Source organism: Streptomyces daliensis (assembly GCF_054782395.1).
Genome location: NZ_BAAGSO010000094.1, coordinates 439,784 through 773,024, shown reverse-complemented (window position 1 = coordinate 773,024; position 333,241 = coordinate 439,784). Strand labels below are relative to the sequence as shown.

300 protein-coding genes, 1 tRNA gene, 3 pseudogenes and 2 riboswitches are annotated in these 333,241 nt (G+C 72.5%); of the genes and pseudogenes, 155 read left to right on the top strand and 149 right to left on the bottom strand.

Features of this window, described 5'->3' with window-relative positions; all coding sequences use genetic code 11:
• Positions 1 to 7 precede the first annotated feature (7 nt).
• Entirely contained in the window at positions 8 to 8,716 is an 8,709-nt protein-coding gene (locus ACYVOO_RS25925; protein WP_461018094.1) for a non-ribosomal peptide synthetase, read from the top strand.
• Positions 8,717 to 8,798: 82 nt separating this feature from the next.
• Here the strand turns inward: ACYVOO_RS25925 and ACYVOO_RS25920 are convergent, their stop codons facing one another.
• Complete coding sequence (locus ACYVOO_RS25920; RefSeq protein ID WP_461018093.1) at positions 8,799 to 10,025, bottom strand: sensor histidine kinase; 1,227 nt, start codon at positions 10,023 to 10,025, stop codon at positions 8,799 to 8,801.
• A 170-nt stretch (positions 10,026 to 10,195) separates the two neighbouring features.
• Here ACYVOO_RS25920 and ACYVOO_RS25915 point away from each other — a divergent pair, with 170 nt between their 5' ends.
• The 7 genes from ACYVOO_RS25915 (at position 10,196) to ACYVOO_RS25885 (ending at position 16,892) form a co-directional block, all read left to right on the top strand.
• The gene (locus ACYVOO_RS25915) at positions 10,196 to 11,032 is read left to right on the top strand and encodes a HipA family kinase (RefSeq protein ID WP_461018092.1); all 837 of its coding nucleotides are present in this window, start codon (positions 10,196 to 10,198) and stop codon (positions 11,030 to 11,032) included.
• A gap of 29 nt (positions 11,033 to 11,061) precedes the next feature.
• Positions 11,062 to 11,493 carry a DUF3037 domain-containing protein gene (locus tag ACYVOO_RS25910; protein ID WP_461018091.1) on the top strand — a complete coding sequence of 144 codons (432 nt, stop codon included), beginning with the start codon at positions 11,062 to 11,064 and terminating at the stop codon, positions 11,491 to 11,493.
• A 177-nt stretch (positions 11,494 to 11,670) separates the two neighbouring features.
• Entirely contained in the window at positions 11,671 to 12,432 is a 762-nt protein-coding gene (gene fabG / locus ACYVOO_RS25905) for a 3-oxoacyl-ACP reductase FabG (protein ID WP_453347491.1), read from the top strand.
• A gap of 55 nt (positions 12,433 to 12,487) precedes the next feature.
• Complete coding sequence (locus ACYVOO_RS25900; protein ID WP_461018090.1) at positions 12,488 to 13,252, top strand: SDR family oxidoreductase; 765 nt, start codon at positions 12,488 to 12,490, stop codon at positions 13,250 to 13,252.
• A gap of 485 nt (positions 13,253 to 13,737) precedes the next feature.
• Positions 13,738 to 15,327 carry an ABC transporter substrate-binding protein gene (locus ACYVOO_RS25895; protein WP_461018089.1) on the top strand — a complete coding sequence of 530 codons (1,590 nt, stop codon included), beginning with the start codon at positions 13,738 to 13,740 and terminating at the stop codon, positions 15,325 to 15,327.
• Between the two features lie 196 nt (positions 15,328 to 15,523).
• Positions 15,524 to 16,192, top strand: a complete 669-nt coding sequence (locus ACYVOO_RS25890; protein WP_453347494.1) for a uracil-DNA glycosylase — start codon at positions 15,524 to 15,526, stop codon at positions 16,190 to 16,192.
• Positions 16,193 to 16,400: 208 nt separating this feature from the next.
• Complete coding sequence (locus ACYVOO_RS25885; protein WP_461018088.1) at positions 16,401 to 16,892, top strand: hypothetical protein; 492 nt, start codon at positions 16,401 to 16,403, stop codon at positions 16,890 to 16,892.
• A gap of 82 nt (positions 16,893 to 16,974) precedes the next feature.
• Here ACYVOO_RS25885 and ACYVOO_RS25880 read toward each other — a convergent pair whose 3' ends face one another.
• On the bottom strand, positions 16,975 to 17,490 hold the full coding sequence (locus ACYVOO_RS25880; RefSeq protein ID WP_461018087.1) for a hypothetical protein: 516 nt from the start codon (positions 17,488 to 17,490) through the stop codon (positions 16,975 to 16,977).
• A gap of 143 nt (positions 17,491 to 17,633) precedes the next feature.
• Positions 17,634 to 18,158 carry a DinB family protein gene (locus ACYVOO_RS25875; protein WP_461018086.1) on the bottom strand — a complete coding sequence of 175 codons (525 nt, stop codon included), beginning with the start codon at positions 18,156 to 18,158 and terminating at the stop codon, positions 17,634 to 17,636.
• Between the two features lie 123 nt (positions 18,159 to 18,281).
• Here ACYVOO_RS25875 and ACYVOO_RS25870 point away from each other — a divergent pair, with 123 nt between their 5' ends.
• On the top strand, positions 18,282 to 19,586 hold the full coding sequence (locus ACYVOO_RS25870; RefSeq protein WP_461018085.1) for an FAD-dependent monooxygenase: 1,305 nt from the start codon (positions 18,282 to 18,284) through the stop codon (positions 19,584 to 19,586).
• A 12-nt stretch (positions 19,587 to 19,598) separates the two neighbouring features.
• Complete coding sequence (locus ACYVOO_RS25865) at positions 19,599 to 20,504, top strand: Gfo/Idh/MocA family protein (protein WP_461018084.1); 906 nt, start codon at positions 19,599 to 19,601, stop codon at positions 20,502 to 20,504.
• Here ACYVOO_RS25865 and lnt read toward each other — a convergent pair.
• The gene (lnt, locus tag ACYVOO_RS25860; protein WP_461018083.1) at positions 20,476 to 22,029 is read right to left on the bottom strand and encodes an apolipoprotein N-acyltransferase; all 1,554 of its coding nucleotides are present in this window, start codon (positions 22,027 to 22,029) and stop codon (positions 20,476 to 20,478) included. The two genes, ACYVOO_RS25865 and lnt, sit on opposite strands and share 29 nt — an antisense overlap.
• Before the next feature lie 217 nt (positions 22,030 to 22,246).
• Here lnt and ACYVOO_RS25855 point away from each other — a divergent pair, with 217 nt between their 5' ends.
• From ACYVOO_RS25855 to ACYVOO_RS25845, 3 genes are all read left to right on the top strand, one after another.
• Positions 22,247 to 22,651: a DUF2089 domain-containing protein gene (locus ACYVOO_RS25855; RefSeq protein ID WP_453347483.1), complete on the top strand. Its 405-nt coding sequence runs from the start codon at positions 22,247 to 22,249 to the stop codon at positions 22,649 to 22,651.
• Entirely contained in the window at positions 22,648 to 22,908 is a 261-nt protein-coding gene (locus ACYVOO_RS25850; RefSeq protein WP_461018082.1) for a hypothetical protein, read from the top strand. Before ACYVOO_RS25855 ends, ACYVOO_RS25850 begins: the two co-directional genes overlap by 4 nt.
• A 61-nt stretch (positions 22,909 to 22,969) precedes the next feature.
• Complete coding sequence (locus tag ACYVOO_RS25845; protein WP_461018081.1) at positions 22,970 to 23,401, top strand: SHOCT-like domain-containing protein; 432 nt, start codon at positions 22,970 to 22,972, stop codon at positions 23,399 to 23,401.
• Positions 23,402 to 23,462: 61 nt separating this feature from the next.
• On the opposite strand, the gene ACYVOO_RS25840 is transcribed toward ACYVOO_RS25845, so the two are convergent.
• Together ACYVOO_RS25840 and ACYVOO_RS25835 are read right to left on the bottom strand one after the other, a co-directional pair.
• Positions 23,463 to 23,924, bottom strand: coding sequence for a nuclear transport factor 2 family protein (locus ACYVOO_RS25840; RefSeq protein WP_461018080.1), 462 nt, complete (start codon positions 23,922 to 23,924; stop codon positions 23,463 to 23,465).
• Positions 23,925 to 23,998: 74 nt separating this feature from the next.
• A complete protein-coding gene (locus ACYVOO_RS25835) occupies positions 23,999 to 25,753 on the bottom strand; it encodes a hypothetical protein (RefSeq protein ID WP_461018079.1) in 1,755 nt (584 codons plus the stop codon).
• A gap of 217 nt (positions 25,754 to 25,970) precedes the next feature.
• A riboswitch (cobalamin riboswitch) is annotated at positions 25,971 to 26,193 on the top strand.
• A 144-nt stretch (positions 26,194 to 26,337) separates the two neighbouring features.
• Between ACYVOO_RS25835 and metE the strand changes: the two genes are divergently transcribed.
• The 3 genes from metE to ACYVOO_RS25820 all read left to right on the top strand — a co-directional run bounded on the left by metE (position 26,338) and on the right by ACYVOO_RS25820 (position 30,334).
• On the top strand, positions 26,338 to 28,674 hold the full coding sequence (gene metE / locus ACYVOO_RS25830; RefSeq protein WP_461018078.1) for a 5-methyltetrahydropteroyltriglutamate--homocysteine S-methyltransferase: 2,337 nt from the start codon (positions 26,338 to 26,340) through the stop codon (positions 28,672 to 28,674).
• 286 nt (positions 28,675 to 28,960) lie between these two features.
• Positions 28,961 to 29,476, top strand: coding sequence for an EF-hand domain-containing protein (locus ACYVOO_RS25825; protein WP_461018077.1), 516 nt, complete (start codon positions 28,961 to 28,963; stop codon positions 29,474 to 29,476).
• A 162-nt stretch (positions 29,477 to 29,638) separates the two neighbouring features.
• Positions 29,639 to 30,334 (top strand): GntR family transcriptional regulator, encoded by a 696-nt coding sequence (locus tag ACYVOO_RS25820; protein ID WP_461018076.1) that lies wholly within the window; start codon positions 29,639 to 29,641, stop codon positions 30,332 to 30,334.
• A gap of 4 nt (positions 30,335 to 30,338) precedes the next feature.
• On the opposite strand, the gene ACYVOO_RS25815 is transcribed toward ACYVOO_RS25820, so the two are convergent.
• Complete coding sequence (locus ACYVOO_RS25815) at positions 30,339 to 31,517, bottom strand: FAD-dependent oxidoreductase (RefSeq protein ID WP_461018075.1); 1,179 nt, start codon at positions 31,515 to 31,517, stop codon at positions 30,339 to 30,341.
• A 156-nt stretch (positions 31,518 to 31,673) separates the two neighbouring features.
• On the opposite strand from ACYVOO_RS25815, the gene ACYVOO_RS25810 reads away from it, so the two are divergent.
• The 6 genes from ACYVOO_RS25810 (at position 31,674) to ACYVOO_RS25785 (ending at position 37,677) form a co-directional block, all read left to right on the top strand.
• The gene (locus tag ACYVOO_RS25810; protein WP_461018074.1) at positions 31,674 to 32,294 is read left to right on the top strand and encodes a TetR/AcrR family transcriptional regulator; all 621 of its coding nucleotides are present in this window, start codon (positions 31,674 to 31,676) and stop codon (positions 32,292 to 32,294) included.
• Between the two features lie 175 nt (positions 32,295 to 32,469).
• Positions 32,470 to 33,843: an MFS transporter gene (locus tag ACYVOO_RS25805; protein ID WP_461018073.1), complete on the top strand. Its 1,374-nt coding sequence runs from the start codon at positions 32,470 to 32,472 to the stop codon at positions 33,841 to 33,843.
• 67 nt (positions 33,844 to 33,910) lie between these two features.
• A complete protein-coding gene (locus tag ACYVOO_RS25800; RefSeq protein WP_461018072.1) occupies positions 33,911 to 34,789 on the top strand; it encodes a transketolase in 879 nt (292 codons plus the stop codon).
• A 45-nt stretch (positions 34,790 to 34,834) separates the two neighbouring features.
• A complete protein-coding gene (locus tag ACYVOO_RS25795) occupies positions 34,835 to 35,860 on the top strand; it encodes a transketolase family protein (RefSeq protein ID WP_461018071.1) in 1,026 nt (341 codons plus the stop codon).
• On the top strand, positions 35,857 to 36,807 hold the full coding sequence (locus ACYVOO_RS25790; RefSeq protein WP_461018070.1) for a sugar phosphate isomerase/epimerase family protein: 951 nt from the start codon (positions 35,857 to 35,859) through the stop codon (positions 36,805 to 36,807). The genes ACYVOO_RS25795 and ACYVOO_RS25790 overlap by 4 nt, the downstream gene beginning before the upstream one ends.
• 87 nt (positions 36,808 to 36,894) lie before the next feature.
• On the top strand, positions 36,895 to 37,677 hold the full coding sequence (locus tag ACYVOO_RS25785) for an SDR family NAD(P)-dependent oxidoreductase (protein WP_461018069.1): 783 nt from the start codon (positions 36,895 to 36,897) through the stop codon (positions 37,675 to 37,677).
• Positions 37,678 to 37,762: 85 nt separating this feature from the next.
• Here ACYVOO_RS25785 and ACYVOO_RS25780 read toward each other — a convergent pair whose 3' ends face one another.
• The 3 genes from ACYVOO_RS25780 to ACYVOO_RS25770 all read right to left on the bottom strand — a co-directional run bounded on the left by ACYVOO_RS25780 (position 37,763) and on the right by ACYVOO_RS25770 (position 38,864).
• Positions 37,763 to 37,966, bottom strand: coding sequence for a hypothetical protein (locus tag ACYVOO_RS25780; protein WP_461018068.1), 204 nt, complete (start codon positions 37,964 to 37,966; stop codon positions 37,763 to 37,765).
• A 152-nt stretch (positions 37,967 to 38,118) separates the two neighbouring features.
• A complete protein-coding gene (locus tag ACYVOO_RS25775) occupies positions 38,119 to 38,712 on the bottom strand; it encodes a hypothetical protein (protein ID WP_461018067.1) in 594 nt (197 codons plus the stop codon).
• Positions 38,709 to 38,864: a hypothetical protein gene (locus ACYVOO_RS25770; RefSeq protein WP_461018066.1), complete on the bottom strand. Its 156-nt coding sequence runs from the start codon at positions 38,862 to 38,864 to the stop codon at positions 38,709 to 38,711. The genes ACYVOO_RS25775 and ACYVOO_RS25770 overlap by 4 nt, the downstream gene beginning before the upstream one ends.
• Here ACYVOO_RS25770 and ACYVOO_RS25765 point away from each other — a divergent pair.
• On the top strand, positions 38,851 to 39,018 hold the full coding sequence (locus ACYVOO_RS25765; protein ID WP_461018065.1) for a hypothetical protein: 168 nt from the start codon (positions 38,851 to 38,853) through the stop codon (positions 39,016 to 39,018). The genes ACYVOO_RS25770 and ACYVOO_RS25765 overlap by 14 nt on opposite strands.
• Before the next feature lie 395 nt (positions 39,019 to 39,413).
• Here ACYVOO_RS25765 and ACYVOO_RS25760 read toward each other — a convergent pair whose 3' ends face one another.
• From ACYVOO_RS25760 to ACYVOO_RS25730, 7 genes are all read right to left on the bottom strand, one after another.
• Positions 39,414 to 40,412 (bottom strand): NAD(P)H-dependent flavin oxidoreductase, encoded by a 999-nt coding sequence (locus ACYVOO_RS25760; RefSeq protein WP_461018064.1) that lies wholly within the window; start codon positions 40,410 to 40,412, stop codon positions 39,414 to 39,416.
• Positions 40,409 to 42,052 (bottom strand): AMP-binding protein, encoded by a 1,644-nt coding sequence (locus ACYVOO_RS25755; protein ID WP_461018063.1) that lies wholly within the window; start codon positions 42,050 to 42,052, stop codon positions 40,409 to 40,411. Before ACYVOO_RS25755 ends, ACYVOO_RS25760 begins: the two co-directional genes overlap by 4 nt.
• Positions 42,052 to 42,867: an enoyl-CoA hydratase/isomerase family protein gene (locus tag ACYVOO_RS25750; protein ID WP_461018062.1), complete on the bottom strand. Its 816-nt coding sequence runs from the start codon at positions 42,865 to 42,867 to the stop codon at positions 42,052 to 42,054. The genes ACYVOO_RS25755 and ACYVOO_RS25750 overlap by 1 nt, the downstream gene beginning before the upstream one ends.
• A gap of 1 nt (position 42,868) precedes the next feature.
• Positions 42,869 to 44,110, bottom strand: coding sequence for a CaiB/BaiF CoA transferase family protein (locus tag ACYVOO_RS25745; protein ID WP_461018061.1), 1,242 nt, complete (start codon positions 44,108 to 44,110; stop codon positions 42,869 to 42,871).
• Positions 44,107 to 44,913 (bottom strand): enoyl-CoA hydratase/isomerase family protein, encoded by an 807-nt coding sequence (locus tag ACYVOO_RS25740; RefSeq protein WP_461018060.1) that lies wholly within the window; start codon positions 44,911 to 44,913, stop codon positions 44,107 to 44,109. Before ACYVOO_RS25740 ends, ACYVOO_RS25745 begins: the two co-directional genes overlap by 4 nt.
• Before the next feature lie 55 nt (positions 44,914 to 44,968).
• On the bottom strand, positions 44,969 to 45,895 hold the full coding sequence (locus ACYVOO_RS25735) for a hydroxymethylglutaryl-CoA lyase (RefSeq protein ID WP_461018059.1): 927 nt from the start codon (positions 45,893 to 45,895) through the stop codon (positions 44,969 to 44,971).
• 112 nt (positions 45,896 to 46,007) lie between these two features.
• Positions 46,008 to 46,493 (bottom strand): MarR family winged helix-turn-helix transcriptional regulator, encoded by a 486-nt coding sequence (locus ACYVOO_RS25730; RefSeq protein WP_461018058.1) that lies wholly within the window; start codon positions 46,491 to 46,493, stop codon positions 46,008 to 46,010.
• A gap of 124 nt (positions 46,494 to 46,617) precedes the next feature.
• On the opposite strand from ACYVOO_RS25730, the gene ACYVOO_RS25725 reads away from it, so the two are divergent.
• Complete coding sequence (locus ACYVOO_RS25725; protein ID WP_461018057.1) at positions 46,618 to 48,000, top strand: MFS transporter; 1,383 nt, start codon at positions 46,618 to 46,620, stop codon at positions 47,998 to 48,000.
• Here the strand turns inward: ACYVOO_RS25725 and ACYVOO_RS25720 are convergent.
• From ACYVOO_RS25720 to ACYVOO_RS25705, 4 genes are all read right to left on the bottom strand, one after another.
• Positions 47,975 to 48,304, bottom strand: a complete 330-nt coding sequence (locus ACYVOO_RS25720) for a hypothetical protein (protein WP_461018056.1) — start codon at positions 48,302 to 48,304, stop codon at positions 47,975 to 47,977. The genes ACYVOO_RS25725 and ACYVOO_RS25720 overlap by 26 nt on opposite strands.
• Before the next feature lie 177 nt (positions 48,305 to 48,481).
• Positions 48,482 to 48,991, bottom strand: a complete 510-nt coding sequence (locus tag ACYVOO_RS25715; protein ID WP_461018055.1) for a hypothetical protein — start codon at positions 48,989 to 48,991, stop codon at positions 48,482 to 48,484.
• Positions 48,992 to 49,236: 245 nt separating this feature from the next.
• Positions 49,237 to 49,395 carry a hypothetical protein gene (locus ACYVOO_RS25710; protein WP_461018054.1) on the bottom strand — a complete coding sequence of 53 codons (159 nt, stop codon included), beginning with the start codon at positions 49,393 to 49,395 and terminating at the stop codon, positions 49,237 to 49,239.
• A gap of 77 nt (positions 49,396 to 49,472) precedes the next feature.
• On the bottom strand, positions 49,473 to 50,555 hold the full coding sequence (locus tag ACYVOO_RS25705) for a polyprenyl synthetase family protein (protein ID WP_461018053.1): 1,083 nt from the start codon (positions 50,553 to 50,555) through the stop codon (positions 49,473 to 49,475).
• 396 nt (positions 50,556 to 50,951) lie between these two features.
• On the opposite strand from ACYVOO_RS25705, the gene ACYVOO_RS25700 reads away from it, so the two are divergent.
• The gene (locus ACYVOO_RS25700; RefSeq protein WP_461018052.1) at positions 50,952 to 51,581 is read left to right on the top strand and encodes a flavin reductase family protein; all 630 of its coding nucleotides are present in this window, start codon (positions 50,952 to 50,954) and stop codon (positions 51,579 to 51,581) included.
• A gap of 48 nt (positions 51,582 to 51,629) precedes the next feature.
• Here the strand turns inward: ACYVOO_RS25700 and ACYVOO_RS25695 are convergent, their stop codons facing one another.
• Entirely contained in the window at positions 51,630 to 52,844 is a 1,215-nt protein-coding gene (locus ACYVOO_RS25695; RefSeq protein ID WP_461018051.1) for a DMT family transporter, read from the bottom strand.
• 481 nt (positions 52,845 to 53,325) lie between these two features.
• Here ACYVOO_RS25695 and ACYVOO_RS25690 point away from each other — a divergent pair, with 481 nt between their 5' ends.
• Entirely contained in the window at positions 53,326 to 53,724 is a 399-nt protein-coding gene (locus ACYVOO_RS25690) for a hypothetical protein (protein ID WP_461018050.1), read from the top strand.
• Between the two features lie 17 nt (positions 53,725 to 53,741).
• On the opposite strand, the gene ACYVOO_RS25685 is transcribed toward ACYVOO_RS25690, so the two are convergent.
• From ACYVOO_RS25685 to ACYVOO_RS25675, 3 genes are all read right to left on the bottom strand, one after another.
• Positions 53,742 to 54,614 carry an undecaprenyl-diphosphate phosphatase gene (locus ACYVOO_RS25685; protein ID WP_461018049.1) on the bottom strand — a complete coding sequence of 291 codons (873 nt, stop codon included), beginning with the start codon at positions 54,612 to 54,614 and terminating at the stop codon, positions 53,742 to 53,744.
• Positions 54,615 to 55,113: 499 nt separating this feature from the next.
• Positions 55,114 to 56,124 carry a non-homologous end-joining DNA ligase gene (gene ligD / locus ACYVOO_RS25680; RefSeq protein ID WP_461018048.1) on the bottom strand — a complete coding sequence of 337 codons (1,011 nt, stop codon included), beginning with the start codon at positions 56,122 to 56,124 and terminating at the stop codon, positions 55,114 to 55,116.
• Entirely contained in the window at positions 56,121 to 56,861 is a 741-nt protein-coding gene (locus ACYVOO_RS25675) for a DNA polymerase ligase N-terminal domain-containing protein (protein ID WP_461018047.1), read from the bottom strand. Before ACYVOO_RS25675 ends, ligD begins: the two co-directional genes overlap by 4 nt.
• 134 nt (positions 56,862 to 56,995) lie before the next feature.
• Between ACYVOO_RS25675 and ACYVOO_RS25670 the strand changes: the two genes are divergently transcribed.
• Entirely contained in the window at positions 56,996 to 57,205 is a 210-nt protein-coding gene (locus ACYVOO_RS25670; protein WP_453345991.1) for a DUF6011 domain-containing protein, read from the top strand.
• A 19-nt stretch (positions 57,206 to 57,224) separates the two neighbouring features.
• On the opposite strand, the gene ACYVOO_RS25665 is transcribed toward ACYVOO_RS25670, so the two are convergent.
• A complete protein-coding gene (locus tag ACYVOO_RS25665) occupies positions 57,225 to 57,968 on the bottom strand; it encodes a TVP38/TMEM64 family protein (RefSeq protein ID WP_461018046.1) in 744 nt (247 codons plus the stop codon).
• 532 nt (positions 57,969 to 58,500) lie between these two features.
• On the opposite strand from ACYVOO_RS25665, the gene tuf reads away from it, so the two are divergent.
• Together tuf and ACYVOO_RS25655 are read left to right on the top strand one after the other, a co-directional pair.
• Positions 58,501 to 59,721, top strand: coding sequence for an elongation factor Tu (gene tuf / locus ACYVOO_RS25660; RefSeq protein ID WP_461018045.1), 1,221 nt, complete (start codon positions 58,501 to 58,503; stop codon positions 59,719 to 59,721).
• A gap of 78 nt (positions 59,722 to 59,799) precedes the next feature.
• On the top strand, positions 59,800 to 60,645 hold the full coding sequence (locus tag ACYVOO_RS25655; protein ID WP_461018044.1) for a spermidine synthase: 846 nt from the start codon (positions 59,800 to 59,802) through the stop codon (positions 60,643 to 60,645).
• Here ACYVOO_RS25655 and ACYVOO_RS25650 read toward each other — a convergent pair.
• Positions 60,585 to 61,856, bottom strand: coding sequence for an MFS transporter (locus tag ACYVOO_RS25650; protein WP_461018043.1), 1,272 nt, complete (start codon positions 61,854 to 61,856; stop codon positions 60,585 to 60,587). The genes ACYVOO_RS25655 and ACYVOO_RS25650 overlap by 61 nt on opposite strands.
• 156 nt (positions 61,857 to 62,012) lie before the next feature.
• A complete protein-coding gene (locus ACYVOO_RS25645) occupies positions 62,013 to 63,083 on the bottom strand; it encodes a hypothetical protein (protein WP_461018042.1) in 1,071 nt (356 codons plus the stop codon).
• A gap of 201 nt (positions 63,084 to 63,284) precedes the next feature.
• On the opposite strand from ACYVOO_RS25645, the gene ACYVOO_RS25640 reads away from it, so the two are divergent.
• Positions 63,285 to 64,082, top strand: coding sequence for a DedA family protein (locus ACYVOO_RS25640; protein WP_461018041.1), 798 nt, complete (start codon positions 63,285 to 63,287; stop codon positions 64,080 to 64,082).
• 101 nt (positions 64,083 to 64,183) lie between these two features.
• Here ACYVOO_RS25640 and ACYVOO_RS25635 read toward each other — a convergent pair whose 3' ends face one another.
• Positions 64,184 to 64,759 carry a gamma carbonic anhydrase family protein gene (locus ACYVOO_RS25635; protein ID WP_461018040.1) on the bottom strand — a complete coding sequence of 192 codons (576 nt, stop codon included), beginning with the start codon at positions 64,757 to 64,759 and terminating at the stop codon, positions 64,184 to 64,186.
• Positions 64,760 to 64,893: 134 nt separating this feature from the next.
• On the opposite strand from ACYVOO_RS25635, the gene ACYVOO_RS25630 reads away from it, so the two are divergent.
• Complete coding sequence (locus tag ACYVOO_RS25630) at positions 64,894 to 65,697, top strand: acyltransferase (RefSeq protein ID WP_461018039.1); 804 nt, start codon at positions 64,894 to 64,896, stop codon at positions 65,695 to 65,697.
• 243 nt (positions 65,698 to 65,940) lie between these two features.
• Here ACYVOO_RS25630 and ACYVOO_RS25625 read toward each other — a convergent pair whose 3' ends face one another.
• The gene (locus ACYVOO_RS25625) at positions 65,941 to 66,816 is read right to left on the bottom strand and encodes an EamA family transporter (protein ID WP_461018038.1); all 876 of its coding nucleotides are present in this window, start codon (positions 66,814 to 66,816) and stop codon (positions 65,941 to 65,943) included.
• 102 nt (positions 66,817 to 66,918) lie between these two features.
• Between ACYVOO_RS25625 and ACYVOO_RS25620 the strand changes: the two genes are divergently transcribed.
• The gene (locus ACYVOO_RS25620; protein WP_453346035.1) at positions 66,919 to 67,491 is read left to right on the top strand and encodes a helix-turn-helix domain-containing protein; all 573 of its coding nucleotides are present in this window, start codon (positions 66,919 to 66,921) and stop codon (positions 67,489 to 67,491) included.
• A 21-nt stretch (positions 67,492 to 67,512) separates the two neighbouring features.
• On the opposite strand, the gene ACYVOO_RS25615 is transcribed toward ACYVOO_RS25620, so the two are convergent.
• Positions 67,513 to 68,109 carry a GNAT family N-acetyltransferase gene (locus ACYVOO_RS25615; protein WP_461018037.1) on the bottom strand — a complete coding sequence of 199 codons (597 nt, stop codon included), beginning with the start codon at positions 68,107 to 68,109 and terminating at the stop codon, positions 67,513 to 67,515.
• 138 nt (positions 68,110 to 68,247) lie between these two features.
• Here ACYVOO_RS25615 and ACYVOO_RS25610 point away from each other — a divergent pair, with 138 nt between their 5' ends.
• Positions 68,248 to 68,799, top strand: coding sequence for a YbaK/EbsC family protein (locus ACYVOO_RS25610; RefSeq protein ID WP_461018036.1), 552 nt, complete (start codon positions 68,248 to 68,250; stop codon positions 68,797 to 68,799).
• 50 nt (positions 68,800 to 68,849) lie between these two features.
• On the opposite strand, the gene ACYVOO_RS25605 is transcribed toward ACYVOO_RS25610, so the two are convergent.
• Positions 68,850 to 69,362: a GNAT family N-acetyltransferase gene (locus ACYVOO_RS25605; protein WP_461018035.1), complete on the bottom strand. Its 513-nt coding sequence runs from the start codon at positions 69,360 to 69,362 to the stop codon at positions 68,850 to 68,852.
• Between the two features lie 257 nt (positions 69,363 to 69,619).
• Positions 69,620 to 70,060, bottom strand: coding sequence for a CoA-binding protein (locus ACYVOO_RS25600; protein WP_461018034.1), 441 nt, complete (start codon positions 70,058 to 70,060; stop codon positions 69,620 to 69,622).
• A gap of 98 nt (positions 70,061 to 70,158) precedes the next feature.
• Between ACYVOO_RS25600 and ACYVOO_RS25595 the strand changes: the two genes are divergently transcribed.
• Positions 70,159 to 70,788, top strand: a complete 630-nt coding sequence (locus ACYVOO_RS25595; protein WP_461018033.1) for a YigZ family protein — start codon at positions 70,159 to 70,161, stop codon at positions 70,786 to 70,788.
• Positions 70,789 to 70,849: 61 nt separating this feature from the next.
• Here ACYVOO_RS25595 and ACYVOO_RS25590 read toward each other — a convergent pair whose 3' ends face one another.
• Positions 70,850 to 71,080 (bottom strand): hypothetical protein, encoded by a 231-nt coding sequence (locus ACYVOO_RS25590; protein ID WP_461018032.1) that lies wholly within the window; start codon positions 71,078 to 71,080, stop codon positions 70,850 to 70,852.
• A 446-nt stretch (positions 71,081 to 71,526) separates the two neighbouring features.
• Between ACYVOO_RS25590 and ACYVOO_RS25585 the strand changes: the two genes are divergently transcribed.
• Together ACYVOO_RS25585 and ACYVOO_RS25580 are read left to right on the top strand one after the other, a co-directional pair.
• Positions 71,527 to 72,762, top strand: a complete 1,236-nt coding sequence (locus ACYVOO_RS25585; RefSeq protein ID WP_461018031.1) for an exonuclease SbcCD subunit D — start codon at positions 71,527 to 71,529, stop codon at positions 72,760 to 72,762.
• On the top strand, positions 72,759 to 75,929 hold the full coding sequence (locus ACYVOO_RS25580) for an AAA family ATPase (protein WP_461018030.1): 3,171 nt from the start codon (positions 72,759 to 72,761) through the stop codon (positions 75,927 to 75,929). Before ACYVOO_RS25585 ends, ACYVOO_RS25580 begins: the two co-directional genes overlap by 4 nt.
• Positions 75,930 to 75,999: 70 nt before the next feature.
• Here the strand turns inward: ACYVOO_RS25580 and ACYVOO_RS25575 are convergent, their stop codons facing one another.
• Positions 76,000 to 76,923, bottom strand: a complete 924-nt coding sequence (locus ACYVOO_RS25575; protein WP_461018029.1) for an alpha/beta hydrolase family protein — start codon at positions 76,921 to 76,923, stop codon at positions 76,000 to 76,002.
• 297 nt (positions 76,924 to 77,220) lie between these two features.
• Between ACYVOO_RS25575 and ACYVOO_RS25570 the strand changes: the two genes are divergently transcribed.
• On the top strand, positions 77,221 to 77,715 hold the full coding sequence (locus ACYVOO_RS25570; RefSeq protein WP_461018028.1) for an STAS domain-containing protein: 495 nt from the start codon (positions 77,221 to 77,223) through the stop codon (positions 77,713 to 77,715).
• A 93-nt stretch (positions 77,716 to 77,808) separates the two neighbouring features.
• Here the strand turns inward: ACYVOO_RS25570 and ACYVOO_RS25565 are convergent, their stop codons facing one another.
• The 7 genes from ACYVOO_RS25565 to ACYVOO_RS25535 form a co-directional block, all read right to left on the bottom strand.
• Positions 77,809 to 78,660, bottom strand: coding sequence for an endonuclease I family protein (locus ACYVOO_RS25565; RefSeq protein WP_461018027.1), 852 nt, complete (start codon positions 78,658 to 78,660; stop codon positions 77,809 to 77,811).
• Between the two features lie 249 nt (positions 78,661 to 78,909).
• Complete coding sequence (locus tag ACYVOO_RS25560; RefSeq protein WP_461018026.1) at positions 78,910 to 80,430, bottom strand: SulP family inorganic anion transporter; 1,521 nt, start codon at positions 80,428 to 80,430, stop codon at positions 78,910 to 78,912.
• Between the two features lie 336 nt (positions 80,431 to 80,766).
• Entirely contained in the window at positions 80,767 to 82,470 is a 1,704-nt protein-coding gene (locus tag ACYVOO_RS25555) for a DUF885 domain-containing protein (protein WP_461018025.1), read from the bottom strand.
• 172 nt (positions 82,471 to 82,642) lie between these two features.
• Positions 82,643 to 84,067: a GNAT family N-acetyltransferase gene (locus ACYVOO_RS25550; RefSeq protein WP_461018024.1), complete on the bottom strand. Its 1,425-nt coding sequence runs from the start codon at positions 84,065 to 84,067 to the stop codon at positions 82,643 to 82,645.
• A 112-nt stretch (positions 84,068 to 84,179) separates the two neighbouring features.
• Positions 84,180 to 84,815, bottom strand: coding sequence for a DUF1990 family protein (locus tag ACYVOO_RS25545; protein WP_461018023.1), 636 nt, complete (start codon positions 84,813 to 84,815; stop codon positions 84,180 to 84,182).
• A 34-nt stretch (positions 84,816 to 84,849) separates the two neighbouring features.
• Entirely contained in the window at positions 84,850 to 86,454 is a 1,605-nt protein-coding gene (locus tag ACYVOO_RS25540) for an alkaline phosphatase D family protein (protein WP_461018022.1), read from the bottom strand.
• Positions 86,455 to 86,620: 166 nt separating this feature from the next.
• Positions 86,621 to 87,778 carry an RNA-guided endonuclease InsQ/TnpB family protein gene (locus tag ACYVOO_RS25535; RefSeq protein ID WP_461018021.1) on the bottom strand — a complete coding sequence of 386 codons (1,158 nt, stop codon included), beginning with the start codon at positions 87,776 to 87,778 and terminating at the stop codon, positions 86,621 to 86,623.
• A gap of 254 nt (positions 87,779 to 88,032) precedes the next feature.
• Here ACYVOO_RS25535 and ACYVOO_RS25530 point away from each other — a divergent pair, with 254 nt between their 5' ends.
• The 3 genes from ACYVOO_RS25530 to ACYVOO_RS25520 all read left to right on the top strand — a co-directional run bounded on the left by ACYVOO_RS25530 (position 88,033) and on the right by ACYVOO_RS25520 (position 93,739).
• Complete coding sequence (locus tag ACYVOO_RS25530) at positions 88,033 to 89,940, top strand: HSP90 family protein (RefSeq protein ID WP_461018020.1); 1,908 nt, start codon at positions 88,033 to 88,035, stop codon at positions 89,938 to 89,940.
• Positions 89,937 to 93,071, top strand: a complete 3,135-nt coding sequence (locus ACYVOO_RS25525) for a tetratricopeptide repeat protein (RefSeq protein WP_461018019.1) — start codon at positions 89,937 to 89,939, stop codon at positions 93,069 to 93,071. Before ACYVOO_RS25530 ends, ACYVOO_RS25525 begins: the two co-directional genes overlap by 4 nt.
• Before the next feature lie 239 nt (positions 93,072 to 93,310).
• Entirely contained in the window at positions 93,311 to 93,739 is a 429-nt protein-coding gene (locus ACYVOO_RS25520; RefSeq protein ID WP_461018018.1) for a VOC family protein, read from the top strand.
• 22 nt (positions 93,740 to 93,761) lie between these two features.
• Here ACYVOO_RS25520 and ACYVOO_RS25515 read toward each other — a convergent pair whose 3' ends face one another.
• Both ACYVOO_RS25515 and ACYVOO_RS25510 read right to left on the bottom strand, forming a co-directional pair.
• Positions 93,762 to 94,595, bottom strand: coding sequence for a class I SAM-dependent methyltransferase (locus tag ACYVOO_RS25515; protein ID WP_461018017.1), 834 nt, complete (start codon positions 94,593 to 94,595; stop codon positions 93,762 to 93,764).
• Between the two features lie 185 nt (positions 94,596 to 94,780).
• Positions 94,781 to 95,653, bottom strand: a complete 873-nt coding sequence (locus ACYVOO_RS25510) for an alpha/beta fold hydrolase (RefSeq protein ID WP_461018016.1) — start codon at positions 95,651 to 95,653, stop codon at positions 94,781 to 94,783.
• A 186-nt stretch (positions 95,654 to 95,839) separates the two neighbouring features.
• Between ACYVOO_RS25510 and sigJ the strand changes: the two genes are divergently transcribed.
• A complete protein-coding gene (sigJ, locus tag ACYVOO_RS25505; protein ID WP_461018015.1) occupies positions 95,840 to 96,742 on the top strand; it encodes an RNA polymerase sigma factor SigJ in 903 nt (300 codons plus the stop codon).
• Between the two features lie 80 nt (positions 96,743 to 96,822).
• Here sigJ and ACYVOO_RS25500 read toward each other — a convergent pair whose 3' ends face one another.
• The gene (locus tag ACYVOO_RS25500; RefSeq protein ID WP_453345955.1) at positions 96,823 to 97,578 is read right to left on the bottom strand and encodes an SDR family oxidoreductase; all 756 of its coding nucleotides are present in this window, start codon (positions 97,576 to 97,578) and stop codon (positions 96,823 to 96,825) included.
• A 202-nt stretch (positions 97,579 to 97,780) separates the two neighbouring features.
• On the opposite strand from ACYVOO_RS25500, the gene ACYVOO_RS25495 reads away from it, so the two are divergent.
• Positions 97,781 to 98,551 carry a GntR family transcriptional regulator gene (locus tag ACYVOO_RS25495; protein ID WP_461018014.1) on the top strand — a complete coding sequence of 257 codons (771 nt, stop codon included), beginning with the start codon at positions 97,781 to 97,783 and terminating at the stop codon, positions 98,549 to 98,551.
• A 173-nt stretch (positions 98,552 to 98,724) separates the two neighbouring features.
• On the top strand, positions 98,725 to 99,108 hold the full coding sequence (locus tag ACYVOO_RS25490) for a hypothetical protein (protein WP_461018013.1): 384 nt from the start codon (positions 98,725 to 98,727) through the stop codon (positions 99,106 to 99,108).
• Positions 99,109 to 99,157: 49 nt separating this feature from the next.
• On the opposite strand, the gene ACYVOO_RS25485 is transcribed toward ACYVOO_RS25490, so the two are convergent.
• Positions 99,158 to 99,859, bottom strand: coding sequence for a MerR family transcriptional regulator (locus tag ACYVOO_RS25485; RefSeq protein WP_461018012.1), 702 nt, complete (start codon positions 99,857 to 99,859; stop codon positions 99,158 to 99,160).
• Positions 99,860 to 99,945: 86 nt separating this feature from the next.
• Between ACYVOO_RS25485 and ACYVOO_RS25480 the strand changes: the two genes are divergently transcribed.
• On the top strand, positions 99,946 to 100,419 hold the full coding sequence (locus tag ACYVOO_RS25480) for a DUF6194 family protein (RefSeq protein WP_461018011.1): 474 nt from the start codon (positions 99,946 to 99,948) through the stop codon (positions 100,417 to 100,419).
• A gap of 59 nt (positions 100,420 to 100,478) precedes the next feature.
• On the opposite strand, the pseudogene ACYVOO_RS25475 reads toward ACYVOO_RS25480, so the two are convergent.
• The 12 genes and pseudogenes from ACYVOO_RS25475 to ACYVOO_RS25420 all read right to left on the bottom strand — a co-directional run.
• A pseudogene (locus ACYVOO_RS25475) lies at positions 100,479 to 101,651 on the bottom strand (ROK family protein); the annotation flags it as partial.
• 195 nt (positions 101,652 to 101,846) lie between these two features.
• Positions 101,847 to 102,410: a G/U mismatch-specific DNA glycosylase gene (gene mug, locus ACYVOO_RS25470; RefSeq protein WP_461018121.1), complete on the bottom strand. Its 564-nt coding sequence runs from the start codon at positions 102,408 to 102,410 to the stop codon at positions 101,847 to 101,849.
• Positions 102,407 to 103,837: an adenylosuccinate lyase gene (gene purB, locus ACYVOO_RS25465; protein ID WP_461018010.1), complete on the bottom strand. Its 1,431-nt coding sequence runs from the start codon at positions 103,835 to 103,837 to the stop codon at positions 102,407 to 102,409. Before purB ends, mug begins: the two co-directional genes overlap by 4 nt.
• Before the next feature lie 11 nt (positions 103,838 to 103,848).
• Positions 103,849 to 104,637, bottom strand: coding sequence for an SGNH/GDSL hydrolase family protein (locus ACYVOO_RS25460; protein WP_461018009.1), 789 nt, complete (start codon positions 104,635 to 104,637; stop codon positions 103,849 to 103,851).
• A 222-nt stretch (positions 104,638 to 104,859) separates the two neighbouring features.
• Positions 104,860 to 105,879: a hemolysin family protein gene (locus ACYVOO_RS25455; protein ID WP_461018008.1), complete on the bottom strand. Its 1,020-nt coding sequence runs from the start codon at positions 105,877 to 105,879 to the stop codon at positions 104,860 to 104,862.
• Positions 105,876 to 107,285 (bottom strand): hemolysin family protein, encoded by a 1,410-nt coding sequence (locus ACYVOO_RS25450; protein ID WP_461018007.1) that lies wholly within the window; start codon positions 107,283 to 107,285, stop codon positions 105,876 to 105,878. Before ACYVOO_RS25450 ends, ACYVOO_RS25455 begins: the two co-directional genes overlap by 4 nt.
• A 264-nt stretch (positions 107,286 to 107,549) precedes the next feature.
• Positions 107,550 to 107,972: a GNAT family N-acetyltransferase gene (locus ACYVOO_RS25445; RefSeq protein WP_461018006.1), complete on the bottom strand. Its 423-nt coding sequence runs from the start codon at positions 107,970 to 107,972 to the stop codon at positions 107,550 to 107,552.
• Positions 107,973 to 108,058: 86 nt separating this feature from the next.
• Positions 108,059 to 108,736, bottom strand: a complete 678-nt coding sequence (locus tag ACYVOO_RS25440) for a class I SAM-dependent DNA methyltransferase (protein WP_461018005.1) — start codon at positions 108,734 to 108,736, stop codon at positions 108,059 to 108,061.
• 390 nt (positions 108,737 to 109,126) lie between these two features.
• A complete protein-coding gene (locus ACYVOO_RS25435; RefSeq protein ID WP_461018004.1) occupies positions 109,127 to 109,978 on the bottom strand; it encodes a helix-turn-helix domain-containing protein in 852 nt (283 codons plus the stop codon).
• A 24-nt stretch (positions 109,979 to 110,002) separates the two neighbouring features.
• Positions 110,003 to 110,167, bottom strand: coding sequence for a DUF6879 family protein (locus ACYVOO_RS25430; RefSeq protein ID WP_461018003.1), 165 nt, complete (start codon positions 110,165 to 110,167; stop codon positions 110,003 to 110,005).
• Between the two features lie 112 nt (positions 110,168 to 110,279).
• Positions 110,280 to 111,167, bottom strand: a complete 888-nt coding sequence (locus ACYVOO_RS25425) for an LLM class F420-dependent oxidoreductase (RefSeq protein ID WP_461018002.1) — start codon at positions 111,165 to 111,167, stop codon at positions 110,280 to 110,282.
• The gene (locus tag ACYVOO_RS25420; RefSeq protein WP_461018001.1) at positions 111,164 to 111,961 is read right to left on the bottom strand and encodes an ABC transporter ATP-binding protein; all 798 of its coding nucleotides are present in this window, start codon (positions 111,959 to 111,961) and stop codon (positions 111,164 to 111,166) included. The genes ACYVOO_RS25425 and ACYVOO_RS25420 overlap by 4 nt, the downstream gene beginning before the upstream one ends.
• A 238-nt stretch (positions 111,962 to 112,199) precedes the next feature.
• Here ACYVOO_RS25420 and ACYVOO_RS25415 point away from each other — a divergent pair, with 238 nt between their 5' ends.
• Positions 112,200 to 112,442: an antitoxin gene (locus ACYVOO_RS25415; RefSeq protein WP_453345942.1), complete on the top strand. Its 243-nt coding sequence runs from the start codon at positions 112,200 to 112,202 to the stop codon at positions 112,440 to 112,442.
• Complete coding sequence (locus tag ACYVOO_RS25410) at positions 112,439 to 112,810, top strand: fic family toxin-antitoxin system, toxin component (protein WP_453345941.1); 372 nt, start codon at positions 112,439 to 112,441, stop codon at positions 112,808 to 112,810. Before ACYVOO_RS25415 ends, ACYVOO_RS25410 begins: the two co-directional genes overlap by 4 nt.
• 55 nt (positions 112,811 to 112,865) lie before the next feature.
• Here ACYVOO_RS25410 and ACYVOO_RS25405 read toward each other — a convergent pair whose 3' ends face one another.
• From ACYVOO_RS25405 to bioB, 5 genes are all read right to left on the bottom strand, one after another.
• Positions 112,866 to 113,234: a VOC family protein gene (locus ACYVOO_RS25405; protein WP_461018000.1), complete on the bottom strand. Its 369-nt coding sequence runs from the start codon at positions 113,232 to 113,234 to the stop codon at positions 112,866 to 112,868.
• 65 nt (positions 113,235 to 113,299) lie between these two features.
• Positions 113,300 to 113,974, bottom strand: coding sequence for a class I SAM-dependent methyltransferase (locus tag ACYVOO_RS25400; protein WP_461017999.1), 675 nt, complete (start codon positions 113,972 to 113,974; stop codon positions 113,300 to 113,302).
• Between the two features lie 293 nt (positions 113,975 to 114,267).
• Positions 114,268 to 115,011 carry a dethiobiotin synthase gene (gene bioD / locus ACYVOO_RS25395; RefSeq protein ID WP_461017998.1) on the bottom strand — a complete coding sequence of 248 codons (744 nt, stop codon included), beginning with the start codon at positions 115,009 to 115,011 and terminating at the stop codon, positions 114,268 to 114,270.
• 26 nt (positions 115,012 to 115,037) lie between these two features.
• On the bottom strand, positions 115,038 to 116,417 hold the full coding sequence (locus tag ACYVOO_RS25390; RefSeq protein ID WP_461017997.1) for an adenosylmethionine--8-amino-7-oxononanoate transaminase: 1,380 nt from the start codon (positions 116,415 to 116,417) through the stop codon (positions 115,038 to 115,040).
• Entirely contained in the window at positions 116,410 to 117,474 is a 1,065-nt protein-coding gene (gene bioB / locus ACYVOO_RS25385) for a biotin synthase BioB (protein ID WP_461017996.1), read from the bottom strand. Before bioB ends, ACYVOO_RS25390 begins: the two co-directional genes overlap by 8 nt.
• Before the next feature lie 187 nt (positions 117,475 to 117,661).
• On the opposite strand from bioB, the gene ACYVOO_RS25380 reads away from it, so the two are divergent.
• Positions 117,662 to 118,828, top strand: a complete 1,167-nt coding sequence (locus ACYVOO_RS25380) for an 8-amino-7-oxononanoate synthase (protein ID WP_461018120.1) — start codon at positions 117,662 to 117,664, stop codon at positions 118,826 to 118,828.
• A gap of 4 nt (positions 118,829 to 118,832) precedes the next feature.
• Here ACYVOO_RS25380 and ACYVOO_RS25375 read toward each other — a convergent pair whose 3' ends face one another.
• The gene (locus tag ACYVOO_RS25375) at positions 118,833 to 119,069 is read right to left on the bottom strand and encodes a DUF397 domain-containing protein (protein ID WP_461017995.1); all 237 of its coding nucleotides are present in this window, start codon (positions 119,067 to 119,069) and stop codon (positions 118,833 to 118,835) included.
• Between the two features lie 25 nt (positions 119,070 to 119,094).
• Positions 119,095 to 119,994 carry a helix-turn-helix domain-containing protein gene (locus ACYVOO_RS25370; RefSeq protein ID WP_461017994.1) on the bottom strand — a complete coding sequence of 300 codons (900 nt, stop codon included), beginning with the start codon at positions 119,992 to 119,994 and terminating at the stop codon, positions 119,095 to 119,097.
• 313 nt (positions 119,995 to 120,307) lie between these two features.
• On the opposite strand from ACYVOO_RS25370, the gene ACYVOO_RS25365 reads away from it, so the two are divergent.
• Positions 120,308 to 120,739: an ATP-binding protein gene (locus tag ACYVOO_RS25365; protein ID WP_461017993.1), complete on the top strand. Its 432-nt coding sequence runs from the start codon at positions 120,308 to 120,310 to the stop codon at positions 120,737 to 120,739.
• 69 nt (positions 120,740 to 120,808) lie between these two features.
• On the opposite strand, the gene ACYVOO_RS25360 is transcribed toward ACYVOO_RS25365, so the two are convergent.
• Positions 120,809 to 121,717 (bottom strand): LysR family transcriptional regulator, encoded by a 909-nt coding sequence (locus ACYVOO_RS25360; RefSeq protein ID WP_453345932.1) that lies wholly within the window; start codon positions 121,715 to 121,717, stop codon positions 120,809 to 120,811.
• Between the two features lie 118 nt (positions 121,718 to 121,835).
• Between ACYVOO_RS25360 and ACYVOO_RS25355 the strand changes: the two genes are divergently transcribed.
• A complete protein-coding gene (locus ACYVOO_RS25355; RefSeq protein ID WP_461017992.1) occupies positions 121,836 to 122,489 on the top strand; it encodes a LysE family translocator in 654 nt (217 codons plus the stop codon).
• A 31-nt stretch (positions 122,490 to 122,520) separates the two neighbouring features.
• Here ACYVOO_RS25355 and ACYVOO_RS25350 read toward each other — a convergent pair whose 3' ends face one another.
• The 3 genes from ACYVOO_RS25350 to ACYVOO_RS25340 form a co-directional block, all read right to left on the bottom strand.
• Complete coding sequence (locus ACYVOO_RS25350) at positions 122,521 to 123,024, bottom strand: DUF6328 family protein (RefSeq protein WP_461017991.1); 504 nt, start codon at positions 123,022 to 123,024, stop codon at positions 122,521 to 122,523.
• Between the two features lie 69 nt (positions 123,025 to 123,093).
• Entirely contained in the window at positions 123,094 to 123,420 is a 327-nt protein-coding gene (locus tag ACYVOO_RS25345; protein ID WP_461017990.1) for a hypothetical protein, read from the bottom strand.
• Between the two features lie 6 nt (positions 123,421 to 123,426).
• Entirely contained in the window at positions 123,427 to 124,065 is a 639-nt protein-coding gene (locus ACYVOO_RS25340) for an ATP-dependent Clp protease proteolytic subunit (RefSeq protein ID WP_461017989.1), read from the bottom strand.
• 79 nt (positions 124,066 to 124,144) lie between these two features.
• Here ACYVOO_RS25340 and ACYVOO_RS25335 point away from each other — a divergent pair, with 79 nt between their 5' ends.
• Both ACYVOO_RS25335 and ACYVOO_RS25330 read left to right on the top strand, forming a co-directional pair.
• Complete coding sequence (locus ACYVOO_RS25335; RefSeq protein ID WP_461017988.1) at positions 124,145 to 124,447, top strand: type II toxin-antitoxin system Phd/YefM family antitoxin; 303 nt, start codon at positions 124,145 to 124,147, stop codon at positions 124,445 to 124,447.
• A gap of 188 nt (positions 124,448 to 124,635) precedes the next feature.
• Positions 124,636 to 125,499, top strand: a complete 864-nt coding sequence (locus ACYVOO_RS25330; RefSeq protein ID WP_461017987.1) for a YwqG family protein — start codon at positions 124,636 to 124,638, stop codon at positions 125,497 to 125,499.
• A gap of 96 nt (positions 125,500 to 125,595) precedes the next feature.
• Here ACYVOO_RS25330 and ACYVOO_RS25325 read toward each other — a convergent pair whose 3' ends face one another.
• Positions 125,596 to 126,582 carry an ABC transporter permease gene (locus ACYVOO_RS25325; RefSeq protein ID WP_461017986.1) on the bottom strand — a complete coding sequence of 329 codons (987 nt, stop codon included), beginning with the start codon at positions 126,580 to 126,582 and terminating at the stop codon, positions 125,596 to 125,598.
• 213 nt (positions 126,583 to 126,795) lie between these two features.
• Here ACYVOO_RS25325 and ACYVOO_RS25320 point away from each other — a divergent pair, with 213 nt between their 5' ends.
• From ACYVOO_RS25320 to ACYVOO_RS25285, 8 genes are all read left to right on the top strand, one after another.
• Entirely contained in the window at positions 126,796 to 127,431 is a 636-nt protein-coding gene (locus tag ACYVOO_RS25320; protein ID WP_461017985.1) for a TetR/AcrR family transcriptional regulator, read from the top strand.
• 164 nt (positions 127,432 to 127,595) lie between these two features.
• Positions 127,596 to 127,898, top strand: coding sequence for an urease subunit gamma (locus ACYVOO_RS25315; RefSeq protein ID WP_453345924.1), 303 nt, complete (start codon positions 127,596 to 127,598; stop codon positions 127,896 to 127,898).
• A gap of 29 nt (positions 127,899 to 127,927) precedes the next feature.
• Positions 127,928 to 128,239, top strand: a complete 312-nt coding sequence (locus ACYVOO_RS25310; protein ID WP_453345923.1) for an urease subunit beta — start codon at positions 127,928 to 127,930, stop codon at positions 128,237 to 128,239.
• Positions 128,232 to 129,953: an urease subunit alpha gene (locus ACYVOO_RS25305; protein ID WP_461017984.1), complete on the top strand. Its 1,722-nt coding sequence runs from the start codon at positions 128,232 to 128,234 to the stop codon at positions 129,951 to 129,953. Before ACYVOO_RS25310 ends, ACYVOO_RS25305 begins: the two co-directional genes overlap by 8 nt.
• Before the next feature lie 61 nt (positions 129,954 to 130,014).
• A complete protein-coding gene (locus ACYVOO_RS25300) occupies positions 130,015 to 130,683 on the top strand; it encodes an urease accessory protein UreF (protein ID WP_461017983.1) in 669 nt (222 codons plus the stop codon).
• Between the two features lie 116 nt (positions 130,684 to 130,799).
• Positions 130,800 to 131,498 carry an urease accessory protein UreG gene (ureG, locus tag ACYVOO_RS25295; protein WP_461017982.1) on the top strand — a complete coding sequence of 233 codons (699 nt, stop codon included), beginning with the start codon at positions 130,800 to 130,802 and terminating at the stop codon, positions 131,496 to 131,498.
• Positions 131,495 to 132,367 carry an urease accessory protein UreD gene (locus ACYVOO_RS25290; RefSeq protein ID WP_461017981.1) on the top strand — a complete coding sequence of 291 codons (873 nt, stop codon included), beginning with the start codon at positions 131,495 to 131,497 and terminating at the stop codon, positions 132,365 to 132,367. The genes ureG and ACYVOO_RS25290 overlap by 4 nt, the downstream gene beginning before the upstream one ends.
• Positions 132,368 to 132,494: 127 nt before the next feature.
• Complete coding sequence (locus ACYVOO_RS25285; protein WP_461017980.1) at positions 132,495 to 134,210, top strand: alpha/beta hydrolase; 1,716 nt, start codon at positions 132,495 to 132,497, stop codon at positions 134,208 to 134,210.
• A gap of 113 nt (positions 134,211 to 134,323) precedes the next feature.
• Here ACYVOO_RS25285 and ACYVOO_RS25280 read toward each other — a convergent pair whose 3' ends face one another.
• Entirely contained in the window at positions 134,324 to 135,253 is a 930-nt protein-coding gene (locus tag ACYVOO_RS25280) for a TIGR02452 family protein (protein ID WP_461017979.1), read from the bottom strand.
• Positions 135,254 to 135,346: 93 nt separating this feature from the next.
• The gene (locus ACYVOO_RS25275) at positions 135,347 to 136,120 is read right to left on the bottom strand and encodes a lysophospholipid acyltransferase family protein (protein ID WP_461017978.1); all 774 of its coding nucleotides are present in this window, start codon (positions 136,118 to 136,120) and stop codon (positions 135,347 to 135,349) included.
• 372 nt (positions 136,121 to 136,492) lie between these two features.
• Between ACYVOO_RS25275 and ACYVOO_RS25270 the strand changes: the two genes are divergently transcribed.
• The 5 genes from ACYVOO_RS25270 (at position 136,493) to ACYVOO_RS25250 (ending at position 142,124) form a co-directional block, all read left to right on the top strand.
• Positions 136,493 to 137,086: an RNA polymerase sigma factor gene (locus tag ACYVOO_RS25270; protein WP_461018119.1), complete on the top strand. Its 594-nt coding sequence runs from the start codon at positions 136,493 to 136,495 to the stop codon at positions 137,084 to 137,086.
• Entirely contained in the window at positions 137,077 to 137,850 is a 774-nt protein-coding gene (locus ACYVOO_RS25265; protein WP_461017977.1) for an Asp23/Gls24 family envelope stress response protein, read from the top strand. Before ACYVOO_RS25270 ends, ACYVOO_RS25265 begins: the two co-directional genes overlap by 10 nt.
• The gene (locus ACYVOO_RS25260) at positions 137,850 to 138,341 is read left to right on the top strand and encodes a hypothetical protein (protein ID WP_461017976.1); all 492 of its coding nucleotides are present in this window, start codon (positions 137,850 to 137,852) and stop codon (positions 138,339 to 138,341) included. The genes ACYVOO_RS25265 and ACYVOO_RS25260 overlap by 1 nt, the downstream gene beginning before the upstream one ends.
• A gap of 127 nt (positions 138,342 to 138,468) precedes the next feature.
• The gene (locus ACYVOO_RS25255; RefSeq protein WP_461017975.1) at positions 138,469 to 140,202 is read left to right on the top strand and encodes an ABC transporter ATP-binding protein; all 1,734 of its coding nucleotides are present in this window, start codon (positions 138,469 to 138,471) and stop codon (positions 140,200 to 140,202) included.
• Positions 140,199 to 142,124, top strand: a complete 1,926-nt coding sequence (locus tag ACYVOO_RS25250; protein WP_461017974.1) for an ABC transporter ATP-binding protein — start codon at positions 140,199 to 140,201, stop codon at positions 142,122 to 142,124. The genes ACYVOO_RS25255 and ACYVOO_RS25250 overlap by 4 nt, the downstream gene beginning before the upstream one ends.
• 67 nt (positions 142,125 to 142,191) lie before the next feature.
• Here ACYVOO_RS25250 and ACYVOO_RS25245 read toward each other — a convergent pair whose 3' ends face one another.
• The 6 genes from ACYVOO_RS25245 to ACYVOO_RS25220 form a co-directional block, all read right to left on the bottom strand.
• Positions 142,192 to 143,286 (bottom strand): enoyl-CoA hydratase/isomerase family protein, encoded by a 1,095-nt coding sequence (locus tag ACYVOO_RS25245; RefSeq protein ID WP_461017973.1) that lies wholly within the window; start codon positions 143,284 to 143,286, stop codon positions 142,192 to 142,194.
• Positions 143,287 to 143,416: 130 nt separating this feature from the next.
• Complete coding sequence (gene meaB, locus ACYVOO_RS25240; protein ID WP_461017972.1) at positions 143,417 to 144,409, bottom strand: methylmalonyl Co-A mutase-associated GTPase MeaB; 993 nt, start codon at positions 144,407 to 144,409, stop codon at positions 143,417 to 143,419.
• A gap of 4 nt (positions 144,410 to 144,413) precedes the next feature.
• Positions 144,414 to 146,639 carry a methylmalonyl-CoA mutase gene (gene scpA / locus ACYVOO_RS25235; RefSeq protein ID WP_461017971.1) on the bottom strand — a complete coding sequence of 742 codons (2,226 nt, stop codon included), beginning with the start codon at positions 146,637 to 146,639 and terminating at the stop codon, positions 144,414 to 144,416.
• Positions 146,636 to 148,546, bottom strand: a complete 1,911-nt coding sequence (locus ACYVOO_RS25230) for a methylmalonyl-CoA mutase family protein (protein ID WP_461017970.1) — start codon at positions 148,544 to 148,546, stop codon at positions 146,636 to 146,638. Before ACYVOO_RS25230 ends, scpA begins: the two co-directional genes overlap by 4 nt.
• A gap of 490 nt (positions 148,547 to 149,036) precedes the next feature.
• The gene (locus ACYVOO_RS25225) at positions 149,037 to 149,195 is read right to left on the bottom strand and encodes a hypothetical protein (protein WP_461017969.1); all 159 of its coding nucleotides are present in this window, start codon (positions 149,193 to 149,195) and stop codon (positions 149,037 to 149,039) included.
• 171 nt (positions 149,196 to 149,366) lie between these two features.
• Positions 149,367 to 150,599, bottom strand: coding sequence for an acyl-CoA dehydrogenase family protein (locus ACYVOO_RS25220; RefSeq protein ID WP_461017968.1), 1,233 nt, complete (start codon positions 150,597 to 150,599; stop codon positions 149,367 to 149,369).
• A 169-nt stretch (positions 150,600 to 150,768) separates the two neighbouring features.
• Between ACYVOO_RS25220 and ACYVOO_RS25215 the strand changes: the two genes are divergently transcribed.
• Positions 150,769 to 151,416, top strand: a complete 648-nt coding sequence (locus ACYVOO_RS25215) for a TetR family transcriptional regulator (protein ID WP_453345907.1) — start codon at positions 150,769 to 150,771, stop codon at positions 151,414 to 151,416.
• A gap of 93 nt (positions 151,417 to 151,509) precedes the next feature.
• On the opposite strand, the gene def is transcribed toward ACYVOO_RS25215, so the two are convergent.
• Positions 151,510 to 152,055, bottom strand: coding sequence for a peptide deformylase (gene def, locus ACYVOO_RS25210; RefSeq protein ID WP_453345906.1), 546 nt, complete (start codon positions 152,053 to 152,055; stop codon positions 151,510 to 151,512).
• A gap of 107 nt (positions 152,056 to 152,162) precedes the next feature.
• Here def and ACYVOO_RS25205 point away from each other — a divergent pair, with 107 nt between their 5' ends.
• The 5 genes from ACYVOO_RS25205 (at position 152,163) to ACYVOO_RS25185 (ending at position 157,609) form a co-directional block, all read left to right on the top strand.
• Positions 152,163 to 153,401 (top strand): DUF1727 domain-containing protein, encoded by a 1,239-nt coding sequence (locus tag ACYVOO_RS25205; RefSeq protein WP_461017967.1) that lies wholly within the window; start codon positions 152,163 to 152,165, stop codon positions 153,399 to 153,401.
• 30 nt (positions 153,402 to 153,431) lie between these two features.
• Positions 153,432 to 154,160 carry a type 1 glutamine amidotransferase gene (locus tag ACYVOO_RS25200; RefSeq protein WP_461017966.1) on the top strand — a complete coding sequence of 243 codons (729 nt, stop codon included), beginning with the start codon at positions 153,432 to 153,434 and terminating at the stop codon, positions 154,158 to 154,160.
• 162 nt (positions 154,161 to 154,322) lie between these two features.
• Positions 154,323 to 155,273 carry a cytochrome c oxidase assembly protein gene (locus ACYVOO_RS25195; protein WP_461017965.1) on the top strand — a complete coding sequence of 317 codons (951 nt, stop codon included), beginning with the start codon at positions 154,323 to 154,325 and terminating at the stop codon, positions 155,271 to 155,273.
• Between the two features lie 92 nt (positions 155,274 to 155,365).
• Positions 155,366 to 156,334, top strand: coding sequence for a TIGR03557 family F420-dependent LLM class oxidoreductase (locus tag ACYVOO_RS25190; protein WP_461017964.1), 969 nt, complete (start codon positions 155,366 to 155,368; stop codon positions 156,332 to 156,334).
• 213 nt (positions 156,335 to 156,547) lie between these two features.
• Entirely contained in the window at positions 156,548 to 157,609 is a 1,062-nt protein-coding gene (locus ACYVOO_RS25185) for a phosphatidylinositol-specific phospholipase C domain-containing protein (RefSeq protein WP_461017963.1), read from the top strand.
• A 110-nt stretch (positions 157,610 to 157,719) separates the two neighbouring features.
• Here the strand turns inward: ACYVOO_RS25185 and ACYVOO_RS25180 are convergent, their stop codons facing one another.
• The 3 genes from ACYVOO_RS25180 to ACYVOO_RS25170 all read right to left on the bottom strand — a co-directional run bounded on the left by ACYVOO_RS25180 (position 157,720) and on the right by ACYVOO_RS25170 (position 160,566).
• The gene (locus ACYVOO_RS25180; protein ID WP_461017962.1) at positions 157,720 to 159,045 is read right to left on the bottom strand and encodes an MFS transporter; all 1,326 of its coding nucleotides are present in this window, start codon (positions 159,043 to 159,045) and stop codon (positions 157,720 to 157,722) included.
• A 101-nt stretch (positions 159,046 to 159,146) separates the two neighbouring features.
• Positions 159,147 to 159,809 carry a GntR family transcriptional regulator gene (locus tag ACYVOO_RS25175; protein WP_461017961.1) on the bottom strand — a complete coding sequence of 221 codons (663 nt, stop codon included), beginning with the start codon at positions 159,807 to 159,809 and terminating at the stop codon, positions 159,147 to 159,149.
• An 88-nt stretch (positions 159,810 to 159,897) separates the two neighbouring features.
• A complete protein-coding gene (locus tag ACYVOO_RS25170; RefSeq protein ID WP_461017960.1) occupies positions 159,898 to 160,566 on the bottom strand; it encodes a PAS domain-containing protein in 669 nt (222 codons plus the stop codon).
• Positions 160,567 to 160,814: 248 nt separating this feature from the next.
• Between ACYVOO_RS25170 and ACYVOO_RS25165 the strand changes: the two genes are divergently transcribed.
• From ACYVOO_RS25165 to ACYVOO_RS25130, 8 genes are all read left to right on the top strand, one after another.
• Positions 160,815 to 164,141 carry a bifunctional cytochrome P450/NADPH--P450 reductase gene (locus tag ACYVOO_RS25165; protein WP_461017959.1) on the top strand — a complete coding sequence of 1,109 codons (3,327 nt, stop codon included), beginning with the start codon at positions 160,815 to 160,817 and terminating at the stop codon, positions 164,139 to 164,141.
• A 309-nt stretch (positions 164,142 to 164,450) separates the two neighbouring features.
• A complete protein-coding gene (paaI, locus tag ACYVOO_RS25160; RefSeq protein ID WP_461017958.1) occupies positions 164,451 to 164,837 on the top strand; it encodes a hydroxyphenylacetyl-CoA thioesterase PaaI in 387 nt (128 codons plus the stop codon).
• Positions 164,834 to 166,180: a phenylacetate--CoA ligase PaaK gene (gene paaK, locus ACYVOO_RS25155; RefSeq protein WP_461017957.1), complete on the top strand. Its 1,347-nt coding sequence runs from the start codon at positions 164,834 to 164,836 to the stop codon at positions 166,178 to 166,180. Before paaI ends, paaK begins: the two co-directional genes overlap by 4 nt.
• Positions 166,181 to 166,567: 387 nt before the next feature.
• Entirely contained in the window at positions 166,568 to 168,097 is a 1,530-nt protein-coding gene (locus tag ACYVOO_RS25150) for an ATP-binding protein (RefSeq protein WP_461017956.1), read from the top strand.
• 7 nt (positions 168,098 to 168,104) lie between these two features.
• On the top strand, positions 168,105 to 168,566 hold the full coding sequence (locus tag ACYVOO_RS25145; protein ID WP_461017955.1) for a roadblock/LC7 domain-containing protein: 462 nt from the start codon (positions 168,105 to 168,107) through the stop codon (positions 168,564 to 168,566).
• Entirely contained in the window at positions 168,563 to 168,946 is a 384-nt protein-coding gene (locus tag ACYVOO_RS25140; RefSeq protein ID WP_453345891.1) for a DUF742 domain-containing protein, read from the top strand. The genes ACYVOO_RS25145 and ACYVOO_RS25140 overlap by 4 nt, the downstream gene beginning before the upstream one ends.
• Complete coding sequence (locus ACYVOO_RS25135; protein ID WP_461017954.1) at positions 168,918 to 169,601, top strand: GTP-binding protein; 684 nt, start codon at positions 168,918 to 168,920, stop codon at positions 169,599 to 169,601. Before ACYVOO_RS25140 ends, ACYVOO_RS25135 begins: the two co-directional genes overlap by 29 nt.
• A complete protein-coding gene (locus ACYVOO_RS25130) occupies positions 169,598 to 170,947 on the top strand; it encodes a cytochrome P450 family protein (protein WP_461017953.1) in 1,350 nt (449 codons plus the stop codon). Before ACYVOO_RS25135 ends, ACYVOO_RS25130 begins: the two co-directional genes overlap by 4 nt.
• Positions 170,948 to 170,993: 46 nt before the next feature.
• On the opposite strand, the gene ACYVOO_RS25125 is transcribed toward ACYVOO_RS25130, so the two are convergent.
• The 3 genes from ACYVOO_RS25125 to ACYVOO_RS25115 all read right to left on the bottom strand — a co-directional run bounded on the left by ACYVOO_RS25125 (position 170,994) and on the right by ACYVOO_RS25115 (position 174,867).
• Positions 170,994 to 171,641 carry an HD domain-containing protein gene (locus ACYVOO_RS25125; RefSeq protein WP_461017952.1) on the bottom strand — a complete coding sequence of 216 codons (648 nt, stop codon included), beginning with the start codon at positions 171,639 to 171,641 and terminating at the stop codon, positions 170,994 to 170,996.
• Between the two features lie 76 nt (positions 171,642 to 171,717).
• On the bottom strand, positions 171,718 to 173,829 hold the full coding sequence (locus tag ACYVOO_RS25120) for a SpoIIE family protein phosphatase (protein WP_461017951.1): 2,112 nt from the start codon (positions 173,827 to 173,829) through the stop codon (positions 171,718 to 171,720).
• Positions 173,830 to 174,090: 261 nt separating this feature from the next.
• Positions 174,091 to 174,867, bottom strand: a complete 777-nt coding sequence (locus ACYVOO_RS25115; RefSeq protein WP_461017950.1) for an MBL fold metallo-hydrolase — start codon at positions 174,865 to 174,867, stop codon at positions 174,091 to 174,093.
• A gap of 304 nt (positions 174,868 to 175,171) precedes the next feature.
• Between ACYVOO_RS25115 and ACYVOO_RS25110 the strand changes: the two genes are divergently transcribed.
• Complete coding sequence (locus tag ACYVOO_RS25110; RefSeq protein WP_461017949.1) at positions 175,172 to 175,801, top strand: LAETG motif-containing sortase-dependent surface protein; 630 nt, start codon at positions 175,172 to 175,174, stop codon at positions 175,799 to 175,801.
• A 504-nt stretch (positions 175,802 to 176,305) separates the two neighbouring features.
• Here the strand turns inward: ACYVOO_RS25110 and ACYVOO_RS25105 are convergent.
• The 4 genes from ACYVOO_RS25105 to ACYVOO_RS25090 form a co-directional block, all read right to left on the bottom strand.
• Positions 176,306 to 176,950 (bottom strand): response regulator transcription factor, encoded by a 645-nt coding sequence (locus ACYVOO_RS25105; RefSeq protein ID WP_461017948.1) that lies wholly within the window; start codon positions 176,948 to 176,950, stop codon positions 176,306 to 176,308.
• A complete protein-coding gene (locus tag ACYVOO_RS25100; RefSeq protein ID WP_461017947.1) occupies positions 176,941 to 178,686 on the bottom strand; it encodes a sensor histidine kinase in 1,746 nt (581 codons plus the stop codon). The genes ACYVOO_RS25105 and ACYVOO_RS25100 overlap by 10 nt, the downstream gene beginning before the upstream one ends.
• A 95-nt stretch (positions 178,687 to 178,781) precedes the next feature.
• Entirely contained in the window at positions 178,782 to 180,314 is a 1,533-nt protein-coding gene (locus ACYVOO_RS25095; RefSeq protein WP_461017946.1) for a sensor histidine kinase, read from the bottom strand.
• A 304-nt stretch (positions 180,315 to 180,618) separates the two neighbouring features.
• Positions 180,619 to 181,242 (bottom strand): hypothetical protein, encoded by a 624-nt coding sequence (locus ACYVOO_RS25090; protein ID WP_461017945.1) that lies wholly within the window; start codon positions 181,240 to 181,242, stop codon positions 180,619 to 180,621.
• 317 nt (positions 181,243 to 181,559) lie between these two features.
• Between ACYVOO_RS25090 and ACYVOO_RS25085 the strand changes: the two genes are divergently transcribed.
• Entirely contained in the window at positions 181,560 to 184,235 is a 2,676-nt protein-coding gene (locus ACYVOO_RS25085; RefSeq protein ID WP_461017944.1) for an ATP-dependent Clp protease ATP-binding subunit, read from the top strand.
• A 94-nt stretch (positions 184,236 to 184,329) separates the two neighbouring features.
• On the opposite strand, the gene ACYVOO_RS25080 is transcribed toward ACYVOO_RS25085, so the two are convergent.
• Positions 184,330 to 184,566 (bottom strand): chaplin, encoded by a 237-nt coding sequence (locus ACYVOO_RS25080; RefSeq protein ID WP_453345879.1) that lies wholly within the window; start codon positions 184,564 to 184,566, stop codon positions 184,330 to 184,332.
• A gap of 172 nt (positions 184,567 to 184,738) precedes the next feature.
• Between ACYVOO_RS25080 and ACYVOO_RS25075 the strand changes: the two genes are divergently transcribed.
• Both ACYVOO_RS25075 and ACYVOO_RS25070 read left to right on the top strand, forming a co-directional pair.
• Positions 184,739 to 185,587 carry a PTS sugar transporter subunit IIA gene (locus ACYVOO_RS25075; protein ID WP_461017943.1) on the top strand — a complete coding sequence of 283 codons (849 nt, stop codon included), beginning with the start codon at positions 184,739 to 184,741 and terminating at the stop codon, positions 185,585 to 185,587.
• 17 nt (positions 185,588 to 185,604) lie between these two features.
• Positions 185,605 to 187,212, top strand: coding sequence for a PTS ascorbate transporter subunit IIC (locus ACYVOO_RS25070; RefSeq protein WP_461017942.1), 1,608 nt, complete (start codon positions 185,605 to 185,607; stop codon positions 187,210 to 187,212).
• 40 nt (positions 187,213 to 187,252) lie between these two features.
• On the opposite strand, the gene fdhA is transcribed toward ACYVOO_RS25070, so the two are convergent.
• Both fdhA and ACYVOO_RS25060 read right to left on the bottom strand, forming a co-directional pair.
• A complete protein-coding gene (fdhA, locus tag ACYVOO_RS25065; protein WP_461017941.1) occupies positions 187,253 to 188,479 on the bottom strand; it encodes a formaldehyde dehydrogenase, glutathione-independent in 1,227 nt (408 codons plus the stop codon).
• A gap of 101 nt (positions 188,480 to 188,580) precedes the next feature.
• Positions 188,581 to 188,988 (bottom strand): hypothetical protein, encoded by a 408-nt coding sequence (locus ACYVOO_RS25060; protein WP_461018118.1) that lies wholly within the window; start codon positions 188,986 to 188,988, stop codon positions 188,581 to 188,583.
• 147 nt (positions 188,989 to 189,135) lie between these two features.
• On the opposite strand from ACYVOO_RS25060, the gene ACYVOO_RS25055 reads away from it, so the two are divergent.
• Positions 189,136 to 189,465, top strand: a complete 330-nt coding sequence (locus ACYVOO_RS25055) for a DUF952 domain-containing protein (RefSeq protein ID WP_461017940.1) — start codon at positions 189,136 to 189,138, stop codon at positions 189,463 to 189,465.
• A gap of 87 nt (positions 189,466 to 189,552) precedes the next feature.
• On the opposite strand, the gene ACYVOO_RS25050 is transcribed toward ACYVOO_RS25055, so the two are convergent.
• The 5 genes from ACYVOO_RS25050 to ACYVOO_RS25030 all read right to left on the bottom strand — a co-directional run bounded on the left by ACYVOO_RS25050 (position 189,553) and on the right by ACYVOO_RS25030 (position 192,473).
• Positions 189,553 to 190,041 carry a hypothetical protein gene (locus ACYVOO_RS25050; protein ID WP_461017939.1) on the bottom strand — a complete coding sequence of 163 codons (489 nt, stop codon included), beginning with the start codon at positions 190,039 to 190,041 and terminating at the stop codon, positions 189,553 to 189,555.
• Between the two features lie 31 nt (positions 190,042 to 190,072).
• The gene (locus ACYVOO_RS25045; protein ID WP_461017938.1) at positions 190,073 to 190,369 is read right to left on the bottom strand and encodes a hypothetical protein; all 297 of its coding nucleotides are present in this window, start codon (positions 190,367 to 190,369) and stop codon (positions 190,073 to 190,075) included.
• Complete coding sequence (locus tag ACYVOO_RS25040) at positions 190,366 to 190,731, bottom strand: hypothetical protein (protein ID WP_461017937.1); 366 nt, start codon at positions 190,729 to 190,731, stop codon at positions 190,366 to 190,368. The genes ACYVOO_RS25045 and ACYVOO_RS25040 overlap by 4 nt, the downstream gene beginning before the upstream one ends.
• Positions 190,728 to 190,979 carry a hypothetical protein gene (locus ACYVOO_RS25035; protein ID WP_461017936.1) on the bottom strand — a complete coding sequence of 84 codons (252 nt, stop codon included), beginning with the start codon at positions 190,977 to 190,979 and terminating at the stop codon, positions 190,728 to 190,730. Before ACYVOO_RS25035 ends, ACYVOO_RS25040 begins: the two co-directional genes overlap by 4 nt.
• 270 nt (positions 190,980 to 191,249) lie before the next feature.
• Positions 191,250 to 192,473: a helix-turn-helix domain-containing protein gene (locus ACYVOO_RS25030; RefSeq protein ID WP_461017935.1), complete on the bottom strand. Its 1,224-nt coding sequence runs from the start codon at positions 192,471 to 192,473 to the stop codon at positions 191,250 to 191,252.
• A 326-nt stretch (positions 192,474 to 192,799) separates the two neighbouring features.
• On the opposite strand from ACYVOO_RS25030, the gene ACYVOO_RS25025 reads away from it, so the two are divergent.
• Positions 192,800 to 193,387, top strand: coding sequence for a flavoprotein (locus ACYVOO_RS25025; RefSeq protein WP_461017934.1), 588 nt, complete (start codon positions 192,800 to 192,802; stop codon positions 193,385 to 193,387).
• Between the two features lie 282 nt (positions 193,388 to 193,669).
• On the opposite strand, the gene ACYVOO_RS25020 is transcribed toward ACYVOO_RS25025, so the two are convergent.
• Together ACYVOO_RS25020 and ACYVOO_RS25015 are read right to left on the bottom strand one after the other, a co-directional pair.
• A complete protein-coding gene (locus tag ACYVOO_RS25020; RefSeq protein WP_461017933.1) occupies positions 193,670 to 194,308 on the bottom strand; it encodes an HAD family hydrolase in 639 nt (212 codons plus the stop codon).
• 366 nt (positions 194,309 to 194,674) lie between these two features.
• Positions 194,675 to 195,019, bottom strand: a complete 345-nt coding sequence (locus tag ACYVOO_RS25015) for an SH3 domain-containing protein (RefSeq protein WP_461017932.1) — start codon at positions 195,017 to 195,019, stop codon at positions 194,675 to 194,677.
• 321 nt (positions 195,020 to 195,340) lie between these two features.
• On the opposite strand from ACYVOO_RS25015, the gene ACYVOO_RS25010 reads away from it, so the two are divergent.
• The 5 genes from ACYVOO_RS25010 to ACYVOO_RS24990 all read left to right on the top strand — a co-directional run bounded on the left by ACYVOO_RS25010 (position 195,341) and on the right by ACYVOO_RS24990 (position 201,190).
• On the top strand, positions 195,341 to 196,060 hold the full coding sequence (locus ACYVOO_RS25010; protein WP_461017931.1) for a GntR family transcriptional regulator: 720 nt from the start codon (positions 195,341 to 195,343) through the stop codon (positions 196,058 to 196,060).
• Positions 196,061 to 196,165: 105 nt separating this feature from the next.
• Positions 196,166 to 197,173, top strand: coding sequence for an ADP-ribosylglycohydrolase family protein (locus ACYVOO_RS25005; protein WP_461017930.1), 1,008 nt, complete (start codon positions 196,166 to 196,168; stop codon positions 197,171 to 197,173).
• 83 nt (positions 197,174 to 197,256) lie between these two features.
• Positions 197,257 to 198,750, top strand: a complete 1,494-nt coding sequence (locus ACYVOO_RS25000; RefSeq protein ID WP_461017929.1) for a purine-cytosine permease family protein — start codon at positions 197,257 to 197,259, stop codon at positions 198,748 to 198,750.
• Complete coding sequence (locus ACYVOO_RS24995; protein ID WP_461017928.1) at positions 198,747 to 199,784, top strand: PfkB family carbohydrate kinase; 1,038 nt, start codon at positions 198,747 to 198,749, stop codon at positions 199,782 to 199,784. The genes ACYVOO_RS25000 and ACYVOO_RS24995 overlap by 4 nt, the downstream gene beginning before the upstream one ends.
• Positions 199,785 to 199,918: 134 nt before the next feature.
• Positions 199,919 to 201,190 carry an NAD(P)/FAD-dependent oxidoreductase gene (locus ACYVOO_RS24990; RefSeq protein ID WP_461017927.1) on the top strand — a complete coding sequence of 424 codons (1,272 nt, stop codon included), beginning with the start codon at positions 199,919 to 199,921 and terminating at the stop codon, positions 201,188 to 201,190.
• A 181-nt stretch (positions 201,191 to 201,371) separates the two neighbouring features.
• Here the strand turns inward: ACYVOO_RS24990 and ACYVOO_RS24985 are convergent, their stop codons facing one another.
• Positions 201,372 to 201,824, bottom strand: a complete 453-nt coding sequence (locus tag ACYVOO_RS24985) for an iron chaperone (protein WP_461017926.1) — start codon at positions 201,822 to 201,824, stop codon at positions 201,372 to 201,374.
• A 163-nt stretch (positions 201,825 to 201,987) separates the two neighbouring features.
• Between ACYVOO_RS24985 and ACYVOO_RS24980 the strand changes: the two genes are divergently transcribed.
• A complete protein-coding gene (locus ACYVOO_RS24980) occupies positions 201,988 to 202,623 on the top strand; it encodes a TetR/AcrR family transcriptional regulator (RefSeq protein ID WP_461017925.1) in 636 nt (211 codons plus the stop codon).
• Here ACYVOO_RS24980 and ACYVOO_RS24975 read toward each other — a convergent pair.
• Positions 202,621 to 202,694, bottom strand: a tRNA-Met gene (locus ACYVOO_RS24975). The genes ACYVOO_RS24980 and ACYVOO_RS24975 overlap by 3 nt on opposite strands.
• A gap of 261 nt (positions 202,695 to 202,955) precedes the next feature.
• On the opposite strand from ACYVOO_RS24975, the gene ACYVOO_RS24970 reads away from it, so the two are divergent.
• The 4 genes from ACYVOO_RS24970 to ACYVOO_RS24955 all read left to right on the top strand — a co-directional run bounded on the left by ACYVOO_RS24970 (position 202,956) and on the right by ACYVOO_RS24955 (position 206,534).
• Positions 202,956 to 203,402: a MarR family winged helix-turn-helix transcriptional regulator gene (locus ACYVOO_RS24970; protein ID WP_453347786.1), complete on the top strand. Its 447-nt coding sequence runs from the start codon at positions 202,956 to 202,958 to the stop codon at positions 203,400 to 203,402.
• A 317-nt stretch (positions 203,403 to 203,719) separates the two neighbouring features.
• Positions 203,720 to 204,334 (top strand): restriction endonuclease, encoded by a 615-nt coding sequence (locus tag ACYVOO_RS24965; protein WP_461017924.1) that lies wholly within the window; start codon positions 203,720 to 203,722, stop codon positions 204,332 to 204,334.
• A 200-nt stretch (positions 204,335 to 204,534) separates the two neighbouring features.
• The gene (locus ACYVOO_RS24960; RefSeq protein WP_461017923.1) at positions 204,535 to 205,866 is read left to right on the top strand and encodes an HAD family hydrolase; all 1,332 of its coding nucleotides are present in this window, start codon (positions 204,535 to 204,537) and stop codon (positions 205,864 to 205,866) included.
• 86 nt (positions 205,867 to 205,952) lie between these two features.
• A complete protein-coding gene (locus ACYVOO_RS24955; protein ID WP_461017922.1) occupies positions 205,953 to 206,534 on the top strand; it encodes a hypothetical protein in 582 nt (193 codons plus the stop codon).
• 42 nt (positions 206,535 to 206,576) lie between these two features.
• On the opposite strand, the gene ACYVOO_RS24950 is transcribed toward ACYVOO_RS24955, so the two are convergent.
• Positions 206,577 to 207,107 carry a hypothetical protein gene (locus ACYVOO_RS24950; RefSeq protein ID WP_461017921.1) on the bottom strand — a complete coding sequence of 177 codons (531 nt, stop codon included), beginning with the start codon at positions 207,105 to 207,107 and terminating at the stop codon, positions 206,577 to 206,579.
• A 244-nt stretch (positions 207,108 to 207,351) separates the two neighbouring features.
• Here ACYVOO_RS24950 and ACYVOO_RS24945 point away from each other — a divergent pair, with 244 nt between their 5' ends.
• From ACYVOO_RS24945 to ACYVOO_RS24915, 7 genes are read left to right on the top strand one after another with little or no spacing between them, the layout of a single operon-like run.
• Positions 207,352 to 208,239 (top strand): FAD binding domain-containing protein, encoded by an 888-nt coding sequence (locus tag ACYVOO_RS24945; protein WP_461017920.1) that lies wholly within the window; start codon positions 207,352 to 207,354, stop codon positions 208,237 to 208,239.
• A gap of 2 nt (positions 208,240 to 208,241) precedes the next feature.
• Positions 208,242 to 208,826 carry a (2Fe-2S)-binding protein gene (locus ACYVOO_RS24940; protein WP_461017919.1) on the top strand — a complete coding sequence of 195 codons (585 nt, stop codon included), beginning with the start codon at positions 208,242 to 208,244 and terminating at the stop codon, positions 208,824 to 208,826.
• Positions 208,823 to 211,219: an aerobic carbon-monoxide dehydrogenase large subunit gene (locus tag ACYVOO_RS24935; RefSeq protein WP_461017918.1), complete on the top strand. Its 2,397-nt coding sequence runs from the start codon at positions 208,823 to 208,825 to the stop codon at positions 211,217 to 211,219. Before ACYVOO_RS24940 ends, ACYVOO_RS24935 begins: the two co-directional genes overlap by 4 nt.
• Before the next feature lie 18 nt (positions 211,220 to 211,237).
• Positions 211,238 to 212,167 (top strand): XdhC family protein, encoded by a 930-nt coding sequence (locus tag ACYVOO_RS24930; protein WP_461017917.1) that lies wholly within the window; start codon positions 211,238 to 211,240, stop codon positions 212,165 to 212,167.
• Positions 212,168 to 212,170: 3 nt separating this feature from the next.
• On the top strand, positions 212,171 to 213,058 hold the full coding sequence (locus ACYVOO_RS24925) for an AAA family ATPase (protein WP_461017916.1): 888 nt from the start codon (positions 212,171 to 212,173) through the stop codon (positions 213,056 to 213,058).
• A 60-nt stretch (positions 213,059 to 213,118) separates the two neighbouring features.
• Positions 213,119 to 213,751 (top strand): SRPBCC family protein, encoded by a 633-nt coding sequence (locus ACYVOO_RS24920; RefSeq protein WP_461017915.1) that lies wholly within the window; start codon positions 213,119 to 213,121, stop codon positions 213,749 to 213,751.
• Positions 213,752 to 213,764: 13 nt separating this feature from the next.
• Positions 213,765 to 214,991 carry a vWA domain-containing protein gene (locus ACYVOO_RS24915; RefSeq protein ID WP_461017914.1) on the top strand — a complete coding sequence of 409 codons (1,227 nt, stop codon included), beginning with the start codon at positions 213,765 to 213,767 and terminating at the stop codon, positions 214,989 to 214,991.
• A 15-nt stretch (positions 214,992 to 215,006) separates the two neighbouring features.
• Here ACYVOO_RS24915 and ACYVOO_RS24910 read toward each other — a convergent pair whose 3' ends face one another.
• Positions 215,007 to 215,963, bottom strand: a complete 957-nt coding sequence (locus tag ACYVOO_RS24910; protein WP_461017913.1) for a LysR family transcriptional regulator — start codon at positions 215,961 to 215,963, stop codon at positions 215,007 to 215,009.
• Positions 215,964 to 216,166: 203 nt separating this feature from the next.
• Here ACYVOO_RS24910 and ACYVOO_RS24905 point away from each other — a divergent pair, with 203 nt between their 5' ends.
• Positions 216,167 to 216,637 (top strand): VOC family protein, encoded by a 471-nt coding sequence (locus tag ACYVOO_RS24905; protein ID WP_461017912.1) that lies wholly within the window; start codon positions 216,167 to 216,169, stop codon positions 216,635 to 216,637.
• A 111-nt stretch (positions 216,638 to 216,748) separates the two neighbouring features.
• Complete coding sequence (locus ACYVOO_RS24900; RefSeq protein WP_461017911.1) at positions 216,749 to 218,005, top strand: MFS transporter; 1,257 nt, start codon at positions 216,749 to 216,751, stop codon at positions 218,003 to 218,005.
• Positions 218,006 to 218,118: 113 nt separating this feature from the next.
• Here ACYVOO_RS24900 and ACYVOO_RS24895 read toward each other — a convergent pair whose 3' ends face one another.
• Both ACYVOO_RS24895 and ACYVOO_RS24890 read right to left on the bottom strand, forming a co-directional pair.
• Entirely contained in the window at positions 218,119 to 219,639 is a 1,521-nt protein-coding gene (locus ACYVOO_RS24895; protein ID WP_461017910.1) for a DEAD/DEAH box helicase, read from the bottom strand.
• A 373-nt stretch (positions 219,640 to 220,012) separates the two neighbouring features.
• The gene (locus ACYVOO_RS24890) at positions 220,013 to 220,216 is read right to left on the bottom strand and encodes a cold-shock protein (protein WP_453347769.1); all 204 of its coding nucleotides are present in this window, start codon (positions 220,214 to 220,216) and stop codon (positions 220,013 to 220,015) included.
• A gap of 340 nt (positions 220,217 to 220,556) precedes the next feature.
• Between ACYVOO_RS24890 and ACYVOO_RS24885 the strand changes: the two genes are divergently transcribed.
• From ACYVOO_RS24885 to ACYVOO_RS24835, 11 genes are all read left to right on the top strand, one after another.
• Positions 220,557 to 220,703, top strand: a complete 147-nt coding sequence (locus ACYVOO_RS24885; RefSeq protein ID WP_461017909.1) for a hypothetical protein — start codon at positions 220,557 to 220,559, stop codon at positions 220,701 to 220,703.
• Between the two features lie 233 nt (positions 220,704 to 220,936).
• On the top strand, positions 220,937 to 221,707 hold the full coding sequence (locus ACYVOO_RS24880) for a YqjF family protein (RefSeq protein ID WP_461018117.1): 771 nt from the start codon (positions 220,937 to 220,939) through the stop codon (positions 221,705 to 221,707).
• Positions 221,708 to 221,937: 230 nt separating this feature from the next.
• Positions 221,938 to 223,566 (top strand): ribosomal protection-like ABC-F family protein, encoded by a 1,629-nt coding sequence (gene abc-f / locus ACYVOO_RS24875; RefSeq protein WP_461017908.1) that lies wholly within the window; start codon positions 221,938 to 221,940, stop codon positions 223,564 to 223,566.
• Positions 223,567 to 223,795: 229 nt separating this feature from the next.
• Positions 223,796 to 224,017 (top strand): CarD family transcriptional regulator, encoded by a 222-nt coding sequence (locus ACYVOO_RS24870; RefSeq protein WP_453347766.1) that lies wholly within the window; start codon positions 223,796 to 223,798, stop codon positions 224,015 to 224,017.
• Between the two features lie 161 nt (positions 224,018 to 224,178).
• A complete protein-coding gene (locus tag ACYVOO_RS24865; RefSeq protein WP_453347765.1) occupies positions 224,179 to 224,361 on the top strand; it encodes a hypothetical protein in 183 nt (60 codons plus the stop codon).
• A 752-nt stretch (positions 224,362 to 225,113) separates the two neighbouring features.
• Positions 225,114 to 226,721, top strand: coding sequence for a sensor histidine kinase (locus ACYVOO_RS24860; protein WP_461017907.1), 1,608 nt, complete (start codon positions 225,114 to 225,116; stop codon positions 226,719 to 226,721).
• Complete coding sequence (locus ACYVOO_RS24855) at positions 226,714 to 227,403, top strand: response regulator (RefSeq protein ID WP_461017906.1); 690 nt, start codon at positions 226,714 to 226,716, stop codon at positions 227,401 to 227,403. The genes ACYVOO_RS24860 and ACYVOO_RS24855 overlap by 8 nt, the downstream gene beginning before the upstream one ends.
• Positions 227,404 to 227,604: 201 nt before the next feature.
• On the top strand, positions 227,605 to 228,444 hold the full coding sequence (locus ACYVOO_RS24850; RefSeq protein WP_461017905.1) for a class I SAM-dependent methyltransferase: 840 nt from the start codon (positions 227,605 to 227,607) through the stop codon (positions 228,442 to 228,444).
• Positions 228,445 to 228,604: 160 nt separating this feature from the next.
• Positions 228,605 to 229,420, top strand: a complete 816-nt coding sequence (locus tag ACYVOO_RS24845; protein WP_461017904.1) for an SAM-dependent methyltransferase — start codon at positions 228,605 to 228,607, stop codon at positions 229,418 to 229,420.
• 93 nt (positions 229,421 to 229,513) lie between these two features.
• Entirely contained in the window at positions 229,514 to 230,491 is a 978-nt protein-coding gene (locus ACYVOO_RS24840) for a zinc-binding dehydrogenase (RefSeq protein WP_461017903.1), read from the top strand.
• A 74-nt stretch (positions 230,492 to 230,565) separates the two neighbouring features.
• Positions 230,566 to 231,123: a hypothetical protein gene (locus tag ACYVOO_RS24835; protein WP_461017902.1), complete on the top strand. Its 558-nt coding sequence runs from the start codon at positions 230,566 to 230,568 to the stop codon at positions 231,121 to 231,123.
• Between the two features lie 66 nt (positions 231,124 to 231,189).
• On the opposite strand, the gene ACYVOO_RS24830 is transcribed toward ACYVOO_RS24835, so the two are convergent.
• From ACYVOO_RS24830 to ACYVOO_RS24820, 3 genes are all read right to left on the bottom strand, one after another.
• Complete coding sequence (locus ACYVOO_RS24830) at positions 231,190 to 232,101, bottom strand: helix-turn-helix domain-containing protein (protein ID WP_461017901.1); 912 nt, start codon at positions 232,099 to 232,101, stop codon at positions 231,190 to 231,192.
• Between the two features lie 124 nt (positions 232,102 to 232,225).
• Positions 232,226 to 233,077, bottom strand: a complete 852-nt coding sequence (locus ACYVOO_RS24825; protein WP_461018116.1) for an aldo/keto reductase — start codon at positions 233,075 to 233,077, stop codon at positions 232,226 to 232,228.
• Between the two features lie 211 nt (positions 233,078 to 233,288).
• Positions 233,289 to 234,392 carry a peptidoglycan recognition protein family protein gene (locus ACYVOO_RS24820; protein WP_461017900.1) on the bottom strand — a complete coding sequence of 368 codons (1,104 nt, stop codon included), beginning with the start codon at positions 234,390 to 234,392 and terminating at the stop codon, positions 233,289 to 233,291.
• 604 nt (positions 234,393 to 234,996) lie between these two features.
• Here ACYVOO_RS24820 and ACYVOO_RS24815 point away from each other — a divergent pair.
• A complete protein-coding gene (locus ACYVOO_RS24815) occupies positions 234,997 to 236,724 on the top strand; it encodes a chitinase (protein ID WP_461017899.1) in 1,728 nt (575 codons plus the stop codon).
• 127 nt (positions 236,725 to 236,851) lie between these two features.
• Here the strand turns inward: ACYVOO_RS24815 and ACYVOO_RS24810 are convergent, their stop codons facing one another.
• The 3 genes from ACYVOO_RS24810 to ACYVOO_RS24800 are packed head-to-tail and all read right to left on the bottom strand — an operon-like array spanning position 236,852 to position 241,232.
• Positions 236,852 to 237,802 (bottom strand): aldo/keto reductase, encoded by a 951-nt coding sequence (locus ACYVOO_RS24810; RefSeq protein WP_461017898.1) that lies wholly within the window; start codon positions 237,800 to 237,802, stop codon positions 236,852 to 236,854.
• A gap of 45 nt (positions 237,803 to 237,847) precedes the next feature.
• Positions 237,848 to 239,638: an IlvD/Edd family dehydratase gene (locus ACYVOO_RS24805; RefSeq protein WP_461017897.1), complete on the bottom strand. Its 1,791-nt coding sequence runs from the start codon at positions 239,636 to 239,638 to the stop codon at positions 237,848 to 237,850.
• Between the two features lie 58 nt (positions 239,639 to 239,696).
• Complete coding sequence (locus tag ACYVOO_RS24800) at positions 239,697 to 241,232, bottom strand: Nramp family divalent metal transporter (RefSeq protein WP_461017896.1); 1,536 nt, start codon at positions 241,230 to 241,232, stop codon at positions 239,697 to 239,699.
• 255 nt (positions 241,233 to 241,487) lie between these two features.
• Here ACYVOO_RS24800 and ACYVOO_RS24795 point away from each other — a divergent pair, with 255 nt between their 5' ends.
• Entirely contained in the window at positions 241,488 to 242,198 is a 711-nt protein-coding gene (locus tag ACYVOO_RS24795; RefSeq protein ID WP_461018115.1) for a FadR/GntR family transcriptional regulator, read from the top strand.
• Positions 242,199 to 242,472: 274 nt separating this feature from the next.
• The gene (locus tag ACYVOO_RS24790; RefSeq protein WP_461017895.1) at positions 242,473 to 245,619 is read left to right on the top strand and encodes a glycoside hydrolase family 2 TIM barrel-domain containing protein; all 3,147 of its coding nucleotides are present in this window, start codon (positions 242,473 to 242,475) and stop codon (positions 245,617 to 245,619) included.
• A 73-nt stretch (positions 245,620 to 245,692) separates the two neighbouring features.
• On the opposite strand, the gene ACYVOO_RS24785 is transcribed toward ACYVOO_RS24790, so the two are convergent.
• The 3 genes from ACYVOO_RS24785 to ACYVOO_RS24775 are packed head-to-tail and all read right to left on the bottom strand — an operon-like array spanning position 245,693 to position 248,858.
• The gene (locus ACYVOO_RS24785) at positions 245,693 to 247,021 is read right to left on the bottom strand and encodes an ABC transporter substrate-binding protein (protein WP_461017894.1); all 1,329 of its coding nucleotides are present in this window, start codon (positions 247,019 to 247,021) and stop codon (positions 245,693 to 245,695) included.
• Positions 247,021 to 247,902 carry a carbohydrate ABC transporter permease gene (locus ACYVOO_RS24780; RefSeq protein ID WP_461017893.1) on the bottom strand — a complete coding sequence of 294 codons (882 nt, stop codon included), beginning with the start codon at positions 247,900 to 247,902 and terminating at the stop codon, positions 247,021 to 247,023. Before ACYVOO_RS24780 ends, ACYVOO_RS24785 begins: the two co-directional genes overlap by 1 nt.
• On the bottom strand, positions 247,899 to 248,858 hold the full coding sequence (locus ACYVOO_RS24775) for a carbohydrate ABC transporter permease (RefSeq protein ID WP_461018114.1): 960 nt from the start codon (positions 248,856 to 248,858) through the stop codon (positions 247,899 to 247,901). Before ACYVOO_RS24775 ends, ACYVOO_RS24780 begins: the two co-directional genes overlap by 4 nt.
• Before the next feature lie 361 nt (positions 248,859 to 249,219).
• On the opposite strand from ACYVOO_RS24775, the gene ACYVOO_RS24770 reads away from it, so the two are divergent.
• Positions 249,220 to 251,919 carry an ATP-binding SpoIIE family protein phosphatase gene (locus ACYVOO_RS24770; protein ID WP_461017892.1) on the top strand — a complete coding sequence of 900 codons (2,700 nt, stop codon included), beginning with the start codon at positions 249,220 to 249,222 and terminating at the stop codon, positions 251,917 to 251,919.
• Positions 251,920 to 251,977: 58 nt separating this feature from the next.
• Positions 251,978 to 252,301, top strand: a complete 324-nt coding sequence (locus ACYVOO_RS24765; protein WP_461017891.1) for a putative quinol monooxygenase — start codon at positions 251,978 to 251,980, stop codon at positions 252,299 to 252,301.
• A gap of 66 nt (positions 252,302 to 252,367) precedes the next feature.
• Here ACYVOO_RS24765 and ACYVOO_RS24760 read toward each other — a convergent pair whose 3' ends face one another.
• Complete coding sequence (locus ACYVOO_RS24760; protein WP_461017890.1) at positions 252,368 to 253,222, bottom strand: class I SAM-dependent methyltransferase; 855 nt, start codon at positions 253,220 to 253,222, stop codon at positions 252,368 to 252,370.
• A gap of 81 nt (positions 253,223 to 253,303) precedes the next feature.
• Between ACYVOO_RS24760 and ACYVOO_RS24755 the strand changes: the two genes are divergently transcribed.
• The 3 genes from ACYVOO_RS24755 to ACYVOO_RS24745 all read left to right on the top strand — a co-directional run bounded on the left by ACYVOO_RS24755 (position 253,304) and on the right by ACYVOO_RS24745 (position 255,921).
• Positions 253,304 to 253,903 carry a TetR/AcrR family transcriptional regulator gene (locus tag ACYVOO_RS24755; protein ID WP_461017889.1) on the top strand — a complete coding sequence of 200 codons (600 nt, stop codon included), beginning with the start codon at positions 253,304 to 253,306 and terminating at the stop codon, positions 253,901 to 253,903.
• Between the two features lie 339 nt (positions 253,904 to 254,242).
• Positions 254,243 to 255,607, top strand: coding sequence for a WD40 repeat domain-containing protein (locus tag ACYVOO_RS24750; RefSeq protein ID WP_461017888.1), 1,365 nt, complete (start codon positions 254,243 to 254,245; stop codon positions 255,605 to 255,607).
• Positions 255,586 to 255,921: a WD40 repeat domain-containing protein gene (locus tag ACYVOO_RS24745; RefSeq protein WP_461017887.1), complete on the top strand. Its 336-nt coding sequence runs from the start codon at positions 255,586 to 255,588 to the stop codon at positions 255,919 to 255,921. The genes ACYVOO_RS24750 and ACYVOO_RS24745 overlap by 22 nt, the downstream gene beginning before the upstream one ends.
• Before the next feature lie 28 nt (positions 255,922 to 255,949).
• Here ACYVOO_RS24745 and ACYVOO_RS24740 read toward each other — a convergent pair whose 3' ends face one another.
• Positions 255,950 to 256,417, bottom strand: coding sequence for a MarR family winged helix-turn-helix transcriptional regulator (locus ACYVOO_RS24740; RefSeq protein ID WP_461018113.1), 468 nt, complete (start codon positions 256,415 to 256,417; stop codon positions 255,950 to 255,952).
• A 277-nt stretch (positions 256,418 to 256,694) separates the two neighbouring features.
• Here ACYVOO_RS24740 and ACYVOO_RS24735 point away from each other — a divergent pair, with 277 nt between their 5' ends.
• Together ACYVOO_RS24735 and ACYVOO_RS24730 are read left to right on the top strand one after the other, a co-directional pair.
• Positions 256,695 to 258,224: an acyl-CoA synthetase gene (locus ACYVOO_RS24735; protein ID WP_461017886.1), complete on the top strand. Its 1,530-nt coding sequence runs from the start codon at positions 256,695 to 256,697 to the stop codon at positions 258,222 to 258,224.
• An 89-nt stretch (positions 258,225 to 258,313) separates the two neighbouring features.
• A complete protein-coding gene (locus tag ACYVOO_RS24730) occupies positions 258,314 to 259,786 on the top strand; it encodes an MFS transporter (RefSeq protein WP_461017885.1) in 1,473 nt (490 codons plus the stop codon).
• Positions 259,787 to 259,823: 37 nt separating this feature from the next.
• On the opposite strand, the gene ACYVOO_RS24725 is transcribed toward ACYVOO_RS24730, so the two are convergent.
• The 3 genes from ACYVOO_RS24725 to ACYVOO_RS24715 form a co-directional block, all read right to left on the bottom strand.
• On the bottom strand, positions 259,824 to 260,639 hold the full coding sequence (locus tag ACYVOO_RS24725) for a DeoR/GlpR family DNA-binding transcription regulator (protein ID WP_461017884.1): 816 nt from the start codon (positions 260,637 to 260,639) through the stop codon (positions 259,824 to 259,826).
• A 111-nt stretch (positions 260,640 to 260,750) separates the two neighbouring features.
• Positions 260,751 to 262,106, bottom strand: a complete 1,356-nt coding sequence (locus tag ACYVOO_RS24720; protein WP_461017883.1) for a GntT/GntP/DsdX family permease — start codon at positions 262,104 to 262,106, stop codon at positions 260,751 to 260,753.
• Positions 262,103 to 263,566: a homoserine dehydrogenase gene (locus ACYVOO_RS24715; protein WP_461017882.1), complete on the bottom strand. Its 1,464-nt coding sequence runs from the start codon at positions 263,564 to 263,566 to the stop codon at positions 262,103 to 262,105. Before ACYVOO_RS24715 ends, ACYVOO_RS24720 begins: the two co-directional genes overlap by 4 nt.
• Positions 263,567 to 263,789: 223 nt before the next feature.
• Between ACYVOO_RS24715 and otnK the strand changes: the two genes are divergently transcribed.
• On the top strand, positions 263,790 to 265,094 hold the full coding sequence (otnK, locus tag ACYVOO_RS24710; protein WP_461017881.1) for a 3-oxo-tetronate kinase: 1,305 nt from the start codon (positions 263,790 to 263,792) through the stop codon (positions 265,092 to 265,094).
• On the top strand, positions 265,091 to 265,765 hold the full coding sequence (locus tag ACYVOO_RS24705; protein WP_461017880.1) for a class II aldolase/adducin family protein: 675 nt from the start codon (positions 265,091 to 265,093) through the stop codon (positions 265,763 to 265,765). The genes otnK and ACYVOO_RS24705 overlap by 4 nt, the downstream gene beginning before the upstream one ends.
• Positions 265,766 to 265,865: 100 nt before the next feature.
• On the opposite strand, the gene ACYVOO_RS24700 is transcribed toward ACYVOO_RS24705, so the two are convergent.
• On the bottom strand, positions 265,866 to 266,996 hold the full coding sequence (locus ACYVOO_RS24700) for a CDP-alcohol phosphatidyltransferase family protein (protein ID WP_461017879.1): 1,131 nt from the start codon (positions 266,994 to 266,996) through the stop codon (positions 265,866 to 265,868).
• Positions 266,997 to 267,625: 629 nt separating this feature from the next.
• On the opposite strand from ACYVOO_RS24700, the gene ACYVOO_RS24695 reads away from it, so the two are divergent.
• On the top strand, positions 267,626 to 267,820 hold the full coding sequence (locus ACYVOO_RS24695; RefSeq protein WP_461017878.1) for a hypothetical protein: 195 nt from the start codon (positions 267,626 to 267,628) through the stop codon (positions 267,818 to 267,820).
• Positions 267,821 to 267,840: 20 nt separating this feature from the next.
• On the opposite strand, the gene ACYVOO_RS24690 is transcribed toward ACYVOO_RS24695, so the two are convergent.
• The gene (locus ACYVOO_RS24690) at positions 267,841 to 268,743 is read right to left on the bottom strand and encodes a LysR substrate-binding domain-containing protein (RefSeq protein ID WP_461017877.1); all 903 of its coding nucleotides are present in this window, start codon (positions 268,741 to 268,743) and stop codon (positions 267,841 to 267,843) included.
• A gap of 129 nt (positions 268,744 to 268,872) precedes the next feature.
• On the opposite strand from ACYVOO_RS24690, the gene ACYVOO_RS24685 reads away from it, so the two are divergent.
• The 4 genes from ACYVOO_RS24685 (at position 268,873) to ACYVOO_RS24670 (ending at position 273,542) form a co-directional block, all read left to right on the top strand.
• Positions 268,873 to 269,748 carry an enoyl-CoA hydratase/isomerase family protein gene (locus tag ACYVOO_RS24685; RefSeq protein ID WP_461017876.1) on the top strand — a complete coding sequence of 292 codons (876 nt, stop codon included), beginning with the start codon at positions 268,873 to 268,875 and terminating at the stop codon, positions 269,746 to 269,748.
• Between the two features lie 23 nt (positions 269,749 to 269,771).
• Positions 269,772 to 271,379: an acyl-CoA synthetase gene (locus ACYVOO_RS24680; protein ID WP_461017875.1), complete on the top strand. Its 1,608-nt coding sequence runs from the start codon at positions 269,772 to 269,774 to the stop codon at positions 271,377 to 271,379.
• An 11-nt stretch (positions 271,380 to 271,390) separates the two neighbouring features.
• Positions 271,391 to 272,887, top strand: a complete 1,497-nt coding sequence (locus ACYVOO_RS24675) for an MFS transporter (RefSeq protein ID WP_461017874.1) — start codon at positions 271,391 to 271,393, stop codon at positions 272,885 to 272,887.
• 160 nt (positions 272,888 to 273,047) lie between these two features.
• Positions 273,048 to 273,542, top strand: coding sequence for a peptidylprolyl isomerase (locus ACYVOO_RS24670; RefSeq protein WP_461017873.1), 495 nt, complete (start codon positions 273,048 to 273,050; stop codon positions 273,540 to 273,542).
• 78 nt (positions 273,543 to 273,620) lie between these two features.
• Here the strand turns inward: ACYVOO_RS24670 and ACYVOO_RS24665 are convergent, their stop codons facing one another.
• Entirely contained in the window at positions 273,621 to 274,814 is a 1,194-nt protein-coding gene (locus ACYVOO_RS24665; RefSeq protein ID WP_461017872.1) for an L-talarate/galactarate dehydratase, read from the bottom strand.
• A gap of 132 nt (positions 274,815 to 274,946) precedes the next feature.
• Positions 274,947 to 275,861 (bottom strand): 5-dehydro-4-deoxyglucarate dehydratase, encoded by a 915-nt coding sequence (gene kdgD, locus ACYVOO_RS24660; RefSeq protein WP_461017871.1) that lies wholly within the window; start codon positions 275,859 to 275,861, stop codon positions 274,947 to 274,949.
• A gap of 170 nt (positions 275,862 to 276,031) precedes the next feature.
• Between kdgD and ACYVOO_RS24655 the strand changes: the two genes are divergently transcribed.
• Positions 276,032 to 276,907 carry a LysR substrate-binding domain-containing protein gene (locus ACYVOO_RS24655; protein ID WP_461017870.1) on the top strand — a complete coding sequence of 292 codons (876 nt, stop codon included), beginning with the start codon at positions 276,032 to 276,034 and terminating at the stop codon, positions 276,905 to 276,907.
• A 125-nt stretch (positions 276,908 to 277,032) separates the two neighbouring features.
• Here the strand turns inward: ACYVOO_RS24655 and tnpA are convergent.
• Positions 277,033 to 277,374: pseudogene (gene tnpA, locus ACYVOO_RS24650) on the bottom strand (IS200/IS605 family transposase); the annotation flags it as partial.
• 63 nt (positions 277,375 to 277,437) lie between these two features.
• Here tnpA and ACYVOO_RS24645 point away from each other — a divergent pair.
• Both ACYVOO_RS24645 and ACYVOO_RS24640 read left to right on the top strand, forming a co-directional pair.
• Positions 277,438 to 278,682, top strand: a complete 1,245-nt coding sequence (locus ACYVOO_RS24645) for an RNA-guided endonuclease InsQ/TnpB family protein (RefSeq protein WP_461017869.1) — start codon at positions 277,438 to 277,440, stop codon at positions 278,680 to 278,682.
• A gap of 44 nt (positions 278,683 to 278,726) precedes the next feature.
• Positions 278,727 to 278,873 (top strand): annotated as a pseudogene (locus ACYVOO_RS24640) (MFS transporter); the annotation flags it as partial.
• Positions 278,874 to 278,948: 75 nt separating this feature from the next.
• Here ACYVOO_RS24640 and ACYVOO_RS24635 read toward each other — a convergent pair.
• Positions 278,949 to 279,176 carry a DUF5133 domain-containing protein gene (locus ACYVOO_RS24635; RefSeq protein WP_461018112.1) on the bottom strand — a complete coding sequence of 76 codons (228 nt, stop codon included), beginning with the start codon at positions 279,174 to 279,176 and terminating at the stop codon, positions 278,949 to 278,951.
• A 376-nt stretch (positions 279,177 to 279,552) separates the two neighbouring features.
• On the opposite strand from ACYVOO_RS24635, the gene ACYVOO_RS24630 reads away from it, so the two are divergent.
• Positions 279,553 to 279,738 carry an antitoxin gene (locus ACYVOO_RS24630; protein WP_461017868.1) on the top strand — a complete coding sequence of 62 codons (186 nt, stop codon included), beginning with the start codon at positions 279,553 to 279,555 and terminating at the stop codon, positions 279,736 to 279,738.
• Between the two features lie 149 nt (positions 279,739 to 279,887).
• Here the strand turns inward: ACYVOO_RS24630 and ACYVOO_RS24625 are convergent, their stop codons facing one another.
• Both ACYVOO_RS24625 and ACYVOO_RS24620 read right to left on the bottom strand, forming a co-directional pair.
• A complete protein-coding gene (locus ACYVOO_RS24625) occupies positions 279,888 to 280,712 on the bottom strand; it encodes a S16 family serine protease (RefSeq protein WP_461017867.1) in 825 nt (274 codons plus the stop codon).
• 173 nt (positions 280,713 to 280,885) lie between these two features.
• Complete coding sequence (locus tag ACYVOO_RS24620; RefSeq protein ID WP_461017866.1) at positions 280,886 to 281,470, bottom strand: GNAT family N-acetyltransferase; 585 nt, start codon at positions 281,468 to 281,470, stop codon at positions 280,886 to 280,888.
• 524 nt (positions 281,471 to 281,994) lie between these two features.
• Here ACYVOO_RS24620 and ACYVOO_RS24615 point away from each other — a divergent pair.
• The 10 genes from ACYVOO_RS24615 to yicI all read left to right on the top strand — a co-directional run bounded on the left by ACYVOO_RS24615 (position 281,995) and on the right by yicI (position 297,363).
• Entirely contained in the window at positions 281,995 to 283,800 is a 1,806-nt protein-coding gene (locus ACYVOO_RS24615; protein ID WP_461017865.1) for a helix-turn-helix domain-containing protein, read from the top strand.
• A 189-nt stretch (positions 283,801 to 283,989) separates the two neighbouring features.
• Positions 283,990 to 285,231, top strand: coding sequence for a PP2C family protein-serine/threonine phosphatase (locus tag ACYVOO_RS24610; RefSeq protein ID WP_461017864.1), 1,242 nt, complete (start codon positions 283,990 to 283,992; stop codon positions 285,229 to 285,231).
• Complete coding sequence (locus ACYVOO_RS24605) at positions 285,228 to 286,871, top strand: sensor histidine kinase (protein ID WP_461017863.1); 1,644 nt, start codon at positions 285,228 to 285,230, stop codon at positions 286,869 to 286,871. The genes ACYVOO_RS24610 and ACYVOO_RS24605 overlap by 4 nt, the downstream gene beginning before the upstream one ends.
• Positions 286,868 to 287,311, top strand: a complete 444-nt coding sequence (locus tag ACYVOO_RS24600) for a response regulator (protein ID WP_461017862.1) — start codon at positions 286,868 to 286,870, stop codon at positions 287,309 to 287,311. The genes ACYVOO_RS24605 and ACYVOO_RS24600 overlap by 4 nt, the downstream gene beginning before the upstream one ends.
• Before the next feature lie 212 nt (positions 287,312 to 287,523).
• Positions 287,524 to 288,537 (top strand): LacI family DNA-binding transcriptional regulator, encoded by a 1,014-nt coding sequence (locus ACYVOO_RS24595; protein WP_461017861.1) that lies wholly within the window; start codon positions 287,524 to 287,526, stop codon positions 288,535 to 288,537.
• A 175-nt stretch (positions 288,538 to 288,712) separates the two neighbouring features.
• Positions 288,713 to 291,697: a glycoside hydrolase family 3 C-terminal domain-containing protein gene (locus ACYVOO_RS24590; RefSeq protein ID WP_461017860.1), complete on the top strand. Its 2,985-nt coding sequence runs from the start codon at positions 288,713 to 288,715 to the stop codon at positions 291,695 to 291,697.
• A gap of 93 nt (positions 291,698 to 291,790) precedes the next feature.
• Complete coding sequence (locus ACYVOO_RS24585) at positions 291,791 to 293,020, top strand: sugar ABC transporter substrate-binding protein (RefSeq protein ID WP_461017859.1); 1,230 nt, start codon at positions 291,791 to 291,793, stop codon at positions 293,018 to 293,020.
• Positions 293,021 to 293,030: 10 nt separating this feature from the next.
• Positions 293,031 to 293,987, top strand: coding sequence for a carbohydrate ABC transporter permease (locus ACYVOO_RS24580; protein WP_461017858.1), 957 nt, complete (start codon positions 293,031 to 293,033; stop codon positions 293,985 to 293,987).
• A 164-nt stretch (positions 293,988 to 294,151) separates the two neighbouring features.
• Positions 294,152 to 294,883: a carbohydrate ABC transporter permease gene (locus ACYVOO_RS24575; protein ID WP_461018111.1), complete on the top strand. Its 732-nt coding sequence runs from the start codon at positions 294,152 to 294,154 to the stop codon at positions 294,881 to 294,883.
• 104 nt (positions 294,884 to 294,987) lie between these two features.
• The gene (gene yicI, locus ACYVOO_RS24570) at positions 294,988 to 297,363 is read left to right on the top strand and encodes an alpha-xylosidase (protein ID WP_461017857.1); all 2,376 of its coding nucleotides are present in this window, start codon (positions 294,988 to 294,990) and stop codon (positions 297,361 to 297,363) included.
• A gap of 72 nt (positions 297,364 to 297,435) precedes the next feature.
• Here yicI and ACYVOO_RS24565 read toward each other — a convergent pair whose 3' ends face one another.
• From ACYVOO_RS24565 to ACYVOO_RS24555, 3 genes are all read right to left on the bottom strand, one after another.
• Positions 297,436 to 298,212: an ABC transporter ATP-binding protein gene (locus ACYVOO_RS24565; protein ID WP_461017856.1), complete on the bottom strand. Its 777-nt coding sequence runs from the start codon at positions 298,210 to 298,212 to the stop codon at positions 297,436 to 297,438.
• Positions 298,213 to 298,276: 64 nt separating this feature from the next.
• Positions 298,277 to 299,431 (bottom strand): FecCD family ABC transporter permease, encoded by a 1,155-nt coding sequence (locus tag ACYVOO_RS24560; protein ID WP_461017855.1) that lies wholly within the window; start codon positions 299,429 to 299,431, stop codon positions 298,277 to 298,279.
• Entirely contained in the window at positions 299,428 to 300,483 is a 1,056-nt protein-coding gene (locus ACYVOO_RS24555; RefSeq protein ID WP_461017854.1) for an ABC transporter substrate-binding protein, read from the bottom strand. The genes ACYVOO_RS24560 and ACYVOO_RS24555 overlap by 4 nt, the downstream gene beginning before the upstream one ends.
• Before the next feature lie 44 nt (positions 300,484 to 300,527).
• Positions 300,528 to 300,707: riboswitch (cobalamin riboswitch) on the bottom strand.
• 196 nt (positions 300,708 to 300,903) lie between these two features.
• Between ACYVOO_RS24555 and ACYVOO_RS24550 the strand changes: the two genes are divergently transcribed.
• The 9 genes from ACYVOO_RS24550 to ACYVOO_RS24510 all read left to right on the top strand — a co-directional run bounded on the left by ACYVOO_RS24550 (position 300,904) and on the right by ACYVOO_RS24510 (position 311,105).
• Positions 300,904 to 301,119, top strand: coding sequence for a hypothetical protein (locus ACYVOO_RS24550; protein ID WP_461017853.1), 216 nt, complete (start codon positions 300,904 to 300,906; stop codon positions 301,117 to 301,119).
• A gap of 117 nt (positions 301,120 to 301,236) precedes the next feature.
• Positions 301,237 to 302,499, top strand: coding sequence for a Tm-1-like ATP-binding domain-containing protein (locus ACYVOO_RS24545; RefSeq protein WP_461017852.1), 1,263 nt, complete (start codon positions 301,237 to 301,239; stop codon positions 302,497 to 302,499).
• Between the two features lie 9 nt (positions 302,500 to 302,508).
• Positions 302,509 to 303,411 carry a phosphoenolpyruvate hydrolase family protein gene (locus ACYVOO_RS24540; RefSeq protein WP_461017851.1) on the top strand — a complete coding sequence of 301 codons (903 nt, stop codon included), beginning with the start codon at positions 302,509 to 302,511 and terminating at the stop codon, positions 303,409 to 303,411.
• 377 nt (positions 303,412 to 303,788) lie between these two features.
• On the top strand, positions 303,789 to 304,766 hold the full coding sequence (locus ACYVOO_RS24535) for an acyl-ACP desaturase (RefSeq protein ID WP_461017850.1): 978 nt from the start codon (positions 303,789 to 303,791) through the stop codon (positions 304,764 to 304,766).
• Positions 304,767 to 304,853: 87 nt separating this feature from the next.
• Positions 304,854 to 306,002: a beta-ketoacyl-ACP synthase 3 gene (locus ACYVOO_RS24530; protein ID WP_461017849.1), complete on the top strand. Its 1,149-nt coding sequence runs from the start codon at positions 304,854 to 304,856 to the stop codon at positions 306,000 to 306,002.
• Positions 306,003 to 306,038: 36 nt separating this feature from the next.
• Complete coding sequence (locus ACYVOO_RS24525; RefSeq protein WP_461017848.1) at positions 306,039 to 307,184, top strand: GDSL-type esterase/lipase family protein; 1,146 nt, start codon at positions 306,039 to 306,041, stop codon at positions 307,182 to 307,184.
• A gap of 50 nt (positions 307,185 to 307,234) precedes the next feature.
• Positions 307,235 to 307,588, top strand: coding sequence for a hypothetical protein (locus ACYVOO_RS24520; protein ID WP_461017847.1), 354 nt, complete (start codon positions 307,235 to 307,237; stop codon positions 307,586 to 307,588).
• On the top strand, positions 307,585 to 308,838 hold the full coding sequence (locus tag ACYVOO_RS24515) for a beta-ketoacyl-[acyl-carrier-protein] synthase family protein (protein WP_461017846.1): 1,254 nt from the start codon (positions 307,585 to 307,587) through the stop codon (positions 308,836 to 308,838). Before ACYVOO_RS24520 ends, ACYVOO_RS24515 begins: the two co-directional genes overlap by 4 nt.
• Positions 308,839 to 309,062: 224 nt before the next feature.
• Complete coding sequence (locus tag ACYVOO_RS24510; protein WP_461017845.1) at positions 309,063 to 311,105, top strand: GTP-binding protein; 2,043 nt, start codon at positions 309,063 to 309,065, stop codon at positions 311,103 to 311,105.
• Between the two features lie 32 nt (positions 311,106 to 311,137).
• Here the strand turns inward: ACYVOO_RS24510 and ACYVOO_RS24505 are convergent, their stop codons facing one another.
• The 4 genes from ACYVOO_RS24505 to ACYVOO_RS24490 form a co-directional block, all read right to left on the bottom strand.
• Positions 311,138 to 312,457 carry a lipase family protein gene (locus ACYVOO_RS24505; protein WP_461017844.1) on the bottom strand — a complete coding sequence of 440 codons (1,320 nt, stop codon included), beginning with the start codon at positions 312,455 to 312,457 and terminating at the stop codon, positions 311,138 to 311,140.
• A 3-nt stretch (positions 312,458 to 312,460) separates the two neighbouring features.
• Positions 312,461 to 313,711 carry an HTTM domain-containing protein gene (locus ACYVOO_RS24500; RefSeq protein ID WP_461017843.1) on the bottom strand — a complete coding sequence of 417 codons (1,251 nt, stop codon included), beginning with the start codon at positions 313,709 to 313,711 and terminating at the stop codon, positions 312,461 to 312,463.
• The gene (locus ACYVOO_RS24495; protein WP_461017842.1) at positions 313,711 to 314,403 is read right to left on the bottom strand and encodes a DUF5819 family protein; all 693 of its coding nucleotides are present in this window, start codon (positions 314,401 to 314,403) and stop codon (positions 313,711 to 313,713) included. The genes ACYVOO_RS24500 and ACYVOO_RS24495 overlap by 1 nt, the downstream gene beginning before the upstream one ends.
• A 162-nt stretch (positions 314,404 to 314,565) precedes the next feature.
• A complete protein-coding gene (locus ACYVOO_RS24490; protein ID WP_461017841.1) occupies positions 314,566 to 315,624 on the bottom strand; it encodes a DUF6801 domain-containing protein in 1,059 nt (352 codons plus the stop codon).
• A 591-nt stretch (positions 315,625 to 316,215) separates the two neighbouring features.
• Between ACYVOO_RS24490 and ACYVOO_RS24485 the strand changes: the two genes are divergently transcribed.
• Positions 316,216 to 317,721 carry a DUF6801 domain-containing protein gene (locus tag ACYVOO_RS24485; protein WP_461017840.1) on the top strand — a complete coding sequence of 502 codons (1,506 nt, stop codon included), beginning with the start codon at positions 316,216 to 316,218 and terminating at the stop codon, positions 317,719 to 317,721.
• 132 nt (positions 317,722 to 317,853) lie between these two features.
• Here ACYVOO_RS24485 and ACYVOO_RS24480 read toward each other — a convergent pair whose 3' ends face one another.
• The 15 genes from ACYVOO_RS24480 to ACYVOO_RS24410 form a co-directional block, all read right to left on the bottom strand.
• A complete protein-coding gene (locus ACYVOO_RS24480) occupies positions 317,854 to 318,453 on the bottom strand; it encodes a hypothetical protein (protein WP_461017839.1) in 600 nt (199 codons plus the stop codon).
• A 5-nt stretch (positions 318,454 to 318,458) separates the two neighbouring features.
• On the bottom strand, positions 318,459 to 319,208 hold the full coding sequence (locus ACYVOO_RS24475) for a hypothetical protein (RefSeq protein WP_461017838.1): 750 nt from the start codon (positions 319,206 to 319,208) through the stop codon (positions 318,459 to 318,461).
• A gap of 21 nt (positions 319,209 to 319,229) precedes the next feature.
• A complete protein-coding gene (locus ACYVOO_RS24470; RefSeq protein WP_461017837.1) occupies positions 319,230 to 319,901 on the bottom strand; it encodes a hypothetical protein in 672 nt (223 codons plus the stop codon).
• A gap of 57 nt (positions 319,902 to 319,958) precedes the next feature.
• Positions 319,959 to 320,567, bottom strand: coding sequence for a hypothetical protein (locus ACYVOO_RS24465; protein WP_461017836.1), 609 nt, complete (start codon positions 320,565 to 320,567; stop codon positions 319,959 to 319,961).
• Positions 320,564 to 321,040 (bottom strand): hypothetical protein, encoded by a 477-nt coding sequence (locus ACYVOO_RS24460; protein WP_461018110.1) that lies wholly within the window; start codon positions 321,038 to 321,040, stop codon positions 320,564 to 320,566. Before ACYVOO_RS24460 ends, ACYVOO_RS24465 begins: the two co-directional genes overlap by 4 nt.
• A 92-nt stretch (positions 321,041 to 321,132) precedes the next feature.
• Positions 321,133 to 322,389, bottom strand: coding sequence for an MlaD family protein (locus ACYVOO_RS24455; protein ID WP_461017835.1), 1,257 nt, complete (start codon positions 322,387 to 322,389; stop codon positions 321,133 to 321,135).
• Entirely contained in the window at positions 322,389 to 323,597 is a 1,209-nt protein-coding gene (locus ACYVOO_RS24450; protein WP_461017834.1) for an MlaD family protein, read from the bottom strand. Before ACYVOO_RS24450 ends, ACYVOO_RS24455 begins: the two co-directional genes overlap by 1 nt.
• Positions 323,594 to 324,742 carry an MCE family protein gene (locus tag ACYVOO_RS24445; RefSeq protein WP_461017833.1) on the bottom strand — a complete coding sequence of 383 codons (1,149 nt, stop codon included), beginning with the start codon at positions 324,740 to 324,742 and terminating at the stop codon, positions 323,594 to 323,596. Before ACYVOO_RS24445 ends, ACYVOO_RS24450 begins: the two co-directional genes overlap by 4 nt.
• Positions 324,742 to 325,704: an MCE family protein gene (locus tag ACYVOO_RS24440; protein ID WP_461018109.1), complete on the bottom strand. Its 963-nt coding sequence runs from the start codon at positions 325,702 to 325,704 to the stop codon at positions 324,742 to 324,744. The genes ACYVOO_RS24445 and ACYVOO_RS24440 overlap by 1 nt, the downstream gene beginning before the upstream one ends.
• 125 nt (positions 325,705 to 325,829) lie before the next feature.
• Positions 325,830 to 326,861 carry an MCE family protein gene (locus ACYVOO_RS24435; RefSeq protein ID WP_461017832.1) on the bottom strand — a complete coding sequence of 344 codons (1,032 nt, stop codon included), beginning with the start codon at positions 326,859 to 326,861 and terminating at the stop codon, positions 325,830 to 325,832.
• Positions 326,858 to 328,249: an MCE family protein gene (locus ACYVOO_RS24430; RefSeq protein ID WP_461017831.1), complete on the bottom strand. Its 1,392-nt coding sequence runs from the start codon at positions 328,247 to 328,249 to the stop codon at positions 326,858 to 326,860. Before ACYVOO_RS24430 ends, ACYVOO_RS24435 begins: the two co-directional genes overlap by 4 nt.
• 17 nt (positions 328,250 to 328,266) lie before the next feature.
• Positions 328,267 to 329,217, bottom strand: a complete 951-nt coding sequence (locus ACYVOO_RS24425; protein WP_461017830.1) for an MlaE family ABC transporter permease — start codon at positions 329,215 to 329,217, stop codon at positions 328,267 to 328,269.
• A 3-nt stretch (positions 329,218 to 329,220) separates the two neighbouring features.
• Positions 329,221 to 330,027: an MlaE family ABC transporter permease gene (locus ACYVOO_RS24420; protein ID WP_461017829.1), complete on the bottom strand. Its 807-nt coding sequence runs from the start codon at positions 330,025 to 330,027 to the stop codon at positions 329,221 to 329,223.
• Positions 330,024 to 331,079: an ABC transporter ATP-binding protein gene (locus ACYVOO_RS24415; protein ID WP_461017828.1), complete on the bottom strand. Its 1,056-nt coding sequence runs from the start codon at positions 331,077 to 331,079 to the stop codon at positions 330,024 to 330,026. The genes ACYVOO_RS24420 and ACYVOO_RS24415 overlap by 4 nt, the downstream gene beginning before the upstream one ends.
• Positions 331,080 to 331,108: 29 nt before the next feature.
• Positions 331,109 to 332,668: a DUF6801 domain-containing protein gene (locus ACYVOO_RS24410; protein WP_461017827.1), complete on the bottom strand. Its 1,560-nt coding sequence runs from the start codon at positions 332,666 to 332,668 to the stop codon at positions 331,109 to 331,111.
• Positions 332,669 to 333,241 lie beyond the last annotated feature (573 nt).

Here is a 333,241-nt window from a genome sequence, read left to right as displayed (position 1 = left end):
CACGGCGATGTTGGCGGTGTGGAAGGCGGGGGCGGCGTATGTGCCGGTGGATGGTGCGTTGCCGATGGAGCGGGTGGCGTATCTGCTGAGTGACAGCCGTGCGCAGGTGGTGCTGGGTACGCGGGATGCGCTGGATGATCTGCCGGCGGGTCGGGTGCGGATGATCGCGGTGGACGATCCGACGACGGTCATGCTGCTGGAGGGCTACGCGGACGCGGCTGTTGGGCTGGACATTGATCCGTCGGGGTTGGCGTATGTGATCTATACGTCGGGTTCGACGGGGGCGCCGAAGGGTGTGGCGGTCACGCACGGGTCGCTGGCCAACTACGTGTCTTCCGCGTCGTCGCGGTTGGGGTGGGCGGTTCCGGGGGCGAGGTATGCGCTGTTGCAGGCGCAGGTGACGGACCTGGGCAACACGACGGTGTTCACCAGCCTGGCCACCGGCGGTGAGTTGCATGTGCTGGATGAGGAGTCGGTGACAGACCCGGAGGCGGTCGCCAGCTACCTGTCCGAGCAGAACATCGACGCGTTGAAGGTGGTGCCGTCGCATCTGCGGGCGTTGACGTCCGTGGCGGGTATCGAGCCGCTGCTGCCCGCACGGTCGGTGGTGCTCGGCGGTGAGGCGGCACCGGCCGACTGGGTGCGGGAGCTGGTGGAGGCAGCCGCTGCCGGGGTTCGACAGGTGTTCAACCATTACGGTCCGACGGAGACGACCATCGGCGTCGCCACTGCCGAGCTGACCCCGGACGCGGTGGCTGGTGGTGTGGCGCCGGTCGGTACTCCGATCGCCAACACCCGCATGTACGTCCTGGACGACGCACTCACCCCCGTTCCTACGGGTGTCGTCGGTGAGCTGTACGTTGCCGGAGCGGGCCTGGCGCGCGGCTACGTCGGTCGCCCCGGACTGACGGGCGAACGCTTCGTGGCGTGCCCCTTCGGCCCGGGTTCCGGTGAGCGGATGTATCGCACTGGGGACCTGGCCAGGTGGAGCCGGGAGGGCCAGCTGGTGTTCGTCGGGCGTGCGGATGAGCAGGTCAAGATCCGCGGCTTCCGCATCGAGCCGGGCGAGATCGAAGCCGTCCTGCTGACCCACCTGGACGTGACCCAGGCGGCGGTCGTCGCCCGTGAGGACACCCCGAGTGACAATCGCCTGGTCGCCTACGTCGTCGCGGCGGGCGGGGGTGAGCCAGACGGTCTGCGGGAGTTCGTCGGGGCGCGGCTGCCCGACCACTTGGTCCCGGCCGCCGTCGTCTCGCTGCCGCAGTTGCCGCTGACAGCCAACGGCAAGCTCGACCGCAAAGCACTGCCCGCCCCCGAGTACGCCACCGGCACGGGGCGCGCCCCGGCGACGTCGGTGGAAGTTGCGCTGTGTGCGGCGTTCGCCGAGATTCTGGGCCTGGAGTCCGTCGGCGTCGACGACAGCTTCTTCGATCTGGGCGGGCACTCCCTGTTGGCGGTGCGGCTGGTGTCGCGAATCCGGGTCGTGCTGGGGGTGGAGGTTGAGGTCCGCACGCTCTTCGAGGCCCCGACGGTCGCCGCGTTGGCGGGCCAGTTGGCAGAGGCCGCCGGGCGGACTCGGACGCCATTGCGGGCGGGGGCCCGTCCTGGGCGGGTACCGCTGTCCTTCGCGCAGCAACGCCTCTGGTTCCTGGCCCAGCTGGAGGGCCCCAGCCCCACCTACAACATCCCCACCCCGATCCGCATGCGTGAGGTGAACGTCGACGCCTTGAGCGAAGCGCTGCGGGACATGATCGTGCGGCACGAATCGCTCCGGACGATCTTCCCGGCCAGCGACGGCGAGCCCTACCAGCGGATCCTCGACCCGGACGAGTTCTCGTGGGAGCTGGAGGTGTCGCAGGTTGCCCCCGAGCGTGTTGCGGAGGCAGTGGCCGAGGGGTCGCGGTACACGTTCGACTTGTCGGCGGAGCTGCCGATCAAGGCGTGGTTGTTCCAGGCGGGATCGGATGAGCACGTGCTGCTCGTGGTCGTGCACCACATCGCTTCCGACGGCTGGTCGCGCGGCCCCCTGACCAAGGACGTCTCTCGGGCGTATGCGGCGCGGCGACGTGGTGAGGCGCCGGTGTGGGATGCGTTGCCGGTGCAGTACGCCGACTACGCGGTGTGGCAGCGGGAGCTGCTGGGGGAGGCGTCGGATCCGGAGAGTCTGCTGTCGCGGCAGGTCGGTTACTGGCGGCAGACGCTGGCCGGTGTTCCGGAGGAGTTGGTGTTGCCGGTGGACCGGCCCCGCCCTGCGGTGACCGGTCGGGTCGGCCATGCGGTGCGGGTTCGGGTGCCTGCGGCGGTGCACGAGCGGTTGACCGGTCTTGCCCGGGCCGAGGGCGCGACGGTGTTCATGGTGGCTCAGGCGGCCCTGGCCGTGACGCTGTCCCGACTCGGAGCGGGGACGGACATCCCGATCGGGTCGCCGATCGCGGGACGGACCGATGAGGCGCTGGACGACCTGGTCGGGTTCTTCGTCAACACCCTGGTCATCCGCACCGACCTGTCCGGCGATCCGGAGTTCCGGCAGGTGCTGGGCCGGGTGCGGGAGGCGAGTCTTGGGGCGTTGGCGCACCAGGACGTACCGTTCGAGCGGCTGGTGGAGGAACTGGCGCCGGAGCGGTCGTTGGCGCGGCACCCGCTGTTCCAGGTGATGCTGACGGTGCAGAACGTCGAGCGCGCCGCGCTGGGGTTGGTCGACGCGGATGCTGAGGGTGTGCGGCTGGACAGGGCGACGGCCGTCTCGAAGTTCGACCTTGAAATGTCGTTGTCGGAGGTGGTTGACGAGGAGGGGCGTCCTGCGGGGTTGCGGGGTGCGCTGGTCGCGTCGGCGGATGTGTTCGAGGCGGAGACCGCCCAGCGGATGGCGGTGTGGTTCGGCCGTGTGCTGGAGTCGGTGACCGCGTTCCCCGGGCTGCGGCTGCGTCAGGTGGACGTGGTCGGTTCGCGCGAGCGCGATGTGGTGGTGCGGCAGTGGAATGACACGGCTGCGCCGGTGGACTCCGCGATGGTGCTGGCGTCCTTCGAACGGTGGGTGGCCGAAGCTCCCGATACCGCTGCGGTGGTGTTCGAGGGCGTGGAGCTGTCCTACAGCGATTTGGACACGGCGGCGAATCGGCTGGCGAACTGGCTTCGTGGCCGGGGCGTGGGCCGTGAGTCGGTAGTGGGGCTGCGGCTGCCCCGTGGCCCGCAGATGGTCGTGGGGATTGTCGGGGTGTGGAAGGCGGGGGCTGCGTATGTGCCGGTGGACGAGGCGCTGCCGCCCGAGCGGGTGGAGTTCATGCTCGCCGACGCCGGTGTGGGGGTCGTTGTTGGTGTGGAGGAGCTGGAGGAGTCGGCTGGCTCTTCCGGTGCGGCACCGCAGGTGGCCATCGCCCCAGCCTCGCTGGCGTATGTCATCTTCACATCGGGCTCGACGGGGACGCCGAAGGGCGTGGGCATCGCGCACAGCTCGATGGCGAACTTGATGTCCGCGTTCGTTCCGGTGATGGGCGCGAGGCCGGGTGTGGGGGTGTTGCAGTTCGCCACGTTCAGCTTCGACGCCTCCGTACTGGACGTGGTGGTGGCACTGTCCTCGGGTGCCACGTTATGGATCGCCAGCGAGGAGCAGCGTCAAGAGCCGCAGCGACTTACGGACCTGATGGGTGTCCGGACGGCTCTCATGGCGCCGCCGCTCCTGGAGGTGCTGGATCCGCAGGATCTCGCCGAGGTCGGCACGCTGCTGGTGGGCGGGGAGGCGGTCAGCGAGACGGTGGCACGCACCTGGTCGCGGGGGCGTGATCTGGTCAATGCCTACGGTCCGACCGAGGCGACGGTCATCGCGGCGGCCGGGACGGTGGACGCCGGCCGTCCGGGTGCGGTGCCGTTCGGCCACCCGATCCCCAACACCCGCCTGTACGTGCTCGACACCGGGCTTCAGCCGGCGCCGGTCGGCGTGGCCGGTGAGCTGTATATCGCCGGAGCGGGCCTGGCGCGCGGCTACGTGGGCCGCCCGCGGCTGACCAGCGAGCGCTTCGTGGCCTGCCCCTTCGGGCCGGGGTCCGGGGAGCGGATGTACCGCACCGGAGACCTGGTCAAGTGGACCCCGGACGGCGAGCTGCTCTTCGTCGGGCGCGCCGACGAGCAGGTGAAGATCCGCGGCTTCCGCATCGAACCGGGCGAGATCGAAGCGGTGCTGTCGGCACATGCCGATGTCGCACAGGCCGCCGTCGTCGTCCGCGAGGACACCCCCGGAGAGACGCGGCTCGTCGCTTACGTCGTCCCCACCGGCACCGGCACCGGCGATCTCGACAGTGACGCCCTGCGGGTCCTCGTGGCCGGGCGGCTGCCGGAGTACATGGTCCCGGCCGCGTTCGTCACGCTCCCGGAGTTGCCGCTGACGGTCAACGGCAAGCTCGACCGCAAGGCCCTCCCGGCGCCGAAGTACGCCACCGGCACAGGGCGTGCACCGGCGACGGTCCAGGAGGAGATCCTGTGCGCGGCCTTCGCCGACATCCTCGGCGTGGAGTCGGTCAGGGCCGACGACAACTTTTTCCAGCTCGGCGGCCATTCCCTCCTCGCCGTCCGGCTGATATCGCGGATCCGCGCGGTACTGGGCGTGGAGATCAGGGTCCGGGCGTTGTTCGAGGCCCCGACCGTGGCCGGACTGGCGGCCCTGCTGACGGAGGACACGGGGCAGGCCCGTACCCCGCTGCGGGCGCGGGTACGTCCGGAGCGGGTGCCGTTGTCGTTCGCCCAGCAGCGGCTCTGGTTCCTGGCCCAGCTCGAAGGCCCGAGCCCGACGTACAACATCCCGACGCCGATCCGCCTGCCCGGTGACGTGGATGCCGCGTCGCTGACGCAGGCGCTGCGGGATGTGATCGGGCGGCACGAGTCGCTGCGGACGGTGTTCCCCGCCCAGGACGGCAAGCCGTACCAGCAGATCCTCGACCCGCACGACCTGGACTGGGAGCTCCACGTCCGTCAGCTCGAACGGGACGGGATGGCGGATGCCGTGCGGGAGGCGTCGCAGTACGCGTTCGATCTGTCGAGCGAGCTGCCGATCCGGGCGTGGCTGTTCCACGCGGGTCCTGACGAGCAGCTCCTGATGGTCGTCATGCACCACATCGCCGGTGACGGATGGTCGATGGGGCCGCTGAGCCGGGATGTCGCCACGGCCTATGCCGCTCGGCGGCGCGGCCAGGTCCCGGACTGGGAGCCGCTGCCCGTGCAGTACGCCGACTACGCCCTCTGGCAGCGCGAGTTGCTGGGCGAGGAGTCCGATCCGGACAGTCTGCTGTCGCGGCAGGTCGGGTACTGGCGGCAGGCGCTGGCCGGTGCTCCGGAGGAGCTGGCGCTTCCGGGCGACCGGCCGCGGCCGACAACGGCAAGCCACCGGGGACACCGGGTGCCGGTGCGGATACCGGCTGAGGTGCATCAGCCACTGGTGGACCTCGCCCGTGCCGAGGGCGTGACGACGTTCATGGTGTTGCAGGCGGCGCTGGCGGTGACGCTCTCACGGCTGGGCGCCGGCACCGACATTCCGATCGGGTCGCCGATCGCGGGCCGTACGGACGAGGCGCTGGACGATCTGGTCGGGTTCTTCGTCAACACGCTGGTGATCCGCACCGACCTCGCCGGGGACCCCGAGTTCCGGCAGGTGCTCAGCCGGGTCCGGGAGGCGAGTCTGGGGGCATTGGCGCATCAGGACGTGCCGTTCGAGCGCCTCGTGGAGGAGTTGGCGCCGACGCGGTCGATGGCGCGGCACCCGCTGACGCAGGTCTTGTTGTCGATGCAGACCAGCGACGACGCCTCACTGGAGCCGCCGGGCATGGGCGCCGGCGCGGGCATAGCCGGCACAGGGGCGTCCGGCGAAGCGACACCGTCCTCGGCCAAGTTCGACCTGAACTTCGGATTCACGGAGGTACTCGACGGCAACGGCCGACCCGCCGGCTTGCACGGCTCGGTGACCGTGGCGGCGGATCTGTTCGACGCGCCTGCGGCGGGACGTATGGCCAAGTGGTTGGGCCAGGTGCTGGAGCAGGTGGCGGTCTCCCCCGATGTGGCTGTGTCAGCGGTGGATGTGCTGGATCCCGGGGAGCGGGACCGAGCGCTGGTGGAGTGGAACGACACCGCGTCGGATGTGGCAGGTTCGTCGGTGGTGGACCTGTTCGAGCGGCAGGTAGGTGCCGTCCCGGATGCGGTGGCGGTGGTCGCCGACGGGGAGCGGCTGACGTACGGGGAACTGGACGCGGCGGCCAACCGGCTGGCGTGCTGTCTGCGTGATGCGGGTGTCGGCCGTGAGTCGGTGGTGGGGCTGTGCCTGCCGCGTGGTGCGGGGATGGTCACGGCGATCCTGGCGGTGTGGAAGGCGGGGGCGGCGTATGTGCCGGTCGATGGCGCGTTGCCGGCCGAGCGGGTGGCGTATCTGCTGGCCGACAGCCACGCGCAGCTGCTCCTCGGCACCCAGGAGGCCCTGGCTGAACGTTCGCCCGGCCGGGTTCGGATGATCGCCCTCGACGACCCCGCGACCGTCGCCCAGCTGGAGAGCTACGCGGGCGCTTCGCCTGATGAGCCTGATGAGCCTGATGAGGTGGCGGTGGAGCCGGCGGGGTTGGCGTATGTGATCTACACCTCCGGTTCGACGGGCACGCCGAAGGGTGTGGCGGTCACGCACGGATCGCTGGCCAACTACGTGGCGTCGGTCTCCGGGCGACTCGGCTGGACCGCGGCCGGGGCGCGGTATGCGCTGTTGCAGGCGCAGGTGACGGACCTGGGCAACACGACGGTGTTCACCAGCCTGGCCACCGGCGGTGAGTTGCATGTGTTGGATGAGGAAGCGGTGACCGATCCAGAAGAGGTCGCCAGGTATGTGACCGAGCAGAACATCGACGCCTTGAAGGCCGTGCCGTCGCATCTGCGGGCATTGACGGCCGCGGTCGGTGTGGAGGCGTTGCTGCCCGCACGTTCCCTCGTGCTGGGCGGCGAGGCCGGGTCGCCCGGCTGGGTTCAGGAACTGGTGGAGACGGCCGCGGCCGGCGGCCGGCGGGTGTTCAACCACTACGGGCCGACGGAGACCACGATCGGTGTGGCCACGGCCGAACTGACGCCGAAGACGGTCGGCGGCGGGGTGGTGCCGGTCGGTACCCCGATCGCCAACACTCGCTTCTTCGTGCTGGACGAGACACTCCAGCCGGTGCCCGTCGGCGTCACGGGCGAGCTGTACGTCGCCGGCACCGGTCTGGCCCGCGGCTACCTGGGGCGTCCGTCGCAGACGGGTGAGCGGTTCGTCGCCTGCCCGTACGGTGCCGGTGGCGAGCGGATGTACCGCACCGGGGATGTGGCCAGGTGGCGTGCGGACGGGCAGTTGGTCTTCGCGGGCCGGGCGGACGAGCAGATCAAGATCCGCGGGTTCCGCATCGAGCCCGGTGAGATCGAAGCCGTCCTGTCCGCGCACCCGGAGGTGGCGCAGGCCGCGGTCATCGCGCGTGAGGACACCCCCGGCGACAAGCGCCTGGTCGCCTACGTGGTGCCCGTCGACGGCGATGAGCCGGATGGCCTGCGGGAGTTCGTCGCCCAGCGGTTGCCGGAGCACATGGTGCCGGTCGCCTGCGTCACACTGCCGGAACTGCCGCTGACCGCCAACGGCAAACTCGACCGCAAAGCGCTGCCCGCCCCCGACTACACCGCGGGAGCGACCGGCGCGGACGAGAAGAGGAACCTCGCCACGAGCCTGGAGTACGTCGTCAGCGACGTGTTCGCCGACGTCCTCGGGGTCGACGAGGTCGGCTTCGCCGACGACTTCTTCCGGCTCGGCGGCCACTCCCTGCTGGCGGTGACCCTCGTCACGCGGTTGCGGGAGAAGGGCATCTCGACCACGGTGCGGAACGTGTTCGCCGCGCCGACCGTCGCCGGCATCGTCCGCCAGCTCAACCTGGCGTCGATGAGCGACTCGCTCGGCAGGGTCCTGCCCATCCGGGCCGAGGGAGACCGGCCGCCGTTCTTCTTCGTCCATCCCGCCTCCGGTCTGAGCTGGTGCTACCGGCCGCTGGCACGCTACGTACCCGACGGCATCCCGCTGTACGGGCTACAGGCCGTCGGAATGGACGGCAGCGGCACACTGCCGAGCAGCATCGACGACATGGCGTCGGACTACGTCGAACAGATCCGGACCATCCAGCCGCACGGCCCCTACCACCTCGTGGGGTTCTCGTTCGGCGGTATTCCCGTCCACGAGGTGGCCGTTCGCCTCCAGCAGGCGGGCGAGACCGTCGCCGCGCTCGTCGTCATGGACACCTATCCGACTCAGCACAGGGGAGGCGAGGCCGTCCGGCCTCCTGAGGACGGGGGGCCCGAGGGGGCCGAGCGCGATCCTGGGGCGCAGTTGCGGGAGGAAGCGGCGCGGGTCCGAGGGGAGATCGGCGACATCATCGACGGAATCACCGAGGAGGAACTGCTCCTCATCATGAAGATCTTCCGCAACAACACCACGCTGCGAAAGCGCCACGAGGCCGGTGTCTTCCACGGCGACATGCTGGTTATCGTCGCCGAGGGCGCCCAGGACAGCGAACCGCGTGAGTCGCAACTATGGCGTTGGGAACCCCACGTTCGCGGCTCGGTGTCAGCGGTCGGCCTGCCCTGCCGGCACACCGACCTCATGCTTCCCGACATGCTGAGCCGGGCATGGGAGGCGATCGCCGCGTGGATGGAGTCGAGGAGCGCGGAATCCGGGGTGTGAGCGGAGCCCCGGGCCGCCGGGCCGGGCCCGGAGGTGCCGGTCACCTACCGGTCCCAGCGGCCCGGTCCCAGCGGCCCGCGGATCAGGCGGACAGCACCGGGGCGTGTACCGGGAGGGCCACGCGGACCGAGAGCCCGCCCTCAAGGTTGGCCGTCGCGTGCACGCTGCCGCCGTGGGCGTGGGCGATGGCGGCGACGATGGAGAGCCCGAGGCCCGCGCCTTCGGACGAACCGGTCCGGTCCGCGCGCAGCCGCCTGAACGGCACGAACAACTCGTCGACCTGCTCGTCCGGAACATGCGGGCCGGTGTTGTAGACCACGAGACCGCTGTCGGGGGACAGGTCGATCAGAACGTGCCCGCCATCGATGTTGTGCCGGATCGCGTTCTGCACCAGGTTGGCGACGAGACGGGTGAGCAGCACTTCGTCACCCGGGACGATGACGGGAAGAGCGGCGGCCGTGAGGCTGATGTTGCGGCGCTCGGCCAAGGGAAGCTGTTCGGCGATGACCTGGTCGACCGCGGTGGCGAGATCCACCGGATCCCGGGAGGTGAGCTCCTGCTCTCCCTGAGCGAGCACGAGAAGGCCCTCGATGAGCCGCTCGAAACGCTTGGTGGCGCGGAGGAGTTCTTCGCGGATCCGGGTCACCCGCTCCGGCGTCGGGTCGTTGAGGCCGATCTCGATCGCCGCCCGCTGGATGGCAAGGGGGGTGCGCAGCTCGTGGGAGGCGTTGGCGACGAAACGGCGCTGGCTCGCCACGGCGCGGTCCAGCCGGTCGAGCATGGCGTCGAAGGCGTCGGCGAGTTCCTTGAGTTCGTCCTCAGGCCCCGACAGGGCGATGCGCTCATGCAGGGTGGACAGCGACAGGCGGCGGGCGGTAGCGGTGACGCGGTGCAGCGGACGCAGCAGCCGTCCGGTGAGCCACCAGCACACCACGATGACCAGCAGCACCAGCGACCCGATGGTGATCAGGCTGACGACGAGCTGGGTGTCCGCCAGCGCCTCCTGGAGCTGCTTCTTCTCGCTCACGATGAGGGCCGATGGCTCGGACTTGGTGGGGTTCGGAAGGTACGGATGGACCGAGCACGGAGCCTCCGGAGGCCGGTAACGGCAGGGGATCTTGGCGATCGAGCCGGGCGAGACGAAGTTGTCCACCTGATCGTTGACGGCGCGCTGCTGGAGCCGTTGCGTGACGATCAGCACTCCCAGGGTGATGATCGTGAACATGCCGCTGTAGAGCACCGTCATCCGGGCCCGGAGCGAGCCACCGAACGCCGAGGGGATGCGCCGCACGAGCCGTACCAGCCCCATGACCTGCACCCGCTTCCTGCGACGGTGACGACGATGGCGGGGTCGCCGACATCCATTGACGCAGATGCCCTGTACGGAGGGGGTTAACGCCCTCGCTCACAGCGATGCCGACGACGTCCCCGGAAGCCAGCCGCGGATCTTGAGGTCACGTCGCCGTATAGGCTGGCGGAATGCTCCCCGAAGTCACCGCCACCCGCTATGTCACGCCCTTGCGGGAGGGCGGTTCGCTCCCCGGGATCGTCGAGGCCGACGACCTGGGTACGTACGTCATGAAGTTCACCGGCGCGGGCCAGGGCCGCAAGACGCTGGTCGCCGAGGTCATCTGCGGCACGCTCGCCCAGCGGCTGGGGCTGCGCGTGCCCGACCTCGTACGGATGCAGCTCGACCCGGTCATCGGCAAGGCCGAGCCCGACGAGGAGGTCCAGGAGCTGCTGAAGGCGAGCGGCGGCCTCAACCTGGGCATGGACTTCCTCCCCGGGGCGCTCGGTTTTGACCCGCTCGCCTACGAGGTGGGCCCGCGCGAGGCCGGAGAGGTCGTCTGGTTCGACGCGCTCGTCAACAACGTGGACCGCTCCTGGCGCAATCCGAACATGCTCGTCTGGCACGGCGACCTGTGGCTCATCGACCACGGCGCCACCATGATCTGGCACCACAACTGGCCGACGGCCGCGGCCTCGGCGGCGAAGCCCTACGACGCCTCCGACCACGCACTCGCGCCCTTCGGCCCCGACCTCGCCTCGGCCGCCGAGCGGCTCGCCCCCCTCGTCACGGAGGACCTGCTCGCACGGTGCGCGGCGGACGTGCCCGACGAGTGGCTGGAGGGGGAGCCTGGGTTCGACAGCACGGACGCGGTACGCGGCGCGTACACCGAGGTGCTGGCGGCCCGCGCCCGTACGATCCACGAACGCGTCACCCTGGGCGAACCCACACGGGACCGGCCCTCGCAGGCCCCCGGCTGGCTCACCGGACGCCTGGCTCCGCGCCGCGAGGCAGGCGAGGTCAAGTGAACGGCACGACACGGGACACCGCATCCGACATGACACCTGACACGGCAGCCGAGACCGCGACCGCGCCCGACGCGGCCCCCGTGGCGCGCGAGGTCTTCGAGTACGCGCTGCTGCGCGTCGTCCCGCGCGTGGAGCGCGGCGAGCTGATCAACGCGGGGGTGGTCGTCTACTGCCGTGCCCGCTCCTTCGTCGCGGCCCGCACCCATCTGGACGAGGACCGGCTGCGCGCCCTCGACCCGCGCGCCGACCTCGCGGGGGTGCGCGCCGCGCTGCGTGCCGTCGAGTGCGTCTGCGCGGGCGGCGACGACGCGGGCCAGGCGGCGGGCGACGACGCGGGCAGGCGTTTCCGCTGGCTCGTGGCCCCCCGCAGCACGGTCGTCCAGCCAGGACCGGTGCACACGGGGCTGACGGCCGACCCCGCGGCGGAGACCGAGCGGCTGCTGGAGCTGCTGGTGCGCTGAGCGGTGCCGGGACGCCGCCGGAGCAGCGCCGGAGCGGCGCCGTGGCGCATCCGGGTGGTGCGCTGGATCTCACCCGCGCTGGCAACCGTTGACAGAGCGTGGCCAGCCTCATAGCGTCACGTGAGCCGTAGGTACTAAGCGGTTGCTCACCACATCCAGGGCGAGGAGAGAACCAGCATGTCCACCACCGAGCAGCGTGTGGCGATCGTGACGGGCGCGGCCCGCGGTATCGGCGCGGCCACCGCCGTGCGCCTGGCGGCCGAGGGCCGCGCCGTCGCCGTCCTCGATCTCGACGAGGCGGCCTGCAAGGACACCGTTGACAAGATCACTTCCAGTGGCGGCAAGGCGGTCGCCATCGGCTGCGACGTCTCCGACTCCGGCCAGGTCGAGGCCGCCGTCGCGCGCGTCGTCGAGGAGCTGGGCGCGCCGACCGTCCTCGTCAACAACGCCGGTGTCCTCCGCGACAACCTGCTGTTCAAGATGAGCGACGCCGACTGGGACACGGTCATGAACGTGCACCTGCGCGGCGCCTTCCTGATGTCGCGCGCCTGCCAGAAGCACATGGTCGACGCGGGCTGGGGCCGGGTCGTCAACCTCTCCTCGTCCTCGGCGCTCGGCAACCGCGGCCAGGTCAACTACGCGGCGGCCAAGGCCGGCATGCAGGGCTTCACCAAGACCCTCGCCAAGGAGCTGGGCAAGTTCGGCATCACCGCCAACGCCGTCGCCCCCGGCTTCATCGTCACCGACATGACCGCCGCGACCGCCGAGCGCGTCGGCATGGGCTTCGAGGACTTCCAGGCCGCGGCGGCCACGCAGATCCCCGTCCAGCGCGTCGGCAGGCCCGAGGACATCGCCAACGCCATCGCCTTCTTCACCGGCGAGGAGGCGGGCTTCGTCTCCGGGCAGGTCATGTACGTGGCCGGTGGCCCGCTCAACTGACCATAGGGACTCAGGGGGTTCAGGTTCAGGGAAGCAGGGACAGGGAGACAGGCTCATGAGCGACAACAGCGGTAAGGACAGCGGCAAGGTCGCGCTCGTCACCGGAGGCAGCCGCGGCATCGGCTACGGCGTGGCCGAGGCCCTCATCGCCCGAGGTGACCGCGTCTGCGTCACCGGGCGCAACGAGGAGGCCCTCAAGGAGGCCGTGGAGCGGCTCGGCCCCGACCGCGCCATGTACGTGGCGGGCAAGGCGCACGACGAGGAGCACCAGGCCGTGGCCGTCCAGCGCGTCATGGACGCGTACGGACGGGTCGACCACCTCGTCAACAACGCGGGCACGAACCCGGTGTTCGGGCCCATCGCCGATCTGGACCTCGGGGTCGCGCGCAAGGTCTTCGAGACCAACGTGGTCTCCGCGCTCGGCTTCGCGCAGCGCACCTGGGCGGCCTGGCAGAAGGACAACGGCGGCTCCATCGTCAACATCGCCTCCATCGCCGGGCTCTCCGCCTCGCCCTTCATCGGGGCCTACGGCATGAGCAAGGCCGCGATGGTGAACCTCACCCTCCAGTTGGCGCACGAGTTCGCGCCCACCGTGCGGGTCAACGCCATCGCGCCCGCCGTGGTGAAGACGAAGTTCGCCACCGCGCTGTACGAGGGGCGCGAGGCGGAGGCCGCGGCGCGCTACCCGATGGGGCGGCTCGGCGTGACCGAGGACATCGGGGGAGCCGCCGCCTTCCTCGCCTCGGACGACGCGGCCTGGATCACCGGTCAGGTCCTCACCATCGACGGGGGCCTCTTCCTCAACTCGGGCGTGGAGTGAGCGCCACGCACTCGCACTGAGGGGCGTAACTTGAGCGACGCTCGCGGAGCCGGTCCCGTCACGGGACCGGCTCCGCGAGCGTGCCTGCGGACGGTGGGCGGGCGGGGCCGGTCCGGTCGGCGGACGGGCTTCCGTGGTCCGCTCCGCGGACCGCCGCGCGACGCCCGGGGGCCGGACGCCGCCATGCCCGTTTGCGCCCGCGCCGGGCACGCGCACCACCGCTCAGCAGCAAGGGCTACTACAGGCTGATGACCTGCAACTCAGCGTCGAACAACGGATGTTCGAAGACCCTCGGAAAGAGTTGATCTGTGCATGCTCCAAGTCCGCTCGCTGAGGTAGTGTCTCTCTCGCCTCCGGCCAGCGGGTCCGCGTGGCGACGGGGTGCGGACGCTCGCCGTCGCAGACGAACGCAACATCCGGCCGACGGCACTTCCCCCGAAGAACCGCATCAGCAGTAGTGGCCCCGCCGACTGAGGAGCGCGTAGGTGTTCGACCGGAAACGGCCCCTGAAAAACGCAGCGACAGTGCTCATATCCACGTCACTGGTCGCTGGATGCAGTGCGCTGTCGGGGGAAGACGGCGAAGAAGAGCACTCGGTGGTCGTGGGGACCACCAGTGAACCGAGTGTGCTCGACCCGGCCGCGGCCTGGGACGGGTCCTGGGAGCTGTACAAGAACGTCTTCCAGACGCTTCTGCACTTTCCCAACTCCAGCACCTCGCCCGAGCCCGACGCCGCCAAGCGCTGCGGCTTCACGGACTCCGCGAGCCGCGTCTACCGCTGCACGCTCAAGGACGGGCTGAAGTTCTCCAACGGCAACGCGCTGGACGCGACGGCCGTCAAGCACTCCATCGACCGCATCGAGCAGATCGACGCCGAATCCGGCCCGCTCGGTCTCCTCGGCAGCCTCGACCGCGTCGAGACCCCGGACAAGCGCACGGTCGTCTTCCACCTCAAGAAGTCCGACGCGACCTTCCCGTTCATCCTCGCCACCCCCGCGACCTCGCTCGTCGACCCGGAGAGCTACCCGGCGAACAGCCTGCGCAAGGGCGACGAACTCGTCGGCTCCGGCCCGTACACGCTGGAGTCCTACAAGGACGGCGACAAGGCCGTACTGAAGAAGTACGCCGGTTACGAAGGCCCCGCCGAGATCAAGAACGACGCCGTCACCATCGACTACTTCCAGGACTCCTCGAAGATGGTGGCCGCGCTCAAGGACAAGAAGATCGACCTCGCGCTGCGCGGCCTCACCCCCAAGCAGATCACCGGCTTCCAGGAAGCTAAGGCGAACGGCAACAACAGCATCGAGCTGAGCGAGATGCTCGGCTCCGAGATCCGCTACCTCGTCTTCAACCCCAAGGACTCCACAGCGGGCAACCCGGCGGTCCGCAAGGCCGTCGCCCAGCTCATCGACCGCAAGGCGCTGGTGCGCAACGTCTACGAGCGCACGGCCGACCCGCTCTACTCCATGGTCCCGGGCGGCATCACCGGACACACCAGCGCCTACTACGACGCCTACGGGGAGCCCAGCAAGCAGAAGGCGAAGGAGATCCTCGCCCAAGCGGGCATCAGCAAGAAGGTGCCCCTCACCCTCTGGTACACCACCGACCGCTACGGCTCGGCGACCGAGCGCGAGTTCACCGAGCTGAAGCGGCAACTGGAGGAGTCGGGGCTCTTCTCGATCACCGTCAAGGGCCGCCCGTGGAACTCCTTCCAGAAGGGCTACGCCAAGGGCGAGTACCCGGTCTTCGGGCGCGGCTGGTTCCCCGACTTCCCGGACGCCGACAACTACATCGCGCCGTTCGTGGGCCAGAACAACGCCGTGAGCACGCCGTACGAGACCTCCGCGATCACCGACGACCTGCTGCCGCGCTCCCGCAAGGAGAGCGACCGCGCCGTGGCGAGCCGTTCCTTCACCCGCGCCCAGAAGATCATCGCCAAGGACGCCAGGCTGATCCCGCTGTGGCAGGGCAGGCTCTACATCGCCTCGCTCAAGGACATGGCCGGAGTCGAGTGGCTGCTCGACCCCTCCGCGCTGCCGCGCGTGTGGGAGCTGCACAAGAAGTCGAGCTGGTGAGGCACGGCGGCGCGCTCGCGGCGAGGAACCCGGTGCGCTCGCTGTGAAGAACCCGGTGCGGTGAGGAACGGCGGGAACCGAGCGCTCTGACAGGGCCGCGCGTGGTCCGTTGTCAGTGGCCGACGGTACGTTCTGAGCGGAACGACGAGCGAACGAACGCACACCGGAGGTCTGACGAGTGAACGGCGCGCAGGGCATGCTGCCCGAGTCCTGGCAGGGCGTCCTCGGCGAGGAGACCGAGAAGCCGTACTTCAAGGAACTCACCGAGTTCGTCGAGGAGGAGCGGGCGCGCGGTCCCGTCTATCCGCCCCGCGAGGAGGTCTTCGCCGCGCTCGACGCCACGCCGTACGAGCAGGTGAAGGTGCTGATCCTCGGCCAGGACCCGTATCACGGCGAGGGGCAGGGCCACGGCCTGTGCTTCTCCGTCCGCCCGGGGGTGAAGACGCCCCCGTCCCTGCGCAACATCTACAAGGAGATGCGGGACGAACTGGGCCACCCCGTGCCCGACAACGGCTATCTGATGCCCTGGGCGCGGCAGGGCGTGCTGCTGCTGAACGCGGTGCTGACGGTGCGGGCCGGAGAGGCCAACTCGCACAAGGGCAAGGGCTGGGAGAAGTTCACGGACGCGGTGATCCGCGCCGTGGCCTCCCGGCCCGACCCCGCGGTGTTCGTGCTGTGGGGTAACTACGCGAAGAAGAAGCTGCCCCTCATCGACACCGAGCGGCACGCCGTGGTGCAGGGCGCCCACCCCTCCCCGCTGTCGGCGAAGAAGTTCTTCGGCTCGCGCCCCTTCACCCAGATCGACGAGGCCATCGCCGCCCAGGGCCACACCCCGATCGACTGGCGCATCCCCGACCTGGGCTGAGCGCGTCGGCCCCCGTCGCCCCGCCCGGTCCTCCCGGCCGGGGCACACCCGGCCGGGGGTCGCACGCGTGCGGACGGGGGTGGGGTGCGAGCGCCTGAACCGGATTGTCAGTGGCTGCGGCTAGCGTCGGAGGACAAGAGGCCACACATCAGGGCACAGGAGACGGCGCATGTGCGGGCCGGACGACCAGGACGGCAGGAGGAGTCCCGTGGCGGAGCCGCAGCAGGAGGCGTACCCGGACCCGGACGCGACGATGGTGAGAATCGGGCAGGCGATCATCCTCCACAGAGGAGGGGACCGCGAAGAGGCACGCAAGCGCTTCGGGCTGCTCTGGGAGGAGACGGGCGAGGAGGGCGATCTCTTCCACCGCTGCACCATCGCGCACTACATGGCGGACACCCAGGACGATCCCGTGGCGGAGCTGGAGTGGGACCTGCGGGCCCTGGAGGCGGCGGACGCCATCGCGCGGGAGGAGGCGAAGTGGGGGGAGCACACCCGGGCGGTGCGTTCCTTCTACCCGTCGCTCTATCTCAACCTCGCGGCGGACCACGTCAAGCTCGGTGACGAGAGCGCGGCGCTGAGGGAGCTGGCCAGGGCGCGCGGGGCCGCGGGCGTGCTGGCCGACGACGAGTACGCGGCGGGGATCAGAGCCGGTATCGAGCGGCTGTGCCTCCAGCTGGGGGGCAGCAGCCGCTCGTAGCCGCTGGGCGGGAGCCGCTGGACGTGAGCCGCTGTGCGGGCCGGCCACCTCGCGGGTCACCCGTCGGGTGGGTCGGTGCGGATCAGTCGCCGTACGGCTCGCGGCACACGCGGGGCCGGCCGCCCGTCTCCCAGTGGCCGAGCCGCTCCCCGAGCCTGCACAGCTCGGCGCGGGACGGCGGGCGGCCCGGCCTGCCGTGGTCGGGGAGGGAGGCGCCGGGCAGATCGATGCGGGGCGGCTCGGGGACGGGCGTCCGTTCCCTGGGCCGGGGGGCCTCCTGCCGCGCTGGCTTGCGCGGCCGGGGCGCGGGACGCGCTTCGGTGCCGGTCACGCGTTCCTGGCCGCCGCCCCCGGAGGACGACGCGCGGCCGGAGCCCGGCTTCTTCTCGGGGAGCCCGGAGAGGGCCTCCTGCGCGGGGGAGCGGACGACCTGCTTCTCCGCCCGCTCGCTGTCCGTCCCCGCCTTGGGCGGAGGGCCCGAGGCGGGGGAGGGAGTCGACGGGGACGCGCCGTGGGAGGCGCCCGGCTCACCGGATACGGTGACGCAGCCCGAGGCGGCCGTGAGGGCGGCTCCGACCAGCACCATTGCTGTAGTCAATCGTGGCACTCCGGCAACTCTGCACGTCAGCACGGCCGGTGACCAGCCCCCACGAGGGTGACGGGCGAGGCGCGAAGCTGCCGCGCCGCTCAGAGCCGGTCAGAAGCCGGTCAGCAGCCGCTCAGCATCAGGTCGGCCGCCGGTCAGAAGCCGGTCGTCCCGTCCACACGCTCGCGCAGCAGGTCCGCGTGCCCGTTGTGGCGCGCGTACTCCTCGATCATGTGCGTGTAGATCCAGCGCAGGCTGGGCCCTGGCCCGCCGTGCGCGGGGCGGCCGAGGGTGTCCAGCGCGTGCCCCTCCGCGCAGGCGCGGCCGAGGGCCACCTCCCGGTGCCAGGCGGCGAAGGTCTCCTCGGCCGTTCCGGGGCCGTCGACGCGGAAGTCGGCGTCCGGGTCCTCGTCGGTGTAGTAGAGGGTCGGTATGTCCTCGCCACCGAACACCCGGCGGAACCAGTGGCGTTCGACGTCGGTCAGATGGCGAACGAGCCCCAGCAGGGTCAGTTCCGACGGGGGCACCGAGGCCCGCCGCAGTTCCTCGTCGTCCAGCCCGGCGCACTTGCGGAGGAGCGTGCCGCGGTGGAAGTCGAGCCAGCCCTCCAGCATGGCGCGCTCGGAGAGCGTCCCTTCGGGGATGGTGCGTCCGGGTACCGTCCCGGTCTCTGTCGTCATGCGCGTCATCATGTCCCTGGCCCGGCCCCGTGGCGAGAGACTTTCCCGGCCCGCCCCTGACCCGCCCTGGACCGAGCCGCCGCTCGCCCCAGGACGCCCGCACAAGGAGCCAGAGGAGCCGCCATGCCAGCGCCCGACGTACCCCGCGTACCCCGCGCAGCCCACTCGCCCCGCACACCCCACTCGCCCCGCCCGCCCCGCGCCCTCGTCATCGGCGCCGGAGTCGGCGGCCTCACCGCCGCGGTGGCGCTCCACCGCGACGGCTGGCCGGTGACCGTCCTGGAGCGCGCCCCGCGCATCGAAGCCGTCGGCGCGGGCCTCGGCATCACCCCGAACGCCCTGCGTGCCCTCGACCTGATCGGCTTCGGCGACACCGTCCGCTCCCTGCGCACCTGGACGGGCGAGGGCGGCCTGCGCACCCCCTCGGGCCGCTGGCTCTCCCGCATGACCAACGACGCGGCGGCCGAGCGCTTCGGCGGCCCCCTCGTCCCCCTGCACCGCGCCACCCTCATCGGCCTCCTGGCCGCACGCCTCCCCGAGGGCGCGATACGCACCGGCGCCGAGGCCGTGCTCACCCACCGGGGCGGCCCCGGCGAGCCCGCGCGGGTACGCGCGAACGGCACCGAGCTGGAGGCCGAGCTCGTCGTCGCCGCCGACGGCATCCACTCACCGGCGCGCGGCGCCCTCTTCCCCGGCCACCCCGGGCCCCGCTACGTCGGCTTCACCACCTGGCGCCTCGTCGTCCCCGAGCTGGCGCGGCCCTTCACCCCGCACGAGACCTGGGGCCGCGGCGTCCTGTGGGGCACCCAGCCGCTGCCCGACGGGCGGACGTACGCCTACGCCACCGCAGCGGTGTCCCCGGGCGGGTCTTCGCCCGACGGTGAACTGGCCGAACTGCTGCGCCGCTTCGGCGGCTGGCACGAGCCGGTCCCCGCCCTCCTCGCCGCCGCGGCCCCGGAGGACGTCCTGCGGAGCGACGCGTACCGCATGGCCCGCGCCCTGCCCGCCTACCATCGGGGCCGTGTCGCCCTCCTCGGCGACGCCGCGCACGCCATGCCGCCGACCCTCGGCCAGGGCGGCAACCAGGCCGTCGAGGACGCCGTCGTCCTCGCACACCACGTGCGCAACGTGCGTCACGCGGGCTCGTCCGCCACCGCCCTCCCCGTAGCGCTGGCCGCCTACAGCGCCGAACGGCTGCCCCGCACGATGGAGATCGTCCGCCGTGCCTCGCGCGCCGCCAGGATGAACACGCTGACCTCCGCACCCGCCTGCGCGCTGCGCGACGCCTCCTTCGCCGCTCTCAGCGGGTTCGGCCCCCAGCTCGCGCTGCGCGCCCTCGACGGCATCGCCGACTGGAGCCCGCCGGGTCACCCGTATCCTGCCGGGGCCGGGGGCCGCAGCGGCCGTACGGAGACCACCCCGACCTGATGAGGAGCCCACGTGAAGATCGGCGTGATCGGTCTCGGAGACATCGCGGAGAAGGCGTACCTGCCGGTGCTCACCGCACGGCCGGGACTGGAACCGCACCTGGTCACCCGCGACCCCGTCACCCTCCAGCGGCTCGGCTCGGCCTACCGCGTCCCCGACGAGCGGCGGCACACCGGACTCGAACCGTTCCTCGCCACCGGGCCCGACGCCGCCTTCGTGCACGCTGCCACGAGCGCCCACGCCACGCTCGTCGGACAGCTCCTGGAAGCGGGCGTGCCCACCTACGTCGACAAGCCGCTCAGCTACGAACTCGCCGAGTCCGAGCGCCTGGTGCGTCTCGCGCAGCGGCGCGGCGTCGGCCTCGCCGTCGGCTTCAACCGCCGCTACGCGCCCGGCTACGCGCAGTGCCTGGAACACCCCCGCGACCTGATCATCCTCCAGAAGCACCGCGTCGGCCTCCCCGAGGACCCGCGCCGCATGGTGCTCGACGACTTCATCCACGTCGTCGACACCCTCCGCTTCCTCGCCCCCGGCACCCCCGACCACATCGACGTGCGGGCGCGCGTGCGCGACGGGCTGCTGCACCACGTCGTCCTCCAGCTCTCCGGCGACGGCTTCACCGCCATCGGGGCCATGAACCGGCTCTCCGGCTCGGCCGAGGAGATCCTGGAGGTCTCGGGCCAGGACACCAAGCGCGAGGTCCGCAACCTCGCCGAGATCGTCGACCACAAGGGCCAGCCCAGCGTCCGGCGGCGCGGCGACTGGGTGCCCGTGGCCAGGCAGCGCGGCATCGAGCAGGCCGTGCTGGCCTTCCTCGACGCCGTGCGCGCGGGCGAGCCGCTCTCGGCCGAGGACGCGCTGCACACCCACGAGCTGTGCGAACGGGTCGTCACTGACGCGCTGGCGCAGGGGAGGTGACCGTCGCGCCGCGGCGCGCCTCGCGCAGCGCGCGCAGGCTCCCGGCTGCGCCGTAGACCAGCAGCGAGGTCACCGTCAGATAGATGACCCAGTCGCCCAGGCGCACATACGGGCTCGTACCCGTGGCCATCGGCACCGAGTAGGACGCCGCGGCGGAGCGGTCCGTGCCCAGCCGCTCGCCGACGGCCTCGCCGCGCGGCCCGTGCACCGCGCTCACCCCGGTGAGGGTGGCGTGCACCATGGGCCGCCAGGTCTCGGCGGCGCGCAGCGCGGCGAGCGAGGCGTGCTGCTGGGGCGCCCAACTGTTCTGGAACGACGAGGTGGACGACTGCGCCACCAGGACGCGGGCGCCCTCGCTCGCCAGGTGGCGGCTCATGTCGGGGAAGGCGGTCTCGAAGCACACCAGCGGCCCGAACCGGACCCCGTCGGCCCGCATCAGCACCGGCTCCGTACCGCGCCGCCTGTCCTCGCCCGCGGCCCGGCCCACCGAGGTCACCCAGCCGAGCACCGAGCGCGCGGGCACGTACTCGCCGAACGGCACCAGGCGCATCTTGTCGTAGCGCTCCCCGGTCAGCCCGTCCGGGCCCGCCAGCACCGAGCTCTTGAAGATGCCGGGCTTGTCCGAGCGCCGCGCGTCCACGTTCACCAGTATTTCGGCGCCCGTCGCGCGGGAGAGCGACGCGAGCCGTGCGCGCAGCCGGGGGTGTTCGGCCAGGTCGTAGCCGACGCTGCTCTCGCCCCAGACGATCAGGTCCAGCCCATGGTGCTCGCGGGCCAGGGAGCGGCTCAGCTCCTCGTTGCGCGTGAAGCGCGCGTCCGCCGACATGCCGCCGCCCGACTGGACGACGCCCACCCGCAGCGAGTCCCCGGTCTCCTCCTCGGGCAGCGGCACCCACGCCCACGTACCGCCGACGACCACGGCCACCGCGGCCAGCGCCGAGACGGCCGAGACGGCGGGCAGCCGAGTGGGCGCGCCGCGCGCGGCGAGCAGCGCCGCCAGCGAGGTGTTCACGGCGACGACGACGAAGCTGATCAGCCACACCCCGCCCACCGAGGCCAGCCGCAGCGCGGGCGTCACCTGCCACTGGCTCGCCCCGAGCAGCCCCCAGGGCCCGCCCAGCCCCTGCCACGAGCGGACCAGCTCCACCATCAGCCAGGCGGAGGGCAGCAGCAGTACGGCGGCGGCGAGCCGCCCCGGACCGGGGCGCCCCTCCAGCAGCCGCCGCACCAGCCACCCCCAGGGCGCCCACAGCAGACCGAGCAGCGCCGCCAGCACGAGGATGAAGACGTGCAGGCTCGGCAGCAGCCAGTGGTGCACGGCGAGCATGAAGCCCGTACCGCCGAGCCAGCCGGTGAAGGCCGCCCTGCGCCCTGTCGGTGCCGCGCGGGCCAGCAGCATCCAGGGGACGAGGGCCGCGTAGGCGAGCCACCACAGCGCCGGCGCGGGGAAGGCCAGCGCGGGCACGGCGCCCGCCACCACGGCGAGCGCTCCCCACGCCCACCGGGACTCCAGCGCCACCCGCATTCCGCGCCCTCCTTCGCCCCGCCTGACACGCAGTCCGACTGTCGGATCAGCAGATCACCAGTGTGCGGGAGGGAGTCCGTACGGGCGAGGGCGCGCCCGCGGGGCCGCGTTGACGCCGAGGGCGCGACGGTCGAGGCGCCACTGAGGAGTGAATCAAATAAATTAAGTTTTTCGCGTTGACGACTTAAAAAAGTGAAGCTACAAATAAACCAAGAGCATGTCGTCGAGGACCGAGGAACCGAGAGCAGGGGAGCCGAGGGTGGACTGGCAGGAACTGACGGACCTGACGCAGGGGCAGCCGTTCGTGGTCGAGCGGGTCCGGCTCACCGGCAGCGGCGTCGCGGTCGAGGGGCAGTTCGAGCCGCCGCAACTGGCGCAGCTCGGCGTGGACGACCAGGTGTTCGTCGCCGCGTTCGTGCGGTCACACGGTTCGATCAAGGAAATGGAGCGGATCTTCGGGGTGAGCTACCCGACGGTCAAGGCCCGTCTGAACCGGATCGCCGAGCGACTGGAGTTCGTCGAAACCGATCCCGCGCCCAGCGGCGCAGACGTCGTCGACCGCCTGCGGCGGGGGGAGATCAGCGCCCAGGAGGCGCTGGCCGAGCTGGAGCGGTCCCGGTGATCCCGCTGCTGGTGACGGTGGGCTACCGCCGTTCCGACGGCCGCCGTCGGCGGCTGTACGTCCCGGTTCCGCCGGTGCTGCTGGTGCTGTCGCCGCTGCTGCTGCTCGCCGTGCCGGCCGGGCTGGTCGCCTGCCTCGTCTTCCGGGTGAGCCCGGGGGGAGCGCTGCGTGGCACCGGGCGGCTGCTGTGGGCGCTGCCCGGCACTCGGATCGAGATCGAGCAGGGCCGCACGGCCCTGCTGATAAGCGTCAGATGAGTCGGAGTCGGAGTCGGAGTCGGAGCCGAAACCGGAGCCGGAACCGGAGGGGAAGAACGACATGAACGAGCAGAGCCGTCAGATCCTGGAGATGCTGGCCGAGGGCAAGATCAGCGCGGACGAGGCCGAGCGGCTGCTGGAAGCGCTCGAACGCGAGCGGCCCCGGGCCGCACCGGGGGACGCGCCCCGCGCGAAGACCCGGCCCAAGTACCTGCGCGTGATGGTGAACTCGGCGGAGACCGCGGACGGCGACGGGCCGAGCCACGTCAACATCCAGGTCCCGCTCCAGCTCCTGCGTGCCGGGGTCCGGCTCGCGAGCCTCGTCCCTCCGCAGGCGCTCACCAAGGTCAGCGCGGAGCTGAACAAGTCGGGGGTGCCGATCGATCTCACCGAGCTGAAGCCGCAGCACATCGAGGAGCTTGTCGAGCACCTGGAGGAGGTGTCGGTGGGCGTCGTCGACCGCGACGCGAAGGTGCAGGTCTTCTGCGAGTGACGGCGCTGGGCGGGGTGGTGCGGTGCCTGGTGGCGACGGCACGCCGTCGTCGCCGGACGGCCTAGCGGCGCCATTTCTCGTGTGCCACCACATGCGTCAGGCGCCAGCCCGCCTCCGTGCGCCGTGCCGTGAACGCGTAGCGGCCACCGCACTCGAAGTCCGGCGCTGCCGACTCGGCGCTCCCGGACCGCATCGGGTTGTAGTAGTCGGCACGTACGGTCGCCGTCGCGCCGTCGGTCTCCACGTGGCGGTCGACGATCAGGTGCTGGCGCGTGGGGAAGAAGAGGCCCAGGGTCTCCGTCAGCCAGCGCACCATGGTCTCGACGTCGCCCTCGGCGCCGCCCGCCGAGCGGTAGTCGGCCCGCCCCTCCGGTGCGAAGAGCGCCCGGTACTCGTCCCAGTCGCCGTCGTCGACGGCCGCCGCGTAACCGGTGACCAGGTCGTCGACCGCCATCCGGTCCCACAGCGCCGCCACCCCGCGCTCGTCCTGTGCCCGCATCTCGACTGCCCGCTGCTCGGCCATCGGCACAGTGTGCGGTGCGTGGCCCGAGGAAGGTAGCCCCGCGCACCACAGCGCACCCCCGCGCACCCCCGCGTTCACCGTGCTCTGGACAGCGGCACGCCCATGAACGAGGCCCAGCGGGCGCCGAGTTCGGTCTTCCACAGGGCCTGGAGGTCGGCGTCGTGCAGGATCCAGCCCGTGGTCAGCTCGGTGTCCGGTGTGCGCAGGCTGTTGTCCAGCTGGTTGAGCGCGGCGCGGGCGCAGTCCTCGCTCCACTGGCCGTCGTCCGCGTAGCGCCCCGGCCGGAAGGCCGGGGCGAGCGGGATGGCCAGGGCCAGGAAGCAGGCCGCGTTGTAGTGCGCGAGCCATCCGACGCCGGGGCGCCGCAGCGGGCCCCAGAAGCGCGAGGTGGGGCGCCCCGGCAGCGGCGTCGCGTGCCAGGCCGCGTCGTGGACGCCGCCGCGCAGCGAGTGCCCGCGCTGCGGGTACAGCAGCCGCAGATGGCCGGGACCGCGGCTGCCGCTCATCACCTGGCGGGCGACCCGCTCGAACGCGGTCTCCACCTCGCGTTGAATCTCGCGCAGTCGCGGCGAGTCGTCCGGTGTGCGCAGCGCCCCGCCCATGGTGTGGCCCGCGCGGGCGATGACGATCGCGCCGCGGAACGTGCTGCGGCGGCTGCGCCGCGCGGGCAGCGGCAGCGGGGTGAGCCAGGACGACCAGTAGCGCCGCTCGCCCGGGTTCCACCGTCCGCCGGGCACGACCGTACGGGCCCAGCACCGCGCCAGCGCGCGCCGCCGCAGCCGCCGTTCGAGGTCGTCGAAGTGCCGGTTGGCGGTGTCGTGCAGGCGCTCCATCTCGTTCTCGGACAGGCGCGGGGAGCCCCTGCGTACCGGGGTGGAGCCGCGCGAGTAGGCGATGGCGGTGCGGTACGCGGTCTCGATGTGGCCCGGCCACAGCTCGGTGCAGCGCTGGTAGATGTCGATGGCCTTCGCGTACTCCTTGGGCCGGTAGGAGCCCACCCGTTCGTGCAGCGCCGCCTGGTGGAGGCGGAGGGTGAGGTTGCCCGGCGAGTACTCGGCGGCGTCGGCGAAGGCGCGCAGCGCGGCGGCGTACCGCCGGGGGACGCTGTAGGCCAGCAGCGGCGCGGGCAGCGGACGGGCCTGTTCGCGCGCCTGCGCCTTCTCCTGCTCGGTGACGCCGTGCCGGAACCGCGCGTAGCCCCGCACGTCGTGGTCCCAGCGCTCCCAGCGGGGGATGCGGCGGCGCATCGCGGGGAGGCCGCGCACGCTGACGGTGGTGTAGCAGGCGAGCGTCTCCACCAGTTGCTCGTCCCGCGGCTTCTCGACGACGGTGGCCGCCACGATCTGCCCCTGCGGCGCCCGCACGATCCGTACGGAGACCCGGCGCAGCCCCTCCTCGACCGGCTCCATCTCGGTGAGGTGGACGTGGAACGCGCGCGGTCTGGACACCGCGAGCCGCACCACGGACTCCAGCCAGCCGTGCGGGGTGGACGACGCCTGCGGCGAGGGTGCGACGGGGGTGGGCGAGGCGGCGCCGGGCGCGAGCAGCGAGTCGTTCGACGTGGCGCTCAGATGCACCGCGAGATGGGCGGCCAGTTCACGGCACGCCTGGCGCCGCGCGGCGGCGGAACCGTCGCCTCCGTTCCCGCTCCCGGTCTCGCCGTCGCCAGGGTCGGGGCGTACCACGAGGGGGAGGATGCGGCCCTGGCCCCTGAGGTACTGCGCGGCCGAGGTGACGGCACGGGAGAGCAGGACGATGAGCAGGCCGCCGAAGGCGGCGAAGATCCAGACGGCGACGCCGCTCGCGATTCTGATCCCCGTCTGGTCCATGGCCGTCTCCCCAGTCCATGGCCGCCTCCCCGCTGTCCAGGGACGCGGTGCCTCAGTGCGGTGCCTCATCGTGGCAGCGGAACTCGCGGCTCAGTAGGGAGCGCACGCCACGCCGCGCACGCCACGTCGCCGCGCGCCGGGCCGCGCCATGGGCCCCGCCGTCCGACGGGTCGGCAGCGTGCACCGGGGCGCACTGTTCAGTGCCGTTCCGCCGACGTAGGGTGGGCGGCGCAGTCGGTTCGCCCTGCCCTCCAGGCAGGCGCGTCGCAAGAGGGAATCCGGTGAGAATCCGGAGCTGCCCCGCAGCGGTGAGCGGAAACGACCGCCGTCATCAGCACTGGGCCCAGGAAGGGCCCGGGAAGCGACGGCCAGTAGGTGCCGGGCGAGAAGCGCCCGGCGGGTCCGCGAGTCCGAAGACCTGCCAACTGTCCGCGTACGAAACCCGTGCGCGGAGATCTCGGTGACCTCGAGGGCGGGTCGGCGGTACGGGAAGGGCGCGGACGGCGTGCGCCTCCCGTGAGCCTTTCCTTCGTCTCCTCGCTCGGCCTCCGGGGTCACTGACACGACTCGCGAAGGAGAGTTGAGTGACCAGCAAGTCCGCAGCCGCGGCAACCCGCGCCACCGTCCACGGATACCCCCGCCAGGGCCCCAAGAGGGAACTCAAGAAGGCAGTCGAGGGCTACTGGAAGGGCCGGGTCACCGCAGAAGCCCTGCGGGAGACCGCGGCCACCCTGCGCCGGGAGAACTGGCGGCGCCTCGCCGACGCCGGGATCGACGAGGTTCCCACCGGGGACTTCTCGTACTACGACCATGTGCTGGACACCACCGTGATGGTCGGCGCCGTCCCCGAGCGGCACCGCGACGCCGTGGACACCGACGCGCTGGACGGCTACTTCGCCATGGCACGCGGCACCCAGGAGACCGCGCCCCTGGAGATGACCAAGTGGTTCGACACCAACTACCACTACCTGGTGCCCGAACTGGGCCCCGGCACGGTCTTCACCGCCGACTCCGCCAAGCCCGTCGGAGAGCTGAGGGAGGCGTTGGCACTGGGGCACACCGCGCGGCCCGTGCTCGTCGGACCCGTCACCTATCTCCTTCTCGCCAAGCCCGCGCCCGGCGTGGCGGACGGCTTCGCGCCGCTCACACTGCTGGACCGGCTGCTGCCCGTGTACGCCGAGGTGCTGGCCGATCTGCGGGCAGCGGGCGCCGAATGGGTGCAGCTCGACGAACCGGCCCTCGCCCAGGACCGCACGGCGGCCGAACTGAACGCGGCCGAGCGCGCCTACCGCGAACTGGGCGCCCTCGCCGACCGGCCCAAGCTGCTGGTCGCCTCCTACTTCGACCGCCTCGGCGAGGCACTGGCCGTGCTGGCCAAGTCGCCCGTTGAGGGGCTGGCCCTGGACTTCACCGGGCCCGGCGCCGCCAACCTGGACGACCTGGCACGCGCGGGCGGACTGCCGGGCAAGCGGCTCGTCGCGGGCGTCGTCGACGGCCGCAACGTATGGATCAACAACCTGGAGAAGTCGCTGGGCACCCTCGCTTCCCTCCTCGGCCTCGCGGAACGGGTGGACGTCGCGCCGTCCTGCTCGCTGCTGCACGTGCCACTGGACGCCGCCGCCGAACGCGACGTCGACCCGCAGATCGCGCGCTGGCTCGCCTTCGCCCGGCAGAAGACCGAGGAGGTCGTCACCCTGGCCCGCGGCCTGAGCGGCGGCACCGACCTCATCACCGGGCGGCTCTCCGCCAACCGCGCCGACCTCGCCTCCCGCGCCTCCTCCGCGCTGACCAGCGACCCCGCCGTCCGCGCGCGCTGCGCGGCGGCCACACCGGCCGACGCGCGCCGTGCGCAGCCGTATCCGGAGCGCACGGCGGCGCAGCGCGCCCGCCTGGGGCTGCCGCTGCTGCCGACCACCACCATCGGCTCGTTCCCGCAGACGGCGGAACTGCGCACGGCCCGCGCCGAGCTGCGGAGCGGACGCATCGACGGCACCGCGTACGACCAGCGCATCGCCACCGAGATCCGCGAGGTGCTGGCCTTCCAGGAGGAGGCGGGCCTGGACGTCCTGGTGCACGGCGAGCCCGAACGCAACGACATGGTCCAGTACTTCGCCGAGCGGCTGAACGGCTACCTCGCCACCCAGCACGGCTGGGTGCAGTCCTACGGCACCCGCTATGTGCGCCCGCCGATCCTGGCGGGCGACATCTCGCGGCCCGAGCCGATGACCGTCGCCTGGACCACGTACGCGCAGTCGCTCACGGACCGTCCTGTCAAGGGCATGCTGACGGGCCCCGTCACGATGCTGGCCTGGTCCTTCGTGCGCGACGACCAGCCGCTGGGGGAGACCGCGCGGCAGGTGGCACTGGCCCTGCGCGACGAGGTCCAGGACCTGGAGGGCGCGGGCACCGCCGTCATCCAGGTCGACGAGCCCGCGCTGCGCGAGACCCTGCCGCTGCGGGCCGCCGACAGGGAGGCGTACCTCGACTGGGCCACCGAGGCGTTCCGGCTCACCACGAGCGGCGTACGCGCGGACACCCAGATCCACACGCACATGTGCTACGCGGAGTTCGGCGACATCGTCTCCGCGATCGAGGCGCTCGACGCGGACGTCATCAGCCTCGAAGCGGCCCGCTCCCATATGCAGGTGGCGGACGAACTGGCCACCGTCGGCTATCCGCGCGAGGTCGGCCCCGGTGTCTACGACATCCACTCGCCGCGCGTGCCCGGCGCGGACGAGGCAGCGGCGCTGTTGCGCAAGGGACTTGAGGCGATCCCCGCCGAACGGCTGTGGGTCAACCCCGACTGCGGTCTGAAGACCCGGGGCTGGACGGAGGTGCGCGCCTCGCTGGAGCACCTGGTCGAGGCGGCGCGCACCGTACGGGCCGGACTGCCGCCGACGCCGACGCCGACGCGGCGGTAACGGCGCAACGGCCCCCCTGAGCGGCGGGTTGCGGCAAGCAGGTGGCCTCGCGCCGGAGCCCGCCCTGCCCACCGGGCGTTCGCCTGCCCGGTGTGCCACGCCCTCGCGGCGGTACGTACGGTCCTCTTCCGCGTACCGCCGCGGGGGCGATCTCCCGCGCGTTCCGCACGGTGAGAAACGTGACAGCGTCTGGCCGACCACCGCGTTTTCCGTTCCGCGCGCCCGTCCTCGTCGTACGCTGCCTAGCGAACGGACCCACCTGACATGTGAGGCGGCACGCACCACCATGGACAGCAGCGAGCACACGCGGAGAATCGCCGTCCGGTTCGCCACCTTCGACCAGGACGGCAACGGCTACATCTCCCGTGAGGACTTCACGACGGCGGCAGCGGCCATCCTCGGCGAATTCGGCGTGAAGGCGCGCTCCGAGCGGGGCCAGGCCCTGCACATCGGGGCCGAGGCGTTCTGGCAGGGCATGGCCGGAATCGCGGACCGCGACGGCGACCAGCGCATCACCCGCGAGGAGTTCGTGAACGGCGCGGTGAAGCGGCTGCGCGACAACCCGGACCGCTTCAGCGAGATCGCCCGCCCCTTCCTGCACGCGGTCGTGAACATCGCGGACTCGGACGGCGACGGCCGCACCACCCCGGAAGAGGCCGAGCGGGCGCTCAAGGCGCTGGGTGTGGACGAGGAACGCTGCGGCGCCGCGGCGCGCTCCCTCGCGACCGACGAGGACGGGCTGATCGGCGAGAGCGAGATCGTCTCGGCCTTCGCCGCGTACTTCACGACGCCCGAACGGTAGGTCCGGGCCCCCGCCCGTGCGCGGGCGGGGGAGCCGGTCACCGCTGGCGGGGAGGGCGACGGTCAACAGCCGACAGTAGAATCATCGAGTCGTCCTGCCCGTCTCGTCCTGCCCGTCTCGTCCTGTCCGTCGCCGCACGTCCTCGAAGGGGGCAACGCGCCCGTGACCGTCCCGGCGCTGCCGAATCTCGACCGCTCCACCCTGCGGGAGCGTGCCCTCATGGCGCTGCGCACCGCGATCACCACAGGCCAGTACCGGCCGGGCGACCACCTCGGCGAGGTGGAGATCGCCACGCGGCTGTCGGTCAGCCGGGGCACGGTACGGGAGGCGCTGCGCCACCTCCAGCAGGAGGGGCTGGTCGTCGCGGGCGTACGGGGGATGCTGCGCGTGCAGAGCCTGTCGCCCAAGGAGGTCCGCGAGCTGTTCGAGGTGCGGGGGTCGCTGGAAGGGCTCGCCGTCGCGCAGGTCATCGCGCTGCCGGACAAGGACAGGACGAGTGCGGCGGCTTCGCTGCGGCAGGCACTGGAGCGGCTCGACGAGGCGTTCGAGGACCCCGGGAACTTCGAGGCCCAGGTGGAGGCGGATCTCGCCTTCCACTCCCTGCTGTGCGAGCTGTCGGGGAACTCGATGCTCGTGAAGACCTGGCGCCATCTGGAGGGGCCGACGCGCGTGGTGGTGATGAGCGCCGCCAGCGAGCGTCGCAAGGCCACCATGTCAGCGGGGCACCACCTGCCCATCGTCGAGGCGATCGAGCGCGGGGACACGGATGCGGCGGTCGGCGTTCTGCACGAGCACATGACCTCGGCCATGACGAAGCTCCAGCCCGAGGCCGACGGCCCGGCCTCCAGCAAGCGCTAGGCAGCTAGGCGGCTCCGGCCTCCAGGCCCTTGTTCTCGCCGTGCGCGGGGTCGTGCGGCTCGTCGGAGAGCAGGTCAGCGGCGCGGCCGTCGAGGAGGCGCTGCATCCCGGCGGAACGGGGCAGCATGGTCTGCTCGTAGGCGCGGAGGGCGTCGTCGACGGTGCCGTGGTGCGCGAGGGCGAGGGCGAGTTCGCAGGCGTCGAGCATGGCGAGGTTGACGCCGACGCCGAGCGGGGGCATGAGGTGCGCCGCGTCTCCCAGCAGGGTGACGGCGGGGTCGTGCTCCCAGGTGTGCGGGACGGGCAGCGCGTGCAGAGGGCGGTCGACGTATACGCCGTCGTTGTCGCTGACCAGCCGCCGCAGACGGGGTGACCAGTCGCGGAAGCGGTCCAGGAGGAGGGCGCGGAGCGCTCCGGTGTCCTGGGGGGTGAGGCCGGACGCGGTGATCCAGTCGGCGGGGAGCCGCTGGATGACGTAGACGCGGATGTGGCCGCCGCCGTTGCGCTGCGCGAACAGGCCGCGCTCGCCGTCGGCGGCGGTGGCGCTGCCCTGGCCGACGAGTCCGGCTATGTCGGGATGCCGGTTGTCGACGTCGTGGAACCAGGCTTCGAGGAACGTGATCCCGGTGTACCGGGGGAGGGCCGGGGAGACGGCGCGGCGAACTCTGGACCAGGCGCCGTCCGCGCCGATGACGAGATCGGCCTCGACGGTGGTGCCGTCGGCGAAGCGCAGTCGACGGGGGCCTCGCGCGTGCCCCGCGCCGGGCTCGGCGGGCTCGATGGAGCGGAGGGCGTGGCCCCAGCGCACCGTGCCGGGCCGGAGCGAGTTCAGGAGGAGATCGCGCAGCGGGCCGCGGTCGATCTCGGGCTTGAAGCGCTCGCCCTCCGCCGGGACGTGGTGGGAGGTGACCGCGCCTGTCGCCCGGTCCAGTTGCCGCATTTCCTGCCCCTCGGGGCGGGAGAGCCGGAAGAACTCCTCCAGCAGTCCGGCCTCGCGGAGGGCGAGCTGGCCGTTGTCCTCGTGGAGGTCGAGGGAGCCGCCCTGGTCGCGGGCACCGGGGCCGGATTCCTGGTCGTAGACGGTGGCGGCGATGCCGTGCCGTTGCAGGATGCGCGCGCAGGTCAGGCCGCCGGGACCGGCGCCGACGATGGCGATGCGGGGGACGGGGGCTGTGGTGTTCATGGTGCTGCTCCGTTCTTATCGATGTCGCGATGTGTCGATGTGTCGTCGCGTCGCGCGGCGGTGCCGCACGGCTGACGCCTCAGAAGAGCACACCAACTAAATAAGTGCAACAACTCAACTTTTGAAGCTGGGCAACGAATGGGGTAGGTTGCGGACATGCCTGACGTCGATCCCCGTAGCGGCGGCACCGCACCCGCGCCGATGGGGCGCCGCGAACGCAAGAAGGCCGCCACCCGCCAGGCCATCGCCGACGCGGCGCTGCGCCTGTTCCTGGAGCGCGGCTACGACGACGTGGGCATCCGGGAGATCGCGGACGCCGCGGACGTGTCGACGACCACGCTGTTCAAGCACTTCCCGGTCAAGGAGGCCCTCGTCTTCGACCGGGAGGCCGACATGGAGGCCGGTCTGCTCGCCGCCGTGTACGAGCGGCCCCGGGGCCAGTCCATTCCGGCGGCGCTGTGCGAGCACGCCCTGCGCTGCCGCGAGGCCGCCCCCGACGGCGATCCCCGCTTCGCCACCTTCCTCAAGCTGGTGAACGACACCCCGGCCCTGCGCGATTACCACCAGGCCATGTGGCTGCGCCACACCACCGCCCTCGCCGCGGCCATCGCCGACGAGAGCGGCCTTGCGGCGGACGACCCCGCGTGCACGGCGCTGGCCCACTTCGCCCTCGAAGCGCCCCACGCGGCCCGCGCTCACGAGGACCCCCGCGAGGCCCTGACCCGCGCCTTCGACCTCCTCGACAACGGCTGGCGCGCCCTCACCGCACGCGCGTAGGTCCCGCGCGCCTCCGGAGCGAAAAAGTTGTTTCGGGGAGGTTGACGTCGGACGACGTGGCGACGACAGTATCGATCACTGTCGCTGTTGAGTGTTAACAGTCAACAGCGGTGCGCGAACGACGAACGATGCCCTCGCCGACAGGCGCGTCAGAGACGATCAAGGAGGATCGCCCATGGCAGGCTCCCCGCCCCCCGCACAGGCGCCGCGGCACGCGGCGCACGGATCACCGGAGCGGCGAAGGGTCGCCGTCGGCTGCGGCGTCGGCGCGACCATCGAGACGTACGACTTCATCGGCTTCGGCACGGCCGCCGCGCTCTACTTCGGCGACGTGTTCTTCCCGGACTCCGATCCGCTCTCCGCGACGCTGCTGTCCTTCGCCACGCTCGGCATCGGCTTCGCGGCGCGCCCTCTGGGCGGCATCGTCGCAGGGCACCTCGGCGACCGCGTCGGACGTAAACCCGTACTCGTCGGGTCCCTGCTGCTCATGGGCGTCGCCACCGTGCTCATCGGCTGTCTGCCCACGTATCAGATGGTCGGCGTGTGGGCCCCGGTCCTGCTCGTCGTGGTCCGCGTGATCCAGGGGCTCGCCTTCGGCGCGGAGTGGGGCGGCGCCATCCTGATGACGTACGAGCACGCGCCGTGGCGCAAACGCGGCCTCTACACCGGGATCACCCAGGCGGGCTTCCCCGTCGGACTGCTGCTCGCGAACCTCGCCTTCCTCCTCAGCGCCAACACCCTGAACGACACCTGGGCCTGGCGCGTGCCCTTCCTCTTCAGCGCGGTCCTGATCGCCGTGGGCATCCTCATCCGGCTCAAGATCGACGAGTCGCCCGAGTTCCAGGAGCTGAAGGACTCCGGGCAGGTGGCCAGGAACCCGCTGCTGGAGGTGCTGCGCGAGGACTGGCGCAACGTGCTGCGCGCCTTCTGCCTCCGGAGCACCGAGACCGCCGGGTACGCCATCTCCGTCACCTTCGTCCTCTCCTACCTCGACGACGACAAGGCGCCCGACGTCTCGGGAACCGTCAGCCTCGTCGCGCTGGTGACCGCCGCGGCCCTCGGCATTTTCGCCACCGTCCTGTGGGGCGGGCTCTCCGACCGCGTCGGACGGCGCCCGGTGTATCTGACGGGCTGCGTCATCACGCTCCTGTGGGGCGTCCCCATGTTCCTGCTCGTCAACACCGAGGTGGCGGCGCTGGTGCTGGCCGCCTTCGTCGTCAGCTACGCGGTGTGCCAGAACTCGCTCGCCGGGGTCCAGGGCGCCTGGTTCGCCGAGCTGTTCGCGACCAAGACCCGTACGGCGGGGACCTCCCTCGCCTACCAACTCTCCGCTGTCGTCTCCGGCTTCACCCCGATGATCGCTACGGCCCTGTACTCCGGCACCGGCTGGGTGGGGCCCGCGCTGCTCTTCAGCTTCTACGGGCTGCTGGGGCTCGTGGCGACGCTCGTGACCTGGGAGACCTGGGGGCCGCGCGAGAAGAGCGCGGTGGACCTGGCCACGGGGGAGGGCGCGCCCACGGCGGAACCGGTCACCGCCGCGGCCCGCTGACCCGCTGACCTCCCGAACCCCCGGCTCCCCGTGACTACCCCGTACCTCCCCGAGGAGTGACGCACCAGTGACCCCGTCCACCCCCGCACCCACCACGACCGCCGATGCCTCCCGCGAGGTGCGCGTCCGTGCCCTGCGCGACGCGGCCCACCGCATCCGCCACCACGCCCTCGACATGGGCGAGGTACAGGGCCAGGGCTACATCGGCCAGGCGCTCGGGGTCGCGGACATCCTCGCCGTCGCCTACAAGGACGTGCTCAACTACCGCGCCGACGAACCGGATTGGCCCGAACGCGACAGGTTCCTGCTGTCGGTCGGCCACTACGCCATCGCCTTGTACGCGGCCCTCGCCGAGGCGGGCATCCTGGACCCCGAGGAGCTGGCCACTTACGGCAGCGACGACTCGCGGCTGCCCATGTCGGGCATGGCCTCGTACACGCCGGGCATGGAGATCTCCGGCGGCTCGCTCGGCCACGGGCTCGGCATCGCGGCGGGCATGGCGCTGGGGCTGCGCCACCAGGGCAGCGAGGCGCGGGTCTACAACCTGCTCTCCGACGGCGAGCTGGACGAGGGCTCCACCTGGGAGGCCGCGATGCTCTGCGCCCACCACGGGCTGGACAACGTCACCGCCATCGTCGACGTCAACGCCCTCCAGGCGGACGGCCCCACGGCCGGTGTGCTGCGGACCGAGCCGGTCACGGAGAAGTGGGAGGCGTTCGGCTGGCACGCGATACGCGTGGACGGCAACGACATCGGGGCCCTCGTCGACGCCTTCGACGCGCTGCGCGCACACCGGGGCTCGCCTTCGGTGCTCATCTGTGACACCCGGATCGGGCGCGGCGTACCGCTGCTGGAGACGCGGGAGAAGGCGCACTTCATGCGGGTCGAGGAGCACGAGTGGCAGCTCGCACGCGACGAGCTGGCCCAGGGCCGCGACGTCCAGTAGCCCACCCCGTCCCCGACCCGCCCCTCCCCGGAAAGGAACCGCCGCATGACCGCCGCCCCGTCAACGGCCAAGGCCAAGACCCAAGCCAAGAACGCGCCGCGCAAGCTCACCACCTCGGCCATGATCGCCTCTATCGCCGAGGAGGGGCAGCGCACCACCCGCGCCCCCTTCGGCCACGCGCTGGCCCGGCTCGCGGAGGAGCGCCCGGAGATCGTCGGACTCTCCGCCGACCTGGCCAAGTACACCGACATGCACATCTTCCGCGAGGCACACCCCGACCGGTTCTTCCAGTCGGGCATGGCGGAACAGGCCATGCTCGGCGCAGCGGCGGGCCTGGCTGAGGTCGGGCTCCTCCCGTTCGCCTCCACCTACTCCGTCTTCGCCACCCGCCGCGCCTACGACTTCCTCTGCCTCGACATCGCGGAACCCGGCCTGAACGTCAACATCGTCGGCGCGCTGCCCGGACTCACCACCGGTTACGGGCCCAGCCACCAGGCCACCGAGGATCTGGCGATCCTGCGCGGCGTCCCAGGGCTGACGATCGTCGACGCCGCCGACTCCGTCGACATCGAACAGGCCGTCCCCGCACTGGCAGCAGCGCCAGGGCCGACGTATCTGCGGCTGCTGCGCGGCGCCGTGCCCACCGTGCTCGACGAGTACGACTACCGCTTCGAGCTGGGCCGCGCCGCCACGCTGCGCACCGGACGCGACGTGCTGTTCGTCTCGACGGGACTGATGACACCCCGCGCTCTCACCGCCGCGCGCGAGCTGGAGGCCGACCACATCGACGCCGCCGTACTGCACGTACCGACCATCAAGCCGCTGGACCACGAGACGATCCTGCGCGAGACGGCCGAGGGGCGGCTGGTGGTGACGCTGGAGAACCACTCCGTCATCGGCGGGCTCGCCGAGTCCGTGGCCTCCTGCCTGGCGTACGCGGGCGCCGGGACGCGGATCGTGCCGATCGGTCTGCCCGACGCGTTCCTGGCAGCGGGAGCGCTGCCCACCCTGCACGACCGCTACGGCCTGTCGGTGGCCGCGGTCAAGGACCGTGTGCGGGCGGAGCTGTGACGGCCGCGTCCTCCGCGACCTCCGCGTCCGCCGCCTCGGCCGTCACGGGCGCCTCGGGGAGGCAGCCGATCGACCCGCGCGTCGGATGCAGCACGATCTCGCTGCGCAGACTGCCACTGGACGAGGCGCTGCGGAAGATCGCCGGGGCCGGGTTCGCGGAGATCGACCTCGGTGCCCTGCCCGGCGTCTGCGACCACGTGCCCTTCCCGCTGCCGGGGGAGCGGGTCGGGCCGATCGCCGGACTGGTCCGCGACAGCGGGCTGCGGGTCCGTACCGTCAACGCGGACGTCGGCCCGCTGGACGACCCCGCGCTCACTCCGTCGACGGTCGCCGCACGGCTGGAGCCGCTGGTGCGGCTGGCAGAGCTGACGGGCGCGCCCTCGGTCACGCTGCCCTGCGGTGCGCAGGAGGGTCCGGCTCATGAGGGTCCGTCGCATGGTGGTCCTCCGCGCGGGGACGAGGACGCGGCGATCCGCGCCGTCGCCGGTGCGCTGGCCGCCGCGGAGCGGGTGGTGGCACCGGCGGGGCTCGCGCTGCTCGTCGAGGCCCCGCATTTCTCGCGGCTGTGCCACGACCTCTCCCGCGCTCTGCGGCTGCGGGAGGAGCTGGCGGGGACCCCGGTCCGTCTGGTGCTGGACACCAGCCATGTGGTGGCCGGGGGAGGCGACTGCGTGGCGGCGGCCCGCGCCTTCGGCGACCGCCTCGCCCATGTCCATCTGCGCGATGCCGTACGCGGCGACATCCACCGCAGCATCGGCCGGGGCGAGGTGGACTTCGCCGCGCTGATCCGCCATCTGACGGCCGTCGGCTACGAGGGCCACTACAGCCTGGAGCTGGAGACGCACGATGTGCCGGAAGCGGAGCGGCCCGCCGAGGCGGCACGCGCCGGAGCGGTGGTCTCACGACTGCTCGCCGAGGCCGGTGCGGGACCGGCGCCGACCCGCTGACCCTCTGACGCACCGTCACGGTCGGCACCCCACCGACCCGCCCACATCAACTCACCCACACCCATCAGCTTCCCCCAGGAGACCCCGATGACCTCCCCTTCCACCCCCTCGTCCCCCCTCTCCCGCTCCGCCGTCGTCACCGGCGCGGGGTCGCCGCGTGGCATCGGGCGGGCCACGGCGCACGCACTGGCGGCGGGCGGCTACGACATCGCCGTCATCGACATCGACGAGAGCGCGGCCGAGGACACCGCGCGCGAGGTGGCCGGAACACATGGTGTGCGCACGCTGGGGGTCGCAGCCGATGTGACGGACCCCGAAGCGGTGGACACCGCCGTGGCCGCCGTCGAGGCCGAACTGACCCCGATCGGCGCCCTCGTCAACAACGCCGGGATCACCTCGCCCACCCGCTTCCTCGACGTCTCGGCAGAGGAGTGGGACCGCATCTTCGACGTCAACGTCCGCGGCAGTTTCCTCGTCACCCGGCGCATCGCGCCCGGCATGGCCGAGCGCGGCTTCGGCCGGATCGTCCACCTCTCCTCGGTCTCGGCAGAGCGGGGCGGCGGTGTCTTCGGCGGCGTCGCGTACTCGGCGGCGAAGGCGGCGCTGCTCGGGTTCTCGCGTGCCCTGGCCCGTGAGCTGGGCCCCTCCGGAGTCACCGTCAACTCCGTCGCGCCCGGCCTGATAGACACCGACATCACCGCGGGCCGTCTCGACCCGGAGCGCAAGGCCGCCATGGTCGCCGACATCCCGATGGGCCGCACCGGAACCGTCACCGATGTCGCCGACGTCATCGCCTTCCTGGCCCGGCCCGAGTCCGAGTACCTCACCGGTGTCACCTACGACATCAACGGCGGCTCCCACATCCACTGAACAGCGACGGGGGCCCGAGGGGCGCCATGTGCGGCACGCCCCTCGGACCCCCCTGGGCCCCTCGGACCCCTCGATGCGATCCGGGTCAGTCCTCCCGGTCGGCTCCGGCCGCCGGTGCGTCCTCGCCCACGGAGGTGGGCGCGTTCGGGCGGTAGGAGCGGCAGCGTTCCTTCTCGCCCGTGGCGCGCGGGCCCGTGCGCTGGTAGATGCGGTCAGGTACCCGTGGTGAGGGGCCGTCGGCGACCACGTGCAGACGGATCTGCTTGTCGGGGTCGTCGCCGCCGCTCACCAGCCACCCGTCGACGCGCTGCCTGCCGGGCTGGGCCTCGATCCAGCCCGCCTCGCCCGCCTCGATGGTCTCGCGGACCGTCCGGTCCGTCGACGTGGACCAGCGCCAGGGCTCCGGTGAACTCTTGTCGAAGCCGGAGGTGAACTGCTGGTTCAGGGCTGGTTCAGGTTGTCCTTGGGATTGGCCAGCCGCTCGATGTCGGCGCTCTGGCTCAGATTGTCATAGGCGCGTCCCGTGTACTTGACCTGCCGTTCGTGGCTGACGGTGTTGCGGGTGCAGTTGAGATACGCCTCGCCGACGACCCGTGAGGTGTCGTAGTAGGTGTACGAGTACTCCTTGTCCACGGTGAAGGCGCAGTTGCTCCGGGCGCTCGCGCAGTGGTCGGCGGCCTTCTGCGCGGTGATGCGCTCGTTGCCCTGGAAGGCTTCCGGCTCAGGCAGCCGGTTCTTGGGGACCGTCTTGTCCACCGGGGGCGGCACCTGGGAGGCGCGGACCTTGGCGAGCAGTGGCCCGCAGTCCCAGCGCCCCTTGGTCTGCGCCGAGGCGAAGGTGATCAGGGGCTCGTTCTCGTCCGCCGTGAAGGTGTAACTCTGGTCGCGGCGCCAGTCGGTGCCGCCCGGCTCGGTCGTGAAGCTCCGCTTCGTGCCGCCCGACCCCTGGAGGGTGTACGGCTGACCGGCGTCGATCTGCTCCTTGCCGCAGGAGCGGTTGGCGCCCCCTGTCCTGTCGTCGAAGGTGACGGTCACCTTCGCTCCGGCCCGTACGCCGCGCAGCCGCTGGCTGACGCTCTGGTCCGCTGCGCGGTCACCGTGTCGGGGGTGGCCCGGTCGTGCCGGGTGCCGTTGCCGAGCTGCCCGGCGGAGTCGCTGCCCCAGGCCCGTACGGTGCCGTCCTCCAACTGTGCGACGGCGAAGGAGTCGCCGCTCTCCGTCCCGCCCGCGGAGATCTTCCGTACCTCGCCCCGGTTCAGCCGTCACCGGGCCAGGGGACCAGCGGTCACCGGTGCCGCCGTCGCCCAACTGGCCCGCCTGTCCCTGCGCCCCAGCTCATGATGCCGGGCCCGGAAGCGGCCTGACTCAGACCCGCCGCGACCGGCCCCACCAGCACGGACAGCACCGCTGCCGCCACCGACGCCGTCCTCCAGGCGCCCCGTCTCCTGCTCGTCGTACCGCGCAATCCACGCATCCTCTCGACCGAAGTGACATGGCCGGGAACAGCCATGTCAGGCCGCACGGGCGGCTGTTGAGCCGCCCGGCGATCGCCACGCCGAGAGCTTGGTTCGCGGAGGTGGGGGTTATGTGCCCTGGCCCGGAATGATCACTCCATACGGTGGATCAGTCATCCCTGAGGGCCACTTAGGGTGTTGCGTCGGATACGTGTAGTGATACGGCGAGGTGGGCGACCCCAAAAAACGCGCCCTGGCGGCACCGTCCGGGCCCGGCGCCCGCTACGCCGACGGAGACTCCGGCTCCGACTCCGGGGCCGGCTCGACGGGAAGGGGGAGACGGGCGAGCGCGGCGCGGTACTCGGTCACGACGCGCTCCACGACGTCGGCCGCGGGCAGCACCGAGTCGACGAGACCGGCGGACTGTCCGGCCTCCACTTTGGCGTCGCGCACCCTGCCGTGCAGCGCTGCGTCCTTGAGGGTGACGGACTGGAACTCCTTGCGCCGCACGTCCAGTTCGGCCGCCGACTCCTCCAGGCGCCCCATGCGTGCGGTGAAGTCGTTCGCCACGGCGCGGATGACACCGAGACCGTGTCCGACGGTGCGGGTGCCGTCCACCCCGGTGGCGAGGACCGCCGCCTTGTAGTCGGGGTGCACGGTGGCCTCCTCCGTCGCGAGGAAGCGGGTGCCGAACTGCGCCGCGCCCGCGCCCAGTGCCAGCATCGCGGCCAGTCCGGCCCCGTCCGCGATCCCGCCGGAGGCGATCACGGGGACCTCCGGGACGGCCGAGACCACGGCACGCACCAGGACCTGGGTGGTCACCATGGCGGGCGGCGGGTGCCCGCCCGCCTCCGCGCCGACGACCACGAGACCGTCGACCCCCGCCTCGGCTGCCTTGCGGGCGTGCTCGACACCGGCCACGACGTGCAGACAGCGGGTGCCGACGTCGTGGAAGCGCTCCAGATAGCGGCGCGGCCCGCCCTGGGAGGCGATGACCACGGGCGGTCTGCGGGAGAGGAGCAGCTCGATGACGTCCTCGGCGCCCTGCCGGTAGAGCGGGAGGTTGACCGCCCAGGGGCTGTCGGTGCCCGCCGCCGTCTCGTCGAGCACGCGCGCGAGGTCGTCCAGCCGCATCGGTCCTGCGGCGACGACCCCGAGGCCCCCGGCCCTGCTGACCGCGAGCGGCAGCGCCGAGCACGAGGACGCCCAGGACATGCCCGCCTGGACGACGGGCAGGTCGATGCCGAGCAGCCGGGTGACCGGCGTGGGGATGCGCGTCATGCGGGCACCTCGTCGTCCTGCCCCGCGAGCAGCGTACGGGCGTGCTCCGCGAGCAGGTTCTTCCGCACCTTGGAGCTGGCGGTCATGCCGATGCCCTCGAACCCGTCGACGATCCGCAGATGGCGCGGCACCTTGAAGCCCGCCATCCGGGTGCGGGCCCACTCGATCAACTCGTCCTCCGTGACGCCGGGTTCGGTGAGGACGACGAACGCGAAGGGGACCTCGACCAGCCGTTCGTCGGGGACGCCGACCACGACGGCCTGCCGCACCAGCGGATGCCGGTGCAGGGTGTCCTCCACGTCGGCCGGTGCGACGTTCTCGCCGCCGACCCGGATGATGTCCTTGGTGCGCCCCACGAAGTGCAGCCGCCCGGAGGTGTCGAGGGTGCCGACGTCGCCGGTGGCCAGCCAGCCGTCGGGGTCGATGGCGGCGGCGGTCGCCTCGGGCGCGTCGAGATAGCCCCGCATCACGTTCCAGCCGCGCACCAGGATGGAGCCCGGCTCGTCCGGGCCGCAGTCGCGGGTGCCGTCCAGGGCCCGGATGCGCACCTCGACGCCGGGCTCGACCCGCATCGCGCCGGAGGCACGCACCTCGTCCTCCTCCCACCAGCAGGACTGCGCGACGTTGGGGGACGCCTCGGACAGTCCGTAGCCCGCGACGCACTCGGCGGCGCCCAGTTCGTCGATCACCCGCCGGATGACGGTGGGGGAGGCGGCGACCCACGCGCCCCGCAGACGCAGGGTGCGGTGTGCGCGGTCGGGGTGGTTGAGCAGCATCAGTGCGATGGTGTCGTTGCCGGAGAAGTGGGTGCAGCGCTCGGCCTCCAGCAGCCGCAGCGCCTCGGCCGGTTCGAACTTCGGCATGGTCACCAGCGTGGCGGCGTGCTGGAGACAGGCCAGGACGGACAGGGTGCTTCCGGCGACGTGGAAGAAGGGCCGTGCGCTGTGGAAGCGGTCCCCGGGACGCAGGCCGAGCCGGGCGCCGGAGAAGAACGCGTCGGCGCACATGCCGCGCTGGGTGAGCAGCACGCCCTTGGGGCGGGAGGTCGTGCCGGAGGTGTACTGGACGAGGAGGATGTCGTCGGGGGTGCCCGTCGGCGGGGGCGCCGCACCGGAGCCTCCTTCGGCCAGGAACGCGGGCCACGGTGTCGCCCATCCGGGCGTCTCCTGGCCGAGCATGACGACGCGTTCCAGATCGGGCAGCGCTGCGCAGGCGACGGTGCCGTCCCCGTCGGTGGCCTCCGTGCCGACGCCGATCTCGTCCAGGACGGCGCTGAAGTCGACGCGGAGAACGTGGTCCGCGACGAACAGCGTAGAGACCTTCGCATGGGCGAGGGTGTGTGCCACCTCGTCGGCGGTGTACCGGGTGTTGACGGGGACGGTCACCGCGCCGACGGAGCCCAGGGCGAGGAACAGGGCGACCCAGCGGGGACCGTTGCCGAGGCAGAGGCCGACGCGGTCGCCCCGGCCGATTCCGGCAGCGGAGAGCGCCGACCGGATCCGGGCCACCTCGGCGGCCAGCTCACCGTAGGTGATCCGTTCTTCGGCCGTGACCACGGCCTCCACGTCGGGGGCGAGGAACGCGGCGCGCTCCAGCGCCTCGTGCGGGGTGAGGGGGCATGTCGTCCTGCTGAGGTTCATCACTTCTCCACGTCGGTGCTGCGGGAGTCCTCGGAGCCGCGGCGCGCGAACCGGTCGACGCCGTCGCGCCAGCCGCCGTCGGCCAGGCACTGTTCGATCGCGGACATCTCGATCCTGATGCCGCGGTCGAGGTCGGTCTCGCCGCCGAGGTCGACGGCCCGCTTGGTCAGCGAGATGGCGAGCGGCGGTGCCTCCGCGATCCGTTCCGCGATCTCCGCGCCCGCGTCGGCCAGTCGCTCGTCGGGGACCACCCGGGAGACGACGCCCAGGCCGAGGGCCTCGGCCGCTGGCATGGGGCGCCCGGTGAAGAGGAGTTCCTTCGCGCGGCGCTTGCCGATCGCGCGCTGCAACCGCTGGGTGGCGCCGACCGTGCCCCAGTGCGGCTCGGGGAAGCGGAAGACGGTGCTCTCGGCGGCGACGGCGAAGTCGGCGGCCAGCGTGATCTCGCCGCCGGACCCCACGACCGCACCGTGCACGAGCGCGACGACCGGACGGCGGCACCGCTCGACGGCCTCGTAGGCGGCGAACGAGGCGAGCCGACGGCGGCGTACCCAGGCGGCGTCCTTCCCGGCCCGCTCCTTGAGGTCGGCCCCTGCGCAGAAGGCGGGGCCCCGCGCGGACAGGAGCACCACGCGGACGTCGTCGTCGGCGTCGATCTCCTCGAAGACCGACCTCAGCTCCCGGCACATGGGCAGGTCCACGGCGTTGCGGGCGCGCGGCCTGGCCAGTTCGACGTGGGCGATGCCGTCGGTCACCGTGCGACGCACACGCGGGGCTTCCGCCGCTGTGGCGGCCGGTTCGCCGGGTCCGGTCACCTCAGATCACCCCCGTGGCCCGCAGGCCCTCGATCTCGGCGTCGTCGAGCCCGGCGAACTCCGCGAGCACGTCGTCGGTGTCGGCGCCCAGCAGTGGGGGAGTCCCTGCGGGCGCGGGCTCGCCGCCCGTCTCGCGCAGCGGAGTGCGCACGGCCTGGAAGGGGCCCTCGGTGGGGTGGTCGAAGCCGGTGACGACGCCCCGCTCCCGCGCGTGCGGGGCGGCCAGGGCCTCCCGTACGCCACGGACCTCGCCTGCCGGGACGTCGGCGGCGTGCAGCTCCTTGAGCAGCGCTTCGCGGTTCCGCGCCGCGATCGCCGTGCGCAGCGCGGTCATCACCCGCTCGCGGTGGGCGACGCGCCCCGCGTTGTTGCGCAGGGAAGGGTCCTCGACGAGTCCGTCGAGACCGAGCACGGAGCACAGCGGCCCCCAGTGCTGGTCGCTTCCGCTGATGTGCAGCCAGCCGCCGTCGGCGGTCTGGAAGGCGGCGGAGGGTACCCGTCCGGGGTGTTCGGTGCCGGTGCGCGACGGGTCCTCGTCCAGCGCGAACAGCCGGGCCGCGTTGAGGGCCTGGAGGCTGAGCTGGACGTCCATCATGGAGACGTCGAAGTGCCGTCCGCGGCCGGTGGCACCGCGTCCGGCGAGCCCGGTGAGCGCGGCGATCGCGACCCAGAGGCCGGAGGTCATGTCCGCGACGGGTATGCCGGTCTTGCTGGGCGGCCCGTCCGGCTCCCCGGTCATGGCCATGACGCCGGACAGCGCCTGGAAGATGGTGTCGTAGCCCTTGCGCATGCGGTCGGGCCCGCTCTGCCCGAAGCCGGTGGCCGACACGTACACCAGGCCCGGGTTGTGCGCGGCGAGTTCGTCGTAGCCCAGGCCCAGCTTGTCCATGGCGCCCGGCAGGAAGTTCTCCACGACGACGTCGGCGCGGGCCGCGAGGCGGCGGGCGAGGTCCCGGCCTCGGGGGTTCTTGAGGTCCAGGGTGACCGAGCGCTTGCCTCGGTTGAACGCGAAGAAGTAGGCGCTCTCGCCCTGGGGCAGGCGGGGCTCGAAGCCGCGGGTCTCGTCGCCGCAGCGCGGCCGTTCCACCTTGATGACGGTGGCGCCCAGCTCGGCGAGGATCTGCGTGGCCATCGGCGCTGCGAGGACCCGCGAGAAGTCGAGGACGGTGACGCCCTCCAGCGGGGCGGACGAGCCGGGGGCGCTGGGCGTGCCGGGGGCGCCGGCGGTGCTGGCGGCGTTCACTGGCGGAACCCCCGCATCAGCGCGTTCACGTCCTGCCCGGCCCGCATCGCCGCCTCGGTCGGCAGATCCGCGACGCGGTAGAACAGTTCCTTGGCCGCACGGAGCGCGCGGGGCTCCACGGCCGCCCACCGCTCCGCGATCTCCAGTGCGGCGTCGACCACCTGATCCGGTTCGACGACGCGGTTGGCCAGGCCGTGTTCCGCCGCCTCCGCCGCGGACAGCAGCCGCCCCGTGCTCACCAGCTCGAAGGCCAGCTTGCGGCTGAACTGGCGCTGGAGCCCGGTCATGACGAGTGCCGGGACGATCGAGTGCCGCAGCTCCGGGTAGCCGAACTTCAGGTCCGTGCCCACGACGGTCATGTCGGCGCCCACGACGAGTCCGGCGCCACCGCCCACCGCGGCACCGTGCGCCGCCGCGACGACCGGTGTGCCCATCTGCTGCATCCGCGTCTGGAGCCGGGCGGTGAGGGCCGCCCGCTCCAGGACGGCATCCGGCTGGCCGGGGGTGAGCGACGAGAACTCCGACAGATCGGCGCCCGAACAGAAGCCGCGCCCCGCGCCGGTGAGCACGACGGCGCGCACCTCGCCGTCCTCCTCCGCGGCGGTGAGCGCGTCGTCGAGGGCCCGGGTGAGGGCCGTGTCGAGGGCGTTGAGCTTGTCGGGACGGTTGAGGGTGAGGACGCGGACGGGGCCTCGGTCCTCGACGAGCAGGACGCCCGCGTCCGTTGAGCCTGTCGAGCCCGTCGAATCCGTCGAGCCCGTTGAGCCCGTGTCGGTCGGCTGTCCGCTGGTCGTGACGGTCACGGAGGGTTCTCCTCGGTCGGGCGGTTCGCGGTGGGGGTGAGGGAGGGGGAGGGGGTCAGGCGGCGGAGCGCTGGAATCCGGCGCGCGCCACCATGCTGTGCAGCGGGCGGCCGAGTGCCTTCTCGCAGGCCGCGGAAGCGGCGGCGAGCGCGTCCAGGTCGAGCCCGGTGTCCACACCCATGGCCTCGAACAGGCTCACCAGGTCCTCGGTGCAGACGTTGCCGGTGAGCCCGGCGCCGTAGCCGATCTTCGACGGGTGGCCGCCGACACCTCCGAGCGCACTGTCGAAGTGGCGGCAGCCCGCCTCCAGGGCCGCCACCGCGTTTGCGACGGCCGTCCCCCGGGTGTTGTGGAAGTGGGCGACGACCGGCAGCCCGGGGTGCTCGCGCTCCAGCCGGGTGAAGAGCCGGGTGACGTCTCCGGGGGTGGCGACGCCCGTGGTGTCGCCCAGCGTGACGGCGTCGGCGCCGAGTCCCACGAAGCGGGCGACGTCATCGGCGACGCGGCCCGGATCGATCCGCCCCTCGAAGGGACACCCGAACGCGACGGAGACCACTCCGACGAGCCGGAACCGGCCGTCGGCCAGCGAGGTCATCTCCTCGACCCGCCGCCACTGCTCTTCCCGCGTGCTGCGCAGGTTCTTGCGCGTGTGGCTCTCGCTGGCCGAGACCAGCAGGCTCAATTCCTCCGCGCCCACGCCGAGTTCGAGGTCGGCCAGGGCCCGCTCGACGGCCCGCGGGTTGGGGCACGTCGCCTTGAACGCCACGCGGGGGCGGTGTGTGACACCGGCCAGTACCTCGCTCGCGTCGGCGAAGGCGGGGACCCAGCGCGGATGGCTGTAGCTCGTCGCCTCGACGCGGCGGAAGCCCGCGCCGGCGAACATCTCCAGCAGGCCGACCTTCGTTGCGGTCGGCACGAAAGCGGGCTCGTGCTGGAGCCCGTCCCGGGCGAAGCATTCGCAGATGGTGACCGTGTCGGTCATCGAGCCACCTCCCCTTCAGGATGACCCGATCAGAACTATCCCCCGCCTGTTGATGTTGTCAACACTTGCGAGTCGCCGCCCGGCCCCTGCCCGGGTCCCTGGCCGTCTCTGGCTAGTCCTTGTCGAAGTGCTCCCGCTCCTGGTGTTCCAGGGACAGCGCGAGGTCGGCGAGCTTGTCCAGGGCGCGGTCCAGGACGCGCGTCTCCTCCTCGGTGAGCGCGGCGGCGAAGGTCGCGTCCCGCTCGTTCGCGGCGCCGATCAGACCCCGGTACACCTCGACCCCGGCCTCGGTGAGGGCCAGTTGGCGGCTGCGTCCCGTCCCCTCCGTGCGGTTCACGAACCCCCGCTCGACCAGGCCGCGGACGACCCGGCTCATCTGGGCCTTGTCGAGACCCGCCCGTCGGGCCAGCCGGTTCAGCGTCAGCGTCGGATCGGCCGCGATGAGCGCGAGGGTGCGCCACTCGCCGAGGCTGACGTCGAACTCGCGGCGGTACCGGAGCGCCGCGCTGCGCGACAGCGCCGAGGATGTGCGCGACAGCCGGTAGGACAGCAGCTCGGAGATCGGCACGAGGTCTCGGCCATCCTCACGTTTCACCATGCGCTGCATGGTATCCCCGGTCGAGGTGGCGTCGTCCAAGGTGTTGACTTTATCAACTTAAGCGGCTGAGACTCGCAGCGCCCGCCGCCTCCGGCGAGACTGTTCACCAAAGGAGCCGTACGTCGTGGCCGACCCGTCAACCTTCACCGAACCACCGGACTCCCCGAAGGATTCTCCGCAGGGCTCCTCACCGGGCTCCCCCGGCACAGCCGAGGTCGACCGCGATGCGACCTACCGCACCATCGCCTGGCGCGTGCTGCCGCTCCTGGTCATCTGCTACATCGTCAGCTTCATCGACCGCACCAACATCGGTATCGCCCAGCAGGGGCTCCAGCGCGACCTCGGGTTCGGCTCCGCCGTCTACGGCCTCGGCGTGACCCTCTTCTTCGTGGGCTTCATCCTCTTCGAGGTGCCGAGCAGTGCGCTGCTCGCCCGGATCGGCGCCCGGATGACGCTCGTGCGCATCATGGCGTCCTGGGGTGTCATCACCGTCGCCACCTCGCTGGTGCAGAACGAGATCACCTTCTACCTCGCCCGCTTCCTCCTCGGCATCGCGGAGGCCGGGTTCTTCCCCGGCGCCCTCTACTTCCTCTCGCTCTGGTTCCCCTCGGCCCGGCGCACCCGCATGACCGCCGTGTTCTTCGCGGGCGTCCCCGTCTCCGGCGTCCTCGGGTCCCTCATGTCCGGCGCCATCATGGACTCCTTCGGCGGCGTCGGCGGCCTCGCCGACTGGCAGTGGCTGTTCATCATCGAGGGCGTCCCGCCCGTCCTGCTCGCGGGTGCCGTCCTGCTGTGGCTCCTCGACGGCCCCGAACAGGCGCGCTGGCTGACCCCCGCGCAGCGCGCCGCCGTCCGCGCGGACCTCGACGCGGACCAGCGGCGGAAGGGCGCGGAGGGGGCGACGGACAAGGGCCACGGCGGACTGCTCCTCGCGCTGCGCGACCCGAAGCTGTGGATCATCGGCCTCTGCGCCTGCGGCGCCTACACCCTCGCCAACGCCGTGTCGTTCTGGACCCCGCGGATCATCGCGGAGGCGGGCGTCGGCGACGTCCTCGACCTCGGCTTCTTCTCGGCCCTGCCGCCCCTGCTGGGCATCGTGGTCATGCTGATCGTCGGGCGGCACTCCGACCGCACCCTGGAACGCCGCTGGCACGCCGCACTGAGCTGGACCGTCGCGGCGCTGGCGATGCTGGCCCTCTCCTTCACCGCGGACGGCGTCACCGTCGTCGTGCTGCTCCTGGCGGTTCTCGCCGCCGCCCACTACTCGGGCCTCACCGTCTTCTACTCCATCCCCTCCATCTACCTGGGGGAGCGGGCCGCCGCCACCGGGATCGCGCTGGTGACCTCGATGGGCTCGTTCGCCGCTGCGGCGTCCCCTTCGCTGCTCGGCTTCATCCAGCACAGCACCGGCAGCCTCGCCCTCGGCCTCCAGATCAGCGCGGGGATCGTGCTGCTGGCGGTCGTTCTGCTGCTCGTCGGCGTCAAGGCGGAGGACCTGCGGGAGTGACGGCAGGGCCTCCCGGTCCGCCTGCCGGGTCCGGTGGCCGCTGCCGTCCGAGGAAGACCGCGGAGACCAGGGCGTTCCACTGCGAGCTGGGCAGCAGGCGCCGCGCGGCGACGGCGAAGCGGGCGTGGGCAGGCACCAAGTAGCGGGCGCGCGGCCGTCGCGCTGTTGCGGCATGGGCGATCACCGCGACGACGGCGTCGGGCTCTTTGAGGATCCGCCTCAGCATCCCGGCGCGGAGCCTGGCGGGCGCGGCACCGGTGGTGTCGCCGAGCAATCCCCTCACCAGCGCGCGGAACCCTTCCAAGGGTGCTTCGTAGGGGGCGGGGGCCCCGGGGGCATCGGGGGTGCCGGTGGGCGCGGGGCCGGAGCCGGGCCAGGACGCGCCGGGCGGATTCTTCGCCGGACACGAGACTGCCGATGGTGGTGGAGTGGCCGGAGTGGTCTCCGCCCGCGAGCTGTACATGGCCCGGAAGCGGGTGCGTCACGGCCGCGCGGGCCAGACGCCGGTAGTCGCCCGCACCGCGCCGCACCACGCACGGGTCGATGCGGTCGACGTGGACGGCCACGCTGTGGGAGACCGCTTCCGGCAGGGCCCCGAGCTGTGCCATGCCGGAGAGCACATGGCCAGCGATCGTCTCGTCGTCGAGTACGAGACGAAGTCGCAGCCCAGTCGGCGCGTCTGCTCGGCGAACGGGACGATCTCGTCCCAGCTGTCCCGCTGAATGACGAAGTGGGCACCGATCAGAGTGTCGCTGCCGGAACCGTCGCGTTCGGACACCAGATGACGGATGGCGTCGAGCCTTTCCTCCAGCCCGCTCGCGGCGTGCACCCGCTGGAAGGTCTCCTCGCGCACGGCATCGACACTGAACCGCACGGCCACGGCCGAATTCAGCAGGGCGCGACGGACACGTTCCACGCGGAGCTTCTTGCCCGCGGTGTCGACGCGGATGGCCAGCCCCAGTTCCGCCACTCCGTCCAGCAGATCTTCCACACCCGGCAGATTGAGAGGCTCCCCGAACCGGACATCATGACGAGCCGGAAGGTGTCGGGATACCACTCGCGAAGCTGCGCCATGCGGCGCAGTGTCACGTCGGGGTCGAGATGGAGCTGGAGCCCTTCGGCCTTTCGCTTCTCCATGGTGAAGCACATCGGGCAGGCGTCGGTGCACGAGTTGGTCATGTCGAGGCCCAGCGTGAACAGCGTATTGCCGCGGGTCTCCACGAGCCGGTCGATGAATCACCGGGGGTTGTAGTCCAGGAAGGACAGAATGGAGCTGCCGACGGGGAGTTCCAGCACCTCGTCGTCGGACCCCCGGGTCAGGTGTACCGCGTCGTACCGCTGTAGCCACTGCCTCGGCAGAAACGGCTTGTCCCTCGGGGGCTGAATGCGTGTCATGAGTCTCCCCTTTCCTACGGGGTGTTTCGTGCGGGGTATTGCGTGCGGAACTTCGGGGCCGCACGCTCTTCGACGGGTCATGCGCTGCGCTGGCAGGCCGCGGCGGCCAGCGACGCCAGATGGCAGGCCGGGCCCGGAGCGGGCTTCACATCCCGCAGGTGCTCGAAGGCGTTCCGCAGGCATTCGGCGGTCTTGTCCCACGCCCAGTCCCGGCCACCGGCCTCTTCGACGAGCTGCGTCATCCGTGCCACGTCACCCGGCCCTGGCGGGTGCGGCGAGGCGTAGCGCTCACCGAGTTCGCGCCCCGCTGCGGTGCCGGACGCGAGCGCCGCCGCCACCGGAAGGGACAGCTTGCGCACCGCCAGGTCGGCGCCGACGGCCTTGCCCGTCGTGGCCGGATCGCCCCAGAGCCCCAAGACGTCGTCCGTCACCTGGAAGGCGAGTCCCAGTTGCCTGCCGAAGGCGCGAAAGTGTGCGGCACGCTCCTCATTGGCGCCTCCCGCGATCGCCCCCACCGCACAGGCGCCTCCCATGAGTGCGCCGGTCTTTCCCAGCGCCGCCTCCACACACTGCTCCGGCCCGCTGGCGCCGTCGCGCTGAAGCACCAGCTCGCGCGCCTGGCCCGCGGCCATCTCGTGCGCCGCGGCCGACAGATGCAGCACCGTCGGGACCACACGAGGAGCCGGAGTCTTGGCCAGCACCCGGAAGGCCAGCGTGAACAGGGCGTCCCCGGCCAGCGTGGCGTCGGCGCTGTCGAAGGCGCTCCACAGCGTGCGACGGCCGTGCCGGAACTGATCGCCGTCGATGATGTCGTCGTGCACGAGGGAGAAGTTGTGCAGCAGCTCGACGGCGACAGCGGCCGGACGCGCGCGTCGTGCCCGGCAGCCGACGGCCTCGGCGCTGGCGAAGACGAGCGCCGGCCGAACCCCCTTCCCGCGCCGCTCTTCCCCGCAGGACCGGCCTCGCACGTCCTTCCAGCCGAAGTGGTATTCGGCCATCTCCCGCAGCGGCGGGTCCAGTTCGCCGACCCACTCACGCAGGAGCGGAGTGGTGAGCGTGCGCGCCCGGTGCAGCAATTGGTGCGCGTTCTCCAGGGCGGTTCGCTGTGGGAGGGTGCCGTCCACGAGGTCCGTGCCCCGCGTAAAGGCATCAGCGGTCATGACATACCTCTCTCCGGGGCCGGGGAGCACCGTGGGCTTTCGCGGAAATGCGCAGGGGAATGGGAGCCGACGAGTGATATCGGTGGACGGACATGTGAATCGGAACAGCCAGGAGAGGCGCCTCCAGACACACCTCTCCGATAACGAACTGGTCAGGTCCGCATCGGCCCGTCTCCCACAAGTAAGCGCGGAGTCCGATTCCCGGGGAAGGGGAGACCGCGCCCCGACGGCGTGAACACCGTGAATTCTTGTGCGCATGTGCATTCACACGCGGGTGCGGGTGCGGGTGCTGCGGATGCGGGGCCGAAGCGGCCGGAGGAGAGGCGCGGGCACGCGCTCGGCCTCGTGGGACCCCGGTCGGCCCGCGCGATCGCCCCGCGGGGGATACTGGTGATCATGCGCGTTGATTTCGACCCCCAGGCCATGCCCACCCGGGACTTCTACAAGCTGCTGACCGCGACCGTCGTGCCCCGCCCCATCGCGTGGGTGTCCACCACGGCCGCGGACGGGACGGACAATCTGGCGCCGCACTCCTTCTTCACCGTCTCGTGCGTGACGCCGCCCGTCGTGCAGTTCACCTCGGTCGGGCGCAAGGACTCGCTGCGCAACATCGAGGAGACCGGTCAGTTCGTCGTCAATCTCGCGACCGAGCCGCTCTTCGAGCAGATCAACTCCACGGCCACGGACTTCCCGCGCGGCATGAGCGAGTTCGACGCCGTCGGGCTCCGCAAGGAGGGAAGCTGCCGGGTGAAGCCGCCCCGGGTCGCCGATTCGCCGGTGGCGCTGGAGTGCGAGCTGCACAGCACGGTGCGGCTGGGCGACTCCACCGTCGTCTTCGGGCGCGTGGTGCACGCCGCCGTCTCCGAGGACGTGCTGGTGGACGGCCACCCGGAGGTGACACGGCTGCGCCCGCTGACCCGCTTGGGCAAGAACGAATGGGGCACCCTCGGCGAGGTGTGGGAGATCGCGCGCATCCCGTACACCGAGGGCAGGAACGAGCGGCCCGCGCGGGGCGACGGGGAGTAGGCGCCGTAGACGCCCGGACCGGGCCCGGACCGGGCCCGCTCGCTCCCGTCAGTGGAGCTGGAAGGGCCGCGTCGGATCGAGGGGGTCGTCCGGGGAAGCGGTGGGCAGGGGTGCAGGGACCGTGCCGGGCACCGGGACGGCGAAGGGGGCGGGGGACGCTTCCTCGACGGGCCCGCTTCCCCTCCCCGGCCAGGTCACTTTCCTGGAACCGTGCGCTCTTGCGCGGCCGGGCCCGGCCGCTTCTTCGCCGGTCACGGTGCGTCGCGGGCCGGGGGGTACCGTCGCCGCGTCGGCCCGGGTGGAGCCCCCGCCTCCGCGCGCTCCCCGGAGGACACGGGACGTCCCGGCCGGTGCGCGGATCACGACCGGCTCGGGGACCTGGCCCGTGGCGTCGCGGGTGCCGTCCCCGGAGGCGTGCGATACGCGCTCGTGCCGCGCCGCGCTGTCCGAGGCCAGCAGCACCAGGCCCCAGGTGGCCACGGCGGCGGCGGTGAGGGCCAGCAGCTCACCCAGCACACCGAAGCGGAACCCCTCGTCCAGCAGCAGGATGCCGACGGCGGCGGCGACGACCGGATTGACCACGGTCGCGGTCGCCAGCGGCACGGTCAGCCCGCTGCCCCGGTACGACGCCTGCGAGGCGGCCAGCCCGGACGCCGCGAGCACCCCCGTGAGCAGCAGCGCGGGCAGCAGGGCGAGGAGCGAGGAGGCGTCCCAACTGTCGGCGACGGTCTTCACGAAGACGGAGGCCCCGCCGTACGCGATCCCGGCGGCCGTGGCCAGCGAGACGCCCCTGATCAGCGGCACCCGCCTGCCCGCCGACGTGGCGATCACGGTCAGCGCCAGCAGCGCCGCCAGCACGGGGCCCCCGACCAGCAACTGCTCCGTGGTGTCGAGTGGACGCGCCGCCGAGGAGCCCGTGAGCAGCAGGATGCCCGCCAGGCCCGCCGAGGCCAGCAGGACGCCGCGCCAGCCGGTGCCGGTCACCGGGCGCCTGACCAGCAGCGCGGCCATCGGCGCCGCCAGGACCAGCGTCAGCACGCCCAGCGGCTGCACCACGGTGAGAGGCCCCAGGCCCAGCGCGGCCACGTGCAGCAGCGCGCCGGAGCCCTGGAGGGCCGCCGCGGCCCACCAGGGGGCCGAGCGCAGCAGTCCGAAGTGGCTCGGGGCCGTGGTGGCGGCCAGCCGCTCCTGCACGATCGCCGCGGCGGCGTAGCAGCCCGCCGAGACCAGGGAGAGCAGCACCGCCGCGAGCAGCGGAGTCATGGCCTGCCCCGGCGGGGCGTGGGCGTCCTGTCCATGTCTCCAACGATGACTCGCGAAGTCGTCTTTGTCGTCGTCTGCCAGGGGCGTCTTTCCGTACCCCTAGCGGAGTACGTCCGTATGCGGCGTACACCTGCCAGCGGACGGCCCGGCGGCGCGAGGGCCCTCGACGGGCCCGCCGCCGCGTCAGGCGTAACGTTCCTGCGCCGTGTTCGTTGAAAGGGGTGCAAGAAGAAGTCCGCGTCCCCCACGGCGGCACAGGCCCCGGCTCCGGCCGGGGCCTCTCGCCTGTCTTCCCTCGTCACGCCCCTCGCCCGCCTCGCCCGCCCGGTGCGGACGGTGCCCGGCGGGCGACGGATCATCCATATCCGGGGGTGTTGTCAGTGAGCGCTGCCACACTGTCCGTATCCATCCGTCATGCTGGCTGCATGTGGTGGAAGGCCCCGCCGACTGCGCGGCGGGGCCGCTACGACGAGGAGGGCACGTGAGCGACAGGCGTAACGGGATCCTCGACGAACTGGTGCGCCGTGTCGCGGCGCGCACGGGGCTGGACCTGGCCGGTGCCGAGTGGGCGGTGGAGGACGCCCGCGCCCAGCGGGGCGAGCACCTGGAGGTGGTGGGGGAGGAGTACCGCGCGCTGTTCGAGGAGAGGGTCCGCCCCGCCCTCGACGCCTATCGCCCGGTCCTCCGGCGCATGGCCCACTCGCTGCACGCCGTCCACACCTCCCGCGCTCCCGTGGCCGAGGCGCTGGAGGTCACCGCGCGGGTGGAGGCGCGCGAGGGCATCAGGGACCACGAGCGGGGACTGCGGTTCGCCCGCCGCCACCCGGACATGGCCGAGCTGGACCTGCTGCTTGACCGGCTCTACGAAAGGCCGGGCTGACGCTGCGGGACGGTTCCTCAGCCGACCGACTCGCCCGCGTGCGGGCTCAGCACACCCATGGCGATGAGGACGAACAGGACGATGCCCAGCACCACGCGGTAGATGACGAAGGGCATGAAGCTGCGAGTCGAGATGAACTTCATGAACCACGCGATCACTGCGTAGGCCACCACGAAGGCGAGCACCGTAGCGAAGAGCGTCGGGCCCCAGGAGACATGGCCCTCGCCGATGTCCTTCAGCTCGAAGAGGCCCGAGGCGAGGACGGCGGGGATCGCGAGGAGGAAGGAGTAGCGGGCCGCGGCCTCACGGGTGTAGCCCATGAACAGGCCGCCGCTGATGGTGGCGCCGGAGCGGGAGACGCCGGGGATCAGCGCCATGGCCTGGGCGCAGCCGTACAACAGGCCGTCCTTGACGTTCAGTTCCTCCAGCGTCTTGCGCTCCCGCACCGCGCGGTGCCTGCCGCCCTTGGCATCGCGGGCCGCGAGCCGGTCGGCGATGCCCAGGATGATGCCCAGCACGATGAGGGTGGTGGCGATCAGCCGCAGATCACGGAACGGGCCCTCGATCTGGTCCTTGAAGGCGAGCCCGAGCACGCCGATCGGGATGGAGCCGACGATCACCAGCCAGCCCATCGTGGAGTCGTGGTCCTTGTGCTTGCCGCCGCTGAACACCGAGCGGAACCAGGAGGAGACGATGCGCGCGATGTCCTTGCGGAAGAAGATCAGCACCGCCGCCTCCGTGCCGATCTGGGTGACGGCGGTGAAGGCGGCCCCGGGGTCCTCCCAGCCCGCGAACGCGGCGGTGAGGCGCAGATGCGCGCTGGAGGAGATGGGCAGGAACTCGGTCAGCCCCTGGACGAGCCCCAGGATGAACGATTCGAACCACGACATGCTGTCTAACCCGTCCTGTCGACGATCGTGCTCGTGACCTGCGCTGGTGCAGGCCAGATGCGGTTTGTGGGTGCCAGGGGTGGAGAGGTGCGGGCCGCGCCCCCGCGGGCGGTCCCGGCGCGGACGGCCCTGACGCGGACCTGACCGCGGTCCGGGCGACGGTGACGACGGGAGTGCGCCGACCGCCCCTTCGCCGGGTGCGCCGACGGGCGGTGCCCGTGCGGCGTCCGCGGCAGCCCCGGAAGGCCGCCGCCTGGCCGTACGCGCACGGCCGGGCGCACCGGACTACCTCGCCGGAGGGAGGTCCGTGCCGACGGTGCCGTCGACGGGCCCACCGGGGCACCGGTCCGCCGCCGCACAGCGCCCGCTCAATCCCGCGCCTCCTCGATCACGGGGAGCAGACTACAGCGGCAAGATGACGCCCCCTCCACGTGGGCGGACCGTGGGCAAGCCGCGTGCGGGCAGCGGGCGGACAGCGGTGTGCAGCGGGTCGGCCACCTCAGGCGGCCGGTGCCTCACGTACGACGTCCTCGGGTTTCTTGTCGTCGCGCAGCCCAAGGAAGCGCGGATGGCGCAGCATCCCGTCCCGCGTCCACTCGCTGAAGCCGATCTGGGCGACGAGCGCGGGACGGCACCAGTGCGCTCCGCGCTCGTGCACGGCGTCGGCGAACGGTGAGGTCCGCCGCTCCAGTTCGTCCAGCTTCCGGCGCAGCCGCAGGAGGGTGGCGCGGTCGTATCCCGTCCCCACCTTGCCCGCGTAGCGCAGCCGTCCGCTTTCGTAGTGGCCGACGAGCAGGGCGCCGAACCCCTCCCTGCTGCCCGCCGGCTCGGTGAAGCCGCCGACGACCAGTTCCTGCCCCGCCTGGCACTTGAGTTTCAGCCAGTCCGGGGACCGCCGTGCGGGGTAACGCCCCTGCGCCCGCTTGGCGATCAGCCCCTCCCAGCCCCGCGCGCACGCCTGGTCCAGCAGCTCCTGCCCGCCCTGGTTGCGGTGGGTGGTGAAGCGCAGGAGAGGGCCGAACTCCAGCGCGTCGCGCAGCAGCGACTTGCGGGTGCGCAGGGGGAGGGCGGTGACGTTCATGGCGTCGAGCCGCAGCAGGTCGAAGAGGAAGAAGGTGACGGCGACCCCGCTGGCCCGCGCCTTGTCCGGGTCGGTGAGCTGCATCCTGCGCTGGAGGCGGGCGAAGTCGGTACGGCCGTGCGCGTACGCGACGATCTCGCCGTCGACGGTGAAGTCCTCGCACGGCTGCGCTGCCAGCGCCTCGACCAGCTCCGGGTAGGTGTCGTCCAGGCGGTTGCCGTTGCGCGAGAGCAGCCGCACCCGCCCGTCCTCGCGCACGGCGAGGGCACGTACGCCGTCGAGCTTGCGCTCGAAGAGCCAGCCGTCGCCGAAGTCGCGTCTGTCGCTGAGGACGGCGAGCGTGGGGCGCGCGGCGAGTGCGACGCCGGACGGTGCCTCGGTCAGCAGCCGCCGCTGCGCGGCGGGCAGCCGGTCCAGGAGCCCGCTCACCGGTGGCCTCCGCTTCTCCCCTTGGCGCCGTTCTTCTTCTTGGCGCCGCCGTCGCCGGAGCCCTCCGTGCCGTCGGCCTCCGCCGCGACCTGCTTGAGCGTGCGACCGCTGCGGGCCGAGCGGGCGCGTGCCGGGTCGGGGGCGCCGCTTCCTGAGGCGCCGCCGCCCTTCTCCTTGACCAGCAGCCACGCCTCCCGCCCGTCGTCGCCCTCGCCGGGACGTCGGATACGGGTGAGGGCGTAGCCGCCGCGCAGCTTGGCGCCGTCGAGCCGGAAGGAGGCGTGGCCGCGCTCCAGGGCCTCGGCGAAGGAGGCGGGGGCGCGCCCGCTGCCGCTGGTGAGGGGGCGGTAGGTGCCCTCGTCCCACACGATGACGCTGCCCGCTCCGTACTCGCCCGAGGGGATGACGCCCTCGAACTCGCGGTACTCCAGCGGATGGTCCTCCGTCGGCACGGCCAGCCGCTTGTCCTGCGGGTCGGCGGAAGGGCCCTTCGGCACGGACCACGACTTGAGCACCCCGTCCACCTCCAGCCGGAAGTCGAAGTGCGTCGTGCTCGCCGCGTGGATCTGGACCACGAAGGAGGGCGCGTCCGCGCCCGTCGCGCCCGCGCCGCGCGGCTCGGCCGTGCGCTCGAAGTGCCGCTTGCCGCGGTACGCCGACAGCACGTCCCCGCTGCCGTCGCCGCCAGCGGCGCCACTGCCAGTGCCGCCTCCGCCGTTCGCCTTCTTGCCGCTCACCGTCCCCGCTCCTTCCTGCCGCCCGCCGTGATCGTGATCCGTTGCCGCGTACCCGTTCACTGTCGCGCGTACCGGAGCCGACCGCATGGGCAGCGCGGCGGAGGGAGGGGCCGTGCGGGTGGTACACAGGGGCCATGAGCGACGAGTCCATGCTGGTGCCCGACGACGAGCTGCCCGCCGAGGCGCGGCGGCGCGTCACCTGCCGGATGTGCGGCCGTCCGCTGCGGGACCGCGAGGCCCGGATGTGGGGGCTCGGCCCGGAGTGCCGCGGCAAGCTGGACCCGCGCATCGCTCCCACGCCCCCGGCCCACGAGGTCGAACAGGACCCCCTCCCCGGGCTCTGACGAGCCAGCCCCAGGGGCTCTACGGGGCGGTGCTGTCCACGGGACGGGACGGTTCCCCGGCAGGGGCGGCGCGGAGCTGCCCGCGCTTGCGCCACGCGTAGAACGCGCCGCCCAGCCCCGAGAGGGCGATGAAGGCGAAGGCCGCGAGGAAGGCGGGCGAGGTGGGTGCCGTCGCGCGGCTGCCCGCGACGACGTAGGCGGCGGTGTTCGGGATCGAACCGACCGCGGTGGCCGAGAGGAAGGAGAGCCAGCTCATGCGGGAGACCGCGGCGCCGTAGTTCGACGCGGCGAACGGCACCCCCGGCATCAGCCGGATCACCAGCATCGAGCGGAATCCGTGGCGGCTGAGCTGGCGGTCGGCGGCCGTCAGCCACCGGGCGCGCAGCAGTGGCCGCAGCGCGTCCTGGCCGAGCACCCTGCCCAGACCGAACGCGATGCCCGCGCCGACGACCGTGCCCGCCGTCGCCGAGACGGTCCCCGCCTGGGCGCCGAACAGCGCGCCCGCGGCGAGGTTCAGAACCGGACGTGGCACAAAGGCCGCCGTGCACACCCCGTAGGCGACGGCGAAGAGCACCACGGCGGCCGCGCCCGAGAGTTGGGCGGGCCAGCCCTGGGACAGCAGGCGCTGGGGCTCGTACAGCAGCATGGAGGCCCCCGCGGCGCACAGCAGCACCAGCAGCAGGGCGAGTCGGGACCTCGGGGAGAGCAGTGTCTGAGCGAGACGGGCGGGGCGTCCGTCGGACTGCGTTACGGGGACGGGCACGTGGGGAGCGTAACCGACGGAGACGGCCCCCGCGCGGCCGTCGGGCGGTGACGAACACGACCCCCTCGGGAGGGAACCGAACGGGCTACGCGCCGTTCACCCCGCCCGAACAGGGGCGCAGCGGTGCGGCGCGTCCAGCGGGCGGCGTTCCGCACAGTTCACCGAAAAATCATTCGACGCGGGGCAGTTGGGCGGGCGATCATTCCGGCATGTTCCGGCAGCCCTTCTCCTCAGCACCGTGCGCGGCACTCGCCGCCCACGCGCTGATGGCTGCTGCCGCCGCACATGCCGCCACTGAGCATGCTGCCGCACATGCCGCCACTGAGCACGCCCCCGCCGGGCACGCGGCCGGACATCTCGTCCCCACGCCTGCCGACGGCGCCCGAAGCTGACCCTTCCCGGATCGCACCGAGGACCCCGCAGGGGGAGGGTCGGCGGGCTCTTGGGGTCCCGAAATCCACCGTGACACCGCGTGAGCGGCACCGGACCGCCGGTGCCCACGCGGATGCCGCGCTGCTGACGAGGACGCATCATGCCCAAGCAGGCATACGTACGCACCAAGCCCCACCTGAACATCGGCACCATGGGCCACGTCGACCACGGCAAGACGACGCTGACGGCCGCCATCACCAAGGTGCTCAGCGACAACGGCTCCGGCACCTTCGTGCCCTTCGACCGCATCGACAAGGCGCCCGAGGAGGTCGCGCGCGGGATCACCATCACGATCGCGCACGTCGAGTACGAGACGGAAACCCGGCACTACGCGCACGTGGACATGCCGGGCCACGCGGACTTCATCAAGAACATGGTCACCGGAGCGGCGCAGCTCGACGGGGCGATCCTCGTCGTCTCCGCGCTCGACGGCGTGATGCCGCAGACCGCCGAGCATGTGCTGCTCGCCCGGCAGGTCGGCGTCGAGCACGTCGTCGTCGCGCTGAACAAGGCGGACGCGGCCGACGACGAGCTGACCGAGCTGGTCGAGCTGGAGGTGCGCGAGCTGCTGACCGCGCACGGCTACGACGGGGACGCGCTCCCCGTCGTCCGGGTCTCGGGCCTTCGCGCGCTGGAGGGCGACCCGCGCTGGACCGGTGCCATCGAGGCGCTGCTGGACGCCGTCGACACCTATGTGCCGGTGCCCGAGCGCTATGTGGACGCGCCGTTCCTGCTCCCGGTGGAGAACGTGCTCACCATCACCGGGCGCGGCACCGTCGTCACCGGGGCCATCGAGCGGGGCACCGTCCGCGTCGGCGACCGGGTGCGGCTGACGGGCGGGGAGACGCGGGAGGAGACGGAGACCGTCGTCACCGGCGTGGAGACCTTCGGCAAGCCGATGGACGAGGCGCAGGCGGGCGACAACGTCGCGCTGCTGCTGCGCGGGGTCGCGCGCGACGCGGTGCGGCGCGGGCACATCGTCGCGGCGCCCGGCAGCGTCACGCCACGGCGGGCCTTCACCGCCGAGGTCTATCTGCTGCCCGCCAGGGACGGCGGACGCCGCAACCCGGTGCACACCGGATACCGGCCGCAGTTCTACATCCGTACAGCGGACGTCGACGGGGCCATCGACCTCGGTACCGAGGGCATGGCCCTGCCGGGCGACACCGTCACGATGACGGTCGAGCTGGGGCACCCCGTGCCCCTGGAGCCGGGGCTGGGCTTCGCGATCCGTGAGGGCGGCCGGACGGTCGGCGCCGGAACCGTCACAGCGGTCAGCGCGGTCAGCGCGGTCGCCGCCGTCGGCGAAGGGGACGGCTGAGGGCGCCGGGCTAAGGAGAGGGGCGGTTCCGCCGTACGCGCTTGGAACGTACGGCGGGGCCACCCCCACAATGGGACGGTGGACGAGCCGATACCCGTGAGCCGCGCCGTCGACAGCGGCTCCGCGAAACTGATGCCCGACATCGACCGTGCCCGTGGCTGGCTGCTCACGGTCGACGGCGCACCCCAGTCGTACGTCGATCTGGACGACCCCACCTACCTGGAGTTCGAGTACGCGCGACGCGTCGCGCACGTGCTGGACACCGCGGCCGAGGAGGGCGAACCCCTCGACGTGCTGCACCTGGGCGGTGGCGCGCTGACCCTGCCGCGCTATCTGACGGCCACCAGGCCCGGCTCCAGGCAGGACGTCGCCGACACCGACGCCGCGCTGCTGGACCTGGTCACCGAGTACCTTCCCCTCCCCGACGACTCCGGGGTGCGGCTGCTGGCGCGCGACGCCCGCGAGGTGCTGGAGGAGGCGGAGCCCGGCTCCCTGGACGTCGTCCTCGCGGATGTCTACGGCGGCTCGCGCGTACCCCCGCATCTGACGACGCTGCCCTACGCCCGGGCGGTCGCCCGCGCACTGCGCCCGCACGGGATCTACCTCGCCAACCTCGCCGACTCCGCGCCCTTCGCCTTCCTCGCCTCCCAGCTCGCGACCTTCGCCGCCGTCTTCGACGAGCTGTGCCTCATCGCCGAGCCCTCGGTGCTGCGGGGCCGCCGCTTCGGCAACATCGTGGTGGCCGCCTCGCGCCAGCCGTTCCCGGTCGAGACGCTGGCCCGGCGCTCCGTCGCGGACGTCTTTCCGGCGCGGGTGGAGTACGGGGAGGCGCTGGAGCGCTTCACCCGGGGCGTGGCACCGGTTCAGGACGGGGAAGAGGTGCCCTCGCCCGAGCCGCCCGACGGCGCCTTCAGCGTGGGCTGATCCGGGACAGGGGCAGGGGCGGCGGGGGAGCGGCGGCGCAGGTTCCGTACGTCCGGCACGCACAGCACCGCGGCCGTCAGCAGCACGATCAGTGCCGAGCACCCCCACAGCGCCGTCGGCCTGCCCACCAGGGACTCGACGGGACCCGCGAGCGAGGTGGCGAGGGGGACCATGGCGACGGAGCCGAGCCAGTCGTAGGAGGAGACCCGCGAGAACTTCTCCTCGGGTATCTCCTGATGCAGCGCCAGCATCCACGTCACGGCGAAGGTCTCCACGGCGAGCCCGCTCACGAACATCACCGCGACCAGCGTCGGGGCGGAGACGGGCACCGCGAGCGCCGCCGAGGGCAGCGCGAGGGGGAAGACGGACAGCGCCCCCGTGAGCAGCAGCCGCCGGGGTTTCCAGCGGGTCAGCAGCAGCGCGCCGCACACGGTGCCCGCGCCGAAGGCGCCCAGCGCGATGCCCCAGGGGCGGGCGCCGCCGAGGTGCTCCTCGGCGACCAGCGGCCCGTAGACCGCCTCGGCGGCGGCGACCACGGCGTTGACGACGGCGAACTGGAGCACCACGGCCCACAGCCAGGGCCTGCCGACGACCTCGCGCCACCCCTCGCGCAGATCGGCGAGCATGCCCTCGCCGGGCTCGCGCTCGGGCACGTGGCTGACGTCGAGGAAGGCGCGCAGGGCACCGGCGACCGCGAAGGCCAGCGAGTCGACGAGGAGCACCCAGCCGGGCCCTACGGCGGCGACCAGCGCGCCGCCCAGTGCCGCGCCGCCGATGTTGGCGCCGTTCATGGCGACCCGGAACACCGCGAAGGCGCGGCCCGCGCCCTCGCCGCGCACGCTGGAGAGCACCATGCCCTCGGCCGCAGGGCCGAAGAACGCCTGCCCCGTGCCGCCGAGCGCGGACAGCAGCATCATCTGCCAGAGCTGCGCGTGCCCCGAGAGCACCAGGAGCCCGAAGGCGCCCTGGGAGAGGAAGTTGAGGGCGTTGGCCGCGACCATCACCCGGTGCCGGGGTATGCGGTCGGCGACCGCGCCCCCGACGAGGAGGAACAGGACGAGCGGGACCGTACGGGCCGCGGCGACCAGACCGACCTCGGTGCCGCTGCCCCCCGACTCCAGCACGGCGAAGGCCGACGCGATCAGGGCCCCGGCACTGCCCAGGCCCGTGACCACGGCGGCGGCCGTGAGCAGGTGGAAGTTGCGGCCCACTGGTGTCGTTCCGATCTGTTCGCCGAGGCAGCGCCGTGAGGGGTCGCCCCGTGGCCCTGGCCCTGGCTCTGGTCCTGTCGCTGAGGCGGCCTGCCGCCCGCGGCCTCGTGCGCCGCGAGTGGCAGGCCCTCGTTCCCCGGTGGCCGTGCCCGGTGGTCAGCCGCGGGGCTCGTCGCCCTCGCCGGGCTCACCGTACGTACGGAGGCTGGCCGTCATCTTCTTGATGGTGCTCTCCGGGATCTCGTCCTTGACCCCTGTGTCCGAGTACAGGACCCAGATCGCCAGGTCGTCGTTGGCGTTGATCCAGGAGACCGCCACCGCCTTGCCGTCGGCGGAGCACTTGTCCTCCTTGGGCGCCCCGGTGACGCTCGCGGCGGCGATGTGGCCCTTGATGCCGTGCTTGTTGGCGAAGGGCTTGGCCTTGGTCTCCTTGAGGGTGCCCTTCTGCTTCTGGTCGTAGCCCGCGAGGACGAAGTTGGACGCCGCGATCTCGGCGGCCTCCTTCGTGTTGCGCGAACCCTGGGCGCCCTTGGTGCCGACCGCGCCACGGGTGCTGCTCTTGCACCAGTCCTGCTTGAAGTAGGCGGGCGCAGACATGGCCACCAGGACCTTGCCCTTGTCGTCCTCGAAGCCCGTGATGGTGGACTGCGAGGCGATCTCCCAGTCACTGTTCTTGGGCACGTCGAAGGCCGAGTAGTGCTTGGGGTTGATGACCGTCTGCCAGCCGGGGACGACGGGCTCGGACGGGTCCTTGGAGGCACCGGCCTCCGGCTTCCCGTCCTCCTCGGCCGCGGTGGCGGACGGCTTCGCGGACGCCGAGGGCGTGCCGCCGCCCGCGGTGTCCTCCTCGTCGCCGCCCTGGAAGAGGAAGAACCCGGTGACGCCCGCCGCGGCGATCACGGCGACGGCCGTGATGATCGCGATCGTCGCGCCCTTCGGCTTGCCGCCCCCGCCCTTGGGGGACTGGGGCCCGCCCGGGTACGTCGGGTAGTCCCACCCCTGCCCGGGGTGCTGCCCCGGCTGTCCTGGCTGACCGGGCTGCTGTCCGGGCCCCTGCCCCGGCTGCTGTCCCGGCTGTTGCGCGTACGGATTCGGTCCCTGTCCCGGCTGCGGCTGACCGTACCCGGGCTGCTGGTACGGGTTGGGCTGCTGGTAACCCGGCTGCTGATACGGGTTCGGCTGCTGAGGGTTCTGCTCGCCACCGGGCTGCTGTTGTCCTGGCCACATGGCGAGTAACCATATGCGGCCCCTACCGCGAGTACCACGCCCGCCCTCGCTTCGGTACCGAGCCGCGATCTCCGGCTGCCCTCCGGCTGCTCTCCGGGCCGTCCTCCTGGCTGCTCCGAAGGGGTGCGGGGGCGGATCGAGTAGGCTTCGCGGACGCGTGCCCGGGCGGGTCCGGGCCGATCATCGTGGGAGGCAGCGGAGTTGCACGTCCAGGAGTGGCTGGAGTCCGTACCGGCCGTCAGCGTCTATCTCCTGGTGGGGGTGGTCATCGGGCTGGAGAGCTTGGGCATCCCGCTCCCCGGTGAGATCGTCCTCGTCAGCTCGGCTCTGCTCGCGTCCCAGCACGGAGAGATCGATCCGGTGGTCCTCGGCGCCTCCGCCACGGCGGGCGCGATCGTGGGTGACTCCATCGGCTACGCCATCGGCCGCAAGGGCGGCAAACCGCTGCTCGCCTGGCTCGGGGGCAAGTTCCCCCGCCACTTCGGGCCGCACCATGTGGCCACGGCGGAGCGCTCCTTCGAGAAGTGGGGCATGTGGGCGGTCTTCTTCGGCCGCTTCGTCGCGCTGCTGCGGATCTTCGCCGGGCCCCTGGCCGGTGTGCTGAAGATGCCGTACTGGAAGTTCCTGACCGCCAACGTCCTCGGCGGCATCGTCTGGGCGGGCGGCACGACGGCCGTCATCTACTACGTCGGCATCGTCGCCGAGGCGTGGCTGAAGCGCTTCTCCTGGCTCGGGCTCGTCGCGGCCGTGCTGGTCGGGCTCGGCTCGATGCTCATGCTGAAGCGCCGCGCGAAGAAGGCGGAAGCGGAAGCGGAGGCCGAGGCGGTGACGAAGGCCGAGGCTGAGGCGGCGACGGGCGATCCGGCGTCGGCCCAGGGCGGGACCGGTGGGACCGCTGGGACCGAGGGCGAGGACGCCACCGGGGACGCCGCCGCCGAGGGCCCCGTGGACTCCCCGGACACCCGGCGCGAGCCGCAGCCCGCCACCGCGAAGGACTGACGCGCCCCCGTCCCCCCCCCGTCGTCCCTCCGCTCCCTCGTCCCGCTCCTGGGGACCGACCGGCGCGACGGCCCGTCGGCCCCAGGCGAGAAGCGGCCCGGTCAGCCGTCGCCTTCGGTGCCTTCGGTACCGTCGTGCGCGCCGTTCGTCGGGAGCGAGGCACGGTGCGTACGGGCCAGCTCCACGTACATCGCGGAGTTGGCCTTGATGCCCTCGCGCTCCTCCTCCGTCAGCTCGCGCTTGACCTTCGCGGGCACCCCCGCCACCAGCGAACCCGGCGGCACCCGCATGCCCTGCGGCACCAGCGCGTGCGCCGCGACGAGCGAACCGGCACCGATCCGGGCGCCGTTGAGCACCGTCGCGCCCATGCCCACGAGCACGTCGTCCTCGACGACGCAGCCGTGCAGCACCGCGTTGTGCCCGACCGAGACCCGCTCGCCGACGTGGGCGGGGAAGCCGGGGTCGGCGTGGACCGTGCAGTTGTCCTGGATGTTGGAGCCCGCGCCCAGGGTGATGGCGTCGCAGTCGCCGCGCAGCACCGCGCCGTACCAGACGCTGGACGACGCGCCGAGGGTCACATCGCCCACCACCACGGACGTGGGCGCCGCGTACGCCTCGTCGTCGACCTTCGGCTCCCGGCCGCCGACTCCCGCGATCACCGCTTCATGCTGCGCCATTGTCTCCGCTCGCTCTCCGTCGTACGCGTACGTGTACCTTCGCGCGCCTGAGTGAACCGTATGCGATGGGTGGGTCGAAGATCACAGCACATCGGACACCACCGGCACAGGGCACGCGCATTACGGTGACGGGCGTGCCCTCGATCCGGAACATGTTCTCGTCGCTGGCGTCCCGCGCGGTGCACGGCACCTGGCGCTGGGCGCAGCGGGCCGGTGCCGTCACGGCCGACCGTCCGGGGCCCCACGCCTTCCGCCGCATCGGCGAGGGCTCGCGTCTGGCGTTCCCGCAGGGGACGGTCTTCGGCGCGCCCTGGATCGAGATCGGCGACCACTGTGTGATCGGCCAGGAAGTGACCCTGACGGCCGGGATGATGCCCGACCTCGACCTCGGGCCCGACACCGTGCTGCGGCTCGGCAATGGGGTCGTGCTCGGCCGCGGCAGCCACGTCATCGCGGACACGTCGGTGACCTTCGGGGACGACGTCTTCTGCGGCCCGTACGTCTACGTCACCTCCACCAACCACTCCTACGACGACCCGGAAGAGCCCGTCGGCAGGCAGTGGCCGCGCACCGCGCCCGTCGAGATCGGCGGCGGAAGCTGGCTCGGCGCGGGCGCCGTGGTCCTGCCCGGCGCGCGGCTGGGCCGGAACGTGGTGGTGGCCGCTGGCGCCGTCGTACGGGGCGAGGTGCCCGACCACGCGGTCGTCGCGGGGGCACCGGCCCGGGTGGTGCGGCGCTGGGACCCGGAGCGGGGCTGGCAGCCGCCGCTGCGGACGCCGCCGCCCGTGCCGATCCCCGAGGGCGTGACCCCCGAGCAGCTGGTGGCGCTCTCCGATCCGCCCGTGTGCGACGCGGTGCGCGACGCGGTGCGTGACGCCGGACGCGATACGGGGACGGCGTCCGGGGGCACACTGGACCGCACAGCCGAGGAGCGGTAGCCGCGCCCGACCGTGCTCGCGAGGTTCCCTTTGGGGTGCCCGACGGGGCGGGCCCTGGCCGCGCGGCTGACGCTCCGTCAACCGTACGGGCCCGCGCCCGGGAGGCCGCCTTGAGCAACCGCACCCTGCGCATCCTGCTGGCGATCGCCGTGGCCGTCCAAGGGGTCGCGCTGCTGGCGTGGCTGGTGCGTCACTTCTGAGCGGGGCGTCAGGAGACCGGTGACGACGGCGTGCGTGTCGGCGTCAGGCCGAGGCCAGCAGGACCGTGCCCGCCATGGCCAGGCCAGCGCCCGCCGCCTGGATGAGGCGCAGCCGCTCCTGGAGGACGGCGCGCGCCGCGAGGGCCGTGATCACCGGATAGAGCGAGGCGAGCACGGCGGCCATGGTCACGGGCCCTGTCTGGGCCGCGACCATGTACGTGCCGTTCGCGGCCACGTCCGCGAGGCCGACGAAGGCGAGCGCCGGCAGCGCGGCGACGACGACGCGGCGGCCACCGCCCTCGGGGAACGCGGGGAGCGCGGGGACGCCGCGCTTCTTCTGCACGAACAGCGCGGCGCCGCCGACGGCCACGTTGCACACCCGCTGCACGAACAGCGCGAGGAAGAGACCCGCCATGGTCGTCGACGCGTGCTCGATCAGCGCCATGACCGCGCCGAAGCCCAGCGCGGAGACGAGGGTGAGCACCACCGTCTGCCGCTGCACGGGGGCACCGCGCAGCTCGGGGCCGCCCGCCAGGACGACGCCCGCGATGGCGACGGTGATGCCGAGGGCCTGGAGCCAGCCGGGGCGCTCGCCCAGCGCGAGGCCCGCGCCGACCGGCACGATCACCGCGAGGGAGGCGAGCGGGGAGACGACGCCCATGGGGCCCTGGGCGAGCGCCTTGTAGAAGGTGAGCATCGCGACGGGGCCCACGACACCGGCCCCGGCCGCGAACCACAGTTGCGGCCCCCACTCGCTCCACCCGCCCATCGCGATCACGACGGCGCCGAGGACGGCCGCGGCGAGGGCCTGGGAGACCACGACGACCGTCAGCGCGGGCATACGTCGTGTGAGCAGCCCGCCGCCGAAGTCGGCCAGTCCCCACATCAGACTGGTGGCCAGGGCCAGGGCTGCGGTCATGGGTCTACCTCGCAGTACAGTGTCGTGAACAGTAAAGTCCAGCACAGAGTAGTTCAGTGAAGTGAACGCTGTCATCCAGAATATTGGACGGTGCGGAAGCCCGTGACGGACCTCGACCGCCTCACGCAGTCCCTCGCCCGCAACCTCAAGCGCTGGCGCCAGGAGCGTGGCTACACCCTGGACGCGCTCGCCGCCAGGGCCGGAGTCAGCCGCGGCATGCTCATCCAGATCGAGCAGGCCCGCACGAATCCCAGCGTCGGCACGGTGGTCAAGGTCGGCGACGCGCTGGGCGTCAGCATCACCACGCTGCTCGACTTCGACCAGGAGCCCCGGGTCCGGCTCGTACCCGCCGAGCAGGCGGTGCGCCTGTGGTCGACGGAGGCGGGCAGTCACAGCACGCTGCTCGCGGGCGCCGAGGCGCCGGGGCCGCTGGAGCTGTGGTCCTGGCGGCTGATGCCGGGTGAGGGCTCCGAGTCCGACGCGCATCCGGCCGGGACCACCGAACTGGTCCACGTCACGGCCGGGCACCTCACGCTCACCGTGGACGGCTCCGTCCACGCCGTACCGGCGGGCACGTCGGCCAGCTTCGAGTCCGACGTCGCGCACGCGTTCCGCAACGACGGCGACGAGCCCGTCGAGATGACCATGGCCGTCTCGGTGCCGGCTCCGCGCTGACGGCGGCTGCGTCTGGGCCCGTCAGATGGCGGGGCCCGCGTCCTCGCCGGGTGGCGCGGGGCGCACCGCGCGGGCGAGGTGGCCGCGCGGGACGCGTCCGGAACGTCCGGAGGGGGTGCGCGCGGTGCCGTCCCCGGTTCCGCGTACGAAGAGGGTCATGGTGGCGCCCTCGGTGAAGCCGTTGCGCCGCATCAGGGCGCCGGAGGCGGTGTTGCCCACCTCGACGTCGGTGACGACACAGGTGGCGCCCGCCGACTCCAGCGCCTCGCAGCACGCCCTGACCAACCGTCCCGCGACGCCGTGGCCCTGGAAGTCCGGGTCGACGGCGATCCATTCGAGATAGCCCCAGTCGTCGCGCTGCTCGAAGGACATCGACCCCAGGACGAACCCCGCGAGCCGGTCCCCATCGGTGGTGACGGCCACGCGGCAGGCGGGTGCCGAGGCGTCCAGATGGGTGGCGACGGCCGTCAGCGACCACCCCGTATAGGGCATGACGGCGGTGTCGTAGACGCTGTTGCCCAGGGCGAGGACGGCGGACAGGTCGTCCAGCGCCATGGGCCGCACGTCGATCCCGGAACGGTCGGTTCCGTCGCGGTCGGTCGGCTGCGCTGTCGGCATCGTCGGCTCTCGGCTCTCTACGGGGTAAAACGGTCATACGTATCGTAACGGTGCTGTCGTGGCGTTACGGTGCCCGCGTTCGCCGTGCGGCGGACGTAAGCGGGGAGCGCCGGGCGCGGCCCTGTTAGCGTGCGCGGCATGCGCGCACCCATCGGAGACTTCGACAACGCCGTCCCCGCCGCCGAGGCCGAGCACTTCGACGGCCCGGCGGCCGACGCGGTACGGGCGTGGACCGGGCCCGTACCGGCCGAGCAGTTGCTCTACGTCGACACCGACCCCGAGAAGGCCGACACGGCCGTCTTCGTGGAGAACTACGGCGCCGACCTGACGGAGACCTCGGCCAACTGCGTCGTGGTCGCCGCCAAGCGGGCGGGGGAGCGCACGCTCGCCGCCTGCCTCGTCCTCTCCCGCACCCGCGTGGACGTCAACGGCGCGGTGCGCCGCCAACTGGAGGCGCGAAAGGCGTCGTTCGCGCCGATGGACACGGCGGTCGAGGAGACCGGCATGGAGTACGGCGGCATCACCCCCTTCGGCCTCCCCGCCGACTGGCCGCTCCTGGTGGACACCGCCGTGGCCGACCTCCCCTGGGTCCTGGTCGGCAGCGGCCGCCGCCGCGGCAAGCTCATCGTCCCCGGCAAGGCGCTCGCGGGGCTGCCGAACGTGGTGCTGCTGGAGGGTCTCGGGGTCTGAGGGGCGCCACGCGGTCCGGGGCCTCGGAGGCACAGGGCGGGCCGTCACCGTCACCGCCCCCGTGCCGGGAGGTCGAGCGAGAGCGGGATCGAGTGCGTGGTGAACCCGAGCCCGCGGTAGAGACCTTCGGCCTCCGGCGTGGCGTGCAGGTCCACGCGCGTGACGCCCCGGTCCGCGAACCAGTCGAGCAGGGCCCGCGTCGTGTCGCGGGCGTAGCCGCGGCCACGGTGGTGTGCGTCGGTGCAGACGTTGAAGACGAAGCCGAAGAGCCCGTCCGGATGCGGGGGAGCGGCCAGCCGCTCCTCCACGGTCCCCACGGCACATGCGGCCAGCCGCGGCCCCATGGCCCCGCCCCCGTCCTCGTCCGCGTCCACGACGAACGCGCCGAACCGCCGCTCCCCCTCCGGCTCCGAGAGAAAGCGCCGCAACGCCTTCTCCGCCGCACGCTCCCAGTCCCCGGGCTCGTCCCTGCCCCTCATCGCCGCGAACATCAGCCGCCGCAGCCGCACCAGCTCGGGCGCGTCATCGGAACGGGCGGGCCGCACGTGTCGCTCACTGATCATGCCCGGACGCTAACGCGGCACCCCGGGCTCCGGCACGGGGTTTACGCGCGGGCCGAAGACGGCCCGGTCCGACCGGCGGGCCTGCGCTGACAGGCGGTCTTGACGGCCGGTGCCGAAGTGGAACTACGGGACGCGTATGGAACCGCCGCTGAGGCAGAGGAGTTTCCGGTGACGCCTGGCGGTGCACACACGCCTTGGCTGGACTTCCCGGGCCAGCCTGTTCCGGCGCTGGGCCCCCATTCGTGACCCGGCGCGGCTCAGCCCAGGCGGGGGATCTCGATCGCCGGGCAGCGGTTCATCACCATGTCCAGGCCCGCCGCGCGCGTACGCGCGTACGCGGACTCGTCGATCACGTCGAGCTGGAACCAGACCGCCTTGGCGCCCACGGCCACCGCCTCGTCGGCGACGGCCCCCGCCAGGTCCGCGTTGACGAAGACGTCCACGACGTCGACGGGGAAGGGGATGTCGGCCAGGGAGGCGTAGCCCCGTTCGCCGTGGACCGGCTCCGCCTTCGGATGCACCGGTACCACGCGCTTGCCGAAGCGCTGGAGTACCCCCGCCACGCCGTACGCGGCACGCGCCTGGTTGTTGGAGAGGCCGACCACCGCCCAGGTGTCGCCCGACTCCGTCAGGATCCTGCGGACCGTTTCCTGGTCGCCGTACGTCTCGCCGTATGTGTCACCGTGTGTCGCTGCCATGGCTGATCCAACCCCTGGCACGGGCGGAGCATTCCCGCCCGCACCGGCCCCGCACCGGTCCCGCACAGCCCCCGTACCGGCCCGCATAGGGTGGCGGGATGCAGCAGGAGCAGTATGTGACCGTCGCGGGCGAGGGTGTCCACGAGACCGAGATCAGCCGTTCGCGCTTCCTCTGCGCCCTCGCGCCCGCCGCCACGGAGCGGGAGGCGCAGGACTTCATCGCGGGCGTGCGCAAGCGGCACCCGGCCGCCAACCACAACTGCTGGGCCTACGTCATCGGCGCCGACGGCGCGGTCCAGAAGGCCAGCGACGACGGTGAGCCGGGCGGCACGGCCGGGGTGCCCATGCTCCAGATGCTGACCCGTCGCGAGATCCGCTACGCGGTCGCCGTCGTGACCCGCTACTTCGGCGGCACCAAACTGGGCGCGGGCGGTCTGATCCGCGCCTACGGGGGCGCGGTCGGCGAGGCGCTGGACGCGGTGGGAACCGTCGTGAGGCAGCGCTTCCGGCTCGTCACGGTCACCACGGACCATCAGCGTGCGGGGAAGCTGGAGAACGAGCTGCGTGCGACGGGGCACGCGGTGCGGGAGGTGACCTACGGGGCAGAGGTGGCCATCGAGGTCGGTCTGCCCGAGGCCGGTCTCGACGCCTTCCGCTCCTGGCTGGCCGACGCCACGGCGGGCACCGCACGGCTGGAGCTGGGCGGAGAGGTCTACGGGTCGGTCTGAGCCGGCCGTCCCCGCGGAGGCGGGGGCCCGGCCTCCGGACGGGACGTGTGGGTACCGCCCCCTATTCCTGGCGCTGCCTGGGTATGAGGGAGCGTGCGTGGTCCATGGCGCGGCGCAGCGCGTGACCGCTCAGGACCACGGTCTCGTCGCGGTCGACGATGTCACGGGGGAAGAGGTCCCCCCGTTCGTAGTGCTGTCTCAGATAACGCACGGCCTCCAGCAACGAGGAGCAGCGCTGCTCGCCTGCTTCCTCATAGCGGTAGTAACGGGCCGTAAAAGCGTCCTCGCTCACCCCTCGCCTCCTGTACGCCGGATCACTTGTCACCGCGCTGTCGTCTTTCCGCGAGGTGGCGTTCCTACACGTAGGCAAAATGCCCGCGAACAGGGCGTGAAATCAATGGCCGCGCCCGGGCCGCTTGCCCGGACAGTCTCCCTCGCGCCTCCTTCCGTCGGTCCTCACTGTGACCGGGTTCACCACTCGGGGCCTTCGAAAACGAGGCGCGGACGCATTCCGTGTGTTGTCCGGGGCGGCTCCTCCGGTCTTGTCCCGCCTCCTCTCTTCTCGCCTCTTCTCGCCCTCGCCTTCCCGGTCCGCGCCCGTAGGGAGAGCCGTGACGAGGCGTGTGCGCAGCGGGGCTAGTGTGGTGCGTGCCCACCGGCGGGGACCGGTGGCGGTGAAGTACCGGCTCCAGGGCGTAGAGGGCGGGAGAGGGTGGACGTGCGGGTGGGGTGCCTGTCGTGAGAGTGCTGCACACATCGGACTGGCACCTGGGGCGCGGCCTCCACCGGGTGAGCCTGCTCGACGCGCAGCGGGCCTTCCTCGACCACCTCGTCGCCACGGTGGAGGCCAGGGAGGTCGAGGCCGTCGTCGTCGCCGGGGACATCTACGACCGGGCGGTGCCGCCCCTCGCGGCCGTCGAGCTGTTCGACACGGCGCTGCACCGGCTCGCCGCGCTCGGCGTCCCCACCGTCATGACCTCGGGCAACCACGACTCGGCACGCAGGCTCGGCGTCGGCTCCGGGCTCATGGAGGGCGCGGGCATCCATCTGCGCACCGACCCCGCCTCCTGCGGCACCCCCGTGCTGCTCTCCGACGCGCACGGCGACGTGGCCTTCTACGGGCTGCCGTATCTGGAGCCCTCCCTCGTGCGCGAGGAGCTGGGCGCCGAGACGCGCAGCCACACCGCCGTGCTGGGCGCCGCCATGGACCGGGTGCGCGCCGACTTGGCCGGGCGCGCCCCGGGCACCCGCTCCGTCGTCCTGGCCCACGCCTTCGTCACGGGGGGCGAGGTCTCCGACAGTGAACGGGACCTCACCGTCGGCGGCGTCGCCTCCGTCCCCGCCTCGGTCTTCGACGGCGTGGACTACGCGGCACTGGGCCACCTCCACGGCTGCCAGACCCTCACCGAGCGGGTGCGCTACTCGGGCTCGCCGCTGGCCTACTCCTTCTCCGAGAGCGGGCACCGCAAGTCCATGTGGCTCGTCGACCTGGACGCCGCAGGCTCCGTTGCGGCCGAGCGGATCGACTGCCCCGTGCCGCGCCCGCTGGCCAGGATCAGGGGCACGCTGGAGGAGCTGCTGGCCGACCCGGCACATGCGCGGCACGAGGATTCGTGGGTCGAGGCGACCCTCACCGACGCGGCGCGCCCGTACGAGCCGATGGCCCGCCTGGAGACCCGCTTCCCGCACATCCTCGCCCTCGCCTTCCAGCCCGAGCGCGAGGAGGAGGACGCGCACGCCTCGTACGCGCGGAAGCTGCGCGGCCGCAGCGACCAGCAGATCGCCGAGGACTTCGTCGGACATGTGCGCGCTGGCCGCGACGCCGACACGGATGAGCGGGACATGCTGAGCGCCGCGCTCGACGCCGTACGGGCCGACGAGGCGGCCGAGACGGGGCACGCGGTGCCCGACACCGGGACCGGAGCGGGGGCGAGTGCGGGGGCGGGGCACACGGTGACCGAGGGGGCACGATGAGGCTGCACCGGCTGACGATGACCGCGTTCGGGCCCTTCGGCGGCACCCACGAGGTCGACTTCGACACGCTCTCGGCCGCCGGACTCTTCCTGCTGCACGGCGCGACGGGCGCGGGCAAGACCTCCGTGCTCGACGCGGTGTGCTTCGCGCTCTACGGGGGCGTGCCGGGGGCCCGCCAGCAGCCGGGCGGCACGCTGCGCAGCCACCACGCGGAGCCGCACACCCTGACCGAGGTCGTGCTCGACCTGACCGTCGGCGAGCGGCGGCTGGAGATCACCCGCAGGCCGGAGCAGGAGCGGCCCAAGCTCCGGGGGAGCGGCACCACCAGGGAGAAGGCGCAGTCGTGGCTGCGCGAGTACGACACGGGGACGGGCGACTGGAAGGCGCTCAGCCGCTCCCACCAGGAGATCGGCGAGGAGATCACCCAGCTCACGGGCATGAGCCGCGACCAGTTCTGCCAGGTCGTGCTGCTCCCGCAGGGAGACTTCGCGCGCTTCTTGCGCGCCGGGGCCGAGGAGCGCGCCAAGCTGCTGGGCCGCCTCTTCGACACCGGGCGCTTCGCCGCCGTCGAGGACCACCTGGCGAAGATGCGCAGGAGCGCGCAGGAGGAAGTACGGGCCGGGGACGAGGCGTTGCTCGGCCTCGCCCACCGCATGCGCCAGGCGGCGGGGGAGGCCGCACCGTCCGCGGGAGCCTTCGCGGATACGGATGCGGACGCGGAAGCACCGGGGGGCGGCACCCCGCGCGCCGTGCCCGACCAGCGCCGGCAGGCCGCCGCCCCCGCCCCCGCGCGCGGACGCCGCCCCGCCACGACGGGACCGGGTACACGCACAGGCGCGGGCCAGGACGACGCCGCGCCGCTGTCGCCCGGCGACCCCGGGCTGGCCGACGCGGTGCTGGAATGGGCGGCCCTCGCCCGTACGGAGGCCCGCGAGCGCCGCGACATCGCGGCCCTCGCCGCGCGCGCCGCCGAGGACGCGCACACACGCGCGACACGCCGACAGGACGACGTACGCGAACTGGCCCGGCGTCAGCGGCGCCACGCCGAGGCCCGTCGGCGCGCCGCCGAACTGGAGGCCACGGCGCCGCGTCGCGACGCCGAACGGGAGCGGCTGGAGCGCGCCCGCGCCGCCGAGTCCGTCGCCCCGGCCGTAGCGCTGCGCGAGTCGGCCGAGGCCGAGCACCGGCGGGCCGCAGCCGAGGAGAGCCGCAGCCGCGCACCGCTGCCGCAGGACATCGCCGACGCGGCCCCGGCGCGCCTCGCCGAACTGGAGGGCGAGGCCCGCGAGGAACTGGGCTCCCTGAGCGCGGCGCGCCGCGCCGAGGCCCGCGAGGGCGCCATCGCCGCCGAACTCGGGGCGCTGGAGCGCGAGTCGCGCGCCGACGAGGAGGCGCTGCGCGAGGCCGAGGAGTGGCTGGCGGGCTGGGAGCGCACACGCGAGGAGCACCAGCGGCGCGTCGACGCCGCGCAGGAGGCACTCGCCCGCACCGAACACCTCGCAGGACAGCTCGAACCGGCACGCCGCCGCCTGGAGGCGGCCCGGCGCAGGGACCGGCTCGCCGGGGAGACCGAGGCGGCGCGGGAGACGTCGCTGCGCGCCCGTGAGGCGGCGTCCGCCGCACGCGAGCGCTGGCTCGACCTCAAGGACAGGCGGCTGCGCGGCTTCGCGGCCGAGCTGGCCGCCGGGCTGCGCGACGGCGAGCCGTGCGCCGTCTGCGGCTCGCCCGAACACCCCGAGCCCGCGCGCCTGGACGCCGAGCACGTCGGGCAGGAGGCCGAGGACGGCGCGTTCGCGGCCAGCGGGCGGGCGGAGTCGGCGCGGGAGTCGGCGGAGGAGACCTTCGGACGGCTGCGCGAGGAACTGGCCGCCGCGCGCGCCGAGTCCGGCGAGGAGGAGACCGGGGAACTCGCGGAGGTCGCGGCCCGCCTGGAGCGCGAACACGCCGAGGCCCACGGCCTGGCGGCCGGGGCACACGCGGCGAAGGAGGCGCTGGCCAGGGCCGAGGGCGAGTACGAGCGGCGCCGCGCCCAGCAGCAGGACGCGGCCCGGCGCGGCGCGGCACGCACCTCGCAGCGCGAGGCGCTCCAGCGCGAACAGGCGTCGCTGGCCGAGGAGTTGCGGCAGGCGCGCGGCGAGGCACGCAGCGTCGCCGAGCGCGCTGCCTCCCTGGAGCGGCGTGTCGCGCTGCTGACCGGCGCAGCCGAGGCGGCCCGTACCGCGCAGGGCACGGCGCAGCGGCTCAAGGAGGCCGACGCGCGACTCGCCGACGCCGCCTACCGCGCGCACTTCGACACGCCCGGGGCCGCAGCCGAAGCGGTGCTCGGCGAGGCCGAACAGGCCGCCCTGCGCGAGCGGCTGGAGGCGCGGCAGGCCGAAGAGGCGGCCGTCGCGGCGGAGCTGGCGGACCCGGAGCTGGCAGAGGCCGCGGGCGAGGCCCCGGCCGACACCGAGGAGGCCGAGCGCGCGGTGCGGGAGGCGACCGCGCGGCTGCGCGCGGCGTCGGCCGCCGACGAGGCGGCCCGGCACCGCTGCGACGAGCTGGACCGGCTCACGGCCCGCGCGCTCGCGGAGGCGCGCCGGGTGGCGCCGCTGCGCGAGAGCTACGAGCGCGTCGCGCGCCTCGCCGGACTCGCGGCGGGCACGTCGGCCGAGAACGAGCGCAAGATGCGGCTGGAGTCGTACGTGCTGGCAGCGCGCCTTGAGCAGGTGGCAGCGGCGGCGAGCGCCCGGCTGTCCCACATGTCGGGCGGGCGCTACACGCTCGTGCACTCCGACGCGCGCGCCTCGGGCCGCGGCCGTTCGGGGCTCGGGCTGCACGTCATCGACGCGTGGACCGGCGTCGAACGGGACACGGCGACGCTCTCGGGCGGCGAGACCTTCTCCGCCTCGCTGGCCCTGGCGCTCGGCCTGGCCGACGTCGTCACCGAGGAGGCGGGCGGCACCCGGCTGGAGACCCTCTTCATCGACGAGGGCTTCGGCAGCCTGGACGAGCAGACCCTGGATGAGGTGCTGGACGTCCTCGACTCACTCCGCGAGCGCGACCGCTGCGTCGGGATCGTCAGCCACGTCGCCGACCTGCGGCAGCGTGTCCCGGTGCAACTGGAGGTCGCCAAGTCCCGCAAGGGCTCGTCGCTGCGGCTCCGGTCCGCGCCCGTACGGGCGTGAGGGACGCCCGTACGGGCTGCGTGAGGGACGCCCGCCACGGGCGCCCCGCACGGGCTCAGGGGGTCAGGGTTCAGGAACCGGGGCAGGTGTCGCGGTACTCGCTGATCGTCGAGGAGGGCCGCGGGGGCGGGCAGAGGAACTGCTCGTAGCGGGTGTCGTCGTCCACGTACCGCTTGAGCCACGAGATGGCGTACTTCGCCACCGTCACATTGGGCGCCACGGGCGCCAGATGGTCGGCGCCCTCCAGCTCCAGGTACGCCTTCTCGGGCGCGGCGCTCAGGCTACTGTAGAAGGGCTCGGCGTGCTCGGCCACGGGCGCGACGGTGTCGTTCTCCGCGCCGACGACGAGCGTGGGCACGGGGTCCTTCTCCCACGTCTTGTCGGTGTGCCAGGGCGTGAGGGGCACGGCGGCCTGGAGCGTCGGCCGCTTCTCGGAGGCGCGGAGGCTGGCGCCGCCGCCCATGGAGTGGCCCGCGACCGCGAGCCGGGAGGCGTCGATCCGCTCGCGTACGTCGCTCGACGTGGTGAGCCAGTCCAGCGCGCCGAGCAACTGGTCGGCGCGCTGGTCGGGGAAGTCGAGCGGCGTGTTCGTCTCCAGCGTCATGACGACGAAGCCCTGGGAGGCCAGCCGCGGCCCGAGCCAGCCGACGGCGGCCTCGGGGGAGACGAACCCCGGGCTGATCGCGACGGCGCCGAACGTGCCCTGCGAGGTGTCGGTGGGGTAGTAGACGGTGCCCTTGTTGAAGCGGCCGTCCGCGCTCTCGGGTACCGCCTTCTGGGAGACGGCGAAGGGACCGCGCTCCGCTGTGACGCTCGCCTCCGTGGGTGCGGGGCCGCGCTCGTAAGGGTTGCCGGGGCCCGCCTGCGCCTGCTGGGGCACGAGCGTCGCGGCGCCCGCGAGCGCGGCGACGGCCGTCACCAGCGCGACTCTGTGCTGCGTTCTCGCCGTGCCCGTCGTTCTCGTCGTTCTCGTGGGGGTGCTCTTCGGTCTCATGCGCCGACAGTGTGTCCACGTCCCCGCCGCCGTTCTTCGCTTCGACGGGACATCTTGCGGCGCCGCGTTGTCATCGCGGCACGGACGCCCGCCGGACGGCGCGTCCGGCCGGCACGCGGAGCCGGACCGGAACCGACAGGGCCGCTGTGGTGAACGGGGTGGGTGTTCGGGGGATTTTCGGGGGTTCTTCGGGGGACTTCGGCGGGTCTTGGGTGGCCTCGGTGACAGGAGCGGCCGGGTGAGTCGGTAATGTGCCGCTGGCTACTGGTTCTGACGCGATGACCGAACGGAGGTGCGGTGCCCCCAGAGTCCAGCCATGTGCGCATCACCGCTCTCGCGGCCTGTGACGGCTGTGCGGTGGTACGGGTGAGCGGCGACCTCGACTATGTGTCCGAGCGGCAGTTCCTCACCTCGCTCGGTGCCGCGGCGGCGGCCGGCTACCGCTATCTGATCCTGGATGTGACCGCGCTGTCCTTCTGCGACTCGCGGGGCCTGTACTGCATGCTGAGCCTGCGCTGGCTGCTGCACCGCCGTGACGGCGCGCTCCTGCTCGCCGGTGTGGGGCGCAGGCTCGCCGATCTGCTGCACCAGACCAGCAGCGACACCCTGCTGCGCGCCTTCGACACCGTCCGCCAGGCGCTGGACACGGTGCCCGAGCACCACCGTCCCGTCTGGCCGCCGCAGGTGCCCTGCGGCCTCTTCGAGACCCCCGAGGTACGTGCCGAGCTGGCCTCGTCCGACCTGTCCGAGCGCATTCCCCCGCCGCCCGCGCCGCCCTCGGGCCTCGCCTGAGCGCGCCCCGCGCAGAGCCGGGGAAGAGCGCTCCCGTACCGGAAGGGGTAGGGGTACGGGAGCGCTCGTCAATGGCGCTGGGCCGACGGCGGTCTACCAGATCTCGCCGACCCACTCCGGGTGGTCGATGAACGGGTTCCTGTTGTGCTGGAACTGGTCGAATATCACCTGGTTGCGGTTCTTCTCGAAGTCGTCCGGCGGGTCCTGCGTGCTCCACTCCTTGAGGACCGAGAGGCGGCCGATGTTCGGCTTCGAGCCGTTGTCCACCTCGTCGTTCGGCTCCAGGTCGGCGAAGCCGTCGTCGCCGTCGTAGCGGACGGCCATGTAGAGGATCATCCGGGCGACATCGCCCTTGACCGCGTCGCGCGGCTCGTAGGAGTCGTCGTCGGTGAAGTTGCCCGGGGCCTCGTCGACCTCCGTGCCGCCCTCGTCGAAGTCCTTGTTGCCTCGGGTGCTGTTGACCGACACGTCGGTGGGCCGCAGATGGTGGACGTCGGTGCCGGGGCCCGTGCTGGTGCCGAAGTCGCCGTGCGACTTGGCCCAGACGTGCTCGCGGTTCCAGTCGTCCGCGTCGCCGCCGTTGCTGTCCTTGGACTGGGAACGGCCGCTGTAGAGGAGGATGACGTTGGACGAGTTGTCGGGGTCCTGGTCGGTGACCTTGAGCGCGTCCCACACCTCGTCGTACGAGAGCTGGGTGGTGTTGCTGCTGATGATCTCGTGCAGCGCGGACTTGAGTTCGTCGCCGGTCTTGCCCTCCGCGTCCTTGTAGTACGCGTCGTCCGCGGCGGAACCGGCCCGGGCGGCGGCCGAGTGGGCCGCGGGCGACGCGGGTTCGGGCGTCGCCTGCGCCGTGGTCACGGTGGCGGCGGCGAGCGCGACGAGTACGGCTCCGGTGAGCCCGGTCAGGGTTCTACGGCGCGCGGTGGAACGTTTCGTCTGGTCCACGAAGCTGTCCTCTCCCCGAGGATGTGGCACCGCGCCGCCGAACGTGGGGGTGCGGAGCGGCACCGGCCGACGGGTCATCAGCCGCGGTGAAGCCTTCCACCGCCGCATCTCCTCGGTGCGACGGTGACGGAAGGGATCTGCGGAGAAACGGTGAACACCTGTTCCCGTTGGGCGGGAATGGCGGGCATGTCCCGACCCGTCGGCCCTCCGGTCCCGCCGCTCCCCCTGGGGGTGCGGGGACCGTCGCCGTCACTCCCCTGAGGCGGCGGACCGTCCCGCGAGGGCGGGGGTGCCCGTGACACGGACGGGTGAGTCCTGGCCCGTCGCGTTGTGCTGCTCGGCCCAGTTGTCCAGCGCGGTGCGGCAGGCGTGGTCCAGGTGCCGCAGCCCGGTCAGATCCAGCTCGACGGGCCTCGAAGGGGGCAGCGCCTCCAGCGTGTCCAGGATCTTGGGCAGCCGCAGGAACGTCGCGTTGCCGCCGACCGACACCACGAGCCGCCCGCCCGTCAGCTCGCGCACGTCCACGTGGACGTGGGAGGTCTCCCACGCGGTCTTCACGACGGCCAGCAGCAGCCCGAGCAGCACGCCCTCGAACATGTTGGTCACCACGATCGCGACCGCGGTCACCCCGAGGACGACCGCCTCGCCCCGGTGCTCGCGCCACAGCGGCGCCAACTGCCGTACGGGCACCAGCTTCGCGCCCGCGTGCACCAGCACGCCCGCGAGCGCGGCGACGGGGATGACGCCGAGCGCGGAGGGGAACAGCGCGGCGAACAGCAGCAGCCAGAAGCCGTGCAGCACACGGGAGAGCTTGGTCCGCGCGCCCGCCTGGACATTGGCGGCGCTGCGCACGATCACGGCGGTCATCGGGAGCGCGCCCAGCGCGCCGCAGACCAGGTTGCCGGCGCCCTGTGCCATCAGCTCCTTGTCGTAGTCCGTACGCGCCCCCTCCCGCATGCGGTCCACGGCCGCCGCGCTGAAGAGACTCTCGGCGGACGCGATGAGGGCGAAGGCGAGGACGGTACCGAGGAAGGAGAGCTGTGCCAGCGAGCCGAGTTCGCCCAGCCCCGGCGGCTGGACCGACGCGATCAGCCCGTGGACCTCGACCTTGGCCACGGGGAGCCCGGCCACCGCGGTCACCGCTGTGGCGAGGGCGACGGCCACGAGGGGGCCCGGCACGAGACGGACCTTGGCGGGCAGCCGCTGCCACAGGACGAGGACGGCGAGGGTGCCCACGCCGACGCAGAAGGCCGGGAGCGCGGCCGGGCCGCTGACGATGTCGGCGGCGAGCCCCGGCAGCCCCGCCAGCTTGCCGAGGCCGCTGCTGGGCTGCTCGGCGTCGGCCATCGCGTAGACCTGCCCGAGAACGAGGACGAGGCCGATCCCGGCCAGCATCCCCTGCACCACGGCGACGGAGATCGCGCGGAACCAGCGGCCGAAGCGCAGGGCGCCGAGCGCGACCTGGAGCAGTCCGGCCGCGAGCACGATGAGGCCGAGCGCGGGAAGCCCGAACTCGCGGACGGCCTCGTAGACGAGGACGGTGAGCCCGGCGGCCGGACCGCTCACCTGGAGCGAGCTGCCGGGCAGACAGCCGACGACGAGCCCGCCGACGATGCCGGTGATGAGGCCCAGTTCGGCCGGAACGCCCGAGGCGACGGCCACGCCGACGCACAGGGGGACGGCGACGAGGAAGACGACCAGGGACGCGAGGACGTCGCGCCTGATCACGGGGGGAGTGAGGGGGGAGAACGCGGGGATCCGGTTCCTCATGCTGGCCTGCCTCCTACGCGCTGCGCAGTGCTGCCGCGGCGCGCGTGGTGTGGTCGGGTCATGTCAGGGAACGGTGCGACGGCCGCCACGTCGGCGTTGACGCGGCAGGGGAGCGGGCACGGCGGAGCGGGCCCCGCCGCGATCTTTCCGGGCACCGTGCGCCACACGATGGCGCACGCTTCCTGAAGGCAGCCTGAAGAGAAAAGCCCAGCGCACGAGGGCGCGGGGCGGGTTCCTGAACGCGCGCGGCCCGCACCCCGCCGGTGAGGAACGCGGGATACGGGCCGGGCGCGCGGACTGTGGGCCAGTGGCCAGGGGCCGGGGACCGAGGGCGGGTCAGAGTGCGGAGAGTTCCGCCACCAGGTCGTCCAGGCCCAGCGAGCCCTGGGACAGCGCGGCCATGTGCCACTTCTTCGCGTCGAAGGCGTCACCGTGTGCCTCGCGGGCCGCCGCACGGCCCGTCAGCCAGGCGCGCTCGCCCAGTTTGTAGCCGATGGCCTGGCCCGGAATGCCCAGATAGCGCACCAGCTCGCTCTCGACGAAGTCGGCGGGACGGCCGCTGTGCATCCCGAAGAACTCCTGCGCCAGCTCGGGCGTCCACCGCTCGCCGGGGTGGAAGGGCGAGTCGGCCGGGATCTCCAGCTCCAGGTGCATGCCGATGTCCACGATCACGCGCGTCGCGCGCATCATCTGCGCGTCCAGATAGCCGAGGCGCCGCTCCGCGTTGTGCAGGAAGCCCAGCTCGTCCATCAGCCGCTCGGCGTAGAGCGCCCAGCCCTCCGCGTTGGCGCTGACCATGCCGACCGTTGTCTGGTAGCGCGACAGCTCGTCCGCGACGTGCGCCCACTGGGCCAACTGGAGGTGGTGGCCTGGAACGCCCTCGTGGTACCACGTCGAGACCAGGTCGTAGACGGGGAAGCGGGTCTCGCCCATCGTCGGCAGCCAGGTGCGGCCAGGGCGGGAGAAGTCCAGCGACGGCTGCGTGTAGTACGGGGCGGCGGCGCTGCCGGGCGGCGCGATGCGGGACTCGACGCGCTTGACGCGCTCGGCCAGCTCGAAGTGGGTGCCGTCCAGCTTCTCGATGGCCTCGTCCATGATGCTCTGGAGCCAGTCGCGCACCTCGTCCACGCCCTCGACGGCCTCGCCGTGCGTGTCCAGGTGGCGCAGCGCCTCCCAGGGGGTGCGGGCGCCCGGCAGGATCTTCTCCGCCTCGACGCGCATCTCGGCGAGCAGCCGGTGGAACTCGGACCAGCCGTACGCGTACGCCTCGTCCAGGTCCAGATCGGCGCCGTTCCAGAAGCGGGCCCAGCGCGCGTAGCGCTCACGGCCCACGGTCTCCGGGGCGCCCTCGACGGCGGGCGCGTAGACGTCGCGCAGCCAGTCGCGCAGCTCTCCGATGGCGCGTGTGGCCGCTCCGGCGGCCTCGGTCAGCTCCGCGCGCAGCGACTCGGGGCCCTCGCCAGCGAAGGAGACGAACCAGCCCTTGCCGTCCCCCTGCTCGTCCTCGCCGATCCACTCGCTGAGCTGGCCGGTCACCGTGGACACCTGGCGCGGGCCCGCGTACAGCTTCTTGGCGAGCCCGGCCTCCAGCGACGCGCGGTACCCCTCCATCGCCGCGGGCACCGCACGCAGCCGCGCGGCCACGTTCGTCCAGTCCTCCGCGGACTCGGACGGCATCACGGTGAAGATGCCGCGCACGGAGTGCGCCGGAGAGTTGAGGTTGCTGACGGCGCGCAGGCCCTCGTCCGCCTCGTGCACGGCCAGCTCGGCGGTCAGCCGCTCGCGCAGCAGCCGCGCGCAGCGCCGCTCCGCCTCGCTGTCCCCGCCGGGCCGTGCCTCCGCCTCGGCCAGCCGCTGGAGCGTCACCCGGCTCAGCTCCGCCAGCGCCTCCTGGCCCGCGGGGGAGAAGTCGGGCAGCTTGCCATGGCTCTCGGGCACTCCGAGATAGGTGCCGGTGATCGGGTCGAGTTCGACGAGCGCGTCGACATAGGCGTCGGCGACCTGGCGCGGCAGGGGCGCGGCATTCATTGCATCGGACATGCGCCCATCCTGGTACGGGGAGGCGCCCCGCGTCACCAGCATTGCGCCGTGAGCTGACGGATCGGCGCCGCGCCGTGGGCGGGGGCGTCGCGGGGGCGCGTACGTACGGGACGCGGCCGGGAGCGGGACGTACCCCAGGGGCCCCTGGGGTACGTCCCGCTCCGGTGCGTTCTCAGCCCTCGGCGCCCTTCGTCGCGGGGGCCACGGGTTCAGCCGACGGCGCGGACGCGGGGGCGGGAGCCAGCCGCGCCGTGATGACGAGCGTGCCCTCCTCCACCTGGTAGTCGAGCGGGAGCCCGAGGCCCCGCATCGCCGCGACCATGGCGGTGTTGGACGACTGGGTGACGGCGTAGACGCACTCGGAGCGCGCCTCACCGGCCAGCGCGACCAGCCGCCGCAGCAGCTCCTCGCCGATGCCCCTGCGCTGCCAGGCGTCCTCGACCAGGAGGGCCACCTCGGTCTCGTCGCCGTCCCACAGCAGGTGCCCCAGCGCCACCAGCTTGCCCGAGGCCGTCTCCACGGCGAGGGTCCGCCCGAAGCGCGGCGAGAGCAGGTGGCCCAGATAGCGGTCGGCGTCCTTGACGGGGCCGTGGTAGCGCAGCGCGAGGGTCCGCTGCGAGCAGCGTTCGTGCATCGCGCGGGCCGCGTCGAGGTCGCTGGTGTCCGCCCTGCGTACGGTGATCTCCTGCCCCTCCGGCAGGGTCAGCGCGTCACGGCTGCGCGGCATGCGGTGCCCCAGCCTGGCGTCCAGCTCGACGAGCGCGCGGGCGCGCGCGAACTCCGTCGGGGTGAAGGGCAGATGGGGCCGTTCGACGACGATGGCCCCGCCCGCCGGGTCGGGCAGCCGCAGCGTGTACTCCTCCATCACACCCTCCGGCGGCACCTCACCGGCCGCCCTGTGTCCGAACACGGGGACCGGGGGCAGCGACTGGATGGCGCAGCGCCCCAGCAACTGGCGCAGCGCGAGCGGGAGTTCCGCCGCGTCCAGCGCCGTACGGGTGGCCAGGCCGAGCACCCTGGCCGGGGCGTCCACCAGGTCGTGCGCGTCGGCGCGCTCCAGCCAGGTGTCGCTGCCGCCCGCGCGGGAGACGAACCGGGACAGCTCGTCGCCCTCCAGCGCCTCCGGGGCGCGCAGCAGGAACTCGTCCACGGTGCGGTCGCCGAGCGGGTGCGTCTGGAGGGAGAGGACGTCCACCCGGTGCTCCGCCATCGCCGTGCACAGCGCGGCGAGGGAGCCCGGCGCCTCCTCGACGGTCGTGCGCATCCGCCACAGCGAGGTCACCCCGCGCGTCGCGGAGTCCTCGCCGTCCGCCGGGGTGCGGGTGTGCGCCGGTACGCGCGTCGTGTGCGGACCGTCCGTATCGGAGCCCGGCGGCGCGTGCGTGTGACGTCGTGACCACCATGCGTGGAACCCGGCCGTGGCCAGCAGCGCCGCCGCGGCGACACTCAGCGTGACGGGTCCCTCGGGGGCGTGCACCACGGTCTTGGCCGCGGTGTCGGCGACGGCGACGGCGGTGAACAGGGCGGCCAGCTCGACCACGTCACGGCGCCAGTGGTGGGGACGGTGCGGTTTCCTGCGCTTCGGGTTGTGAGCCATGAAACCACCCTCACGCACGGGTATTGCGTGATCAAGAACGCTCTGTGACCGATGGGTTAAGGGTGCGTCTGGGTGCTTAGCGCCCTATTGATACCCCTTTTACGTGCCCTGCTCAGCCCCGCCCGTCCCGCCCGCCCCGTACGCTCCCGTCGCCCCCTGCGACGCGCCGGAGCACCTGCCCGCAGCGTCGCGCGTACGCGCGCTGGAACCACCGGAGCAACGGTCCCGCCGCGCGGGTCCACCAGGTGCGGGGCCTGCTGAACGCGCGCACCGTCAGCACCACGGCGGCGTCCGGGCCCGCGCCGTCGCGGCTGACGAGGAACGCCTCCTCGCCGGAGACCGGGTGGCCCGGCAGCGTCCCGTAGGCCCACCCCGCCAGGCGTTCGCCCTCCGCCGTCCACACCACCCGGCACGGCCCGTACACCCGCAGCGGCCCCACGCCCAGACCCACGGTGACCTCGGCGCCCGGCGCGGCGCGCCCCGCCCGCGTGGCCCCCTTGGTTACGCGTACCCCCATCGCGCGGTGCATCCGCCACTCCATGAGGGCCGCTGCGGCGGCGCGGAAGACGGCGTCGCCGGAGCCGAGCACCGTGCTCACGCGCAGCGCGCGGTAGCCGGGCGGCGGAGCCGTGTCCTCCCAGGTCGCGCCGGTCTCCGCGTAGGTGAGGCCCGTGAGGTCCGGGGCGCGCCGCACGGCGGGGCGCCCCGGCGGGCCCGGAGGGGGCGGCGGAGCGGAGCCTTCCGTCATACGGACAGGGTGCCGCACTCCCGGCCCGTACCCCTCACTGGCCTACGCGCCCCGGCTGGAGCACCTTCGTATAGAGAACCTCGCCGCCCTCCTCGCGCAGCCGGACCGTCATCTCGCCGCTCGACCCGTCGATGTCGACCTGCCCGTAGAACTGGCCGCCCTCGGACGGCGGCACGTTCGCCGTGCTCGGTGCCTTCGCGAACGCCTGCTTCGGGCCGAACGTGCCGTCCAGCTTCAGCGCGGGGAAGCCGCCCGCGTTCAGCGGGCCCGAGATGAACTCCCAGAACGGGGCGAAGTCGTCGAACGCCGCCTCCGACGGCTCGTAGTGCTGCGCGCAGGTGTAGTGCACGTCCGTGGTGAACCAGACCGTGCCGGTGATCCGCTGCCGCTTGATGTGCCGCAGCAACTCCGCGATCTGGAGTTCCCTGCCCAGCGGCGCGCCCGGATCACCCTGCGCCACCGCCTCGAAGTCCGTCTTGCCGTCCGGGACCACGAGGCCGACCGGCATGTCCGACGCGATGACCTTCCACACCGCGCGCGAGCGCGACAGCTCCCGCTTGAGCCACTTGAGCTGCGTCGCGCCGAGGATGCCCTGTGTGTCGTCGGCCTGACGGCCCGGCGAGTTGGCGTTGCGGTACGAGCGCATGTCCAGCACGAACACGTCCAGCAGGGGACCGTGGTGCACCACGCGGTAGACCCTGCCCTCGTCGTCACCCGGGGGCAGGGTGGAGAGGGGGAAGTATTCGCTGAAGGCCCGCAGGGAGCGGGCGGCGAGGGTGTCCACGTCCTTCACGGTGTAGCGCGCGTCGTCCAGGATCTCGCCCGGGTACCAGTTGTTCAGCACCTCGTGGTCGTCCCACTGCACGACGGAGGGGACCTGCGCGTTGAAGCGGCGCAGGTTCTCGTCAAGGAGGTTGTAGCGGAAGTTCCCGCGGAACTCGTCCAGCGTCTCGGCGACCTTCGCCTTCTCCGGCGTGGTGACGTTCCGCCACACGCCGCCCCCCGGCAGCTCGACCTTCTCCACGATGGGGGAGTCGGCGTAGATGGTGTCGCCGCTGTTGAGGAAGAAGTCCGGGTCCAGACGGCGCATCTCCTCGAAGATCGGATAGCCGCCCCGGTCCGGGTTGATCCCCCAGCCCTGCCCCGCCAGGTCGCCCGACCACAGGAAGCGCACGTCCTCGCGCCTGCGGTCAGGGGCCGTACGGAAGGTGCCGTACACGGGCTCGCCCGTGCGGCGCGGGTCGTCGGGGTCGGCGAGGAGCACGCGGTAGTGGATCTGCTCGCCCGCGGGCAGGCCGCGCAGCGCGGTGCGCCCCGTGAAGTCCGTCTCCGGGCCCACGACGGGGCCGTGCCAGCGCTTCGCGTTCCGGAACGACTCCGTCGCCGACGTCTCCACCACCATCCGCGCCCTGCGGTCGGCACGCGCCCACACCAGCCCGGACGACGTGGTCACGTCACCCGCCTGGACGCCCCACTTGGCGCTCGGCCGCCCCGCGAGGGCCTGCGCGGGCGCCGCGCCGGAGAGCGCGGGCAGCGAGAGCGCGGCGGAAGCGGCGAGCGAGCCGCGCAGCACCGCACGCCGCCCCGGAGCCGGAGCCGGGGCCGGGGTTCTGCCGGTGGTCGGATCGTCTTGCGCCATGGGACGGGCCTCCTGGTGGTGGTCAAAGGGTCGGCGGCTCACGTATAGCCGTTTCGTGTGCCCCACACACGACGCCCCAGTCAACTACTCGGCCCTGATGGGTCGGGCTTGCAGGCAGAGTACGGTGGTCTTGATGCCGTGCTGTGGTCCCCTGCATCCGGTACCGCTAGGCGGTACTGGGGCGGTTGACTGCGCCCCGCTGCCACGCAGCATCGGCCCGGTGGGCGATGTTGCGGGAGCCGTTGTAGTCCGCGTGCAGCACGATCCCGCAGGAGCGGCAGGCGAACTTCGCTCGGGTCACCCGGTTGGTGCGGTGGGTGTGCCAGCACTCGGAGCACTGACGGGAGGTGTTGCGCGGGTCCACGTGGACCATGGGCACCCCCGCCCGTCGTGCCTTGTACCCGACGAACGCGCCGAGCTGGGCGAAGGCCCAGGAGTGCAGTCGTGCCCGCTGGTCTTTCCTGGCCGTAACCCTCTGCCGGATACCGGTCAGATCTTCCAGACCGATACCTCGGGAGGTGCGTTCAGCGGTGTGCACGAGCTTCTTGGCGATGATGTGGTTGCGTTGGGTGGCGTACCGCGACTCGCGGCGCCGGATACCGGCAAGGCGGCGCTGTGCGGACTTGGTGCGCTTCTTCTGCAACTTCTTGCGCAGGTCGCGGTGCCGCTTGCGGTAGCGGTTGACCTGCCGCCCGGACATGATCTGTCCGTCGGACGTGGTGGCGATGTTGACGATGCCCAGGTCCACGCCGAGGAACCCGGTCGGCTCATACGGCTCGGGTTCGGGCACCTCGATGGTGGCGATGAGGAAGAACATCCCCTCGCGCATCATCAGATCCGACTCGCCCTTGCGGGAGGCGAGCAGCTTGAGCGACTGAGGGGAGCAGACGAACGGGATGCCTTTCAGGCGTCCGGCCACCGTCCAGAGGGACACGGTCTGCTCGTCGAGGTTCCACGTCAGCATCCGGTCGTCGAACGGCTGAGCGGCATCCTCGCGGAAGACGACCGGCTGAGACTCGACCCTGCCCCGGCGCTTGGAACCCTCGGGGCCGTAGTTCCCCGCCCGGATGTTGCCCTTGAGCGTGGCGTACGCGTCGCACACCTTCTTGACGGTCCGCACCGCGGCCTGCGCCCCGAGGTCAAAATCAGCCTTGATCCGGTGGTACACGGCCTCTTGCAGCACGTTCCGCCGCTTGAGGTCCTTGGCGAACGCCACCTCACTGGCCGCGTTCGCGGCCCGGTTGCAGGCACGCAGGGTCGCCGCCAGAGCGTCCGCGTCATACGCAGAAGCAGGCAGCAATTTCACCTGCGCAACAATCTTCACGCAGAACAACCTAGTACGACCAGGCCATCAGAAACCACCTTTCCGCCCAGACGCCACGAAACGAACTCCGCCGCTGCACGGCTCTGCCCCGAAGAAGCCATTCCTCCCGGGGTTGAAGTTCCGGGCTTCCTGGCTGGATCAAGGTGAACACCGACGCCACAGCGGACATAAGGGTTCCCGCCGAACGGCGTGGTCCAGCGGCGTGGCCGAACGGCGTGGTGCGGTGTCGGACCGCCGCTCTAGGATTCCGCGCAATGACTGCCGAACGGATACCGCACATACCGCACACCTTCCAGGTCGACCTGCGCGGGCTCGTGGACCTCCTCTCCCACCACCTCTACTCCAGCCCCAAGGTGTATCTGCGCGAACTGCTCCAGAACGGCGTGGACGCCATCACCGCGCGCCGCGCCGAGGAGCCCGAAGCGCCCGCGACGGTCCGCCTGTACGCGGCGGACGGTGCTCTCCGCGTCGAGGACAGCGGGATCGGCCTCACCGAGAGCGATGTGCACAGTCTCCTGGCCACCATCGGGCGCAGCTCCAAACGGGGCGACGAGGCCGGTCTGGAGACGGCGCGCGCCGAGTTCCTGGGACAGTTCGGCATCGGCCTCCTCGCCTGCTTCGTCGTCGCGGAGCGGATACGCGTCGTCTCCCGCTCGGCACGCCGCCCCGAGGCCCCGCCCGTCGAGTGGCTGGCCCGTGACGACGGCTCGTACACCGTGCGCACCCTGCCCGACGAGGCCCGTGCCGAGCCCGGCACCACCGTGCACCTCACCGCGCGCCCCGGCGCCGAGGAGTGGCTGACGGAGGAGCGGGTCGCCGAGCTGGCCCGCCACTTCGGGGCGCTGCTGCCCTATGACGTGAGCGTCGCCGACAAGCCCGTCACCGACAGGCCCCCCGTCTGGGAGCGCCGCCACTCCGGGCCCTCCGCGCGGCGTGCGGCGCTCGCGGCGCACTGCCACGAGACGTTCGGCTTCGCGCCGCTGGACGTCATCGAGCTGGAGGTGCCGCTCGCCGGGGTGCGCGGTGTGGCGTACGTGCTGCCCTCGGCCGTCAGCCCGGCGCGGCGCGGCGCCCACCGCGTCCACCTCAAGGGCATGCTGCTGACGGAGCGCGCCGACGAACTCCTGCCCGACTGGGCCTTCTTCGTCCGCTGCGTCATCGACACGGACAGCCTCCGGCCCACAGCGTCGCGCGAGAACCTGTACGCCGACGGGACGCTGGAGGCCGTGCGCGAGGCGCTGGGCGGGCGCATCCGCGAGTGGCTCGCGGGCCTCGCGGCGGGCGACCAGGAGCGGCTGGGCCGCTTCCTCGCCGTGCACCACCTGGGCGTCAAGTCCCTGGCCAGGCACGACGAGGACATGCTCAGGCTGATGCTGCCCTGGCTGCCGTTCGAGACCACCGACGGGCAGCTCTCCCTGGAGGAGTTCGCCAAGCGGCACCCCGTCGTCCACTTCACCCGTGGCGTCGAGGAGTACCGCCAGGTCGCCGCCATCGCCTCGGCCCAGGGCATCGGCGTCGTCAACGGCGGCTACACGTACGACAGCGAGCTGGTCGAGCTGCTGCCCAGGGCGCGCCCCGGCACCGCCGTCGCCGAGCTGGACACGGACACGGTCACCGCACACCTCGACACCGTGGACCCGGGCGAGGAACTGGCCCTCGCGCCGTTCCTCGCCGTCGCCCGCGCCACCCTGGACCCGCTGGGCTGCGACCCCGTGCTGCGCGCCTTCCACCCCGTCACCGTCCCAGCTCTCCACCTGGAGGACAGGGGCAGCCGCCACGAGGCGGCGCGCGCCGAAGAGGAGGAGGCGGCCGACGGGCTGTGGGCGGGCATCCTCGGCTCGCTGCGCGGCAGCGCGCCCCGCGCCCGGCTCGTCCTCAACCACCTCAACCCGCTGGTGCGCCGGATGGCCTCCGTCGCGGACGAACGGCTGGCGGGCACCGCCGTGGAGGCGCTCTACGGGCAGGCGCTGCTCATGTCCCAGCGCCCCCTGCGCCCCACGGACTCCGCGCTGCTCAACCGCACCTTCCTCGGCCTCCTGGACTGGGCCGTCCACCCGGCGGAGCCGCCGGGGCACGAGGGCGGCCCGCGCGACGAGAGCGCCGGCCGGCGCGACCAGGGCACCGCGAGCAACGAGAGCAACGAGAGCGAGGAGGGCCGATGACGGCACCGTCCGCCGACCCGTCGATCGAGGAGATCCGCACCGCGCTGCGCGAGAACGACGCGGAGCCGGAGGGGCGCGTACGCAACGCCCGCGCCGAGAAGCTGCTCGCCGAAGCCGAGGCCACCGGCGACCGCCCCCTCCTCATCGACGCGCTCTTCAACCTCGTCTCCGCCTACAACTTCAGCTCCGAGTCGGACAAGTCGTTCGTGCCGTTCGCACGCCTGCTGCGCATGTGGGACGAGCGTCCGGGCGACTTCGGCGAGTGGGCCACCCACCATCTGCACTGGATCTTCAAGTGGGTCTCCAGCGGCATGGTCGACCAGCCGCACATCCCGCTGGAGTCCATCGAGCGCTGGCAGTCCGAGATGGAGCACCGCTACCGCGTCGCGGGCCACTCCGAACGCGCCGTGCGGCAGGGCGACTTCACCATCGCGCGGCACATCGGCGACACGGACCGCGCCGAGCGCGCGTACGCCGCGTGGCTGGCCGCAGAGCGCGATGAGATGAGCGACTGCCATGCCTGCGAGCTGCACCAGCAGGGAAGCTGGCGCCAGGAGCGCGGGGACGACGAGGAGGCCCTGCGGCTGTGGCGGCCCGTACTGGACCGCACCCACACCTGTCTGCACGAGCCGCACGGCGTCCTCGCCTCCTCCCTGCTGCCCCTCGTGCGCCTCGGCCGCCTGGAGGAGGCACGCTCCCACCACGTGCGCGGCTACCGCATGGTGCGGAACCTGGAGAGCATGCGGGACGCGGTGGCCGAACACCTCGCGTTCTGCGCCCGTACGGGAAACGAGCCGCGCGGACTGGAGATCCTGGCCGAGCAGCCCGGCCACTGGGACCCCTCGGGCGACCCCGACACCTACCTCGACTGGACCGTCTCGGCAGCGCTGCTGACGCGGCGCCTGGTGGACCTCGGCCACGCGCGGCAGCCCGTCCCGGGGCCTCCGGGGCGCGAGTGGACCGCCGAGTCCCTGCACGCGCACGCGTCGGACGAGGCCCTGTCGGTTGCGGCCCGCTTCGACAAGCGCAACGGCACGACGGTGGTCAGCGACGAGGCACGCGCCCGCATGGCGGGCCTGCCGCTGGTGGAGCGGCTGCCGCTGGGGGTGCGCGGCGCGGTGCTGGGCGCGGGGTCCGCGGTGTCCGGGCACGTCCCGTCGACGGGGGCCGACGTGGGGGCTTCGAGCGATGGCAGGGGCAACGGTACGGAGGCGTCCGGCCCCCGCACACCGGCCGACTCCGCGACCGGGCCCGCAGCCGCGACCGACCCCGCGACCGACGACCCCCGCGCCCTGCTCGCCGAGGCACGCCGCCTCAGCGGCGCGGGCCACCCCTCGGCCCTCGACGCCTGGCGGCGGCTGGAGCGACGCGTCGCGGACGACGGCGCTGCGGACGACGGCGCCCCGCTCAGCCCGCTCAGCCCCGTCGAGCGCGCCGAACTGCTCGACCACCGCGCCATGGAGCTGGCCCGTACCGACCCGTCCGAGGGCGCCGCGCGCTTCCAGGAGGCAGCCGACGCCTTCGCGGCCGAGGGCGAGGAGGGGCACGCGCTGGCGTGCCGGGCCCGCGCCGCGCTGGCCACCGCCTTCGCGGGCCGCCCGGACGAGGCGCTGGACCTCCTGGAGCCGCTGTGCGACCAGGCGCTCGCCGCCCACTCCGACGGCCGGGCCAGCACCCAGCACGCCACGGCCGTGCTCCTCTCCCGCGCGCGGATAAGGGGCGGGCTGCTCGGCGAGGCCGAGGATCCGCACCGGGCCGCGGCAGAGCTGGACACCGAACTGGCCGACCTGATCGCCCTGGCGGAGCCCGACCGCGCCGAGCCCGCCGTCCTGGCCCGTATCGCGGACGCCACCGAGTCGCGAGGCCGGCTCGCGGGCCAGACAGGCGACGCGCGAGGCGCCGCCGGACTCTTCGCCGAGGCCGCAGCGCTCTACCACTCCGCCGGGCGCCCCTGGCAGGCGACGGGCTCCGAACTGGCCCTCGCGCAGGCACTCCTGAGTCTGGCGGAGGCCGACGAGGCGGAGGGCGTGCTGCGCGGCGCCCTCGACGACGTGGAGCGCGCGGCCCTGCTGGCCCCCGAGGAGACGGCACGCGTCCACCTCGCGCTCGCCGACGTCCTGGCCTTCCAGGACCGCGCGGGTGAGGAGTCGCTGCACCTGCTCGAAGCCGCCCACTGGGCCGACGCGGCGGGCGACAGCGCCGGACTCGGCGGCCACGCACGGCTGCGCCTGGGCGGCACCTACCTCGCGCTCGACCGCTGGGAGGAGGCGGCGACGGTACTGGAGGCCGTACTGCCCGACCTGCTCGCCGAGCACACCGAGGGCGACGTGGTGCAGGCCCGCTGGTGGCTGGGCCAGGCGCACTCCCGGATGGGCGAGTCCCGCGAGGCGGCCGAGCAGTTCCTGCTCGCGGCCGACACCGCCAAGGAGTGGGAGGACCAGCGCGACCACGCGATGCTCGCGCACCTCGCCGCCGACGCGCTCAAGAACGCCGACCTGCGCGCGGAGGCCACCCGCGCCTACGAGCGCGCCGAGGAACTGTGGCGCCCGCTCGGCGAGACCTACGCCGTCGTACGGTCGCTGCGCTCCCGCGCCTGGATCGCCCTCGGCGACGACGGGGACGTGGAGACCACCGCGGTCACCAAGGCCATCGAGCTGATGGCCCAAGCGCTGGGCGAGGTCGAGCGGGGGTTGCAGAGCGAGCAGGACCAGCGGGCCAGGACGCGCCTCCAACTGGAACTGGGCCAGACCTACCGGCAGACGGCCGAGCTGCTGCTCCAGACCACCGAAGGGCCGCCCGACGAGGACGGGGACACGCCCGAGCAGTACGCGATGAACCTCGCCGCCTACCGCGAGGCCGTGGTCTACACGGACCACGCCATCGCCGTCTTCCGCTCCTGCGGCGAGACGGGGCTCGCGGACCGTACGGGGGCCGAACTCATGGCCGCCTGGCTGGAGACCGACCTCGGCCGCGTCGAGGCGGCGGCCTCCCGCGCCCGCGACGTGCTGGACGCGTACCCGGAGCAGTCCGCCGCCGACGGGGACGGGGACGGGGACCCCACGCCCGCAGCGCGCCGCCGCGAGGCGCGGGCGGTCCTCAGCCATGCGCGGGTGGAGGGCGAGGGGGCGTAGCGGGGGCCTGGCGGGGCGGGTCCGGGTACGCGCGCACGCCCCCGGTGCGACGAGGGGCCTAGGCACCGGGACGGAGCGAGGCTCGGGCAGCGGGCCGATGCCGCGGTGCGGAGGCCCGGCGTACGGTCCTGGTACGGGGCACCGCCCCGCCGCGCGGGCCGCCCGCCTGATGCGGCGCCCCGGACCACGCGCACGCGCACCCCCTCCGTACTCCCGACTCCCGCAGACGAGGAGACCCCATGCCCCTGAACGGCAGCGCCCCGGTCCGTATCGCCCGCCCCTCCCGCGACCTCGCGGCGGCCGAGCGGTTCTGGACCCGGGGGCTCGGACTGGAGGTGCTGTTCCGCAAGGAGGCGGCGGCCGCCGAGGACGGGCCGGGCGCCGAGTACGGGCTGCTGATGCTGGGCTGGCGCGACGCGGGCTGGCATCTGGAACTGGCCGACTGCCCGGACGACCCCGTGCGGCCCAGCCCCACGGACGAGGACCTGCTCGTCGTCTACCTCGACGGGCCCGTGTCACCGGAACTCCTCCGCGCACTGGAGGAGAACGGCGGCAAGCGCGTGGCGGCGCGCAACGCCTACTGGGACACCTGGGGCGTCACCGTCGAGGACCCCGACGGCTACCGGCTGGTGCTCTGCACCCGCCAGTGGTCCAACGCCGGGGAGTGAGAGGTCCGGCGGGCCGGTGGCCTCACGCCACCGTCACCGCCACATGGGCCAGCGTCTGGGTGAACCACAGGGCGCCCTCGACACGCAGGGGCCGCAGCCCCGTGGCCTCGCCGTCGCCCGCCAGCTCCGCCTCCAGCGCGCGCGTGATCCGCTCCGCTGCGGCGGACGGCGTACGGGCCTGCTCCAGCCAGGGGAGCAGTGGCCGTGGCATGTCGAAGACCTCGCGCCGCTCGGGCGTGCCGCCGGCGGCGGCGAGCAGTTCCTCGATCCTGTCGGCCGTCAGCAGCGTGCCGTGCGAGGGGTCGCGCAGCCGCTCCCACAGGTCGGGCTCGCCCGGCGCCGTCGGATCGAGCACCATGTCAGCGACCACGACCCGGCTGCCCCGTCGGCACACCCGCACCAGCTCGGCCGCAACCCGGCCCGGCTCGGGGACGTGGTGCAGCGCGTAGCGGGAGACGACGAGGGTGAACGAGCCGTCCAGGAAGGGCAGCCGTTCCGCTTCCCCGCGCTGGAAGACGAGGTTGCGCAGCCCGAGGCCGTCCGCCTCCGCCTTGCCGGAGGCCAGCATCTCGGGCGTGAGGTCGAGCGCCGTGACATGCCGGGTACGGGCCGCCAGCGCCCTGGCGACGATGCCCGTGCCGCACGCCGAGTCCAGGCAGACGTCCTCCGGACCGGCGCCGGTGAAGTCCGCCAGCCGTTCCAGATGCCGGGTGAAGGCCCCGTTGAGTGCACTGTTCTCGAAGGTCTCCGACTGCCGCGCGAACTCCCGCAGGGTCAGCGCGTGCTGCCGCGTGCGCTCCTCGGGTACGGGGTGCTCCCGCCGTTCACCGTCCGCTTCCGCTTCCGTTTCCGCCATCCCCGTGCCGCTCTCCCCGTGCGCTCGCCCGTGCCAGGTCCCGGTTACGGGCCCGGCTCGCGGGCCCGCGTGCTGAGGCTCCGTCAGGCGGCCCGTGGACGTCAACCGCCGCGCGCCGACGGCCTGCGGTGGGCTGTTAGTCGTTATCTGTTATCTGATACTTGTCAGCCGTCAGCCGTCAGCCGTCAGCCGGACTTCACCGTGTCCGCGATGACCCGGGCCACGACGGCGGGGTCGTCGTTCATCGGCACATGGCCGCAGCCCCGCAGCCGCACCAGGCGCGCGCCGGGTATCACCTTCTTGGCCCGTACGCCCTGACGGCGCAGCAGCAGCCGGTCCTTGTCGCCCCAGGCGATGGTCACCGGCACGTCCGGTATGTCGTGCGTGAACCTCGCCTCCGGCAGCTTCCCGGCCTCCAGCGTCGCCGTGAAGGCCGTGGCCTCCCGCAGCGCCCGCGTCTCCGCGACGACGGCCTCGGGTGAACGCCGCCCGGGCCGGGCGTATATCGAGCTGGTGAGCGCGAAGCGCCCTGCGGCCGTGCGCGCGAGCTGCCGCACCAGCGCGTCCGGCATGGCGCGGGCGCCCGCGCGCATCCCGAGCAGCACCCCGAACGCCCAACGGCGTTCCCACTCCGCCCAGAACCCGGCGGGGGAGAGCGCCGTCACCGAGCGCGCCTGGCCGTGCAGCGCGAGTTCCAGTGCGAGCAGCCCGCCCAGCGAGTTCCCCACCACGTGCGGGCGTTCCAGGCCGAGCGCCCGGAAGGTCTCGGCGAGCAGCGGAACGACGCCCGCCGTGTCGTACGGCTGCCCCTCGGCCAGCGCGGGCGAGGTGCCGAACCCCGGCAGGTCGAGCGCCACGACCTCGTGCGAGGCCGCCAGGACACTCAGCACCGGCTCCCACGCCTGCCAGTGGTGGCCGATGCCGTGGAGCAGGACGACGGGCTCGCCGCTGCCCCGGCGCTCGTACGCGACGTCGAAGGCCGGACGCCCCACGGGCGACACGCGCACGACGGACTCGGAGACGCGGACGGGAGGGTGCGGAGAGGCGATGGCGGGCATGGTCCACTCCTCGTGGAGGTCGGGCGCCGTGGCGCGGCCGGACGGACGGCCGGACGGGCTGATCGGTCGGCTGGCTGGCAGATGTTCGTAGACACGATGTCAGCAAGTCGTCCGGCGCGGAACCCTGTTCGCGCACACGTCCGGGGGTCGTCTGTGCCCTTTCCGCGGGGGTGTCATGATGACCTGGTGACAGCAGACGACGCCGCCGCGGTCGATCTCTTCGAGGAGCACAGGGCCGTGCTCGAAGGCGTGGCCTACCGCATGCTGGGGCGCGTGGCCGACGCCGAGGACGTGGTCCAGGAGGCGTGGCTGCGCTGGTCGGCCGCAGACCGCTCGGCCGTGCGGGAACCGCGCGCCTACCTCGTCCGCGTCACGACGCGGCTCGCCATCGACAGGCTGCGCCAGGTCCAGGCGCGCCGCGAGACGTATGTGGGGTCCTGGCTGCCCGAGCCGCTGCCCACCGACACCAGTTCCTTCGCCACGCGCACCGCACCCGAGGGCGCCTCGCGCGCGGTGCTCACCGAGTCCGTCTCGCTCGCCATGCTGGTGGTGCTGGAGTCGCTGACGCCGCTGGAGCGCGCGGTGTTCGTGCTGCGCGAGGCGTTCGGCTTCCCGTTCGCCGAGATCGCCGCCGCGCTGGACCGGGGCGAGCCCGCCGTGCGCCAGCTCGCGACGCGGGCCCGTCAGCACGTGGAGGAGCGCAGGCCGCGCTTCGAGGTGGACCCCGCGCAGCAGCGCGACGTCACCGAGCGCTTCCTCGCGGCGGCCACCGGGGGAGACCTCGACGGGCTGCTGGCCCTCCTCGCCCCCGACGTGCGCCTCGTGAGCGACGCGGGCGGCAAGGCGAAGGCCCCGGTGCGGATCATCACCTCGGCGGACAAGGTCGGCCGCTTCCTGGCCGCGATCGGCCCGCAGGGCGAGGAGTACGTCTCCGTCTTCATCGAGGTCAACGGCGGCCCGGCGCTGCTCCTCCACCAGGACGGACGGCCCTACGCGGTCTTCGTGCTCGACGTGGTGGACGGGGTGGTCCACAGCGTCTACCTGCTCGCGAACCCCGACAAGATCGCGCACTTGCCGGTGACCGGGTGAGTGGATGAGGTACGGGAGACCCCGGCGAGATTGATCCTGCCGGGGCCCGTCTGCCCGGCGCCCCCGCCCCCCGGGCCCCGTCAGAGCCCGCCCGCGACCCGCAGCACCGCGCCCGAGGTGAACGACGCCTCGTCGGAGATCAGCCAGGCGACCGCGTTCGCGATCTCCTCGGGGGTGCCGGGCCGCCTGGCCGGGGTGATCCCGGCCTTCTTCCAGGGCCGGTCAGGGTCCCCCATGGCGGCGTGCATGTCCGTGAGGACGGAGCCGGGCTGCACGGAGTTGACCCGTACGCCCTCGGGCCCGAACTCCTTGGCCAGGCCCACCGTCATCGCGTCGACGGCGGCCTTCGTGGCGGCGTAGTGCACATACTCGCCGGGGGAGCCCAGAGTGGCGGCCGACGAGGAGATGTTGACGATGCTGCCGCCCGCGCCGCCGCGCGCGGTGGACATCTCGCGCAGCGCCCGCCGCGCGCACAGCAGCGTGCCGGTCACATTGACGTCGACGACGCGGCGCATCACCTCGGGCGAGGTCTCGGTGAAGCGGCCGAGCGGACCGGAGATCCCGGCGTTGTTGACGAGCCCGGTGAGCGGGCCGAACGCCTCGGTGACCTGGTCGAAGAGGGCGTCGACCTGCTCCTCGACGCTGGTGTCCAGCCGTACGGTCAGCGCCTCGCCCCCCTCGGCGCGCACGGCGTCGGCTGTGCGCTCGGCGCTCTCCCGCGCGCGCTCGTAGCCGATGCCGACGCGGTGCCCGGCGCGTGCCAGCCGCACCGCTACGGCAGCGCCGATGCCGCGGCCCCCGCCGGTGACGACGGTGACCTGTCGTGGTGTCGCCATCGCTGCTTCCTTCCGCCGTTAGGTGATCGATGATCGATCATGACACGGTGGAGCCCCGTGGGACAGCCTTCTGCGGCTCCGACGGATCCCTGATTGGTCTTGACCAAGGGTGAGGCCCGCCCTATGGTCGGGCATACGCAACAACCTTTAAAAAACAAGCACGCATAAACCCGGTGGGTACGCGGCGATTGCGGAGGCAAGGGTGGGGACCACGCAGCTGGAAACGGTGCCGGAGCCGAAGTACTGGCACTTGAAGACCGTGCTGTCCGACGCGCTCGACTCGGAGTTCGCGGTCGGCGAGATCCTGCCGAACGAGCGCGATCTGGCGGCTCGTTTCGGCGTCGCCCGTGCCACGCTCCGGCAGGCGCTCGAACAGCTTGAGCTGGAGGGCCGCCTCCAGCGCCGCCGTGGTGTGGGCACCACGGTGGCACCGCCCCGCGTCGGGGTGGACGTCGGCCGCGCCGAGCACGCCTGGCCGGGCGCGCCGGGTGACGCCTGGCGGACGGACGACGCGGAGCACACCGCGCCGCCCGTGCCCGTCGCGCGGCTGCTCGACCTCCCCGAGGGCTCCCCGGTCCACGTGCTGCGGCGCACCCGTATGACCAATGGGCAGCCGGTCGCGGCGGAATTGCTGTATGTGCCGGACGCGTCCGTTCCGGGCGCCTCCAGCGCTGCCGGTGCTTCCGGTTCCTCCGACGGGGAGGCGGCCGCGGGAGCCTCCGACGCGGGTGCGGTCCTGCGTGAGCTGCACCGGCTCGAACTGGAGGGCCAGGAGCGGACGGTGGAGCTGGGCTCCGCGCGCGCGGACGACGCGCGCCAGCTCGACCGGCTCCCGGGCGCACCCGTGCTGGTCGTCACCACCCGCTATGTCGCGCGGGGACGCACCGCGGCGGTCGCGGTCTCCACCTACCGCGCCGACACCTGCCGCCTCACCTTCGCGGACAGCGGAGCGGAGCCCGTGCTGGCGAGCTAGACGAGCCGTACCGGGGAGCGGCACCGGGGTGGGAGCGGCGGCCCGTAGCGCTGTTGACGCGATTCAGCGGCCACCTCCCGCCTCCCCCCCCCGCTGTGGCCGTCCAGCGCCGCCAACGGCCGTCGCACCCGCGGGCCTCGGCGGGTCACCGGGCCTCGCATAGGCTCATGCCCATGGATGCGTTCCTGCCGTTCCTGCCCTTCCTGTTCCTGGCCGGTGGCCTTGCCGCGGTCCTGGGTTTCTTCACCTGGCTGGCCGCGCGGGTACGCCGCCGTGGTCTCGCGGGCGGGGCCATGAGCGCGGCCCTGGCCTCCTACGAGGAGGCGTTCCGCACCACCGCTCACGCATCCCACGTGGAGATCCGCGCCCAGGCGGAACGCAAGGCGCCGCTGCTGTCGCCCGACGGGCACTGGGGGCGAAGCCCCGGGGAAACCGGAGCAGGAGCCGTTCGGGCGGAAGCGGAAGCGGACGGCCGTCGGCTGGGCCGGTACCGCACTCGCCGGTCGCGGCGGGCCCTGAGCCGCTGGGCGGCCCGCCTGGGCAGGCCCGGTCGCTGAACTCCCACGGGGCGAGGGCCAACTGTCCGCCGCGCGGCGGACGTTCCGTTCAGGCTGTCCGCCGGTGGAAGGCGAGCACGGCACTGAGCGCGGCGGCCCCGTCGAGAAGGGCCTCGGACCGGGCGGTGATGCCGGCGTCCCTGGCGGCCAGCGCCGCAAGGACATTCTCCGGTCGGCGGCTGCGCCGCAACTCCGGCATGAGGGCCCGCAGGGGCGTGATGCGGTATCCGGCCCTGCGCAGTTGGTGGACGATCCGCGCGTCCCGCACCTGAGCCGGTGTGTACCGTCGCGTTCCGCGCACGGGGTCGCGGTCCGGGACGACGAGAGCCTCCGCATGCCAGTGCCGCAACGTCGAAGGGCGCACCCCGAGGGCGGCGGCGAGTTCGGAGATGCTCATCGAGTCCGACGTGCGCACATCGTCGACCGGCTCGCCGGAGATCGCGTGGGCGGCCTCCCTGGCCTGTCTCAACTCCGTGCGCTCTGTGGCGAGCCGGGCGTGTGCCGCGTCGAGCAGGGCGAGCGCCCGCGAGGCGGGGGACTGGTGGAAGGCCCGAACGATCTTCTTGGCCTCGACCGGCCCCACGCCCGCGGCGAGCGCCCTGTAGGCCAGCGCGGACTGGAGATGCACCTCCCCGTAGCTGCGGTAGCCCGTGGCCGTGCGCGTCGCGGGCGGAAGCACTCCGTCGCGCTCAAGATTGCGAACCTGCTGTACGGAGTACCCGGCGCGGCGTGCGACATCAGCGGTGCGCATACCCCCTGAATTGAGACCTGGCATCCCGTCACCTCCCATCTCGGCCTCGAAGTCTCCACAAGCACTTCAATGCAACGCTAGAGCACATGACCATCGACGAGATCATCGGCTTCGTGGGCGGCCTCGACGGCGTCCTGACCATCAGGCCCGCACCCGGCGACGGCACGCCGGAGCTGAGCTGGGGCGACACGTTCTTCTACTACGCGCCCGACGGCACCGCTCCGGCGACGGCCCAGCCGTTCGCCACTGTCGTGACCAAGAACTACCCCGGCGACGAGGCATCGCGCCTGGACCGCCCCGACACCTTCCGCGTGAACATCGCCGCCGGAAAGGAAGCGTTCATCCGGTGGACCGGTCACGCACCACGCGAACCGGCCTCCGCCGAGACCGACCCCGGCGCCACCGACACCGTGATCGCGCACCCCGTCTACGGCACCGTCGGCTGGCTGGCCGTGGTGAACCCGGGGGAGCGCACCGAAGCGCCGACACGTGAACTGCTGCGCGCGGCCCACCGCTTGGCGCGCTCACGCCATGAGCGACGCGCCGACTCAACAAGGTGACGAAGGATCCGCACACTCGTGGCGAAGGCGGGCGAGGCGGCGGTGGCGACGGGTGCGCTGCGGCTCTGGCTGACCTGCTGCTCCCCGAGGCCCAGCTCGTTCTCGACGTGGTCCAGCGCGAGCCGCAGCGCACCCGTCGCCACCGCCGCCTCGCCCAGGACGGAGAGCGCCACGCGCGGCGGGCGCAGGCAGTAGCGCTCCAGCTCCTGGCGCAGTGGTTCCAGCACGTCGTCCAGGCCCGACGCCCAGCCGCCGACCACGACGAGTTCGGGGTCCAGGGCCAGCACCAGCGCGGCCACGTCGTGGACCAGCCGCTGCATGAAGCGGTCCATGGCCGCCCGCGCCCGTGCGTCCCCCTGCCGCGCGAGGCTGAAGACCCGGGCGACCGCCGCCTCGTCCAGCGGGTGCAGCGGCTCGTCCGTGGTCGACAGCAGATGCTCGGGAGTGGCCTCGCGCCCCAGCAGGTGCAGGGCGCCGATCTCACCGGCCGCGCCCCCGAACCCCCGGTGCAGCCGCCCGCCGATCAGTGAACCGGCGCCCGGACTCAGCCCGACCAGCACCATCACCACGTCCTGGGAGCCGGTCGCCGCGCCCTTCCAGCGTTCGGCGAGCACCCCCGCGTTGGCGTCGTTCTCCACCAGCACCGGGCAGCGGAACGAGCGCCGCAGCCGCTCGCCGAGCGGCAGCCCCGTCCACCCCGGGAGCGCGGTGCCGAGCCGTACGGTCCCGTCCGCCTCCACGATGCCCGGCGTGCCGACGCCCACGGCCCGCAGATTGCTCCGCTGCACCTCGGTCCTGCGCAGCAGCTCGGCGACGGTGCCCCTGGCCCGCTCCAGGCGCTCGTCGGCGGTGGCCTTCTCGTCGACCTCGTGCGAGACCGTGCCGGTGAACCGGCCCGTCAGGTCCGCGAGGACGGCGGCGATGCGGTGCGGTCCGATCTCGATGCCGAGCAGATGACCGGCCTCGGCGCGGAAGCGGAACCGGCGCGCCGGACGCCCCCTGCGCGCCCCGCCGCCCTCGCCGCCCGGCTCCTCCCCGGCCTCCTCGACGAGCCCAGCGCCGATGAGCTGCTCGACCACGCCCTCGACGGTCGGCCTGGACAGTTCGGTGGCGCGGACGAGGTCCGTCAGTGTCGGTGCCGCGCCCCTGGCCTCCGCTCGCAGCGCGCGCAGGACGACGGTGGAGTTGATCCGTCGCAGCAGGGACGGATCCCTGCCGGTGAGCCTCTCCAACGTCCGCCTCCCTGCTGGTGCGTGTGTGGCGGATCGTAGCTGGTGTGTTCGGTCACGGCGAGTGCCCGGCGCCTGGTCCGGCGCGGGGAGGTCCGGGCCGTGCGCGGCGCGTCGACGGGCCCGACATACCTGCTACGCGATGCCTCACCCCGCACGAGGCGCGGACCCGCCCCATCCAGTCCCGTCCGGGCAGGGCTACCCCTCCGCGTCGGCCGCCTCCCGCAGCCGCCCGTACTCCTCGGCCATCGTCTCCAGCGTCCAGTGGGCGTTCAGCCCGCTGGGGTTGGGCAGGGCCCACACGCGGGTGTCGCCGATCACGCGCTCCTGCGGGCCGATCCGTGCGTGCCGGTCGCCGAAGGCGGTGCGGTAGGCGGTGACGCCGACGACCGCGAGCCAGCGTGGCCGCAGCCTCTCCACCTTCGCGGTGAGGATGCGCCCGCCCTCGCGGTACTCCTCGTCGCTCAGCTCGTCCGCCCTGGTGCTTGCCCGCGCCACGACGTTGGTGATGCCCAGCCCGTACGACAGCAGCTCCCGCTCCTCGTCGGGGCGCAGCCGCCTCGGGGTGAAGCCCGAGGCGTGCAGCACCGGCCAGAAGCGGTTGCCCGGGCGGGCGAAGTGGTGCCCTGTGGCGGCCGACATCAGCCCGGGGTTGATGCCGCAGAACAGGACGCGCAGACCCTCCGCGGCCACGTCGGGTACGAGGCGGTCGCGGGCCGCTTCCAGCTCATCCCGGCTGGGACGGGCGCCCGGCGGGGTCAGAGGATCGACCCCGGTACGTAGGCGGCGGCCTCCGGGTGCCGCTTCGCGATCTCCTCGATACGGGCGAGCACAGCGCCGACCTGCGCGGACGCGGCTCCGGTGAAGGAGAGCCGGTCGGCCATCAGCGCCTCAAGTTCGGCCTGGCCCAGCGGCATCCGGTCGTCGGCCGCGAGCCGCTCCAGCAGCTCGTTGCGCTCGGCGCCCCCGCGCATCGCGAGCGCCGAGGCGACCGCGTGCTCCTTGATGACCTCGTGCGCCGTCTCCCTGCCGACCCCGGCGCGCACCGCGGCCATCAGCACCTTCGTCGTGGCCAGGAACGGGAGGTAGCGGTCCAGCTCGCGCGCCACCACGGCGGGGAAGGCGCCGAACTCGTCCAGCACCGTCAGGAAGGTCTCCACCAGGCCGTCGAACGCGAAGAACGCGTCCGGGAGCGCGACGCGGCGCACGACCGAGCAGGACACGTCGCCCTCGTTCCACTGGTCGCCCGCCAGCTCGCCCGTCATCGAGGCGTAGCCGCGCAGGATGACCATCAGGCCGTTGACGCGCTCGCAGGAGCGGGTGTTCATCTTGTGCGGCATCGCGGACGAGCCGACCTGGCCCTCCTTGAAGCCCTCGGTCACCAGCTCCTGGCCCGCCATCAGCCGGATCGTCTTCGCCAGCGACGAGGGCGCTCCGGCGAGCTGCACGAGGCCGCTGACCACGTCGTAGTCCAGGGAGCGCGGGTAGACCTGGCCGACGGAGGTGAAGACGTGCGCGAACCCGAGGTGGTGCGCGATGCGCTCCTCCAGCGCCGCCAGCTTCTCCTCGTCGCCGCCGAGCAGGTCCAGCATGTCCTGGGCCGTGCCGACCGGGCCCTTCACGCCGCGCAGCGGGTAGCGCGAGAGCAGGTCCTCAAGGCGGCCGTAGGCGACGAGCAACTCGTCGGCGCCGGTCGCGAAGCGCTTGCCGAGGGTGGTGGCCTGCGCCGCGACGTTGTGCGAGCGGCCCGCCATCACCAGCTCGGCGTGCTCGCCCGCCAGCTTCCCGAGCCGGGCGAGGAGGGCCACCGTGCGGTCGCGCACCAGCTCCAGGGAGAGCCGGATCTGGAGCTGCTCGACGTTCTCTGTCAGGTCACGGGAGGTCATGCCCTTGTGGACGTGCTCGTGCCCCGCGAGCGCGTTGAACTCCTCGATGCGGGCCTTCACGTCGTGCCGCGTGACCTTCTCGCGCTCCGCGATGGAGGCCAGATCGACCTGCTCCAGCACCCGCTCGTAGTCGGCGACGGCCTCGTCCGGCACCTCGATGCCCAGGTCCCGCTGCGCCTTCAGCACGGCGAGCCACAGCCTCCGCTCCAGCACCACCTTGTGCTCCGGGGACCACAGACGGGCCAGGTCGAGGGAGGCGTAGCGGCCTGCGAGGACGTTCGGGATGCGCGGCTTGTCAGTCACGCCTGGAGATTCTACGGGGTGTCCTCGCAGGCCAGGGGCGCCAGGTCGGGGCGCTTGGGGAGCCGTCCGTCGCCGGTGGAGCGGCCCGTCAGCCGCCTGCCTATCCAGGGCAGCAGGTGGACGCGCGCGAAGCGGGCGTCGGCGAGGCGCCGCGCGGGCCACGACGGGGGTACGGCCGCGGGGAGCGCCGCCTGCCAGTCCGACTCGGGCGGCAGGCCCAGCTTCTGCCACACGGCCTCGGCCACCCGCTGGTGTCCCTCGTACGTCAGGTGCAGGCGGTCGTCGGCCCACAGGCGCGGGTCGCCCAGCGAGGCGGTGCCGCCGCCGTAGAGGTCCACCACGAGGGCGCCGTGCCGCTCGGCCAGCTCGTCGACGAAGTCGAAGAGCTGCTCGATGCGCGGCCGGTAGCGCTCCATGACGGGCCCGTTCCTGCCGGGGCTGCGCATCAGGACGAGCTGCCCGCAGTTCGGGGCCAGCTTCGTCACCGACTCCTCCAGCAGCCCGCACACTCGGCCCATGTCGCACTTGGGGCGCAGGGTGTCGTTCAGGCCGCCCACCAGGGTCACCAGGTCGGCGCCCATGGACGCCGCGGTGTCCACCTGGTCGGCGGCGATCTGGCCGATGAGCTTGCCGCGCACGGCGAGGTTCGCGTAGCGGAAGTCCTCGGTGCGGGCGGCGAGGCGGCCCGCCAGCAGATCGGCCCAGCCGCGGTACGTGCCGTCCGGGAGGAGGTCCGACATGCCCTCGGTGAAGGAGTCGCCCAGGGCGACGAAACTGCGGATGCTGGTCGTGGTGGTCACGTCCAGCGATTCTAACCGTTGCCCGGGGCAACCGGTCGTTGCCCCGGCCTGACCAGGAGTGTTCCCTGGCCCGGGCGGGGAGCGGCCGGGCCCCGCCCGGCCACCGGCGTCAGCGGGGAGGACGACGGCGCCCCCGCCCGCCGGGGAGACCGGGGGAGGGGGCGCCGGAAAAGCGGCCGGGCGAGCGGTGACGAGCTGCTACGGAGCCCGCTCACCGGGCGGCTACGCGGCGGGCTGGCGGCCCACCAGCTCGCGCAGGACGTCCTCCATCGTGACGACGCCCGCGGCGCGCCCGTCCTCGCCGATCACCGCGGCGAGGTGGGTGCCGCTGGAGCGCATCGCGCCCAGCACGTCGTCCAGCGGCATCGTGGCCCGCACCAGCGCGATCGGCCGCATCGCCGTGGCGGGGAAGGGCGCCTCGCGCGGGGACGCGTCCAGCGCGTCCTTCACATGCAGATAGCCCATCGCGCGCCCGTCGCCGTCGACCACGGGGAAGCGGGAGAAGCCCGAGCTGGCCGACAGCCGCTCCAGCTCCTCGGGGGTCACCCCGAGCCGGGCCGCGACGACCCGGTCCGTGGGCCGTGCCACGTCGCCGACCGGGCGGCGGCCCAGCTCCAGCGCGTCGCGCAGCCGCTCCGTCGAGCGGTCGTCCAGCAGCCCCGCCTCACTGGAGTCGGCGACCATCTGGGCCAGCTCGTCGTCCGAGAACGCCGACTCGACCTCGTCCTTCGGCTCCACCTTGAGCAGCTTCAGCAGGCTGTTGGCGAAGGCGTTGATCGTGAAGATCACCGGGCGCAGGGCACGCGAGAGCGCGACCAGCGGGGGGCCCAGCCACAGCGCGGTGCGCTCGGGCTCGGCCAGCGCGATGTTCTTCGGGACCATCTCGCCCAGCAGCATGTGCAGATACGTGGCCAGCGTCAGCGCGATCACGAAGGAGATCGGGTGCGTCAGCCCGTCGGGCACGCCGACCGCGTGGAAGACCGGCTCCAGGAGATGCGCGATCGCGGGCTCCGCGACCACACCCAGCACCAGGGTGCACAGGGTGATGCCGAGCTGCGCCGCGGCCAGCAGCGCCGACACGTGCTCCAGGCCCCACAGGACGCTGCGCGCCCTGCGGTCGCCCGCCTCGACGCGCGGTTCGATCTGGCTGCGCCGGACCGAGATCAGGGCGAACTCGGCGCCGACGAAGAACGCGTTGACGACCAGCGTCAGCAGGCCGATGAACAACTGCACGGCGGTCATCGGTGCGCCTCCCCGGCGTCGGCGTGCGCCTTGTCAGCGTGCGCCTTGTCGGCGTGCGCCTTGGTGGAGCCCGTGGGCCCCTCCTCGTCCGGCGGCTCCTCAAGGGGCGCCGTCAGCCGGACCTGGGCTGCCCGGCGGCCCGTCGCGTCCACGACGTCCAGGCGCCACTCCGCGACCTCGACGGTGTCGCCCTCGGCCGGGATGCGGCCCAGCTCGGTGGCGATGAGCCCGGCCAGCGTCTCGTACGGGCCCTCGGGGGCGCGCAGGCCGATGGACTCCAGCTGGTCGGTGCGGGCCGCGCCGTCCGCGTCGTAGATCTTCCGGCCGTCCGGGTCCTCACCGGCCGGGGCCAGATCGGGCGTCTCCAGCGGATCGTGCTCGTCGCGGACCTCGCCCACGACCTCCTCGATGATGTCCTCCAGGGTGACCACCCCGGCCGTGCCTCCGTACTCGTCGATGACGACCGCGATGCTGCGGTCGCCGCCCGGCATCCGGTCCAGCAGCCTGTCGACCGTCAGCGACTCCGGTACGAGGAGCGCCTCGCGCATCAGCTCGGTCACCGGATAGCGGGGGCGCTGCTCGGCGGGGACCGCCAGCACGTCCTTGATCCGCACGATGCCGACGACGGTGTCCAGGCTGCCGCGGTAGACGGGGAAGCGGGACAGGCCCGTGGCGCGGGTCGCGTTCGCGACGTCCTCCGCCGTGGTCTGCACCTCCAGCGCCGTGACCTGCACGCGCGGCGTCATCACGTTCTCGGCCGTCAGCTCGGCCAGGTGCAGGGTGCGCACGAAGAGATCGGCGGTGTCCGCCTCCAGCGACCCCTCCTTCGCCGAGTGCCTGGCCAGCGCGACCAGCTCCTGCGGCGAGCGGGCCGAGGCCAGCTCCTCGGTGGGCTCCAGGCCCATCCTGCGCAGTATGCGGTTCGCGGTGTTGTTGAGGTGCCGGATCAGCGGGCGGAAGAGCGCCGAGAAGGCACGCTGCGGGGTGGCCACGTGTCGCGCGATGGGCAGCGGCTTGGAGATCGCCCAGTTCTTGGGGACCAGCTCGCCGACGACCATCAGCACGACGGTGGAGATGGCCGTACCGAGCACGAGGGCGACCGAGGACGAGGCGGACGCGGGGATGCCCACGTCCTCCAGGGGCCCCGCGATCAGCTTGGAGACGGACGGCTCGGCGAGCATGCCGACCACCAGATTGGTCACGGTGATGCCGAGCTGGGCACCCGAGAGCTGGAAGGTGAGGGAGCGGACGGCCTTCATGGCGCTGTCAGCGCCGCGCTCGCCGCGCTGGACGGCACGCTCCAGATCGGCGCGCTCCACCGTCGTCAGCGAGAATTCGGCCGCGACGAAGGCGCCGCACGCCAGAGCGAGCAGGAGGGCCACGAGCAGCAGAAGCACTTCGGTCATCGGTTCACCTCCGTCCCATGGTCGGGGAGAGAGGGGAGGTTCGCTCGATGTCTGCTACTGGGAGGGTCGCCCATGGGCGGACGCTCACACCTTTCGTCGGAGCGCCCCGGCGTGGGGGCCGGTGGCGGGAAGCGGAATGTTCATCGTAAACGGACACGGTCCGCTCCGTGTTCCCAGGCGAGGGCCCCTCATACGCCGTGCGCCCCGCCTCGCACCGGGTCCCTCGCACGGGTCCCTCACACGAGGCGCTTCACACGAGGTGCTTCACACGAGGTGCTTGACCCAGCGGCTCCACTGCGGCTCGGGAGCGTAGTCGGCCGCTTCCCACGCGTGCCTGCCCAGCGCGTTGTCGTCCAGCACCATGGCGTCGGCGCGGCGCCCGCCCAGCGAGGCGAACCGGTCCTCGGCCGCGCGCAGCAGCGCCGTGGCCACGCCCCGGCGACGGTGCTCCGGGTGCACCGCGAGCCGGTACAGATGGCAGCGCCAGCCGTCGAAGCCCGCGATCACCGTCCCGGCCAGCTCCCCGTCCCGCTCCGCGAGCAGCAGCGCCTCGGGGTCCCGCGCGATCAGCCGGGCGACGCCCTCGGAGTCGTCGCTGATGCTCGTGCCCTCGGCCGCCTCCTTCCAGAAGGCGAGCACGTGCTCGGCGTCGGCGGGGGAGGCGGTACGGATGCGAAGATCGTTCATGGCGGTATCCCAGCAGGTCGGACGGGGCGGCGCCAGGAAGTTTTCCGCGGAATCCCCGGGCCTGGGGCTCCGGTGGACCGACCGGCTCAGGCGGTCTGACGGCTGGGCTTGCGCGCGGTCACGATCAGCGTGCCGATATGGCCTTCGACCGGGGCGTCGACGACTTCCGTACGCACAGTGCCGAAGCCGGCACCCAGCAGCAGGTCTCCCCACGTCTCAGGCTCGAAGCTGTACCGGTAGGTGTACATGGCCCGCCCGGCGAACCCGCCTTTGTACATGCCCTGGGGCCCGTAGGCCCCGGGGATGGCCGGGGGCTGCGAGAAGGCCAGCACGCCACCGGGACTGAGCCGTTGGAGGACCAGCGGGAACAGCTTCTCGGGGTCGGTGAACCACACGGCACCGAACATGGAGTAGACGGCGTCGTAGGTGTCCTCGTTCTGTGACAGGTGTTCCAGTACCTCGGCGGCGAAGAACCGGACACCGGGCCAGCGTCGGCTGACCTGCTCGACCATCACGGGGGACAGGTCCACGCCGCTCACCTTCACGCCCCGCTCCGACAGGTAGCCCGCCATGCGGGCCGTGCCGCATCCGATCTCCAGCGCGGTGCCGGGGTCACCGAGGAGTTCCACGCCGGGCCCGTGCCCCTCGTACTGCGTCCAGCGGAAAGCGGGCGGACCGGACACGGCCTGTTCCCTGACCTTCTCGCTTCGCGCGTAGGTGTCCCAGAGTTCGCGTTCGTCGTCGATGCTGTGCTGAACGGGCAAGTGTTCTGATCCTTCGGTGGCCTGGCCGGTGACGGAAGCCCCCGCCGAGGTCTGGCGGGGGCCGGTGGTGCTCAGTGGCTGTCGGGGACCTTGTCGTTGCACGGCATGGTCAGCCTGGAGCTCCCGGGCACGTGACCGAACCAGGGTCAGCGCCAGTACGTGGACAGGTCGGCAGACGGCGGGTATTGCGTGCCGTCGTCGACGGGGGCGGGCTGCTTCACTCACTGGGGGTCGTAGCTCGACAGCCAGGAAACTGGTGGCCCGGAGATGTACGTGTGGTGTGCCGTCTCAGGACGATTCATGGTTCCCTTCCGGGCTGTGGTCATGAGACCAAGCTAGGGAGCGAGAACGGCTGTCCGTTAACGAGTTCTACGCAGTTGCACGCGAGTTTCAGAACAGTCCGTCGAGGGCCCGAGCGATGAGCTGACGGGCCTCAGCGCCGTAGACAGCCAGCTCCCGCATCTCCATGAACGCCCTCACGTACATCGACACCTCGCCGGGTGCCGTCAACGTCACCTGGGCCGTCAGCAGCTCCACATGGACGCGTGTGTCATCGAAGATGTTGAAGGACTCCAGCGTCCACATGTTCCGCTCCTGGGCCGAGAACGGGATCACCCCGAGTGACACCGCTGGCAAAGACATCACGGACAGCAGATGCCCGAGCTGCCCGGCCATGGCGGCAGAGTCACCGATTTGATGGCGCAGGACCGACTCTTCAACGAGGAATGCGAAGCGGTGGTCGCCTTCGCGCAGCACCCGAGCCCGAGCCATGCGGGCATCGACAGCGCTCTCGGTGTCGTCAGGGGAGCCATGGAAGCGACTGATGGAGCGGAGCAGCGCTGTCGCGTAGGCCGGGGTCTGGAACAGGCCGGGAATGATGTGTGAGGCGTAGCTGCGATGGAGCTTGGTCCGCTCGTACAGCGGCACTCGGGATTCTTGGAGTCGAGTCAGCCCGGCGCGCTGGAGCCGTTTCCACTCCAGGTACATCGAGTCCGCGTCGCGGGACGCGGCGATGATGTCGGGCGCTTGCTCCTCGGCACCGCAGGCGTCGCACCAGGCGCGGATGTCCGCGTCGGCTGGCGGCGTCACCGCGTTCTCAAGGCGGGACACCTTGGACTTGTTCCACCCGCACAGGTCGGCCAGCTCGTACCCCAGCAGGCCCGAATCAAGGCGCAGCTCACGCAGTCGTGTGGCCACGGCCTTGCGCGCGTTCTCGACGCTGGACGAGCGGTACTGGGGCATGGGCTGGTTCGGTCTCGCGCTGACTTAGAAGGAGAACTCCTCGTGCGGAGTCGCGAGGTCCCATACGGACTCGAAAGCCGTCGAGCACAGCTTCACCACGGCTGGATCGTCGGTCTCCTCATCCACCCAGACCGTTGGGCAGTCGTCGCCGTTGGTGTTCGGGTCCTTGCCGAAGAACAGCAGAGCCACAGCAATGCCCCCTCGCTAGCGGGTTCTATCCGGTTCCACGACCATCCACCCACCGGGGAGCGGAACCGTCAAGACCGCGTTTCTGCCCGGCCCCGCGCCCCCGGCGCACCCCCTACGTCCCGCGAAGCTCCTCGATGACCGGCGCGAAGGTCTCCATGGCGAGGTCGAGGACCGTGACGTAGGAGAAGCCGTACCGCTCGCGGTGGGCGCGGAGCTGTTCGGCGATCTCCTTCACCGTGCCCGCCAGCAGGGCCGGGTGGTGCAGCAGGTCGTCCTCGGTCATGGCGGTTCCGTAGGCGCCCCAGTCGCGGGCTGTGGCGCGGCGGTCGTCCGTGACGACGACCTGCTGGACGAGGATGTTCAGCTCGGCGGGCTCGGGGCGTGCCGTGGCGAACCCCCGGTAGGCCGTCACCCGCTCCTCCAGCCCGTCGGGCGAGAGCAGCGCGAGCGTCCCCTCCGGCTTGCCCGGCACCTGCCCGCCCCCGGTGAAGGCGGCGACCTGCGCGTGCTCGGCCGCCAGCCGCAGCACGCGGTTGCCGTTGCCGCCGATCAGCAGCGGCACGGGGCGCTGCGCGGGCCGCGGTACGTGTTCCTCGTCGGCCAGCAGCCGGTTCAGCTCCTCCACCGTGTGCCGGAGGCGGTCCACCCGCTCCCGGGGCGCGTCCCACGGCAGCCCGGCGCGGTCGTGTTCCGCCTTCACATAGCCCGTGCCGAGCCCCAGCTCCAGCCGTCCGCCCGAGATCTGGTCGCAGGTCGCGACCTCGCGGGCCAGCAGCGCGGGGTTCCAGAAGCCCACGTTGAGCACGAACGTGCCCAGCCGTACCCGCGAGGTCGTCTCCGCTGCCGAGGCCAGGGCCGTGAAGGGCGCGGGCATGCCCAGATGGTCGGCGACGTGCAGGGTGTCGTAGCCCAGCTCCTCGGCGCGGCGGCAGCGCTGCCGCCACTCCTCGCCCGTGCTGAACGTGACCATGTTGACGCCGAAGCGGAAGGGACGGGTCATCGGCTGGTCTCCTCCGTGTGCCGTAAGAGGTCGAACTGCTTCATGCGCTCCAGTACGCCGTCGGCCGTCGGTCGCGCCATCTCGTCCACGATGCGTCCGTCGCCGAGGAAGAGCACGTTGTCCGAGTGGGCCGCGGCGCCCGGGTCGTGGGTGACCATGACGACCGTCTGGTCCAGCCTGTCGACGGCCTCGCGCAGGAAGCCGAGCAGCTCGGCGCCGGAGCGGGAGTCCAGGTTGCCCGTCGGCTCGTCGGCGAAGATCAGCTCGGGCCGGGAGGCGAGCGCGCGGGCGCACGCCACGCGCTGCTGCTGGCCGCCGGAGAGCTGCGCCGGCCGGTGCCCCAGCCTGTCCTCCAGGCGGAGGGTCGCGACGACCCGGTCCACCCAGGCCCGGTCCGGGCGTCGGCCCGCGATGTCCATGGGCAGCGTGATGTTCTCGGCTGCCGTCAGGGTGGGCAGCAGGTTGAAGGACTGGAAGACGAAGCCGACCTGGTCGCGGCGCAGCCGCGTGAGCTGTCGTTCGTTCAGCTTGGTGATCTCGGTGCCGCCCAGCCACACCTCGCCGGAGGTGACCGAGTCGAGCCCGGCCAGGCAGTGCATCAGCGTGGACTTCCCGGAGCCCGAGGGCCCCATCACGGCCGTGAACCGGCCGCGCGGGATCTCCACGTCCACTCTGTCGAGCGCGAGCACGGCGGTCTCGCCCGCGCCGTATGCCTTGGTCAGCGCACGGGCGCGGGCGGCCGGAGCGCCGCCCTCCGCCATGCCGTTCGTCGTCTCCGTCGCCGGTATGGACACGGTGCCTCCCCGGGCTCTGGTGCCGTGAGGTGGCCGAGGGTAGGGGCGGGGACGCGTCGTGGCATCCGCCCGTGGAGCCATCCCGGCGGCGGGTCTCGTACCTGGGGATGACGCGGGGGAGGAGGGGAGCCGGGCAGCAGAGGAGCCGGGGAGCGGCGGGGGCTCTGCCCGGCCCGCGTGCCCGTACCCGTACAGTGGCACGCTGGCCATGCTAGCGGGTGAGTGCTAGCGTGAAAGTGTGCCGAAGACCCAGTTGAACGTCCGCGTGGACGAGACGACAGCGGAGACCGCCAGGGAGCGGGCTCTCCAGAGGGGCATGAGTGTGAACCGGTATATCGAGGAACTCGTCCAGCGCGACGCGGGCGAGGTCGGTCACACCTTCGTCGAAGCCGCTGCGGACTTCATGAAGAGTTACGAATCGGTGTTCGCCGAGGAGTTCGGCACCGGGACCCTGGAGAGCGAGGGCCGTCCGCGTACGTGACACTCCGCATCGACCTCGCCTGGCTGCTCATCGTCGCCGACGAGAACACCCCTGGAGATCCCCGGGTCACGGATTACGGCGCGCTCGTCGCCGCCGTCAGCCGCCACGAGGCGGCCATCTTCGACCGGCCCGTATACGCCGAACCCCACGACCGCGCCGCCGCGCTCCTCCAACTGCTGCTGCACGTGCCCGCGCTGGAGCGCTCCAACGCGCTCTTCGCCTCCGCCGTCGCCTACGCCTATCTCGTCGCGAGCGGGCTCAAGGTGGCCACGTCACCCGAGCAGATCCGCGATCTCGCCCGCCTCGTCAAGGACGGCACGACGAGCGTTCGCGCCATCGCGGACGAGCTGCGCACCTGGACGCTCTGAGCGGAGTGTCGCAGGGGCCTCGACGGGCCGACGTGGCCGTCCCCTGGGGTTGGGGTCAGTTCCGGCCGGTGTCGATGACGCAGAACCTGTTGCCTTCGGGATCGGCGAGTACGCGGAAGTCCGCGTCACGCGGATAGTCCCAGTCGACGTGCCGGGCGCCGAGGGACACCAGCCGCTCGACCTCGGCCGCCTGGTCGGCCGCGTTCCCGGCGTACAGGTCCAGATGCACCCGCGGACGCTCCTGCACCGGTGTCTCGCTGAGGCCGAGAGAGAGCTGCGCCCCGGCGGCCCCGTCGGCGGGCACCAGCACCACCCAGTCGTCCTCCATCTCCTCGCGGGGGACGTATCCCAGGGCCGCGCACCAGAACCGCGCCGCACGCGGCACGTCCGACACCCCCAGCACGACGGATCCGATGCTCAGCATCGCTCTTCCTCCCACTCGACGGGGCCGACGGCGCCCTCACCGTGTACGGCGTGCAGCGTACGGCGCTACGGGCGGCGCGCGCTCCCCAGCACGTGGAACGACGCCGGGAGCGCGGGCCCGCCCTCCGGGACGCGCACCCGGCGGAAGGCGACGTCCGTGAAGCCCGCCGCCTCGACGGCCGCCACCGGACGGCGCGCCGTGTGGCAGCCGCCGAACATCAGCGGCCACACGGTGCCGTCCAGCGCCCGCTGCACCGTCGCCATCGCGCGGCCCTCGGCGCGCCCGTGTTCGTAGAAGCGCAGTTCCCCGCCGGGGCGCAGCACCCTGCGGGCCTCGGCCAGCGCGCGCCGCACGTCGAGCGGTCGCGCCAGCGAGCACAGCACCAGGGAGAAGACGGCCGCGTCGAAGGACTCGCTCTTGACCGGAAGCGCGTCGGCCATGCCCGGCACGACGTCCACCGGCACCTCGGCGCGCAGCGCGCTCCGCGCGGCCAGCCGCCGCATGTGCGGCTCGGGCTCGATGGCCACGACCTCGGAGACGGCGCCCGGATAGTGCGCGAAGTTCAGGCCGTTGCCCGCGCCGATCTCGATGACGCGGCCCGACAGCCCCGCGACCAGTTCCTCGCGGTGGGCCGCCACTCCCGCGCGGGCGTCGCCCGCCACGCTGAGGCGCGCGTAGAAGCGTGCGAAGAGCGGGTGCCGTACGGCGTCCCGCTGCGGTCTGCCGCGCGGTGCGGACATGGGAACCCCTCCCCGGAGCACGGGCGGTCGCCCCGATTCTTCCCCGCCGCGCCCCGTAGCCCACCTCCGACGCGCGGCGGTCGCCGTTGCGGAGCCGCACACGCCCGCCCCGTCCGCCCCGCCCGACGAGCGCCGCTCGTGCCCGTACTCCTTCAGCGCTCAGACCACGGGCTCGGGTTCGGCCCCCGCTGCGCCCCGTAGCCCACCTTCGACGCGTGGCGGTCGCGGTTGCGGGGCCGTAGCGCGCCCGGCCCGCCCGACGAGCGCCGCTCGTGCCCGTACCCCCTCAGCGCTCAGACCACGGGCTCGGGTTCCGCCTCTGCCGCGCCCCTGACCCCGCCCAGCTCGGGCGCCAGCCACCTCCGCGCCGCGGCGCGGAACGCGGCGGGCTCCATCGCCCCGGCCCCCTCCGGAAGCACGCCCAGCAGCGGCGCCCCGGCCGCCCGCGGGAGGTCGGTGAGGTTGCAGCGCGACGCCAGGTCGGGTGCCGTGGGCCAGCTCCCCACCACCACGCCCGCGCACCGCAGCCCACGCGTGCGCAGGGCCTCGGCCGTCAGCGCGGTGGCGTTGAGCGTGCCAAGACCCGCCGCCGCGACCACCAGCACCGGCGCGTCCAGCAGCTTCGCCACGTCGGCGAGGGTCCCGCCCTCGGCGTCGAACCGCACCAGCAGCCCGCCCGCGCCCTCGACGAGCACCAGATCGTGCCCGGCGGCGAGCTTCCCTGCGCGCTCGGCGACGTCCTCGGCGCGCACACAGGGCAGCCCGGCCCGCAGCGCCGCTGTCGCGGGTGCCAGCGGCTCGGGGTACCGGGCCAGTTCGGCGCCGGTCACCTCGCCGCCCGCGAGCGCGCGCACCTCGGCCACGTCGCCCGGCTCGCCCTCGGCGACCCCGGTCTGCGCGGGCTTGAGCACGGCCACCGTACGGCCGTGTGCCAGCGCGGTCGCGGCGAGCGCCGCTGTGGTCACCGTCTTGCCGATCCCGGTGCACGTGCCCGTCACCAGCACGATCCCGTCCACGGCCCTCACGCTCCTGTCCATGGTCCCCACGCTTCCGTCCACGGCCCTCACCCCCGCGCCGCCGCGGCGTGCATCGCCGCGCAGATCCGGGCCAGGTCCTCGTCCCCCGTGACGAAGGGCGGCATCGCGTACACCATGTCGCGGAAGGGCCGCAGCCACACGCCCTCGCCCACGGCTGCCCGGGTCGCGGCCGCCATGTCGACGGGGCGCTCCAGTTGGACGACCCCGATCGCGCCCAGCACCCGGACCTCCCGCACCCCGGGCAGCGACGCGGTCTCCGCCAGCCCCTCCCGCAGCCCCTGCTCGATCCGGGTGACCTCACCGGCCCAGTCCTGGGTGAGCAGCAGCCCGACGGAGGCGTCGGCGACGGCGGCGGCGAGGGGGTTGCCCATGAAGGTCGGCCCGTGTGCCAGCACGGGGACCGGGCCCTGGGAGATCCCCTCGGCGATCCGTGCGGTGCACAGCGTCGCCGCCATCGTCAGATAGCCGCCCGTGAGGGCCTTGCCCAGGCACAGCACGTCCGGTGTGATCCCGGCGTGCTCGGCGGCGAAGAGCGCGCCCGTGCGCCCGAAGCCGGTGGCGATCTCGTCCAGTACCAGCAGCACACCGTGCTCGTCGCACGCTTCGCGCAGCGCGCGGACGTACGCGGGGGAGTGGAAGCGCATCCCGCCCGCGCCCTGCACCACAGGTTCGACGATCACGGCGGCCAGCTCGTCCGCGTGCCGTGCGATCAGCTCGCGCAGATGCCGTACGTAGTGCTCGTCGGGCTCGGCCTCGAAGCCCGCAGGGGGCGCGTCCGCGAAGACCTGCCGGGGGAGCACCCCCGACCACAGGTCGTGCATCCCGCCGTCGGGATCGCACACGGACATGGGCTGCCAGGTGTCGCCGTGGTAGCCGCCGCGCCAGGTCAGCAGCCGACGCTTCTCGGGCCTGCCCACGGAACGCCAGTACTGGAGGCACATCTTGAGCGCGACCTCGACGGAGACCGAGCCCGAGTCGGCGAGGAAAACGTGTTCCAGGCCCTCGGGTGTGATGTCCACGAGCCGCTTCGCGAGCCGGACGGCGGGCTCGTGGGTGAGCCCGCCGAACATCACATGGCTCATTCGCGCGAGCTGCTCCCGTACGGCCTCGTTCAGCACGGGGTGGTTGTAGCCGTGGACGGCCGACCACCACGACGACATGCCGTCGATCAGCTCGCGCCTGCCCTGTGTCTCCTCGGCCAGCCGCAGCCGTACCCCGGAGGCCGACTCCACGACGAGGGGCGCTTCCCTGCCCGGCATGGGCCCGTACGGGTGCCACACGTGCTGCCGGTCGAGGGCGAGCAGTTCGCCGGGGGCCGGCGGCCCCTCCGGGGAGAGCGTGCACGCGGATGGCGGTGCCGGCGGGGGTGCCGTTGCCGCTCCTGGCGGCAGGGTGCGCTCAGGCATTGGGCGGCAGCTCCGTACCCGCGCCCCTGCGCCGCACCGAGACCAGTTCGTCGACGCGGTGCTCCGGCAGCGTGGTGGTGTCCGTGCCCTCCACCTCGAAGCCCGCGTCCGCGATCATGTCGAGGTCGGCCTTGCCCGCCTGGCCCTCGCTGGTGAGGTAGTCGCCCAGGAAGATGGAGTTGGCCAGGTGCAGGGCGAGCGGCTGGAGCGAGCGCAGATGCACCTCACGGCCGCCCGCGAGCCGTACCTCCGCGTCGGGGCACACGAAGCGGACCATCGCCAGGATGCGCAGCGCGTGCTGCTGCGTCAGGTTCCACTCCTTCTCCAGCGGCGTCCCCTCGAAGGGGATGAGGAAGTTGACGGGCACGGAGTCGGGGTTCAGCTCGCGCAGCGCGAAGGCCACGTCGACCAGGTCCTTGTGGCTCTCGCCCATGCCCGCGATCAGCCCCGAGCAGGCCGAGAGGCCCGCTCCCCGCGCCTGGCGCACGGTCGCCACGCGGTCCTCGTAGCCGTGGGTGGTGCAGATGTCCCCGTAGGTGGCCTCGGAGGTGTTGAGGTTGTGGTTGTACGCATCGGCCCCCGCCTCGCGCAGCCTCTCCGCCTGCCCGTCCGAGAGCAGCCCGAGGCAGGCGCACACCTCTACGTCGCCGCTGTGCTCCTTGATGGCCGAGATGGTCTCGGAGACGCGGGTGATGTCGCGGTCGGTCGGCCCGCGCCCGCTGGCGACCAGGCACACGCGCTTGGCGCCGCCCTGGACGCCGGCCTCCGCCGCCTGGACGGCCTCGTCCTTCTTCAGCCACGTGTACTTGAGGATCCCGGCGTCGGAGCCGAGGCGCTGCGAGCAGTACGAGCAGTCCTCGGGGCACAGCCCCGACTTGAGATTGACCAGGTAGTTGAGCTTCACGCGTCGCCCGAACCACTGGCGGCGCACCTTTCCGGCCGCGGCCACCACGTCGAGCAGTTCGTCGTCGGAGGTCTCCAATACGGCGAGCGCTTCCTCGCGCGTCGGCAGCTCGCGCCGAAGTCCCTTGTCCACCAGCGTGTTCAGCAGGTCCATGGCGCCGATCCTTGCCTATGCCTGCGTTTTCGGTAAAGGAGGGAACCGACAAGACGGGCCGCGAAGGGTGTGGGTATTGCCACATCCTGCCCGGCTCCGTCAGGCACTACCTTCTATGCAAACCCTACAGATCACGAGGGACGGCGCACCGATGTCCGAGCCCATGCCCGAACCGACGTCCGAGCCCATGTCCGAGCACTCCGGAGGCCCCTCCTCCTGTTTCTCCTGGATCGACGAGGCCCGTGCGACGCGCGCCAGGGCCGGGCTCGTACGCGCGCTGCGCCCCCGGCCCGCCGCGGCCCCGCTCCTGGACCTGGCGAGCAACGACTACCTCGGTCTCGCGCGCCACCCCCTGATCACCGAAGCCGCGGCGCGGGCCGCGCGCCGCTGGGGCGCGGGCTCGACGGGCTCGCGGCTGGTCACCGGGTCCACGCGGCTGCACGCCGAACTGGAAGCGGAACTCGCCGACTTCTGCGGCTTCGAGGCGGCCCTCGTCCTCTCCTCCGGCTACGCGGCCAACCTGGCCGCCGTCACCGCGCTCACCGGCGAGGGCACCCTCATCGCCTCCGACGCGTACAACCACGCCTCGCTCATCGACGGCTGCCGCCTGTCCAGGGCGGGGACGGTGGTCGTCCCGCACGCGGAGCCCGAGGCCGTGCACAAGGCGTTCGACGGGCACCGGGGGCGCGCGGTGGCCGTCACCGACTCGGTGTTCTCCGTCGACGGGGACGCCGCCCCGCTCACCGCGCTCTCCGCCGTCTGCCGCGAGGCGGGGGCCGCGCTGCTGGTCGACGACGCGCACGGGCTCGGCGTGCTGGGCGAGGGCGGCAGGGGAGCCCCGCACGCGGCGGGCCTGGCCGGGGCCGCCGACACGGTGGCCACGGTGACGCTGTCCAAGTCGCTGGGCAGCCAGGGCGGCGCGGTCCTCGGCCCCGCCCGCGTCATCGAGCACCTGGTCAACACGGCCCGCACCTTCATCTTCGACACCGGCCTCGCGCCCGCTGCCACCGGCGCCGCGCTGGCCGCGCTGGGCCTGCTGCGCCGGGAACCGGAACGCGCGGCGCGGGCCCGCGCCGTGGCCGCCAGGCTGCACGGGCTGCTGGCAGGCGCCGGGCTGGAGGCGGTCGCGCCGGACGCCTCGGTGGTCTCCGTGCGGGCGCCCTCGCCCGCGGCGGCCGTGCGCTGGGCGGCCGACTGCCGTGCGGCGGGACTCCACGTGGGGTGCTTCAGGCCGCCGTCGGTGCCCGACGGGATCTCCCGGCTACGCCTGACGGCCAGGGGCGACCTGAGCGACGCGCAGATCGAGACGGCGGCCGGTACGGTCACCAGGACCGCGCCGGCCGCCGCCGAATGACCGATCAGTACGATCCGTTGGGGGCCTGCCCCTGGACCGAGGTGAGGAAGGACTCCCACGCTGCGTCTGCGAACAGCAGCGCGGCTCCACCCGTGTCCTTCGAGTCACGTACGGCCAGACGTCCAGCGCCGAGCCGTGCCGTTTCCACACAGTTGTTCATGCCCGTGCTGTAGCTGCTGCGGACCCATAACGGGTCCCCTGGCAGCTCGCCGCACGGTGCCTCCTCAGACATTGCCGACATGGTGGTCTCTCCTCACGTGAGCGGCTCACCCGCCTTCACCCGCGGTGGCGATGAAGGCCAGCGATTCCTCATACGACAGGGCGTGAGCCCGCAGAGTGTCGAACGCGGCGCTGTACACCCGCAGTTCGTCCTGCCCCTCCAGATAGAGGCTACTCGTCAGGTGGTCAAGAACCACCACATCTAGGTCAGCAATGCGCGGAAAAGAAAAGATTACGAAAGGACCCGTAACACCAATGTGCACTCCGCTGACAAAAGGCAGGACTTGCAGCCGCACATGCGGCTGCCGTCCCTGCTCCGCCAGCCGCCGCAACTGCTCCCGCATGACCTCGGGCCCGCCGACCTCGCGCCGCAGCACGGCCTCGTCGAGCACGACGTCCAGCTCCATCGGTGCCTCGGCCCGCAGCACGCGCTGCCGGGCGACGCGCACCTCGACCAGTTCCTCGATGCGCTCGGGGGGCACCCGCCCGCCCAGGGTGGTGCGGGTGACCTCCCGCGCGTACGCCTCGGTCTGGAGCAGTCCGGGCACCACCGTCGTCTCCAGGGTCCTGGCCCGCACGGCCTCCGCCTCCAGCGAGATGAAGTCCCGGTAGGCGGGCGGCAGCAGATCACGGTAGGCGTTCCACCAGCCGCGCCGTACGCCGCTGCCCGCGCCCTCGGTCTCCCCCGCGTCGTAGTCGGCGGCGTCCGCGCCCGAGAGCGCCGCCAGGAGGGCGCGCAGTCCTGGATCGCGGACGCCGTAGGCGTCGAGCAGGAGCGTCAGGTCGGTCGGCTTGATTCCGCTGCGGCCCGTCTCGATGCGGCTCACCTTCGACTGGTGCCATCCCACGAGCCGCGCCGCCTCGCCGCTGGTGACGCCCGCGGCGTCGCGCAGCCTGCGCAGTTCGGAGCCGAGCTTCTTGCGCCGTACCGCCGGAGCGTGGTGCATGGCTGGTTCCCTCCGTTCACTGCCGCCCCGGCCGTCCCGGCGGGGTGCTCTCGCTCTGCTGACACGGGCTCCCGAACCGATACGCCAGTAGGGCGTGCAAATGCGGTCTGTCGCCGCAGAGTTCACCGCTTTGAGGGACAGATATATGCACATGCTGGGGGTTCGGCCGCATTGCGGCCAGCATGATGGCACTCTGGCGCGAAGCCTCCGCTCATGGACGGCTCCACCCGTAATCCCCACACACGTCACGCGACCCGCAACGCATCACGCAACGCGACGGAGCGCCAGCCCCGCTGAAAGGGACAGCGTCGCCATGGCAGACCAACAGGAAACGTCCGTCACCCTGCCGAGCGTCCCCGCTTCGGTCGCCGCGGCGCGCAGATATGTGACCGGCGTCCTCCTGGACTGGGGCATGCCGGACGGTGCCGACGCGGTGGACACCGTCCGGCTGATCATCTCGGAGCTGGCGACCAACGCGGTCCAGCACACCAGGGGCCAGTCCCCGACGTTCACCATCGACGTCCGCCTGGAGCGCGGCGAGGAACTGTGTCTCGGCGTCACCGACAGCCATCCCCGCATGCCGCGCCGCCTCCCGGCCGCCGTGCAGCAGGACAACGGGCGCGGCCTGGTCATCATCCGCACGCTCACCGCCGAGTCCGGCGGCAGCCTGACCGTCACCCCCACCGACAGCGGCGGCAAGACCATCTGGGTCGCCCTGCCCTGGTCACCCGTGCTGGCCCCTTGACGCGAGGCGCCGCGCCGTCGTCGGACGCCTTTCATGCGGCGTTTCCTACGGTGTTTCATGCGGCGGCCGTCAGGAAGGGCGCCCGAAACCGCCGCGCAGCAGCGCCCTGAGCGTCTCCGCGGCCGGAGCCGCCTCCTCCGCCCGGTACGCGACGGAGATCGTACGGCGCAGCCCCGCCGGATCCAGCCGCCGCACCCCGAGCGGGGTCACCGCCACCCTGGCCACCATCTCCGGGACCACGGCCACCCCGAGCCCCGCGCTCACCAGCGCGCACACCAGCACATAGCCCGGCGTCTCACAGCGCACCGCCACGCTCGCCCCCTCACCGGCGAGCACGGCCTCCACCTGGCGCCGGTTCGCGTTGTCGGGCGCGCTGCTCACCAGCGGCTGACCCGCCAGCTCGGCGCGCGGCAGCCGTCCCGCACCCGCCGACAGCGCGTGCCCCGGCGCCGTCACCAGCACCAGCTCCTCCGTCATCAGCGGCTCCAGCGCCACCCCGGCGGGCGGGTCGACGACGGGCCCCGGCTCGTAGGTGTGCGTCAGCGCGAGGTCCGTCTCGCCGCGCGCCACGGCGGCGACCCCGTGCGGAGGCTCGTACTCCGCGACGACCAGCTCCACATCCGGATGGGCGCGGCGGAAGGCGCTCAGCACCGGGGGCAGCAACTGGGTGCCCGCCGTCATGAACGTGCCGACGCGCAGTCTGCCGCCCGAGAGGCCGCCCAGGGAGGCCAGCTCGTGCCGGGCCCGCTCCAGCTCGTCCAGCACCCGCCGCGCCCTGGCCACCAGCAGCTCTCCGGCCGCCGTCAGGCGCGTGCCCCTGTGGTGGCGCACCAGCAGGGCCGCTCCCGCCTCCCGCTCCAGCTTCGCCAACTGCTGGGACAGGGCGGGCGGCGTATAGCCGAGCCGTTCGGCGGCCCGTGTGATCGAGCCCGCCTCTGCGACGGCCACCAGCGCGGCCAGCCGCGTCGGGTCGTACATCCCGCACCGCCCTTCACGGGTCTCAGCCAGGCTGTGCTTCAAGCATTAAGCAATGCTTTACGCAGACCCTCAAGATACCCAATACCCACGAAAGGCTCTCCTGGTCCAGGCTGGGGGCATGGACGGACAACTGCTCGCCTTCACCGGCGTCGCCGCTGGCATGGTCGCCATGCCGGGCGCCGACTTCGCCGTGGTCGTACGCAACGCGCTCGACTCGCGCCGCTCCGGGGTCGCCACGGCCGTCGGCGTGGCGGGCGGGCTCCTCATCCACACCGCGCTCGCCGTCGCCGGACTCGCCGCCGTGCTGGTCGCCGTCCCCGGGCTCTTCCGCGCCGTGCAGCTCGCGGGCGGCGGCTATCTCCTCTACCTCGGCGCCCGCGCCCTCGCCGGGGTCGTACGGGTCTGGCACGCAGGGGGTGCCGGAGGCGCCGAGGAGGTCACCGAGGCCGGGGCGGCAGCGCCCGAGCGGGCGGTGCGCGGGCTGCGGCAGGGGTTCCTCACCAACGCGCTCAACCCCAAGGCGCCCGTCCTCTTCCTCGCCCTCCTCCCGCAGTTCGTGCCCGACGGCGTACCGGCCCTGCCCCGGACCGCGCTGCTGGCCGCGATGGTCGTGGTGATGGCGCTCATCTGGTTCCCGGCCGTGGCGCTGCTCGTCGACCGCCTCGGGGTGTGGCTGCGCCGCCCGCGCACGGCACGGATTCTCGAAGCACTCACCGGGGCGCTGCTGCTGGGGCTCGGCTGCGCGCTGCTGGTGGAGTCGCTGGTCGGCTGAGGGCCGTCGACGGAGGGGGCTCGGCCGAGGGTTACCGCTCGTCGTCCGTACCGCGTGGTGCGTCGGCCTGGCCGAACGCGCCGCGCCGCCGCAGCAGCCAGGGCAGCCCCAGCCAGGTGACCCCGCACACGAGCAGCGCCCCGGCCCCGATGGCCACCCCCGCGCCGCGCCCCAGCACCACGTCCGCCACCAGCAGCACAGCGCCCGTCAGCGCCAGCGCGAGCACCGCGAGTCCGGCGGCTGCCAGCCGTGAGGAGACGTCCACGATCTTCCGCTTGGCCCCGCGCCGGAACAGCGCTCTGTGCAGCGCCGCCGGTGCGGTGAAGAGCACGGCGGCGAGCACGGCCAGCAGCAGCGTGGCCATGTAGGTGCCGCGCTGCACCGCGTCCAGGCCGGGGAAACGCGGCGTGAACGCGAGGGTCAGCAGGAAGGCGAAGAGGATCTGCACCCCGGTCTGGATGACGCGCAGCTCCTGCAACAGCTCGGAGAAATTGCGATCATCGCGCTCAAGAGGCGTCTCGTTCCGGTCATTCATGGTTACGCAGGTTGCCCGGTTCCTACGCCTCAGTCACGTGTTCCCGTCAGTCGTTCCCGCGCGCCGCCGCTACGGGCTGTGCCCGCTCGGGGGAGTGGTGCCCGGGGGCAGCGTGACGAGGGAGGCGCGGCGTTCCCCGTCCAGGACGCGCAGCGCGCGGGCGAGGGTGGGCGCGTGCACCTCGTTCTCGCCGCGCTCGTGCATCAGGGTCAGCGCGTCCCGCAGCGCGGTGGCCCTGCCGACGAGCGCCTGAGCGGCCCGCAGCCCTCGGTAGGTGTCCTGCCCGCGTGCCGGGTTGATCCGGCCGAGGAGGTCGAGCACCTCCAGATACCGGTCGACGAACTCCCCCTCGGCGCGGGTGAGCGCGGGCAGCGGCGGAAGATCGGGGGTCGGCACCGTGCCTCACCCCGCGAGGCGGGGCGCGCCGGGCCGCTTGCGGCTCACGGTGACGCGGTCGATGAGCCCGTAGGCGACGGCCCCCTCCGCGTCGAGGATCTTGTCCCGCTCGATGTCGGCGTGGACCCGCTCGCGCGACTGGCCCGTGTGGCGTACGTACAGCTCCTCCAGCATGTCCCGGGTGCGCAGCATCTCCTTCGCGTGGATCTCCAGATCGTCCGCCTGGCCCCGCACGGGCTCGGCGAGGGACGGCTGGTGGATGAGCACGCGGGCGCCCGGCAGTGCCATGCGCCTGCCCGGCGTCCCGGCCGCGAGCAGCACCGAGGCGGCGGAGGCAGCCTGGCCCAGGCAGACCGTCTCCACCTCGCAGGTCACGAAGGCCATCGTGTCGTAGATGGCGGTCATGGCGGTGAAGGAGCCGCCGGGGGAGTTGATGTAGAGCGAGAGCGGCTGTTCGGGCGCGGCGTGTTCGAGGTGGATGAGCTGCGCCATCACGTCGTTGGCCGAGGTGTCGTCGATCTGGGTGCCGAGGAAGATGATCCGCTCGTCGAGGAGCTTGGAGTAGGGGTCCATGGAGCGGGTCCCCGAGCTGGTGCGCTCGGTGAACTCCGGCAGGACGTAACGGGCGGCCGGCTCGTACAGCATCTCTCCACCACTCCCACTGCTGTCTCTTGTTGTCTCTGTCAAAAATGTACAGGACGTACATGACGTTATGCTGGGGAGCATGGCTTACGAGATTCCGGTGACGCAAGCCCGTGCCGAGCTTGCCGATCTGATCAACCGTGTCGTGTACGGCGGCGAGCGCGTGGTCGTCACGCGCCACGGGAAGCCCCTGGTGGCGCTCGTCTCCGCCGCTGACCTGGAGCGACTTGAGGGCGCGAGCGGTCCGGCCGACGACGAGGTGATCAGCACGGTGTCCTCCGTGCGGCAGCTCCCGTCCGCTGCGGGCGAACGCCGCCGCTTCGGGATCGCCGCGGAGTACCGCGACCACGCGCCGGGCGACCGCCGTCCAGAGCGGGACGGCTGAGCGCGCCGCCGCCGTATACGAGCCGCGTATACGAAGGGCGCGGCACGGCACCGGGGCGACGCACGTGCGGCGGTACGGTGCCGGGCACGGCCATCGGGTTCCGCGTCCCCGGTGCCGGGTGCCGGGTGCCGGGTTCCGGTTGCGGGTTTCCGGCGCCAACTGTCAGTGCCCGGGCCTACCTTGTCCGCGTGACATTCGAAGAGCTACGTGAGCGACTGACCCGCTTCCGCGACGAGGCGGTTGAGCGAGAGATCCCGGCCGAAGAGGTCGATCGGTGGATCGGCATGGTGCGGCCCTGCGCGGTCCTGTCGGAGCGCGAGGACGGCCCCGTCGCGGCCAGGTTCGGCGGCCCCGCGCTGCTGCCTGCCGGTACCCCGCACCCTCCGTTCCCGTACGTCGCCTCCGTCGACCTCGCGGCGCTGCCGCCGGGCTCGACGGACCTGCCCCTGCCGTCGGACGGCAACCTGCTCCTCTTCGCCTGGCCGCGTGACAGGGGCGATCTCACCAGCCACGGCGCTGCCGTGCACGTCCCCGCGGGGACGCCCGTGGAGGAGCGGGACGCGTACGCCTGGGATCCGGACGGCGTCCCGGAAGAGCGGGAGATAGCCGACGCCTTCCCGCGGGGCGAGTTGCGGGTGCGGACCGAGCCGTCGCTGCCGTACCACTACGCGGTCGAACTGCCCGACGGCGATCTGGAACCGCTGCCCGGTTTCCCCAACGCCGAGGAACTGGCCGACGAGTGGGAGATGGCCTGCCGCTATCTCGATCTCCGGGGCCCCCTGCACATAGGCGGGTACGCCGACGAGGAGATGGTGGACCTCGACCCGCTGGAGGGTCTGGTGAGCTGCGCCGTTGAGCAGGCGGCGCAGGGCGGATGGGGCGGCGGGGAACCGGTGTCGGAGAACGTCGGGGACTGGGTGCTGCTCGCGAGCTGGAGCCCCGACCTCGGGAATGTGGAGGCCGGGTCCAGCGTCCACTGGGCGATCCAGCGCAAGGATCTGGAAGCGGGGCGCTTCGAGCGCACGTTCACCGACGTGTACTGGAACCCCTGAGCTGGCAGGCTCGCGCCGCGTGCCACGCGAGGCACGCGGCGCGAGCCTGCCGGGCCCGCCCTCCCGCTGCCCGTGCGAGTGGGCGGGCCCGGCCGCTCAGCCGGCGGCCATCGGCTCGCGCGCCCTCTCGGGCCGCTCCGCCACGGGAGCCCGGCCGCGCAGCCCGCCGATGGTCACCAGGGTGAGCCCGGCGACGGCCCAGACCGTCAGCACCAGCACGGGGGTGTCCGCGCCGTGCCCGTCGAAGAAGGACACCGACCTGAGCAGCGTGCCGCCCGCGCCAGGGGGCAGCCACTGGCCGATCGCGCCCACGGGCCCCGGCAGCATCTCGGGCGCCGAGGTGACCCCGGAGAACGGGTTGCCCAGCAGCACCGAGAGCAGCGCCCCGACGCCGATGCCCGCGTTGCCCAGCACCGCCGCGAGCCCGGCCACGCTCGCGCTCACGGCGAGCGCCGTCAGGCCGATGGCGCCCGCCTGCCCCCACCAGTCGCCCGTCAGCACGCCGAGCCAGCTCCCCGCGAGGGCGCCCGCCACCACGCCGGTGAGCGCCGCGGCGCCCAGCAGCGCGAACACGGCGCGGCTGCCGCGCAGTCCGAACGCGGTGACCAGCGCGCCGGCGGCCACTCCGCCGATCGCCAGCGGGAGCACGCTGGAGCTGAGCGCCGCGCCCCGCGGGTCATCCTCGGGCGCCGCGACCACGTCCGTCGCCACCGGGCCCGCCTGGCCCGGGTCCGCCGCGCTCCCGCCCTGGCGCGCCGCCGCCTGCTGCGCGACGGCCTGCTCCAGCAGTTGGGCGACGACGGGGCTCGCCGCGCTCGCGGTCAGCGCGTGCGGCCCCTTCGGGGTGACGACGACGGCGCCGTAGATCTCGCGCTTCTCGATGGCGGTGCGGGCGGAGGCCGCGTCGTCGTAGCGGTGGATCTCGAAGGCGCCGTCGCGCTTCTCCAGTTGCTGCTGGACCGGTGCGGCGGCGGCCGAAGGCCCGGCGACCCCGATCGGCAGGTCGCGGGGTGCGGTGCGCGCCGCGGGCCAGGCGAAGGCCCACAGTGCGAGGGCGACGATCACCGGCACCAGGACCAGCACGGCGAGGAGGCCGCGCGCGGACGACGGCGCGCTTCGTGTCCCGGACGGCGCGGGCGGGGTGGACGGAGCGGATGGCGCGGTGTACGGCGGAGACGACGGAGAAGGCACAGTGAGCCCCCGGTTCACAGAGAAGGATCGTTCGTTTTTCGTGGGGCCACGGTCCCGCCGTCGTGCTTCCTTGTCAAGAATGAACGTTCGTTTTACGCTCTGGTCATGGCCCGCGTATCCCAGGAACACCTCGAAGCGCGCCGCCGTCAGATCCTCGACGGCGCCCGTCGCTGCTTCACCCGCAACGGCTTCCACGCCACCTCCATGCAGGACGTGTTCCGGGAGGCGGACCTGTCGGCGGGGGCCGTGTACCGGTACTTCCGCAGCAAGGACGAGATCGTCGCGGCCATCGCGGCCGAGGCGCTGGAGACGGTCCGGGGCTCCTACGCGTCCGCCGTCGCCGTCGATCCGCCGCCCACCCCGGACGAACTGTTCGGCGCGGTACTGGGCCACCTGCGGAAGGCGCTGGGGGAGTCGGGCGACGACGGTCGTGAGCTGCCGCAACTGCTCGTCCAGGTGTGGGGCGAGACCCTCCGCAATCCGCAGCTCGCGCAGGCGCTGACGGAGGGGTACGAGGGACTGCGCGCGGAGTGGGTGAAGCTCGTCGAGGAGTACCAGCGGCTCGGGTGGGTGGACCCGGACGCCAATGCCGACTTCCTCTCCCGCGCGCTGATCGGGACGGTCCAGGGCTACTTCGTCCAGCAGGCACTCTTCGGCGGCGTACGGCCCGACGAGTTCCAGGAGGGGCTGCGCGCGCTGGTGCGCATGTCGGTGCCGCGCGTCGACGACGATGCGCGTTAACGAGGGGGAAACGTCGCAGAACCGCGCCGAAACGCCGCGGAACTAATGTGCGGGCCCCTGGCGGGCACGCGTGAAACGCATGTGTGATACATCTACTTCGTGAGTGCGTCGCCGTTGGTGACCGCGCGTCCCGCGCCGACGCGACGAGTGTGAAGTGGGAGACCATGCATCTGACTCCGCATGAGCAGGAGCGCCTGCTCATCCATGTCGCCGCGGACGTGGCGGCCAAGCGCCGAGAGCGCGGCGTACGGCTCAACCACCCCGAGGCGGTCGCGCTGATCACCTCGCACGTGCTGGAGGGCGCCCGCGACGGGCGCGGCGTCGCCGAGCTGATGGAGTCCGGGCGCACCGTGCTCACCAGAGACGAGGTCATGGAGGGCGTGCCCGAGATGATCCACGACGTACAGGTCGAGGCCACCTTCCCGGACGGCACCAAGCTGGTCACCGTCCACGAACCCATCGCCTGACCCGCACTCGTGACTGGAGCGTGCCCCCGATGATCCCCGGAGAGATCCTGTACGCCGACGAGCCCGTACGCCTGAACGAGGGCGCGGACGTCACCAGGCTCACCGTTCTCAACGCCGCCGACCGGCCCGTCCAGGTCGGCTCCCACTACCACTTCGCCGAGGCCAACCCCGGCCTCGACTTCGACCGCGCCGCCGCCCGCGGCAAGCGGCTCGCCGTGGCCGCCGGAACCGCCGTCCGCTTCGAGCCCGGTATCCCGGTCGAGGTCGCCCTCGTCCCCCTCCGCGGCAAGCGCGTCGTCGCCGGACTCCGCGGCCAGATCGCAGGAGCCCTGGATGACTGAGCTGTCCCGTCCCGCCTACGCCGACCTGTTCGGCCCCACCACGGGGGACCGCGTACGGCTCGCCGACACCGACCTCGTCGTCGAGATCGAGCGCGACCTGTCAGGCGGCCCCGGACACGCGGGCGACGAGGCCGTGTTCGGCGGCGGCAAGGTCATCCGCGAGTCCATGGGCCAGGCCCGCACCACACGGGCCGAAGGCACGCCCGACACGGTGATCACCGGCGCGCTCGTCCTCGACCACTGGGGCATCGTCAAGGCCGACGTCGGCCTGCGCGACGGGCGCATCACGGCGCTGGGCAAGGCCGGTAACCCGGACACCATGGACGGGGTGCACCCCGATCTGGTCATCGGCCCAGAGACCGAGATCATCGCGGGCAACGGCAAGATACTCACCGCCGGCGCCATCGACGCGCACGTCCACTTCATCTCCCCGACGACCGTCGAGCAGGGCCTGGCCACCGGCGTCACCACGCTGGTCGGCGGCGGCACGGGACCGGCCGAGGGAAGCAAGGCGACCACGGTCACCCCTGGCCCCTGGCACCTGGAGCGGATGTTCGCCGCGCTGGAGGGCTACCCCGTCAACATCGGGCTGCTCGGCAAGGGCAACACCATGTCGCGCGAGGCGATGCACAGTCAGCTCCGGGGCGGCGCCGTCGGGTTCAAGATCCATGAGGACTGGGGCGCGACCCCGGCCGTCATCGACGCCTGCCTCGGCGTCTGCGCGGAGAGCGGGGCGCAGCTCGCCATCCACACGGACACCCTCAACGAGGCGGGCTTCGTCGAGGACACCCTCGCCGCCATCGCGGGACGCGGCATCCACGCGTACCACACGGAGGGTGCGGGAGGCGGGCACGCGCCGGACATCATCACGGTCGTCTCGCAGCCGCACGTGCTGCCCTCCTCGACCAATCCGACGAGGCCGCACACCGTCAACACGATCGAGGAACACCTCGACATGCTGATGGTCTGTCACCACCTCAACCCCGCCGTGCCCGAGGACCTCGCCTTCGCCGAGTCCCGCATCCGGCCCTCCACCATCGCCGCCGAGGACGTCCTGCACGACCTGGGCGCCATCTCGATCATCTCCTCGGACTCGCAGGCCATGGGCCGCATCGGCGAGGTCGTGATGCGCACCTGGCAGACCGCGCACGCGATGAAGAAGCGCCGCGGCGCGCTCCCAGGGGACGGCCGCGCGGACAACCTCAGGGCGCGGCGCTACGTCGCCAAGTACACGATCAACCCGGCCGTGGCGCAGGGCATGGACGACGAGGTGGGCTCCGTCGAGGCGGGCAAGCTCGCCGACCTCGTGCTGTGGGACCCCAAGTTCTTCGGGGTGAAGCCCCAGCTCGTCATCAAGGGCGGCCAGATCGCCTGGGCGCAGATGGGCGACGCCAACGCCTCCATACCCACGCCCCAGCCCATCCTGCCCCGCCCCATGTTCGGCTCCACCGGCAGCGCCCCGCAGGCGAACTCCCTCAACTTCGTCACCGGCACGGCACTGGAGGACGGGCTGCCGGAGCGCCTCGGCCTCGGCAAGCGGTTCGCCGCGATCCGCGACACCCGCCCGGTGACCAAGGCCGACATGCGCGAGAACGACGCCCTCCCGGACGTCAAGGTCGATCCCGATACCTTCACCGTCACCATCGACGGCGAGAGCGTGGCACCGGCCCCGGTCGCCGAACTGCCCATGGCCCAGCGGTACTTCCTCTTCTGATGGGACACGGGACACTTCAGACGGCGCCTGTTGCGCCTGTCGCGCCCGGAAGGGCCGAGCGGTGAGCGCCGCCGCACTGCTCGTCCTCGCCGACGGCCGCTTCCCCGCCGGGGGGCACGCGCACTCCGGCGGCGCGGAAGCCGCCGTCAAGGCGGGCCGCATCACCGGCGCCGCCGACCTCGGCACCTTCTGCCGGGGGCGGCTGCACACCTCCGGGCTCGTCGCGGCGGCCCTCGCCGCCGCGTCCTGCGCGGGTGTGCTCGACCCGCTGACGCTCGACGAGGCTGCCGACGCGCGCACGCCCTCCCCGGCGCTTCGCGCCACCGCGCGCAAGCTCGGCCGCCAGATGACGCGTGCTGCCCGCGCCGCCTGGCCCAGCCCCGAGCTGGAAGCCCTCGCGGCGGCCCGCCCGCGCGGCGCCCACCAGCCCGTCGTGCTCGGCCTCGCCGCGCGGGCCGCGGGGCTGCGGCCCCTGGACGCGGCGTACGCCGCCGCGTACGAGAGCGTCTCGGGGCCCGCCACGGCGGCCGTGCGCCTCCTCAGCCTCGACCCGTTCGACGCGACGGGCGTACTGGCCCGGCTCGCGCCCGAGCTGGACGAGGTGGCCGGGCAAGCGGCGGCGACGGCCCGCACCGATGACACGGACACCCTCCCCGCCGCCTCCGCGCCCCTGCTCGACATCGCGGCCGAAGACCACGCGACCTGGCACATGCGCCTGTTCGCCTCCTGAGAGCGGGCGGCGGCCCGGCGCGCCCCGTCCCGACCCTGCGGCACCCGGCCCGGCCCGGTCTGCCCGCCCCGCTCACCGAACCGACCCTCCCGACCCGCACCACACCGGAGGACCCCATGCACCTCGACCACACCACGGACTTCCCCGAACGGCACACCCACAGCGCCGCGCCCACCCGCGCCGACGGCAGCCGCCGCGCGCTGCGCATCGGCCTGGGCGGGCCCGTCGGCTCCGGCAAGACCGCCACCGTCGCGGCGCTGTGCCGCACGCTGCGCGAGCGGTACTCCCTCGCGGTCGTCACCAACGACATCTACACCCGCGAGGACGCCGAGTACCTGCTGCGCGAGGCCGTGCTGCCGCCCGAGCGCATCACGGCGGTCGAGACCGGCGCCTGCCCGCACACCGCGATCCGCGACGACATCTCCGCCAACCTCGAAGCGGTCGAGGACCTGGAGGAGGCCACGGGCCCCCTCGACCTCATCCTCGTCGAGTCCGGCGGCGACAACCTGACCGCCACCTTCTCCAAGGGCCTCGTCGACGCCCAGATCTTCGTCATCGACGTCGCGGGCGGCGACGACATACCCCGCAAGGGCGGCCCCGGCGTCTCCACGGCCGACCTCCTCGTCGTCAACAAGACCGACCTCGCCCCCTACGTCGGCTCCGACCTGGAGGGCATGGCCCGCGACGCCAAGGCGCAGCGCGGCGAACTGCCCGTCGCCTTCACCTCGCTGACCTCGGAGAACGGGGTCGGGCCCGTCGCCGACTGGGTACGCGAGAGGCTCGCCGCCTGGTCGCAGGCCCCCGTCCCGGCATGAGCGTCCCGCAGGCCGAGGCGCAGGCCCGGGTCCCCGTGCGCCGGACCGGGCCGACGGGCGGGCCGGTCCCGGTACCAGGTGCCGGCGCTTCCGGTGCCGCCGGTGCCGGTGCCGCCGGTGCCGGTGTGCGGGCCACCGCGCGGATCACCGCCGAGCCCGACGGGCGCGGCGGCACCCGGCTGCCGCTGCTCAGCGGCGAGGGCCCCCTCGCGCCCCGCCGCACCCGCGCGGCCGGGCCCGAGGCCCGCGTCACCCTCGTCGGCGCCATGAGCGCGCCCCTCGGCGGCGACCGGCTCGCCATCGAGGCCCGCGTGGCGGACGGGGCACGGCTGCGCTTCGACGGGAGCGCGGCCACCATCGCGCTCCCCGGCAGGGGCGGCGAGCAGGCCACGTACGACACCCGGCTGAGCGTCGGCGAGGGGGCGTGCGCGCACTGGCTGCCCGAGCCGCTGATCTCGGCGGCCGGGAGCGACCTGCGCCAGACCCTCCGCGTCGACCTCGCCCGCACGGCGCGCCTCGTGTTGCGCGACGAGCAGGTACTGGGCCGCAGCAACGAGGAGCCCGGACGGCTCGTCACCCGCCTCACCGTTCACCGGAACGGCCGAGTGCTGCTCGACCAGCAGCTCTCCTACGGCCCCGGCATCCCCGGCTGGGACAGCGCGGCCGTCCTCGGCGGCAACCGGGCCGTGGGCCAGCTCCTCGTCGTCGACCCGGACTTCGAGGACGACCCGCCCGAGGCCCGCGTCCTGGGCCCCGGCGCCGCCGTCACCCCGCTGGCCGGTCCCGCGCTCCTGGTGACGGCCCTCGCACCGGACGCGCTGCGGGTGCGGCGGCTCTTGGAGAGTGCGGGCACCGTCACTTCTTGGTAAAGAACATCTGTACGCACTGTCCCGCGCTGCCCCTGAGGCGGAAGGATCCGTCCAACAGCCATGTGATCACGCAGTGATCGCCGTTCACCGCCGCCACCAGCGGCGTCAGCCCCAGGGGGGACACACCGTGAACAGACGGAAAGCAGCGGCCGGGGTCGCCGGGACCCTCGCGGTCGGGGCGCTCCTCGCGGGCGCCGTGGCCGCGCCGTCGGCCTTCGCCGGTACGACGGGGACGGCCGGGACGGCCGCCGAGGGCGCCGCGAGCGCGCGGGACCAGGCGCGGCACGCCGGCGGCGCGGCCGAGGCCAAGGGCGTCGCGAAGGCCGCCGCACGCGCGGCGAAGAAGGGCGTCGACTGGAAGGACTGCCCCGCCGACTGGGGCCTGGCGAAGCCCATCCAGTGCGGCTACGTCACCGTGCCGGTCGACTACGCCAAGCCCGACGGCAAGACGATCGACATCGCCGTCGACCGCGCCCGCAGCACGGGCGGCAAGGACGAGCGGCAGGGCTCCCTCGTCTACAACCCGGGCGGACCCGGCGGTTCCGGCATGCGGTTCCCCGCACGAATAACCAGCAAGAACCCGCTGTGGACCAAGACGGCCAAGGCGTACGACTTCGTCGGCTTCGACCCGCGCGGCGTCGGCCACTCGGCCCCCATCTCCTGCATGGATCCGCAGGAGTTCGTGAAGGCGCCGAAGATGGACCCCGTCCCCGACGACGAGGCCGACAAGCGCGCGCAGCGCAAGCTGGCCCGCGAGTACGCGGAGGGCTGCGCCGAGCGCAGCGGTGATCTGCTGCCGCACATGACGACGCCGAACACGGCCCGCGACCTGGACGTCATCCGCGCGGCGCTGGGCGACAAGAAGCTCAACTACCTCGGTGTCTCCTACGGCACCTACCTGGGCGCCGTCTACGGCACCCTCTTCCCCGACCACGTCCGCCGCATGGTCGTGGACAGCGTGGTCAACCCCTCCCGCGAGAAGATCTGGTACGAGGCCAACCTCGACCAGGACGTCGCCTTCGAGACGCGCTGGCAGGACTGGACGAAGTGGGTCGCCCAGCACGATGACGTCTACGGCATCGGCGACACCCCCGCGAAGGTCCAGCGGCAGTGGGAGAAGCTGCGCGCGACGGCCAAGAAGCAGCCCGTCGGCGGCGTCGTCGGCCCGGCCGAGCTGACCGGCTTCTTCCAGAACGCGCCGTACTACGACCAGATGTGGGCCGAGGTAGCCTCCGTGTGGTCCGCCTACCTCAAGGGCGACGAGCAGGCACTCGTCGACGCGGCGGGCCCCGACATGTCCGACACCGAGGGCAACAAGTCCTCGGAGAACGGCAACGCCGTCTACACGGCCGTCGAGTGCACCGACGCCAAGTGGCCCACCAGTTGGCGCAAGTGGGACCGGGACAACTCCCGGCTGCACGAGAAGTACCCCTTCCTCACCTGGTCCAACGCGTGGATGAACCTGCCGTGCGCCACCTGGCCGGAGAAGCAGCAGACGCCGGTCGAGGTCGGCACGGGCAAGGGACTGCCGCCCGTCCTCATCGCGCAGGCCACGCGTGACGCGGCGACGCCGTACGCGGGCGGGGTCGAGCTGCACAAGCGGTTCAAGGGCTCGCGCCTGATCACCGAGCGCGACGCGGGCTCGCACGGCATCACCAACGTCGAGAACGCCTGCATCAACGAGCGGGTCGACGCCTACCTCCTCAAGGGCACCGTCGACGCGCAGGACGTGACCTGCGCCCCGCACGCCACGCCCGAGCCGGAGAAGGCGAGCGCGAAGAAGGCGGGCACGGCCGCGGCGGCGAAGGCCGCCGAGCTGCCCGGCGCCGCCGCGCGCCCGTAGCGCGGGAGCTGGTGCGATGGACGCGTCGGTGTGACGGGCGCGTCAGCGTGACGGAAGAGTTGGCGTGACGGAGGGGCGGCCGGAGAATCCGGCCGCCCCTCTCGCGTGTGCGCTCACGGTGCCGGTGGCGTCCTCGGGCCCGTGGGGCCCGTGGGGCCCGTGGGGAAGGCCGCAGCGAAGGCCGCCCGTACCGGGGACGGTTCGTGGCGGTCCAGCACGGCGAAGACGACGTGCCCGAACGCGCCCCCCAGCCGCCCCTCGCCGAGCAGATGCGCGGCGAAGGCGCCCGCTACGTCAGCGGGGCGGTTCTGGAACACGCCGCAGCCCCAGGCGCCCAGCACCAGCCGCCGGTAGCCCTCGGCCGCCGCCGTCTCGAGCACCCGCCCGGCGCGCCGGACCAGTGCGGCGAGCACCTCGGCCGCACGCTCGGGCGTCTGCCGCGCGATGACACCGGCGTTGGGGGCAGGGGACGTGAGGAAGCCCGCCTCGAACGGCTCGTCCAGCAGCCTCCCCGCGTCGTCGCGGAACACGGGCACGCCGGGGGAGTGGATGACGCGGTCGGTGTAGAAGGGGTCGCGTTCCGCGCGGTGCGCCGCGTAGTAGTCGGGGGCCGTGAGGAGACAGGTGTGGAGCGCGGAGGCGCGGCACAGCGCCTCCTCCTGCGCCTGCGCACCGTTGAGATAGCCGCCGCCGGGGTTGCGCGCCGAGGCGAAGTTGAGCACGGCCACGGGCCCCTCGCCCAGGGGCGGCGCGTCCGACGGGGCCCGCTCCGGTGCCTGCCCGTGCGTCCCCGTGACGAGCCGCCGTGCCGCCTCGAAGCTGCTCTCCGCCGTCACCTCGAACACCGCGTGCCGCGACGGCTCCGGCAGCCCGAGCCCGTTCTCCGGGAGGGGCACGGGCTCCGGACCGTAGAGCCGGGTTCCCGCACGCGCGCGCCCGACCGCCTCCGCGAGCCGCACCTCGTGGCCGCCCGGCGCCGTGTAGCGCCCGGCGGCGACGATGGCCTCGGTCTCCTTGGCGATCCCCCGCAGCCGCGCGCTCATCGCAGTCCCCTCGTCATACGCGCACGCTACGGTGCCGAAGGGCGCGCCGGACAACGCTTTTCGTCCTGCGGCCGCCCGTGGTCACGGGTGCGGTCAGCTCGCCTTGCGCCGACGCGTCGGCCCCGTACCCCGGCCGAGGCCCTTCTCCCGGTCCCGCTCCTTCTCGCGCTCCTTCTCCAGCTCGCGTTCCTTCGCCTGCTGGGCCTTGGCGTCGGGCGCGTACAGGTCCACGTACTCCTGGCCCGACAGCCGAAGGATCTCGGTCATGATCTCGTCGGTGACCGCGCGCAGCGCCGTGCGTTCCTCGTCCATGCCCTCGTAGCGCGAGAAGTCCAGCGGCTTCCCGAACCGGATCGTCACCCGCCCGAGACGCGGGAACCGCCGCCCGGGCGGCTGGAGTTCGAAGGTGCCGACCATGGCGCAGGGGATCACGGGAACCCCCGCCTTGAGCGCCATCGCCGCGACGCCCACCCGCCCCTTGTAGAGCCGCCCGTCGTGCGAGCGGGTGCCCTCCGGGTAGATGCCCAGGAGTTCGTCCTTGCGCAGCACGCCCAGCCCTTCCTTGATGGCTGCCTGCCCGGCGCCCTTGCCCGAGCGGTCCACGGGGATCTGGCCGATGCTGCGGAAGAACGTGGCGGTGAGCCTGCCCTTGATGCCAGGGCCCGTGAAGTACTCGGACTTCGCGAGGAAGGTGATGCGGCGCCGGAGCATGGCGGGCATCAGGAAGTGGTCGGAGAAGGACAGATGGTTCCCGGCGACGATGGCGGCGCCCTCCTCCGGGATGTGCTCAAGTCCTTCGATGCGGGGACGGAAACACAGCCGCAGAAGCGGTCCCAGGACGACGTACTTCAGCAGGTAATAGAACACGGGGAGCTCCTCGCTCTACTGTCTCGGCTCCGGGGCCGCGTCGTACCAGGTCATTGGGCGTCTCCGGGGACGCAGTGTATGTGCAAGCACCGGCCCGTGTAACCGTTCACGATCGGCGGCGGCCCTTCGCCGTACCCGCGAGCCGTGTTCCTCGGCCGACCGCTCTCACACCCGACGGGGGCACGGCACGACCGTGATGCCAACCGTGGCAATAGGGGTGCATACGGGGTGTCAGCCGCCTTTCCCCGCCATCCCGTGAGAAGTTGCCGCGTGCCGGCACATGAGTCCGAGGCCGCGCGTGCACCCCCCCGTGCCCGAGGGAGCGCACAGGAAGCGGGAAGCGGGAAGCAGGAAGGGAGCCGCCGAGTGTCCGTGGAGGACCAGCCTCCGGCGCGCGGGGAGGCGCCGCCGCCCTCCCGGCTGGACGAGGCCGACGACTCGCTGCTGGCCGTGCGCGCGGGCGAGGGGGACGAGGAGGCGTTCGAGGTGCTCGTCAGACGCCATGCCCCGGTGCTCGTCCAGATGGCGCACCGTCTGCTGGGTGGCAAGGGGGACGCGGAGGACGCCGTTCAGGAGGCGTTCGTGAACGCCTGGCGCAGGCTGCCGGAGTTCCGTGGCGATGCCGCGTTCCGGACGTGGATGTACCGGATCGTCACCAACAAGTGCCTCAGCGCGCTGCGTTCGCACCGTCCCAGCGCCCCGCTGGACGCGGTCGCCGAACCGGTGGCCCCCGACCACGCGTCCTCGCCCACGCGGGCGGCCGAGGGCGCCGCCGCGGTCGAGGAACTGGCCCGTGCGCTGGGGGAGCTGACCCCGCGGACCCGCGCGTGCTGGGTGCTGAGGGAGCTGCACGGACTGTCGTACGCGGACATCGCGGAGGCCGTCGGCGTCAGCCCGCAGTCCGTAAGAGGCCGGATCTTCCGGGCACGCCGCTATCTGACGGAGGCGATGGGCGCATGGCGATGAACGCGAACCCGGGCGGTCCTGACGACGAGGGGCCCTGGGGTGAGGGCGAAGGTGACGGCGCCGAAGAGGTGCTGGCCTGCGGACGTCCCCTCAGCAGCGTCTGGGCGGAGTGGGACGCCGAGGAGGGCGGGGACGGCGGGGCTGCGGCGGACCCCTCCGCTCCGGCGGAGGCACCGCACCCGCGCGACTGCCCCTACTGCCAGGCGGCCCGCGAACGGCTGCTGCTCCTGAACGGCTATGTGAGCAGGCTGCGAACGGCGGACGCGGAGGAGGAGGCGCGGGGCACGGACGTCGCCGCCTCGGTGACCGCGCGGGTGATGGACATGGTGCGCGCGGAACTGCGCCCAGGGCGCACCCTCCCGCTGGGGACGGACGAGGAGGACGTCTGGATGATCGAGACCGTCGCGGCCAGGACCTTCCGGAGCGCCGCCGAGGCGCTGCCCGGCGTCCGCGCGGGCAGTTGCCGCGTCGAACCCTGGTCCCCGACGGGAGAGGCCGAGGCAGGGGAGGCCGGGCCCCGACGCGGCCCGGTCCGGGTCAGGCTGGAGGTCGCAGCCGCCTTCTCCTGGACGGTGCCCGAGCTGGCGGAGGCCGTGCGCGCACGCGTCCTCGGCGCGGCGGACGAGGAGCTGGGCATGGACGTCAGCGCGGTGGACGTACGCGTCGTGGACCTCTACGACTACGACGCACCCACCGACCCCGACCCCGACCCCGACCCCGACCCCGATCCCGGAGCCGCGACGCGTGAGGGAGGCGAGCGCTGATGGCGGGCGACGTACCGGCCGCCGCCGGTTCAGGGGAGCGCGGCGACGCGGAGGTGGCGCAGGCCGCGGCACGTGCGGCGAACGCGGTTCCGGGCGTGGCCTATCTGCGCCCCGGCTTCGCGGAGCTGCTGCGCGGCGGCCGGAGCACCCTGGCCCCGCGCGGCGCCCTCGGCGACCGCGGAGCGCCAGGCGTCAAGGCGCACCGGCAGGGCGACGGAAGCTGGCGGGTGCGGGTGCATCTCGCGGTGCGCCGCGGTCACCGCGCGGTGGACGTGGCACGCGCGGTGCGCACGGCCGTGGAGGCGGCGGTGCGCGAGACGGCGGGCACGGGGACGGGCACGGACACGGGCGCCGTCCCGGCTGTGGCGGTCAGCGTCAGCGTCACTGTCACCGACACCGCCTGCCCGCCGCCCGCCGCCCGCCGCCCGCCGCCCGCCGCCCGCCGCCCGCCGCCGAAGACACCCGGACGCACCACACACCGAAAAGGTTGAGCGCCCCACGAGGTTCAGCCAACAGCGATCTGCGCGCTCTTTGCCCGGACTTGGGCGTGCTGAGAGCGGTCATCACCGAAAATGGGGGCCGCTCTTCTCCGGTCTCGTCCCCTTTGAGGTAATTGGTGTGCTGATACGCCTGCTCCGTTCTCATCTCATCCCGTACAAACGCCCCATCGTTCTGCTCGTCCTGCTCCAGCTCGTCCAGACGTCGGCGATGCTCTATCTGCCCACCCTCAACGCCGACATCATCGACAACGGTGTCGTCCTCGGGGACACGGGCTACATCCTCCGCTTCGGCGGCCTCATGCTCGCGGTCTCCGTCGTCCAGGTCGTCTGCAACATCGGCGCCGTCTTCTACGGCGCCCGCACCGCCGCGGCGCTCGGCAGGGACATCCGCGCGGGCATCTTCGACCGGGTGCAGTCCTTCTCCTCGCGCGAGGTCGGGCACTTCGGCGCCCCCTCTCTCATCACCCGCACGACCAACGACGTCCAGCAGGTCCAGATGCTGACCCTGATGGCGTTCACGCTCGTGGTCGCGGCGCCCATCATGTGCTTTGGCGGCATCTTCATGGCCCTCGGCCTGGACGTGCCGCTCTCCTCCGTGCTGCTGGCCGTGGTGCCGGTGCTCGGGGTGGCGGTCATGATGATCGTGCGCCGGATGCGCCCGCTGTTCCGCACCATGCAGGAGCGCCTCGACGGGGTGAACCGCGTGCTGCGCGAGCAGATCACCGGCATCCGCGTCATCCGCGCCTTCGTCAAGGACGACTACGAGCAGCGCCGCTTCCACGAGGGCAACACAGCCCTGACCGACGTCCAGATACGCACCGGCCGGCTGATGGCGCTGATGTTCCCCACGGTCATGACGGTCGTGAACGTCTCCGGCGTCGCCGTCGTCTGGTTCGGCGCGCACCGCATCGACAGCGGCGGCATGGAGATCGGCGCGCTGACCGCGTTCCTGGCCTATCTGATGCAGATCGTCATGTCCGTGATGATGGCCACCTTCATGTTCATGATGATGCCCCGCGCCGAGGTCTGCGCCGAGCGGATCGAGGAGGTACTGGGCACCGCGTCGAGCGTGGTCCCGCCCTCCGCGCCCGTACGCACCCTGCGCAGGCACGGCCAACTGGAGCTGCGCGGCGCCGGGTTCCGCTACCCGGGCGCCGAAGCACCCGTACTCCAGGGCATCGATCTGCTGGCCCGCCCCGGCGAGACGACGGCGGTGATCGGTTCGACGGGCAGCGGCAAGTCGACGCTGCTCGGGCTCGTACCGCGCCTGTTCGACGCCACCGAGGGCAGCGTGCTCGTCGACGGCGAGGACGTGCGCGAGCTGGACCCCGAGCTGCTGGCCGGCACGGTGGGCCTGGTGCCCCAGCGCCCCTACCTGTTCTCGGGGACCGTCGCGTCGAACCTGCGCTACGGGCGGCCCGACGCCACCGACGAGGAGCTGTGGCACGCGCTGGAGGTGGCGCAGGCCCGCGAGTTCGTCGCGAGCATGGAGGGCGGTCTCGACGCGCCCATCGCGCAGGGCGGCAGCAATGTGTCGGGCGGCCAGCGCCAGCGCCTGGCCATCGCGCGGGTGCTGGTGCACCGGCCCGAGATCTACCTCTTCGACGACTCCTTCTCCGCGCTCGACTACGCGACGGACGCCGCGCTGCGCACCGCGCTGGCCAGGGAGACCGCCGAGGCGACCGTCCTCATCGTCGCCCAGCGGGTGGCGACGATACGCGAAGCCGACCGCATCCTCGTCCTGGACGAGGGCCGGGTGGCGGGCGAGGGCAGGCACCACGAACTGATGGCTTCGAGCGAGACCTACCGGGAGATCGTGCTCTCCCAGCTCACCGAGCAGGAGGCGGCATGAGTGGCCCGGCGCGCATGATGGGCGGCGGGCCCGTCCAGCGCTCGATGGACTTCAAGGGCTCGGGCAAGCGGCTGCTGCGGCAGTTCCGGCCCGAGCGCGCGGCGCTGTGGGGGATGCTGCTGGCCGGGGTGGCCAGCGTCGGGCTGAGCGTGCTCGGCCCGAAGATCCTCGGCCGTGCCACCGACCTGATCTTCTCGGGCTTCGTCGGCCGCTCGATGCCCGGGGGCGTGAGCCGCGAACAAGTGCTGGAGGGGATGCGCGCGAAGGGCGAGGGCGATGTCGCCGACATGCTCTCCGGGATGGACTTCACTCCGGGCAAGGGCATCGACTTCACGGCCGTCGGCACCGTGCTGCTGACCGCGCTCGCCGCCTTCGCGGTGGCGGGTGTGCTGATGCTGATCTCCACCCGGCTGTCCGTACGGGCCATCAACGGCACCGTCTTCCGGCTGCGCGAACAGATCGAGGAGAAGCTGTCCCGGCTGCCGCTGTCGTACTTCGACAAGCAGACCAGGGGCGAGGTGCTGAGCCGGGTCACCAACGACATCGACAACCTCGGCCAGACGCTCCAGCAGACCATGGGTCAGCTCGTCAACTCGGCGCTGACGATCGTGGGCGTGCTGGTGATGATGCTGTGGATCTCGCCGCTGCTGGCCCTCGTGGCGCTGCTGACGGTGCCGCTGTCGGTCCTGGTGGCCACCCGCGTCGGCAAGCGCGCGCAGCCCCAGTTCGTGCAGCAGTGGAAGTCCACGGGGAAGCTGAACGCGCACATCGAGGAGATGTACACGGGCCACGCGCTGGTGAAGGTCTTCGGGCGCCAGAAGGAGTCGGCCGCCGCGTTCCGCGAGCAGAACGAGGCGCTGTACCGGGCGGGCTTCAAGGCCCAGTTCATCAGCGGGATCATGCAGCCCGCCATGATGTTCGTCGGCAACCTCAACTACGTGCTCGTCGCCGTCGTCGGCGGACTCCGCGTCGCCTCCGGAGCCCTGTCGATCGGGGACGTGCAGGCGTTCGTGCAGTATTCGCGCCAGTTCAGCCAGCCGCTGACCCAGGTCGCCTCCATGGCCAACCTCGTCCAGTCCGGGGTGGCCTCGGCCGAGCGGGTCTTCGAACTGCTCGACGCCGAGGAGCAGTCGCCCGAGCCGTCGGAGAAGCTGGCGGCACGCCCGGAGCGGCTCGACGGGCGCGTCGCGCTGGAACACGTCTCCTTCCGCTACGACCCCGAACGCCCCCTCATCGAGGACCTGTCGCTGTCCGTCGATCCAGGCCAGACGGTGGCCATCGTCGGCCCGACGGGAGCGGGCAAGACCACGCTGGTCAACCTGCTGCTGCGGTTCTACGAGGTGCGGGGCGGACGCATCCTGCTGGACGGCACGGACGTCGCGGCCATGAACCGCGAGGAACTGCGCTCCGGGATCGGGATGGTGCTCCAGGACACCTGGCTCTTCCACGGGACGATCGCGGAGAACATCGCCTACGGGAAGCAGGACGCCACCCGCGAGCAGGTGGAGGAGGCCGCGCGCACGGCGCACGCCGACCGGTTCATCCGCACCCTGCCCGACGGCTACGACACGGTGCTGGACGACGAGGGCACCGGAGTCAGCGCGGGCGAGAAGCAGCTCATCACCATCGCGCGTGCCTTCCTCGCCGACCCCGTGATCCTGGTGCTCGACGAGGCGACCAGCTCCGTCGACACCCGTACGGAGGTGCTGATCCAGCGGGCGATGGCACAACTGGCGCACGGCCGTACCAGCTTCGTCATCGCCCACCGGCTGTCCACGATCCGCGACGCCGACGTGATCCTGGTGATGGAGGACGGGTCCATCGTGGAACAGGGCACGCACACCGAGCTGCTGGAAGCGGGCGGTGCCTACGCGCGGCTCTACAAGGCGCAGTTCGCCGAGGCGGTCTCGGAGATCGACTGAGACGCCGCGGGGGCGGTGGCGGGGGCGGGTCCCGACGGGGCCCGCCCCTCCGTCCCGCCCGGCGCGGTCAGCGTACGGGCGCGAGCCCCAGTTCGCCGTCGCCGAGCGGGGCGAAGTGGCGCTCCACCTCCGCCTCGCTCACCTCGTCGAGCCGCGCGGGCGCCCAGCGCGGCGCCCGGTCCTTGTCGATGACCTGGGCGCGGACGCCCTCCAGGAAGTCGGGGTCGCGCAGCGCGGCGCACGAGACCCGGTACTCCTGGTCGAGCACCTCCTCCAGCGTCCCCGCCTCCCGGGCCCTGCGCAGCGCGGCCAGGGTGACCTTGAGCGCCGTGGGCGACTTGGACTCGACGCGCTCGGCCGCCTCCTTGGCCTCCGTCGCGCCGTGGTCGCGCAGCCGCCGCAGGATCTCCTCGACGCTGTCGGCCGCGTAGCAGGAGTCGATCCACTCGCGCTGCTCCGCCAGCCCGGCGGCCGGGGCCGTCCCCGCGTGCAGGCGCAGCGCCTCCGTCACGTTCACCTCGGCGAGCGCCGAGGTGAACGCTCCGAGCCGGTCCGAGGGCACGAAGTGGTCGGCGAGCCCGCACAGCAGCGCGTCGCCCGCGCCGACGGGCCCAGCGGTGAGGGCGAGATGGGTGCCCAGCTCGCCGGGGGCGCGGGAGAGCAGCCAGGTGCCGCCGACGTCGGGCACGAAGCCGATCCCGGTCTCGGGCATCGCGACGGCCGAGCGCTCGGTGACCACCCGCACGTCACCGTGCGCCGACACGCCCACGCCGCCGCCCATGACGATGCCGTCCATGACGGCGACGTACGGCTTGGGGTAGTGGGCGATGCGCGCGTTGAGCCGGTACTCGTCGCGCCAGAAAGCGGCCGACGCCTCCCCTCCGCCGCCGCTCACGTCCGCGTGGATGCCGCGGATGTCGCCGCCCGCGCACAGCCCGCGCCCGCCCTCGCCGGTGAGGACGACGGCCTTCACACTCTCGTCGTGCTCCCACGCGGTGAGCGCCGCGTCGATACGGCGCACCATGGTGTGGTCGAGGGCGTTGAGGGCGCGGGGCCGGTTGAGCCTGATGCGGCCCGCGCGGCCGTCCCTGTGGCACAGCACGGGTGCGTCGGGCGCGTCGTCGGCGGGCACACCGGAAGCGGCGGGGGTCTCGCGGTTCACCGGGCGGCCCCGGACGGGTGGCGGCTGACGGTCAGGCGCATGTGCGCGTTCGTCCCTTCCGGCCCGGCAGACCAACGGTCCGCCCGGGCTGTCGTCTCGTCGTTGTCGTCACTCACGCGTCCATGCGCTTTCATGGGCGCGGCAGCCCGAACGCCTCCACGATGCGCTCGGCCGCCAGCGTCGCCGTCAGCGACCCCTCCCGCACCCGCTCCTCCAGCGCGGGCGCCAGCCTGCGCACCTCCGGGTGCTCCTGGAGGCGGCTCAGCAACTGGTCGCGCACCATCGCCCACGCCCAGTCCACCTGCTGGTCGCGCCGCTTGCGCGCGAGCTTCCCCGAGGAGTCCAGCACGCCCCGGTGCTGCTCCAGGCGCTCCCACACCGTGTCGAGCCCCGCGCTCTCCCTGGCGCTGCAACTGAGCACGGGTGGCGTCCAGGCCGCGTCGGCGGGCTGCATCAGCCGCAGCGCGCCCGCGAGTTCACGTGCCGCGGAGCGCGCGTCCCGCTCGTGGGGGCCGTCCGCCTTGTTCACGGCGATCACGTCCGCCAGTTCCAGGACGCCCTTCTTGATGCCCTGGAGCTGGTCGCCCGTACGTGCGAGGGTCAGCAGCAGGAAGGAGTCCACCATCTGCGCGACGGCCGTCTCGGACTGCCCGACGCCTACGGTCTCCACGAGCACCACGTCGTAGCCTGCGGCCTCCATGACGATCATGGTCTCGCGGGTCGCCTTCGCGACCCCGCCCAGCGTGCCCGAGGTGGGGGAGGCGCGTACGAAGGCGTCCGGGTCGGCCGCCAGCCGGTCCATCCTGGTCTTGTCGCCCAGGATGGAGCCGCCCGTGCGGCTGGACGACGGGTCGACGGCGAGCACGGCGACCCGGTGCCCGCGCCCGGTCAGCAGCGTGCCCAGCGCGTCGATGAACGTGGACTTGCCCACGCCGGGCACGCCGCTGATGCCCACCCGGCGCGCGGTGCCCGCGTGCGGCAGCAGCTCCGTCAGCAGCTGCTGGGCGAGGGCGCGGTGGTCGGCGCGGGTGGACTCGACGAGGGTGATGGCGCGCGCGACGTGCGCCCGCGAACCGGCGAGGACGCCCTCGGTGTAACGGTCGATGTCGATCGTCGGCGGCATGGCCTCACCACTCGTGGCCGAGCGCGGCGGCCAGCGTGTTCACCAGGTCGTGCGCGGCGTCCGGGATGACCGTGCCGGGCGGGAAGACCGCGGCGGCGCCCATTTCCCGCAGCGCGTCCACGTCCTGCGGCGGGATCACCCCGCCGACGACGATCATGATGTCCTCCCGCCCGGCCTCGGCCAGTTGCTCCCGCAGCGCGGGCACGAGCGTGAGGTGCCCGGCGGCGAGCGAGGAGACGCCCACGATGTGCACGTCCGCCTCCACGGCCTGCCGCGCCACCTCGGCCGGGGTCTGGAACAGCGGGCCGACGTCCACGTCGAAGCCGAGGTCGGCGAACGCCGTGGCGATCACCTTCTGGCCCCGGTCGTGGCCGTCCTGGCCCATCTTCGCCACCAGCAGCCGGGGACGCCGTCCCTCCGCCTCCTCGAACGCCTCCACCAGCGCGCGGGTGCGCTCCACTCCGGGCGACGTCCCGGCCTCGTTCCTGTACACACCGGAGATGGTACGGATCTGGCCCGCGTGCCTTCCGTACACCTTCTCCAGCGCGTCGGAGATCTCGCCGACCGTGGCCTTCGCACGGGCCGCGACCACGGCCAGCTCCAGGAGGTTGCCGGTGCCTTCGGCGGCGCGGGTCAGGGCGTTCAGCGCCGCCCGGCACGCGTCCTCGTCCCGCTCCTCGCGCAGCCGCCGCAGCTTCTCGATCTGCTGGGCGCGCACCGAGGAGTTGTCGACCTTGAGTACCTCGATCTCATCGTCGCTCTCGGCCCGGTACTTGTTGACGCCGATGACCGGCTGCCGCCCCGAGTCGATCCGCGCCTGCGTACGCGCCGCCGCCTCCTCGACGCGCAGTTTCGGAATGCCCGCGTCGATGGCCTTCGCCATGCCCCCGGCCGCCTCGACCTCCTCGATGTGCTGCCAGGCACGCCGCGCGAGATCGTGGGTCAGCCGCTCGACGTACGCGCTGCCGCCCCACGGGTCGATGACGCGGCACGTGCCGGACTCCTGCTGGAGCAGCAACTGCGTGTTGCGCGCGATACGGGCCGAGAAGTCGGTGGGCAGCGCCAGCGCCTCGTCCAGCGCGTTGGTGTGCAGCGACTGGGTGTGGCCCTGCGTGGCGGCCATGGCCTCCACGCAGGTGCGGGTCACGTTGTTGAACACGTCCTGCGCGGTCAGCGACCAGCCCGAGGTCTGCGAATGGGTGCGCAGCGACAGCGACTTGGGGTTCTCCGGGCCGAACCGCCGCACGAGCCTGGCCCACAGCAGCCGCGCCGCCCGAAGCTTGGCGATCTCCATGAAGAAGTTCATGCCGATCGCCCAGAAGAACGAGAGCCGGGGCGCGAACGAGTCCACGTCCATCCCCGCGTCCAGCCCGGCACGCAGATACTCGACCCCGTCGGCCAGCGTGTACGCCAGCTCCAGATCGGCCGTGGCCCCGGCCTCCTGGATGTGGTAGCCGGAGATGGAGATGGAGTTGTAGCGCGGCATCTTCCGCGAGGTGTACGCGAAGATGTCCGAGATGATCCGCATCGAGGGCTGCGGCGGATAGATGTAGGTGTTGCGGACCATGAACTCCTTGAGGATGTCGTTCTGGATGGTCCCCGTCAGCTTCTCGGGCGGCACCCCCTGCTCCTCGGCCGCGACGATGTAGAGGGCGAGCACCGGCAGCACGGCGCCGTTCATCGTCATCGACACGCTCATCCGGTCCAGCGGGATGCCGTCGAAGAGCTGCCGCATGTCGTAGATGGAGTCGATGGCCACGCCCGCCATGCCGACGTCGCCCGTGACGCGCGGGTGGTCGCTGTCGTAGCCGCGGTGCGTGGGCAGGTCGAAGGCGACCGACAGGCCCTTCTGGCCCGCCGCCAGATTGCGCCGGTAGAAGGCGTTGGACTCCTCGGCCGTGGAGAAGCCCGCGTACTGGCGGATCGTCCACGGCTGGTTCACGTACATCGTCGGGTACGGGCCGCGCAGATACGGCGCGATCCCCGGATACGTCGACAGGAAGTCCAGGCCAGCCAGGTCCGCATGGGTGTAGAGGGGCTTGACGGTGATGCCCTCGGGCGTGTCCCACGACAGCTCCTCGGCGCTCTTCCCGGTGCGTTTCCGCACCGCCTCGCGCCACTGCTCCGCTGAACCCTCCGGCCGCGCATGGGGGCCGGGGCCGGGATCCAGCGCGATCGTGGAGAAGTCGGGGACGGTGGTGCCCGGCTGACGGGCCGCGCTGTCGGTCATGCCACTCCGATCCGGTCGAGAAGCGAGGAGAGGACGGCGACGGCGTCGCAGCCCGCCGCGACGAACTCGTCGACCCCCGCGCGCAGAAAGGCGTCCCGCCCCTCGCCCGGGCGGCCCGCCAGCAGCACGTGCGCCGCGCCCGCGGCCTTCAGCGCGGCGGCCACCTCGCCCGCCTCCCGCGCGTAGCGCTCGTCGCTGGAACACAAACACGCCACCGTGGCCCCGCTGCGGCCCAGCGCCGCACCGGCCGAGGCCCCGTCGACCGACACGGGGTCGTGCACCGGTGTGATGCCGCCCGCCTGGAGGAGGTTGGCGACGAAGGAGGCCCGCGCGGTGTGCTCGGCGGCCGGTCCGAGCGCGGCGAGGAAGAGCCTCGGCCGTGCGCCCGTCGCGGCCAAGTGCGCGTCGGAGCGTGCCCGCAGCGCCTCGAAGCCGTCATCGCGCCGCACGCGCGGCAGTCCGCCGCTCGCGGGCACGGGCGGCGCCTCGCGCCGCAGCGGTTGCTCCGCCAGGTTCGGGAACTCGCTCACCCCGGTCACCGGCTCCCGCCTGCGGGCCAGCTCGGCGGAGCGCCGCGCCCACTCGTCGGCCAGCCGCCCGGCGACGAGCCCTTCGCGCAGCGCCGCCGCCATGCCGCCCGCGCGCTCGATCTCCTGGAACCAGGCCCAGGCGGCGCTGGCCAGCTCGTCGGTCAGCCGCTCCACGTACCAGGAGCCGCCGGCCGGGTCGATCACCCCGGCCAGCCGGGACTCCTCCACGAGGATGCTGGAGGTGTTGCGGGCGATGCGGCGCGCGAAGCCGTCGGGGACGCCCAGCGCGTGGTCGAAGGGGAGCACGGTCACCGCGTCGGCGCCCGCGACCCCGGCGCTCAGCGCGGCGACGGTCGTGCGCAGCATGTTCACCCACGGGTCGCGCCGGGACATCATCACCGGCGAGGTCACGGCGTGCTGGCGCTGCGCACCCGCCTCAGGATCCGCGCCGCACGCCTCCACGACCCGCGCCCACAGCCGCCTGGCGGCGCGGAAGGAGGCGATGGTGGTGAACTGGTCGGCGCTCGCCGCGTAGCGGAACTCCAGTTGCGCGCACGCCTCGGCCACCGGGAGCCCCGCGTCCGTCAGCAGCCGCAGATAGGCCACCCCGGTGGCCAGCGCGCACCCCAGCTCCTGCGCGGGGGAGGCGCCCGCCTCGTGGTAGGGCAGCGCGTCGACGGTGAGGGCCCGTACGCCGGGGTGGTCGCCCGCGCAGCGCACGGCCAGCCCGGCCGCGTCGGCGCCCAGGGCCCCGGCCTCCGTGTGCCGCCCCGTGCGGGCCGCGTGGCCCAGCGGGTCGGCGCCCAGGTTGGCCGGTGCGTCGGGGGAGGGGCCGCCGGAGGCCGCGTAGAGCCGCAGCAGCTCCCGGCCGGCGGCGCCCGCCTCGGCGCCCGCCTCGAGGACGACGGGAGCCAGGTCCAGATAGACGCCCTCCAGCGCGGTGGCCAGCCCGCTCACGGGAAACCCGCCCTGACCCACCGTCAGCCACACGGAGCTGACGCCGTTCTCCAGGTCCGCGAGTACCGCCTCGCGCACGGCGCGCGCGTCGCCCAGGGCGTGACGCTGCCGGATGTCCCAGCCGCCCGCGACGCTGCCCTCGGGCCTGGCGCCCCGGGTGTAGGGCGCGAAGCCGGGCAGGCCGGAGCCGGACCGGCCGTGGTCCGGCTCGGCGTCCTCGGCGTCCTCGGCGGTGTAGAGCGGGTTCACCCGGATGCCGTCGCGCAGCGCGGTGGCGAGAGCGGACTCGGGAACCTCTTCGTCTGCGGGCGTGACCCCTGTCTTGCGCAGCACCCCCGAGACGAGTCGCCGCCACTGCTCACGCGTGGCGTCGGGGAAGTCGGCGGCCAGGGAGAGCCCATCGTCAGGCGGGACCGTCATGACGGCAGGCTAGGTGAGGCCGGGTGGTCGCAGCAGACGGCAATGCTGTGATCTTGGACTCCCTCCGACCCGGGTTTCCGGCGTTTCCGCGCCCCTGTTTCCGGCTGTTCCCGGCGCGGAACGGCCTTTCGGGACGAGTTCCTCCGCGTACGGGAGGAGCCGTTTCCGGTGAAAGGGAGCGAGGCGTGCGCCGCGGGTGGCGGAGAGGCCGGTCGGCCTTTCGCAGTAGCTTTCCTCGCGGCACGGGACAGGGCGTTCCGGCTGTCCGGAAATCATCGGTGGCAGGTGGGGCGAAAAGCGGCACGGGTGAACGCGCGGGCGCACACGGAGCGGCAATTCACACAAAGGGCGGGGCGCGAGAGAAGGGCGGCAGGGGTGAGGCGGCACGGGGGGGCGCGAGAGAAGGGCGGCAGGGGTGAGGCGGCACGGGGGGGCGCGAGAGAAGGGCGGCCGGGCCCCTCCGGACCCGGCCGCCCCGCGCTCCCTCGGCTCAGCTCTCCTTGGTGGCCACGGCCCCCACGGTGATCAGTACCAGCACGATCCAGGCGAACCACAGCCAGCCACTGCCCCCCAGGGTCACCGTGTAGGCGGTCACGACGACAAGCGCGGCCACCGTGCACACCGTCAGCGCCTTCGCGGTACCAGGCATCTCAGCACCCTCCTCCCGACGGTCCGCGGCGCCACGGAGTGCCGCACGTACGGAACCGCCGCCAGGTCACCATGGTCGCCCGGCGGGGCCGCGCGCGCTACCGGCCCGCTCCGGACATCCCGGGCGCGGGCCGGCGGGCGCGGGCCGGTGGACGGGGGCGCGGGGCCCAGGTCAGCGGATGGTGGCGCCCGAGACCGTACGGGCGATCACCAGGCGCTGGATCTCGCTGGTGCCCTCGAAGATCGAATAGATCGCGGCGTCCCGGTGCATGCGCTCGACGGGGTACTCGCGGGTGTATCCGTTGCCGCCGAGGATCTGCATGGCCTGGGCGGTCACCGTCTTGGCGGTCTCCCCGGCGAAGAGCTTGGACATCGAGCCCTCGGCGGACTCGAAGCGCTTGCCCGCCGCGCCCATCCACGAGGCGCGCCACACCAGCAGCCGCGCCGCGTCGATACGGGTCCGCATGTCGGCGAGCTGGAAGGCGACGCCCTGGTTGTCGATGATGGGGCGGCCGAACTGGATGCGGGTCTTGGCGTACTCCAGCGCCACCTCGTACGCGGCCCGCGCGATGCCCACGGCCTGGGCGCCGACGGCCGGGCGCGACGCCTCGAACGTGGCCATCGCGGCGTTCTTGATGCGCTCGCCGCCCTTCTTGGCCCGCTCACGGGCGCGGGCGAGGCGCTCGTCCAGCTTGTCCTTGCCGCCCAGCAGGCAGTGCCCCGGGACGCGCACGTCCTCCAGCACGACCTCGGCGGTGTGCGAGGCGCGGATGCCGTGCTTCTTGAACTTCTGGCCCTGGGAGAGGCCCGGGGTGTTCGGCGGGACGATGAAGGAGGCGTGACCCTTGGAACCCAGCTCCGGGTCGACGACGGCCACGACGACGTGGACGTTCGCGATGCCGCCGTTGGTCGCCCAGGTCTTGGTGCCGTTGAGGACCCACTCGTCCTTGGCCTCGTCGTAGACGGCGCGGGTGCGCATGGCGGACACGTCCGAGCCCGCGTCCGGCTCGGAGGAGCAGAAGGCGGCGACCTTCACGTCGTCGGCGTCCCCGTACATCTGCGGGACCCAGGTGCCTATCTGCTCCTCGGTGCCGTTGGCGAGCACGCCGACGGCCGCCAGGCCCGTGCCCACGATGGACAGGCCGATGCCCGCGTCGCCCCAGAACAGCTCCTCCATGGTCATGGGGATGCCGAGACCTGTGGGGTCGAAGAACTGCTGGGCGTAGAAGTCAAGGGAATACAGGCCAATCTTGGCCGCCTCCTGGATGATGGGCCAGGGGGTCTCCTCGCGCTCGTCCCATTCCGCCGCGGCGGGACGGATGACATCCGCGGCGAATCCGTGGATCCACTCCCGGACCTCTTTCTGCTCGTCGTTGAGGTCGAGCGCGAATGCGGGGTCGGCCATGGCGGTTCCCTTCCAGACATCTGGTTACCTTCGGTAATTGAGAGTCTGTTACTCGCCAGTAAGAGATGTCAACTCCCCTCCTCCCCACTGCCGTGCCCGTTTCCTCCGTACCGCGGGTGTTACGTTGCGCGGGGGCAAAGAGAGCAAGAGGGGCGGGGAGGCACCTTCCATGGGGACGACCACACAACGCGACGATCAGCGCAGCGCCGCGGAACGGCGCCGCAGGGAGCTGCTGGAGGCGGCTGACCGGGTCGTTCTGCGGGACGGCCCCGGCGCCTCCATGAACGCCATCGCGGCGGAGGCGGGGATCACCAAGCCCATCCTGTACCGCCACTTCGGCGACAAGGGCGGCCTCTACCGCGCCCTCGCCGTGCGCCACACCGACGCCCTCCTCGACGCGCTGCGGGCCGCGCTCGACGCGCCCAGGGAGCGGCGCGAACGCGTCGAGGCCACGCTCGACACCTACCTCGCGGCGATCGAGGCCAGGCCGCAGGTCTACCGCTTCCTGATGCACCCGGCCGAGGACGGTGCCCCCGTGGAGCGCAGCTTCGACGTCGGGCAGCACTCCGCGCCCCTGCTGCGGCGGCTCGGCGAGGAGCTGGCCAAGGTGATCGCGGAGCGGGTCGATCTCGGCCCAGGCGGCGAGGAGCTGGCGCGGGTCTGGGGGCACGGCATCGTCGGCATGATGCACGCGGCGGGGGACTGGTGGCTGCGCGAGAGACCGTGCTCGCGCGCCCAACTGGTCCGTCACCTCGCCGACCTGCTGTGGGGACGCCTGGCGGCGGCGGGGGACAGGGTGGGAGGCCCGGGCTTCTGAGTCCGCTGACCCCGTCCGGCCCGTCCGGCGCCCCCGGCCCCGCGACGGCCCACCCGGCGCCGGATCCGGTACCAGTACCGGTACCGGTACCGCTCACCCGCCCCCGTACCAGCCCGCGCGCCGCACGGCCCGCAGCAGCCGACGTCGGCGCAGCCCTGTGAGGCGGTCCGCGTAGACCGTCCCCTCCAGGTGGTCGAACTCGTGCTGGAGGCAGCGCGCGAAGAACCCCGTGCCCTCGACCCGCACCGGCGCGCCGTCCACGTCCGTGCCCTCGATCACCGTGTGATCGTGACGTGGCGTGCCCGCCTCCAGACCCGGGAGTGACAGACAGCCCTCCGGACCGCGTACGGTGACACCGTCGGCCTCCACGAGGCGGGGGTTGACGACATGTCCTCGGTGACGGCGTTCCTCGTCGTCGGGGCAGTCGAAGACGAACAGCCTCAGCGGGACACCGATCTGCGGCGCCGCGAGACCGACGCCCTCGTGCGCGTACATCGTGGCCAACAGGTCCTCGACGAGCGGCGCGAGCGGCCCGTCGTCCCCGGTGACGTCGCGCGCCGCGGCGTGCAGCACCGCGTCCCCGTACCTCCGCAGGGGGCGTACGGAGCCGGAACTGCCGGGAATGGTGCCGCGTTGCATGGGGGCAAGGGTACGGGGCGGGGATTTTCGCAGGGTGGCGCGGTTCGGGGGCCGCGCGGTATCTCGGTAGGCTTCTCTCGACCGAGGGGCAAGGAGGATCAAGGACGATGGCAGGCAACACGGAGCCGCTGTCGCCGCGGGCGAGGCTGGCCGTCACGGCCGGCAGGGCCGCAGCGGCGGTGTCGCGAGCCGCGGGGCGCGGCAGCGGGTCGGTGATCGGCGGCAAGGTGGCGCTGAGACTCGACCCCGACCTGCTGGCACGCGTGGCACAGAACCTGGACGTGGTCCTGGTGTCGGCGACCAACGGCAAGACGACCACGACCCGCCTCATCGCGGAGGCACTCCGCGCCAACGGCATCGTCGTCTCGAACGCCCTGGGCGCCAACATGCCCGCGGGCATCACCTCCGCGCTCGCGGGCGGCTCGGACGCCCAGTTCGGCGTGATCGAGGTCGACGAGAAGTACCTGGCCAACGTCGCCAGGGACGTCACGCCCAAGGCCATCGCGCTGCTCAACCTCTCCAGGGACCAGCTCGACCGCGCCGCCGAGACCCGCATGCTCGCCGAGCACTGGCGCGAGGGCCTGTCGGGCCAGAAGGCGGTCATCATCGCCAACGCCGACGACCCGCTGGTGGTCTGGGCCGCCTCCTCCTCGCCGAACGTGGTCTGGGTGGCCGCGGGCCAGGAGTGGAAGGACGACGCCTGGTCCTGCCCCGCCTGCGGCGGCGTGATGCAGCGCCCCGGGGACGACTGGTTCTGCGCCGAGTGCGGCTTCCGCCGCCCCACCCCGAGCTGGGCGCTCTCCGGTGACCACGTGCTGGACCCGCACGGCTCCGCCTGGCCCATCGTGCTCCAGCTCCCCGGCCGCGCCAACAAGGCCAATGCCGCCACGTCGGCCGCCGTCGCCGCCGCCTTCGGGGTGCCCCCGCAGGTGGCGCTGGAGCGCATGCACGCCGTGACGGCGGTCGCCGGGCGCTATGACGTCGTCTCCTACCAGGGCCGTGACGTGCGGCTGCTGCTCGCCAAGAACCCGGCGGGCTGGCTGGAGACCTTCTCCCTCATCGACGCGCCCCCGGCCCCCGTGATCCTCTCCGTCAACGCGCGCGGCGCCGACGGCACCGACACCTCCTGGCTGTGGGACGTCGACTACTCGCGGCTGGCCGGGCACCCGATCTGCGTCATCGGCGACCGCAAGCTGGACCTCGCGGTGCGGCTGGAGGTCGCGGGCGTCGATTTCGAGGTGTGCTCCGACGTGGACGAGGCCGTCCGCATCCTGCCGCCCGGCCGTATCGAGGCCATCGCGAACTACACCGCGTTCCAGGACCTGCGCCGCATCGTCGGCAACTGACCCCTCGTTCCCCGAAGGAGATCGGCGAGCATGAGTAATACGGGCCTCCGGGTGGTGTGGGTCTACCCCGACCTGCTCAGCACCTACGGCGATCAGGGCAACGCGCTGGTCGTGGAGCGCCGCGCGCAGCAGCGCGGGCTCTTCGTGGAGCGCACGGACGTGCGCTCGGACCAGGCGATCCCCACCTCCGCCGACATCTATCTCATCGGCGGCGGCGAGGACAGGCCGCAGCGGCTCGCGGCGGAGCGGCTGCGCCGCGACGGCGGTCTGAACCGGGCCGTGGACAACGGCGCGATCGTCTTCTCCGTCTGCGCCGGATACCAGATCCTGGGCCATGAGTTCATCAACGACCTCGGCGCCCGTGAGCAGGGCCTCGGCCTGCTCGACGTGGTCAGCACCCGCGGCGAGGCCGAGCGCTGCGTCGGCGACGTGCTGGGCGACATCGACGACCGCCTCGGCCTGCCGCAGCTCACCGGCTTCGAGAACCACCAGGGCGTCACCCACCTCGGCCCCACGGCCCGCCCCCTCGCCCGGGTCCGCCTCGGCAAGGGCAACGGCACGGGCGACGGCACCGAGGGCGCCTGGAACGACACGGTCTTCGGCACGTACATGCACGGCCCCGTGCTGGCCCGCAACCCGCTGATCGCCGATCTGCTGATCAAGCTCGCGCTCGACGTGAACGCGCTGCCCCCGGCCGACGACCGCTGGTACGAGGCGCTGCGCCAGGAGCGCATCGCGGCGGCCACGCAGCCCGCCTGACGGCTGAGCGGCGGTTGCCCGGCGGCCGTCAGGCGACCGTCGGACGGCCGGCCGGCTGCCGCCTGACCGTCGCGGCGCATCAGGACCGCCCCCGCGTGCTCTGCGCGGCGGGGGCGGTTCTAGGCTGGTCCGGGCGGATCGGCGCGAACCGGGAGAGTACGGATGGATCACAGCGGACACGGCATGACGATGGACCTGCCGCCGTTCACGCTGGGACGGGGTCTGGAGTTCACGGGCGAGCCGTTCTTCCTGGTCGGCTGCCTGCTGGCGCTCGGCCTGTACGGCTGGGCCGTCATCCGGCTGCGCCGCCGCGGCGACGCCTGGCCGGTGAGCCGCACCATCGCCTGGACCGTGGGCGTGCTGACGGTGGCGCTGGTGATGTGCACGGCGCTGAACGAGTACGGCATGGTCCTGTTCAGCGTGCACATGGTGCAGCACATGGTGATCAGCATGCTGTCGCCGATCCTGCTTCTGCTGGGCGCCCCCGTGACGCTGACGCTGCGGGCGCTGCCCTCCGCGGGCCGGGGCAGGAAGGGGCCCCGCGAGCTGCTGGTGGCGCTGCTGCACAGCCGCTACGTCCGCATCATCAGCCACGCGGCCTTCACCATCCCCCTGTTCATCGCGAGCCTCTACGCGCTCTACTTCACCCCCCTCTTCGACTTCCTGATGGGCTCGAAGACGGGCCACATCGCGATGATGGTCCACTTCCTCGCCGTCGGCCTGATCTTCTTCTGGCCGATCATGGGCATCGATCCAGGGCCGAACCGGCCCGGCTACGTCATGCGGATGCTGGAGCTGTTCGCTGGCATGCCCTTCCACGCGTTCTTCGGCATCGCGCTGATGATGGCCACCCGCCCGATGGTCAGCACCTACGCCGACCCGCCCGCCTCACTCGGGGTCACCGCGCTCTCGGACCAGACGGCTGCCGGGGGCATCGCCTGGGCGTTCAGCGAGATCCCGTCGGTCATCGTCCTCGTGGCGCTCGTCTTCCAGTGGTACGTGACGGAGCAGCGCCAGGCCCGTCGCGACGACCGCAAGGCGGACCGTGACGGCGACAAGGAGCTGGCCGCCTACAACGCCTACCTCGCCTCGCTCCAGGCACGCGGCCAGTAAGGCCGTAGGCCCGCGAGCGCGCTACGGGCCATGCGGGTGATCAGTGGCCGTGGTGATGCCTTGCGCCGCCGCACCGGGGTACAGCCATCGCCATGGTACGTATGGGATACACGCTGATGGGCGAACAAGCAGGTCCGCGCCAGCTCGTCGAGGACGCGGTGGCGGCCGAGCGGGCGGGCTTCGACTTCGCCGTCGCCTCCGACCATCTCTTCCCCTGGCTTCCCGAACAGGGGCACTCGCCGTATGTGTGGACCGTGCTCGGGGCAGTGGCCCAGGTGACCGAGCGGCTGCCACTCGTCTCGTATGTGACGTGCCCGACCTTCCGCTACCACCCCGTCGTCGTCGCCCAGAAGGCCGCGACCGTGCAGTTGCTCTCCGAGGGCCGCTTCACTCTCGGGCTCGGCGCGGGCGAGAACCTGAACGAGCACATCGTGGGCCCCTGGCCCGCGGCCAACGTGCGGCACGAGAAGCTCGAAGAGGCCATCACCCTCATCCGCTCCCTCTTCGAGGGCGGCTACGTCAACCACGACGGCAAGCACTACCGCGTCGAGTCCGCGAAGCTGTGGGACGTCCCCGAGTCCGCGCCGCCCATCGGCGTCGCCGTCTCGGGACGCCAGTCCTGCGACCTCGCGGGGCGGCTGGGCGACGTGCTGATCGCGACGGAGCCCAAGCCCGAGCTGGGCCGGATGTTCGACGAGGCCGGGGGAGCGGGGAAGCCCAGGATCGGCCAGATCCCCGTCTCCTACGACCCGGACAGGGACACGGCCATGCGTCGTGCGCACGCCAATTTCCGCTGGTTCGCCGGTGGCTGGAAGGTCAACGCGGAACTGCCGGGGACCCAGGCGTTCACGGCCGCCTCGCAGTACGTGCGGCCCGAGGACGTGGCCGAGCAGATCCCCTGCGGCTCCGACGTGGGGGAGTTCGTCGAGAAGATCCGGCCCTTCGCCGACGCGGGGTTCGACCGGATCGCCCTGGTCCAGGCGGGCGGCGAGGCCCAGTCCGCGTTCACCGAATGGGCCTCGGCCAAGCTGCTGCCCGCGCTGCACGACGCGCTGGGCTGACGGGCTGGGCTGACGGGCGGGGGCGACGGGCCGGGTGCGCGGGCCCGGCCCGTACCCGTCGCGCGGCCGGGGCGGGCGCATCGTCCAGGGCGAAGTGCCGCCGCTTCACCGGGAGTTCACCGGAGTCATCTCCTCCGTGCCATACCTGTGGCGCGGCAACATCCGTAATCTGATGCCGTCCTGCCCCCCACTTCACAGCAGAGGCATTCACGGATGAACAGATCCCGGCTCGTCACCACCGCCGCGGCGACCGCGCTCGCCGCCACGGCCTGCGCCCTCACCGTCCCGCAGCTCGCCGGAGCGGCCCCGTCCGCACCGGCCCCCACGGCCAAGGTGTCCGACTCCACGGCCGTGGGCGTGCACAACGCGTACGAGAAGGACAAGTACGGCTACTTCGCCGACGCCCTCGACTCCGGTGCGTCCCTCCTCGAACTCGACGTCTGGACCAGCGTCTTCGGCTCGGGCTGGCGCGTCGCGCACAACAACCCCATCGGCAGCGACAACAACTGCGAGAACGCCTCCTCGCCGGACGAGCTGCGCACCAAGCCCCGCAACCAGAGCCTCGGCGGCTGCCTCGCGGACATGCGGGCCTGGCACGAAGCACACCCGGACCACGCGCCCGTCACCATCAAGGTGGAGATGAAGGACGGGTTCTACGGCAAGGCCGACCGCGGCCCGGCCCAGCTGGACGCCCTGCTGACGGAGAAGCTCGGCGACGCGCTCTACCGCCCCGCCGACCTCGCCGGAGACCACGCGAACCTGGACGAGGCGGTCCGCGCCGGGGCCTGGCCGGACAGGTCGGCGCTCGCGGGCAAGTTCGTCTTCGAGCTGATACCGGGCACAGTGGAGGAGGGCAACCCCGCCGACGACCTGTGGACCGACCGCGAGTACGCCACCCATCTGCGGGACCTGGCGGCGGCGGGACGTCTCGGCGAGGCCGGTGCCTTCCCCGCCGTACACGGCGCGGAGAAGGGCGACCCGCGCGAGAGCCGCTACGCGGAGGACCTGCGCGGCTGGTTCGTCTTCTTCGACGGCGACGCCTCCGCCTACGCGGCCGGGGACATCGACACCGGCTGGTACAGGGAGCGCGGCTATCTGGTCGTGATGACCGACGCGCACAAGGTGGCCCAGGAGATCGACGCCACCAACCCCACCGAGCAGCAGGCCCGCGACCGGGTCACACAGCTCGCGGGCGCGAACGCCAGTTATGTCACCTCCGACTGGTACCCGCTGCCGTCGGTGCTGTCCTTGGTCGTCCCGCGCGGCGAGGGCTGACCCGAAGGGGAGGGCCCGGGACCCCGGACATCACCGGGGTCCCGGGCCCTCCTCCGTGTCACGGGACGGCCGCCGGGCTCGGCGCGGGGGTGTGCCGGTCCGTGTGCCGCTCAGCGGTGGGCAGCGCCCGTACGTGCGGCACTCGCTTCCTCGGCGGCGCCGCTCCCGGCCCCGCCGCCCTGGGCGACGACCCCTCCCGTGCTCCGCTCGGGACGGGGGAGCGCGGTGGCGCGCGACCGCAGACCGCAGGCGATCAGCACCAGGCACGCCAGGGCGAGGACGGACAGCGCGCCGAGCATCACCGTGTAGGAGAGGACGGGGGCCAGGGCCGCCAGCACGGTCGGCGCGAGGAAGCCGCAGTAGGTCAGCGCGTAGTAGACGCCGGTGAGCCCGGCCAGGGCCTCGGGCGAGGCGATGCGCTGGATCTCCAGCAGCCCGGACACCACCGCGATGCCGTACGCCGCGCCCAGCAGCACCGCACCCCCGAGCCCGGCCCAGGGCGAGCGCAGCGAGGCGTTCGCGGCGCACACGCCCATGCCGACGGCCATCAGCGCCATCGCGGTCAGGATCGCCCGCGAGGTCGAGCGCGCCCCGAGCCGCTTGGCCAGCGGTTGCACCAGCGCGCCCGTGCCGAGCGTGAGCACCGTCAGCAGCGTCGCGTAGGCGAGCCCCCACTCGCCGACGCGGTCGGCGACGAGCTGCGGCATCACCGCGTACGCGACCCCCGCCGCGCCGAACACCCACGGCGCAAGCGGCACCACGACGCGCGTGAAGCGCGGGTGCCCGGCCTCCGGGACCCGCAGATCGGCCCACAGCGACGCCGTCGCGGCGACGCGCGCCCGCGTCTCGGGCACCTTCACGAGCCACCCGAGCGCGGGCAGGGTCACCAGCACGTGCACCACGTACGGCGTGACCATCGGCCACGGGCCCCACTGCGCCAGCGCACCGGCCACACCGGCGCCCGCGCCGAAGCCCACGGTCAGCGACAGGGAGGCGCGCCGCGCTGCGGCGCCGGGGTCGGACTCGGTCGAGTACGGGGCCTGCGACAGCTCCTTGACCCAGCTCGTGCCCACGGCCATCGCGATGCCGACGGCGATCCCCGTCAGCAGCCGCCCCGCGTAGAGGGGCACCTGGCCAGTGGCCCCGGCCGCCAGCACCGCGCTCGCCAGTACCGAGGCCACGGTTCCCGCGAGCATCAGCGGCTTGCGCCCGTAGCGGTCGGAGGCGGAGCCCGCCACCAGCAGCCCCGGCACCAGACCGACGACGTACGCCGCGAGGAAGGCGTCGACGGTCACCTCCGAGTAGCCGCCGAGCCGCCGGTACATCAGCAGCAGCGGGGTGAACTGGTTACCGCCCCACCCGCAGCAGAACATCGCCACCACCGCGGGCAGCCAGGGACGCTCCGACTCCGACGGGGCCAGCCTTCCGGCACTCATGCATTTCCTACCTGTACGCCTGTACGTGTTTCACTTTCGTGCGCGCACGCGCGTGTGTGCTCGCGGTGCGCATGGGGGTGCCGGGCGCGCCGGGTCCGTGGCTAGGCGGTGCCCAGCAGGGCCCGGTGCGTGGCGTCGAGGTGCGCGCGCAGGGCGGCGCGGAACCGCTCCGGATCGCGGTCGGCGACGGCGTCGGCCAGCGCGCCGTGCTCCCGCACCAGCACCGGCAGCCGCTCGGGACGCGGCCGCAGCGCCAGCGCCGCCATCCGACGCTGGCGGTCGCCGAGCGAGCGGTAGAAGCGGTCGGCGAGGGCGTTGCCCGAGGCCGTCACGAGCGAGCGGTGGAAGGTCTCGTCCGCCGCGACGAACGCCTTGAGGTCCATCTCCCGCGCGGGCGCGTCCTGCGCCCGTACCGCCGCGCGCAATCGCGCCACGAAGTCGTCCAGGGCCGCCGCTTCCCAGCGCACGATGCGTTCTACCGCCGTGCACTCCAGCACCTCGCGCAGCTCCAGCACGTCCTCTGCCTCACCGGGAGGCATGGGGGAGACCACGGCGCCCTTCTTGGGGAACAGCCGCAGCAGCTCCTCGCCCTCCAGCCGCAGGAACGCCTCCCGCACGGGGGTACGGCTCAGCCCCACCCGCTCGGCGATCTCGCCCTCGCTGATGAGGCTGCCGCCCGCCAGCTCTCCGCTGAGGATCAGCTCCTTGGCGTACCTGTAGGCACGCTCCGCCGCCGGTTCCCGCCCGCTCTGCGCTTCCGCCATGGTGAAACACCGTATCGGAGAGATGCAAGCATAGATACATGGCCCCCACATCTATGGCTGGAGAGGCGCAAGAGTGCGCCAGCTCAGCTCAGCTCAGCGCGTCCGCGACGGGGTGCGGCGGCCAGACCCCCGCCTCCAGCACGCCGAGGACGTACGCGCGGGCGACGAGCGCGGGCCTGTTGGGCACCTGCCAGCGCCTGGAGAGCCGGGAGAGGTGGTAGTTGACGCCGTCGACGGTCAGGCCGACGGACCCGGCGATCGACGCGGTCGTCGCCCCGGCCGCGGCATGCGCCAGGATGTCCGCCTCGATCGCGCTGACCCGCGCGAGCCCTTCGTCCGCGGGGGCGGCCGGGCCGGAGTCGGGTTCGCGCACCCGGAGCTGGAGCAGCAGCGCGGGCTCCTTCTGCGAGGTCTCGCTGACCGGGACGACGGTCACTTCGCCCGAGCGCGGGCAGCCGTCCGTGCTCCATCCGACCCCGACCGGATAGCGCGAGCGGTGTCCCAGGCGCAGCGCCTCCGCCAGCCGCCTCATCTGGTCGGGCTCGCGCGGCCTGAACAGCTCCAGGGCGTTGTGGCCGCACAGCTTGCTCGGCGGGGCGCCCCATTCGGCGGCCATCGCCGGGTTGGCGAGGAGGATCGTCCCGTCGGTGCGGCACACGGCGAGGGCGCTCTGTACGCGGTCGAAGAGCAGCAGAAACCTGTTCCGCCACATCACCGCCTCCCCGTCCCTGAAGGGGTGCGCGTGGAAGACGCTCACACTCACTGCCTCACTTGTCGCCTGTTGTCCGTCAGCCGTCAGCCGTCACCGGCCGCCCCCACGCCCACCCCACCGCCCCCTCGGCAAGGCCATGCGCAAGAGCGCCACACTGGATCGCCACTACACAATCATGTAGCGCCGCGGCCCCCTCGCCGGGGTCGTCGGGGCGAAGGTGAGGGAGGGCTCCCCGGCGACGGACGGCGTGGCGCCCCGGCAGCAATTCCCCCACCGCAGAAGGCACTTACGCGATGAGCCAGGCCACTCTTGACGCCAGTACCGACGGCGCGGCGATACCCGTCGCCGACATCTCCGGCACCGGACCCACCCGTACCCCCGTGCAGCAGGCCATGGAGCTGGCGCGTACGTACGGGCCGATCTTCAACCGGCGTCTGTACGGCCGCGACATCCTCTTCGTCAGCGACCCCGACCTCGTCGCGGAGCTGGCGGACGAGGAGCGGTTCAGCAAGGCCGTCGGGCCCGCGCTGGTGAACGTGCGCGAGTTCGCGGCCGACGGGCTGTTCACGGCGTACAACGACGAGCCCAACTGGGCCAAGGCGCACGACATCCTGATGCCCGCCTTCGCGCTCGGCTCCATGCGCGCCTACCACCCCGTGATGCTGCGCGTCGCGCGGCGCGTCATCGCCTCCTGGGACGCGAAGGCGAACCCCGCCGTCGGTACCGTCGGCACGGCGCCGCGCCCCGTCGAGGTGTCGGAGGACATGACCCGGATGACCCTCGACACCATCGGACTGGCGGGCTTCGGCTACGACTTCGAGTCGTTCGCGCGCGACGAGCCGCACCCGTTCGTGGACGCCATGGTGCGCTGCCTCGCCTGGAGCATGAAGCGTCTCGGCCGCAAGCCCGGAGCCGATCACACCGAGGAGGACGCGGCCTTCCGGGCCGACGCCGACTACCTCGCCTCCGTGGTCGACGAGGTCATCGAGTCCCGCGTCGCGGCTGACAAGGACAACGGCAGCGGCGACGGCACCGCGCCCCCCACCAGCGGCGGGGACGAGGCCGGGAACGCGCAGTCCTTCGACGACCTCCTCGGCCTGATGCTGGGCGCCGCCCACCCCGCCGACGGCACCACCCTGGACCTGGCCAACATCCGCAACCAGGTCATCACCTTCCTCATCGCCGGGCACGAGACCACCTCCAGCGCCCTCTCCTTCGCGCTGTACTACCTCGTCAAGAACCCCGCCGTGCTGCGGCTGGCCCAGCGCGAGGCCGACGAGCTGTGGGGTGATGATCCGGCCCCCGAGCCCACCTTCGAGGACGTCAACAAGCTGCGTTACACCCGGCAGGTGCTCAACGAGGCGCTGCGGCTGTGGCCCACGGCTCCCGGCTTCGGCCGCCAGGCCCGCGAGGACACCCTCCTCGGCGGCCGGTACCCGCTGCGCGCGGGCGAGACCGTCACCGTCCAGACCCCGATGCTGCACCGTGCGGCGGTCTGGGGCGACAATCCGGAGGCGTTCGACCCCGCGCGCTTCGCGCCCGAGGCCGAGCAGAGCCGCTCCCCGCACGCGTACAAGCCCTTCGGCACGGGGGAACGCGCCTGCATCGGGCGGCAGTTCGCCCTCCACGAGGCGACGATGCTGCTCGGCATGCTCCTGCACCGCTACCGGCTGATCGACCACGCCGACTACCAGTTGCGCATCAAGGAGACCCTCACCCTCAAGCCCGAGGGCTTCACCCTCACCCTCGTCCCGCGCACCCCGGCCGACCGCGCCGCCGACCGTGCGGCCTTCGACGCGCTGCCCCTCGTGACCGCTGCCACCGCCGCTTCCGCCGCGCCGGGGGAGGGGGTGCGGGACACGGCCGGGCTGCCGACGCGCGTGCGCGCGGGCACCGGGCTGCTCCTGCTGCACGGCACCAACTACGGCACCTGCGAGGAGTTCGCCGGGCGCCTCGCCGAGACCGCGGAGGGCCTCGGCTGCGAGACGTCCGTCGCCCCGCTGGACGCGTACACCGGGGCGCTGCCCACCGACAGGGCCGTCGTCATCGTCGCCGCGTCCTACAACGGCCGCCCCACCGACGACGCCGCCCGCTTCACCCAGTGGCTCCAGGAGGAGGCGGAGGCGGGCGCGGCCGAGGGGGTCGCGTTCGCCGTGCTCGGGGTCGGTGACCGCAACTGGGCCGCCACCTACCAGCGCGTCCCCACCCTCCTCGACGACCGGCTCGCGGCGCTCGGCGGCACCCGCCTCGTCGCCCGCGCCGAGGCCGACGCTTCCGGCGATCTGGACGGCGCGGTAGGGGAGTTCACGTCGGCGCTGCGCACGGCGCTCCTCACCGAGCACGGCGACCCGGAGACCGTGGGCGCAGCCGTCGCGACGGACGAGGGCCCCGCCTACACCGTCACCGAGGTCACAGGGGATCCCCTCGACGCGCTCGCCGCGCGGCATGGCCTCGTCCCCATGACGGTGACCGAGGCCCGCGACCTGACCGCCGAAGGGCACGCCCGCCGCAAGCGACTGGTGCGGCTAGCGCTGCCCGAGGGCACCTCCTACCGCACCGCCGACCACCTCGCCGTCCTGCCCGCCAACGACCCGGCACTGGTCGCGCGCGCCGCCGGGGTGCTGGGCGCGCGGCTGGACGCGGTGCTGAGCATCCACGCGGGCCGCCCCGGGCGCGGCAGCCTGCCGGTGGACCGGCCGCTGACCGTACGCGAACTGCTCACCCGCCACCTGGAGCTTCAGGACCGGCCCACGCCCGAGCAGGTCGCGGCACTGGCCGAGGCCAACCCGTGCCCGCCCGAGCGCGCGGCGCTCGCCGCGCTGGCCGAGGACCCTGAGGCGCTGGCCGCCGACCACCGCACCCTCCTCGATCTGGTGGCGGACCACCCGGCGCTGCGCGAGGCGCTGACCTGGCCGCTGATCCTCACGCTGCTGCCCCCGATGCGCATCCGCCACTACTCGGTCTCGTCCTCACCGGGCGACCTGCCGGGCCACGCCGATCTGATGGTCTCGCTCCTGGAGGCCCCGGCCCGCTCGGGGCGCGGCACCTACCGGGGTACGGGCTCGGCGCACCTCGTCGCGCTGGCGCCCGGCGACACCGTGCTCGCGCGCGTACAGCCGTGCCGTGAGGCGTTCCGCGTCCCGCACGCGGCCGACGTCCCCGTCCTGATGGTGGGCGCGGGCACCGGGCTCGCGCCGTTCAGGGGCACGGTCGCCGACCGTCGCGCGCTGCTGGAACAGGGCGCCGAACTGGCCCCGGCGCTCCTCTACTTCGGCTGCCAGGATCCGGAGGCGGACTTCCTGTACGCGGACGAACTGCGCGCGGCGGAGAGCGTAGGCGCCGTGTCCCTGCGCCCGGCGCACAGCAGGAGCCCGCGTGACGGCGTCCGCTTCGTGCAGCACCGCGTCACCGCCGAGGCCGACGAGGTGTGGCGGCTGCTGGAGGAGGGCGCGCGGGTGTACGTGTGCGGCGACGGTGCCCACATGGCGCCGGGCGTGCGCGAGGCGTTCCGAGAGGTGTACCTGCGGCGGCACCCGGACGCCGGTGCGGAGCGGGCCGCCGACTGGCTCCAGGAGCTGACGGCGCAGGGCCGCTACGTCGAGGACGTCTACGCGGGCTGAGCCGCCCCGTCCCGCCCCACCCTGTCCCACCTCGTCCTATGGCCCCCGGGGCCCGGCGCACCACGCGCCGGGCCCCGGGGGCGTTCACGGCCGTTTTCCGGCCGCCGCTCCGGGCGCTTCTCCGCCCCGCCGACGTAGGTGAGATCCCTTGACAGCCAGCGCCGATGCTGGATTACTTGACCGCGCCGCAACGCTAACCGAATGGTCGGTCGGGCCGGGAGAGGTGGTGGAAGACGCATGTCGAGTGCGACGCACGAGGGACCACCGAGACCGGAAAAGCCGGGAACGCGGGGGAAGCCGGCGGAGACGATGTTCGCCGCCGACCGGGCGTCACAGGGGCTCGGGATCAGGCTGCTGAGCGCCGACGACGGCGCGGCGGAACTGCGGATGACGGTGAGCCCGGACATGGTCAACGGCCACGGCACCGCGCACGGCGGCTATCTCTTCCTCTTGGCCGACACCGCCTTCGCGTGCGCCTGCAACAGCCATGGCCCGGTCACCGTCGCGGCCGGCGCGGACATCTCCTTCGTCGCCCCGGCCAGGGAGGGCGATGAACTGACCGCGGTCGCCACCGAACGCACCCGCTACGGCCGCAGCGGCATCTACGACGTGAGCGTCCTGCGCGACGGCGAGGTGATAGCGGAGTTCCGTGGCCGCAGCCGTACCGTCCCCCGCGTGGAAGGAACCCGAGCATGAGCGACTCCATAGCCCCCGCCGCGCCGCGGGCGACGGGCGCGGAGCCCTTGCCCGCCGCGCTGCGCGACGCGGGCGAGCGGATGAGCCGCGAGGAGCTGCGCGCCCATCAGCTCACCCGGCTCCAGGAGACGCTGCGCACCGCGTACGAGAACGTCGCCATGTACCGCGCCAAGTTCGACGCGGCGGGTGTACGGGCCGAGGACTGCCGCACGCTGGAGGACCTGGCCCGCTTCCCCTTCACCACCAAGGCGGATCTGCGCGAGTCCTACCCCTTCGGGACGTTCGCCGTGCCCATGGACCAGGTGCGCCGCGTCCACGCCTCCAGCGGCACCACGGGCCGTCCCACCGTGGTGGGTTACACCGAGAACGACCTCTCGATGTGGGCCGATGTGGTGGCCCGCTCGATCCGCGCGGCGGGCGGCAGGCCCGGCCACAAGGTGCACATCTCCTACGGGTACGGCCTCTTCACGGGCGGACTCGGCGCGCACTACGGCGCCGAGCGCGCGGGCTGCACCGTCATCCCCGTGTCCGGCGGCATGACGGCACGTCAGGTCCAGATCATCCAGGACTTCGAGCCCGACATCATCATGGTCACCCCGTCCTACATGCTCACGCTGCTCGACGAGTTCGAGCGCCAGGGCGTCGATCCGCGCGGCACCTCCCTCAAGATCGGCATCTTCGGCGCCGAGCCCTGGACCGAGGAGATGCGCCGCGAGATGGAGGAGCGGCTCGGCATCCACGCCGTCGACATCTACGGGCTGTCCGAGGTCATCGGCCCCGGCGTGGCCCAGGAGTGCGTCGAGACCAAGGACGGGCTGCACGTGTGGGAGGACCACTTCTTCCCGGAGGTCGTCGATCCGCTGACCGACGAGGTGCCGCCGGAGGGGGAGGAGGGCGAGCTGGTGTTCACCTCGCTCACCAAGGAGGCCATGCCCGTCGTCCGCTACCGCACCCGCGATCTGACCCGGCTGCTGCCGGGCACGGCCCGTCCGGCCTTCCGCCGTATCCAGAAGATCACGGGCCGCTGCGACGACATGATCATCCTCCGTGGCGTGAACATCTTCCCCAGCCAGGTGGAGGAGATCGTGCTGCGCACCCCCGGACTCGCCCCGCACTTCCAGCTCCACCTGTCCCGCCGTGGACGCATGGACCACATGGCGGTGCGCGTCGAGGCCCGCACGGGCACGGGGGTGCCGGAGCGCGAGGCCGCCGCCGCTTCCGTCGCCAAGGAGATCAAGGACGGGATCGGCCTCAGCGTCGACGTGGAGATCGTGGACCCGGAGACACTGGAGCGCTCCGTCGGCAAGATCCGCCGCATCGTGGACGACCGCCAGAAAGAGTGACGCGGGAGCGGGAAACGGCGGTGGCGAAAATGAGCGCATGGGGGCATGCGGGCATGGGAAAGTTCGGTAATTCGGAAATTCCGAAACGCGGCCTGCGGGAAAATAATCCGACCGCGCCCCGCCCGGCCGTATAAAGAGACCGGCCGTATAAAGACATACCGCGCGACCGCGCGGAAAAGCGCGTGTGCGAGGGGCCGTGAATTCGTCGCGCGCCTATTCGACCACTGTCACCTCTTCGCATGTGTATGGCGAAGAAGAATCCGCACCGCGCCGGTACCGGAGTTAGCATCCAGCAACACCCGGCACCTGCGCTGTTGTTCGCGGAACCGACAGTCCGCCGATGACGGGTCACCGCCCCGAACGAGACGCGATTGTCGAAAGCGGTCCATGAGTTCTCCGTCAGTCCCTCCCCCGCGCACCCGGCACACGCGGCAGTTGCTGTGGCCCCTGGCGCTGCTTCTCGCCCTGTGCGCGGTCGCACTCCAGGCAGCCGCCTGGACGGCCTGGCCGCGCGACGCCGCGCTGGTCGCCACCGGCGTCACCCTCGGCCTGGCAGTCTGCCTCGTACCGCTGTGGCGCGGGCACCGCGCCGACCGCAGAAGCGCCCTGCGGCACGCCGAGCACGCCGAACAGCTCCAGCGGCAGCACAGCGCGGCCGGTGCCGAATACGACCAGCGGTGGAGGGAGTGGGCCCGGCAGCGGGACGAGGCGCTCCGGATCACGCTGGAAGCCTTCGGCGTCCAGTTGCGCGCGATCCTGGACGACGAGGACCCAGCGCGTACAGTCGCGGACGCGCCCTGCGACCCATGGCTGCGCCGACTCCTCCACACCCTGCTCGACATGGCCGACGAGGCGGCCGAGGACCACCAGGACGCCTATGAGCACGCCCTGCTCACCCTCGCGGCACGCATGCAGTCCGGCGCGCTGCGCGTGGAGGAGCGGGCCCGCGCGCTCTACGACGCGCACGACCCCGCCGTGGTACAGCTCGGGATGGACCTGAGCCACCAGGCCAACCACCTCGTCCACCTCGCGGGCGGAGTCAAGATCATGGGCGGCGAGTGGACGGGCCAGCAGTGGCAGAGGCCCATCGCCGTGGCTGACGTGGTCCAGGCGGCGTCGGGCCGCATCCCCGACTACACGCGCATCTCCCTCACCGGCGATCCGGACGTCGCGGTGGTGCCGCACGCGGCGGAGTACCTGATCCACCTCACCGCCGAACTGCTCGCCAACGCGACGACGTACTCCCCGCCGGGTTCCGCCGTGTACGTGCTGGTGGAGGCGGACCAGCACGACGTGGTGATCCAGATCGACGACCAGGGCCTGGGCATGACCGAGGCCCGGCTCAACGCCGCGCGCCGGATCGCGGCGGGGGAGCGGCTGGTGACGCTGCGGACGCTTCCCGGTCCGCAGACGGGCCTGCCCGTCGTCGGCAACATCGCCCGCCGCTTCGACATCGACGTGCATCTCGACCCTTCCCGGTACAAGGGGGTGCGCGCCATGGTGCGGGTGCCCCAGGACATCCTCCAGCCGCTGCCGACGGAGTCCTCCGGGGTCTCCAGGTCCTCCGAGCGCGACGGGCCCCTCGTCCCCGCGCAGCACCAGCTTCCGGCCGGGGCGCAGCCGCCCGCCACGGCAACGCCGGAACCCGGTCCGGAGCGGACGGCACCCGCGCCCGCGCGTGTGCCGGTGCCCGCGTCCGTGCCTGTTGCGGAGCGCACCGCCTCGGGCCTGCCCAAGCGCCGTGCCGACAGGCAGCCGGAGCACGGCGGCACCCCACCCTCGGCCGACGCCCCTTCCGCGGCCGAGGGCCCGGACCGCGCGGCCCCCAGGTCGCCCGAGGAGGCCGGGCAGTGGCTCGGCACCTTCCTGGGTGCGGGACGTGGCAGCCGTACCGAAACCGACGCGTCGCGAGGGTGACTTGAGCATGGACAACGAGACCGACACCGACACCGTCACCGACACCAAGACCGATACCGGCGCCCGGACCGACACCGACACCGACAGGGCGTGGATGATGCGGGAGGTCGTGGAGGTGGCGGGCGTGCGCCACGTCGTGGTCCTCAGCGCCGACGGCCTGCCCACCACACGGTGCGGGAACACGGACAGGGAGACCGGCGAGCGGGTGGCCGCCGCGGCCTCCGGGCTCGCCTCCCTCGGCAGGGGCCTGGCCGCCGAGTTCGGCACCGGCGGACACGCGTACCACCAGACGCTGACCGAGTTCGACGGCGGATTCATCTTCGTACGGATGGCGGGGGACGGCTCCTGCCTGGCCGTCGTCACGGACGCCAGGGTCAACGCCGGGGAGATCGGCTACCGGATGGCGCTCCAGGCCCAGCGCTTCGGCGAGCACCAGGGCACGCCGTACCGAGAGCAACCGGTGCCGTGAGGGGGAGCGGAACCCGGCGGCGCGACGCCGTACCCGGTTACGTGCTCACCAGCGGGCGGTCCGACACCCCCAGCGAGCTGGGCTGGGGTCTTGAGACCCTGCTGAAGCCGACCTGTTCGCCGCACCCGCTGCCTCCGGACGCCGGGAGCAGGGGCCACCGGCAGTTGCTGCGCGAGTGCGGCGCGGGCGTGACCTCCGTCGTCGAGGCGGCGGCGCAGCTCGGGCGGCCCGTCAGCGTCGCGCGGGTGCTGGCGGGCGATCTGGTCGCCTCCGGCCATCTGACGGTTCCGGCGCCACGGCGGCCGGAACAGAACCATGAGCCCAGCATCGAATTGCTTCAGGAAGTGTTGGATGGCCTTCGCAACAAAGAATTCGCCTGAGCGCGACGACGCGCACGCGCACTCCGACCCGGACCCGCACCCGGACGACGCCCACCAGGACGACGCGCACGCGCACCTGCCGGACACGGTCACGCAGGCGGTCAAGATCCTGGTCGTCGGCGCGTTCGGCGTCGGCAAGACCACGCTCATCGGTTCCGTCAGCGAGATCAGACCGCTGCGCACCGAGGAGCGGATGACCCAGGCGAGCGTCGGCGTCGACGACCTGCGCGGACTGGGGGCCAAGTCCGAGACCACGGTCGCGATGGACTTCGGCCGCATCACCCTCAGCCCGTCCCTCGTCCTCTACCTGTTCGGAGCGCCGGGCCAGCGGCGCTTCTGGGAGCTGTGGAAGGGGCTGGTCACCGGCGCCATCGGGCTCCTCGTCCTGGTGGACACCCGCAGGATCGAGGACAGCTTCGAGGTGCTGGACCAGTGGGAGCGCTACAGCCTCCCGTACGTCGTGGCCGTGAACCGCTTCCCCGACAGCGCCCAATACGAGGACGGGGAGATCCGCGAGGCACTGGACCTGCCCGCCTCGGTCCCCGTCGTCACCTGCGAGGCCACCGACCCGCGCGCGTCGCAGCGGGCCCTGGAGGCGCTCGTGCGCCACGCCATCGAACAGCACCGCCACGCGGCGCGGGAGGCCCTCGTATGACGTCGCACCAGCCGCGCGAACCCCGTGCACCGCACGAACCGCACGACGACCAGGCCGCCTCCCCGAGCCCGCTCCCGCTCCCCGCGTCGGGCCCCGTCCCGCTGACCGTCTTCACCCAGGCCCAGGACCCGCACCCCCTCTACCGGCGGCTGCGTGCCACGCACGGCCCTGTCGCCCCGGTGCTGCTGGAGCCGGGGGTCACCGCCTGGCTCGTCATGGGCGTCGAGGAAATCCGCGTCATCACCGAGCGGGAGAAGCTCTACTCCCGCGACGCCCGCAACTGGCGCGACCTCGACGAGGGCAGGGTCCCGCCGGACTCCGGGCTGATGCCGATGATGGCGTACCGCCCCAACGTCGTCGGCGCCGACCTCAAGGAGCACAGGCGGCTGCGCGGGCCGCTGGACGACGGCGTCGCGCGCTTCGACCACCGCACCCTGCGCCGCCAGGTGCGCCGACGGTGCGAGACCCTCATCGACGGCTTCGCCGAACGCGGCTGGGCCGACCTCATGGGCGACTACGCCGCGCACGTCCCCATGCTCGCGCTCGCCGCCCTCTTCGGTCTCGACGCGGCGCAGGGACACGAGCTGCACCGTGCGCTCATCGCGCTGTTCGGCAGCCAGGACGACTCCCAGGAGGGCAACCGCACCTTCGAGGAGATCCTGCGCGACACCCTGCACGCCAGGCAGCGGCAGCCCACCGACGATCTGACCAGCGCCTTCCTGAGCCACCACGATCTGCGTACCGAGGACGAGGTGCTCCAGTCCATGGCCGCGATGATCTCGGCGGGCAACGAGGCCACCACCTGCTGGATCGCCCACACCCTCTACCGCGTGATCACCGACCCCGCCTTCGAGGCCCGGCTGCGCGGCGGTGACCTGGGCGTGGACGAGGCGCTGGACGAAGTGCTGTGGCACGAACCGCCCATGACCCACATGCCCGCGCGCTACGCGCTGCGCGACACCGAACTGGGCGGGCGCCGCATCCGCCGCGGCGACTGCCTCGTCCTCGGCCTCAACGCGGCCAACGCCACCGACCCGCGGCTGCCTCCCCTCGACCGGCGCCCGCCCGGCAACCGCGGCCACGCCGCCTTCTCGGCGGGCCCCCACATGTGCCCGGCACAGGACGCCGCGCGCCTGATCACCCACACCGCCGTGAACACCGTGCTGCACCGGCTGCCGGGGCTCCGGCTGACCATCGGCCCGGAGGAGGTGACCTTCAACCCCTCGCCGTGGACCCGCCGCCCCACGACGCTGCCCGTGGTCTTCAGCACGCCTCTTCGCCGCACCCCGTCAGCGCGTCGCGACCGCGCACGGGTCCGCTCCGGCACACCTGCGGGCAGCGCATGAGGCTCGACGGGCCGTAGGGCTCACGTGGTCACCCGGGTTGCGCCGCTCACTCCGGCCAGGGCGAGTTCCGGATCACCTCGACGAAGTCGCCCCGGCGGAAGCCGGGGACGAAGTGCTCCAGGACGTCCGCCTTCACGTTCCCGAACGTCGTATCGGGCTTGGGCGCGATGCCCTCGGTGAACGCCTCCAGGATGCGGCGCTTGAAGTCGGGGCGCGGATGCAGGGCGGTGATCTCGGTCCGCTCGGCCTCGCCGATGTCGTGGTAGCCGATGCCCAGCACGTCGTACTCCACACCGGCGGTGACCAGTGCGACCTCGGGCTCCATGAATTCCGGGATGCCGGGAGTCGTGTGCAGGGCGATGGCCGTCCACACCCGGCGCACGCTGTCCTCGGGGACGCCATGGGCGTGCAGGAAGCGGCGCGCGGCTTCGGCGCTGTCCACCTCGAAACGGCGCCCGCTGTCCTGGAACTCCTCGCCCAGGCCGAGGTCGTGGAACATCGCGCCGATGTAGAGGAGTTCGGGGTCGAAGCTGAGCCCCCGGTTGCGGCCCTGGAGACTGCCGAACCAGAACACGCGGCGGGAGTGGTGGTAGACGAGATCGCCGACGCTGTCCCGTACGAGTTCGGTCGCCTCGGCGGCGAGCCTGGTGTCGGGCACGGTCACGCCTGCGGCGGTGGCGCCGTGGTCTGTCATGACGGGGCTCCTTCGGTGCGGCCGTGGTGAGGCAGGGGGGCGACGGTGGGGACGGTGTCCTCCGGACGGCGGGACGTCAGCCGCCCGGCCGCCCGTGAGGCCTCACCAGCAGCAGGGCGATGTCGTCCGTGCGGTGCTCGCAGTGGCCGATCAGGCTGTCGGCGAGCTGCTCGACGGGCTCGTCGGCCACGGCCTCCAGCAGGGACGCCAGCGCGGCCGTCGAGTCCGCCGGGTCCTCGCCGGGCGTCTCCACGAGGCCGTCGGTGTAGAGGGCCAGCACCGCGTCGGGCGGGAGGGAGACCTCGCTGGGCTGGTACGTGCAGTCCGCGTCGATGCCCAGCAGCAGGCCGGGCGGCACATGTACGAGCGAGGCGCGCCGGTCGGCCGAGCACAGCAGCGGCGGCGGGTGTCCCGCCGTGGCCAGGCACGCCTTGCCGTCGGCCAGGTCGATGTGCGCGTACAGGCAGCTCGCGAAGAGCCCCGGATCGAGGTCGGTGAGCAGCCGGTTGGTGCGGGCGAGTACCGCCTCGGGCGGCGCGCCGGCGGTGGCGTGCGCGTGGACGGCGGTGCGGACCTGGCCCATGAGCGCGGCGGCGTTGACGTTGTGCCCCTGGACATCGCCGATGACGGCGGCGTACTCCGTGCCGCCGAGCTGGATCAGGTCGTAGAAGTCGCCGCCGATGTCCATGCCGTGCGTCCCCGGCAGGTACCGCGCGGCGATGTCCAGCCCCGGCACGGACGGCAGCGCCTTGGGCAGCAGCGCCTCCTGGAGGGCGTGCGCGAGCCGGTGCTTGGTGTCGTAGAGCCGTGCCCGGTCCAGGGCCTGCGCGATGAGCCCGGCCAGTGAGGTCAGCACCGCGCGCTGGTCGGCGCTGAAGGGGTGCGCGGCGTCGTAGGAGAGGACGCACACGCCGATGGGCCGCCCCGAGGCGATCAGGGGGAGCACCGCCCAGGCCCCCTTCGTCGACTTGCGGGCCAGCTCGGGGTGGACCTGCTCCATCTCCCGCCAGGAGGGGAAGAACGCCGGTTCGCCGGTGGCCACCACCCGCGCGGCCGGATCCTTGCCGTCGCGCAGCGGGGCACCGTCGAACTCCTCGACGAGCGCCGAACGGTCCCCCCTGTGGCCCACGAGCCGCAGCCTGCCGCTCTCGGTGAGCATCAGGGTGAGGGTCTGCGCCTCGAAGGCGGGCATGATCTGCTCCGCGAGCAGGTCCAGCACGTCCCGCACCCCGGCGGCCTCCGTCAGTCCGGCGGCGAGCGGCATCAGGTAGTAGAGGGACCCGACGGGCGTGTGGCCCTTGTCCGGCACCGGCCTCAGCGACGCTTCCGCCTTGGTGATCCGGATGCTCACCCCCGTGGCGCCCGGATACAGGTCGAAGGACAGCCGCTCGCCCGGCGGGCGCAGGACGGAGTACGAGGTGGGCTCGCGGCTGATCACCGCGGCGCGGTACCTGTCCTCGAAGACGGGGTCGTTCAGCCACGGCAGCACGTCCCACGGCATGGCGCCGAGCAGATCGTCCACGGTGCTGCCGAGCAGATCGGCGCCGGTCACGCTGCTGAAGGTGATGCGGCCCTCCAAGTCGAGGGCGAGGGCGCCGTCGGGCAGCCGCTCGGCGTACTCGGCGGCGGCCGGGGCCTCGCCCGCCTGCCGCTGTCTGACGGGCGGCGGCTCGATCGCCCGGGGGCGCGGTGCGGGCCGCAGTGGCTGGCCGATCGTCGCCGCGTGCGCGAGGAAGCGCCCCATGCGGCGGCAGGCCGCCGTGATCCGGCTGCGCTCCCGCGCGGTCAGCTCCCCGGGCCGCGAGCCCGGCCACAGCAGCGCGAGGACACCCCACGGGGTGCTGCCCGAGGTGACCGGGGCCTCGGCCTGCGCGAAGGGGTACGGGGTGGACAGCGCGGCCTTCGGGTAAGCGGAGGCCAGGTGCTCCTGGTCGGCGAGCCAGATCAGACGCTGGTCGCGCAGGGCGTCGGCCACCGGGGTGGTCCCGTCCATGCGCAGCCGTAGCCAGGGTGAGGCGAAGTCGATGGGCAGCCCCGTGATCACCTCCATGGAGAGCATCTGCTCGCGCGGCTCCACGAGGTAGACGAGGCCGACGTGCGCGCCCACCTCGCGCACGGCGTCGAGCAGGATGCGGTCCAGGCCGTTCCGACGGGAGTCGGCCCCGGTGCCCGGTGTCGTGCCCGTCACGTCCGCCACCTCCTCGGCGATGAGCGGCCACGACCATCTTCGCCTCGCGGGGCCCGTGGCGCACTGCGACGGACACGACCGGCGACGGGGCGGGGCTCTCGTGGCGGCCTCCCGGGAGCCTCCCGGGGCCCCGGGACCCGCCCGCGGGTCCTCTCGGGGTCCGCCGCCCTGCGGCGCCCCGTGCCGCCGTACGCCGTGCCGCGCCCGCGCCTGCTCCGCCCAGGTGACGGGCCCGGCCCCGCCCAGGTGACCGGCCCCGCGTCACGCCTTCTCGTACGCCTCCTGCGCCGCAGCCCGCGCCGGGCCGCTGTGCGCGGGGCCGTGTCCGGGGAGCAGGGTGTCGGCCGCCAGCTCCGCGAGCACCGACAGGGACTCGCGGGCCCGCTCCCGGTGCGCGTCGAACATCCGCGGCAGCAACTGCGGGCCGCGCACGCGCGAGGTCGGATGCCCGGTCACCAGCGCGTCTCCGGTGATCAGCACACCGGCGTGCGGCAGGTGGAAGGCGGTGTGCCCGTCCGTATGACCAGGGGTGGCGACGGGCACCGGGCGCCCTGGCAGGTCGAGGGGGCCCTCGCCGGGGAAGGGGCGCGGATCGCTGACGGGTGTCTCCCGCTTGCCGCCCGCGCGCAGCGAGTGGAGCGCCCAGCCGGGTACTGAGGGGCGCCACATGTTGGCGAGGACGGTGGCGGTGGAGATCTGCTGGAGCACGTCCCTGCGCGCGTTCGCCAGTTCCGCGGCGTGCGCGAGAACGGGGACCCCGGCAGCCCGGCTCAGCTCTTCGGCCGAGCCGATGTGGTCGCTGTGGGCGTGGGTGACGAGCACGGCGGCTATGTCACCGGTCCCGTGCCCGGTCTCGGCCAGCGCCCGGTGGAGGAGGGCGCGGTCGGCGGGGTAGCCGGTGTCGACGAGCGTGACCTGGCCGCCCTCGCAGAGCATGACCCAGTTCGTACTGCCCCCGCGGACGAGGAAGACGCCGGGCGCGACCTCGGACAGATGCGGCGACGATGGAGGTGTCGGCGGTGTCGGCGGTGTCGGCATGGAGGCTCCGGTTCTGCGCCGTGCGCGGCGCGGGCGCGGGCGGCGCGGGACGTGGGCGGGGGCGGGGGCGGCCACGGAGAGGTTAGCGCTCGGCGCACCGCTTCCCGCACGGTTCCGGTTCCGATCGGCGCGACCCGTCCCGGTCCGGCGCGGAGCCCTGAACTGCTGCTTCCCCAGGGCCTGTTGACGGTTTTCGGGGTTGACGGGTGCGCGGGTTCTGGTGGGAGTAGCGTGCGGGCCTTGTACGACTGGTTCCGCACGGTTTCCGCATGATTTCCCCAGGAAGATCCGGAAGGATGTTGGCATGACAGCAAGGCGCGGCAGATGGGCCGGTGTGGCCGCTCTCACGGTGGCCACGGTGGCGGGCGCGGGCATGGTCGCGGCCCCGGCCTCCGCACACACCCCGGAGTGGAAGGTGGACTGCTCGTCGGTCTCGGTCGATCTGACCAACTACGACGCGGACTCCCGCAACACGGTCGAGATCCAGGCGGACGGCAAGGAGGCCCTGCCGGTCCAGGAGTTCGGGAAGTCGTTCCAGAAGAAGCTGGACCTGCCCGAGCACAGCAAGGAGATGGAGGTCCGCCTGATCGTCGTGGCGGGCGACGACGACAAGTTCTCGCGGGACGAGACGAAGACGTCCCCGGTCTGCGACGACGAGACCCCGCCGCCCTCGCCCAGCACCTCGCCCAGCGACTCGGCCAGCCCCTCGCCGAGTCCGAGCACGAGCGCCCCCGCCTCGCCGTCCGGGAAGCCGTCCAGCAGCGCGCCGGCGGCCGAGCCCGCCGGCGGCGGCAACAGTCCGGCCCCCGCGGACCTGGCGGAGACGGGCTCCTCCAACAACACGCTGGTGCTGGCGGGCGTCGCGGGCACCGTGGTCCTGGCGGGCGCCGGGATGGTGGTCGTGGCCCGTAAGCGCCGCTCGGCGCGGGACTGACGCCGACGGGGCCCCGCCGGAACGCGCGCACCATGGTTGTTGTACGTTAAACAGAGTCGGCGCAGCGGGCCGCTGAGCGAACGTCCGGCCCCGTCGCCCCACAGGCTGGCGCTGGCCAGGTTCCCCCCGTCCTGGCCAGCGCCCCCCCCCTTTTTCAGCTCGCCCTTTTCTCGCCGCGCCTCCCTGCCACGCCTTCCCGGCGCGCGCCCCTTTCCCGCGTTTCTCGCCGCGCCTCTTCCCCGCGCCCCGCGTCGGGCCGCATCCTGGGGCGTCGCGCACCGCCCTCGGACGTCTGACCAGCGGCCCCGAGACCCCGGACCGGTGATCCGGAACCCGCGCCGTGGATTTCAGGGCTAGCCCTGATGCCGCCCGCGCCGCCGTTCCCTAACGTTGTTCTCACCAGCACCGCTCCGCGGAGGACCTCGGGGGATTCGGGGGAAGGCCCTCCGCGGAGAGGTGCGATGGGCAGGCCGGTGTCGGGGGCGCCGGCGTGTGGCTCGGCTCTCAGGAGCGCAGGTACGTGAGCACCGCCCTCACCCGGCGGTGCTCCGTCACATCCGTCTCCAGCCGCAGCTTGATGAAGATGTTCCGCACATGGGTCTCCACGGTCTTGTCGCCGATGACCAACTGCCGGGCGATGGCCTCGTTGGACCGGCCCTCGGCCATCAGGGCCAGCACGTCGCGCTCGCGGCCCGTCAGCTCGCCGAGCGGTCCGGCCCTGCGCGGTCTGTCCATCAGCCGGGCGACGACCTCGGGATCCACGACGGTCCCTCCGGCGCCGATCCGTCTCAGCGCCTCGCACAGCTCGCCCGCGTCGGCGACCCGGTCCTTGAGGAGGTAGCCGAATCCGTTCGGGTCCCGCGCCAGCGCGCGCACGGTGCTGGTGGACTCCACGTACTGCGACAGCAGCAGCACGCCCGTACCGGGATGGCGGGCGCGGATCTCCGCCGCCGCGCGGATGCCCTCGTCTGTGTGGGTCGGCGGCATGCGGATGTCCAGCAGCACGACGTCGGGCCGGTGCGTCCCGACCAGCGCGAGCAGCGGCTCCGCGTCCCCGCAGTGCGCGGGCACCTCGATGCCCTCGTCCGTGAGGAGCCTGACGATCCCCTCCCGCAGAATCGCCGAGTCCTCGGCCACGATCACCCGCAAGGCAGCTCCGCCCTGATCCTCGTCCCGCCGCCGGCGGGGCTGTCCAACTGCAAGACGCCGTCCACCGCCGCGAGCCGGTCGGCCAGCCCGCGCAGCCCGCTGCCGCGCGCGGTGTCGGCGCCGCCTATGCCGTCGTCGACGGTCTCGACCACGAGCCGCTCGCCGTCGTGCCGTGCCGAGACGCTGACCGCCTTCGCCCGCGCGTGCTTCGCCGCGTTCGTCAGCGCCTCGCAGACCGTGAAGTACGCGGTCGACTCGACGACGGGGTCGTAGCGCCGCGGATCGACCGTCACCACGACCGGCAGCGTCGCCTGCTCCGCCAGTTCCATGAGCGCGGGGCCGAGGCCCTCGCGGGTGAGGACGGCGGGGTGGATGCCGTGGGCGACCCCGCGCAGATCCTCCAGCGCGAGCCGCAGACTGTGCTCGACCTCGTGCACCGAGCGGCGCAGCTTCTCGTCCGGATGGTCGGCCACCCCCTTCTCCACGCGCCGCAGCGCCATCAGCGCGAAGACGAGCCGGGCCTGCGCGCCGTCGTGCAGGTCCCGCTCCAGGCGCTGGCGCTCGGTGTCGGCGGCGCGCACGATGCGCGAGGTGACCTCGCGCGCCTCGGTGCGCAGCCAGACGTTCTCCAGCCCGAGCCGCAGGGACGCGGCGACAGCGTCCAGCAGCTCGGGGTCCTCCGCCAGCGCGGGATCGTGCCGCAGCAGCGCCAGCGGCGTGCCACGGGAGGAGTCCACGCGGGTGGCGCCCGCCGAGCCCGTCTCCACGGTGCGCTCCTCGCCGTCGACGTACGCGCCGCGCTCCTCCCGCCACAGCCCGAGCCGCAGCGACGGATCGCCCAGCAGCCTGGCCAGCACCTCGCGCAGCCGTCCGGGCGTCGGCTCGGCGCCCACCTCCATGACCAGGCCGCTCACCTCGGCGCGCTGCAACTGCATCCGCAGCAGCCCGGTGAGGAAGGCGAGCGGAACGCCCACCTGGGAGAGGTCGGAGAGTACGTAGACGGCCTGCTTCACCGGGTCGCTCATGCCGGGCAGCAGATACAGGACCAGGTCCCACAGTACGAAGGACGTCGCGATGACGACGGCGATCCAGGCCGGGAGCAGAGCGCGGCGCCTGGCCACCGTCGCATGCCGCCAGCGCCGGACGATCAGGGTCACCATCACGGCGGAGAGGATCCAGCTCAGCCCCCGGTAGGTGGCGTCCACGGTGTGGAACAGGTCCGTGGCTGCGGGCACCAGCAGCGGGTTGGGCCCGCAGCTCGGGCAGTCCAGGTAGGTGGCGTCCGTCATGAGGGCCGGGTCGAACGTCATGGTGCGCAGCAGCCCGCCGACGGCCACGAGCCCGTACGCGACGATGACGGTGCGGCGCCGGAGCGGCGTCGGGAGGCGGCCGTCCGGGAACGACATGATCAGGTGGGCGAGCACCGCCATGTTCAGCGCCTCGCCCCAGGAACCGAGGACGAACAGCGCGGGCACGTGGGTGCCCTGGAGATTGCCGAGGAACCAGGTGACGCCCATGGCGACCATGAGCGGCCCGGTGCGGTTGCCCGGCCTGCGCCACCACGCCACGAGACCGGCGCCCGAGTAGGCCAAGCCGACGGACAGGTCCTGCACCACGTCCGTGGGTGAGCCGCCGACTCGCGCGTACGACCAGCTCCCGGTCGCGCCCGCGACGGCGGCCAACGCCCCGGCCACGGCCAGCCGCACCCTCAGAAGCCGGGTTCCCTCCCTGTTCACGGGCCACACGCTAAGGCATGACGGGGCGCGGACAAGCATCGCGTGCGCCGGACCCCGGGCTCACGCGGACGGGAACGCGGCCCGGTGCGCGGGTCTCAGCCGTCGCGGGGGCCGCCGTCGGAGCCGCTGTCGGGGTCGTGGCGGGGGCCGTCGGGCGGAGGCCCGTCCTCCGCGCGAGGCGCTTCCGCCGAGGCGGCCGGGTCCTGGGCCGCGGCCGGGGCGGGGAGGGTGATGGCGACGCGGAAGCCGCCGTCGGGGCGCGGGCCCGTCTCGATCGTGCCGCCCACCAGCCGGACGCGTTCGCCCAGCCCGATCAGTCCGTGCCCGCCGCTGGGCAGCAGCGGCTCCTCCTCGGCGCCGGGCGACGAGCCGGGGCGCGGCGCGGACCGCCCGGGCCGCGCGTTGACCACGCTGACGTGCAGCGCCTCGGCGCCGTGCGCGAGCCGTACCTCGGTGTCGGCGCCCGCCGCGTGCTTGTGCACGTTGGTCAGCGCCTCCTGGACGACGCGGTACGCGGCACGCTCCGCCGCGTCGGGCAGCGCGCGTGGCTCGCCCTCGACACGCAGCACCGCCTTGAGCCCGGCCGCGCGGGAGGCGTCGACGAGGGCGGGGATCTGCTCCAGTCCGGGACGCGGCCGTCGGGCGGTGCGCTGCCCGCCGTCGCCGCTGTCGCCGTCGCCCGTGCCGTCCTTGCCGTCCGGGGTGCCTTCGCCGGTGCGTCCGTCACCGTCGGCGGGACGGGCGTCCTCGTCCGGGCCGCGCCGCAGGACGCCGATCATCTCGCGCAGTTCGTCCAGCGCCTGCCGTCCCGCCGTGCGGATGGTGACCGCTGCCTCCCTGGTCACCTCGGGGTCGTGGGCCACGACCTCCAGCGCGTTCGCGTGGACGACCATCAGGCTCACCTGGTGGGAGACCACGTCGTGCATCTCGCCCGCGATCCGGGTGCGTTCCTCGACGCGCGCCGCCTCGGCGATCAGCGACTGCTCGCGCTCCGCGCGTTCGGCACGCTCCACGAGCGCCGCGAGCATGGCCCGCCGCGCATCGGCGTACAGGCCGATGACCAGGGGAAGCAGCACCTGGAGCACGTAGCGCAACAGCACCCACGTCACGAGGTCGCGCAGGCCGAAGCCGGGCTGGGTCCACGGCGCGAGGGCGAGGAACCCGACGACCGCCGAGCCCCAGACCACCGCGCGGTGCCTCGTGCCCCGGTACGCGCCGACCGCGTAGAAGGCGAAGGGACAGACGAAGGACGACATCTGCGTCACGGCGGCCACCAGGGCCACCCCGGCGACGGCCTCCGGGAAACGGCGCCGCAGCAGCAGCGGCAGCGAGACGAGCGCGGCCAGGCAGTGGTTGAGCCACGGTTCGTTCGCGGGGCCCAGCATCGGGTTCTGGACGCTGTTCACGACCGACAGGAACGTGACCAGCGCGGTGACCCAGAGGTCGGTGATGACGGGGTGGCGCAGCCGCCGCCACGCGCGGACGCCGGGGGATCGCGTGCCACCCAGTCCGGCGGGGCCCGCGCCGGGGAGGCGTCCGGCGCGTCTGGGCTCCGGTGCCTGGTGGGGGCTTTCGTGCCGGGCCGCTGCTGTCGCCGTGTGCCCGGCGTGGGCTTCGCTCGTGTCCACGTGTGCGGTGCTTCTGTCCGTTCTCGTGAGTCGGCCCCGCGTGTGTCCCCGGTGCGGTGGCTCGTGGTGCTGCCGTGCTCGGTGGCCGGGGTGCCAGGCGCGGGACGCGGGTACCCGTACGGCCAACACCGAGGGTAGTCAGCGGGTTCACGGACCGCCGTCCGGGGTCCGGGGCCGCACCGGGCCCGGCGTCACCGTACCGGCATCGCGCCGGGAGAGCACACACGTCGGCACACCTGCTCAGGGGGCCCGGCCGTGTGCCGGGCCCCCTGGTCACCGTCTCAACGGCTCGCCGCCCGCGCGGTCACAGCCGTACCCGCACACCCTGGGGTGCGTGCCGCCGTACGGCCTGGCCCAGCGCCTCGCGGTCGATGCCGTTGCCGAAGGGGACCAGCAGGGCCGCGCCGTCCCCCGTACGTCGCCACTTCGCTAAACGGTCGACGCCCTCGACGCTGACTCCGTCGACGACCCACAGCCGCAGCCAGCCGGGATCGGGCCCGAGGCCGACGCTCTCGCGGCGGTCGCGCTCCATCATCTGCCCGAAGGGCCGCGCCGAGACCGGGCGTCCGTGATCCAGCCTGCGTACGTAGCGCCACGGGATGTGGAAGGCGGGCCGCCCGTCGCATCGCGCTATCATCCCGCGCCCGTCGAACCCGACGGCGTCCGGCGTGCGGTAGGCCACGCGCAGCCGACGCAGCCCCCGCACCGCGCCCACTCCGATCAGCAGCCACAGGAAGAGGAAGAGCAGGATGCCGGGGCCGGCTCCCGTCCGCTCCATGACCGTGACGGCGAGCACGACGGGTACGGCGGCGTAGAAACCGGTGATGCCGAGCGCGGTCCACGAGGGCCGGACGGGCTCGCGCACGAAGAGGTCGCCCGGGCCGAATTCAGGTGGCGGCCGGAAGACAGTGGAGCGAAGACTGTTCACGGCAGTCAGCGTGCCATGACAGGGCCGTCCCTTTCTCCGGCAACACGGGAATCAACTGCCCCTGCCGTAACGGGCATTTGCCCCGGGCAGTCGCCCCCCCGTGCGGCGTGCGGCGGCGGCGCCACCGCGCCACCCCCGGCCACCACGCGCGCCACCCTCCCCGTGCGTCGCCACCCGGACACCCGCCGTAGCGGACATTTCGCCGGTCCATGACGTGTCACCACCCCGCGTACGGGAACTCCGGCCCCAGAGGTCACACGCACCAAGCGACACCGAGTCGGCGCGGCGCGAGCGCCGTACCGACGGGACGGAGCCCTATGACCAGCGGGTACACGGGCCCCGGAGAGCACGGCCGGGACCCGCTCGGAGAGTTTCTCGCGCGTTTCCTCGGCGCCACACCACCGGGCGGACAGCCGGGCGGACAGTCAGGTGGGCGGTCAGGCGGTCAGCCGGGCGCGCAGGGGTGGCAGGGGAACGACCCCCGGCCCTTCGACTTCCTGCGGATGATGAGCGAGCCCGCGCGGCAGTTGCTCTCCGAGGCGACCTCCTACGCGGCCGAGCACGGCAGCGCCGATCTCGACACCGAGCACCTGCTCCGCGCGGCCCTCGCGGCCGAACCCACGCGCAGCATGGTGGCCAGGACGGGCGCCGACCCCGACGCGCTGGCCGCCGAGATCGACCGGCAGGCCGGGGAAGGACCCCTGCGCACCTCGATCTCGGTGAGCCCCGCCGTCAAGCGCGCGCTGATGGACGCGCACGACATCGGCCGCTCGCGGGGAGCCCCGTACATCGGACCCGAGCACGTGCTCGTCGCGCTGGCCGCCAACCGCGACTCCACCGCGGGACAGATCCTCGACGCGGCACACTTCGACCCCCGAGGCGCCTCTCGCGGCGCCTCCCAGAGCGGCGCCCACAGGGCACCGGGCGGGCCCGACCCGCAGGCGCCCGGCGCGACGGCGCACAACACCCCGAACCTCGACAAGTACGGGCGTGATCTGACCGACCTGGCCCGCCAGGGGCAGATCGATCCGGTGATCGGCCGGGACGAGGAGATCGAGCAGACCGTCGAGATCCTGGCCAGGCGCGGCAAGAACAACCCCGTCCTCATCGGCGAGGCGGGCGTCGGCAAGACGGCCGTCGTCGAGGGGCTGGCCCAGCGCATCGTCGAGGGCGACGTGCCCGACAACCTGCTCGGGCGGCGCATCGTCCAGATCGACTTCGGGGGAGTGGTCGCCGGGACCCGCTACCGGGGCGACTTCGAGGAGCGGCTGAACGACCTCATCAACGAGATCCGCGCCCACTCCGACGAGCTGATCGTGTTCATCGACGAGTTGCACACGGTCGTCGGCGCGGGCACCACCGGGTCCGAGGGCGGCTCCATGGACGCGGGCAACATGCTCAAGCCGCCGCTCGCGCGCGGCGAACTCCACGTCGTCGGCGCGACCACGCTGGAGGAGCACCGCCGCTACATCGAGAAGGACGCGGCGCTCGCCCGCCGCTTCCAGCCCGTCCTGGTCCCCGAGCCGAGCGTCGCCGACGCCGTCGAGATCCTGCGCGGGCTGCGCGACCGGTACGAGGCACACCACCAGGTCCGCTACACCGAGGACGCGCTGCTGGCCGCCGTCGAGATGTCGGACCGCTATCTCTCCGACCGCTTCCTCCCCGACAAGGCCATCGACCTCATCGACCAGGCGGGCGCCCGCGTCAGGCTCCGCCACGCCACCCGGGGCACCGACGTGCGGGCCCTGGAGCGCGAGGCCGAGCAGGTCACCCGCGACAAGGCGCAGGCCGTGGCCGACGAGGACTACGAGAAGGCCACCGAGCTGCGCGACCGCCTCACCGAGCTGGAGCGCGCCATCGGCGAGGACGGCCGCAGGCAGCACGCGCACACCCGCATCGCCGAGGTCACCGTCGAGGACATCGCCGACATCGTCTCCCGGCAGACCGGCATCCCCGTCAGCAGCCTCACCCAGGAGGAACGGGACCGGCTGCTCGGCCTGGAGTCGCATCTGAAGGATCGGGTCATCGGCCAGGACGAGGCGGTCACGGCCGTCGCCGACGCGGTACTGCGCTCCCGCGCCGGACTGGCCAGCCCCGACCGGCCCATCGGCAGCTTCCTGTTCCTCGGCCCCACGGGCGTCGGCAAGACGGAGACGGCGCGTGCGCTGGCCGAGGCGCTTTTCGGCACGGACGACCGGATGGTGCGCCTGGACATGAGCGAGTTCCAGGAGCGGCACACCGTCAGCCGCCTCATCGGAGCCCCGCCCGGGTACGTCGGACACGACGAGGCCGGACAGCTCACGGAGGCGGTGCGCCGCAACCCGTACTCGCTGCTGCTCCTCGACGAGGTGGAGAAGGCGCATCCCGACGTCTTCAACATCCTGCTCCAGGTGCTGGACGACGGGCGGCTGACCGACGCACAGGGCCGCACGGTCGACTTCACCCACACCGTCATCGTCATGACCAGCAACCTCGGTTCCGAGGCGATCACCGGGCGCGGCTCGGTGCTCGGGTTCGGGGGCGGTGGCGGTGCCGGTGGCACCGAGGCCGACGAGGAGGCGCGCAGGGAGCGGGTGCTGCGCCCGCTGCGCGAGCACTTCAGGCCCGAGTTCCTGAACCGCGTCGACGACATCGTGATCTTCCGGCAGCTCGACGACCCGCAGTTGCGGCGGATCACCGACATGCTGCTGGACGACACCCGCCGCCGGATGCGGGCCCAGGACGTGACGGCCGAGTTCAGCGACGAGGCCATCGGCTGGCTCGCCCGGCGCGGCTACCAGCCCGAGTACGGTGCCAGGCCGCTGCGCAGGACCATCCAGCGGGAGGTGGACAACCGGCTGTCCCGGATGCTGCTCGGCGGCGAGTTCGCACCGCACGACCATGTGCGGGTCGGTGTCGAGGACGACCGGCTCGTCTTCCGTACGGAGTCCGGCGAGTCCGGCGCGGCTGCTTCGCACGAGGGGGAGGGAGAGGGGGAGGGGGACACGTCCTGAGCGAGCGGGAAGTGCGCGCGGACACCGCTGAGCGGCCCGTCCTGGAAGGGCTGGAACAGAGGACGGGCCGCTCAGCCGGGGTGCGGGGTGTGCCTCAGTCGTTGACGCAGGTGGCCCCGGACGCCGGGTTCAGCAGGCCCACGACGTTGATGCTGTTGCCGCAGACGTTGACCGGGACGTGCAAGGGAACCTGCACCACGTTGCCGGACAGCACGCCGGGCGAACCGACGGCGGCACCCGCGGCGCCCGCGTCGGCGACGGCGGCACCGGCTCCGCCGATGAGGCCCACGGTGGCCAGGGCGGCAGCGGCGAACGCAGAACGAATGCGCATATTCACTCCGAGGGTTGAAGGTTGTGCGGAGTGACCAGCACACACGCTCGTCACGCGCAAAAGGGCCGATTGGCACGATCGGGGGCGTGTCGCGGTGGGCCGTACGGGTCCTCGGAGCCCACAGGGGGAGTCGGTCGCGCCGGGCGCCGCGTTCCGTGGAACGATCCGTTCCATGGCGACACTGAGTGAACTTCTCCCCATCGAGGCCATCCGTCTCGATGTCCCGGCCGCGGACTGGCGGGAGGCCGTCGAAGCCGCGGGCGCGCTGATGACGGCGACGGGGTCGAGCACCGCCGCGTACACGGCGGAGATGGTCGCGAACGTCGAGGAGAACGGTCCGTACATCGTCATCGCGCCGGGCCTCGCGTTCGCGCACGCCCGCCCGTCGCCCGCCGTACTGCGGACGGGCATGTCCTGGGTGCGGCTCGAAGAGCCCGTCGAGTTCGGGCACGAGGCGAACGACCCGGTCTCCCTCGTCGTCGGCCTCGCCGCGAAGGACTCCGGTGACCACACGGCCGCCATGGCGGCCCTCGCCAGGCTGCTGGCCGACCCGCCGACCGCCGACGCGCTGCGGGACGCGCCGACCCCCGAGGCGCTGCACCTCGCGCTGGGCGGTGGTGGCGAGGGCACGGGCGCTGGCGAGGGCACTGGCACGGGCGCGGCCGGGGGCGGGGGTGGGGACGGGACCGTGGCTGGGGGCCGGGCCGCGCGGAGCGCGCCGGGCGGCGGCCACGGCATGCACAAGATCCTCACCGTGTGCGGAAACGGCGTGGGGACGAGCCTCTTCCTGAAGAACACGCTGGAACGCGTCCTCGACCGCTGGGGCTGGTCGCGGTACGTCACCGTCGAGGCAACGGACACCATCTCGGCCAAGGGCAAGGCGTCCGAGGCGGTCGCCATCCTGACCTCGCGGGAGATCGCCGCAACGCTGGGGGACGTGGGTGTCCCCGTGAAGGTCGTCCAGGACTTCACCAGCACCTCCGAGGTCGACAGCACGCTCCGAGACACCTACGACGTCTGAGGGAAGTACCGGGCACCATGAACTGGCTCGTATCCATCGCCGAGTTCCTCGTCAACGAGATCCTCAGCGAACCCGCGTATCTCATCGGCCTCATCACGGCGGCCGGTCTCATCGCGCTGAAGAAGTCCGTCGGACAGATCGTCGGCGGTGCCATCAAGGCCACGCTGGGCTTTCTGCTGATCAACGCGGGCGCCGGGCTCGTGGTCGACGCGCTCGCGCCCCTGGGCGAGATGATCCAGGGCGCGACGGGGGCACACGGCGTCATCCCGACCAACGAGGCCATCGTCGGCATCGCGCAGGAGCAGTTCGGCGCCCGCGTCGCCTGGCTGATGATCGTGGGCTTCGCGCTGAGCCTGCTGCTGGCGCGGTTCACCCCGCTGCGCTACGTCTTCCTGACGGGCCATCACATGCTGTTCATGGCGACCCTGCTGACGATGGTGCTCGCCATCGCGGGGCTCTCCTCGGCGGTCGTGGTCGTGCTCGGCGGGGTGCTGCTGGGCATCATGCTCGTCTCGATGCCCGCCTTCGCGCACCCGTGGACCAAGCGCGTCACCGGCAACAACAGCATCGCGATCGGCCACTTCGGCACCGCGGGCTACGTCGTCTCGGGCGCGGCGGGGCAACTCGTCGGCAAGCGCAGCCGCAGCACCGAGGACATGAAGCTGCCGGAGGGGCTGCGCTTCCTGCGCGACTCGATGGTGGCCACCGCGCTGTCCATGCTGCTGATCTACGTCGTCCTCGCCGTCGTCTACCTCGTCAAGGCGGGCGAGAAGACGGCGTTCAAGGTCTTCACCGCCGGTGGCGGCGAGGCGGCGACCGACGTCGGCAACTACCTCATGAGCTCCGTCATGCAGGGCCTCCAGTTCGGCATCGCCGTCGCCGTCATCCTCTTCGGCGTCAGGACGATCCTCGGCGAACTGGTGCCCGCCTTCCAGGGCATCGCGCAGAAGGTCGTCCCCGGCGCGGTCCCCTCGCTGGACGCGCCCATCGTCTTCCCGTACGCGCAGAACGCGGTGCTGCTCGGCTTCATCGCCAGCTTCATCGGCGGCCTGGTCAGCCTCGCGCTGCTCTCCGCCGTCTTCGGCCCCGCCTTCGGGCTCGCGCTCGTCCTGCCGGGGCTGGTGCCGCACTTCTTCACGGGCGGCGCGGCCGGGGTCTACGGGAACGCGACGGGCGGCAGGCGCGGCGCCGTTGTGGGCGCCTTCCTCAACGGCGTGCTGATCACCTTCCTGCCCGCCCTGCTGCTCAAGGTGCTCGGCGCCTTCGGCGAGGAGAACACCACGTTCGGGGACGCCGACTTCGGCTGGTTCGGCACCCTCATCGGCAACGCGGCCAAGGTCGGCGACGCGGGCGGCGTCGTCCTGATGCTGGTGATCGGCGCTCTGGTGCTGGCGGGCGCGATCGTGATGCAGAAGCGGGTCGTGGACACCGGCTGGGATCCGGGCGCCCGGCGCGACGCGCTGCTGCCGCGCGAGGAGGAGGACGAGGGCGTTGCGGAGAGCGGCGGTACGAGGGCCGGGGGCACGGGTACCGGTACGGGCACGGCGACGGCCGCGTACGCGAAGATCCGGCCCCCGGCCGGTGCGCCCGTGCCGCCCCCGCCCCCGGAGGACGGCAAGGACTGACGGGGTCGGGGTCGGGGGCGTGGCGTGGCGTGGGCGAGTCTCAGGCCGCGGTGACGCCGTTCAGCGCGCCGTGCGGGTCGAGCACGTACTTGCGGCTCGCCCCCTGGTCGAACTCCGCGTAGCCGCGCGGCGCTTCCTCCAGCGGGATGACGGCGGCGTTGACGGCGCGGGCGATGCGCACCCGGTCGTGGAGTATCGCCATGCTGAGCTGCCGGTGGTACGTCATCACCGGGCACTGACCCGTGGTGAAGCTGTGGCTCTTCGCCCAGCCCAGGCCCAGCCGGACCTTCAGCGAGCCCGTCCGCGCGTCGGCGTCGATGCCGCCCGGGTCCTCGGTGACGTAGAGGCCGGGGACGCCGATGCTGCCGCCCGCGCGGGCCAGCCCCATCAGGGAGTTGAGGACGGTGGCCGGGGCCTCCTCCGCGTCCGCGCCGTGTGCCCTGGCTTCAAACCCGACGGCGTCGACCGCCGCGTCCACCTCCGGTTCGCCGAGCACCTCGGCGATCTGCTCGCCGGGCTCGCCCCGCGTCAGATCGACGGTCTCGCAGCCGAAGCTGCGCGCCTGGGCCAGCCGCTCCGCGTTGAGGTCGCCGACGAAGACGACGGCGGCGCCCAGAAGCTGCGCGGAAGCGGCGGCGGCGAGCCCGACGGGCCCCGCGCCCGCCACGTACACCGTGCTGCCCACCCCGGCCCCCGCGGTGACGGCGCCGTGGAAGCCCGTCGGGAAGATGTCCGAGAGCATCGCGAGGTCCAGCAGCCTCTCGCGCGCGGCCTCGCGGTCCGGGAAGCGGAGCAGGTTGAAGTCCGCGTACGGCACCATCGCGTACTCCGCCTGGCCGCCGACCCAGCCGCCCATGTCCACGTATCCGTACGCGGCGCCTGGCCTGGCCGGGTTGACGTGGAGACAGATGCCGGTCTTGCGCTCCTTGCAGTTGCGGCACCGGCCGCAGGCGATGTTGAAGGGGACGGAGACGATGTCGCCCACCTCGGTGAACTCCACGTCGGGGCCGCGCTCGATCACCTCGCCGGTGATCTCGTGACCGAGCACGAGGTTCTCGGGCGCCGTCGTCCGGCCGCGGACCATGTGCTGGTCGCTGCCGCAGATGTTGGTGGCGAGCACCTTGAGGATCACACCGTGCCGGCAGGTGCGGCCGATGTTCTCCGGCGCCACGCCGGGGCCGTCGCGCAACTCCAGGGACGGATAGTCGATGGTCTGCACCTCCACGGTGCCCGGCTTGAGGTACGCCACTGCCCTGTTGCCGCTCATGTGCTGTCCCTCCGTCGTGGCGTGCTGGGTGCATGGGGCGGTACGTGGGGCGGAGTGTGCTCCCGTCACCCGGTGCTGACCACCCTTCGCGCAACGTTCAACTACCGGAGTCGACGGCGCTCTCGCTTCCCCCGGCGCCCCCGTCCCGCGTCGGCGTACAGCCCCAGCACCGACAGGGCGCCCCAGCCGACGGACACGGCGACGGCCTTCATCCGCTTGTCGCGGTCGGGCAGCGTCGCGCCGAGCAGGAGCGCGTCGCCGAAGTCGGCCGCGACGCGCAGCAGCGCCGCCGTGCGCAGCGCCTCGCCCTCCGGCGCGACCGCCATGGCGACACCGCTCGCGGCATCGCGCCAGGCCAGCGGGCGCAGCGAGATCCCCGTCGCCTCGGCCACCTCTCCCTCGCCGTCGACCAGCCCGGACGGGCGCGCCAGCAGCGTCGGCCACGCGGCCACCGCCACCCCGTACACCGCCGTGGCCACCCCGACGGCCCGCAGCACTCCCACTCCCACTCGCATTCCGACCCTCTCCCTCTTTTCTCTCCTTCTCCGCTGGCCGCGTTGTGGGCCAGGTGTCATGTGTGCCCCGTATCCGGGGTGCGGAGCCGTGGAGGGGGAGGCCTGGTTCACCCGGCCGGGGGAGTGGCATAGCGTCTGCGCATGACGGAACTGCTGCACATCACGGAGCGCGTGCTGTGGGACGCCGCTCGCGAGTCGGGCACGTACGAGATGTCCACACGTGGCCGCACCCTCCACGAGGAGGGGTTCATCCACTGCTCGCTACGGCACCAGTTGCGGTCCGTCGCGGAGATGCTCTACGGCGCCGACACGGACCCGGCCGACCTGGTGGTCCTCGTCATCGACAGCGACCGGCTGACGAACCCGGTGCGCTTCGAGCCGCCCGTACCCGGAGCGGAGGAGAAGTTCCCGCACCTGTACGGGCCGCTGCCGGTCGACGCGGTCGTGAACGTGGAGGAGTGGCACCCGTAGCCGCCCCCCCACGTTCAGAAAGGGGGTGCCTGCCCCGGCCCCGACGCGGGGTCCGGGCGCCGGACGCCGTACTGCCGGGGCAGGCGATCAGGGTGCGACGGTGGTGAGTTGGAGCGCGCGTCCGCCGACGAGGGGTGCGGTGAGGATGACGGCGCGGCCCTCGTGTTGCAGGGCCTTGCCGATGCGGGTGTGGCGGGCCTGCCACCAGTGTCGGGGCGCGAGGAGTGTGCTGAGGCAGTCGCGTGTCTCCCCGTCTACGGCGATCCGTTCGCCCTTCTCGCGCAGGCGGAGGGCGTGGCAGGCGTAGCCGGTCAGCAGCGTCGCGAGGTTGCCTTCCATGATCTCGATGACCTGTCCTGACGGCATGGGGCGGGGGTAGGTGGTGAGGAACGCGGTCCCGTGTGGCAGCTCGTACATGAGGCGTACGGCGCGGTCTTGGATGCGGCGCATCACGAAGTGGGGTGCGTGGCCGTCGAGTACGGCGACGGGGAAGCCCGAGGTGGTGGCCCAGCCGTGAGGGTCGTAGAAGACGTCCTCGGGGTCGGCGGGGATCAGGACGGTGTGGTCACGAGACACGGGGTTGCTCCAGGTCGGTTGCGGGAGAGGGTCACGGATTGCGCACCACGCTCAGGACGGGTGGTGGTGGCTCGGCATCCGGCTCGGGCTCAGATTCGGGTTCGGTGTCGTCGGCGCGGCGTTTTCCGGCGCCGGTGAAGACGGTGATGGCGCGGGCGACGGTCTCGCCGGTGACGTCGGCGCGGATGGCGGCGAGGGGGAGGTAGGCGCCGTGTCCGAGGCACAGCCACACCGGTTCGTGCCAGGGGTAGCGGGCTGTGGGCAGGTAGCGCATGACGGGGCCCACGTGGTCGTCGCCCTCCACCTCGCACCGGGGGCGGGGGGTCACCGCTCCGCCTCCGGTGTCTGCTGGCGTACGGCGTTCAGCGCGGCCCGCAGCGCCTCCGGCGGGGTGCGAGTGTGGTCGTTCCCGCTGAGCCAGTGCACGCCGGGACCCTCTCTGCGCTGCGGCCCTGGCATGAACAGCCACGCCCCGATGCTCAGATACTTGGTGCCCGCCCCGAATCCGCCACCGCTGTCGTACGGGACGAGAAAGACGAGGTCCCCGTCGTCGTAGTAGACCGCCGCAGTGTCGCCGAGCTGAGCGAGCGCCGGTCGGCCCAACGTGGCAGCCATCCGCACCGCGTCCCAGTCGCGTCCGGCGGGCCGCATCTCCCAGCGCATCCGCCCGGGCGGAATCTCCGGCCTCACCGCCCGGCCCCGCTCACATCGTCGCGGGGCCCGTGCTCGGCCCGGATCACGGCGTCCAGCACCACGTACAGCAACCGTGCGTCGGTGAGCCCGTACTCCGCCCAGCCCCGCACCCAGTGGGGGAAGGCCGAGCGGGTGCACCAGCCAGGCGGGACGGTCAGGTGCTGCGCGGTGCTGAGCAGTTGCACCCACGAGGTCTCCGGCACCACCCACCCCCGCGTCGCACCGGGCGGTACCAACCACGTCATCCGGTGCCCGTACGGGTCCCGGATAACCGCCCCCGACTCCCGCCCGAGCCGGGCCAGCACCCGATCCCCCAGATACGTGGGCACTTTGCAGGCGTCCCAGTGCACCCCGGCGGGTTCCAGTGTGGCGGCGAGCCCAGTGGGTGGTGTCCACCGGGCGGTTGATGGTGCGTGCGTCGCGGCGTCCATGACGGCCCCATGCGTCGGCGTGATCAGTTCACTACTGACCGTATGAACGCAGAGGGTGCAGAAGGGCTACAGAACGTCGTCCTTCTACACGGCGCCGACCCGCATCCCGAGTTCCACCAGACCGCTCCGGCGCTGGGTACGGATCATCGTGCGGACCGTTTCCCTCACCGCGGGATTCATCCGGGTCTGCTGCGGAGCGATCTTCTCTGCCGTCAGGAACGCGCTCAGGGCCTCGTCTCGCTGGCTGTTGTACCAGTAGCCCCTGCCGACATCGATCCAGTGATGCCCCCGGCGCTCCGCGCTGTAGTCGGCTGGAAGGTCCCGGTTCACGTGTTCAGCGGTGCGCACCGCCTCCCTGCCCCGGCCCCGCTCCACGCACAGGGACACGGACCAGATCGCCGTGTTCGTCGGACCGAACTGGAGCTGGAAGTCGTTGCGGTCCCCGCCGAGCTTGTCGGCGGCTTCCCGGGCATGCTCCAGGTGCCGGTCCGTAGCTCCGCCGTCACCACCCCGGGCACCGTTCAGCGCGGCCTTGAGATGGAAGGCGCCGGTCAGTGAGGTCGCTTCAGGGGTTCGAGGCGTACCCAGCCCGCGCAGTGCCGTGTCGATGATGTCGGCCGCGTCGTGGTGCTCGCCGATGCTCAGATACTCCCCTGCCAAGTACCAGTTGGCCGCGTGCACCAACAGCGGATTCTCGGTCTGCTCAGCGGCCCACACCACCCGCTCTACGGCCAGCGTGGATTCAGCATCGCGACCGAGCTTGTAGAGGAACTGCATGCTGCACTCGTACGCGGACATCAGCAGCGCGTACGCCTGGCGCCGAGATTCCCCTTCGAGGACGTCCACGGCCACCTGCACGTCACGTAGCAAGCCGGGAAGGACTTCAGCGCTGCGGGGCAGGGCAGAGGACTGCCGGGCAGCATTGGCCTGGGCGACACGTTGGGTGAGGCTCACCAGGTCCACGCGAGAGGCTTCCTCATCCGTGGGCCGGGCCGGGCGACCGTGCCGCAGCAGGGCTCGGCGTACCCCGGCGATCGCTGCGACGACCTCTTGTCCTTCCTGGTCCTCCGGAGTGTAGGGCTGGCCGGTGATCTCAGCAGGGTGACAGTCCAGGGCGCGGGCGAACTCCAGGATCACGGAGCCGCGATCGAGGCTGCGGCGGCCTTGCTCGAATGCCTTCACAGCGGCGAGGGAGTAGCCGGTTTCGCGGGCGAGACGGCTTTGTGTCCAGCGACGCCCCCGGCGCAGCCCGGCCAGTCGTGAGCCGTTACTCCGGGTCGCAGGCGGCATGTCAGTGAAGCGCTGCATACAGGCTCCTCGTTCGGCTTCGACACCAAAACGGTACGCCTCGGCAAGCGCCAAGAGACAGTCATTGCCCCCACCACACAGCGGGGGTCTTCGTCATGCCGGGTCCTTCGCGCCTCGGGTGACTGTGCCGTAACGCCGCCACGTCGCGCGAACCGGAACGGGCGGTGGAGCTGGCGCGCGAAGCCGCCGGGGTCGTGCAGGACACTGGATCAGCGCGCGATGCGGGAGTTGGAAGCTGTGGCTACGGCCCTGGCGCCATGGCGAGCTGACCAAACCGGCTGGGACATCGGCGAGGTGCTGGCACCTGTCCGCGAGGGAGTGTGACCGTGGCTGAGACACTGTCGAAGGCGGATTGCTGTGGTGAGATGCGGAGCATGACTGCTCGCGTGCTGCACCTGCTCGGCTCCGCCGCTCCGCCCATTACCTACCTGCCTGACGCCATCACCCTTGCGCAGAGTGATGGGTGGGAGGTGTGTGTCGGGTTGACGCCCACTGCCGCAGAGTGGGCGGAGGCCCACATCCCGCACATGGAGACAGCTTCGGGGCATCCCGTGCGAGTGGTGCCCCGACGTCTGGGCGAAGGCGCCGTCTGGCCGCCTGCCGATGTGACGATCCTGGCGCCGGCCACGCTGAACACGATCAACACGTGTGCTCTCGGGCTGACTCCCAACGTCGTCACCGGCGTCATTGCGGAGGTGCTCGGGAAGCGTCAGCCCTTGGTGGTGATGCCCTGCCTGAATGACGCCTTTGCCACGCATCCTCAGTTCGGCCGCAGCGTCGAGACGTTGCGTGGCGCGGGAGTGCGGGTGCTGCTCGGCGAGGGGGGATTTCAGCCGAACCCGCCCGGAGAAGGACGGCCGAAGGAGTACCCGTGGCACCTGGCTCTCGCTGCCGCCCATGAGGCGCTCGCATAGCCATGCCGTAGTAACCTGCGCCCCTGCTGCGGCAGGCTGGGCCTGGTGGAAGAGGCCGCACGATTGTGGGGCCAGCTCATCCCCGTGGCTCCGGCCTCGGCCCGTCGCGACGTCGGCGTGTGGTCGGCGCGGTCGGCCGTTGCCTCCGCCGCCATACGCGAACCGGAACGGGCGGTCGAGCTGGCGCGCGAAGCCCTCGGAGTCGTGCGGGACACCGGATCAGCGCGCGCGATGCCCCGCCGAAGTGCTCCTTCGCCGCGGGGCGTTCGTGCGTCCGTGTGCTTACGGGTGGGCGAGCGCGGCGGTCAGGTCGAGGATGCTGTCGATCCGGAAGTCCGCCGGGATGTCGGCGTCGTCGGCCCACAGATGTCCCCACGGGCCGCGCCGGATCAGGCAGGTGCGCAGCCCGGCCGCGCGGGCCGGGACGATGTCGTTCGCCGGGTGGTCTCCTACGTACACGGTCTGTGCCGGGGCGGTTCCCGCCGTCTGGAGTGCTCGTGCGAAGAACGCCGGGTCCGGTTTGGCGGTGCCCCACTCCTGGGAGGTCGAGATGCTGTCGGCGGGCAGTTCCAGGCCCCGCAGCAGCGCGCCCGCCCGTGCCGTCTGGTTCCCCGCGATGTGCACTCCGTATCCGGCACCGCGCAGGGCGGCCAGGCCCGGCCTTACGTCGTCGTACAGGTCGCTTTCATCCAACCGCTCGCCCGCCCCTGCTGCCTCCTTCGCGGCGCGCTCGGCGTCGATGTCGATGCCGGGCCGTACGAGGCGGAGGGCGTCGGCGTTGTCGCGGCCCTGCGCGACGACGGCACCGACCAGCGCGGAGAGAGTGTGCCGGGGTACGCCGAGCCAGTCGGCCCACGAGCCCCAGTACCGGTCGTCGCGGGTGAGGGTCTCGCCGACGTCGAAGATGATGCTCGCAATCACCGCACGAACCCTACGGGCCCCGTACCTGCACTATGGGAGCGACCGCGCCCCAACGCTGTGCGCAAGGACAACGCCTGCCACGACCGCACGCTCACAGCCCGCAACGCGGATCCCGTCGGACACCGCCGCGGCGACTGCGCGAGCGGTGTCCGACGGGACGTTCAAGGGGTGCTCATGCGGCGGTCATCCGTGATTCCCCGTTTTCCGTGAGGCTTTCCGGAAAGCCGTCACCGAACTCACGGGAACCCCCTGGTTCTCCACGGAAATCCCTCCCGCATCCCCCCTGCATTCCCCCTGCAATCCCCCCGTTCTTCCGTGGAAGAGTTCCCCCGTGTGTGATGATCCCTTTTTCTCTAGCGGGGCGGATCAGCAGTCCAGATAGGCGACGTGAATCCAGACGCCCGTCCTGCCGCCCCACAGGTCACCCATCACCCAGCTCCCCTCCTTGCCCTTGGCGTTCATCTTCTGGCCCTTGTTCACCTGGCCCAGCACCGGGTACTGGCTGCCAGGCCCGCCCCGGTAGTTGACGCCGTTGTCGTTGACCGTGCACACCAGGTCAAGGCGTTGTGCGGCGGACTGGGACGCCTGGGCCGACGGTGCGGTGAGGGCGCCCGGGGCGGCGAGGGCCGTGACGGGTGCCAGGGCGAGGGTGAGTGCCGCGCATGCCGCGGCGGCTCCGGCGCGGCGGAGGATTTTCGCCGAGATAGTCATTCTTTTCCTTCCCCGTTCCCCTTTTCTCGCGCCCGTGAAATATTCGGGCACGGGAAAAGGAGGTCGAATGGGCTCGTGATGGTGAGATGTCCGTTCGCTTTCCGCCTGCGATGAGCTGAGGTCGGATGCGACCGGGTGAAAGGAATTCTTGTCCCTCACGCCCGCCTTTGGTATCCCTCGATCGTGTGAGGTTATTCCAGAGTGATCCTCTGAAGGGGAAAGGAATTACCGGAAAGGAAATCCTTGGCCATGGAAGGTGACGCAGGGGAAGGTGACGTGGGTCTCTAGACAGGTCCAGACAGGTAGGTCTACGGTGCGGACATGTCCGAACAGGCTCGTAAGCACCAGCGCGTGGCCAGGGTCCTCGGCCGCGAGATCAGGGCGGGCGCCCTGCGCACCGGCAGCCGTCTCCCGGGGGAGCACGCGCTGACCCAGCGCTTCTCCGTCAGCCGCGCCACCGTCCGCGAGGCACTGCGCGCGCTCAACGACGAGGGGCTGATCGCCACCCACGCGGGCATCGGCTCGTTCGTCACCTTCGACGGCACCCCGCTGGACAACCGGCACGGCTGGACCCAGTCCCTCGTGGACCAGGGCGCGTCGCCCACCACCACCGTCCTGCGCCTCGACGTCGCCCAGGACGCGGCGCTCGCCGCCGAACTCGGCCTGTCCGACGCGCGCTTCCTCGCCCTGGACCGCCTGCGCACTTTGCCCGACGGCGCACACGTCTCCCTCGAACGCAGCCGTGTCCCCCTCCACCCCGGGCTGGAGGAGGTGCCCGAGCGCGGACTGTCCGACGGATCGCTCACCCGCACCCTCGCCGAGGCGGGCCTGGTCGTGGCGTCGGGCGAGCAGCGCGCCACCGCCGTCCCCCTCGCACCCGGCGACGCCGCCACCCTGGGCAGGCCGTCCGGCACCTCGTTCCTGCGGGTGCGGCGCACGGGGCGCGGACCCGACGGCGGTCTCGTCGAGCACGTCGTCAGCCTCCTGGACCCCGCCCACTTCGAGCTGCGTACGCGCTTCGGGGAGGCCACGGCGCCCTGACATCCCCGTACGCCGCCACCCCCGGCGCCCGCACCCACCCCCCCCAGCGGCCCACGCCCACAACGCACCCCACTCCACCCCACCCCACCAGCAGAGACAGCGCACATGAACCACGCCACCCGCCGCACCGACCGTGCCCTCGGCGCCTTCTACGGCCTCGCACTCGGCGACGCCCTCGGCATGCCCACCCAGATCATGTCCCGTCAGGCCATCACGGCCCGCTTCGGCCGGGTCACCGGCTTTGAACCGGGCCCGCCGGACAACCCCGTCGCCGCCGGAATGCCCGCGGGGTCGGTCACCGACGACACCGAACAGGCCGTCATCGTCGGCCAGTTGCTCATCGGCTCGGCCGGACGTATCGACTCCGTGCAACTGGCCTCCGAACTCCTCGACTGGGAGAAGGCGATGAAGGCCAAGGGCTCCTTCGACCTCCTCGGCCCCTCCACCAAGGCGGCACTGGACGCCGTCGCACGCGGCGTACCGGTCACCGAGACCGGCAAGAGCGGCACCACCAACGGCGCCGCCATGCGCGTCACCCCCGTCGGGATCGCCTTCCCCGTCGAGCCGCTCGACGGCTTCCTCGACCACGTCGTCGAGTCCTGCCAGGTCACCCACGACACCACCCTGGGCATCGCGAGCGCCGCTGCCGTGGCGGCGGCCGTCAGCGTCGCCGTCGAGGGGCACGGGCTGGAGGCCGCGATGGACGCGGCCGAGGAGGCGGCAGCCGCCGGAGCCCGTCGCGGCCACTGGGCGGCGGGCGCCGACATCGCCGCGCGCATCCGCTGGGCACGCGGACTGGTCGCCGGACGCGGCGAGGACGAGGCGGTGGACACCATCAGCGCGCTGGTTGGCACCAGCGTCGCCAGCCAGGAGTCCGTGCCCGCGGCCTTCGCCGTGCTCGCCCTCGCGGGCGACGACCCCTGGCGCACCTGCCTGCTCGCAGCGAACCTCGGCGGCGACTGCGACACCATCGGTGCCATCGCCGGAGCCGTCTCCGGCGCCGCCGCAGGTCTGACGGGTCTCCCCGCCGAAGCCGTCGCCACCCTCCGCACCGTCAACGACCTGGACCTCGACCCCCTCGTCGACGCCCTGCTCACCCTCCGCGCCGCCTGACGGGCCGCGCCGCCGCCGGACCGGCATGGCACCCGGCGGCCCCTCCCCGCACCCCTGAACCTGAACCGTAAGGAGGTTCCGTCATGAGCGGCTCAAGGACGAGCGAGCGTGTCGGTGCCGTCGAAACCCGGGGCATCGAGCCGGTGCCCGACGGCGAACGGCACGGCCGGGCCAGCCAGATGTTCTGGACGTGGTTCGCCGCCAACATCTCCATCCTGGGACTGCCCCTGGGCGCCACCCTGGTGGCCTTCCGCGGCCTCAACATCTGGCAGGCGGCCCTCGTGGCCGTGATCGGAGCCTTCGGCTCGTTCGCGCTCGTCGGCGCGCTGAGCATCGCGGGCAAGCGCGGCGGCGCACCCGCGCTCACCCTCTCCCGCGCCGTCTTCGGCGCCCGTGGCAACACCGGGCCCACCCTGGTGACCTGGCTGAGCCGGGTCGGCTGGGAGACCATCAACACCACGACCGCCGCCTACGCGCTGCTCTCGCTGCTGGCCATCGCCTTCGGGGTGCGCCAGAACACCGTGCTGACGCTGCTCTGCCTGCTGGTCTTCATCGCCTGCACGCTCCTGATCAGCGGCCTCGGGCACGCCACCATCATGTGGATCAACCGCTGGGCCACCTGCCTCTTCGGGCTGCTCAACCTCCTGGTGATGGGCTTCCTCGTCGCCACCGTCGACTGGACGAAGGTCGCCCACGCGCCCGCAGCGCCGCTCAGTGCCGTCATCGGCGGCATCGGGGTCATCGCCGCCGGCACCGGCATCGGCTGGGCCAACGCGGGCGCCGACTACGCCCGTTACCTGCCCCGTCGCATACCGGGCGGCAGGCTCGTCGTCGCCTCGGCGGCGGGCGCGGGCATCCCGCTGATGCTGCTCATCTCGCTGGGCTCACTGCTCTCGGCGGGCGACGACAGCCTCGCCACCTCCGCCGACCCGGTCTCGGCCATCAACACGATGCTCCCCTCGTGGATGTCCGTGCCCTACCTGATCGCGGCCTTCGGCGGCCTCCTGCTCTCCAACCACCTCTCCGTCTACTCGGCCGGGCTGACCCTGGTCACCCTGGGACTGCGCACCCGGCGCACCGTCGCCGTCGGCATCGACGTCGTCCTCACCTTCGCGGGCGGCATCTACTTCATGCTCGTCGCGAAGGACTTCTACGGCCCCTTCACCACCTTCCTCACCCTCCTCGCCGTCCCCATCACCGCGTGGGTCGGGGTCTTCGCCGTCGACATGCTGCGTCGACGCGCGTACGACGCCGAGGGTCTGATGGACACGCGTCGCGGCAGCCGCTACTGGTACCGGGGCGGCTTCGCCTGGCCCGCCGTCGCCGCGTGGGCCGTCGCGATCGTGGTGGGGCTGCTGCTGACGGAGGCGAAGACCAGCGACACGGACATCTGGTTCTCCGGCCCCTTCTCGCACAGTTGGCTCGGCGCGAACGGGCTCGGCTGGGCCGTCACCTTCGCCGTCTCGGCCGTCCTGTACGCACTCCTGCGCCCCCTGGACCGCACCGTCACGGACGAGGCGGCGCGCGTGGACGAGGCGGCCCGGACCGCCCCGGAAGAGGAGACGATCCCCGCATGACCACTCCGGCCCCCTCTCCGGCCCCCACCTCGACACAGGCCCCGGACCCGGCCCCGCGCCTCGTCCTCGCGGGCAACGTCATCGTCGACGTCGTCCTGCGCGTCCCCCACCTTCCCGAACGCGGTTCCGACGTGCTCGCCTCGGCCCACGGGCTCACCGCGGGCGGCGGCTTCAACGTGCTGGCCGCGGCGCGACGGCTCGGGCTGCCCGCGCTGTACGGGGGAGCGCACGGCACAGGCCCTTTCGGCGACCGCGTCCGCGCGGCGCTCGCCGCCGAGGGCGTCGAGACCGTCCTGCCGCCGCGCGAGGAGGGCGACAGCGGATTCTGCGTCGCGCTGGTCGACGGCGACGGAGAGCGCACCTTCGCCACAGCCCTGGGCGTGGAGGCGACACTGACAGCCGAGGACACCGCCGCGCTGGCCCGGCGGCTGCGCCCCGGCGACCTCGTGCAACTCTCCGGGTACGGGCTCGCCCACCCCGGCAGCGGCCCCGCGCTGGCACGGTTCGCCGCCGGGCTTCCCCCGGACGTGACGCTCTGCTTCGACCCGGGCCCACTGGTCGACGGCATCCCCGAGGAGGTCCTGGCCCCCGTGCTGGCCCGCTGCGACTGGCTCAGCGCGAACCGGCGCGAGGCCCGGCTGCTCACGGGCGTCGAGGAGGAGGAGGACGCGACGGCGGCGCTCCGGGAGCGCCTGGGCGCGGGTGGCACGGGCGGTGCGGGCGACGGTGCGCGTGGCGCCGGTGGTGTCGTCGTGCGCGGTGACGCCTCCGGCTGCTGGGTCGCCGCACCGGGTGAGGCCCCCGCCCACGTGCCGGGCCGCCCCGTCGAGGCCGTGGACAGCAACGGCGCGGGCGACGCGCACGTCGGCGCCTTCCTCGCCTTCCTGGCCCGTGGCGCGGGGCCGCGGGAGGCGGCGCGCGCCGCCAACGTCGCGGCCTCCCTCGCGGTGACCCGGCACGGGCCCGCCACGGGGCCCACCCGCGAGGAACTGGCCACGGTCCTGGGCCCGGGGGACCCGCTGACCGCACTCTGACGGAGACGGCGCACCGCGCGCGGCGGGGCGGCAGGCGGACCAGGGCCGCAGCGACGATCATGCTGAGAGGCGGCGGCCCGGTGCCGTGCGGCCTGGCGACGTCGGATCGTGAGTCTCGTGAAGGGCCACCGCGCATGCACCCGTGCCCCAGCAGCCCCGGCAACCCGCGCGAAGTCCTCGTCGTCGGCGCCGGCCTGGCCGGTCTCGCCTGCGCCCTCGACCTGCGCGCGGCCGGAGTCCCGGTGCGGATCCTGGAGGCGGGAGACGCGGTCGGCGGCCGGATGCGCTCCGACATGGCCGACGGCTTCCGCCTGGACCGGGGCTTCCAGGTCTGCAACACCTCCTACCCCCAGCTCAGGCGCCGCCTCGACCTGCGAGCGCTAGGACTGCGCCCCTTCACACCCGGCGCGCTGATCCGCACGGACGCCGGGATGCGGCGCTTCAGCGACCCCACGCGCGGCCTGCGCGGCTGCGCCGACCTCCTTCCTGGACGCATGGCCTCGGGCTGCGATCTGGCGGCGGTCGCCCGGCTGGCGGTACGGGACATGGCGGGCCCGATGCGAGTGGTGAAGGGCGGCGGGGACCGTACGACACGGGCCGAACTCGCGGAGGCGGGCATCTCGGAGGAGTTCGTCGAGACGTTCTTCCGGCCCTTCCTCTCGGGCGTCTTCCTGGAGGACGGACTGGAGACCTCCAGCCGCTTCTTCCACCTGGTGTGGCGCAGCATGCTGCGCGGGACGCTGTGCCTGCCAGAGGAGGGGGTCGGCGCCGTGCCCGCGCAGCTCGCCGACGGGCTGCCGTCGGGGACGCTGCGGTTGGGGGCGCCCGTCGCGCGGCTGACGGAGGACGGCGTGACACTGGCCGACGGCACCGAGGTGCCCGGCGCCGTCGTCGTGGTGGCCACGGGCGCCGCCGACGCCGGAAGGCTCCTCCCCGGCCTCCCCGTGCCTCCGTCCCGCACCGTGACGACGCACTACCACGCGGCGCCCGCCTCCCCGCTGCGCGAACCGACGCTCGTCATCGACGCGCGGCGCCGCTTCCTCAACACCTGCGTCCTCAGCGAGGTGGCGCCCGCCTACGCGCCCGACGGCAGGGCGCTGATCTCGACCTCCGTGCTGGGGGAGTGCCCCACGGGCTGGGAGCCGCCGCTGCGCTCGGCGCTCGCCGACGTCTACGGCACCGACACCTCGGACTGGGAGCACGTCGCCTCCTACACGGTCAGGGACGCGCTCCCCGCCATGCCCCCGCCCCAGCCCCTGACCCGCACCTGCCGCTTCACGAAGGGCCGCTACGTGTGCGGGGACCACCGCGCGACCGGCTCCGTACAGGGAGCGCTCGCCTCGGGCACGCGGGCTGCCCGTGAGGTGGTCGCGGACATCGCACGGGGCACGGTCGACGCGGGCTGACGGGCTGACGGGCTGACGGGCTGACGGGCTGACGGGCTGACGCGGGCGTCCGGCCCAGGGCACTTCTTCCGGACCGGAGACGGTCCTGGCCGATGAGGCGTGTTCGTCGCGCGCGATCCGCGCCCCTGTCCGTCGGCGCGCGATCCGGAAGAAGGGCCCTGGCCCGTTCACCGGGTGCGCCTCAGCTCACCGCCTGCTTCACCAGCGCGGCGATCCGCGCCTCCGCCTCGGGCGTCACCTCGCTCAGGGCGAAACCGGCTGCCCACATCGTGCCCTCGTCCAGCTTCGCCTGGTCACTGAACCCGAGCGTCGCGTAGCGCGCCTTGAACTTCTCCGCGCTCTGGAAGAAGCAGACGATCTTGCCGTCCAGCGCGTAGGCGGGCATCCCGTACCAGAGCTTCGGCGCGAGCACCGGGGCGTTGGCCGTGATGACGGCATGGACGCGCTCGGCCATGATCCGGTCCGAGTCCCGCATCTCGGCGATCTTCGCGAGCACGTCCCGTGCCGCCTCCGCCGCCTTGTCCGCACGCGAGCCACGGCGCGCTGCCGTCTTCAGCTCTTGGGCGTGGTCCTTCATCGCGGCCCGCTCCTCGGCCGTGAATCCCTCGTGCGTGCTGCTCCCGGTGCTGTTCATGGCAGTTTCCCCTTTGAGGGTCTTGATGTGCTGGATCTTGGGCGCGTGGGTGGCGACATGCCGCCGCACTCAACAACGGCACGGGTCGTGCCGATCGAGACTGCATCCTGCGCGCGGCCCGCGATATTGTCAACGGCACGCCCTGTGCCGTTAGAGTGGCGACATGACTGACACGCCCGCCACGCCGAGGCGCCGAGGCGCCGCGCGCACCGAAGAACTGCTGGAGGTGACCCTCGAGCTGGCCGCGGAGGTCGGTTACGCGGGCCTGAGCATCGAGGCGGTCGGCCGAAGGGCCGGGGTCGGGAAACACACGATCTACCGGCGCTGGCCCTCCATGTCGGCGCTGCTGCTCGACGCGCTCAGCCGCGTGTGGACCAGCGACCTGGACTACCGCGACACCGGGGACGTCCGCGCGGACCTGCGCGAACAGTTCCTGCGCTCGGGCCTCGCCCTGTCCGGCCCGCCCATCGGCCCCGTCTACCGTGCCGTCATCGCCGAGGCGCAGGCTGACACCACGCTGCGGGCAACCCTGCACGAACGATTCCTGGCCACCGTCGAGCAGCGCACCCTCGACCGGATCACCCGCGCCCAGCGCGCCGGAGAACTGGCCGCGGAGGCGAATCTGGAATTCGCCGCCGAGGTGCTGTGCGGCGCGCTGTACTACCGCAGCCTGCTGTCGACCCGACCCATCGACGAGGACGCGGTCGACGGACTGCTGGACATGTTCATGGCCGCCTACGGAAGGGGCGGGCACAAAGCAGTGGAGGCCCGGCGATGCCGGGCCTCCACTGGTGAGTAGCGGGGACAGGATTTGAACCTGCGACCTCTGGGTTATGAGCCCAGCGAGCTACCGAGCTGCTCCACCCCGCGTCGGTGAAATGAACACTACGCCATGCGGGCGCTGAGGCGAAATCCGTTTCGGAAGGTGCGGCGCACCCGGAGCCAATACGCGCCGGAGCGGGCGCGTCCCCTCCCCGCCGGGCGTCGGCCCTCCCCGCCGTACGCCGCGCCCCGACGCCCGACAAGGCCCCCGACCTGCGAGATCTCGCGCGGCCCGCCGGGTGGCAGGGCCTGAACAGTCGTTAACCTGGGTATCTGCGCGGACAGAGCGCGGACAAAGGGGGAACAGGCATGGAGGAACGGCTGGAGGAGCGGCCGATCGCCCAGAGGCTGCAAGCGGCGCGCCGGTGGTTCGAGGAAGGGCTGCTGGCGAGCATGGAGGCGGCGGGCGAGGAGCCCGTCTCGCTGGCCCAGGCATCGGTTTTCGCCTATCTCGACCCGGAGGGCACCTCGATCGCCGAGCTGGCCCGCCGCGCCGGCGCCGCCCGCCAGAGCGTCCATCAGGCGGTGCACGACCTCGTCGGCCGCGGCCTGCTGCACTTCGAGCCGGACCCCGGCTCGCGACGCCGAAGGCTCGTGCGGATGACGCCGGAGGGCGAGCGCCGTCACCGCAGAGCGCTGAGCATGCTGGAGCAGATGGAGCAGGCGCTCGCCGAACGCATCGGCCACGCGCGGGTGGACGCGCTGCGCACCGCCCTGGAGGCCGACTGGGCCGACCCGCCGTTGGTCGTCGCCTGACGGGGCTGCCTGACGCGGTCGCCTGACGCGTTGTCCGACGAGGCCGTCCGACGGGGCGCTCGACGAGGCACCGCCGCCGCGCGTGGCCGGTAAGCGCCGCTGCGCGGAGCCCCGCTCCCGTGCGTCCTTCCGCCCGGGGCCGCGCCCTCCCCACACTGTTGCCAGCATCGGCGACGGCATCAGCGACGGCGGGAGGCTGGGGCGTGGTGGCCGGAGGGCGGAGTCGGCGTGGAGGCCCGCGACGCGGGAGCGTCCGGCGTGCGCTTCCGGCGCGTCGGCGGGCAGCCCTGTGGGCGGGCGGGGGAGTGCTCGCGCTCGTGCTGCTCGCCGGATCGTGGCCGGTCGCGGGCCCGTACGTCCTCGCCGCGCTCCTCCTCGCCGGTACGGGAACGCTCGCCTGGTGGCTGTGGCGCACCGACCGCCAACTGCGCGGCGGGGACGCGGACTGGCGCCGTCAGGAGGAGGTCAGGGCGGGACGGCGGACGCTGGCCGAGGCCGACGGGATGTCGGGGACCGCGTTCGAGGAACTGGTCGCCGGGCTGTGCCGGAGGGACGGCTGCACCGAGGTGCGACGGGTCGGCGGTGCCGGTGACCACGGCGCCGACGTCGTGGGCAGGCTGCCCGACGGCCGTACCGTGGTGGTGCAGTGCAAGCGCTACGCGACCAGCGGCGCCGTGCCCAGCCGTGACCTGCGCGAACTGCTCGGGACACAGCGGCACTTCTGTGCCGAGGCGGCCGTCTTCGTGACGACCACCCGCTTCACGGCTCCCGCCGAAGCCTTCGCCCGTCAGCACGGCATCCTCGCCGTGCACCGCGACCACCTCGGCCTCTGGCACAGCGGCACCCCGTTGACGGCGCTGTTCGCCGTCAACGGCGCGGGCCAGGGCGACCGCAGGCACCGGGCCCGCTGGAAGAAGACGTACGGGATGTAGCCGCAGTCGCAGCCGTAGCCGCGCCGGAACTCCGTGGTCCGGTGCGGTGGAATCATCCGACCAGTGGGGCGAATCCGCGCGCGTGTCTGGACCTCCCCGAGGGGCGTAGATGTACGGTGCATGCGACCCGGCGGTGATCGTTCAGACGGCACCGGACCGGTGTCCGTTCCGCCGTCGCACGTCGCACACCGGAGGGCCCCATGCGCAAGAGAACCGTTACGGGCGCGCTGAGCCTCGCCGCGGCCGTCGGGATCGCGGTTCCCCTGGCCGCCGTCCCCGCAACCGCGGCGCCCTCGGCTGCCACCGCCACCGCCACCGCCACACGTGCCCACTGCCCCCAACTGTCCGCGCGTCCGGGCTGGTACGGCGACAACCGCGAGCGCCTCCAGCGGATGATCGACGAGCGGGGGCTGTGCGGAAAGCGCCACAAGAAGGACGCGGACACGGGGGAGCGAGGGCCGAAGCGGCCCGTCGCCGCGTTCGACTGGGACAACACCGTCGTCAAGAACGACATCACGGACGCCACGCTGACCTGGGCACTCGCGCACGACAAGATCCTGCGGCCCGCGCGCTGGAGCGACACCAGCGCCTGGCTGACCAAGGCCGCAGAGCGTGCGCTCACCGAGGCGTGCGGCACCTCCGTGCCCGTCGGCAGCCCGCTGCCCACCTCGCGCGACACGCGCTGCACCGACGAGATCTTCGAGATCCGCTCCGAGGCGCGGACCATGGACGGCAGCGCCGCGTTCGGCGGCAAGTGGAACCACCGCCGCACGAAGCCCGAATACGCCTGGGTGCCGCAGCTCTTCGCCGGGCACACCCCCGCGCAGCTCACCTCGTACGCACAGCAGGCCAGGGAAGAGGCGCTCGCGGCGCCCGTCGGCAGCGAGCGGAACGTGGGGACCCACACCGTCCCCGGCTATGTCCGCTACTACCCGCAGCAGCGGGACCTGATCCGGACACTGCAACGGGCCGGATTCGACGTCTACATCGTCTCCGCGGGCTCCGAGCCCGTCACGGAGGCGTGGTCGGCGGGGGTCGGGATCGACGCCGGGCACACCATCGCCATCCGCAGCGTCCTGCGCGACGGCCACATCACCACCGGCACCAAGGGCTGCGGCGGGGTACCGGACGGCAAGGGCGACTCCATCCCGTACATCGACGGCAAGCGCTGCTGGATCAACCAGGAGATCTTCGGCGTCGAAGGGCCCGACGCCTGGAAGCGCCAGGACGCCGCGCACCGCATCGCCCTCGGCGGCGGCGACGCCAACACGGACGTCACCTTCGTCGGGGACGCCACCGGGGCGCATCTCGTGCTCAACCGGAACCAGGACGAGATCATGTGCCGCGCCTACGACAACGCGGATGGACGCTGGGTGCTCAACCCGATGTTCATCGAGCCGCTGCCCCGCAAGAAGGACGGCTACCCCTGCTCCACCACCGGATACACGGAGCCCGATGGCACGCTCGGTCCCGTGCGGCGTCTCGACGGCAGCGTCGTGCCGGATCAGGCGGACACGGTGTACGGGGGCTGACGGGACGTACCCCGCGGTTCCCGTTCCGCCCGCCCCTCGACCGGGTGTACGGGAACCGCGACCGTGGCAGCGGCGTCGTAGCGATCATGTATGAGGACGCGGGGCGGCTGATCGACGCCTGGGAATCGGTACGCCACGGTTACTACCCCGGTGACCAGGAGGACATCGACGCGGTGGTCCTCGACTGCGTGGACCGGCTCGACCGCGAACGTGCCCGGCGGAGCCCCGACGCCGACCGCGTCGCGTTCCTGACCTTCGGTCTCGTCCTCATGTACGGCTACCTCGCGTGGGAGCCGGGCCCCGGCGTCGGGGACCGCGCCGTCGCCGCGCTGCTGACCACCGCCCGCGCCGGGGGCGACGACGCCTGCGGCCACCCCTCCCACCCGGCGGACGACGACCTGGAGGCGCAGCTCGAAGGGTTCCCCAGCGTGCTGCGTCTGCTGGCCGACCCGCACGGTGACGGCGACGGGGGCGATGACGGCGAGGGGAAGGGCGCGGGCGCCGACAGGTGGAGCGACCTCGACGACTGGAGCGACCCGTACTCCGGCACCCCCGCGGTGCCCGACGCCGAGTGCCGCTGGCGCTGCCCCCGCAACATCGCCGCGTTCGCGCTGGAGGCCGCCGACGCCATCCGGCCCGGCGCCGCGGCCGACGCTCCGGCAACCTGACCGTCGCTCCCCGCGCTTCGCCTCGGCGGAGGCCGGAGCACGTCAGCCCCCTCCGCCACCCCCGCAGCCTCCCCCTCCACAGCCGCCACCACTTCCGCATCCGCCGCTGCTTCCGCAGCCCCCTCCGCCTCCGTAGCCCCAGCCTCCGCCCCAGGGGGAGCGCCGACGGCGTGAGCGCGCGCGCCGCCGCGCCAGGCGGAGGCAGAGCAGCGCGGCGGCGACCAGCACGGCGCCGGGCACGTGATCCCCGTTCAGGAACATGCCGAGTGCCGCGAAGGAGGTGAACGCGGCGGCCAGCGCCAACGGGGCACCGCGCGCCGCGGCGCGCAGCCTTCCGCGTCCACGTCCGCGCCGGAGGGGGAAGCGGGCCGTCCACACCGCCGCGGCGGCGAGGAGCGCCGCCGCGACCAGCAGGGTGACGGCGCCCGAGAACTTCCTCTCCGCGAGGCCGAGAGCCGCGGCGAAGCCGAAGAGCGCCCCCGTCAGCGCCAGAAGGCCCGCGCAGGTCCGGCAGACGACCTTGGCCGCCGTACTCGGCGTACGCGGTGTACTCGCGGTACTAGTGCGTCCCATGCGCGCCACCCCCTGACAGGGACGACGACGGAGCGGCGGCGAACGGTTGCCGGGCCGGGCACGGACCCGGCACGGACCCGGTGCGGACTCGGTGGGCGCCGTCGGGCACCGCCTTAAGCGACCCCTTAAGTCGCCGTTGACATTCCCGTGCCCCGGGCGCCCAATGTCCCGACATCCGGGGTACATCAGACGGGCGGCCGGGCGCGCACGCGCCATGGCGACGGCGGAGAGGGAGGGGTCGCGGATGCAGGTTCCCGCGCCGTTCGAGTACGAGCGGGCGAGCAGCGTCGACCAGGCGATCGGCGTCCTGGACAGGCTGGGCGAGACGGCGCGGCTCGTGGCGGGCGGCCACAGCCTGCTGCCGATGATGAAGCTGCGGCTGGCCAACTTCGAGTACCTGATCGACATCAACGATCTGTACGACGAGCTGGGTTACATCGTGGCCGAGCCCGGCCGGATACGGATCGGCGCGCTCACCCGGCACCGCGAGCTGCTGGAGTCCGCCGAACTGGCCCGCCACTTCCCCGTCTTCGCCGACGCGGAACGCGTCATCGCGGACCCGGCCGTCCGGAACAGGGGCACCTTGGGCGGCTCGCTCTGTCAGGCCGACCCGTCCGAGGACCTGTCCGCCGTGTGCACCACGCTGGACGCGAGCTGTGTGATCCGGGGCCGCGACGGCGAGCGCGTCGTGCCCATGGAGGACTTCTACCGGGGCCCGTACGAGACGGCCGTGGGCGCCGCCGAGATGCTGACCGAGGTGCGGTTCCCCGTACGGCCGGGCGGTTCCAGCGCCTACGAGAAGGTGGAGCGCCGCGCGGGCGACTGGGCCGTGGTCTCGGCGGGCGCCGCGGTGTGGCTGGACGGCGGTGTCATCGCCGACGCGCGCGTCGGGCTGGCCGCCGTCGGGCCGAACACCACGGGCATGCCGGAGATCTCGCGCACCCTGCGCGGCAGGGCGCCCACCGAGGAGCTGTACGCGCGGGCGGGCGAGATCGCCGCGCGCTCCTGCGAACCGGTCGACGACCGCAGGGGCAGCGCCGCGTACAAGCGCCACCTCGCGGAGGAGCTGACCGTACGGGCCCTGCGCCGCGCGGTCGCTCGCCTCGCGGACGTCGACGGAGAGGGAGTGTGAGCATGCGCGTCACGATGACCGTCAACGGTGAAGAGGTCACCCGGGAGATCGAGGGGCGGCTGCTGCTGGTGCACTTCCTGCGCGACCACCTCGCGCTGACCGGCACGCACTGGGGCTGTGACACCAGCAACTGCGGCACCTGTGTGGTGTGGATGGACGACGAGCCGGTGAAGTCCTGCACCGTGCTGGCCGCGATGGCGGGCGGACACCGCGTCAGAACCGTCGAGGACCTGGAGCGTGACGGCGAACTCGACCTCGTACAGCGGGGGTTCATGGAGTGCCACGGCCTCCAGTGCGGCTTCTGCACCCCCGGCATGATGATGACCGCGCGGGCCCTGCTCGACCGCAACCCCGCACCTACCGAGCGGGAGATCAGGGAGGCGGTCTCCGGCCAGATCTGCCGCTGCACGGGCTACTCCAGCATCGTCCGCTCCGTCCAGTGGGCCGCGGCCGAGGAGGCCGGGACCCGCACGCGCGTCGCATCCGCCGAGGATGCCGAGGATGTCGAGGACGCGGAGGGCGAGGAGGACGCCGAAACCTCCGTAGCCGTCGAAGGCCCCGTGGCCGTCGAAGGAGGTGTCGTGTGAGCACCACGGCGCACCACCGCCCCGTCACCGCGTTCGAGGACAACGACCGCAAGCCCTGCGGCCACGGCCGGATGCTCCGCAAGGAGGACCCGCGCTTCGTGCGCGGCAGGGGCCGCTACGTCGACGACGTCCAGTTGCCCGGCATGCTCCATCTCGCCGTCCTGCGCGCGCCCGTGGCACACGCGCGGATCCTGCACGTCGACACGAGCCTCGCCGAGGCACACCCCAAGGTGAAGCTCGTCGTCACCGGCGCGATGCTCGCCGAGAAAGGCCTCGCGTGGATGCCCACGCTCTCGAACGACGTCCAGGCCGTGCTCGCCACGGACAAGGTGCGCTTCCAGGGCCAGGAAGTTGCTTTCGTCGTCGCCGAGGACCGCTACGCGGCGCGCGACGCGCTGGAGCTGATCGACGTCGACTACGACATCCTCGACCCCGTCATCGACGTCCGCACCGCGCTGGCCCCGGACACACCCGTGATCCGCGACGACATCGAGGGCAAGACCGACAACCACTGCTTCGACTGGGAGACCGGCGACGCGGAGGCGACCGAGGCCGCCTTCGCGCGCGCCGACGTCGTCGTCAGCCAGGACCTCGTCTACCCGCGCGTGCACCCGGCGCCGATGGAGACCTGCGGCGCCGTCGCCGACTTCGACGCCATCGAAGGGCGTCTGACGCTGTGGTCCACCACCCAGGCACCGCACGCGCACCGCACCCTCTACGCGATCGTCGCCGGGCTGCCCGAGCACAAGATCCGCGTCATCTCGCCCGACATCGGCGGCGGCTTCGGCAACAAGGTGCCCATCTACCCCGGGTACGTCTGCGCCATCGTCGGCTCGCTGCTCACCGGCAAGCCGGTGAAGTGGATGGAGGACCGCTCGGAGAACCTCACCAGCACCGGCTTCGCGCGGGACTACGTCATGCGCGGGGAGATCGCGGCCACCCGCGAGGGCCGCATCCTCGCCGTCCGCACCCATGTGCTCGCCGACCACGGCGCGTTCAACGGCACGGCCGCCCCCGTCAAGTACCCGGCGGGCTTCTTCGGCGTGTTCACCGGCAGCTACGACATCGAGGCCGCCTACTGCGCGATGACCGCGGTCCACACCAACAAGGCGCCGGGCGGCGTCGCCTACGCCTGCTCGTTCCGCATCACCGAGGCCGTGTACCTCATCGAGCGGATCGTCGACTGCCTCGCGTACGAACTGGACATGGACCCGGTCCAGTTGCGGCTGCGCAACCTCCTGCGGCCCGACCAGTTCCCCTACACGAGCAAGACCGGCTGGGTCTACGACTCCGGCGACTACGAGCCGACGCTGCGCCGCGCGACGGAGCTGGCCGGATACGACGAACTGCGCCGCGAGCAGGCCGAGAAGCGGGCGCGCGGCGAACTCATGGGCATCGGCGTCGCGTTCTTCACCGAGGCCGTGGGCGCGGGGCCGCGCAAGGACATGGACATCCTCGGCCTGGGCATGGCCGACGGCTGCGAGCTGCGCGTCCACCCCACGGGCAAGGCGGTGGTGCGGCTGTCGGTGCAGTCGCAGGGGCAGGGGCACGAGACGACGTTCGCGCAGATCGTCTCCGAGGAGACCGGCATCCCGCCCGCCGACATCGACGTCGTGCACGGCGACACCGACCAGACCCCCTTCGGCCTGGGCACGTACGGCAGCCGCTCGACGCCGGTCTCGGGCGCGGCGGCGGCGCTCGTCGCGCGCAAGGTGCGCGACAAGGCACGGCTCATCGCCTCGGGGATGCTGGAGGTGCCCGTCACAGAGCTCGCCTGGGAGAAGGGCTCCTTCCACGTCAGGGGCGACCGCTCGGCCTCGGTCACCATCCAGGACATCGCGATGCGGGCACACGGCGCCGGAGACCTGCCGGAGGGCCTGGAGGGCGGACTTGAGGCGCAGATCTGCTACAACCCGGAGAACCTCACCTATCCGCACGGCGCCTACATCTGCGTGGTCGACGTTGACCCGGGCACGGCGCGGGTGACGGTCCGCAGATTCATCGCCGTGGACGACTGCGGCACCCGCATCAACCCCATGATCATCGAGGGGCAGGTGCACGGCGGCCTCACGGACGGCGTCGGCATGGCGCTGATGGAGATGATCGCCTTTGACGAGGACGGCAACTGCCTCGGCGGGTCCCTGATGGACTATCTGCTGCCGACGGCACTGGAGGTCCCGGACTGGGAGACCGGCTTCACCGTCACCCCGTCCCCGCACCACCCCATCGGCGCGAAGGGTGTCGGCGAGTCGGCGACGGTGGGCTCGCCCCCGGCCGTCGTGAACGCCGTCGTCGACGCGCTCAAACCCTTCGGTGTCCGCCACGCCGACATGCCGCTCACCCCCTCGCGGGTGTGGGACGCCATGCGGGGCCGGGCCACACCGCCGATCTGAGGGGGCGAGTGGGACGTGATGACGGGTGGCGAGGGTGCCGCACAGGGCTTCACGGGGCAGGGCCTCGCGGCGCGGGCCAGGGAACTGGCAGCCAACCGCGTGCCGTTCGTGCACGCCAAGGTGGTACGCGCCCAGGTGCCGACCTCGGCACACCCCGGCGACGAGGCGATCGTGCTGGCGGACGGCGCGATCGACGGCTTCGTCGGCGGCGTGTGCGCCGAGAACAGCGTCCGGACGGCGGCCCTCGGCGCGCTGCGCGACGGCGGCTCCGTGCTGCTGCGGGTGCTGCCGGAGGGCGCCGACACCTTCCCCGAATCACCGGGCGCGCGCATCGTGGTGAACCCCTGCCTGGCCGGGGGCGCGCTGGAGATCTTCCTCGAACCGATGCTGCCGCCGCCGCTGATCGAGGTCGTCGGACGTACGCCGGTCGCCGACGCGTTCGTGGCGCTGGCCGACGTGCTCGGGTACGCGACCTCGCGCGCCCTGCCGGGCCCGCTGCCGGAGCACACCGCCGCCGTGGTCGTCGCGAGCCACGGCCGCGACGAGGAGGCGGCGCTGCGGGCCGCGCTCGACGCGGGGGTCGGACATATCGCGCTGGTCGCGGGCCGCCGTCGCGGCACTGCGGTCCTCGACGGACTCGGCCTGACCGAGGCCGAGCGCTCCCGCATCAGCACACCCGCAGGTCTCGACATCGGCGCCCGCAGCGCGCCCGAGGTCGCGCTCTCCCTCCTCGCGGAGTTCGTCGCCGTGCTGAGGGCGGGTGGGGGAGGGGGCGGCGAGGCGGCCGGAGCGGCCGTCACCGTCACGGCCGGTGAGGTCACCGATCCGGTGTGCGGCATGACGGTGACACCCGTGGCCGACACCCCGCAGCTGCGTGTGGACGGCGCCGACCACTGGTTCTGCTCCACCGCGTGCCGGGACAGCCTGGCGCGGACGGCGGGGAGGTAGCGGGTGCCGGACGGCGGGTTCGCGGACGCGGCCGAGGTTCAGCGCCGCCTGGACGAGGTCGACCACCTCGTCGACCACGGCACCGCCACCGCGCTCTTCCTCGCGCTCGCCCTCGACCGCCCGCTGCTGCTCGAAGGCGAACCCGGTGTGGGAAAGACGGCCGCGGCCAAGGCCCTGGCTGCCGCGCTCCGCACCCCGCTCATCCGGCTCCAGTGCTACGAGGGACTGACAGCGGCCGAAGCCCTCTACGAGTGGAACTACCAGCGCCAGTTGCTCGCCATCCGGCTCGCCGAGTCACGCGGCGAGAAACTCACCGACGCCGACCTGTTCACCGAGGAGTTCCTCCAGGACCGCCCCGTACTGAAGGCGATCCGGCACGCCGGGCCCGTACCGCCCGTCCTGCTGATCGACGAGATCGACCGCGCGGACGACGAGTTCGAGGCGCTGCTCTTCGAGTTCCTCGGCGAGTCCGCCGTCACGGTCCCCGAGCTGGGCACCTTCACCGCCGCCAGGCCGCCCGTGGTCGTCCTCACCTCCAACCGCAGCCGCGAACTGCACGACGCGCTGCGCCGTCGCTGCCTCTACCACTGGATCGACTTCCCCGAGGCAGGACGGGCGGCGGAGATCGTACGGCGGAAGGTGCCGGCGGCGAACGAGCCGCTGATCGCCTCGGTCACCGACTTCATCGGCCGCGTACGGCGGCTCGACCTCGACAAGGCCCCCGGCATGGCCGAGACCATCGACTGGGTCTCGGCGCTCGCCGCGCTGCGTGCGTCCCGCCTCGTACGCGCCGACATCCTCAGCACCCTCAGCGCCCTCGCCAAGAGCCCCGACGACCGTACGGCGATCACGGAGGCGCTCGAAGCACTCGGCCACCCGTCGCCCCCTTGATCCGCTTCCGGCCCTGGACGTGGACTGGACCCGGCCCCTGACCTGGACACGGAGGAACCCATGAGGATCGACCACGAATTCAGCGTCGGCGCCCCGGTCGAGCATGCCTGGGAGGTGCTCACCGACCTCGAAGGCATCGCCCCCTGCATGCCGGGCGCCCAACTGACGGGCGTGGACGGCGAGGTGTACGCGGGCAAGGTGCGAATCAAGGTGGGCCCCGTGGTCAGCCAGTACGCGGGCACGGCCAGGTTCGTCGAGAAGGACGACGGCGCGCACCGCGCCGTGATCAGCGCGAAGGGCAAGGACTCACGCGGCGCGGGCAACGCGTCCGCGCTCATCGAGGCGCGGCTGCTCGCCGACGGCGCCCGCACACGCGTCACCGTCACCACCGAGCTGAACATCACCGGGAAGATCGCCCAGTTCGGCAGCGGCATGATCAAGGAGGTCTCGGCCAAGCTGATCGGCCAGTTCGCCGACAACCTGGAGGCCGAGCTGAACGCCACCCGTCCCGCCGAGCCCTCCTCCGTGCCCGAGCCCTCGCCTCCACCCGCCCCTTCACCGGCTCCGGCCGAGGCGCCCCGGCCGCTGGACCTCACCCGTCTCGCGGGCGGTTCCGTCGCGAAGCGGCTGGTCCCGGCGCTGGTGGCCCTCGCCCTCGTCGGCGCCGCGCTCGTGTACGTCGCCGTCCGCTGACGCGGCCCCCCCCGTGTCCACCGCGCCCACCGCGCCTCCCGCCCTCCTGCGGGGCGTGGACCGCGCCGCCTTCGCCGTCGCGCTGGGCGTGCGGCTGCGCGCATACGGGGTGCCGGTGGGCTTCACCCGCGTCGAGGACTTCGTACGCTCCCTGGCCCTCGCCCCACCCCGCGCACGCTCCGAGCTGTACTGGACGGCACGCGTCTGCCTCGTCCGCGCCCACGCCGAACTCCCCGCCTTCGACGCGGTGTTCGCGGCAGTCTTCGACGGCGCGGTCCTCGGTACCGACCCGCACGCCCGTCGCACGGCACCCCGGAGCACCCGCCCCCAGGACGACACCCGCACCCCGCCCCCGCACTCGCCCCCGGGCACGGCGCCCACGGGGCAGCGGCCGCGTCCCGCGCTGCCCTGGGCGACACGCCCGGTCGTACCGCAGGAGCCGGGAGAGCCCGAAGGGCTGGAGCCGGCCACCGTCCCGGAGCGGCTGCCGAGCGCGCTCGCGGCACTCGCTGACGTACCGTTCGGACGGCTCGGGCCCGACAGCACCGCACTGCTCGGCCAGTGGCTGCGGGCCGCGACCCGCGCATGGCCCACGCGGCGGACCCGGCGGTACGCGCCCGCGCGCGGCGGCCGCCGGATCGTGCTGCGCCCCACCATCGCCCGCGCGCGCCGCACCGGCTGGGAGCCGGTACGGCTGGTGCGCGCCGATCCCGTGCACCGGCCCAGGCGGGTCGTCATGCTCTGCGACGTCAGCCGCTCCATGCAGCCGCAGGCCGTCGCGTATCTGCACCTGATGCACGCGCTCGCGCGGCACGCCGAAGCGGAGGTCTTCGCGTTCTCCACCTCGCTGACCCGGCTGACCCCGGCGCTCGCCCAGTACTCGGCGCGAGAGGCGGTGGACAGGGCGACGGAGCAGGTCACCGACCGTTTCGGCGGCACGCGCATCGCGAGCAGTCTGCGGACGCTCCTGGCCTCCCACCACGGCGGAGCCCTGCGCGGCGCCCTCGTCATCGTCGCCTCCGACGGCTGGGACGCGGACGCGCCGCGCGAGCTGGCCACCGCCATGGCCCGGCTGCGCCGTCGCGCCCACCGTGTGATCTGGGTGAACCCACGGGCCGGGGCCCCGGACTTCGAGGCGCGCGTCGCCGCCATGGCGGCGGCACTGCCGCACTGCGACGCGCTGCTGCCCGGCGACACCTTCCGCGCGCTGGCGGCCGTGATCGCCGAAATCACCAGGTAGGCCACGCGCCGCGGCTCAGCTCCACAGGGTGACGTGGATGGCGGGCCGGAACCGTCCGGCCGTGACGCCCGCGCCCCGCAGCATCGCCTGCGTCGCACGCGGGGTCGTCATGAAGCGGGTCAGCTCGGCCGCCACCGGCGGAGCGTCCCCGTCCGGGAGCGTGACGCTGTGCCATGCGCCCTGTGCCCGGGTGGACTTGGCGGGCAGCCGCAGGAGATCACCGCTCGCCAGCTCCTGCGAGACCGCGAAGGAGGTGGCCAGCGCCACGCCCTTCCCCCGCTTGGCCTCCTCCAGCGCCGCCGCATGGCTCTGGAAGATCCGCTGATGGTCCTCAGGCACGCCGATCTGACGTATCAGCGCGGACATCAGTCCGCTGCTGGCAGCGGCCGACGGGCCGAGCAGCCAGGTCTGGCCGCGCAGTTGGCTCACGCTCGCGGGCACCGTGGCCAGCGGATGGCGCGCGCCCGCGACGGCTATCACCTGGTAGTTGAGGAACGGCGTGCACACGAGCGCTGCGTCAAGGCCGGGCGGACGGGGGCCTATCGCGATGTCGACGGTCCGGGAGCGCAGCAACGCCGCGAACTCGTCCGGGCCGTGCACACTCAGCTCGACGTCCAGATCGGCGGCGCGACCGGCGAACAGCTCGATGAGTCCGGGTGCCGCCAGCTCCGCGAACAGGCTCGACGCCGCGACGCGCAGCAGACGGCGCCCCGAACCCGCCTGGCGCACCTCCAGGAGCGTGCGGTCCTGGAGCCCCAGCAGCTCCGCCGCTCTGCTGGCCAGCCGTAACCCGCCGGGCGTGAAGGCGAGCCCGGCGCCGGTACGGGTGAAGAGCCGGTCGCCCAGTTCTCTGCGCAACTGGCCGACGTGCATCGACACCGCGGCCTCGGAAACGGACAGTTCGACGGCCGCCTTCCGTACCGACCCGAGACGCACCACGGTCACGAACGCCCGGAGCTGCGTCGGCGTCACCTCTGCCTCCGCTCTCCCCGCGCACCTGCGCCTTGTGACGCGGCGTCAAGCTATCCCCTGTACTCGTCGATGGGCTATGGGCCGGGAGACACCCCTGGCCCCGGTTCGCCGCGCACCGGTGAGTTTCGCCCGTCGTGACGGTCTGTTCCTCGACGGCGTTTCTCCGTGGGACACACGGAGTCCGCAGACGAGGAGAAGACACCATGCAGAAGATCATCACGACCCTGTGGTTCGACAAGCAGGCCGAGGAGGCGGCGGACTACTACACCTCCCTCTTCGACGACTCCCGGATCCTTGAGGTCAACCGCTACGGCGAGGCGGGGCCCGGAGAGCCGGGCACGGTCATGACCGTCACCTTCGAACTCGCGGGACAGCGCTTCATCGCCCTGAACGGCGGCCCGCACTTCACCTTCAACGAGGCCATCTCCCTCACCGTCGACTGCGCGGGCCAGGACGAGGTGGACGAGATGTGGTCGAAGCTCAGCGAGGGCGGCCAGGAAGGGCCGTGCGGCTGGCTCAAGGACAAGTACGGGGTGTCCTGGCAGATCTGTCCCCGTACCCTGACGGACCTGCTGAGCGACCCCGACCCCGAGAAGGCCAACCGGGTCATGAAGGCCATGCTGGAGATGAAGAAGATCGACGTGCAGGCACTGGTCGACGCCTACGAGCAGTAGAAGCCGCCCGAGCTCCCGCCCCCGCCCCCTCCCCGCACTTGCCCCACCTCGGCGAAGAGCCGGTGTGATCCCTCTACCGGTCGGTAGAGGGGGCCCATACGCTGTCCGGCCATGACCGATGCACGCACACGCATGCGCCGTGGCCGGGCCGCGCTGGCCTTCAGCTTCTTCGCGCAGGGCGCCGCCTTCGCGCTGCTGGTGACCCGGATCCCCGCGATCCAGGACCGGTACGGGATATCCGACGCCCTCCTGCCGGTCTTCCTGGCGGCGGTGCCGGTCCTCGCGGGGATCGCCAGCGTCGGCACGGAACACCTGGTCCGACGGGTGCGGCCCAGCCATGTGCTGCGCTGGTCCCAGCCGGTGGTCCTGCTCGCGCTCCTGGGCGTCGGCGCGGGCGAAACGGTGGCCGAAGTCGCGGTCGCACTGGGCGCGTTCGGGCTGGCCGTGGGCGCGCTGGACGCCTCGATGAACATGCTCGGGGTGAGCCTCCAGCGCGCCTACGGACGCAGCATCATGCTCGGCTTCCACGCCGCGTACAGCCTCGGCGGCATCGTCGGAGCGACCCTGGCCTGGGTGGGCGCGCACGGCCAACTGCCGCTCTTCGTCTCGTATCTGCCCGTGGTCGTGGTGCTGCTGCCCGCCGCGCTCGCGGGCAGCAGGTGGTACGCGGACGCCACAGCGTCGCCGGGAGAACCGGCCGAAACGGGGGACCAGGGGAAGGCGTCTCCGGCGTCACCGGTGGTGTTCCGGCTGCTCCTGCCCCTGTGCCTGGTGATGACGTTCGCGTACATCGGGGACTCGACCGTCTCCAACTGGAGCGCGAAGTACCTCCAGGACGTGCTGGGCAGCTCGGAACAGCTCGCGACCGTCCCGTACAACGTCTACATGGTGACCACACTGCTGGGCCGTTCGCTGGGAGACCTCGGTGTGCGGCGCTTCGGTGCCGTCGCGGTCGTGCGTGCCGGCACCGTCCTGGCCGCTGTGGGCTTCGCCGTCGTCGCGGGAGCGCCGGGCGCCTGGACGGGGATGCTCGGGTTCACGCTGCTCGGGCTGGGGCTCTGCGTGCTCGTCCCGCAGACCTTCGCGGCGGCCGGACGGCTCTTCCCCGGCGCCTCGGACGCGGCCGTCGCCCGGCTGAACGTCTTCAACTACGTGGGATTCCTGATCGGTTCGCCCCTGGTCGGGTCCCTCGGCGACGCCTGGGACTACCGCGCCGCGATGCTGGTGCCGATGGTGCTGGTCCTGGTGACACTGCTGTACGCCCACTCCTTCGCGCCTGACCCGGTACAGGACCCGGCTCCGGCGTCCTCCACGCCGGAACCCGCCGAGACTCCGGCCCCGGGAAGCGCGGAGGGTCCGGCCCGGTGAGTACCGGACCGGACCCTCAAGGTCACGCGACCAGGGCTGCGGCGCTGACGGCGTACCGCCCGCAGACGGCTACCGTCGCCCCGTCAGCCTCCGTCAGCCTCCGTCAGCCACCGTCAGGCGGCGCTGCGGCGGGGCGCGCCCGACGCACCCGCGGCGGGACCGCCGCGCCGCACCTGCGCCCGCTTGCTGCGACGCCCGCGCGTCGAGGTACGGCTGCGCTGCTGAGGCCGCTCGGCGACCGGAGCCGCGATCGTCACGGGCACCCCGGACGGCGGCCGGGCGCCGGTGATGCGGGCCAGCTCGGGGTCGCCCGCGCGCACCTGCGTGATCTGCGGCGTGATCCCGGCGGTCGCCATGAGCCGGGACATCTCCCGACGCTGCTCGGCCGTGATCAGCGTGACGACGCTGCCCGACTCCCCGGCCCGCGCGGTGCGCCCGCTGCGGTGCAGGTAGTCCTTGTGGTCCGTGGGCGGGTCGACGTTCACGACGAGGTCGAGGCTGTCGACGTGGATGCCACGGGCCGCGACGTTCGTCGCCACCAGGACCGTCACATGCCCGGTCTTGAACTGTTCGAGCGTCCGGTTGCGCTGCGGCTGCGACTTGCCGCCGTGCAGTGCCGCGGCCCGCACCCCGCTGGCCAGCAGCCTGCGCGTGAGCCGGTCGACGGACCGCTTGGTGTCGAGGAACATCAGCACCCGGCCGTCGCGCGCGGCGATCTCGGTCGTGGCGGCCTGCTTGTCCGTCTCGTGGACGTGCAGGATGTGGTGCTCCATCGTCGTGACGGCTCCGGCGGACGGGTCCACCGAGTGCACGACGGGGTCGGTGAGGAACCTGCGCACCAGCTTGTCGACGTTCTTGTCGAGCGTGGCCGAGAACAGCATCCGCTGCCCCTCCTCGCGCACCTGGCACAGCAGCTCTGTGACCTGCGGCATGAAGCCCATGTCGGTCATCTGGTCGGCCTCGTCCAGAACGGTGATCCGCACCTGGTCCAGGTGGCAGTCACCGCGCCCGATGAGGTCCTTGAGACGGCCCGGGGTGGCCACGACGACCTCCGCGCCACGGCGCAGCGCGTCCGCCTGACGGCCTATGGACATGCCGCCCACGACGGTGGTGACCCGCAGCCGCAGCGCCTGCGCGTAGGGCGCGAGCGCGTCGGTGACCTGCTGGGCCAGCTCGCGGGTGGGCACCAGGACCAGGGAGAGCGGACGCCCGGGTTCGGCGCGCTCTCCCGCCGTACGGGCCAGGACCGCGAGGCCGAAGGCCAGGGTCTTGCCCGAGCCGGTGCGCCCCCGGCCGAGCACGTCGCGGCCGGCGAGCGAGTTGGGGAGGGTCGCGCCCTGGATCGGGAACGGCTCGGTCACCCCGAGCCGGGTGAGCGTGGCCAACAGCGGCGCGGGCATGTCGAGTTCCGCGAAGGTCGCGGCGGCGGGCAGCGCCGGGGTCTTGGTCTCGGGCAGGGCGAACTCGCCCTGCGGAGCGGCGGAACGGGGACGGCGCGTGGCCTTGCCGCGCTGACGGCCGCCACCGCCACCGCCAAAGCCGCCGCCATTGCCGCCCGGCCTTCCGCCGCGCGCGGCGTGGCCGCCACCGCGTGAATAGCGGTCGCGGTCCTGCGAACGTGTACTGCGGTTCATGTGGAACCTTCCTCGATACGGCGCGTGTCGAGGAAGACTTGGCGGCGCACAGGCCGCGCGAAGAATCGCAAGAACGAGCCGGGAAACGGTGGCCGAAGCGTGCCGGAGAAGACCGTACGAGAAGCTTCGGAAGCGGTCTGCACGGGGACCGGAGGGGCACCCGGAGGGGTGTCCGGTACCCCGGACCGCGAGTTCGGGCAGCCGCGGCTGTCGCGCTGCCCGCCGACGGGCGGACGGTTGTCGTCCGTCGCCGGGGGAGACGTCGGCGCCGGAAGCCCGGAGGGGCGCGGCGCGTCGTGGCGGGTCAGCGGCCCGCGTGGACAGGCAGAGCCCGCACCGTGCGGTGCGGGCCCCGACCGTACTGAGTCCGGGATCAAGCCGGAACGATGTTCTCCGCCTGCGGGCCCTTCTGGCCCTGCGTGACGTCGAAGCTGACCTTCTGGCCTTCGTGGAGCTCACGGAAACCGTGACCCGCGATGTTCGAGTAGTGGGCGAAGACGTCAGCGCCGCCACCCTCCTGCTCGATGAAGCCGAAGCCCTTTTCCGCGTTGAACCACTTCACTGTGCCGAGTGCCATGTCGAATCTCCTTCGATAGGGGGCAAAGTCGGAAACCGCACCGCGCGGAATCCGTGTCGCCGCAATGAGCCCATCCGGAGATGACCGGTAAACAAAAATACGCCCGCGGGTCACATCCCGTCAGGCGCACAAAAATGATGGGTACCAAAACTGCAACTGACACGAAGGTAGCACGGATCCGCGATCAGTGCGCGGGTCCGTGGGAGCGCGTGGGTCACCGTGGGACACATCACCCGCGGTCGCCGGGGTAGGAGGTGGACGGGCGCCGCGCCGACAGCGGCGTGCCCGTGGCCCGCGGCGTCGGCCGCCGCGGGCGAGGGAGAAAGGGAGAGGAGGGGTCATGGCAGGAATCGTGAGCCGTATCAAGGCGTTCGCCCGGAGCCCGCAGGGGCGCCGGATCGTGGACTCGGGCAGGCGCGCAGCGGCCGACCCCAGGAAACGTGCCCAGGCGAAGGAGTTTCTGCGGAAGCTGCGCAAGCGCCACTGAGAACCGGCCTCTCGCGCATGCGCCGGGAGCGCCCGGCGCATGACCGCGGCGAGGCAAGCTGAGCGCTGAGTGACGGTGCGTGCCGCTCCGTGATCGCGACGGGGCGGCACGCGCGGCGACGGGGCGGGCGGTGGCGGACGGTGCCCGGGAGCCAGTCAGTGCCCGGGGGCCGGGGTCAGGGGGTGGGCCGGAGTGGTGTCCGAGGGGCCTGCGATGCTGGCGCTGTGCCCTCCATGCCGGTCACCCCGCAACCCCCGCAGCCCATCACGACGGCCCCGCCCAGCTCCCCCTCCGCGCCCCTGCTCACGCAGTCCTGGCTCGATCTCGCCTTCCTCCACTGGGCGGCCGATCCCGCCGATGTCGCCCCGCTGCTGCCCGAGGGGACCACGCCCGATGTGCACGAGGGGGTGACGTACGTCGGTCTCGTCGCCTTCCGGATGCACCGGGTCGGATGGTTCCGGTTGCCGGGAGTGCCGTACCTGGGGAGCTTCCCCGAGACCAACGTCCGCCTGTACTCGGTGGACGAGCACGGACGGCGCGGGGTGGTCTTCCGCTCCCTCGACGCCTCCCGGCTGATCCCGGTGGCCGTCGCGCGCGCCTTGTTCCGGCTCCCGTACCTGTGGTCGCGCATGGCCGTACGCCACGACAGGGACAGCGGCACCCTCACCTACGCCAGCTCCCGGCGCTGGCCGGGGCCGCGTGGCGCGCACAGCAGGATCACCGTCAGGGTCGGCGCGCGCATCGAGGAGCCGACGGAACTGGAGCACTTCCTGACCGCACGCTGGGGTATGCACAACGCGTTCCTGGGGCGCCAGCTCTACCTCCCCAACGCGCACCCCACCTGGCCGCTGCACCGGGCCGAGCTGATCGAGTGCGACGAGAACCTGGTGACGGCGGCCGGACTGCCGGCTCCGGCCGGTGAGCCCGTCAGCGTCCTGTACTCGCCGGGCGTCCCCGTCCGCTTCGGCCTCCCCGCACGCCCCGGCGGCATTCCGACCCCCTGATCCCAGCGGAAAACCATTGGGCGGGGCACATGGCGCGTGCCTACACTCGGCGCCATGGCCAGGTTCTTCTACTTTCTCTGATTCCGGCCGCGGACGCGGCGTGACCCGCTGACCCCTCGTGGTCGGCGCGCGGTCCCCGCATGTCCTCTTCCGCGACCGGCCGACCCCAGCTCCGCCGCCCCCGCGCTCCGTGCGCGGGCGCGCGGGCGTGTCACATCAGGGAAAGAACCATGCGCGAACGCGCTCAACTGACCATGAAGGACGTATCCAAGGCGTACGGCGACCGTGCGGTCCTCGACCAGGTGTCGCTGACCGTGCGCCCCGGCGAACGCGCCGCCGTCATCGGCGAGAACGGCTCGGGCAAGTCGACGCTGCTCAAGCTGCTGGCCGGTGCCGAGCCGCCGGACACCGGAGAGATCACCGTTCGCTTCCCCGGCGGCGTGAGCCACCTCGCCCAGACCCTCGGCCTCGCCCCCGGGGACCGCGTGCGCGACGCCGTCGACGCGGCCCTGTCCGAGCTGCGGGACCTGGAGCGGCGCATCGCGTCGGCGGAGGCGGCGCTCGGCGAGGCGGGGCCCGGGGAAGTCGCCGCGTACGGCGATCTGCTGACCGCGTACGAGGAACGCGGCGGCTATCAGGCCGAAGCCCGGGTGGACGCGGCCCTGCACGGCCTCGGGCTCGCCCACGTCACCCGGGAGCGGCTGCTCGGGTCGCTCTCCGGCGGGGAGCTGGCCCGGCTCGGGCTCGCCTGCGTCCTGGCCTCGGCGCCCGAACTGCTGCTCCTGGACGAGCCCACCAACCACCTCGACGCGCGTGCGACCGAGTGGCTGGAGGGCCGGCTCAGGGCGTATCGCGGCACCGTCGTGGCCGTCACCCACGACCGTGCCTTCCTGGAGCGGATCGCCACGACGATCCTCGACGTCGACCGCGACACCCGCTCGGTGACCCGCTACGGGGACGGCTGGGACGGCTACCGGAAGGCGAAGGCCGCCGCGCGGTGGCGCTGGGAACAGCGCCGCCAGGAGTGGCTGACGGAGGTGGCCCGCACGGAGGAGCTGGTCGCCGCCTCGGGGCAGCGGCTGGCGGCCTCGGGCAAGGATCCGGGGCAGGGCTTCGGCAAGCACCGCAGATCGCACGAGGCGAAGCTGTCCGGGCAGGTGCGGGCGGCCAGGGAACGCCTGTGGCGGCTCCGCGAGAACCCCGTCCCGGCTCCTCCCGACCCCCTCGCGTTCCGCGCCAGGCCGCTCACCGGCGACGGGGGCGGCGACGGGACCGGCGCGAGTGAGGCCGGTGCCGAGCTGGAGGGGGTCGTGGTCGGGGACCGGCTGCGGGTGGACGGGCTGCGCGTGAAGCCCGGCGGGCGGCTGCTGGTGACGGGGCCCAACGGCGCGGGCAAGACCACGTTGCTGCGTGTCCTGGCCGGTGACATCGCGCCGGACGAGGGCACCGTGCGTACCACGGGCCGCGTCGGCTACCTGGCGCAGGAGCTGCCGCCCGCCGCGCCACGGCTGCCGCTGCTGGGCGCCTTCGCGGCCGGACGCCCTGGGCAGCCGGAGGAGTACGCGGGGGAGCTGCTGGGCCTCGGGCTCTTCCGGGAGGAGGATCTGGCCGTTCCCGTCGCCTCGCTCTCGGTCGGCCAGCGGCGCAGGCTGGAACTGGCCCGCCTGGTGACCGCACCGGCGGATCTGCTCCTCCTCGACGAGCCCACCAACCATCTCGCGCTGAGCCTGGTGGAGGAGCTGGAGGAGGCGCTCGCGGCGTACGAGGGCGCCGTCGTGGTGGTCTCGCACGACCGACGCTTCCGTGCCGGATTCCGCGGGGAGCGGGTGGAACTGAGGGCGGGGAGGGTCGAGAACTGAGGACGCGGGCCCGGGCGGGCGCGTGTCCGGCGGACACGGACCGCCTCGCCCGGGCCTTCCCGGGGCCTCGCCCGGGCCCCGACGGGTTCCGGAGCGGTCTCGGAGCGGCCGCGGAGGGCGGATGGGAGGGGGTACGAAGCCCGTCACATCCGTGTTTTCCGGACCACGCCGCCAAGTGGAATCGCTGTGAAGGGTCAAAGAAGGAGCCGACAGGCGCATACTGGTGGAGATGACAAAGCCAGCCGCCACGCGGCGCAACCTGCCTACCAGCCCCTTCAAAGCCCCGGTAGCGCCGCCCATCAAGCGGTTCGCCGTAGGGGACAGGGTCACTCACGATGAACACGGCCTCGGCCGGGTCATCGGCATCGAGGACGAGATCGCGGTGCTCGTGGACTTCGGTCCGTTCCAGAAGCGGATCACCAGTCCGTTCGCCAAGATGACGACACTCTGAGACCGACGGTCTCCGCGGGTGACTGCGGACCACCGTCGGCCGGTACCGGTCTCCGTCGGCCCTCCATGGCCCACGGGGACCGGTACGAGTGCCGTACCGGCGCGCGGCAACGCACCTCTCCTCAGTCACGCAACATCACCGAAAGGCAGGCATCCACCGCGATGACCTCGCTGTTCTCCGCATCCGAGCCCGTGCGTCCCGCCACGAAGGGCTCGCCGCCCCCGGCGATGAACCCCTTCCAGGCCCCCGCCTTCGACGAGTCGGTCGTCCTCGCGCCCGAGGACCCGGCGGACGACGTCGACGAGCGGGGCAGGCCCCGCACGCCGTTCCTCCCCGCGGTCTAGAAACCCGTACGCGGCGGCCCCGCGCCCTTTTCCGCCCTTCCGGCGGTTCCGCGGCTGCTTCTCCGCGCCCCAGCCCCCTGACTTCCCGACGCGACGGTCCACGGTGACCCGTCGGGCCGCATGCCGTGTGCCGTGTGCCGTGTGCGGCCCCGCGCCGCCGCGTCGGTACGGGTGTGAACCTCCGCACACGGGGCGGCAGTTGAGGTGTCAGGCGCATGGGGTCCCGTTGCCTGACGAAGGGCACGGATCTAGGCTGCCGGTTACGGACCCGCCCCGGACCTCGGCAGGCCCGCCTGATCCGCTCGGTGTGTCACCGAGCCGCAGGTGTGTGGAAAACAGTGCTGCCGGATCCGTTCTTTCACCGCAGCGAACGCGCGGGTCCGGTATGCCCTTCACGGCCGCCACGCTTCCTTCACGCGGGAGCGTGCCGCGGTGGGAGGGCGGAGGAGCGGCCCGGGGCACGAGGGGGGTCCTCATGGGTGTCCCGGGCCGCTGCGACCGCCGCCGATGAGCGCGGCGGCGGTCGCACTCCGGGGCCACCGTCCGGGGCCACCGTCCGGGGCTCCGAAGGCTTCTCCCACTATGGGCCCCGGGCGCGGACTCTGTACCCCTCCGCCTGCCGGCTTGTTCCTGGCGTCCGCCCCCGTCGCGCGATGGAGCCCTGGAGCCTGGGTGTAGTCCTTGAGATGGAGGCGTCCAGGTAAGTCCTGGGAGGGATGCCAAGGCGTGCGCGGCTGAATAGTGTCGTTCACATGGCTCTCCAGGAAACCCGCGTCTTCGACGAGGAGCGGGACATCACGACACCCGCGCGCGGCGAGGCCGCCCCGTCCAGCGGCGCGGGCGCGCCCGGTGCGGACCCGTCTGGTGGTACGGGCGTGGCCGCCACCACCGGTGTGACGGCCACCGCGTCGGCCATAACGGCCTCGCGCGTTCCGTCCGGCTCCGGTCTGCCCGCGCGCTTGGCGCGGGAGGCGGTGGCGGGTCTGGGCCGTGATCTGCTGCTGGGCGCGTTCTCGCCGCGTCCGCTGCCGCCGCTCGCCGGGCTCCCCGTGCCGTCGCGGGTCCGGCGGGCCCTGCCCGGCGCACTGGTGCGGGCGCTGCGCTGGATCCCGCACGCGGCGGTCGTCGCGCTGACGCTGCTGCTGGTGGCGCTCCAGGCGCAGGCCGAGGTGCCCGTGCGGGACAAGGCGGCCGGAGGGCTGCTGATCGCCGTGCCCCTGCTGCTGACGCTGCGGTGGCCCGTCCTCGCTTCGTGGCTCCTCCTCGCGGCGGCCGGGGTGAGCCTGTTCCATCCCTGGGGCCTGGAGGGGCCCTTCCCGTTCGCCGATCTCGGGGCCTGGCCCGATGTGGCGGGGGGTACGGCAGGGCGCCCCTGGGCAATGGCCGGGCTCCTGGCCTGCACGGCTGTGATGCTGCTCGCCGCGTTCCGGCTGCCACCGAGGGCGGTCGGGTGGCTGTGGGCCCTCACCGTCGCCGTCGCGGCAGCGGGCAACGGCCCGTTCGCCTTCGGCACACTCGCCACGGCACTGTTCGCTGCCCTGATGCCGCTGACCAGCGTGATAGCGACAGGCCGGAGGACGGCACGCGCCGAGGCCGCGGCGCACGCCGCGGCCAGCGAGGAGGAACGCGCCCGGCGCACGGTGCTGGAGGAGCGTGCGGTGATCGCAAGGGAGCTGCACGATGTCGTCGCGCACCATATGTCGGTCATAGCCATCCAGGCCGAGGCCGCGCCCCACCGGGTGAAGGAGCCCCCGCCGGAGCTGGAGGCCGCCTTCGCGACGGTACGCGAGAGCGCCCTGATCGCCCTCACGGAGCTGCGCAGGGTGCTGGGCGTCATCCGGACGGAGCCGTCGGCCGGTCCTGACGCGGCACCCGAGGCGCCGCAGCCCACGCTCGGCGATCTCGACGGGCTGCTCGCCGGGGTACGGGCGGCAGGGCGGCGGGTCGAGACCTCCGTCGGCGGGCGGGCGCGGTCGCTGCCGCGCGGCGTGGAGCTGTCGGCGTACCGCATCGTGCAGGAGGCCCTGAGCAACGCGCTGCGGCACGCGCCCGAGGCACCCATACGCCTCGAACTCGCCTACTCGGACGGCGGGCTGGACCTCCGCGTCGTCAACGCTCCGCCCACGCGTCCGGCACCCGCCTCACCGGGAGCGGGGCACGGCCTCACGGGGATGCGGGAGCGCGTGACGATGCTGGGCGGGTGGCTGGACGCGGGCGGCACGGAGGAGGGCGGGTTCGCGGTGACGGCGTTCCTGCCGAGCCCTCGCACGGGCGACGGTGCGTCCGGCGCGCGGGACAGCCCCGGGACGCGGGACGGGCACGGTGTGCGGGACGAGCGAAGGGTGGCGGGGGATGGCTGACGAGGGCGCGATCCGGGTGGTTCTGGCGGACGATCAGATGATGGTGCGCGAGGGTTTCTCGGTGCTGCTGGGCACCCAGCCCGATATCGAGGTGGTCGGCGAGGCGGTCAACGGGCGCGAGGCCGTCGAGAAGGCCGTCGCACTGCGTCCCGATGTGATGCTCCTCGACGTCCGGATGCCGGAGATGGACGGGCTGGAGGCCACCCGTGAGATCTCCGTCGCGGCGCCGGAGACCAAGGTGCTCATCCTCACCACCTATGACCTGGACGAGTACGTCTACCGCGCCCTGCGGGCCGGAGCCAGCGGCTTCCTCCTCAAGGACGCCTCGACGCGTCAGCTCGCCGACGGCGTACGGGTCGTGGCCGCGGGGGAGTCCCTGCTGGCGCCCACGGTCACCCGTCGGCTCATAGCCGAGTTCAGCCGTCTCGTCGGGGAGGAGGCGGGGCCGCGCCGCCCGATGAGGGAGCGGGTCGCGGACCTCACCGAGCGGGAGACGGAGGTGCTGGCGCTGGTGGCGCAGGGCCTGTCGAACGTCGAGATAGGGGCCCGCCTGCTGGTCACCGAGTCGACGGTGAAGACGCACGTCAGCCGGATCCTGGTCAAGCTCGGGCTGCGTGACCGTACGCAGGCGGCGGTCTTCGCCTACGAGAGCGGGGTCGTCGTGGCGGGCGGAGCCGACTGACCGAGCCGCGGGCGCCCCCGGCGTCCGCCCGCCTGCCCCACCCCTCGCCTGCTCCGCCTCCGTCCGGTACGCGTGCGTCCGTCTCGGCGTCGGCGCCCTCACCGCCCGGCCCACCGGGCATGTTGCACGACGTCACGCCACTTCACACCGCTGCACCTCAACCCACCATTCCGACCCCTCAAGGAAGAGAGCACCCTCGCGATGCCCGAAAAGTCACGTAAGTCGCTTAAGGTCAACCGGTCGAAGCTGGCACACAAGGCCGCGTACGCCGTGCGCAACCCCGCACGCATCGCCCCGTATCTGCGCCGGGCCGCCCGCGACGGCTGGTTGCGGTTCCGCAGCCCGGACCACGTCGCCTACTACCGGGCGGTGATGGCCTCGGACACCGCCAGCAACCCGGAGGCGGCAGTCGGGAGCAGGAGCCACGAGCGGTGGCTCGCCCTCGGGCAGATGCAGTTCGACTACCTCCAGCGGCACGGGCTCCAGAAGCAGCACCGCATGCTGGACATCGGCTGCGGCAACCTGCGCGCGGGCTGGCGCTTCATCGACTTCCTGGAGCCCGGGCACTATTACGGCATCGACATCTCGCCCGACATCCTCGTCGCGGCCAAGAAGACCCTGGTCGGCTACGGGCTCCAGGAGAAGGTGCCGTATCTGACGCCCACACAGGACCTCACCCTCGACTTCCTCCCCACCGGCCACTTCGACGTCGTGCACGCGCACAGTGTGTTCTCCCACTCGCCGATCGAGGTCATCGACGAGTGCCTGGCGCACGTCGGCCGCGTGCTGGCGCCCGACGGCTTCTTCGACTTCACCTTCGACCGCACCGAGGGCGCCGAACACCAGGTACTGCGCGAGGACTTCTACTACCGCACGGAAACCCTCACCAACCTCGCCCTGCGCCATGGTCTCGAAGCCCGCTTCATGGACGACTGGGAGCAACTGCCGCACGGGCAGTCCAAGATCCGCGTCGCCCGCCCCGGGGCCCGGGCGCTGGAGGGGCCGGAGAGGAGGGGAGCGCCGGAGAAGGTGGAGCGGTAGCACGCGCCCGAAGGGTTGCTATGTCGCTACACAACGCGCGGAGGAGGGGGAAGACTGCGCGGGCACGGGACTTCCGCCCCGGCCCGGACGCGGGTCCGGGCGGGCCCGTACGCGCACCGCGCACCGTGCCGCCATCCATCCGTACGCACAGGGAGAGACCATGGTCCAGCAGAACGCCGTGCCACCGGAGCGGTCCGGCCGCATCGACACCAGCGTTCCGCACTCCGCACGGATCTGGAACTACTGGCTCGGCGGCAAGGACCACTACGAGGTGGACCGTATGGCGGGCGACCAGTACCGCGAGGCGTTCCCCGGCATCGACGACCTCGCGCGCGTCGCCCGCTACTACCTCACGCGCACCGTCCGCTATCTCGCCGGTGAGGCGGGCGTGCGCCAGTTCCTGGACGTGGGCACGGGTCTGCCGACCGTCGACAACACGCACGAGGTGGCCCAGCGCGTGGCCCCGGACTCCCGGATCGTCTACGTCGACAACGATCCCCTCGTCCTCGTCCACGCCAACGCGCTGCTCACCAGCTCGCCCGAGGGCAGGACCGACTACATCGAGGCCGATCTCCGCGATCCGGAGACGGTGCTGGAAGGGGCCAGGAAGACTCTCGACTTCACGCGGCCCGTCGGGCTCATCCTCAGCGGGGTCATGGGCCACATAGCCGACTACGAGCAGGCGCGCGGCATCGTGCGGCGGCTCATCGAGGGCCTGCCGCCCGGCAGTTACCTCTCCCACCACGACGCGGCCGACGAGAACCCGGACACCAACGCCGCCCAGGACGACTACAACGACTCCGGCGCCGTCCCGTACATCCTGCGCACGCGCGAGCAGATCGAGGGCTTCTACGAAGGTCTGGAACTGGTCCCGCCGGGCGTCGTCCGCATCACCGAGTGGCGGCCCGACGCCGACCCCGGCACGGTCCCGCACGCCGGCGCCTTCGGCGGAGTGGCCCGCAAGCCGTCCCCCTGACGGTCCCGGGGGTGCGGCGGGACGCTTGACTTGAACCTTTGTTCAAGTCGCATGCTCGGGGTGTCGAAACCACCACGCACCCGGGGAGCCACCATGCACGCTGTCGTTCTGCACACCTTCGGTCCCGCGGAGAACCTGCGTTACGAGACCGTCCCCGACCCCGTGCCCGGCCCTGGACAGGTGCGTGTCGCCGTCGCCGCGGCGGGTGTGCACGCGATCGAGGCCGTGATGCGCTCGGGCCGGAAGAACGTGCTCGCACCGCCCGCGCCCCCGCTGCCCGCCATCTTCGGCGGGGAGGTGTCGGGCACCGTGGAGTCCGTCGGGGAGGGCGTCGACCCGAGCTGGGCCGGACGTGGGGTGGTCACCCGGCACGGCGCCCCCGGCGGCTACGCGGAACTCGCCGTCGCCGACGTGACGAAGCTGCACCCGCGCCCGGAGGCGCTGAGCGACGAGACCGCCGTCGCCATGATCGTCACCGGGGCCACCGCGCTGGCCTTCCTCGACGTCGCCCGGCTCGCCGAGGACGACGTGCTGCTGGTGACCTCGGCCGCGGGCGGCATCGGCCGCCTCGTCGTGCAGTACGCGCGGGCCCGCGGCATCCGGACAGTCGGCGCCGCGGGCGGCACGGTCAAGGTGGCGGCCGTGCGCGCGCTCGACGCTGACCTCGCCGTCGACTACGACGAGCCGGGCTGGGAGAAGACCGTAGCGGAGGCACTGGGCGGACGACGCGTCACCGTCGTGCTCGACGGGGTCGGCGGCGACAAGGCGCGCGCCGCGTTCGGGCTGCTGGCCCCCGGCGGCCGGTTCGTCTCCATGGGCAGCATCTCCACCGTCACCTTCGCGCCCTCGCCCGAGGAACTCGCGGCCCACGAGGTCACGTTCGTCGACGCACTCTCGCTGCTGCTCGCCCGGCCCGAGGACACCCCCGCACTCGAACGTCGCGCCCTGGAGGCCGCCGCGGACGGCAGCCTGGTGCCCGCCGTCCAGACCTTCGCCCTCGCCCAGGCCGCGGCGGCACACGCCGCGCTGGAGAAGAGGGAGACGACGGGCAAGGTGGTACTGGTCCCGTAGCGCCCGGCCCGCCGGGCGACGGCCCCGGGGAATTCGGATGCCGTCGCGCGCACGCTCCGTCTACCGTCGCCCGCATGGACGTGACCTTCACCCGTACCGGCGAGCGGCGTTACGCGGTCGGTGTCTCCGTGCCCGGGCAGCCGGACCGGGGCATGGATCCGGCGCCGGGCTATGACACGCACATTCCGCACGACCTCGTCCACTACGTCGTGGAGGCCGAACTCGGCCTGGCCGCAGGGCTCTACGGGCGCACGGCCGAGGGCGGCGGCAGCTTCCTCACGCGGGGAGAAGCGGGCGGCAGCGGACGCGAGCTGCGGCGGCAGCGGCGCAAGCAGCGCCGTCGCGAGGACCGGCTGCGCGAGGACGACCACGCGCGGCGGGGCGACATGGCCGTCTCGGAGCGGTTCGCCGGAATCTGCGATCTCGCGTGGCGACGTCGGCACGGTCAGCGCGGAGAGGCGGCGGGATGGGTGCCGCACGAGCCGCTGCCGCCGGAGGACGAGGCGGTGGTGGAACGGATCCTGGCCCGCCTGGACGAGGTCGCGGCACTGTGGAACGGCCTGCCCGTCGGCGGCTCCCTCACCTTCGCCTGGCCCGCCGTGCGACCGGTGGAGGCACCTCGCGCGGGGTGAGCCCGTCCTGGCCCTCCGCTTCATCGCGTCGCCGACGCCTTCGCCGAGCACGGCCAGGTGTGGCGGTCAGGCTTGCTCCGCGGCGCGCAGGGCCCGCGCCAGCCACTCCAGCTCCTCGGTCGCGTCGGGCGCCGAGTCCTGCCCGCGCACGCGGGCGACGAGCCTGCGATAGCGCTCAGCGCCCGCCTCGATCCCCGCCTCCAGACTGCGGAGCACGGCGGTCCGGTCGGTGTCGCCGAACAGCTCGGACAGCACCTCGGCTGCCTCCGGTCCCTCGGGGGCGACCCCGCGTTCCCTGGCCTCCGCGACGGTCTGCACGATGTGCCTGGCCCACCAGATGGAAGCGCCGGGGGGACGCTGCTGCCCCGGGGTGGGCGTGTTGAGCTTCAGCCATGTGCGCAACCGGGCGCGGAAGCCGGAGTCCCGCACCAGTTCGGCCAGTTCGACCCAGGCGTCGACCTGCTCGGGTGTGGGATCGTCGGGCAGATCGACGCTGAAGGTGTGCAGGCGGTCGCGCAGGCGCGGCTCGATGTCGAGACCTCCGAACACCTCCTCCTTGAACTCGTCGATGATCTGCTTGCGTTCGGCGGCGGAAAGCCGCGCCAGTCGGTTCATCAGTGCTGTCTCCTCAGCGGTGGAGCCACGTATCGCCACGGTGGACAGGACGGCCCTGCTGACCTTGAGCGAGCGGATCTGCGCGTCGAGCGCGGCCACATGCGCGTTGGCGACCTCGGCGACCGTGGTCCGGCCGCTCAGCACACTGCACACGTCGTCGAGCCCGAGGCCCAGCTCCCGCAGGGTGCGGACCAGCTCGACGCGGGCCACGGACCCGGCGTCGTAGAGCCGGTAACCGCTCGCGGAGCGGGCCACGGGCCGCACCGCTCCCTCGTCCGACCAGAAGCGCAGAGTGCGCACCGGAAGTCCGGTGCGGTGTGCGAGCTGGCCGATGGTGAGCACGTCGGGGCGTTCGTCGTCCATGGGGGAGATCCTGGACCCTCCAGTCGCTGGAGACTCAAGCGCCTCAGCGCGACAGGGGCCACGGGAACCCACGGGATGTCGCACACAGGTGGCCAGGTGGCCGGGTGGCCGGGTGGCCAGTTGGTCAGAGGATCTCCAGGGGCTGCTTGCCCGGCGGGGGCGGGAAGGCCGCGTCCAGGGCGTGCAGGTCGTCGTCGGTGAGCCGCAGGCCGAGCGCCGCGTGGTTCTCCTCCACATGCTCGCTGGACGACGCCTTGGGGATGGCGATCACCCCGTCGTGCCGCAGCACCCACGCCAGCGCGACCTGTGCGGGCGTCGCCCCGTGCGCCGCGGCGACGGAGCGCAGCGCCGTGTGGCCGAGCAGTCGGCCCTGTTCCACGGGGGAGTAGGCCATGACGGGAACGCCGAGTTCCCGGCAGCGGGGGAACAGGTCGTACTCCGGGCCGCGCCGGGTGAGGTTGTAGAGCACCTGGTCCGTCTGGAGCCCCGTGGCAGCGGACGGCCCTGGCAGGCCGGGCAGCGCGGCGAGGTCGTCCACGTCGAAGTTGCTGACGCCCCAGGAGCCGATGCTGCCCTCCCGTACCAACGACTCCAGCGCCTCCACCGTCTCCGGCAGCGGCACACCGCCGCGCCAGTGGAGCAGATACAGGTCGATCCGCTCGACGCCGAGGCGGCGCAGGCTCGCGTGGCACGCCTCGGACGTGCCGCGGGCGTCCGCGTTCCAGGGCAGCACCTTGCTCACGAGGAACACGTCGTCGTGCCTGCCGCGGATCGCCTCCCCGACCAGTTCCTCGGCGGCGCCGTCCCCGTACATCTCCGCCGTGTCGATCAGCGTCATGCCCAGGTCGATGCCGGTGCGCAGCGCCGCGATCTCCCGCTGGCGGCGCGACGGGTCGTCGCCCATGTGCCACGTCCCCTGGCCCAGGGCCGGAACGGCGGCTCCGGAGGGAAAGGTCACTGTCCGGCCCACGCTCATCGCGCGTCCCTTCTCGTCGTTCTCGCCGCTCGTGCGGCGGTGGTCGGCTCGCGGCACCAGTCTCGCGCACGGCACGGCACGGCACGGTCTGGCCTGGTCTGGCCCGGTCCGGCCTGGGAAGCGGAAGCGGGCGGGGTGGGACGGCCCCATGGCACCGTCCCACCCCGCCCGTACCCGTCCCGCCTGAGCCCGCGTCACAGACGCGCCGTCGTCAGTCCAGCAGGCGCTTCCAGTCGAGCGCGGTCAGGTCCCCCGAACCGGCGAGGTGTCCACCCGCACGGCGCAGGGTGGCCACGGCCTTGCTCACCTCGCTGTTCTCACCGGGCCGCACCCGCGGGGTGATCAGCGGCCACAGGTCCGAGCCCAGGTAGCCCGTCTCGTCCACTCTCTTGTGGTGCAGGGCCGAGCAGGTGTGCTGCTCGATCTCGTGCGACGAGGCCAGCTTGGCGACGGCCGCCTTGGTGCGCTCGCCGAAGACACCGTCGGCCGGGAGGGAGTCGAAGCCGGCGGCCCGCAGCAGGTGCTGCGCGGCGCGCACGCGGGAACCGGTGTCTCCGGGGCGCAGCAGCGGCCAGATGTCGGGGGTCGCGACGGACGGGGTGCCCAGCTTGCCGGAGACGGCGTCGCGCAGCTCCTGGAGGCGGCCGTAGAGCACATCGCCGGGGCACGCGGTGGAGTTGAAGTCGCGGTGGCCCTTGATGTTCTCGACCGGCTGCTTGTACTGCGCCGCGATCCAGGCGACCAGCCCGACGAGGGAGTCCCACAGCGCGTCGGGGACGTCCACCTCCGTGTAGAGGCCCTCGTTCTCGATGCCGATGACCTCGCTGTTGTGCCCGCCCACGTTGGCGCCCTGCACGTGCTGCTTCCCGCCGCGCACCGCGGCCAGGCTCTTGTGGCGTCCTTCGAGCACATAGCCGCCGCGGCTGTTGGTGAACTGCTGGCCGGTGTCGGCCCAGCCCTGCCCGTCCATGTGGTAGTCCTGGATGTCCCGGCAGATCTGCTTGGCGTGTGCCAGCGAGTAGTCCTCGCTGTTGCCGGGCTCGGCGGTGTGGTGCACGACGATGTAGGTCGGCACCCGGTCCAGGACGACGATCTCCGACGAGGGCGCCCGCGCGCCCCACTCCTCGGTGCTGTAGATGCGGGGCTCGGCGGCGGTGGCGCCCGCCTCCTTCGCGCCGCCCGCGCGACCCGTGGCGAAAGTCCCCGTGGCCTGTGCGGCGCCGACGCCTCCCAGGCCCAGGGCGCCCACGGCACCTACGGACAGGCCGCCCCGCAGCAGGGAGCGACGGTCGAATCCTCCAGGTTGCGCAGCCATCTCGGTCTCCTTCTGAAGTGGTGGGGGGATGAGGGGAGATGCGCTCTGCCGGACGTCACGGCCCTGGCGTGGTGGCCGTCGACCGGGGTGCTACGTGTTCCGTGGCCGAGCGCGGTGAGGGTCCCCAGAATGCCGGGGCGCGGACGGCCGTGGGGTGCACGGCGGGGTGACACCGTGCTCGTACATGTGCGCGCGGCGGGCGTGGGCGGTGCGGTGCTGTCCTTTCGAAGGGCCACGGGTTTCTCCGCGCCACGCCAGTAAAGGCAGCGCACATGTACGCGACAACCCCAAACGGCCAACCGGGGGCACTTTTCCGGGCGGCTGAAAGAACGGGTGCTGTGCGAATCGCCCAATAGCGCGCGAAGGGGAAGGTGCCTTCTGTGGTCGGACCACTGGAGCGGGCCGGTGGGCCCGGCCCGGGGAGGGTGCGGGGAGGGCGCGATTCCGTATACGGGCCGTTGTGACGCACCTTGACAAGCGTATTGGTCTGGACCAGCTTTACGCCCACGGTGACGACGCCGCGGTCCGCCGCGGCACGTCACAGCACGGCACCGCCCCACCCCCCTCGCCCGTCCCACCCCCTTCCCTCTCCACGGAGGCACCAGTGGACCGCACCTCACGCGATCGCACCCCACGCGATCGCACCTCACGCGTACGAAGATGGCTCGGCGCGACCCTCGCCCTCGTGCTCTCCTCCGGGCTCGCGCTCGCGGGTTCGGCGGGCACGGCGCAGGCCGCCGACGTGAACGTCGCGAAGAACGCGGGCTTCGAGTCGGGGCTCAGCTCCTGGGCCTGTTCCGGCGGCAGCGGCAGCACCGTGACGTCCCCGGTGCACGGCGGCACGTCGGCGCTCAAGGCCACCCCGAGCGGCCAGGACAACGCCAAGTGCGCCCAGACCGTCACGGTGAAGCCCGGCTCCACCTACACCCTCAGCGCCTGGGTGCAGGGCGAGTACGCCTACCTCGGCGCCAGCGGCACGGGCACCACGGACGTATCGACGTGGACACCGGGCGGCGGCACCTGGCAGCAGCTCAGGACCACCTTCACGACGGGCGCGAACACCAAGGCCGTGACCGTCTACACGCACGGCTGGTACGGACAGGGCGCCTACTACGCCGACGACCTCACCGTCATGGGCCCCGACGGCGGCGGGGGCGGCGACCCCGAGCCCGGCATACCGGGCACCCCCACCGGGCTCACCGTCGGCACCGTCACCTCGTCCTCGGTGACGCTGAACTGGGGCGCCGTCCCCGGTGCCACCGGCTACAACGTCTACCGCAACGGCACCAGGGTCCACTCGTCGACCAGCCCCTCGGCCACCGTGACCGGGCTGAGCGCGAGCACCGCGTACCAGTTCCAGGTCACCGCGACCAACGCGGCGGGCGAGTCGCCCAAGTCGGCCACCGTCACGGCCACCACCAGCGGCGGGGGCGGCGACCCGGGGCCCGGTGTGCCCAAGCACGCCGTGACCGGCTACTGGCAGAACTTCAACAACGGCGCCACCGTCCAGAAGCTGCGGGACGTGCAGGCGCAGTACGACATCATCGCGGTGTCCTTCGCCGACTCGACCACCACACCCGGCCGGATCACCTTCAACCTGGACCCGGCCGTCGGCTACGGCTCGGCCGCCGAGTTCAAGAGCGACATCCAGGCCAAGCAGGCGGCGGGCAAGAGCGTGATCCTGTCCGTCGGCGGCGAGAAGGGCAACGTCGCCATCAACAGCGACGCCTCCGCCACCGCCTTCGCGGACAGCGCCGCCGCGCTCATGAACGAGTACGGCTTCGACGGGATCGACATCGACCTGGAGCACGGCGTCAGCTCCACCTATCTGACGAAGGCGCTGCGCCAGCTCTCCGCCAAGGCCGGGCCCGACCTCGTGCTGACGATGGCACCGCAGACCCTGGACATGCAGTCCACGTCGACCGAGTACTTCAAGACGGCACTGGCCGTGAAGGACATCCTCACCGTCGTCAACATGCAGTACTACAACAGCGGCGCGATGCTCGGCTGCGACGGCAAGGTCTACTCGCAGGGCTCCGTCGACTTCCTCACCGCACTCGCCTGCATCCAGTTGGAGGGCGGTCTCGACCCCTCACAGGTCGGCCTCGGCGTCCCCGCCTCCACCCGGGGCGCTGGCAGCGGCTACGTGGACCCGCAGATCGTGAAGAACGCCCTCGACTGCCTGGCCCGCGGCACCAACTGCGGCTCGTTCAAGCCCGCACGGACCTATCCCGCGCTGCGCGGCGCGATGACCTGGTCCACGAACTGGGACGCGACGGCGGGCAACGCCTGGTCCAACGCCGTCGGCCCCCACGTCCACAACCTGCCGTAGCGGACCCCGGTGACGGCGGGCCTCCCGCCGCCACCGCGCCCGCGGCGCTCCCGTGCCACCGTCACGGCACGGGAGCACCGCGCGCAGGGGCGCCCGCCGCCCGCCGTCCGCCGTCCGCCGCCCGCCGTCAGGCGGACGCGGCGTTCAGGGCCTCCACCTCGGCGTCGGACAGCCGCAGATCCTGGAGCGCGACGAGGGCCGGCACCTGCTCCACCAGCCGCGCGGAGGCGATCGGCGCGGCCACCGTCGGCTGCTGGGCGAGCCACGCGAGTGCGACGGTCGCCGGCTCGGCGCGGTGCGCCGACGCGACCTCCTCCACGGCGGCGAGGACCGTCATGCCGCGCTCGCTGTCCGCGTAGCCACCGGCCAGGCCGGGGATGTTGCGCACGTTGTCCACCGTCCGGCCGGGCCGGTACTTCCCGGTCAGGAAGCCGGAGGCGAGAGCGAAGTAGGGAACACAGGCCAGCCCCTCCCGCAGTGCGATGTCCCGGCGCTCGCCCTCGTAGGTGTCGCGGGAGACGAGGTTGTAGTGGGGCTGGAGCACCTGGTAGCCCGTCAGGCCCTCGCGGCGCGCGAACCGCAGCGAGGCGTCGAGGCGTGCCGGGCTCATGTTGGAGGCGCCGACGGCCCGCACCTTCCCGGCCCGCACCAGCTCGTCGAGCGCCGTCACGATGTCCTCGACCGGCACCGACTCGTCGTCGAAGTGGACGTAGTACAGGTCGATGCGGTCGGTGCCCAGGCGTCGCAGGGAGTCCTCGGCCGCTGCCTTGATGTTGTCGGGCCGCAGGCCCTTGCGCTGCGGGTGGTCACCTACCTTCGTCGCGACGACGACCTCGTCCCGGTTGCCGCGAGCGGCGAGCCATCTGCCGATGAGGCTCTCGGACTGGCCCGCCTCGTTGCCGGGGAAGTGGTACATGTACGCGTCAGCGGTGTCGACGAAGTTGCCGCCCGCGGCGGTGTAGGCATCGAGCACGGCGAACGACTGCTCCTCGTCGGCCGTCCAGCCGAACACGTTCCCGCCCAAACACAGCGGGGCCACCGAGAGCCCCGTCCCGCCCAGAGTCTTGTGATCGAACATCGCCCCATTAAACCCGTGCCCATCGGTTCTCCCGCCCCCGGTGCCTCAGTGCGAGTCGCGGGGCACCTCGTGGCCGCGGCAGCCGCGCAGGAAGCCGAAGTCGGCGCCCCTGTCGGCCCCCTCGACGTGCTGGGTGTAGAGCCACGCGTAGCCGCTGGTGTGCCGGGGCTCGGGCGCCCGCCACGCAGCGCGGCGCCGCTCCAGCTCCTCGTCCGTCACCTCCAGCCGCAGCATCCGCCGCGGAACGTCGAGGACGACGGTGTCCCCGTCCCGCACCAGCGCGAGCGGGCCGCCCGTCGCGGCCTCGGGGGAGACGTGCAGGACGACGGTCCCGTAGCCCGTGCCGCTCATCCGCCCGTCGCAGACGCGCACCATGTCGGTGACGCCCGCCTTCAGCAGCTTGGTGGGCAGCGGCACGTTGGAGACCTCGGGCATGCCGGGGTAGCCCTTGGGCCCGGCGTTGCGGATGACGAGGACGGTGTTCTCGTCGACGTCCAGCTCCGGGTCGTCGCACACCGCGTGGTACGCCTCCGGGGAGTCGAAGACCCGCGCGGGGCCCCGGTGCGTCAGCAGGTGCGGGGAGGCGGCCGACTGCTTGATGACCGCGCCGTCCGGGCACAGGTTGCCGCGCAGCACGGCCGTGCCGGAGCCCGCGGGCTGGAACGGCGCGTCCAGCCCGGTGATCACCTCCGTGCCGGTACGGGTGGCGCCCGCGACGTTCTCGGCGATGCTCGCACCGGTGACCGTGAGCTGTCCGCCGTGCAGCAGACCGCCCCGCTCCAGCTCGTCCAGCACGGCGGGCAGGCCGCCCGCGTAGCAGAAGTCCTCCATCAGAAAGCTGCCGCTGGGCATCAGGTTGACCAGCGTCGGCACATCGCGCGCGAGGGCGTCGAAGTCCTCGGGGGCCAGCTCGACGCCGGTGCGCCCGGCCAGTGCGGTGAGGTGGATGATCGCGTTGGTGGAGCCGCCGATGGCCGCGTTGACGCGGATGGCGTTCTCGAAGGCCGCCCTGGTGAGGATCCTGGAGGGGCGCAGCTCCTCGTGCACCATCTCCACGATGCGGTTGCCCGCGTTCTGGGCCGTCTCGAAGCGCCGCGCGTCCACGGCGGGCCACGTCGCCGAGCCCGGCAACTGCATGCCGAGCGCCTCCGCCACACAGGCCATCGTGGACGCTGTGCCCATGGTCATGCAGTGCCCGTTGGACCGGGCCATGCAGCCCTCGGCGAAGAAGCACTCCTCCTGGGTCATCCGCCCCGTCTTCAGGTCCTCCTCGAACTGCCACACGGCGGTCCCCGAACCGACGTCCCTGCCCTCGTACTTGCCGTTCAGCATCGGCCCGCCCGTCACCATCAGCGCGGGGAGGTCCACGCTGGCCGCGCCCATCAGCATCGCGGGCGTGGTCTTGTCGCACCCCGAGAGCAGCACGACGCCGTCGAGCGGGTTGGCCCGGATCAGCTCCTCGACCTCCATTGCCATGAGGTTGCGGAAGAGCATGGCGGTCGGGCGCATCAGCGTCTCGCCCGTCGCCATCGTGGGGAACTCCAGCGGGAAGCCGCCCGCCTGCCACACGCCGCGCTTGACGGCCTCCGCGACGCGGGTCAGATGCGCGTTGCACGGCGCGAGTTCCGACGCGCTCGTCGCGATGCCGATGACGGGGCGGCCGTCGAAGACACCGGGGCCGAAGCCCTGGTTGCGCATCCAGGAGCGGTACACCATGCCGCCCCGGCCGCTCGCCCCGAACCACGCCTGGCTGCGGCGGGCCGGTGCGCCCGTGGTGTGCTGCCGCTCGTCGGTCTCGCGGTGCTGCCCGTCCGTCGTACGGCCCGTGTCGCTCATACGGCTCAGCTTCCTCTCGTCGCGGGGGTGGGGGTGACCGGCGCCGGGGAGGTGCCGGTCAGCCGAAGAGGTCGAGGATCTGCTGCCGCACCGTCAGCACGGACAGCGCGCCGAACAGCACGATGCCCCACACGAGCGCGGCGGCGCGGTAGCCGCGCACCTTCAGCGGCGCGGGCAGCGCCCTGCGGTTCATCACGAGCAGCAGCGCGGAGTAGACGAACATCATCAGCCCCGCCACACAGGCCGAGATGACCAGCAGCACCAGCGGCTGGTCGAGCCCGAGGAGCAGGACGGTGACGCCGATCGCCACGAGCCCCCAGACCAGGCAGAAGTACAGACGGCTCTCGGAGTGCCGCGAGCGGCGCAGATACGTCGACTTGAGGACGTCGGCGGCGAGCCTGCTCGTGTAGTCGACGATGCCCGTCGCCGCGCTGAACAGGGAGAACGCGCCGATCAGCCAGAAGAACACCCCGAACCAGCCGCCCACCTGGGCCTGGAGCACCTGCCCCTCCTCCTCGACGAACCCCACGTCGTTGGAGAGCCCCGGGGCGCCGAAGAGCGTGGAGTGCGCGAGCAGGGAGGCGAGGACGATCGTGACGACGGTGACGAGGCCGAAGGTGAGCGCCTGCTCGGTGTTGGCGAAGCGCCACCAGCGCTTCCAGCGGGCGAGGTTCTCCCCGGTGGGGACGAAGACGTACCCGGCCGCCGAACGGGTGGCGTCCTCCTCCTTGCCCGTGACGGGGCTGACCAGGCGCGGTACGTAGTGGCCCATGCCGAAGCCCTTGTCGCGGATCCAGTTGCTCTGGCACAGGTTCTGTCCGCCCCCGGCGCCCGCGTAGGCGATGGCCCCCATGAGCACGGCGATGCCCAGCTCCGTAGGGAACTGCCCCACGTGGGTGACCGCCTTCGGCAGCTCACGCCAACTGGCCGCCTCCACGGCGAACAGGACGGCGAGCAGGAAGAAGACGCCGATCACCGCCACCTTCAGGAACAGCATCCGCTCCAGCGCCGTGTAGACGACGGGCGCGAGGGTGAGGATCGCGCCGATGAGCAGCAGCAGGCCGATCGCGATGACGGTGGGTTCGCCGCCGAAGACGTAGGACAGCATCGTCGCCGAGCTGGTCGCCCAGCCGGGCCAGAGGTTCGACGCGTACGTCAGCGTGGCGAGGACGGCGCCCCAGTGCCGCCACATCCGGTTGAAGCCGGTCATGGCGGTCTCGCCGGTGGCGAGGGTGTAGCGCTCGACCTCCATGTTCAGGAACCACTGCGTGACGACGCCGACCACCGCGCCCCACAGGAAGAAGAGGCCCGCCTGCGAGGCGATGTAGGGCCACAGGATGAACTCCCCCGAGGAGAGGCCCACTCCGGCCGCGACGACGCCGGGCCCGATGATCCGCCACATCTTCGCGGGCGGCTCCGGCAGCTCCCTGACCTCGGGCGCGGGGAGGTGGCGGGTGCTGAGGGGGAAGGGGGCGGGGGAGCCGGGTGCGGTACGGGCGCCGCTTGGGCTGCCTGGGCTGCCTGGGCCGTCGGGTCCGTCGCGCCCGGCAGGGTCTTCCCCGCCGGGCGCGGGGGTGTGCTCGGCGTGCGTCATCGCGGAATGCCTCCTCGGCCGGGACGGACTTCGGGCGGACTCACGGGCGCGCAACGCGGGTGCAATCATTAAATGATTCGATGAATGCCGTCCAGGGGGTGCGCACAGACAATGCCGCGGAACGGGAGCGGACACGGGGACACGCACGGGGGCGGGGGTGGAGGCGGGCACGGGCTCGTGTCCGGCGGCGCGACGGCGCCCGCGCCCAGGGTCGCGACGGGGCCCGCGCACAGGACTCCGCCGTCCCCGCCGTCCCTGCCGACCGCGCACGAGCGGGTGGTCGCCGAACTGGGCCGCCGCATCGTCGCGGGCCGCCCCGCACCGGGGCAGCCGCTGCCCGTCGAGGACGACCTCGCGACGGAACTGGGCGTCAGCCGGGGCGCGTTGCGCGAGGCGGTCAAGGCGCTCGCGGCCAAGGGGATGCTGCGGACCAGGCCGCGCACGGGCACGCGCGTGCTGCCGCCCGAGCACTGGAACCACCTGGACCGGGACGTGCTCCGCTGGCAGCAGGACTGCGACCCCAGGCCGCTGCTGCGCGAGACCGGCGAACTGCGCCGCATCGTCGAACCCGAGGCGGCGCGGCTGGCCGCGGAGCGGAGCACGGCGGAGGACGTGCGCGCGCTGCGCCGGGCGCTGGAGGCGATGGAGGTGGCAGCGGCGCACCCCGAGCGCAGCGGCTACGTCGAGGCCGACAGCGCCTTCCACCGCGCGCTGCTCGACGCGAGCGGCAACCGGCTGCTGGGGTCTCTGGGGCGCGGTATCGAGGTCGCGCTGGAGCACAGCTTCGCGGTGAGTTCGCAGACGCACGGTGCGGTCGAGGCGTCGCTGCCCGCGCACCGGGCGATCGTCGACGCGGTGGAGCGGGGCGACGCGGCGGCGGCCTCGGACGCCATCTCGGGCATCATCGCCGCCGCGGAACGGGAGATAGCCCAGTCACCCGTGCTCCCTCCCGACGCGAAGCGCTGACACCGTGCCCTGACAACGTGTCCCGACATCGCGCCCCCGCCCGGCAACCTTTCGGTCCTCGGCGGCGACCGAGGGGTGGAGCGGACCGTGCGGAGCCGTGCGAAGGGCCGTGACACCGTGCGGCGGCCGAAAACACCTGTAGCTACTTGCCAGTTTTTGGTGCTTTCATTGACATAACCTCTCAAGAGACGACACGCTCGCGGTCGTTCAGCCGCCGTGGCCGACGAGAGGCCGCGGTTTCTCAGGGGACAGACGGATGAACCGGGAGACACGCATGGCCATCTCACGAAGAGCGGTCCTGGGCGGCGCCGGCGCCACCCTCGGCGGTGCGATCGGCGCGTCGGCGCTGGGTACCGTTCCCGCGGCGGCCGAGGCGGGCCCGTCGGCCGCCGCACTGGCCCTCTCCTCGGGACGGTGCACCGACCTGCGCCAGGGCTGGCGGTTCGCACTCGTCAACACCAGCGGCGCCGACGCGGAACAGCCGGGCGACGACGACCAGGGCTGGCGCGACGTGGACCTGCCGCACGACTGGAGCATCGGCCTCGACCCGCGCAGGAGCGCCGAGACCACGGCGGGCAGCGGCTATCTGCCGGGCGGCCTCGGCTGGTACGTGAAGACGTTCACGCTTCCGCGCGAGGCGGCGGGCAAACGCCTGTCCGTCGAGTTCGACGGCGTCTACATGGACGCGCACGTCCACTTCAACGGCCAGGAGATCGGCGCCCACCCCTACGGCTACACCGGCTTCGCGCTCGACCTCACCGACCTGGCCCACACCGACGGGAAGACGCCGAACACCCTCGCCGTGAAGGTGCGCAACCAGGTGCCCAGCAGCCGCTGGTACTCGGGCAGCGGCATCTACCGCGACGTGCGCCTCGTCGTCACCGACCCCGTCCACGTCGTGCGCCACGGGGTGACCGTGACGACGCCCGGCCTGACGGGCGGCTCGGGGCCCGCGACGGTACGGGTGGAGACGAGGGCGGTCAGCGCGGAGCGCCCGGTACAAGCGGAGCTGACGGTGACGCTCAAGGACGCGACGGGCCGGACCGTGGCGACCGGGAGCACGCGTGCCGACCTGGACGCCGAACCCGTCAGCGAGGCGCTGGAGCTGAGCGTCGCGAAGCCGCGCCTGTGGTCGACGGCCGAGCCCCACCTCTACACCGCGCACGTCAGGCTCTCCGTCGACGGAAAGACGGCCGACGAGACCAGCGCCCGCTTCGGCTTCCGCCGCTTCGCCCTCGACCCCGACCACGGCTTCTCCCTCAACGGCGAGGCCATGAAGCTGAACGGCGTCAACCTCCACCACGACCTGGGTGCGCTGGGCGCCGCCTTCCATGTGGACGCCGCCAGGCGCCAACTGGAGATCATGCGCGACATGGGCGTCAACGCGCTGCGCACCTCGCACAATCCGCCCGCGCCCCAGGTGGTGGACCTGTGCGACGAGATGGGCATCCTGCTGCTCGTCGAGGCGTTCGACTGCTGGAAGACCCCGAAGAACACGTACGACTACGGCCGGTTCTTCGAGGAGCACGGCGTGGCCGACATCAAGGAGATGGTGCACGCCGCGAAGAACTCGCCCGCCGTGGTGATGTGGTCCATCGGCAACGAGATCCCGGACAGCACCAGCGAGGCCGGAGTCGGCATGGCCGAGCGGCTCATCGAGGCCGTCCGCTCCGTCGACACCACGCGTGCCCTGGTGATCGGCACCGACAAGTACCGCAGCGTCCCGGCCGACGGCTCCCCGCAGGACCGCATCCTGCGCATGCTCGACGGCATCGGCCTGAACTACAACACGGCGGCCTCGATGGACGCCCTGCACAAGAAGTACCCCGACACCTTCTTCTTCGAGGCGGAGTCCTCGTCCTCCACCTCCACACGGGGTGTCTACGACAACCCGGACCAGCTCAACACCGGCGAGAACTACACACCGGGCAGGCGCGGCACCTCGTCCTACGACAACAACCTGGAGTCGTGGACGATGAGCGGCGAGTACGTCCTCAAGAAGGACCGCGACAGGGAGTACTTCGGCGGCCAGTTCGTCTGGACGGGCATCGACTACATCGGCGAGCCGACGCCGTACGACGACGTCTACCCCGTGAAGTCCTCCTTCTTCGGCGCCGTCGACACCGCCGGATTCCCCAAGGACCAGTTCTCCCTCTTCCGCAGCCAGTGGCGCGACGAGCCGATGGTGCACCTGCTCCCGATGGACTGGACGGGGCACCGGCCGAAGGAGGAGGTGAGGGTGTGGGCGTACACCAACGCCGACAGCGTCGAACTCTTCCTCAACGGGACCTCACTGGGCGAGCGCCGCTACGACCGCAAGACCACGCCCTACGGCAAGGAGTACCGGGAGACGACGGAGGCGACCGGCGACGACAAGACCGTCACCTCAGGGCCCTACCCCGGCAGCTACACCAGCCCGAACGGCAGCGCGGGAAAGCTCCACCTGACATGGAAGGTGCCCTTCCGCCCCGGCAGGCTCGTCGCCGTGGCCCGGCGCGGGGGCAAGGAGGTCGCGCGTGACACGTTGCGCACGGCGGGCGAGGCCGCGGCGCTGCGGCTGACGCCCGACCGCGAGAAGGTCACGGCCGACGGGCGCTCGCTGGTCTTCGTCACCGCCGAGGTCATCGACGCGAGGGGCGTGCTCGTGCCGGACGCGGACCACGCGCTCACCTTCACCGTGACCGGGGGCCGCCTGCTCGGCCTGGACAACGGGCAGCAGGAGAGCGCGGAGAACTACCGGTCCGACACCCGCTCCGCCTTCCACGGCAAGGCCCTCGCCATCGTCCTGGCGGACGGTTCCGGGGGTTCGGGCGGCGCGCTCACGGTGACGGCGCGCTCGGAGGGGCTGCGGTCCGGCTCCGCCAGGGTCCGCGTGACCGGCGGCGGTGGCGGGGGAGGCGGCCGGGGCGCGTCCGTCGCCACGGGTGCGTCCGCCGCCGCCACGGGCCGGGACTCGACGGCCGCCGAGGAGACCCCGAAGGCGGACGCGAGCTTCTCCGGGGCGCCCGGCACCGTGCCCGCCGCGATGCTCGACGCCGACTCGGCAACTGGCTGGTCGAACGCCTACCGCATGACCGCGACGGCCGTGCTGCCCGAGATCAGCCTTGCGCACGCCAGGGACTGGGTCTCGCTGAGCTGGCCGCGTGCGCGCTGGATCGCGGGGCTCGAAGCGTCGTTCACCACGGACGGCACCCACGCGCTGCCCGAGTCCGTCGCCGTCAGCTACTGGAAGAACGGCGAGTACGTCCCCGTCGACCACCTCGACGTCACCTGGGCCGACGGCTCGGGCGAGCCCACCCGGATCACCTTCGACCCGGTACGGGCCGGCCGCGTGCGCCTGGAGATGACGAGCCGTCACCCGCACAGGCCCGACGGCTTCCTGCGCATCGTCCGCCTCGCCCCGCTCCCCGCCACGTCCTGAGCCCATGTCCTGACCACGCCATCCTCGGCGGCCGGAGAACGGCCGCCGAGGGGCGCGCTCGCCGCCGCGCCCGTCAGCGCTGGTAGCGGGCCAGCACCCGGTTGCCGTCGCCGACCAGCCGCTCGCGCAGGCCCGCCACGTCCGTGCCCCCGTTGTAGAACTCCTGGAACGCCGGAGTGGCCACCTTGTCCAGCCACTCCGGGTAGCCGCGGACGCCCAGCGAGGGCGAGGCGACCAGGTCGGGAGCGCTGAGCGCGCCCGTGCGCCAGCCGTGCGCGCGGGTGCGCAGCGCGGGGTCCCGCAGCGCAGTCTCGCCGGTCGGCAGGATCCAGTCGCCCTTGGCGAGACGGGCCAGCGGCCCAGGCCGGGCGAGGAAGGCGATGAACGCCATCGCCGCCTCCTTGTGCGCGCAGTCCTGTGCGACGGAGAGGGTCTGCGGGCTGATGCCCTGCTCGGTGCCGCCGCCCGAGGCCGCTTCGCCCCTGGGCAGTGGCAGGGTGACCCAGTCGAACCCCTTGGGCGCCTGCTGGCGCACCTGCTGACGGTACGAGAGGTTCAGCGGGACCATCGCGTAGCGCCCGGCGAAGAAGCCGGGCAGCACGTCGGAGCCCGACATGCCCAGGGTGCCGGGCGCCGCCGTGCGGTCCTGGCGCAACTGGCGGCGTATCAGCTCCGGCACGGCCGCGTCGCGCGCCCCGAACCGCACCACGTTCCTGCCGCCCTCGCGGTAGAAGACCCGCCCGCCCGTCGTCAGCGCGAGGTTGAGCGACTGCGCGACCGGCTCCTTCAGCGCCCACGCGACCCCGTAACGGCTCCGCAGCCCGCCCCCGCGCGCCTCGCCCGACAACCGTCGCGCCATCTCCTCGAACCGCTCCCACGTCCAGGGCGCCCCGGCGTCGGGCGGCGGAGCCCCGGCGCGCTCCAGCAGCTTCCGGTTGGCGACGAGGACGCGCGGCTCCTGGAGGATCGGCACCCCGTGGACGCCGCCCCGGAAGGTGGTGGTGCGCCAGAGCCGGTCCGGGATCTCCTCGCGCAGCGCGCGGGGCAGCAGGCCGCGCAGGTCGGCGAGATAGCCGCCGTACGCGAAGTCGGTGAGGTCCCCCGCCTCGTCGTGGATGACGTCGGGCGCGCTGCCGCCCTCGAACGAGGTCAGCAACTGGTCGTGGACCGTGTCCCAGCTCCCCTGCACATAGCGCACGCGGCTGTGGGGGTGGGCCCGGTTCCACTCGGCCACGAGCGCCTTGTTGACCTGGACCGACTCCTTCTGCCAGGCCAGGCTCAGATAGTCCAGGAGCACGCCGTCCGGGCGCGGCGACCCCGTACCGCATCCGGCCAGCACGCCGCCGCCCACGCCGCCGGCGGCGGCCGAGAGCGCCGCGCCCAGCAGCCGTCGGCGCCGCATCAGCCCTTCACCGCCCCGGCCATCATGCCGCTGACCAGGCGGCGTTGGAGGAAGGCGAAGAAGAGGAGGCTCGGCAGGGTCGCCAGCAGTGCCGCAGCCGCGAGGGGGCCGAGGTCGGCCACGCCCTCGGCGCCCAGGAAGCGGGTGAGGATGACGGACATGGTCTGCTTCTCCGGCGACTTGAGCAGGACGAGTGCGAAGAAGAACTCGTTCCAGGCGGTCACGAAGGAGAACATCAGCGTCGCGGCGACCCCGGGCGCCAGCAGCGGGAGCACGACGCTGCGCAGCACGCGCAGCCGCCCGCAGCCGTCCACCGCCGCCGCCTCCTCCAGCGAGACGGGCAGCGCCTTGACGTAGCTGCGGAGCATCCACAGTGCGAAGGGCAGGTTCCACACGACGTACACGGCGGTCAGGCCCGTCAGCGAGTCCACCAGGCGCAGGCCCTTCAGCACCATGAACAGCGGGATGATGACGAGGACGAACGGGAACATCTGGCTGACCAGCACCCAGCCCGAGGCGGTGCGGGTCAGCGGCGAGCGGTACCGCACCATCGCGTAGGCGGCGGGCACCGCGAGCGCGACGGAGACGAGCGCCGCGCCACCGGAGACGAGCAGGCTGTTGAGCGCGGAGCGCAGCAGCGGCTGCTGGTCGAAGGCCGCGTCGAAGTTGTCCAGGGTGGGGTGGCGGGGCAGCCAGCCGGGGTCGACGGTGGCCAGCTCGGGCGGCGGCTTGAAGGCGGTGGACAGCAGCCACAGCAGCGGGAGCCCGAGGAAGGCCAGGTAGCACAGCAGCGCGGCGTATTGCGCACCGCGCGTGGTGCGCTCGGCGCGTGCCCGGCGCCTGACGCGGGGGGCCGGGGGTGGTGGGGACGGTGCGATCACCGGTCGTCCTCCTCGATGCGGTTGCGCAGGAAGACGGTCAGCAGGACGGCGATGACGGCGACCATCACCAGCCCCATCGCGGCGGCGTAGCCGTACTGCCCGTAGCGGAACGCCTCCTCGTAGGCGAAGAGCATCGGCAGCCGGGTCTGCGCGCCGGGGCCGCCCTGGGTCAGCACGTAGACCAGGCCGAACGCGTTGAAGTTCCAGATGAAGCTGAGCGCCGTGATCGCCAGGACGACGGGCTTGACGGCGGGCCAGGTCACCGCGCGCAGCCGCCGCCACGCCCCGGCGCCGTCCAGCGCGGCGGACTCGCGCAGCTCGCCCGGCACGTTCTGGAGGCCCGCGAGCAGCACGACGGTGGTCTGCGGCATGCCAGCCCAGACGCCGACGACGATCACGGCGGGCAGCGCGAGGGAGGCGCTGGAGAGCCAGGCGGGGTTCTCGCCGATGAGCCGCAGATCGCGCAGCGCGCTGTTCAGCAGCCCCGCGTCCGGGTGGTAGACGAGCCGCCACATGATGCCGATGACCACCTCCGGCATGGCCCACGGGACCAGCGCCAGGGTGCGGGCCAGCCACCGCCACCGCAGGTTCGCGTCGAGGAGCAGCGCCAGCCCGGACGCCAGCACGAGCTGGAGCGCCGTGACGCACACCGCCCACGTCAGTCCGACGCGGAAGGAGTCCCAGAACAGCGAATCGAGCCGCAGGTCGGCGAAGTTGGCCAGGCCCACCACCTTGGTGGGGTCGGTCCTTCCGGCCTGCGCGTCCGTGAACGCGAGGGAGATCCCGTACAGCAGGGGCCCGACGCTGAGCACCAGGATCGGCACCAGCGCGGGCAGCAGCAGGAACCAGCCGCCGCCGTACGGGCCCAGGGCCGAGCCGCGTCCGCTTCCGCGACCGTGTCCCCGCTCGCGCAGGGGGCGTGCGGCGGGTGGTGCGGCACGGTCCCGGCCCGTCATGGCCGCCCCGAACGGTGCGCGGGGTGCGCGGCCCTCGGCCATCGGCCGTCCGTCATCGCAGCTCCCCCTCGTCGCACCGCCCCGGACGGCGGAGACGGTAGCAGGGCCTCGCGGGCGCTCCTAGACGAGGGAGACCACGTTCAGGCGGGCGCCCCGCCGTCACGCCGCCCCCCGGACGGAGCACGGGGACGGAGCGGCTTCCCAGCTGCCCGTTCCGCACCGGAGTACGGGGCTCCTGGGGCGCGTGCCCCGCTCGCGGGCGCCCTGGCAGGCTTCCCGGCGACTGAGCGCGTGCGGCCTTTCGCGGTTTGAATGGGGGCGAGTGGACTACGGACGGGATGTCTCGGAAGCGGGCACGCCAGTGAGCGCCAGAACCGACCTGCACGACCCCGCGCTGACCCCGCGCGGCGGTACGGCCGTGCTGGTGGTCGACCGGCACGGCCGCGTGGCCATGTGCGCGGGCGCGGTGCGGGAGCTGACCGGGGAGCCGCCCGAAGCGGTCTGCGGAAGCGCGCTGGCCGACCTCCTCACGCCCGCGGCCCCCGCCGGGGCTCCTGCGTCCCCCGAGCCTCCCGGCGACCCCGCCGCCGACCGCACCGGGGGCGCCCGTGACGGCGGCCCGCCGGAGGACACCGCACGCCGCCTCGCCCCGGACGGGCGCGCCGTGCTGCGGCGCCGCGACGGCGAGCCGCTGGAGGTGCGCGTCGAGACGCGCCGGATGCGGACCACCGAGGGCGCCGCGCTCCTCGTCGAACTCGTGCCGGTCCCCGTCGCCGACCGCAGGGACGAGAACGAGGCGCTGGTCAGGGCGCTGTTCGAGCAGACCAGAGTCGGGCTGGCGATCCACGACATGAACCTGCTGACGACGCGGCTCAACCACACCCCGCAGTCGACGGGCCCGCCGACGGAGGCGGGCGTCCATGTGTACCCCGTCGGACGCGGCATCGAGGAGATCCTGCTGCCCGGCGACGCCGCGGCGGTACGGGAGCGGCTGCGCCGGGTCGCGGAGACGGGTGAGCCGCTCGTCGACTGGGTGACCACGGCGCGTCGGCGGAACGCGCCCGAACGGGAGCGGACGCTCAGCTTCTCGGCGTTCCGGCTGGAGGACCGGCAGGAGCGGCCGATGGGGGTGGCGGTCATCTTCACCGACGTCACGGACCAGCACGTGGCCCGCGCGCGGATGGAACTGCTGCACGCGGCGGCGGAGCGCATCGGCCACAGTCTGGACGTCACCAGCGTGGCCGGGGAACTCGTGGAGGTGCTGGTCTCCCACGGGTTCGCCGGGCTGGCTGCGGTGGACCTGTCCTCGCGCGTGCTGCTGGGCGAGGAGCCAGAGGGCTTCCAGCCGGGGGCACCGCTGCGGCGGGTGGCGGTGGCCTCGGCGGCGGGCGAGGGGCACTGGCCGTCGGAGATCCACCCCCTCGACGCCACCATCAGGCCCCGCAGCCTGGAGACCGACAAACTGCGGCAGGGCGCCGTCGTCTTCCAGTCCGACCTCGCGGACTGGCGCGAGGACCTGGCGGGCGACCCCGAGCGCTCCCGGCTGCTGCTCCCTTCGAGCGCGACGTCCTTCATGGCCGCGCCGCTGACCGCGCGCGGCCTGGTGCTCGGCGCCCTGGTGCTGTGGCGCACGGGCGACCAGCCCCCGTTCGGCGGGAGCGACGCCGATCTCGTCGAGGAGATCGCCTCGCGCGCCTCCCTCGGCCTGGACAACGCGCGCCGCTACACGCGCGAGCGCCGTACCGCCGAGACCCTGCAACGCAGCCTGCTGCCCCCTGCGGTGACCGACACGAGCGCGGCGCGCACGGCGGGCATCTACCGTCCCGCGGGGATGATGGAGGGGATCGGCGGCACGTGGTTCGACGTCATCCCGCTCTCCTCGACCCGGCTGGCGTTCGTGACCGGCGAGGTCGCCGGGCACGGGCTCGGCGCGACGGCGGCCATGGGCAGGCTGCGTACGGCGGTCCAGACCCTCGCCGATCTCGACCTCACGCCCGGCGAACTGCTCAGCCATCTGGACGACATCGTCCTCAGACTGGCCGACACCGAGACGCCCTTCGCGAATCCGGAGGAGGGGGGCGCGGGGGGTGCGGGGGGCGCTGCCGGTACGGAGGAGGGCCCGCCGGGTCCACCGGGCCCGCCGGATCCGGGTGAGTCCGGCCCGGGTGAGTCCGGGGAGGAGGACCGGATGCAGTCGGTGGGGCGGCAGGTGGCAGGGGCCACCTGTCTGTACTGCGTCTACGACCCGGTCACGGGCCGCTGCGCCGTGGCCAGCGCCGGGCATCCGCCGCCCGTCCTCGCCAGGAGCGGGGAGGAGGCCGGGGCCGTCCGGCTCACACCGGGGCCGCCACTGGGCGCGGGAGCCCTCCCGTTCGAGTCCGTCGAGTTCGACGTGGGCCCCGACGGCCTGCTCGTCTTCTACAACGACCCCCTCCTCGCGGGCGGGAGCGGCACGACGCGGGAGGAGCGCGTGGCCAGGCTGGGCGCCGTGGTGGCGGAGGCCGCCACGCGGCACAGCACGCCGACCGGGGCCGGTCAGGAGATCCTGCGACGGCTCCTGCCAGAGGCGCCGGCGGACGACGTCTCCCTGCTCCTGGCCCGTACGCGGCTCCTCCCGGACGACACGGTGGCGGCGTGGGAGTTCTCCGTCGACCCGGCGGAGGTCGCGCGCGCCCGCGTAGCGGTGCAGGAGCGGATGGCCGCCTGGGACCTGGGGCACCTGGCCGACACCACCGAGCTGATCGCGAGCGAGCTGCTCACCAACGCGATCCGCTACGGCGGAGCACCCGTCGGACTGCGTCTGATCAGGGATGAGACCCTGATCTGCGAGGTGTCCGACTCCAGTCAGACCCAGCCCCGGCTGCGCCGCGCGCAACTGTCCGACGAGGGAGGGCGCGGGCTGTTCCTGGTCGCGCGGCTCACCCACCGCTGGGGCAGCCGCTACACGGACTCGGGCAAGACGATCTGGGCCGAACAGTCGCTGGACCCGCAGGAAGCCGACGATCCCCTGGGCCCCGTGGACCCCCTGAACCTCCTGGAGTCCCTGGGCCCGCTGGAGTGAACGGGGGAGTCCCGGCTCCCGGAGGTGACCGCTCCGCGTGGCGTCCTACAATCGAGAAATGATCTTTATTGTCGTCAAATTTCCGGTGAAGCCCGAGCACGTCGAGCAGTGGCCCGAGCATGTCGCCGCCTTCACGAACGCCACCCGCGCGGAGCCGGGGAACCTCTGGTTCGAGTGGTCCCGCAGCATCGAGGACCCCGACACCTACGTCCTGGTGGAAGCCTTCCAGGACGACGCGGGCGAGGCCCACGTCAACTCCGACCACTTCAGGGCCGGACTGGAGACCATGCGTCCGCTGCTGCGCCGTACGCCTGACATCGTGAGTACCACGATCCCGGGCGCGGAGGGCTGGAGCGCCATGGGCGAGCTGTCCATCGACTGATTTGCCGTCACCGGCCTCTCCCACGGGGCCCATGGGTCCTGCGGGCGGGGGAGGCCGGTCAGCCGGTCAGGTGGCGGCGCCGGTGCGCGATGCGCCGACCGCCACCGTCGCGTAGCGCATGGTGAAGCTGCCCCCGGCCGCGTCGACGGCGTCGCCCGCCGCCTCCAGTACCGGCGCGAGCTGGTCCGGCGGAAGCCGGGTGAGGATGCCCAGGGTGGGCAACTGGTCCAGCCACGCGTCCTTGGTGCACAGGTGCTCCCAGTCGAACCGCCACCGCTCCGCCGCGCCGAAGGCGCCCGTCCGCTGGATGCCGTCGGCGGCCCTGGTGAGGATCTCCTGATACGGGTCGGTGTCCTGGCTCAGCGCGGCGCGCAGGTCGAACGGCGAGTCGGGCACCGCTCGCCGGTAGGCGTCGCCGCAGGCGTCCGCCAGCTCGGGCGGGAGCCGGAAGACGTTCCAGAACGCCGCCAGCAGACCGCCGGGACGCAGCACCTCGGCGGCCTTGGCGGCGCCCGCAACGGGGTCGATCCAGTGCCACGCCTGGCCCGCGACGACCACGTCGAACTCCCTGCCGCCCGCGTCCCACCCCTCGAACGCCGCCGTCTCGACCTCGACCCCGAACCGCCGTGCCACCTCGGCCATCCGCGCGTCGGGCTCCACCCCGAGCACCCGGCCGCCGAGGGCCTGGAACTGCCGGGCCGCGATGCCGGTGCCACAGCCGACGTCGAGGATGTCGGGGCCGGGGCCGGATCCTGGGCTGGGGCTGGGGCTGCTGGCGATGACGCGCTCCAGCAGCGCTTCGGGATAGCGGGGCCGGGCACGCTCGTAGCGCTCGGCGTCCGTGCCGAACGACTCCGCGTACTGCCGGAAGGAGGAGTCGGAGCCGGAGGGGGCAGGGCGCCCCGGCGGTATAGTGGGCATGTGCCCACTATGAGTGGGCGAACGCCCACTCGTCAATGGGGTGGGCCAGGGCACGGAAGAGACAGAGAGACGGGAGACGGGGTGCCGACAGGAACGGCCATCCGCGATGTGCGCGAGCAGCTCTTCGACGCCGCCGAGCGCGTGCTGCTCCGCGACGGGCCGAGCGCGCTCACCAGCCGCGCCGTCACCGCGGAGGCGGGCTGCGCCAAGGGCGTGCTGCACCGTCACTTCGCCGACTTCGACGCCTTCCTCGCCGACCTCGTGCTGGACCGCGTCGCCAGGATCGGCCACCAGGCCGACGCGCTGCGCGACGCGGCCGGGACCGGCACCGTGACCGGCAATCTCGCGGGCGCGCTGACGGAGCTGTTCGAGTCGGTCGCGGTGGCGATCGTCGCCCTGATCACCTCACGGGACGAACTGCGCACCCGGCTCCGCCGGACCACGCCGACGGGCGTCCCGGTCCTGACGGAGGCCACGGCCATGATCGCCGCCTACCTCACGGCGGAACGCGAACTGGGCCGTCTCGCGGCGGACGCCGACATCGACGCACTCGCCCCCACGCTGATCGGCGCGGGACACCTCCTCTTCGCCGACCGGGAAAGCACCGCGCCGGACGCGGCGGCGGTCGGCAGGGTCGTGACGACGGTTGTCGGTGATGCGGTGCGGGAGCAGCGGGCGTAACGTCCGGCCCGCCTCCCGCTGGTTTAATGCCCGGACACGTGCGGACGGTTCGGACACGGGGGTACGCGATGGCGGGCGGAGCGGCGCAGCCGTCCTTGGACGGTTCGACGTGGCCGACGGCACCGGACGGTGGGGCGGTGCGCAACGAGGTCGGTGGAACGGTCCACGGCTCCGTGTTCCTGGGGCGGGACATCGTGGTCAACGGCCGTCAACTCCCCGTGCCCACAGGCCCGTTGCGCATGGTGCTCGCGAGGACACACCGGATCGTGCCACGCGCGGAGCTGGCCGACGAGATCGTCGCACGCCTCCTCGCCGAGGACGGGGACGGGCTCGTGGCCGGTGCTGCTCCGGCTCGTCAACGGAGCGCTGCGCCGGTATGTGCGCGGCGGACTCGCCCTGCCTACGGCCGCAGCGCGGATCACGGGGCAACTGGCGGAGCGCGGGCCCGTCGCGGTGGACGTCACCGACGCGGACCAGCGCGACGCAGCCGTCGCCGCGACCGTCGAGGCAAGCCTGTCGCTGCTGGACCCCGCGAGGCTCCAGCGCTACCTCGAACTCGCCGTGTTCCCCGAGGACTCGGCCGTTCCCGAGCCGACGCTGGCCGCGTACTGGGCGCACACCGGGGGCCTCGGCCCGGCGGAGACGGAGCGCCTCTGCCAGGATCTCGCTGACCTCTCCCTCGTCGACCTCTCGGTGACCGGCCCCTCGGAGGCCGAGGTAGCGGACGACGGCGCCCCGACCCTCGCTCTGCGTCTGCACGACATCATGCGCGCCTACCTGCGCCATCGCGCGGGCTCCCAACTACGCGACCTGCACCGTGCGTTGCTCGACGAGCACCGGTCCGCCCTGCCGCGTGAGCGGAGTGACGACATACCGGCCGAGCCATCGTCCGGGGCGTTCCCCTGGTGGCGGCTTCCACCGCAAGAGCCTTACCTGTGGCGCCAGTTGAGCTACCACCTGCAACAGGCGGAGCTGACGGCGGAGTTGAACGAGGTGGTCTGCGATCCGCGCTGGGTCCTGGCCGTTCTGGACCAGCATGGTCCGGCGCCCCTGGAGGCCGACCTGGGCCGTGCCACGGGCCCGCTCGCCGAGGCGCTGGGCCGGGCCGTCACTCAGAACGCGCATCTGCTCGCGCGTGCCGACGCGGCGGGTGGACTGGGCAGCACGCTGCTCGCCCGGCTGAGCGGCCATTCCTCGCTGGACGCCTGGCGAACGGCGGCCCAACGCCTCCTGCCTCTACCGCTGCTGAACCCCGCGTGGCCGCTCCCCGACCCCCACCACCCCGCGTTCCTCCGGGCGTTCCACCACGACACCGACAGCTTCCGCGGGGTGGCGATCAGCCCGGACGGCACCTGGCTCGCCTGCGCCGTAGGTGAGCGGACCGAGCTGTGGACACTGTCCGGTAACCGGATCGGCGAGCTTCCGGGCACCGGCGAGCTGGCGACCGACGTGGCGATCACCCCGGACGGCACGATCGTCACCGCGTCGCTGGACGGCACCGTGCGGTTCTGGAATGCCGACGGCACTCCGCGCGGCGCCCCGTCGGCAAGCTGCGATCCCCTTCCAGAGTGGCCATCAGCCCGGAGGGCAGTTGGTTCGCCGTGGCACACCATGACCCGGAACCCACGATCCATCTGTGGGACGCCGACGGCACCCCGCGCGCCGTCATCACCGGTACTGGCATGGTGGACAATCTGGCGGTGAGTCCGGACGGCAGTTGGCTCGCGGCGGGCACCGGCCACGGGGCCGTGCACCTGTGGAACACCGACGGCACCGCGCGGGGCGTCCTCACCGGTCACGTAGACAAGGTTGCGGGCGTCGCCGTCAGCCCGGACGGCCGGTGGCTTGCCACCAGCGGCCGGGACAAGACCCTCCGCCTGTGGGACACGGCGACGCTGCGCTGCGTCACCTACCTCCGGGTGGACTCGGCGCTGGGCCGTCTGACGTGGTTCCCCTCGGGAGACCGCCTCGCGGTCTGCGGCGATCTGGGCCTCTACGTCTTCGACGTACGCACATGAACCCGGCGGTCACACCGGGGCGCCGGGCTCAGCCCGGTTCGCGCGCAGGCGAGGCGGACGACGCGCCTGCGTCCCCCGCGCCAGGCTCCGCGACCCGCAGCAACAGCCCGTGCAGCAGTTCGCGTTCGGCCGGGCCGAGCGGTGCGAGGAGGTCGTCGCTCACCCGGAGGCTCGCGGCGTCCATGTCGCGCAGGAAGGCGCTCCCCGCCTCCGTCAGGACGACGACCCGGCTGCGCCGGTCGGCGGGCGCCGGGCGGCGCTCGACCAGTTGCAGGCGTTCCAGGTCGTCGACGAGGCCGACGATGGCGGAGGGGTCGTAGCCCAGCCGTGTGCTCAGCTCCCGCTGGAGCGCGCCCTCGACGGTGGCGAGATAGCGCAGCACCGCGTAGTGGCGCAGCCGCAGCCCCGACTCCTGGAGCGTCGCGTTGAACAGCTGGCCCGAGCGCAGGCCGAGCCGGTAGAGCAGATAGCCGGTGTCGGAGTGCAGCGAGCGCATCCACGGCTCATCGGCGTCGAGGCTGCGGCTCGCGGGGGTCCTGCCCGGGTCCTTCGCCGAGCGCGTGTACGTGATGGCCTGCTCCCTGCTCACCGTCGTCCGTCCCCTGTCCCTCGTCCGCCGCTGTGCTTCGCGGCCCGCCGTACGTCCAGGATGGTCCACGAAGGTGTCGGCGACAACTATTGACGTCGACAATTATTGGTCCTAGCTTCCTCTCCGCACCCTGCACCCCGCACGTGGCGGACCTCCGGCTCCGGCTCCTGACGAGGAGAGTGTGATGCGCAACGAGGGACTGGGATCCTGGCCCGCACGCCGCGCCCGCAAGACCCCCCACCGCGCGGCCCTCCTCCACGACGGACGCACCGTCACCTTCGCCGCGCTCCACGACCGCACCACGCGGCTCGCCCACACGCTGCGGGAGCTGGGAGTGCGGCGCGGGGACCGGGTGGCCTTTCTCGGGCCCAACCACCCCGCCTACTTCGAGACGTTCTTCGCGACGGGCCTGCTCGGCGCCGTCTTCCTGCCGCTCAACACCCGGCTGAGCGCCCCCGAGACCGCGTACCAGCTCACCGACTCCGGCGCCCGCCTCCTCGTCCACACTCCCGAACACGCGCCGCTCGTCCAGGAACTGGCCGGGCAGCGCAGCGGATCCGTTCCCGTAGGCGACGTCCCCCGGACGCTGCCCGTCGACGTCGCCTACGAGGACTCGATCGCGGCGGCACCGGCCGAGCCGCTGGACGAGACGGTCGGCCCGGACGACCTGTGCCTGCTCATGTACACCTCGGGCACCACGGGCCGCCCCAAAGGCGCGATGCTCACCCATGGGAACCTCACCTGGAACGCGGTCAACGTCCTCGTCGACCACGATCTCGTCGCCGACGAAGTGGCCCTCGTCTCCGCGCCGCTCTTCCACACCGCCGCGCTGAACATGCTCGCCCTCCCCGTCCTGCTCAAGGGCGGCTGCTGCCTGCTCACCGGCTCCTTCGAGGCCGACGCGGCCTTCGACCTCGTCGCACGCCACCGCGTCAGCTTCATGTTCGGGGTCCCCGCGATGTACCAGCGGCTCGCGGCGCACCCGCGCTGGCCGGACGCCGACCTCTCCTCGCTGCGGCTGCTCACCTGCGGGGGCGCGCCCGTGCCCCGCTCCCTGATCGAGACGTACCAGGCGCGCGGGCTCACCTTCACCCAGGGCTACGGCATGACCGAGGCCTCGCCGGGCGTCCTCTTCCTCGACGCCGCGCACAGCGTCAGCAAGGCGGGGAGCGCGGGGGTGCCGCACTTCTTCAGCGACGTGCGAGTGGTGGAACCGGGCCCCGGACTGCGCCCCGTGGGACCGGGCGAGACCGGCGAGGTGGTCGTGCGCGGCCCCCATGTGATGCCCGGCTACTGGGGGCTGCCGGAGGAGAGCGCCGAGGCGTTCACCGACGGCTGGTTCCGCAGCGGGGACGCGGCGCGCAGGGACGCGGACGGCTACGTCACCATCGTCGACCGCTACAAGGACATGATCATCTCCGGTGGCGAGAACGTCTACCCGGCCGAGGTGGAGGCGGCCCTCCTCGACGATCCCGCCGTCGCCGAGTGCGCCGTGATCGGCGTACCCGACGAGAAGTGGGGCGAGGCCCCGCTGGCCGTGGTCGTGCCCCACGAAGGCGATGCGCCCGACCCGGACCGGATACGCGGCACGCTCGCCGGGCGCCTCGCCGCGTACAAGGTGCCCAGGTCGGTCGTCGTCGCCGACGCCCTTCCCCGTACGGCCTCGGGCAAGCTGCTCAAGTCCGCGCTCCGCGAGCGCTACGGCACCCCCTGAACCCCTGATCCCGTGAACCCCTGATCCCTGGACCCCTGAACCCGTGACCCGCCTCCCCGTTCCTCCGCGCGGCGCCGAAGGAGACGACCGTGGCACCGAACCCACCACCCACCGCAGCCGCCGACTCCGATCCCGTGCCCGACAGCACACAGTTGCGCCGGGCCGTCACGTCCAGCTTCCTCGGCAGCGTCATCGAGTTCTACGACTTCCTGCTCTACGGCACCGCCTCGGCCGTCGTCTTCAGCCAGATCTTCTTCTCCGGTCTGGACCCGCTGGCCGGTACGGTCGCCAGCTTCGGCACGTTCGCCGTGGGCTATGTCGCGCGGCCCCTCGGCGGCGTGCTCTGCGGACACTTCGGTGACCGGTTCGGGCGCAAACGCGTGCTCGTCGCGACCATGACGCTGATGGGCGCCGCGAGCTTCCTGATCGGGCTGCTGCCCACGTCCGAGCAGATCGGGAGCTGGGCCGCCGTCATCCTGGTGCTGCTGCGGCTCCTCCAGGGCATCGCGGTGGGCGGGGAGTGGGGCGGCGCCGTGCTGGTCTCGGCCGAGCACAGCACCTCGCGACGCGGCCTGTGGGCGGGCTTCACCAACGCGGGCGCGCCCTGCGGCATGGTGCTCTCCACGGCCGCCTTCAGCGCCGCCGCCTCGTTCACGACCGAGGAGCAGTTCCTCGCCTGGGGCTGGCGCATCCCCTTCCTGCTGAGCGTCGTGCTGCTCGCCGTCGGGCTCTTCGTACGGACGCGGGTGGAGGAGACCCCCGTCTTCCGGGCGGCGCGCGAGGCGGAGGCGGAGGCGGAGGCGGAGCGCGAGAAGGGGCGGGAGACGGGGCGCGACGCGACGGGCGAGGCGGCGCCGCCGCCGCGCACCCCGCCGCTGCTGGAGGTGCTGCGCCACCACCCGCGCGTCCTGCTGCTCGCGATCGGCACCGGTGTCGGCGCCTTCGTCGCACAGGGCGCGCTCACCACGTACTTCATCGCCTACGGGGTCCAGGCGGGCCACCCGCGCCAGACCGTGCTGAACGCGCTCACCCTCTCCTCGGCGCTGGCCGTCCTCGGCATCCTCGGCTGGGCCGCGCTGTCCGACCGTACGGGCAGACGCCCGGTCGTGCTGAGCGGCGCCGTGCTGATGGGCGGCTTCGCCTTCGCGCTCTTCCCGCTGATGGACTCCGGCAGCGCCCTGCTGCTCACCCTCGCCGCCGTCCTCGGGCAGGCCGTGATCCACCCGATGATGTACGGGCCGCTCGCGGCCCTGTACGCCGAGCTGTTCGGCACACGCAGCCGCTACACGGGCGCCTCGCTCGGCTACCAGCTCGCCGGTCTCGGCGCGGGCTTCGGGCCGCTGCTCTTCGCCGAGGTGAACCGCTCCTCGTCCGGTGAGGGCGCGCTGTTCATCTCCCTCGTCATCGCCGGGTTCTGCCTGCTGACCGTGCTGAGCGTCCTCCTGCTGAAGGAGACCAGTGGCCGGACGTTGGACGACAGCGGTCCGGCGGGGCTCCCCGCCGTGGACGAGGACGAGGACGAGGACGAGGACGAAGGGCGCCGCGCGGCTCCGGCACCCTGACCGGAACGGCCCGGGGTCCGGGGTCCGGGGCCCGGGGTCACTCCGAGGGCGACGTCAGGCGCAGATCCGCGCCCGCCGCGCGGATGCCCTCGGCAGCCGCCTCGGTGAGCGCTGTGTCGGTGACGACGGTGTCGAACGCGCCGAGCGCCGCCACCCTGTACATGCCGAAGGTCCCGTACTTCGAGGACCCCGCGACCAGCACCGACGTGGACGCCGCCGCCATCGCCGCCTGCTTGACCTCGACCTTGCGCTCGGAGGGCGTGGTCACCCCGCGCAGCAGGTCCCAGGAGCTGGTGCTGATGAAGGCGACGTCGAAGGCCAGTTGGCGGACCGTGGCGGCTGCCAGCCGCCCCACGCTGGAGTGGTTGTCCGGCTCGACCTGCCCGCCGACGTGGATGACGTCGAGATGCCGCGCCCCGAAGAGCTGCTCGACGGCGCCGAAGTCGTTGGTGACCACGGTGAGTTCGTCGTGCTCGGCCAGCAGCGGCACCATCGAGAGCATCGTCGTGCCCGCGTCGAGGTAGACGGTCATGCCGCTGTGCACCAGGCGCGCCGCCTCCTCGGCCATGGCGCGCTTCTCGGAGCGCTCGACCTGGGACTTCGCCTGGAAGCTGGGCTCGGAGTGCACCTGACTGGCGATACGCACCCCGCCGGGCACGGAGAAGACCAGGCCCTGGCGCTCCAGTTCGGCGATGTCGCGCCGTACCGTCATGTGCGAGACGCCGAAGATCTGGGTGATCTGCTGGACGCTGAGCACCCCTTCGCGGCGCAGATGCTTCACCAGCAGCTCGCGGCGCTGGTCGGGGATGAGCGGGAGCCCCTCCGAGGAAGCCGTGCTGCCCGAGGAAGCCATGCTGCGTTCTCCGTCCCGGTCTCGCGGCTTCGGGCCGCGTCCTGCGTGTCGCGTTCTCATCCTGCCCGAACCGTCGTACGGACGGCGGTCCGGGCTCCTTCGCCACGGCCCTCAGCCGACCACCGTGCTCAGCAGCAGGATGCCGCCGAGGCTCAGGACCGACTGGAGCGAGAGCATCAGGGTCCAGGTGCGGAAGGTCTGCGCGATGCTGAGCTGGAAGTACTCCTTGAACAGCCAGAACCCCGAGTCGTTGACGTGCGAGAGCATCACCGCGCCGGAGGCGGTGGCCAGCACCAGCAGCTCGGGCGACAGCCCGGGGTAGGCGCCGATGAGGGGCGCCACGATGCCCGTCGCGGCGGCGGTCGCCACCGTGGCCGAACCCAGGCAGATCCGCAGCAGCGCCGCGACGGCCCAGGCCAGCACGAGCGGGGGCACGGACCAGTCCACCGCGTAGTGGGAGATCACGTCGTCCACGCCGGTCGCCGACAGCATCTCCTTGAGCGCGCCGCCCGCGCCCAGGATCAGGATGATGGAGCCGACGGGGCCCAGGCCCTTGCCCGCCATCTTCTGGAGCTGGCTCAGCCCGAACCCGGAGCGCACACCGAGCGCGAAGAAGGCGAAGACGACGGCGGCGATGAGGGACAGCACCGGTGTGTCGCACGCCTCGAAGAGGGTGTAAGCCCAGGTGCCCTTGTCCACCACGGCCGTGCCCAGGGTGCCCGTGAGCATCAGCGCGGCGGGCAGCAGCACGGTGATCAGGGCCAGGGCGAGGGAGACGGGCCGCTTGCCGTCCTGCGGCGCGGGTCCCGGATCGGGCACCGGGCCCTTGTCCAGGTCGGGCGCCGGGCCGAACCAGCGGGAAGCGAACCGCGTGAGCAGCGGGCCGCTGACGGCGGCGAGGGGGATCGCGATGATCAGGCCGTAGAAGAGGGTGAGCCCGGTGCTGGCGTCGTACGCCTGGACGGCCAGCGTGGGGGAGGGGTGCGGGGGCAGCAGCCCGTGCGACACGTAGAGGCCGGCCGCCATGGGCAGCCCGACGAACAGCAGATGGGAGCCGGTGCGCTTGGCCACCGCGTAGACCAGGGGCACCAGCATGACGAAGCTGACGTCGAACAGGTGCGGCATCCCGATGAGCAGCGCCGCCGCGGCGATGGCGGTGGGGATCCACTTGACGGGGCGGGCACCGATGAACGCGGTGGCGATCCTGTCGGCGCCGCCCGAGCCGAGCAGGATGCCGCCCAGGATGGTGCCGAGTCCGATGACGGGACCTGTGCCGCTGAGCGCGTCGCCGAAGCCGGTCTCGAAGTGCTCCACCGTCTTGGCTGGGCCTATCCCGCCCGCGAAGCCGAGGCCGAGCGCCGCGAAGGCCAGGGCGAGGAAGGGGTGCAGCTTGAGCTTGGTGATCAGCAGGACGAGGACGACGATGGCCGCGGCGGCGAGCAGCAGCGGCTGGAGGCCGGGGCTCATGCGCGGGCTCCGGTGGTTCCGTCAGTACCGGTGGTTCCGGCCGCGTCCTGCGCCTGGGTGCTGTCGGACCCGGACCGCTCCGACGGCCTCTCCGCACGCCCCTCCGCCCACGCTGCGGCCAGCGCGGTGTCGTACCCCTCCAGGTCGTCCAGCGTGAGCAGCCCGCCCTCGGGCACGGCGCGGCGCAGCCTGGCACCGGCCGCGAGATAGAGCGGGGCCACGTCGTCCGGGGCTTCCTCGTCGCGCAGCAGCACGGCCCGTACCCCGGACACGTCGTGGTGGTGACCGCCCATGGGCAGCGGGCTCCCCGCTGGCAGCTCCCGCTCGGCGCGGCCCGCGAGTACGGCGTGGCCGCGCGGGTCTGTGCCGCCGGAGGGGCGGCCGTGCAGGACGGCGGAGAGCAGGGTGAGGGGCGTCTCGACGCCCATGAGGTGGTACGGGAGGTAGACGGCCGCGTACTTACCGTTCCGGCTCACCACGTGCCCCTTCGCGGCCAGGGTGCGCCAGGTCTCGGGGTCGTGGGTGCGGACGACGACGAAGACGCCGCCCGCGAACGATGCCTCGCCGACGGGCCGGAGCGCGGTGAACACGTCGACGGCCCCGGCGCGGTGAAGGACGCCGCCGTCCTCGCGCAGCGCGTAGACGTCGGCCAGCTCGGCGACGCGGGCCACGGGGTAGTGCAGCCGCTCGGTGTCGGGGCGGAAGCCGGTGCTGGTGGCGACGACGGCCATCTCGCAGTAGTCGGCCGTCGCGCCCGTGGGCAGCGCGGCGACGGCCTCGGCGCGGGCGCGCAGCGTCGCGCGCACATCGTCGCCGAGCTGGAGCAGCCCGGCCAGCTCCGGGGCCTGGATGGTGGTGTCGAGCTGGGTGACGGTGCCCTCGGCGGGGTCGAGGACGAGGTCGTACTCCGTCGACTTGCCGATCGCGACGATGTCGAGCCCCAGGGTCTCGGCCCAGGTCACCAGGCCGATGAGGTTGGCGGGCTGGTCACCGTCGGCTGTCGTGTAGACGAGCCCGCGCTCGTCGGCGAGCTGGGCGAGGTGGAGCCCCGCGACGGAGTCCACCTCCTTGCTGACCATGGCCACGTGGCGCCCGGAGCGCAGTGCGTCGCGTGCCATCGCGAAGCCGTGCGCGGGGCTGCCGGTGGCCTCGACGAGGATGTCCCAGCCCGTGGCGCCGAGCAGCGCCGCGTCGGCGACGAGGGCGGTCCTGCCCTCGCGCCCGGCCTCGGCGACGGAGTGCGCGTCGGCGCAGACGGCCAGCTCGTCCTCGCCGTATCCCAGCTCGGCGCAGACGGCGCGCAGCCGCTCCACGTCGACGTCGCACAGGACAGCGGGCGTCAGACGCGGGATGCGCCGGGTCTGCGCGAGCAGCGTCCGGGCGAAGCCGCCCCCGGCGCCGGACAGCGCGTAACGGACCGGACGGTCGCCGGCGTCGGCGAACAGGTGATGCACGTTCATGGAGCTCCTCGGCGAAGTGCGCGGCGCGGTGACGGGGGCCTCGGGGTGACCTGGCGGGACCTGGGGGACCTTGGGGGTCGAGGGCCAGCCCTCACCGGTTAACAAAAAATATGCAGCATTTAACGTGAGCGTCAAGACTGGTAACATTTTTTCACATGCATGCACCACGGATCGCCGCGCTCGCGGCGCCGCAGACCACGCGAACGCGAACTCGGGAGAGCCGATGCCGTTTCTAGGGGCCATCGCCGATGACTTCACCGGCGCGACGGATCTCGCCACGATGCTGGTGGCGCGCGGATTCCGTACGGAGGTGACCGTCGGCCCGCCCGGCGCGGACGGCGCCGAGGACGGGACGGGAGACGGGACCGGGGGCGGCGATCTGAGCGAGGTGGACGCGGTCGTCGTCGCGCTCAAGTCCCGCACCGCGCCCGTCGAGGAGGCCGTGGCCGATTCCGTCGCCGCGCTCCGCGCCCTGCGCGCCGCGGGCTGCGCGCGCTTCTACTTCAAGTTCTGCTCCACCTTCGACTCCACACCCCACGGCAACATCGGCCCCGTCACCGACGCGCTGCTCGACGAGCTGGGGGAGCGGCGCACCGTGATCGTCCCGTCCTTCCCGGCCACGGGACGGACCGTCTACCGCTCGCGGCTCTTCGTCCACGACGACCTCCTGGACGAGAGCCCGATGCGCGACCACCCGCTCACCCCCATGCGCGACAGCCACCTCGGCCGGCTGCTCGCGCCGCAGACCCGCAGCCCCGTGCACGCCGTCGGGCACGACACGGTGCGCGCGGGCGAGTCCGCCGTGCGCGAGGCGCTGGCCGCGCCCGGGCTCCAGGACGGGCTGATCGTCCTCGACGCCACCACGGACGCCGATCTGCGCACCCTCGCCGCCGCCACCTCGGACCTGCCGCTCGTCACCGGAGCCGCGGGGCTGGCCCTGGGCCTGAGCGGCCCGCAGCCCGACGCGGCCACCGCGCGCGCCCGCTCCACCGGCGGCACCCACGGCGTGATCCTCTCCGGCAGCGCCTCAGCGGCCACCCGCGCCCAGGTCCGCCACGCACGGGAGCGTCTGCCGCACCGCAAGCTGGACCTCGCCGCGCTGCGCGCGGACTTCGAGGCCGCCGTCGCCGCACTGACCGGCTTCGTGCGCGAGAGCTGGCGCGAGGACCCCGGCAGCCCGCCGCTGATCTACGCCGTCGGCGAGGAGTCCGACGTCGAGCGCGACACCGGAGAGGGCGGCGCGGAGGCGTCCGCGCTGGTGGAGCGCGCGCTCGCCCGCTGCGCGGCCGAGCTGGTCGGCGCGGGGGCCCGGCGCCTGCTGGTGGCCGGAGGGGAGACCTCGGGCGCTGTGGTGACGGCGCTCGGCGCCCGTACGCTGCGCCTCGGCGCGCCCATCGCGCCCGGCGTCTCCTGGGCGGTGGCCCGGACGCACGTCGGGGGCGGGCGCCAGGCGGTGGACCTCGCGCTGAAGTCGGGGAACTTCGGCGGTACGGACATGTTCACCACGGCCTGGGACGTGTTGTCGTGAGCGGGCCGCGCGACGAACTCGCAGCGGCCGGGGCCCGGCTGGCAGGGCTCGGCTTGAGCCCCGGCTCCTCCGGCAACCTCAGCGTCCGGGAGGGTGACCGGATACTCATCACACCGACCGGCGCCGACCTCGCGGCGCTCGACACCGGCGCGCTCAGCGAACTCTCCCTGGACGGCACCCTGCTGGCGGGGCCGCGGCCCTCCAAGGAGTTCCCCCTGCACACGGCCTTCTACCGCAGGGACCCGGAGCTGACGGCCGTCGTCCATCTGCACTCGCGGCACGCGGCGGCCGTGAGCTGCCTGCCCGCGTGGTCGGAGCGGAGCGCGATCCCGCCCCTCACTCCGTACTTCGTGATGCGCGTCGGCCAGACGCCGCTCATCCCCTACGCGGCCCCGGGCGACCCCGCGCAGGCGGAGCTGCTGGAGGGCCTCAGGTTCGGCTTCCGCGCCGCGCTGCTACAGAACCACGGCCCCGTCGTGGCGGGCACCTCGATGGGTGCCGCTGCCGACGGGGCCGTGGAACTGGAAGAAGTCTGCGCGCTGCGCCTCCTGCTCGGCGGCGGCGAACAGCGCCTGCTGGAGGACGGGGAGATCACCGAGCTGACGGGACGCTACGGCTCACCCTGGGACGTCGCCGGAACCGCGGGAACCGTAGGAGCCGGAGCCGCCTGAGTCGCCGGAGCCGACTGGGCCCTGGCGGCGTCGGAGACGTCGGAACGGCGCCACCGCGCGAAGCGGGGGCGCCGGGGACGCTCGGCGGGCACTCAGCCCTTCACGTCGCGACGGGGAAGCGTGCCTGGTCCGCACCGGCAGGGCCCGTGGCGGTGCCCGTGCCCGGCAGATCCGTACCGGCGAGGTGCGTGACGGGCGCCAGTGCCTCGGCGCGGGCCGCGGCCTCCTCGCGCTCCTGCTTCTCCCGCTTGAAGGAGTCGATGGTGCGGGTGAAGTCGCGGGTGGAGAGCAGCAGCTTGTAGATGATGGCCAGCTCGAAGACGAGCAGCAGCACGCCGGAGACGATCGTGACCGGCAGCACGATGTTGAAGAGCGGGCCGATGATGAACACGGCCATCTGGAACTCGATGCCGCTGATCAGGTGCGTGCGGATGCGGTGCCGGAGCATGAAGGAGCGGAACCGCAGGTAGGACGGGAAGCGGTGCCGGAACTCCTGGTGCAGGTCGATGACCTGGGCACGCGGGGTCTGCTCCTGGGAGCCGGACGCGTCGTTCTCGTCGGTCCCCGGCGTCTCCCCGGTCCTCTCCGCGTGCGAAGCCTCCTCCGCCTGCTCCGCCTTGGCGAGGTCCTGCTCGATGTCGGCCTCGGGGTTGTTGCGCAGCAGGTCTTCCATGAAGGCGAGATCGGCCGAGTTCTCGGCACGCCGGGCCTCGCGCACATGGGCCTTGATCTGCTTGCGCATGGTGTGGCGCGTCTTGAAGATCTCCAGAGAGTTGATGTACCGCAGGCCGTCCAGGAAGATGACGACGGCGGCGAGCCATATGTAGAGGGTGTCGCCGGTCCGCTGGTACTGGCCCGCCATGAGCGCCACGGCGCAGGCCATGACGCGGATGCGGTCGAAGACGTAGTCCAGCCAGGCGCCGAAGACGGAGCCGGTCCCCGTGAGACGGGCGATCTTCCCGTCCATGCAGTCGAGAACGAAGCTCAGGTGGTAAAGGACGGCACCGGCGACGAGCCAGCGCCAGTCACCCGTCGCGAAGCAGGCGGCGGAGACGAGTCCCAGGAGGAGCGCGGCCCAGGTGATCTGGTTGGGAGTGATCCTGGTACGCGCGGCGGTGAACCGGACCAGCGGTGTGGCCACCGGGTCGACGAGCAGGACGGTCCACCAGGCGTCGCGCTTCTTCTGAGTGATGCGCCGCACCTCGGCAAGGGGCGGTATTTCTCTGGGCATGCTCAAACTTCCCGGTTTTTAGGAGGGCTTCACCTTCAGTTAAGGAGATGGTTGTCTGAGGCACAAGGTTCACGAGATGCAACCTTTTTCTTGAGATAAAGGTCATCAGGGTGCGTGGGATCCAGAGGTCTGCTGCATCCGCAACCCGTCGAAACCCGGCGTATTTACCACAAAACAGGCGGGCGTCCGGCGCGGAGCGCAAAACACCCTCATTCGAATGAACGGCTGCCAAGTAGGTCGTACGGCCCCGAATCCGGGCAGACGCTGGAAAACATGCTCGAAGGTGCTTCTTCGCGGCCTGCCGCGGACCTCGATGCCGATACCGATACTGATGCCGACGCCGAGCCGCTGGACGTCGACGGGCTCGTCTGCGTGACGCGCCCCTACCGCGCACTGCGCGATCTCCGTACCCGGTCACCGGGGCACGCGAGCGCGCGGATCCCCGTCGAGACGAGTCCCGGGGCGCAGGCGGCGCCCACCGGCCTCGGTCCCGGTCCTTCCGCCAGCGGCCCGCCCGGCGCCGCACCGCCCGCACTCACCGGTGAGGCACGCGCCGCCTCCTCGACTCCCCGCGCCACGCCACGGCGTGGACCCTGCTCACCGACCGGACCGGCGCCCCACTGGCCCGGATGACGGTCGAGTACGACGTCTTCTCCCCGGCGCTGTTCACCCGGCTGTTCGGCGAACCCGTCACCGCCGAGCACGCCGAGCACGCTGAGCACGCCTACCGGGGCACAGCGCGCATCGGTCCCGACGTCATCGCGGGCGCGTACATGGACCTCACCCTGCCCACCCCGACCCCGGCCCCGCCTCCGGCCACTTGACCGGGGGCCGTGCCGCGTGCTCAGCGGGGGTGGACGTGGCCCGCGGCCAGCAGCCCGGAGAGCGCCGCGTCGGCGAAGGTGGCGACGACGTCGGCCGTATGGGCGCGGGGCCACACGACCGACGTGGACCACGTCAGGCTCCGCTCGTCCACCGGGCGCCACACCAGCCCCGGCGGCAGCCCGGCCGACGGCTCCTCGTTGAGGTGCACACCGCGCCCCGCGAGGACGAGGCCATGGATGAAGTGCGGGTTGCGGGCGTGCCGGATCGCGCCGGGGAGGAAGCCGTTGTCGCGGCAGACCGTCAGCATGTGGTCGTAGAGCTTCGGCGCCATCAGCCGCGGAAAGATCACCAGCGGTGAGCCGTTGAGACGGCGCAGCCGCACCGTCTCCGCGCCCGCCGCCGGGTGCTCCTCGGCGAGTACCACGCCCAGCGAACGGTGCACCACCGGACCCGACTCCAGGCCCACCGTGTCGGCCGGATGCCGGATCATGCCGACGTCCAGCTCGCCCTCCCTGAGCCTGGCCAACTGCTCGTCCGTGGTCATCTCGTTGAGGTCGATCAGGACGCTGGGCTCCATCGAGGCGAAGGTGTCCACCAGCGTCCGCAGGGTGACGGGCGCGGTGTCCGGGGGCACGCCCGCGCGCAGCACCCCGGCGGCGCCGGGCCGGATACGGCGCATCGCCTCCCTCGCCGCGTCCGCGCTCTCCAGCACCGGCCTGGCGTGCTCCAGCAGCAGCGCCCCGGCCTCGGTCAGCCGCACCCGGTGCCGGGTGCGGTCGAAGAGCCGCACTCCCAGTTCGCGTTCCAGATCGCGGATCCGCTGCGAAAGCGGAGGCTGCGCCATGTGCAGTCGCTCGGCCGCGCGGCCGAAGTGCAGCTCCTCGGTGAGCACCACGAAGTACCGCAGATGTCTCAGCTCCATCCGCGCACCATACCGATGCGATATCACTGCCGGTCCGGATTGGTGTTGGTCAGCTCTGGCCGACGGCTGCTTGTATTCCAGGCGACTCGCGAGTGGCCAGCGGAAACACACGGCGGAAAGGCCAGCACTGTGAACTCCCCCTCCTCCGACAGCGTGCACACCCCCGACACGACCCCGACGACCCCGACGACCTCGGCGACGGCCCCTGCGACCTCCTCGACGGCGGAAACGGAACCCGGAGCCGGGACGGTCCTGCTCACCCGCGAAGGACCCGTCGCCGTCGTCACCCTGAACCGGCCCGACAAGCTCAACGCCTGGACCGCCGCGATGCGCGCACGCCTCATCGCCGTACTGGGCGAGGTCGCGAAGGACCCGGAGGTGACCGCCGTCGTCCTGACCGGCGCGGGCCGCGCCTTCTGCGCGGGCCAGGACCTCGGCGAGACCAGCGGCATCGCACCGGACGACCACGCGGCGGCCGAGGCGTGGATCGACAGCTTCGACGTCCTCTACCGCGCCGTGCGCGACATCGACAAGCCGACAGTGGCCGCCGTCAACGGCGTCGTCGCGGGCTCCGGCTTCCAGTTCGCGCTGCTCGCCGACCTGCGCATCGGCCACCCGGACGTACGCATGGGCCAGCCCGAACTCCTCTCCGGCATCCCCAGCATCACCGGTATCTGGGCGATGTGGGAGATCCTCGGCCGCGCCAAGACGACCGAGTTCGCGCTGACCGGTGACCTCGTCGACGGGGAGGAGGCGCGGCGGCTCGGCCTGCTGACCCGCCTGGTCGACGCCGACGAGGTGCTGCCCACGGCCGTCGAACAGGCCAGGAAGCTGGGCGAACTGCCCTCGGGCGCGGTCGCGCTGACCAAGGGCCGCATACGCGAGCTGGACGAGGCGGCGCTCGTCGAGGCGGTCGAGTCCGCGAAGCGGGTGCACGCCGCCGCGTACGCCACCGGGGAGCCGCAGCGCGAGATGGCCCGCTTCCTCGCCGGCCGCCGCCGCTGAACCGCCGACGGGAGACGCACACCATGAACACGACGGACACCACAGACCCCGCCCGCGCGCAGCGCGTGCCGAGCCCCGCGCCCGGCCCACCCCCGCACCCCGGCTGGGACGTGCCCGAGCGCTACAACATGGCCGCCGACGTGGCCGACAGGCACCCGCGCGAGAAGCTCGCGCTCCTCCACGAGGACCACACGGGCGCCCGCCGCGAGGTGCGCTGGGGCGAGATCCAGGACCGCTCGCGGCAGGTCGCCGCGCATCTGCGGGGCCTGGGCGTACGCCCAGGCGACCGCGTCGCCGTGCTGCTGCCGCAGCGCCCCGACACCCCGGCCGCCTACCTGGGCGTGCTGCGCACCGGCGCGGTACTCGTCACCATGTCGCTGCTGTGGGCCGACGGGCCCGTCCGCTACCGGCTGGAGGACTCCGGCGCCACGGTCCTGCTCACCGAGGCCGGGGGAGCGGCACGCGCCCCGGAGTTCACGGGCACCGTCGTGGACGTGGACGACCCGGCCATCGACGCGCTGCCGCCCGAGTTCACCACCGTGGACACCCGCGCCGACGACCCGGCGCTGATCTTCTACACCTCCGGCACGACGGGCGCGGCCAAGGGCATCGTGCACGCGCACCGCACCCTGCTCGGCCACAACGAGTTCCAGCACTGCCACGACCTGCGCCCCGGCGACGTCTTCTACGGCGCGGGCGACTGGGCGTGGTCCATGGCGAAGCTGATGGGGCCGCTGCGCGCGGGCGCCGTCCACCTCGTGTACCGGCCTGCCGGGGGCTTCGACCCGGCCGGGCTGCTCGCCTCGATGTCCCGCAACAAGGTGACGACGGCGCTGGTCAACCCCACCTTCCTGCGCAAGACCCGGGCCGAGGTGCCGGACGCCGGCACCCGCTTCCCGCAGTCGCTGCGGGTCGTGTGCTCCTCCAACGAACCGCTGACCGAGGACCTCATCGGCTGGTTCCGCGAGCAGTTCGGGATCACCCCGCTCGACTACTACGGCTCGACCGAGTCCTACCCCCTCGTCGGCAACTTCCCCGGCGTCCCCGTCAAGGACGGCTCCATGGGGCGCCCGCTCCCCGGCTGGGACGTCGCGCTGCTGGACGAGCGCGAGCGGCCCGTGCCCCAGGGCGAGGCGGGCGAGATCTGCCTGCGCGCCAGGTCCAACCCGCAGTTCCCGCTGGGCTACTGGAACCGTCCCGAGGCGTCGGAGGAGACCTTCGGCGGCGAGTGGTTCCACACCAAGGACCAGGCGGTCGTCGACGAGGACGGCTACTACTGGTTCCTCGGCCGCGCCGACGACGTCATCAAGACCTCCGGGTACCGCGTCGGCCCCTACGAGGTCGAGGAGGCGCTGCGGGCACACCCCGCGGTGGCCGACGCCGGGGTCGTGGGCGTCCCCGACCCGGTGCGGGGCCAGGCCGTCAAGGCGTTCGTGCAGCTCACCGAGGGGCACGAGCCCGGCGAGGAGCTGGCGGACGCCCTCCGCGCCTTCGCCAAGGAGGGACACTCGCGCTTCGCGTATCCACGGCACATCGAGTTCGTCGCCGACCTGCCCCGCTCGTCCACCGGGAAGATCCGCCGTGCCGAGCTGAGGGCACGTGAGGCGGGCACCCGGCTGAGCGCCGACTGATCGAGGTTCCCATGACCCAGGACGCAGAGGACCCAGGGCGGTCGGTACCACCACCACCGCCACCCTCGCCCCCGCCACCCTCGCCTCCACCACAGACGGCGAGCCCCGCGAAGCGACCGGCCGCCGACCGCCGCAGGATCACCCTGGCCACCGCCATCGGCAACTTCGTCGAGTGGTTCGACTCCGGCGCCTACGCCGTGATGTCGGCGACCATCGCCGGGCTGTTCTTCCCCCAGTACGACGCGACGGCGTCCCTGCTGGCCACCTGGGCGATCTTCGCCGGAGGCTTCATCGCCCGGCCCGTCGGCGCGGCCTTCTTCGGCCACTACGGCGACCGCCTCGGCCGCAACAGGGCGCTCGCGCTGAGCGTGCTCCTGATGAGCGGGGCCACCTTCCTCATCGGGGTGCTGCCGACGTACGCGTCGCTCGGCGTGGCCGCGCCCGTGCTGCTGTTCGTGCTCCGCACGGTGCAGGGCTTCTCGACCGGCGGCGAGTACACGGGGGCCTCGGCCTTCATCGTCGAGTACGCGCCCGACGGCAAGCGCGCCCGGTTCGCCGGAGCCGTACCGATGACGGTGGGCGTGGCCAGCGTGGCGGGCTCCCTCGTCGGCGTGACGCTCACGGCCACGCTCAGCACCCCGGCGATGGAGAGCTGGGGATGGCGCGTCCCGTTCCTGATCGCGGCGCCCCTCGGCCTGATCGGCCTCTATCTGCGCTCGAAGGTGGAGGACACGCCCGTCTTCCGCGAACTGGAGCGGCGCAGCGAGGTCGAGGCAACCCCGCTGCGGGACGCGGTGCGGGTGTGCGGGCGGCAGATCGCCACGCTGTTCGGCTACAGCATCACCAACGCGGTCGGCTACTACCTCATGAGCAGCTACATGATCGCGTACATGTCGGAGGAGCTGGGCTACAGCAGCAGTCTCGCCATGCTGACCAGCGTGGTCGCGATGCTCGCGTACTGCGTGGCCTGTCCCGTCGCGGCGCGCGCCAGCGACCGCTACGGACGCAAGCCGCTGCTGCTCGTCGCCTGCGGCGGGTTCGCCGTGCTCACCCTGCCCGCCTTCGCGCTGATGGGGACGGGCCTGGCGGGGGCCATGGCGGGCACGGCCGTGCTGGCCGTCCTCGTCGCGGTCATCGGCACCTCGAACGTGCCCGCGCTGGTGGAGATGTTCCCAGGGCATCTGCGCGCCAGCGGCTCTGCCATCGGCTACACGGCGGCCTACGTGCTGTTCGGCGGCACGGCGCCCTTCGTCGCCACAGGGCTCGTGGCCGCCTCCGGCACGGCACTCGCGCCCGGCTTCTATCTGACGGGGCTCGCCGTCGTCTCCACCCTGGTGGTCCTCTTCGCCTTCCGCGAGACGCGCCACCTGTCCCTGTCCAGGACGACGGTCCTGGAGCCAGGACCCGACGGCGGCTCCGGCTCAGGCGACGATTCCGGCTCCGGCCCCGGCTCCGACACCTCGGCCCGGCCCCCGGACCCGCCCACCCGGGTGGCCCCGGCTCCCTGACCGGGGCGGCCGGACGGCGCCGCCCGCACTCCCGGGCGGCCGGACCACGGCCCGGCGCGGGCCCCTCCACGACGGGCCCGCGCCGGGCCGGAGCACCGCCGGGCACGAGTTCGACGGGTGGTGTCACGGCCCGGTCCGGTGCGATGACAGGATGGTGGTCATGGCTAGCAACGTTTTCTTTGACGTCACCCTGAACGATCAGCCCCTGGGGCGGATCGTCTTCAAGCTGTACGACGACGTGGTCCCCAAGACCGCGCGCAACTTCCGCGAGCTGGCGACCGGCGCGCAGGGCTTCGGCTACAAGGATTCCTCCTTCCACCGCGTCATCCCCGCCTTCATGCTCCAGGGCGGCGACTTCACCCGTGGCGACGGCACCGGCGGCAAGAGCATCTACGGCGAGAAGTTCGCCGACGAGGGCTTCACCCTCAAGCACGACCGCCCGTTCCTGCTGTCCATGGCGAACGCGGGCCCCAACACCAACGGCTCCCAGTTCTTCATCACCACGGTCGAGACGCCGTGGCTGGACGGCAAGCACGTCGTCTTCGGCGAGGTCGTCGAGGGCAGCGACATCGTCAAGCAGATCGAGTCGCACGGCTCCCGCAGCGGCAAGCCCGACGCCAAGATCACCATCAGCGACAGCGGCACCCTGGACTGAGCGTCCGCCCGGGTTCTTCCCCCGTCCGGAGCGCGGTCCGCCGCGCCCCGGACGGGGGCCCGTGCCCCGCGGCGCCGGTCAGGGACGGGACCCGGTCTCGTACTCCTCCTGGGTCCAGGCCCGCGCCTGGTCGCTGAGGGTGATGCCCAGGCCGGGCCGCGAGGGCACGTGCATGCGGCCCCCGCTGATCTCCAGGCGCTCGTTGAAGAGCGGCTCCAGCCAGTCGAAGTGCTCCACCCACGGCTCGTGCGGATAGGCAGCGGCCAGATGCAGATGGATCTCCATCGCGAAGTGCGGGGCGAGCTGGAGATGGTGGTGCTCGGCGAGCGCGGCCAGCTTCAGGAACTGGGTGATGCCGCCGATGCGCGGCGCGTCGGGCTGGATGACGTCGGCGGCCCCGGCACGTATCAGCTCCCAGTGCTCGGCGACGCTGGCGAGCATCTCGCCGGTGGCGACGGGGGTGTCCAGTGAGGCGGCCAGCGCCGCGTGCCCCGTCGCGTCGTAGGCGTCGAGCGGCTCCTCGATCCAGACCAGGCCGAAGTCCTCGAAGGCCCGGCCCATGCGCTGCGCCGTGGCACGGTCCCACTGCTGGTTGGCGTCGACCATGAGGGGCACGTCGTCGCCCAGGTGCTCGCGTACGGCGGTCAGCCTGGCCAGGTCCTCCTTGCGGTCCGGGTGACCGACCTTGATCTTGATGCCGCCGATGCCGCTGGCGAGGGAGGCGGTCGCGTTGTCCAGGAGCTGTTCGCGCGGGGTGTGCAGGAAGCCGCCCGAGGTGTTGTAGCAGCGCACCGAGTCGCGGTGCGCGCCGAGCAGCTTGGCCAGCGGGAGTCCCGCGCGCTTGGCCTTGAGGTCCCACAGCGCGACGTCGAAGGCGGCGATGGCCTGGGTGGCCAGCCCGCTGCGTCCCACCGAGGCCCCGGCCCAGACCAGCTTGGTCCAGAGCCTGCCGATGTCGCTGGGGTCCTCGCCGATCAGCGCTGGCGCGATCTCCTTGGCGTGCGCGAACTGGCCGGGGCCGCCCGCGCGCTTGGAGTAGCTGAAGCCGATGCCCTGGTGCCCGTCGGCCGTGCCGATCTCCGCGAACAGGAACGCCACCTCGGTCATGGGCTTCTGCCGCCCCGTGAGGACCTTGGCGTCGCTGATGGGCGTGGAGAGGGGCAGGGCGACGGAGGAGAGCCGGATCCAGGAGATCGTGTCGAGCGTCGCCTCGCCCGCCTGCTGCGCGGCCTGGACCTCGGCCTGGACTGTCGTGTGCGTCGTGGTCACCACTTCGTGTCCCTGGGGATGAGAGGGGCGCGCGGCTGCGGTCGCGCGCACCGGGTGGTTGCGGAGGGGGGGAGGGGAGAGGGAAGGAGCCGGGGACCGCCGGGCCCCGGCCCGCACGGCTCCCCGCTCCACGGTCTACTCGGCCTTCTTGACGAGGTCGGCCAGCTCCGCGACCTCGGCCTCCGTCAGATCGGTGAGCGGAGCCCGTACGGGCCCCGCGGGGTGGCCGACGACCTTCATGCCCGCCTTGACGATGCTCACCGCGTAGCCGGGGCTGCGGCGCCGGATGTCGCAGAACGGCAGGACGAACTCGTCCAGACGGCGGCGCACCTCGGCCCTGTCCTGGGCGCGCACCGCGTCGTAGAAGTCGAGCGCGAAGCGCGGCAGGAAGTTGAAGAGGGCCGAGGAGTACGTCGTCACGCCCATCTCCAGGTACGGGAGGGCGAACATCTCGGCCGTGGGCAGCCCGCCCACGTGGACGAGCCGGTCACCGGTGCGCGCGTAGACGCGGGTCATCAGCTCCAGGTCGCCCACGCCGTCCTTGAAGCCGACGAAGTTGGGGCAGCTCTCCGCGAGTTCGGCGACCGTCGTCTCGTTGTAGACGGCGTTGGCGCGGCTGTAGACGATCACGCCGAGGCTCGTGGCGCGGCAGACCGCCTTCACATGTGCGGCCAGGCCCTCCTGGCCCGCCTCCGTCAGATACGGCGGGAAGAGCAGCAGCCCGTGCGCGCCAGCGCGCTCCGCCGCGCGGGCGAGTTCGATCGCGGTGGCCGTGCCGTAACCGGCCGGTGCGATCACCGGCATCCCCTCGGGCGCCTCGCGCACGGCGGCGGTCACGACCCGCTCGACCTCCTCGCCCGTCAGCGAGAAGAACTCGCCCGTCCCGCCCGCGGCGAACAGCCCGGCGGGGGAGAACTCGCCGAGTCGCGCGATGTTCTCGCGGTAGGCGGCCTCGTCGAAGGAGAGGTCCTCGCGGAAGTGGGTGACGGGGAAGGAGAGCAGGCCGGAGCCCAGCTTCCTGGCGACCTCTTCGGGTGAGAACTGCGGCATGGCTTCAGGGCTCCTCGGCGCGAAGGCGGATGAGGACGGGATGCGGGAGGGGCGCAGCCGCGTCGCTGGCCCGCTCGTCACCGCCTCGGTGGACGCACTGTGAGGTTAGGATCACCCATCGATCCACGTCCAACACAAATTTGGCATCCACTGATACCGGGAGAGCATCGTTGTTCACCCTCACCCAGCTCACCAACTTCGTGGCGGTCGCCGAGGAACTGCACTTCGGCCGGGCGGCCGAGCGGCTCCAGATGACGCAGCCGCCCCTCAGCCGTCAGATCCAGTTGCTGGAGAACGACCTCCGCGTCCAGCTCCTCGACCGCACCAACCGCTCCGTGCGCCTCACCCACGCGGGGCGCGCCTTCCTCAACGAGGCCCGCCGCATCCTGCGCCAGGCCCAGCACGCCACCCTCGCCGTGCGCCAGGTCTCCACGGGCGAGGCGGGCAGCATCGCCATCGGCTTCACCGCGGCCAGCGCGTACTCGATGCTCGACACCCTCCTGGACGCCGCCCGCACCGCCATGCCCGGCGTGGAGATCGTCCTGCGCGAGATGGTCACCCGCGACCAGCTGGAGGCCCTCACCGAGCACAGCCTCGACCTGGGACTCGTGCGCCCGCCCGTCACCGGCTCCGATCTGCATTCGCGCCCGGCCCTGCGGGAACGGCTCCTCGCGGCCCTGCCCGCAGGGCACGCCCTCGCCTCGCGCGAAGGGCCGTTGTCCATCGCGGACTTCGACGGACAGGACCTGCTGATGTACTCGCCGATCGAGGCCCGCTACTTCCACGAACTGCTCATCAGCGTCTTCCGCGCCGCCCGCGTCGCGCCCGTCTTCACCCAGTACCTCAGCCAGGTCCACAGCATCCTCGCGCTGGTCAACGGCGGCTGGGGCGTGGCGCTGGTCCCCGAGGCGGCGGCGCGGCTGCGCTACGAGGGGGTCGTCTTCCGGCAGGTCGAGCTGGTCGACCCCGAACCCGTCGAGCTGGCCCTGGCCTGGCGCAAGAACAACGACAACCCGGCGCTGCACGCCCTCCTCGACCGCCTCTGAGGTGGTCCTTCCGCGCGGCCCCTCCGCCAGCGGCCCCCTCTGTGATCTAGGAGACCGATCCGTATGACAGTTCTCGACCGGCAGGACGAGCCGGTTACCGGGACTCTTGCAGAAGGCCCCGGCGTTCATGCCGGGGATGAATGGGTCTCAAGGCTGCTGTGACGTGCGCCTTGGAGCGGATGTTGTTGTTGTTCGGTGTAGTGGCGGATGATCGCCAGCGGTGCTTTGCCGCACGATGCGGAGAAATACGAGGGCGACCACAGGACGGCGTGGTTGATCCGGCCGGTGAACTCCTGCCGTATCCGGCGAGCGGAGACGCCTTTGAGGCTGTTGACAAGCTTGGAGACGGCGGCCTTGGGCGGGTAGTGCGCCAGGAGGTGGACGTGATCACGTGCGCCGGTGAACTCCTTCAGCTCCGCTTCGAAGTCCTCGCAGGCCTTGCGCATGATCTCTTCGCAGCGCGTCAGATGCCTGCCACGCTTTTCGGTGCTTTATCCGTCCATGATGTCGATCGTCATAGGATCTGGCGCATGCAGCTTCGTTACAACTACCGGGCCTACCCGGATGCCGCCCAGTGCCGTGCGCTGGCCAGAGCAATTGGGTGTGCTCGTGTGGTGTGGAACGACTGTCTGCGTGACCGGAGGGAAGCGTATGCGGCGGGGTTGCCGTATGTGACGTCGGCCGAGTTGTCGCGGCTGCGTATCACCCAGGCCAAACGCACCGAGGAACGCGCCTGGCTCGCCGAAGTGTCCGCCGTTGTCCTGCAACAATCCCTGCGGGACCTGGATGCCGCCTACAAGAACTTCTTCGACAGCCTGAAGGGCAAGCGGCCCGGCCGCAAGGTCGCGCCGCCCCGGTACAAGTCGAAGAAGGATGCCCGGCAATCGATCCGCCTCAACACCAACGCCTTCTCTCTCCGAGAGAACGGCACGGTGTATGTGGCCAAGGTCGGCCACCTCAAGGTGAAGTGGTCGCGCCGGCTTCCGGCGGCCCCGACGTCTGTGACCGTCACCAGGGACAGCGCGGGCCGGTACTTCCTCAGCTTCGTCGTGGACACCGAGCCCGACATCCTCCCCGCGCTGGAGGCGGAGGCGGGGATCGACCTGGGTCTGTCTGCCTTCGCCGTCCTGTCGGATGGCCGGAAGATCGCCAGTCCGCGTTTCCTGCGGCGGGCGGAGAAGAAGCTCAAGCGTCTTCAGCGGGAGCTGTCCCGCAAGGCGAAGGGATCGAAGAACCGGGCCAAGGCCCGCACCCGGGTCGCACGCCAGCATGCCCGGGTGGCGGACCGGCGCCGGGACTGGCACCACAAGGCATCCACACAGATCATCCGCGACAACCAAGCGGTGTATGTGGAAGACCTCGCGGTCTCCGGCCTCGGCCGTACCCGGCTGGGCAAGTCCGTGCACGACGCGGGATGGTCCGCATTCGTGGGCATGCTGGAGTACAAGGCGGCCAAGCACGGCCGCACCTTCGCCAAGGTGGACCGTGCGTTCCCCTCCTCCCAGGTCTGCTCGGCCTGTGGAGTACGGGACGGCCCCAAGCCCCTGCATGTGCGGGAGTGGATGTGCGGGGCGTGCGGCGTCGTGCATGAGCGTGATCACAACGCGGCCCGCAATGTCCTCGTCGAGGGACGCCGTATCGTCGCCGCCGGACGGGTGGAGACGTCAAACGCCTGTGGAGCGCCGGTAAGACGGGCACACGTGCCCGCACAGCGCCGTGAAGCAGGAAGCACCCGGAAGAGTCGACCGACCCAGGCCGGAATCCCTGGACTTTAGACCAGGGAGCACGTCAAGTGAAGAAGCTGCTGACCAACCGCACGATGCTCGGCGTCTTCGTCGGCCAGTACTTCATCAACACCATCACCTGGTTCTTCCTGACCTGGTTCCCCGTCTACCTGGTACAGGAGCGCGGGATGTCCATCCTGGAGGCGGGCTTCGTCGCCTCGCTGCCCGCGCTGTGCGGGTTCGCCGGAGGCGTGCTCGGCGGCTTCCTCTCCGACTGGCTCAACCGCCGGGGCATGACCCTCCCGCGAGGCGGGGACTCAGCCGACCGGCGCCTCGGCGCCGACCGGGCCAGCCGTCATCCGCTCGCGCGCCGCCGCCAGCGCCTGGTCCACGGACCGGGTCCCGGTCGTGACGCACAGCGTGTACGCGACGTCGTCGAGCTGACGGAGCAACTGCGCCGTGGGCGGCCCGGTTCCGGCCCCGGCCCGGAGGGTCTCGTAACGGGTGACAAGGTCGCGCAGGACGGCGGGGTGTGCCAGCAGCATCGTTCTGTACTCCTTGGTGAGGGCGGGTGTGGGCACGGGTGAGGCGTATGGGCGCGCGCGACCGCTCGCTGCTCGCCGTGTGGCGGGCCACGACTGTGTGACCTTTCGGGAGAAGGGAGGGGCCCGGGGCGTTCGGCACACGACGGCACACCGCCCGGCGGGTTCCCTCCGCTTCACGGTAAGGCAGCGCCGGGCCCCCGGCATCTCGTTGTGGCGTGCATGTACCTCGGTCGGGCGTGTGCACGGGGCCGCACGGGTGCATGGAGCCCTGTCGGGGCAGGCCCGCACACCGTGGCACACCGTGCGCGGATGCGAAGTGCGCGGGTTGCCCCGACCCTGGAGGTGCGGGGGAGATGTGCCGAGGAGGAAAAAGACCATGGCCATGATGGACAAGATCAAGCAGATGCTGAAGGGCCACGAGGGCCAGGCGTCGAAGGGTGTCGACAAGGCCGGGAACATGGCCGACGACAAGACCCACGGCAAGCACAGCGGCCGGATCGACTCGGCCCAGGACAAGATGAAGGACCAGTTCGGCGGAGATCAGGACAAGGGCAACCGTTAGCGCTTCGCCCCTGCACCTGCCCCCCGACCCTGCCCCTGCCCCGGATCCCGGTCCGGCTCCGCGCCCGGCCGCACGGCCCGGGGTGCGGCGGCCCTGTGCGTACGCGAGACGTGCGGAGCCGCCGCACACCGGACCCCCTGGCCGGGCGCTCAGCAGCGGGCGACCCGGCCGCCGCCCTTCAGCGCGCGCAGCGCCTCGACCGCGCCGTCGAGCGTGCTGACCGGGACCAGCCGCAGCCCGCGCGGGAGTTCGGCCCGCGCCTCGGCGCAGTTGCTCTCCGGCACGAGGAAGACCCGGGCCCCGTCACGCGCGACGGCCTGCGCCTTGAGCGCGGCGCCGCTGATGGGGCCCACCGTGCCGTCGGCGGCGATCGTCCCCGTCGCGGCGACACTGCGCCCGCCGGTGAGTTCGCCGCCGCTACCGTCCCCGTCGAGCTTGTCCACGATGCCGAGCGCGAGCGGCAGCCCGGCGCTCGGGCCGCCGATGCCGGCGAGGTCCAGGGTGACCTTCACCCGCTCCGGATCCCTCTTGAGATACGCGAGGGCGGCGTCGACGGCCGTGTGCTGGGACTTCTCCATCTCGCGGAGGTTGTACCGCTCGGCCTCCCGCACGGAGCCCCCGCCGGGGTAGACGGCGTCCGTCGGCATCACCGTGCGGTCCGTGCGGAACCAGCCGTCGAGCAGGTCGCCCAGGCCGTGCCGGACGTCGGGTGCCGTCGCGGCGATGGCCGCCATCCGCAGCTCGCCCTCGGTCTCGCGGACCGGCGCACCGCTGATGTCGACGACCTGCTGTCCGTCCCTGCCGCCCAGCACGTTCGCCGTCGGCCCCGGCCGGGCGACGGTGAAGGGGAGGGGCACGAGCAGGGCGACGACCAGCAGGGCCGCGACGGGCACGGCGCAGAGCCCGAGCGTGGCGGAACGGGAGAGACGGACGGGGCGAAGGGGGCGAGGGAGGCGGAAGGAACGGGTGGGCACGCCGTCAACCTATAGGACGCCCGCCCCGCGCCGACCGGCCCCTACCCGCCCCCGCCCCCGCCCCGGCCCCGGCCCCGGCCCCGGCCCGTCACCGTACGGGCGCCGGACCCCGTCGCGCGGTGCCCGGCGCCCGTACCGCTGTTACGCCGTCATGCCGTCATGCCGTCACGCCGTCACCGCTGGGGCACCAACTGGACGAGGACGTCCTGCGGCGGGACGCCCAGGGACGGCCGGCGCTGTCCGATGACTGTCCAGCCCCAGGCCCGGTACACGGACTGGGCCATGGAGTTGTCGGGGGACACCAGTGCCGTCGCCAGGATGGCCCCGCAGTTGGCGAGCAGCTCCTTGAGGATCTTCGTCGCGACGCCCGCCCGCCGGTAGGGCGGCAGGACCATCAGCTCCGTCAGCGCGTACACGCCGCCGCGCGCCGTGAGTTCGACGAGCGCGCCCGGAAGCGTGCCGACGAACCCGTCCCACCAGGCGCCGTCCCGGCCCACCCGGAACCCGTAGCCGTAGCCCTGAGCCGTGTTGCCCTCGGCCATGACGAGGTCGAACCCGGGCTCCTGGGTGTCGCGGACGAGGCGGTCGAGGAACGTCAGCCTCGCGCCGAAGTCGTTCCCGCTGTGCGTGGTGTACGCGGCGACGTGCAGATCAGCGAGGTTTTCCCGGTCGCGCTCCGCCTGCCACCGGGTCACCCTGCGCAGAAATACCTCACGCCGGTCCCCTGCGCCGAACGGCACGGCGACCGTCGACTGCAACGCCAATTCCCATGCGGCTTTCGTGGTAACTCTGTTCTCCGGGGGCTCCCCTTCGGGGAGTGGAAGAATTACTGCGGTCATGCGGGTTCTCCCCCCAATAAGGCACATCACCGAACGGTTCCGCGCAGGGCGAGCGGTGTGCGTAACGGCTTTGGACTTCATTTCACATCCCGTCCGGACGCACCGGCGGCCGTGCCGCCGTGCGCCCGCCCAGCCGTCCGGCCCTGGGACAAGCCCCTGTTCCCCGGCTTACCCCTTGACCCCGCTCCTCGGTACTGCTCTGCCGCTGCTCCGTCCCCCCAGGGACATCGCTCGAAGTCCTCACCACCCGCGGGGAAATTCCCCCGCGAGCGCCGGAATCGTCAGCGGCAACCGCCCTCGGACCGCGTACTCACGCGGCTCCACTTCTCGCCCTGCCCGGTATTCCTTACCCCTATATTCCCTCCAATCGGGGAAAGGTGCGGCCTCTTGCTGTTGCCAGGGCATATTGGCAACACGGGCGAACGACGGACCGTGGGGGGACCATGGAGCCACAACCGGGCGGATTCGGGGCCGAGTTGCGCAGAAGGCGGCAGGCCGGAGGGCACTCGCTCAACTATCTGGCGGGCCTCGTCCACTGCAGCCGCAGCTACCTCAGCCGGATCGAGACCGGTCAGCGGCGGGTGACGTACGAACTGGCCGAGCTGTGCGACATCGCGCTGGACGCCCAGGGCGAACTGCTCGCCCTCGCGCCCCCTCCCCGCTCGCCGTCCCCGCCCCGGCGCGCCGGATCCGGAACCGGAACCGGCACGGGCGCCGGTGTGCGCGGGCCCCGGATGTGGGAGCCCTCGCGCGTACCGGGGGCGCACGCGGCCGACGGCGGCTCGGGCCACGGCGCCGAGTTCGACCGGCTGGTGCGGCGCGGCGACGTCCACTACATGGCGGGACGCATGGCGGAGGCGGACGACTCCTACCGCTGGGCGCACCGGCTCGGCGCCGGAAGCCCCCGGGCCCAGGCCGTGGCCGTGGCGCGGCAGGCCCGGCGCTGGTCCGATCCGGGACAGGTCGACCGCGAGCTGCTGCACCTGCTCCGCAGCGCCCTCGCGGCGCTGCGGGACGAAGACGGAGCGGAGGCCGCGGGACTGCGGCTGCGGCTCGGCGCGCACCTCGCCAAGAAGCTCTCCCTGGCGGTCAGCCAGGACACCGCCCTCCCGGAGGCGGGCCCTCGGCACGGTGCCGACCTGGCCCACCGCGTCCTCACCGCGCTCGACGCGGGGGACCACGGCGACGAGGTCCGCTGCGAGGTCCTCACCGAGTGCCGCTGGGGCCTCTACGACTACGAGCCGCCCTCCGAACTGCTGCGGATGTCCCAGCAGTTGCTGGAGGCGGCCGTCCGGCTCGGCGACCCCTACTTCCGCGGCGAGGCGCTGGTCGCCCTCGCCATCGACCAGCTCAGGGTGGGGAGGGTGCACAGCGCGTGGTCGACCGTCGATCTGCACAGGAAGCACGCGGCACGCTCCGGCAGCGCCCTGGCCCGCTGGCAGCAGTGCACGCTGGACACCCTCTTCGACCTGTGGGGCGGGAAGTTCGAGTCGGCCGCCGACTGGATCTTCGGCGAGTCGCGGGAGGTCGTCGGAGCGCTGGAGGCGGATCTCGCCGTCCCGGCCGACACCCTCCAGCAGACCCGGCTGGGCCAGGCGTACTGGCTGCTGCGGGAGGAAGGCAGGATGGACGAGCTGTTCAGCTCGGGCCTGGCCGAGAACGTCGAGCGGCACGGCTTCTTCCCCGTATGGCGCGCGGGTATGGCGCTGGCCCTGTGCGAGACGGGGGACCTCGGCCCGGCCGCCGACCGGCTGGTCGCCTTCGCCGACGACACCGAGGGGTTCACGGCCCTGCCCCCCTACGGCTGGGCCCTGCCCGCCATGGCCCTCCTCGCCGAGGTGTGCGCGGCGCTGGACGCGCACGGCGGCTACGGGGACGCGCTGGCCCGTGTGCTGCCCGGACTGCGCAGGGCGATGGGGCGGCAGCCGGAGGGGATCGCGCTGGCGGGCTGGCCGACGGTGCTGATCGGGCCGACGGCACGCGCCCTCGGCCTGCTGGACCTGGCGGCGGGCGACACGGCGGGCGCGCTCCGGCGCTTCCGCGAGGCCGAGCGCCCGGCCGGTGATTCGCCGCCCCAGATGGCCCGGCTCCGCCTGGCCCAGGCGCGCGCCCTGATGCGCTCGGCGCCCAAGGGGCGGGGCAGGGCGGTGGCCGGGCTGCTGGGCACGGCGCTCTCGGCCGCCGAGCGGTACGGCATGAAGGCGCTCGCGCGCGAGTGCCGCGTCCAACTGGAGCGCGCGCCGGGCTGAACCGCCGCGTGTGGCCCGTCGCGGACAAGGGGTGTGGGCGAGGAACGTGGACGACGGGCGCGGGCGAGAAGCGTGGACAAGGGGTGCGGACAAGGTGCCGAGAAGGGGGTGTGGACGATTCGGACGACAGTAGTATTCGCCGGGAGGGGCGGGCGCGGGGCCGTCGGCGGCACACGTGGGGGTGGGGTCGTGTCCAAGCAGACCGTGCGGCCGGGCGGCCGGGTGCCGCGCGCGGACCCGGACACGTCCAGCTCCGCCTGGGGCCTGGACGCTGAGGCCGGACTGCTGCTTGTCGAGGACGACGCCGGTGACGCGCTCCTGGTCACGGAGGTGCTGTCCGACTCCGGACTGGAGATGGACATCGTCTGGCGCAAGACGCTGGCCGAGGCCCGCACGTTCCTGCGGGGCCTGATGCAGCCCATGTGCGTGCTCCTCGACCTCCATCTGCCCGACGCGCACGGCATGAGCGCGGTACGCCATGTGCTGGAGACCTCCCCCGACGCGGCCATAGTGGTGCTCACGGGGCTCGCCGAGAACGAGGCGGGGCTCACCGCCGTCGCCGAGGGCGCGCAGGACTACCTCGTCAAGGGCAGCATCGACGCGGAGTCCCTGAGCCGGGCCATCCGGTACGCGCTCCAGCGCAAGCAGGTCGAGCGCTCGGTGGTGGAGCTCCAGGCCAGCAGGCTGCTCGCGCGGGAGAACTCCCGCCTGGAGCGCGGACTGCTGCCGCGCCCCCTGCTGCGAGGCGACGGCTGCTCGGTCTCCTCCCGCTACACCCCGGGCCGCGATCACGCGCTGCTGGGCGGCGACTTCTTCGACGTGGTGCAGACCGACGACGGCGCCGTGCACGCGGTCATCGGCGACGTCTCCGGGCACGGCGCGGCTGAGGCGGCGCTCGGCGTCTGCCTGCGCGTCGCCTGGCGGGCCGCCGTGCTGTCCGGCTGCGTCGGCGCCGCGCAGGCCAGGCTGCTCGACGAGATCCTGGTGGCCGAGCGCGCTGCCGACTACGTCTTCGCGACGTTCCTCAGCCTGCGCCTCGACCCCGAGCGGCGGCTGCTGCGCGTGATCCGTGCCGGGCACCCCGGTCTGCTGGTCCGCTCGGAGCGGCGCATCGAGCTGTGCGAGCCGCCCGCCGACGCCGCGCTCGGGATCCTCTCGCGCGAGGCGGCCCAGTGGAGCGAGACGCTGCTGCCCCTCGCGGACGCCACCTCCGTCACCGTCTTCACCGACGGCCTCTTCGAGGGGCAGGTCGGGCCGCACGCGCGGCTCGGCGAGGAGGGGCTGGTGAGGCTGGCCAACAAGCACGCGGTACTGCGGGGGAGGCCGTTCGTCGATGCCGTCTTCGAGGAGGTCGCCGCGCTCACCTCGCCCTACGGAGGGCTCGCCGATGACGTCGCCGTACTGGACCTCGCCTGGGGCACGACGGCGTGAACCCCACTGACCCCGCCGCGTATGAGGGGCGCCGCGTCCGGCGGTTGTCGGCGCAGAGCTGGATCCATCTGGTGCTGGCCGTCAACACGCTGCTGCTGGTGGTGTTCGCGGCGGTCGGCGGCACGCTCCAGGCGCGCACGGACGAGCGCGTCGCGGACCTGTCGGAGCGCCTGCACCCGGCCAGGACCGCCTTCTTCCAGATGGAGACGGCCCTGGTGGACCAGGAGACGGGCGTGCGCGGCTATGTACTCAGCCGCGACCCCTCCTTCCTGGAACCGTACACGGAGGGCAGGCGGGAGGAGCGGCGGCTGTACGGCGAACTGCGCCGTCTCATCGGCGACGACGCGCGGCTCGGCGGGGACCTGCGCGCGATCCGGAGCGCGGTGGCCGACTGGCGGCGCGAATACGCGCGCCCGCTGATCGCCTCGGCGGGCGACCCCGCCGAACGCGTGGCCGTACTGGAGGCCAGCAAGGGGAAGTTCGACGAGGCGCGACGCCAGTTCGCCTCGCTGGAGAAGCACATCAACGCGGCCAGGGCGCAGGCCCGTGCGGACGCCGCCGGGACCCGCAGCCTGCGCAACTGGGCCTTCGTCGCCATGCTCGCCGGTTTCCTCGCCAGCGCGGTCGTCCTGGCGCTGCTGCTGCACCGGATCGTGGGCCGCCCGCTGCGCGCGCTGGAGAGCGCCTCGGCGCGGGTGGGCGCGGGCGCCTTCGGGGAGACCATCCGGATCGAGGGCCCGCGCGATCTGGAGTCCGTGGCCCGGGTCGTGGAGGAGATGCGCGGCAGGATCGTCACGGAGCTGTCCGCCAGCCGGGACAGGGAGGCGCTGCTCACCCGGCAGGCCGGTGAACTGGACGCCCAGACCGCCGAGTTGCGGCGCTCCAACGCCGAGCTGGAGCAGTTCGCCTATGTCGCCTCGCACGACCTCCAGGAGCCGCTGCGCAAGGTCGCCTCCTTCTGCCAGTTGCTGGAGAAGCGCTACAGCGGCCGGCTCGACGACCGCGGGCGGCAGTACATCGCGTTCGCCGTCGACGGGGCCAAGCGCATGCAGGGCCTCATCAACGACCTGCTGACCTTCTCCCGTATCGGCCGCTACGGCTCCGAGCCGCGGCCCGTCCTCCTCGACGAGGTGCTGGACCGCGCCCTCGCCAACCTCGCGCTCAGCATCGAGGAGACCGGCGCCGTGGTGGAGCGGCCGGAGGCGCTGCCGACGGTCGAGGGAGACCCGACCGCGCTGACCATGCTGTGGCAGAACCTCATCGGCAACGCCGTCAAGTTCCGCCACCCGGACCGCCCGCCCCGGATCACCGTCACCTGTGAAGCCGAGGGGGACGTCTGGAGCGTGCTCGTGGCCGACAACGGGATCGGGGTGCCGCCCGAGTTCTCCGAGAAGGTCTTCGTCATCTTCCAGCGTCTGCACAGCCGCGAGGAGTACGAGGGGACGGGCATCGGGCTCGCCCTGTGCCGCAAGATCGTCGAGCATCACGGCGGCCACATCGGGGTGGAGACCGCCCCGGAGGGCGCCCGCGTGCGCTTCACGCTGCCGGTCGTCGGCGCGGCGAGCGGCACCACCACGAGCGGCACCACCACGGCCACCGTCACCGAAGAACCGGACACCGCGCAGGGAGCACTCCCGTGAAGGCGACACCCGAGCCCATCGAAGTCCTCCTCGTGGAGGACGACCCCGGCGACGAACTGATGACGCGGGAGGCGTTCGCGGACAACAAGATCGGCAACACGCTGCACGTCGTACGGGACGGGCAGGAGGCGCTGGACTTCCTCTACTGCCGGGGCGAGCACACCGAGGCACCGCGCCCCGACCTCATCCTGCTCGACCTCAACCTTCCCAAGTACGACGGGCGTCAGGTGCTGGAGCGCATCAAGTCCGACCCCGTGCTGGCGCACATCCCCGTCGTCGTGCTCACCACCTCCTCGGCCGAGGAGGACATCCTGCGCAGCTACCGCCTGCACGCCAACGCCTATGTGACCAAGCCGGTCGACCTCGACCAGTTCCTCTCGGCGGTCCGGCAGATCGACCACTTCTTCGTCACCGTCGTCCAGCTCCCCCGAAATCCCTGACACCTACCGGTGCACGTAACACCGCGTTCATTCCATTGACATGGCCCTGCCCCGGTCCTACTGTCCCCGGCGAATCGCTTCGACAGCAGTCGTCGAAACGATTCGACTGCCCGGCGGACAGGACGGCGACCGGGCGGTGACGACCAGTGTCCGGAGCGCCCGCGCCATGGTGGGGAGCCGTTCCGGGCCGACGCGGCACCGGGAGAGGGACGTTGGTCAGGATCACTGATGTGGCGCGGTGCGCGGGCGTCTCCCCGAGCACGGTCTCCTACGTACTCAGCGGCAAGCGCTCCATCTCCGCCGAGACCCGGCGCCGGGTGGAGGCCAGCATCCGCGAACTCGGCTACCGTCCGCACGCCGGAGCGCGGGCCCTGGCCAGCAGCAGATCCAACGTGCTGGCGCTCGTGATGCCGCTGCACAGCGGCATCCACGTACCCGTCCAGATGCGCTTCGCCGTCTCCGTCGTCACCACGGCACGCGCACACGACCACGACGTGCTGCTCCTCACCCAGGAGGAGGGCGAGGAGGGGCTGCGCCGGGTGACGGACAGCGCGCTGGCCGACGGGCTCGTGGTGATGGACGTCCAGATGCGGGACGCACGCATCCCGTTCCTGCGCGCCCTCGACCGGCCCTCCGTGCTGATCGGCTTTCCCGCCGAGGCGGAGGGCCTGACCTGCGTTGACCTGGACTTCACGGCCACGGGGGAGGTGTGCGCCGAGCGGCTCGCGCTGCTCGGGCACCGCAGCGTGGCCCTGATCGGCTCGCCGCCCGAGGTCTACGCGCGGGGCACGGGGTTCGCCCAGCGGACGGCCGCGGGCTTCACGGCAGCGGCACGGCGCTACGGGCTGGCCTCCACCGTGCTGCCGTGCGCGCCCAGCGCCGAAGCGGCGGGCACGCTCGTCGAGCGGCTGCTGCGCGAGCGGCCGGGGCTGAGCGGGGTCGTCGTGCACAACGAACCGGCCCTGGAGCCGCTGATGGAGGCGTTCCAGCGGGCCGGGATGCGCATTCCCGAGGACCTCTCCGTCGTCGCCGTGTGTCCCGACGATCTCGCCGAGCGGGCCGCGATCCCCGTGACCTCGGTCGGTGTTCCCGCGGCCGAGGTGGGGGAGCGGGCCGTGGAGCTGCTGATGGCCAAGCAGCAGGGGCAGCGGGTGCCCGACGCCACGCTGCTGCCGCCCCGGCTGACCGAACGTGCCAGCACCGCGCCCCGCGCCGCGGCGCCCTGAGCCCGCACCTGAACCAGCCCCGTACCGCAGCACGACGCGCCCACCCCGTACCGCAGCACCCCCGTACTCCGCACCGCAGCACCCTCCCGCACGTCGCCCCGCCCCGTCTTCGCACCCTTCCGCACGGCACCACCCGCCTTCCTTATCGAAGCGCTTCGACTACAAGGAGTTCGCAGTGCCACCACAGGGCATCCCCCGCCGGAACGTGCTCGCGCTCGTCATGGCACCCATGGCCACCCTCGGCCTGCCCGTGCCCGCCGCGGCCTCGGCCGCCGCCGCTCCGGGAACCCCGGCGGCCCCGGCAGGGGCGGCCCTTCCCTTCCGTGACGCGGGGCTGGCCCTGCCGGCACGCGTCACGGACCTGCTGGAGCGGCTGACCACGGCGGAGAAGATCTCCCTCCTGCACCAGTACCAGCCCGCGATACCCCGGCTCGGGATGCGCGCCTTCCGCACCGGCACCGAGGCACTGCACGGCGTCGCCTGGCTCGGCAAGGCCACCGTCTTCCCGCAGGCCGTGGGGCTGGCCAGCACCTGGAACCCGGAGCTGATCGAGCGCGTCGGCGCCGCCGTCGGCGACGAGACACGCGGCTTCCAGCAGGAGCGGCCTCAGGGCTGGGGGCTGAACGTGTGGGCACCCGTGGTCAATCTGCTGCGCGACCCGCGCTGGGGCCGCAACGAGGAGGGCTACTCCGAGGACCCGTATCTGACGGGCGTCATCTCCACCGCCTACTGCGAGGGCCTGCGCGGCAAGGACCCCCGCCACCTCAGAACGGCGCCCACCCTCAAGCACTACCTGGCCAACAACAACGAGATCGACCGCGCCACCACCTCCTCGTCGCTGCGCCCGCGCGTGCTCAAGGAGTACGAGGAGGCCGCGTTCAGGCCCGCCATCGCCGCTGACGCGGCGACCGGCGTGATGGCCTCCTACAACCTCGTCAACGGCCGCCCCGCCACCGTCAACCCGGATCTGAACGACACCGTGCGCTCCTGGACGGACCGCGAGCTGTTCAACGTCACCGACGCGGACGCGCCCAACAACCTGCTCCCCGCAGTCCAGGACTACTACGCGACCAGGACAGAGGGCGACGCCGCCGCGCTCAAGGCCGGTATCGACAGCTTCACGACCGACAGCGCGGAGCCCGCCAAGACCGTCGCGGCGCTCACCGCGGCGCTGGAGAAGGGGCTGATCGAGGAGGCCGACCTCGATACCGCCGTACGGCACATCCTGGGCATCCGCTTCCGGCTCGGCGAGTTCGACCCTGACGGCGGCCCCTACGGCGGGACAGGAGCCTCGGTCATCGACAGCCCCGAGCACCGCGCCCTCGCCCGTGAGGCGGCCGACGAGGCCGTCGTACTCCTCAAGAACGACTCCGGGACCCTGCCCCTGGCCCCCGGCACCGTGCGCGAGGTCGCCGTCGTCGGGCCGCTGGAGAACACCCTCTACACCGACTGGTACTCCGGCTCCCTGCCGTACGGGATCACCCCGCGCGAGGGCGTCAGGCAGCGGCTCGGCGAGGGCGGCACCGTCACCTCCAGCGAGGGCGTGGACCGCGTCGCGTTCCGCAACCAGGAGACGGGCGCGTACATCACGGCGGGCGGCGGCGAGGACGGCGCGCTGCTCAAGGAGGAGGCCACCAGCGCGGGCGAGACGGAGCGGTTCGACGTCTCCGACTGGGGCCAGGGCATCGTCACCCTGCGCAGCGCGGCCAACGGCAAGTACGTCGGCCGCACCGACGGCGGCTTCCGCAACGACCAGGCACAGCCCAACGGCTGGTACGTACAGCAGCAGTTCCGCGTCGAGGAGCGGGACGGCGCACACCTGCTGCGCTACGCCGGATATGAGACGCACGAGGACTGGTTCGGCACCGACGTCTATCTGCGCGCCGGAACCGGCGGCGTCCTCACCCTCACCAGCGAGGAGAACGCCACCCGCTACACGCGCGAGGTCCTGCGCGACGGCATACGGGAGGCCGTCGAGGCGGCCAGGGGCGCCGACGCGGCCGTCGTCGTGGTCGGCAGCATGCCCTTCATCAACGGCCGCGAGGTCTTCGACCGCACCGACATGAACCTGGCACCCGCGCAGTCCGCGCTGGTCAAGGCCGTGCACGAGGCCAACCCCAGGACCGTCGTGGTGCTGGAGACCAGCTACCCCGACACCCTCACCTGGGAGCAGGAGCACATCCCCGCGATCCTGTGGACCACCCACGCGGGGCAGGAGACCGGGCGCGCGCTGGCCGACGTGCTCTTCGGCGACCACAACCCGGCCGGGCGGCTCACCCAGACCTGGTACCGCTCCACGGACGACCTCCCCGGCATCCTCGACTACGACATCATCAAGTCCCGCCGCACCTACCTGTACTTCACCGGGGAACCGCTCTACCCCTTCGGGCACGGCCTCTCCTACACCACCTTCCGCTACGGCGCCCCCCGGCTTTCGTCGGACACCGTGGAGCGGGACGGGAAGGTGACCGTCTCCGTGCGCGTCACCAACACCGGGAAGCGGGACGGGCACGAGGTCGTCCAGCTCTACACCCGCCACCGCGACTCCCGCGACGCGCAGCCGCTGCGGCAGTTGCGCGCCTTCGAGAAGGTGCGGCTGAGAGCGGGCGAGACACGGACCGTACGGCTGACGCTGCGCGCCGCCGACCTCGGCCACTGGGACGTGACACGTGGCAGGAAGGTGGTCGAGGACGGCGTCCACGACATCATGGTCGGCGCCTCCTCGCGCGACGTGCGGGGCCGTACCTCGCTGCGGGTGCGGGGCGAGAAGATCCCGGCCCGCGATCTGTCACGCACCACCCGCGCCACCGGCTTCGACGACTACGAGGGCGTGCGCCTGGTCGACGAGAGCAAGGTGCGCGGCGACGCCGTCGGCGCGACGGACGAGGGTGCCTGGCTCCTGTTCAGCGACGCGGACCTGGGCGCCGGAGCACGCACGTTCACGGCCCGCGCCGCCAAGGAGACCGGGGGCACCGGAACCATCACGGTGCGGCTCGGCTCGCCCACCGGGCCCGTCGCGGCGCGCGCCGAGGTGCCCTCCACCGGCAGCCGCTACACCTACGTCACCACGAGCGCGCGGCTGCGCGGAGCGCGCGGCAGACAGGACGTCTACCTCGTCTTCTCCGGCGCGGTGCGCCTGAGCACCTTCTCGATCCGCTGACCACACGCTCCCCGCGCCCGGCACACCCGGCCGCACACCTCCCCGTACACCCCCGCCCACCCCTTTCCCCCAGCCGCATCGAATGGAGGCACCATGCCTTCCCGTACAGGCATACCGGCCCTCGCCACGGTCATGGCGGGGGTGACGGTGGCGTTCGGTCTCACCGGGTGCGCCGCCACCCCCGACCCCGGCACCGTCACCGTCCTCAACTCGGCCACCGACACGGCCGAACACACCAAGAACCAGAAGTTCTTCGACCGCTGCGCCCGCCCCCTGGGGCTGAGCGTGGAACAGATCAGCGTGCCCGCCGACCAGGTGGCCTCCAAGGCACTGCGCATGGCGTCCTCGCACTCCCTCCCCGACATCCTCGAACTGGACGGCTCCGAACTGCCGCAGTTCGCGCAGACCGGCGGGCTGCGGAGCCTGAAGGACATCGGCGTCGGGACCGAGGGGTTCTCGCGCAGCGCCGTCTCCCTCGGCTCCTACGACGGCACCCAGTACGGCATCGCCCGCTCGGCCAACTCCCTGGCCCTCTTCTACAACCCCGACCTGCTCGAAAAGGCCGGGGTCGAGCCGCCCGCCACCTGGGACGAGCTGCGCAAGACGGCGAAGGAACTCACCGGCGACGGCACCTACGGCATGGCCTTCAGCGCCACCCCCGACGCCGACGGCGTCTACCAGTTCCTGCCGTTCTTCTGGTCGGCCGGCGGTGACGAGGCACGTCTGTCCGAGGGCGAGGGCGGCGCCGACGCGCTGCGGCTGTGGAAGGACATGGTGGGCGACGGCTCGGTCTCCAAGTCCGTCGTCAACTGGAACCAGCAGGACGTCAACGACCAGTTCCTCGCGGGCCGCGCCGCCATGATGATCAACGGCCCGTGGCAGGTGCCCGTGCTGAACGGGCAGAAGAAGGTGGACTGGGCCGTCGCCACCATCCCCGTGCCCGAGGGCAAGCGGGACGCCATCCCCCCGATCGGCGGCACCGTCATGACCGTCCCCGAGAACGAGGACGCGTCCCGCGAGAAGAACGCGGCCAAGGTGCTCAACTGCCTCAACAGCGAGAAGAACCAGTTGGAGTGGGGCCAGGCGGTCAACAACGTCCCCACCCGCACGGCCGTCGCCAAGACCTACGGCAAGAAGAACCCGAAGCTCGCGCCCTTCGCCGAACTGGTCCTCACCGCGCGCTCGCGCACCGCGAAGGTCGGCACCCGCTGGCCCGCCGTCGGCGACGCGCTCTCCGGCGCCTTCCAGTCCGTGCTGACGGGGCGCACCAGCCCCGAGAACGCCCTGCTCCGCGCCCAGCGGCAGGCCACGAGGGAGAAGTGAGGAACCGGACATGAGTACCCTCACCCCGGCACCACCACGCGCCGCGGCCCGGCCGCCGGCCCAGGCCCCCGCGGGCTCCCGCCACCGGCAGACACTCTTCCGCTGGCTGTTCGTCGTCCCCGCGCTCGGCTACATGGCCCTCTTCTTCGGCTATCCGCTGGTCCGCATCATCCTGATGAGCTTTCAGGAGTACACCCCGGCCACCTACTTCACCGGCGAGGCACCCTTCAACGGGCTGGACAACTGGCGCGCCGTCTTCAGCGACCAGCTCTTCACCGACGCGCTGTGGCACACCGCCCTGTTCACGGCAGGGTCCCTGCTGGGCCAGTTCACCATCGGCCTCGCCCTGGCCGTCTTCTTCTCCCGCCGCTTCCGCCTCGCGGGACTGGTGCGGGCCGTCCTGCTGCTGCCCTGGCTGGTCCCCATGGTGGTCTCGGCCGTGGTGTGGCGCCGCATCCTCGACCAGGAGCACGGGGTGCTCAACAGCGCCCTGCGGACCCTGGGGCTGACGGACGGGGGTGTGCCGTGGCTGAGCAGCCCCAGCGTGGCGCTGCTGGCCGCCGTCCTGGTCAACATCTGGATCGGCATCCCCTTCAACATGGTCATCCTCTACGGCGGCCTCCAGGAGATACCCCGCGAGCTGTACGAGGCCGCCTCGCTCGACGGGGCCGGGCCCTGGCGGACGTTCCGCAGTGTCACGCTGCCCATGCTGCGGCCCGTGATCACCGTGGTGCTCGTCCTCGGCTTCATGTCCACCGTGAAGATCCTCGACCTGATCCTCGCGCTGACCGACGGGGGCCCGGCCGACGCCACCCAGACCCTGGGCACCGTCACCTACCAGCTCTCCTTCCTCAACCTCGACTTCGGCCAGGGCGCCGTCGTCGGCAACGTCCTCATCCTCGTCAGCGCGGTCTTCGCCGTGCTGTACCTGCGGGCCAACCGCAGCGACTTCGCGCCAGGGAAGTGACCGCCATGACCTCCGCACACCCAGCGGCCCCGACACCGGCACGAAGCCGTCCTGCCCGCCCCGGCCGCCCAGCTCGTCCCGGCCGACGTGGTGGCGTGCGCGGCGCCTGGAACACCGCCGCCGCACTGCTGATCCTCGCGGTGCTGCTCTTCCCGGTCTACTGGATGCTCAACACCGCGCTCCAGCCCGACAGTGGCATCGCCGCCGTCACCTGGCTGCCCACCGCGCCGCGCCTGGAGAGCTTCCAGACGGCGCTGGAGAGCCAGGGCGGCTCGCTGCTCACGAGCCTCGCCGTCGCACTGGGTGCCGTGGCCGTGTGCCTCGCGCTGGCCGCGCCCGCCGCCTACGGGCTGGCGCAGTCCGGGCTGCGCGGCGGCCGTGCCGTCGTGTTCACCACGCTGATCACCCAGATGGTCCCCGGCATCGTCATCGCCAACGCCCTCTACAGCGCGTACGCCGAACTCGGCCTGGTCAACTCCTACTTGGGCCTCATCCTCGCCGACGCCTCCCTCGGCCTGCCCTTCTCCGTCGTGCTGCTGCGCGCGTTCATGGTGTCCATCCCCGGTGAGGTGGTGGAGGCGGCGCTGGTCGACGGGGCCAACAGGTTCACCGCGTTCGTCCGCGTCGTCCTGCCCATGAGCCGCAACGCACTCATCACGGCGGGGCTGTTCACGTTTCTGTTCGCCTGGTCGGACTTCATGTTCGCGCTGACCCTCAACACCACGGACGACGTCAAGCCGATCACGCTCGGCATCTACCAGTTCGTCGGCGCCCACGTCAGCGACTGGGGCGCGGTGATGGCCACCGCCGTGATGTCCGCCGTTCCGGCGGCGATCCTGCTCGTCGTCGCGCAGAAGTACATCGCCGCCGGGATCACCGGCGGCTCCGTCAAGTAGCCCCGCCACCGCACCCGCACCACTGCACCCGCACCACTGCACTCGCACCACTGCACCCGCACCGTCAGCCCAGCCCCCCACCGCGAGAGGACACCCCGCACCGTATGAAGTTCACCGACGGCTACTGGCTCATGCGCGGCGGCGTCGAGGCGTCGTACGCCACCGAGATCGCCGACGTCCACGCCGACGACGACAGGTTCACGCTCTACGCGCCCGTGCGCCATGTCCGCCACCGAGGCAACACCCTCAACAGCCCCCTGCTGACGGTCGAGTGCTTCACACCCGCCGAAGGCGTCATCGGCGTCCGCGTCACCCACCACGCCGGTGCCCCCGATCCAGGGCCCTCCTTCGCGCTGCACCCCGCGCGGGACACGGGAAGTACGCCGGACACCGGCGGCCCGGGTGAGGGGAACCCGGGGAAGGTCGTAAGGGAGGGCACCTGGCTCGAACTCGCCAGCGGGGAACTGTCGGTGAAGGTGGACACCGCGGCGCCCTACCGGCTCGACTTCATGGCCGAGGGCCGCGTCCTCACCTCCGCCGAGTCACGCGGCACCGGCTTCGCCACCACCCCCGACGGCGCGCACCACAGCCTGGCCCAGCTCTCCCTCGGCGTCGGCGAACTCGTCTACGGGCTCGGCGAGCGCTTCACGCCCTTCACCCGCAACGGGCAGAGCGTGGACATCTGGCAGGCGGACGGCGGCACGGCCAGCGAGCAGGCGTACAAGAACGTGCCCTTCCACCTCACCAACCGGGGCTACGGCGTCTTCGTCAACCACCCCGGCAAGGTGTCCTACGAGGTGGGCTCCGAGGCCGTCGGGCAGGTGCAGTTCAGCGTCGAGGACCAGACGCTGGAGTACTACGTCATCCACGGCCCCCGGCCCAAGGACGTGCTGGAGCGCTACACCGCGCTCACCGGACGCCCGGCACTGCCGCCCGCCTGGTCGTTCGGGCTGTGGCTCTCCACCTCCTTCACCACCGACTACGACGAGGAGACCGTCAGCCACTTCGTCCAGGGCATGGCCGAGCGCGGCATCCCGCTGGGCGTCTTCCACTTCGACTGCTTCTGGATGCGCGCCTACCAGTGGTGCGACTTCACCTGGGACCCGGAGGTCTTCCCCGACCCCGAGGGCATGCTGCGCCGCCTCAAGGAGCGCGGACTGCGCGTCTCGGCGTGGATCAACCCGTACATCGCCCAGAAGTCCTCGCTGTTCGCCGAGGCGAAGCGCCAAGGGCACCTCGTGCGCACCCCGGACGGCGGTGTGTGGCAGTGGGACATGTGGCAGGCGGGCATGGCACTGGTCGACTTCACCAGCCAGGCGGCCCGCGAGTGGTACGCCGAGAAATTGCGGGGCCTGCTGCGCCAGGGTGTCGACTGCTTCAAGACCGACTTCGGCGAGCGGATACCCACCGAGGTCGTCTGGCACGACGGCTCGGATCCGCAGCGCATGCACAACTACTACACGCACCTCTACAACGACACGGTCTTCCAGGTACTGCGCGAGGAACGCGGCGAGGGCGAGGCGGTCCTCTTCGCGCGCTCCGCCACCGCCGGGGGCCAGCAGTTCCCCGTGCACTGGGGCGGCGACTGCGAGTCGACGTATCCGGCGATGGCCGAGTCGCTGCGCGGCGGCCTCTCGCTGGGGCTGTCCGGGTTCGGCTTCTGGAGCCACGACATCGGCGGCTTCGAGGGCACACCCTCGCCCGCGCTCTTCAAGCGGTGGGTGCAGTTCGGGCTGCTCTCCTCGCACAGCAGGCTGCACGGCAGCAGCTCCTACCGGGTGCCGTGGAACTACGACGAGGAGGCCGTGACCGTCACCCGCGACTTCACCCGCCTCAAGCACCGCCTCATGCCCTACCTCTACCGCGCGGCCCAGCAGGCGGCCGAGCACGGCACCCCCGTGATGCGCCCGATGCTGCTCGACTTCCCGGAGGACCCGGCCTGCCACACGCTCGACCGCCAGTACATGCTGGGCGACGACCTCCTCGTCGCCCCCGTGTTCACCGAGGACGGCACCGTCGACTACTACCTGCCGCACGGCACCTGGACCCACCTCCTGACGGGCGAACGCCTCCAGGGACCGGGCTGGCGCAGCGAACGCCACGGCTTCGACAGCCTCCCCCTGCTGGCACGCCCCGGCTCGGTGATCCCCTTCGCGGCGGACGACGAGGCCGCCGTGAGCGACTGGGCGGACGGGGTGACCCTGCGCGTGCACCCCCGCGAGGACGGCGCGACGACGGTCACACATGTCCCGTCGCCCGACGGTTCACCGGGCGCGGTGTTCCGCACCCGCCAGGACGCGGACGGACGCGTCACGGTCGAGGCCGAGGGCACCCCCGGTGGCTGGCGGGTGCTGCTGACGGGGGTGCGGACCGTCGACGGCACGGAGGGCACCGTCGGCGCGCCCGAGAGCACGCCGCTCGGGGTGCTGCTGACGGCGGGCACTGGCGCGGAGAGGGTGACGGCGGTGCCGGTGGAGTGAGACGGCGGTGGGGCGGGGCGGCGGCCCTCGCTGTGCGGGCGACGACGCGGCGGGCCACTTCCGCCGTGGTCCCTACGCTCGCGCACTCAGCGGCAGGAACCGCACCGAGGGCCGCCCCTGCCCCGCGTCGGCCGTGACCACCGCGCGCACCCCGTACACGTCGGCGATCAGCTCCTCCGTCAGCACCTGCGACGGTGTGCCCGCCGCGACGACATGGCCGCGCCGCAGCACCACCAGGTGGTCGCAGTACATGGCGGCCAGGTTCAGATCGTGCAGGGCGATGACACTCGTCACCGGGGTACGCACCACCAGCTCCAGCAGCTCCAACTGATGCTGGATGTCGAGGTGGTTGGTGGGCTCGTCCAGGAGCAGTTCGCCCGGCTCCTGGGCGAGCGCGCGGGCGATCTGGACGCGCTGGCGCTCCCCGCCGGACAGCGTGTGCCAGGACTGGCCGAGCTTGTCCTCCAGCCGGGTGTGCTCCACCGCCGAGCGCACCGCCGCCTCGTCCGCCGCCGTCGAGCCCGACCAGGGCCCACGGTGCGGGATGCGGCCGAGGCGGACGACGTCGCCGACGGTCAGGTCCACCCCCGTCTCGGCGTGCTGTTCCACGACGGCCACCCGGCGGGCGACGTCCTTGCGGCTCAGCCGTGGCAGGGGCACCTCGTCCAGGGTGATCACCCCGGACGAGGCGGCGCGTATCCCGGCCAGCAGCCGCAGCAGCGTCGACTTGCCCGAACCGTTGGGCCCCAGCAGCCCCACCGTCTCCCCGGGGCGCGGCGACAGGCTGACCCCTTCGAGGATCAGCTTGCCGTCGGCACGCCAGGCCACATCACGGGCGCGCAGACTCATCCCCGCCCCCCTCCGGTCTCGGGTGCCCCGGTCTCCCGTGCCCCGTGTTCCGTCGCGCCCGCCGTCACCGTGACCTCCTCGTGCGGTGCAGGATCACGACGAACGCGGGCACCCCGATCAGCGAGGTCGCCACGCCGACGGGGAGTTCCTGCGGGTCCAGCACGGTCCGCGCCAGCGTGTCCACCCAGACCAGGAACACCGCGCCGACCAGCGCAGTGGTGGGCAGCAGCCGCCGGTGCCCCGGACCCGTCAGCACGCGCGCCGCGTGCGGGAGGACGAGTCCGACGAAGCCGATCGCACCCGCCGCGCTGACCAGCACCGCCGTCAACAGCGCCGTCACCAGCAGCAGAAGCATCCGCACCCGCTGGACCGCCACGCCCAGGGCCGCCGCCGCCTCCTGCCCGAAGGCGAACGCGTCCAGCGCGTTGGCCCGCGTCAGACACACGGCGAGCACCAGCACCAACGCACCCGCGCACAGTGCCACGTCCGTCCAGTCGGCGCTGCTCAGCGACCCCAGCAGCCAGAACAGCACCCCGCGCGTCTGCTCCGCGTCGGCGGAGGTGAAGACGATGAACGAGGTGAGCGCCGAGAAGAGCTGCATTGCGGCGATGCCCGACAGCAGCACCCGGTCCGTCGTCCCGCCCGAGGTGTAGGCGAGCAGCAGCACGAGCCCGAAGGACACGACCGCGCCCACGAAGGCGCCCGCCGAGAGTGAAACGGCCCCGCCGCCGACGCCCAGTACCGCCACGGCCACCGCACCGGTCGAGGCGCCCGAGGACACACCGAGGACGAACGGGTCGGCCAGCGGGTTGCGCAGCAGCGACTGAAGCACGGCGCCGCACACCCCCAGGCCCGCACCGCACACCGCCGCGAGCAGGGTGCGCGGCAGCCGCAGCTCCCACACGATGCCCTCGCGGATCGGCGTCAGCCCGGCCTCGGCACCCCCGAGGCGCTCGGCCACCACCCGCCACACGTCGCCGACGCGCAGTGCCGCGGGCCCGATGGTGATGGCCACCGCCACGGACAGCGCGAGCAGCAGCACCCCCGCGGCCCACAGCACCGCCGCGCCGGTCCCGGTGCGCGCGGCCCGCGCGCTCCACGCCCGCGCGGCACGTAGGCGCGCGGCGGGTGTCGGACCGTCGGCGCCGTCCCGTGCGGCCGGTGCGGGCGCGGCGGGCGCGTCGGGCGTGGCGGGTGTGCGTTCGCGCGGCGTACTCAACCGGCGAGACCGAACGTCCGCAGGCCCTTCGCGACCTTCTCGATCCCCTCGACCGTGCGGATCGACGGATTCATCGCGGCGCCGCTCAGCAGCACATACCGCTTCTTCTCCACGGCCTTCATATGGCGGGTGACCGGGTTGGACTCCAGCCACTTGATCTTCGCAGCGGCGGTCTCGGCCGTCTGGCTCTTCCGGCTCAGATCGCCGAGGACGATCACGTCGGGATCGCGGTCCGCGACCCGCTCCCAGTTGATCTGCGGCCACTCGTCGTGTGTGTCGTCGAAGACGTTCTCCGCGCCGACGGCGCGCGTGATGATGCCCGGCGCACCGCAGCACCCGGCCAGATACGGCGACTCGGAGTTGGCGAACCAGTACATCAGCCGGGTGTCCGACGCTTCGACGTCCTCCGTCGCCTTCGCGGTGCGCGCCTTCAGCTCCGCGATCAGCTTCTCGCCGCGCTTCTCCACGCCGAACGCCTCGGCCAGGTCCCTGACCTCGCCGTAGACGTCGTCCATGCGCAGCGGCCTCGCGCGCTCGCCGTCGCCGCTCCCGCCGTTCTCCTTGGCGCAGTCGGTGGGGGAGAGGTACGTCGGCACGCCCAGCTTCTCGAAGTCCCCGCGCGGGGCCACCCCGCCCTTGCCGAGCGTCGACTCGAAGGATGCCGCCACGAAGTCCGGTTCCTCCTCCAGCACCCGTTCAAAGGAGGGCGCGTTGTCCGCGAGCCGCTCGACCTTGGCGTTCTCCTCGCCCAGGCCCCTGGCGACGGGGTCGGTCCAGGTCGCGGTGCCCGCCATGCGGTCGGCGAGGCCGAGGGAGAGCAGGATCTCCGTCGTGCCCTGGTTCAGCGAGACGGCCCGCCGGGGCGGGGAGTCGACGGTGACCTTCTCGCCGCAGTTCTCCAGCGTGCGCGGATAGCCCCCGGACGCCGCGGACTTCCCGGAACCCTCGCCCCCGGAGCCCTTTGTGCCGCAGGCGGCCGTCAGCGCCATCAGAGAGGTGAGGAGTACGGCCGCGATGCGGGTACGGCGTGAGGTCGCCACCACAGTTCCCATCCGTCAGAGGCCCAGTCGCGAGGCCCGGCGTCCTTCCGCCCCGGTGCCGGGGCGGACCGCCAGCAGGTCTTCGGACTCGGGACTCCCACGGGCCGAGCGCCTTCCCGGACTCCTCCAGTGGCCTCTGCTCGCCCGCCCTGTCCCTCACCGCTGCGCGTCAGTTCCGGGTTCGCACCGGATTCCCTGACCCCATCAGGGGTTCGACTGGCGTCGGCAAGCTATCACACGGACCTGGGCGGTTCGCCCGGCGGACGGTGCGCTGAGCTGCGAGGACGGGACGCGGGCCAGGGGACGGAGGAGCGGTGCGCCGGGCCGTCAGGACATCGAGGGCGGTTGACGCCTTACGCGTCGGGTAGAAGCGCCACCGAGTCCCAAGGGCCAGCCGCGGCACACGCGGCTCACCGAGCAGAGGGAGGCACCATGCGCACCCGTACCCGCCGCACGCCGACCACCGCAGCCCTGCGCAGAGTCGCCCTGCGCGCCGTCAGAAGGATCGCGCACCCCGCACGCGTCCGCTCCGGCACGGGCCACCCGCACCGCGACCTGAACCGCCCGCGCCCCGGCGCCCACACCCTGCGCCCGTACCAGGTGACACCCCACGACGCGCTCCAGCGCCGGGGCCCCACCACACTCTGAGGGGCCGCTGAGAGGCCGCTCCCGCGCGCCTCGCCCGTCCGCGTCCGTACCCCGGTCTTTACCTGCCACCGTCGCACCACCCAGGATCGGATCATCGTCGAGCGAAGGAGCGCCGGGATGGCGACGGTGGTACTGGTCGGGACCCTGGACACCAAGGGCGCGGAGTACGCCTGGCTGAGCGCGCGGTTACGGGAGCTAGGCTGCGAGGTGGTACTCGTCGACGCCGGGGTGCGACGCGTCCCGCCGGGCACACCGGCCGCCGACGTGTCGGGCGAGGCCGTCGCACGCGCCGCGGGACACGACTTGGAGCGACTGCGCGCGGCGGGAGACCGCAACACGGCGGTGACGGCCATGGCGGAGGGCGCAGAGCACGTCGTGCGGGACCTGTACGAGGCGGGCCGCCTGCACGCACTGCTGGCGGTCGGCGGCAGCGGCGGCTCGTTCATCGCGGCCCGCGCGATGCGCGCGCTCCCCGTCGGGGTGCCCAAGCTGCTGGTGAGCACCATGGCGGGCGGGGACGTGGGCCCGTACGTGGGCAGCGGCGATGTCACGCTGATGCACAGCGTGGTGGACATCGCCGGGATCAACTCCGTCTCGCGGCTCGTACTCGGCAACGCGGCAGCCGCGGCCGCCGGTATGGCCGCGCACAGGGCACGCGCCGTGGCGGAGCCCGGACCGCGGGGGCGCAAGGTCATCGGCGCGACGATGTTCGGCGTCACCACGCCCGCGGTGGACGCGGCACGGGGACGCCTGGAGGAACTCGGCTACGAGGTGCTGGTCTTCCACGCCACGGGCGTGGGCGGCCGGGCCCTGGAGAGGCTCGCCGCCGACGGCCAACTGGACGGTGTGCTGGACCTGACGACGACCGAACTGGCCGACGACCTCGTCGGCGGTGTGCTCAGCGCGGGCCCCGACCGGCTCACGGCGGCGGGCGCCGCCGCGCTCCCGCAGGTCGTCGCACCGGGCGCTCTGGACATGGTCAACTTCGGCCCCGAGGCAACCGTTCCCGAGCGTTTCGCCGCGCGGCGCCTGCTCGTCCACAACCCCACCGTCACCCTCATGCGGACCAGTACGGAGGAGATGGCGGCCCTCGGCACGGCACTGGGCACGAAGCTCGGCGCGGCGAAGGGGCCCGTCTCCGTCTTCTGGCCGCTGCGCGGGGTGTCGGCGGTGGACGCGCCGGACGGCCCGTTCGAGGACCGGACGGCGGACGGCGCGTGCCTCGACGCACTGCGCGCGGCGGTGGAGGGCACCGCGGTCCGCCTGCACGTAGTGGACGCACACCTCAACGACGCCGTCTTCGCGACGGCCGCCGCCGACCATCTGCACGAGCTGATCGTGCGACGCGACCACGTTCCGGCGGGCACCCCCGCCGTCTGACGGGTGGTCATGCCCGCCACCACGGTCACCAGCACGACCACCACCACTGCCACCGCCACCGCCACCGAGCGAACGGAGAGACGAGAGATGGACCGTACCGAGGCCCTCGCACGCCTGCGTGCCCAGGCGGACGCCGGACGGCCGGTGATCGGCGCGGGAGCGGGCACGGGCCTGTCCGCCAAGTGCGCCGAGGCGGGCGGCGCCGACCTGCTCATCATCTACAACTCGGGCCGCTACCGCATGGCGGGCCGCGGCTCGCTCGCCGGGCTCCTGCCCTACGGGGACGCCAACGCCATCGTCGTGGACATGGCCGGCGAGGTGCTGCCCGTCGTACGGGACACACCGGTGCTCGCGGGCGTGTGCGGCTCCGACCCCTTCCGCGTCATGGGGCACTTCCTCGACCAGCTCAAGGCCATGGGCTTCACCGGGGTGCAGAACTTCCCCACGGTCGGCCTCTACGACGGCGTCTTCCGGGCCAACCTGGAGGAGACCGGCATGGGCTTCGGCCTGGAGATCGACATGATCCGGCAGGCACACGAACGCGACCTCCTCACCGCGCCGTACGCCTTCGACCCCGATCAGGCAGCCGAGCTGGCCAGGGCGGGTGCCGACGTCCTGGTGCCCCACGTCGGGCTCACCACCAAGGGCTCCATCGGCGCGGCCACGGCCATGACGCTCGACCAGGCGGCCCGCGCCGTACAGGAGATGCACGACGCGGCGAAGCGGGTCTCCCCGGACATCCTCGTCCTGTGCCACGGCGGCCCGATCGCCGAGCCCGAGGACGCCCGCTACGTCCTGGAGCACACCTCGGGCGTCGTGGGCTTCTTCGGCGCCTCGTCGATGGAACGACTCCCCACCGAACGCGCCATCACGGAGCAGGCCCGCGCCTTCAAGTCGCTGTCACTGGGCTGATGAAGGTGCCGGTCTTGGCGCGCGCATTTCCCGTTCTCGGCCGTTCCTCACAATTCGCGGGGATGGTGTGCGTTGAATTCCGTGAAAGGCGGTTGCGGTGTTCTGCGGAGCCTGCGGACCGGCTGGTTCCGTATGTTGTGCGGCCCTGCCTCCGAATTCCCGCTGCTGGTGCGGATTCCGTGCGGAAAAATATGATGATGGGTACCGGTGCAGGTAGGTGGACCACGCTGTGACGTGATGCGGAGCGCGCGATGCGGGGGCCGGTGGAACTCCCGTGAGGGCGGGGTGCTTTATCGCTCCGGAAATTTGTTGCGGTGTCAGCCGATAGGAGTAAGCGGCCCTTTCCCTTTTCCTGGGCGGCATTTAGCGTGGCGTTCATGACGGAGAAGCGCCAGGCAACGGAAAAGGGCAATCGTTCGGCTGAGCATCTGCTCGCCGAATTGGAACCCGCGGTGGTGCGGCAGTTGGAGCGCCATCTGGAGACGGCACGTGAATGGTTTCCCCACGAGTACGTTCCGTGGAGCGAGGGGGAGAACTTCGACGGGCCCTTGGGCGGCCGGCCCTGGGAGCCCAAGCAGAGCCGCCTGGCGCCCGCCGTCCGCACCGCACTGATCGTCAACCTCCTCACCGAGGACAACCTCCCCATCTACCACCACCAGGCAGGGGCCAACATCGGCCGCGAAGGCGCCTGGGGGGAGTGGCTGTACCGCTGGACGGCGGAGGAGGACCGGCACGCGACGGCGATCCGCGGCTTTCTCCACACGACGCGCGCGGTGGACCCGGTCGCCCTGGAACGCACGCGCATGCAGCACATGAGCGCCGAGTGGGACCCCGGAACCCCCTCCGGGCTGCACGCCATCGCCTATGTGACGGTGCAGGAGCTGGCCACGCGGGTCGCGCACCGCAACACCGGGAAGGTCAGCGAGGACGAGGACTGCGTGCGCCTGCTGAGCCGTATCGCGCTCGACGAGAACCTGCACATGGTCTTCTACCGCGAGGTCTTCCGGGACGCGCTGGAACTCGCCCCGGCCCAGGCGCTGGCCGCCTTCGCGGACACCCTGGAGAACTTCGCCATGCCGGGCAGCAACGCGCCGGGCTTCCCCCGCATGGCCGCGGAGATCGCCCGCGCGGGCATCTACAACCTGCGCGTCCACCACGACGAGGTCGTCACGCCACTGCTGCGCTCGCTGGGCGTGCTCGACATGACGGGGCTCGACGCGGAGGGGACGCACGCCCAGCAGCGCATCGCGGCGCACGCCGCCGGACTCGACGCCAAGGCGCGGCGGTTCGACGAACTGTGGGCGGAGCGGGAGGAGATCGCGCGGCGCGCGCCGCACCCGCGCCAGGGCGGTTAGCGCCGCACGTCCGGCGAACAGCGAACGCGCCACTGCGCGCCGCACCACGAGACGCCACCACGAGACGTACAGCGAGAGGAACGCGCCATGACCCTGCCCGCACCCACCCACACCGCGGCGCCCCGCGCGCCCGCCCGCGCGCACGCGCAGGTGCTGTCCCTCGGCGAGTACCGGCCACGGCGGGCCGTCTCCAACGAGGAGCTGATCCAGGAGCGCCGGCTCAGCACCACCGACGACTGGGTCCGCCAGCGCACCGGGATCGCCTCGCGCCGGCTGGCGGAGGAGCACGAGTCGCTGCCCTACATGGGCGCGCGGGCCGCCGAGGAGGCCCTGCGGCGCGGCGGGTTCGCGCCCGAGGACGTCGACTGCGTCCTCGCCGCCTCGATGAGCAACCTGGCGGGCGGCTCCCCGCTGGCCAGGAGGATCGCGGAGGAACTGGGCGCACGGCCCCGGACGGCACTGGACGTCTCCGCCGCCTGCGCGGGCTTCTGCGTCTGCCTGGAGGTGGCCCGCGGCATGGTGACCGCGCACGGGTACCGGCGCGTGCTGATCGTCGGCGCCGAGCGGATGACGGACATCGTCGACCCGTACGACAGGACCACCAGCGTGATCTTCGCGGACGGCGCGGGCGCGGCGCTGGTCACCCCGGCCGACGAGCCCGCCATCGGCGCCGTCTCCTGGCGGACCGACGGCGAACGGCGCGATCTGCTCAGCCGCTCGGGCACGCCTCCGGAGCCGGACCGCGCCGCGCTCGCCGGTGCGACGACGACGATGGCGGCGGCGACACCGGCGTCCGCATCGGCCGTGACCACCTCAGCCGCGTCCGCATCGGTGTCCGTCGAGCACGTCGAGCACGTCGAGCCCGCCGAGGGGGCGCGGGACGGGTATCTGCGGATGCGCGGGCCCGAGCTGTACCGCTGGGTCATGGCCCATGTGCCAGGCGCGGCACGGACCGCCGTCCACAGGGCCGGGGTGTCCATGGAGGATCTGCGCGCCTTCGTCCCGCACCAGGCCAACGACCGCATCACCACCGCGCTGTGCACGGCGCTCGGCATCCAGGAGGACACCGTCGTCGCCCGCGACGTGGTCTCGACGGGCAACACCTCCGCCGCCTCCGTCCCCATGGCCACGGCGCGGCTGCTGCGTGAACGCCCTGACCTCGCCGGTGAACTGGCCCTGCTCGTCGGGTTCGGCGCGGGCGTCACCGTCGCCGCGCAGGTCGTCCGCCTGCCCTGACCCAGTTTGTCCCCTCACCCCCAGGAGTTCAGCATCATGGGTTCCTTCCCCTGCGGCGCCCGCCGCACCAAGCACCGCAAACCCACGACCGCGTCCCTCGCCAGGACCGTCACCAGGTCGCTCGGCCGCGCCTACGCGCGCACCGTCCTGCGGCCCCTGCTGCACATCGACCCGCGTGCAGCGCTCGACGCCAGCGGCCTCTACGTCGCCCCTGGCCCCGGCCCCCGGCCGCAGGACCGCACCATCCGGCTCGCCGTCGTCGGTGACTCCGGTGCCCTCGGCCTGGGCGTCGAGAAGCGCGAGCAGACGACCGGCGCCCTGCTGGCCGGGACCCTCGCGCGCGCCCTCGACCACCCCGTGCAGCTCAAGGTGTGCGGTGCCGTCGGCGCCAGTACGCACGGGATGTCCCGCTGCGTCGCCAGGGCCCGTAAGCACAACCCCCAGTGCGTCGTGATCATCGTCGGCGGAAACGACACACTGCTGCCCCGCCCGGTGCGCTGGGCGGCGCGGCGGCTGGGCCGCTACGTGGAACAGCTCGTCATCCAGGGGGCGTCCGTCGTCGTCGCCACCGCGCCCGATACGGGTAGCTGCCCCCTTTTCCCCGGCCCGGTGCGCAGGCTGCTGAGCTGGCGTTCGCGCAGGATGGGCGAGTTCCAGGCCCTGCACGCGGTACGGAGCGGGGCCCGCGTGGTCTCGCTCAGCGACACCGTCTTCCGCGAGCGCCCCGACGAGATGCTGGGCCGGGACGGCTTCCACCCGTCCGCCGCGGGCTACGCGCTCCAGTGCGCCCGGCTGGGCCTCGCCGTCGTCGCGGCGGCGGGCGGCCCCGCGCCCGAGGAGGAGCCGTTCGGGCCCGAAGACGGCGAACTCCCGCTGCGCGACGCGGCCCGCACGGCGGCGCGCACCCGCGACGCGCATCTGGCCCCCTCGCCCTCCCCCGAGCACGCCCTGCTGTGCGTGCGGCCCCCCGAGGCGCGGAGGCGCGGCGCCAGGGGACACGCCTCGCGCGGCGGTCCCGGTGGCCGCTCCGGCCCCGGCACACCTGGCCCCGTCACGGCGGTCTGCGGCGGCCCCCTCACCGGGACGGGCAGGACACCGCGCGCACGGTACGCCGGTCACGCGCACGACCCGTACGGGCCCGGCCGGTACGCGCCGGTCCGGCGCGGCGGCCACCTCCGCTGACCACCCCTCACCACTCTCACCACCCTCACCACCCCCTCAAGGAGCACGGCATGACCTCCCGCACCCCCACGCCCCGCACCTCCTCTTCCTCCTCCGCCGACTCGTCGCCCTCCGCCGCTCCCGCCCCCGCCCCCGTCCAGCGCCCGGCGCATACGGGCCCGGAGGAGGAGGCAGAGCCCGAGGCGGCGCGTTGCGGGCTCTACGGGCCGACGTCCGCCGAACTCGTCCACGCCTTCACCACGCGGCTGCACGACGGACTCCGGCACAGCCGTTGCGCCCGCGTGCGGGCCGCCCGCCACCACGGATCAGCGGTCAGGGCCGCCGGAGCCGCGGGCAGGGTTCCCCGCGCCGGGCGGCCTGTGCCGCCCGGCCGCCGCACCCCGGGGGGAGGCGACGACCGGTGAGCGGCCATGACGTCGCCGTGACCGGCCTCGGCCTGCTGACGCCCGCCGGCATCGGCGTCGGGGACACCTGGGAGGGGGTGCGGGCCGGGCGCTCCACCGCCACCGCCGACCCCGAACTCGCCGGGCTGCCCGTGGAGTTCTCCTGCCGACTGCCCGACGTGGACATCGACGCGCGGCTCGGCCGACGGCTGAGCAGGCGCGTCGACCGCTTCAGCGCGATGGCCCTGATCGCCGCGCGCGAGGCGGTCGCCGACGCCGGGCTGGGCGAGCCGTGGCACGCGGAGGCCGAAGGGCGGGAGGCGGACTGGGACCCGGACCGCGTGGCAGTGCTGCTCGGCGTCGGGAGCAACAGCCTCGCCACCTACCCCGAGGAGTTCGGGCGCCTCAACGAGGAACGCCCTGACCGGGTCTCCCCGCTCGCCCTGACCCGCAGCGTCCCCAACTTCGCGGCGAGCGAGGTGAGCACGGACCTGGGGGCCGCCGGGCCCAGCATGGCCATCAGCACGGCGTGCTCCTCCGGCGCCATGGCCCTGGGGACGGCCCGCAGCCTGATCGAGAGCGGTGCCTGCGACGTCGTGATCGCGGGCGGCAGCGAGTCGGCGCGCGCGGCCATGACAGCGGCCTGCTTCGCGCAGATGCGGGCCCTGTCCCAGCGCGGCGACGAACCTGAGCGCGCCTCGCGCCCCTTCGACGCCGAACGGGACGGCTTCGTGCTGGGGGAGGGCGCGGGCATCCTTGTGCTGGAACGCGCCGAGCACGCCCGCGCCCGCTCGGCGCGGGTCTACGCCCGCCTCACCGGGTTCGGCGCTTCCTGCGACGCCTACCACGTCGTCGCGCCCCGCCCGGACGGCGAGGGCATCGTGGGGGCCACCCGCGCGGCGCTGGCCGACTCCGGCTGGGAGCCGCAGGACGTGGGGCACATCAACGCGCACGCCACCTCGACCCGCCTCAACGACCGTGCCGAGGCACACGCCCTGCACCGGCTGTTCGGCACGCCGCCGCCGGTCACCGCCACCAAGAGCGTGATCGGCCACTCGCTGGGCGCGGCCGGGGCCATCGAGGCGGCGACGACGGTGCTCAGCGTGCACTACGGCACCATTCCGCCGACCGCCAACCTGGACACGCTGGACGAGGACATCGACCTCGACGTGGTCACGGGCAAGGAGCGCGGCACATGGGCGCCCACCGCGCTGTCCAACTCGTTCGGCTTCGGCGGCCAGAACGCGGTACTCGCCTTCGAGGGGCCCTGAGCGGTTCGCGGGCTCTCAGCGAGCGGGCCTGTGCGAAACGTCCGTGCCGGGGGGAGAGGAGGGGCGGCGGCGCCGAAAACCGGTTGCCGCCGCCCCGCCGCTTCCGCTGAACTGCCTCGCGCACCGGCCGTCCCACCCATCCCGCCAAGAGGAGCGAAGAATGCGCACACCCTTCATGTCCACCAGGAATCGAAACGTCACTCGTTCGAAGGACATGACAGGCAGTGCGTACGCTGAACTTGGGAATCCTGGCGCATGTCGACGCCGGTAAGACGAGCCTGACCGAGCGGCTTCTCCACACCGCCGGAGTCATCGACGAGATCGGCAGCGTGGACGCGGGAAGCACGCTGACCGACTCCCTCGCGCTGGAACGGCGGCGCGGCATCACCATCAAGTCCGCCGTGGTCTCCTTCGCCCTCGGCGATGTGACCGTCAACCTCATCGACACCCCGGGCCACCCGGACTTCATCGCCGAGGTGGAGCGCGTGCTGCACGTGCTCGACGGCGCCGTGCTCGTCGTCTCGGCCGTCGAGGGTGTGCAGTCGCAGACCCGCGTGCTGATGCGGACCCTCCGGCGGCTGCGCATCCCCACCCTGGTCTTCGTGAACAAGACCGACCGGCGCGGCGCGCGGTACGGGCCGCTCCTGCGCGACCTCGCCACGAAGCTCACCCCCGGAGTCCTCGCCATGGGCACGGTCCACGGGCTGGGCACCCCCGGCGCCGCGTGGCTGCCGTACGGCCCACGCGACGCCGCGTTCCGCTCAGCGGCGGCCGAACTGCTCGCCGAGCACGACGACGCGCTGCTCGCCGCCTACGTCGAGGACGAGACGTCGCTCTCCTACAGCGTGCTCCGCGACCGGCTCGCGGGACAGAGCACGCGAGCGCTGGCGCACCCGGTCTTCTTCGGCTCGGCGATCACGGGCGCGGGCGTCGGCGGCGACGGGCTGGCCTCGGGCATCACGCGGCTGCTGCCCGCACGGGACGCGGACACCGGAGCGCCCGTCGCCGGAACCGTGTTCAAGGTCGAGCGCGAACCCTCGGGCGAGAAGACCGCCTACGTCCGCCTGTTCTCCGGCACCCTGCGCACACGGGACCGCCTGCGCTTCGGCCACGACGGCTGCGAGGGCAAGGTGACGGCGCTCAGCGTCTTCGACCGGGGGACGGAAGCGCGCGCCGCCGCACTGCCCGCAGGACGGATCGGCAAGGTGTGGGGCCTCGCGGAGGTGCGGGTCGGCGACGCGATCGGCCCGCCGCTCACAGAGGCGGAGGACGGGTCCGGGGCCGCCGGGCCCGTGGCCGGAGACCACTTCACCGACGGACACCACTTCGCGCCGCCCACGCTGGAGACCGTCACCGTGCCCCGTCGCGCAGCGGACAGGGGCGCCCTGCACACGGCGCTCACCCAACTGGCCGAGCAGGACCCGCTGATCAACCTGCGGCAGGACGACCTCCGCCAGGAGATCTCCGTATCGCTCTACGGAGAGGTGCAGAAGGAGGTCATCCAGGCGACGCTGGCCGAGGAGTACGGGATCGAGGTCGGCTTCCGCGAGACGACGACGATCTGCCTGGAACGCCCTGTGGGCACGGGCACTGCCGTCGAGTTCCTCAAGAAGGATCCCAACCCGTTCCTCGCCACCGTCGGCCTCCGCGTCGGCCCGGCCCCTGTCGGCAGCGGGGTGGACTTCCGGCTGGACGTCGAACCGGGCTCCATGCCGTACGCGTTCCTCAAGGCCGTCGAGGAGACGGTGGCGCGGACGCTGTCCCAGGGGCTGCGCGGGTGGCGGGTCACCGACTGCGTCGTCACCATGACGCACTCGGGCTACGCGGCACGGCAGAGCCACGCGCACGCGGTCTTCGACAAGAGCATGTCCAGCACGGCGGGCGACTTCAGGAACCTCACCCCGCTGGTCCTGATGAGCGCGCTGACGGAGGCGGGCACGCGGGTCCACGAGCCGGTGCACCGCTTCCGCCTGGACATCCCGGCCGACGCGTTCGGCGCCGTGCTCCCCGTGCTGACCCGGCTGGAAGCGGTGCCCCGCACCTCGCGCACGAGCGGGACCACGTACGTGCTGGAGGGCGACATCCCCGCCGCGCGGGTGCACGCGCTGGAGCGGCGGCTGCCGACGCTGACCAGCGGAGAGGGCGTCCTGGAGGCCGCCTTCGACCACTACAGACCCGTGCGGGGCGAGATCCCGTCCAGGCCCCGCACGGACCACAACCCCCTCGACCGCAAGGAGTATCTGCTGCACGTGATGCGCCGGGTCTGAGCCACGAGGCGCCTGCCTCGCCCCGCCCCGGATCAGCAGGTGGGCGCGGCGGGCTTGCCCGCGACCCGGTCCTTCAGGAAGGCGAGCACGTCCGCGTTGCCCCGGTAGACCAGCGAGAGGTGCCCCATCTCGTACGTCTTCCAGGTGAGCGGCACACCCCGCTCGCACAGGCGCTGGTGGAGGCGGTCCGCCTGGGAGTACGCGACGAGTTCGTCCTGCGCCGCGTGGTACTGGAAGACGGGCACATGGATGCCCTGTGACGACTCGCCGAGCTTGTTCTCCGCGACCCGCTGGAGCCACGGCGGGTCGAGGAACGGGGAGCGCTCCAGATAGTCACTGGTCCGCTTGCCCGCGTAGTCCACCAGCAGCTCCACCGTGCACGCCGACTCCTCCATCGCGGCGAAGGCCGCGCGGCCCGCCTCGTTGAAGTAGGAGTCGAGCTTCAGCTCGGGGTAGGCGTGGTCGAGGCCGATCAGCGCGTACGCGAGGACGCCGAAGCCGCTCTTGCCGTCCAGCGGCAGCGCGACCTGCGTCAGATCGGCGGGCACCCCTCCGGCGGCGACGCCGACCAGGTTCAGTTCCGGCGCGTACGCGGGCTGCGTCTGCGCCGCCCACATCGCGGCGCCCCCGCCCTGCGAGTAGCCGCGGAACAGCACCTTGGCGTCCGCGGACAGCCGTGCCTCGGGAAGCCGCTGCGCCGCGCGGACCGCGTCGACGAGGGCCGGGCCCATGGACCTGCCGACGACGTACGTCGTCCGCGGCTCGGGCCGGTAGCCCTCGTAGTCGGTGACCGCGACCGCGTAGCCGCTCCTGAGCAGGTCGTTGAGCGCCGGCTGCTCGTAGAAGGCACCCCCGTCGATCATGCGCGATGGTGCGCAGCGGAAAGCGGGGCCGTGGGTGCCGGGCGCGAAGCCGACGACGGGGGCCTGCGCCGGATCCGCGGCCTTGGGGACCAGGACGGTGCCGGTGACGGCGGTGGGCGCGCCCTGCGCGTCGGTGGACAGGTACATCACCTGCCACGCGTCCGCCAGCGCGACCGCGCCCGGCGGCCCTGCCTTCGCCGGACGCGACCTGATGACGTCGCCGGGCTCGCCCTGGGGGAGGGGTTCTGGCGGGGTGTAGAAGGCATCGTCGTCGGCGGACCCGGCGGCCGCCTGCGACTGTGCCGGGTCCTGGGTGTGCGAGGCGGAGGCGGTGGGCGTCCACACGAGGAGCGCCGCGAGGACCGCCAGCGCGCTGAGGAGCACCAGCAGCGGGAGCGTGACGCCACCGCGGCTGCCGGTGCCGCTGGCGCTGCCGCCCGCGAGGGGGTGGGCGCGAGCGGGCGAGGTAGGAGAGTGCCGGTACCGCACGGGTCAACCTCCGGTGAGGGACTGGGAAGGGGGAGCTGGGGTGGCAGCGCGTGACGGGGTGTCCGGGGCCTGCGGGGTGGTGTCCGCGGGTGTGTCCGCGAGCACGGGACCGGGTGAGGGATCGGGTGCCGCTGCCTCGTCGCGCCGACGGGCCCGCCGCGCCGCACGCCCGTCGAACCGGCGCAGCAGCGATGAGGGCAGGAACACCGCGTCCGCCGCGATCATCGCGAGCGAGAAGAACGGCAGCCCGAGGACGACGGCGATGGCGGCGTGCTCGGCCATCATCGCGGCGAGCAGCACGTTCTTGACGCGCCGGTTGAAGAGGGTGAAGGGGAAGGCGACCTGGACCGCGACCGTCCCGTACGTCAGCAGGAGCACCATCATGCCGCTGCCGCCGAGAAGCCCGGAGAGCGCGGGCCAGGGGGAGAAGTAGTCCAGGTGCAGCGGGTAGTGCAGCGCGGTCCCGTCCTGCCAGCGCCCGCCCTGGATCTTGTACCAGCCCGCGGTGGCGTAGACGAGGCAGACCTGACCCATGATCACGAGCAGCGCCGCGTTGTGTGTGAGGTTGGCCAGCGCGTCGAGTACGGCGTGCGCGGGCGAACCGTGCGCGCGACCGGCCACCGCCCACCACACCGCGTGGGTGAGCCACAGTCCCCACAGGAACGCCAGCCACACGGGCCCGAGTTCGCCGGTCAGCGTGCCCCCGGCCAGGCCGAGGCCGCACACCGCCCACAGCACGGGACCCGCGACGCGGCCCGCCCCACGGCGTGCGAGACGTGCGCGGTGTGCGCGACGCGCGTCCAGGGACCAGACCCGGCCGCAGCGGGTGAGCACCAGATACATCGCGATCAGATGGACGATGTTGTCCCCGCCGTCGCCCATGAAGACACTGCGGTTCTGGAGCGACAGCACCCCGAGCATGAACAGCACCGACATGGCCCGCGTGTGCCACCCCACGAGCAGCAGCGCGGAGGCGGCGACGGCCAGCGCGTACACGGCCTCGAACCACGGCTGACCGTCTGACCACATCAGGGCCGTGAAGGCGTGGTTGTCGTCGATGAGCCGACGCGCGAGACCCCAGCTCCACGGCCCGTCGGGGCCGTACAGCTCCTGCCGGTGCGGCCACTCGCGCAGCAGGAACGCCAGCCAGGTGAACGCGAAGCCGATGCGGACGACGGCCGTCTGATACGGGCCGAACGCCGTGCCCGCCGCGCGCGCCAGGGCGGCAGAGGGGCGGTGGGTGCTCGTGGGCATCAGTGCCTCGCCTCCGTGGAACCGTCCGCCGTCACATCGCCGGGTGCCGCGGGCCACCAGGGCAGCACCCTCCGGTCCCGCTCGACCGCTCCACGGGTCCCGGCGCTCCACGACGGTGGTGCGACGGGTGTGGTCACGGCCTTGATCTGCACACGGTGGACGGTGCCGAGGGGATGGTGGTCGTCGAGCCGTGCCAGCACGATCCGCTTGAGATACATCTCGGAGAGCGCGCCGCGCGTGCCCGTCGAGCGGTTGCGGGCGTCGTGGGAACCGTGGAAGAAGTCCCAGGCGCGGCGCAGTTCGTTCTGCCGCGTATGGCTCGGCGCCGGGTTGCCCCTGATGGCCTCGCGGTCCCCGGCCGTCAGATCGGTCCAGCCGGTGCGCCGTGTGCCGCCGTCGGGGGTGAGCAGTTCGAGCCGTGCGTGGACGTGGATGTTGGCCTGGAGCGGGTCGGGTGCGAAGAGCTTCCAGTTCTGCTCGAACTCCGGCTCCACGTACGCGGCGATCTCCTGCCCGTACTGCCTGGACGCGGTGTTCGGCGGCGCCAGATGCAGGAAGGCCATGAGCAGATGCAGTGCCGCTGCGCACGCCAGCACCACCGCAGCCGAGGCCACCAGTACCCACGAGGAGCGGGACAGTGCGACGGCGGGTGACGGCGGGCCGCCGTGGCCCTTCGACGCACCGGACTCCATCCGCCCCACCCCGTCCTGGTCGGTCGCGCGTGGTCCCGGCGTGGTCCGTCGACGGCCCGTTGATGGCTCACTCGGTGTCCCGTCGACGGCGGGAGAGTGGAACGGGGCCCGTGCGGCGGCCGGGTTTCGCCGCGCGGGCCCCAACGGCACGTGCCGGGAGCGTCAGTTGGCTCCCGTGCTCGCGCCGCGTGCGGGGATGCGCGGGAGCAGGCGGAACAGGAAGAGGCCCGTACCGATGGCCAGTCCCGCGATCACCAGCATCCAGCCGGTGCCCGTCGCACCGGTCAGGGCGAGTCCGTCGCCGCTGTCCGACGAGCTGCCGCCCGCGGAGCCGGTGGAGCCGGTGGAGCCGGTGGAGCCGGTGGAGGACCCGCCGGTGTCACCGGCGGTGCTTCCCGTGCTTCCGGCGCTGCCGGTGTCCCCACCCGCCGAGCCGGTGGTGCCTCCGGTGTCACCCGCGGTGTCGCCACCCGTGTCCCCGCCCGAGGAGCCGGTGTCTCCGCCGGTGTCACCACCCGTGTCTCCGCCGGTGTCGGCACCCGTCGTGCCGGTGGTGCCCGTCGTGCCGGTGGTCCCCGTGTCGCCTCCGGTGTCGCCCCCGGTGGTGCCCGCGCTCGTGGCGCCGCCGTCGTCACCGCCGCCCTTGCCGATGGTCACCTTCGCCAGGACGTTGTCCTGCCCCTCGTTCTGCTTGCAGGCGGAGTCGAAGGTGCCCAGGCTCGTCTCCTTGCCGTCCTTGTCCTTCGGCGTCAGGGTCAGCAGGATGTCGCCGACGGTGATGGTGGCCGTGCCGTCCTTGTCGAACGTCAGCGACGGTGCCTTGCCCTTCGCGTTCACCGTGAAGGAGCCCTCGGCAGGAACGTCGGCCTTCTCCACGGTGTTCGGCACGGTGACGGGCAGATCCACACCCGGCGCCTGCACATGGGCCTTGGCCTCGGCCTTGCCCTCCAGGGTCTTGGCGCCGACCAGGTTGAGGCCCTGGGTGGCGGTGGGCGGCACCGTGGTCACGGTGGTGATGTCGAACTCCTCCGTCGGCTCGCCGACCGCCACCGACGACGGGATGTCCGCGCTGATCTCCATGGTGAACTTCTGCTCACCGATCAGGGGCATCGGACAGGTGTAGTCGAGCTTCAGGGAGACCGGCTCGGCCGAGGCGGTGTCGGGTCCCGCGACGATCAGCGCACCCCCCGCGGCGAAACTGGTGACGGCCACAGCGGCCATGACCTTCCCTGATTTCCTTCTGGCCCGCATGCGTTCCCTCTCGTCACTGGAGAAACTCGTCACTGGTGAAATCGAGGCGACGACCACAATGCCAATGTGATGCACGTCGCGCTTGGGAGCCGCAAACTACTCATGCGTAATACGGGGGTCAAGGTGTGAACTGCGGATATCCCGGGGTTCTGCGGGGGAGTGGAGAAGGGGCCGCTTTTTCTCATCACAAGGTGAGTGTTTCCCGCGCGATCTTCATCGTTTCAGCAGTGTGGTCGCGGGATCCGGGGTTCCCCTCTGAGCTGCGCGTCCGGTGATGAAAACGCCGCTCACGATGCGCGGGGCGTCACAAAAAATCGGTGCGGAATACGGGCTTGGAAGGACTCGACTGGCATGGGAATTACTTCCCTTGACCGTGAGGGTACCGGCCAGTAGTTTACGGCACCGAAACGCTTTCATCTTCTCTTTGGAACCTGCCTGGTTCGTACGGGAGAAGCGTAGTCCAAGCGTTTCGGGAGCGTAAGCACTTCGCACGGCGGGGGTGATGCATTCCACCGAGCGCGTAGCTCGTGTCAGTTTTTCGGCAACACGAGAGGTGCATCAATGAAAGCCAGAGCAATATCGGGGAAGGTGCGGGCCGCACTGGTCGCGACGGCCGTCGCGGCAGGCGGCATGATCGGCCTCGGCACGATGGGCTCGGCCTCGGCCGACCCCGTCACGCTGGACCTCAACTACACCTGTCCCTTCCCCCTCATCGGCAGCCAGCCGTTGAAGGTGCAGATCAGCGCGGACATCCCGACGACCGTCCCCGTGGGCCAGCCGGTTCCGGCCTTCGACATCAACACCGTGTCGACGGTCAACGCCACGACCACGCAGGGCCTGAACCTGGTCGGAGCCAAGACTCTCGAGGGCAGTGCGGCGGCGAAGGCCACCGTGGCGGCGCCGGAGGCGACGCTCCCGGTCACCGTGCCCAACACCCTGGAGAAGACCGAGATCCCGGCCGAGGGCGGCTTCGACATCAAGGCCAACGGCAAGACACCCTCGCTGACCTTCACCAAGGCGGGCACCGCCACCATCACCGTCGGCGACATCCTGCTGACCCTCACCCCGCGCGACGCCGCGGGCAACGAGACGGGGCTCGGCACCTTCGAGTCCGCCTGCACGCAGGACGCGGGACAGGACAACAAGCTGGCCGAGGTGGAGATCACCGACGGCGGCGGCACGACGGGTACCACGGGCACGACCGGAACGTCCGGCACCACGGGCACGACCGGCACGACCGGAACCACCGGTGGTGACACGGGCGGCGACACCGGCGGTGACACGGGCGGTACCACCGGCACGACCGGCACCACCGGCACCACCGGTACGACGGGTGGTGACACCGGCGGAGACACGGGTGGTGACACCGGCGGCGATTCCGGCACGTCCGGCGGGGATTCCGGAACCACGGGCGGTGACTCCGGCACGACCGGCACCACCGGCGGTGACTCCGGGACCACTGGCACCACCGGTACCTCCGGCACGACGGGAACCTCCGGAACCACAGGGACGACGGGTTCCACCGGCAGCTCCGGCTCCACCGGCGGCCCCATCGAGCTGGGCTTCGGCCTGAGCGGCAAGTCCACGATCAAGGCCGCGAATGGTGATGTCGCGCTCAACGGCGACATCGACACGGAGTTCGACCTCGCCTCCGGCAAGTTCGAGGCGGACCTGAACCTGAACCCGACCTCGGGCAAGTTCAAGGTGCTCGGGTTCCTCCCGACCACCGCGAAGGTCGAGTTCGCGCAGGAGGGCCGCACCACCGGCACGCTGTCGAACGACGGCAACCTCAAGTCCAGCTCGAAGATGTACGTCGCGCTTCCCGAGGTGGCCGTGTTCGGGTTCCCGATCGGTGGCGGCGAGGAGTGCAAGACCAGCTCGCCGACCGAAGTGAACCTCGCGTCCGAGGGCCGGTTCGACCCGTTCAAGGGCGGCACGCTCAAGGGCGAGTACGAGCTGCCCGAGCTGAAGGACTGCGGTGTCCTGAACGGCATCGTGAGCCTCTTCACCGCGGGCCCGGGCAACACCATCAGCCTGGCCCTGGCCCCCGAGGCCGCCGCCAAGTAGCCGCACCCCTGGCAGCACCGTACGGACGCCGTCCGTACGCCGCCCCCGAGGAACAGCGCGCAGCACTCCGCACGATGGCCCCCACCGCCCGAGCGGCGGTGGGGGCCATCGTGTGTCTCGATGCGCGGCGGCTCAGTGGTCCCGGGCCGCCGCCGCGTCCGCGCCGACGCCCTCGATCTTCTTGCAGGAGTCGGCCTTCTCGAAGGCGGGGCTCAGCTCCGGGTTCGACTTGAAGTCCTTGGCGGGCCCCTCGTAGGCGTTGAAGTCCGCCATCGCCTTCCCGGCCTTGGCGAGCGCCTTCTGGAGGGAAGCGGTGTCCTCCACCTTCGCCCGGCGCAGCGTCTCCGACGCGTCCGCGACCGCGCCGCGCGTGTTGCCGAGGGTCTTCAGGACGCGGAGGTAGGTGGCCTCGCCCCCGCTGACCGGCGGCTTGCCCTCCTTCTTGATGCCCTTGCCCAACCGGGACAGCTCGCCGGACAGCGCGTCGAGGAACTGGAGCGCCCCCTCCTTCACCTCTTCGGGCTTCTTGCCCTGGCTCGCCGGGAGCTTGAGGTTCTGCGCACCGTCGCCGACGTGCGAACAGACCCGCCCGGCCCAGGCGACCTCGGGGCCGTCCTTCTCGCCCGAACCGCAGCCGGCCAGGGCGAGGCCCGTGCCCGCCAGGGTGACCAGCGCCAGCACCCTCACTGCCTTGATGTCCCGCGTGCCCTTCATGACTCTCATCGCGCTCATGCCCCTCATGACCTTCCTCGGCCGAACGTGTCGATACGGGTGATCTTCCAGACGCCGTCCCTGAACACCGTGTCGACGGCGAACATGGCCGGTGCGTACGTCGGTCCGGCGGCTTCGTCCTTGCCGCCCTTGCCCGACGTGCGGGTGTGCCGCTGGTCGGCGTAGACGAGGACGCGGGCCCGGTCGCCGTCGAGCAGTTCGACGCCGCTGCCGGTGACCGTCGTCGTCAGCACGGACTTCTGCCCTGGCCCCTTCTCCCTGACCCCGGCGAGCATCTTCCGGTGCTGCTCGACCGCCTTGCCCGTCAGCAGCTTCTGCGCCGCCTTCTCCGTACGGGCGGCGTCGGCGTGGTCGTAGGAGAAGAGCGCGCCGACGGACCTGCTGATCTCGCCCTTGAGCTTGCTGGTGCGCGCGGTGTCGGTGAGTGCGGTGTTGCGTACGGAGGCGTCCTCGCGCAGTGCACGCGCCTCGTCGCCCGCCCACACGCCGAAGCCGCCCAGCAGCACCGTGACCACGCCCAGCACGGCGGGCAGTGGGACTCTCCGGCGCCGTCTCCCCGTGGCGTCCCGCGCCTCGCGGGCGGGATCGGGCCGCTGCGGGACCTGTGGGGCGGCTCTGGGCCGCGGCCTCGGGTCGGGTTTCGGCCGTCGTGCGACGTCGGTGTCGCGGGGCGGCTGCTCCCGTACGGGCGATGCGGCGCTCGTAAGGCTCTCCAGCCGCCTTCTGCGGTTGATGAGATGGCGCGTGGTGGACATGCGGACCGTTCCTCTCGCTCGTCACTCGCCGTCGGCGGGGCTGCCGTCGCCGTCCCCGTCGCCGTCCCCGCTCTCGCCGTCCCCGCTCTCGCCGTCCCCGCTCCCGTCGTCCTGCGCCGCGCTGTCGCCGAAGGGCGCCTGGCCCAGGCCGCTGAGCTTCCAGCCGTGCGCCGTGCGCGTCAGCTCGGCCAGCAGGCGGTTCTCCTTGTCGACGGGCTCCGCCTTGGGCGCGTTCACCGTGACGCGGAGGGCGACCATCACGCCCGCCTTGCCCGCGCGTTCGTCCAGTTCGGTGACCGCGCCGGACAGCACCGTCGCCGTGGTCACGGTCTTCGCCTCGCGCACCTGCTTCTCGAACGCGGACCTGCCCTCGCGCAACTGCTCGCGCAGCGAGCCCGTCGTGGACTCCTCCCAGGCGTCGAGCCCGCGCCGCAGGTCGCGGTGGTCCAGCGTGTTGAGGTTCTGCGCCCCCTGCTCGCCGGCGGCGCGCACGAGGTCGCGCTCGTGCGCGAAGTGCGCCGCGCCGTCGTGCGCTGCCGCGTACCAGGACGTGCCGGACCACAGGGCGAGCGCGGCGGCGCTCGCGGCCAGCGCGGACGCCGCCGTCAGCAGCGGGTTCCTCCTGAGCGGCGCCGCGGCCCGCGAGGCGGTGCGGGGGAGCGCGCGGAACGCCGCGCGCGGGAGCTGTGCCATCGCGATGTCTCTCCTTCACCTCACGGAACTTGTCGGGCCTCGACGGGACCCCGGTGGTCAGCGGGACTTCAGGTCGGTGATCCTCCAGTGCTCACCGCGCGGTTCGGCGGTGACCGCGAGCTGCGCCGCGGCCTTGCCCGGCTTGTCGCCCTCGCGCTCGGTGACCTGGTCGAGGAAGACGAGGAGACGCGCTTCGCGCTCCGTGAGCCGGACGACTCCGGTGCGTACGACGGTGGTGGTGAGCGTCAGCTTCTGCTCGGCCACCTTTCGCTCGACCTTGGCGAACAGCGCCTCGTACTGCTGCTCGGCCCTGCCGTCGAACACCTCGCGTGCCGCGTCGGCCGTCGCGCGGGTGTCCTTGGGCGTGTAGGAGAAGGCGCGGGTGAGCGCCGTGGCGACCTCTTCGCCGACCCGGTCAGTGGCGTCGGTGTCGGTGAGCGCCCGGTTCTCGACGGCCGGGTCGCCCGCCAACTGCGCGGTGCTGAAGAGCAGTACGCCGCTCGTCAGCAGCGCGACGGCACACAGCGCGACGACGACGGTCCTCCCCCGTCCTCGCGCCCACCGGCCGGGCCCGCGCGCGGAACGGCCGTCCGCCGTGTCGTCCACGGAACCGGGCGCCGCGATCTCCTCCTCCACCGCCCGCTCGCGGGCCCCGAGCCGCGTCACGGCGCACCCACGGGAAGCGCGGTGAGCGCGTCGATCTTCCAGCCGTCCGCCGTGCGGGCGAGACCGGCCTCGAAGCGCTTGCGGTCGGTCGTCGCTTCGCCCCCTCGCGGGGTGGCCTCGACCCGCAGCGCGGCGATCAGCGTCGCCGTCCCCGCGCGGGTGTCCAGCGCGGTGACCGCCGCCTCGGTGACCGTGGCGCGGGTGGAGGTGCCGTCCTGCTGGAGCACCTTGCCGCTCCGCTCGCCGGTGCGTCTCAGCTCGTCCAGGAGCGGGCCCGTGGCAGCGGCGCGCCACTCGCGCAGGCCCTCGCGCACCTGGGTGCCGTCGATGCTGTTGAGCCGGGCGACGTGCGCGCTGCCCTGCTCCAGCACGGTGTCGCGGGCCTTCCCGTAGGCCAGGTCCTCCTCGCTCGCAGCGCGCGCGTACGACCAGCCCGACCACCCCGTCAGCGCCAGCGCCGCCACGGCGGACACCCCGCCGAGGAGGACGGCGGACCGCCCCCGCTCCGGGTCCCGGCCCCTGGGCGCCTTCTCCGTCCGGCTCACGCGTGCACTCCCTCTCCCTCTCACCGTCCGCCTCCCAGCCCCAGCAGCCCGCTCATGCCGGACCGTTCACCGCCCGGCAGCCCCGGTGACCCCACGGCCCCGCGCCCGTCGTCCGGGGCACCGCCGCGTGCCCGGCGCGAGCCCGGCACGGCGGGCGCGGGCAGGGCGCCGCCGCCCGGCGCGTTGGCCGAGCCGCGCACGTTCTTGCCGCTGCCCGGCGACGAGGCACACCGCGCCCCTGTGTTGGCGGGCGGAGCGGGCGAGGTGTCCAGGCCGTTGCGGTAGGTGGTGCCGCCGTACCCCGAGGTGCAGGGCAGCGGCTCGAAGAAGGTGGCGGCGAGGCCGAGCCGCATCCTGCCCTCGGAGACCACGCTCGCTCCGGCCGCCGCGACCTCCGGCACCCGCACCAGCAGCTCGTCCATGCCGCGCTGCCGGGTGCGCAGCACCTCCGACGTGGTGGTCAGGTTCGCCAGCAGCACGCTGACGTCGGGATCCAGGTCGTTGAGCACCCCGCGCACCTGGTCGGCTGTGCCCGGCGCTTCGGAGATGACGTGCTCCACGTCGGCGTCCGAGTCGGCGAGCTGCCGCGCCAGTTCCCTCGTCCCGCTCGCGAAGGACCGCAGCGCCTCGCCCTCCTCGTTCTGCGTGCGCAGCACCGTCTCCGCGTCCACCAGCAGCTCCGTCGTCTCGGGTGCGGCCTCGTCGGCCGCCTCGATGAACTCGCTGCTGGTGTCCAGCAGCTTCTGGAGGTTCTCGCCCTGCCCGTTGAAGGCGAGCCCCAGCTCGTCGACGGTCGTGCGCAGGGAGTCCAGCGGTACGGAGGAGGCCAGGTCGTCGACGCTGGTCAGCATCTCCGTGACCGGCTCGGGCGTCGTCGTGGCCTGCCGGGGGACGACCGAGCCGTCTTCGAGGTAGGGCCCCTCGTCGGTCCGGGGCAGCAGGTCGATGTACTGCTCTCCGACGGCCGAGAGGCTGGCGACCCGCGCCGTCAGATCGGCGGGCACGGGCGCCGCCGAGTTGTCGATGTGCAGCTCGGCCTCGACACCGTGCGACGTGAGCTCCAGCGGGCCGACGCGTCCGATGTCCACGCCCCGGTAGGTGACGTTGGCATTGGTGAACAGGCCCCCGGTGCGGTCCAGTTCGACGCGCACGCGGTAGTAGTCGCGGACGCCGACGTAGCGCCCGAGGTCGGCGTAGGTCACCCCGAGATAGCCGAGGACGAGGATGCCGAGGACGAGGAAGACGAGGTTCTTGACGTGGACGCCGAGGGTGAGCATCAGCCGTTCCCCCCGTCGGCCGGGGGCAGCGGCAGCGCGCTGTCGCCGCCGCTGCCGCTGCCGGTGGCACCGTCGCTCAGCGGCGGGACGACCTCGGTGCCAGGGCGTGCGGTGGTGCGGAGGTAGACGTTGAGGTAGTCGCCCTTGACCCCGCTCAGCACCTCGTCGGTGAACGGGTAAGTGGCCATGACCTCAAGGGAGTTGGGCAGCGCGCTGCCCGCCTCGCCGAGCTTGCGCAGGGTGGGCGCGAGCGCCTTCAGATCGGCGACGAGGTCCTCCTTGGTCCGCTCGACGGTGCCGACGGCGACCTCGGAGAGCGTGTCCAGTGAGCGCAGCATCGTCACGAGGGAGGCGCGCTGGTCCTTGAGTACGTCGAGACCCGGTTCGAGGTCGTCGAGCACGGCGCCGATCTTCCTGTCGCGTGCGGCGAGACGGGAGGAGAGCTTGTCCACGCCGTCGATGGCGTCGGTGATGCTCTCCTTGTTGTCGTCGAGACTGGTGGTGAGCTTGTTGACGCGGCGCAGCATGGAGCGGACCTCGGTCTCGTTGCCGGAGAGCGCGGTGTTCAGCTCGCGGGTGATGTCGCGGAGCTGGGCCACCCCGCCGCCGTTGAGCAGCATGGACAGGGCGCCGAAGACCTCCTCGACCTCGGGGTAGCGGTTGGTGCGGGAGCGGGGGATGACGGAACCGTCGCGCAGCCGCCCCCGGGGCGCCTCGGACACGGTGGCCGAGGCGGCCTTCTCTTCGGTGTCCCCGGTGTCCCCGGTGTCCCCGGTGCCGATGCCCTCGTGCCCGCCCGCGTCACCCGCCGTCCCCGTGCCGCCTGGCGCGACGAGCTGCACATACTTCTCGCCGAGCAGACTGGACTGTTCCAGGTTGGCGTAGACGTTCGCGGGGAGGCGGACGTCACCGTTGACGCGCATCGTGACCTCGGCCTGCCAGCCGTTGTCGGCCAGCTCGATGCCGGTCACCTCGCCCACGGCCACGTCGTTGACCTTGACCGCTGACTGCGGGAAGAGGCTGAGCACGTCTTGGAACTCGGCGGTGATCTCGTAGGGCCGGTCGCCCAGTCGGGCCCCTCCGGGCAGCGGCACGTCCTCGACGCCGTCGAAGGTGGGGGAGAGGGATCCCCCGGCGACCATGGTGAGACCGGTCAGCACACAGAGCGCCGAGGCCAGCCCGGTCACGGCCGTGATGACACGTCTCATCGCTCCGCCCCCTTACCGGTCTTACCGGCCTCACCGCCGTTGCCGCCGCGTGCGCTGTGCGGGGTCCCCGAGGCGGGCAGGGGCAGCATGCTCAGCTCGTTGATGTCGGCGCGCCCGTCGATGGTGCCGGTGCGCGGGTTGTAGGCGCGGGTCGTGTTGTCCGCTGCCAGGGGCGCCGTGTCCAGTGCCTCGGCCAGAGAGGCGCGCTGCTCGACGAGCGCGTCGGTGACCTTCGCCAGGCGCCCGACGCCGGTCTTCAGCTCGCCCCTGTTGTCCCTGATGAAGTCCTTGACCTTGCCGAGCGCCCCGCCCAACTGCTTCAGCGCGGCGGCCAGGTTCTCCTTGTCGTCGGCGAGGAAGGTGGCGACCTGGGAGAGCTGCCGCTCCGACTTCCTGACCTTGCCGTCGTTCTTCTTCAGCAGCGCGGTGAACTTCTGAAGCTCCTCGATCGTCCCGGTCAGATCGCCCTTGCTGCCCGCGAGGGCCTTGGAGGCTGAGCCGAGCTGTTCGACGGTGTCGCCGAGCGCCTTGCCGTTCCCGTCCAGGTTGCGGGCTCCGGTGCCGATCAGGTCCGAGAGCGCACCGTCCTTGTTGGCGCCCCCGGGCCCGAGCGCTTCGCTGAGACCGGTGAGGCTGTCCACCAGCTCGTCCACCTCCAGGGGGGTGGCGTTGCGCTCGGCGGGGAGGACCGCGCCGTCCTGGATCTGGGCGCCCCTGGTCCAGGCGGGCGCGAGCTGCACATAGCGTCCCGAGACGACGCTCGGCGCGACGACGGCGGCCCGCGCGTTCGCCGGGACCTTCACACCCTCGTCGAGGTGCAGGGTGACCTCGACCCGTCTGCCGCGCGGCCGTACGGACGTCACGCTCCCCGTCCTGACGCCCAGCACCCGCACGTCGGAGCCCTCGTGCACGCTGACGGCCCGGTCGAAGTACGCGGTGATCCGCTTGCCGTCGCCGCCGAGACCCAGTCCCGCGCTGACGTCCGCTGCGACGGGCAGTCCTGCGGCGCCCGCCGCCGTCACCCCGAGCAGCGCGAGCGTCACGCCGAGCGCGGCCAGCCGCAGCCGTCGCACGCGCCGCGGCCGTGGCGGGTGTGGTGGACGCTCACGCTGCCCGGAGGCCGTCGTCGATGTCCGCTTCGCCATCAGCGTCCTCCTCCGGAACCGGACTTCGGCGGCATGCACCCTTCGTCGGGCGGTGTGTCCTCGGGCAGGTAGTTGTCGGGCACGAGCCCGCACACGTAGGCGTCCATCCAGCGGCCGTTGCCGAGGGCGTTGCCCATGAGGCGGTAGTAAGGGCCTGCCGCGGCGAGGGTCTTGTCGAGCTGGTCGCGGTTCTTGGCGAGGACGCCGGTGACCCGGTTCAGGGCCCGCAGCGCCGGACGCAACTGGGCCTCGTTGTCGGCGACGACACCCTTGAGTTCGGTGCCGAGATCACGGGTGCCGGTCAGGAGCCGGTGGATGGCGCCGCGCCGCTTGCGCACCTCGGCGAGCAGCAGGTTGCCGTCCTCCAGCAGCGCCTCGAAGTTGCCGCTCTGGCTGTTGAGGGTTCTGCCGATCCGGTGGGTGCCCTTGAGCAGCTCGCTCAGCTCGGCGTCCCTGCTGGAGACGGTGCGGGAGAGGTCGGTGAGGCCCTTCGCCGCCTTGCGCACATCGCCCGGTGTGTTCTCGAAGGTGTCCGAGATGGCCTCGAAGCTCTCCGCGAGCTTGGCCGAGTCCAGCTCGCCCGCCGTCTCACCGAGCCCTTCGAAGGCGTCCACGACGTCGAACGGCGAGGTGGTGCGCCCGGCGGGGATGGTGCGGTCCGGGTCCTGCGCGGCGGAGCCGTGCGGGTCGACGGCGAGGTACTTGGCGCCCAGCAGCGTCTTGAGCGCGATGCCCACGGTGCTGCGGTCCCCGACCCACGCGTCCTCCACCGTGAAGGCCACCCGCACCCTGGCACCGTCGAGGGCCACCGAGCCCACCTCGCCGACCTTGACCCCGGCGACACGCACCTCGTCGCCCTCGTTCAGCCCCGCCGACTCGGTGAACTCGGCCGTGTAGGTGGTGCCCGCGCCCACGAGGGGCAGCGAGTCGGCGCGGTAGGCGCCGAGCCCGGCGAGGGACATCAGGAGCAGCCCGGCCAGCGTGACGGCGAGCGGGTTGCGCTCCCGCACGGGCTTGAACCAGGGCCGCCGCAGCCGCGACTTCCCTCTGCTCAAGGTCTTCTCCCGCGGCTTCCTCCGGAGCCCCCTCACCGTTCGCACCGCCCTTCCGTGACGGGCAGTCCCGTGGGCGGGCCGCTGCCGTCGGAGGTGGACACCCCGGAGACACGTGCCTCACAGAGGTAGAGGTTCAGCCACGAGCCGTAGGAACTCATCCGGGTGAGCGCGTCCATCTTCGCGGGTGTCTTCTCCAGGAAGCGCTCCACCTCGGGGGTGCTCGCGGCCAGGGTGCCGGAGACCTGTCCGAGCCCTTCGACGCTTTCCTTGAGCGGGCGGCGCCCGTCGTGGAAGAGGTCCGCCGTGGTCGTCGTCAGCTCGGACATGGCGCCGACCGACTCGCCGAGGGCCTCGCGGTCGCGGGAGAAGCCGCTGACGAGCTTCCGCAGGGTGCCGATGAGGGTGGTGAACTTCTTCTCACGGGTGTTGACCGTGTCGAGCACGGTGTTGAGGTTGTCGATGATCGCGCCGATGGCCTTGTCCTTCTTGGCGAGCGTGGTGGTCAGCGAGCCGATCGAGGCGACCAGGCTCTCGACGGTGCCGCCCTCGCCCTGGAGCACCTGAATGATCTCCCCGGCGAGCTTGTTGGTCTCGTGCGGCGACAGCCCCTGGAACAGCGGCTGGAACCCGTTGAAGAGCTGGGTGAGGTCCAGCGCCGGGGTGGTGTTCCGCAGCGGGATGGTGTCGCCGGGGCGCAGCACCTCGCCCACGGGGCCGACCCCGCGCTGGAGCGAGATATAGCGCTGGCCCACCATGTTGAGGTACTTGACGGTGGCCGTCGTGGACGCGGGCAGGGTGCGGCCCTTGCGCAGGGAGAACTCCACCCGCGCGAAGCGCTTGTCCACCACCTCGATGGACTCGACCTCGCCCACCTTCACCCCCGCGACGCGCACACTGTCGCCCTCGATGAGCCCGGTGGTGTCGGTGAAGCGGGCGCCGTAGCGCTCGGTCTCGCCCACACCCTCGTTGGCGATGCTGACGGCCAGCACGGCGGTGGCCAGTACCGTGACCAGGATGAACAGGGCCGACTTGACCAGGGGCCCGGTGAGGCTGCCGCGGTTCACTTGAGCCTCACCTCCGTGCCGCGCAGCACGGGCCCGGCCAGCAGGCTGGACCAGTCGGGCAGCGCCCCGGCCCCCACCCGCTCGGTCCTGGTGTCCCCGGTGTCCCCGGTGTCCCCGGTGGACCCGGTGTCACCCTCGCCACCGGCCGCGGCCAGCACCTCGTTCACCAGGGCGTTCTCCTGCGGCGAGTTGGGCACCCCCAGCCCGCCCTGGACGGTGGAGAGCACACCCGCCGAGGCCGTACGCGCTGACCCGCCACCCCCACTGCCCCCGCCGCCTCCGCCACCACCCGTGCCACCGCGCCCCGCGTACGGCACCGGATAGCAGCCGGAGCCCGAGCCCCCGTCCCCGCTCCCGTAGACGGGGGTGTCCCGGCCCGGTTCGTAGGCGCCGCGCGACGGCACGTTCCGCACGTCCACGTGCAGCCCCGGCTCGTCGGTGCCCTTGCCGAGCGCGCGGTCCATCGCGGGCACGAAGCGCTCCAGGGTGCGCAGGGTGCAGGGGAAGGAAGCGGAGTGTTCGGCGAGGGTCTCGAGCGTGGAGCGGCTCGCCGCTGTGAGCCGGATGAGGTTGGCCCGCTCCTGCCGCAGGAAGGTGGTCGTATCGCGCGAGGCGCTGGTGACGGACGCGTAGAGGGAGCCGAGGGTGGCGCGCTGCTCGGCGAGGGTGGCACTGGTGACGGTGGCGTCGCGCAGCGCGTCCGTCAGCTCGGGCGCCGCGTCCGCGTACAGCTGGCTCGCCTTCGCCAGCTCCTTGATGTCCCGGTTCAGCGTGGGCAGTTCGGGGTTGAGCTTTTTCAGATACGCGTCGAGCGTGACCATGGTGTCCCCGAGCTTCTCGCCGCGCCCGTCGAGTGCCGTCGCCACCGCGGTGAGTGTCGCGGACAGCTTCTCGGGCTGTACGGCGGTCAGCAGCGGCTGGAGGTGGTCGAATGCCTGCTCCAGCTCGACGGCGTTGCGGCTGCGGTCCTGCGGGACGACACCGCCGGAGGCGAGGGTGTGTGCCGAGGGTTGCTCCGGCGGTACGAGTGCCACGTAGCGCATCCCGAAGAGCGTGGTGGGCAGCATCCGCGCTTCGACGTTCGCCGGTATCCGTGCCATCTTGTCCGGCTGCATGGCGAGGGTGAGGCGGGCACCGTCGCCGTCGGTGTCGATGGAGCGCACCTCCCCGACGACGACACCCCGCAGCTTCACATCGGCGTGCGGATGCATTTCGTTGCCGACGTCGTCCGTCTCGACCGTCACGGTGGCCGTCTCGGTGAAGTCCTTGTCGTAGACGGCGAGGGAGAGCCACACCAGCAGCGCGGGCACCAGCAGGTAGGCGACCCCGGCGAGGCGGCGCGTGCGCGTGCGGGAGCGGTCGGTGCGGCGGTACCTGGGCGGTCTCACGTGATGTCCGAGGGCTCTCATCCGGCCACCTTCACGGTCGTGGTGGCGCCCCACAGCGCCATGCTGAGGAAGAAGTCCGTGACGGAGATCAGCACGATCGCGGTGCGCACGGAGCGGCCGACGGCCACACCGACCCCCGCGGGACCGCCCGAGGCGCGGTAGCCGTAGTAGCAGTGCGCGAGGATCACCAGCACGCTGAAGAGCAGCACCTTCAGGAAGGACAGCACCACGTCCGTGGGGGAGAGGAAGAGCTGGAAATAGTGGTCGTAGGTGCCGGTGGACTGGTCGTTGAAGAGGACGGTGACCGCGCGCGAGGCCACGTACGAGCCCAGCAGTCCGATCCCGTACAGCGGGACGATGGCCGCCACCCCCGCGATGACCCGGGTGCTCACGAGGTACGGCATGCTGCGCACACCCATGCTCTCCAGCGCGTCCACCTCCTCGTTGACGCGCATCGCGCCCAGTTGCGCGGTGAACCCGGCGCCGACGGTGGTGGACAGGGAGAGTCCGGCGACGAGCGGGGCGATCTCGCGGGTGTTGAAATACGCGGAGATGAACCCGGTGAAGGCGTCGGTGCCGATCTGGTTGAGCGCCGCGTAGCCCTGGAGTCCGACGACGGTGCCGGTGAAGACGGTGATGCCGATCATCACGCCGACGGTGCCGCCGATGACGCTCAGACCGCCGCTGCCGAAGGACACCTCGGCCAGCAGCCGCTGCACCTCCTTGGGGTAGCGGCGCAGCGCGCGCGGCACCCACAGCAGGGCGCGCAGATAGAAGAGGAGTTCGTCGCCGGGGCGGTCCAGCCAGGCCAGGGGGCGGCGCGCTGCGCGGGCGACGGCGGAACCGCGCGGGCCCCGCCCTCCCGGCCGGTGGCCGCCGTCCGCGCCGTCTCCGGTGTCGCGGGTGCGACGGTGTGCCCGTCCGCCGGGACGCTGTGCTTCGGTGCCGCTCGGGCCGAGAAGGGTCATGGGTCACAGCCCCTTCGGCGGCACGGTCTGGAGATAGATCGCGGTGAAGACCATGTTGACGAAGAAGAGGAGGAGGAAGGTGAAGACGACGGACTGGTTGACCGCGTCGCCCACCCCTTTCGGGCCGCCCTTCGGGTTGAGGCCGCGATAGGCGGCGACGACCCCCGCGATGAACCCGAACACGAGTGCCTTGAACTCCCCGATCCACAGGTCCGGCAGCTGCGCGAGCGCGGAGAAGCTGGAGAGGTAGGCGCCCGGGGTGCCGTTCTGCATCACGACGTTGAAGAAGTAGCCGCCCATGGTGCCGATGACCGAGACAAGACCGTTGAGCAGCACCCCCACCAGCATCACCGCCAGCACCCGGGGCACCACGAGGCGCTGGACGGGGGAGACACCCATGACCTCCATGGCGTCCAGCTCCTCGCGGATCGTGCGCGAGCCGAGGTCGGCGCAGATGGCGGAACCGGCGATCCCGGAGATCAGCAGCGACACGATCAGCGGGCTCGCCTGCTGGATGATGACCAGCACACTGGCGCCCCCGGTGAAGGACTGCGCGCCGAACTGCTCGATGAGCGAGCCCACTTGGAGCGCGATGACGGCACCGAACGGGATCGTCACCAGCATCGCGGGCAGGATCGTGACACTGGCGATGAACCAGAACTGCTCGACGAACTCGCGCACTTGGAAGGGCCGCCGGAACGTCATCCTGACGACGGTGACGGCGAGCGCGAACAGCCTCCCCGTCTCGCGCAGCGCGCCGAGCCCCGGCAGCGGCGCGCGCCGCCCTGGCGCACCCGTGGGCGCGCTCACGGCCGCACCTCCGTGCGCGCTTCGAAGGGGCCGCTGCCCGCGAGGGTCGTCCGTCCGCCGCGTCCCCCTCGGGTGCTCCGGGAGCCACGGGTGCCGAGGGTTGCCTCGATGGCCCGCCGCGCCGCGGCGGGCAGCGTGTCGAGCATGCCCAGGACACGTTCCTCGCGGCGCGAGACAGCGCGGCGCACCGGCATGCCGGGACTCGGCTCCAACTGGGGTTCCACGGTGCGCGGTCCGTCGTCGCGGTCGAGCGCGCCGGAGAGCCGTTCCCGGTCGGCGGTGGCCTGGTCCTTCTCCTCCGCCATGCCGATGGGGCCCTCCCTGCGACCGCTGAGGAACTGCTCGACGGCGGGCTCGTCGCTGGTGAGCAGCACCTCACGGGGCCCGAAGGTGACCAGCTCGCGCCGGAAGAGCATCCCCATGTTGTCGGGCACGGTGCGGGCGATGTCGAGGTTGTGGGTGACGATGAGCATCGTCGCGTCGATCTGCGCGTTCAGGTCGATCAGCAACTGCGAGATGAACGAGGTGCGCACCGGGTCGAGGCCCGAGTCCGGCTCGTCGCACAGGATGATCTGCGGGTCGAGGACGAGCGCGCGGGCGAGCCCGGCCCGCTTGCGCATGCCGCCGGATATCTCCCCCGGCAGCTTCTCCTCGGAGCCGAGGAGCCCCACCATCTCGATCCGCTCCAGCACGATGCGGCGGATCTCCGACTCCTTCTTGCGGGTGTGCTCGCGCAGTGGGAAGGCGATGTTGTCGTAGAGGTTCATCGAGCCGAACAGCGCGCCGTCCTGGAACATCAGCCCGAACAGCTTCCGCGTCTCGTACACCTCGCGCTCGGAACTGCCCGCCATGTCGACGCCGTCGATGAGGACCCGGCCGCGCTCCGGCCGCAGCAGGCCGATGAGGGACTTCAGGAAGACGGTCTTCCCCGTGCCCGAGGGCCCCAGCATCACGCTGACCTCGCCGGGCGGCAGGGTGAGCGTCACGTCCTGCCAGATGTTCTGCCTGCCGAAGGACTTGGTCAGGCCCTCGACGGCGACTTCGATTCCCATGACACCTCCCGGTGGGTGATGGACGGCTCTCAGAGCTTGGGCAGGTCGGGTACCGTCGCCGCGCAGTCGGGCGAGGTGTAGCAGACGGCTCCCTGCTGGATGCGGATCCGGTTCTTGGTGCCCGCGATGCTCGCGTTGAGCAGGGGGTCCAGGTCCTCGCCGCCGCTGCCGCAACCTGAGAAGGGCGGGATGGTGATCTCGCCCTCCAGCAGACCGCCGCCGAGGATGTCGTACTCGCCCTCCAGCACGGTGTCGGCGCGCCCGCTGCGGCAGCGCGGCCCGACGTCCAGGGGTGTGCCGTTGAGGGTGACGTCGTACAGGCGCAGCCGCTGGTAGTAGCCGATGGTCGTCGTGTTGCGGCCGTCCTGGGAGACCGTCGTGACCGTGACCGGCTCGGTCTGGAACTCGACCTTCGCCGTCGTCGGCTGGAAACCGAAGGTGAGGAAGGTGGACTCGGCGTCGGGCAGGTGGAGTTCGCCCACGGAGTCCTGCTCGACGTAGCCGCCGGGCGCGGTGACCATCCGCTCGATGATCCGGAGCTGCATCGGACCCGGCTTCTTCTCCGGGTCGTTGATCATCATGGACCCGTCCAGCTTGCGCACGCTCGCGTAGCCGACGGCGACGACACAGCCCGGAGTGGCCAGCCCCGCCTGCTCGGTGGCCCCGGCCGGGGGCTTCGGCAGCCGGTCCGGGTCCAGCTCGGCCTCGGTGGGCTTCGCGGGACAACGCACGGTGGGGGCCGCGCGGGTGCTCTCGCCGGGGCCGACCATGATGCCGTCGCTCCCCTTGTTCCCGCCGTCCTCGGCGCCGCCCCGGCCGCTGTCCGTAGCGCCCGGTGAGGAGGCGCCCCCGCCGTCGGCGCCCGTGGTGTCGCCGGACGCGGGCGGGGCCGGGCCGTCGCCCGCACGGCCCGTGGCGCTCACTGTCGCGAGCGTGGCCCCGTCACCGTCGCGCGGGGAGCAGGACACGTCCAGCTCCTCCTGCGCGGGGAGGGGTGTGCTGGCGCCCCCCTCAGCCGTCGCCTCGCGCACGGGCAGCAACCGGAGCGCGAGGTCGCCCGCCGTGAAGGTGACGTCGCCGGGGTGGGCCACGGTCACCGGCGGCACGTTCCCCGTGTGACCGAGGACGACGCCCGCGCCCCCGGTCACACGGGTGGCGGGCGCGTCGAGTCCCGTCCAACGGGCCTTCGCCGTCTCGCCGTTCTGGGAGACCTCGGCCGTCAGCGTCGCCGTACCGCTGACGGAGCGGGTGCCGGAGGGGAACAGCGCGTCTGCCGCCTCCGGGGGCAGCGTCACCTCGGCCCGCAGCGGTCCGGGGCGGATGGGGACGCCGACCGTGCCGGTGCGGGGGAAGGTGCCGGTGAGCTCGGCCGTCACCGGCTGCCGCCCGCCGCCGGGCAGGCGGCACAGGTAGTCGGCGCCGACGCGGGCCTCCTGATCGCCCTGGTCCGGCGCGGCCGACCCCGAGCCCGGCAGCAGCAGGGCCGCGAGCAGCCCGCCCGTCGCGGCGACGGAGATGACCGCGGCGCGCAGCGTGCGCGCCCGGCGCCTCGCACCGTCCCGGTGTCCCGCACCACCGACGCGTCGCACGGACCCCGGCGACCCTGGCCACCCTGGCGATCCCGTGGACCCCGGCCACCTCATGTGTTCCGCTCCCCGTGCGACGGGGCCCTGTGGGACGGGGTCCCGTGGCCCATGGGGGGCCGGGCCACGGGACCCGGGGCCGGGGAACCTGCGGCCGGGGGAGTAGTGGGCCGCGGGTGCCCCAGGACGAGGGCTACGCGCCGGGGCGGGGTGCCGGTGCCCCTGGCTCGGGTGCTGAGACGCCGTCGCACGCGCTTTTCCTCCTCGGGAAGTCGGCCGGTTTTCCTTGGCCCCGCCCATTCCGCCGCCCCGCCGCACGCGGCTCACGACAGGAATGCGAGGTGCCGACGCGCGGAATTGCGGCGCGTATTGTTGCTGGCGAGCGCCCGGTGAGTGCCTGGCGGAACTGCACGTTACGTACGGGTAACCGGGCCGCGCAATGACCCTTTCCCAACTTCCCGCTCCGGCCTCCCGGCAGGGGAATTCCTTGTCAGCGCGTCAGCAGCCGCGCCGTTCCTTTCATCGGGAGGTGAGCATTTCCCTCGGGGCGCGCCGGCGGAGCGTGCGCCGTCTTGACGA

Bases quoted from the DNA above. Each gene is read 5' to 3' on its own strand.
- ACYVOO_RS25925 (WP_461018094.1), top strand. From the start codon at position 8: ATGTTGGCGGTGTGGAAGGCGGGGGCGGCGTATGTGCCGGTGGATGGT.
- ACYVOO_RS25920 (WP_461018093.1), bottom strand. From the start codon at position 10,025: ATGGGGCTGGTACGGCTCGTGCGGCGCATCCCCTCGGCGTTCGGTGGC.
- ACYVOO_RS25915 (WP_461018092.1), top strand. From the start codon at position 10,196: ATGCTCCCCGAAGTCACCGCCACCCGCTATGTCACGCCCTTGCGGGAG.
- ACYVOO_RS25910 (WP_461018091.1), top strand. From the start codon at position 11,062: ATGACACCTGACACGGCAGCCGAGACCGCGACCGCGCCCGACGCGGCC.
- fabG (WP_453347491.1), top strand. From the start codon at position 11,671: ATGTCCACCACCGAGCAGCGTGTGGCGATCGTGACGGGCGCGGCCCGC.
- ACYVOO_RS25900 (WP_461018090.1), top strand. From the start codon at position 12,488: ATGAGCGACAACAGCGGTAAGGACAGCGGCAAGGTCGCGCTCGTCACC.
- ACYVOO_RS25890 (WP_453347494.1), top strand. From the start codon at position 15,524: ATGCTGCCCGAGTCCTGGCAGGGCGTCCTCGGCGAGGAGACCGAGAAG.
- ACYVOO_RS25875 (WP_461018086.1), bottom strand. From the start codon at position 18,158: ATGACGACAGAGACCGGGACGGTACCCGGACGCACCATCCCCGAAGGG.
- ACYVOO_RS25870 (WP_461018085.1), top strand. From the start codon at position 18,282: ATGCCAGCGCCCGACGTACCCCGCGTACCCCGCGCAGCCCACTCGCCC.
- lnt (WP_461018083.1), bottom strand. From the start codon at position 22,029: ATGCGGGTGGCGCTGGAGTCCCGGTGGGCGTGGGGAGCGCTCGCCGTG.
- ACYVOO_RS25855 (WP_453347483.1), top strand. From the start codon at position 22,247: ATGTCGTCGAGGACCGAGGAACCGAGAGCAGGGGAGCCGAGGGTGGAC.
- ACYVOO_RS25845 (WP_461018081.1), top strand. From the start codon at position 22,970: ATGAACGAGCAGAGCCGTCAGATCCTGGAGATGCTGGCCGAGGGCAAG.
- ACYVOO_RS25840 (WP_461018080.1), bottom strand. From the start codon at position 23,924: ATGGCCGAGCAGCGGGCAGTCGAGATGCGGGCACAGGACGAGCGCGGG.
- ACYVOO_RS25835 (WP_461018079.1), bottom strand. From the start codon at position 25,753: ATGGACCAGACGGGGATCAGAATCGCGAGCGGCGTCGCCGTCTGGATC.
- ACYVOO_RS25825 (WP_461018077.1), top strand. From the start codon at position 28,961: ATGGACAGCAGCGAGCACACGCGGAGAATCGCCGTCCGGTTCGCCACC.
- ACYVOO_RS25815 (WP_461018075.1), bottom strand. From the start codon at position 31,517: ATGAACACCACAGCCCCCGTCCCCCGCATCGCCATCGTCGGCGCCGGT.
- ACYVOO_RS25810 (WP_461018074.1), top strand. From the start codon at position 31,674: ATGCCTGACGTCGATCCCCGTAGCGGCGGCACCGCACCCGCGCCGATG.
- ACYVOO_RS25805 (WP_461018073.1), top strand. From the start codon at position 32,470: ATGGCAGGCTCCCCGCCCCCCGCACAGGCGCCGCGGCACGCGGCGCAC.
- ACYVOO_RS25795 (WP_461018071.1), top strand. From the start codon at position 34,835: ATGACCGCCGCCCCGTCAACGGCCAAGGCCAAGACCCAAGCCAAGAAC.
- ACYVOO_RS25785 (WP_461018069.1), top strand. From the start codon at position 36,895: ATGACCTCCCCTTCCACCCCCTCGTCCCCCCTCTCCCGCTCCGCCGTC.
- ACYVOO_RS25760 (WP_461018064.1), bottom strand. From the start codon at position 40,412: ATGACGCGCATCCCCACGCCGGTCACCCGGCTGCTCGGCATCGACCTG.
- ACYVOO_RS25755 (WP_461018063.1), bottom strand. From the start codon at position 42,052: ATGAACCTCAGCAGGACGACATGCCCCCTCACCCCGCACGAGGCGCTG.
- ACYVOO_RS25735 (WP_461018059.1), bottom strand. From the start codon at position 45,895: ATGACCGACACGGTCACCATCTGCGAATGCTTCGCCCGGGACGGGCTC.
- ACYVOO_RS25730 (WP_461018058.1), bottom strand. From the start codon at position 46,493: ATGGTGAAACGTGAGGATGGCCGAGACCTCGTGCCGATCTCCGAGCTG.
- ACYVOO_RS25710 (WP_461018054.1), bottom strand. From the start codon at position 49,395: ATGACACGCATTCAGCCCCCGAGGGACAAGCCGTTTCTGCCGAGGCAG.
- ACYVOO_RS25705 (WP_461018053.1), bottom strand. From the start codon at position 50,555: ATGACCGCTGATGCCTTTACGCGGGGCACGGACCTCGTGGACGGCACC.
- ACYVOO_RS25700 (WP_461018052.1), top strand. From the start codon at position 50,952: ATGCGCGTTGATTTCGACCCCCAGGCCATGCCCACCCGGGACTTCTAC.
- ACYVOO_RS25695 (WP_461018051.1), bottom strand. From the start codon at position 52,844: ATGACTCCGCTGCTCGCGGCGGTGCTGCTCTCCCTGGTCTCGGCGGGC.
- ACYVOO_RS25685 (WP_461018049.1), bottom strand. From the start codon at position 54,614: ATGTCGTGGTTCGAATCGTTCATCCTGGGGCTCGTCCAGGGGCTGACC.
- ACYVOO_RS25670 (WP_453345991.1), top strand. From the start codon at position 56,996: ATGAGCGACGAGTCCATGCTGGTGCCCGACGACGAGCTGCCCGCCGAG.
- tuf (WP_461018045.1), top strand. From the start codon at position 58,501: ATGCCCAAGCAGGCATACGTACGCACCAAGCCCCACCTGAACATCGGC.
- ACYVOO_RS25645 (WP_461018042.1), bottom strand. From the start codon at position 63,083: ATGTGGCCAGGACAACAGCAGCCCGGTGGCGAGCAGAACCCTCAGCAG.
- ACYVOO_RS25635 (WP_461018040.1), bottom strand. From the start codon at position 64,759: ATGGCGCAGCATGAAGCGGTGATCGCGGGAGTCGGCGGCCGGGAGCCG.
- ACYVOO_RS25625 (WP_461018038.1), bottom strand. From the start codon at position 66,816: ATGACCGCAGCCCTGGCCCTGGCCACCAGTCTGATGTGGGGACTGGCC.
- ACYVOO_RS25615 (WP_461018037.1), bottom strand. From the start codon at position 68,109: ATGCCGACAGCGCAGCCGACCGACCGCGACGGAACCGACCGTTCCGGG.
- ACYVOO_RS25610 (WP_461018036.1), top strand. From the start codon at position 68,248: ATGCGCGCACCCATCGGAGACTTCGACAACGCCGTCCCCGCCGCCGAG.
- ACYVOO_RS25605 (WP_461018035.1), bottom strand. From the start codon at position 69,362: ATGATCAGTGAGCGACACGTGCGGCCCGCCCGTTCCGATGACGCGCCC.
- ACYVOO_RS25600 (WP_461018034.1), bottom strand. From the start codon at position 70,060: ATGGCAGCGACACACGGTGACACATACGGCGAGACGTACGGCGACCAG.
- ACYVOO_RS25595 (WP_461018033.1), top strand. From the start codon at position 70,159: ATGCAGCAGGAGCAGTATGTGACCGTCGCGGGCGAGGGTGTCCACGAG.
- ACYVOO_RS25580 (WP_461018030.1), top strand. From the start codon at position 72,759: ATGAGGCTGCACCGGCTGACGATGACCGCGTTCGGGCCCTTCGGCGGC.
- ACYVOO_RS25575 (WP_461018029.1), bottom strand. From the start codon at position 76,923: ATGAGACCGAAGAGCACCCCCACGAGAACGACGAGAACGACGGGCACG.
- ACYVOO_RS25560 (WP_461018026.1), bottom strand. From the start codon at position 80,430: ATGAGGAACCGGATCCCCGCGTTCTCCCCCCTCACTCCCCCCGTGATC.
- ACYVOO_RS25555 (WP_461018025.1), bottom strand. From the start codon at position 82,470: ATGTCCGATGCAATGAATGCCGCGCCCCTGCCGCGCCAGGTCGCCGAC.
- ACYVOO_RS25550 (WP_461018024.1), bottom strand. From the start codon at position 84,067: ATGGCTCACAACCCGAAGCGCAGGAAACCGCACCGTCCCCACCACTGG.
- ACYVOO_RS25545 (WP_461018023.1), bottom strand. From the start codon at position 84,815: ATGACGGAAGGCTCCGCTCCGCCGCCCCCTCCGGGCCCGCCGGGGCGC.
- ACYVOO_RS25540 (WP_461018022.1), bottom strand. From the start codon at position 86,454: ATGGCGCAAGACGATCCGACCACCGGCAGAACCCCGGCCCCGGCTCCG.
- ACYVOO_RS25530 (WP_461018020.1), top strand. From the start codon at position 88,033: ATGACTGCCGAACGGATACCGCACATACCGCACACCTTCCAGGTCGAC.
- ACYVOO_RS25525 (WP_461018019.1), top strand. From the start codon at position 89,937: ATGACGGCACCGTCCGCCGACCCGTCGATCGAGGAGATCCGCACCGCG.
- ACYVOO_RS25520 (WP_461018018.1), top strand. From the start codon at position 93,311: ATGCCCCTGAACGGCAGCGCCCCGGTCCGTATCGCCCGCCCCTCCCGC.
- ACYVOO_RS25515 (WP_461018017.1), bottom strand. From the start codon at position 94,595: ATGGCGGAAACGGAAGCGGAAGCGGACGGTGAACGGCGGGAGCACCCC.
- ACYVOO_RS25510 (WP_461018016.1), bottom strand. From the start codon at position 95,653: ATGCCCGCCATCGCCTCTCCGCACCCTCCCGTCCGCGTCTCCGAGTCC.
- ACYVOO_RS25500 (WP_453345955.1), bottom strand. From the start codon at position 97,578: ATGGCGACACCACGACAGGTCACCGTCGTCACCGGCGGGGGCCGCGGC.
- ACYVOO_RS25490 (WP_461018013.1), top strand. From the start codon at position 98,725: ATGGATGCGTTCCTGCCGTTCCTGCCCTTCCTGTTCCTGGCCGGTGGC.
- ACYVOO_RS25485 (WP_461018012.1), bottom strand. From the start codon at position 99,859: ATGCGCACCGCTGATGTCGCACGCCGCGCCGGGTACTCCGTACAGCAG.
- ACYVOO_RS25480 (WP_461018011.1), top strand. From the start codon at position 99,946: ATGACCATCGACGAGATCATCGGCTTCGTGGGCGGCCTCGACGGCGTC.
- ACYVOO_RS25455 (WP_461018008.1), bottom strand. From the start codon at position 105,879: ATGACCGCCGTGCAGTTGTTCATCGGCCTGCTGACGCTGGTCGTCAAC.
- ACYVOO_RS25450 (WP_461018007.1), bottom strand. From the start codon at position 107,285: ATGACCGAAGTGCTTCTGCTGCTCGTGGCCCTCCTGCTCGCTCTGGCG.
- ACYVOO_RS25445 (WP_461018006.1), bottom strand. From the start codon at position 107,972: ATGAACGATCTTCGCATCCGTACCGCCTCCCCCGCCGACGCCGAGCAC.
- ACYVOO_RS25435 (WP_461018004.1), bottom strand. From the start codon at position 109,978: ATGCCCCAGTACCGCTCGTCCAGCGTCGAGAACGCGCGCAAGGCCGTG.
- ACYVOO_RS25425 (WP_461018002.1), bottom strand. From the start codon at position 111,167: ATGACCCGTCCCTTCCGCTTCGGCGTCAACATGGTCACGTTCAGCACG.
- ACYVOO_RS25405 (WP_461018000.1), bottom strand. From the start codon at position 113,234: ATGCTGAGCATCGGATCCGTCGTGCTGGGGGTGTCGGACGTGCCGCGT.
- ACYVOO_RS25400 (WP_461017999.1), bottom strand. From the start codon at position 113,974: ATGTCCGCACCGCGCGGCAGACCGCAGCGGGACGCCGTACGGCACCCG.
- bioD (WP_461017998.1), bottom strand. From the start codon at position 115,011: ATGGACAGGAGCGTGAGGGCCGTGGACGGGATCGTGCTGGTGACGGGC.
- ACYVOO_RS25390 (WP_461017997.1), bottom strand. From the start codon at position 116,417: ATGCCTGAGCGCACCCTGCCGCCAGGAGCGGCAACGGCACCCCCGCCG.
- bioB (WP_461017996.1), bottom strand. From the start codon at position 117,474: ATGGACCTGCTGAACACGCTGGTGGACAAGGGACTTCGGCGCGAGCTG.
- ACYVOO_RS25380 (WP_461018120.1), top strand. From the start codon at position 117,662: ATGTCCGAGCACTCCGGAGGCCCCTCCTCCTGTTTCTCCTGGATCGAC.
- ACYVOO_RS25375 (WP_461017995.1), bottom strand. From the start codon at position 119,069: ATGTCGGCAATGTCTGAGGAGGCACCGTGCGGCGAGCTGCCAGGGGAC.
- ACYVOO_RS25370 (WP_461017994.1), bottom strand. From the start codon at position 119,994: ATGCACCACGCTCCGGCGGTACGGCGCAAGAAGCTCGGCTCCGAACTG.
- ACYVOO_RS25365 (WP_461017993.1), top strand. From the start codon at position 120,308: ATGGCAGACCAACAGGAAACGTCCGTCACCCTGCCGAGCGTCCCCGCT.
- ACYVOO_RS25360 (WP_453345932.1), bottom strand. From the start codon at position 121,717: ATGTACGACCCGACGCGGCTGGCCGCGCTGGTGGCCGTCGCAGAGGCG.
- ACYVOO_RS25355 (WP_461017992.1), top strand. From the start codon at position 121,836: ATGGACGGACAACTGCTCGCCTTCACCGGCGTCGCCGCTGGCATGGTC.
- ACYVOO_RS25350 (WP_461017991.1), bottom strand. From the start codon at position 123,024: ATGAATGACCGGAACGAGACGCCTCTTGAGCGCGATGATCGCAATTTC.
- ACYVOO_RS25340 (WP_461017989.1), bottom strand. From the start codon at position 124,065: ATGCTGTACGAGCCGGCCGCCCGTTACGTCCTGCCGGAGTTCACCGAG.
- ACYVOO_RS25335 (WP_461017988.1), top strand. From the start codon at position 124,145: ATGGCTTACGAGATTCCGGTGACGCAAGCCCGTGCCGAGCTTGCCGAT.
- ACYVOO_RS25320 (WP_461017985.1), top strand. From the start codon at position 126,796: ATGGCCCGCGTATCCCAGGAACACCTCGAAGCGCGCCGCCGTCAGATC.
- ACYVOO_RS25315 (WP_453345924.1), top strand. From the start codon at position 127,596: ATGCATCTGACTCCGCATGAGCAGGAGCGCCTGCTCATCCATGTCGCC.
- ACYVOO_RS25310 (WP_453345923.1), top strand. From the start codon at position 127,928: ATGATCCCCGGAGAGATCCTGTACGCCGACGAGCCCGTACGCCTGAAC.
- ACYVOO_RS25305 (WP_461017984.1), top strand. From the start codon at position 128,232: ATGACTGAGCTGTCCCGTCCCGCCTACGCCGACCTGTTCGGCCCCACC.
- ureG (WP_461017982.1), top strand. From the start codon at position 130,800: ATGCACCTCGACCACACCACGGACTTCCCCGAACGGCACACCCACAGC.
- ACYVOO_RS25290 (WP_461017981.1), top strand. From the start codon at position 131,495: ATGAGCGTCCCGCAGGCCGAGGCGCAGGCCCGGGTCCCCGTGCGCCGG.
- ACYVOO_RS25280 (WP_461017979.1), bottom strand. From the start codon at position 135,253: ATGAGCGCGCGGCTGCGGGGGATCGCCAAGGAGACCGAGGCCATCGTC.
- ACYVOO_RS25265 (WP_461017977.1), top strand. From the start codon at position 137,077: ATGGCGATGAACGCGAACCCGGGCGGTCCTGACGACGAGGGGCCCTGG.
- ACYVOO_RS25260 (WP_461017976.1), top strand. From the start codon at position 137,850: ATGGCGGGCGACGTACCGGCCGCCGCCGGTTCAGGGGAGCGCGGCGAC.
- ACYVOO_RS25250 (WP_461017974.1), top strand. From the start codon at position 140,199: ATGAGTGGCCCGGCGCGCATGATGGGCGGCGGGCCCGTCCAGCGCTCG.
- meaB (WP_461017972.1), bottom strand. From the start codon at position 144,409: ATGCCGCCGACGATCGACATCGACCGTTACACCGAGGGCGTCCTCGCC.
- scpA (WP_461017971.1), bottom strand. From the start codon at position 146,639: ATGACCGACAGCGCGGCCCGTCAGCCGGGCACCACCGTCCCCGACTTC.
- ACYVOO_RS25230 (WP_461017970.1), bottom strand. From the start codon at position 148,546: ATGACGGTCCCGCCTGACGATGGGCTCTCCCTGGCCGCCGACTTCCCC.
- ACYVOO_RS25225 (WP_461017969.1), bottom strand. From the start codon at position 149,195: ATGCCTGGTACCGCGAAGGCGCTGACGGTGTGCACGGTGGCCGCGCTT.
- ACYVOO_RS25220 (WP_461017968.1), bottom strand. From the start codon at position 150,599: ATGGCCGACCCCGCATTCGCGCTCGACCTCAACGACGAGCAGAAAGAG.
- ACYVOO_RS25215 (WP_453345907.1), top strand. From the start codon at position 150,769: ATGGGGACGACCACACAACGCGACGATCAGCGCAGCGCCGCGGAACGG.
- def (WP_453345906.1), bottom strand. From the start codon at position 152,055: ATGCAACGCGGCACCATTCCCGGCAGTTCCGGCTCCGTACGCCCCCTG.
- ACYVOO_RS25205 (WP_461017967.1), top strand. From the start codon at position 152,163: ATGGCAGGCAACACGGAGCCGCTGTCGCCGCGGGCGAGGCTGGCCGTC.
- ACYVOO_RS25200 (WP_461017966.1), top strand. From the start codon at position 153,432: ATGAGTAATACGGGCCTCCGGGTGGTGTGGGTCTACCCCGACCTGCTC.
- ACYVOO_RS25195 (WP_461017965.1), top strand. From the start codon at position 154,323: ATGGATCACAGCGGACACGGCATGACGATGGACCTGCCGCCGTTCACG.
- ACYVOO_RS25190 (WP_461017964.1), top strand. From the start codon at position 155,366: ATGGTACGTATGGGATACACGCTGATGGGCGAACAAGCAGGTCCGCGC.
- ACYVOO_RS25185 (WP_461017963.1), top strand. From the start codon at position 156,548: ATGAACAGATCCCGGCTCGTCACCACCGCCGCGGCGACCGCGCTCGCC.
- ACYVOO_RS25180 (WP_461017962.1), bottom strand. From the start codon at position 159,045: ATGAGTGCCGGAAGGCTGGCCCCGTCGGAGTCGGAGCGTCCCTGGCTG.
- ACYVOO_RS25175 (WP_461017961.1), bottom strand. From the start codon at position 159,809: ATGGCGGAAGCGCAGAGCGGGCGGGAACCGGCGGCGGAGCGTGCCTAC.
- ACYVOO_RS25165 (WP_461017959.1), top strand. From the start codon at position 160,815: ATGAGCCAGGCCACTCTTGACGCCAGTACCGACGGCGCGGCGATACCC.
- paaI (WP_461017958.1), top strand. From the start codon at position 164,451: ATGTTCGCCGCCGACCGGGCGTCACAGGGGCTCGGGATCAGGCTGCTG.
- paaK (WP_461017957.1), top strand. From the start codon at position 164,834: ATGAGCGACTCCATAGCCCCCGCCGCGCCGCGGGCGACGGGCGCGGAG.
- ACYVOO_RS25150 (WP_461017956.1), top strand. From the start codon at position 166,568: ATGAGTTCTCCGTCAGTCCCTCCCCCGCGCACCCGGCACACGCGGCAG.
- ACYVOO_RS25145 (WP_461017955.1), top strand. From the start codon at position 168,105: ATGGACAACGAGACCGACACCGACACCGTCACCGACACCAAGACCGAT.
- ACYVOO_RS25135 (WP_461017954.1), top strand. From the start codon at position 168,918: ATGGCCTTCGCAACAAAGAATTCGCCTGAGCGCGACGACGCGCACGCG.
- ACYVOO_RS25130 (WP_461017953.1), top strand. From the start codon at position 169,598: ATGACGTCGCACCAGCCGCGCGAACCCCGTGCACCGCACGAACCGCAC.
- ACYVOO_RS25125 (WP_461017952.1), bottom strand. From the start codon at position 171,641: ATGACAGACCACGGCGCCACCGCCGCAGGCGTGACCGTGCCCGACACC.
- ACYVOO_RS25115 (WP_461017950.1), bottom strand. From the start codon at position 174,867: ATGCCGACACCGCCGACACCGCCGACACCTCCATCGTCGCCGCATCTG.
- ACYVOO_RS25110 (WP_461017949.1), top strand. From the start codon at position 175,172: ATGACAGCAAGGCGCGGCAGATGGGCCGGTGTGGCCGCTCTCACGGTG.
- ACYVOO_RS25085 (WP_461017944.1), top strand. From the start codon at position 181,560: ATGACCAGCGGGTACACGGGCCCCGGAGAGCACGGCCGGGACCCGCTC.
- ACYVOO_RS25080 (WP_453345879.1), bottom strand. From the start codon at position 184,566: ATGCGCATTCGTTCTGCGTTCGCCGCTGCCGCCCTGGCCACCGTGGGC.
- ACYVOO_RS25075 (WP_461017943.1), top strand. From the start codon at position 184,739: ATGGCGACACTGAGTGAACTTCTCCCCATCGAGGCCATCCGTCTCGAT.
- ACYVOO_RS25070 (WP_461017942.1), top strand. From the start codon at position 185,605: ATGAACTGGCTCGTATCCATCGCCGAGTTCCTCGTCAACGAGATCCTC.
- fdhA (WP_461017941.1), bottom strand. From the start codon at position 188,479: ATGAGCGGCAACAGGGCAGTGGCGTACCTCAAGCCGGGCACCGTGGAG.
- ACYVOO_RS25055 (WP_461017940.1), top strand. From the start codon at position 189,136: ATGACGGAACTGCTGCACATCACGGAGCGCGTGCTGTGGGACGCCGCT.
- ACYVOO_RS25035 (WP_461017936.1), bottom strand. From the start codon at position 190,979: ATGACGTGGTTGGTACCGCCCGGTGCGACGCGGGGGTGGGTGGTGCCG.
- ACYVOO_RS25030 (WP_461017935.1), bottom strand. From the start codon at position 192,473: ATGCAGCGCTTCACTGACATGCCGCCTGCGACCCGGAGTAACGGCTCA.
- ACYVOO_RS25015 (WP_461017932.1), bottom strand. From the start codon at position 195,019: ATGACTATCTCGGCGAAAATCCTCCGCCGCGCCGGAGCCGCCGCGGCA.
- ACYVOO_RS25010 (WP_461017931.1), top strand. From the start codon at position 195,341: ATGTCCGAACAGGCTCGTAAGCACCAGCGCGTGGCCAGGGTCCTCGGC.
- ACYVOO_RS25005 (WP_461017930.1), top strand. From the start codon at position 196,166: ATGAACCACGCCACCCGCCGCACCGACCGTGCCCTCGGCGCCTTCTAC.
- ACYVOO_RS25000 (WP_461017929.1), top strand. From the start codon at position 197,257: ATGAGCGGCTCAAGGACGAGCGAGCGTGTCGGTGCCGTCGAAACCCGG.
- ACYVOO_RS24995 (WP_461017928.1), top strand. From the start codon at position 198,747: ATGACCACTCCGGCCCCCTCTCCGGCCCCCACCTCGACACAGGCCCCG.
- ACYVOO_RS24990 (WP_461017927.1), top strand. From the start codon at position 199,919: ATGCACCCGTGCCCCAGCAGCCCCGGCAACCCGCGCGAAGTCCTCGTC.
- ACYVOO_RS24985 (WP_461017926.1), bottom strand. From the start codon at position 201,824: ATGAACAGCACCGGGAGCAGCACGCACGAGGGATTCACGGCCGAGGAG.
- ACYVOO_RS24980 (WP_461017925.1), top strand. From the start codon at position 201,988: ATGACTGACACGCCCGCCACGCCGAGGCGCCGAGGCGCCGCGCGCACC.
- ACYVOO_RS24970 (WP_453347786.1), top strand. From the start codon at position 202,956: ATGGAGGAACGGCTGGAGGAGCGGCCGATCGCCCAGAGGCTGCAAGCG.
- ACYVOO_RS24960 (WP_461017923.1), top strand. From the start codon at position 204,535: ATGCGCAAGAGAACCGTTACGGGCGCGCTGAGCCTCGCCGCGGCCGTC.
- ACYVOO_RS24955 (WP_461017922.1), top strand. From the start codon at position 205,953: ATGTATGAGGACGCGGGGCGGCTGATCGACGCCTGGGAATCGGTACGC.
- ACYVOO_RS24950 (WP_461017921.1), bottom strand. From the start codon at position 207,107: ATGGGACGCACTAGTACCGCGAGTACACCGCGTACGCCGAGTACGGCG.
- ACYVOO_RS24945 (WP_461017920.1), top strand. From the start codon at position 207,352: ATGCAGGTTCCCGCGCCGTTCGAGTACGAGCGGGCGAGCAGCGTCGAC.
- ACYVOO_RS24940 (WP_461017919.1), top strand. From the start codon at position 208,242: ATGCGCGTCACGATGACCGTCAACGGTGAAGAGGTCACCCGGGAGATC.
- ACYVOO_RS24930 (WP_461017917.1), top strand. From the start codon at position 211,238: ATGACGGGTGGCGAGGGTGCCGCACAGGGCTTCACGGGGCAGGGCCTC.
- ACYVOO_RS24920 (WP_461017915.1), top strand. From the start codon at position 213,119: ATGAGGATCGACCACGAATTCAGCGTCGGCGCCCCGGTCGAGCATGCC.
- ACYVOO_RS24905 (WP_461017912.1), top strand. From the start codon at position 216,167: ATGCAGAAGATCATCACGACCCTGTGGTTCGACAAGCAGGCCGAGGAG.
- ACYVOO_RS24900 (WP_461017911.1), top strand. From the start codon at position 216,749: ATGACCGATGCACGCACACGCATGCGCCGTGGCCGGGCCGCGCTGGCC.
- ACYVOO_RS24895 (WP_461017910.1), bottom strand. From the start codon at position 219,639: ATGAACCGCAGTACACGTTCGCAGGACCGCGACCGCTATTCACGCGGT.
- ACYVOO_RS24890 (WP_453347769.1), bottom strand. From the start codon at position 220,216: ATGGCACTCGGCACAGTGAAGTGGTTCAACGCGGAAAAGGGCTTCGGC.
- ACYVOO_RS24885 (WP_461017909.1), top strand. From the start codon at position 220,557: ATGGCAGGAATCGTGAGCCGTATCAAGGCGTTCGCCCGGAGCCCGCAG.
- ACYVOO_RS24880 (WP_461018117.1), top strand. From the start codon at position 220,937: ATGCCGGTCACCCCGCAACCCCCGCAGCCCATCACGACGGCCCCGCCC.
- abc-f (WP_461017908.1), top strand. From the start codon at position 221,938: ATGCGCGAACGCGCTCAACTGACCATGAAGGACGTATCCAAGGCGTAC.
- ACYVOO_RS24870 (WP_453347766.1), top strand. From the start codon at position 223,796: ATGACAAAGCCAGCCGCCACGCGGCGCAACCTGCCTACCAGCCCCTTC.
- ACYVOO_RS24865 (WP_453347765.1), top strand. From the start codon at position 224,179: ATGACCTCGCTGTTCTCCGCATCCGAGCCCGTGCGTCCCGCCACGAAG.
- ACYVOO_RS24860 (WP_461017907.1), top strand. From the start codon at position 225,114: ATGGCTCTCCAGGAAACCCGCGTCTTCGACGAGGAGCGGGACATCACG.
- ACYVOO_RS24855 (WP_461017906.1), top strand. From the start codon at position 226,714: ATGGCTGACGAGGGCGCGATCCGGGTGGTTCTGGCGGACGATCAGATG.
- ACYVOO_RS24850 (WP_461017905.1), top strand. From the start codon at position 227,605: ATGCCCGAAAAGTCACGTAAGTCGCTTAAGGTCAACCGGTCGAAGCTG.
- ACYVOO_RS24845 (WP_461017904.1), top strand. From the start codon at position 228,605: ATGGTCCAGCAGAACGCCGTGCCACCGGAGCGGTCCGGCCGCATCGAC.
- ACYVOO_RS24840 (WP_461017903.1), top strand. From the start codon at position 229,514: ATGCACGCTGTCGTTCTGCACACCTTCGGTCCCGCGGAGAACCTGCGT.
- ACYVOO_RS24835 (WP_461017902.1), top strand. From the start codon at position 230,566: ATGGACGTGACCTTCACCCGTACCGGCGAGCGGCGTTACGCGGTCGGT.
- ACYVOO_RS24830 (WP_461017901.1), bottom strand. From the start codon at position 232,101: ATGGACGACGAACGCCCCGACGTGCTCACCATCGGCCAGCTCGCACAC.
- ACYVOO_RS24825 (WP_461018116.1), bottom strand. From the start codon at position 233,077: ATGAGCGTGGGCCGGACAGTGACCTTTCCCTCCGGAGCCGCCGTTCCG.
- ACYVOO_RS24820 (WP_461017900.1), bottom strand. From the start codon at position 234,392: ATGGCTGCGCAACCTGGAGGATTCGACCGTCGCTCCCTGCTGCGGGGC.
- ACYVOO_RS24810 (WP_461017898.1), bottom strand. From the start codon at position 237,802: ATGTTCGATCACAAGACTCTGGGCGGGACGGGGCTCTCGGTGGCCCCG.
- ACYVOO_RS24805 (WP_461017897.1), bottom strand. From the start codon at position 239,638: ATGAGCGACACGGGCCGTACGACGGACGGGCAGCACCGCGAGACCGAC.
- ACYVOO_RS24800 (WP_461017896.1), bottom strand. From the start codon at position 241,232: ATGACGCACGCCGAGCACACCCCCGCGCCCGGCGGGGAAGACCCTGCC.
- ACYVOO_RS24790 (WP_461017895.1), top strand. From the start codon at position 242,473: ATGGCCATCTCACGAAGAGCGGTCCTGGGCGGCGCCGGCGCCACCCTC.
- ACYVOO_RS24785 (WP_461017894.1), bottom strand. From the start codon at position 247,021: ATGCGGCGCCGACGGCTGCTGGGCGCGGCGCTCTCGGCCGCCGCCGGC.
- ACYVOO_RS24775 (WP_461018114.1), bottom strand. From the start codon at position 248,858: ATGACGGGCCGGGACCGTGCCGCACCACCCGCCGCACGCCCCCTGCGC.
- ACYVOO_RS24765 (WP_461017891.1), top strand. From the start codon at position 251,978: ATGATCTTTATTGTCGTCAAATTTCCGGTGAAGCCCGAGCACGTCGAG.
- ACYVOO_RS24760 (WP_461017890.1), bottom strand. From the start codon at position 253,222: ATGCCCACTATACCGCCGGGGCGCCCTGCCCCCTCCGGCTCCGACTCC.
- ACYVOO_RS24745 (WP_461017887.1), top strand. From the start codon at position 255,586: ATGGTGGACAATCTGGCGGTGAGTCCGGACGGCAGTTGGCTCGCGGCG.
- ACYVOO_RS24740 (WP_461018113.1), bottom strand. From the start codon at position 256,417: ATGCGCTCGCTGCACTCCGACACCGGCTATCTGCTCTACCGGCTCGGC.
- ACYVOO_RS24735 (WP_461017886.1), top strand. From the start codon at position 256,695: ATGCGCAACGAGGGACTGGGATCCTGGCCCGCACGCCGCGCCCGCAAG.
- ACYVOO_RS24725 (WP_461017884.1), bottom strand. From the start codon at position 260,639: ATGGCTTCCTCGGGCAGCACGGCTTCCTCGGAGGGGCTCCCGCTCATC.
- ACYVOO_RS24720 (WP_461017883.1), bottom strand. From the start codon at position 262,106: ATGAGCCCCGGCCTCCAGCCGCTGCTGCTCGCCGCCGCGGCCATCGTC.
- ACYVOO_RS24715 (WP_461017882.1), bottom strand. From the start codon at position 263,566: ATGAACGTGCATCACCTGTTCGCCGACGCCGGCGACCGTCCGGTCCGT.
- otnK (WP_461017881.1), top strand. From the start codon at position 263,790: ATGCCGTTTCTAGGGGCCATCGCCGATGACTTCACCGGCGCGACGGAT.
- ACYVOO_RS24700 (WP_461017879.1), bottom strand. From the start codon at position 266,996: ATGCCCAGAGAAATACCGCCCCTTGCCGAGGTGCGGCGCATCACTCAG.
- ACYVOO_RS24695 (WP_461017878.1), top strand. From the start codon at position 267,626: ATGACGGTCGAGTACGACGTCTTCTCCCCGGCGCTGTTCACCCGGCTG.
- ACYVOO_RS24690 (WP_461017877.1), bottom strand. From the start codon at position 268,743: ATGGAGCTGAGACATCTGCGGTACTTCGTGGTGCTCACCGAGGAGCTG.
- ACYVOO_RS24680 (WP_461017875.1), top strand. From the start codon at position 269,772: ATGAACACGACGGACACCACAGACCCCGCCCGCGCGCAGCGCGTGCCG.
- ACYVOO_RS24675 (WP_461017874.1), top strand. From the start codon at position 271,391: ATGACCCAGGACGCAGAGGACCCAGGGCGGTCGGTACCACCACCACCG.
- ACYVOO_RS24670 (WP_461017873.1), top strand. From the start codon at position 273,048: ATGGCTAGCAACGTTTTCTTTGACGTCACCCTGAACGATCAGCCCCTG.
- kdgD (WP_461017871.1), bottom strand. From the start codon at position 275,861: ATGCCGCAGTTCTCACCCGAAGAGGTCGCCAGGAAGCTGGGCTCCGGC.
- ACYVOO_RS24645 (WP_461017869.1), top strand. From the start codon at position 277,438: ATGCAGCTTCGTTACAACTACCGGGCCTACCCGGATGCCGCCCAGTGC.
- ACYVOO_RS24635 (WP_461018112.1), bottom strand. From the start codon at position 279,176: ATGCTGCTGGCACACCCCGCCGTCCTGCGCGACCTTGTCACCCGTTAC.
- ACYVOO_RS24630 (WP_461017868.1), top strand. From the start codon at position 279,553: ATGGCCATGATGGACAAGATCAAGCAGATGCTGAAGGGCCACGAGGGC.
- ACYVOO_RS24615 (WP_461017865.1), top strand. From the start codon at position 281,995: ATGGAGCCACAACCGGGCGGATTCGGGGCCGAGTTGCGCAGAAGGCGG.
- ACYVOO_RS24585 (WP_461017859.1), top strand. From the start codon at position 291,791: ATGCCTTCCCGTACAGGCATACCGGCCCTCGCCACGGTCATGGCGGGG.
- ACYVOO_RS24580 (WP_461017858.1), top strand. From the start codon at position 293,031: ATGAGTACCCTCACCCCGGCACCACCACGCGCCGCGGCCCGGCCGCCG.
- ACYVOO_RS24575 (WP_461018111.1), top strand. From the start codon at position 294,152: ATGCTCAACACCGCGCTCCAGCCCGACAGTGGCATCGCCGCCGTCACC.
- yicI (WP_461017857.1), top strand. From the start codon at position 294,988: ATGAAGTTCACCGACGGCTACTGGCTCATGCGCGGCGGCGTCGAGGCG.
- ACYVOO_RS24565 (WP_461017856.1), bottom strand. From the start codon at position 298,212: ATGAGTCTGCGCGCCCGTGATGTGGCCTGGCGTGCCGACGGCAAGCTG.
- ACYVOO_RS24555 (WP_461017854.1), bottom strand. From the start codon at position 300,483: ATGGGAACTGTGGTGGCGACCTCACGCCGTACCCGCATCGCGGCCGTA.
- ACYVOO_RS24550 (WP_461017853.1), top strand. From the start codon at position 300,904: ATGCGCACCCGTACCCGCCGCACGCCGACCACCGCAGCCCTGCGCAGA.
- ACYVOO_RS24545 (WP_461017852.1), top strand. From the start codon at position 301,237: ATGGCGACGGTGGTACTGGTCGGGACCCTGGACACCAAGGGCGCGGAG.
- ACYVOO_RS24540 (WP_461017851.1), top strand. From the start codon at position 302,509: ATGCCCGCCACCACGGTCACCAGCACGACCACCACCACTGCCACCGCC.
- ACYVOO_RS24535 (WP_461017850.1), top strand. From the start codon at position 303,789: ATGACGGAGAAGCGCCAGGCAACGGAAAAGGGCAATCGTTCGGCTGAG.
- ACYVOO_RS24530 (WP_461017849.1), top strand. From the start codon at position 304,854: ATGACCCTGCCCGCACCCACCCACACCGCGGCGCCCCGCGCGCCCGCC.
- ACYVOO_RS24525 (WP_461017848.1), top strand. From the start codon at position 306,039: ATGGGTTCCTTCCCCTGCGGCGCCCGCCGCACCAAGCACCGCAAACCC.
- ACYVOO_RS24520 (WP_461017847.1), top strand. From the start codon at position 307,235: ATGACCTCCCGCACCCCCACGCCCCGCACCTCCTCTTCCTCCTCCGCC.
- ACYVOO_RS24500 (WP_461017843.1), bottom strand. From the start codon at position 313,711: ATGCCCACGAGCACCCACCGCCCCTCTGCCGCCCTGGCGCGCGCGGCG.
- ACYVOO_RS24495 (WP_461017842.1), bottom strand. From the start codon at position 314,403: ATGGAGTCCGGTGCGTCGAAGGGCCACGGCGGCCCGCCGTCACCCGCC.
- ACYVOO_RS24490 (WP_461017841.1), bottom strand. From the start codon at position 315,624: ATGGCCGCTGTGGCCGTCACCAGTTTCGCCGCGGGGGGTGCGCTGATC.
- ACYVOO_RS24485 (WP_461017840.1), top strand. From the start codon at position 316,216: ATGAAAGCCAGAGCAATATCGGGGAAGGTGCGGGCCGCACTGGTCGCG.
- ACYVOO_RS24480 (WP_461017839.1), bottom strand. From the start codon at position 318,453: ATGAGCGCGATGAGAGTCATGAAGGGCACGCGGGACATCAAGGCAGTG.
- ACYVOO_RS24475 (WP_461017838.1), bottom strand. From the start codon at position 319,208: ATGTCCACCACGCGCCATCTCATCAACCGCAGAAGGCGGCTGGAGAGC.
- ACYVOO_RS24470 (WP_461017837.1), bottom strand. From the start codon at position 319,901: ATGGCACAGCTCCCGCGCGCGGCGTTCCGCGCGCTCCCCCGCACCGCC.
- ACYVOO_RS24455 (WP_461017835.1), bottom strand. From the start codon at position 322,389: ATGCTCACCCTCGGCGTCCACGTCAAGAACCTCGTCTTCCTCGTCCTC.
- ACYVOO_RS24450 (WP_461017834.1), bottom strand. From the start codon at position 323,597: ATGAGACGTGTCATCACGGCCGTGACCGGGCTGGCCTCGGCGCTCTGT.
- ACYVOO_RS24445 (WP_461017833.1), bottom strand. From the start codon at position 324,742: ATGGCGAAGCGGACATCGACGACGGCCTCCGGGCAGCGTGAGCGTCCA.
- ACYVOO_RS24440 (WP_461018109.1), bottom strand. From the start codon at position 325,704: ATGTCCCTCGCCGGGCTCGGCGCCTACCGCGCCGACTCGCTGCCCCTC.
- ACYVOO_RS24425 (WP_461017830.1), bottom strand. From the start codon at position 329,217: ATGACCCTTCTCGGCCCGAGCGGCACCGAAGCACAGCGTCCCGGCGGA.
- ACYVOO_RS24415 (WP_461017828.1), bottom strand. From the start codon at position 331,079: ATGGGAATCGAAGTCGCCGTCGAGGGCCTGACCAAGTCCTTCGGCAGG.